Below are 461373 nucleotides of genomic sequence, written 5' to 3' on the forward strand. Positions count from 1 at the left end.
CGGCATGCTGGCGCCGTAGGTCAGCACCACGGCCATCTGCAGCAGGGCGCGGATGTTGCCCCGGATGTGGGGTTCGGTGTTGTCGGTGAACGTCTCCGCGCAGTCGCCGCCCTGCAGCAGGAACGCCTCACCCCTGGCGACCTGGGCCAGCTGCTCCTGCAGGCGGACGATCTCGGAGGGCACGGTCACGGGCGGCACGCTCTCGAGGACCGTGCGCATCGCCGCTGCCTGGTCGGCCGGCCAGCTGGGCTGCTGGGCGGCCGGCTTGGCCAGTGCGGCATCGAGGCGCGCCCGCAGGTCGTTCGGCAGCGGGGGCAGCGACGGCAGCTGGTCGATCGGGATGTCGACAGTCCAGTTCATCGGTCCATGGTAACCGGGGCGCGACGGTGACTGATCAGCGCGAACGTCGTGCGGGCGGCCTCATGGCGCTCCCCCGCCCGGATCGCGTCCGGGCCCGTTCGCGTCGCCTGCGGTGATCAGCCGGAACCGCCGCAGCTGGTCGCGGGCGTCGACCAGCGCGTCGTGGGCATCGCGCGAGCGCGGTGGCATCGGCGGGCACCCCCGGTCCTCCCACAATTGCCGGAGGTCCCGGGTGAAGCGGGGCAGCGCCCGCGGCAACTCGGGCATGGTGCCCCACAGCTGGCACAGGGCCACGTGGTCGTAGGCGCCGATCCACGCCCACAGTTCGATGGGGTCGGTGCCCTGGACGTCGAAGAAATCCTCGAGTTCCTCGCGGATCTGCCTGCGCGAGCGCCACAGCTGCGACGCCGGGGGCGGCAGCTTGGGCAGCACGTTGGCCCGCACCCAGCCGCCGGCGCGCTCGGGATCGAATTCCGTGGATACCGCGTAATACTCGCGGCCGTCCTCGGCGACCACGCCGATGGAGATCAACTCGATGGTGCGGCCGTCCTCGATGAATTCGGTGTCGTAGAAGTACCGCACCGGTGGAAGCCTATCTGCTGATCAGGATGGGCTCTGTGGGCGGCGGGGCGGCGTGGACGTCGTGGTCGAGCTGGGCGTCGACCGCGCGTTCGTCGGGCAGGCCCGGGGTGCCCGCGATCGCGCACTGGACCCACAGCTTGGCCCGCACGATCGGGCGACGCAGCCGGCGTTCGCGCTGCAGCGCGCGCCGCATCTTCTCCGGTTGGGCGGTGTATCGCCAGCGTGCCCAGGGCGCGTGGGGGCGCGAAAGCCGGACGGCGCCGATCACCAGCAAAATGACGATGAACATGCCGAGCAAACCGGTCCACACCTTGCCCTTGAGCACCACCACCACGGCCAGCGGCAGCGTCAGCACCAGGCCGCCGGCCACCGCGGCCCGCAGCGGCCACGAACCGGTCCCCTCCCAGATCGGGAGGAAGAACATCAGCGGGTGCAGGCCCATGATCAACAGGCCGGCGATTCCCACCGCCGCGAACACCGCGTCCACCGACGTGCGCCCGTCCTCTTCCCAGTAGACGTCGGACAGGTGCAGGATCAACGCGTACTCGTCGAGCACCAGGGCCGCGCCGATCCCGAAAAAGATTGCGGACAAGGTGAATTCGGGCTCGTGTCCGTCGATGGACAGGGTGACCAGGGTCAGGCCGGAGAGCAACACCAGGACCACGCCGAACGTCACGTGATGGATGTGCACGCCGCCGAGATGGACGTTGCGCGGGTGCCACCATCTGGTCGGGCGGCCGGCGTGCGCGCGGTGGCGGATGAAGCGCACGAAGGTCCGCGTGACGAAGAAGGTCATGATGAACGCCACCAGGCAACACAGCAGGGGCAGCCTGCCGCCGGCGAGGATGTCCTGCGCGAACCAGTGCGTCACCCGCTGCACGAACCAGTGGAGCACTCTTGAAACGTACGCCTGTGCGCGTCGGCCCCGCGGGAGCCGCGCGGGGCCACGTGCCACGCCCACACACCGATTACGCTGTTGGGCGACATGAGTAGATGGCGGGCGCCCGGCGTGGGCTTCCCAGGCAGACGCGGCCCCGGGCACGTCCTGTTGTGGTGCGTTCTTTGGCTGCTGGCGGCGGCGGGGCTGGGCTATGTGGGCTGGCAACTGTTCGGGCACATCCCCTATCGCATCGATATCGACGTGTATCAGATGGGTGCGCAGGCCTGGATGCGCGGCCATTCGCTGTACCACGGCGATGTGTTGTTCCACACACCGATCGGGCTCGACCTGCCGTTCACCTATCCCCCGCTGGCGGCGATCGTGTTCTGCCCGTTCGCCTGGCTGCAGATGCCGGCCGCCAGCGTCGCGATCACGGCGTTGACGCTGGTGCTGCTCGTCGTCTCGACGGTGATCGTGCTGACCCGGCTGGACGTCTGGGCCGCCTCGACCGCCCTGCCCGGCCCGGCGTGGCTGCGACGCTGGTGGCTGGCCGTCGTCGTCACCCTGGCGGCGGCGACCTGGCTGGAACCCATCATGTCGAACTTCGCCTTCGGCCAGATCAACGTCGTGCTCATGACCCTGGTGATCGCCGACTGCCTGCCCCGCCGGACCCCGTGGCCGCGGGGCCTGCTGCTGGGCGTGGGGATAGCGCTCAAACTCACGCCGGCGGTGTTCCTGCTCTATTTCCTGCTACGTCGCGACAACCGTGCGGCGCTGACGGCGCTGGCGTCCTTCGTGGGTGCGACGGCGGTGGGTTTCGTTCTCGCGTGGAGCGACTCGTGGGAGTACTGGACGCACACCCTGGCGCACACCGATCGGATCGGTGAGGCGGCACTGAACACCGATCAGAACATCGCCGGGGCGCTGGCCCGGCTGGGGCTGGGAGAGCAACCACGCTTCCTGCTGTGGGTGGCGGCCTCACTGCTCGTGCTCGCGCTCACGATATGGGCGATGCGCCGGGTGCTGCGGGCCGACGAGCCCGCGCTGGCGGTCGTGTGCGTCGCGCTGTTCGGGCTGGTGGTCTCGCCGGTCTCCTGGTCACACCACTGGGTGTGGGGGCTGCCGACGGTGGTGGTGCTGGCCGTGCTGGCCTGGCGGCGCCGCAACGTGGCGCTGGCCGTGGTCGCCGTCGCGGGGGTGGCGCTGATGCGGTGGTCGCCGATCGACCTGCTGCCGAAGCACCACGAGGCGACGGCGGTCTGGTGGCGCCAGCTCGTCGGGATGTCGTACGTGTGGTGGGCGCTGGCGGTCATCGTGGCGGCCGGGCTGACGGTCACCGCCCGCACGCGTTCCCGCGATTCGGCGCCGCAGCGATTGACGCCGGCGACAGCGGTCGGCTAGTCGACGTCGCGGATCAACCGACGGCGGTTTCGGGGATCCGCGCGGCGTCGCCGATCGATCCCTGACCGTTCGAGCCGTTGCGGTTCTCCTTGACGCTGGCGGCGTAGATGTCCACGTACTCCTGGCCGGAGAGGCCCATCAGCTCGTAGATCACCTCGTCGGTGACGGCCCGCTCGATGAAGCGGTTGCCGGCCAGCCCTTCGAAACGGGAGAAGTCCATCGGCTTGCCGAAGCGAACGGTGACCCGTCCGAAGCGGAGCATGTTGGTGCCGGGCGGGTTGACGACGTTGGTGCCGATCATCGCCACCGGGATCACCGGCACCCCGGTGTGCAGGGCCAGCCGCGCCAGGCCGGTCTTGCCCTTGTACAGCCGGCCGTCCGGCGAACGGGTGCCTTCGGGGTACATCCCCAGCAGCTTGCCCGCCGACAGCAGCCTCTCGGCGGTGGTCAGCGCGGCCTGCGCGCTGTCGGCATCGGTGCGGTCGATCGGAACCTGGCCCACCGCGGTGAAAAACCAGCGCTGGAACCAGCCCTTCAGGCCGGTTCCGGTGAAGTATTCCGATTTGGCCAGGAAGGTGATCCGGCGACGCACCACCAACGGCAGATAGAAGCTGTCCATCACCGCGAGGTGATTACTGGCCAAGATCGCCGGCCCGGAACTCGGAATGTGTTCCAGCCCTTCAACTTTTGGCCGACCGAGCAAGTACAGCAGCGGGCCGAGCAGTACGTACTTGAATAGCCAGTACCACATGGCCCTCCCTCTCGCCCGCCCGCCGGTGTTCTGCGCCAACTGTACCCATCGCATGCGCAAGGGACCACCTTCGACGCAGCCGGCTCACTCCTCGACGGTGACGGGGATGGGCTGGTAGCGGGTTCTGGTCGCGGCGTCGGGAGCTTCCGTCTCGGTGGCGCCACCACCGGGCGGACCGTCGGGCGGGGGTTTCGCCGCGCCGTTCATGTCGTCGAGCATGGCGCGGACGACCTCGAGCAGCGCGATGCTGTGGTCGGCGATCACGGTGATCAGGGGGTGCTGATCGCCGGTCGCCAATGCGGCCAGCGCGCACACCGGACACCACACCTGCTGACACTTGCCGGTCCCGACGCCCCGGCCGGCCGTCAGCGCGGCGGCCGTCCGCATCGCCGGGTCGATCCCATCCAGGATCGCCTGGGCGAGCCTGCGCAGCTCCGGCCCGATTTCGGGATGAGCCCCACTCACTTAGGCCACACCTCCGGGTCTGGTCGAAAACGTACGGTCAGCTCGGTACCCCGCAGGTGTGCATCCAGCACCGTGCACCGCCGGAGCACGGACGCCAACCTCACCCTGCGCCGCAATCCGCCCGCGCTGATGATCAGGTCGTCGTCGACGCGCCCCAGCGTCAGCCCCGACGGATCGAGTTGCGGCAACGCTAGCCGCATTCGGTAAATGGAGCCAAGTCCCGTTCCGGATTCGAGGTCCACCGTCGGCCGTAGCGGTCCCGGCGGCGCCGTCCCGCCCCGGCGCCGGGCGCTGTCGAGCAAAGCGCCCAGCGCCTTGGGGCCGATCGGCTCCCCGGACAGGTGCGGGGTCATCACCAGGGCGACCTCACCAATGGTGGCGTCGAGCTCGTCCAGAACACCACGTTGTTCGGAAATGCGTTCGGCGTACCAGTAAAACGCGGGGTGCTCGGGCAGGTTGCGGTATTCGTAGGACTCGTCCTCGGACAGCACCTGATTGACGATCAGTTCCTCGACGCGCACACCCATCAGCGCCAGCGAGCCCAGGGTCCGCGCCGCTTCGGCCGCGACCACCCGCTCGGGCGTCAACACCAAATGCGCGCTGACCAATTCGCCGTCGGTCAGCAGGGCGCCGAGCGCCTCCACGCTGGCGCTGACGCGCTCCAGCAGCTCCACCACCGCCGCCGACCGGGTGTCGTCGGCGCCGACCGACAGCCGGCGATGACGTGGCCAGGCGCGCTCGACGTAGAGCCCGAAGGTGGCGGGCAGGGTCAGCATGCGCAGCGCGTCGGCCGTCGAGGCGCAGTCGACGACGATGCGATCCCAGCGCCCGGAGACGGCCAGCTCGCCGACGGCGTGCAGCCCGAGCACCTCCTGAACACCCGGCAGTGCCGAAAGTTCTTCTGGCGCAATGGTGCTCAGCTCGGAATCGGGGAACCGCCGATCCAGTGTCTCGACCACGTCGTGCCAACGGGCCTCGAGCAGGGCCAGCGTGTCCAACGCCAGCGCGTCGAGAAAGCCGCCGCCGGCCTGCGCGTCATCGGCGAGGACGCGGACCAGTTCACCCTGGCTCGGCGGGACCGGGACACCGAGCACGTCGCCGAGTGAGTGCGCCTGATCGGTGGACACCACCAGCACCCGTTGCCCCGCACCTGCGGCGCTGACCGCGGTGGCACATGCCAGCGTGGACTTTCCTACCCCGCCCTTGCCAACGAAGAGACTGATCCGTGCCGGGGCGGGCGCCCGCAATCCGCTGGACTCACTCAGCCCTCGACTCGTTTCTTCAGATCCTTCAACGCGGTGTCGGTCAACCGGCGCTCGGCCTTGCGTTTGAGCAGGCCGATCATCGGAACGGCGAGATCGACCGAGAGCTCGTAGGTGACCTCCGTGCCAGATCCCTTGGGGGCCAATCGATATGTGCCCTCCAGCGAACGCAGCAGCGAGCTGGAGACCAGTGACCAACTGACAGATTGCCGGTCCTTGGGCCACTCGTAGGACATCACCAACGTGTCCTTGAGGACGGCGGCGTCCAGCACCACCCGCGCGACCTTGGGGTAGCCGTCGGCGTCCTTCTCCTTGACCTCGGCTTCGCGGTACTCCGAGATCCACTGCGGGTAGGAATCGATATCCGCGATGACGCCCATCACCGTGCCCGGGTCGGCGTCGATGTAGATGGTTTGCGACGTCTTCTCCGCCACCTGGTGCTGCCCTCTCTCCCGCTAGCGGTCGACACCGCCGGCCGGGAAACTACTGTGCGGGTCCAACCCCCGGGCCTCCGGTCCGAAACGGTACTCTTCCCGCAACCTGACCCGGCTAAACTACCGGAGAAACTCCGACCGGACGTGTGCGTTCCAGTGTCGTCTTGACCTCGAAGGCCATTTTCTTGCCCGCCACCCGACGGCGGTGTGTCATTTTCGCGAGATTGAGCTTGGCCAGCTGCCAGGCCGCCACCCCCGTCGGTTCGGCGTGCAGGAAGTAGTGCAACACCACCCCGTCCAGCGACGGCTCGAGCCAGATCTCCATGGTGCCGGTCAACGCGCCGGTGACCGCCCAGCGGATGCCCTTGTCGGCGCGATCCTCGATGACCTGCAACCGCAGGTCGGGCCACCAGCGACGCCAGCACGACCGATCCGCGACGGCGGCACCGACCCGCGCGCCGCCGGCGGCGATGAACGTCTCGTCCGCGATCTGGATGCTGTTCACCACCTCAGCTTCACACACCGATCCCCATGGCCACGCCGAGGGCGGGCGGCAGTGCGGGACCCGGGCGGCAGAGTGCCACCGTTCCTGCGCGAATGCGCGGATTAGGCTGGACGACAACAAGCCGTCCCCCGGACCGTCACCCAAGCCAAACGAGGTCAGTAAGAGTGCGTGAGTACAGTGTCCCCGCCCGCTTCTCCGTCGGCGAGCACGACAACATCGCGGCCATGGTCTTCGACCACGCGCGCGAGGACCCCAGCTTCGTCATCTTCCGACGTCAGGTCGACGGCGAGTGGACCGACGTCACCTGCGCGCAGGTCGCCGAAGAAGTTCGCTCCGCGGCGCTGGGCCTGATCGCGCTCGGGGTCCAGGCCGGTGACCGGGTGTCCATCTTCTCGGCCACCCGCTACGAGTGGGCGATCATCGACCTGGCGATCCTCTCGGTGGGCGCGGTCACCGTGCCGATCTACGAGACGTCGTCGGCCGAGCAGGTGCGTTGGGTGCTGCAGGACTCCGAGGCGGTGCTGGCCTTCGCCGAAACCGACGCGCACGCGGCGATGGTCACCGAGCTGACCGCCGAGCTGCCCGCGCTGCGCCGCGTGCTGCACATCGACGGCTCGGGCCCCAGGGCGCTCGATCAGCTCGCCGAGGCGGGCGCGTCGGTCGAGCCGGCCGAGCTCACCGCCCGCCAGGAGGCGCTGCGGTCCGACGACCCGGCGACGCTGATCTACACCTCGGGGACCACCGGACGACCCAAGGGCTGCCAGCTGACCCATTCGAACCTGCTGTATGAGACCCGCGGCGCCAAGGAGTGCCTGCCGACACTGCTCGACGAGGGGCAGCGGCTGCTGATCTTCCTGCCGCTGGCCCACGTGCTGGCGCGCTCGCTGACGCTCTCGGCGTTCGCCAACAAGGTCACCGTCGGGTTCACCAGCGACATCAAGAACCTGCTGCCCATGTTCGCGGTGTTCAAGCCGACGGTGGTGGTGTCGGTGCCGCGGGTGTTCGAGAAGGTTTACAACACCGCCGAGCAGAACGCGGTCAACGACGGCAAGGGACGGATCTTCGCGGCCGCCGTGCAAACCGCGGTCGACTGGAGCCAGGCGAAGGACCGCGGGCGGACGGGACTGGTGCTGCGCGCCAAGCATGCGTTGTTCGACCGGCTGGTGTACCACAAGCTGCGCGCCGCGCTCGGCGGTGAATGCCACGCGTCCGTCTCGGGAGGCGCCCCGCTGGGAGCACGGCTGGGCCATTTCTACCGGGGTGTGGGCCTGACGATCCACGAGGGCTACGGCCTGACGGAGACCAGCTCGGCCATCACCGTCAACCAGGTCGGCAACGTCAGGATCGGCACGGTCGGAACGTTGTTGCCGGGCAACAGCATGCGCATCGCCGAGGACGGCGAGCTGCTGGTGCGCGGCGGCGTCGTGTTCAGCGGCTACTGGCACAACGAGCAGGCCACCCGCGACGCGTTCACCGACGGCTGGTTCAAGACGGGTGACCTCGGCACGCTCGACGAGGACGGCTTCCTGAAGATCACCGGCCGCAAGAAGGAGATCATCGTCACCGCCGGGGGCAAGAACGTCGCCCCGGCCGTGCTCGAGGACCAGCTGCGCGCGCACGCGCTGATCAGCCAGGCCATGGTGGTGGGCGACGCCAAGCCGTTCATCGGCGCGCTGATCACCATCGATCCGGAGGCGTTCGGCGCCTGGAAGGAACGCAACCACAAGGCGGCCGGCGCCTCGGTCGCCGACCTGGCCAACGACCCGGACCTGATCGCCGAGGTGGACGCCGCGGTCAAGCACGCCAACCAGGCGGTGTCGCACGCCGAGTCGATCCGCAAATTCCGCATCCTGCCCGTCGACTTCACCGAGGACACCGGTGAGCTGACGCCGACCTTGAAGGTCAAGCGCAACGTCGTCGCCGAGAAGTTCGCCTCCGACATCGACTCGATCTACGAAAAGGAGTAGCGGGCCGGGCGTCTAGCCGCCGCAGAGCCCGATTGCGCGGCTTCTCAGCGGGCCTCAGCGGCCCGCATCGTCGCCGCGGAGCCCGATTGCGCGGCTTCTCAGCGGGCCTCAACGGCCCACATCGTCGCCGCGGAGCCCGATTGCGCGGCTTCTCAGCGGGCCTCAACGGCCCACATCGTCGCCGCGCAGAAGCGCGGCGAGCCGGGCAGCCAGCGTGTCCCACCGCCAGTGGGCCATCACCCACTCACGCCCGGCCGCGCCCATGGCCGCGGCGCGGTCGCGGTCGCCGAGCAGCCCGGCGACCGCGTCGGCGATTGCGGTCAGCGAGCGCCCGTCGACCACCAACCCAGTCTTGTTCTGCTGCACGGCTTCCGGGGCTCCACCGGAGTCGCCGGCGACCACCGGCTTGCCGGTCGCGGACGCCTCGAGGAAGACGATGCCCAGGCCCTCGACGTCCATCCCGGCCCCGCGGGTGCGGCAGGGCATCGCGAAGACGTCGGCCAGCGCATGGTGTGCGGGCAGTTCGGCGGCCGGCACACCCCCGGTGAACGTCACGTGCTCGGCCACCCCGCAATCGCGGGCCAGCTTGCGCAGCGAGTCCAGGTACGGACCGCCACCGACGACGACCAGGGCGGCCCCGTCGACGCGTCGCCGGATCGTCGGCATGGCCTTGATCAACATGTCCTGCCCCTTGCGCGGTACCAGGCGGGACACGCACACGACCGTGGGCCGCTCACCCAGCCCATACCGGTCGCGCAGCCCGGCCCCTGCCGCCGGGTCGGGGCGGAACCTGTCGGTGTTCACCCCGGGCGGCAGGTATTCCAGCGAGGCGTGCGGTCCGAAGGCCGGCGCGAACCGGCCGCGGGTGTAGCGGCTGACGAACGTGACGACGTCGGTGGTGTCGCCGATGCGCCGCAGCACCGAGCGGGCAACCGGCAGCATCGACCAGCCGACTTCGTGGCCGTGCGTGCTGGCCACCACCCGGTTCGCCCCGGCCTGCCGGGCCCGCGCCGCCAGCAGCGCCAGCGGCGCGGCCGCGCCGAACCAGACGGTGTCGATGTCGTCGTCGGCGATCAGCCGGCGCATGCGGGCGTCCACCGCCGGGCCGGGCAGCATCAAGGTGCCGGGATGGCGGACCACCCGGTAACCGGTCGCCTCGGCCGAGGCGTCGAAGGCGTCGGCGCCCTTCCATTGCGGCGCGTACACCGTCACCGAATGCAGCCGGGCGTCGACCAGCCGACCGACGAAGTCGCTCAGGTAGGACTGAATGCCGCCCGGCCGGGGCGGAAAGTCGTTGGTTACCAGCAGGACCCGACTCACCGCGTCAGGCTAGCCTGACGGTGCGCGGGGTTCGTGGGAGGGCTTCGCTCACCCGGGGCGGGCGAGCCACGCGTGCCAGCGCACGAGCAGCCCGGGTGAGTCGGTGGCCAGGACGTCGTGCACGGCGGTGGGCACGTCGGTGCGCCCGACGCCGCAGGCGGCCAGGTACAGGTCGTGCAGCTTGGCCGCCCCGTAGGTGTCCGCCACGAAACGCGCGAACCACCACGCGCGGTCGTACGCCAGCGAGCGCTGCGGCCCGGGCCCGTCCAGTTCGGCGTCCGAAGGCAGCGTCAGCGGTACCGGCAGCGCGTCGGCGGGCACCGGGCCCGGGGGCCGGGCGACGAAATCGGCCACCCCTTCGGTCAGCCACTGCGGCGCATCCGGGGCGGTGTCCACGCGCGCCGCGTAGTGAAAAAGCTCGTGGGTCAACACGATCCGTAGTGCCTCCGCGGTCATGTTGGCCGCTCCGGGCGCGAACACGATCCGCTGACCGACGGCCACCCGGTGCGCGGGGTCGACGCGGTCGACGACCGTCACGGCCGCGATGTCGGCCCATTGCGCCGCCGGTCCCCCGCCCGCGGCGGCGCGGAACTCCTCGTCCGTGCCCGCCGCGACCACCGAGACGTCGCGTGACCAATCGACGCCCCAGAACGCCTCGACCGCGTGGATCGCGGCGCCGATGCCGGACGCCACCCGGGACAGCAGCCGGTCACCGGCCGGACCGGCGGGGCCGGTCAGCTGAACGGTGCGGTCGCCCACGATCAACGACTTCGTCGCGGGGCTGAGCTGGCTGTGTGCGGGGGTGACCAGTTGCGCGGGCCGTGTCCCGCTTCCGCGTTCGGCTTCGAGCGGCACGGCCGCCGCCACGACGAGCTCGACCAGGAGCACCCAGCCAAGCAGCAGCGTGAGCCGGCGGCGACTCCGGCGCGGGCCGCTAGTAGCGGCGGGCGTCGTGGATCGGGCCTGCGGCATTCATCGGCACCACGCGCACCGGCTGGCCGTAGGTGGAGGAATGGATCACCATGCCGTCACCGACGTAGATGCCGCTATGTGACGCGTCGGAATAAAAGGTGATCACGTCGCCGGGCTGCAGGTCCGACACCGCCACCGGTTGGCCGCCTTGGGCCTGCGCCTGGCTGGAGTGCGGCAACGAAATACCGGCCTGCTGGAAGGCCCACATCACCAATCCGGAGCAGTCGAACCCACCGGGCGCGGCGCCGCCCCACACGTAGGGCGAACCGACCTGGGTCAGCGCCGCCTGCACGACGGTCCCGCGGTCACCGCCGCCGACCCCGCCACCGAACGGTCCGGGCAGTCCGCCGGGCGGGGGCGCCTCGCCGGGCGCCTGGCCGGCGGGCGGCGGCGCCCCGGGCGGTGCGGCCTCCGGCGCGGGGGCGCCGGGTGCCGGCAGACCGGCGGGGATGGGACCGGGATCGGCGAGCGCGGTGCGCTGCTCGGGCGACAACGAGACGTACTGCGACTTGACGACGGCGATCTGCACCTGCAGCTGACTTTGCTTGGACTGCAGGCTCGCCCGCACCGCGGCGGCCTGCTCGGCCGCGCTCTTCGCGTCGGCGGCGGACTTGGCGGACTCCCGCTCGGCCTTGGCGGCCTGCTCGTTCGCGACCCGGAAGTTCGTCATCTGGTCGGCCATCTGCGTAGCCATCTGCCGCTGCATGGCCAGCTTGTCGATCAGCCCTTGCGGCGATCCCGCGGTCAACATGGCCGTCATGCCGTCGACGCGGCCGCCCATGTAGGTGGCGGCGGCGAGCTTGTTGACGGCACCTTGGAAGGACGCCAAGCGGGCCTTGGCCGCATCGACGGCGGCCTGGGCGTCGTCGTGCTTCTTGTCCGCCGCACGCTGGGCCGCCAGCTTGTGGTTGAGGTCCAGCTGCGCGCTGTGCATCGCCTCGGTGGTCTGCTCGGCCTGGCGGGACAACTGGTTGAGCTTGGCCAGCGCGTCCTCGGCCGGGTCGGCCGACACGTGGGCGGCGAGGACACCGGATAACACAGTGAAGCCCGCTAGCGTCCCGATGGCAGATCGTGTGAGTACACGCGCAAACGGGTATCTAGAGCTAAGCCTCAAGATTTTGCTTCCTTAAACGGCCATCGACGACCACGCGCGTCGTCGAGCTGGGTTTAGGTCTCAAACAGGTTACGAAACGATATCGACGTTTGTCCAAAGCGAGCGGTTAAGAAATTGGCAAGATTTCTGTCATTATCATGTGAACGACGCGGACCCCTTCGTAAACCTTTGGCACGCAAAGCATCTTAGGCGACGCCCGAATCGCGCTCGCGGCGGATAGGCACCAACCGCAATCGCGGTGCCAGCCCCGCATCGGCGAGTACCGCCAATGCAGCGCATTCGTCCTCCAACAAAGTTTGCGGAACCCCGAGTAACACGCTGACGACGCAATCGCGGCACCCCGGCCCGCGGACCGCGCAGTCGTCGCAGTCGATCACCACCGGCGCCCGCGCTTCGGGCACCGTCGCGCCGTTGCTGTCGGGTCCACTGCTTCGTGCCATCGGGATCGGTCCTCTCGGTCAAGGCTCAGGCGAACGTCAGGTCGGACTGCCCGAACGGTAACCGCAGCCACCGACAACCAGCCGGCACCGCGTTTCGGGCGGTAAAGGGGCCTGGGTTCGTTCGGCGTGGGAGACACCCGGGTGTCGGTGGCCGCGCTTAACGTCGCGGCATGGGTGCCGGTGGTGCGACTCAGCTCAGTTTCGCCGACCTGGGGTCGTCCTTCGAAACCCCGGACGTCGCGCTGCGCGACACCACGTTCGTCGTGGTGGACCTGGAGACCACCGGGGGCCGCACGAAAAGTACGGGCGGACACGCCCCCGACGCCATCACCGAGATCGGCGCGGTCAAGGTCCGCGGCGGCGTGGTGCTCGGCGAGTTCGCCACGCTCGTCGACCCGCAGCGCAGCATCCCCCCGCAGATCGTGCAGCTGACCGGGATCACCACCGCGATGGTGTCCGACGCCCCGACCATCGACGCCGTGTTGCCGATGTTCCTCGAGTTCGCCGGCGGGGCGGTGCTGGTCGCCCACAACGCCGGGTTCGACATCGGATTCCTGCGCGCGGCAGCCGCGCGCTGCGATCTGCCCTGGCCGCGGCCACAGGTCCTGTGCACGGTGCGGCTGGCCCGCCGCGTGCTCAGCCGCGAGGAAGCCCCCAGCGTGCGGCTGGCCGCCCTGGCACGGCTGTTCGCCGTGGCCACCCAGCCCACGCACCGGGCCCTCGACGACGCCCGCGCCACCGTCGACGTGCTGCACGCGCTCATCGAGCGGGTGGGCAACCAGGGCGTGCACACGTATGCCGACCTGCGCTCCTATCTGCCGGACGTGACGCCGGCGCAGCGGCGCAAGCGGGTCCTCGCCGAGGGCCTGCCCCGCCGGCCGGGGGTCTACCTGTTCCGTGGGCCGTCGGGCGAGGTGCTCTACGTCGGGACCGCCGTCGACCTGCGCCGCCGGGTCGGCCAGTACTTCACCGGCGCCGACCCGCGCGGCCGGATGAAGGAAATGGTCAACCTAGCCACCGCGGTCGACCACGTCGAGTGCGCTTACGCGCTGGAGGCCGGCGTCCGCGAGCTGCGGCTGCTGGCCGCGCACGCCCCGCCCTACAACCGCCGGTCGAGGTTCCCGCACCGGTGGTGGTGGGTGGCGCTCACCGACGAGGCGTTCCCGCGGCTCGCGGTGGTGCGAGCGCCCCGCCACGACCGGGCCGTCGGGCCCTTCCGGTCGCGCTCCGACGCCGCCGACACGGCCGAACTGCTGGCCCGCTTCACCGGGCTGCGCACGTGCACCACGCGGCTGGGACGCTCGGTCCTGCACGGGCCGGCCTGCGCCGAGGCGGAGATCTCGCCCTGTCCCGCCGCGCGCGACATCACGGCCACGCAATACGCCGCGGCGGTGGCGCGCGGCGCGGCCCTGATCGACGGGATGGAGAACGCCGCCCTGTCGGCCGCGGTGGATCAGGTCACGGCGCTGGCCGAGCGACGACATTTCGAGAGCGCCGCGCGCCTGCGTGACCGCACCGCCACCGCCGTCGAGATCCTCTGGCGGGGCCAGCGGTTGCGCGCGCTGGCCACGCTGCCCGAGCTGATCGCCGCCGCCCCCGACGGCCAGGGCGGCTATCACCTGGCCGTCGTCCGGCACGGCCAGCTCGCGGCGGCCGGCACCGCCGCGCGCGGGGTGCCCCCGATGCCGGTGGTCGACGCGATTGTGGCCGGGGCACAGGCGATCTTGCCGACGGCGGCCCCCCTCGGCGGCGCGTTGGTGGAGGAATCCGCTCTCATCGCGCGCTGGCTGACCGCTCCGGGAGTGCGCATCGTCCGCGTCGACGACTCCCCCGACGCCGCGGGCTGGGCCTCGCCGCTGCATTCTGCCGGCGCCTGGGCCGCGTGGGCGGCATCGGCGCGCTCGGCGCGGCTCGCCTACGAGCAAGCGGCGCAATACGATTCAGGTTTGCTGGCCGAACCGCACCCATCGCGCGAGCAGCTGTTCGGCCGCGCCGGAATCGATCGCCGCGGCGGCGCGCTGCAGCCCGTCCTCCCACGCCGGCAACCATTCAGCGCGGCTGGATAGGCCGGCGTGCGCGACGATCGCCCCGGCGGCGTTGAGCACCACGGCGTCCCGCACCGGGCCCTTGGCGCCGCCCAGCACCGCACGCACCTCCGCCGCGTTGGCCTGCGCGTCGCCGCCCAGCAGATCGTCGAGATCGGCTCGGGCGAAACCGAATCCGGCCGGATCGAACGTCAGCTTGTCCACCGTCCCGGCCTGCACCCGCCAAATCGTGCTGGTGGTCGTCGTGGTCAACTCGTCGAGCCCGTCGTCACCGTGCACCACCAGCACGCTGGACCGGCGCGCGGCGAACACCCCCGCCATCACCTCGGCCAGGTCGGCGAACGCGCAGCCGATCAGGCCGGCCCGCGGCCTGGCCGGATTGGTCAGCGGCCCAAGGAGATTGAACACCGTCGGCACGCCGATCTCGCGGCGCACCGACGAGGCGTGCCGGTACGACGGATGAAACACCGGCGCGAAGCAGAACCCGATGCCCACTTCGGCCAGGCTCTGTGCGACCTGCTCGGGTTCGAGTTCGATGCGCACCCCGAGCGCCTCCAGCGTGTCGGCACCGCCGGCCAACGACGACGTCGCGCGGTTGCCGTGTTTGACCACCGGCACGCCCGCGGCCGCGACCACGATCGCGGCCATGGTGGACAGGTTGACCGTGTTGATGCCGTCCCCGCCGGTCCCGACGATGTCCACCGCGTCGTCACGGATGGCGGGCATCGGGCGCGCGCGGCTCAGCATGACGTCGGCCAGCTCACTGACCTCGGCCGAGGTGGGGACCTTCATCGTCATCGCCACCGCGAAGGCGGCGACCTGGGCCGGGCTCGCGTCGCCGGCCATGACCCGGTCCATGGCCCAGGCGGCCTGGCCGCGGACCAGGTCCCGGCCGTCTGTCAACCGGGCCAGGACCTGCGGCCACGACGGCGCCGCCCCCGGGCCCGCGGTGGAACCGCCGGGGGGCGAAGCCTCAGGTGACACAGCCACGCGCCGATGGTCCCACGCGGACCCGACCTCCCCCAACCGGCGCGAAAAGCCACCCGCCGCGGACCCGGTCGCGACGCGAAAAGATCAAATGCCGCCCCGGGTGGAGTTCAACAACTACAAAGCGTCATACTTGCGGATGTGACCAGCGCTGTAGGGACCTCAGGTACTGCAATCACGTCGCGGGTTCATTCCTTGAATCGACCCAACATGGTCAGTGTCGGCACCATCGTTTGGCTCTCCAGCGAGCTGATGTTCTTTGCCGGCCTGTTCGCGATGTACTTCACCGCGCGTGCGCAGTCCGGCGGGAAGTGGCCGCCGCCGCCGACCGAGCTCAACCTCTATCAGGCCGTTCCGGTGACGCTCGTGCTGATCGCGTCGTCGTTCACCTGCCAGATGGGGGTGTTCGCGGCCGAACGTGGCGACGTCTTCGGGCTACGCCGGTGGTACGTGATCACCTTCCTGATGGGCCTGTTCTTCGTTTGCGGACAGGGCTACGAGTACTTCCACCTGGCGACCCATGGCACCACGATTCCCGGCAGCGCCTACGGCAGCGTGTTCTACCTGGCGACCGGGTTCCACGGCCTGCACGTGACCGGCGGTCTGATCGCGTTCATCTTCTTGCTCGCCCGCACCGGGATGAGCAAGTTCACCCCGGCGCAGGCCACCGCGAGCATCGTCGTCTCCTACTACTGGCATTTCGTCGACATCGTGTGGATCGCGCTGTTCACCGTGATCTATTTCATCCGATGAGCCGACGGCTCCGAATACAAGACGGAACAGGAGTGCTGGGTTGAAGAAACTGGGGTCTATCCGATCCGGTGCGCGGCCCGGTCAGCCGCGAAAAGCCGCCAGCGACCGCTCCCGGCGGCGGCTGCGCCGCCGCCTGTCGGGCGGGCTGTTGCTGCTGATCGCGCTGACCATCGCCGGCGGGCTGGCCGCCGTGCTGACCCCGCGCCCGCAGGTTGCCGTCGCCGACGAGTCGTCCTCGGCGCTGCTGCGGACCGGCAAGCAGCTGTTCGACACGTCGTGCGTGTCGTGCCACGGCGCCAACCTGCAGGGGGTGCCCGACCGCGGGCCCAGCCTGATCGGCGTCGGCGAGGAGGCCGTCTACTTCCAGGTCTCGACCGGCCGGATGCCCGCGATGACCGGCGAGGCCCAGGCGCCCCGCAAGGAGCCGATCTTCGACGAAGCGCAGGTCGACGCGCTGGGCGCCTACGTGCAGGCCAACGGCGGCGGCCCCACGACCGTGCGCAACCCGGACGGCAGCCTGGCCATGAAATCGCTGCGCGGCGACGACCTGGGCCGCGGCGGCGACCTGTTCCGGCTGAACTGCTCCTCCTGCCACAACTTCACCGGCAAGGGCGGGGCGCTGTCGTCGGGTAAGTACGCGCCGCCCCTCGAGGCGCCCAACGAGCAGCAGATCCTGGCGGCCATGCGGACCGGCCCGCAGAACATGCCGAAGTTCTCCGACCGTCAGCTGTCCTTCGAAGCCAAGAAGGACATCATCGGCTACATCAAGGCGGTCACCGAAGAGCGCCAGCCCGGCGGCTACGGCCTCGGTGGATTCGGGCCCGCACCCGAGGGCATGGCCGCGTGGATCATCGGGATGGTCGCCGCCATCGCTTTGGCGCTGTGGATTGGGGCACGAGCCTCATGAGCCGCGTCGAGACGATGCAGAGCGTAGCGATGAGGAGGAGCGGCGCATATGAGTGACGTCAATGCCGTAGGCGGCTCTGACACCGACAAGGGCGCCGCGCCGAACGAACCCGACGAGGCGGCCCTGGCCGCCATGTCGCGGCAGGAGCTGGTGGCGCTGGGCGGGAAGCTCGACGGGGTCGAGACGATCGTCAAGGAACCCCGCTGGCCCGTGGAGGGCACCAAAGCCGAGAAGCGAGCCGAGCGCGGAGTCGCCCTGTGGTTGTTGCTGGGTGGTGTTTTCGGGCTGGCGCTGCTGCTGGTCTTCCTGTTCTGGCCGTGGGAGTACAAGCCGAAGAATGCCGCGGGCAGCCTGTTGTACGACCTGGCCACCCCGCTGTACGGGCTGACCTTCGGGATGTCGATCCTGTCGATCGCCGTCGGCACCATCCTGTACCAGAAAAGGTTTATCCCCGAAGAGATTTCGATCCAAGAGCGGCATGACGGCGCCTCCCGGGAGGTCGACCGCAAGACGGTCGTGGCCAACCTCACCGACGCCCTGGAGGGCTCCACCGTGCGGCGGCGCAAAGTGGTCGGGCTGTCGTTGGGACTGGGCCTGGGCGCGTTCGGCCTGTCGACGCTGGTCGCGTTTGCCGGCGGCCTGATCAAAAATCCGTGGAAGCCGGTGGTGCCCACCGCAAACGGCAAGAAGGCCGTGCTGTGGACCTCCGGCTGGACCCCGCGGTATGCGGGCGAGACCATCTTCCTCGCGCGGGCGACCGGGTCGGCCGGTGCGTCGCCGTTCATCAAGATGCGCCCCGAGGACCTCGACGCCGGCGGCATGGAGACCGTCTTCCCGTGGCGGGAATCCGACGGTGACGGCACCACCCCGGAATCGCAGGAAAAGCTCCGCGCGATCAACCAGGGCGTCCGCAATCCCGTGATGCTCATCCGCATCCGGCCGTCCGACATGCCCCGCGTGGTCAAGCGCCAGGGCCAGGAGAGCTTCAACTTCGGCGAGTTCTTCGCCTACACCAAGGTCTGCTCGCACCTCGGGTGCCCCGCGTCGCTGTACGAGGAGCAGTCCTACCGAATCCTGTGCCCATGTCACCAGTCGCAGTTCGACGCCCTGCACTTCGCCAAGCCGATCTTCGGCCCGGCGGCGCGCGCGCTGGCGCAACTGCCCATCACGATCGACACCGACGGATATCTGGTCGCCAACGGTGACTTCGTCGAGCCCGTCGGACCGGCATTCTGGGAGAGGACGACAACATGAGTCCAAAACTGAGTCCCCCGAAACCGCCCAAGATCGGCGATGTCCTGGCCCGCCAGGGCGAAGACATCGACACGCGCTATCACCCCTCGGCGGCGGTGCGCCGGCAGCTCAACAAGGTCTTCCCGACCCACTGGTCCTTCCTGCTGGGCGAGATCGCGATGTATAGCTTCATCGTGCTGCTGCTCACCGGCGTGTACCTGACGCTGTTCTTCGACCCGTCCATGGCCGAGGTCACCTACAACGGGGCCTACCAGCCGCTGCGCGGGGTCGACATGTCGAAGGCCTTCGCCTCCACCCTCGACATCTCCTTCGAGGTGCGCGGCGGCCTGTTCGTCCGGCAGGTGCACCACTGGGCCGCACTGATTTTCGCCGCGTCGATCATGGTGCACCTGGCCCGCATCTTCTTCACCGGCGCGTTCCGGCGGCCGCGTGAGGCCAACTGGGTCATCGGCTCGCTGCTGCTGATCCTGGCGATGTTCGAGGGGTACTTCGGCTACTCGCTGCCCGACGACCTGCTCTCGGGCATCGGGCTGCGCGCCGCGCTCTCCTCGATCACGCTCGGGATGCCGGTGATCGGCACCTGGTTGCACTGGGCGCTGTTCGGCGGCGACTTCCCTTGCGGCGGTGTCGGAAACGAATGCGCGACGGCGGGCTACATCATCCCCCGCATGTACGCCCTGCACATCCTGCTGCTGCCGGGGATCATCCTGGCCTTGATCGGGCTGCACCTGGCGATGGTGTGGTTCCAGAAGCACACCCAGTTCCCCGGCCCCGGCCGCACCGAGCACAACGTGGTCGGCGTCCGGGTGATGCCGATCTTCGCGGTGAAATCCGGCGCGTTCTTCGCGGCGATCGTCGGTGTCCTGGGCCTGATGGGCGGCCTGCTGCAGATCAACCCCATCTGGAACCTGGGCCCCTACAAGCCATCTCACGTTTCGGCCGGTTCGCAGCCGGACTTCTACATGATGTGGACGGAAGGCCTGGCCCGCATCTGGCCGCCGTGGGAGTTCTACTTCTGGCACCACACGATTCCGGCCGCCGTCTGGGTGGCGCTGATCATGGGCCTGATCTTTGTCCTGCTGATCGTCTACCCCTTCCTGGAAAAGCGGTTCAGCGGCGACTACGCGCACCACAACCTGCTGCAACGTCCACGGGACGTCCCGGTGCGCACGTCGATCGGCGCGATGGCGATCTCGTTCTACATGTTGCTGACGCTGGCGGCGATGAACGACATCATCGCGTTCAAGTTCCAGATCTCCTTGAACGCGACGACGTGGATCGGCCGCATCGGGATGGTCATCCTCCCGCCGGTCGTCTACTTCATCACCTACCGGTGGTGTGTCGCGCTGCAGCGCAGCGACCGCGAGGTGCTGGCGCACGGGATCGAGACGGGCATCATCAAGCGGTTGCCGCACGGGGCCTACATCGAGCTGCATCAGCCGCTCGGCCCCGTCGACGACCACGGCCACCCGATACCGCTCGAGTACCAGGGCGCGGCGCTGCCCAAGCGGATGAACAAGCTGGGCTCGGCGGGTTCACCGGGCAGCGGCAGCTTCCTGTTCGCCGACCCGGCGTCGGAGGACGCGGCCCTGCGCGAGGCGGCACACGGGTCCGAGCAACGTGCCCTGACCGCGCTGCGCGAGCACCAGGACAGCATCGCCGGTTCGACCAACGGGAAGAACGGCGAGCGCCACTAGCTCCGTGCCGGTTCGGTGAAGACCGCGCCGCACTGTTGCTGGGCCGCCCGCAGGATGGAGCCGGCGGTCAGGAAGGCCGGCTTCGTCTGGTCGCGCGAGTCGACGGGCAGGTTGGCCGCACAGCGCAGCATCATCAGGCCGAGCGCGCTGTAGGTGGTGTACGGGACGATCAGCAGGTTGACGCGTGCGTCGTCCCCGATGATGGTCATCACGTGCTGGCGCTTCCGTTCCCAGCCCGCCCAATTCAGGTCGGGCGGTCGCTGCAGCGGCGGCCAGTTGACGTTGATGGAGCTGACGTCTCCCAGCAGGGGTGTCAGGACGGCGATCAGCTCGGGCAATTCGTTGGTGATGCGGTCCGCGCGCGGCCACCACGCTCCGTCGATGGCACGGCCCAGTTCACGGGCCACCGACACCCGGACTGGATTGGCTCGGCGCCGGCGTTCGAACAATTCGGTCATCCGAGGGCCCGGCGGCCAGGCAGACTCGCGACAATCACGGGCGGATCCCTTCACGTCGGCGTCGTTCACCCCGGCTGGCCCGGGGCGGACGGAGGAATCGCATTGCCCGTGGCCGGCATCCGCATTGGGGGGCTGCACCGCTGACAATGAAACGGCTCGGAGTCAACGCTACGCCACCGCCACCCCGCGGGGCGGCCAGGGGCCGGACCGCGCGCGCTCGGCCGGCCCGGCGACCCGGGAGGCGGCCCAGCGGGGCACGTCGGGCCGCGCGGACCGCCCTGGCTCCGTCTGTAGGACTACAGTGGTAAGGGTCCGACCGTGGCGCTGTCCGGGTGAGCGGGGGGCGACAGGGTGAGGATGGGCAATGGCGATACAGGACTGGGGCGACGCCCCGGAGATCCACCCTTCGAAGATCCGCGTGGGTGACATCATCGGCACGTTGCGTCCCACGGCACTGCGTTACACCGTCAAGATGATCAGCGGGCCGCAGACCACTCCCCGGCGCTGGACATTCTTCGGCCGCGACGACCACGGCAAGCAATACACGGGCACGTTCGGCGAGAACGAATTGGTTCGCAGGTACACCAAGTCGTGACGCGCGCTTACTGAGCGGCGACGGCGCGGCGCAGCTGGCGGACGTGCAGCCACTCGATCACCGGCATCCCGGCGGTGACGACGCCGGCTACGCCGTACGCGACCCAGGACGGGGTGTCGTGGCCCACGGCCATCAGGTACGTCGCCGTAGCCACCGCCACCAGCGCAGCTCCCATCGCGCCGACCAAGAGCACGGTGCCGCGCAACCAGGCCCGATCCACCGCCTCGCCCGACCACTCGGAGTCGGTCTCCTGAGCGGGCGCCTGCGCGCGCGGTTGGCGCGCCCATTCGGCCGCGGTCCGCGGCGCCTGGGACATCAGCCGCACCGGGGGCCGGCTGGCCGCGGTCATCCCCCTGGCGGCCGGCTCGGTCTGGGCCATCCGGCGGGCCCGCAACAGCATGGGGATCGCCCCGGCGATGATCAGCGCGGACACGATGATCACGGCGTAGAGCACCCAGGAGGTGGTGTGCGCGCCGCCGGCCGCCTTGTGAAAACCCCGACCCAGGTCCGCCAGCGCGACGGTCGCGGCCACGCTCACGCCCAGTAAGACCAGCCAGACGGCGCCGCAGGCGCCGATCAGGATGCGGTCGACGACGTCGGGCGAAATGGTGTCGTCGCCGAACCCGCGGCGGTACGCCGAATACCTGCTCACCATCAGCAGCTCGTCTGCGGCGAGTCGTTGGTGTTCGACGAAAGGACCGTTCCGTCGCTCGTCGTGATCGAGCAGTTGAGCCGGCTGACCCGGAAAAGGCTGGACGCCTCGACCGAGCCCACGTCGGACTGGGAGATCGGCGTGACGGTCATCGACCACGGGATGTACACGTTGTGCTGCGTGCGCCGCCGGCCCGACGCGTCGACGTAGGTCACCGAGATGATGTCACCGGGCGCCTTGGTGCCGGTCACCGAATACGTCACCTGCCGCGGCCCTGCGGGGGTCGTCGAAGGAGGTGGCGGTGGCGCTGCCGCCGTCGAGGTGGCCGGGGGCGGCGCCGGGGCGGGCGGCGGCGGTGGCGGCGGCGGGGCGGGCGTCACCGTCACGGTCTGTGTCTCCGTTGCTGTCGGGGGCGGCGGTTCGGTCGTGGGTGGGGGCGGCGGAGGCGGGGCGGCGGCTTGGTGGTCGTGATCTCGTCCTGCATCGGCGGCGTCGACGGGACGGTGGTGGTGTTCGGGTTGGCCAGCTTGGTGGTGTCGGTGCGCGCGAACAGCAGCGACACCGACACCACGAGCGCGATGGCGGCCACGATGGCGGCGATCCCCACCACCCAGGGCCACCGCGGCGCACCGTGCTCCTCGTCGGTGTCGGCAGACTCGTCGAAGGCGTCGTAGTCGTAGAGCCTCAGATCGGCCGGCAGGTAGGGACCGCTGATGAAGTGCTCCGACTCGGGGGCCGAATAGGCCCGTGAATAGACGTCGGTCTGGCCCGTCTGGTCGACCGCCGGCTCGGCGCTGTCGTCGAAGGGTTCGATCTCGTCGACGGAACCGGGCTCCTCCCCCGGCTCGGGGCCGTCCGTGGGCTCGATGTCGGAATCCGGTTGGTGGGGAGCCTCGTTCACGGAATCGGGTTCCTCAGGTTCCCATTCCGGGGGTTTCGGCCCGCTCATCTTTGCCTGCCCTGTCCGACTGCCTCACCAGCGCGCGGGGCCCGGCGGCCATACCGTTGCGCGCGCGCTTGAGAAATTGTCATTTGCCTGGGCAAAACATTACCGAACCGAGAGGGGCAGAGAAGTCCTGGCGAACCAGCCACAGATCACGTGATCGGATTGTGACCTTTTGGGTCGGGAATCAGTGCTTCTCGGGCCCGACGTAGTACTCGAAGATCAGGCCCGCGACCGAGGCGAGCACGAACATCACCCCGGCGGCGATCAGCCACGTCAGCCACAACGCGATCCCGACCGCGGTCACCGAGGCCGACAGTGCGACCAGGATCGGCCACCAGCTGTGCGGGCTGAAAAAGCCCAATTCGCCTGCTCCGTCACTGATCTCGGCGCCCTCGTAGTCCTCGGGACGCGTATCGATGCGGCGTGCCACGAACCGGAAGAAGGTGGCCACGATCAATGCCAGGCCGCCGGTCAGCGCCAGCGCGGTCGTGCCCGCCCACTCCTCACCACCGGTGGCGAAAAGCGCGGTAAGCACGCCGTAAAGCACCGCAACCACAATGAAAAACCCGGCGACGAATTCGAAAAGCCTGGCTTCAATATGCATTTGGTGTCCTAACCTACTGACTTCCGGCCAACTGGCCGCGGCGGGTGTCGAACGGGTGCGTGGACACCGCGAGCGGCGCCTGACCGATCGACTGCAATGCCTGGGCGTTGGTCTTCCCGTCGATCCGCTGCTGCAGGTAAGCCTTGAAGTCGTTGGGCGGCACCACCCGAACCTCGAAGTTCATCATCGAGTGATAGGTGCCACAGAACTCGGCGCAGTGCCCGACGAATGCCCCGGGCCTGCTGATGTCGTCGACCTGGAAGACGTTCACCGAGTTGTTCGCCTCGGCGTTGGGGATCACGTCGCGCTTGAACAGGAACTCCGGCACCCAGAAGGTGTGGACGACGTCCGCGGACGCCAACCGGAACTGGATGCGCTTGCCGGTGGGCAGCACCAGCACCGGGATTTCATTGCTGGTGCCCAGGATTTCGACCTTGTCGAAGTTCAGGTAGGTCCGGTCCGAGGTGTTGAGCCCGCGGACCGGTCCGACGAGTTCCTCGCCGTGGGCGTCCTTGCCTTCGGGCTTGGAGACCATCGCGTTCTTGCGCGCCTGGTCGACGCCGTCGTAGGTCAGCGTGCCGTCCTTGAACTCGACGCGCTGATAGCCGAACTTCCAGTTCCACTGGAAGGCGGTGACGTCGACCACCACCTCGGGATCCTTGTCGACGTGCAGCATCTTCTCCTGCACCACCACGGTGAAGTAGAACAACACCGAGATGATCAGGAACGGCGTCACGGTCAGCACCAGTTCCAGCGGCATGTTGTAGCCGAACTGACGGGGCAGCTCGGTGTCGGTGGCCTTCTTGCGGTGGAAGGCCGACGCCCAGAAGATCAGGCCCCACACGATGACCCCGACGACCAGCGAGGCGATGGTCGCTCCGACCCACAGCTCGCGGTTGAGGTGGGCCTGCGGGGTGATGCCCTTGGGCCAGCCCAGACCCAGCGCGTCCGACCAGCTGCATCCGCTCAGGGTCACCGCCAGCACGCCGAACGTCGCGGCCAGCGCCACCGGCCGCAGACGACGGGACAGACCCCGCCGAACGCCCCCGGAACGGCCGCCGAAAAGGCCCCGGAACCTGCCCTGCGACAAACGTTGCGAACGGACCTGCTCGCGAGGTGTCACGTTGGCGCCTCCTGCTCGGATATCGAATACTACGCAGCGTAGACCACGCCGCTGACCCGAGCGACGAAACCCCGGCCCACCGGCCGTCACGACCTGCCGGGTGCGCTCGCCACGGCCGTCGCCGAAGTGCGGCATACTGGGGCGCCGTGTGTGGTCTGCTGGCGTTCGTCGCCGCCCCCGACAGTGCCACCGACGACGCTGCCGCGCGGGCCGACGGGGCGATCGCGCGCGCGGCGCACCTGATGCGCCACCGCGGTCCCGACGAGCCGGGCACGTGGACCGACCCGGGCGCCGACGGATCCGTCGTGTTCGGGTTCAACCGGTTGTCGATCATCGACATCGCGCATTCGCACCAGCCGCTGCGGTGGGGGCCGCCGGAGGCGCCCGACCGCTACGTCCTGGTGTTCAACGGCGAGATCTACAACTACCTCGAGCTGCGCGACGAGCTGGCCACCGCACACGGCGCGGCCTTCGCCACCGACGGCGACGCCGAGGCCATCGTCGCCGGCTACCACTACTGGGGCGCCGACGTGCTCACCAGACTGCGCGGCATGTTCGCCTTCGCCCTGTGGGATACCGCCACCCTCGAATTATTCTGCGCCCGAGACCCTTTCGGCATCAAGCCGCTGTTCATGGCGACGGGCGCCGGCGGCACGGCGCTCGCCAGTGAGAAGAAGTGCCTGCTGGACCTGGCGGACCTGGTCGGGTTCGACACCCGCATCGACGACCGGGCCGTGCAGCACTACACCGTGCTGCAATACGTGCCCGAGCCCGAGACGCTGCACCGCGGGGTGCGCCGACTGGAGTCGGGCTGCTCCGCGCGGATCCGGCCCGGGCGTCAGCCGGAGGTCACCCGCTACTTCGTCCCGCGCTTCGCCGCCACGCCGATCACCCGCGACACCGAACAGGCCCGCTACGACGAGATCACCGCCGTGCTCGAGGACTCGGTGGCCAAGCACATGCGCGCCGACGTCACCGTCGGGGCGTTTCTGTCCGGCGGCATCGACTCCACCGCCATCGCGGCGCTGGCCATCCGGCACAACCCCAACCTGATCACGTTCACCACCGGTTTCGAGCGGGAGGGCTTCTCCGAGATCGACGTCGCGGTGGCCTCGGCCGAGGCGATCGGCGCCCGCCACATCGCCAAGGTGGTCCACCCGGACGAGTTCGTCGCCGCCCTGCCCGAGATCGTGTGGTACCTCGACGAGCCGGTGGCCGACCCCGCGCTGGTGCCGCTGTTCTTCGTCGCCCGCGAGGCCCGCAAGCACGTCAAGGTGGTGCTGTCCGGGGAGGGGGCCGACGAGCTGTTCGGCGGCTACACCATCTACCGGGAGCCGTTGTCGCTCAAGCCGTTTGACTATCTTCCCCGGCCGCTGCGGCGGTCGATGGGCAAGGTGTCCAAGCCACTGCCGGAGGGCATGCGCGGCAAGAGCCTGCTGCACCGCGGCTCGCTGACGCTCGAGGAGCGCTACTACGGCAACGCCCGCAGCTTCTCCGACGCGCAGCTGCGCGACGTGCTGCCGGGGTTCCGCGACGAGTGGACGCACACCGACGTGACCGCCTCGGTGTACGCGCAGTCGGCCGGCTGGGACCCGGTGGCGCGCATGCAGCACATCGACCTGTTCACCTGGCTGCGCGGCGACATCCTGGTCAAGGCGGACAAGATGACGATGGCCAACTCGCTGGAGCTGCGGGTGCCGTTCTTGGACCCCGAGGTCTTCGCCGTCGCCTCGCGACTGCCCGTCGAGGCCAAGATCACCCGCACCACCACCAAGTACGCGCTGCGCCGGGCCCTGGAGCCCGTCGTCCCCCCGCACGTGCTGAACCGGCCCAAGCTCGGGTTCCCGGTGCCGATCCGGCACTGGCTGCGTGCCGGCGAGTTGCTGGACTGGGCCTACGGGCTGGTGGCGTCCTCACAGGCCGGTCACCTCGTCGACCTGGCCGCCGTCCGGCGCATGCTCGACGAGCACCGCAACGGCGCAAGCGATCACAGCCGGCGGCTGTGGACGCTGTTGATCTTCATGCTCTGGCACGCGATCTTCGTCGAGCACAGCGTGGTGCCGCAGATCAGCGAGCCGCACTACCCCGTGCAGCTCTGAGGGTCCTACCGCGAGCCGGGGCGGGAACCTAGCCCAGCACCGCGGCGATCTCGTTGGCCGCGTCGTCGCCGTAGGCGCCGGCCAACCGGTGAACCGCGGTCTCGCGGTTCCAGTCCCAATTCTGGGTGCCGGTCGACTCCAGGACCAGCACCGCGACCAGCGAGCCCAGCTGCGCCGAGCGCTCCAGGCTCAGGCCGGCGCTGCGGCCGGTGAGGAAACCGGCGCGGAACGCGTCGCCGACGCCGGTGGGGTCGGTCTGGCTGGTTTCGGGCACCACACCCACGTGGGTGGTGGTGCCGTCGGGCTCGACGATGTCGACGCCCTTGGGGCCCAGCGTGGTCACCCGCAGGCCGACCTTGGCCTGCACGTCGGCCTCCGACCAGCCGGTCTTGTTGAGCAGCAGCTCCCACTCGTAGTCGTTGGTGAACAGGTAGGCGGCGCCGTCGACGAGCCTGTCGATCTCCGCGCCGGACAGGCGGGGCAGCTGCTGGGACGGGTCGGCGGCGAAGGGCAGGCCCAGCGTGCGGCACTCCTCGGTGTGCACCACCATCGCGTCCGGGTCGTTGGCCCCGATGATGACCAGGTCCGGCTCACCGATGGACGACACCACGTCGGCGAGCTTGATGTTGCGGGCCTCCGACATGGCGCCCGGGTAGAACGACGCGATCTGCGCCATGTCGAGGTCGGTGGTGCAGGTGAAGCGGGCGGTGTGCGCCGTCTTCGAGATGAGCACGTTGTCGCAGTTGACGCCGTGGGACTGCAGCCAGTGCCGGTAGTCGTCGAAGTCGTCGCCGGCGGCGCCGACCAGCGCGACGTCACCGCCCAGCACGCCGATGGCGTAGGCGATGTTGCCCGCCACGCCGCCGCGGTGAATCACCAGGTCGTCGACCAGAAAACTCAGCGACACCTTCTGCAGGTGCTCAGCCAGCAGGTGCTCGGAAAATTTGCCCGGGAACCGCATCAGGTTGTCGGTCGCAATCGAACCTGTCACCGCGATCGTCACGAATGTCTCCGCCCTTCGTTAGTAAGGTTATCTAGCTTACGCACGCGTCTGGACCGTCGCTGTCTCCACGGTCGGCGCGAAGCGGTGCGCTAGCCTCCCTAGGGAACTCGCTCAAGTCGCCGGGCCACGGCGCTCGGTGGGGGTATCCCGCACCCAGCCCGTGTATACGTCCCGTCTACCACCGTAGGAGACCACGATGGCAGGTCCGCACTCGCCGAACCACACTGTCGGCGGGAGCGGACCCAGCGGCCCTGAGCCGCCGGCCCAACCTCGACCGCTCGAGTTCCCCGGAGATCCCCGCGCCGGCGACGCAGCCCCCGCCAATTATGCCGGGCAGCCGCCCCCGCCGATGCCCTACCCGCGGCGCCGGTCCAAGCGGCGGCTGATCATCGGCGTTCTGCTGGCGGTCGCGGCGGTGGCCGCCCTGACGGTGGCGATCGTGTACGGCGTTCGCACCAACGGGGCCAACACCGGCGCCACGTTCTCCGAGGGGGCCGCAAAGACGGCCATCCAGGGGTATCTGGACGCGCTCGACCACCGCGACATCGCGGAGATCGAACGCAACGCGCTGTGCGGCATGTACGACGGCGTCCGCGACAAGCGGTCCGACCAGGCGTTGGCCAAGCTGAGCAGCGACGCGTTCCGCAAGCAGTTTTCCCAGGTCGAGGTGACCTCGATCGACAAGATCGTGTACCTGTCGCAGTACCAGGCGCAGGCGCTGTTCACCATGCGGGTGTCGCCCGCGGTGGGGGGTCCGCTGCGCGGTGACCTGCAGGGCATCGCCCAGCTGCTCTTTCAGCGGGGGCAGATCATGGTCTGCTCGTACGTGCTGCGCACCGGGGGCTCGTACTGAGCGGGCTCCCCGTGCGGGCCTACCCGGTCAGTTGAACGAGTCGCCGCAGGCGCACGAACCGGTGGCGTTGGGGTTGTCGATCGTGAAGCCCTGCTTCTCGATGGTGTCGACGAAATCGATGGACGCGCCTTCGACGTAGGGCGCGCTCATCCGGTCCACCGTCAGCGTCACGCCGCCGAAGTCGGCGGTCAGGTCGCCGTCCAGCGTCCGGTCGTCGAAGAAGAGGTTGTAGCGCAGCCCCGCGCACCCGCCCGGCTGGACCGCGATGCGCAACGCCAGGTCGTCCCGCCCCTCCTGGTCCAGCAGGGACTTTGCCTTGGTGGCGGCGGCCTCGGTCAGGATCACGCCGTGCGTCTTGGCGTTCGTCTCGTTTTGCACCGTCATTGCTTCTCCTACGTGCCTCATCGTTGGGTGGGTTCGTTCAGGTCGAGCCGGGGTGGTCTCGCGTTAGGCGGCCCAATCCGCCCGGAAAAAGCCCACTGCATCAACGGTACCTTGACGGACCGCTATTCCCGAGTCGCGCCGCCACCACCGAGGCCAGCCCCATGAGCTGGTTGGCCGCGTCGGCCTGCGCCAGCCGCACCGATCCGGCGTGATCGGCGATGGACAGGGCGGCCATGATGCCCGCCGAGCGCACCGTGGCGTTGTCCAGGCCGACCTGACCTGCCAGCACGATCACCGGCAGTCCCCGCGGCCGGGCCGCATCGGCGAGAAAGCCCACCACCTTGCCGTGCAGCGACTGCTCGTCGAAGCGGCCCTCCCCGGTGACGATCAACTCCGCCGTGTCCAGATCGTCGGCCAACCGGGTGTGATGGGCGATGATCGCCGCCCCCGACTCGCAGCGGCCGCCCAGTGCCAGCAGACCGGCGCCGATGCCGCCGGCGGCGGCCGCGCCCGGTTCCGCGCTCACGTCGCGTCCGGCGACGGCTTCCAGGATGAGCGCCCACGCCTGCAGGCGGACTTCCAGAGCCGCGACGGTGACCGTGTCCGCGCCCTTCTGCGGCCCGAAGACCCTGGCCGCCCCCCACGGCCCGAGCAGGGGATATTCGGTGTCGGAGGCGGCGATGAGCTCCACGTTGCCCAGTTGGCGGCGGGCGGAATCCAGGCCGCCGAGCTCGGCGATCATGCCCTGCCCGCCGTCGGTGCAGGCGCTGCCGCCCAACCCGATCACGATCCGCGTCGCCCCGGCCCGCATCGCCTCGGCGATCAGCTGGCCCACTCCCCTGCTGTGGGCAGCCATCGCCGTCTCCGGGGTGGGCGGACCGCCCAGCAGGGCCAGGCCGCACGCCTGCGCGCATTCCAGGTAGGCGGTCGTCGTCGCGGGGTCGAACAGCCACTGCGCTTCGACCATGGTGGACAGCGGCCCGGACACCCGCAGGCGCCGCGTCTTGCCCCCCAATCGGCTGGCGAGCACCTCGAGGAAGCCGGGCCCGCCGTCGGACTGCGGGGCGACGATGAACCGGTCGCCCGGACGGGACCGGGTCCACCCCGTCGCGATGGCCGCCGCGGCCTCCACGGCCGTCATGCTGTCGCCATAGCAATCCGGGGCCACCAGGACGAGCATGGCGGGCAGCTGCAGGCGGCCGGGAGCGAGGCCAAAGGCGGCATCATCCGAGGCCGTCGACCCGTCGTCCATCACAGGCAGCCGTTCATCACTGGTAAGAGTAGGGCCAAGTGAGGCGCTGACGCAGGTCTAATAGCGAGGCATTCCAAGCCAATTCCGGGACCGGCCGTGGGCGAAGTAACCTGGCCCCTGTGAAGTTGATGGGCCGTAAGAAGGGCCAGGACGACCTTGACGAGGGCGCGGCGGCGCTCGACGCCGCCGGAGCCGCAGAAGCGACCTCTCGGGGCCCGCGTGGGACGAGCCCGAAGGGCCGCCCCACGCCCAAACGCAGCGAAGCGCGGCGCACCGCGCGCAAGGGCCCGGTCGCGCCCGCACCGATGACCGCGTCGGAGGCGCGGGCCCGCCGCAAATCGTTGGCCGGCCCCAAGCTCAGCCGCGAGGAGCGCAAGGCCGACCGCGCCGCCAGCCGCGCGAAGATGGCCAATCGCCGGGAGCGCATGATGGCCGGTGACGAGGCATACCTGTTGCCGCGGGACCAGGGGCCGATCCGGCGCTACGTGCGCGACGTGGTGGATTCCCGGCGCAACCTGCTGGGCCTGTTCATGCCCGCGACGCTGTTCTTGATGTTCGCGATGTTCACCACCCCGCAGCTGCAGCTCTACGTCTCCCCGGCGATGCTGCTGCTGATGGGCGTGATGATGGTCGACGGGCTACTCCTGGGCCGCAAGGTGAACAAGCTGGTGGACACGAAGTTCCCGGAGAACACCGAAAGCCGTTGGAAGCTGGGCCTGTACGCTGCCAGCCGGGCGTCGCAGATGCGGCGGTTGCGCACGCCGCGGCCCCAGGTCAAGCGCGGCAGCGATGTCGGTTAGACATCGCCGGAAAGCCGCCTGAGCGGGTGCGCACGCTGGTGCTCGGCGGGATCCGGTCGGGCAAATCCCGGTGGGCGGAGGACGCCATCGCCGAGGCGCTGCCGGCCGGCCAACCGGTGTGCTACCTGGCCCCGGGGCCGACGGGTGCGGGCGACGCGGCCTGGGCCGACCGGGTCGCCGAGCACCGCAGCCGCCGGCCGGGGCATTGGTCGACGGTCGAAACCGACGACGTCGCAAGCCAGCTGCGCGGGGCGCCGGACACCCCGACTCTCGTCGACGACCTGGGCGCCTGGCTGACCGGCGCGCTCGACCGCCACGGCGGGTGGGACGGCGGGTCGGTGGCGGCCCCGGTCCGCGACCTGCTCGCCGCGATCGACGCGTTCAGCTCCACGTTGGTTCTCGTCAGCCCGGAGGTCGGGCTGACCGTCGTCCCGGCCACCGCGTCCGGGCGCCGGTTCGCCGACGAACTGGGCGGCCTCAACCAGCGCGTCGCCGACGTGTGCGACCGGGTGGTCCTGGTGGTGGCCGGGCAGGCGGTGCCGATCAAGCCGTCGGGGACCTGATGGAATTCGCCCCGGTATCGCCGCCCGATGCGGGCGTCGCCGCTGCGGCCCGCGCCCGCCAGGACACCCTGACCAAGCCGAGGGGCGCGCTGGGCCGCCTCGAGGACCTGTCGGTGTGGCTCGCCTCATGCCAGGGGCATTGCCCGCCGAGACAATTCGAGCGCGCCCGGGTGGTGGTGTTCGCCGGTGACCACGGGGTCGCCCGGTCCGGGGTATCGGCCTACCCGCCGGAGGTGACGGCCCAGATGGTCGCCAACTTCGAAGCCGGCGGCGCGGCGATCAACGTGCTGGCCGATGTCGCGGGCGCGACGGTGCGGGTCGCGGATCTGGCGGTGGCGGGCGATGGGCCGACGGACCGGATCGGCGCCCACAAGGTGCGGCGCGGCAGCGGCGACATCACCGTCGAGGACGCGCTGACCCATGACGAGACCGTCGCCGCGATCACCGCGGGCCGGGCCATCGCCGACGAGGAAGTCGACTCCGGCGCCGACCTGCTGATCGCCGGGGACATGGGGATCGGCAACACCACCCCGGCCGCGGTCCTGGTGGCGGCGCTGACGAACGCCGAACCGGTCGCGGTGGTGGGCTTCGGCACCGGGATCGACGACGCCGGATGGGCGCGCAAGACGGCCGCGGTGCGCGATGCCCTGTTCCGGGCGCGGCAGGTGCTGCCCGACCCGGTGGCGCTGCTGCGCTGCGGCGGCGGCGCCGACCTGGCCGCGCTGGCGGGGTTCTGCGCGCAGGCCGCGGTGCGGCGCACCCCGCTGCTGCTCGACGGGATGGCGGTGACGGCCGCCGCGTTGGTCGCCGAGCGGCTGGCTCCCGGCGCGCGGCTGTGGTGGCAGGCCGGTCATCGGTCCACCGAGCCGGGCCATGCCCTGGCGCTGACCGAGCTCGGCCTGGAGCCGATCCTGGATCTGCGGATGCGGCTGGGTGAGGGCAGCGGCGCCGCGCTGGCGCTGCCGGTGCTGCGCGCCGCGGTGGCCACGCTGTCGTCGATGGCGACGTTCGCGCAGGCGGGCGTGTCCGACCGGGCCGCTCCCGCGCCGTGATGCGTTCGCTGGCAACGGCTTTCGCGTTCGGCACGGTGCTGCCGTTGCCGCGTGTGCGCAACGCTGCAATGGGTCGCGGCGCCATGACGGCGCTGCCCGTGGTGGGCGCCGTCCTGGGCGCCTTGGCCGCGGCCGTGACGTGGGGCGGGGCGTGGGCGTTCGGGGCGTCCAGCCCGCTGTCCGGGCTGCTCGCGGTCGCGGCGCTGCTGCTGGCCACCCGTGGCCTGCACATCGACGGGGTGGCCGATACGGCCGACGGCCTGGGCTGTTACGGGCCGCCGCAGCGCGCGCTGGCGGTGATGCGCGACGGCTCGACCGGGCCGTTCGGCGCGGCGGCCGTCGCCGTGGTGATCGCGCTGCAGGGGCTGGCCTTCGCCGCGCTCGGGGCGGCGGGCAGGCCCGGAATCGTCGGCATCGCGATGACGGTGTTCGCCGGCCGGGTGGCCGGGGTGCTGGCCAGTCGCCGGTCGGTGCCGGCGGCCGCGGGCAGTGCCCTGGGGGTGCGGGTCGCGGGCAGCCAGCCCGGGGCCGTGGTGGCGGCCTGGGTCGCGTTGCTGCTCGCCGCCTCGCTGGCCGCCGGTCCGCGGCCGTGGCAGGGGCCGGCGGCCATGCTGGCGGGCCTGTGCTGCGGCGCGGTGTTGGTGCGGCACTGCGTGCGCCGCTTCGGCGGCATCACCGGTGACGTGCTGGGCGCCGCCATCGAGCTGACCACGACGGTGAGCGCCGTGGCGCTCGCCGGATTGGTGCGGTTCTAGCCGCGAGCACCCGGGCGGCCGGGCGCTCGGGCCCGGCGGCCCGGCTGGACGGGCGTTCGGGCGAGAAGATCAGCCCAGCCGGGCCATCCAGCCGTGCGTGTCGGCGAAGGTGCCCCGCTGGATCCCGGTCAACGTGTCGCGCAGCGCCATCGTCACCTCACCGGGCTGGCCGTCGGCGACGGTGAACTCGGTGTCGCCGTACTTGACGCGCGAGACCGGGGTGATGACGGCGGCGGTGCCGCAGGCGAACACCTCGGTGATCTCGCCGGCGGCCGCCTTCTTCTGCCACTCGTCGATGTCGATCTTGCGTTCCTCGACGGAGAATCCAGCGTCAATCGCCAACTGCAGCAACGAATCCCGGGTGATGCCCGGCAACAGCGAACCGGACAGTTCCGGGGTGACCAACCGCGCCGACCCGCCGCTGCCGAACACGAAGAAGATGTTCATGCCGCCCATCTCTTCGACGAAGCGACGTTCGACGGCGTCCAGCCACACCACCTGGTCACACCCGTGCGCGGCGGCCTCGGCCTGCGCCAGCAGCGAGGCGGCGTAATTGCCACCGAACTTGGCCGCACCGGTGCCGCCGGGACTGGCCCGCACGTAGTCCGTCGACACCCAGACGGTGACGGGGTTGATGCCGCCCCTGAAATACGCCCCGGCCGGCGAGGCGATCAGCAGGTAGCGGTACCGCTTGGACGGCCGCACGCCCAGTCCGGGCTCGGTGGCGATGATGAACGGGCGCAGATACAACGCCTCTTCGCCCCCGGCGCCGGGAACCCAGGCCTTGTCGACGGCGATGAGCTGACACAGCGAGCCCATGAACAGGTCATCGGGCAGCTCGGGCATCGCGAGCCGCCGCGCCGAGGACCGCATCCGCGCGGCGTTGGCCTCGGCGCGAAACGACACGACCGAACCGTCGGCCCAGCGGTAGGCCTTGAGCCCTTCGAAGATCTCCTGCGCGTAGTGCAGCACGATCGCCGACGGGTCCAGCTCTATCGGGCCGTACGGGATGACCCGCGCGTTGTGCCAGCCCCGCTCCTCGTCGTAATCGATCGACACCATGTGGTCGGTGAAGTACTTGCCGAATCCGGGCTCGGCCAGGATGGATTCACGGTCGGCGTCGGTCACCGGATGGGCCGAGCGGGAAACCGTGAACTCGAGGGAGCCGCTGGTCATGGCGTGATTGTATATCCGCCTGCGACCGGGCTTTTCACCCGAACCTGCGGCACTACCGGGTCTTCGCTTCGACGAAGGGCGGCCGCACGACCTCACACTCGGCGGCGCGCCCGCGGATGTCGACGGTGACTCGGTGGCCGTCCTCGACCCCGGCGCCGGCGTCGATCAGCGCCAGCCCGATCCCGACTTGCAGCGTCGGGGAGAACGTCCCCGACGTGGTGACCCCCACCGGCGTCTCGCCGGCGAGCACCGTCAGCCCGGGGCGCAGCACACCGCGGCCGACCATCCGCAGCCCGCGCAGCAGCCGCCGCGGCCCCGCCGCCTTCTCCGCCAGCAGCGCGTCGCGGCCGAAGAACGCGTCCTTCTTCCAGCCGATCGCCCACCCGCATCGGGCCTGCAGCGGCGAAATGTCGCGCGCCAGTTCATGCCCGTGCAGCGGGTAACCCATCTCGGTGCGCAGCGTGTCGCGGGCGCCCAGGCCCGCCGGCTCGCCGCCGGCGGCGGCAACGGCGGCGGCCAGCGCGTCGAACACCACACCCGAGGATTCCCACGGCGGTAGCAGCTCGTAGCCGTGTTCTCCGGTGTAGCCGGTCCGGCACACCCGCACCGGCACCCCGGCGTAGGAGGCGTCGGCATAGCCCATGTAGTCCATGTCGGTGGGCAGGCCCAGCTCGCCGAGCACGCCGGCCGATCGCGGGCCCTGCACCGCCAGCACCGCATAGGAGCGATGCTCGTTGGTGATCGTCAGGCCGGCGGGGGCCACCGCCCGCAGCGCCTCGACCACCGCGGCGGTGTTCGCCGCGTTGGGCACCAGAAAGATCTCGTCGTCGCCGACGTAGTAGGCGATCAAGTCGTCGATGACGCCCCCGGATTCGGTGCAACACAAGGTGTATTGCGCCTTGCCCGGCCCGATGCGGCTCAGGTCGTTGGTGAGCGTCGAGTTGACGAATGCGGCGGCACCCGGCCCGCGGATCGACGCCTTGCCGAGGTGGCTGACGTCGAACAGTCCGACCGCGTTGCGGGTGGCGTTGTGCTCGCTGACGGTGCCGGCGTACGACACCGGCATCAGCCACCCGCCGAACTCGGCGAAACTGGCCCCCAGGTCGCGGTGGCGGTCTTCCAACGGGCCATGCTGCAGGTCATCGGTCACGACGGTTCACCCTAATCGCGGGTGCTGGCACACTTGGGTGGGTGGTCGATTCCCCGGACTTCGAAGCGCTCGAGGCCGCCGGAATCGCCGATGCGCGCGAGCGGGCCGACCTCATCAAGTACCTGGGCGAACTCGGCTTCACCGTCGACGAAATGGTGGAGGCCGAACAGCGGGGCCGGCTGTTCGGCCTCGCCGGTGACGTCCTGCAATGGTCGGGGCGCCCGATCCACACGATGGCAACCGCGGCCGAACAACTCGGGTTGTCGCCCGGGGAAGTCGCCCAGGCGTGGGGTTTGCTCGGCCTGACGGTCGCCGGCCCCGACGTTCCGGCGCTGAGCCAGGCCGATGTCGACGCGCTGGCGACCTGGGTCGCCTTGAAGTCGGTGGTGGGCGAGGACGGCGCGTTCGGATTGCTGCGGGTACTCGGTGCCGCGATGGCCCGCCTCGCCGAGGCCGAGTCGACGGCGATCCGGGCCGGGACGCCGGACATCCAGATGACCTACACCAACGACGAGCTCGCCACGGCGCAGGCGTACCGCGCGGTCGCGGAGTTCGTCCCCCGGATTTCCGCACTGATCGACGTCGTTCACCGCCATCATCTGACCGGCGCCCGCACCCACTTCGAGGGCGTCCTTCGCGACACCTCGGCAACCGTGATGTGCGGCATCGGTTTCGCGGATCTGTCCGGCTTTACCGTGCTCACCCGCGCGCTCACCCCCGCGCAGCTTTCGGCTCTGCTCAACGAGTTCGCCGGCACCGTCGCCGACGTGGTGCACCGCGACGGCGGCCGGGTGGTGAAGTTCATCGGTGACGAGGTGATGTGGGTGAGCGCGTCACCCGAACGCCTCGCCCGGGCGGCGGTCGATCTGGTCGAGCATCCGCGGGCCCGCGAGGAGGGGCTGCGGGTCCGCGCCGGCCTCGCGTACGGCGGCGTCCTGGCGATCAACGGCGACTACTTCGGCAGCCCGGTCAACTTGGCGGCGCGTCTGGTCGGGGCCGCGGCCCCGTGCCAGATCCTGGCCGATTCGGCCCTGCACGAGCAACTGCCGGAGTGGCCGGCGACGGTCCGTGGCCCCTTTGACCTCAAGGGCTTTGACGACCCCGTCGTCGCGTTCGAGCTGCACGGCGGGGGCGCCGCCGACCCCGGCGCGGGCTCCGGCGATTAGGGTAACTGCCCGTGACCACCGAATTGAGCTATCAAAGCCCCGCCGTCAACGTCGCCACATCGCTGCCGAAACGCCAGGCGGGCTCTTCGGTATTGGTCGTGCCGGTGGTCTCGACCGGCGACGAGGACAGGCCGGGCGCGGTAGTCGCCCAGGGCGAGTCGCCGCTGACCGCGGAGGCGGTCGCCGAAATCGAATCCGGGCTGCGGGCGCTGGACGCCACCGGCGCCAGTGAGCAGGTCCACCGCCTGGTCGTGCCGTCGCTGCCGGTGTCCAGCGTGCTGGCGATCGGCCTGGGCAAACCGCGGCCCGAATGGCCGGCCGACACGATCCGTCGCGCCGCCGGTGTGGCGGCGCGGTCCCTGGGCACCGCCGAGGCGGTGTTCACCACCCTCGCCGGGTTGCCCGGCGCCGACGTGTGCTCGGCGGCCGTCGAGGGATTCATTCTCGGCAGCTATCGGTTCACCGAGTTCCGCAGCGGCAAGACCGCGCCGAAAGACAACGGGCTGCGCAAGATCACCGTGCTGTCCGCCGCGAAGGACGCCAAAGCGGCCAGCGCGCACGGCGCGGCCGTGGCGACCGCGGTGGCCACCGCCCGCGACTTCGTCAACACACCGCCGAGTCACCTGTATCCCGCCGAATTCGCCCGGCGTGCAAGGGCTTTGGGCGAATCCGTGGGTCTCGAGGTGGAGGTCCTCGACGAGAAGGCGCTGCAGAAAGCGGGCTACGGCGGCGTGATCGGCGTCGGCCAGGGCTCGTCGCGGCCGCCGCGGCTGGTGCGGCTGACCCACCGGGGTTCGAAGCTGGCCAAGAAATCCAAGCAGGCGAAACGCGTCGCGTTGGTCGGCAAGGGCATCACGTTCGACACCGGCGGCATCTCGATCAAGCCCGCGGCATCGATGCACCACATGACCTCGGACATGGGCGGCGCGGCCGCGGTCATCGCCACGGTGGCGCTGGCCGCGCAGTCGCGCTTGCCGATCGACGTGATCGCCACCGTGCCGATGGCCGAGAACATGCCGTCCGGCACGGCCCAGCGGCCCGGCGACGTGCTGACGCAGTACGGCGGCATCACCGTCGAGGTGCAGAACACCGACGCCGAGGGCCGGCTGATCCTGGCCGACGCCATCGTGCGCGCGTGTGAGGACAACCCGGACTACCTGATCGAGACGTCCACCCTGACCGGCGCGCAGACCGTGGCGCTGGGCGCCCGGATCCCGGGGGTGATGGGCAGCGAGGCGTTCCGCGACCGCGTGGCGGCGATCTCGCAGCGGGTGGGCGAGAACGGCTGGCCGATGCCGCTGCCCGACGAGCTCAAGGACGACCTGAAGTCCACCGTGGCCGACCTGTCCAACATCAGCGGTCAGCGCTTCGCCGGCATGCTGGTCGCCGGGGTGTTCCTGCGCGAATTCGTCGCCGACGGGGTGGGCTGGGCGCACATCGACGTGGCCGGCCCGGCGTACAACACCAGCGGCCCGTGGGGTTACACGCCCAAGGGCGGCACCGGTGTGCCGACCCGCACCATGTTCGCGGTGCTCGAGGACATCGCCGAAAACGGCTAGCCCTCAGCGCTTCCCGGTCAGCAGCGAGAAAACGGCGCGCCGCACCTGGCGGCGCGGCCATCCGCTCGCGCCGTCGGCGGCCAACGCGGCGTTGGCCGCGTTGCGCCCGCAGGCGCCGTGCACCGAGCCACCCGGGGTGGCCGACGCGCTGCCCAGATACAGGCCCTGCACCGGGGTTTCGGCCCGGCCCATGCCGGGCGCCGGACGAAAGATCAGCATCTGCTGCAATTGCGCGGTCCCGCCGTTGAGCGCACCCAGGTGCAGGTTGGCGTCACTGGCCTCCAGGTCCGACGGCCGCTGCACGAACCGGTCGACGACCGCCGAACCGAAGCCCGGCGCATGCTCCTCGATGACCCGGTCCACCGCCGCGGCGAGCCGGTCGGCCGACGCGTCGTCGGCGACGTTACGCGGCAAATGCGTGTAGGCCCAGACGCTTTCGGTTCCCTCGGGAGATCTGCTGGGATCGGCCGTGGTGGTCTGCCCCAACAACATGAACGGGTGCTCGGGCACCACCCGGGTGTTCAGGTCGGCCATCCAGCGGACCAGCCCGTCGCCGTCGGCGCCCAGATGGACGGTGCCCACGCCGTGCAGGCTCTTCGCCCGCCAGGGAACCGGCCGGTCGAGCGCATAGTTGACCTTCACCACCGGCGGATCCCACTCGAAGTGTTCGAGGTCGCCTAACAGCTTGGGCGGCAGCGCATCCGCGGGCAGCATGTCGCGGAACAGGCGCGGCGCCGTCACGTCGGCGATGATCGCCCGCCGCGCCGCCACCGTGCGCCCCTCGGCCGTCGTCACGCCGACCGCGCGGCCACCCCGCACCTGGATGCGGGAAACGTTCTGGTTGCACTCGATTCGCGCGCCCGCGGAGCGGGCACGGCTGACCAGGGCGGCGGTCAGCTGGCCCGAGCCCCCGACGGGCACGGGCCAGCCGCGGTCCTGCGCCAGCATCGTCATCAGGAATCCCATGGCCCCGCTGATGGGCGCGTCCGGCGGGACGTCGGCGTGCATCGCGTTGCCCAGCAACAACACTCGCGGCGCCTCGCCGGCGAACAGCTCGCTCGCCATGGTGTTGGCGGGCAGCACCAGCAGCCGCGCCACCCGGAGCGCTTCGGACGTGCCGAGTTTGGCCAGCAGCCGCAGCACCGGCCGCACCGGCGGGAAGGGCGCCAGCATGGCGTCGAGCAGCGGCGCCTTGATCCGCTGCCACAAATCCACCAGCCGCCACCAGTTGTCGCCGTCGGCCGGTTCCCGGCGCGCGAATTCCGTTGCCGTGCGCGCCGGGTCGCGGTAGACGACGGGCGGGTCCTCATCGGCCGCGCTGCGCGGATGCCCGACCACCGCCGGGGCGTGTGACCACCGCAGGCCATGGTCCTCCAGCCCCAGCGCCGCGATCGCGGGTGAGGCCGCCGTCATCGGGTAGTAGGAGCTGAACAGGTCGGTGATGTAGCCCGGCGTCAGCTCGGCACTGCGAACCGCGCCGCCCGGTTCCGGCTGGGCTTCGAGCACCAGCACGTCCCATCCGGCGTCGGCCAGCATCGAGGCGGCGACCAGCCCGTGGTGCCCCGCCCCGATGACGACCGCGTCGGCGGTGTCGCGCGCGCTCACTTCACCTGGCTCGGCTCCAGGCGTTTCGCCAGAGCCGCCAGCCGCCACAGGCACTCCTTGTTGCGCGGGTAGGCCGCGGCCAGCGCCATCGAATTGGGAACGGCCGCCATCGGGCCCTCCACGGGCACCTCGATCATCTCCACCCGGCAGCCCTGCGGCGTCTCGTGCAGCAGCATCGTGATCCTCGCGGCGCCCAACGGCCCCAGGCGGGCACACAACACCAGCTTGTGCGGCGGCTCGCACTCCTCCACGATCGTCGCGTCGTTGATCACCAACGGCCAGATGCCGATCGAGTGCCTGATCGAGGAGCCCGGCTCCGGCCAGTTCGGGTCGACGGCCCGCATCCGGCTGTTGCCGACCACCCACTGGGTGTAGGTCCACCCCTGGGCCAGTACCTCCCACACCCGCTCGCAAGGCACGTCCACGTCCCGCGTCGCACTCAGCACCACGTTGCATTCCCCTCTCGGCTATCGCGGCGGGATACCCCGGAATTGGGCGCGATATCCGGACAACTTCGCGTTTACCGGCCTCCCCCAGCGGCTAATCTCCCTCCGATCGAAAACCCGTACGAAGAAAGGCGAGATCGTGACGGTGCGACGGTTGATCCTCGGAGTGGGGGCCGTACTTTTGCTGGCCGGCGTGATCGGCCTACTGGCGCCGGTGTCGATTTCCGACGGCAACGGCCATTCGATCGGGTGCGGGAACGCCGTCGCCACGGACCTGTCCGCGGCCAGAAGCGCGAACAACAACAGCGTGGCGAACATCCCGATCCTCAACCAAATCGTTCCGCACACCGACTATGTGGCGCAGTGCCAGTCGTCGGTGGGCAGCCGGCGCATGTGGTCGATCCCGCTGGCGGTCATCGGGCTCATCGCCATCGGCGGGATCTTGCTGACGGGCCGCCAGGGCGCGGCGCGGGCCGGCACCTGAGCCGGAGGCGGTGGGCGCCAAGCGCCCGAGTCAGATGACCCGCATCCGCGCGAAGTTGCGCAAGCCCTGCGGCGCCACGCGCGAAAGGCCGTACAGCGCATAGGCTTCCGGCGCAACCGGGCGAATCGGCTTCTTCTTCTGCACCGACGACAGGATGGCGTTGGCGACCTTGTCGGGGCCGTAGTGCCGCAGCGCGAACATCTTGCCCAGCTGGCCGCGCCGGCCGTCGACCTGTTCGCCCTTGCCGGCGGGCGCGTCGAACCGGGTGGTGTTGATGATGTTGGTGTCGATGACGCCCGGGCAGATCGTGGTGAGCCCCACCCCGGCGGTGTCGAGTTCGGCGCGCAGGCAGTCGGAGAACATGTAGGTCGCCGCCTTTGACGTGCAGTAGGCGTTCAGCGATTGCAGCGGGGCGTAGGCGGCCATCGACGACACGTTGACGATGTAGCCGCCGGTGCCCCGCTCGACCAGCCGGCGGGCGAACGACCGGCACCCGTTGACCACGCCGCCCAGGTTGACGTCGAGCACCCGGTCGAACTGCTCGGCCGGGGTGTCCAGGAATCCCCCGGCCTGGCCGATGCCGGCGTTGTTGACCACGATGTCGGGCACGCCGTGTTCGGCGCTGACCCGCTCGGCGAACGCCTCGACGGCCTGGGCGTCGGACACGTCCAGCACGTAGGGGTGCGCGACGCCGCCGCGGGTGGCGATCTCGGCGGCGGTGGCCTTGACGGCCGCTTCGTCGATGTCGCTGACGACCAGCTCGGCGCCCTCGCGCGCGAAAGCGAACGCCGTCTCGCGGCCGATCCCGCTGCCGGCGCCGGTGACCGAGACCAGGGTGTCGCCGAAGGACCCGCGCGGACGTCCGACCTGCGCGCGCAGCAGCGCGCGACTGGGCGGCTTGCCCTCGGCCAGGTCGGCGAAGTCGTGCACGGCCGCGGCCATCACCTGCGGGTGGGACATCGGCGAGAAGTGACCGGCCTTGATGTCGCGCCGCCAGAGCCGCGGCACGAAGCGCGGCGTGTGGTCGTAGCCGTACGGCCGGACGTACTTGTCCTTGGTGTTGACGATCAACTGCACCGGAACGTCGACGACGTGGATGCTCCGGCCGCGGCCGGAGAACGAGCGAAAGTAGTTGGCGGGATAGGTTTTCACCGACCGGGCGGCATCGCGGGCCAGATGCGGGGAGTGGTGGATCTGCTCGGCCGGGATGTTGTCCACCGCGTTGCGCCGAAGCGCCGGGATCGACAGCGTCAGCCGAAGGGACAGCGGCGCGAGCACCGGTATCGAGAAGAAGATCATGTAGGTCAGGCGCAGCGCCTGGCTGATCGCGCGCGCGAAGGTGCGCGGGCGCCAGGGCGCCCGCAGTCCGCTGAAGATGTAGTCGACCAGTTGGTCCTGGCTCGGGCCGGACACCGACGTGAACGTGGCGATCCGGTCACCGGCGCCGGGCCGCTTCAGGTAGTGCCACACACCCACCGAGCCCCAGTCGTGGGCGAGCACGTGCACGGGCCGGCCCGGGCTGAGCTCTCCGGTCACCGCGGCGAAGTCGTCGGCAAACCGGTCCATAGTGTACGCCGACACCGGCTTGGGCGCCGATGACTCACCTACGCCACGGTTGTCGTAGCGAAGGATGCGGAACCGATCGGCCAGCAGCGGCACGACGCCGTCCCACAGCACGTGCGAGTCGGGGAAGCCGTGCACCAGCACGACGGTGGGGCCGTCGGGGTTGCCCTCCTCGAAAACCGCGATTCGCGCGCCGTCGGCGCTCTCGACGAGATGCTGGGCTAGCTGTTGTGTTCCCGGCATCGGGACCTCCCCGCTTCGACTGCAGTGGCCACACCGTAGCAAGGGGATTCTGGCCGCCCCGGCAACCGCGCGGTCCGCCCTGGATGTGTGCGGGCGCGGACGCAGTGACAGGATAGTTTTGGATAGTTACTTCGAACGGCTAGCCAGATGTTCGACCCGCCCCGACCCACGAGCGATCGAGGAGTCAAGACGATGGCCATCTCCGTCCAGATGCCTGCACTCGGTGAGAGCGTCACCGAGGGGACGGTCACCCGCTGGCTCAAGCAGGAAGGCGACACGGTCGAACTCGACGAACCCCTCGTCGAGGTGTCCACCGACAAGGTCGACACCGAAATCCCGTCGCCCGCGGCGGGCGTGCTGACCAAGATCGTCGCCCAGGAGGACGACACCGTCGAGGTGGGCGGGGAACTGGCCGTCATCGGCGACTCGTCCGAGGGCGGCGGCTCCTCCGAGGGCGACGGCTCGGACGCGGCCGCGCAGGCGCCCAGCCAGCCGGAGCCGCAGGCCGAATCCGCCCCGCCGGCCCAGCAGGAGCCCGAGCCCGAAGCGGCGGCCCCGGCCCAGCCGGAGCCCGAAGCGGCGGCCCCGGCCCAGCCGGAGCCCGAACCCCAGCCCGCCCAACAGAGTTCCGGTGGCGGCGACGCGACGCCGGTGTTGATGCCCGAGCTCGGCGAGTCGGTCGCCGAGGGCACGGTGACCCGCTGGCTGAAGAAGGTCGGCGACCCGGTCCAGGTCGACGACGCGCTGGTGGAGGTGTCGACCGACAAGGTGGACACCGAGATCCCGTCACCAGTGGCCGGTGTCCTCATCAGCATCACCGCCGAGGAGGACGCCACCGTCCCCGTCGGCGGGGAACTGGCGCGGATCGGCACCGGTTCCGAGGCCCCGTCCGCTCCCACGCCCCCGCCCGCCCCCAAACCGGAACCCAAGCCCGAGCCGGCACCCGAACCACCCAAGGCCGAGGCGAAGCCCGAACCCCGGCCGCAACCCCAGCCCGAGCCGGCCCCGAAAGCTCAACCGGCGCAAGCGCAGCCGGCCGCGCCGGCACCCGGCGACTCCGGCCCGAACGGGGCGCCGTACGTGACGCCGCTGGTGCGCAAACTGGCCACCGAGAACGGCGTCGACCTGGCCACGATCACCGGCACCGGTGTCGGCGGCCGCATCCGCAAGCAGGACGTGCTCGCCGCGGCGGAGGAGAAGCAACGCCAGAAGCAGCAGGCCCAGAAAACGCCCGCGCCGCCGCAGGCAACCCCCGCAACCCCCGCAGCGGACGGCAAGGCGGCCCCGGCCGCAGCGCCGACCCCGGCGCCCGCCCTGGCGCACCTGCGCGGCACCACACAGAAGGCCAGCCGGATCCGCCAGCTGACCGCGAACAAGACGCGGGAGTCCCTGCAGGCCACCGCCCAGCTCACCCAGACGCACGAGGTCGACATGACCAGGATCGTCGGGTTGCGGGCCAGGGCGAAGTCCGCGTTCGCCGAGCGTGAGGGCGTGAACCTGACCTTCCTGCCGTTCATCGCCAGGGCGGTGATCGACGCGCTGAAGATCCACCCCAACATCAACGCCAGCTACAACGAGCAGACCAAGGAGATCACCTACTACGACGCCGAACACCTCGGCTTCGCCGTGGACACCGAGCAGGGCCTGCTCTCCCCCGTCATCCACAACGCCGGCGATCTGTCGCTGGCCGGGTTGGCCCGGGCGATCGCCGACATCGCCGCGCGCGCCCGCTCGGGCGACCTCAAGCCCGACGAGCTGTCCGGTGGCACCTTCACCATCACCAACATCGGCAGCCAGGGCGCTTTGTTCGACACCCCCATCCTGGTTCCGCCCCAGGCCGCCATGCTGGGCACCGGGGCGATCGTCAAGCGGCCCCGGGTGATCGTCGACGAATTCGGCAACGAATCCATCGGCGTCCGCTCGATCTGCTACCTGCCGCTGACCTATGACCATCGGCTCATCGACGGCGCTGATGCCGGACGGTTCCTCACCACGATCAAGCACCGGCTGGAAGAGGGAGCGTTCGAGGCCGACTTGGGTCTTTAGGAAGGCTGCCGAACCGTGGCCAAGCCCGTCATCGCCATAGCGGGTTCGTCAGGGCTGATCGGGTCCGCCCTGACGGCGGCGTTGCGTGCGGCCGATCACCGGGTGTTGCGCATCGTGCGCCGGGCGCCGTCGAATTCCGACGAGTTGCACTGGAACCCCGAGAGGGGCGAATTCGACGTCGACGCGATCAGCGACGCCGACGTCGTCGTCAACCTGTGCGGCGTCAACGTCGGCCAGCGGCGCTGGTCGGGCGCCTTCAAGCAGGGCCTGCGCGACAGCCGCATCGCTCCCACCGAAGTCCTGGCCCACGCCGTCGCCGAGGCCGGGGTGCCAACCCTGGTCAACGCCAGCGCCGTGGGCTACTACGGGAACACCAAAGACCGCGTGGTCGACGAAAACGACCGGGCGGGAAAGGGTTTCCTGGCCCAGCTGTGCGAAGACTGGGAGGCCGCCACGCTGCCGGCGCAATACGGGGGCGCCCGCGTGGTGCTGGCCCGCACCGGACTGGTGTTGGCCCCCGGGGGCGGCCTGTTGGGGCGGTTGCGGCCGTTGTTTCGGACCGGGCTCGGGGCCCGGCTGGGCAGCGGCCGTCAATACATGTCCTGGATCACGCTCGAAGACGAGGTGCGAGCGCTGCTGTTCGCCATCTCCGACCCCGCGTTGTCCGGCCCGGTGAACATGACCGGGCCGGCCCCGGTCACCAACGCCGAATTCACCACCGCGTTCGGCCGGGCGATGAACCGGCCGACCCCGTTGATGCTGCCGGGCTTTGCGGTGCGGGCCGTGCTCGGCGAGTTCGCCGACGAGGGCGTGCTCATCGGCCAGCGCGCCATCCCGTCGGCACTGGAGCGAGCCGGTTTTCAGTTCCACCACAACACCATTGGCGAAGCGCTCGGCTACGCCACCGCCCGGCGCGAACACGACTAGCGGCGACCGCGAACGCGGCCGAAGTGGGTCCGGCCCGCGGCGTGATCGCCCGGCGAGTACCGTCGCGAACGTGATCGATTCCATCCGGTCCAGCCGGGCCGCGATCGACGTCCGCCAGCTCGGAATCGTCGAATACCGCGCCGCCTGGCAGCTGCAGCGCGAGCTGGCCGACGCCAGGGTCGCCGGTGGCGGCGACACCCTCCTGCTGCTGGAGCACCCTCCGGTCTACACCGCGGGACGGCGCACCGAGCCGCACGAACGGCCGGTGAACGGCACCCCCGTCGTCGACACCGACCGCGGCGGCAAGATCACCTGGCACGGCCCGGGCCAACTGGTCGGCTACCCGATCATCGGCCTGGGCGAACCGCTCGACGTGGTCAATTACGTGCGGCGCCTGGAGGAGGCGCTGATCAAAGTGTGCGGCGACCTGGGCCTGGAAACGTGCCGGGTGCACGGCCGGTCCGGGGTGTGGGTGCCGGGCGGCGCCGGCCGGCCCGACCGCAAGGTAGCCGCCATCGGAGTCCGGGTCTCGCGCGCGACCACCCTGCACGGGTTCGCACTCAACTGTGACTGCGACCTCGCCGCCTTCACCACGATCGTGCCGTGCGGCATCACCGATGCCGGCGTGACCTCGTTGTCGGCCGAGCTGCGGCGCCCGGTGCAGGTCGACGATGTCCGCGCGGCGGTCGCCGGCGCCGTCTGCGACGCCCTCGACGGCGCCCTGCCGGTCCGGGAACACCCCGGCACGCGCGTAGCATCAGCCATGTGACTGTCGCACCCGAAGGCCGCAAACTCTTGCGCCTCGAGGCGCGCAACGCGCAAACGCCGATCGAGCGCAAGCCGCCGTGGATCAGGGTCCGGGCCCGGATGGGGCCCGAATACACCCAGTTGAAGGGCTTGGTCCGCCGTGAGGGCCTGCACACGGTCTGCGAAGAGGCCGGCTGCCCCAACATCTTCGAATGCTGGGAGGACCGGGAAGCCACCTTCCTGATCGGTGGCGACCAGTGCACCCGGCGCTGCGACTTCTGCCAGATCGACACCGGAAAGCCCGCCGCCCTGGACCGCGACGAGCCGAGACGCGTCGCCGACAGCGTGCGGACCATGGGACTGCGCTACGCCACCATCACCGGGGTGGCCCGCGATGACCTGCCCGACGGCGGGGCCTGGTTGTACGCCGAGACCGTGCGCGCGATCAAGGAGCTCAACCCGTCGACCGGCGTCGAGCTGTTGATCCCGGACTTCAACGGCGAGCCGGCGCGGCTTGCCGAGGTGTTCGAGTCGCGCCCGGAGGTGTTGGCGCACAACGTCGAAACCGTGCCCCGCATCTTCAAACGGATTCGGCCCGCCTTCACCTATCAGCGCAGCCTGGACGTCATCACGGCGGCCCGCGACGCCGGCCTGGTCACCAAGAGCAACCTCATCCTCGGGCTCGGCGAAACCCCCGACGAGGTGCGCACCGCCCTGGCCGACCTGCGGGGCGCCGGCTGCGACATCGTCACCATCACCCAATACCTGCGGCCGTCGGCGCGTCACCACCCGGTCGAACGCTGGGTGCGGCCCGAGGAGTTCGTCGAGTTCGCCCGGCACGCCGAGGGCCTCGGGTACGCCGGGGTGCTGGCCGGGCCGCTGGTGCGGTCGTCCTATCGGGCGGGCCGGCTCTACGAGCAAGCCGCGCGCACCCGCGCCTGAAGCCGCCGCGGCGCCGTGGGCGCGGTAGTCCGCAGCGCCGGTACGTATTCTTTGACTATGGCTAAACCCCGCACCGCCGCTGAGAACAAGGCCGCCCGGGCGCAGGCGCAGGCCGCGCGCAAGGCCGCCGCGAAGGAGCGGCGCGCCCAGTTGTGGCAGGCGTTCAACCTGCAGCGCCAGGAGGACAAGCGCCTGTTGCCGTACATGATCGGCGCCTTCGTGCTGATCGTGGGCATTTCGGTGGCGGTCGGCGTCTGGGCTGGCGGGCTCACGATGATCACGCTGATCCCGTTCGGCGTGCTGCTGGGCGGACTGGTCACCTTCATCATCTTCGGCCGCCGCGCCCAGAAGAGCGTCTACAGCAAGGCCGAGGGCCAAACCGGCGCGGCCGCATGGGCTTTGGACAACCTGCGCGGCAAGTGGCGGGTGACGCCCGGGGTGGCGGCGACCGGCCACCTCGACGCGGTGCACCGGGTCATCGGGCGCCCCGGCGTCATCCTGGTGGCGGAAGGGTCGTCGGCCCGGGTCCGGCCGCTGCTGGCCCAGGAGAAGAAGCGCACGGCCCGGCTGATCGGCGAGGTGCCGATCTACGACCTGGTCGTCGGCAACGGCGAAGACGAGGTTCCGCTGGCCAAGTTGGAGCGCCACCTCAACCGCCTACCGGCCAACATCACCGCCAAGCAGATGGACACGCTGGAGTCGCGGCTGGCCGCGCTGGGGACGCGGGCCGGATCCGCCGTCCTGCCCAAGGGGCCGCTGCCCAACGCCGGCAAGATGCGCGGGGTGCAGCGCACCGTGCGACGCAAGTAGCTCGCGGGTCGCCGCCACACCACTCACCGCCGCACGACCGCCGTCGCGGTCAGCCGATCCTGCAGGCCGCGGCCGTCCCAGTCGGTGAACAATGCGGGGACGACGGTGCCGACGAGCACTCCCCGCACCACGGCGCGGATGATGCCGACCGACGGCCGCCCGTCGACCGTTACCACCTGCAGACCCAGCACCAGCTGCCCCGGCGTGAAGCTGAACAGCCGCACCGAGATCGCCCCGAGCACGAACCAGATGGCCAGCACCGCTGTCGCCAGCGTGTGTTCGGAGAAGACGCCGAAGCGCAGGCCCAGCGCCGCCAGGCCGTAGGAGATCAGCCAGTCGATCATGAGCGCGCCCAGCCGGCGTCCCATCGGGGCCAGGGATCCCGGCCCGCTCTCCGGCAGGCCCAGCCTCTCGCCGGGGAACGCGGACCGGGGTTCCGGCGTCATCGGCCCAGACCGGCGTTCGGCTTCCCGGCCTGCACGGCTTGGAGCCGAAAGTCAACGCTGCGCTCGCGAGCCCGACCAGATACGATCTTGCGATCCATGGCCCCACAATAGAACCCGCCGCCGACCCCACCTGTTTGGTGGATGACACCGGTCGCGTAACCTGCGCGCAACACGGGGTTGACTGGCGGGCAACATCTGCTCCATAGCGTCAGGCCGCGGATCTCACCAGTAAAGGAGCATTTCTGTGACGGAAACGACGCCCGACGACGTCTTCAAAATCGTCAAGGACGAGAACGTCGAGTTTGTCGACGTCCGGTTCTGTGACCTGCCAGGCATCATGCAGCACTTCACGATTCCGGTTTCGTTTTTCGATGAGAGCGTCTTCGAGGACGGGCTGGCCTTCGACGGCTCGTCGATTCGCGGATTCCAGTCCATCCACGAATCCGACATGCTGCTCCTGCCCGACCCCGCGACGGCGCAGATCGACCTGTTCACCGCACACAAGACGCTGAACCTGAACTTCTTCGTGCACGACCCCTTCACCCTCGAGCCCTACTCGCGCGACCCGCGCAACATCGCCCGCAAGGCGGAGAACTACCTGATCAGCACCGGCGTCGCCGACACCGCCTACTTCGGCGCCGAGGCCGAGTTCTACATCTTCGACTCGGTCAGCTTCGACTCGCGCACCAACGGCTCCTTCTACGAGGTCGACGCGATCTCCGGCTGGTGGAACACCGGCGAGCCGACCGAGAACGACGGCACCCCCAACCGCGGCTACAAGGTCCGCCCCAAGGGTGGGTACTTCCCGGTCGCTCCCGTCGACCACTACGTCGACCTGCGCGCGGACATGCTGGCGAATCTCATCAAAGCCGGCTTCAGCCTGGAGAAGGGCCACCACGAGGTGGGCTCCGGCGGGCAGGCCGAGATCAACTACAAGTTCAACACGCTGCTGCACGCCGCCGACGACATGCAGTTGTACAAGTACATCGTCAAGAACACCGCCTGGCAGAACGGCAAGACCGTCACCTTCATGCCCAAGCCGCTGTTCGGCGACAACGGGTCCGGCATGCACACCCACCAGTCGCTGTGGAAGGACGGCAGCCCGTTGATGTACGACGAGACCGGCTACGCCGGCCTGTCGGACACCGCCCGGCACTACATCGGCGGCCTGCTGCACCATGCCCCGTCGCTGCTGGCGTTCACCAACCCGACCGTGAACTCCTACAAGCGACTGGTCCCCGGTTACGAGGCGCCGATCAACCTGGTCTACAGCCAGCGCAACCGCTCGGCCTGCGTCCGGATCCCGATCACCGGAAGCAACCCGAAGGCCAAGCGGCTCGAGTTCCGTTGCCCCGACTCGTCGGGCAACCCGTACCTGGCGTTCTCGGCGATGCTGATGGCCGGGCTGGACGGCATCAAGAACAAGATCGAGCCGCAGGCCCCGGTCGACAAGGACCTGTACGAGTTGCCGCCGGAGGAGGCCGCCAACATCCCGCAGGCGCCCACCCAGCTGTCCGCGGTGATCGACCGGCTGGAAGAGGACCACGAATACCTCACTGAGGGCGGCGTTTTCACGCCCGACCTGATCGAGACGTGGATCAGCTTCAAGCGCGAGAACGAGATCCTGCCGGTGCAGATCCGCCCGCACCCGTACGAGTTCGCCCTGTACTACGACGTCTAAGTCGAGAGGTATCCGCTAGACGACGCCACCCGCGCCGCGATCGCATTGCCGATTGCCGCGCGGGTGGTTTCGTCTGTGCGGAGCGACTACCTGCCGATGCACGCGCCGCGGCGACCGGGGCCAGGACCTGCCCCGGGGCCGAGACCCGTGCCGGCGCCGGGACCCGAGCCCGGAGTCAATCGCCCTGGGCCAGGGCCGGCGCTGGGACCGGAGCCGAGATCAACCCCGCGGCCAGCGCGGAGCCGGCAGCCAACCCAAGGCGCACAACAACGCCGCGACGACGCAACTCGTGACTCACGTAGCACCCTCCACTCTGCGATGTTTCGACGATCCGGTGGCGGCGGCGATTTTCCGAACTCGCCAGTGAGACATATAGCCCAGCCGTCCAGCCGCAGATGGGGGTTTCACGATTGCGCCACCCCGCGGTGGCCCGCCGGACACCAACACCGGTCCGCCGCAACAGAAGCGGTCGGCGCCGCCGCCCCGCGCGTTGGTCGGGGTCAGGGCCCGGTGCTCGTCGACGCCGAAAGTTAAGATTGAAACTCTTGCGGCGGCAGGGGATCCGGCGTTAACTTCTCGGCCATGACTATCAGCACCGCACATGTAATGGTCGGGGGCGGCGGGGGCCGCGTTAGCGGAGGCGGTGCCGGTGGCGGCCGCTTTGGTGGCGGTGCCGGCGGGGGCCGCTTTGGTGGCGGGGCGGCGGGGGCCGCGTCAGCGGAGGCGGTGCCGGTGGCGGCCGCCTCGGTGGCGGCGCCGGCGGCGGCCGCTAACCGATCACACGATCGGGCCGGGCGGCTCGTCGGGTTCGGCCGCGCCGAACAGGTCGAGCTGCATCCACGCGACGTCGTGCCAGCGGCCGTGTTTCCATTCGACGCGCCGATACAGCCCGACGTCTCGAAACCCGAATGACCGGTGAAACTCGATGCTGGCCTCGTTCGGTTGGGTGATGCCGGCGAAAGCCCTGCGGTAGCCGCGCTCGGTGAGCCGGCGCAGCAGTCGCGTGTAGAGCCGGCGACCGGCGCCCGTCCGCTGCTGGTCCAAGTCGACATAGATTCCGGTCTCGGCCGACCACTGGAAGCTGGGCAAGCGCACAAGCGCGTGGCCGTAGGCGAAGCCGACGACCCGGCCCGCGCGTTCGAGGACAAGCCATTCGTGGGCTTCGCGGGCGGCGGCGATGCGGGTGGCCATCTCCCCCACGCTCGGGACGTCGATTTCCCAGCTGATCGTCGTGTCCTCGACATACGGGCGATAGACCGCGAGGCATGCCGCGGCGTCCTGCGCGGACGCCGGACGCACCTGGCCGAGGTTCGCGGGCATGCCCGGCATTCTTCCAGGCTTGCAAGCGGTTTCGTCGGCGAAGTGCTCGCGCGACGAAAAAGTTGACGATCAGCCGTCGAGCGCCAGGTCCTTGCGGAAGCGCTGCATGCCGTCGATCTTGTCGTCCAGCGAGGCGTCCGGCCCGGCGTAGAACATCCACGGCATGGTGATGATCCCGGTGATGCCGGCGTCGGCGGCGCGCTGATAGTCGGCGGTGGTGAAGGCGTCGGTTAGCGGCGTCAGGATGGTGAAATCGTCCATCGACAGCCCGTTTTCGGCGCGCAACTCCCGCAGCCGCCCCACGGCCCCGATCGCGCGTTCGGTATTGATCAGATCGCCGATCCAGCCGTCGTTGCGGGCGGCGCGGCGCAGCGCGATATCGCTGAGCCCGCCGACGTACACCGGTATCGGCGGCGGCGTGGGCTCCATTTCCAGTCGCGGCGCGCGGTAGAACGCACCCTCGAACTCCGTCCAGCCGGGCCGCCACAGCGCCCGCATCAACTCGATGATCTCGTCGGTGCGTTTCCCGCGGGCCTCGAACCGCTCGCCCATCAACGCGAATTCCTCCCGGCACCAGCCGACGCCGATGCCGAGTTCCACCCGGCCCGACGCCAGAACCGCCGCGGTGCCAATGGCTTTGGCGGCCGAATACGGGTTGCGCATCGCGGGGATGTAGACGGTGTTGACGAACCGCAGGCGCGTGGTGACCTGAGCCAGCGCACCGATGAGAACCCACGGATCGGGCCAGTCGGTGAACGGCTGCCAGCGGCGTTCCCCGTCCTTGGTGTACGGGTACGGGGTCTCGAGGGTCTCCAGGTTGACGACGTGGTCGGGTATGCCGATGCCGTCGTAGCCGAGTTCGTCAGCGGCCTTCGCGAGTTCGATGATCTCCGGGGTGTTCAGGAACGCACTGCTGATGTAGAACTTCATTCCGCGTCCCGCGCCCACGCGGGCTCGATGAAGACGCCCTCAGCCTCGACGGTGACACCGGCGGCATCCGAAATGGTGCCGCGCGCAAACACTTTGCGGCCTTCCCTGCCGTCGACCCACGCCTCACAGCGGAGCGGGCCCAGTGGGGTGCCCCGCAGGTACTTCACGGTGATGGTTCCGGTGAACCGCGCCTTGGACAGCCCCTCACTGGCCGCCTCGCCGAGCATGTGGTCGAGCACCAGGGCGCTGACGCCGCCGTGCACCAGCTTCGGCGGACCCTCGTACGCCGACCCGAGGACGAACTCGCTCCAGCAGCGGCCGCCGCCGTCGTGGTGGACGACGATCGGCGGCGCGATCGGGTTGCACACCCCGATCGCGGCGTTGCCCAGCGGTAACGGGCGGCCGTCGACGCGGTAGCTCACCCCCACCGGGCGCGTCCGTTGCCGCAACGACGCGGTGACCGCCTCGATCGCCGACCGCGCCTGCGCGACGGCGTCGTCGTCGACCTCGGTCCGGATGGTGGCGTCGACCAGTTCGCGCACGGCGTCGGCCAACGGGGCGTAGAGCGCTGTGACTCGATCAGCCTCCGCCGCGTCGAGCACCTCGAATATGGCGTCCAACGCGCCGGCCTCCTGACTCAACTCCCAAACACCTTCCGCACGACGGCTTTAGCCCGCCGCGTCACCCGTAGATAGTTGTCCAAGAACTCCCCGCCGTCGTCGGTCGGCCAGCCCGCCGCCACCGCGACCGCATTGAGCTGGCGCCCCGGCCCCGGCAGCTGATCGGTCGGCTTGCCCCGGACCAGCACCAGCGCGTTGCGGGCCCGGGTGGCGGTCAGCCACGCCTGCCGCAGCAGATCGACCTCCTCGGAGGGCACCAGGCCGGCCGCGGCGATCGCGTCCAGGCACGCCAGCGTCGAGGTGTTGTGCAGGGCGGGAATCTCGTGCGCGTGCCGCAGCTGCATCAGCTGCACGGTCCATTCGATGTCCGCCAGGCCCCCGCGGCCCAGCTTGGTGTGCGTGTTGGGGTCGGCGCCGCGCGGCAACCGTTCGGACTCGACGCGGGCCTTGATGCGGCGGATCTCGCGCACCATCTCGGCGGACACCCCGCCGGGCGGATACCGCGTCTTGTCGGCCGCCAGCAAGAACCGCTCGCCCAGCTCCGCGTCGCCGGCCACCGCGTGCGCGCGGAGCAGCGCCTGAATCTCCCACGGCTGCGCCCACTGCTCGTAGTAGGCGGCGTAGGCACCCAGCGTGCGCACCAGCGGGCCCTGGCGGCCCTCGGGCCGCAGGTTGGCGTCGACCTCCAGCGGCGGGTCGACGCTGGGCGTGCCCAGCAGCGCGCGGACCTGCTCGGCGACCATCGTCGACCACCGGATCGCCGCCGGCTCCTCGACACCATGGGCCGGCTCGCAGACGAACATCACGTCGGCGTCGGACCCGTAGCCCAGCTCGGCGCCGCCCAGCCTGCCCATGCCGATCACCGCGATGGCCGCCGGCGCCCTGCCGTCCTTGGGCAGGTTGGCCCGGATGATCGCCTCAAGCGCGGCCTGCAGCACGGCCACCCACACCGAGGTGAGGCCGCGACACACCTCGGTCACCTCCATGAAGCCCAGCAGGTCGGCCGAGCCGATGCGGGCCAGCTCGCGGCGGCGCAGCGTGCGGGCGGCGGCGATGGCCCGCACCGCGTCGGGATGGCGGGCCGCCGAGGCGATCAGCGCCCGGGAAACCGCGGCGGGGTCCGTCTCGAGCAGTTTGGGCCCGGCCGGGCCGTCGCCGTAGTCCTGAATCACCCGGGGCGCGCGCATCAACAGGTCCGGCACGTACGCGGAGGTGCCCAGCACGTGCATGAGCCGCTTGGCCACCGCGGGTTTGTCGCGCAGCGTGGCCAGGTACCAGTTCTCGCCGGCCAGCGCCTCGCTGAGGCGGCGGTAGGCCAACAGCCCGCCGTCCGGATCGGGGGCGTAGGACATCCAGTTCAGCAGCCGGGGCAGCAACACCGACTGCACGCGACCACGCCGGCCGCTCTGGTTGACCAACGCCGACATGTGATTCAACGCGGTCTGCGGGCCCTCGTAGCCGAGCGCGGCGAGCTGCCGTTCGGCGGCCTCCGACGTCATGCCGTGCCGAATCTCCAGGCCGGCCGGGCCGATCGACTCCAGCAGCGGCTGGTAGAAGAGCTTGGCGTGCAGCTGGGAGACCCGCAGGTTCTGGTGTCGCAGCTCCTCGCGGAGCACGCCGGCGGCGTCGTGCCGCCCGTCGGGCCGGATGTGCGCGGCGCGCGCCAGCCAGCGCACGGCCTCCTCGTCCTCGACCTCGGGCAACAGGTGGGTGCGCTTGAGCCGCTGCAGCTGTAGCCGGTGTTCGAGCAGTCGGAGGAACTCGTAGGAGGCGGTCAGGTTCGCGGCGTCCTCGCGCCCGATGTAGCCGCCCTGCCCCAACGCGTCCAGCGCGTCCACCGTGGACGCCACATGCAGCGACTCGTCGCCGCGGCCGTGCACCAGCTGCAGCAGCTGGACCGCGAACTCCACGTCGCGCAGCCCGCCGCTGCCGAGCTTGATCTCGCGGCCGCGCACGTCGGCCGGCACCAGCTGCTCGACCCGGCGGCGCATGGCCTGCACCTCGACGACGAAATCCTCACGCTCGCAGGCGACCCACACCATCGGCATCAACGCGGTCAGGTAACGCTCGGCGAGTCCCGGGTCACCCACGGCCGCGCGGGCTTTCAGCAGCGCCTGGAACTCCCAGGTCTTGGCCCAGCGCTGGTAGTAGGCGATGTGCGATTCGACGGTGCGGACCAGCTCACCGCTGCGGCCCTCCGGCCGCAGCCCGGCGTCGACCTGGAAGAAGGCCGACGAGGCCACCCGCATCATCTCGCTGGCGAGCCGGGTGGTGAGCGGGTCGGCGCGCTCGCCGACGAAGATGACGTCGACGTCGCTGACGTAGTTCAGTTCGCGGGCACCGCATTTGCCCATCGCGATGACCGCCAGCCGCGGCGGCGTCGCGTCGCCGCACACGCTCAGCTCGGCCACCCGCAGCGCGGCCGCCAGCGCGGCGTCCGCCAAGTCCGACAGCTGCGCGCCCACCACGGTGAACGGCAGCACCGGCTCGTCCTCCACCGTCGCCGCCAGATCCAGCGCGGCCAATACCAGCAGCTGGTCGCGGTACAGGGTTTGCAGCCGCGCCACCACGGCACCGGGATCGGCCGACGCCTCCTCGACACACGCGATGAACGCCGCGCGCAGCTCTTCGTGCGTGGGAAGTTTGGCCTTGCCCCGCAACAGTTTCCACGACTGGGGGTGGACGGCCAGGTGATCGCCGAGGGCCAGGGACGAGCCGAGCACGGCGAACAGCCGCCCGCGCAACGGGCGTTCGGTGAGCAGCGCGGCGTTGAGCTCGTCCCAGTCGGTGTCGGGATTCTCCGCCAGCCGGATCAGCGTGCGCAGGGCGGCGTCGGGGTCGGGCGCGCGCGACAACGCCCACAGCAGGTCGACGTGCGCCTGGTCGTCGTGGTCATACCAACCCAGCTGCGCCAGGCGATCGCCCGCCGGCGGATCGACCAGGCCGAGCCGGCCCACGCTGGGCAGTCGGGGGCGCTGGGTCACGGGTTTGGTCACGACCACGACGGTATCGCAACCCGCCCGCGGTGCAGGGGTAAGCCGGGCGCCCCGTTGACGCCGACGGGGCTACAGCGACAGGTAGGTGCTCAGCTCATACGGCGTGACGTGGCTGCGGTAATTGGCCCACTCCGCGCGCTTGTTGCGCAGGAAGAAGTCAAAAACGTGCTCTCCCAAGGTTTCCGCGACCAGCTCCGAGGATTCCATGGCCCGCAGCGCGCTGTCCAGGCTGGTCGGCAGCTCGCGGTAACCCATCGCGATCCGCTCCTCGGCGGTCAGGTCCCACACGTTGTCCTCGGCCTGCGGCCCCAGCACGTAGCCCTTCTCCACCCCGCGCAGCCCGGCGGCCAGCAGCACGGCGTACGCCAGGTACGGGTTGCACGCCGAGTCGGGGCTGCGCACCTCGATGCGCCGCGACGACGTCTTGTGCGGGGTGTACATGGGCACCCGCACCAGCGCCGACCGGTTCGCCGCACCCCACGACGCGGCTGTGGGCGCCTCGCCGCCGTGCACGAGCCGCTTGTAGGAGTTGACCCATTGATTGGTGACCGCGCTGATTTCCGAGGCGTGCTCGAGGATCCCGGCGATGAACGACTTGCCCACGTCGGACAGCTGCAGCGGGTCGTCGGGGCTGTGGAACGCGTTGACGTCGCCCTCGAACAGGCTCATGTGGGTGTGCATCGCGGAGCCGGGATGCTCCGCGAACGGCTTGGGCATGAACGAAGCCCGCGCCCCGTTCTCGATCGCGACCTCCTTGATGACGTAGCGGAACGTCATCACGTTGTCGGCCATCGAGAGCGCGTCGGCGAACCGCAGGTCGATCTCCTGCTGGCCGGGGGCGCCCTCGTGGTGGCTGAACTCGACCGAGATGCCCATGAATTCCAGCGCTTCGATCGCGTGCCGACGGAAGTTGGACGCCGAGTCGTGCACCGCCTGGTCGAAGTAGCCGGCGGTGTCGACGGGAACCGGCCGCGACCCGTCGTCAGGGCCGGGCTTGAGCAAGAAGAATTCGATTTCCGGGTGGACGTAGCAGGAGAAGCCGAGGTCGTTGGCCTTCTGCAGCTGGCGGCGCAGCACGTGCCGTGGGTCGGCCCACGACGGGGAGCCGTCCGGCATCGTGATGTCGCAGAACATCCGCGCCGAGTGGTGGTGGCCGCCGGAGGCCCACGGCAGCACCTGGAAGGTCGACGGGTCGGGGTTGGCCACCGTGTCGGATTCCGAGACCCGCGCGAAGCCCTCGATCGAGGATCCGTCGAAGCCGATGCCCTCCTCGAAGGCGCCTTCGAGTTCGGCCGGGGCGATGGCGACCGACTTGAGCGTGCCGAGCACATCGGTGAACCACAGCCGAACGAAGCGGATATCCCGTTCCTCCAGGGTGCGGAGGACGAATTCCTTCTGGCGATCCATAACCCGACAGTAGGCAACGGCTGTTAAATCTGTGTTACCGATGCACAATCGGAACAATTGCGGACATTGCAAACAAGCTGCTCAGTGTGGTCATGACTGGCACCGGTAGGCCGGGGGCGGCAACGCGCCCGCAACGAGGTAACGCATCACCGCGGCGTCCACACACTGGTCCCCGTTGAACACCGCGGTGTGCTGCGTCCCGTCGTAGGTGATCAGCGGGCCGCCCAGCTGGCGCGCCAGGTTGACCCCGGCCTGGTACGGGGTGGCCGGATCGTGGGTGGTAGAGACCACGACGACCTTGCCCGGCGCCGCGGGCGACGCGGCGTGCGGCGTCGACGTGGCCGGCACCGGCCACAGCGCGCACAGGTCGCGGGGCGCGCTCCCGGTGAACTGCCCGTAGCTGAGGAACGGCGCCGCCCGGCGGATGCGCTGATCGGCGGAGACCCAGCTCGCCGAATCCTTCGGCGTGGGCGCGTCGACGCATCGGATCGCATTGAATGCATCCTGATCGTTGGTGTAGTGCCCGCCGCGGTCGCGGCCTTCGTAGTCGTCGGCGAGCAGCAGCAGGTCGCCCGCATCGGTGTCGCGCTGCAGCCCGAGCAGACCGCTGGTCAGGTACTTCCAGTGCGCCGGCGTGTACAGCGCGTTGATGGTGCCGGTGGTCGCGTCGGCGTAGCTCAGGCCGCGGGGGTCCGACGTCCGACCCGGCTTGGCGACCAACGGGTCGACCAGCGCGTGGTAGCGGTTGACGAATTGGGCCGGGTCGGTGCCCAACGGGCAGCCCGCCGATCGGGCGCAGTCGGCGGCGTAGTCGTTGAAAGCGGTTTGGAATCCCGCCATTTGCTGAACGTTCTCGTCGACCGGCCCGACGGTGGGGTCGATCGCGCCGTCGAGCACCATCGCCCGGACGTGGGCACCGAACTTCTCCAGGTATGCGGTGCCCAGCTCGGTTCCGTAGCTGTAGCCGAGGTAGTTGATCTGGTCGTCGCCCAGCGTCTGACGGACCATGTCCATGTCGCGCGCGACCGAGGCGGTGCCGACGTTGGCCAGGAACCCGGGCCCCATGCGGCTCGCGCATTGCTGGGCCAGCTGCTGGTAGAGCTGTTCGATGTGCGCCACACCGGCCGGGCTGTAGTCGACCATCGGCTCGCGCCGGTAGGCGTCGAACTCGGCGTCCGAGCGGCAGCGCAGGGCCGGGGTTGAGTGCCCCACCCCCCGCGGGTCGAAGCCGACGAGGTCGAAGTTGCGCCTGATGGGGGTGCCGTCGAGATTCGAAGCCATCCCGGCCACCATGTCGACTGCCGACCCGCCGGGACCGCCCGGATTGACCAGCAGGGAACCGATCCGCTGGCCGGTGGCCGGCACGCGGATCACCGCGAGCCTGGCTTGCCCCGCTCCGGGATTGTCGTAGTCGACCGGGACGGAGACGGTGGTGCACTGCGCGGTCGGGACATCGCTTGTGTCCGTGGTGAATTGACCGCAGCTCCCCCATGCCTGCGGCGTCGCCGCCGACGGCCTGGGGGCCGCGGTCTGCCCCGCACCGGGTTCCGGGGTGGCGCCGGCGACAGCCGGTCCCGTCGCGGATTGCCCGACCAACAGCCCGAATGACAGGAGCGCCGAACTCAGCGGTCTCAGGCGCGACATGGCTGTCATCGTTTCAGCCCCGGGTTCCCGAAGCGGCGCGAAACGGTTACGCCTTGGTCTCGTCTGCCGCCCTCACCGAGCGTCGGATTGCGCCCGGCGTCAGACCCCTTCCCGCCCTAACACTTTGCGCCGCTGGGCGGCGTCGCCCCGCCCACCAGATAGGCCGTGACGTAGTTGTCGATGCAGCTGTCGCCCTGGAACACCACCGTGTGCTGGGTCCCGTCGTAGGTGAGCAGCGAACTGCGCAACTGGTTGGCCAGATCCACCCCGGCCTTGTAGGGGGTGGCGGGATCGTGGGTGGTCGACACCACCACGGTCGGGGCCAGGCCGGGCGCGGAGATGGTGTGCGGCTTGCTCGTCGGCGGAACCGGCCAGAACGCGCAGGTGCCCAGTGGGGCGTCGCCGGTGAACTTGCCGTAGCTCATGAACGGCGCGATCTCCCGCGAGCGGCGGTCTTCGTCAATCACCTTGGCACGGTCGGTGATCGGCGGCTGATCGACGCAGTTGATGGCGACCCGCGCGTCAGTGGCATTGGTGTAGTGACCGTGCGCGTCGCGGCGCATGTACATGTCGGCCAAAGCCAGCAGGGTGTCGCCGCGGTGGTTGACCAGTTCGCTGAGCCCGTCGGTGAGGTGGTGCCACAACGTCGGCGAGTACAGCGCCATGATCGTGCCGACGATGGCGTCGCTATAGCTCAGTCCCCGTGGGTCATTCGTGGGGGCCGGCCTGCCGACCATCGGGTTGTTCGGGTCGACCAGCGGGTCGACCAGGCTGTGATAGACGTCGACGGCCTTGGCCGGGTCGGTGCCCAGCGGGCAGCTCGACTGCTTGGCGCACTCGGTGGCGTAGTCGTTGAAGGCATCCTGAAAGCCCTTGGCCTGGCGCAGGTCCGCCTCGATGGGATCGGCGTTGGGGTCGACGGCCCCGTCCAGGATCATCGCCCGCACCTTGTCCGGGTAGGCCTCGGCGTAGGCCGAGCCGATCCGGGTGCCATAGGAGTAGCCGAGGTAGGTCAGCTTGTCGTCGCCCAGCGCCGCGCGGATCGCGTCCAGGTCCCTGGCGACGTTGACCGTGCCGACGTTGGCCAAAAAGTTCTTGCCCATCTTGTCGACACAGCGGCCGACGAACTCCTTCGTCTCGTCCTCGATGTGGGCGACGCCCGCCGGGCTGTAGTCGACGTTCGGCTCGGTGCGCAGCCGGTCGTTGTCGGCGTCGGAGTTGCACCAGACCGACGGCCGCGACGAGCCCACCCCGCGCGGGTCGAAGCCCACCAGGTCGAACCGTTCGCGGACCCGCTTCGGCAACGACTGAACGACCCCCAGGGCGGCCTCGATGCCGGACTCACCGGGACCGCCGGGGTTGATCACCAACGAGCCGACCTTGTCCCCGGTGGCGGGGAAGCGAATCATCGCCAGCGTCGCGACGTCTCCGTCGAGGTGGTCGTAGTCGACCGGCACCGCCAGCTTGCCGCACAGCGCGCCGGCGGGAATCTTGGCCTTCGGGTTCGAGCTTCGGCACGGCGTCCACTCCACCGCCTGCCCGAGCCTCGGCCCGGCCAGGACGGCGCGCCCGCCGACAACGCGTACGCAACCCGCGACGAGGAGCGCCACGGCAGCGACCGTTGTCCAAACCAGCAGCGTGCGCGCGACCTTGTCGCGGCGAGACAGACCCATGCCAACATATGCTGCCAGAGGGAAGCTGAGATCCTCATGAGCGCCACCACCAGCGGGTTACCGGGTGCCCGCGAGCGGCGCTGCCATTGCCACCGGCATCGCGGTGATCGTGCCGGGCATGGTATGTCTCACATCACACCGACGGTGCAACCGCACAAAAGAGGTGGCAGAATGACACCGTCAGACGAACCCGGGGACCTTATCCGGCCACGAGGATCGAACCGACCACCCATAGGGACAATGATGTCTGAGCAGAACGTTTACGGTGCGGGCACGTCCGAGCAGGCGCAGCCGCTCACCAAAATCCGCACGCATCACCTGCAGAAGATGAAGGCCGAAGGGCACAAGTGGGCGATGCTCACGGCCTACGACTATTCGACCGCCCGCATCTTCGACGAGGCCGGCATTCCGGTCCTGCTGGTCGGCGACTCGGCCGCCAACGTGGTGTACGGCTACGACACCACGGTGCCCGTCTCGATCGACGAGATGATCCCGCTGGTCCGCGGCGTGGTGCGCGGCGCCCGCCACGCCCTGGTCGTCGCGGACCTGCCGTTCGGCAGTTACGAGGCGGGCCCGGCCCAGGCCCTGGCCTCTGCCACCCGGTTCATGAAGGAGGGCGGCGCCCACGCCGTCAAGCTCGAGGGCGGCGAGCGGGTCGCCGAGCAGATCGCCTGCCTGACCGCGGCGGGCATCCCGGTGATGGCGCACATCGGGTTCACGCCGCAGAGCGTGAACAGCCTGGGCGGCTTCCGGGTGCAGGGCCGTGGCGACGCCGCGGAACAGACCGTCGCCGACGCGATCGCGGTCGCCGAAGCCGGAGCGTTCTCCGTCGTGATGGAGATGGTGCCGGCCGAGCTGGCCACTCAGATCACCGGCAAGCTGACCATCCCGACCATCGGGATCGGCGCCGGCCCCAACTGCGACGGCCAGGTGCTGGTCTGGCAGGACATGGCCGGGGTCAGCAGCGGCAAGGCCGCCCGCTTCGTCAAGCGGTTCGGCGACATCGGCGGGGAATTGCGCCGGGCCGCAATGCAATATGCGCAAGAGGTGGCCGAAGGGGTCTTCCCGGCCGACGAGCACTGCTTCTGACGGACGCGACCAGAGGTTCCGCGAACCGGCGGCCACCGATCACCCACCGATCCTGTCAATTCCGAAATTCCTTGTGTGGCAGGCGGGTACGATTGCTCTTGGATGATGAAGTCTCGACTCCGAGAGCAAGGGTGAACACATCGACAGGGGCATTCGTGGTGACTTCGTGCGCCGTCGAACGGTGCTGAAGATACCGCTGTTACTGGCAGGAGGCGCTGCACTGACCCGAGCACCTCGCGCGGCCGCGCAACCCGCGCCTGGCACCTCGCCGCAGGCAAGCCGCTGGTCCCCTGAGCGCGCCGACCGCTGGTATCAGGCGCAGGGCTGGCCGGTCGGGGCGAACTACATCACGTCGAACGCGATCAACCAGCTGGAGATGTTTCAGGCCGAGACGTTCGACCCGCGACGCATCGACACCGAGCTGGGCTGGGCCCGGGCCAACGGGCTGAACGCGGTGCGGGTCTTCCTGCACGATCTGCTGTGGGCGCAGGACCCTCGGGGGTTCCAAGTCCGCCTGGGCCAGTTCGTCGACATCGCGGCCCGCCACGACATCAAGCCGTTGTTCGTCCTGTTCGACTCCTGCTGGGACCCGCATCCCCAGTCCGGTCCGCAGCGCGCGCCGACCCCCGGCGTGCACAACTCCGGGTGGGTGCAGGCCCCCGGCGCGCAACGCCTCGATGACCGCGCCTACCTGCAGACCCTGCGCGGCTACGTCACCGGGGTGCTCACCCAATTCCGCACCGACGACCGCGTTTTGGGCTGGGACCTGTGGAACGAGCCCGACAACCCATCGAAGTACTACCGCTCGGTCGAGCGGGCCGACAAGCTGGACCTGGTCGCCGACCTGCTGCCGCAGGTGTTCGGCTGGGCGCGTTCGGTCGACCCGTCTCAACCGCTGACCAGCGGTGTCTGGGACGGCGAGTGGGCGGACCCCGGGCGCCGCAGCGTGATCAGCGGCATCCAGCTGGACAACTCCGACGTGATCACCTTCCACTCCTACGCCGAGCCCGCGGAGTTCGAGAGCCGCATCGCCGAGCTCGCACCCCAGGGGCGACCGATGCTGTGCACCGAATACATGGCCCGGCCGTTGGGCAGCACCGTTCAGGGTGTGCTGCCCATCGCGAAGCGCTACAACGTCGGCGCGTTCAACTGGGGGCTGGTCGCCGGGAAGACCCAGACGTTCTTTCCATGGGATTCCTGGGAGCACCCGTACCCCGCCATGCCGGCCGAGTGGTTCCACGACCTGCTCGCGCCCGACGGACGGCCATTCCGTGACCCCGAGATGCAAACGATCCGCGAGCTGAGCGGCCTGGCGATGCATCTGCGGGAAGACCCGCCGCCGCCCCCATAGCGCCGGGGCCGGGAACGGCCCACCCCGGACGGCCGCCGTCACCGCCAGTCGCCTAACCGCGGTATGGCAGGCTATGGGAACCCTCACCACCGTCCCCGACGTTCAAGGCCGCCGCAACGCGCCCTCAACGGAGTCGAAAATGCCTGCAAACGCGCCGCAAACCTCGCGCCACCGCGAGGTGGAGCGCAAGTTCGATGTCGGCGAGTCCACCGTGTCACCTTCGTTCGAAGGCATCGCCGCGGTTGCGCACGTCGAGAAGTCACCCACCCAGCGACTGGACGCCACGTACTTCGACACCCCCGCACAGGACCTCGCCCGTAACAAGATCACCCTGCGTCGCCGTACCGGCGGCTCGGATGCCGGGTGGCACCTGAAGCTGCCGGCCGGGCCCGAAGCGCGTACCGAAGTCCGGGCACCGCTGGACGCCTCGGGCCCGGGCGGGCCCGACACGGTGCCCGAGGAGTTGGTGGACGTCGTGCTGGCGATCGTGCGCGACCGCCCGCTCGAACCGGTCGCCCGCATCACCACCCAGCGCGAAACCCAGGTGCTGAAGGCGGCCGACGGCACTCCCCTGGCCGAGTTCTGCAACGACCACGTCACCGCCTGGTCGGCCGCCACTTCCGAGGACGCCGACTTGGAGCCCACCCAGCAGGAGTGGCGCGAATGGGAACTCGAACTCGCCGAATCGGACGGGGCGCCGGACACCGAGCTGTTGAACAGGTTGGGTAATCGGCTGCTCGACGCCGGCGCAGCGCCGGCCGGGCATGCCTCCAAGCTGGCGCGGGTGCTCGGCACGACGCCGCCGCAGCCCAATGACACGCAGCCCGCTGAGCACCCGTTGCAGCGGGCGGTGGCCGAGCAGATTCGCGAACTCCTGGTGTGGGACCGCGCGGTGCGGGCCGACGCCTTCGATTCCATCCACCAGATGCGGGTCACCACCCGCAAGTTGCGCAGCCTGCTGCGCGACTATCAGGAGTCGTTCGGGCTGCCCGACGACGGCTGGGTGCTCGACGAACTGCGCGAGCTGGCCGGCATCCTCGGCATCGCGCGCGACGCCGAGGTCCTCGCGGAGCGCTACGAACGTGAATTGGACGGCCTCACACCGGATTTGGTGCGCGGGCCGGTGCACGAGCGCCTGGTCGGCGGTGCCCAGCGGCGCTACCAGACGGGGCTACGCCGGTCGCTGATCGCCATGCGTTCCCAGCGCTACTTCCGGCTGCTCGACGCCTTGGACGCGATAGCGGCGCAACCGCCCGGCACCGCTGCGGGTGAAGAACACGCGCCGGTCACCATCGACGCCGCCTACAAGAAAGTCCGCAAGGCCGCCAAAGCCGCCGCCGAGGTGGAGCGGGAGCGCCCGGACGACGAGCACGGGCGCGACGAAGCGGTCCACCGGATTCGCAAGCGGGCCAAGCGACTTCGCTACACCGCCGCGGCCACCGGAGCCGACAAGGTCTCCGAGCAGGCGAAGGCCGTTCAGTCGCTGCTCGGTGACCACCAGGACAGCGTCGTCAGCCGCGAACACCTGCGCCACGAATCCGAAGCCGCCCACGCCGCCGGGGAGGACACCTTCACCTACGGCATGCTTTACCAGCAGGAGGCCGACCTGGCCGAGCGGTGCGAGCAGCAGCTCGACGACGCGTTGCGCAAACTCGCCAAGGCGGTGCGCAAGGCCCGGTCCTGAGCGGGGCGGACGAGCTGGCCTGTAAGCCGGATTCTGTTCCGCACACCTCCGGCGCGGCCGGAGATGCACGGTGGCGACCATCCATCTGGACACACCGTCACCGGGTGCCTCGAGCGGCCTACCCGCAGGCTCGGGCGAGCAACCCTCGAACGCCTGCGCGGCCGCACCTTTCGGTGCGGCCTTCTTGGCCTTGCTTCGGGTGGGGTTTGCCTAGCCACCCCGGTCACCCGGGATGCTGGTGCGCTCTTACCGCACCGTTTCACCCTTACCACCGCGAGGGTGGCGGTTTGTTTTCTGTGGCACTGTCCCGCGAGTCACCTCGGATTGCCGTTAGCAATCACCCTGCTCTGTGAAGTCCGGACTTTCCTCGAACCGCCTCGCGGCGGTCCGCGGCCGCCCGGCCAACTCGTCCGCGACGATCCAGGCTACTACCTGCGCGATCCCGTCGCCAGCAACGACCGCGGGCCGGCTCTATCGTGGACCTCGCAGGCAGCGATGCGGAAGGGTGCGGATGTCCCGGTGGCAGAAGCGCGTCGACTCCGGCGACTGGGCGGCCATCGCTGGCGCCGTCGACGAGTACGGCGGGGCGCTGCTGCCGCGGCTGGTCACCACCGGCGAGGCGGCGCGGCTCCGCCAGCTCTACGACGACGACGGCCTGTTCCGCTCGACCATCGACATGGCACCCAGGCGATACGGCGCCGGGCAGTACCGCTACTTCGCCGCGCCCTATCCCGCGCCGATCGAGGAGCTCAAACAGGCGCTGTATCCACGGCTGCTGCCGATAGCCCGCGACTGGTGGGGCAGGCTGGGCCGCGATGCGCCCTGGCCGGACGGGTTGGACGATTGGCTGGCGACCTGCCACGCCGCCGGGCAGACCAGGTCCACCGCGCTGATGCTCAGGTACCGCGCGGGCGACTGGAACGCCCTGCATCGAGACCTCTACGGGGACTTGGTGTTTCCGCTTCAGGTGGTGATCAACCTGAGCTCGCCAGACGCGGACTACACCGGCGGGGAATTCCTCCTGGTCGAACAGCGGATGCGGGCCCAGTCCCGCGGCCTGGCAACGCAATTGCCGCAGGGGCACGGCTTCGTATTCACCACGCGGGAGCGGCCGGTCGCCTCGAGCCGCGGCTGGTCCGCGGCACCGGTGCGCCACGGTGTATCGGTCGTGCGCTCCGGCGAACGGTATGCCCTGGGTCTGATCTTTCACGACGCGGCCTGAGGGCGGACCGCGGGCAACGGCTTCACCTGCACAGATGACCTCCGCACAGCGATTGTGCGACCGCTTAGCATTGACCATTGCCCGGCGGGCATGTTGGTGCCAGTCTGACCAGATGACAGATACCGAAGGGTTCGTCGACCAAACGGTGACGGGTCTGGCGGACCCCCAGCCGATGTACAAGGCGTTGCGCGAGTCCAGCCCGGTGTTCCGGTCGCCGCAGGCGGTGGTGCTCAGCCGCCTGGCCGACATCGAGATGGCGCTCAAACACACCGAGTTGTTCTCGTCGAACATGGACGCGGTCGACCTGGGCAACGTGCGGCCGCTGATCCCCCTGCAGATCGACCCGCCCGAGCACGCCAAGTACCGCCGCATCCTCGATCCGCTGTTCACTCCGCGGGAGATGGCCCGGCGCGAACCGCGCGTCACCGAGCTGGTGAACGAGATGATCGACGGCTTCGCCGACCGGGGCGAGTGCGACTTCCACACCGAATTCGCGGTGCCCCTTCCGTGCACCGTCTTCCTGCAGCTGCTCGGGCTGCCGCTGGAAGACCTCGACAAGTTTCTGGCATGGAAGGACGGCGTGATCCGCCCGGAAGGTGACTCCGGCTTCGACCGGCGCCACGAGAGCTCGGCCGCGGTGGCCCAACAGATCTACGACTATTTCGACCGCGCCATCGACGACCACATCGCCAGCCCCCGCGACGACGTGCTGTCGGCGATGATCGCCGCCGACATCGCCGGGCGGCCGCTGTCGCGCGAGGAACTCCTCGACATCTGCTTCCTGTTCCTGATCGCCGGCCTGGACACGGTGACCGACTCCCTCGACTGTTTCTTCGTCTACCTGGCGCGCCACCCCGACCACCGCCATCAGCTGGTCGAGCAGCCCGACGTGCTGCCGAGCGCCATCGAGGAGTTGTTGCGCTGGGAGACACCGGTTCCCGGCGTCGCTCGGGTCGCCATGCAGGACGTCGAGGTGGGCGGCTGTCCCATCAGCAAGGGCGAACGCGTCAGCCCCCTGCTGGGCGCGGCCAACACCGACCCGGCGGAATTCGCCGATCCGGAGTTGGTGGACTTCACCCGTAACCCGAATCGGCACCGCGCGTTCGGGGGCGGGCCGCACCGGTGCCTCGGCTCCCACCTCGCCCGCATGGAGCTGCGGGTGGCGTTGCGCGAATTCCACCGGCGCATACCGGATTACGAGATCAAGCCCGGCACCCAGCTGGCCTACACCGCGGCCCTGCGGTCGGTGGAGTCGCTGCCGCTGGTCTTTCCGGTGCCTTAGCCGGGCGGCGTTGTGGCAGTCACGACGCGGCTCAGACCTTCACGGCGCGAGAGGCTCGGTGCTCCTCACCGGGCCTCGTGGGCATCCCGTTGCCGTCGACCCCGCGCTCGGGGGCGGAGAAGTGTCGTAGCGGAACTTCGTCGCTCTCGCGCATTGAGCCCGAAATGAGGTAGGTGGGTCGCGGTGACGGCGCCGGAAGGAAGTCGCGGCGGTAGGCGTCAAGTCGGTCGACAATCAACAGATAGTCGAAGATGTGTCGACAGAGAAAGGACAGGTCGGACTTGTTGAGCTGGTCGGCCTTGAATAGTGGGTAGACGAACTCGAAGGCCCTGAAATAACCCTGGCTTTCGATGTCGTTCACCAGACAAATGACTTCCGACGCGACGAACGCTGACAGGTCGAGAATCTCTCGATTCACCCGGCGGGCACGGTCCATGTGATAGTTGATCGCATCCAACATTGGCGCGTGAGCAGTCGGGCTGGCCGACGCGATCAGCATGTTGGTAGGCGTTTGGGGTCCAATCCTGCTACACGTCTCTTGAACGTTCGCCAACGTATTCTCTCGATGGCTATCGAAGCCGGCCGCCCGGTTCAATGTGGCCATGAGGCTGATCGCCTCGCCGACGACGCGAGCAATCAGCGGCTCCAGGTTCCGGTAGATGTTCCGGCGATCCCGCCGCAACGGCAGCCGGACCACCAGCAGGTAAAAGATGAACGCTTCAACGTAGCCGTTGGCGAGGTGGAAAAGGACGCTGCCGAGTCGCTCACCACCTCGGAAGACTTCGGGCACGTTGGCGAGCAAAACATGTTGAGCAATGCAGTAGGACATGGCAACGCACGCCAGCGCCCAGAGCGATCGATTGAGCCTGCGTTCGAACGGGCTGAGATAGCTGAGCTGAGTTGCTCGCTGCCAACGGCGTTTGAGTCCATCACTCATGTGGTGATTATTGCCCAGACACGCCCCGACGGGCTGAACTTTAGCCGCCTTGCTCTAGACGGCGACTTGGTGACGACTCAGTGAGTGGTGGCGCCTGTCGAATCCGCAGGCCTTGTCCCAGGCTCCGCGGGTTTGCCGATGGATCTTGTGTCGTCCTGGGCGTGTCTACGGATTGTCCGCAACGCTCCACTAATTCAGTGGAACACCCGGACCTGGCTCAAGCGGGCCTGGCACACTGTGCCCATGGCACAGATAACCCTGAGTGGAAAACCGGTCAACACTGTCGGCGAGCTGCCTGCCATCGGATCCAAAGCCCCGGCCTTCAATTTGATCGGCTCCGACCTGTGGGTGGTCGATGCCGAGCAGTTCCGCGGCAAGCCCCTCGTGCTGAACATTTTTCCGTCCGTCGATATCGCGATTTGCGCGACGACCGTGCGGACCTTCAACCAACGCGCCGCCGCGACCGGTGTGTCCGTGGTGTGCGTGTCAAAAGACCTGCCGTTCGCGTTTCAACGGTTCTGCAGCGCCGAAGGCATCGACAACGTCACGACAGCTTCGGCGTTCCGTGACAGCTTCGGCGAAGACTACGGCGTCACAATTACCGACGGTCCGATGGCGGGGCTCCTTGCCCGGGCCGTCGTGGTGATTGGCCCCGACGGCACGGTCACTTACACGGAGCTGGTGCCAGAAATCGAGCAGGAGCCGAATTACGACTCCGCGCTGGCCGTGCTGGGCTGAGCGGCCTGCACGGCAACGCCGCCCGGCGCGCGCCGGCGCAGACGGCCACCAGTAGACACCGGCCATCTCCAGGACAAGCTCGTGCGCCAGGCGCAAACCAGGTTTACGATTCGTCTGCCATGATCCGCCCGCGATGCGCGGGGATACCTCCCGTCTGCTGGGGAGAGGAGCGCCGCTGATGAGTCGCATCGTCGTCGACGCCGACCGCTGCACCGGGCACGGCCGCTGCTACACCCTGGCGCCCGACGTCTTCGACGCCGACGAGGTCGGCCACTCCGTCGTGCTGGTCGCCGAGGTGTCCGGCGAGCTCGAGGCGCAGGCCGTCACCGCGGAGCAAAACTGCCCCGAGGGCGCCATCTCCCTATCCCGTTGAAACAGAACGCAAGTGGCTGACACGGCGTCGAACGAGCGGATGATCGCCGGGGTCGCCGCCGCGGCCGTCGCGCTCGGGGTGGCTCAGCTGGTGGGCATCCCGTTCGGCGCGCGGGCCGACGCGCGTGCCGCGATCGGCGCAGCGGTCGTCGACCTCGCGCCGGGCCCCGTCAAAGAGTGGGCGATTCAGACCCTGGGTGCTCTGGACAAACTCTTCATCGCCGTCGCGGTGCTCGTGGTGATCGCCGCGATCGCCGCAATCGCCGGGACCCTGGAGACCCGGCGCCGCCCGCTCGGCAGCGCCGCGATCGCCGCCGCGGGCGCGCTCGGATGCGCCGCGGTGCTGTCGCGGCAGGGCGCGACAGGGCTCGACGTCATCCCCACCGTCGCGGGTGCGGCCTGCGGTGTGGCGACGCTACGGTTGCTCACCCGTCGGTTCCGGCCCGCCGCGCAAGACCCCGGAGAGGGCGCCGGTCACGACGAAACCGATGTCGGCAGGCGCAGGTTGGTCGTGCTCGGACTGCTCGGATTGGGGGTGGTGAGTGGCGTGGCGGGTGCGGTCATCACGCGGTTGGTGCATTCGGTGGCCGCCGACCGCAACAGTTTCACGCTTCCCCGGCCGCGCATATCGGCGCCACCCATACCAGCCGATGTGCAACCGAAAGGCGTTGCCCTGCCGAGCTTTGTCACCCCCAGCGCCGACTTCTACCGGGTGGACACCGCGCTCAGCGTTCCGCAACTCAGCCACGGCGACTGGCGGTTGCGCATCCACGGCATGGTGAACCGCGAAGCCACGTACAGCTTCGCCGATCTCGCCGGCTTTGACGTCGTCGAAAAGGTCACGACGCTCACCTGCGTGTCCAATCCCGTTGGTGGCGACCTCATTTCAACCGGAATCTGGACGGGCTACCGGGTTGCCGATCTGCTTGCGGCGGCCGGCGTGCACCCGGACGCCGACATGGTGCTCTCGACATCGATCGACGGCTTCACCGCCGGCACGCCGGTGGATGCACTCACCGATGGCCGTGACGCGCTCCTGGCGGTCGCCCTCAACGGTCAGCCCCTGCCGATCGAGCACGGTTATCCGGCCCGGCTGGTCGTGCCCGGGCTCTACGGGTACGTGTCGGCCACCAAATGGGTCGTCGAGATGGAGCTGACCCGCTTCGACAAAGCAGAGGCGTACTGGACGCGGCAGGGCTGGGCGGCGCGTGCACCCATCAAGACCGAATCGCGGATCGACGTGCCGAGAGATGGGCAGCGGGTGCCGATAGGGCCCGTGGTGTTCGGCGGTGTCGCGTGGGCGCAGAATCGCGGCGTGCGGGCCGTGGAAGTCCGGATCGACGGCGGCGAGTGGCAGCCCGCCGAACAGGGCGCAAGCTATTCCAACGAGACGTGGCGACTGTGGAGCTTTCCCTGGCAGGCGAAAAGCCCCGGGAAACACTCGATCACCGTGCGCGCCACCGACAACACCGGCGCCACCCAGACGGCGGACCGGGTCGCCACCGTCCCCGACGGCGCCACCGGCTGGCACACGGTGGACTTCACCGTGGCCGGGACTTGACGCGCTATTTCGACGCGAGTTTCCGCCAGCTGGCTGCCGCGATCACGAGGCCGATCACCACCGTGATGGGACCAATGACGGACCAGGTCGTGGTGTTGCTCATCGGGCTCCCGCCAAGCACCCCGAATCCCTGAAGCGCCCAAATCAAACCGAACAACGCCAGGATCAAACCGAAGGCGAACGTGGCGACGAATGTCCTTCTCATACCGGGATGCTACGCGGCCGCGATCGACGGCGACGCGACCACACTCAGCGCCGCGCGAGCGCATGCCATGCCAGGTCGACGATCGCCTCGCAATAGTCGTCGTCGACGGGAACGTCGGAGTACACGACACGAATGTTGAGCGGAGCCAGCACGATCTGCACCGCGGCCAGAGTGTTCACGCCCTCGCGCAGCTCGCCCCGCTCCCGGGCCCGGTCCACGACCGCGCGCATGGCGGTGAAGTGCGCCCGCCAGAACCGCGACCGGGTGGCTTCGTCGTGCCCGCCGCGCCGGTCCATCACCAGCGCGCGCAACAGTGTGCGACCGACTTCGCTGTTGATTCGATTGGTCACGTTGCGGGCCAAGGCCTGTAGGTCGCTGCGCAACGAGCCGGTGTCGGTCCCCGAACTCAGCTTCTCGACATCGGAAAGCACCGCATCGACGATGAGCTGCCGACGGTCTCCCCAATACCGGTAGACCATCGCCGCATCGAGGCGATGACGCTCGGCCAGGGCTTCGATGCTGAACCGCTCGACCCCCCACCGGCTCAACTCGTCGAGGACCGCCGGCATCACCCGCGCCCGGACATCCGCGGGCACCGATTCACGGACCGGCTCAGACGGCTGCATCGACGTCTCCTTAAACCTCCGGTCAAAGGTAGCCGGTCTGGTTCACCAGGCGCACGGAGGACGCCCCGTCGGGATAGAACTCGGCGATGCTCAGCGATGCCAGGTCCAGGTGCAGCCGGTACAAGATGCCGGGCCCGGCCTCCAGCGCCAGCCGCAGCAGCATCTTGATCGGCGTCACGTGCGACACCACCAGCACCGTCGTGCCCTGGTGCGCGTCGATGATTCGTTCGCGCGCGCCGACGACCCGGTCGAGCACGTCGTCGAAGCTTTCGCCGCCCGGCGGCGTGGTGCCGGTGTCGCGCAGCCAGCGGCCGTGCAGCTCCGGGTCGCGCTCGGCGGCCTCGCCGAAGGTCAGCCCCTCCCAGGCGCCGAAATCGGTCTCGATCAAATCGTCGTCCACGGTCACGTCCAGACCGAGCGCTTTGGCGGCCCTGGCCGCGGTGTCGTAGGCCCGCTGCAGCGGGGAGGCGAACACCGCCGAGATTCCGCCGCGCTGCGCCAGGTAACGCGCCGCGGCGTCGGCCTGCCGGCGACCCACCTCGGTGAGGGCCGGGTTGCCGCGGCCCGAATAGCGGCGCTGCGCCGAGAGCTCGGTCTGGCCGTGTCGCAGCAACAGCAGCCTGGTCGGGGTGCCGCGCGCACCGGTCCAGCCGGGCGCCTGCGGGGATTGCGGCGCAGCGGGCTCGGCGGCCCGCTGCCGGGGTTCGGGTTCCCCCAACGCGTCGCCGGACGCGGCGGCGTCCATCGCCTCGTTGGCCAACCGGTCGGCGTAGGAGTTGCGGTCCCGCGGAATCCACGTGTAGTCGATCCGCTCGAACCGCGCCGCCAGCGTTCGGGCCTGCGCGTGCAGTTCGATCAGGTCGGGATGCTTGACCTTCCATCGCCCCGACATCTGCTCCACCAGCAGCTTGGAGTCCAGGAAGACGGCGGCCTCGGTGGCGCCGAGTTCCAGGGCGTCGCCCAAACCGGCCAGCAGGCCCCGGTATTCGGCCACGTTGTTGGTGGCCCGGCCGATGGCCTGCTTGGTCTCCGCCAGCACCGTGGAGCGGTCCTGGGTCCACACCACGGCGCCGTAGCCGGCCGGCCCGGGATTGCCGCGCGACCCACCGTCGGCCTCGATCACCACCTTCACTGGTCGAGCCCCTTGACCCGCAGCAGGATCGCGCCACACTCCGGGCACCGCACCACGTCGTCCTCGGCGGCGGCGGAGATGCGGGACATTTCACCGCGGTCGATCTCGAGCCGGCACGCGCCGCACCGCCGCCCCAGCAACGGCCCGGCGCCCGGCCCTCCCCCGGCCCGCTGCCGTTCGTACAGCGCGGCCAGCGCGGGGTCCAGGGCCGCGGTCAGGACGTCACGGCGCGAGGAGTGCGCCAGGCGGGCCTCGCTGATTTCGGTGAGCGCGGCGTCGAGAGCCCGCTGGGCGCCGGCCAATTCGGCCTCCAGCGCCGCGACGTCGCCCTGCGCGGCATCGAGCTGGCCCTGCAGCTCCTCGCGGCGTTCCATCACATCCAACAGCGAATCCTCCAGGCTGGCCTGCCGCCGCGTCAGCGTCTCCAGCTCGTGCTGCAGATCCGACAGTTGCTTCGCGTCGGCGGCGCCGGACTGCAGCAACGACCGGTCGCGGTCTTCGCGCTGCCGGACCGCCTCGACTTCGGACTCCAATCGAGACACCTGAATATCGATGTCCTCCAACGCGATTCGAACGGCGCCCACGCGGTCAGCGGCGGTGTTGAGTTCGTCCCGCACCCGCTCGAGGTCCTGCTGTTCGGCCAGGTGGCTGGCCCGGTGCGTGATGCGGGACAATTCGGCGTCCAGTTTCGACAGCTCGAGCAGCGAGCGCTGCTGACCGACTTCGGCCTTCATCGCCGCTCACCCCCGGTCTCGTCGCCGCACTGGTCCATCCGCCCCATGTTCCACGGGTCGGTGCGGATGGCGCACACCCGCACCGTCAGCGCCGCACCGAAACGGGACCGCAGCACGTCGGCGGCCTGCCGGCACCAGGGGAATTCGCTCGCCCAGTGCGCGACGTCGACGAGCGCCACCCCGGAGGCCCGGCGGTGCTCGTCGGCCGGATGGTGCCGCAGGTCGGCCGTCACGTAGGCCTGCACGCCCGCGCCGGCCGCGGTCGCCAGCAGCGAGTCGCCGGCGCCGCCGCAGACCGCGACCCGGGACACCGGCATGTCGGGGTCGCCGGCCGCGCGGACACCCCACGCCGTCGCGGGCAGGGCGGCGCCGACGCGGGACACGAAGTCGCGCAGCGGTTCGGGCCGGGGCAGGGTGCCGATGCGGCCCAACCCGGTGTCACCGGGCGGCGGCAGCAACGCGAAGACGTCGAAGGCGGGCTCCTCGTAGGGATGGGCGGCGCGCATCGCCGCCAGCACGGCGGGCCGGATGCGCGCGGGCGCGACGACCTCGAACCGGTCTTCGGCGACCTTCTCGACGGTTCCGACGCTACCCACCGCGGGCGACGCCCCGTCGTGCGGCAGGAACTGCCCGATGCCGCTGACGCTCCAGCTGCACTGTGAATAGTCGCCGATGTGCCCGGCGCCGGCCTCGAAGACGGCCGCCCGCACCGCGTCGGCGTTCTCGCGCGGCACGTAGATCACCCACTTGTCGAGATCGGGCCCGCCCGTTCGCGGCTCCAGGACCGCTTCGACGGTCAGGCCGAGGGCCTGGGCCAGCGCGTCGGACACCCCCGGCGCGGCCGAGTCGGCGTTGGTGTGTGCGGTGAACAGCGAACGCCCGGTCCGGATCAAGCGGTGCACCAGCGCGCCCTTGGGGGTGCTGGCCGCCACCGTGTCGACCCCGCGCAACAGCAGCGGGTGGTGGGCCAGCAGCAGGCCGCCCTCGGGAACCTCGTCGACGACCGCCGGCGTCGGGTCGACCGCCACGGTCACCGCCTCGAGCGTGTCGTCGGGGTCGCCGCACACCAGGCCCACCGAGTCCCACGACTCGGCCAGCCGCGGCGGGTAGGCCTCGTCCAGCACGCCGATGACGTCGGCCAGCCGCACGCTCACCGGTGCACCTCCGAAATCGCCTCGACCAGCAGCGGCCACTCCCGGCGCACCGCGGCCCGCAGGTAGCGCTCGTCCAAGCCGACGAACGTGTCACAGCGACGGATGGCAATCCCCCTGTCCCGCAAACTCTTTCGTATTGAAACGGCGTCGGGCATGCGGAACAGTACGAATGGCGCCCGGCCGTCGACCACCTCGGCGCCCACCGACGTCAGCCCCGCCGCCATCTCGGCACGCAGCTCCGCCAACCGCACCGCACCGGCCGCCGCTTCGGCGACCGCCTGCCGGCCGCAGCATGCCGCGATGGCCGTCAGTTGCAGCGTCCCCACCGGCCAGTGGGCGCGCCGAGCCGTCAACCGCGCCAACACCTCCGGCGCGCCCAGGGCGTAGCCCACCCGCAGGCCGGCCAGCGCCCACGTCTTGGTCAGGCTGCGCAGCACGAGCACGTCGGGCAGCGGGTCACCGGCCAGCGACTCCGGTTCGCCGGGAATGGAATCCGCGAACGCCTCGTCGATCACCAGGATCCGCCCGGGCCGGCGCAGGGCGAGCAGCTGCTCGCGGGTGTGCAATACCGACGTCGGGTTGGTCGGGTTGCCCACCACCACGAGGTCGGCGTCGTCGGGAATGGCCACCCCCGCCAAGCCGAAGGGTGGCTCGAGCACGACGTGGTGCACGGGCACTCCGGCGGCGCTCAGCGCGTCCGCCGGCTCGGTGAACGAGGGCGCGACGACGGCCGCAAGCGCCGGACGCAGGTTGGGCAACAACGCGAACCCCTCCGCCGCGCCCGCCAACGGCAGCACCTCGTCGCGGGCACGGCCATGCCGCTCGGCGACCGCATCCTGCGCCGAGCGCACGTCTTGGCCGCTCGGGTAGCGCGCCAGATCGGTCAGCCGCGCGGCCAGCCGCCGCATCAGCCACTCGGTAGGCTGGCCGTGACGGACGTTGACGGCGAAATCCAGCATCCCGGGCGCGACGGCCTGATCACCGTGATAGCGCGCCGCAGGCGTGGTCAGGTTCAGACTCGCCATCCGAGAAACACTAGTGGGCGGCTCGGGCGCGTGGCAGCGACACCGTCACACCCGGTCCGGACCATCGAGGACAATGGTGAGGTGACAGGCACAACGTCGGCCGACCGCCCGGCCTCCCCCCGCGAAGCGTCGTCGCCGCCCGCTGCGGCGCAGCTGGTGATCTTCGACCTCGACGGCACGCTCACCGACTCCGCGGAGGGGATCGTGGCCAGCTTCCTGCACGCGCTCGACCAGGTCGGCGTCGCGGTGCCCGACGGCGACCTGGTGGCACAGATCGTGGGCCCGCCGATGGACGACACCTTCCGCACCATGCTGGGCGAGGACGCCGAGCGGGCGATCGCCGCCTTCCGCGCCGAATACGCCGACCGGGGCTGGGCGATGAACACGCTGTTCGAGGGCATCGCGCCCCTGCTGGCCGACCTGGAGGCCGCCGGTGTCCGGCTGGCCGTGGCCACCTCGAAGCTGGAACCGACGGCCCGGCGCATCCTCGCCCACTTCGGCCTCGATCAGCATTTCGAGGTGATCGCCGGGGCGAGTCCCGACGGCTCGCGCAAGACCAAGGTCGAGGTGCTCGCCCACGCGCTCGAACAGCTGCGGCCGCTGCCGGGGCGGGTGCTCATGGTCGGCGACCGCAGCCACGACGTGCACGGCGCGGCCGCCCACGGCATCGACACCGTGGTGGTGGGCTGGGGTTACGGGCGCGACGACTTCCCTGACGGGGCGACGGTGGCGGGGCCCACCATGGTGACGCACGCGGCGACCGTCGACGAACTGCGGGCGGTGCTCGGTGTCTGAGCCGCTACACGTCACGTTCGTCTGCACGGGGAACATCTGCCGGTCGGCGATGGCCGAGAAGATGTTCGCCGACCAGCTGCGCCGCCGCGGCCTGGCCGACGCGGTGCGGGTGACCAGCGCGGGCACCGGCAACTGGCACGTCGGCGAGTGCGCCGACGACCGGGCGGCCGGCGTCCTGCGCGCCCACGGCTACTCCACCGACCACCGGGCCGCCCAGGTCGACGCCGACCATCTGGCGGCCGATCTGGTGGTGGCCCTGGGCCGCAACCATCTTCGGATGCTGCGCGAGCTGGGCGTCGACGAGGAGCGGGTGCGGATGCTGCGGTCCTTCGATCCGCGTTCGGGCGCCCACGCCCTCGACGTCGAGGATCCCTACTACGGCGACCCGCAGGACTTCGAGGACGTCTTCACCGTCATCGAGGCATCGTTGCCCGGCCTGCACGCGTGGGTCGACGATCGACTCGCCCGAAACGGATCGCCATGACGCCCAGGGCGCTGCATCGGCTGGCGTTCCTGCTGCGGCCGGGCTGGATAGCGCTGGCGTTGGTGGTCATCGCCTTCACCTACCTGTGCTTCACGGTGCTCGCGCCCTGGCAGCTGGGCAAGCACAACCGGACGTCGCGGGAGAACCGCCAGATCGAGTATTCCCTCAACACCGATCCCGTCCCGCTCAAAACGCTGTTGCCGCAGCAGGATTCGTCGGCCCCGAACGCGCAGTGGCGCCGCGTGACGGCCACCGGGCACTATCTGCCCGATGTCCAAGTGCTGGCCCGGTTGCGGGTCATCGAGGGCAAACCGGCGTTCGAGGTGTTGGCGCCCTTCGTCGTCGACGATGGGCCGACCGTGCTGGTCGACCGAGGGTACGTGCGGCCCGAGGAGGGCTCCCATGTCCCGCCGATCCCCCGTCCGCCCCAGAACACCGTCACCGTCACCGCGCGGCTGCGCGATTCCGAGCCCGTGGCCCCGGGCAAGGAGCCGCTCGCCCAAGACGGTGTGCAGCAGGTGTATTCGATCAACACCGGACAGGTCGCGGCGCTGACCAAGGTGCCGCTGGCCGGGTCGTATCTGCAGTTGACCGAGGACCAGCCCGGCGGGCTAGGCGTGATCGGGGTGCCGCACCTGGACGCCGGGCCGTTCCTGTCCTACGGCATCCAGTGGATTTCCTTCGGCATCGTCGCCCCGCTCGGATTGGGTTACTTCGCGTACTCCGAGATCCGCGCCCGCCGCCGGGAAAAGGAGCAGCGGCAGGCCGCGGCCGGCGCGGCCACAGCGGCCCCGGACGCCCCGCCGGCGCCGACGACCGTGGAGGCCAAGCTCGCCGACCGCTACGGCCGCCGCCGGTAGCTCAACAATCCCGCCAGCACCGCCGCGCCCGCCTGCACCATGCGCGACAGCGCCACCGCGCGGCGCAGGTCGGCCACCGTCGGCTCGTGGCCGTCGCCCAATGTGGGCCGGATCTGCAGCTCGTGGCGGTACTGGGTGGGCCCGCCCAGCCGCACGCTCAACGCCCCGGCGAAGGCCGCCTCGACGACACCGGCGTTGGGGCTGGGGTGACGGGCGGCGTCACGACGCCAGGCCCGCACCGCGCCCGAGGGTGACCCGCTGACGAAGGGGGCGCACATCACCACCAGCGCCGCCGTCACCCGCGCGGCCACATAGTTGGCCGCGTCATCCAATTTCGCTGCGGCCCAACCGAATCGGGCATAGCGCGCCGACCGATAGCCGATCATCGAGTCCAACGTGTTGATGCCGCGGTACGCCAGCACCCCCGGCGCCCCGCCCACGGCCGCGCACAGCAGCGGCGCCACCTCGGCGTCGGACGTGTTTTCCGCGACCGATTCCAGCGACGCGCGCGTCAACCCGGCGCCGTCCAGCCAGGCCGGGTCGCGCCCGCACAGCGACGGCAGCAGCCGGCGCGCGGCCTCGATGTCTTCGCGCTCCAGCAGTTCCGACATGGCCAGGCCGGTCCGCGCCAACGTGGTTCCGCCCACCGAAGCCCAGGTGGCGGCGGCGGTGGCGGCGATCGAAGCGGGCGGGCCGCCGCGTCCGGCGGCCCGTTGCAGGGCCGCGCCGAGCAAGGCCGCCGCCCCGACCAGCACGCCGACGTGCACCGCCCCCGCGGCCCGGCTGTCGCGGTAGGTCACCCGCTCCAACCAGGCGGCGGCGCGGCCGAACGCCGCGACCGGATGCCCCCTCGCCGGGTCGCCCAGCGCGACGTCGGCCAGGTAGCCGGCCAGCACGCCGGGGAGCCTGGTCCGCGTCGCAACCACCCCGGCAGCGTCTCACACGTGGTTCACTCGAGGACATGGCGTCGTCCGCGATGAAGCGGCCCGCGACCCGGGTCGCCGACCTGCTCAACCCGGCGGCGCTGTTGTTGCCGGCCGCGAACGTGATCATGCAGTTGTCCATGCCCGGCGTCGGTTATGGCGTGCTGGAGAGCCCGGTGGACAGCGGCAACGTCTACAAGCATCCGTTCAAACGGGCCCGCACCACCGGAACCTACCTGGCGGTCGCCACCATCGGGACCGAGTCCGATCGCGCGTTGATCCGCGCCGCCGTGGACACCGCGCACCGGCAGGTCCGTTCCACGCCGTCAAGCCCGGTGTCCTACAACGCCTTCGACCCCAAGCTGCAGCTCTGGGTGGCGTCGTGCCTGTACCGCTATTTCGTCGACCAGCACGAGTTCCTGCACGGCCCGCTCGACGACACCACCGCCGACGCCGTCTATCTCGACGCCGCGCGGCTGGCCACCACGCTGCAGGTGCCCGAACGGATGTGGCCGCCGGACCGGGCGGCATTCGGCGAGTACTGGAAGCGCTCGCTCGACGAGCTGCGCATCGACCCGCCGGTGCGAGCGCATCTGCGCGGCGTGGCGTCGCTGGCGTTCTTGCCGTGGCCGTTGCGGATCCTCGCCGGCCGGTTCAACCTGTTCGCGACGACCGGGTTCTTGGCTCCGGAGTTTCGCGCGTTGATGCAGCTCGACTGGTCGCCGGGCCAACAGCGCCGGTTCGAGTGGCTGCTGTCCGCGCTGCGGCTGGCCGACCTCTTCCTGCCGCACGGGATCTGGCTCCTCGGTTACCAGGTTTACCTGTGGGACATGCGTTTTCGCACCCGACGCGGTTGGCGGATCGTCTAGGACCGCACCGTCGCGAAGAACGCGCGGACGTCCTCGACGAACAGCTCCGGTTGCTCGAACGCGGCGAAGTGCCCACCGCGCGGCATGGCTGTCCAGTGCGTGATGTTGTAGACCGGCTCGCACCAGCTCCTCGGCGCCTTCAGCAGCTCGCCCGGGAAAGCCGCCACGCCCGTGGGCAATTCGACGCGGTCCAGCTGGCCCCACACCCTGAAGCTCTCCCAGTACAGGCGGGCCGAGGACGCGCCGGTGTCGGTCACCCAATAGACCATCACGTTGTCCAGCAGCTCGTCGCGGGTGAACACGTTCTCGGGATGGCCGTCGCAATCGGCCCACGCCCAGAACTTCTCGACGATCCACGCCAGCTGCCCCACCGGCGAATCGGCCAGCCCGTAGCCCAGGGTCTGCGGCCGGGTGGACTGCTGCTTGGAATAGCCGGTGCCCCACTTCCGGTGGTCGGCCAGCGCGGCCATTGCCCGCAGCTCTTCCTCGGTCGGGTTCTTAAGGGACTCCGGCGTGGGCCGCCCGATCGGCATGTTGAGGTGGATCGCCGCGCAGTGGCCCTCGTTTCGCCCGATCTGCGTGGTCACCGCGGCGCCCCAGTCGCCGCCCTGGGCGCCGTAGCGGTCGTAGCCCAGGCGCAGCATCAACGTCTCCCAGGCCGCGGCGACCTTCTCCACACCCCAGCCCGTGCGCGTCGGCTTGCCGGAAAACCCGTATCCCGGCAGCGACGGGCAGACCACGTGGAAGGCGTCCTCGGCGCGCCCGGACGCCGGGTTCGTCAGCGGCTCGATCACCTTGTGGAACTCCACGATCGAGCCGGGCCAGCCGTGGGTGATCAGCAGCGGGAAGGCGCCCTCATGCGGCGAGCGCTGGTGGATGAAATGAACGTCCAGCCCGTCGATCTCGGTAACGAACTGGTCGAAGCGGTTCAGCGCGGCCTCGCGTGAGCGCCAGTCGTACTCACCGGCCCAATAGGCGGCCAGCTCGCGGGTGTAGGCCAGCGGCATGCCCTGGCTCCAGTCGTCCACGCATTCGGCATCCGGCCAGCGGGTACGGGCGAGCCGCGCCCGCAGGTCGTCGAGCACCTCGTCCGGGACGTCGATACGAAAAGGTTCCACGGGTTCACCATCCATGCCCCCGAGGCTGCCACACGATCGTGCTGGCGTCGCGAGCTTTAACGCCACCGCGAAAATCGACACAAAGATTCGCGGTGGCGTTTTCCCCCGCAAACGGGGGTGCCCCCAGCCCGCAGCCCCAAGCGGGTGTTCGACCGGCTAGCTGAATTGCTCGGCGGCCATCCAGCTCGACGTCGCGATCAGATCGCCGCGGTCAAGGGCTGCGGCGCGGTGCTCGTGCACCCTGGCGTACTCCGGGGAGGTGACCATCTCCAAAAAGGCTGCCGGCGTGGGGTATTCGACGATCAGGATCGCATCCCACCATGGTTCCCGGCCGTCGCCGATGACGACGCCCGGAGACGTGCCGCCGTAGCGGATCTTGGCGCCGACGCGATCCAGGTGTGGCGCGACTTCCGCCCCGTATTGCAGATAACGATCCAGGCCGCCGGGCTTCTTGAACTGCAACAGGTTGACCATCACGACCGGAGCGTCGGCCGGTCGCGCCGCCAGGGCGGCCACCTGCTCGGGGGTGGTCTCTACCGAAGTGCTCATGCGAATCTCCTTGTCTTTGCGTGCTGTATGAGGACCGCGCGCATCATGCCTGCTTCGCCATCAAGCCGGCGGCTCCGCCGCCGATGTAGTTGACCGGTCCCGCCTGTTGCGCCTCGGCGATCAACGGGGTCAGGTGACGGATCATCACCGCGTCCAGGACCGAGTGGAACTGACCGTCCTCGGTGAAGTTGATGTTGGCTCCCTCGACGCGGATGAAGACGACCGTGTCCTCGGTGTTGGACTCGGGGCAGACGAAGGTGTGTACCGATCCGGCGGGCTCGTACAGGTAGGAACCGGCGGTCTGTGGCTGGTCGGGGTACTCGAGGTAATACCAGCGACCCGCAAGGGTGTAGGCCTCGGCGACACCGGTGTGGTAGTGCACGGGTAGCTGCGCTCCCGGGCTGAGAACGGCCAGCACCACCCAGCATCCGGCCTCGAGATCGAGCCGAAGCGGCTTGAAATGCACTCCGGGCGCCAGCGCGTCGCGTAGCAGGGGGTTGTCGGACTCGTTGACCGTCAGCAGCTCACCCTGCGGCAGCGCGGTCAGCGGCAGCGGGGAGCCGGAACTTGTCTTGGCTGAGGTTGGTTCGGCGGCGAGCGTCATTGTCTTTCCTTGGGCTGCAGTGACTTCCCCAGTTCGGTGGAAGGGCGGTGTTTTCACCGCCAGCTCTAGAATGCCGGTCGTGCACGTTCCCGGTCTTGACCCTTGAAGACAAGCTTTTGGCTTTTCAGGACATATCACCCGTCGGCGGCTAGCGTCTCGGGATATGTCGGTGGTGCGCGGCACGGCGCTGTCAAACTATCCGGAACTGGTCACCGATTTGGGCGGTGACCCGGAACGGTTGCTGCGCCGCGCGGGAATTCGGCCAACGGACATCGGCAAATACGAGGTGTTCGTGCCCCTGCGGGGAGTTGTTTTGGCGCTGGAGTCGGCCGCCGAAGAAACCGAAACACCGGATTTCGGCCGCCGCCTGGCTCAGCGACAGGGCATCGAGATCCTCGGCCCGGTGGGGGTGGCGGCCCGCACGGCGGCCACCGTGGGTGATGCGATGGCGATCTTCGGTACGTTCTTGGCCGCCTACAGCCCGGCCCTGTCGGTTCACGCGGCGCCGCTGCCGGACCGGCCCGAGCGCTCCTTTATGGAGTTCCAGATTCTCATGGAGCGGTTGCCGTCCGCTATCCAAAGTGTTGAGCTGTCCCTCGGCGTGATCCTGAAGGTGTTGCGGCTACTGCTCGGCGGGCAGTACTGCCCGCTGTCGGTGCACGTGCCCCACGAGCCGGTCACCCCCGCCGCGCAGTACCGTGAATACTTCGGGTGCAGGCCGTATTTCGCCGAGCCTGCCACCGGGTTCACCCTTCGAACCGCCGACTTGAGCGGCTCGCTTCGTCACGACGAGCTGGCTCACCGCGCCATGGTCGAGTACCTCAGCACCCTGATCGGCCGGCGAGGCCCGGACATCAGCCAGTCGGTCCGCACCATTGCACGACAGCTGCTGCCCGCCGGCGCCGCCAAACTCGAGGTGATCGCTGCGCAGTTCAACGTCCATCCCAAGACGCTGCAGCGCAGGTTGGCCGACGAGGGCACAACGTTTTTCGAGGTGATCGACGATTTGCGGCGCGACACCGCCGAACACTACCTGCGCGACACCGACATCAACCTGTCGCACCTGACACGGGAACTCGGCTACACCGAGCAGAGCGTGCTGACCCGCTCGTGCAAACGCTGGTTCGGAATCGGGCCGGCGGCCTACCGGCGTGCGCTACGCTCCCGCAGACGTCCCGCGATCTCCTGATCGCACGACTGATCCCGCGGTTCGGCGACCTGGTGCGTGGTCATCACAGTCCGACCGCCCGCTCCATGTCTTTGAGCGACGATTCCAGATGGCCGAGCACGCGCTGCAGGTGCGGCACGGCGCGGGGGCATCCGACAAGGCCGAAGTCGAGACTGTCGGCACTGGTGGCCAGCGTGATGTTGAGGGCCTGCCCATCCACAGCGATCGACAACGGGTAGTTGCCGTCAAGGCGGGCGCCGTTGTAGTACAACGGATTCTGCACACCCGGGACGTTGGAAATACAGATGTTGAAGGGCGGCGGGGTCGCCGCGCCGAGGCCCGGAATCCCGCTGAAGGCCGCCGGCGCCAGCAAGGACACCCCCAGCGCCATCGCCTGAGCCCGCGGCAGCTGGGACAGCACCTGCTTGTTGTCGCGCATCGACTCACGAATGGCGCGCAGGCGTTCTGCCGGGTCATCGAGATCGGTGGCCAGGTTGCACAGCACGCCCGAGACGACGTTCCCGCCGTCGGTGTCGCGCTCGGTGCGCAGGTTCACCGGAACCAGCGCGGTCAGCGGCTTGTCCGGCAGCGCGCTGTGGTCGGTGAGGTAGGCGCGCAGCGCGCCGGCGCACATGGCCAGAACGACATCGTTGACCGTCACCCCCGCGGCGTTCTTGACGCCCTTGATCCGTTCCAGCGGCCAGGACTGCGCCGCGCAACGCCGCGCCCCGCCGATCGGGACGTTCAGCATCGTGCGCGGAGCCCGGAACGGCAGGGTCATGTGCTGCTCGAGCAGCGCGGCGCGGGTGAGCGAGAGCGTTCCCGGGGCAAAGCCCGCCACGGCTCCGATGGCGCCCGCCAGCGTTGCACGGCGGCTGCGGCGCGCCCGCTGTCGGCCCTGCCGCGGCGGCGTTGCCCACGGGACCCGGATCTCGGTGTCCTGCGGGTCGGAACTCAACGCGCCCTGCAGCATTCGCAGTGCGGACACACCGTCGACGATCGCGTGATGCATCTTGGTGTAGACGGCGAACCGTCCATCGCCCAACCCCTCGATGAGATGCGTTTCCCACAGCGGGCGATGCCGATCGAGCAGGGTGCCGTGCAGCCGCGACGTCAAGTCGAGTAGCTCACGAACCCGACCGGGTGCGGGCAGCGCCGAGCGCCGTACGTGGTAGCTGAGGTCGGCGTCGTCGTCGACGGTCCACAACGCGTTGTTGAAGCCGCCGAGCGTCTTCGCCGGACGCTTCCGGAAGGCGGGCGCGACGTCGCGGCTCGCCATCATCGCCTGGTAAATGTCGCGGACGAACTCCGGTCCGGCCCCCTGTGGAGGTGTGAACAGCTGCAGGCCGCCGACGTGCATGGGATGCTCGCGCGACTCGGCCACCAAGCACAAGGCGTCGATCGGTGCGGTGAATTTCATGACGACCCTTCGGTTTTGATAGATGATCGGCCAGCGGATGATAGGCAGCGCTCACTCATCGCCGCCACCGGTGGGCTGGCGGGTCGATGTTCCGCTGCACCCACTGTGCGTCACCGGCCATCCGGCCGTATTGACCGAAAACGACATTTTGTTGGCATTTCAAGACAGGCAGGAGCGTTACGCCTCTGGGGCCGCGCCCTGATACCCTTCCGGCTCCGGCTGGTTTCATCCCCGCCGGAGCCGTCGGTTGATCCACGCCGCACAGCCGGATCCCGGAGAGTGCCGTGATAGCGAATACCGCGACGCGCCAGCCCACGCCGCCCCAGGCGGGTATGACGGTCGGGGCCCGGCCGCTGGCAAGTTGTCAGATGCGGGCGAGGAAGTTGCGAAGCCGTTCGAGCAGGATGTCGGGGCGCTGTTCGGCGAACCAGTGGCCCACCCCGTCGACCAGTTCCACGTCGAAGTCGCGGACCTGCGCCTGGTATCCGCGCAGCAGCGTGGGAGTGAGCACCGGGTCGTCGGTACCGTGTAGCCAGCGGACGGGAACCTCCACGCGGGCATCGGCGTATCGACCGGCAACCCACGGCAAGAACTCCCGCGTCAAAAAGGTGCGGTACCAACGCGATCCGGCGACAGCGTGGCCGGGTTCCCGCATGCGCCGCGCGTACAGCCAGAAATCGTCCCCGGGCATCGAAAAGCCGCCTCCCACCCACGAACTCAGCAGTCGCAGGAACCGGCCCTTGGGGTCGGCAATGACGCGTGGACCCACCAGCGGCAGTGCGATGGGAAGCTGATACCAGAACCGCCACAGGTGGCGCAGCGTCGCCAGATCGGGTTTTAGCCAGGGCGCGACGGTGTTGACCCCGAAGTAACCCCTCACCATTTCGGGGTGGCGCAGCATCATGATGAAGGAGACCGGTCCGCCCCAGTCGTGGGCGACGAGGGCTACCGGCTCGGCGCCCAGCCGGTCGAGCACGGCGGCCAGGTCGTCGGCCATGCCGACCTTGCCGTACCGGGACGCCGGTGCTGAACTCCAGCCGGCGCCACGCAGATCCGGGCAGAGCACCCGGTACCCGTCGGCCGCCAGAGGCCCGATGAGCTCGCGCCACTCCCACCAATTCTGCGGGAAGCCGTGCACCAGCATCACCGGCGGCCCGTCGGCCGGTCCCGTTTCGGCCACGTGGATTCTGACGCCGCCGCCCACGTCCACAAACCGGTGGCTCACCCCGTCGAGTCGCGGCATTGACATCGTCGCGACGTCGAAACTCCCGGCGGGAATTGATTCGCTTGTCATGGTCTCACCTGTCGCTCACGAACCTCTCGTTAAGACACAGCGTGCGCCGGTGACCCCGAGGGAATCTTGACAGATCGGGACTGATATTTGACTTTTCGAGACGCAGCCCCCGTGCGGTGCTACTGCTTGACCATCGCGGCGTGGATAAGGTCCTCGGGCTTGATCAGGTGGTCGTGGCTGTCGTCGCCGATCGCGAGCTGCACCCAGGCGATGTCGCCGCTGAAACCGTTTCCGGCGGGGCCATAGTCCCGCGACGCCGGGGAGCCGGTGTCGGCGCCCACATCGCAGGCCCCGTCGGCCGAATAGGCCATCGGGATGGTGATCTCGACACGCCCGCTGCCGACGGGCTCGCCGTCGTAATTGAGGGTGACGGCGCCGGGACCGGACTGATGCCCCGGTGGCTGGCAGTCACGAGCTACGTGGCCGCTGTGGCCGTGTTGGCCCTCACCGAGGTGAGCATGTGGGTGACGTTGGTCTTCCCCGCATGGGTGCTGCTCGTCAGTGGCTTGATCTTCGCCCGCTCACAACGCATCGACGAGCTAGCAGTCCAGGCTTGACGAAGCGAACCCGTTTCAAGCCAATGAATTTCGCTAGCCGCGGGTCATGACCTTCGGAAGGACGCGGGCCAGGGGCTGCACCAGTCGAGGCGAAATCCTATGCAGCACATAGGGTGCCAGCACGTGCGTCCGCGGCGTGGCGACGATCAGCCGTGGGCGCGCGATCGCGTCGAGCACCGCGGCGGCGACGGTGTCCGGTGACGCGCCGTGCTTGTCGTAGAACGCCGCGATCTTCGCCTGTTCGGTGCTGAGGTCGCCGCGCATGGTCCCTTCCCGGACGATCGGAGTGTTGATGATGCCCGGGCACAGCGCGACGACGCGGATGCCGCGCGGCCGCAACTCGGCATTGAGGGCTTCACTCATCCCGACGACTCCGAACTTGGACGCGCAGTAGGGCGCCATCCGCGCGATGGGGTGCAGCCCCGCCTCGGACGCCGTGTTGATCACGGTGGCAGGGTGGCCTTGCTCGAGCATTCGAGGGACGAATGCCTGCACGCCGTAGGCGACGCCGAGCAGGTTGACCCCGATGACGCGCTGCCAGTCCTCGACGGTGGTGGCGTCGATGTCCGCTCCGTGGCCGATGCCGGCGTTGTTGTGCAGGATGTCGACACGCCCGTCCTGGTCGAAGACGGCCTTGGCCAATGCCTCGACCTCTTCCGGGTGGCTCACGTCGATCGCATGATCGACTGCGCCGCCACCTATTTCACCAGCCACGGCGGCGGCCGCGTCGGCATTGATGTCGGCGACGTGGACTTTGGCCCCATGCCGGGCCAGCAGGCGCGCGGTCGCCGCACCGATCCCCGATCCCGCGCCGGTGACGACGGCGATCTTGCCGGTGAGGTTGATGTTCTTTGCCATGGTGCTTCCTTCCAGACACGTCGATTCATGTGGCGTGACGCCAACACTGACGCGCAACCGGGCCTGGAGTCTTGATGAATCAGGACAGGTTTTTGACAATTCGGCACAGGCGAACAGCGCGGCCTCACTTGAGCGCCAGTCGTATTCGTCGGCCCAATAGCCGGCCAGGTCGCGGGTGTATGCCAGCGGCATGCCCTGGCTCCAGTCGTCCACGCATTCGGCTTCCGGCCAACGCGTGCGCCGCAGGCGCGAGCGCAGATCTTCCAGGACATCGTCGCAGACGTCGATGCGAAACGGCATCAGGGTTGCTCGTTCACGCCACTGAGACTGCCACACGGCATCATGCATTCGGGATGAAGTCTCGCCAGGCGTAGCCGATGCCCGGTCGGCGCCGGCTGCCCTCGACGCCGGCGAAGCCATTCTTGCGGCCCAGCGCGTGAACCATGAACGTCCACGTCACCGTTGACGGTCACGGTTGGCGGGTGGGCCCTGTGGGTCTGGGAGTGGCGGATGGGGCCGGTGGCGTGTCGGTGGGCGCGAGGATCGGGCCGTTGCTGGGGCCCGGTCGAGGCCCCGTCGGTTCGGGTGTCGCGCATCCCCATGGCACCGTGGCGCCCCAGTTCGTGATCGGTCCGGGATTTGCCTCGTCAACGGTCGTACCGCGGGCAAAGCCGTCGGCATTGATAAGGCCGGTGTAGTGACCGCGGGGTCCGCTGCCCCAGCGGATGGTGAAGTCGATGCGGGTGCGGTCGATGCCGCCGCTGACGGTGCCGGTCATTGCGGTTTTGCCCGATGAGTCCAACGCACTCGCGCTGCCGCTGGCGCTTGGGCCGGTCGATCTGAATTGCACCGTAAAGCCGTTGGCTTGGCGCAGAGAGTAGTCACCGATGAACTGAAACTGGTCACACGCCGGGGCGAGCGGCACCGGCGGCCACGCTCCCGCGAGAGCTGGGCCCGACAGGAGCGCTGCTGTACCGAGAGCCGTTGCGGCACCGAGCAAGCCAGGCTTGCTCGCGATGCTGACATGCGACATCGGAACTCCTTGCTTAGGCCGGCGAACCGGTACGGTCCGGTTCGGCGCTGCCTGGTTAGAACGTCACATTCGTTTCGGCGTGGCCAATCTCCTGAGACTGCTTGCCGCTGGCGTCGTGGCACGAGACCACGACGTGATAACTGGTTCCGGTGTTGAAACCACTGAAGGTCTGATTCGTACTCCCGTTCGGATCAACCGTGAAGTCACGGTGAGTATTGAAAGGGGTCGAGTCATAGGTGCACTTGGCGGTGAGGGCCGACGAGTTCGAAATCGTGGCCGTGATGCTGCCCAAATGCGGAGGACCGAACGACAACTGGATCGCGTTGGTCACCGGCGCCGCCGCCGGAGGCGGATTGGGATTGGGAGTCTTGGAGCAATCCGAGCCCGCCGGCAGGTAATACCCGCCCCCGTTACTGCAATGGACGCGCTCGTTTGAGTTTGGCGCCGGGGCCGGCGCCGGAGCCGGTGCGGCTGGTTGGCCGAGTGCGATGCCCACGTCGTCGAATGAATCGTTTACCCGGTAGAAGCCCACGCCGAAGTCTTTGTACTTGCAGTCCTTGATTGCGCCGCTGGCCTGGCCCATGACGCCGTTGATCGCCTGGGACGCAGGGTCGCCCGTCATATTGAATCGCGTGACGCTGCCGTTATAGTTCCCGGCGGGAGGGACCCCCGGCAAGTGATTACCTACGGCGGCTTGCGCCTCGCCTTCCAGCGCAATGCTGTAGTTCAGTGGCCCGCAAACTGATTGTGCACGTGCGCCGTTGACGGCGCCGCGGACGTTGTCGAGCGGATCGGCGTGCGCGGTCGGCATCGCCATTGTCGCCGAGGCGCATCCGACGGCACAGGCCGCCAGCACATATCCAACGGACCGTGCTTTCTGACCGACATTGCTCGACTGCTTGGTCATCTGCTCTCTCCATGGTTGACGGCTTCCACGCGGCGGCGCTCTGCTCGATCGCGTGCTTCACGTCCGCAGCCGCGCCGAACCGGATGTGGCCTTCTCGCCGCCCCCAAAGCCCAGCTCAGCTGCGAGTTCGATGCTATGACGTTGCGCGCGACGCAGAAATCAGGGATTTCCCTTATCTTTTCGCCATTGGCGGTGCCGTGACCAGCGTTGACGTGCGCGCCGACATGGTGGGTGGCGCGTTCAATCGTTTGTTGGCAGGGTCCTGTCGTCGCGGCGGTAGGTGCCGCGAACGCGGTCTTCGACGGCGGGGTTGAGCTGCTGCGGCGCCATTCCCGCGTGTCGGCAGACCTGCTCAACGGTGTCCGCGGAGTCCGCCTCGAAAATCCCGAAAATCCATTCGCCGGCAGGAACCGCCATCGTCATCACGCGTCGCACCGACGCGCCGTCGGCCGACACCGACTGCGACGATTCGTCGAGCCTGGCGGCGATGCGGTCAATCTCGTCTTGGTTGAGCTCGCCGCGGTACCACTCCGCTAGGAAGAACCGCGTGCCGTGCGCGCGACCGCTCATCGCCGAGACGCTACGTGTCGATAACCGCGGCGTCATCAGGGATTCCCCTTATTTCCCAAATCATTAGCCGACTACTCACGTCAGCAACCGACGACGCGTGTCGGAATCGGGCAACGAAGCTGGTTCAGCGCACGAACGTAGTCCGTTCGCACAGGCAGCGCCATCAACCCGGGCGCACCTCAACCAGGCAATCTGCAGCCATTGCGCAGGCAATTGCCAGCCCTTAGGCTGGGTAATCGCTGGCGGCCGCACGAGTGAATGCGCGAATCCCCGATGTCATCGACAAGTCGCACCGACGGTGACTGACACCGACAGGCTCGTAACGGGCCGGCCGGGGCGCTCGGCTGAGGCTCGCGCCGTCGAGGACTTCCTCGCCTCGGCAAGCACTGCACCGTCCGCTTTGGTGATCGAGGGCGACCCTGGCATCGGCAAGACGACGTTGTGGTTGTCGGCGCTCGACCAAGCCCGCGAACGCGGTTTTGCGGTGCTGGCCGCGCGGGCGTCGGCCACCGATTCCGTTCTGGCCTACGCCTCGTTGGCCGACCTTATTGTCGACGCCGGGCTCGATGCGACGCCGCTGCCGGATCCGCAACGTCTCGCGATCGACCGGATCCTGTTGCGCGCCAAAACCGACGGCCAGCCCACCGATCAGCGCACGGTGGCCGCGGCATTTTTCTCCGCGATGCAGATTCTTGCCGAGACGTCACCGGTGCTGGTGGCCGTCGACGATCTGCAGTGGCTGGATCCCTCCAGCGCCCAAGCGATCGGTTTCGCCGCACGACGAGCCACTGGACCCGTCGGCTTGCTGGCCACCTTCCGCACCAACAGCCACCACGACGGTGCACCGTCCTGGTTTGCCCCACCCCCACCCGCAGAATTGACGCGGATCCGACTGGGCCCGTTGAGCGTTGGTGCGCTTCACTCGGCGGTGTCGCGGCGCCTTGGCCGCTCGCTATCGCGGCCCCAGATGTCACGCATCTATGAAGTCTCGGCCGGAAACCCGTTCTATGCCATCGAACTGGCCCGCGCGCTGCTCGACCAGCCACCGGGCGCACACGTGTCGATGCCGGCCACACTGATGGAGCTGGTGCACAACCGCATCGGCACACTCGACCCGGCGGCACGCCAAGCGCTGCTGGCCATGGCCTGCGTGGGCGCACCGACCATCGGCGACATCGCATGCGCAATCGGCAGCGACACCGACCACGCTCTCGGACTGCTCGAAGTCGCCGAAACACAGGGCATCGTTGAGATTTCCGGCAATCGTGTCCAATTCATCCACCCCCTGCTGGCCCGCGGCTGCTACGACGACGCCACCGCGGCCCAGCGCCGCGCAATGCACCGATGCCTGGCCGAACTCGTGACCGAACCCGAACTGCGCGCCCGCCACCTCGCGCTGTCCGACCCCACCGGCGAACCGCAAACCCTAGAAGCCCTCGACACCGCCGCCCACATCGCCCGCATGCGCGGCGCCCCCGCCGCCGCAGCCGAACTGCTCGAACTCGCAATCGGTCTAGGCGGTGACACCGCAGCACGTCGGATCCTCTGTGCCACCCACCATTTCAACGCAGGAAACGCGGCGCATGCCCGGATTATGCTCAAGCAGACCCTAGTATCGGTCGCGACCGCGAAGCAGCGAGCCGAAGCGTTGAATGTGCTGGGTCTGATGAGTCATCTCGAGGGCAGTGTGATCGAGGGTGCCGATCAACTCGAGCGTGCCCTCGCCAACGCGGGAGATGATCTCGCGTTGCGTGTGCAGATACTTGTGTCGCTGTCCTGGATTCAGACCCACAACGCCGATCAACTCGCTGCGTCGGCGCGCAGCATCGCAGATGCTGTTGCGAGTGCCGTTCGCCTGAACGACACGCAACTCCTCAGCCAAGCGCTCGGCATGAATGTTGTGGTGCACTTGCTGCTCGGCAGCGGTTGCGATGATCAAAAACTCTGCCGTGCAGTGGAGTTGGAGAACCAACAGGCCGCGACAACGGTAATGTTTCGCCCAACGGTTCACGATGCACTCGCCTCGGCCTGGACCGGACGACTCGACCTGGCCCATGACAAGTTCGTTGCCATCAGAAGGAACTGTATAGATCACGGCGAGGAGAGCGAGCTTGTCTTCGTCACGTTTCACCAGGTCCTCAACGAAATCTGGCGAGCCGACCTCACCGAGGCTGCCCAGCTGGCCGAGGACACGGTTGAACGGGCACGTCAGCTTGGTGGGACGCTGTCGCTCGCTGCGGCTTTGACCGCCCGGGCGCTCGTTGCCGCCTACAGTGGCCGGGAGCACGAGGCTCGTCACGACGTGGACGAGGCGATCGGACCGATGCGAGAATCCGGCACGGAGCTCCTCACGGCGTGGACCGTAGCGGTCTTGGGATTTCTTGAAGTTTCGCTGGGCAATTATCAGGCGGCCATCGATGCGCTCGAACCACTGCTGGCCAGGGTCGGGGCCGCGCCGAATGCAACGGAGATATTCGTCGCCTGGTTTCTCCCGGACGCCGTCGAGTCGCTCATCCAATCGGGCCGGATGGACGAGGCGGCACCATGGATCGAAATTCTGGAAAGCAATGGCCGGCGGCTTGAGCGCGCCTGGATGCTGGCCGTCGGCGCCCGCTGCCGCGCGATGCTGTTGGCCGCACGGGGTGACCTGGCCGCGGCGACCGCGGCGGCCCAGACCGCGATGACCGAACATGACCGGCTGCCGATGCCGTTCGAGCGGGCCCGCACCCAGCTGCTGCTCGGTCAGCTGCAGCGCCGCCAACGCCACCGCGACACCGCCCGCGCCAACGTCGGTGCGGCGCTGGCGGTGTTCGACGAACTGGATACCCCACTGTGGTCGGCGAAGGCTCGGGCGTCGTTGGCCCGTTCCGACATCAGCACGGGCACGGCCAAACTATTGACGGCAGGCGAGCGGCGCGTGGCCGAGCTCGCCGCGTCGGGCATGACCAACCGGGAGGTAGCCACCGCGTTGTTCATCAGCCCCAAGACCGTCGAAGTGCACCTCAGCCACGTCTACCGCAAGCTCGACGTGCGCACCCGCGCGGAATTGGTCCGCCGCGTCGACCAACTCGACTTGTGACCCGGCGCCATGGTCTCACGGCACGCAGCGACGCTCACCGCGCGAGCGTAACGCCAGGGCGAAAATCGGGGCCGAAAGACGCCATGGCGTTACGGTCGCGAAGCCCAAAGCGAATGAGTGGGCGCGGACGGTATCGAACCGCCGACCGCTGGTGTGTAAAACCAGAGCTCTACCACTGAGCTACGCGCCCGTGCCCGAGGCAGGCTACACGCACCAAGCCCGAGTACCCAATAGTCTCAGTCCCGCAAAGCCGTCAGCGCATCGGTCCACAGCCGCTGGTTGCGGGATTCGCCGGGCTGTTTCATCTCGGCGAACCGGATGATGCCGGAACGGTCGATGACGAAGGTGCCGCGGTTGGGGTAGCCGGCCTCGTCGTTGAACACGCCGTAGGCCTGGCTGACCTCGCCGTGCGGCCAGAAGTCCGACAGCACCGGGAAGGTGAACCCGCTCTCCAGCGACCAGATCCGGTGGGTGGGCGGCGGCCCGACCGAGATGGCCAGCGCCGCGCTGTCGTCGTTCTCGAAGTCGGGCAGGTGATCGCGCAGCTGATCCAGCTCGCCCTGGCAGATGCCGGTGAAGGCCAGCGGGAAGAACACCAACAGGACGTTCTTGGCGCCGCGGTAGGCGCTCAGCGTGACACGCTGTTGATTCTGGTCGCGCAGTGTGAAGTCCGGGGCGGTGGCGCCGACGGACAGCATCAACGCTTCCCGGTTCGGGATTTCGGCTGCACCAGCCGGCTGGCGCTCCAGTCACCCAGGTTGACCGACGAGGTCGGCATCAGACCGGCGGTGGGCGCCGCCTCGGCGATCTCGGCGGGCAGCACGTGACCGGGCTTGCCGGTCTTGGGCGTCAACACCCAGATCACGCCGTCCTCGGCCAACGGGCCGATCGCGTCCATCAGGGTGTCCACCAGGTCGCCGTCGCCGTCGCGCCACCACAGCAGCACGACGTCGACCACCTCGTCGGTGTCCTCGTCGAGCAACTCACCGCCGCACGCTTCCTCGACGTCAGCGCGGATCTCGTCGTCGGTGTCCTCGTCCCAGCCCCATTCCTGGACAACTTGGTCTCGTTGGATGCCCAGTTTGCGGGCGTAGCCCGGGGCGTGATCCGCCGCGACCACCGTGGAGCCTCCTTGCATCTGTTCGCAAGCCGTCTGCGCGCTCTGCGATTGGGGATTATCGTCGCACAGCCGCAACCCGGTCGTCACTCGTGCCTCACGAGGCGCCTCAGAAGGACGCCAGGCAGAGTTTCAGCGCCTTGGTCTTGGCGTCGTTGAGCCGGTCCACCCGCCGGTTGAATTCCCCCGTCGGCGCATGGGTGCCGATGGCGTTGGCCACCCCGCGCGCCGCGTCGATATACGTGTTGAACGCGTCCTTCAGCTGCTGGGACAGCGCATCGTTGAAGCTGTTGCTCACGGTGTCGGCGCTGTTGTTGAGCGCGTCGATGGCCGGCCCCTCCGTGGGGCCGGTGCCGCGACCCGCGTTGAACGCGCCGACGAAAATGTTCACCTTGTCGATCGCGTCCTTGCTGGACGTGGCCAGCGTGTCGCACGAGGTGCGCACCGCCCTGGTGGTCAGCGACTGCTGCCGCTGGGACTCGCGCACCCGCGACGTCGCCGACGATGCCGACACCGACGCGGACACCGACTGGCGGTAGGCCGGGGCCACCTGGGTGTCCGGCGTGGCCGTGCCGTTGGTGACGGTGGTACACCCCACGATCCCCATCAGCGTCGCCGCGATACATCCAAGCGCCAGAGCGCCTCGCCTGGGGAAGCTCCCCGCAGGGACGGCACGCCATCCGATGAGCACGGCTCCTGACGTTACCGGTTGCCTTTCCCGAAAGTCCCGCCACGGACGACTTCGTGTCCGCCGGGTGAGCCCGCATCGGCGACCAGGCGTCGGCTGGCCCCGCGAAACGCCGGTGCGGCACGATAGGGGGAGACGGTGCGCAGCACCCGAGGGCACAACCCCCGCCAACTACAGGAGCAGTGCGTTGACAACCGAGTTCGCGCGCCACGATCTGGCGAAAACCCCCAGCAGCGCAAGCGAACCCGACCGCGTTCGGGTGATCCGCGAAGGCGTCGCCTCGTACCTGCCCGACATCGACCCAGAAGAGACCTCGGAGTGGTTGGAGTCGTTCGACGAGCTGCTGGAGCGCTCGGGACCGTCGCGGGCGCGGTATCTGATGCTGCGGCTGCTGGAGCGGGCCGGCGAGCAGCGTGTCGCCATTCCGGCGCTGACGTCAACCGATTACGTCAACACGATCCCGACCGAACTGGAACCGTGGTTCCCCGGCGACGAGGACGTCGAACGGCGCTTCCGGGCCTGGATCCGGTGGAACGCCGCGATCATGGTGCACCGCGCCCAGCGGCCGGGAGTCGGCGTGGGCGGCCACATTTCGACGTACGCGTCCTCGGCGGCGCTCTATGAAGTCGGCTTCAACCACTTCTTCCGGGGCAAGTCGCATCCCGGCGGCGGCGACCAGGTCTTCATCCAGGGCCACGCGTCGCCGGGGATTTACGCGCGCGCCTTCCTCGAAGGCCGGCTCAGCGAGGACCGGCTCGACGGCTTCCGCCAGGAGCACAGCCACGCCGGCGGCGGGTTGCCCTCCTATCCGCACCCCCGGCTGATGCCCGACTTCTGGGAGTTCCCCACGGTCTCGATGGGCCTGGGCCCGCTCAACGCCATCTACCAGGCGCGGTTCAACCACTACCTGCACGACCGGGGCATCAAGGACACCTCCGATCAGCACGTGTGGTGCTTCTTGGGTGACGGCGAGATGGACGAGCCGGAGAGCCGCGGGCTGGCGCACGTCGGCGCGCTCGAGGGCCTGGACAACCTGACCTTCGTGATCAACTGCAACCTGCAGCGCCTGGACGGCCCGGTGCGCGGCAACGGCAAGATCATCCAGGAGCTGGAGTCGTTCTTCCGCGGGGCCGGCTGGAACGTCATCAAGGTGGTCTGGGGCCGCGAGTGGGACACGCTGCTGCACGCCGACCGGGACGGCGCGCTGGTGAACCTGATGAACGTCACCCCCGACGGCGACTACCAGACGTACAAGTCCAGAGACGGCGGTTACGTGCGCGAGCATTTCTTCGGCCGCGACCCGCGCACCAAGGCGCTGGTCGAGCACATGACCGATTCCGAGATCTGGAACCTCAAGCGCGGCGGCCACGACTACCGCAAGGTGTACGCCGCCTACCGGGCCGCCGTCGACCACAAGGGCCAGCCCACGGTCATCCTGGCCAAGACCATCAAGGGTTACTCGTTGGGCGCGCACTTCCAGGGCCGTAACGCCACGCACCAGATGAAAAAGCTTGCGCTGGAAGACCTTAAGTGGTTCCGGGACTCGATGCGGATCCCCATCAGCGATGCGCAGCTGGACGAGAATCCCTACCTGCCGCCCTACTACCACCCCGGGCCGGACGCCCCGGAGATCCGCTACATGCTCGACCGTCGCCGCACCCTCGGCGGCTTCCTGCCCGAGCGCCGCACCAAGGCCAAGGCGCTCAAGCTGCCCTCGCGTGACATCTACGCCGCGCTGAGGAAGGGGTCGGGCACCCAGGAGGTCGCCACCACCATGGCGACCGTGCGGACCTTCAAGGAAGTGTTGCGGGACAAGGAGATCGGCCCGCGCATCGTGCCGATCATCCCCGACGAGGCGCGCACGTTCGGCATGGACTCGTGGTTCCCGTCGCTGAAGATCTACAACCGCCTCGGCCAGCTGTACACCGCCGTCGACGCCGAGCTGATGCTGGCCTACAAGGAAAGCGAAATCGGCCAGATCCTGCACGAGGGCATCAACGAGGCGGGCTCGGTGGGCTCGTTCATCGCGGCCGGCACGTCGTACGCGACACACAACGAGCCGATGATCCCGATCTACATCTTCTATTCGATGTTCGGCTTCCAGCGCACCGGTGACGGCCTGTGGGCCGCCGCCGACCAGATGACCCGCGGCTTCCTGCTCGGGGCCACCGCGGGGCGCACCACGCTGACCGGCGAGGGCCTGCAGCACGCCGACGGCCACTCGCTGCTGCTGGCCAGCACCAATCCGGCGGTGGTGGCCTACGACCCGGCGTTCGCCTACGAGATCGCCTACATCGTGGAAAGCGGGCTTGCGCGGATGTTCGGGGAGAACCCGGAGAACATCTTCTTCTACATCACCGTCTACAACGAGCCGTACGTGCAGCCGCCGGAGCCCGAGAACTTCGATCCCGAGGGCGTGTTGCGCGGCATCTACCGCTACCGCCCCGCCAGCGAACAGCGCGCGAACACGGCGCACATCCTGGCCTCCGGCGTGGCGATGCCGTCGGCGCTGCAGGCGGCCGAGATGCTGGCCGCCGAGTGGGACGTCGCCGCCGACGTCTGGTCGGTGACCAGCTGGGGCGAGCTGAACCGCGACGGCCTGGCCGTCGAGAAGGCGAAGCTGCGCCACCCCGACCGGCCGGCCGGCACCGCCTACGTCACCCAGGCCCTGTCGAACACCAGCGGCCCGGTGATCGCCGTGTCCGACTGGATGCGCGCCGTCCCCGAGCAGATCCGGCCCTGGGTGCCCAACACGTTCGTCACCCTGGGCACCGACGGGTTCGGCTTCTCGGACACCCGTCCGGCCGCGCGGCGCTACTTCAACACCGACGCCGAGTCGCAGGTGGTCGCGGTGCTCGAGGCGTTGGCGCGCGACGGCGAGATCGACCCCTCGGTGCCGGTCGCGGCCGCGCGCCAGTACAAGATCGACGACGTCCAGGCCGCGCCCGAGCAGACCTCCGACCCCGGGGTGGCCTGACGCTCGGCTTGGTTATCTCCGCGAGCGCCCGGCCAGCCGGGCACTGGGCGTCGAGCGCCCGGCCAGCCGGGCACTCGAGCGCCACAACGCCCAGCACGACGCAAAACCGCCCGCACCTTTGGCGGATACTTCCAGAAAAGTGGCGTAGGTTTTAGGGGTGAATGACAACCCGTTCGCCGGCCCCTTCGCCAAGCAGCCCCGGTCGCCGCTCGAACTGCTGGACACCGTGCCCGACTCCGTGTTGCGGCGGCTGAAGCAGTACTCCGGGCGACTGGCCACCGAAGCGGTGTCGGTCATGCAGGACCGGTTGCCCTTCTTCGCCGACCTGGAGGCGTCGCAGCGGGCCAGCGTGGCGTTGGTGGTCCAGACGGCCATCAACAACTTCGTCGAATGGATGCAGGACCCGCACAGCAACGTCAGCTACACCGCCCAGGCGTTCGAGCTGGTGCCCCAGGACCTGGCCCGCCGGATCGCGTTGCGGCACAGCGTGGACATGGTGCGCGTCACCATGGAGTTCTTCGAAGAGGTGCTGCCGCTGGTGGCCCGCTCCGAGGAGCAGTTGACCTCCCTGACCGTGGGCGTGCTCAAGTACAGCCGTGACCTGGCGTTCACCGCCGCCTCGGCCTACGCCAACGCGGCCGAGGCCCGCGGCACCTGGGACAGCCGGATGGAGGCCAGCGTGGTCGACGCGGTGGTCCGCGGCGACACCGGGCCGGAGCTGTTGTCCCGGGCCGCGGCGCTCAACTGGGACACCACCGCGCCGGCGACCGTCGTGGTCGGGGCCCCCGCGCCCGGCCGGGACGGGACCACCGGGCCGGGCGACAGCCAGCGGGCCAGCCAGCACGTCCGCGACATCGCCGCGCGCCACGGCCGCGCCGCCCTCACGGACGTGCACGGCACCTGGCTGGTCGCCATCGTGTCCGGCCAACTGTCGCCTACTGACAAATTCCTCGGCGAACTGCTGGACGCGTTCTCCGACGGCCCGGTGGTCATCGGGCCCACCGCACCCATGCTGACGGCGGCCTATCACAGCGCCAGCGAGGCGATTTCGGGGATGAACGCCGTCGGCGGCTGGCGGGGGGCGCCCCGGCCCGTGCTGGCTCGCGAACTCCTGCCCGAACGCGCCCTGATGGGGGACGCCTCGGCCATCGTGGCGCTGCACACCGACGTCATGGGGCCGTTGGCGGACGCGGGGCCCACCCTCATCGAAACCCTGGACGCTTACTTGGATTGTGGCGGCGCGATTGAAGCCTGTGCCAGAAAGTTGTTCGTTCATCCAAACACCGTGCGCTACCGACTCAAGCGGATCACCGACTTCACCGGACGCGATCCCACCCAGCCGCGCGACGCATATGTGCTGCGAGTGGCGGCCACCGTCGGCCAGCTCAACTACCCCACCGCTCCCGCCGGCGTCGCCACCAAACCGATTCCCCCTGTTCCGCTGCCGGTCAGGGCGGCTATCGTGGGTCAATCCGAGTGATAGTGATCCAGACAACAGATCGCGGCACGGTATCGAACATGTAGCTTACGGAGCTGTTTTGTAGGGACTACACAAAAACCTAAGACCAGGTTCATAATCTGTTACACCCGCCAAAACCGTTTCCACAGTGTTCTCTTAAACACGTGATTGCTTTGCTTGCGCCCGGACAGGGTTCGCAGACCGAGGGGATGCTGTCGCCGTGGCTCGAACTGTCCGGCGCCGCGGACCAGCTCGACCTGTGGTCGAAGGCCAGTGGCCTCGACCTGGTCCGGCTGGGCACCACCGCGTCGACCGAAGAGATCACCGACACCGCGGTCACTCAGCCCCTGGTCGTCGCCGCCACCCTGCTGGCCCACCAGGAACTCACCAAGCGCGGCCTGCTGTCCGACGCGGACCTCATCGTCGCCGGCCACTCCGTCGGCGAGATCGCGGCGTATGCGATCGCCGGTGTGATGGCCGCCGATGACGCCGTCGCGCTGGCCGCCACCCGTGGCGCCGAGATGGCCAAGGCGTGCGCCGTCGAGCCGACCGGCATGTCGGCCGTGCTCGGCGGTGACGAGGCCGAGGTGCTGGCCCGTCTCGAGCAACTCGACCTGTTCCCCGCCAACCGCAACGCCGCCGGCCAGATCGTCGCCGCCGGCCCGCTGACGGCGCTGGAGAAGCTGGCCGAGGACCCGCCGGCGAAGGCCCGCATCCGCGCCCTCGGTGTCGCCGGGGCGTTCCACACCAAGTACATGGCCCCGGCCCTCGACCGCTACGCCGCCGCGGCGGCGTCGGTCGCGACCTCCGAGCCCACCGCCACGCTGCTGTCGAACCGCGACGGGCAGCCCGTCGCCTCCGCGGCGGCGGCGATGGAGGCGCTGGTCGCCCAGCTGACCCAGCCGGTGCGCTGGGACCTGTGCACGGCGACCATGCGTGACCGCGAGGTCACGGCGGCCGTGGAGTTCCCCCCCGCGGGCACTCTGACGGGCATCGCCAAACGAGAACTTCGGGGGGTCACGACCCGCGCCGTCAAGGCACCCGCAGACCTGGACGCAGTGGCCGAGCTCTGACAGCCGCATCCAGTACAACCACATAACGCTCTATAAGAACGCTCTGTTCGACTAACACAACACATTAAGAAGGGAAGACGCTGTGGCCGTCAGCCAGGAAGAAATCATCGCCGGTATCGCGGAGATCATCGAAGAGGTCACCGGTATCGAGCCGTCCGAGGTCACCCCGGAGAAGTCGTTCGTCGACGACCTGGACATCGACTCGCTGTCGATGGTCGAGATCGCCGTGCAGACCGAGGACAAGTACGGCGTGAAGATCCCGGACGAGGACCTCGCCGGTCTGCGCACCGTCGGTGACGTCGTCTCCTACATCCAGAAGCTCGAGGAAGAGAACCCCGAGGCTGCCGAGGCGCTGCGCGCCAAGCTGGAGACGGAGAACCCCGACGCCGTCGCCAACGTCAAGGCAAGGATGGAAGCGGACCAGTGAGCAAGCCTTCCACTGCTAATGGCGGTTACCCCAGCGTTGTGGTAACCGCCGTCACGGCGACGACATCGATCGCGCCGGACATCGAGAGCACGTGGAAGGGTTTGTTGGCCGGCGAAAGCGGCATCCGCGTCCTCGAAGACGAGTTCGTCACCAAGTGGGACCTGCCCGTGAAGATCGGGGGTCACCTCAAGGAGCCCATCGACGAGCACATGAGCAGGCTCGACTTGCGGCGGATGTCCTACGTCCAGCGGCTGGCCAAGTTGCTCAGCACTCAGCTGTGGGAGACCGCCGGCAACCCGGAGCTCGACCCCGACCGGTTCTCGGTCGTGGTCGGCACCGGGCTCGGTGGCGCCGAAAGGATCGTCGAGAGCTACGACCTGATGAACGAGGGCGGTCCCCGCAAGGTGTCGCCGCTCGCCGTTCAGATGATCATGCCCAACGGCGCCGCGGCGGTGGTGGGCCTGCAGCTCGGGGCCCGGGCCGGGGTCATCACCCCGGTGTCGGCCTGCTCGTCGGGATCCGAAGCGATCGCCCACGCCTGGCGTCAGATCGTCATGGGTGACGCGGACGTCGCCGTCTGTGGTGGCGTCGAGGGTCCCATCGAGGCGCTGCCCATCGCGGCGTTCTCCATGATGCGGGCCATGTCCACTCGCAACGACGAGCCCGAACGCGCATCGAGGCCGTTCGACAAGGACCGCGACGGCTTCGTGTTCGGCGAGGCCGGGGCCCTCATGGTGATCGAGACCGAGGAGCACGCCAAGGCCCGCGGCGCCAAGCCGCTGGCTCGGCTGATGGGCGCCGGCATCACCTCGGACGCGTTCCACATGGTGGCGCCAGCCGCGGACGGCGTGCGCGCCGGCCGGGCGATGCAACGGGCTCTCGAGTTGGCCGGCTTGTCCCCCAAGGACATCGACCACGTCAACGCTCACGGGACGGCGACACCGATCGGCGACACGGCCGAAGCCAACGCCATCCGGGTCGCCGGCTGCGAGCAGGCAGCGGTGTACGCACCCAAATCCGCACTCGGCCACTCCATCGGGGCGGTCGGTGCGCTGGAATCTGTTCTCACGGTATTGAGCCTTCGGGACGGCGTGATACCGCCAACACTCAATTACGAAACCCCTGATCCCGAGATCGACCTTGATGTTGTCGCGGGCGAACCTCGCTACGGCGATTTCCGTTACGCCATCAACAACTCGTTCGGATTCGGTGGCCACAACGTGGCTCTCGCCTTCGGGCGGTACTGAGCACGGCATCCGGCGACGACGGGGGCCGCGAGCGGCCCGGCGAGTAGCCGGACAAGTACGGAAGGAACGTTCGCAAGACCCATGACAGAGCTGGTTACCGGGAAAACGCTCCCGAACGTGGTCGTCACTGGCGTTGCCATGACGACCGCACTGGCGACTGACGCCGAGAACACCTGGAAGCTGTTGCTGGACAGCCAAAGCGGTATCCGCAGGCTCGAGGACCCGTTCGTCGAGGAGTTCGACCTGCCGGTCAAGATCGGCGGGCACCTGCGGGAGGAATTCGACAGCCAGATGACCCGCGTCGAGCTGCGCCGGACGGGTTACCTGCAGCGGATGTCCACCATCTTGAGCCGACGGGTCTGGGAGAACGCCGGCTCGCCGGAGGTCGACTCCGACCGCTTGCTGGTGTCCATCGGCACCGGGTTGGGTTCGTCGGAGGAGATGGTCTTCAGCTACGACGACATGCGCGCTCGTGGCATGAAGGCGGTCTCTCCGCTCGGGGTGCAGAAGTACATGCCCAACGGCGCCGCGGCGGCGGTGGGCCTGGAGCGGCACGCCAGGGCCGGCGTGATCACGCCCGTGTCGGCGTGTGCGTCCGGTTCCGAGGGTGTCGCCCAGGCATGGCGCAACATCGTCTTCGGCGAGGCCGACATCGCCATCTGCGGTGGTGTCGAGACCAAGATCGAGGCGGTGCCGATCGCGGCGTTCGCCCAGATGCGCATCGTGATGTCGACCAAGAACGACGACCCGGTGGGCGCATGCCGCCCGTTCGACCGGGACCGCACCGGCTTCGTGTTCGGCGAGGCGGGGGCGCTCATGGTGATCGAGACCGAGGAGCACGCCAAGGCTCGTGGGGCCAACATCCTGGCCCGGATCATGGGCGCCAGCATCACCTCGGACGGCTACCACATGGTGGCGCCGGATCCCAACGGCCTGCGGGCCGGGCACGCGATGAGCCGGGCGATCCAGCTGGCCGGCCTGACACCCGGCGATATCGACCACGTGAACGCCCACGCCACCGGCACCTCGGTGGGTGACGTCGCCGAGGGCAAGGCGATCAACAACGCGCTCGGCCCCCACGGCGGCAACGCGGCGGTCTACGCGCCCAAGGCCGCGCTGGGCCACTCGGTCGGCGCGGTGGGTGCGGTCGAGTCGATCCTCACGGTGCTCGCCCTGCGCGACCAGGTCGTTCCGCCGACGCTCAACCTCGAGAACCTCGATCCGGAAATCGATCTGGACGTGGTGGCGGGCAAGCCGCGGCCGGGCAATTACGAGTACGCGATCAACAACTCGTTCGGATTCGGCGGGCACAACGTCGCGATCGTCTTCGGGCGGTACTGATCAGCGCTTCCTCACCAGAGAGCACACCCGGAACAGGAGACATTGCGATGACAATCATGGCCCCCGCGTCGGTTGGCGAGTCGCTCGACCCCAGGGACCCGTTGCTGCGTCTGAGCAACTTCTTCGACGAGGGCAGCGTCGAGCTGCTGCACGAGCGTGACCGCTCGGGTGTGCTTGCGGCGTCGGGCAACGTCAACGGCATGCGCACCATCGCCTTCTGCACCGATGGCACGGTGATGGGCGGCGCCATGGGCGTCGAGGGCTGCGCGCACATCGTCAACGCCTACGACACCGCCATCGAGGAGCAGAGCCCGATCGTGGGCATCTGGCACTCCGGCGGCGCCCGGCTGGCCGAGGGCGTCAAGGCCCTGCACGCGGTCGGGACCGTGTTCGAGGCGATGATTCGCGCGTCCGGATACGTTCCGCAGATCTCGGTGGTCGTCGGTTTCGCCGCGGGTGGGGCCGCCTACGGCCCCGCGCTGACCGACGTCATCGTGATGGCGCCGGAAAGCCGGGTGTTCGTCACCGGGCCCGACGTGGTGCGCAGCGTCACCGGCGAGGACGTGGACATGGCGTCCCTCGGCGGACCGGAGACCCACCACAAGAAGTCCGGGGTGTGCCACATCGTCGCCGACGACGAGCTCGACGCCTACGAGCGCGGCCGCCGGCTGGTCGGATTGTTCTGCCAGCAGGGGCATTTCGACCGCAGCAAAGCCGAAGCGGGTGACACGGACATCCACGCGCTGCTGCCCGAGTCCGCACGACGGGCCTACGACGTGCGCCCGATCGTGACCGCGATCCTGGACGACGAGACGCCGTTCGACGAGTTCCAGGCCAACTGGGCGCCGTCGATGGTGATCGGGCTGGGCCGCCTGTCGGGCCGCACGGTGGGCGTGCTGGCGAACAACCCGCTGCGCCTGGGCGGCTGCCTGAACTCCGAAAGCGCCGAGAAGGCAGCACGTTTCGTGCGGCTCTGCGACGCGTTCGGCATCCCGCTGGTGGTGGTGGTCGACGTGCCGGGCTACCTGCCCGGCGTCGACCAGGAGTGGGGCGGCGTGGTGCGCCGCGGCGCGAAGCTACTGCACGCCTTCGGCGAGTGCACGGTTCCGCGTGTCACGCTGGTCACCCGAAAGACCTACGGCGGGGCCTACATTGCGATGAACTCGCGGTCGCTCAACGCGACCAAGGTGTACGCCTGGCCGGACGCCGAGGTTGCCGTGATGGGCGCCAAGGCCGCCGTCGGCATTCTGCACAAGAAGAAGCTGGCCGCCGCGGCCGACCACGAGCGCGAGGCGCTGCACGACGAACTGGCCGCCGAGCACGAGAAGATCGCCGGCGGTGTGGACAGCGCGATCGAGATCGGTGTGGTGGACGAGAAGATCGACCCGTCGCACACCCGCAGCAAGCTCACCGAAGCGCTGGCCCAGGCGCCGGCGCGTCGCGGGCGCCACAAGAACATCCCGCTGTAGGCCAGCTGCTCTAGCGGCCGAGGATCGCCGTAAGCGCCTGGCGCAGTTCGCCGTCGGGATCCGCTGGCAAGGCTTCCATCCGCCAGCCGACGAAATCGTCCGGACGGACCAGTATCGCGCCCTCGGGCGCGAGTCCGGTGACCGCCGCCCACTCGTCGCTCTCGATGCGATGCGCCGCCACCGACGCCGAAGCCGCGGCGGCACACCAGCGCTCGTCGCCGGACAGCAGGGTGAATCCCGGGCCCAGCAGGTCGAGCGTCGAAACGCCGTCGCGCACCCAGACGTGCGGAACCCGGGTGCCGGGTTGCGCCCGCAACTCCGAGACCAGTTGCACCGCGTCCGGCTCGCCGGGCCCGTTCACAATGGCCGCCGAGTGGTAGCGGTATCCGATGAGCAACTCGAACATCGAGCACTCTTCGTCGGCCGGCAGCCGGGGCCCGTCGTCGCCCATCGGGAGCACGGCAAGCGTCGGCCCGGTCAGCGACTGGCGGGCCGCGAACCGCCCGACCGGGTGACGCTCGGCATGGTAGGTCTCCAGCAACGAAGGACCGGCCGTCCCGTCCAGCACGGCGGCGAGCTTCCACGCCAAGTTGTGCGCACTCTGGATGGCGGTGTTGGCTCCCCCGGCCTTGAACGGCGGCATGGTGTGCGCCGAGTCGCCGACGAGAAAGACTCGGCCACACTGGAAGTGGTCGGCCACCTGCTCGTAGGGCTGCCAGGCCGCGACCTCGATGACGTCGATCTCGATCTCCTCGCCGATCGCGTCGGTGAGTAGCTCGCGGCACCGTTGCGGTGTGAACTGGTCCGCCGACTCGCCCTTGCCCGGGAAATACATGGTGATGAACATCCCCAGCTCGCCGTCGACCAGCAGAAAGATCCCATCCACGTCGACATTCTTGACTTGCACGGCATCGCCGTCGGCCAGGTGCGAGACGAACTTCGTCCAGGGCGCCCGGAAGTAGATGAAAACGACGTAGATCGGCAGCGCGCCGTAACCGGAGGTCTTGACGCCCAACCAGTTTCGGATCGGACTGTGCACGCCGTCGGCGCCGACGAGGTAGTCGGCGCGGATGGTCTCTGACTCCCCGGTGTCCCGATCGCGCAGCACCGCGGTGACCCCCGCGTCGTCCTGCTCGAGCGACGAGAGTTCCGTTCCGTACCGCACCTCGCTGCCCCGTCGGCGCGTTTCGGCCAGCAGAATCGGCTCCAGCCTGCTCTGCGGGCAGTACTGCGCCGCGGGCTCCGGGCTCAGGGCGTCGAGCCCCGCGAAGATCGCGTTGATATCGATGGCCAGCTTCTCCTCGGCGCTGTTGAGCGCGGGCCTGACCTTCATCTCCGAAACATGGTCGGCGACCGCATGTACTTCATCGCTCAGACCAAGACCCCGCAGAATCTCGAGGCTGCGGAAGCTCAGATTGCGCGCTTTCGGATAGATGAACACCTCACGCCGCTTCTCGATCAGCAGCGAATGCACCCCGTGCTTGGCGAGCAACGCTGAGGTGGCGAGGCCGCCGGCCCCGGCGCCGACGATGAGTACGGGCACGCGAGTGGTCGTCATAACTGAAATGATAGTTACTACCATTAGATATTGACAGCCATAATTTCCGGCCGCCCGGGCGTGTGGCGCCCTAGCCGAACCGCGCGACGAACTCCTCCGCCACGGCGACCACCCGCTCGCGATCGGACTCCACCAACCCGATGCGCGTGCGCCGATCCACGATGTCGGAGACGTTCAGCGCACCCTCGTGGGTGATCGCGTACTCGAATTCCGCCCGGGTGACGTCGATGCCCTCCGCGACGGGCTCCGTCGGGCGCTTGCAGGTGGCGGACTCGACGACCTTGGCCGCCTCGGCGCCGTACCGCTGCACCAGCGACACCGGCAGACCGGCGACCGGACCGGTCGCCCCGGGGTTGCCCGGCGCGCCGATCAGCGGCAGGTCGTGCGTCCGGCACTTGGTGGCGCGCAGGCGCCGCAGGCTGACCGCGCGGTCCAGCACGTCCTGGGCCATGTAGCGGTATTCGGTCAGCTTGCCGCCGATCACGCTGAGGATCCCGGATGCCGACTCGACGACGGCATGTTCGCGCGAGACGTCCGCGGTGCGACCCTCGCCGGTATCGATCAGCGGCCGCAGCCCCGCATACGCGCCGATGACGTCGGCCGGGCCGAGCGCGGCGCCCAGCGCGGTGTTGACCGTGTCCAGCAGGAACGTGACCTCGTCGCCCGACGGTGTGGGCACGTCCGGGATCGGACCGGGAGCCGCTTCGTCGGTCAGCCCCAGGTAGACCCGGCCCAGCTGCTCGGGCATCGCGAAGACGAACCGGTTCAGCTCGCCGGGAATCGGAACCGTCAGCGCCGCAGTGGGATTGCCGAAGGCGGCGGCATCGAACACCAGGTGGGTACCGCGGCTGGGCCGCAGCTTCAACAGGCCGTCGATCTCGGCCGCCCACACCCCGGCCGCGTTGATGACCGCGCCGGCCGCGACGTCGAACGACTCCCCCGTGCGCTGGTCGGTCAATCGCACCGAGGTGCCGCTCGCCCGCGACGCCGCCACGTAGGTCAGGATCCGGGCGCCGTGCTGCGCGGCGGTACGCGCGACCGCGGTGACCAGTCGGGCGTCGTCGATCAACTGCCCGTCGTAGGCCAGCAGGCCGCCGTCCAGGCCCGCACGCCGCACGGTGGGCGCCAGCTGCACGACGCGCTCCGGGCCGACTCGGCGGGACCGGGGCAGGGTCGACGACGGCGTGCCCGCCAGCATCCGCAAGGCGTCGCCGGCCGCGAACCCGGCGCGCACCAGGGCGCGCTTGCCCCGGCTCATCGACGGCAGCAGCGGAACCAGTTGCGGCATCGCCCTCACGAGATGAGGGGCGTTGCGGCTCATCAGGATTCCGCGTTCGACGGCGCTGCGGCGGGCGATCCCCACGTTGCCGCTCGCCAGGTAGCGCAGGCCGCCGTGGACCAGCTTGGAGCTCCAGCGGCTGGTGCCGAAGGCCAGGTCGTGCTTCTCCACCAACGCCACACGCAGCCCTCGGGACGCGGCGTCCAGGGCGATGCCGGCGCCGGTGATGCCGCCGCCGATCACGAGGACGTCGAGCGGCTCGCCCTCCGCGAGCGCGGTCAGGTCGGCCACGCGGCGGGCCGCGTTCAGCGCGGTGGGCTCGGGTATCACGACAGGTATCCGTTCAGCGAGTAGGCCAGTTCGCCGGCCAGCGCGTCGGCGTCCAGGATGGGTTCGACGATCTGCACCGACTGAATGGTCGACTGGGCGATCAGCAACACCATGGTGGCCATCTGGACGGGGTCGCCGGCGCGGACGCTGCCGTTGCGCTGGGCCACGCGAAGCCGGGCGGCAAGCGCGTCAATCAGCATGTGCTGGCTGGTCCCCAGGCGTTCGGTGATGTAGATCGGTGCGAGTTCGGAGTGCAGCACCGACATGACCAGCCGGTCCCGGCGCAGCAGGTTGGCCACCGTAACAATCTGTCGCACAAGCGATTCGCGGTCGTCCCCGAGCAGCGGCGCGTCCCGCATCACGTCGGTGACGTGCCGGGTCAACAACGCCGCGACGATCGACTGGGTGTCCGGCCAGCGCCGGTACACCGTGGGCCTGCTGACGCCGGCGCGCCGGGCGATTTCGGCCAGGGTCACCCGGTCCACCCCGAAATCGACCACACAGCTGGCTGCTGCCGCGAGGATGCGCTCCCCGGTGTCCACCTGAGCGCGAGCGTTACTGATTGACAGCATGTGTAATACTGTAACGCATGACGCAACCCGAGGGTCTCCTCCCGCCGATGAAGTGGAACGCGTGGGGTGACCCCGCCGCGGCCAAGCCGCTCTCGGAGGGGATCCGGGCACTGCTGAAACAGGCTGTGGGCGTGGAGGATTCCGGTGCCGCCGAACTCGCACCCGACCAGGTGCGGCTGCGACCGTCGGCGTTGTCGGAGGCCGACCGCGACGCGCTGGCGGGCGTCGTCGGTGCGCCGTACTGCCGCACCGACGACCTGGACCGGTTGCTGCACGCGGGCGGCAAGTCCACCATCGACCTGCTGCGCCGCAAGGACCCGGGGGTCCAGGACGCGCCCGACGCCGTCCTGCTGCCCGGCGACGACGAGGCCGTGGCCGGGATTCTCCGCTACTGCACCGAGCACCGCATCGCGGTCGTCCCCTTCGGCGGCGGCACCAGTGTGGTCGGCGGCCTGGACCCCATCCGCGGCGAATTCCACGCGGTCGTGGCCCTCGACCTGCGCCGCCTCGACCAACTGATCTCGCTCGACGACGTGTCCGGCCAGGCAGTGTTCGGGGCCGGCGTCACCGGCCCCGACGCGGAACGTCTGCTTGGCGCCCAAGGCTTTTCGCTCGGACATTTTCCGCAGAGTTTCGAATACGCCACCATCGGCGGGTTCGCCGCGACCCGCTCGTCCGGACAGGACTCGGCGGGCTACGGCCGGTTCAACGACATGGTGCGCGGGCTGCGGGTGGTCACCCCGGCCGGCACCATGGACCTGGGCCGCGCCCCCGAATCCGCCGCGGGTCCGGATCTGCGCCAGCTGATGATCGGCTCGGAGGGCGTCTTCGGCGTCATCACCCGGGTGCGGCTGCGCGTGCACCGGACCCCGGAAGCCGTCCGCTACGAGGCGTGGTCCTTCCCCGACTTCCAAACCGGGGCCGCCGCCCTGCGCGCCGTCACCCAGACGGCCACCGGCCCCACCGTCATCCGCCTCTCCGACGAGGCCGAGACCGGGGTCAACCTCGCCACCACCGAAGCGATCGGCGAAAACCAGATCACCGGCGGCTGCCTGGGCATCACGGTGTTCGAGGGCACCGAGGAACACGTCGAAAGCCGGCACGCCGAAACCGCCGCCCTGCTGGCCGCACACGGCGCGACGTCGCTGGGCGAAGCGCCGGCGCGGGCCTGGGAGCACGGCCGGTTCGCGGCGCCGTATCTGCGCGACTCGCTGCTGTCGGCGGGCGCGCTGTGCGAGACGCTCGAGACCGCCACCGATTGGTCCAACATTCCGGCGCTCAAAGCCGCAGTGACGCAGGCACTTACGGATGCGCTGAGCGAGAGCGGCACGCCGGCGCTGGTGATGTGCCACATCTCGCACGTCTACCCCACCGGCGCGTCGCTGTACTTCACCGTCGTCGCCGGGCAGCGCGGCAACCCGATCGAGCAGTGGAAGGCCGCGAAAAAGGCCGCGTGCGACGCGATCATGGGCGCCGGCGGGACGATCAGCCACCACCATGCGGTCGGCGCCGACCACCGGCCGTGGATGCACGACGAGGTGGGCGAACTGGGCGTGCACGTCCTGCGCGCGGTCAAGGCGGCCCTGGACCCCGCCGGAATCCTCAACCCGGGCAAGCTGATTCCATGAGCCGGTGCGAGATCGCGAAGGTGATCGCGCTGACCAATCCGGTTTCGGGGCATGGCGCGGCCATCCGCGCGGCCGAGGTCGCGATCGCGCGGTTGCACCACCGCGGGGTGGAGGTCGTCGAGATCATCGGCGACGACGCGCAGGACGCGCGCTACCTGGTGGGCGCGGCACTCGAGAAGGGCGCCGACGCGGTGATGGTGACCGGCGGCGACGGCGTCGTCTCCAACGCGCTGCAGGTGCTGGCGGGCACCAACGTTCCGATCGGCATCGTGGCGGCGGGCACCGGCAATGACCATGCCCGTGAATTCGGGCTTCCCACAAAGGATCCCGAAGCCGCAGCGGACATCATCGTCGACGGCTTCACCGAAACCGTCGACCTGGGGAAGATTCGCGACGGCAACGGTTCCGAGAAATGGTTCGGCACCGTGGCGGCCACCGGATTCGACTCCCTGGTGACCGACCGGGCCAACCGGATGACCTGGCCGCACGGGCGGCTGCGGTACTACCTGGCGATGCTCGCCGAACTCTCGCAGCTGCGGCTGTTGCCGTTCCGCATGGTGCTCGACGGGACACGCGAGATCGATGCCGACATCACGCTGGCGGCCTTCGGCAACACCCGCAGCTACGGCGGGGGCATGCTGATCTGTCCGCATGCCGATCCCACCGACGGGCTGCTCGACATCACCATGGTGCACTCGGCGTCGCGGTCGAAGCTGGTGCGGCTCTTCCCCACCGTGATGAAGGGCACCCACGTCAACCTGGACGAGGTGACCACGACGCGGGCGCGGTCGGTCCACGTCGAATGCCCCGGCATCAACGTCTACGCCGACGGCGACTACGCCTGCGCGCTGCCCGCCGAGATCACCGCGGTCCCGGGCGCGCTGCGGATTCTGCGCCGGCCCGAGGACCGCTAGCCGACGCCGCGGCTGAGCCAGGTCACCTCGCCGACCTCGCCGCCGTCGCGGTACGCCTCCAGGGCGTCGTCCCACGCCGTTCCCAGCACGGTGTCCAGCTCGGCCGCCAGGGTGTCGGCGCCCTGCGACATCAGCGCCCGCAGCCGCATCTCCCCGACCATGACGTCGCCGTTGGCACTCATCGCCCCGCTCCACAGGCCGAGCTGCGGGGTGTGGCTGAACCGCTGGCCGTCCACGCCGGGGCTGGGGTCCTCGGTGACCTCGAACCGCAGTACCGACCACGAGCGCAAGGCGTTGGCCAGCCTGGCGCCGGTGCCCACCGGCCCGACCCAGTTGGTGACCGCGCGCAGCTGGCCGGGCATGGCCGGCTGCTGCGTCCACGTGAGGTTCGCCTTCGCCCCAAGGGTCGACGACAACGCCCACTCGACATGCGGGCACACCGCCGCGGGCGAGGCGTGCACGTACACCACGCCAGTCGTCACGTCGGCGAATTGATTCGACGCACGCATATGCTGCTCCTTCGGTTCCGCGAGGGACGTCTTCCCCAACGACCTGGCGGGACCTGGCGAGCAGGATGTCTAACTATTTTGTGTGTCGTGCGTGTCTATTGTGCCCTGTGATGCCCGTGTTGCGCTAGTGTGCATTTTCCCTCAGCCGTATTCGGCTAGCACGGCGTCGGAAATCGCCGGCCACGGCCGCTTGGCCCACTCCCCGAAATCGCGGTTGGTGAGGGCCACCAGCGCCAGGTCCCGTTCGGGATCTGCCCAGATGAAACCGCCCGCCTGGCCGAAATGGCCGTACGTCCGCGGCGAGTTGCGCGCACCCGTCCAGTGCGGCGATTTAGCGTCCCTGATCTCCAAACCCAGCCCCCAGTCGTTGGGCCGCTGGACGCCGTAGCCGGGCAGCACGCCGTCCAGGCCGGGAAATTGCACCGTCGTCGCCTCGGCGTGCAGCTGGGCCGAGACCGTCGCCGGACGCAGCAGGTCCCTGGCGAATGCCGCCAGGTCAGCGACCGTGGACCTCGCCCCGGACCCGGCGGCCGCGGCGCCGCCGTCCAGCCGGGTGGCCGCCATGCCCAAGGGTTCGCAGACCGCCTCGGCCAGGTAGCGGCCGAAGTCGATCCCCGACTCGCGCTCCACGGTCTGGGCCAGCACGGTGAAGCCGTGGTTGGAGTAGATGCGCCGCGCTCCGGGGGCGGCCAGCACGTGATCGTTGTGCATGGCCAGGCCGGACGCGTGCGCCAGCAGGTGCCGGATGGTGGCGCCCGGCGGCCCGGCGGCGGTGTCCAGGTCGACGACGCCCTCTTCGACGGCCACGTGCATGGCGCGGGCCACCAGCGGTTTGGTCACCGAAGCCAGCTCGAACGCCCGCTGGGTGTCGCCGTGGCTGGCCAGCACCCCGTCGGGTCCGATCACCGCCGCGGCGGCGGCCTCGACGGGCCAGTCGTCCAGAGCGTCGAGGGCAGCCATCACTTCCGGGCGATGTAGTAGTTGTTGATCGGGTCGGACTCGATCTCGGCCACCCGCACGTCATCGAATCCGGCGTCGGCCAGCATCGCGGTGGCCAGCTGCGTCCCCCAGGCTGCGCCCAGCCCGGCGCCGTCCAGCGCCAGCGACACCGTCATGCAGTGCATCAGCGAGGTGGTGTACAGGTAGGTGCTCATCGGGACGCCGACGTTCTCCTCGAGCCGGCTGGACGCCTTGATGTCGGCCATCAGCAGGACGCCGCCGGGCCGCAGCGCGCGGTAGATGTTCTCCAGCACCCGCGCCGGCTGGGCCTGGTCGTGGATCGCGTCGAAGACCGTGATGACGTCGTAGGCGTCGGGCTTGTCGAGCTGCGCCAGGTTGTGGCTCTCGAAGGTCGCGTTCGCCAGGCCGAGCTCGGCCGCCTCGCGGGCGCCGACGGCGATGGCCTCGTCGGAGAAGTCGATGCCGGTGAAGCGGCTGGCCGGGAACGCCCGGGCCATCACATTGATCGCGTGGCCGCTGCCGCAGCCGAAGTCCGCCACGTCGGCTCCGGAGCGTAGGCGCTCGACGAGCGCGTCGACCAGCGGCAGCACCGTGTCGACCAACGCGTTGTCGTACACCACGCCGCTCTGCTCGGCCATCAGGGCGTGGAACCGGGGGAACTCGACGTACTGCAGGCCGCCGCCGTCGCGGAAGCAGCCGATGATCTTCTGTTCGACCTCGGCGAGTTGCGGGACGAACAACGCCACCAGGGCCAGGTTGTCCGGCCCAGCCGCCCGGGTCAGCACGGCGGCGCGGTGCGCGGGCAGCGAGTAGGTGGCGGTGGCGGCGTCGTAGTCGACGACGCGTCCGGTCGTCATGCCGGCCAGCCACTCGCGCACGTAGCGCTCGTTGAGGCCGGCCGCTTCGGCGATCCGCGCGCTGGTCGCCGCCGGCAGTCCGGCCATCGTGTCCAGCAAACCGGTCTGGTGGCCGATGCTCAGCAGCAGCGTCAGGCTGGCGCCGTCGATGGCCGCGGCGATTCGTCCGGCGAATTCTTTGGTGCTTTCAGAGGCGCTCTCGGGTGCCGTCATGGTCAGCGACGGTACACCGTAGGTTGGTGGCCATGAGTCAGACAGTGCGCGGCGTGATTTCACGAAAGAAGGGTGAACCCGTCGAGTTGGTGGACATCGTCGTCCCGGATCCCGGGCCCGGCGAGGCGCTGGTCGACGTCATCGCCTGCGGGGTGTGCCACACCGACCTGACCTACCGCGAGGGTGGCATCAACGACGAGTATCCCTTCCTGCTCGGCCACGAGGCCGCCGGCCGGGTCGAGGCGGTCGGCCCCGGTGTCAGCGCCGTCGAGCCGGGTGACTTCGTCATCCTGAACTGGCGGGCCGTCTGCGGCCAGTGCCGGGCGTGCAAACGCGGCCGCCCGCACCTGTGTTTCGACACCTTCAACGCCGCGCAGAAGATGACGCTGACCGACGGCACCGAACTGACGCCCGCCCTGGGCATCGGGGCGTTCGCCGACAAGACGCTGGTGCACGCCGGGCAGTGCACCAAGGTCGATCCCGCCGCCGACCCGGCCGTCGCGGGCCTGCTCGGCTGCGGGGTGATGGCCGGCATCGGGGCGGCGATCAACACCGGCGGCATCACCCGCGACGACACCGTCGCGGTGATCGGCTGCGGCGGTGTCGGCGACGCCGCGATCGCCGGCGCCGCGCTGGTGGGGGCCAGGCGCATCATCGCCGTGGACACCGACGACACCAAGCTGGACTGGGCGCGCACGTTCGGCGCCACCCACACCGTCAACGCGCGTCAGGCCGACGTCGTCGAGGCCATCCAGGACCTCACCGACGGGTTCGGGGTCAACGTCGCGATCGACGCCGTCGGGCGGCCCGAGACCTGGAAGCAGGCCTTCTACGCCCGCGACCTCGCCGGAACCGTTGTGCTGGTGGGGGTCCCGACGCCCGACATGAAGCTGGACATGCCGCTGATCGACTTCTTCTCCCACGGCGGGTCGCTCAAGTCGTCCTGGTACGGCGACTGCCTGCCCGAACGCGACTTCCCCACGCTGATCGACCTCTACCTGCAGGGTCGGCTGCCCCTGGAGAAGTTTGTCTCCGAGCGAATCGGGCTAGACGACGTCGAGGAGGCGTTTCACAAGATGCACGGGGGCAAGGTGTTGCGTTCGGTGGTGATGCTCTGATGGTGAACATCGAGCGGGTGGTGACCCACGGCACCTTCGAACTCGACGGCGGCAGTTGGGAAGTCGACAACAACATCTGGCTGATCGGCGACAACTCCAACGTGGTGGTGTTCGACGCCGCCCACGACGCGGCCCCCATCGTCGAGGCCGTGGATGGCCGCCACGTGGTCGCGGTGGTGTGCACGCACGGCCACAACGACCACGTGACCGTCGCGCCGGAACTCGGCAAGACACTCGACGCGCCGGTGCTGCTGCATCCCGCCGACGAGGTGCTGTGGCGAATGACGCACCCCGACAGCGACTTTCGCGCAATCTGCGACGGCGAGACGCTGAGCATCGGAGGGACGGAGCTGCGGGCGCTGCACACCCCGGGCCACTCCCCGGGTTCGGTGTGCTGGTATTCGCACGACCTGGGCGTGGTGTTCAGCGGCGACACCCTGTTCGCCGGCGGCCCGGGCGCGACCGGCCGCTCGTATTCGGACTTCCCGACGATCCTGCAGTCCATCTCCGAGCGGCTGGGCAAGCTGCCCGGCGAGACGGTGGTGCACACCGGCCACGGCGACAGCACCACCATCGGCGACGAGATCGTCCACTACGAGGAGTGGGTGGCCCGCGGGCACTGAGCAGTCCGCCGTGGCGTAGGGCCCCAGCCACATCGGTCACATGAGTACCAGTTTGCAGACCACCATGCGAGCGCCGAACTCGATATCGCCGGCGATATCAGATTCGAACGTCGTCGATTGGTCGGCAGAGCCCGGTGACGCGACAACGACTCCTAATGCCCCTCGAAGATCCGGCGCTTCTCGGCCTCGAACTCCTCGGTGGTCAACGCCCCCGAGTCCCGCAGCGCGGCAAGGGTTTTGAGCCGCTCGAGGCGCACCCCCTCGTCACCGGGTTCGTGCGCGAGCGGCACCGGCGGTGCGACGGGCGGCGGGTAGTACGGGTTCGCCGCCACCACCGCCTGGCGCCGGATGCGGCCCAACCACAGCCCGGACATGATCGAACCGGCCAGCCCCACCACGAACAGCCCGACGAACAGCCACATCACGAAACCCGTAGAACTCTTGTGCCCGAAGGCCAGTCGCGGGTTGATATAGCCGTTGACCTGCCCGTCGGTCGTGACGTTGTAGGTGCCGCTGGAGGCGATCCGGGCGACCCACACCCGCACGTGCGCGTCGTTGTTGACCGTCGTCGTGGTGCCGATGCTTTCGGTCAGCGCGGGCTGCGCCACACCGTCGGGCGGCGCGATCGTGACCCCCAGCGGCGGCACCGGAAGTCCGCGGTCGGGTCCGCTGATGACGACGGTGTGCAGGCTGACGGTGACGTCTCCGGCGGGCAGGTAGAGGCTGCCCGAGCCGGGGACGGGCACCTCGCCGTAGGCGTTGTACTTGTCCAGGAAGAACGCGTTGAGCACCAGGGCGACGATGAATCCGCCCACCGACACGATCATCAGCACGACGGCGCCGGCCAGCCAAACCCTCGCGAGCCGCCTGCTGTTCATCCAGGCAGTGTGTCACTGCGGGCCGGACGACGGCAGCGCAACAGGGCAACGCCGAGGACGACGAAGGCCAGCGCCGGCACCCAGTCCCCCAACCGTTGATAGGGCGTGACGCGCGATCCCAGCGGCACCCCGACCACGGCCACGCCCCGGAAGCCCGACGGCAACCAGGCCACCCGGTGGCCCCGCGCGTCGAAGGCGGAGCTGTCGCCGGACAGTCCGACGTGCACGGCCGGGCGGCCCGCCTCGACGGCACGCACCGCGGGATGCGCGGCCAGCTGCGGCTGCGCCCAACTCCCCTGGAACGACGAGGTGGAACTCTGATACACCAACAGCTCGGCTCCGAGTTGGGCCTCCCGGCGGGCAAGGTCGGAGAACAGGGCCTCGTAGCTGACCAACGGTCCGATGGGCAGGGTGCCGGCGTGCAGCACGACGGGCCCGGTGCCGCGTCGGCGGTCCTCGGCGGCGGCCCTGCTGTGCCGCGTGATCCAGCCGAAAAGCGGTCGCAGCGGGACGTATTCGCCGAACGGCACCAGCCGGGTCTTCCGGTAGGTGCCCACCGCCCCGTGCTCCCCGATCAGCACCGCCGACTTGTAGATCCCGCCGCCGGGCTCGGGCGCGTCGACGTTGACCAGCAGGTCCGCCCCGACCCGCCGGGACAGGTCGGCGAGCCGCGCCAGAACGTCCGGGTGGCCGGCGAGATCGGATCCCACACTGCTTTCTCCCCAGATCACCAAATCCGGGTGCTGGCTGGCGACCGAATCGGTGAGCTCCTCGCCGGCGGCCTGGCGCGCGCCGGAGTCGGCGATGTCGCCGGGCTGCACCAGCGCCACGCGCAACGTGGTACCGCCCGCGGGCGACGGGCCGAACAGATACCAAGCCGGACCCACCGCCGCGCAGGCCAGCGCGCACCCCAGCGCGACGAGCCGGCCGGACGCCTCGCGGTGCACGACGACACCGACCAGGGCGGTATTGGCCGCCACCACAAGGAAACTCGTCAACCACACCCCGCCCAACGACGCCGACGCCAGCGTGACCGGCTGAGCGGATTGCGACGCGCCCAGCGACGCCCACGACCCGCCCAGCGGCGGCCACGACCGCACGGCCTCGGCCGCCACCCACGCGCTGGGCAACACCACCACGGCGGCGACCGTCCGCCCCGGTCCGACCGGCGCGGACAGCAACCTATGCGCCAGCCACCCCCACGGCAGCCAGAGCGCACCCAGGCCGGCGGCCATCACCGCCAGCAACGGGCCGATGAAAGTCACCAGCCAGTACTGGGTGGCCAGCACAAACCCGGTGACGCCGAGCCAGGCCCGCACCGCCGCGTCCCGTCCGCAAGGCGCGGACCGCACCACCAGCAGCAGCGGGACCAGGCCGAACCAGGCCAGCCACCACCACGACGGCGCGGGAAAGGCGAGCGCGGGCAGCCCGCCGGCGACCAGGGCCACTAGCCAACCGGGAATGCGTCGCGGCATGCTGACCAGGATGCCGCCCGAGCCGAAGGAGTGATACCCATGGCCAACGATCTCGTCGCCACGGTGCCCGATCTGTCGGGCAAGCTGGCGATCATCACCGGGGCCAACAGCGGCCTGGGGTTCGGTCTGGCCCGGCGGCTCGCCGCCGCCGGGGCCGACGTCGTGATGGCGATCCGCAATCGCGCCAAGGGTGAAAAGGCGATCGACGAAATCCGCAAGACGGTGCCCGACGCCAAGCTGACCATCAAGTCGCTGGACCTGTCGTCGCTGGCCGCCGTCGCCGCGCTGGCCGAACAGCTCAACGCCGAGGGCCGCCCCGTCGATATCCTGATCAACAACGCCGGCGTCATGACGCCGCCGGAACGCGACACCACCGCCGACGGCTTCGAATTGCAGTTCGGCAGTAACCATCTCGGGCACTTCGCGCTCACCGGCCACCTGCTGCCGCTGCTGCGCGCCGCCGCCAAGGCGCGCGTCGTCTCGCTGAGCAGCCTGGCGGCCCGCCAGAGCGCCAAGATCCACTTCGACGACCCGCAGTTCGAGAAGTCCTACGCGGCGATGTCGGCGTACGGGCAGTCGAAGCTGGCGGTGTTGATGTTCGCCCTCGAACTGGACCGGCGCAGCCGCGCGGCCGGCTGGGGCATCATGTCCAACGCCGCGCACCCCGGCCTGACCAAGACCAACCTGCAGATCGCCGGGCCGTCGCACGGCCGCGACAAGCCCGCGCTGATGGAGCGGTTGTACAGGGCGTCCTGGCGATTCACGCCGTTTTTGTGGCAGGAGATCGACGAGGGCATCCTCCCGGCGCTGTACGCCGCGGCCGCGCCGCACGCCCAGGGCGCGGCGTTCTACGGGCCCCGCGGATTCTACGAGGCCGCCGGCGGTGGGGTGCGGCCGGCCAAGGTGCCCGCGCCCGCCCGCAACGAGGCTGACTGCCAACGACTTTGGGAGCTTTCCGAGCAGCTCACCGGCGTCAGCTACCCGAAGCCGGACTGACGACTATCGTTGGGCCATGCGGCCTGAACCTCGGATGCCCGAATCGAGCATTGTGGTCCGGCCCGAACCCGTCTACACCCAGTCGTCGCGGCTGCAGGCCGCCGGGCTGGCGCCGGCCATCGCGTTGTTCGAGCGGGCCGCCGAGCGGGTCCCGCTGCCCAAGCCCCCGCAGCCCATCGTCGTCGCCGACTACGGCGCGGCCAACGGGCACAATTCGCTCAAGCCGATGTCGGCGGCGATCGCGGTGCTGCGTCGCCGCACCCGCCACGACCACGCAATCCTGATGGTGCACACCGACATACCGGACAACGACTTCTCGGCGCTGTTCCACACGCTCGAGGACGACCCGGAGAGCTACCTGCACCTGGACACCGCGACGTTCGCGTCGTCGATCGGCCGTTCGTTCTACGACCAGATCGTGCCGTCGAAGACGGTCAACCTCGGCTGGTCGTCGTGGGCGACGCAGTGGCTGAGCACGATGCCGTGCGAGGTGCACGATCACGTGCACATCGGCTACAGCGACGACGACACCGCGCGCGCGGCGTACGCCCACCAGGCGGCCCTGGACTGGCTGAACTTCGTGGCGTTCCGCGGCCGCGAGCTGGCCCCCGGCGGGCGGCTGGTGGTGATGACGATCGCCGTCGACGAGGACGGCACACCGGGGTTCCCGACGCTGCTCGACGCGATGCTCGCGGCGCTGCGTGAGCACGTGCGCGACGGGCTGCTGCGCCAGGACGAGGCCCGGCGCATGACCATTCCCACAGTTGCCCGCAGCGAGAAGGACTTTCGCGCCCCGTTTTCGCCCAGCGGGCGCTTCGAGGGCCTGTCGATCGACCATCTCGACACGTTCAACGCGCAGGACCGATTCTGGGCGCGATTCCGGGTGGACGGCGACGCCGAGGCCTTCGGGGCGCACTGGGCCGCCTTCGCCCGCGCGGCGTTGTTCCCCGCCCTGGTGCGCGGGCTGGACGGCGGCGCACGCGACGCACGGGCCGGGGAATTCGTCGACCAGCTCGAGCAGGCGGTCGCGGCCCGGCTGTCAAGCGCGCCCGAGCCGATGCGGATTCCGCTCGCGTTGGTCGAACTGGTCAAGCACGAACCATCCCGCTGATGAGAGTTTCGACACAACGCCGCAACGGGTAACCCCCTGAAGATCGCGACCCGCGATGGCGAGGGGGTTTGATGCATGAGCGTCCAGGACGATAAATCGGCTGCTCAGGACACCGAGCAAAACGAAGACACCGAGCAAAAGCTGACGGAGAAGCCGGAGCCGGACGAGGGCCACAAAGAGAAGGCCGCCGAGATGATGGAGGCCTACAAGGAGAAGCCCACCATCGTGCTGCCCGGCACCGGGGGAAGCGTGTCGGGAACCGCCGTCAACGAGTGGCTGGACGACGACGGCAATCCCAGGCATGAAGAGCCCGAGGGCGGCGGCTCCGAGGGCCAGGCACAAGGCGACGATTCCCGCGACGAGCAGGCTCTGCAGGACCAGATCGAGAAGGACAAGGCCCTCAACGAGCAACTCAAAGAGGCGGCGAAGGCGGAGAACAAGGGCGAAAAGCGTTGACCTATCGGACCTATTGGGTCGTTCCGAGCTGAGCGGGCACCTGGGGGATGCCGCCGATGCCCAAATCACCCCCGATCCCTTGAATGATCTGGTTGACCCGGTCCAGGCCCGGGATGGGTTCGTTGAGGCCGGGGACCGCCGGAATCGGCGGTACCTCGGGGATCCGCGGCGCCGCCGGACGTGCGGGCGCGGCCGCCAGGGGCGGCGCCTGCTGCGGTTGGGCTGACGGGACGGCTGACGGGACGCTGGTCGGCGGCGCGGGAGCCTCTTCGCTGGGCGGCGGGGGCTGAGCGGTCGCGGTGTTGGCGGGCGGCGCGGGAACCGGGGTGCTGGTCACGCCCGGCGCCGGCGTCGTCGCGGATTTGTTCGCAGAGGTCAGGCCGATCGTGACGGCGGTCCCGACGAGCGCAACGGCCGCCGCCGCGGCGACGACCGCGGCCAGCACGGGCAGCCGGAAGAGACGCCGGCCCGTGCGCTTCGCGGCCGCGGGCTCGTCGGCAGCCTGTTCGCCGGCGCGGGCGGGCGTGGCCTGCGATGAGGTGCCGGTCTGTGACCAGGCCCGTACGGGCATGACGCCCGCGGTCGGTCCGGCGGGCGCCGCTCGGGCCGTCGCGGTCGCCTCCGGCGGCCGGAATTCCGGAACCGACTTCACCGGCGCCTGCGCCGTCGCCGTGCCGGGCGCGGCGGGCGCCGAAGCCGTCGCCGCGTTCTCCCCGGGACCGTGCGCCGCCCGCAGCGCGGCGCCGGTGGCCGCCGTCAGGTGCGGACGCGGCGTGGTGATGACCGGGACGCGGAAGTACTGCGACAGCGTGGTGGTGATCGCGGGGATGTTCGCGCCGCCGCCGACGGAGACGACGGCGACCAGGTCGTGGATCCCGTTGCGCGCCAAGGCGTTTTCCAGCACCGCCACGAACCTGTCCAGCGGCGTGCGGATCGCCTCGTCGAACTCCTCGCGGCTGACCCGGACTTCGCCCGTGAGCCCGTCGGTCAGCGCGGTCACCGTGCTCGACGACAGCTCTTCCTTGGCGCGCCGGCATGCGGTCCGCAGCCGGCTCAGCGAGCCGATCGCCACGGTGCCCGCCGGGTCGAAGGCAGCGGTGCTCGGCATGTTGGAGATGACGGCGCTCAGCAGCGCCTGGTCGATCAGGTCGCCGGAGAAATCGGGCAGGCGCACGGTCGGGGCCAGCGCCTGGTAGTCGCCGTCGGCGCGCATGAACGTGATGCTGGTGCCGGTGCCGCCGAAGTCGCACACCGCCACGGTCCCGGCGCGCGGTATCCCGGGGTTGGTCCGCACGGCGAGCAGCGCGGCCGCGGCGTCGGGAATCAGCAGCAGGGGCCGCGCCCGGTGGGACCATTCGGCCACCGAGCTCAGCGCGGTGCCCACCGCGTCGACCGCGGGCGAGGCCCAGTGGGCGGGATAGGTCACGGCGAGGCTGTCGGGCAGGGCCCGCCCGCCGGTGACGGCGTAGGCCAGCGCGCGCATGGCGTCGGCGATCAGTTCCTCGCTGCGGTGCACCGAGCCGTCGGCGGCCACCACCCCGCGCGGGTCGGACACCCGCTGCACGAACCCGGTCAGCACCAGGCCGGGCCCATCGAGCCGCGGATTCTCCGCCGGGATGCCCACCTCCGGCGCGCGCCCGGGGTAGAGCGTCAGGACGGGCTTACGGGTGATGAAGCGGCCGGCGACCACCCCCGCCAGGTTCGTGGCCCCGATCGACAAGCCCAGCGCGGTCCCAGCTCCATCGGCCATATGTCCCAACCCCAACTCCACCCGACTCGCACCCGGCTAGCCGTTATTGTGCCGCGCCAACCTGTACCGAGTCTCAGCGGAACCTAGGTGCGGGCTGTGCGCCGGTCAGCGAATGTTGCCGGCCCCGGCGATCAGCGGCAGGTCGAGCGGCGTGACCCAGCCGGGCCGCAGCTCGTTGACGGCCGGCACCGCGTTGAGGGCGCGCATCCCGGTCGCCAGGCACCCGGCCGTGGCCGCGTCGCGGCCCGAACCGTCGGTGAACCGGAACGCGGTCTCCTGGAAGACGCTCGGCGTGCCCTCGATCTCCACCCGGTAGACGTCGTTGTCGTGCCCGGAGGGCCAGTCGGGGGCGGCGTCGAGGCCGATCCGGTTGACGTGCTCGAGCTGAATCCTGGTGTCGCCCTTGTAGATCCCATTGATGGTGAACCGGACGGCGGCGACGTGCCCGGGCTTGATCACGCCCTTGACGGTGTTGCGCTCGGTGGGCGTCACCCACTTGTCCCAGGTGGTGGTGATCTCGTCGAGCATGATGCCGGCCGCGTGGGCGATCATCGGGACGGTCGCGCCCCACGCGAAGATCAGCATGTTGGAGTCTTCCAGCATCGGGCTGTACTCGGGCTCGCGGCCGATGCCCATCTCGACCTCGTAGTCGCCCTCGTAGTTGGTGTAGTCCAGCAGCTCCGACGCGCGCACCCGGCGCACCTCCGAGCACAGGCCCATCAGCGTCATCGGGAACAGGTCGTTGGCGAACCCGGGGTCGATGCCGGTGGTGAAGCAGGACGACTCCCCCAGCTCGCACGCCTCGGTGATCGGCGCGATCCAGTTCGGCGGGTTCAGGTGCATCGTCGGCCACACCCACGGCGTCATCGCCGTCGAGCACACGTCGATCCCGGCCCGCAGGAAGCGGGTGATCAGCGCGATGTTGTCCTTGGCGTGCATCGCCGTCGGGCCGTAGTGCACCAGCGCGTCGGGCTTCAGCGCGATCAGGGCGTCGACGTCGTCGGTGGCGATGATGCCGACCGGCTCGGGCAGCCCGCAGATGTCGCCGACGTCGCGCCCGACCTTGTCGGGGTTGCTGACGCCGACACCCACCAACTCGAACAGCGGATGCTCGACGATCTCGGCGATCACCATCTTGCCGACGAAGCCGGTGCCCCAGACCACCACACGCTTTGAGCCGTGTTCCGACATACTCACCTTCCCGTACCAGCCCCCGTGGGACTCACACTAGAGCGGCCCGGCTTCGTCTGGGCGGAAAGCTTCCGTAGCACCGCGTGTGGTGACACGATGCAAATCATGACCAAGTATGTGCGCGGGCTTTCGATCCTGTTCGCCGTCGGTGTCGGGTGCGCGGGGACCGTCCCCGGCGTGGCCCACGCCATCCCCCAGATGCCGCAGGCCCGGTACGAGGTGACCGGCGGCGCCGTCGCCCAGTACATCTCGTATCAGACCGACGCCGGTCAGCTGCACCAGGTCAATGTGCCGCTGCCCTGGTCGACGGAATTCACCTCGTTCGGGGGCCAGGTGTTCGTGATCAGCGCGCAGGGGGCGGGCCCCCTGCGCTGCCGGATTCTGCTCGACGGCAACGTGGTCGCCGACGCGCAATCGGCGGGCGGCAGGACGGTCTGTGCGCACTAGCGGTTTTGCGGGAGGTTCTCGGTGAGTCTCAAGACGGGTATCGCGACACGAACGAACGGGGCGCCTCCGCCGGAGGTCCCGCTCTCCGACATCCACCTCGACTCGCTCGACTTCTGGGGTCTCGACGACGACTTCCGCGACGGCGCGTTCGCCACGCTGCGCCGCGAGGCGCCGCTCTCGTTCTGGCCCGCGATCGAGATGGAGGGATTCGAGGCGGGCGAGGGCTACTGGTCGCTCACCCGACACGACGACGTGCACTTCGCCAGCCGTCACCCGGAGATCTTCAGCTCCACCCCGAACATCACGGTCAACGACAACGCGCCGGAGATCGCCGAGTACTTCGGGTCGATGATCGTGCTCGACGACCCGCGCCACCAGCGGCTGCGCTCGATCGTCAGCCGGGCGTTCACCCCGAAGGTGGTGGCGCGCATCGAGGCGTCGGTGCGCGAGCGCGCCCGCAGGCTGGTCGCGTCGCTGATCGCCAACCATCCCGACGGGGAGGCCGACCTGGTCACCGAGCTCGCCGGACCGCTGCCGCTGCAGATCATCTGCGACATGATGGGCATCCCCGAGGACGACCATCAGCGAATCTTCCACTGGACCAACGTGATTCTCGGGTTCGGTGACCCGGACCTGACGACCGACTTCGACGAGTTCCTGAAGATCTCGATGGACATCGGCGCCTACGCCACCGCGCTCGCCGAGGACCGCCGCGTCAACCACCACGACGACCTCACCACCAGCCTGGTCGAGGCCGAGGTCGACGGCGAGCGGCTCTCGTCGGCGGAGATCGCGTCCTTCTTCATCCTGCTGGTGGTGGCGGGGAACGAGACGACGCGCAACGCGATCAGCCACGGCGTGCTGGCCCTGTCGCGCTACCCCGACGAACGGGACAAGTGGTGGGCCAACTTCGAGCGGCTGGCGCCCACGGCCGTCGAGGAGATCGTGCGGTGGGCCTCGCCGGTGGTCTACATGCGGCGGACCCTGACCCGCGACTTCAAGCTCGGTGGCACCAAGATGGCCGAGGGTGACAAGGCGGTGCTGTGGTACAACTCGGCCAACCGCGACGAATCGACGTTCGCCAACCCGTGGCTCTTCGACCTGGCGCGAACCCCGAACCCGCACTTCGGTTTCGGCGGCGGTGGGGCGCATTTCTGCCTCGGGGCCAACCTCGCCCGCCGCGAGATCCGGGTCGTCTTCGACGAGTTGCGCCGCGAGATACCCGATCTCGTCGCGACCGCCGAACCCGCGCGGTTGTTGTCGCAGTTCATCCACGGCATCAAGACGCTGCCGGTCGCCTGGACCCCGCCGCGCGGTTAGCAGCCCGTGACCATTCCCGCGTTTCCCGCCCCCGACGTGCTCGCCGCCCGGCAGAAGCTCGTGCTCGACCACTTCCACGACGAGGTGCGCCAGGACTGGGACGACGTGTTGTCGACCTTCCCCCACCCGCGCTACGAGCTGATCCCGCAGATGATCGTGCACGACGGCGACACCGCGGTGCGCGACTACTACGCCTACACCCGCACCGCCTTTCCCGACCAGGACCACGAGATCATCGCGCTGCGGCACAGCGCCGACGCGGTGATCGTCGAGTTCTGGTTGATGGGCACCCATCTGGGATACCTGGGCAAGGTCCCGCCCACCGGCAGCCGGTTCCGGGTCCGCATGACCGCATACTTCGTCTTCGACGACACCGAAACGCTTGTGTGCGAACGCATTTACTTCGACACGCTGACCATGATCAAACAGCTCCTCGGCGGGCTGGACATGAAGAAGCCCGCCAATTGGCTGCTGGCCGCGCGCTGCGCGCGCGGGTTCCTGTCGATGTCGTCGGACAAACCGGATCCGGCGCTGACGAATACCGTGCCACCGGCCTTCGCGGGTGCCTAAACTGCGTGCATGCGGGCGCTTTACCCGGTATGCGGCCTGACCGCCCTGGTGGCGTTGGGCTGGTGCGCGACGGCCACCGCCGCGCCGTTTCCGCAGGGCTCGCACACCGTGAAGTGGATCGACCTGCAGGCCGGCGAGTGCGTGGCCGACCTGCCCCCGCCAGACCTGAGCCGGGTGACCGTCACCGTAGTCGACTGTGCGACGGCGCATTTGGCCGAGGTGTACCTGCGCGCCCCGATGGCCGTCGACACCGCGGTCGCCGGCGTCGCAAACCGGGACTGCGCCGCCGGGTTCGCTCCGTACACCGGCCGACCCGTTGAGGGCAGCCCGTTTTCGATCACCTACCTGATCGACTCGAATCAGGACCGCACCGGGGCCAATCCCACGCCCAGCACGGTCATCTGCCTGCTACAGTCCGCCAACGGCCGGCCCCTGACCGGATCGGCGCATCGCTGATCAGCAGCCGAGTTGCGCTGCCAGGTCCAGGAAGTCGGACGCGTTGACGTCGAACTCGTCGGAATAGGTCACGTCGGCCTCGCCGTCGGCGCCGAACTCCAGCGGGCGGGCGACGAACGCGGTCCGGAACCCGAGCCGCCCGGCGGCGCTGATGTCGTACTTGTGACTGGCCACCATCATGATCTCGCCCGCGTCCATACCCAGATAGGTCGCGGCCATCCGATAGATCGCCGGGTCGGGCTTGAACACCCCGGCCATCTCCGCGGTGAAGATCGCGTCCCAGGGCAAGCCCGCGCGCTTGGAGATCTCGACGACCGCCGACACGTCGGCGTTGGACAGGGTGGCCAGCGTGTAGGCGCCTTTGAGGCGTGTCAGCCCGGGCACCACGTCCGGCCAGGGCGTCAGCCGCCGCCAGGCCAGGGTCAGGTCGTCCCTTTCGGAGTCGGAGAATCCGATGCCCAGCTCGTCCAGGACGCGGTCGAGCGCGCGGCGATAGACCGAGTGGACCGGCACCCATGAGCTGCCCCGACGCTCGGCGACGTCCAGCGTCGCGAAGTAGGCTGCGCGCCAACGCCGCACCACGTCGGGCCAGTCGGCGTCCGGGTGGCGGCCGGCGCCGATCCGCCGCGCTTCCCCGCACACCGTCGAATGGAAGTCCGTCGCCGTCCCTTGCACGTCGAACAGCAGCGCCTTGACCACACGCGCCATCATGCCCCTGCGCAGGAATCTACGATGTGCTGGTGGCCGACCGAGCCGAAGAACACGAGCCCGACTACCGGTTCACCATGGCCAACGAGCGGACATTCCTGGCCTGGCAGCGCACGGCGCTGGGCCTGCTCGCCGCGGCGGTGGCCCTCGTGCAGCTGGTCCCCGAGCTGACCGTCCCGGGCGCCCGCCGCGTGCTCGGGACGGGGCTCGCGGTGCTGGCCGTCCTCACCAGCGGGATGGGGCTGCTGCGCTGGCGGCAGGCGGATCGCGCCATGCGCCGCGGCGACCCCTTGCCCCGTCACCCCTCACCGACCTACCTGGCGGTGGGCCTGACCGTGGTCGGGCTCGTCGCGCTCGCGTTGGTGATCGCGAAGGCGGTCATCGGTTGAGCGACTCGTCGGCGGATCGCGGGAGCCAGGCCGAACGGACGACGCTGGCGTGGACGCGCACGTCGTTCGCGTTCCTGGCCAACGGCGCCCTGCTGATGATCAGGAACCTCCACGGCTCGGTCGGGCCGACGGGGCTGATCCCCGCCGCATTGGCCGGCGCCTTGGCATTGGGTACGTTCGTGATCGCCGTCCACCGCCAGTACACCCTGCAGCAGCGGCCCCTCCCGCAGCGGCTCACCCCCCGGCGCCAGGTGCACATCATCGGAATGGCCGTGCTTGCGCTCACCGTCGTCACGGCGCTTGCCCAGCTGATCTAGGACGAACGTCATCCGCCCGGTCGTCGGCAACGAATTACGGGAGTGGACAGCTGCGGGCAAACCGCCGACCCGCTGCGGCATCGAGTCGCCGCAGCAGGGCCCCGGGATCGGGTCTTCGGGGGCGCGCCGGGCGCTAGGCTACCGATCGATGACGGGACCGCCCACGCCCAGCGAGGACCTGGACGCGCTGCTGCACAAGGTCGCGCGCGGGGACCGCGACGCGTTCGCCGCGGTTTACGACCTCACCAAGAGTCGGGTGTACGGAATGGTGATGCGGGTGCTGCGCGATTCCGGCTACAGCGAGGAGACCACCCAAGAGGTCTACTACGAGGTGTGGCGTACAGCGCCCGGCTACGACGCCGCCAGGGGCTCGGCGCTGTCCTGGCTGCTGACCATCGCGCACCGGCGGGCCGTCGACCGGGTGCGCGCCGAGGAAGCGTCGGGCAGGCGGGATTCCCGCTACGCAGCCGCCAGCGCCGACCCCGCCAGTGACGTCGTCGCCGATTCGGCGATCGCCGGCGACGAGCGCCGCCGCGTCGCCGAATGCCTGGGCGCGTTGACCGACACGCAGCGGGAGTGTATCCAGTTGGCTTATTACGACGGACTCACCTACAGCCAAGTGTCGGACCGGCTGGCCGCGAATCTGTCGACGATCAAGTCACGCATGCGCGACGCGCTGCGCGCCCTGCGTAACTGCCTGGAAGTGCCATGACCGAACCGAACGAATTCGAATTGCTCGAGCTCGCAACGCCATACGCGTTGGATGCCGTGTCGGATGAGGAGCGCGCCGAAATCGAGCGGCAAGTGGCGGCCGCGCCGCGATCGGTGGCGGCGGCCTTCGATGATGAAGTCCGTGCCATCCGCGAGACGATGGCGGTCGTCTCGGCGACGACGGCCGTCGAACCGCCGGCGCGCCTGCGGGCCGCGACGCTGGCGGCGATACCTGCCCCCGATGAGCGCAAGTACGGTTGGCGCACCGCGGTTTTGGCGGCCGCGGCGGCAGCGGTGGTGGTCGGCGCCGCCGCATTCGGCGTCGGGATCCTGATGCGTCCGCACCCGCCGTCGACCATCGCCGAGCAGGTCTTTGCGGCCCCGGACGTGCGCACCGTCTCCGGCCCGCTCGGCAATGGCACTGCCACCGTTGTCTTTTCCCACGACCGCAACGCCGGTGTGCTGGTGATGAACAACGTCCCGCCGCCGAAGCCCGGGACCGTCTACCAAATGTGGCTGCTGGGCGACAAGGGTCCGACGTCGGCCGGGACGATGAGCACGGCGGCCGTGGCGCCGTCGACCACCGCCACGCTCACCAACCTCGGATCGTCCACCACACTCGCGTTCACCGTCGAACCCGGTACCGGGTCGAAACAGCCGACCGGAACGATACTGGCTGCATTGCCCCTTGGCTGAATCTCCACCCTGACCCGTCCGCGGCCTCGTCGTCTCCGAATCACTCCTGTCCGGTCGAAAGGCGGCGCTACCGGCGACTGCAGGGCGCCAAGCTGACCGTGGCCGGTCAGGGCAACGACCTCAAGGTCACGCCCAGCGCCAGGCCGAGACCGAACCCGCTTTGGCGGAGTATTCCGATCAGCGGATCGCCGACGTCGCACCAAATCGTCTCCGGCGGGCAGCTGCGACCGGGGACCCTCGAGGTGCGCGCCGACCAAGCGCTGCAGGTGTATTCGTTCACGTACGGCTGAAACTTTTACCCCTGCACCAATCCGAAGGTGGTCGGGCTCCGAATCACTCATCAAATGTCGGACCAATCAAGGGAGTCAAACGCGATGAAAGCACACATGACGTCGGTGGCAGCGAAAGGATTCGCGGTAGCGGCGATGCTGGGTCTGGGTGTGGTGACCGCTCCGACCGCGGCGGCGGCCGATCTGGTGGGCCCCGGCTGCTCTGATTACGCGGCTGCCAACCCCAGCGGCCCGGGGTCGGTGCAAGGAATGTCGCAGGTTCCGGTGGCGGTAGCGGCGTCCAACAATCCGGTGCTGACCACCCTGACGGCTGCACTGTCGGGCAAGCTGAACCCGAACGTCAACCTGGTCGATACCTTGAACAACGGCCAGTACACGGTCTTCGCACCGACCGACGCCGCATTCAGCAAGCTTCCGGCGGCCACCGTCGACAAGCTCAAGACCGACTCGCAGCTGCTCACCAGCATCCTGACCTATCACGTGGTGCCGGGCCAGTTGAGTCCGACGATGGTCGCCGGCTCGCATAAGACGGTCCAAGGCGCGAACGTGACCGTGACCGGCCAGGGCAACGGCCTCAGGGTCAACAACGCGGGTCTGGTCTGCGGTGGCGTGCCCACCGCCAACGCGACCGTGTACATGATCGACACGGTGCTGATGCCGCCGGCGTAATGCGTAATCGCACGCCTGTCAGCCACGTTCGCCACACCAGCCCCTCCGAGAAGTGACCCACTGTTTGCCCGCCTCACAGCGACATCCGGCCCCGCGCCGACGTTGTCGCTCAGAGGCGGGCTAACGGTCGGCCGCACACCTGCGGGGGGCGGGTGCGGCGGATGTGGCTAGTCGCCCAGCAGTGCGCGCACCGCGGGCCGAGGCCCCGTCGGCCGCAGCATCGCGCTGGCGGGGCGGGGACGCACCGCCAGCGGCCACCAGAACCAGCGGCCCAGCAGTGCGGCGATGGACGGGGTCATGAACGCGCGCACCACCAGAGTGTCGAACAGCAGGCCCAGGCCGATCGTCGTGCCGACCTGGCCGAGCACCCGTAGTTCGCTGACCGCCATGGATGCCATCGTGAAGGCGAACACCAGACCCGCGTTGGTCACGACCTTGCCGGTGCCCCCGAGCGACCGGATGATCCCGGTGTTCAGGCCCGCGCCGATCTCCTGCTTGAACCGGGCGACCAGGAGCAGGTTGTAGTCGGATCCCACGGCCAGCAGGATGATCACCGACATCGCGAGCACCAGCCAATGCAGTTCCATTCGGATGATGTGCTGCCACAACAACACCGAAAGCCCGAAGGAGGCGCCCAGCGAAAGCGCCACCGTCCCCACGATCACCACGGCCGCGACGAAACTGCGCGTGATCACCAGCATGATGACGAAGATGAGGCAGAGCGAGGAAATCGCCGCGATCATCAGATCGTATTTGGCGCCATCGGAGATGTCCTTGAATACCGCCGCGGTGCCGCCGAGGGAGATTTTCGCGTTCTCCAGCGGGGTGGTCTTCAGCGCTTCCTCGGCCGCGGTCTTGATGGCGTCGACCCGGGCGAAGCCCTCGGGTGTCGCGGGGTCACCTCGGTGCAAGATGAACAGGCGCGCGGCCTTGCCGTCCGGGGACAAGAACATTTCCATGCCGCGCTTGAAGTCTCGGTTGTCGAAGACCTCCGGTGGCAGGTAGAAGGAATCGTCGTTCTTGGCTGCGTCGAACGCCTGCCCCATGGCGCTGGGGTCCGTGCTGCTCGCCGCCAGCTGTCCGACGATCCCGGACATGGTGCTGTGCATCGTCAGCATCATGGTCCGCATGCTCGCCATGCTGTCGATCATCGGGGGGATCTGCGCGAGCATCTGGGGCATGAGCACGTCGATCTTGTCGAGGTCGGCGACCAGATCCCTTAACTCGTCGTTGATTTCGTCGACGCCGTCGAGCGCGTCGAAGACCGATCTCAGCGACCAGCAGACGGGGATGTCGAAACAGTGCCGTTCCCAGTAGAAGTAGCCGCGCAGTGGACGGAAGAAGTCCTCGAAATCCGATATGCGATCGCGCAATTCGGCAGTGATGGCTTGCATGTCGTGGGTTTCACCGGTCAGGTGATGAGTCGTGGCGACGAGCTGCGACATCGCGTCGTACATGCGCTGCATGATGTCGATCATCTTGGCCAGCTCGTCGGCCTGCTTGAGCAGGTCATCCATGCGTTGCTCCTCGAAGGAGCGGTTCTGAACCAGGGCGGCATTCTGCACGCTGATCATGAACGGCAACGTCGTGTGCGGGAGCGTCGTTCCGTCCGGCCGGGTGATCGCCTGAACCCGGGACACACCCGGCACGGCGAGAACGCCTTTGGCTAACTTGTTCAACACCAACATGTCTGCGGTGTCGCGCATGTCGTGATCGGCCTCGACCAACATGATCTCCGGCTTCATCCGCGCTTGGGAGAAGTGGCGGTCCGCCGCGCTGTAACCGGCATTGGCCGGGATGTAGCCCGGAACATACTGTCGGTCGTTGTAGCTGGTCCGGTAGCCGGGCAGCGCAAGCAGGCCGACCAGGGCTATCCCGCACGTCGCCGCCAGGACGGGTCCGGGCCATCGGGTGACCACGGCGCCCATCCGTCGCCAGCCGCGAACCTTGATCATCCGCTTGGGGTCGAAGAGGCGATGGCGACTGCCCACGGTGAGAACGGCGGGTCCCAGCGTGAGCGCGGCGGCCACCGCGACGAGCATGCCCGCGGCGCACGGTATGCCGAGGGATTGAAAATAGGGCAACCGCGTGAAGCTCAGGCAGAACGTCGCGCCCGCGATCGTCAAGCCGGAGCCCAAGATGACGTGGGCGACCCCACGGTAGGTGGTGTAGTAGGCCGCTTCCCGATCCTCGCCGGCCTGCCGTGCCTCCTGGTAGCGGCCAAGCAGGAATATCCCGTAGTCGGTTCCCGCCGCCAGGCCCAGCGACGTGAGCAGGTTGATGGCGAAGGTCGACAACCCGATGACGCCGAGGTCTCCGAGCAGCGCGACGGTCCCCCGCGCGGCCACGAACTCGACTCCCACCAACATCAGCAGCAGCACGACGGTGACGATCGACCGATACACGGCCAGCAGGACGACGAAGATCACCGCGACGGTCGTCGCCGTGATCACGACGAGCGACTTGTCGCCGCTGGAGTGCATGTCGGCGATCAGCACCGACGGCCCGGTCAGGTAGACCTTGAGCCCATTCGGTGGGGGCGTTCGCGCGACGATCTCTCGCGCCGCGTCGATCGATTCCGCGGCCAGGGCCTCGCCCTGGTTACCGGCGAGGTCGAGTTGGACGTACGTGGCCTTGCCGTCGGCGCTTTGCGCACCCGCGGCGGTGAGGGGGTCGCCCCAGAAATCCTGGATGTGCTGGACGTGTCGTGAATCGTCCTTCAGCTTGCGAATCAGAGCGGCATAGTATTTGTGGGCGTCGTCACCGAGCGGTTGTTCGCTCTCCAGGACAATCATCGCCGCATTGTCGGAATCGGATTCCCGGAATACTTTGCCCATCCGCTTCATCGCCTGTATCGACGGCGCTTCGTCGGGCGTCATCGACACCGAGTGCTCTTGTCCGACCTTTTCCAGCGACGGGACAAAGAGTGTAACGAGGACCGTGATTGCCAGCCACCCGAGGATGATGGGGATCGAAAGCCGGCGGATGGCGCGCGCGATCAATGGCCGTTCCTGGTGTGTGCCCACCGTGCGGTTAATGGTCACGCGGATTTCAGTTATTGCCCTTTGCCCCGGGGTTTGTGGTAACGCACTCGATACAGCCCGGCGCCGACGTCGACTTTGGTGATGTTTTCTTACGCCAGTGAACGTACGCTACGACGCGAGGTGACGGCCCGCAAATCGAATAATCGCCGGACTGTCGGCCTCCGGCGCGGCCCCCCAGCAGCGGTAGCCGCGCCATCCGGCCGGTAACCGGCGTCATGCCGGCGACCCGGACTGCCGAGGTTAGCCTGACCAAAGTCACCAGTCCCGCTGCGCTGCTGGTGCTTTCGCGCACCCCCACCGGCAGTGACCGCCGAGGCGACCGGTCGCCGAAACCGAGCGGATGGCCACCACCCGCACTACACTCCTGGCTCATGTGTTCAACATAGACATGTGTTGAACAAGGCGCCCTTCGGGGGTTAAGGTTTCGAGAAAACAGCGATATCCGGAGGCAGACTGGGCCACCTTTGCCATAGGGTCCGAATCAATGAGCGTGGCGAATTAACCACGACAGGCGATTCGGCGCGTAAGTTCCACCGGTGCAGAGTCGGGGCCAATGCCGGATTCCGTTTCTGCGCCTTCGCAGATTGGTCTCTGAGCAATGCCTCAACAGCCTTCCGTCACCATCGTCATTCCCGCCTATAACGAGGAACGTTATATAGGCAAATGCCTGGCATCGTGCATCGACCAAACTTCGGCACCGGACGAGATAATCGTCGTCAACAACAAGTCGACCGACAACACCGCGTCCATCGTGCGCCGGTACCAGGCCGAGAACCCGCACGTCGACATCCAGCTACTCGAGCAAAACAAGCATCAGGGCATTGCCCCGACGCGCAACCACGGTTTCGATCACGCGCGCAGCGACATCATTGCCCGGACCGACGCCGACTCCGTCATTGCCAAGGATTGGGTCGAGACCATTCGACGCCGGTTTGAGGATCCGGATATCGACGCGGCGAGCGGACCCATCGGCTTTCACGACATGCCGCTGCGGGGCTTCCTGTTCTGGGTCGACTCCAGGCTGCGCGGCCAGGTGCACAAGTACGCAAAGAACGAGCGGTTCCTCATCGGTGCGAACATGGCGATTCGCGCCCAGGCGTGGAAGTCGGTTCGCCACCGCACGCAGCTGGACCTGGAAGACCGCCTGCATGAAGACGTGGATCTCGCCCTGACCTTGTTCAAGAATGACTTCGAGATCGCGTACGAACCGGGCATGGTCGCGGCGATGTCCGCCCGCCGGGTGGAATCGTCGCCGCGGGATTTCTACCGGTATGTCACGCGCTACACCCGGACGACCGACCTGCACGGCATCAAGAGCCCCGCCGCGTACACGGCCATCACCACCCTTCTGCTGCTGTACTTCCCCTTCCGCGCGATGCGGTTCTTCTACGACGAGGACAACCGACGGTTCACCTCGTCGAAGGTCCGAGGCAAGCTGCGCAGCAGGAACAGCGACCGGGGCGGCGACGAGTCGCCGAACGGCGAGCTGTTGCGCGGCGCATGACGGCGATCACCGCGCCGCTCGGCAGCCACATTGCCGGCAGCGTCCGCAGGCAGGCGGCGCTGGTAGCCGGATTCGGTCTGGCCGTCCCGCTCGCCGCCGGCGCGCTGGGGGTCGGCCTGTTGAGCGGTAGCCGACGGCGCGGCCTCAACTTCTTCGCTTCCACCTGGCCGCAAGCGCTGCTCGCCACCAACGGCATCCGGTTCACGGTCGTCGGCGCGCAGAACCTGACGGCCCAGCGCCCCGCTGTGTTTCTCTACAACCACCGCAACCGGGTCGACCCCTTCATCGCCGCCGCGCTGGTCCGCGACAACTGGATCAAGATCGCCAAGAAGGAGCTGGCCCGCGACCCGATCATCGGGACGCTGCTCAAGCTGAACGACGGCGTGTTCCTCGACCGAGAGGACACCGCGGCGGCCGTGGAAACCCTGCACGAGGTCGAGGAGCGCGCCAAGGAGGGCCTGTCCATCCTGATCGCCCCGGAAGGCACCGCGCTGGAGACCACCGGGGTGGGGCCGTTCAAGAAGGGGGCCTTCCGCATCGCCATGGCCGCGGGCATTCCGATCGTGCCGATCGTGATCCGCAACGCGGAGATCATCGCCGCGCGGGATTCCATGGAGATCAACCCGGGCACGGTGGATGTCGCTGTGCTGCCGCCGATCCCCGTCGACGACTGGACGCTCGACACGTTGGCCGATCGCATCGCCGAGGTGCGCCAGCTGTATCTGGACACCCTGGCCGATTGGCCGACGGAAGCCTAGGCGGCTGCCGGAAGCGGGCAAAATGCCGGCTATCCCGGGCCGTGGCAGGTGGGGCTAGGCGATCACGTAATCGCTGAACGGGAACGTCTCCGCTTCCCGCACCGAGTTCAACGTCGACGTCGGCCGCAGCAGCGACGCCTCACCGCTGGGGCTGAAGTAGTACGAGCGCGACGTCGCGCAGTTGCCGGAGTAGAACACCGTGTTGTCCAGCCGCTGGGTCATCCGCTCCATGAACCGGTCGTTGGCCTCTTCGGTCACCTCGAAGGTCGTCGCACCGCGACGCTTGACCTCGCCGAGCAGCCGGTCCATGTGCCGCATCTGGTATTCGATGGTGTGGAAGAAGGACAGCCCGGAGAAGGCGAACGGGCTGGCCAGGCTGAAGTAATTGGGGAAGTAGGGCATGGTGACGCCCTGGTACGCCTGGAACCTGGTCTCCCGCCACCACTTTCCGAGGTTGCGGCCCTTGCGGCCGACCACCTCGATGGCCGGGAAGTTGGCCTCCCACAAGTCGAACCCGGTCGCCAGGACCAGGGTGTCGATGACGGTCTTACGCCCGTCGACCGTGACGATGCCGTCGGCCTCGATCCGCGCGATCGCGGTCGTCTCCAGGCGCACGTGCGGCTGGGTGAACGCGCGGTAGAACGTGTTCGAAAAGGTCGGCCGCTTGCAGCCCAGGTCGTAGTCCGGCGTGAACTTCTCGCGCAGTTCCTTGTCCCGGATCCACCGGAAGCGGTTGATCTTGGCCAGGTCGGAGGCGGAAATGTTGCCCCGCCCGCGGGACTCTTTGAAGTGCAGCGCCCCGACGACCATGATGATCTCGAGGAGGATGTCGGTCACCCACCGCAGCGCACGCTGGGCCGCCGGCACCCGGGCGAACAGCCGACGCACCCCCATGGGGAACTCGAAGTCGAACTTCGGCAGCACGTGGGTTGCGGTGCGCTGATAGACCGTCAGCTCCCGGGCCTCTTTGGCCAGCTCCGGAATGACCTGCACCGCCGACGCCCCGGTCCCGATGACCGCGATGCGCCGCCCCTGGTAGCGGAAGTCGTGGTCCCACGCGGTGGTGTGGACCACCTTGCCCTCGAAGCCCGCGACGCCCGGGATATCCGGCATGCGCGGCTGGGACAGGAATCCCGTGGCGGTGACGAGGAAGCGGGTCGTCAGGGTTTCCCCGCCGGCCAGCCCCACCCGCCACACCGCGGCGTCCTCGTCCCACTGGGCGCCTTCCACCGTGGTGTTGAACCGCATGTAGCGGCGCACGTCGTACTTGTCCGCGATGTCGACGGCGTACTTCTTGACCTCGGCGCCCGGCGCGAACAGTCGTGACCAGTCCGGATTGGGCTCGAACCAGTACGAGTAGGTGGTCGACGGGATGTCGACGGCGATCCCCGGGTAGTGGTTGACGTGCCAGGTGCCGCCCAGGTCGTCCTCGCGTTCGAGGATGACGATGTTGTCGTACCCGAGGCGCTTGAGCTGGATCGCGGCGCCGATGCCGCCAAATCCGGCGCCTACGATGACGGCGTCGAAACGGTCCGTGTTCACAGCCTCGCTCCGTGCTTACTCGGTCTTGCTCCGCGCTTACACACAAAGAACTTTCACTAATCTTACGGAATTCTAATAGCGCTGTGCATGCGACGCACCCGCGTTTGCCAGCATGTGACCTTGCCGACATCGGCCCGGAAGGCTGGCAAACTCGACCGCGCCGCGGTGGCCGTGCGTCACGGCAGTGCGGCCGACGGTCGCCGCGCAGCGAAAGCTCCTGCCCCAGAGGCGAAGAAGGACGCGACGTCGTCCATGCCGGCGTCTTTCGCGTCGCGCACGTACTGCCCGTAGTCGTGTCCGGCCGTCAGCGAGTGGCAGTGGACGGAGATGAGGTCGAAAGTCACGTCATCGAAACCTGTTTCACCCGTGGCCATGTCATCACCTTTCCGAGTCGTCAGCGTGTCCGCCGGACCGGCTACCCCCGCGAGACGGCGTCAAACGGCGATCCGAGGTAACTTCGGATGACGGCGTCTCGCGCGGGACCATAAAATGGGCGCATTTGGTGCGTCGACACGCGCTCCTCATCCGGCGCGCGCCGCCGCGCAGCGGTATACAGGAAACGACAACGATTGTTCGGAAAACGCACAGTTTGGGAGGCTCCCGGCATGGGCACATCCTGCGGCATGATCGCACGTCAAATAGCCCGTTTCGTTGCTCCAGCAGTCGCCGCGGCGTCCGGCCTCGGCGCCTCGGCCCTGACCGGTTCCCTCCTACCCACCGCCGCCGCCCAATGCCCCGACGTCCAAGTCGTGTTCGCCCGCGGCACCGGCGAAGCCCCCGGCGTCGGCCCCACCGGACAAGCCTTCGTCGACGCCCTGCACTCCCGCCTGGGAACCAAATCCTTCGACGTCTACCCGGTCAACTACCCCGCCAGCGACCAATGGGACACCGGCATCGACGGCATCAGAGACGCCGCGACCCACATCAATTCGATGGCCCACGACTGCCCCAACACCAAAATGGTGCTCGGCGGCTACTCCCAGGGCGCGGCCGTGATGGGCTTTGTCACCTCCCCCGCAGTCCCCGACGGCGTCGACCCCAACACCGTGCCCAAGCCCCTGGACCCCTCGGTGGCCAGCCACGTCTCCTCGGTCGTGCTGTTCGGCACCCCCAACGTGCGCGCCATGAACTTCCTCGGCGAACCCCCGGTCGTCATCGGCCCGGCGTATCAAGACAAGACCATCAAGGTCTGCGCCACCGAAGACCCGGTGTGCTCCGACGGAATGAACTTCGCCGCACACAACACCTACGCCGACGACGGCGCCACGATCGACAAGGGCGTCGCCTTCGCCTCCAGCCACCTCGACGCCGGCACCAGCGGCACCCCGCCGGTCAGGGGCTTCGTCGGCTGAGCGACCGCTCGGCTACCGGGCGCCTTTGGCGTTCAGGTAGGCGACGATCCCCTGGGTGACCGCGGCGGCGTACTTCGCTTGGCCGTCGGGGCTTTGGATTCGCGCGGCGTCGTCGGCGTTTTTCATGTTGCCGAGTTCGACGAGGATCGCCGGGTATTGGGCCAGGTTGAGTCCCGCGAGGTCGTCCCGGCCGTAGAGGCCGCCCGACCCGATGTAGTTGGCCGGCTGAAAACCCGCCTGCGATAACGCGTCCCGCATCGTGGTGGCGAGCTGGACGGCCGGCCCGGCCTGCACGTCGTTCAGGGGCGGGCTCGAGTAGTTCACGTGGAACCCGCTGCCGGCCGCCGGTCCGCCGTCGGCGTGGATGCTCACGATCGCATCGGGGCGCATGGCGTTGGCCGCCGCCGCGCGCTGGTCCACGCAGGGGCCCACCGAGTTGTCGTTGTCGCGGGAGAGTTGGGTGCGAACGCCCATCTGGTTGAGCGACTCGTTGATCAGCGTCACGACGGCCCAGGTGAAGGCGTGCTCGGGGTAGCCGTCGTTGGTGGCGGCACCCGACGCCTGGCACGCCTTGGTTCCGCCCCGGCCGTTCGGGACCTGTTGGTTGATCGAGGCGTCGTTGACGGCGTTGTGCCCCGGGTCGAGGAAGACGGCCGTCCCGGCCAGCCCGGCGGAGGCGCGCGGCGCGGTCATCAGGGCCCCGGCGCCGAGCAGCACCGGCGCGAATCTCAGCACGTCGCGGCGGGAAACGGATCCCAGCCCGGGGCGGTCACTCACCGCGCGATGGTAACAATCAGTGCTGCTGCTCAGACCTCGGTCAACGCCCGCGCCGCAGCGCGGAACATGGTCTGCTTGATCGCGCCGAGCGTGCCGGGGTCCTTGCCGCCCAGCGGGCGCAGCAGGTCGGTGGCCGCCGCGGTCACCTCGCCCTCGGCGGCGGTGGCGTCGACGATGCCGAAGTCGGCGGCCTCTTCCCCACCGAAGCGCCGCCCCGTCGTCATGGACGCCACCGCGGCGCGGGGCGTGAGCTTGGCCTGGATCAGCGCGGCCATGCCGTCGGTGAAGGGGATGCGGATGTCGACCTCGGGGAAGCAGAAGAACCCCCGGTCCTCGCGCATCACCCGCACGTCGTGGGCCATGGCGAGCATGGCGCCGGCGCCGAAGGCGTGCCCGGTCACCGCGGCGGCGGTCGGCATGGGGAAGGTGAGGACGCGGGCCAGCAGCGCCTGCACCCGCGCGACGTAGGACTGGGTCTGTTCGGCGTGCGCGCCCAGCCAGTCCAGGTCCAGCCCGTTGGTGTAGAACTTGCCGGCCGCCGTGGTGACCAGCCCCTGGGCGCCGGCCGTCTCGATCTCGTCGAGCCGCCCGTTGATCGCGTCGAGAAACTGCGGGGAGAACCGGTTCTCGTCCTCGCCGAGGTTCAGCACCGCGATCTTGTCGTCCCAGCTGAGTGTCGGTGTCATGTCGTGTCCCTTCTTCTGGTCGTGGGTGGCGGCGCCCCGGCGTCGAGCACGGCGTGGACGGCGGCGCGCAATCGCTTACGCGCGTCCGGGTCGTTGATGCGGTTGCGGCGCAACAGGATCGCCGTCGGCAGATCGACGATGCACATCGTGATGACGTCGACGGCCGCCGCGTCCTTGCGGTCCCACAGGCGGCGGGCCAGCCGGATCATCGTCTCCACCAGCAGCCGGTCCAGCTCGCGCAACCGGGTGGCGATGTCGGGCGGCGTCTCCGGCCCCAGCAGTTGCTCGCGGCGCACGGTGAGCAGCAGCTGCGACGACTCCGGATGGCCTGCGGCGAAGACCGCCGGCGCCTCGGCCGCCGCCACCACGGCGGAAACGCCGTCCTCCTCGGGCGCGGCGTCGATCAATTCGCCCTGCGCGCTGAGGAATCGGTGCCCGGCGCGCAGCCAGGCGCGCCCGACGAGTCCGGCGCGCGAGCCGAACGTGTGATACAGCGCGCCGTTGGACACCCCGGTCGCGTCGCTGACGGCCCTGATGGTCACCGCGGCGGGCCCGGACCGCACGGCCAACCGTTCGACGGCATCCAGAATCTGGTCCTGGTCGTGAACCCGTGGGCGCGGCATTCCGGCATAGTAACAGAGCGACTGCTCTGTTACTAACTAGGCAAGTGCCCCTTCGATTCACCCGCCCGCAGCAGACTCTTAACACGTCCGGCACGCGACAGCGCCCGAACCCGTTTGGCGGCGGGCGACGATCGGGAACCCCCTGCAAATGGGAAAGGTCACTCAGGTCAACGAAGAGATGCTGTTGGCGGACATCGAGCGGGAACTCGTCGACGAGTTCCCGCGGGTCCCACAAAAGGAAATCGACGCCCTCATCCGCGAGGAGCATTCCCGGTTCACACACAGCCGCGTCCGCGATTTCGTCCCGCTGTTCGTGGAGAAACACACGCGCGAGCAACTCCGGCTGAGGTCGAACTAGCTACTTCAGGTCGTACGAACTACGCGAGATGCGGAAGAAGTGGCCGGTGCTGGAGTCCGTGCACGTGATGGCCGCGGGCTCGCCCTTACAGGTGAGCGAAGCGACGGAACGCGTCTCGCCGATCGGGAGCGTCGGCAGTCCGCTGCCGCGCGTGGTGTCCGTGTGACAGGCCATGGCCGGTGAACTGCCCTGCACCAGGTCGATCTGGTCGCCGAACGCCCCCATGCAGGACTGCGGGCGCGGCGGCATCACGTAGGTGGGGTCCACCACCCCGCAGGACGCGCGGGGCGCGTCGCCCCGGAAGGCCGCCATCACGCAGGTGACGTCCCCCGACGGCGATTGGAACTGCTCAAACGGGTCCGCGTGCGCGACGGCCGCCGGGCCCGCCCCGATCGCGACGGCAACCGCGACCGCCGCCAGGCCCTTGGCTTCCATGCTGTAGTTGTAGCCCTTTTCGGCCGCGGCCGGTGGAGTTTGCTCCCGCCGGCACCGGCGCCGTTCGTGACCGTACAAAATAGTATGGTACGGTCGGCGCCATGTCCGTGGTCGAGGGGCGGCAGGTGCACGGGATCACCGACGACTTCGTCGCCCGGCTGGCCGAGCGCGCCGAGGAGGCCGAGCGGCTGCGCCGGCTGCCCGCGGCGACGGTCAGCGAGTTCCGGCAGACCGACCTGTTTCGGCTGTTGCTGCCGGCCCGCTTCGGCGGCATCCAGGCGTCGTTTCCCGAACTGCTGGAACCGATTCGGCGCATGGCCCACGGCTGCGCCTCGAGCGCATGGACGTTGGGCTTCTACGCCCTGCACAACTGGATGCTGTCGCTGTTCGACATGCGGGCCCAGGAGGAGGTGTTCGCCTCGGGACCGGTGCTGGCGCCGGCTCCCCTGGCCCCCACCGGGCGCGGAGCCCCGGCCGACGGCGGGGTGCGCCTGACCGGCCGGTGGTCGTGGGCCACGGGCGCGATGGACGCGGACTGGGTGATGGTCGGGGCGCTCGTCGAGCGGCCGGACCGGATCGACCCGGTGCTCGCGCTGGTGCCCGCCGACCAGGTCGAGGTCGCCGACACCTGGCACACCGCGGGCATGCGGGGCACCGGTTCCCACGACGTCATCGTCACCGGCGTGCTCGTCCCGGACCACCGCATGGTGTCGGTGGCCGACATCTATGCCGGGACGGCACCGGGTGCGCGGGCGCAGGACGCGCCGACGTATCGGTGGCCGATGGTGCCCGCCCTCGCGTTGGTCGCGTCGATGCCGGTGCTCGGCGCCGCCGAACGGGTCACCGAACTGTTCGCGGAGCGGCTGGGCGAGCGCGTCCTGGCGTATAGCGGTGTGGCGCAGAAGGATCAGCCCCCCGCGCAGATCCGGCTGGCGAGTGCGCGAGTCCGCCTGCGCGGCCTGCGGGCGCTGGTCGACGAGACCGCCGGCGGCATCGAGGGCCTCGTGGTGCGCGGTGAACGGGTGAGCCGATCGGTGCGGGCCGAGGCGCGGCTGGCGGCCGCCCACACGGTGCACGAGAGCAAGGCGGTGATCGCCGATCTGGTGGAGGCCTCCGGCGCGAGTGCACAGTTCCTGTCGAACCCGTTGCAGCGCTTCAAGCGCGACGTGGACATCGCGGCCGGGCATGTGGTGTTCGATTACGACGTGAGCCGAGAGTTGGTCGGGGCGTTGGCGATTGGCGCCAAGATCTCCCCGATCGCGATGGTCTAGTCCTTGAGCATCAGCTCGAGGAATTCTTCGCGCTGCGCGGCTTTTTGCGCCTGCTGGACCGAGCCGGCCAGGTGCAGCAGGCCGATGCCCGCGGCGAAGGTCAGCTGGGCGCGCAGCTTGGCGTCGTCGGTGCCGAAGCCGTAGTCGCTGTAGGCCTTCGTCACGGCGCGCAGCAGGCGTCGGTCGGCCGCGCGGACGTTGGCGGCGGCGGCCGGGTCGGTGCGGGCCCATTCGCGCATGGCGCGCTCCAGCGTCCAGTGCCCCGGGCTGGTCAGCGCCGTCATCATGGCCGACAGCCGTTCCCGCGGCGGCAGCGCGTCGAGCTCGGCCAGCGACTGCCGGTCCTGTTCCAGGAAGGTGTTCCACGACTCGACCAGCGCGGCCCGGTAGCTGTCCATGTCCTGAAAGTGCCAGTAGAAGCTGCCGCGGGTGACGCCCGCCTGCTGGCACAGGCGTTCGATCTTCAGCGCGCGCACGCCCTGCTCGGCGAGCAGCGTGTAGCCCGCCTGCAGCCAGTCCTGCACCGACAGGCGGCGGGTCTTGCGCGCGGGCATAGGTGAAGGTTACGGGTGCGCGGAATCGCAGGTTGACGGCTTGCAGGCTGGCGCCCGGCACTGCCGCTCGCCGTCCCCGGTGAATTCCTCCCGAACACACGGCAAAGCGAAGCGGTCGGCCCGACACATGGGTGTAACGTCCGGATTTGCTAGCCGAGAAATTCCTGTTAACTGTTGGCCGCTTGCTTGGCCGAAGGATCAGGGGGTGCCGTGAGCACGACCGAGGTGTTCGACGCGCCGATCGGGACCGATGCCGACGAGGTCGTGGTCGCGTGCCACGACGAGGCGCTGCTGTTGGGCGGCGACCCCGCCGCCGTCGAGTCCTACCTGACGCGGCTGCGGGCGATCGCCGGGCACGGCATGCGGGTCGCCGGGATCGACGCCGCGTCGCTCGCGGGCGGGCTGGTCGGGGTGGCCTCCCTGCTGGCCGACTCCGGCAAGTACGTGCAGCTGCATCGCGACACCGTCGACGCGCTGCGGGAAGGCAACCTCGTTCCCCTCGGCGAGGGCTTCTTCCGGATGACCACCGGCATCGACGCCGGCGAGCTCCTGGCGCAACTCCAGTGGCAACCGGCCGTCCTCGGCGCCGAAGCGATGATGTCGGCGCAGATGATCGCGGTGCAGGTGGCGCTGAAGTCGGCGGTCGCTCAGGTGGAGGACGCGGTCCGCCGGGTGGAGGACAAGGTCGACGCGGTGCTCGACGTGGCCCGGGCCCAGCGCGCCGGCGACGTCCTGGGCAACCACCTGACGATTTCGCGGATGGTCGACTCGTTGGAGAAGTACGGGTCGCTCCCCGACGCGTACTGGGATTCGGTGGCCGTCCTCGGGCCGGCGCTCAACGTCACCGTCGAGCAGCTGCGCAACCATGTCAGCCGCATCCTGGCCTCCTTCGATCCCAAGCTTCCCGTCCAGCAGCGCGCGGAGAGGCTGCGAAACGCGTTCGAGGACAACCGGCTTGGCGACGCGCTCAGTCTGCTGGTGATCACCGAGGAATCGCTGCACCAATGGCAGCGGCTGAACCTCGCGCGCATCGAGTCGACGCAACCCGAGCAGCTGCTGCGCGCGATCGACGAGGCGCGCGCGCTCGTCGACCATCATCTGCGCGAAGACATCGAGATCTACGGCAGCGCGAAGGAAATCCTCGACCGGTTCGCGAAGTCCCATGCGATCGACGGTTTTCGCTTCCGGGCGGTGCGCGAGCTGGCCAGGCAGCGCGCCGCGCTGCGCGACGAGCTCGACCGTTTCGCGGAGGCCCGCCAGCACCAGGTCGAGACCTGGGAGGACTTCCACATTCCGAGCCTGCTCGATGCCACGGTCGCCACTCTGGGGGCCGCCGGATCCGTGACGGGCCAAGCGCTTGTGGGCGTGGGCCGAGGCCTCGTTTGGTTGGGCGCACACCTGGTCGAGCCGTTCCGCGGCGGGCATAGCGACGATCTGAACGACGGCAAGGACTTCGAAAGCCAGGCCGCCGGCGCCGGAGTCGAGGAACACCAGTCGGCGTGATCGATTTGGGCCTCTCGGGCAAGCGTGCGGTGGTGTCGGGGGCGGGCTACATCCCCGAGCGCGCGGGCCACGGCTGGTTCACGTCGCTGGCCCTGGCCGAGGCGGGTGCCTCGGTGGCCTGCATCGATATCGACGAGGAGCGCGCGGAGCACATTGCCGGCGAAATCGTCGCCCGGGGCGGCACCGCCATCCCGATCGTCGCCGACATGACCGACGCCGAGCAGGTGGGTCGCGCGATCGACGATGTCGAGGCGGCGCTGGGCGGCATCGACGTGTGCGTCGACATCATCGGTGGGGCGACCTGGTCGAAGGTCGAAGACTTCACCACCGAGTTGTGGGACGCGGCAATCCATTACAACCTGACCCAGGTGTTCTATCTCTTTCAGGCCGCGTCACGCTACATGATCGCCCAGGGCAGCGGTGGATCGTTGGTGGCGATCGCGTCGGTCGACGGCATCGCCTCGGCGACCTACCACGCCGCCTACGGCGCCGCCAAGGCCGGCGTCATCTCGCTGGTCAAGACCTTCGCAGATGAACTGGGCCGGTACGGCATTCGCGCCAACGCGGTCGCGCCGGGCAATGTGGGCTCGGGCAACGAGGATCAGCCGCCGAACGAATACAACGTCAACGGGATCAATCCGCTGGCGGCGCCGCGTGCCCATGATGTCGCCAACGCCGCGTTGTTCCTGTCCTCCGAGCTGGCCGCCCGCATCACCGGTCAAACCCTTGTGGTCGACGGCGGTGCCATGATTCGGCAGCTATGGGGGCTGCGGGAATCATCGATCCCGGCCAACCCGGACGACGCGATGCCCGACTTCATGAGGCCCGGGCCGTCCGGCGGCTAGCGCTGATGGATTAGCGGCAGGCCCGGCACCGAGCTTCGCCCCTTGAGCACGTACGGGGTCGTGATCGAGCCGATGTAGATGTCGCGCATGTCCTGTCCGCCCCAGGCGACGCTGGTCGGGCTTTTCAATAACGCGCCCTCGGGATCGTCCAGGACTACCGTCGCTGTGCCGTCCGGGTGGATCGCCACGATCCTGTTGGCCAAAACGAGTGTGACCCAGAGGTTTCCCCCGGCGTCGAACGCGCATCCGTCGGCCATCCCCCACCGGCGGCCCACCTGCGGGTCGGCCAGGAACCGGCCGCAGTCGGAACCGAACTCGTCGGGGCGGCGGCCACCCAGCGCTGGGCCGAATCGCTCTGGCGGCCCGAGTGTTTCGCCCTCGATCGGAAACCTTACGATGTCGGCGTCCACCGTGCGGACCACGTACAGGTGGGTCTCGTCGCGGTCCAGGGCCATGCAGTTGGGGAAGTTGACCGCGTCGGCCACCACGTGCGCCGATTGGCGATCCGCTGCGACGCGAAAGATGAACCCGTCGGTGGTGCCGCGCACGATGGTGTCCATAAGGTCGTCTGCCATCGTGCTTACCGAACACCACAGGGCCCCAACGGAGTCCACCAGAACGAAGTTCAGCCATCGCAGCGGCCGTCCGTCGAGTTGTCCGCTTAACAACTCCGTGATCGCGCCGGTCACCGGGTCGAGATCCTGCAAAGCGCCCAGGCCCCAATTGGCGATCAGAAAATGGCCGTTGCCGTCGAGCGCGATTCCGTTCGGCTCGCCGCCCGCCTGGCCGATGTGCCGGACGGTGTGCTCATCGATGAGTTCTGCGACGGCTGAGGCCTTGTCCGAAGCGAACACCCGGCCATCGGCGGCCACCACAACGTGTTCGGGGCGCTCCACACCGCGCCCGACGGCGTGCAAGTCGGTCACCATCCTGGTGGTCTCGCCGGTTCGGCTCATCTATGCCCCTTGTGGAGTGCCCCGTGTCAGGCTAGCGAAGTTGGCCCTTCATGGACACGTGCGGATCGGAGCCGGGTTTCACCGCCGATTCACGGCAGCCGCAGTCAAAGCCACAGCCACGTGCGCTGCCAGCTCGCGGGTGACGCGCCGTGCCGTTTACACCCATGGTGATCTCACAGCGATAAGGCCGTCGATGGCCTCGACGCGGTGCAGCGGATAATCGAGGCGCCCGCGCTGATCGGTTGGTTCACCCAGGCGGTCATGGCCGCCCGCCGGGAGATAGAGGGGTCCCACGACAACCCCGCAGCGTCAAATGCGGAAACTCACCAGAAATCGCGCTATTCCTAAAACCGCGCCGACACAAGGACGGAGAATGGTCCACGTACGTGGAAATCGGACTAGATGCCGCTAGCTTGATGACCGTGGCTCCCGCCCCGACGCCTGTCCCGAAACCCGACGACGACTTCAAACTGTCCATTACACGTGCGCTGGCCGACCAGCTTCATTCCGCCTTAGCACGTTTAACTCCGGCGCCGCTATCCGTCGAAGAGCTTGGCCGCCTGCAGCAGCGGGGTGGGGTATACGTGCTCTTTGTTGACGGATCCCGTGTCTATGTCGGTAAAGCGGACACTTCACTGCCGGCACGCTTGACGCAACACATGCGGAAGTTGTCTGGCCGGGTAGGCCCGTTTGCGCGTGGGGCGGTCACATTTGTCTGCCTCTACGTGGATGAGGATCTCGAAGCGTCAGCACCCGAGAAGCTACTAATCAAGGCTTACATCGGCGAAGGCGGGGTGCCATGGAATAACAACGGATTCGGAAACAAAGACCCCGGCAGAAACCGGGACAACACCACTGTCAAGGCCAACCACTTCGATGCCCAATATCCCATCAACCTGAACTTTCCAGTCGCCCTTGACCCTGCCGTAGTTGGTGACAGCAATGCCTTGGACTGCATCACAGATCTGAAGAAGAGGCTTCCGTATCTGTTGCGATTCGAACGGGGCCATACGCACGAACTCCACGCCGCCGGATTGATCGCGCCAGCCATCGAGTTGCCGGTAAGACAGTGGATGGCGCTCGTTGTCGACGCTCTCCCTGGCTGGCTGGCGACAGCATTGCCGGGTTATGTGATTTTGTATAAGGAACAGAACCCTGACCGCTATCACAGCGCAATCGCGTACTGGCGGATGGAACCCGATGGCGTAGTGGTCGAGCGTGCCGGTCAGGCTCAACAAGCCCCTGCCGGAGTCATCGATGAAGGTTCGGGTGGCGACGAGACCGTTGATACTTCACAAGACGACCCCTGAGACACTTGCTTCAGGTTGAGGGATCGTGTCATCCCAAAGAGGTAACTTGATCGCGTGACTATGGGACTCGCGAGTAGTCGGCTGCGGAGTCGAGGCAACCGCTTCGTGGGAACGAGCATCGAACTCTTCACTGGCGGCGGCGGCCTTGCTCTTGCGCTTCACGAGGCTGGATTTCAGCACCTTTATGTGAACGAGGTCGAGCGAAGGGCCTGCGGCACTCTCCGGGTGAACGGAGCCGTCGACGTGGCACCTCCAGGCGTCCGCGACCGAAGCCTTCCATCGGCTGCAGCGGTGCTTAGGGCCGCGAAGTGGCCACTCTTGGAGCGGGATGTCCGCGAGCTGGACTTCACACGATGCGGAGCGCAAGTTGATGTGCTAGCAGGTGGCGTGCCTTGCCAGCCATTCTCCCTTGGCGGTGTGCATAAGGGACATCTCGATGAGCGCAATCTGTGGCCGGAGTTCGAGCGAGTTGTTAGACAGACACACCCACGGGTCTTCCTTGGGGAGAACGTCAAGGGTCTGACTCGGCCTAGCTTCGCGCCCTATTGGCGATACATACTCAGGTCGCTGTGTGCGCCCTTTGAGTCACGTCACGATAGCGAAAGCTGGGAGCAGCATAACCTGCGCTTAGCGCGAGTATTGAAGAAGGAAGGCGACCCCGCTGAGCGGTACGACGTCGAGGCGTACATCGTAAACGCAGCCGACTACGGTGTGCCTCAAGTCCGTTGGCGGGTATTCGTTGTAGGAGTCCGACGGGACCAGGCACTTGAGTGGAAGTTCCCCGACAAGACGCATAGCCGATACGGGTTGCATCGCGCCCAGAAGGAAGGAACGTACTGGCGTCAGCATTCGCTCAAAGCCGACCCCACACGGGTCATCCCTTGCTCAGATAAGGAAGACGACCTAGAGCGTTGGCTGACTCTGCGCGACGCAATCGGAGATCTGCCAGAGCCGGTAGAGGGTGTGGAAGCCCAAGGATGGCTTCATCACAAAGGCCACCCAGGTGCTCGGATCTACATGGGCCACACGCCGAATGACTTAGACCGTCCCGCCAAGACGGTGAAGGCGGGAGTCCACGGAGTGCCTGGGGGGGAAAGTGTTCTGAGGCAGGACGACGGCAGCGTTCGTTACCTGACAGTTCGCGAAACGGCAAGGATCATGACCTTCCCTGACACCTGGCAGCTTCACGGCCCGAGGGGTGAACAGATGCGGCAGTTGGGCAACGCAGTACCCGTCCGCTTGGGCCGGATTGTCGCCGACTCTATTGCCGAGGCACTGGTGAAAAGCGCGGAGCCACGCTCGGCTTGACTCCTCAGTTCTCGAGCTACTAACCCTGTTCTCCGTCGGTACTACTGTCAGAGTGTGCGGATGGAATCTTGGGCGTCGTCACCAGCCGTCCGTAACGTCATGCGTTCGAATCGGGGCCGCGATACTGGCCCTGAGATGAGGCTACGTCGAGCCCTGCACGCCGCCGGTCTGCGTTACCGGCTGAATGCGAGACCGATTCCCAACTCGCGAATGACGGTCGACGTGGTCTTCCCTCGCGCTCGAGTCGCTGTCGAGGTTCGCGGCTGCTTCTGGCATGGCTGCCCCAGACATCACCGACCATCGCACCTCAATGCCGACTTCTGGTCAGCGAAGATTAACGGCAATGTGAAACGAGATAAGGCCAAGGATGCTGCCCTCGAAGCCGCAGGCTGGACCCTCGTCGTTGTTTGGGAACACGACGAGGTCGCTGAGGCGGTTGAACGAGTTAAGGCGGCGATTCACCAGACCGGCGGCTCCGCCTAGGGGAGCACTCACGACACAGCGGACTAAGAACTGAATCACGAATCGCAGGCCATCGCGCTCCGCTATCGGAGCTCGCTCTAGCGTCGGTCGGTGGTTGTGGGACAGACCAACTTAAGACAAGTCAGCAGGGCGTCGGTCGTACCGATGGTCGCTACCGGCTACCGACGAGCCGCTCATGATCGCTCGGTCAGGCTGAACGAAATTAATGTCTTACCCCTGCTGGAAACTACGCACAGCAGCTAGCCAGAACCGTTACCTTCGATCGAAGGTTCCTGCTGGGCAGCCAGAAACAGAAGGCAATTAGGGGGTGGGTCCCACGCTATCCAACAACCAATGGGATGAGTACCTGAAGTGGAACACCGCCGTCGCCGACGTCATCTACCCTTTCGGCAACGAGGCGGCGGCCTATATGGACTTGGAGGCCAACGAGCTCGCCGACATCGCCGAGCGGGCGGGGCAACCTGGGCCGGACCCGGACAAGGCGCTGGCCGAGGCCGTGCGCGCGGTGGTGGTCGACTGCGACGACAAGCTTCATCTTCATCCATTGGAGTTCCGCACATCGGCGTGGAAGCGCTGCACGGATATCGAGTTGCCGCCACCGTGCCTGGCGTTCCTGGCGGTCAGCGCGTTGGCCGCCGAGGACATGGGCCAGTCCGGGGACAAGTTGGCCGCCCACGCGTACTACCCGCGTTTAGCCCGTCGGCTCGGGGTGCCTGAGGGCGATAAATCAGTCGAAACCCAGTACCGTAAACACGCCGAATTCTTCTGGCAGTGCTTGAACACCTGGCTCGTCAACCAGGACGGGAACCGCGGGCTGCCCACAGCATATGCGCTCACCCACCGCTACGTCGGGCTGCCGATGTCGCAGGCGCTCATCCGCGAGGGCGACCGCCGCAAGTTCCCTGAAATGTTCGCGCAGTACGGCCTGAGCCCTGGTATGCAGATCGCGCCCGACGCCCTCACCCGCTATCTCGACGACTGGCTAAAGCCGGGCTCGAGCGCGCCAGGCAACCTTGTCAAACTGTGGCAGCGCCCGACCAGCCACGAGCGGATCGCCTCGATCGCAGCGGTGGAGCTAAGCAACTGGGACGGCGTGCTTCCCCATGGCAGCACTGACCAGGTCCAGGCGGCGGCCCTTACCGCCCGCGCGGGCCTCGTGGTCAACCTCCGTTCTGGATTCCGCGGATCATCGCTGGAGATCGCACTCGGATTGCGACTGCCCGCTGACACCGACGGCAGGATGCAGGTCCTCTCTAGCGACCAGTCGTGGCTGCAGATCAACCTCGCTCCGGGAACGGCAGGCCTTTGGCGGACCTCGTACACCGAAGCCATCGACGCTGTTTCCATGCTCGAAGGTGTGGTGCGGATTCGACGCGCCGATGACGAAGCTGGGCCGGAGTATAAGCACTTCCCAAAGCAGATCATCCCATTGACCTACGACGAGCTGCAGTCTGCCTTCGTCGAGACCGAGCGCCTCCAACTGGGTGTCGACTCGCTGTTACTCGTGCGCACGCACGCGCAAAAGCAGGCGAAGATCAACATTCCGGAGCGGGTGCGTAGCGCGTTGGAGCAGGCTGCACGCCCCGGCTTCGAAATCGTGGAAACACTCCAAGGCCTGCCCGACGGCTGGGTGCTGTTCAAGAACGTCCAGCTGTTTAGCACACCGAGTACAGATATCAACGAACTGCTCCCGCTGGCCCAGAACCAGCTCACCATCGCCGGCGGACTGCGCATCCCGTCGCGTATCCGGAAATGGTCGACGCTGGCCCCGCCGGAAGTCCGGGCTATCGCGCAAACCGAATCCCATGTGCGCGTGACGATTACCCGCGCGGACTCCGACGACGTCATCCACGAATGGATTAGTGGCGAGGGTGCGATGGTCGCGCCGCTCGACGAGCTCAACCTGACGGACGCTGACTACCGGTTGTCGCTGTTCGTCGGCACCGGCAAAGATCCGGTTCAACAGTCCTCCATTCGATTGCGGTCGAGCCGCAATGTTGACGTCCTCTGGCACGACGCACCTCGCCTGGTGTATCCGTTGACCAATGGCATGGGCGTGGTCTCGGCGTCCGAACGTGGCGGTGAGGATTACGCCTGCGTCGTCGACGGGCTGGTGACGTCAGGCGACGAGTCGGGGGTCGTTCCGAGCGTGCATGCCGCTGGGTCGGTCAGCTGGCGCGAGCCTCGGCAGAGTGTGGCGCGGGTTCCGATTCAGATCGGCACGCCCGATCCTGGCTCATGTGTCGTCACCGGTGCGCACTACCTCGAGTACCCGCCGTTCCTAGGCGGCTGGCAACCCAAATACATTCAAGGCACTTGCCGCTACTGCGGTTTGGTCAAACGTTCCCCGGGTTGGATCAGCAACTCGGGCTCACGCTCGGCTGGGCAACGCTCATCCACGATCAGCACCGTGGAGGTGCGGGATCTACCGAAGGCTGACGAAAACGAAGCGGACTGGGACGCGGCCCTGGACGCCCTCAGACACCTGGGCGGCGGTCCTATCGCGTCTTTGAATCAGATCGCGTTGCAACTGGAAGGCACTGCGTTGTTCGCTGAGAATTTCCGGCGGACGCTGGAAATGCTCGGCCACATCGCCGTCGAACGCGACAACCGTTGGCGCCCGACCCGGTGGGAGGTCTCCCCGCCCTGCCTCGCCGAAACCACAGACGGCGAGTACCGGTTCACCGGCTTCTGGGCGCCAGACGACATTGAGAGCATCGTCGACGAGGCGGCCGGCTACGGCGGCCAGTTCGCCCAGCATCCCAGCGCTGACGCGCCGACCGAATATGGCGTCACCGGTGTCAGCCAAGACGACGCGGCGGACTTGGTCGACGAGGACAGCGATGTGACCGTCGTCGACGACGCAGGTATGCGGATGCTGCGCGCTCTGCCGAGGCTGTCCGAGGTCGCCGCGGCACTGGCCCGTGCCGGCATGCCCGGGTTCGACTCGGCCGAACGGTTCGACGTTTCTTCGGCCAGTTGGGTGCCGACCGGAGACCCATACGCCGCCGGTGCATACCGGTTGCGGAGGGGCTTCGAGACGGCCTATGTCTTCCGGAGCGCGGCCGACGTAGAGTACTCGACAGCGGCACTGGCCCCACCTTCGCTGGTTAAGCACCTGGCCGCCAACATGATTGGCACATCCCTGGTGAGCTACCAAAGCGACACACAGAGAGCTCTGGTACCTCTCGGTGCGGACCTCCCAGGACTGTACGGGCGAGCGATCGTTGCGATGTCGGGCGCGCTGCCGCAGCCGAAACAGCTGTCGTTCAATAAAAACCGACGGACCAGCCTTGTATATACAGATATCGGTCGGGACGCAGCCGATCTGCTGGTCACACTGTTCACCACTTAGGAGACGAATCGTGGATCACCAGACCACCCCCGTCACGCTCGCTATCGGACTGCGTGACGCCTTCCTCCGGTACTTCGACACCGCATTCTGGCTCAACGACGAGTCGGTGATGAGGGAGCGCCGCACCCTGCTAGAGCAACCGGGCGCATTGGTCGGGCAGATCATGCTCGAGCCGGTTATCCCCCACGCCAGCACCGAACGACTATTGGATGTCGCCGCACGCGTAAGTATTTCCGAGCGGGTCGCCCGGGATGTCGCAAGAGCCGTCTTCCCTAATGTCGCAGCCGACGACCTAAAGCTTCGCGAACATCAGGCCCGAGCTATCGCCCATCACTTCAAAAGCGGCAACTCCCCCGAGCGCAACGTCGTCGTCACCTCCGGCACCGGTTCAGGTAAGACCGAGGCATTCCTGCTGCCGCTGCTGCTGCGCCTGACGGCCGAGGCACACACCTGGCCCACCCAACACGACGCCCAGTGGTGGTGGGAGTCAGATAACCCACACTTTATCCCGATGCGCCACCCAGAAACCCGCGCGCCGGCGATCCGCGGACTGATTCTGTATCCGACCAACGCACTGGTCGAGGATCAGATGACCCGTTTACGTCGCGCCGTCCGTGAGTTGCGCGCGCTGATGCCCGGCAACCCGATCTGGTTCGGCCGGTACACCGGCAATACCCTGGGCTCGAATAGCAAGCCATCAAAAGCAGCCGCAGCTGAAATCGCAGCCGAATTGCGTTCCTACCAAAGGCAATTCAACGAGTTGCAGAAGTCGCGTGATGCGGGACGCGATATCGATCTTAGTCAGTTCCCCGATCCGAAATCAGGGGAGATGATGACCCGCTGGGATATGGTCGACCGCGCACCGGACATCATGGTCACCAACTACTCGATGCTCAACACCATGATGATGCGGCATTTCGAGCAATCAATCTTCGCGCAGACCGCAGCGTGGCTGAAAGCCGACTCAAATCACGTCTTCACATTAGTGATAGATGAGTTGCACATCTATCGCGGCACATCGGGCAGTGAGGTCGCGATGATCCTGCGAGCGCTGTTTCGCCGGCTTGGGATATCTCCGGACAGCCCGCAGTTGCGGGTGATCGCGACATCTGCGTCATTGGACGAATCCGAGGCTAGTTGGCGCTATCTTGAGCAGTTTTTCGGGGTTTCGCCCGCCACCTTCACCATTCAACCTGGCCAGCAGATTCCGCTGCGCACTGAGACGGGGCCGATTAGTGACGACCCGGTGACGATTTCGCACCGACTGGCCGCCGCGTGTATCGATCCCCAAGAGCAGCGGCTGCGGGCGACCTCTATCGACGACATCGCGAGTCGGCTCTTTCCCGCTTCCACAGACGGCCCAAACGAAGTCGCGAAACTACTACAGCGACTTGCGGATTCAGACCCGGGGGCCGCATCAAGTGAACAAATCCCGTTCCGTGGGCACCTGTTCGTGCGGACTCCGCACGGATTGTGGGCGTGTTCGAACCCCGAGTGCACCTGGGTGACCGAAGCATCGCCAGAACGAAAGATTGGTCGCCTCTACGACACCCCGCTTAGTGCTTGCGCGTCGTGCGGTTCCCGGGTGCTCGAATTGTTGTATTGCTATGAGTGCGGTGACGTCAGTCTCGGCGGCTTCATCGTTCCCACCGAAAATGATTACGACGAGATCCTCTTATCGCCTGGGCCAGTGACCGAAGAGCAAGGGGGCAAGTTGGTCTTCCATCGCCCAGCCACCGACTTCTTCTGGTATCGCCCAGGGGTGCCCGAAGACTTGCCCCGCGACTGGACCAAGGACGACCGCAGCCTCAAACTCGCGTTCGCCACCACCAAATGGGATCCCGCAATCGGAGCTGCCGACCCGTCCGCCAATCCTGCCAACGCAACGGGCGTAAGTCTCAAGGTGGCTGGCCAAAAGCCGGAAGATCGGATTCCCGCCTTGCCGGACCGGTGTCCGGCATGCGGCTTTATCTCCCGTCGGGTGACCAACTTCCGTGAGGGCGAGCTTTTTTCCCCGATCCGATCACATGGTGCTGGTACGGCCGCCTCGATACAACTCTATCTATCGCAACTCATCCGATCCCTGGCGGGTGGGAGAATGGGCAGGCAGGCGATCGCCGATGCCAAGACAATTGTCTTCAACGACAGCCGCGACGACGCCGCCCGCACCGCTGCCGGCGTTGCGCTTAATCATCATCGCCGCCTGGTTGGGCAGGTCGTACTTCAGGAGATCAAGGCGGGCCCGGACGGGCTGGCGGCACTGGATGCCATCATGAATAACGCGCCAGCCACCGCGCAGGAGAAAGGCCTTGGTCGAGCGGTGGTCGCGCGGATGAAGCAGAAGACCGGAATCCCACTAGATGCTTCCGAAGAACAGGCCCTCGCAGACGCGATCGAGAAACTCGGGCAGAGCTCCAGTATTTCGTTCAGCGAGCTGTGTAATAAGGTCACCGACGTCCTTGTGTCGCTGGGAGCCAATCCGGGCGGGCCCAATCCGTATAACCAGCAGCTGGAGGACCAGTTGTGGGGAACGACTCCGTGGTATCGCGCCTTCCCGCCGCCCGCACCCGGCCTGTGGGCTGAGCCGCCGCTCCTCCAGGGCCAAGAGAAATTGCGGTCAGCGCTTCGAGTGTCCGTTATCGAGACAACTTTCGACCGGGCCCGGCGAGACTTAGAGAACGTGGGTATCGCCTTCGCCGCCGTCGACGGTTGGGAACCCGTCGACGGTCCGCTTGATAAAATCCAACAATCCGAGCTCCTGGCCAGTGTGCTGCGAATTCTAGGGCTGTGGGGCCGCACGGAGAACAGCACTAAGGGCGGCGTTCATCCCGAAGCTTTAACTCCGAGACCGGTAAAGAAGTACCTCGAATCCGTCGCTGCCAAGTTAGGGATCAGCGAGGCAGCCGTAGACCGCCAGTTGGACGATCTGGTCGCCGATTCAGCTGTCAGCCGCGCAATATCCGGATGGCTTCTAAGAACAACCTCGATCGATTCCAGCCTTGTGTTACAGCGTGGCACGGGAAAGATGTGGCGTTGTACGCGCTGCAATTTCGGGCACTTGCATCCAAGTCTCGGAGTCTGCGCGAACCGGCAGTGTTTCCACGGCGACCTGACACTGGTCGAGATCGACGAGGAATCCGAAATCGACTATTACGCGTGGCTGGCGCATCAAGCGCCGCGTCGACTCGCCATCGCAGAGCTGACGGGTCAGACGAAACCTCTTTCTGAGCAACGGGATAGACAACGGTGGTTCAAGGGCGCGTTCATACAGAACGAGAACGACCTAACCGACGAGCTTGACGTGCTATCCGTGACGACGACCATGGAGGTCGGGGTCGACATCGGCTTACTGCGCTCTACGATGATGGCCAATATGCCGCCACAGCGGTTCAACTATCAGCAGCGCGTCGGACGCGCTGGCCGTGCCGGCCAACCGCTGAGCTACGCAGTTACCATGTGCCGGGAGCGCAGCCACGACGAGTACTACTACAACCGAGCCGACCGCATTACCGGCGACATCCCGCCGCAGCCATTCCTCGACCTCACCAGAACCCGGATCATCCAGCGTGTAGCCGCAAGCGAGTGCCTGTATGAGGCGTTCGCGTCGTCGACACCGGGACCCGAGTGGACTTCGGATAGCAGCCACGGCACCTTCGGGCAGTTTGCAGAGTGGCCGGCCTACCGTCCCGCAGTCGCGGCGTGGCTGGCCCTTTCGCCGCACGTCGACCAGATCGTCGACCGTCTCGTCGCACACACGCCGCTTGAAGAATCGAAAATCGACGAGATCCGCGCATGGTTGAAGCACAAACTGGTTGATGAGATCGACGAGGTCGTCGCCTTCGAAATTGGGTCAGCTGATACCGAGCTGAGCAAAGCTCTTGCGGCGGACGGCAAATTACCGATGTTTGGATTTCCCACTCGGGTCAGGAACCTGTGGTATTCGGCGATTAACAATCGAAACGCCTTCCTCAACAACATCGTTAGCGACCGTCCGCTGTCGATGGCGATCAGCTCGTTCGCGCCAGGTGCGCAAGTAGTGAAGGACGGGCTGACCCATCGGGCGGCCGGATTTGCCGCATATCGACCCAAGGGAAGGCTAATAGAGGCTGTAGAACCGTTGGGTACACCGCACCCAATCGGAAGATGTAAGCGATGCGGCCGCACCGAGCTGGGGCAGAGCACGAGCTGCAACACATGCCACGACACACTCCAGCAGATCACCCTCTATGAGCCACGCGGTTTCCGAACTGACTACAAGCCAAAGCCTTTCGACGAGGAGTTGGATATCCTACGCGGTGCCGGCAGCCCGGAACTGACCGTACCCGCATTACCCACCTCACGCGCGAAATTGGATCGCATCGACCTCGATCTCTACGAACAGAGCAGGTTGGTGTCCATCAACGACAACATGTCGAGGGGATTTAAACTGGTTCCACAACCCGACGGAACATACGTTGGGGAGGCGGGACTCCCCAACGTGTCGCCGCTGCTGACAATTGGTGAGATTCGAGTCACCGATGCTCTGCAGGTCGTTCCGAGTCGTCTGGACGTGAAGACCGGCGCGGTTGCGCTGTACGACCAACCGTCGGGGAAGGCGGCCTATACGTCGTTCGCCGAGGTCCTCTCCAACGGCGCGCAGGTCTACTTAGACCTCGATCCGATCGAATTACTCGCCGGCCTAACGCCTTTGCGCCTTCCCATGTTTGGGGCTGAATCGCCGGACAGCAAGGCCCAGGTGGCCGCTGCGGTGTTCCTCGCCGACGCGGCCGCGAACGGCGCCGGATACGCAGCCGAACTGGGGCAGCCCGACCTTTTCGAACAGTTGTTGAATAGCATTCTGAGCGACCGGAGTACCCTGTGGGACCACCCCGGTCACCGGGAGCGGTGCGATACATCTTGCCCGGATTGCCTTCGTACGTACCATAATTCGCGTCAGCACTCGTTGCTGGACTGGCGCCTAGCCCTCGACATGCTGGAGTTGGCTAACGGCAAGCGATTGACGCTAGGCAGGTCGCTGCCTGCGAATCAGCCGTGGATCAAGACCGCCGCGGAGGCAATGGATGCATCGGCGGACTGCATCAATGAGGTGCCCATTGTGACGCGCGGCGACAACTGCGTCGTTCTCTGCCATCCGTTATGGCGCCTCGAGCCGGCGCTATTTGTTGATGACCAAGCAGAAGCGTATGACGAAGCCATGGATCGCTTCCGCCACGTGGAAGTCCAGGACATCCGTGTATTTCGGACCAACCCGCTGTCGATTTGGGCGCAACTTAATGCTTAATCCGCCTCGCCCACACCCCCGTTTTGTCGACCGCATCACCCCAACCATTCTGAGCGGACTGAGCATGTGTGTCTGGCGAGTGGGGTTTGGGCGTGACCCAGCGATGTCCTCCTTGGACCGATGGAGCCCGGCAGCAGCACTCGGCACCGTGGTTCATTCGGTCAAGCGACAGTTCGGAGACCCCAAGGGATTCGAAGCGATATGGGATGCCGCAGTCGCCACCGCGCAGGCCAAGCTCGCTGCGGAGTGGGCTCCGGCTACCCCCCCGTCACCAGATAACTGGCCAGGATGGTCGTTAACCAAGACGCGCATCCGCAAGGCATGGCTCCGCTCTGAGTCTGGGCCTGCGCCCCGGACGGTAGCGGCGCAGCGCGGTTTCCTTCCGCCTCTACCGTGGCGCGAACTTCGGCTGGATCATCCGAGTCTCCCGCTGGCCGGCCAGCCTGACCTGGTAGAGCGAGTCGATGGGAAGATTTGGGTTCTCGATACGAAAACCGGTCTGCGTCAAGCAAATCCGTCATCGGACCAGCGCGACCAGTTGTTAATCTACTGTGCGTTAGTACAAGCCAATCTGGGTGAGATGCCCGCTGCCGCTGCCATCGAGACGTCTCGGGGTGAGCGGTACTCCTTTGCGGTCGATCCGAACGAAGTCAAGACCCTGGTGGAACGAGCCGTCGACACGCTCGACCGTTTCAACTCCGCCGCAGCTGACGGCTTCGACGAGAGCATGGCATCACCATCGGCCGAAGCCTGCGGATGGTGTCCATTCCGCATCGCCTGCCATCCGTTCTTTCGGGCGTATGACGAGACCTGGGAGATATCCCACGCGGTATTGTTCACGGTCGAATCGGCTGATGTTCGGGAGCACGGTGCGCATGTGGAAGGTGTCGTGCACCTTCCGCTTTGGCGAGCCGACCAGAAGTTCACCTCGACCGCGTTCCCGTTCCAGCCGGTACCTGCCGTCGGCGAGACATGGGGCGCGGCCGATTACGTCGGAACGGGCTCCTCGGCAGTGGCAGCCTGGAACACAACGACCTTCAGATGGTTCTAACGGCCGGCAAAGCGTGGCCGCGAGATCTGTTCAATGGCTCAGCGGTGTGATTTTCGCGTGCTATTGCTGGCACGGGTCGTCTCCCACTAAAACCGCCGGCGCATCTAGATCCGACAAGCGTCCGTACGAAAGCTGTCAGTTGCGCGCTGAAAGCCGTCCTCAGTGTGCCGGTGGCGACTGAACCTTCGTGCCATCCATCTCGGTTCTCGGTGGCAGACTCAAGCACGTCAGGTCTACCAACGACGCAAACGGGGGCGCGATGGAAGAGAGTGCCATCGATGGCGAGCGACGCCTAAATATCTATTGCATTGCATTGCCCGAACCAGTTGGAATTCAGCAAAACGTTACCTTGCATTTCGTCTATGACGAAAGAAATACCCCTTATTTAAAGACGCCAACAATTAACATAAGCCCTTCAGATCTTCTCTGTCGTGTTGGAGCTATGGATGATGTCGTCATAAAGTTCACACACGTGCCGACGGCGCCTTCCGACTTCCTGATCAGATCCGCAGCCGCTGTTGCAGTTTTCGGTCACGTGACAGGCGAAACAGACGCCGCAAAAGCAGTAGATCCGAGACAATTCATTGAGGATTCCGGCGACAAATTCAAACCAAGCAAGATAGTTTCGGTGGCCGAAGTTGCAGTGTTCGACACTGTCTCAGCCCAAACCGCGCCGCGAGAAACCGAAATCGAGGATCTCACCGACCCTTTGCTGAGAGCATTGCACTGCCTTCAACATCTTGTTCGCGCATACAACCTTACAGCTGAACGTCCTGCAGCCATACCGAGGTACCAGCGTGTCGGACCCAAGGTCCCCCATGCGCGACGTTTATTAAGGCCGGGCTCCGCGTGGGAGAAGTTTCTTCAACCGTTGGATCACGACAACATTGCAGACCGTCCTCCTAAATTACTGGGACCCGAAAAACTCGCGCAGATCCTGGACAATGTACAGCTCCTGTCAGCAGCGGATCCCCGATCAATTTATTATGAGACATTTATGCAAGCACAGTGTCTCGCGCTGCGCGATGGCGAATACTCAAGCGCCATTCTTAGGAGCGCACAGGCATGCGAAGTGCTGTTCGACGGGATACTCGGACTCCTTTTATGGGAAGAGCTCGGTGGCGCGCCACACGCCGACGGACCTGTCGACAAAGCAGCAGAGATATTCTCTAATGATTTACGACCCAGATTAAAGAATGCCTATCATCCCCTCCTGGGTGGGCGTTGGAATCTAACCGAAAAGGGCACATTATCGGACTGGTCCGAATTGGTCGCGACGCCACGAAACCGGATCGTCCATCGTGGATATCAACCGCGGGCCGACGAGGCGGCGGAGGCACTCAACGCAACCCAGGCACTCGATGACTTCATCACAGGCCTTGTAGCCGCTCGCGCTAAGCGGTTCCCACGGACCGCACTCATGTGGGTGACCGAACAAGGCTTAATGGACGCGGGTAAGTGGCCACTCGTGCGTGCCTTCGCGCGCGAGAGGCAACGATCTGAACCCCCGTGGCGCGATAACTACGCATCGTGGCGACAAAGAGTAGACGCCACAATTACTCCGCGCAGACGAAAAAAATCGCAGTAGTCACATTCCTGCTGCGTATTGGCATCGGCAGTGTTCCCGGCGGCTCTGCCCGAGGCCCTAGGACGCGCTGCCGCCTGAGCCGAGCGACCTAGGCCGCGGGGCACCCATGGGCGCCGTTCATCTCGGGCCGTGCTTCACCGCCGCGCGGAGAATCGTTCACAAAGCCCGCGGAGCGACGGCGCCCGGCGACCCGGTGCGACCGTTAGTTCAGCCCGCGCCGTGTCGCCTGACTGCATACAGGGAGTAGACACGTGGTCCAGCCCGCGAGTGCCGGCCATCGCGCAGTGGCGTCGGCCGGTCCCGGCAGCACCCCAGGCCTCCAGCGGGGCACGCGCCTATCCAGGCGACCCAATTGGCCCGTGAGCCGGTTACAGAGACTACCCCGGCCGAAGCGGGGGTCTTTGGTTGAGCCGCTGTGGATTTAAAGCACGATCTTGATGGCCTCCGACCGGCGGTGCTTGCTCCACTGCTGAACGAGCAGGTTGTAGCACGTCATGGCCCAACCGCCGGTGCCTGAGTGCTGGGTACCGCCAGCCGAGCTGATTGAGTGAACCTTGCCGCGCCAGGCTTCGGCGTGCCTCGCCTTAGCGGTCTTCTTCGCCAACTCGTCGTCGTTGTCGACAAGGGCGCCATGGCGGCCGAGGAACTTGCCGATGCCACCGAGCAGCATCCCGTCCCAGGTCGCTGCCGTGTAACCCCATGCTTTTTCGGCGACAGTAAGCGTCCGGTCGAGGGTCTCCGCACCGTACTTGTCGGTGATCCGAAGGACGCCGTTGATCGCGCGCACAGAATTCGCGCTCGTGGCCCCGATGTTGGGGTCGTGAGCCACCAGCGTCTCTTCGGTGTCGACGAAGAGCGGAATCCCTCCGGTGAGCCCGATCACGTACTCATCGATCGCAGAGAGGGGCGTGAACTCTCACGATTTTTTAGCCAGCGGCCTAACTGCCCACCGCCTTGAAGGAAACCCGCTCTAAGGTCGAGGTGGCAATGCCGATAGCCACCCGTCCGAAAGCAATTCCAGTAGTTGCCCGTCCGGATCGCGGATCATCGCCATCGCATCGGTCACCGTCGCGTCGACCACCGCTCCCCCAAACTCAGCAACCTTTTCCAACACACCGTCGAGATCGGACACCGAGAACGAGATGTGCGTCAGCCCAATCTGATCCATCACGCGTTGCGTCCCGGCGTGGACCTGACGCTTCGAGTAGTCCATGAGTTCGAGCACAAAGCCGTCGCGCACCAGGTAGGTCGCGTGCACGCCGAGCGGCTCGGGAAGCTGCACCAGCTTCGCGGTGGGACCGTCGGGCGGATCAAGCTCCCACCAGAACTGAAACCCGAGCACATTCTCATAGAACCGCCGCGACCGCTCGCGATCGGAGACACACAAGCCGACATGGTTGAAGGTCGTCCGGTGACTACTCATCGCGGCCTTTCTCGACACAACACCGAGCGTAATAATGCAAAGATAGTGCAGATAGCCGAGCGCTCGGCACGGTGGAGGACGGACCAGATGACAACCCGACCCGACGTCACCGACGACGCCATCGTCGACTTCGACCACCACTCCGACGCGTTCAACCTCAACGAGCTGGCCATCAACGCCGAGCTGAGACAAAAATGCCCCGTCGCCTGGAACGAGAACTACGGCGGCTTCTGGTTCCTCAGCAGCTACGACGCGGTCAGCCGCACGGCCAGGGACGGCGACACCTTCGCCCACAAATACGAACCCAACGCCGCCGACGGCGTCGACTACCAAGGCGAGATGGGCGTCCCGCGCCCCGAAGGCCAGCCGGCCCTGGGCATCGGCGAGGTGGACGGCCCCTACCACCAGGCCCTCCGGCACGCGCTGGCCCCGTTCTTCTCCCCCGGCGCCGTCCAGAAACTCAAGCCATTCATGGAATACAAAGCCCATGAGTTCCTCGACCAGAAGATCGAAGACGGCCGCATGGACCTCGTCCTCGACTACGCCAGCCCGGTCCCGGCCATCCTCACCATGAAGCTGATGGGCCTGCCCCACGACAACTGGCACCTCTACGCCAACCTCTTCCACTCCGTCATGGCCGTCCCGCAGGACAGCCCGCAGTACCTCGAGGCCATCGCCAAAGTCCCGAAGATGATGCAAGAGGTCCTCGAATACGCGGCCACCAGACGGGCCAAACCCGACGAAGACCTGACCAGCTTCCTCATCCAGTTCGAGTTCGAGGGCCAGCGCCTCACCGACGAACAGCTGCTCAACATCCTCTGGAACCTCATCGGCGGCGGCGTCGACACCACCACCTCCCAAACCGCACTCACGCTCGAATACCTGGGCACCCACCCCGCCATCAGACAACAACTCATCGACCACCCCGAGCTCTACCGCACCGCCACCGACGAATTCCTGCGCTACTTCTCGGTCAACCAAACCCTCAGCCGCACAGTCACTCACGACGTCGAACTCAACGGGCAACACCTGAGGAAGAACGACAGAGTGGTCATCAGCTGGCTTTCGGCCAACCACGACGAAAAAGAATTCCCAAACCCCGACGAGATCATCCTGGACCGCGCCCCCAACCGCCACGTCGCCTTCGGACTCGGGCCGCACCGCTGCATCGGCTCACACCTGGCGCGGCTGATGGCCGAAGTGATGGTCAGGGCGGTCCTCAACCGGATCCCCGACTACCAAGTCGACGTGCAAAACGTCCACCAATACCTCGGCAACCCCAGCATGACCGGGCTGGGCACGCTGCCGGTCACCTTCACCCCCGGTGCGAAACGAGGCTAGATGCCTGCCAACCCGATGACGCACATGCTGGGTCCGTTCACCCGCACCGGCGGCTTCTACGCCCGCTCGTGGGGCTCCTACCTGGATCGTCAGCCCGACGAGCTACCGGTGGCCCGGCCCACCATCGCGCTGGCGGCGCAGGCGTTCCGCGACGAAATCCTGCTGGCCGGCTTCAGCCTGTTGCGCCGGGCTCCCGACGCAGAAACGCTCGAACGGATCGACACCGAAGTGCTTGCGGCACAAGAGTTTTACGGAGCAAAGGGCTGGCTTGACAATCCCGAGGGGTTCTTCGCCCCTCCCCCGCTCCCCACCGACGTGACGGTCAAGCGCGTGCGCAGCATGGGACGCAACTACGAGCGGCTGTCCTTCGACAGCGACTACGAGCCCCATGACGGCGAGCCCGGCCGGGAACGGTGGCACAGCTACACCGGCAACAACCGCGAATACGCCCTGATGTTCCGGCACCAACGGCCGCGGCCCTGGCTGATCTGCATCCACGGCGCCGAGATGGGCCGCGCCGCGCTCGACCCCATGCTGTTTCATGCCTGGCACCTGTACCGCGATCTCGATCTCAACGTCGTGCTCCCGGTACTCCCCCTGCACGGCCCCCGAGCAAGCGGCCCGAAGTTCCCCAGTGAGGACGTGCTCGACGACGTCCACGGCGCCGCCCAGGCGGTCTGGGACATCAGGCGGCTGATCGCCTGGATCCGCGGGCAACAGCCCGACGCCGCGATAGGGGTCAACGGCATCTCGCTCGGCGGTCTGATCTCGTCGCTGGTCGCCAGCCTCGACGATGGCCTCGCCTGCGCCATCCTGGGTGTGCCGGCCGTCGACCTGGTGAACCTGGTCGGCCGCCACGCCGGTCTCAGCGGCCACGCCGCCCTGCGCCACACCATGCACTCGGCCGAACCCCTCGGCCGGATGATCTCGCCGCTGGCACTGACCCCGCGGGTGCCGGAAAAGGGCCGCTTCATCTACGCCGGCCTCGCGGACCGGCTGGTGCACCCGCGCGACCAGGTCACCCGACTCTGGGAGCACTGGGGCAAACCCGAAATCCAGTGGTACCCAGGCGGTCACACCGGATTCTTCGGCTCGCGGCCGGTGCAGCGCTTCATCGACGACGCGCTCGTGCAGTCCGGGCTGGCCGACCAGAGATGACCGCCTCCTACCTGCGATGGATCGCGGCGAACACGGCCAAGCCGCTGGTCCATGCCTATCGGCGCACCGGTGCCGACGTGCCCTTCGGCGACCCGGTTCCTTCACACGCGACCGAGATGGAGGGCTGGTTCTGGCGCCTCACCGATGCCGCCTCGGGTCGCGTCGTCGTCGCGCTGTGCAGCGTGAACCGGAATCCCGACGGCGACTGGGCCACCGTCGCGGTCGCGCTGCACCCCGGCGGCATGGTGCGCTCCGCGGCCATGGACGGTGCCCACGCCGCATCGTCCACGTTCTCCGTGCACGCCGGCACCGCTCCCGACTGCCATCTGGCGGCGAGCCTCGATCGGCTCCGGATCGACCTCGACGGCATCCACCTCGACCTGCATTTCGCCGATCCCTTCAACTGGCCCAAGGCCTTTGGCGGAGGCGGCTTCTTCTCTTCGGTCCCGTTTCTCAACCAATACTGGCATCCCTACCGCCTCGGTGGAACAGCCACCGGCACAGTCGAATTCGCCACAGGCACCTGGTCGTTCGGTAACGCCCGGCTGTACACGGAACGTAACTGGGGCGCGGGCTTCCCCGAGCGCTGGTGGTGGGGTCAGGCACACGATTTCGGTGACGCCGACGTCTCGGTCGCGTTCTCGGGGGGCCTTCTTCAGCTCGGCCCGATCCGCAGGGACGTCACCGGTGTCGTCGTGCGACTGGGCGACCGCATCATCCGGGTAACCCCGCCGGCGCCCGTGCGATCGGACGTCGGCGACGGACACTGGACCGTGTCGGCACGCACACTGCGCTACCACATCGAGCTGGACGGAGACGGCACCCGCGCGGATCCGCACGTCTTACCGGTTCCGCTGCCCGCGCAGCGGCGCAACATCGACACCGACTTCGAGCACCTCGCCGGCCGATTGCATTGCAGGGTGCGGGAATACGGCCGGGTGGTGTTCGACGGCACCTGCGGGCTGGCCGGCCTGGAGGTGGGCAGCCGGCCGGCCTAGATGATCACAACGCGGTCGCGTACTGCAGCACCGGCTCCGACGAATCGACGTGCCCAAAGCTGATGATCCGCAGCCGATCCGGGCGCACCTCGTAGCGCACGCCGTCGACCGGGTTGGTGACATCGAACCCGTCCCCGGAGCGCTGCGCGTTGGACAGCTCGATGTGCGCGCCGTCGCGGATCCGCTCGCCGCGGTAGTAATAACTGCCGCTGAGGTTTTCACACACCACGGCCAGCGACTTGGCGGTGCGCACCACGGCCGCCGGCGGATTGCCCGGGTCGCAGCGGGCCGTCTCGCCGACGAACCCCAGCCCGTCGGCGCCCTGTACGGGAGCCGACAGCGTCGGCGTCTTCGGCGGCGGCGCGCTCGACGGCGCGGGAGACGGCGCCTGAGCCGCCCGCGGCGGGTGTGAACCGCCGCTCATCAACGCCGACACCAGCGCCACGATCAGCCCGGCGGCCACCAGCACCACCGCCGCCGCGGTCACCACGAACGCCCCCCGGCCGCCGACGGGCCGCCACCCCTCCGGCCGCGAAGGCCGCGAAGGTCTCGGCGGCGGCTCGACGGGCGGATAGGGGCTGTAACCGGTGTCGTCGGGATTGGGATAGACCGCCTCAAATCGCCGGGTGCGCAGCGGCCCCGCTCCCGCGCCGGCCCCGACCGGCTGGTAGACCTCGGACACGGCCTCGCTGGCCGCGCGGGCGAGTTCACCGGCGGAGGCGAACCGCGCCGTCCGCTGTTTGGCCATGCCGCGGGCGATGACGTCGTCGAAGGCCCGGCCGATTCCGCGGCGCATGATGCTGGGCCGCGGCGCCGGCGACAACAGGTGCGCGCTCCTCAGCTCCGCCGGGTCCGCACCCTCGAACGGCGGCTGGCCGGTGAGGCACTCGTAGAGCAGGCACGCCAGTGAGTACACGTCGGTTTGCGGCCCGACCCGCCCGGTGGTGAACCGCTCGGGCGCCATGTAGGCGCGCGAGGCGTCGGCGTGCGCGATCCCGAAGTCGGCGAGGTACGCGAAGTGATCCGGGGTGAGCAGGACGTTCTCGGGCCGGACGCCCAGGTGCACCAGCCCGGCGGCGTGCGCGGCGTCCAGCGCCCGCGCCACCTGCGCGACGATCGACGCGGCTCGCGGCGGTTCCAGCGGCCCCCGCTCGCGCAGCAGGTCCTCGAGGCTGCCGCCCTCGACCAGGTGCATGTCGACGAACGGCACGCCGTCGATCTCGCCGAAGTCGTGCACCGGGATGACGTGGGGCTCCTGCAGCCGGGACGCGATCGCGCACTCCCGCCGAAAGCGTTGCTGGAAGCCGGTTTCCGCGGCCATCGCGGCAGGCAGCAGCTTGAGGGCGACCGTGCGGTCCTTAACCGTGTCGTACGCCCGATAGACCTCGCCCGTCGCGCCCGTCCCGATCAGCGATCGCATCTCGTAGGGCCCGAACCGGGTGCGCAGACGCGAGGTCAATGGGCAAATCCTTTCGATGCGTCGAACAGGTCCAGCCCGCCGGGTTCCCCAATCCGCCGCCGACCTAACGTGCGCCGGGTCACGCGTGCGGCGGCACCGGGCACCAGAACAGGCCGCAGTTGAAATTCGGCGGTCCGGCCGGCGCGCGGGGGGTGGCGCTGATCGGGCCGCTCGGCCAGCCGTAGACGGCGCCGGTGTCGGCGTCGACGACGCCGCGGTAGTCGTAGTAATAGAGGTGGCACACGCCCATGTCCCAGCTGATGAAGTTGTCCGGGACGCGCTCGCCCGGGCACCACTTGCCGCAGGTGTGCCCGGCCGGGCAGTTCCCGCCGACGTGGCCATAGGGGTCGGCCTGGGCGACGCCCGCGGCCAGCCCCGCGCCGATGCCGGCGGTCAGCAGCGCGCCGGCCATCCACTTCTTGTTCATGTCGTCAGCACACATCGGCCGGTCGGCTACCGATCCCACATGGACGTCAGCCGCCGTGCCCGCCCTTGTGCTTGTTGCCCGGGTGCGGCGGAGGCGCGGGCGGCGCCGCCTGTTCGGTGGTAGTCGTGGGTGTGGTGGTGGTCGTCGTGGGCGGGGGCACCGGCGTCGTCGTGGTGTTGACCGGCGTCGGCGGTGGCGCCGAGAACGGCGGGTCGATCGCGAACAGGAGCAGGGCCAGCACGACGGCGGCGACCATCGCCGCGATCCACCATTTGTGCCTGCGTGGGGCCGGCTCCGGCGGCGCGCCCACGTAGGTGTAGGTCATCGGCGCGACGACCGGGGCGTCCATCACCAACGTCGGCGGGCGGACGGGACTGGGCTGGGGGTTGCCCGCGAGCGCGGCGCGCATGGCGCCGGCCTGGTCGAACCGCCGGGCGGGGTCGCGCGCCATCGCCCGTTCGATCGCCGCGGCAAGCGGCGGTGGCACGTCCGGGCGCAGCGCGGCCAGCGGCGGCGGCGAGTCGTGCAGGATCGCGTGCGCCAGCGGACCCAAATCCTCCTGCGGGAACGGCCGCCGCCCGGTCAGCGCCTCGTACCCCACCACGCCGACGGCGTAGAGGTCGTCGGTCACCGCGGCCGGCTTGGACGTCAGCCGCTCGGGACTCAGATAGGCCATGCTGCCGACCACTTCGCCCGCCCTGGTGTAGGCGGCGCCGGACGTCTTGGCGATGCCGAAATCGGCGAGCTTGGGTTCACCGGTGGCGGTGAACAGGATGTTGCCCGGCTTGACGTCGCGGTGCAGGATGCCGGCATGATGCGCCTCGGCCAGCGCGTCCAGGACGCCGTCGAGGACGGCGTACACGAACGCCGGGGGCAGCGGCCCGCGGGCGATGTGGTCGGCCAGCGACACTCCCGGTAGCCGCTCCATGACGATGAACGGCAGGCCCTCGTGCTCGCCGACGTCGTGGACCACCACGACGTGACGGCCGGTCAGCCGCGCGGCCGCGCGCGCCTCCGCGTCAAACCGCAAGCGGCTGTCCGGCCGGTCGGCCACCCCGGGATAGAGCAGCTTGATGGCGACGGGCCGGTTCAGCTTCAGGTCCCAGCCGTCACGCACCTCGGCCATCGCGCCGCGGCCCAGGACCCCGCGCAGCTCGTATCGACCGTCGCCAAGGCGCCCGCCCGGCACCACGAGCACTCCGTTACTGCCCTGGCCGCGGTAAGGCTGAATTCCTGGGAGGTCCGTGTCGATCTCCTGTCGGAAAGCTGACTGCCCTGCTGGTTCCGGATAACCACACGCCCGCAGATCGAAACGTCGACGGGCGGTCAACGGCGGGAGACCCCGTCACCCGCGCGGTTTCTGCACCGCCCCCGCATACTCGCCGACGAAGCCGTTCCCCAACCACCACCTGGGCTCGGTGTACTCGAAGATTTCCTCGCCGAGCGCGCGATCGCGCACCGACCTCTTGACGGGAAACGGATTCATCCCCGTCTTGTATTCGACGCCGACCATGGCGGGCGCGTTCGGCCGGCCCCGCCTGGGCAGCGCCTCGAAACCGGCCTGCGCAATCATCGTGTTCAACTCGGTGGGGCGAGGGAACCGGCGAAAGTCGTGGTTGGGCTTGTGCAGACCGAACACAAACAGCGGCCCGACGGTCACGAAACAAAGCCAGGTGCACAGGTTGCGATCCGGCGCGACGTAGAACATCCGGCCGCCCGGCTTCAGCGCGCGAAACACGCTGTCCATCAGGCGGCGGTGCTCGGTGCAGTGGTCAAGCACGCCGTGCAGGTAAACCAGGTCGAACCGATTGTCCCCCAACACCTCCGGGTTACGCGCGTCCCCGACGACGAAGGTCACCCCGGCCTGGCCGGCAAAGCGCTTTCTGGCCGCGTCGATCGACTTGTAGTCGACATCGACGCCCACGATGTCCCATTGGCCCAACTCCGGAAATCTTTCGAGCAATCCTCCGATCGCCCCGCCACCGCCGCAACCGACCACCGCCATCCTCGGGCGCCGATCGCCTATCGACGGAAGGTAGTCGCGCAGGAAATCCCATGCGGCGTAGTCGATCTCACCGACGAGCTCGGCGGTGAACCGCCACTGCTCGCTGACCTCGGCGTTGGAGAAGTAACGCACCCCGCGCTCGATCGTGCCGTTGCTGATCCGCATCAGCACACGATCGATCATCGAATAGCGGTACTCGGGCTCGCCCGCCGCATCGTTGGCCCATTCCCGCTCGAGGAACTCGAAGTAGCGTCGCTCTTCGGGCTCGATCGGCGGCTCCCACGACTGGGCGTGCCCGAGCACGCGTTCCCGAATCCACGAGTCGACCACGCGGCTGTAGACGATCGTGTCGAACAGCATGAGCTGATGGCCGCCACCGGGCATCATGAAGAAATCCTTGGTCCCGCCGATCCGCTCGAAGCACTCTCGGCAGTGCTCGGCGCCGACGACCTCGTCGTGCTCCCCGCAGGTGATCAGGACGGGCTTTGTGTTGGCGGCGGCGGGTTTTGGCGGAACGTAGTTGAACACCGAGTGGTAGCTCTTGAGCCCGTACCGCCAGACGTAGAACGGGTCGTTCTTCTTGGTGTCCAGCAGTCCGGGGTCTTCCTGGTAGGCGGCCTTGAAGTCGATGACCCGCCGCAGCGGGACCCGCAGCCGATCGCCGATCGCCTTGGCCGCCCACGTCGCCGGGCGCGATTGGAACAGCCGGATCGCCGGGCTCATCGGCGCCTCATGGTTCAACAAGATGTTCATGCACACGCCGGCGGTCACGGCCGGGCACGCGTCGAGGGCGTGGAACGCGACTTCGCCACCCTGGCTGGCACCGTGCAGGACGACGGGCAGTGAAGTGCGTCGTGCCGCGTAATCGGTGACCGCCCTGGTGTCTTCGAGGAAGGCGTCGAAGGTGAACACACCGGGCGTGCCTTCGGTGCGGCCGTGCCCGGTCAGGTCGAACGAATAGACGGCCGCACGATAATTGCGGCGCATGTGCTCGGCGAACGCGTCGTAACTCTCGCCGTTGCCGGCGGTGCCGTGCACCAGGACCAAGGCGTAGTCGGCGTGGTGATTGTCGTAGCAGCGCACGAAGATCCGTTTACCGCCGGATCCGTTCACCGTGTCTTCGACCATCGGCGGCACTGCCTGATCGGTGACGTTTGTCATCGCCTGGGTTCCAATCCTTCGGTGATGCGGGCGGCGAGCAATTGGGCGAACGCGTCGAAGTCGCGACGAAAGCCCGACGTGTCGGAAACAAAGGGGCGCTGCATGGACATGCCCAGCAGCACGGTTTCGAAGAGGCGCACCGACTCGTCGATCAAGCGCTGCGGCACATCGTCACCGGCGATATGGCGAAGCGCCCCGGCGAGCTGCCGACGCTGAGTATCGCGATAGTCGACATACGCGGTGCGTAAAAACTCGTTGTGGTTGGCCGCTGCGGCGAACTCCACCATGAACGTGACCGCGTCGACGTTGTCGATGAACAGGGCGTACATCAGATTGGCCGCCTCGGTCAGATCATCACGCACCGACGCCCCGCGCGGCAGTTGGGCGGAGGCCGTGGCGAACAATCGCTTCGCCATGTCGTCGATCGCCGCCTGGAAAAGTTTTTCCTTCGTCTCGAAGTGATAGTGCAGCAGCGTCTGCGAGACGCCGGCCTTGGTCGAGATCAGCTTCATCGAGGACTTTTCGTAGCCGTACGCGCAGAAGCATTGGATCGTCGTCTGCAGGATTCGCTGTCGGGCGTCGCCGGCGGTGGCCGCGGGGCCGGCGGGCTCCTCAGGCTTGGACACTGTCGCGGTCAACGTCGCCTCGTCTCGTCATCTCACGTCCGCTTTCGGTCACGATACTGCCTGATCGATCAGTCAGGCAAGGGTGGCGCGATACGCTATCGCTTGATGAGACCCAAGATCACCTTGACCTTTGACAACGGCCCGACCCCCGGCGTCACGGACCAGGTTCTCGACACCCTCGCGCAGCGTCAGATGTCCGCCATCTTCTTCGTCGTCGGCGAGAACGTCCGCTCGCCGGCGGGGCATCGGTTACTCGAGCGAGCCGTGCGTGCGGGGCACCGGATCGGCAATCACTCCTTGACCCACGGCCGACCTCTCGGCGAGCTCTCCCCGGCGGAGACCATTCGCGAAATCGGCGGCTTGCAAGAGCTGTTGGACGATCTCGGCGATGTCGATCGCTACTTCAGACCGTGGGGAACGGAGGGCGCACTCGAACGGCGCTGCCTGAATCAGACGGCGATCGACTACCTCCTCGCGGAGAAGTTCACCTGCGTCCTGTGGAACAGCGTCCCGCGGGACTGGGCCGACCCCCGTGGATGGGTAAGCCCGGCGCTCGCCGATGCCCGCAACCAACAGCACACCGTGGTCGTACTGCACGACCTGCCCACAGGTGCGATGGAGCGTCTACCACGGTTCCTCGATGACCTCACCGATTCCGGCCTGGAGGTCACCACAGACCTGCCCGACGACTGTGTGCCGATCGTCCGCGGCGAGATGCGCACACCCGTCGATCACCTCACGGCGGTTTGAGGCTGCCCGAGCGGCGCTAAGGTGAATCGCACGGTGAGAAAGTGGGCGCAATGAGCGACATGACGGCGCGGTTCTCCGAGATCGTCGGCCAGCACAACCTGCTGACCGGCGACGCCATCCCCGAGGACTACTGGCACGACGAGGTGCTGACCAAGCCGGCGCAACGGCCGGCGTACGTCGCCAAACCGGCCAGCGCGGAAGCGGTTTCGCAGCTGCTCAGGGCCGCCTCGGACAACAAGATCCCGGTGACGGCCCGCGGGTCCGGGACCGGCCTCTCCGGCGCGGCGATCCCCCGGGCCGACGGGCTGCTCATCTCCTTCGAGCGCATGAACGCCGTCCTCGAGGTCGACACCACCAACCAGGTCGCCGTCGTCCAGCCCGGCGTCACCCTCACCGAGCTGGACGCGGCGACCGCTGACGCCGGCCTGCGCTACATGGTTCACCCGGGCGAGATGTCCTCCAGCGTCGGCGGCAACGTCGGCACCAATGCCGGCGGCATGAACGCGGTCAAGTACGGCATCGCCCGCCACAACGTGCTCGGGCTGCAGGCGGCGCTGCCGACCGGCGAGCTCATCCGCACCGGCGGCAAGATCGCCAAGATCTCCACTGGCTACGACCTCACCCAGCTCATCGTCGGCTCCGAGGGCACGCTGGCCCTGGCGACCGAGGTGACCGTCAAGCTGCACCCGCGGCTCGAGCACAACGCCGCCGTGCTCGCCCCGTTCGCCGACTTCGACCAGGTCATGACGGCGGTGCCCAAGGTCGTGGGCAGCGGCCTCGCGCCCTACATCCTGGAGTACATCGACAACGTGACGATGGCCGCCCTCGTCCACACCCAGAACCTCGAGCTCGGCGTCCCCGACAGCGTCCGCGACAGTTGCGACGCCTATCTGGTTGTGGCGCTTGAGAACCGGACCGCCGACCGGCTGGACGAGGACGTCGAGAAGGTGGGCGAACTGCTGGCCGAGCTGGGCGCCGTCGATGCCTATGTGCTGGAGGGGGGTTCGGCGCGCAAGCTGATCGAGGCGCGGGAGAAGGCGTTTTGGACGCTGAAGGCCGTCGGCGCCGACGACCTCATCGACACCGTGGTGCCGCGCGGCGCGATGCCGAAGTTCCTGTCCGCCGCGCGTGGTCTGGCGGCGGCGGCGGGCGGCGGAGCGGCGGGCTGCGGGCACGCCGGCGACGGCAACGTGCACCTGGCCATCTTCTGCAAGGACCCGGCCACCCGCAAGAAGCTGATGACCGACATCTTCGCGCTGGCAATGGAATTGGGCGGCGCGATCTCCGGCGAACACGGCCTGGGCCGCGCGAAGACCCCGTACTTCCTCGAGCTGGAAGACCCGGTCAAGGTCGACCTGATGCGCCGCATCAAGCAGAGTTTCGACCCCGCGGGCATCCTCAACCCCGACGTCGTGTTCGCGGCGGACGCCTAGCCGACGACCGGGAATCGGCGTTGGGCGGCAAGCTCTTTGAGCCCCTTGCGCATCACCCACCGCACGTGCGCGTCGAGCCGCTTGATGTCGGAAACCTCGGCGAGCCGGGCGATGTCGATGGGCGGCAACACCTCGGTGACGATCTTGGTGGGCAGCGGCATGTTGACCGGCGCCACGATGCTGAGCCCGAAGGGGAAACCGAACGATATCGGCAGGATGTCCGTGCGGAAGAGCTTGCGCTCCAACTTGGTCAGCCCCAGCGCACGTGCCAGCCATCTGCCGCGGCTCAGGAAGAACTGGCTTTCCTGCCCGCCGATCGAGACGGCGGGAACGATCGGGACGTTGGCGTCTAGGGCAGTGGTGATGTAGCCGGTCCGTCCGCCGAAGTCGATGGTGGTCTCTTGCAAGGTCGACCGGTAGACGTCGAAGTCGCCGCCCGGGAACACCAGCACGACGGCACCGGCGGCCAACGCCTTGGCGGCGTTCTCGCGCGTCGCCCGGATCACTCCGGTGCGCCGCAAGAAGTCACCTGCCGGCCCGGCGAAGATGGTGTCGAACCCTAGCGCGTAGAGCGGGCGGTCGTAGCCGAACCTGTCGTAATAGTCGACGGCGAACACCGAGAGGTCGAAGGTCGTGAGACCCCCGGAATGATTCCCGACCACCAGCGACGGTCCGTCCGGGACGTTGTCCAGGCCCCGCACCTCGGAGCGGAAGTAGTGCTTGACGATCGGGCGGGTCAGGGCGACGACGTGTTCGGTCAGACCGCGGTCCCATTTGTCGACGTCGGTCGAATCCGTGCGGCTGTGGCTCATGTCGTCCTCGCTCGTCGTTGAGCGTGAGCCGATGGTACGCCCGCCGGTCCGGCGACAACACGGGTTTTAGTTGTCGCTGTGAGGCGGGCACTTTCGATGCCTCTTGTTCCGGAGACGCCTGTGGTCAATGTGACTCAAGACGACGATGGGCTCACATCCCGAAGTGCGCGCGGCCCACCGCCGCGACGGCGTCGGGCGGCCCGCTCACCTCGACCTCCGCCACGCCGACCCGGCCGAAGAGATACAGCAGCAGCTCACCCGGTGGACCGCTCAGGGAGGCCACCGGCGAGCCCCGCAAAACCGTCACCCGCTCGCCGGTGCCGACCCACTCGACCACAAGACCACAATCAAGCCGCCGACTCAGAAAACCACCCCCGCGGCGCACGTTCCGCCATAACGCCGCGTCCAGCTCGGGCGTCAGACCGCGTGGCCCGAGCCCATTCGCCCGGCGAAGGTCCTCGTGGTGAACGAAGAACTCGTTGAGGTTCGCCAGCGCGCGCACCCATCCGATGCGGAAGAACCCGATCGGCGGACCGGAACGGATCCGCGCGACCAGCGACGCGAAATCCTGGCGCCGGGCCAATGCGGCCCTGCGCCGCTCGGCGAACCGTTGGAAGCGCCCGGGCAGAACCAGGCACGGTCCGGCGACGAGATCGTGTTCGCGCAGCACCAGATGCGCTGCGAGATCAGCAGCGGTCCAACCCTCGATCAGCGTGGGAGCGGAGGGCCCGAGCTCGTCGAACAGGGAGCAGAGCGCTAGGCGCTCCTGCGCGTCCAGCGCCGGCCGGGACATCGCTCAAGGGTAAGCCCAAAGCCTAAGCGGCGGAGTCGGTATCGCTTCCGGGAATCTCGGCGGCGTCGCCCTGTTCGGCGGCGCTGGAGGCTTCGTGTTCGGCCAGCCAGCGTTCGGCGTCGATGGCCGCCGAGCAGCCGCTGCCGGCGGCGGTGATGGCCTGGCGGTAGGTGTGATCCACCAGGTCGCCGGCGGCGAACACCCCCTCGATCGAGGTGGCGGTGGTGCGGCCCTGCACCAGGACGTAGCCGTCGGGGTCGGTGTCCACGACATCACGCACCAGCGCCGAGCGCGGGTCGTGCCCGATCGCCACGAACACCCCGGTGACCGGCAGGGTGGATTCCTCGCCGGTCACGGTGTCGCGCACCCGCAACCCACTGACGGTGTCGGCACCCTCCACGGCCGCCACGGCCGCATTCGTCAGGATGGTGATCTTGTCGTCGGCCCGCGCCCGCTCGAGCATGATCCGCGAGGCGCGGAATTCCTCGCGGCGGTGCACCAGCGTGACGCTGCGGGCAAAACGGGTCAGAAAGGTCGCTTCCTCCATCGCCGAATCCCCACCACCGATCACCGCGATGTCCTGGTCGCGGAAGAAAAACCCATCACAGGTGGCACACGAGCTGACCCCGCGGCCCAGCAGCTCCTGCTCACCCGGCACCCCCAGATAGCGGGCCGCCGCGCCCATGGCCAAGATCACCGCTCGCCCCCGCACCGTCTCGCCCTCGGCCGTCGTCACCGACTTCACCGGGCCCTGCAGGCAGACCGAGTCGACGTCTTCCATCCGCAAATCGGCCCCGAACCGCAGCGCCTGCTCGCGCATCCGATCCATCAACTCCGGGCCCGTGATGCCCTCGCGGAAGCCGGGGAAGTTCTCCACCTCGGTCGTGGTCATCAACGCGCCACCGAACGACGTCCCCTCGAACACCACGGGCGCCAACTGCGCCCGCGCGGCATACAACGCCGCTGTGTACCCCGCGGGACCCGAACCAATGACGATGACATCGCGGACATCGGAGGCAGTCATCAGGAACCTTTCAGCCAGTGTCGACAAGGGGCCCACCCTACTGGTGATCGCTGACCGTCTCATGTGAAGGTCGGTGCGATCGGCCTTACGACGCATGAACTCTAGAGACGCTGCTCGCGAAATATTCTGCGGCACACCATCTCCCAGATACATCTGCCGGACTATGTTTGCCAAACAACCCGGGATTGCCAAACTTGAAAAAGCGGGAATCTCAATGGCGGGTAACACATTTAAAGTGAGGCGGAGCACACAACCAACGGTTGTGTGCTCACAACCTCTACACCTCTACTACTGTCGCCGGAGGAAATGCACCATGAAGTCATGGACCGTGGGTCCTACGGCGTACCCACGGGAGCCATCGACTGGATCGACGTCACCGTCGACGTCCCGGCCCCGCAGCCCTGCCCGGCAGCGCACCGGCCGCCGACGTCGAGCCTCAGCCGCCACAGCCCCGGCCGGCGCAGCGGGCCAGCATTGTTCGCGAAGGAGAACATCACATGACCACAGCACCTCCCGCCAAGACTCGCAACGAGGGCCAGTGGGCGCTGGGCAATCGCGAACCGCTCAATGAGACCGAGCAGATCAAGCACGATGACGGCCCACTGAATGTGCGCGACCGAATCATCAACAAATACGCCAAGGAAGGCTTCGAGAGCATCGAAAAGTCCGATCTGCGTATGCGGTTCAAATGGATGGGCCTGTACACCCAGCGCGAGCAGGGCTACGACGGCAGCTGGACCGGTGACGAGAACATCGACAAGCTCGAAGCGAAATACTTCATGATGCGGGTGCGCTCCGACGGCAAGCCGATGACGGCGCAGACGCTGCGCGTCCTGGGCCAGGTGTCGTCGGAGTTCGCCCGTGACACCGCCGACATCGGCGACCGCGAGAACGTCCAGTTCCACTGGCTCAAGATCGAGGACGTTCCCGAGGTGTGGCGCCGGCTCGAATCCGTCGGTCTGTCGAGCATCGAGGCCTGCGGTGACTGCCCCCGCGGCATCCACGGCAGCCCGCTGGCCGGCGACTCGCTCGACGAGGTGCTCGACCCCTCCCCCGCGATCGACGAGATCATCCGGCGGTTCATGAACAACCCCGACTACGCCAACCTCCCGCGCAAATACAAGACCGCGATCTCGGGCCTGCAGGACGTCTCCCACGAGACCCACGACGTCGCGTTCGTCGGCGTCAACCACCCCGAGCACGGGCCCGGCATGGACCTGTGGGTAGGGGGCGGCCTGTCGACCAACCCGATGATGGCCCAGCGGGTCGGCGTGTGGGTCCCGCTGGACGAGGTGCCCGACGTGTGGGAAGCGGTCACCAAGGTGTTCCGCGACTACGGCTACCGGCGGCTGCGCGCCAAGGCGCGGATCAAGTTCCTGGTCAAGGACTGGGGGGTGGAGAAGTTCCGCGAGGTCATGGAGACCGAGTACCTCGGCCGCAAGATGATCGACGGCCCAGCACCCGAGCCGGCCAAGCACCCCATCGACCACGTGGGCGTGCAGAAGATCAAGAACGGCCGCAACGCCGTCGGCGTCGCCGCGATCGCCGGGCGCGTCTCGGGCACCACCCTTCAGGCGGTGGCCGACCTGATGGAGAAGGTCGGCTCCGACCGGGCCCGCTTCAGCCCCTTCCAGAAGCTGATCATCCTCGACGTGCCCGACGACCAGGTCGACTTCCTGGTCGCCGAGTTGGACAAGCTGGGCCTGCCGTCGAACCCGTCGAACTGGCGCAAGAGCACGATGGGCTGCACCGGCATCGAATTCTGCAAGCTGTCGTTCGCCGAAACCCGGGTTCGGGCACAGACTTTGGTGCCCGAGCTAGAACAGCGCCTGGCCGACGTCAACCCCAAGCTCGATGTGCCGATCAGCGTCCACCTCAATGGCTGCCCGAACTCCTGCGCCCGAATCCAGGTCGCCGACATCGGGTTCAAGGGCCAGTGGATCGACAACGGCGACGGCACGTCGGTGGAGGGCTTCCAGGTTCACCTCGGCGGCGGTCTGGGCGAGGAGAGCGGCTTTGGACGAAAGCTGCGTCAGCACAAGGTCACCAGCGCCGAACTCGGCGACTACATCGACCGCGTGACGCGCAAGTTCCTGGAACAACGGGAAAGCGGCGAGCGTTTCGCCAACTGGGCGCTGCGCGCCGACGAGGCCGACTTGCGCTAGCCCGTACCGACACCGCCACACCGATCGCTGACGTTACGAACCGAGGAAGAACCAGATGAGCGAAGTGGTGACCAACTTCACCGAGGAAGAGCTGCGTGAGTTGGCAGAGCGCGGGGCGGCCGAGCTGGAAGGCGGGGATGCCAAGGACATCCTGCGCTGGGCCGACAGACACTTCGGTGGCCCCGACGGCCCACGCGACTGGGCCACCTGCAAGTGGGTCGTGGCGTGCAACATGCAGGAAGCGGTGACGGTCTCCCTCGCGGCCGATGTGCGGCCGGGCGTGCCGGTCATCTTCCTGGACACCGGCTACCACTTCGCCGAAACTCTGGGCACCCGCGACGCCGTCGAATCGGTCTACGACATCCACCTGCTGAACGTCACCCCGGAGCACACGGTGCAAGAGCAGGACGAGCTGATGGGTAAGGACCTGTTCGCCCGACAACCCAACGAGTGCTGCCGGCTGCGCAAGGTCCTGCCGCTGCGCAGGGCGCTGAGCGGTTACGCGGCCTGGGTCACCGGGTTGCGCCGGGTGGAGTCGCCCACCCGCGCCAACGCGCCGGAGATCGGCTACGACGAGTCGTTCGGGCTGGTCAAGGTGAACCCGATCGTAGCGTGGACCGACGACGACGTGCAGGAATACATCGAGAGGAACGGCGTGCTGGTCAACCCGCTCGTCGACGAGGGCTATCCGTCCATCGGCTGCGCCCCCTGCACCCGGAAGCCGGCCCCGGGCGAGGACCCGCGCAGCGGCCGCTGGGCGGGCCGAAACAAGACCGAATGCGGACTGCACAGCTCATGAGCACACTCGTCCTCACCGCGCACGGCAGCCGCGATCCGCGCTCCGGCGCCAACGCCCGCGCGGTGGCAGAACGGCTGCGCGGCATGCGGCCCGGCCTCGACGTGCGCCTGGCGTTTCTGGAGCTCAGCGCGCCCAGCTTCGTCGACGTCCTCTCCGGACTGCCCGACAAACGCGACGCGGTGGTCACCCCGCTGCTGCTGGCCAGCGCGTACCACGCGCGCCGCGACCTTCCCGAGCAGATCGCGCGCGCCGGTGCCTACGGCGTCCGGCAGGCCGACGTCCTGGGCGAAGACGATCGGCTCCTGACGGTCCTGCGCGAACGGCTCGCCGAAGTCGGCGTCTCTCCGCTCGACGACGAAGTCGGGGTGATGGTGGTCGCGATCGGATCGTCGAACACCGCCGCCAACGCGCGCACCGCCACGGTCGCCGCCCGGTTGTCCGCCGGGACCCGTTGGGCCGCAACCGCGATGGCCTTCGCCACCCGGCCCGAGGCGTCGGTGGCCGAGGCCGCCGGCCGGTTGCGCCGCCGCGGCGCGACCCGGTTGGTCATCGCGCCGTGGTTCCTGGCCCCGGGACTCATCACCGACGGCGTGTCAACGTATGCGCGGGACAACAGGATTCCGATGGCGGCGCCGCTGGGCGCACACCGCCTGGTGGCCGAGACGGTGCTGGACCGCTTCGACCAGGCGCGCGCCGACCACGCCGCGGCTTAGGGCTTCGATGCGCGACTGCTGATGTGGCTCAGCATGTCCCGTATCGCCCCCGCGGGCGGTGTGCGCCCGCCGACCCAGATGGCTCGAAACTTCCGCCTTAGGTCCAAGTCTCGGGTGGTGACCGCGTGCAGCCGCCCGATGGCCAGGTCGTCGGCCACCGCCAGCCGGCTCATCGCCGCCGGCCCCGCCCCGGCGAGGACGGCGGCGCGCATCGCCGCCGCCGACGTCAACTCCATTACAGGCTGCGCCTGCTGCATGTCCTCGCCCAGCACCCGACGCAGCGCCACCGTCAGCGAATCGCGGATGCCCGAATGGGGTTCGCGGGCCACCAAGGGTGTTTCGGCGAGTTCGCGGGCGGTCACCACCCGCGAGCGTCGAGCCCATTTGTGGCCCGGCGGGACCACGATCACCAACTCGTCCTGCCCCACCACGCAGCTGCCCAATCCCTTGGGCTGGCCGGGATTTTCGACAAAGCCCAGATCGACACTGCCGTCGCGAACCGCGGCGATGGCCTGCTCGCTGTTGGTGGCGGTCAGGATCACCTGCGGTGCGGCTCCCCCGCACCGCGCCGCCTCGGTCTGCAGGGACAGCAGCCAATGCGGCATCAGCTGCTCGGAAATCGTCTGGCTGGCCGCCACCCTGATGCGTTCGCGGCCCTCCTTGCGCAGCCCGCCCAACCCCGCGTCGATCTCGTTGGCGACCTCGAGCAAGCGCGCGGCCCACTCCGCCACGATCAGCCCCGCGGGCGTCAATTCCGAACCGCGCGTTGTCCGCACGGCCAGCGTGACGCCGACCTGGGCCTCCATCGATGCCAGCCGCCGTGACACGGCCTGCTGGGTGATCCCGAGCTCGCGGGCGGCACGCCCGAGGCTGCCCGTCTCGGCGATCGCCAAAAAGACCTCGAACGAGGCCAGTTCGGGCATGCGGGGGCTGAGCGGCATGGGTGGTCAGTCACAATCGGTAGGCGTGACACAACCATAGCTTGTGACTCCACAACACCGGAACCTCTACTCGCGCGCCGGCCGGACGAGCACCATAGGAAACATGACCCGCGCAGCCTCATACCACGTCGCGATCGTGGGTTCCGGCCCTTCCGGGTTCTTCGCGGCCGCGTCACTGCTCAAGGCCGCCGACGCCTCCGGGTTCGGGATCGCCGTCGACATGCTCGAAATGCTGCCCACCCCTTGGGGGCTGGTGCGGTCGGGTGTGGCCCCCGATCATCCGAAGATCAAGTCGGTCAGCCAGCAGTTCGAGAAGACCGCAGAAGATCCGCGCTTTCGCTTCTTCGGCAACATCAAGGTGGGCGAGCACGTCTCGGCCGGCGAACTCGCCGAGCGCTACGACGCGGTGATCTACGCCGTCGGCGCCCAGTCCGACCGCGCCCTCGACATTCCCGGCGAACACCTGCCCGGCAGCGTGGCCGCGGTCGACTTCGTCGGCTGGTACAACGCGCACCCACACTTCCAGCAGATGGCGCCCGACCTGTCGGGTGCCCGCGCCGTCGTGGTGGGCAACGGCAACGTGGCCGTCGACGTGGCCCGCATGCTGGTCACCGACCCCGACGTGCTGGCGCGCACCGACATCGCCGACCACGCGCTGGAGTCGTTGCGGCCCTGCGGCGTAGAGGAGGTGGTGCTGATCGGTCGACGCGGTCCACTGCAAAGCGCCTTCACCACGTTGGAATTGCGAGAGCTTGGCGAGCTCGACGGTGTCGATGTGGTGGTGGAGCCCGCCGATCTGGCGGGCGTCACCGACGACGCCGCCGCCGCTGCCGGCAAGGTCACCAAGAACAACATCAAGGTGCTGCGCGAGTACGCCGGCCGCGCGCCCCGGCCCGGGCACCGCCGAATCGTGTTGCGGTTCTTCACCTCCCCGATAGAGATCAAAGGCGCCGAGAGGGTGGAGAGCATCGTGCTCGGGCGCAACGAGCTGGTGACCGACCCCGGCGGGCGGTTAGTCGCGAAAGACACCGGGGAGCGCGAGGAACTGCCCGCGCAGCTGGTGGTGCGGGCGGTCGGCTACCGGGGCGTGGCCATACCGGGGCTGGCGTTCGACGAGAAGACCGGCACGATCCCCCACACCAGCGGCAGGGTCGAAGGCAGTCGCAACGAATACGTGGCCGGCTGGATCAAACGCGGCCCGTCCGGCGTCATCGGCACCAACAAGAAGTGCTCCCAGGACACCGTCGACACGGTGCTCGCCGACCTGGCCGCCGGGTCGGCAGACCGCCCGGACGACTATGGCGACGGGCTTGCCGAGTGGCTCACCTCGCGCCAGCCGCAGCTTGTCACCGCCGCGCACTGGCGGGCCATCGACCGCTTCGAACGAGAGGCCGGCGAGCCGCACGGGCGCCCCCGCGCCAAACTTGCCAGCCTCGCCGAGCTGCTGCGAATCGGGCACGGCTAATCTCCGATAGCTGATAGGGAAGGACAACATCCATGGCATACGTGATCGGCGAACCCTGCGTCGACATCAAGGACAAGGCGTGCATCGAGGAATGTCCCGTCGATTGCATCTACGAGGGCGCGCGGATGCTCTACATCCACCCCGACGAGTGCGTCGACTGCGGCGCCTGCGAGCCCGTCTGTCCCGTCGAGTCCATCTACTACGAAGACGACCTGCCGAGCGAATACAGCCAGTACACGCAGATCAACGCCGACTTCTTCACCGAACTGGGCTCGCCCGGTGGCGCGGCGAAGATCGGGCTGACCGAGAACGATCCGGCCGCCGTCAAGAACCTGGAGAGCCGGGCCGAGGCCACGTAGGACCCGTCACGCCAACAGCGCTGCGAGTTCGGCGCGGGGCACCGAAAGCCGCTGGGGCCCATCGACTTGCGAGAGCACCTGCCCCTGGCTGAAGAAGAAGATCACGGCGTCGTCGGTGATCGCGAAGTTCTGGTACGCGTCGACTCCCGGGTCACCGAACGGAAGCGGACCCAGCCGGCGCCGCACGATCGGGTTGAGCACGTCGAGCGGGTCGGTGCCCGGTTTGAACAGCGTGTCGAAGGTGATGGGGGCACCCTTGCCGACGTCGTAGTTGAACGCCTTGAACGAGGTCACGGGGTGCGCGCCGAAGTCCTGGTTCATGTCCAGCACGACGGTCTGGGTCCTGGAACTCGGCGTCGCGGACCGGTACGCCTTCCCCGAGATCGTCAGCAGGTACGGCAGCCGGCCACTTGGCGGAGACGCCTTGGCGTCGTCGGCCCATCGGTTCCGCGTCTGGATGAGGTAGTCGGCGAGGGGCTGCTCATCGGGATAGCTGACGGGAAAGCTCAAGTCGAGTGTGTAGTCGGAAGTCACGATGTGACCCCGGCAGATCTGGTTTTGGTCGACGGTTCCGCCGAGGTCGGCGCAGGCCGATTGCGCGCAGGCCGTCCCACCGCACGAAAACCCGGTCAGGACAACGACGGACGCCATCGCGGCCAGCAGGCGCACGTTGGTCCCCTTACCCGAGTTCGTACGCATCGTCGGAAACCCGAAAATAGTGCCCCGTGGAGATGTCGGTGCACCTCATGCCGGAGGGCTCACTCGCGCAGCTGATCGGACCGAGCGTTCTGGTCTGACCGTAGTCGAGGACCGGCCAGGAACCGGTGCCGGAACCGAGCGCGGAGTACGTGCACCGGATGAATCCGGCTTCGCCCTGGTCGAGTCGAAAGTCACCGCCCGCGTTGGCCCCCGGCGGGCAGGCCCCGCCGGTGACGTCGTCTCTGGGGGTCCCGGGCGGCACCACGTAGGTGTGATGCTTGATCTGGCAGAGCGCTACGGGCGCTGACGTGCGAGAAGGCTCGAGCAGGCAGCGAATGTCTCCAGACGGGGACTGAAACTGCTGCGGGCTGTCGTCGGCGGCCGCGGTCGCGGGCAGGGCGACGATCGGCACAAGGATGCCCAGTGCGCACGCCGCGAGGAGCGTCGTTCTCAGCGGGTTCATGTAGTGGTCCCTTCTGCGTTCAGCCGAGATCGAGCGACTCGCGCGAGATCCGGAAGTAATGGCCGGTGCTGTCGTCGGTGCAGGTGACTCCGTTCGGTTCGCTGTCGCAGGTGACCGTGCCGACGGTGCGGGTCTGGCCGTACGGCAGCGTGGGCTGTCCGGCCGCAAGGCCGAATTCGGTGTCCCCGTGGCAGTTCAGGACCGGTGCGCTGCCCTGGAACAAGCTGACGCGGTCGCCGCGCGCCAGGTGACAGGTCGGCGCCGTCGGCTCCGGGGGCACGTAGGTGTGGTCGCGGATCTCACACGTGGCGCCGGTTTTCGCGTCGGGCCCCGCCGCCATACTGCAGATGATGTTGCCCGACGGCGACAGGAACACGCCGCCGTCGTCGGCGCGCGCGGGTGGCGCCAACGCGATGGTCGCGATCAGCGCCGCCGTGGAAGCCTTCATGGTGATGGTCATCGGTGCCCGCATGCATTCTGTCAGTGCGCTGCACGTTGCAGCGGTCGTTCGCGACAAGTAGGCACCGGACGCGCGGCTACCGATCCCAACACCGCGCCTCGTAAGGTGAGCCCATGCGGACAGCTCGAATCATCCACGTCATCCGGCAGATAGGGTCGCTGATCGTCACGACGGTGACCGCGGTGTCCACGCTCAACGCCTACCGGCCGCTGGCGCGCAGCGGCTACGCATCCCTTTTCTCGTGGATGTTCGGGCTGGTCGTCACCGAGTTGCCGCTGCAGACCCTGGTCAGCCAGCTCGGCGGGCTGGCGTTGACGGCTCGACGCCTGACGCGGCCGGTGGGGATCGCGGCGTGGGCGGTGGCGGGCGTTTCGGCGCTCGGTCTGCTGAACTTCAGCCGTGCCGGACACCGGGCCAACGTGCCGCTGACCGAGGCGCTGGACACCGGGTTGGGTCCCTCTCGTCTCACCGAATCGGGGGACCTGTGGCGCAAGCCGGCCGGCGGCGGCACCGCCAAGACACCGGGGCTGCTGCGGATGATGCGCATCTACCGCGACTATGCGCACGACTCCAACATCAGCTACGGCGAATTCGGCCGCGCCAACCACCTGGACATCTGGCGCCGTCCCGATCTGGACCCGACGGGCAAGGCACCGGTGCTTTTCCAGATTCCCGGCGGTGCCTGGACGACGGGAAACAAACGCGGACAAGCCCATCCACTGATGAGCCACCTGGCGGAGCTGGGTTGGGTCTGCGTGGCGATCAACTACCGGCACAGCCCGCGCAACACCTGGCCCGCCCACATCATCGACGTCAAGCGCGCCCTGACGTGGGTCAAGGCGCACATCGCCGAATACGGCGGCGATCCCGAATTCATCGCCATCACAGGCGGTTCCGCCGGCGGCCACCTGTCGTCGCTGGCCGCGCTCACCCCCAACGACCCGCAGTTCCAGCCCGGCTTCGAAGACGCCGACACCCGAGTGCAGGCGGCCGTCCCGTTCTACGGCGTCTACGACTTCACCCGGTTCAACGACGCGATGCACCCGATGATGCCGGCACTGCTCGTCAAATCCGTTGTCAAGCAGCGTCCGTCGACCAACATGCAGCCGTTCATCACCGCGTCGCCGGTCAACCACGTCTCGCCCGACGCTCCGCCGTTCTTCGTCCTGCACGGCCGCAACGACTCGTTGGTGCCCGTGGAGCAGGCGCGCGGGTTCGTCGAGCGGCTGCGGCAGGTCAGCAACCAACCCGTCGTGTACGCCGAATTGCCGTTCACCCAGCACGCTTTCGACATCTTCGGTTCGGCGCGCGCCGCACACACCGCGGTCGCCGTCGAGCAATTCCTGGCCGAGGTCTACGCGTCGCGCCGCCAGGCCAATGCGGCCTAGCCGCTGAGCATTTGGGCCACCACGCCGGCGATGACGGCCTCGGGGTCCTGCTCGATGCCGACTGCGCGCAGCTCTCCGCCGATCGCCAGTGACGCGACGCCGTGCACCAGCGACCACAGCGGCGCGGCGAGTTCGCGCGGGTCGTGGCCGCCGGCGATGCCCGCCTCCTGGCACGTGACGATCGCGTCGAGGAGATCACCGAACGCCTGCTCGCCGGCGACGGCGAGGTCCGGATGGTCGGCCTTGGACAGCTCGGCGCCGAACATGACCCGGTAGTGGTCCGGGTGGGCGACGGCCCAGTGCACATAGGCGCGGCCGAGCTCGACCACCCGGGACTTAGGGTCGGACGCGACGTCGACCGCCGCGGTCATTTCGGCGTGTAGGTCGCGGAAGCCCTGTTCGGCCACCGTGGCCAGCAGCGCGGCTTTGTCGGCGAAGTGCCGGTAAGGGGCCGCGGCGCTGACCCCGGCGCGGCGCGCCGCCTCGGTCAGCGTGAACCCCTTCGGCCCCTTCTCGGCCACCAGCGACAGCGCCGCGCTGGTCAGGGCGCGTTTCAGGTCGCCGTGGTGGTAGCTGTCCCGTCGCTTTAGGCCAGCCGATGATTTCCGCTCCCGTGCCATGTTGACGAGATTAACATTAGGGACTATGTTAAGGCCATTCACATCTTCGAAAGGGGACGAAAATGGACCAGCAACTCATGACCCGCCGGGCCGGCGACCGCGACCGGGAGAGGACGGCCGCACGCCTCGGCCAAGCGTTCGCGCAGGGCTACCTGGAACTGGACGAGTACGAGCAGCGGGTGCAGGCGGTGTTCGGTACGCACACCACCGGCGAGCTCGACAAATTCCTCGCCGACCTGCCGCTCGACCGGATCCGGCGCGCGGACCCGCGCCGCCGCGCCGCCCGCATCGAGGCCGCCCGCCGCGGCGTGCGCCTGCACCTCGCCGCCTACCTCGCGATGACCGTCGTCGTTCTCGCCGTGTGGGCGGCGGTCGCCGCCACCACAGGCGAGACGTACTTCTGGCCGGTCTGGCCCATCCTCGGCGCCGGAATCGGCCTCGTCAGCCACGCCCTGGGCATCCGCCCCGCCGTGAAAACCGTTGCGAAGTAAGGGGTCAGCCATGTCATGGGCAGTCATCACCGGCGCCAGCTCCGGGCTGGGCGCGATTTTCGCCGACCAGCTGGCGCAGCGCGGCATGTCGCTACTGCTCGCCGGGCGCGACGAAGCTCGGCTGAGCGCGGTGGCGCAGCGGGTCGACCAGCAAGTCGAACTGGCCGTCGGCGATCTCGGCACGCAGACCGGCGTCGATGCGCTCGTCGACCGCCTCGACGGGCGGGAGGTGGACGTGCTGGTGAACAATGCCGGCTTCGGCACCTACGGCCCGTTCGCGGAGCTCGACGCCGCGCACGAGCACGAAATGGTCGCGGTCAACGTCGACGCGCTGGTGCGGCTGACCCACGCGGCGCTTCCCGGCATGCTGGCCCGCGGTCGGGGCGGCATCCTGAATGTCGCGTCCACGATCGCCTTTCAGCCCGGCCCGTATCAGGCCACCTACGGCGCGTCCAAGGCGTTCGTGCTCTCGCTGAGCCAAGCGCTGTGGGCGGAGACGCGAGGCTCGGGGGTCACCGTCACGGCGCTGTGCCCCGGGCCCACCAGGACCGGATTCGTCGACGCGCTGGGGTCCGACGTCTCGCACACCGCGATCTATCGCAGGCTCGCGGCGCCCGAGCCCGTCGTGGCCGCCGGGCTGCGCGCCTTGGACCGGGGCCGCGCCGTCGTCGTGCCGGGGTGGCGCTATCGGGTGATGGTGACGAGCACACGATTGATGCCCGGGTGGGCCTCGTCGCTCGTCAGCGCACGGATGCTGCGGCCGGCCGCGGCCGCGTGACGGAAACCGTTGTCCCGCAGCCTAGGCCTTAGGGCGCACGCCGGCGGCTCGGTAGACGAAAACCGGCTGGACCGAAAAGCGCAGCGTCGTCGTGGGCAGCTTTTCCAGGACGTCGTCGGGGATCTTCTTCTTGTAGTTGAGCGTCATCGACCCACTGAAGGCGTGGTCGACGCCGTGCAGGTCGATTTCCAGCTTCAGCCCGTTGCCGGTGATGGTTGCCCTGGCCGGCCCCGTGCTGCTGTCCCACGAGCAATCGATCGAGCGCAGGTTGGCGTCCCCGCGGGTGGGAAACGTGGCGACGATCCGCGCGGCCGTGAAGGCGAACGCGCCCGCGTAGCGGGACACACCCGAAGCCGAATAGACCCCTGGCACATGGCCGCCGAAGTGTCGGACCACCCCGACCTTGCCGGTGCTGAAGATCATTCCCTCGGCCTCGAGTTCGTCGCGCAGCGCTGGGGGGAGCTGGCCGATTTCGGACAAGTTGCGGAGAAAGCCGAACACGCCCAAGAACGTAGCCCGAGACGAGGCCGGCGCGCACGCGTTTGCCGAAGAGGTCTACTGCACCGTGACGTTGGCCGTATAGGTGCATGCCGGTTTGGAGTCCTTGCCGACGAAGCTGGTGTAGGACGTGCCGATCGTCGTGGTCCCCGGCTTCAACGCCGTGAACGTCCACACCTCGGTGCCGGGCGCTCCCAACGCGTCGGAGCTCGGCGGCACGAACTCGTGACTGGTCTGCTTGATGACCGCCGGGTCGCCGATCTTCGTCTCCGGCGTCCACCGGTACGGGGTGGTGTAATTCGAGCCCAACTTCACGATCAGCGTGTTGCCGACTGCCACGGTGATGCTCTGCCTGATGGTGTCCTGGGTGAGCACCTGGTTCATGGGCACCTGCAGCGTCTGGGTCGAAGGCGCGTTCCTGGACGCGAAGTGGCAGCCCGCCAACATCGGCGAAACGAGCATCGCGACGGTCACCAAGAGCCTGATCTTCCCGACAGTCATCGAGCCCATTATGGCGTCTGGCGCTCGGTCGCAATCCCCGGCCGCATGGAGGAGCAGCTGTTGGACAGGCGTCAGCCGCCCGGTTCAATCCCGATCGTCGCGGCGTTGTCCGGCGAGAAACAGCAGGACAACGTTCGCGTTCACTGCGCCTCCTCGCGTCGGCGGCGCCTCAGATAGTCGTCGATGGCATCGCCATAGGGTAGGCGGCCCGCGGAGCGTTGCTGGTCGAGGTACTGCTCGAAGGTGATGGTGCCCGCGGGGTGCTCCGGGGCCAGATTGCCGCCCGCACGGAATGCACGAGATGCCTTGCCCGGCACTCGGATTGCGCGGCGGTTTCCAGCGGGCCCAGTGTCCGGTCGTCGGTGAGGACCGGCTCCGGCAGCCACGGTCCGGGATAGACCTCCCGACGCGCGCGGGCCGAGGTGAGCCGGTTCAGACACAGGTTCGTGACGGTCTTGGTAAGCCACGCCGGCAGCGACTCGATTGCCTCCACATCCGCGGCGTGCAGTCGCCGGTAAGCGTCCTGCACCGCGTCTTCCGCCTCGGTCGCCGACCCCAGCAGCCGATACGCCAACCAGAACAGGCACGGCCGCTGAGACTCGAAGGCCTGCGCGCCATCGCTCACCTCGCCAACACTGCCACGTTTCGAGCGCGCGTTTGCTGTGGGTCCGGTAGCTTCTGTGCATGTTTGGCATCATCCGGCCCTGCCGACACCGGCTCGGCGGCGAGCTGGCGGCGGCCTGGACAGCCCAGTTGTGCGGATTGTGTCTGGCGCTGCGCGACGATTACGGCCAGGCGTCCCGCATCGCCACCAACTACGACGGCTTGGTGGTCTCATTGCTGGTCGAAGCGCAGTCGGCCGGACAGCCGACCCGCCGCACGGCCGGACCGTGCCCGCTGCGCGGGATGCGGCGCGCCGACGTGGCCACCGGTGACTGCGTGCGCCTGGCCGCGGTGGTGTCGTTGGCGCTGGCCGCGGCCCGGGTCCGCGACCACGTCGACGACCGCGACGGCGTGGTCGGCGTCGCCGGGGTGCGGCCGGCCGCGCGCCGCATCGCCGAACGCTGGGTGCGCCAGGGCACCGACACCGGTCATACCCTGGGCTTCGACACCGGCGTGCTGGTCGCCGCGATGGACCGGCAGGCCGGCCTTGAATCTCAGGCCTGTCCAGGCAGTTCACCGTTGCTGGTGACCGAGCCCACCGAGACCGCCGTTGGCGAGGCGTTCGCGCACACGGCCGTGCTGGCCGGCCGTCCGGGCAACGCGGCGGCGCTGCGCGAGGTCGGGCGGCTGTTCGGCCGGGTGGCGCACCTGCTCGACGCGGTCGAGGACTATGCCGACGACCTGGCGCGGGGCAAGTGGAACCCGTTGGCCGCCACCGCAACTCCCGTCGCGGCGGCGCGCGCCCTCTGCGACGACGCGGTGCTGGGCATCGAGCTGGCGCTGGCCGACGTGTCGTTCACCGACGGGCGCCTCGTCGATCGGCTGTTGACCAGCGAGGTGCGCCGCGCGATCAAGCGCACCTTCGCCCGGGCCGGCGTCAGCGCCCAGGGTGGAACGCCGCACGGCCAGCAGGAACCCATCAACTTCGGCGGCCCGCCCGGCGAGCCCATGGCCGACGGGGAAACTCCCAACCCGGGGCGCAAGTCGCGGCGCGGAGATGGGACCGGCTGGTGGTGCTGCTGCGATGGCTGCGATTGCTGCTGCGATTGCGACGACTGCTGCTGCGACTGCACGTGAGGCCCGGGCGCTCAGGCATGACGCGCCCCTCGAATCTGATATCGCCGGTGATATCGCTTTCGCGATTCACCGCATGCCCTGCACCGGGTGCTCATGTGACTGGTGAGGCTGGGCGCGCGGCGGGCTGACCGCAGGGCCGCCCAAACCCCAAGCCGCGTAACCCGACCAAGTCCGGCAGGATGGGCTGGTGTTTGGCCTCGTCCTGATCGTCGCGCTCGTTTCCACCGTCATCCTCGGGACGGTCATCGGCCGGCGCTATCGCGTGGGTCCCCCGGTGCTGCTCATCGTCCTCGGCACGCTGCTGGGTCTGGTGCCCAGTTTCGCTCACGTGCACATCAACGGTGAGATCGTGTTGCTGTTGTTCCTGCCGGCGATCCTCTACTGGGAGGGCCTGAACACCAGCTTCCGCGAGATCCGGGCGAACGCGCGCATCATCGTTTTTCTCAGTGTCGCCCTGGTGATCGCGACGGCCGTGGCGGTGTCGTGGACGGCGCGGGCGATGGGCATGGACTCGCATGCGGCGGCCGTCCTGGGCGCCGTGCTCTCCCCCACCGACGCCGCCGCGGTGGCCGGCTTGGCGAAGAAGCTGCCACGCCGGTCGGTCACCGTGCTGAAGGCCGAGAGTCTCATCAACGACGGCACGGCCCTGGTGCTCTTCGCCGTCACCGTCCACGTCGCGATCGGCGGATCGGCGATCACGCCGGTCGACCTGGTCGGCCGCTTCGTCGGCTCCTACCTGGGCGGCATCGCCGCCGGGCTGCTGGTCGGCGGCGCGGCCACGCTGCTGCGCAAGAGAATCGACGCCCCCCAGGAGGAAATGGCGTTGAGCCTGTTGACGCCGTTTGCGGCGTTCTTGCTGGCCCAAAGCATGGACTGCAGCGGGGTGGTCGCGGTCATGGTCGCGGCCTTGGTGCTCGCCTACGCCGGGCCGGTGGTGATCCGCGCGCGGTCCCGCCTGCAGGCCTACGCGTTCTGGGACAGCGCGACCTTCCTGCTCAACGGCTCGTTGTGGGTGTTCGTCGGCGTCCAGATACCCGGGGCGCTGCACGGCATCGCCGGCGTCGACGGCGGGATTCGCAACGCCTTGTTGATCGCGCTCGCCGTCACCGCCGTGGTGATTCTGTCGCGCATTTTCTGGGGCGAGCTCACCGTGCTGCTGATCCGGCTGATCGACCGCCGAGAGGCGCAGCGCGAACGTCGCGTCAACTGGCGTCAACGCTTCGTCACCGCCTGGGCGGGATTCCGCGGGGCCGTTTCGCTGGCTGCGGCGCTGGCTGTCCCGGCCACCACGCTCAGCGGCGCGCCCTTCCCCGACCGCAGCCTGCTCATCTTCATCGTGGTGGTCGTCATCCTGGTGACCGTGCTGGTGCAGGGCAGCACGCTGCCTGCCGTCGTGCGCTGGGCGAAGATGCCCGAGGACCTCGCCCACTCCGAAGAATTGCAACTGGCCCGCACCCGGGGGGCGCGGGCCGCCCTCGACGCGCTACCGACGGTCGCCGACGAAGTCGGCATCGGCGACGACCTGCGGCGCCGGCTGCAGAAGGAATACGAGGAGAAGGCCGCGCTGGCCCTGGCCACCGAGGACGCTTCGACGAACACCCACCTGGTCAAGAAAAAGGAGCTGGTGCGCCGGGTGCGACTCGGCGTCCTCGACAGCAAGCGCCAGGAGATCACCGCGCTGCGCAACCAGAACCTCATCGACGACATCGTGCTGCGCGAGCTGCAGAACGACATGGACCTCGAGGAAGTGCAACTGCTCGACGCCGCCGACGACGAATAGGCGCGTCGGTCGCCGACCGTACAGTCGGCTCCATGTTGCAGACGGTGGCGATCCGCGGATACCGCTCGCTGCGCGAGGTGATCCTGCCGCTGGGTCGGCTGTCGGTGGTCACCGGCGCCAACGGCGCCGGAAAGTCGTCGCTGTACCGCGCATTGCGGCTGCTCGCCGATTGCGGGCGCGGCGAGGTGATCGCCTCGCTCGCCCGCGAGGGCGGCCTGCAGTCCGCGCTGTGGGCCGGACCGGAGGAACTCAAGGGCGCCCGCCGGACCGGGAAGGCCCAGGGCACCGTGCGGACCCGTCCGGTATCCCTTGAATTAGGCTTTGCCGCAGACGATTTCGGCTATCTGGTCGACCTGGGGATCCCGGTGTCAGCGGGACGAGCCGACTCGGCCTTCGTCCGCGATCCAGAGATCAAGCGCGAGGCGTTGTTCGCCGGACCGGTGTTGCGCACCGGCACGACGCTGGTGCGCCGCGCCGCGAGCTTCGTCGAGGTCAGCGCCGACACCGGCCGCGGATTCGACGAGCTGTCCCGGTCCCTGCCGTTGTATCGCAGCGTGCTGGCCGAGTACGCCCACCCGCACGCGCTTCCCGAACTCGCCGCCGTGCGCGAGCGGCTGCGCGGCTGGCGGTTTTACGACGGCTTCCGAGTGGATGCGGACGCGCCCGCGCGCCACCCGCAGGTGGGAACGCGCACCCCGGTGCTCGCCGACGACGGCAGCAACCTGGCCGCCGCGATCCAGACGATCATCGAGGCGGGCATCGAAGGCCTGGGAAACGCGGTCGCCGAGGCCTTCGACGGCGCCACGATCTCGGTCGCCGTTCACGACGGGCTGTTCGACCTGCAGCTGCGGCAGCGCGGCATGCTGCGTCCGCTGCGCTCGGCCGAATTGTCCGACGGCACATTGCGATTCCTGCTGTGGGCCGCCGCGTTGTCGAGCCCGCAGGCGCCGTCGCTCATGGTGCTCAACGAGCCGGAGACGTCGCTGCACCCGGAGTTGGTGCGTCCGCTCGCGGGGCTGATCCGCGCCGCCGCCGCGCGGACGCAGGTCCTGGTCGTCACGCATTCGGGCGCCCTGCTCGAATTCCTCGACACCGTGCCGGTGGCCGAGGCCGACTGTTTCGACGGAGCCGTCGAGATCGAGCTGTACAAGGAGTGGGGCGAGACGCGCGTCGCGGGTCAGGGCCTGCTGAGCACGCCCCCGTGGGACTGGGGCAAGCGCTAGCTGCGGCCGGCGTCGACCGTGCATCCTGGGCGGCGCCGCGCGGCGTGTCGCCGCCCTGCGCGCACACTCAAAGCCCTCAGCGCACACTCGACATCCCCGATCGGCGGAATTCATGGACTGTTCAGGCCGGCGTCAGGTCCACATTGTTGAGTGCACATGCGCGCCGCGTGTCCTCACGTTATGCGTGTTGTACAGGTCGCCAATTTCTATGGCCCTCGCTCCGGCGGCCTTCGCACCGCGGTGGACCGGCTGGGCGCCGAATACTGTGCCAGCGGCCACGAGGTGTTCCTGATCGTTCCCGGTCAGCGCGCCGAGCGCAGCCAGCTGCGCACCGGCGTCGTGCGAATCACTCTGCCGGCACGGCTGATTCCCCTCACCGGCGGCTATCGCGCGGTGCTGCCCGGGCCGGTCAAGGCGCTGCTGCAGGCACTGCGGCCCGACGCGCTGGAGGTCTCCGACCGGCTCACGCTGCGATCACTCGGCCGGTGGGGCCGCGACCATGGCGCCACGACGGTCATGATCTCGCACGAGCGGCTGGATCGCCTTGTGGGACAAATACTTCCGCGCCGCGTCGCGGTCAAGTTCGCCGACCTGGCCAACGCGCGCACCGCGGCCGACTACGACACGGTGGTGTGCACCACCGGATTCGCGCGTGAGGAATTCGACCGCATCGGCGCGACGAATACCGTGACCGTCCCGCTGGGCGTGGATTTACAGACCTTTCACCCGCGCCGGCACTCGTATCTGGTGCGGCGGCGTTGGGCCTCGCCGACACAACTGCTGGTGGTCCATTGCGGCCGGCTGTCGGTGGAAAAGCGCGTCGACCGCAGCATCGACGCGATCGGCGAGTTGCGCCACGCCGGGGTCGATGCCCGGCTCGTCGTCGTGGGCGAGGGGCCGTTGCGGTCCAGGCTGGAACGGCAGGCCGCCCGGCTGCCGGTCGACTTCACCGGTTTCGTCTCCGATCGACACACGGTGGCCGGTCTGCTGGCCTCGGCCGACGTGACGCTGGCTCCCGGGCCGCACGAGACATTCGGGCTGGCGGCGCTGGAATCGCTGGCCTGCGGGACCCCGGCGGTCGTCTCGCGGACTTCGGCGCTGACCGAGATCATCACCCCGGACAGCGGGGCGTCGGCCGACAACCACCCCGCCGCGATCGCGCGGGCGGTCAGCGCGGTCACCAGTCGTCCCGAACACCACCGCCGTGTCTCTGCGCGTCGTCGCGCCGAAGACTTCACCTGGCACCGGGCGGCGACGGGCATGCTGGCATCGTTGGGTGCGCCCACCCTGGACACGGGCGACGCCGAACACACCGCGTAGCGCTAATAGGCTCTGGGCAGCGCGGAAACCAGCGCTTCGGCCTGTGCTCGCGTGAGCGTCGTGACGCTTCCGTCCGGTAGCCCGAGGATGCGGTCGATGGCGAGGCCGTGCAGCGTGAATCGTTTTGTCATGCTGTCGATCGCGCGCTCCCTGGCCGACTCGTCGGGTGCCTCTAATACCGCGACGATGGTCGCGTTGGTGCGCGCGGCAAGGCCGTAGATCATGTCGGCGACGCCTTCGGGATCGAAGGTGTCGAAGACACCCTCGACGACCCCCTCATCGATCAGGCGCGTCAGCAGGGGCCGGACCAGCGCTTCGTCGACGGCGGTTATCCGTCCGTACAGATGGGCGTTGTCGGGTCGCAGCAACGACGCCATCGCGGCCAGCTGCTCCGGCACATTCATCTTCATCTTGACGTCGAACCCGGCCCGTAGCAACGCGTTCAGCCGGGCCAGCGCGTCACCACCACACGCGGCGACCGCGTCCTCGACACCGGCGAACGCGGCCCGCGCGCTGCGCTCGGCCAAGGCCGCAACCAACGCGTCCTTCGACGGAAACCAATGGTAGAAAGCACCTTTGGAGACTCCAGCGTCGGCGATCAGATCGTTGAGGCTGACGTTGTCATATCCATCACGCAGAAACAGCTCCGCCGCCCGATCAAGCAACTCCGCGCGACGAACGTCGGGATGCTTAACTACCCGAGGCACTCTCTGGCTTCCAGCCGACGTACGTCAGGTACAGCCCGACGCAGGCGAGGAAGATGAACAACACCCATATCGCCGCGGTCGCACCCGCACTGTAGATGGCGTTGCCGGCCGCGTCGTAGGCCCCGGGAACGGTCAACAACAGCAACCCACGTATGAAGAAGAACCAACCCACGGCCGACACAACGACCGCCGCCAGGCCGCGCCAATGCTGGTGGAAGGCAATGATGAAGATGCCGCCCATCAACAGGATGGCCCCATATAGCCACGGCCACATGGGATTTGCCTTGAACTCCGTAAATAGCTCATGCATGTATGAACCGCGGACCGCGATCGTGGTCGGCACGATCGTCATGTACGGGCCCAACACGCGGGCGAACATGCGGGTCCGGGTCTGCGACTGCTCGGATGCACTCATTGCGCCACCTCCCTGGCTTACATCGAGGATAACCGACCGCTGGTCGGTATGCCAGACCACCGGTCGGTTTACTCCTCAGAAGTCGGACGCCGCCCACGATCCGGACGGGTAAGGCGGGACCGCGCCGGTGAAGGCGCCATCGGTGAGGTTGCACAGGGTGTCGGAAATCGTTCCGCCGTTGGCCAATACCTTCGGCTCGCTGCCCGGCTTGACGCGAGCGACCACCGCCTGCCAGAAGTAGCCGACACCACCGTGCTCATACCAGACGAACCAGTCAGCGTCGCGATTGCCGGCGCGAATCAGCCGCCGGAACGGCAACGTCGGGTCGCTGACCGAGTCGGTCGCGTTGAACGGTGCACCGATGTCGGCGATGGGCGGAAAAAGCTTGAGGAGTTCCGCGGGCAGTTGGGACACATGCTGCACTTCCTGAACGGGTGTCGTCAGGGTGCAGCGGGTGTTGGGTATCGCTTCGGCGGGGACCGCGGTCACCAGAGCCAACGCGACCGACATACACCCCGTGAGTCCATAGCTGATGCGCGCCATGATTTGCTCCATCTGCCCTACTCCCCATCAGGACGCTACGCCAGCCTCTTGCTGATCGGAACGGTCTTCGAGGGGCCGCTAGGCTCGCGGCAGACGATCAGGGAGGCGAATCGGTGACAGCCCGGGACCAGGTGTTGATCAGCGTCGCGGAACTGGCCGGCCTCATCGAGGCCGGCGATCCGGTGACCATCCTCGATGTCCGGTGGCGCCTCGACGAGCCGGACGGGCGGCCGGCATACCTGGAGGGCCACATACCCGGCGCGGTGTACGCCTCCCTCGAGGACGAACTCACCGACCACGCGATCGCAGGACGCGGCCGTCATCCGCTGCCGTCGGGAAGCAGTCTGCAGGCAGCCGCGCGCCGGTGGGGAATCCGGCAGGGCTCGGCGGTGGTGGTTTACGACGACTGGAATCGCGCGGGTTCTGCGCGCGCCTGGTGGGTGTTGACGACGGCCGGGCTGCCCGACGTCCGCATCCTGGACGGCGGGCTGGCCGCCTGGCGAGCGACCGGTCGAAGCCTAGAATCCGGCCCAGTCACACCGCCACCCGGGAATGTGGCTGTGCCCCATGATGATCTGTACGCGGGGAGCCTGCCTACCCTGACCGCCGCGCAAGCGAGCGCCGCTGGTTTGACGCTGCTCGATGCGCGGGCGCCCGAACGCTTCCGCGGCGAGGTTGAACCGATCGATCCCGCCGCCGGTCACATCCCCGGTGCCACGAACCTGCCGAGCACCGCGGTCCTGGCCGCCGACGGCACGTTCGTCGGTGACGACGCGCTCACCCGACTGCTCGCCGACCGCGGGATCGAACGCGACGGCACGTTGGGCGCCTACTGCGGCTCGGGCGTGACGGCCAGTGTCACGGTCGCCGCGCTCGCGGCGCTGGGCTTAGACGCGGCGCTGTTTCCCGGGTCGTGGTCCGAGTGGTGTTCGGATCCGGGCCGCGCGGTCGCCCGCGGCCCCGAGTGAACGATCAGGCCCCGGCCCAGCTCTGCAGGAAGGCCGCGGTTACCCGGGCCGCGTTGGCCGCCGCGATCCGCTTGTAGCAGAAGAACTGAAACGGAAAGCCCGGCAAGCGAAGCGGATCGCCCGGCCCATCCGTGATGCCGCGGATGCCGAGGAAGGGAACGCCGTGGGCATCGGCGACCGCGTGCGCGGCCGCGGTCTCCATGTCCGTCGCATCAAACGCCGGGTCCGCCGTCGAGACGATGTTCAGGTTGCTGATCAGGGCGCTTCGCACCCAGCGGCCGGCCGCATGCCGGAAGTTGCCGGTGTATCGGAATGACCGATCGGGCGCAGTGCGGGGTTGGCAGCCGAAGACGTCGCCGCCGTTCGGGATGCAGGGGAACGCCACGCCGTTGTTGTTGTCCCAGCTGCAACCGTCGCCGCCCACCACGATTTGCGGCCGGCGCCGCAGATCGATCCTCCGGGCGGCACTTTCCATTGCGACAGAGAGCGTTTCGGCCGTCGCCAACATGGTGGGATCAACCGGACGAAACGTGCTGCCGCTGTCCTGTGTCCACCGCGCCGGCACGGCCACATCCGCGATCCTCGCCCGCGCCCCCCCGCCGGCGACGCCCGAAAACACCACCGCGCCAATGCCGAAACGGGCCAACGCGGCCTCGGTGGTGTCGACGGCGTTCACCAGACCGATGCCGGTCATCGCCACGATCACGTTCTTGCCGGCGATCGAGCCGAGGTAGAAGTGCCGGCGGTCGACGATCACCACCGGGTCGGGATCGAGCGCGGTGTGCGACAGCACCGCGTCGGCTTCGGCCGGAAAGGCCGACAGCACCAACGTGCGCCGTTCGCCGCCACCCGCACCACCCATCGCACCAGTAAACGCCACGACGACCGGCAGGACACCGCGGCTTCGTCGATTCCGGCCCTCCACGGGCAGGCCAGCGGCTAATCTCAGCGGCGTTGTAGTCAACGGCGCGGCCCGACGAGGAGTCACGCTCATGCTCGAAGTGCTCGAACGAACGCCCCGCGGCGAATCCCGTAAGCCGCCGGTGCTATTCGTGCACGGTGCCTGGCATGGCGCCTGGTGTTGGGACGAGCATTTCCTGGACTTCTTCGCGGACAAGGGCCACCGGGCGCTGGCGGTGAGCCTTCGGGGTCACGGACAGAGCCCGGCACCCAGATCGATGCGGTTCTGCTCGATCGCGGACTTCGTCGCCGATGTCGCCGCGGTTGCCGACGGCCTGCCCGAACGGCCGGTAGTAGTCGGCCACTCCCTGGGCGGCTTCGTGGTGCAGAAGTACCTGGAGTCGCACACCCCCGCCGCCGCCGTACTGCTCGCTTCCGCACCTCCCAACGGCATCCTGGGATTCTTGGCGCGCAGGCTCAAGCGACACCCGTGGTACACCGCCAGCGGCCTGGCCATGACCAGGTCGTTGCGCGGTGTCGGTGCCACACCGGAATTGGCCCGCGAGACGTTCTTCTCGCAGTCGCACTCCGACGCCGACGTGGCGCGCTATGCCGCGGCACTCTGCGAGGAGTACGCCCTGAAGATCGCAATCGACATGCTATGGCTGCACCTGCCCAGGCCGCACCTCGTCACCACCCCGCTGTTGGTGCTGGGGGCCGAAGACGACGTCTGCTTCACGGAGCAGGAAGTGCGGGCAACCGCCGCCGCCTACCACACCGACGCGGAAATCTTCCCTAAGATGAGCCACGACATGATGCTCGACCCCGGGTGGCGTGCCGTCGCCGAACGAATCCACGCGTGGCTCGAAACATGTGTGCCCGCAAGTTGACTGCGCAATGACGGGCCGGCTCGACGGCAAGGTCGCGGTCATCACCGGGGCCAGCACCGGTCTGGGACCCGTGCTGGGGTCGCGGTTCGTCGGTGAAGGCGCCAAGGTGTTGCTGGCGGCGCGGCGCGAAGAACTCGTCCGCGAGGCCGCCGCAGCGGCCGGCCCCGGTGCCATCGCGATGCGTGCGGACGTGACCGACGAGGATGACGTCGCGGCCATGGTGGCGCGCGCCGTCGACGAGTTCGGCCAGGTCGACATCTTGTGCAACAACGCCGCCGCCCCCGGACAGGACCGCTGGATCTGGGAACAGACCCTGGACAACTGGAATGCCACGTTCGCCATCGACGTCACCGCGGCAATGCTGTGCACCCGGGAGGTGCTCAACCGGTCGATGCTGGCGCGCCGTCGCGGCGTCATCCTCAACTTCTCCTCCACGGCAGGCTATTCCGGCATCGTCCGCAAGAGCCATTACGTCACCGCCAAGGCGTCCCTCCGGGCGTTCACCAAGGCGGTGGCGTTAGAGGTGGGCCCCTACGGTATCCGGTGCAACTGCATCGTGCCCGGGTCCATCGATACGGAGCTGTGGCGCCGATGGGTGCAACGCACCGCCGACGAGCGCGGTGTCGACTTCGCCACCCAACGGGCCAAGGCCGTCAAAGGTGTTGCCCTGCAGGATATCTCCACGCCCGACGATGTCGCCGGCCTGGCGTTGTTCCTGGCCAGCGACGAAAGCCGGACCATCACCGGCCAATCGATTCCCGTCGACGCCGGGGGGTACATGCAGGGATGAGCGCCCCACGACTCTCGGTGGCCACGCCCGTGGTGACGATGTTTCCGAAAGCCAGCGGCGAGTGGGAGAAACACGCCTCCATCGAGGACCTGGCCCGAATCGCCGAAGCCGCGGACAAACTCGGCTACCACCACCTGACCTGCAGCGAACACATCGCGCTGCCCGCGGCCGAGGCGCACCGGCGCGGCACCCGCTACTGGGATCCGCTGGCCACCTTCGGCTACCTGGCCGCGCGCACCCGACGAATCCGGTTGGCCACCAACGTGCTGGTGCTCGGATACCACCATCCACTCGAGATCGCCAAGCGCTATGGCACGCTGGATACGGTCAGCGGCGGCAGGCTGATCCTCGGTGTCGGCGTCGGCAGCCTCAAAGAGGAGTTCGACCTCATCGGCGCGTCTTTCGATGACCGCGGACCGCGCGGCGACGACGCGCTTAGGGCGCTGCGGGCGTCGCTGTCCGTTCCCGAACCCGCCTACCACGGCGAGTTCTACTCGTTCGACGGCATGGTGGTCGACCCGTGCGCGGTACAGCAGCGCGTCCCGATCTGGATCGGCGGCCGGACCCTGCGGTCGCTGCGCCGCGCCGCGACCCTGGCCGACGGCTGGGCGCCGTTCAACGTGAGCCTGCACGAAGCACGAGACTGGTTGAGCCGCTTCGACCTTCAGCCGGGATTCGAAGTCGTCCTGCCACCGCCGGCACCGCTGGACCCGATCAACGAACCGGAGCGGACGACCGACGCCGTCGGCGAAGCCGCCGCGCACGGCGCCACCATCGTGCCCGCCGTGTTCCGGCACACGTCGCCGCAGCACTATCTGGACAACCTGCAGGCGCTCGCCGAGCTGCACTCTCCCGGGGGCACCGCGTGATTCGCGTCAGGGCGGGCATATTCAGCCTCACGGCCGCCGCGCCAGCCGACGACGACGGCAGCTACCTGCGGTGGCACCTGCTGGATCACATGCCCGAGCAGTACCAGCTGCCGGGCATCGTGCACGGCCTGCGCTGGATCGCCGACGGCGACTATCCCGCGCACCGCCTGGCGGCCCACGGCCCCCTGGGCGAGATCGGCAACGCGGTGCACTACCTGGTCGGTGATCCCGTCGAAGAAACCTTCGACGACTTCGTCACGCTCGGTCGCGCGCTGCGCGAGAACGGTCGATTCCCCGTCGTCCGGCCGTCCCTGCAAGTGGCCGGCCTGCGCTTGCTGCAGTGGCAGTCTTCGCCGCGGGCATTCGTCTCCGCCGAGGTGGTGCCGTTTCGGCCGCACCGCGGCATCGTGCTCATCGTCGAAGAACCGGCCGACGGACGCCGACCGGACGCGTGGCTGCAATGGCTGCACGCCGAGCACCTCCCGGCCCTGCTCGCCGTGCCGGGCACCGCCGGCGCGTGGACTTTCGGTTCCAGCGCCGCCTGGAGCCACCTGCCCCCGGGATGGCGAACCGATCACCAGTACATCACCGTCGTCTACCTCGACGACGACCCGCTGACCACGACCGACGCCCTGGCACCGGTCATCGAACAGCGGTGGCGATCGGCCGCCGTGCGCCCGCTGTTCGCCGGACCGCTACGCAGCATGGTCAGTTGGGAAGCCTGGCGATAAACCCCGCGGTTGACTGGCCGCCAGAGAAATGAGACCTTCCCGAAACGAATGGGGCCTATAGTCCTCGCTGGCAAAGGAGGTGAGATGGCGAATCGATACCTGCTCGCGGCCGTCGGCATCGCGCTGGCCGCCGGCCTGTGCGGCTGCTCGGGCAAGAGCGGCCACCCGGCGTCGACCCCGAGTTCGAGTCCGGTTGCCGTGACCACGACCGTCATGGTCGACGGGAACAAACACACGCTGACCGCGGGAGTCGACTGCACCAGTTCGGCCGCGCAACCGAACGCGTCGCCGCCCGAATCGGGCGACCTCACCACCCACATCAGCGTGCACGACGACACGGCGTCCGTCTCGCTGGCCCTGTCGGACGAGAAACCGCCCATGGTCGACGGATTCGCGATCTCGCTCACGCTGGCCACCGGCCAGTATCAACTCCCCTATCAGGCGACCAAGTCCGCGACCCAGGTCCAGGCAACCAAGCAGGGCAAGAGTTACACGGTGACCGGGACGGGCGAAGCGACGACCCCCGGCCAAAGCGGCACGCGCCCGGTGACATTCGGGGTGCATATCACCTGCCCGTGAAAGCAGTGTCCACGTGGTTGTCTACCGCGGTCGCCTCTGCGATGCTGGCAGCTTGGACATCTTCGCGCAATGGCAAACGGGCGGTACGGAACTGCGTTGGCGGTCGACGACCGCCGCCAACGACGCACACGAAGTCGCGGTGTTCAGTCGTCGCTGCGGCACACCCGGCGCCCCCGCCTTGGTGCTCGTGCACGGCTTCCCGACGTCGAGCATCGACTACTTCGCGCTGGCCGGTGAACTGGGCTCGGAGTTCGACATCTACCTGCTGGACTTTCCCGGCTACGGCCTGTCGGACAAACCGGCTGAGCCCTATGCGTATTCGCTCTACGACGACGCGCGTCTGCTCGTCTACGCGATCACCCAGGTGTGGAATCTGACCGAATACCGCATGCTCACCCATGACCGCGGCAGCAGCGTCGGCATGGTCGCGCTGGAGATGCTGGCGGCCCTGGATCCGCCGGCCGTACCCGTCGACCTCATCGTGACCAACGCCAACATCTACCTGCCCCTGTCCAACCTCACGGCGTTCCAGACCGCGTTGCTCGACCCCGTCACCGGGCGGCCCACCGCGGCCGCGACGACGCCGGAGTTGCTGGCCTCCGGCCTGGGAGCCAGCACCTTCATGCCGCGGCGGACACTGGACGACCCGGAGATCGCCGCGCTGGCGAAATGCTTTGCCCACAACGACGGAATCCGGGTGCTGCCCGACACCATCCAATACCTGCACGAGCGCGCCGCCGACGAAACCGGTTGGCTGGAAGCACTTTCCAAGAGCTCGGTCAACACCACCGTGGTGTGGGGGTTACACGACAACGTCGCGCCGCTGCGCGTCCCCAACCATGTCTGGCAGGCGTATCTGAAGACCAAGCCCGGCCGCAACCGCTACTGGGTGGTGCCGGGCGCCGACCACTACCTGCAATGCGACGCCCCCGCCCAGCTGGCCGAGATCGTCCGGCTGACGGCTCAGGGTGGGGACATTCCGCTGCAGACGCTGGGCGACCAGCCCGACGGCGCGGTCTTGGTGGACCAGACCGCTTCCTAGCCCGGCCGAGCGCGCGGCTGGCCGCACGTTCGAGCTCGAGTGCCCGGCTGGCCGCACACTCGCCGAACGCGTCAGCCGGTGACGACGGGCAGGCGGGCCCACCCGCGCACGCTCGCGGTGTGCGCGCGCTGGGCGTTGGCGTAGTCGACCTCCCAGTCGGGCCAGCGTTTGAGCACCTCCTCGAGGGCCACCCTGCCTTCCATCCGGGCCAGCGACGAGCCGAGGCAGAAGTGCAGGCCCTGGCCGAAACTCAGGTGGCCGCCCTCGCGGTGGATGTCATAGCGATCCGGATCGGCGAACCGGCGCTCGTCCCGGTTGGCGGAACCGTTGAGCAGCAACATGAATGAGCCCTCGGGCACGACCCGGCCGTAGAGTTCGGCGTCCTGGGCCACGTATCGGGCCTGCACCGGCGAGGGCGGCTCGTAGCGCAGTGTCTCCTCGACCGCGCCGGGGATCAGGGAGGGGTCGGCGACGAGTTCGCGGCGCTGGTCCGGGTGATCGGACAGCAGCTGCCCCATGAAGCCGATCAGCCGGGCCGTGGTCTCGTTGCCGGCGCCGGCGATCATGGCGGTGTAGGCCAGCACCTCGGTCCGGGACAAGGGCCGCCGCGTGCCATCGGGTTCGTCGATCTCGGCGCGCAACAGGTCGGTCATCAGGTCATCGGACGGGTGATCGGCCCGCCAGTCGATGTATTCGGCGAACACGACAATGCTTTCCTCGAACAGCTTCGCGTTGACCGCGGCGGGGTCACGGTCGTCGGACAACTCGATGTAGGCCCCACCGCGATCGCGAATCTTGGCCTGGTCCTCTTCGGGAATGCCCAACAGGTAGCCGATCGTCCGCATGGGCATCATCGCACCGAGATCGGCGATGAAATCGAAACCGCCCGCACCGATCAACGGATCCAGCTCCCGCACACAGAAACCCCGCACCAGGTCCTCGACTGCCAGCATCCGGCGGGGCGTGAAGACCCGGGACAACAGTCGCCGATGCAGGTCATGCAGCGGCGGGTCCTCGAACAGCAGAATGCCCGGTGGCACTTCGATATTGGCGAACAAGATGTCGGCCGTGGTGCCGCGCCCGGATCGGTAGGTCTGCCAGTTGTGCAGTTCGCGCGCCACGTCCTCGTAGCGGCTCAGCGCGTAGAAGCTGTACTTCTCGTTGTAATACAGCGGCGCCTCCTCGCGCATGCGCTTCCACACCGGGTACGGATTGTCGTCGATGGCGGAGTCGAACGGGTCGTAGTACAAATCGATCGCGCTGGCGCCGGTCATGCTCAGTCCCTTCGGTGGAGGCGTCCGGTCAGTCATTTCGGTGCAGGAAGCCGTGCAAGATCGCCTGGACGAGTTCTCCGACGATCACCTGTCTCGACGGCGGTTTGGTGCCGAAGTAGGTGGTGCGCAACGCGGCCATCCCGGCAATCATCGCCACCGTCGAATGGGCCGGCAGGTCCGGATGTTCGGCCCGCAACCCACGCAGGTTCATGCCCTCGGCGCTGATCTGCCCCAGCACCTTGAGCGCGCGCCTGACCTCGGGAATGCCCGCGTCGGCCGCCTCCTCGTCGCTGAGCGCGCCGGACGCCATCAGCGTCAGCAGCAGGCCCTGATGTTCGACGAACACGTCGTAGAGTTGCCCGACGAAATGCCGGGCCAGGTCCTCCTCGTCGGTTTCCTCGGGGACGACGGACTGCCAGGTACGGCCGAATTCGTCGACGAAGCTGGTGAAGGGCAGGACCAGCGCCTCGCGGAACAGTGCCGCCTTCGAACCGAAGTTCCGGAACAGCAGGTGTTCGGTGACGCCCGCGGCCTGCGCGATTTCACGCGTCGTCGTGCTGCGGTAGTCCTGGCGCGCGAAAAGGGCCCGCGCGGCGTCGAGCAGCAGCCTGCGCGGCTCCCCCCGGGGCCGGCGCGCCACCGCAGCCGGCGTCGGCCGCTTAATTGCTCGCTGGGGCACCGAGGTCCACTCCTCCGTCACGGGCTCTCTTGGGGATAGTATCCACTATCCCCATAGGATAGTATCCACTACCTTAAAGAAGCGCATCATCGAAGGGGTGACATCATGGGCGCTGTCATCATGCTCGGCACGCTGTTCGGCCTGATCGTCCTGATATTCGGGCTGGTGCTCCGCTTCGATCCCGAGGCGCGCCGCGCGCCGAGTGACGAGGGCCGCCGGTGAACACCGAAATGACGCCCCAGATGGCGGGGGCGATGTACTTCGCTTATGTCAGTAGCATCGCGTTCATCGTCATTGGGATCTATCTGAGCTACCGCCGCAGACGGATTCACCCACTGCTTCTTCTGAGCATCTCCGCGATCTCGTTCTCGTGGATCGAGTCCCCGTACGACTGGGCGATGTATGCCCAGTTTCCGCCCGCGCTGCCCCGGATGCCCTCCTGGTGGCCGTTGAACGTCACGTGGGGCGGGTTGCCTTCTTCGGTGCCCATCGGCTACGTCTCCTACTTCGTGATTCCCGCCCTGGCCGGGGCCGCGCTCGGACGATGGGTGAGCGCAAAGTTCGGATGGCGCAGGCCGATCGCCCTCCTCGTGGTCGGCCTCGCCGTCGGGGTCTGCTGGGCCTTGTTCTTCAATGCCTTCACCGGGGCCCAGCTCGGAAACTTCTACTACGGGTACGTGATTCCCGGCCTCGCCATCTTCGAGGGGACCAAGCATCAGTACCCGCTCTACGATTCCCTCGCCATGGGCATCCAAATGATGGTCTTCACCTACCTCCTCGGACGGACCGACACACAGGGGCGAAATGTGATCGAGATGTGGGCGGACAAACGAGCGGGATCTCGCCTGCAATCGTCGGTGCTGTCCGTCGTCGCCGTCATCGTCATCGGAAACCTGCTTTACAGCGCGGTTTTCGCGCCCCACCTCGTCACGAAACTGGGCGGCTGGGTCACCGCGGGGCCGACCGAACAGCTGTACCCGGGCGTACCGAACCAACCCAAATAGCGGTAGCTCAGGCCGTTCCGGTGCCCGTGGATGATCGCTGCGCCTCGGGCAGCACGATCTCCCCCACGCGCTTGAGGTACGGCCAGGCGACGTCAGGCGGCAGGCCGCCGCACAACGGCGACAGATTGAGCACCTGGCCGGCACGGACCCGCGAAATCGCTTCTGGCACAGAGATGATGATGTGCGAACTCGGCGCGGCGCGCAGCTCGTCGACGGTGTTCACGTGCGAGAAGCCGGCCGTGGTCTCGTCCCCGGGATTCCACGCGGCGTAGGTCCGCACGTCGTGCAGCAGATGCTCGCCGATCTCCTTCCACGCCTGGTCCACGTCGTCGGCGACGAAGACGACCGACGGGGTGTCCCGGTCGGGAAACATCGTCGGCCCTGGCTCATGGCCGTGCTCACGGCATGCCTCTTCGTAAGCCTCCTGAATGCCGGGAGCGTTGGCGTTGCCCAGCATCCCCAGCCCGTACCTGCCCGCTCGGCGCGCCGCGGCGACGGTTCCGCCACCCCACATCAGTCCGGGACCGCCCGGCGTCAGCGGGCGAGGTGTCACGGTGATCCGCCGTCCGTCTTCTACGACCGTTTCGCCGGCAAGCAGTCGCCGCAACAGCGCGAGCTTCTCGTCGCAGAGGCGGCCCCGGGTCTTGATCGGCACGCCGAAGTGCTCGAACTCCTCGGGCCGATAGCCCAGCGCCAGGATGTAGGACGCCCGGCCGTTACTGAGAATGTCGAGCACCGCCATGTCCTCGGCGAGGCGCACGGTTTCGTAGAACGGCAGGATCAAGATCAGGCTCAGCGCCAGCCGCCGGGTCCGGGCGGCCACGGCAGAGGCCAGCAGAAACGGTGACGGCAGGTAGCCGTCTTCGGAGCCGTGGTGCTCGCAGAACACGGCGGCGAGGCCGCCGTGATCCTCGGCCCACGCCGACATTTCGGGTGCCGCGGCGTACAGATCGGCTGGGGCCGCGGCCCACTCGGGGTCGCGCATGTCGAAGCGCAGTGTGTACACCCAAACTCCTAGGTGGCCTGATATTGGTGATGCACGTTACACCTTCAGTCGAAGGCGTAAAGCGGCAGAGTGGTCGGGATGTCCAGCGAGCTCAGCAGCCCGGGAGGGGCTTCGACGACGTAGGGAATCGCGTTCACCACCCGCATGGCCGTGGATGTCATCGCGGCGTGCCCGGCGCCGTGACCCTCGGCCTGACCGAGTGTCATCACGCAGTGAATATCGGGGTCACCTGCGATGTCGACCCGATACGTGGCGTCGAACTCAGAGGCCGGCCAGTCTGGCGCGACATCGCGGGCCATCCGGATGACGTGTTCGATGACGATGGCCTCGCGACCATTCACCACACCCGCGGCCCGCGTCCGCACGGCGCCGCAGGTGCCCGCCTTGATGGTGCCGAAAGCCACCTCGATGTCGCGATCGGTCAGCTCGCGGTCGAGCGACCCGCGCACCTCCTCCACCTCGACCCCGAGGCCCTCAGCCATCAGGTATATCGGTGCTTTCCAAGCCATTTCGATGAAGCCGGGCGTCTTCAGCATCGGCTCGAAATCCAGCGGCCGGCCGAAACCCATCCCGTCCATCATGACGTCCGCCACCGGGTAGTGGTCGTTGAGCGCGACCTCGCTGGCCGTGATGGTGCGGATGTTCTTGGACTGCGTCGTCATCAACAGGGCGAGCTGATCGGAGGCGAACCCGGGGAAGATGCCCGACACATAGAACGACGCCCCGCCCGACTTCGCCGCCGCTTCGAGCTCGTCGCGCCAGTTGGGCGCGAAGTACGACGGCGGATACACCAGACTCGTCGACGACGTGGAGACGACGTTGATGCCCGCCGAGAGCAGCCGCACGTAGTCGGGCACCGCCGCGCCGTCGCGTTCGGGACCGCTCGCCGCGTACACCACACAGTCGGGCGCCAAGGACATCAGTGCGTCGGCGTCGTCGGTGGCCAGCACGCCCAGTGGTCGGCCGCCGGCCAACTCGCCGGCATCCTTACCGACCTTGTGCAGCGAATGCACCCAGACGCCAACGAGTTCCAGGTCGGGCCGACGGGCGATGGCGTCGATCGCGATCGATCCGACTCCCCCGGTGGACCACACGACGGTCCGGATAGGCATCAGCATCCTCCTTGATCGGCGTGCGCCCGCGCGGCGGCGGCGGCCGCGCGTTCTAAGTACGGCCAGGCGACATCGGGTGCGAGGCCGCCGATCTGCCCGCACAGCTGCAGACTAACCTAAATTTTGTTCGCTAAGATAGTGCGTGCTTTCTTAACCCTTGACCCCGCAGACTCGCGGCTGTTAGCTTGCAATTCGAACATCAGGTAGTTGCAGCCCCTGCCTGCCGCGTAAGGGCAACGGCCGCCTCGTCTTTCATCGCGTTCGCGACGCGCACGCACCCGAGGAGGAACAAGATGACGACTCATCGCGTGGTGGTGTGGGCGACGGGCGGCATCGGGTCGATCGCCATCCGCACCATCCAGCATCGCCCCGATCTGGAATTGGTCGGCGTGTGGGTGCACTCGCCCGAAAAGGACGGCAAGGACGCCGGCGAACTCGCCAATGGCGAGCCGATCGGCCTGAAAGCCACCACCGACGCGGACGCACTGATAGCGCTCAAGCCCGACTGCGTCATCTACGCCGCCAGCGGCCCGGAACGCGACGCGCTGGCCATCCCGGATTACGTCAGGCTGCTCGAGTCCGGCATCAACGTCGTCACGACCAGCACCACCCGACTGGTCAACCCGCACGCCTACGAGCCCGCCGAGTGGCGCGACCAGCTGGTCGCCGCAGCCAAACAGGGGCAGGTGTCGCTGTACGCGTCGGGGATCGAGCCGGGCTTCGCCGCCGACTACCTGCCGCTCGTGTTGTCCACCCAGTCGTCGTCCATCGACAAGATCCATGCGTTCGAGATCGGCCTCTACGACGACTATGGCGTCCCCGACATCATGAGCGACGCGCTGGGTTTCGGCCGGCCGCTCGACTATCAACCCTGGATCGGCTTCCCGGGCGCGATCTCCGGGGAATGGCAGGGGCAGATCCGGTTGGTTGCCGACGCTCTCGGCGTCGAAGTCCAGGAAGTCCGCGAATATTTCGACCGTGCGGTCACCAACAGGACGCTGGAGGTCGCCATGGGCACCGTCGAGGCCGGAACGTGTGGCGCGCTGCGGATGCGGGCGATCGGCGTGGTCGACGGCCGGGAGGCGATCGTGATCGAGCACGTCACCCGGTTGGCCCACGACGTCGCCCCGGACTGGCCGACCGGGATCGGCGATCTCTCCTACCGCGTCGTGATCAGCGGCGACCCCGACATCGATTGCACCTTGGCGGCGACGCTCAAGGATCCGCGCAAGGCCGGAGTTGGTGGGATGACCTCCGGCGCCGGCGCGATGGTCGCCACCGCGATGCGCGTCGTCAACGCCGTGCCGTATGTCGTTGCAGCGGAACCGGGATTGCTCAGCTCGGTGGACTTGCCGCTGACGATCCCGAGGCACGCGTTCGCCACAGGTTGAACCGGTACGGCCGGCGCGGCTTAGTCTGCGGGAGTGACCGTTAACCCCCTCGAGGAGCTCACGCTGCAGCAGCTGCAGCTTCGCACCAGCATGAAGTGGCGCGCGCATCCCGCCGATGTCCTGCCGCTGTGGGTCGCCGAGATGGACGTCATGTTGCCCCCCACCGTGGCGGCGGCCCTGCGGACGGCCATCGACAACGGGGATACCGGATATCCCTGTGGCACCGCGCTGGCCGAAGCGGTCAGTCAATTCGCGTCCGCGCGTTGGCAGTGGCACGACCTGGATGTCAGCCGCACCGCGATCGTCCCGGACGTCATGCTCGGTGCCGTCCAGCTGTTACGTCTGGTCACCGAGCTTGGTGACGCCGTCGTCGTCAACCCGCCGGTGTACGCCCCGTTCTACGCGTTCATCGCGCACGACGGGCGCCGAATCGTCGAGGCGCCGCTCAGCGGCGAAGGCCGAATTGACTTGGGCGCCTTGGAGGAAGCGTTCACCCGCGCCCGCGCATCGGCCGGAAGGGCGGCGAAGGTCGCCTACCTGTTGTGCAATCCGCACAACCCCACCGGGTCGGTGCACACGGTAGACGAACTCGGCGCGGTCGCCGGGCTCGCCCGTCGGTTCGGCGTCCGGGTGGTCTCGGACGAGATCCACGCGCCCGTCATCCTCTCGGGGTCGCGCTTCACCCCGTACCTGACGGTCCCCGGTGCGGAGAACGCCTTCGCCCTGACGTCGGCCTCCAAGGCGTGGAACCTGTCCGGCCTCAAGGCGGCGCTGGCCATCGCCGGCCCGGAGGCGGCCGCGGACCTGCACCGGATGCCGGAAGAGGTCAGCCACGGGCCGAGCCACCTGGGCGTCATCGCCCACGCCGAAGCCTTCCGCACCGGTGGTGAGTGGCTCGACGAACTGCTGCGCGGCCTGGACCGCAACCGGACCCTGCTCGGCGGCCTGGTCGCCGAGCACCTGCCGAGGGTGAAATACCTTTGGCCGCAAGGGACTTACCTGGCGTGGCTGGATTGCCGGGAGCTCGGTTTCGTCGAGGAAGCCGCCGCCGGCCTTGCGGTGGTTGCCGACCTGTCCGGGCCCGCCCGATGGTTCCTCGACCACGCCCGGGTGGCGCTCAGTTCGGGCCACGTCTTCGGCACTGGCGGGGCGGGGCACGTCCGGCTGAACTTCGCGACCTCGCCGAGCATTCTCACCGAGGCCGTGTCCCGGATGGGCCGGGCGCTGGGCGATATCGCCTAGCTCGCTAGGCGGGGATCTCCTCGGCGCCGCGGCCCAGGTTGCGGAAGCCCTCGGCGGGCTCCTTGAACCCGAGCACGAACGGCAGCGAGTTCAACTCCAGCTTCATCGTCGCCCCGAGACGGCGAAAGAACTTCGACTCGGCGGCGGGAAGGGAAACCTGCGACGTCGCGAGGTCGATGTAGTGCGTCGACGTTTCGCCGATGTCGTCGAACGTGTGGATCAGTGTCTTGCACTGCGAGCGCACCGGTTCGTCGAGGCATGCCGCCACGGGATCGGTCATCAGAATGTATTCGACCACTGGCACGAGGTTTTTCAGCATGCGATGCACCAGGATGACGTCGAAGCCCGCGAGCTCCAGGTGACGCTTCACCCGTTGTTCGGCCACCTCACCCTGATGGACGACGAACTTCAACGACAATTTGTCCAGTTGCGCGCAACTGGCACACTCGCAGGCGAGATCCTTCCGGAAGCGCTCTCGGCGCGCGATGAACGCCGCCCGCATCCGGGACAGCCGGTCACACACCAGCACTTTGGCATCGCCGTCGGGCGCCCAGAAGAACGCGGCGTCTCCCTCCAGCTTCGCCAGCTTCAGGCCCCTGCCGGCGTCGATCACCGACTCCAACAGCCCCGCCACCGTCAATTGCGCATGGGCCAGGTGGGTGCGGTTCCATTGCATGTAGTGGGTGTAGCCGCTGATGTCGGCAATGACCAGGACCGCGCGCCGAATCGCCATGAACAAGCCAGTTTAATGTCCACTCGACGTCTAGCCCAATGAAATCTCCCCCTAGACGAACTCGCGTCGCCGAGAGAGGCTAACAGAGGCGCCCGCCCACCGGAGGAGCTGAATATGCATGTGCTACGGACCCCGGATTCCCGATTCGAAAACCTGGAGGGCTATCCGTTCGTAGCGAACTACCTTGACGTGGCGGCAAGCGACACCCAGTCGCTACGCATGCATTTCCTCGATGAGGGGCCGGCCGACGGGCCGCCGATCGTGTTGCTGCATGGCGAGCCCACCTGGAGCTATCTCTACCGCACGATGATCCAGCCGCTGGCCGACGCCGGCAACCGCGTGCTCGCGCCCGACCTGATCGGGTTCGGCCGCTCGGACAAGCCCGGCCGGATCGAGGACTACACCTACCAGCGGCACGTCGAATGGGTGACCTCCTGGTTCGAGCGCCTGAACCTCAAGGACGTGACGCTGTTCGTGCAGGACTGGGGATCGCTCATCGGGCTGCGCATCGCCGCCGAGCAGGGCGACCGCGTCGCGCGACTCGTGGTCGCGAACGGTTTCCTGCCTACCGCGCAGCAACCCACACCTCCCGCTTTCTACGCATGGCGGGCGTTCGCGCGCTACTCCCCCGTGTTGCCCGCCGGCCGCATCGTCTCGGTCGGGACCGTCCGGCGCGTTCCGGCCCGCGTGCGGGCCGGCTACGACGCGCCGTTTCCCGACAAGACGTATCAGGCCGGGGCCCGCGCCTTCCCCCAGTTGGTGCCGACCTCCCCGGACGATCCGGCGATCCCGGCGAATAGGGCCGCGTGGAAAGCCCTGGGCCAATGGGAGAAACCCTTCCTCGCGATCTTCGGCGCGCGCGACCCCATCCTCGGGCGGGCAGACCGCCCCCTGATCCAGCACGTCCCCGGCGCCGCGGGCCAGCCGCACGCCCGCATCAACGCCAGCCACTTCATCCAGGAAGACTCCGGACCCGAACTCGCCGAACGCATTCTGTCCTGGCAGCAGGCCCTGCGCTGACCGCGCGTCAGCGGGTGTCGCCCGCCTCGCCAATCCCGGTTCTTAGCAACAACTCTCGGTAGAAGCCTGGGGGTGGTGGCGGCGCCGCTGAACGCCTAGCCCGTGACCGCCAGCACCGCTTCGGCCAGCTCGGGTCGGCATACCACCAAATCCGGCAGCTTCGGGTCGGGCCGGTTGTAGGCCAGGGCGGATCCGTCGATGCGCGACGTATGCAGACCGGCGGCCCGGGCCACGGCCACCGGGGCGGCCGAGTCCCATTCGAATTGGCCGCCGGCATGCACGTAGACATCGGACAGTCCCTGGACAAGCGACGCGACCTTGGCTCCGGCCGAACCCATCTCCACCAGCACCCCGTCCAGCGCGTCGCGGACGGTCAGGGCGATGGCCGGCGGCCGGGTACGTGACACAACGATGCGCGGCTTGCCCGGCGCCGCGGGCGGCGAATCGACGTCGGGGGTGGCCAGGGTGATGCCCTGCGCCGGCAGTGCCACCGCACCGGCAACCAACTCGCCCGCCTCCCACAGCGCGACGTGCACCGCCCAATCGTCGCGCCCGAGTTCGGAGAATTCCCGCGTGCCGTCCAGCGGATCCACGATCCACACTCGCTCCGAGCGCAACCGGACCGGGTTGTCGGCCCCCTCCTCGGAGAGCACCGCGTCCTCGGGCCGGGCTTCGGCGAGCGCCGCCATCAGGAAATCGTGGGATCGCTTGTCTCCCGCGGCTTTCCGTTCGCTTGCGTCCGCATCGGCGAACTCTTCGCGGACCGTGAGCAGGAGCCGCCCGGCCTCGGTCGCCAACCGCGCTGCCAGTTCGTGGTCATCCATCAGTTGCTGGGCCATCACAATCCTTAAGTTGGTAGCGTTGACCAACTTTACCCTGCCGAGTCACCGCCGACGGGCACCACCCCGGGAGGAACGGTCCGGTCGTAATCTGTTGAACGTGAGCGGGGGCAACGTTCCTTTGTTGAGCCGACTGGGACGCATTCCACGGGGGCGTCTGATCGTGATCGGCAGCGTCTCGGCGCTCGCGCTGGTCGGCGTGCTCGCTTTTGTGTGCGTCAAGCTGACCCAGGGCAGTCAAGCCGCCGCCCCGGCCACGTCCCAGCCGCCACCGCCGCAGAGCTTCGCCATCCCGGGCTGCTACAACCTGTCCGTTCCGCCCGTCGAGCGTCCGAAGCGACTCAACGTGCTGGGCTGCGCGAGCGTCGCCGTTGCGCTGCAAGACATGTCGTGGAGCTCGTGGGGGCCGCAGGGCGCCGACGGGACCGGCACCGCCGTCTTCAAGGTCTGCGACCCGAATTGTGCGGCCGGGTATCAGCTCACCGAGCCGGTTGTCGTACACGCGTGGAATCCGCAACCGCCGCGGCGCGAAGCCATCTGCCAGGCGGGCCTGGACATCTTTGCCGACATGATCCTGGCCTTCCCCAAGGGCGTCCCCCCACCAAATGTGCAGAAGATGAACGCCCAATACAACGGACTGCCGGCGGTGCACTTCGCCAATTACTCGAGCGGCGATACCCGCGGGACCCAATTCATCGGCTACACGTTCTGCAACTAGCTAGACCTCGATGACGACGGCGCCGCCCTGGCCGCCGCCCGCACACATGGCCGCGACACCGATGCCGCCGCCCCGGCGAGCCAGCTCATAGGCCAGCGTGGTCACCATGCGCGCGCCCGACGCCGCGATGGGGTGGCCGAGGCTGCAGCCGCTACCGGAGAAGTTCACCTTCTCCTCGTCGATTCCGTACTCCCGGCACGCGGCGATCGGCACGGAGGCGAACGCCTCGTTGATCTCCCACAGCGCCACGTCGTTGACCGACAGACCCGCCCGCTGCAGCACCTTGCCGATGACCTTGACGGCCCCCAGCCCGGTGTCCCTGGGGGCGACACCCGCGGCCGCCCACGCCCGGACCGTGGCCATCACGTTGAGGTTCTCGGCCGCGGCGTAGTCGCGATCGACAAGGGCGACCGCCGCGGCGGCGTCGTTGGTGCCGCTGCTATTGCCCGCGGTGATCGAGAATCCCTCGATCTCGGGGTGCAGCACTTTGAGCGCGGCGAGCTTTTCGACGGTGGTGTCCCGGCGGGGATGCTCGTCGACGGAGAAGTCGATCACCGAACCGTCGAACTGCGTGACCTTCAGCGGGACGATCTCGTCGAGGAACTTGCCCGCGTCCATCGCGGCGATGGCGCGCTGGTGCGACCGGGCGGCCCAGGCGTCCATCTCCTCGCGACTGATCCCGACCGCCTGCGCCGTATTCCAGCCCACGGTGATCGACATGTCTTTAGCCGGAGCGTCGGGGGTCTCGACGTGGGTCGGCGGCATCCACTGCTCCTCGAACTTCAGCTCCGGGCCGGGGATGCGCCAGTTCGTCAGCGGGGTCATCGACAACGACTGCACCCCACCCGCGATGAGCACGCGTTCCATCCCGGAGCCGATCTGGGCGGCGGCGTTGCCGATGGCGGTCAGGCTGCCGGCGCAGTGCCGGTTCACCGATTGACCGGGAATGTCCTCCATGCCGGTCGCCGTGGCGGCATACCGCGCCAAATCCCCACCGCCATAATGCGATTCGGCGAAGATGATGTCGTCGATGGCGGACGGGTCGACGCCGGACCTGCGCACCACCTCCGGAAGCACCGTGGTGATCAGCGTCTCGGGCGGCGTGTTGACGAGCGTGCCCTTGAAGGAGCGGCCGATCGCCGTCCTCACCGCTCCGACAATGACGGGTGTAGCCATGTTTTCAACCTCGGACGGTCTGGCTGCGGTCGGCAGCGCGGGTGTCGACAGATGATGCGAATCGTAACAAATACCGTATGGCCAATAGTAAACGGCCTGAGTCGACGTGGAGCGGGTGGTGAAGAGGGCCGACCCGGCGTGTCTTCGGGCACGGGACACAATGGATCGATGACAACCCGATCAGCCGCCGAGCGTGACGCCACCCAGCTGTCCGCTTACCGGCTTGCGGCGATGCTCCTCGGGGTGGGGACGCTGCACTTTGTGGCGCCCCAGCCGTTCGACACGATCGTTCCCGCCGAGCTGCCGGGAAACGCACGGTTCTATACCTACGCGTCGGGCGTGGCCGAGCTGGGTGTCGGGGCGGCGTTGCTGCCACGACGCACCCGGCGATCGGCCGCGCTCGCGGCGGCCGTGTTGTTCCTCGGGGTGTTCCCGGCGAACGTCAACATGTGCCGGTTGTGGTGGAACAAGCCCTGGCCGATGCGGATCGCCGCCCTGGCCCGGCTGCCGTTACAGGTCCCCATGATCACCACTGCGCTCAAAATCAGCCGCAACGGCTGACGCCCACGGCTGTCACATGTGCCACAGCCGTCCCTGCCGGACGGGACACTGGAAGTTGCCCGCCTCTCAGCGACAATGCGCATGTGGGACCGGCTCTGCATTCGTCGCCAGGGTTTGTCGCTCTGAGGCGGGCAACTTGTGGGTCTCCCAGCGCGCGGACCCGTGTGGCCGCTGTGACCGATGAGAGGTCAGCAGAATCGATTTCGCGGAAATAAGCAGTCCCTCGCAGAAAGACAAACCATGGATTCAGCGCAAGCGAATGTCGAACTCCTCAAGGCGTGGCTGGACGCCCACAACCGCGGTGACATCGCCGCGCTCGACTACATGTCGGACGATGTCGAGATCGTCGAGATGCCAACCGGTGTCGTCTGGCGCGGGCGGCAGGACATGGAGAACCTCGCCCGGTTGGCTTATTCCCGCAAGAGTCACAAGAGACTGGCTCACGTCTTTGCCACAGAAACGGCTGCGTGCGTGGAATACGTCACCGTCGTACCGATGACAGGCGAAGTGAGCCGGTTCGAGAAGGAATGGGGTCTGCACGGAATCGATATTTCGAATGCTGCACCCACCAGCGACGTGTTCGAGCTGCCTGTTTGCTTCGTATGCGAGATCAAGAACGGCAAGATCCATCGCGCACGGGAGTACTGGGACGCCGCCAGCCTGGCTCGTCAGCTGGGAGTGTCTGAGCAGCAAGGCAATTCAGGCCGCTGACAAAACACCACCGCATCGTCGGCGCGCAGGGCCGTCATACGCTGGCCTCGACCGAGCGCCCGAGGTAGGCCAGGAGTCGAGCCGTCGGTGTCGCGTCATCCGGCGCAGCTTGGGCCGGTCCGAATCCACCGGGTCGCCGCAACATGTGCTCCGGCAGCGGCTCCACCAGATCGCGGCACAGCCCCAGCAGGTCATCGGGCAGCTCGATCAGCCGCCCTTGTGAGCGGTGGATGTCCCACGCGTGCAGGGCGAGGTCCGAGACCGGAAACACCAGCGCTCGGCGTAAGGGGACCTGACCTTCGGGGGATTTCCGCATCCCGTCGAGGTCGGCGCCCGGCAGTGCTTCGTGCAGCCGCGTCGCCAGTTCACGAAGCCGCGCGGCCGGGTCGTCGCAAACCCAGTCCGACGGTTGAGAGGGACGATCCCAGATTTCGCCGTCCTCGACCAGCGTCACCACTTTCGCTGCGCTGCCGGTCACGTGACCCACCAGATCGCGCAAGCTCCAGCCCTCGAGGTTAGACGGCCGGTCCCAGCCCTCCGACGGAATCTGGTCGACGGCGTCGATGAGCAGGCCGAGCGCTTCGGCAGCCAGCACCCCGATGCGGGAGGTTGTGTCGTCCATGTCGTGGGATCTCCTTAGCAGGGCGCACGCACGGGTCACGTACCGTCCAGAAGTCTAGGGGCACAACACCGGCTACCCAGGAGGCCTTGGTGGGCAAGACAGACATCGCAGCGGTTCTCGCGATCGCCGCCGCCCTGATGGTCGGCATCGGGGACGTCATCCAGCAGCGATCCGCCCAACAGGTCACCGACAAGCCGGTCGGCACCCTGGACCTGTTTCGCCGGCTGCTGCGTGACCGTCGATGGTGGACCGGCAGCCTGGTGGCCGGCGCCGGGTTCGGGTTCCAGGCCGCGGCGCTCGACCTGGGGTCGGTGGTGCTCGTGCAGGCGCTGCTGGTGACGTCGTTGTTGTTCGCGTTGCTCATCAACGCCCGGGTGAACCACCGCAGAATCACTGCCTGGCAAGCGCTTTGGGCGGTATTGCTGGCAGCCGCTGTCGCGGTGGTGGTGACTGTCGGCGATCCTCAGGAGGGCACGCCGCGGGGGTCGGTGCACACATGGACCATCGTGGCGTTGGTCATGGGTCCGGCCCTGATCATGTGCGTGATCGGCGCGCGCATGTTCCCGGGCGCGGTCGGCGCGTTATTGCTTGGCCTGATGGCCGGCTCGCTGTGGGGATTGTTTTCGGTCTTGACCAAGGGCGTGGTCGACCAGCTCGACCACGGCATCCCGGCCCTGCTACGCATGCCCGAGGTCTACGTGTGGGTGGTGGTGGCGATTGCGGCCACCGCCTGGGAGCAGTCGGCGTTTCGGGCCGGCCCGCTCACCGCGTCGCTCCCGGCGGTGACCGTCGCCGAGCCGATCGTCGGATCGATTCTCGGTGTCACCGTGCTGGGCGAGACACTGCGGACCAACGACGTCGGGCTGGTGGCACTGGGCGTGTCGGTCGCGGTGATGGCGGCCGCGACCGTGGCGCTGGCGCACAGCCAAGCCACCGCGGCGCCACCCGCCGGCGAAAAGCCCGCGGTATCAACCTGATCGGATGCGCGAGCCGACACGGTGCGCGGTTCCGTCCGGATCGACATAGGCGAATTCGCGCAACCCATATGCCGTGTCGTGCGGCGGCATCAGGCGGCCGCCGAGGTCTTCCAGCGCACTCCACTGCGCGTAGAGCGCATCGGCGTCGCTGACGTAGAGGTACACGCTTGCGGCCGTGCGCAGCGGGTCGTGCTCGTCCCATTCGGTGAGGTGGATCGACACCGATCCGCGGTCGGCGAACCCATAACGCTCGGGACCGTCGTACTTGCGCGCGTCGAACCCGAGTCGCCGATAGCGGTCGATCGCGGCATCGAGGTCTCGGACCGGGACGATCGGCGCCACCGAGGTGAAGGTGACTGCGGACACGCATGCGAACATATCGCTTGGCTCGGATTGTCCTCGCGGCAGAAGGCTGCTGTCGTAGGCTTCGTTGTCGAATAACTCGTGAGTACGCAGCGCGGTGGGGGCGCGCGAAATGCTTGAGAGGGGGCTCAGGCAGAAAGGGCCTCGACATGCGCCAGCTGAAAACTGCAGTCGCCGTAGCCGCCTCCGCCGGACTTCTGGTCGCCGGTTGCGGCCACAACGGCGGGGGCGGCACGGCCTCGCCGTCCACCACGGCCACCACCGCGTCGTCGAAGGATCCCCTGACGAAGGACCAGCTGGCCGCCCTCATGCTCAGCCCGACCGAGCTGGACACCGCGCTTGGCGTCACGGGTACTTCGAGCGACCCGCCGAAAACCGCTCTGGAAGAAGACCCGGTCAAGCGCAGCGACTATACAGTTCCCGCCGAATGCAATTACGCCATCCGCGCGGCCCTGGCACCCGTTTATGCCGACAGCGGGAACAGCGCGGTTTACGGCTACCACGACGTCGCACCCGCTCCCCCGGGTTCGACCGAAATTGAAAGGCCGGACGTAGATCAGTTCGTGGTGTTGTTTCCCTCACCGGATCAGGCGAGTGCGTTCTTCACCGCCTCGTCCCAGCGCTGGCCGGCCTGCGCCAACCGCCAGGACACCGTTCCCGCCGAGGGCGACCAACCGGAACTGCAGTGGAAGGTGGGACCAGTCACCAACGCCAACGGAGTTCTACGCGCCCCGGTGACCGTCACCGTCACCGGAAGCGGCGGGAACGTCACCATGCCGTGTCAGCGGGCACTGACCGTCCGCAAAAACGTCATCATCGACGTCGACGCGTGCCGCAAGGAGGTCGGAGATCTGGGCGTCAACATCGCCAACCAGATCGCTGCGAAGGTCGACAAGCAATAGATGGAGCAACGTACCCGCGCGAGCCCGCAGAACCCGGTTGGCCGTCCCGCGTTTACCTACCTGCGGTAGCTGTCCGCCGCGGTCACAGCGTACGATCTTGCGGCCGAACCCGGTCAAGCGACGACACTTGCGCCACCACCGATTCTGGCGGTAAGCCGTAGCTGCACGATGTCGCGACATGGCTTCATGCGGTCTGCTCGAAGGTCGGGTCGCGCGGCGTCGAAAGGGAACGAATGAACGCATCGGAGACGGCGGCGAACGGTGGCGGGGAACGGCCGGTGATCCACCTCTCGCAGTTGCTGCGCGCCCCGGTACTTGCCCGGGCGGGCGAGACCGTGGGCCGGGTCGAGGACGTGATCGTGCGGCTGCGCGGCACCGACGAGTATCCACTGGTGACGGGGATCGTTGCCGGGGTCGGCGGGCGGCGGGTGTTCATCGGCGTCAAATCCATCGACGAGTTCGCCGCGGACCGAGTTCTGTTGACCAAGAACAAGGTTGACCTTCGCGGCTTCGAGCGCCGCACCGGTGAGGTGCTGTTGCGCGCCGATGTGTTGGGCCACCGGTTGATCGACGTGGCCAACGTGGAGCTGATACGCGCCTACGACGTGGAGCTGGAAGATACCGGCGCCGGATGGATGCTGACGCGCGTGGACACCCGGCGGCCGCCACGGTTGTTCGGGTTGATCAAGCCGTCCGGGGGGCACGCGGCTCGCGATTGGAAATCGTTCGAACCGCTGATCGGCGACGCGCGTTCCGACGCCGTGCGGCGCTTGTCGGACCGGTTCGGCGAGTTCAAAGCCGCCGAGATCGCCGACCTTCTCGAAGAGGCGGACAAGGCCGAGGGCGGCGAGATCCTCGACCGGGTGCGCAGCGACCCCGAACTCGAAGCCGACGTGTTCGAGGAACTGGAGCCGGAGAAGGCGAGCCGTCTCCTCGATGGCATGCCGGACAACGAGGTCGCCGCGTTGCTGGGCCGGATGCGGGCCGACGACGCCGCCGACGCGATCGCCGATCTGCGTCAGTCGCGGCGCCGGCGCGTGCTGGAATTGATGCCGGGCCCGCAGCGCACCAAGGTCATCACCCTGATGGGGTTCAATCCCGAGAGCGCCGGCGGGCTGATGAATGTCGACTTCGTCGCGTGCAGCGCCACCACGACGGCGGCGGAAGCGGTGGGGCTGATCGCGACGGCCAGCACCATCCAGCCGGAGGCACTCATCAAGGTGCACGTCGTCGGTGAGGACAGACGGCTCGACGGCGTGGTCTCGGTGATCACGCTGTTGCAGGCTGAGTCCGGTGAAACCCTTGAGCGGCTGATGGATTCGGACCCGGTGCGGGTCACCGCCGACGCCGACCTGACGGATGTCGCGTTGTTGATGGCCGACTTCAACCTCTACTCCATCCCGGTCGTCGACGAGCAGGACCGGGTACTCGGGGTGGTCACCGTCGACGACGTGCTCGAGGCGACCATCCCCGAAGACTGGCGTCGGCGTGAACCGGCACCGCGTCCCGTCCGCGAGCCCACCCCACCCGGCGACCACACGCGCGTGCCCGGGGGTAACGCGCTGTGACCGCAGGCCGCGACGAGACGACCGGCAGCGCGGTGCTCGACACCGCGCACCTGGGTGACATCGAGGGCGCCTTCGGACGGATCAGCGTCGGCGAAACCGAGCACCCCCGCACCTGGAAGACACGGTTGCTGACCCTGCTGGCGATCGTCGGTCCGGGAATCATCGTGATGGTCGGCGACAACGACGCCGGCGGCGTGGCGACCTACGCCCAAGCCGGGCAGAACTACGGCTACTCCCTGCTGTGGGTGCTGCTGCTGTTGATACCGGTGCTGATCGTCAACCAGGAAATGGTGGTCCGGCTCGGGGCCGTCACCGGTGTCGGGCACGCGCGGCTGATCAACGAACGCTTCGGCCGCGGCTGGGGCTGGTTCTCGGTCGGTGACTTGTTCTTGCTGAACTTCTTGACGATCGTCACCGAGTTCATCGGTATCAGCCTGGCCGCCGAATACATCGGCGTGTCCAAATACGTCGTGGTGCCGGTCTCGGCGGTGGCACTGGTCGCAATCATGGCGAGCGGGAGCTTCCGACGATGGGAGCGCGCCATGTTCATCTTCATCGCCGTCACCCTGCTGCAGATCCCGATGCTGCTGATGTCCCACCCGCAGTGGGGACAGGTGGCCAAATCCTTCGTGATACCGAGCATTTCGGGCGGCGTGAGCTCGGACGCGGTGCTGCTGATCATCGCCATCGTCGGCACCACCGTGGCGCCCTGGCAGCTGTTTTTCCAGCAGTCCAACGTGGTTGACAAACGCATCACCCCGCGCTTCATCGGCTACGAGCGCGCCGACACCGTGCTGGGCGCCTTCGTCGTCGTCATCGGCGCGGCGGCGCTGGTGATGACCGGCGAATGGGCGGCACGCTCCACCAACACCGTCGGCGGTTTCACCGACGCCGGCGCCACCGCACACCTACTCGGCGAACATCGGGGGACGCTCGGCTGGATCTTTGCGATCGTGCTGATGGACGCCTCGATCATCGGCGCCGCAGCGGTCACCCTGGCCACCAGTTACGCCTTCGGTGACGTGTTCGGCCTCAAGCACTCGCTGCACCGCGGGTTCGCCGACGCCAAGCAGTTCTACCTGTCGTACACCGCAATGGTCGTGGTGGCCGCGGCCATCGTGTTGATTCCGGGTGCTCCTCTCGGGCTGATCACCACCGCCGTGCAGGCCCTGGCCGGTCTGCTTCTGCCCAGCGCCAGCGTCTTCCTGCTGCTGTTGTGCAACGACCGGGAAGTGCTGGGGCCGTGGGTCAATCGTGCCTGGCTCAACTGGGTCGCCGGACTGATCGTCGGCACCCTGCTACTGCTGTCGGGAATCCTGATGGCGACCACGCTGTTCCGCGACCTCAACGTCGTGGCGGTGGCCGGCTACCTGGCGCTGGCGCTTGTCGTCCTCGCCGTTGCCGCGGTACCGGTGCTGCGCTGGATGAGCCGCCGACAACCCGCGGCGCCCGCGGCACGACTGCCGGTGCGCGGGGTCGACCGCAACACGTGGCGGATGCCGCCCCTGACACTGCTCGAGCCGGTCACCTGGTCACCGGGCACCCGCCTGGGGATGATCGCGCTGCGCGGCTACCTGATCCTCGGCGCGCTGCTATTGGTCGTCAAGGCAGTACAACTCAGTCACTGACGGCTTCTCGGACGCGACGGGCCACCTCGCCGTACCGCTCGAAACGCTGCGGATCGCCCACGGCGTTGTAAAGGACCAGGCGCGTGGCCTTTCCGGCATATTTCTTCCTCAGCGTGTCGGCCAGTCCGTCCCACGTCGACTCGGTGGCGAAGACGGCGATGTGCTCGTCACTCACCTGAGCCGCCATGCCCGCGATGTCGCCGGCCTTCTGCTTCTCGCGGATCCGGGCGGTGGTGCCCTCGAAACCGGCCTGGTCCCAGATGAACGCGTAGTTGGGTGTGCTGCCGTAGAACGCCATGCTGGCGCGCACCACTTCGCGTTGCTTGTCGCGCTCTTCGTCGCTGTCGCCGACGATGGTCATCACCGGCACGATCACCGCGAGATCCGACGGCGAGCGCCCCGCCTTCGCCGCGCCTTCGGCGATGCTGGGCAAGACGTGACGGGCGATGTAGCCCGGCTCGCCGATCGGATGCACGTGCACCCCGTCGGCCACCTCGCCCGCCATTCGCAGCATCCATGGATTGACCGCTGCGATATCGACTTTCGGATCGGGGGCCTCGATCGGCCCCGGGCTCCACTGCGGGGTTATGAAGTCGAGGTCGTAGAAGTCGCCGTGGTGTTCGAGCGTCCCGCTCCGAAACGCGGCGAAGCACGCCTTGACGGCGAACAGGTAATCGCGCAGCCGCGGACCGGGCCGCTCGAACGCCACGCCGTAGCGCCGGACGACGTGGGTGCGTACCTGGGTGCCCAGACCCAACCGGAAGTTTCCGCCGGTTGCTTCCTGAAGCTCCCAGGCCGTGGCCGCCGTGACGAAAGGACTGCGCGGGAAGGCGACGGCCACCCCCGTGGAGAGCTCGAGGCCGGGCGCGGCCTGCGAGGCGACGGCGGCGTTGAGGTAGGCCGTCCGGCCCGTCTCGGTGAACAACAGGCCGGAGAATCCAGCGGATTGCGTCCGCCGGGCCAGGTCGCCGATCTGGTGGAGCGGCTGCGGGACCGTCATCGCATCGACGTGCATTCCTCGGAGCCTACGTGGGGCCGAGCCGTGAGCCGGCCGGGGTACGCCGCGTCGGCGATGCCCGCCCTCTTGCTCGGCGGCTGCTTCACGGTGTTAGCTCTGTAGTCGACAGCAACCACCGCCGCTTCGCTAATAGGAGGTTCGCGAACATGCTTCGTGGATGGTTCATGGCTGGAGCAATCGCAGTGGGAATTGCCGTGGCTCCCCCGGCCCAGGCGGCGCCCTCGACAACGACGACGACCTCGCCGACGACGGGTGCCAGCGTCTACTACCCGAACTGCAAAGCGGCGTGCGCAGACGGCGTGGCTCCGATCTACCGCGGGCAGCCGGGGTACCGGCCGGGCCTTGACCGCGACGGCGACGGCATCGCCTGCGAAGTCTGCCACTGAGGCCGGTGCACGCGATGTCTGCGCCAACCGCCCGACTGACCGCCGTCGTCTCGATGGCCTGTGCCGGTCTCCTGGCGTGCGGGTCCCAGCACCCCGCCCCGGCCAATACCTCCAGTTCGACCGGCATAAAGCCGGTGACGTCGCCCGGCTCGAGCGCACCGCCGAGCGCGCCGAGTAGCCCGGTTCCGCCCGCCACCACCACCACCACGCCGGCGTGCGTCGGATTGTCGATATGCCCGCCACCGCCGCCGGACGCCGAGGGAAACCCGGCGTGTTACTACGCCGACGGGTGGCGCGCCGACTCCTCAGGGGCCGGAATCGAAGTGTGGTTCTTCCGCGACCCGCACAACCCGTCGACGCCGGACAAGGTCACCGCGCTGGTGCGCAAGAAGGATGGCACCACCGCATCCCAGGACGCCGACATCGACGCCGGCCAACAAGTGCATCGCTTCGGATTCCCCGAGGTCGCACCAGCCGTGGTCCAAGAGGTCTTGTTCAGCAGCGGCAGCGGGCGCTGCTTCGTGATCGGGGCCGGCGACTGATGCCCGGGTGCCGCTCAATGGTCAGCGCTTGTGGTGACGGTGGCTCACCGGTGCGGTGAAGCCTTGGGTGTCGTCGAAGTGGGCCCACTGGCCGTCGTCGTTGACTTCCATGCGCCAACCCAGCTCGGTGCTGCCGCCAATCGAATGGATGAACCAGGCGTGCGCGGACTCTGCGCTGGCAAAATCCTTCGTCGCGACGACCCGGCCACGTGGGTCGATTACGCGAAATTCAACCATGGGATGTGATTATCCCGGCCAGCGGCTTTTCAATCGGGTTAATCGCCCATTTGCGGCAAAGCCGGCGACGAACGCTCCTCTCGCAGCTGTGGCAAACCCGCGCTAGACGGTACGGGCCAACCGGTCGGCGAGCAGCTCGGCGAACCGAGCCGGATCGTCGAGCGCGCCCCCTTCGGCGAGAAGTGCTGTGCCGTAGAGTAACTCGGCGGTCTCGGCCACCTCGGCGAGCGCCTCGCCGCCGTCGGCCTTCTTTTGCGCCTCACGCAGTCCGGTGATCAACGGATGGTTCGGGTTGAGTTCGAGAATCCGCTTGCCGACAGGGATGTCCTGCCCGGACGCGCGGTAGAGCCGCGCGAGGGCCGGCGTGATGCCGAAGGCGTCGGTGATCAGGCAGGCCGGCGAGTCGGTCAGGCGGCTGGACAGCCGTACTTCCTTGACGTGTTCGCTCAACGTCTCCTTCAACCAGGTCAGCAGGTCGGCGAACTCCTTCTGCTGCTCCTCGCGCTCGGCCTCGCTCTCGTCGCCCTCGGAACTGAGGTCCACCTCGCCCTTGGCGACCGACTGCAGCGGCTTGCCCTCGAACTCGGTCACCGAGCCCACCCAGACTTCGTCGACCGGGTCGGTGAGCAACAAGACCTCGTAGCCCTTGGCTTTGAAGGCCTCGAGGTGCGGCGACTTCAGGATCTGTTGCCGGCTCTCGCCCGTGGCGAAGAAGATCTGCTCCTGCCCCTCCTTCATGCGCTGCACGTACTCGGCGAGGGTGGTGGCCTCCTCCTCGCTGTGCGTCGAGGCGAATGAGGAGATCTGCAGCAAGGTGTCCCGGTTGTCGAAGTCCGACAGCAGCCCCTCCTTGACGACTCTGCCGAATTGGGTCCAGAACGTGCGGTAGTCGTCGGGCCGCTCGGACTGCAGCTCCTTGATGGTGGAGAGCACCTTCTTGGTGAGCCGCCGGCGGATGGCCTTGATCTGCCGATCCTGCTGCAGGATTTCGCGGGAGACGTTGAGCGACATGTCCTGCGCGTCGACGACGCCCTTCACGAAGCGCAGGTATTCGGGCATGAGCTGGTCGCAGTCGCCCATGATGAACACCCGCTTGACGTACAGCTGGATGCCGACCTGGGAGTCACGGTTGAACAGGTCGAACGGGGCGTGGGACGGGATGAACAGCAGGGCCTGGTATTCGAAGGTGCCCTCGGCCTTCATCGCGATGACCTCGAGCGGGTCATCCCAGGCGTGCGCGATGTGCTTGTAGAACTCCTTGTACTCCTCCTCGGAGACCTCTTCCTTGGGCCTGGCCCACAGCGCCTTCATCGAGTTGAGGGTCTCCACCTCTTTGGTGACGGTCTCCTCGCCACCCTCCTCGGTTGCCGGCGTGCGTCGTTCGACCTCCATGCGGATGGGCCAGGCGATGAAGTCGGAGTACTTCTTGACCAGGCCGCGGATCTTCCACTCCGAGGTGTAGTCGTGCAGCTCATCCTCGGCGTCTTCGGGCTTGAGGTGCAGGGTCACCGAGGTTCCCTGCGGAGCGCCGTCGACCGCTTCGATGGTGTAGGTGCCCTCGCCGCTCGATTCCCACCTGGTGGCTTCGCTCTCGCCGGCCTTGCGGGTGAGCAGTTCGACCTTGTCGGCGACCATGAAGCTCGAGTAGAAACCGATCCCGAACTGGCCGATCAGTTCCTCCGAGGCGGCCTCGTTCTTGGCCTCTTTCAGCTGCTGGCGCAGCTCGGCGGTGCCCGATTTGGCCAGCGTGCCGATCAGGTTCACCACCTCGTCGCGGGTCATGCCGATGCCGTTGTCGCGGACGGTGAGCGTCCTTGCGCTCTTGTCGACGTCGATCTCGATGTGCAGGTCGGAGGTCTCGACGTTGAGTTCTTTGTTGCGGAAGGCTTCCAGCCGCAGCTTGTCCAGTGCGTCGGAAGCGTTCGAGATCAGCTCCCGCAGAAACGAATCCTTGTTGGAGTAGACGGAGTGCACCATCAGGTCCAGCAGTTGCCGTGCTTCCGCCTGAAACTCCAGCTGCTCGACGCGCGCGTTCATGACATTCCCTACGTCTCTTCCCAGGTCCTCTCAAGGACATTGCCGCTCCAAATTTACCGAGTTGCCAACCGCGCGCGCTCGGGGGTTCGCACTCGTCGCGTCGGCCTCTACGCTGAAGACATGTCCGTTGCTCAACGCGAACGAGCCGCCCTCGTGGAGACCATGCGCGCCGCCGGGCCGGAGGCGCCCACCCTGTGCGAGGGGTGGAAGGCGCGGGACCTGGCCGCCCACCTCGTCATCCGGGAGTACCGGCCCGACGCCGCTCCAGGCATCCTGATCCCGTTCTTCGCGTCGCACACCGAGAAGGTGCAGAACCAGGTCGCCGAACAGGCGGAGTGGGACGAGCTGGTCGACAAGGTCGCGTCCGGCCCGCCGATCTACTCGCCGCTCAAGCTTCTCGATCCGGTGGCCAACGTCGCCGAGATGTTCATCCACCACGAGGACGTGCGACGGGCGCAGCCTGGGTGGCAGCCGCGCACCCTGGACCCCGAGCTGAGCGCCAGGCTGCGCCGCACGCTGCCGTTGATGGCACGGCTCACGCTCGCCAAAGTGCCGGGCCGGGTGGCGCTGCGGACCCCGGAAGGCAAGACGCTGCTGACCGCGGGACGCGGCCCCGCCGTCACGGTGACCGGTGCGCCCGAGGAGCTGCTGCTGTTCTCGGTCGGGCGATCCGCGCGAGTCGAGTTCGACGGCGACCCGGCGGCGGTCCAGGCCGTCCGCGACGCGCCCAAGGGGTTATAGCCCCGGGGTTTCCACGTCAGAGGCCGGCGTCGTCCATCGTCTCCGTGTCAACCATGGGCCGGTGCTCATGGTTTTCGGTTTGGATGGGCGTCCTGGGTGTGTGATCGATTCGCAGACTGAGCAGTTCGGGACGGCTGTAGTGTCCGCTGGCGTCCATGAGCGCCTTGCGCCGGTCTATCAGTGAAAAATTGGCATCAGCGACGACTTCGCCCTCGCCGGACCGCAACGGTGTGCCAAGCAGCTCGCCCTGCGGGGAAATGATCGCGGTGAAGCAGCCGCCAGAGATCGGGCCGATGGGTCCGCCCGTGTCGGCGGCAATCCGCGCCTGCTGGTCGGCGTCGAGCCAGGCGGTCGCGCAGACAACGAAAGCGCCGGATTCAAGGGCGTGATTGCGGACGCTGATCTCCGTCTGTTCGGCAAACAACTCGCCACCAAAGCATCCCGGAAACATGGCGGAGTGGATCTGTTCGCCGTCGGCGATCAAGGCGAACCGGGCCAGCGGGTTGTAGTGCTCCCAGCAGGCCAGCTGACCGACGCGACCGACGGCGCTGTCGACAGCGCGCAGCCCACTACCGTCGCCTTGTCCCCAGATCATCCGTTCGTGGTACGTCGGACTGATCTTGCGACGGCGCTGAATCAGAGTGCCGTCGGCGTCGAAGAGCAACTGGGTGTTGAACAGCGAGCCGCCGGCACGTTCGTTCACCCCTATCGAAACCACCATCTCCGCCCGGCGGGCGGCCGCACCGATCGCGTCCGTCGCCGGCGACGGTATCGTCACCGCCTCAGCCATCAACCTCAATTGTTCAGAACTCATCTCGAACGGACGCTGCACGAACGAGAAGTACGGATAATACGGAACAAAGGTTTCCGGAAACGTCGCGAATTTCACTCCCTGGCCGGCTAATTCGTCGATCTTTGCGAGGACCCTGGCCACGGTGCCTTCGCGGCTGTATAGCACTGGGCTGATTTGCACAGCGGCAACGCGAACTGTGGTCATTGGCGCCTTCTTTCTCGACGGCAGCTCAAGGATCTTCTAGCGAGAAGCGCTGTGCCCCTACGGGGTACCTTCCCAATGTTTGACTAAAGCTGTGCCAGCGAACTTCTCGCGCATCAAGCGCGAGAAGGACAGCAGCGCGCTGCGTGGCCGGTGGTTCACCACGATGCGCTGGGTCTGCCCTGCGGCGTTGTAGGTAACCAGGACGATCACCCTCGTAGGTGTGCCGCGAACCTCGGCCGTGTAGTCCTCGACGAATCCGTAGTCGCCGCAGGGCCCCGCGTAGCGGAACACCTGATTCTCATATTGTTGGCGGGCGACGACCATAATGGCCCCAACGTCTTTCGTTCCCTGGGCGGTGCCGTCCATCGCCGCGGCTTCGAGCGTGACGTCGTCGGCCAGGTTGTCCAACCACACCGGGTAGTAGTCCTTACCCGCATACGTCATGGCGTGCCTCCGTTCGAAGTCCGGTTGGGCCGGATGCGCTGCGGTGCCCCTTCGAGTCGGGCATGGCCCGGCGCCACACTGACATCCTGGCGTGCGTTTTGTACGCTACGCCGTCGACGACAGAGGGCCTACACTTTGACCACTGGTTACCGTCAGGGCGCTAGGAGCGGCGGATGAAAAGCTGGAGTCGCCGAGTGGTGATTGGTCGTCGATCGTGACGGGGCCGTTGCATCTGGTCACCGGCGCCGGTGGCGGGACCGCTGGGGTGAGCCGGCTGGTGATCGAACAGCTGCGGCGGCGCGGGGAACGGGTGCGCGCCCTGGTACACCGCGATGACGCGCGGGCGGACCCGTTGCGCGACTTGGGCGCCGAGGTGGTGGTCGGCGACCTCACCGATCCGCAGAACGTCGTCGACGCCATGGCCGGCGTTGATCGCATGTTCTTTTCCATGAGCGTCTCACCCGACTACCTCCAGGCGACGGTGGTCATCTGCGACGCGGCGCTGGAATCGCGCCGCCTCGAGGTCCTCCTGAACATGTCACAGATGACGGTCTCGCAGATGACACTTACGAGCGTGGGCGAGTCTCGCCAGCATCGCTTGCACTTTCTGGCCGAGCACGTGCTGAATTGGTCCGGGGTGCCGGTTGTGCATATCAGACCGACGACATTCCTTGACAATCCGATCTTCACGCAGTTTGCGGTTCCCTCGATCCGGGAGCGAAACGTTTTGGCGCTGCCCTTCGGTACGGGCCGCACGTCGCCGATCGCCGCCAGCGATGTCGCGCGAGTCGTTTCAACCGTTTTGATGGACCCGGCCCAGTGCATCGGGCAGGTCTACGAACTGACCGGTCCAGAAAGCCTCGACATTGCTGGATTGGCTGCGCAGTACGCCCGCGCGTTGCGCCGGCCGATCACCGGCGCCGATATCCCGCACGACAGATGGGTTGACGAGGTTCTCAAACCCCTGAATCTGCCCGCGCACCTTCAGCAACACCTCGCCACGATGGCGCTGCTGCACCGGGCGGGTCGCTACGACAGATCCACGGATGACGTCGAAAGGTTAACGGGGCAACCAGCGTTGAGTGTCGAGCAATACATCGCCGGGAACCCCGAACTGTTCTCGTGACGTTCTTCCAAGATCACCCGAAGGCTTCGCGGAGGTCTTTCTTGATGACCTTGCCGAATTGATTGCGCGGCAGCGCATCAACGACCACCAGCCGCTCGGGATGTTTGTAGCGGCTCAATCCGTTCGAATGGCAGTGCCGCACCAGCGATTCCAACGACACGTCCTCGGCGGGAGCGGGCACCACCACCGCGCAGACCCGCTCGCCGGTGCGCGGGTCGGGGACGCCGATGACCGCGACGTCGGCGACCGAGGGATGGGTGGCCAGCACATTCTCGACTTCGAGGGCCGAGACGTTCTCCGCGTTGCGGATGATCGCATCCTTGATGCGACCCGTCACGCGGACGTTGCCGTCCTCGTCGAGCAGTCCGAGATCGCCGGTGCGAAGCCAACCGTCCTTATCGAAGGCGTCGGCGTCGAGCGCGGCGTCCGCGTAACCCAGAAAGCACTGGGGCCCCTTGAGCCGCAGCTCCCCTTCCTGCCCGGCGGGCAGTTCGGCTTCGTCCCCCCCGACCACCCGGACGCTGACGCCCCGTGTCGGCTTGCCGACGGTGTGGTCGAGCGACTCGGGTGAGGCGCTGAGCGACGGCGAGGCCGCCACGGGAAACTCGGTGAGGCCCCACGCGTTGGCGATGCCGGGCAGGCCGAAGGCTTCCCGGATCTGGCGGCCCAGTTCTGCGGTGATGGGCGCACCGCCGGCCAGGCAGCCGCGCAGGAAGGGGAACAACGGCTCGTCGCCGTGGGCTCGTTGGGCCTCGAGGAAGCCGACGAAGAACGGGGTCGCCGTGCCCAGAAAAGTCGGGTGGTGCGCCGCGATGGAAAACGGTGTGGTCGCCGGGTCGAACACCTCGAACAGGGCCAGCCGCATGCCGGTCTGCAGCGCGGCGGCCAGCATCACGGCCCCACCGATGTGGGCGACCGGAAAGGCGATGGGGTCGACGTCGCTGTCGGTGATGCCGATCGTGCCGACCAGCCCCGAGGCACCGGCGATCACCGACGCGTCGGTATGACGAATCCCCTTGGGCGCCGCTGTCGTTCCCGACGAGTAATAGACCCACCGCGGGTCGCCGGCGGATGTGGGCGGGGGCGGTAGCGCATCGGTGCCGGCGCGGGGCAGTCGAAGCTCGCCGTCGACCGGCGGCGTCGTCAAGTCGACGGCGATGACCTCGAAGCCGCGAGTCGCTGCCAGGGCCCGCGCCAGCGCGCCGTGCTCGAAACCGCGCCAAACCTCGGGAACCACCAGGTATTCCGAGGACAGCTGGTCAGTGATGAAGCCGACCTCGCGTTCTCGCAGTATCGGGATGATCGGGTTTTGCACCGCACCGAGCCGGGCCAGCGCCGCCATGACGACCATGGTTTCGAGCGTGGTCGGTAGCTGCCAGGACACGACGGTTCCCGCGCGTATCCCGCGGTCGGCGAACGCGGCGGCCGTCGCGCAGGCGGCATCGTGGAACTGACGTGCGGTCAGGCTGCGCCCCTGGTCGTCGGCGAGCAGCGGCCGGGCCGATGCCGCTTGCGCCGCGCCGGCGATCAATGCCCAGTAGGTGACGTCGCTTCCGCGGCTCATTCGTTCGTCGAATTGACCTGTGCCGGGCGGAATCCGGAGTGCGCTATCGCGACCGACACCGCACTGCCGATGGGACCGTTGCGGTCGACCAGGACGGCCGATCCGGTGGCCACCCCGTCGTGGCTGTAATGGGTTAGGGAGGCCATGCCGATGTGAGGACCTTCCGGCAGCCGGCTCAGCGTGAGCGTGTAGTCGGCATTGATGAACTGCAGACCGTTTGTTCCCCAATTGGCAAGGGAAGCCGTGATATCGGCCGCCATGGCCGCGCGGGTGAAGGCAGTGAGCGGTTCGCCGTCGATGAGCGATCGTGTCTCATGCAGCCAGGTGTATTTGGGTCCGAAGGTGTCGGCCCAGTCGGGGTCGGGATTTTGCAGTTCGGCGCCCCAGCCGTAGGTGCGCATGAACAGCGACGGCTGGACACCGTCATCGACGGGCAACGGCGGCATCTGCACTTCCGGGGACCAGACGCGCCCCTCGGGCTGCGCGCCGCGCCGCAGAAACAGCGCGCTCCCCCGCGCGACGGGAGAGCCTCCCTGGGTGAGGACCGCCTCGACGAGGCGTAGCCGCCGGCGATCATGGTGCACGGTGGTGCTCAGCTCGATCGGTTCCAGCGCTGCCGGTGCGGGAAGGTCGACTGTCAGCCGGGCGGGTAACAGCTGCGGGTCGTCGACTGCACGCTCGACCGCCCAGCCCAGCAGTCCGCCGACCACATGCCCGCTGAGCGACGGACCCCAGCCACCGCGGCCGATCTGATTTGGCACGAAACGGCTTTCATCGCGCGAGAAGTACGGCGTCTGCGCCGCTTCGGCAATGTCATCCGGCACGCAATTCGTTTCGGTCAATGCAGGACGCTCCGCCCGGAGATGGATCCCTCATGTGAGGATGGCAACAGTAGATATTACGGTTCGCGTTCCAGTGGCAACGGGCCGACCTGTCTGAGGTCAATTCTGTGGCCGAGCAAGGGCATTGCACCCTCAGGCGATGGCCGCACCTACCAGGTGGCCGATCGCGTAGGTGATCGACAATGCGAGCCCGCCCCCGATGACGTTGCGGAGCACCGCCCGGCTCTTGGGCGCCCCGCCCAAACCCGCCGACACCGCCCCGGTGATCACCAGCGCGATGAGGACCGCCGCGACAGTGACCGGGATCCTCCACGCGGCCGGCGGCACCAGGATCGCGACCAGCGGCAAGGAGGCGCCGACCGCGAACGACAGCGCCGAGGACGACGCCGCCTGCCAGGGGTTGGTCAGTTCCTCGGGATTGATCCCGAGTTCGACTTCGGCGTGCGCGAGCAGCGGATTGTGGTCGGTCAATTCCTCGGCGACGGTGCGGGCGGTCGCCGCGTTCAGGCCTTTCGCTTCGTAGAGGGCGGCAAGCTCGTCCAACTCGGCGGCCGGATCGTCGCGCAGTTCCTGGCGCTCCTTGTGCAACAGCGCCTTCTCGGTGTCACGCTGGGTGCTGACCGACACGTATTCGCCCAGCGCCATCGACACCGCTCCGGCGACCAGTCCGGCGCTACCGGCGGTCAACACCGGGGCGCGTTCTATCGTCGCCGCCGCGACCCCCACGACGATGCCCGCCGTGGAGACGATTCCATCGTTGGCGCCCAGCACCCCGGCGCGCAGCCAATTCAACCTCGACGACACCGACCCTTGATGCGGTTCGGCAGGATGCGGATGCGACGGACTCGACACGGCCGCAACGATATACATCAAAGACCGGCCCGACTAGTCAACGTAGCCTTGCCAAAGCCTCATGCGCGGGGGTCCTCGGCCTCATCGCGAGTCCCCGTGCCGGCCGTCCTTCCGCTACCCAACACGCAGGTCGGCGCGCCCCAGAAGTTCCGCATGGGCCGCTCACAGCCGATGCATAGAAAAGCTATTTAGGGTCGTTTGTGTAAGGGGGGATTCTGAGGAATTCACCAGCGGCTCGACAGGTGAAGGACTATGAAACTTAAGCAATTACTTGGGGGGATCACCGTCGCGGGCGCCCTTGGGGCCGCCGCGCTGGGGATGGGTACCGGTGCGGCCAACGCCGCTCCGGGCGGACCACCGCCCGGTCCGGCGGGAAATCATGGTGGGCCGGCTCCCGGAGGCATTCATCCGCCGAACGCGCCCGGTGGCCCGGGTGGACCCGGCGGTCCGGGCGGACCGGGCGGACCCGGCGGCCCGGGTGGACCCCAGGGTGGGCCCGGTGGCCCGGGCGGCCCCGGCCATCCGGGCGGACCTCCGGGTGGACCGGGCGGACCGGGCGGACCCGGCGGACCTGGTGACCTCGATCATCCGGGTGGTCCCGGTGGGCCGGGCGGACCCGGGGGCCCGTGGCACGGAGATCCACAACGTGGTTACTTCCGCGGGGCCCCGTGGGGTGACGGGCCGGCGCCTTGGGGACCCGGGCAGCCGCCCCGTCCCGACTGGGACAGGCCGCTCCCGCCGCCCGGTGGCCACTGGGGATATGGCCCGATCAACTACTGGGGATACCAGGAGACTCCCGTCTGGGATCCCGGATTCAATCAGTGGGGGTTCTGGTTCTTCGGAGTCTGGATTCCGCTGTAGACAGCGGTGAGCACAACGCCCGCTTCGCCATTCGGCGAGGCGGGCGTTGTGCTGTTACGCGATGGGCGCCCCGCAAGCTTGCAAAGCGGACGAATCACTTTGCGACCCAGCGCTTACCCGGCTACGGCGATCGGAGAAGGCGCGCGGGCGTTGGGCTGGTGGGACCTTCGGCCTCTTGGTGGGGGCCCTACGCCACCTCATCGATGCCGTACGGCCCTCGTTTGAAGTGTCTCGATCGCGAAACATCGAGGTCACGGTTTGGGGATTCCGCACCTGCCGCAGCTGAGCGATCGACGTAAGAGGAGGCGCGATGCCGACACCTGACTTCACGCCCGGAATTCGGGGGCACGCACGAGACCCTCGCGCGACCCCGCTCTATGCGACCACCGTCGTCGTCACCGTGATGTCGGGAATCTGCGCGTTGGTCGCGCTCGCCGCCGGCTCGCCACTTCAGTTCGGTGTCGCGTCGGCGATATTCGGCGCCGGGTGGATCGCCGCCGATTTCATCGAACGAGCAATTGAGCCCGGGCAGCAGCGCGTCGCTCAACGATGTGTAGCCACCGCCGCCCGGCCGGCCCCCGCCTATCGACCCTCCCGGGTGGTGTACGCCGGTCGCTGCGAGCGTTTCTCGCAGCCGGCTCCGCGGGTCGTGAGCAAGTCCGCCGCCTGACCATCCGGTCAGCCCTTGGTGCCGACCGTGATCAGGTCGGAAATGACCCGCGTCCAAACCGGCCGACGAATGCGGTGCTGATCGCCGATGACGAACCCGGCGCCTTCGAACAACGCCCGCATCTCCGCAGGCGACGCATTGTGCTGCGGCTTCCATCTACTCGTCGAGGCCGCTTGTAGCTGCGGTTGCCGCGTACTGAGGGCCGCGACCGCCACCAACCCGCCGGGTGCCAGCACACGGTGGAATTCGCGCAACGCCGCCGGCTGGTCGAAGAAGTGGAACGCCGACGTGGTCACCACCGCGTCGAGGGCACCGTCGTCGAAGGGCAGTTGTTCGGCCGGCCCCCGCAGCCACTGCACCCGGTCGGTTCGGGCACGCGCCTGGGCGAGCATGCCGTCGGACATGTCGACACCGTAGATCTCGTCGGGCTGCAGCTCGCGCGCGATACGGTCGCTGAGGATGCCTGTGCCGCAGGCGATATCGGCGATCTTGCGGGCTTGGTGAGCCCGTAGCTGCGCAATCACCTCATCGTGCGGCGGGCGGTATACCCACCGCTGCAGGAACGGCAGATCGTAGGCCGGGGCCAGGAAGCCCCACAGCCGCGTGACGGCGTCGTTGAACGCTCGGCGGCTCGGCGCCGTCATTTGCCCAGAACGGAGCTGTAATAGACGGTGTCGGCGACGGACACCGAGTCGTTCGTCTGCGGAATCGCCGCAAGACCGCTGCCGGCCAACAGCTCGCTCATCCTGGTGCCGACCGTCTGCCAGCCGAGGTTGTTCAGGTACTCGGCGACGTCGTTGCGTTCACCCTCGAAACCCAGCTCCTCCCAATCAAGCTCGAAGCCATGGTCGCGCCATTTCGCGGTGGCCCTGCGCATCATCTCCCGCGCCTTCTCGACGTCCTGCTGCGGCCGGTCCGGGATGGCCTCGACAGCCACCCTGCTGCCTTCGGCGCTCAACGCGGAGATGTTGTCCAGCAGGCGGTCCTGAGCGTCTGGCGGCAGGTAGCCGAAGAGGCCTTCGGCGATCCACGCGGTCGGGCGGCTCTGGTCAAAACCCGCTTCCACCAAGGCTTTCGGCCAGTCGCGCCGCAAATCGATGGCCACCGTGCGCAGGTCTGCCTGTGGGGCGGCGCCCAGCTTGGCCAGGGTGGTGGTCTTGAACTCGATCACCTCGGGCTGGTCGATCTCGAACACCACCATGTCGGCGGGCCACGCCAACCGGTAGGCGCGCGAGTCGAGGCCGGACGCCAGGATCACGGCCTGACGGATTCCGGCTTGCGCCGCGTCGCGAAAGAAGGTGTCGAAGAACCGGGTCCGGGCGGCCATGGCGGCGGGCATGTGCTCGAGTTTCCAGCCGGATTCGTGGTCGTCGACGTCTGCGCCGACAAGGTCGCCATCGACCCATCGCGTGAAGAAGTCCACACCGACGGCGCGGACCAGCGGTTCGGCGAACCGGTCGTGGATCAGCGGGTTGTCGGCCTTGGTCGCGATCGCCCGGGCCGCGGCCACCATCGTGGCCGTCGCGCCCACACTGGTGGCCAAATCCCAAGAGTCGTTGTCTGTGCGTGGCATGCGCCTGTTCCCCCTCGGAGTGAAAGCGATACTTAGCCACTATAACGACCGCGGGGGGCGGTTGGTTCCCGAGCGTTTCGCGAAGGTCGCCGCGGTGACCGCGGCTCGGGGCTAGGGGCCCGACCGCGGACCAAGATTGCCGGGCGCGCCCGGGTCACCGGGTCCGCCTGATCCGCTCGGAACGCCCGCTCCGCCCGGTTCGCCAGGCCCACCGGGTCCGCCCGGTCCGTTCACGGCGGGGACCCCGGGCACGCATTGATTCTGGTCCACGCTCCACACAAATCCCGCAGCGCAATTAGGGTCGGCCCGGCCGATCGCCGGCGCCGAAATCGCGATCGCAGCCAACATCGCCAATGCGAGCCCGACGGCGCCGAATGCCCAGCCCCGCACCGCACTCATCGCCGAGATTGTCATGTCGGTCTCCTCCCGGCCGGCGACACGATGCACATCATTTTGCGGCACGCGACCCGTTGGCGGTGTTGTTATTCGGTGACCAGTTGGAAGACCGGGATGACCCGGTCGGTGCGCTCCTGGTACTCGCCGAACCCCGGCGCTCGCTCGACGACGACTCCGTACACGAAATCGCGCTCGTCGCACGACAATTCGCGCACGGTCGCCGGCTTGGGGGCCTGCGAGCCGATCTCCACCGTCACCCGCGGGTTGGCGCGGATGTTGTGCACCCAGGCGGGGTTGTTGTCCCGGCCCGCGGCGGAGCCGACGATATAGAGCTTGCCGTCGATGTCGAAGTAAGCGACGGGGTTCACCCGCTGCGCACCGCTTCGCGCACCGGTCGAGGTCAACAGCAGCAACGGGAAACCCTCGAACTGCCCGCCGACCTTGCCCCCGTTGCGGCGGAATTCCTCGATGTTGTGCTGGTTGAATTCACGCTCCGAACGCATGTCGTCGTCCATTGCCCCATCTTGGCATGGGGAGGCGGACGTGCACGGCCCGCGATTGATCGTCGCCGGATCCGGGTATCACCTGGCAATCCCATCGGGGGGTATCCGCTTCCGTAGAAACGAAGTGAGCACGAGATGGTCGGCTGGCTGGACAGGCTGCAGCGACGAAACCGCGCCGCGGGCGTGGCGATCGCCGTGATTTACAAGTACCTCGATGACCAAGGCGGGTACCTGTCCGCCCTGATCACCTACTACGGGTTCGTGTCGCTGTTCCCCCTGCTGCTGCTGTTGACGACGGGCCTCGGGGTGGTCCTGGCCGGCCGCCCCGATCTGCAGGAACAGGTGCTGCACAGCACGTTGAGCCAGTTCCCGGTGATCGGCAGCCAGCTCCATCAGCCCGCGGGCCTCAGCGGAGGGACCGTCGCCGTGGTCGTCGGCGTCGCGGGGGCGCTGTACGGCGGCCTGGGGGTCGGTCAGGCGGTGCAGAACGCGATGGACTCGGTATGGGCCGTACCGAGGAACAACCGTCCGGACCCGCTCCGTTCCCGCCTGCGCAGCCTGGTGTTGTTGGTGGTCCTCGGCTCGGCGGCCATGGCCGCCACCGCGCTGTCCGCGGCCGGCCAGGCTACCGGAGCGCTGGGCGTGTTCGGAAAGATCGGCGTCGCTCTGGTCGCGGTGGGGATCAACGCTCTGATCTGCCTCGTGGCGTTTCGTGTGACCACCGCGCGGGGGCTCACCTATCGCCAGGTGTTGCCGGGAGCGCTTGCGGCAGCGACGATTTGGCAGGTATTGCAGTGGGGCGGTGCCGGATACATCCGGCACACGGTGAAGACGGCCAGCGCCACCAACAGCGTCTTCGCGTTGGTGCTGGGATTGCTGGCCTTCCTGTTCCTGGTCTCGTCGACGCTGGTTTTGTGCGCGGAAATCAATGTCGTTCTCGTGGAACGGCTTTACCCGCGCGCTCTGCTCACTCCATTCACCGATGACGCGGAACTCACACCGGCCGACCGCAAGACTTACACCAAAAAGGCAAAGGCCGAGCGGTTCAAGGGATTTCAGCGCGTCAGCGTCAAGTTCGGCGACCTCGCCCGCAAGGCGAGCCGGCCCCGGACACCGACGCCTCCGACCATCCGCAGCCGGCCCGCCGGTTAGTCAGTTGCCGCGGCCGGTTTGTTGCTGGAGCTCGTCGATGAGCTCCGAGGCTTGAGCCTTCGTCATGTCGTCGGGAACGTCGCGCCCGGCCTCTTGGGCCAGCGTGTGCACGTAGCTGCGCTGGGGACCGGTCATCGGCTCGTCGCCGGTGACCCACCGGGACGTGTCCTTCTCGGGATTCTCACTCGGCGCGTGCCGCGTGCCGTCAGTCGTCATCATCCACCTCCGCGAGGAGGGATAACCGTCGCACGTACGTTCGAAACATGACGCGGGTGGCGGGCGTCTCAGCCGGGACGCCGCGCACTTTGGAAGGATGGGTGCCATGTCGCGTTCCTTCGACATCCTGATCGAGTCGCCGGCCAGCGTGGAGCAAATCCACACGACGTTCGGCCGCGAGGACTACTGGCTGGCCCGCCTTCGAGCCAGCAACGCTCCCACGACGCTGGATTCGCTGGTCGTCGACGCCGACGGCACGGTGGCGATCCGCGCCACCCAACACGTGTCCCGCCAGGTTATGCCGACGCTCATCGCCAAAGCCATCCCCGGCGAGCTGAAGATCGTGCATAGCGAGACGTGGCGCCCGGCCGGCGACGGCGAGGTCCGTGGGCAGATCAGCGTGGTGTCGTCCGGCGGGGTGGGATCGGGCCGCGCGGAAGCCTGGATGGCCCCCGCGGGCAACGGCGCGCGACTGCGCTTCGCCGTGCAGGTGGCGGTGAAGATCCCGCTCGTCGGCCGCAAGCTCGAAAAGTCGATGGAAGCCGATCTGGCAGAGAGCATTCCGGCGCTGCAGCGCTTCACCGCCACCTGGATCGCCGACAACACCTGACAGCGCGTCGAAGTTCGTCAGCCTTCCGCGACCGGTGACGCGGGCTCCACGGCGACGAGTTCGGTCAGGCCGCTGATGGTGAGGATGGGCATCAGAATCGGGTGGGCGATCAGATGGATGTGGTTGGCGTGGGTGAACAACGCGTTGATCGCGGCGCTGTCGAGGTACTCGACGCCGCTGAGGTCGACGGTGAGCGGGCCGCCACCGGCGGCCTCGCCGCTGGCGCTGGTGAGGGCGTGGACGAAGGCGTCGATGTTGCTCAGGTCGATCTCCCCCGAGGCGACCAGCATCAATTCCCCGTCGGTGCGGCGCGCGGTGTCGAGGGTGAGCGTCGTGGCCATCATGTGATCCTCGCGGATAGGTGGACCGTGGTTCCCGCTGCGTCGGGGTTGATGGTGACGTCGTGCATGAGCCCTCGCATGAGGGCGATACCCCGGCCCCGGTGGGGATAGCTGGCCGGTTGCGGAGGCTTCCACGAGCCCGTATCGGTGATGGTCAACCGCACCTGGTCGACCAGCGCGGTCGCGCCCAGCCTGATCGTGCCCTCCGGTTTGTCGCGGTGACCGTGCTCGATGGCGTTGGAGACGGCCTCCCCCGCGGCGACGAGCACGTTCATCGCCTGTTCCGGGTCCAGCCGGGTCCGAGTCAACCAGGTGCGCAACGCCGTTCGGGCCGGGGCGAGGTGGCTGACGTCGGCGGGGAACGTCAGCTCCAGCGGCGCGGGATGGCGGTACAGCAGGAGGACGACGTCGTCCTGATACCCCCCGCCGGGGGCCAGCCCCGACATGATCTGGTTCGCCAAGTCGTCGAGCGTGGACGCCCGGCCCTCCTGCACGAGCGCGGCGGCGCGGGAGATGCCCTGCCCCAGCGCCGTGCGGCGCCGTTCGACCAGCCCGTCGGTGTAGAGCAACAGGGTCGCGCGCGCCGGCAGGGTCACCCGCGCCTCGGGACGCGACCAGTCGGCTCGTACCCCCAGCGCGATGGTGTGGCCGGCGTCGAGCATCTCGGTGGTGCCGTCCGCGTGGACCAGGATGGGCGGCGGGTGCCCGGCACTGGAGTACACCAGCTCACCGGTCTCGGGGTTGAGCACCGCGCAGACGGCGGTGGTGCACTGGGCGCCGGGCAACCGCGCGGCGAACCGATCCATCCCGGCGAGAGCGGCCCCCGGGCTGGGGTTTTCGAACAGCAATGCGCGGCAGGCGCTGCGCACCTGGCCCATCACGGTGGCGGCGGCCAGGCCATGCCCCACGCAGTCGCCGACGACCATCGCGATGCGCCCGTCGTCCAGGTCGACGACGTCGTACCAGTCGCCGCCCACCTGCAGGGGCGCGCTGGCGGCCTGATAGCGCACCGCGAAGCCGTGCGGCAGGTCAGCGGGGCCCAGGATGGCGTGCTGCAGCGCCAGGGCGGTTTCGCGCTGCTGGTCGACCTGGTGGACCCGCTGCAGGCCCTGGCCCAGGCGGCCCGCCAGCACCGTGAGCAGGGTCTGGTCCTCGAGGGTGAACGGCCGCCGCTCGGCCAGATCGATCCAGACGACGAGCACGCCCTCCGGATGCTGCAGCGCGATGCCCGCCGTCCCGGCTTCCCCGGAGCTCGGGGTGAGGAACTCGCCGTCGCGCAGCGAGCTCAGGATCTGCTGGGTATGCGGCGGCAGGTCGTTCCACTGCGCGGCCTCGCCGACCGACACGACTTGCGGTACGCCCTCGGCGGTTTCGGTGGTGGAACTGGGGGTCGGGAAGGTGACGGCCAGGACCCGGCGGGCCCGCCACAGCCGGCGCAATTCCTCGGCCGCGGCGGTGACCGCGTCGTCGACGGTGTCCGCTTGAGCGAGCTCCTGGTTGAGCGCATGTTCGCGGCCGGCCGCCAGCGCCAGGGCGATGGCCGCATGCCGGGCGAAGTCGCTGACGAGCTCGAGGTAATCGTCGCCGAACGGCGACTGCTGCGGGTCGCGGGCAACGGCGATGACGCCGAGTACGGCGCCGTCGGCGATCAGCGGCATGACGATCGCTGAGCGTTCACCGACGTCGGTGAATCCCTCGATCGGATATTGGAAGGAGTCGGTGATCAGCGGCAGGCCGCGCCGCGCCACACCGCCCGTGGTGGAGCCGTCCATCGGCACCTGGCGACCGATCACCTCCGAGGAGTACCGCCCGGCCGTGGCGGCCACGACCAGGGTGTCGACCTCGTCGGCGGGCAGGTCCGGCTCCTTGGGCACCAGCAGAATCGCCTGTTCGGCGTCGGCCAACTCCAGCGCCCGGTTCACGATCAGCTGCAACGGCCCGGTCTGCGGGTCGCCCGACAGCAGCGCGGTCGTGATCTCGCGGCTGGCCTTGGTCCATTTCGCCGATTCACGTTCCCGCTCGAACAGCCGCGCGTTGTCGATGGCCGCCGCGGCCGCGATCGCCAGCGCCCGCACGGCGGCCGCCTGGGAGTCGGTGAAGACCCGGCCCGGCCGGTCGTCCACCAGATACAGGCTCCCGAAGTCGGCCGACCGCACCGTGATCGGTAACCCGAGCAGCGCCCGCATCGGCGGATCGTGGGCCCGCAGCTCGCCCGCCTGCGGATGGGCACTGACATCGTCGAGGCGCAGGCCGTCGCCCACCGGCAGATCGCCGAGCCGCCGCGCCGTTGGTTCGTCGATGCCCGCGCGGACGAAAGCGGCCAGGGTGCCGTCGGGAGCGCGGACGCCCAGGGCTGCGTAGCGGGAGCCGGTCAGCTCCATCGCGCCCTTGACGATGCGATGCAGCGTCACGTCCAGGTCGAGATCGGAACCAACCTCGCTGATGACCCGCACCAGATGTTCCATCTGGTCGCGAGCCGCCACCAGCTCGTCGAGTTGCTCATGTATCTGGCTCACCAGCTCGCGCCGGCCCTGCCAGGTGAACGCCGATCCACCCCCTTCGTTGCCCATGGATACAAACCTAACCGTTCACCTGAGCAATCCCTACAGGCGGCGGCGGCCTTGAAGACCGGATGTCACGGCTTTACCCGATCTTGACCACGCATTGAATCGCGCCACCGACCATGGCTTATATGAGTACGCTTCCATCGGTGGAACTGGGGGTTTTGGGGCCTCTCCAGGTCCGGCGAGACGGGGCGCCCGTCGCTATCCCGGGCGCCAAACCTCGCGCGATCCTGTCGATGCTCGGGCTGCACGGCGGTTCCGTCGTGGCGGCCGACACGCTCGTCGAGCTGCTGTGGGGCGAGCACCCGCCCCGCACCGCGGCCAAGGCCCTGCAAACCCACATCTCCTCGTTACGCCGCACCCTGGGCGACGGCTTTGTCCTGACGGCGGGCGCGGGGTGGACGCTTACCGAGGCCCGGGTCGACGCCGCGCGGTACAAAGCCGCCGCCCGACTGGCGCGCGACGCCGCTGCCGCCGGCGACACCGGCCAGGCGGTGGCCCGCTTCGAGGAGGCGCTCGCCCTTTGGCGCGGAATCCCCGAGCTGCCCGACGGCCGGCGCGGAACGTCGGAGAAGACGCGGTGGATCGAGGGCCATGCCGCGCTGGTGGAGGATCGAGCCGATGCCCTGCTCGCGACGGGCCGGGCCGCCGAGATCATCGGCGAGCTCGAGGCCGCGGTGGCCGAGGCGCCGCTGCGTGAGCGGCGTTGGGGTCAGCTCATGCTCGCGCTGTACCGGGCCGGCAGGCAGGGCGAAGCGCTTGCCGCATACCAGCGGGCGCGTGCGCTGCTCGCCGAGGAACTGGGTGTCGACCCGGGACCGGACCTGCGCCGGCTGGAGGCCGCGATCGTCGCGCAGGACCCTGCGCTCGAAGCACCTGCCGCACAACAACTCTCGTCGGTGACTCGCGCCGTGACGTTCCTGCTGACCGATATCGAAGGGTCGACGGCCGCGTGGGAGGCGGATGCCCAAGCGATGGCGGTGGCGCTGGCGCGGCACGACGAACTCGTCGAGCAGGTCGTCACGTCCCGCGGAGGCCGCCTGATCAAGACGCGCGGCGAGGGCGACGCCACGTTCTCGGTTTTCGAGCGGCCCTCGGCGGCTGCCGCCGCGGCCATCGAGCTGCAAGAGGCGATCGTCTCCGAGCCGTGGGCGCTGCGGGAACCCATGCGCGTTCGCGTGGCTTTGCACACCGGCGAGGTCGAACTGCGCGACGGCGACTACTTCGGCCGCGCGGTCAACCGCGCCGCCCGCCTCCGGTCGCTGGCTTCAGGTGGCCAGATCCTGTGCTCGGGAGCGACCGCGGAACTCGTCATCGATTCACTGCCCGACGACGTGGCAATCGCCGACCTGGGGACGCGCCAGCTGCGCAACCTTGCGCGCCCGGAACACGTTTTCGAACTCCGACTGCAAGCGGCCGACGAACCTCGTCAGGCGGATGAGACCGACGCGCCCCTACCACGCCCGAGCCTGCCCGCGGTGCTTGCCGGCCGCGGGCCGTTCGTCGGGCGCGGCCGCGAGCTCGAGCAACTGTCTTCGGCATGGCAGGCCTCGCTTGCCGGCGGCGCCAACGCAATGCTGATCGCGGGCGAACCCGGTGTCGGCAAGACGCGTCTGGCCGGTGAATGGGCCCGGCAGGCTTACGACCTCGGGGCCCTGGTCATCTACGGCCGATGCGACGAGGACCTTGGCGCGCCGTACCAGCCGTTCGCGGAGGCGTTGCGTTCGCTGGTGCCGTGTCTCGGCGGGGGCGGGCTTCGCGGGCTGCGCGGCGTGGAGGCACTGCTCACACTGGTTCCCGGGCTGACCGATGTCCTCCCAGACCTGGCCGCGCCGACCCGCGCCGACCCGGACACCGAGCGCTACGCACTTTTCGACGCCGTCGTCGCGCTGTTGACGATGGCCTCGGCGAGCGCGCCCGTCGTCCTGATCCTCGACGACCTGCACTGGGCAGCCAAACCCACGCTGCTGCTGTTACGGCATCTCCTGCGTTTCGGCGAACACGCCCGCGTACAGATCATCGGCACGTACCGCAGCACGGACCTTGACCGCTCCCACCCTTTGGCGGCGATGCTCGCCGACCTCCATCGCGACGGCACGGCCAACCGCCTTGCGCTCAGCGGTCTCGACGAGGACGACGTGACCGCCTACGTCGCCGAGGTGGGCTACAACGACGAAGAGCTGGCCCGGGCGCTGGCGTCGCTCACCGGTGGCAATCCGTTCTTTCTGATCGAGGCCCTGCGCCACGTGGATGAAAGCGGCGGCCGCTGGGACCAGAGCACCCTGCCACAGGGCGTGCGTGAGGCGGTGAGTCGCCGACTTTCCCGGCTTCCAGCGGAGGCGAATAAGGCGCTCGCGGCAGCCGCCGTCGTCGGCAGTCGGTTCGCCTTGGAACTGGTGGAACGTGTGGTAGGAGACGACTTGGTCGACGCGTTCGACGAGGCGTGCAAGGCCGGCATCGTCATCGAAGAGCCCGGCGGTCGCTACCGGTTCAACCATGCTCTCGTTCGACAGTCGCTGCTCGCCGAACTGCCGTCCGTGCGGCGCATGCGGCTGCACCAGCGCATCGCCGCCACGCTCGAGAACGAGCCCGGTCCCGACGATGAGCGGCTCGCCGAGCTGGCCTATCACTACTTCGAATGCGCCTGGGCGGGGAACGCGGCGAAGGCAGTCTTCTACTGCCGTCGTGCCGCCGACCAAGCGATGGCCCGACTCGCCTATGAAGGGGCGGCCGACCTCTACGACCGGGCCCTGCACGCACTGGAAGAGATCGACGACGAGCTGCCCGACCGCGACAACCAGACCGCCGAGTTGTTGATTGCGCGTTGCGAGGCTCTGCTGGCGGCGGGTGACGTAACTTCGGCAGCCAGTGCGGTCTCCCAATTGCAAACGGCCACAGTTGATTCCGCCCAACTCGCGGCATGGGCGACGTGTTTCGACGGCCAACTATCGATGCTGACGCACCCGGAGCGGCTGGACGACGTGGAGGCGGCGGTGGGCGCCGCGGCTGGCAAGCTGGCGGAACTGGGCGACGCCGCCGGAGAAGCCAAGGCGCACACCGTTCGTGCCGGATGCCTTGCGCGACTTGGGCGAATCGGGGATTGTGAAATCGCCCTGGACGAGGCCCTCACGGCGGCGCGGCGCGCGCGTGAACACCGCCGCGTGAACGCGGTACTGGCACAAGCGCCACTCGCAGCGCTGTGGGGACCCAACCCGGTCCCCCGCGCCGGCGGGCGGTGCCTGGACGTGGTGCGGCTGCTCCGCATCACCACCGACTCTCCGGCGGTCGAAGCGACTTCCACGCGCTGCCAAGCGGTGTTGGAGGCCTTCCGCGGGCGGGCTGCGGCAGCGCGACGAATGATCGACTCCGCCCGGCGCACGGTCACCGAACTCGGTCTGCGCCATGCCCTTCTGGAGGTCGAGCAGTTCGCCGGCATCGTCGAGCTCGTGGTCGACGAACCCGCCGCGGCCGAGCAATATCTGCGCAAGGCCTACAACGGTTTTCGTCGGATGGGGCTCGACGCCGACACAGCTGAAACCGCGGCGTTGCTGGGTCGCACGTGCCTCGCGCTCGACCGCGATGCGGAAGCGGACGAATTGTGCGCCGAGAGTGAGCGTCTCGCCGGGCACGCGTTGAAGGCGTCGATCGCCTGGCGCACCCTTCGGGCGCGCCTGCTGTCGCGACGCGGTGATCACGACCAGGCGCGGCGGGTCGCCGAGCAGGCCGTCGCACTGGCCGAGCGCACCGACGCGTTGGTGGATCATGGCGACGCATGCCTTGGGCTGGCAACGGCTTTGGGTGCGGCCGGCGACGTCGCGGGAGCTCGGTCCGCCGCCGAGCGGGCGGTCGAGCTTTACGAACGAAAAGGCGCTGTGGCGCTTGCCGAAAGGGCTCGGGCCGTCCTCGGCGAGCGCGCCGTTCCGCCTCTACCGACACCACCTGAGGCGCGCGTTGTCGAACTCGACAATGCATGCGTCCGAGCGGGCGAACGCGTCACGGCCGCAATAAATCGTGAGGCTTGGGAAGAGTTCGAGCAGCTGTTCGCGCCAGATGGATTCATTGAGAGCCGCCGGAAGATTGTCGGCTTTGGACAGATCGACGTCCCACCGGGCGAGTTTCCAAATGTGAACAGGCGCGTTTTGGAGACAGTCCCTATGCGGGTCACCCAAATGGTTATCGCCGTGCGAGGCGAGCGTCTAGCGCTCGCTCGCTTGGTGATAGGCGCGGACGACGTCAGCCCTGGGGCACCGCAGGACGAATTCCTCCTGCTTTATGGCATCGACGAAGATGGCCGGATATGCCTCCAGATTTGGTTCGACCTCGAAGACATCAAAGCCGCGATCAACGAACTCGACGCCGCGCACGCCCGATTCGAGGAAGAGCCCTCGCCTGCAAGGCAATTGGAAAACACGGCAGCGCGCGTATTTGAGGAGGAGTGGTCACACTTCGCGGCGCGCGACTGGGACGCCCTGGCTGACACCGTGGCCGATGATTATGTTGGCATCGATCACCGGCGGGTCGTGAGTGCCGAGACTCAACTTAGCCGGGCTGATGTGGTCAGAGACTTGCAGGCCGCCGCCGAAGTCGGCTTCAGCATCTCGATGGTCAGCGCCGTGGCGATCCGCGGGGAGCGTCTCGTCCTCGCACGTGTGCGCGCCGTCGGCAGCGACCCGGCCGCGGTCGAAAACGATGCCCTTAATGTCGTCGAGATCGACGCCGACGGCCGGATCGCGAACGTCGTCACCTTCGACCTCGAGGACATCGACACCGCCCTCGCACAGCTCGATGCGAGATACCTCGCCGGCGAAGGAGCTCTCTACGGCGCCACATGGGCGGTGGTCACGCGGGCATACGCCGCGCTCAACAGGTTCGAACTGCCGCCGACCACGTCGGACTTCGTGAGCATCGACCATCGGCGAGGCGCGACGTTCGCGCCCGGTGACCTGATCGCATATGTGCGCGCCGCTTGGAATCTCGCGCAAGACGGCACCACCTACATCGAGACCGTGCATCGGTTGACCGACGTTGGAGCGCTCGTCACCCATGTAACGCGTGGAACATCGCGCGAGGGCTTTGAAGCAGAGTGGCGCGAAAACTTCCTTCTGACTGTCGAAGGCGACGTGATCAACTGTTGTGAGTTATTCGACGAGGACGACCTCGGCGCTGCGATCGCGCGTTTCGACCAGCTCAGCCGCCCGGCATCGCATTTGGAAAACGCGGCGACTAGAGCTTACGAGCGCGTCTACTCGCATTTCGCAGCTCGTGACTGGAACGCCCTGGCCGCAGCAGCGGCCGACGACTATTCCATCGACGATCGTCGGCGGGTGGTGAACGCCGGGATGCGGCATGGTCGGGATGCCGCGATGGAAGAAGTGCGTGCGATCGCTGATGTCGGCTTCGGAACGATGACAATCCTGGGCGTCATGGCAACGCGCGGCGCGCGTCTCGCCCTTATTCGCACTCGCATTTCCGGCAGTGATCCCGACGCGATTCAAAACGATGCCCTCAACGTCGTCGAGGTCGACGTGGACGAGCACGTCGCGGCGATCGTCGTCTTCGATCTTGAGGATTTCGACGCCGCCCTCGCCGAACTTGATCGTCGATACCTCGCCGGCGAAGCGGCCACGTACTCCCGCACCTGGTCGCTCGTTACGGAGGCGATTGCAGTGCTGAACCAGCGGAGAATCCCTAAGACGACCTCCGACTGGGCGAGCATCGACCACCGACGGCTCGCACCAATCGGTACGGGTGATCTGGGCGCATATCTCCGTGCGGCATGGGAACTCTCGTCGCAGTCTGGCATCTACGTCGAGGCTGTGCACCGGCTAGGCAGCCTCGGCGCGGTGATCACCCACGTGGCGACAGGGACCTCGCCGGACGGTTTCGACGCCGAGTGGCGGGTGACCGACGTCGTGATATTCGACGGTGACCGGATCAGCCGTAGTGAGCTGTTCGACGACTCGGACGTGGCCGCCGCACTCGCGAGGTTCGAGAAGCTGCAGCCGAAGGAACTGCGGCTGGAAAACGCGGCAAGCCGGTTATACGAGCGATTCAAAGTCTGCTACGCAGCGCGCGAGTGGTCCGCGGTAAGGCAACTGTTGGCCGACACCGTTTTGAGCGATGACCGTCGCCACCCAATTAATTCCGGTATCCGATACGGCCCAGACGCGCTGATCGCCGAAATTTCGGCGCTGGCGGAGGTCGGCATTGAACTCACGACAGAGGTCATCGCAACCCGTGGCGAGCACCTCGTGCTCAGTCGTATTCGCACTTTTGGCCGAGATCAGGGGCCTGATGGATTCCAGTCAGTCGATCTCGATGTCCTCGAAGTCGGCCCCGACGGCCGATTCGTGGCGCGCGTGGTCTTCAATGACGACGACTTCGACGCAGCCATCGCAGAACTCGACGCCCGCTACCTCGCCGGCGAAGCGCTGGCCCAACGGAACGTCCTGCGGTCCGTAATGGACACGATTGAGGAGCTCAATCGTCACGAACCGGGGCCGATGCTCGAGCGAATTACGTTTATCAATCATCGACGCGTCCCGTTCGGGTCGGCGGAACACTACGGGCGAGCGATAGAGGAGCTGTGGACACTGGTGCCCGACGCCCGCTATTGGACGAAGGCAGTACACGCGCTCGACGGCCGCGGTCTTGTCTCCACCCTCGTCATCCAAGGCACCGACGCTCACGGGAACGAATTGCAGTGGGGTCGAACCTTTGTGTTCCTGTCCGACGGACCCCGGGCGGAGGTTTACGAAGAGGACGACGTCGACGCCGCGCTTGCGAGCTTCGATCAGCTCCGTCAGCCGGCCCCGCACCTGGAAAATGCGGCAAGCCAAGCTTACGAGCGCTTCCGGGCCTACTTCGCCGCACGCGACTGGGCCGCTATGGCAGAGCTACTGGCCCCGGATACGACTGTCGACGACCATCGACGCGTCGTCAACGCCGAAACCCTGCGCGGCAGGGAAGTCGAAATCGCAAACATGCGGGTCTTCGCCGACATCGGGGTGACGACAAGTACGGCGGAGGTCATCGCCACTCGAGGCGAACGACTTGTCCTGTGCCGGACGCGCATCTCGGGCGAAGACCACCACCCATTTGGGGGATTCAGCATCGACATGCTCATTATCGTCGAGACCTCGGCCGACGAACGGATACTGGCACGCGTCGCGTACGACCCGGACGATATGGATGCCGCCTTCGCCGAGCTCGATGCCCGCTATCTCGCCGGTGAAGCGGCGGCTCATGCGCGCGTGTGGTCCGTCGTTGCGCAAAGCTTTGCGTCGATCAATCGGCGCGAAATGCCTGCGACAACGCCGGATTGGGTGAACACTGACCATCGGCGAGGTACGTCGATCGCGCCCGGTGAAATGGCTGCCTTGATGGCCGCCGCATGGAGTTCCACGTCCGATCTTAGGTGCTTCGTCGAATCGGTGCACCGCCTGACCGATCTCGGTGTGGTCATCACCCACGCGGCGCATGAGACCTCGCAAGATGGATTCCACGCCGAATGGCGAGTGATCAGCGTCATCACGGTCGAAGGCGACCTGATCAGCCGTACTGAGGTATTCGACGAGGCACAGATCGACGCCGCGATTGCGTTGTTCGACCGACTCAGCCGTCCAACACCCCGGTTGGAAAATGCGGCGAGCCGGGCGTACGACCGCTTGGCCGCGCACTTCGCGGCCAGAGACTGGAACGCGACGGCAAACGCCATGACGCAAAACATGATCGATGACGATCGTCGAAGAATGGTGAACGCCGGGATCCGACGTGGCCGGGATGTCGAGGTTGCTAACAGTCAAGCCACTGCAGGGATTGGCGGGGAAAAAATATTGTCGGCCGTCATCGCCACCCGCGGTGAGCGCCTCGCGCTCTGTCGTTCGTCGATTATCGGGCGAGGCGAGCAATCTGGGGCATTCCATATCGAATTTCTCAGCGTGCTTGAGACCGACGTCGACGAGCGGTTGGCGGCCCACGTCGCGTTCGACCTCGACGACTTCGATTCCGCCGTCGAAGAACTCGACGCGCGTTATATTGCCGGGGAGGCGGCCGCCCACGCACGCACGTGGTCTGCCATAACAGGGGCTTACGCCGCGATCAACCGGCACCAACTCCCCTCGATGACAATGGACTTCGCCGATATCGACCACCGTCGAGGTGCGGCGTGGGCGCCCGGCGAACTGGTCGAATTCCTTCGTAGCGCGCTGGATCAGACACCTGACCTGACTATCCGGATTGCAGCGGTGCATCGATTGAACTCGCAAGGAGCCGTCGTCACCCACTCGGCGACTGGGACCTCGCCAGATGGCTTCGACGCCGAGTGGCGAGAGATCCTCTTTTTGATCGTTGATGGCGACATGCTCAAACATTGCGAGGTGTTCGACGAAACAGAACTCGACGCCGCCCTTGCCCGCTTTGACGAATTGCACACGCGGCCACACCGCCTGGATAACGCGGCAAGCCAGGTGAGCGAACGGTTTTGGGACTGCCTCACGACGCGAGATTGGACCGCGATGACCGAGGTACTCGCCGAAAATGCTGTGTCGCGCGACAACCGTCGGGTGGTCAACTCCGGTGTACTACGCGGGCGAGATATCAATATCGCAAACTTGCGGGCAGTGGCTGAGGTCGGATTCGAGCGCCTTGTCTCGACGATCCTCGCGATTCGCGGGCAACGCCTTGCCCTCACTCGTATTTGGTCCTCCGCCAAGGGATGTGAGCCCGGGGAGATCAGCGCGGACATGGTCGGCGTCGTGGAGATCGACAGGGACAACCGGATGGTCGTTCACTCCATCTTTGACGCCGACGACTTCGACGCCGCCGTTGCCGAACTCGAAGCCCGGTACATCGCCGGCGAAGCGGCCGAGTACGCGCACACATGGTCGCTGGTCGCGCAAGGCCACGCCCAGTTCAATCGGCAAGAACTTCCAACGATGATGCCGGACGTGGTTTACATCGACCATCGTCGGGGCGTGACAATCGAGGGCGCCGATCTGGCCACAACCGTTCGCGCGGGTTGGGACCTTCTGCCGCGGGTGCACGTCTACGTCGAGGCTGTGCACCGGCTAACCGACCGTGGCGCCGTCGCCACCCAAGTGGTGAAAGGGACCTCACAAGAGGGCTTCGACGCCGAATGGCAGATGATCACTATTTTTTCCTTCGAAGGTGACCGGCTCAGCCGATACGAAGTCTTCGACGAGGCGGAGCTCGACGCCGCCCTTGCCCGATTCGACGAACTGAGCCGTCCGACGCGGCGGCTGGAAAACGCAGCGAGCCGCGCGGAAGACCAACTTTTTGCGCGCTCGGCGGCAGGCGATTGGGCGGCGATCGCCGAAATCCTGGCCGACGATAGTCTTGTCGAGGATCGCCGCCGGGTGGTGAATGTCGGCGTCTGGGACGGTCGCGACGCCGTGATGGCAAACATGCGAGCCCTGGCCGAGGGCCTCGTGCAGGTAACGCTGACGGTCATTGCGACCCGTGGGGAGCGCCTCGCCCTCATTCGTATCCGCTCCTTTGAACCCGACTCGCAACGCGGAGAATTCGTCATCGAGCTGCTGGGAATCGCCGAGACCGACACCGACGGGCAAATTGCGGCCCACGTCTTTTTCGACGTCGACGACGCCGATGCCGCTTTTGATGAACTCGATGCTCGCTATGTCGCCGGTGAGGCGGCCGCCCATGCGCGGACGTGGTCGATCATCGCCGGTTCCTATGCGGCGATGAACCGGCGCGAGCTATTTCCGACGACGCCGGATTGGGTGAACGTCGATCACCGGCGACCGGGCATCTTCGAGGAAGGCGGTCTCAACGCATCCCTCCTTTCCTTGTGGCAACTGACGACGGACCTCACCTTCCGAATCGAAGCCGTGCATCGGTTGACTGACCTCGGCATGGTTTGCTCCCATGTGGCGCACGGCATTTCACAGGACGGCTTCGATGCCGAGTGGCGCGGGATCGAAGTCCAGACCGTCGACGGTCACCTGATCAACCGCTGCGAAATCTTCGACGAGGCGGACCTCGATGCCGCGCTCGCGCGGTTCGAGGAACTCACCCGCGGTGACTGAGACGGCACCGCAACTTCAGCCGCTCTATCTGCTGGCGGACAGTCAGCTGCTGTTCTGGAGGCGGCAGGGCCGACTTCTCCTCGAGGAGGCCCTCGAGGGATTGGCGCGCGAGGCACCGCTGAGCGCGGCCTACATCGGTGCCTCCAACGGGGATCGTCCGGAGTTCTACGAAATCTTCGAGGCGGCGGTGGACGCCGTCGGAATCACCGACCGTCGCATGATCGAATCGTCGTTCGGGGCGGCCGACCGGGCCTTCCTCGAAGGCGCCCGGCTGATCGTCCTCGCGGGTGGCGACGTGCGCCTCGGCTGGGACACCTTTGAGGAAACCGGCATGAAGGACGTGATCCTGGGCCGGTACGCCCAAGGCGCGGTTCTCGTGGGTATATCGGCCGGCGCGGTCCAGCTCGGAAGCCATGCTGCCGTCGCGACGCCGGAAACCCCCGCACCGGAACTCGTCGATGTGTTCAATCTCGTCCCCATGGTCGTGGACGCGCACGATGAGCGAGGCGGGTGGGCGCGGCTGGCGCGAACCATCGAATCGCTGGGAGGAGCGGCCACCGGGCTCGGCATTCCCTCCGGCGGCGGAGCAATCGTGCACACCGATGGCACCATCGAGTCCCTGCGCCGCCCGGCGTATCAAGTCGTTTTCGACGGCATTCGCGTCCTACACTCACATTTGCCCGTCGAATAGGGCAATTTGCTTGTACCGCAACGAAGATCGCCCGGTCCAGGAGCGGCCCGGAGCAAGTATCGCGATCGCGCGGTGACGGTTGGCCGTTGTAGTAGTGACTTTTGGCCCGAGTCATCAGCCTCGCTGGGTGTCCAGAGTTAACATCATGCCAACTGCAGCTCGACGCAATTTGAATAGGGCAGCAACCGACATCGGTCCCGGCCAGGTCAATCGCCGGATAAAGGAGCCAGTCATGTTCCTCGCAGATCTGATCTCGCGCCGGCTACTTGTCGGGGCAATCGGTGCTGGCGCGGTAACCGGCACGCTGTTGTGTGCCACCGCGGCGACCGCCGCCGCCGATCCTCCGCCTCCTCGGCCCGCTAACTGCACGGCAGCGGACGTAGCCGGCGTCGCGGCCGGTGTGGCGGCGGCGCTCTCGACGTACCTCTACACCCATCCGGACCTCAACGGCTTCTACACCGACCTCCAGGATCGGCCCAAAGACCAGATCCGCGGCGAGGTGCAGAACTACTTCAACGCCAACCCGCAGGAGCAAGCCGATCTTGAGAACATCCGTCAACCGCTGGTGGACATCCGGCAACGGTGCAACTGGACACCGCTACTGGGGCAGAGCGGCGGGACTCCCTGAGCGATCGGGCCAGGCGAGCATGTCGCGCCGGCGACCTCTCACTCCGCCTTCGGTCCGAACAACCGCAGCCGTAATGGGAAGGAGATCGCGATGAATGTGCGGTCGTGGACCGTTGGGGGGATGGCGGTGTTGGCCCTTGCCGCGATTCCCGAGATGTATGCCCTCGTGCAGCCGTCCGGGGTCGCCAACGCGGACGTCTGCGCAAGCGTCGGCAGGCGGGTTTCGGTGAGCGGGTGCACCAACATTGCCGATACGATCAACGCCAACGTCCCGCCGCCGGACGCGTATGCTCCCCTGCCGCAGGACTTTCCGCCCCCGCCCCCACCCCCTCCACCGGTCAACGTCTGCGTCGGAGGCGGCAGGCGCGTTCACGTGAGCGGCTGCTTCTGACCGGCGTTCATTCGGGGATCACCGCGTAGATGGGGTGCCTCGGCGTCGTGGTGGGCGGTGCGCTGCCAGCACGTCGGTGTTCGCCAGCGTCTGCGCCTGAGCGGCCAGCGTCGAGGCCCGGTTGGCATGGGCAATTGCTTCAGCGGCGTTGCTTGTTTCCTTGCGGCGCGCCGCCGCCAAATGCCTTTTCGCCTCTTCGAATCGGGCCAGCGCCCCGGCACCGACGCTGTCGTGATGCCGGGTGACGTAGTCGGAGATTTGGCGCAATCGGGTGTCCGCGGTGGACAACGCGTGCCCCAACGACGCGTCGCGCCCTTCAATGCTCGCCTGCCCATCGCCAGCATCGACGCGCCGAGCGCCGCGGCGGCGGCGCACGACATACAGCACGAGAAGCACCACGACGATCAACACGACGACGACGATGACGGCGATCACGACTGGCACCCACATTGGCTTTGAGGTGGTGGCCGCGGTGTTCAACCCGTCTGCCGCGGCGACGGCAGCACCGCTCCAGTCTTTAACGGCCACTGCAGGCTCAATCTGGTTGCTGCGCAGGCTGTTCAATTCGGCCGTCGTGACGCCCTCCGCATTGGGCGGCACCGAAAATGTGTACAGCTTGGTGTTGGTAGCCACCGCCAGCAGCGCGTCGTGGTCACCCATCCCGCTGGCGCCGCGGGTTCGCTCGGCCCAGTTGTCGGGTTTGTACCTGGCGAAGTTGTCGACATAGACCACCCACAGTTGGATGTGCCGTTTGCGGTAGAGCCGGTCGATTGCCGCGTTGACCGCCGCCCGACCGGGATCCGTCAACGCCCCGACACTGTCGGTGACGTGATCCGTGAGTTTGGACGGCGGTTGCGCACTGGCGGGGGCGGCCAGCAGCAGCCCCGCAGTGAGAATGATCAGGACTACACCGAGCAGGCGGGCAATGCGCATACGGGTAATTTAGCCCGCCGATTCCCGGTGGAGCGGAGACCGCCGCCGAGCCAAACGATCGCGATGAGGAAAACGGTGGGCGCTGGCCGCTTGCGCTGAAAGGGTAACGGTTCGTGCGGGTGTGGCTGAGTGGCTAGGCAGCGGCCTGCAAAGCCGTATACGCGGGTTCGAGTCCCGTCACTCGCTCCACTAAACACGCGGAGCCCCGAAACACGTTTCTTCGGTCATTCCGCCACGGCGTCGAGGTAGAACCATCGGCCGGCGCGGCGCTCGAAGCGACTGCGCTCGTGCAGGCTTCCCGCCCGGCCCGCGGACTCGAACCGGGCCGTGAACTCGACCTCCCCGAAATCGTCATCCGGTCCACCCTCGCGCCTGTCGATCACGTCCAGGCCGGTCCATCTAATGCGCGGGTCGACGGTCACATCGGGTGGGCGGGTGCGCGGGTGCCATGTTCGGAACAGATAGTCGGCGTCACCATAGGCGAACGCGGAATAGCGCGATCGCATCAGTTGCTCGGCCGAACCGGCTTGCGACTCGCCATCATGAAACGGCCGGCAACACGCGCGATAGGCGGCGCCACTGCCGCAGGGACACGGTTCGTTCACGCCGAAAGGTCAATTACCGATAGGCGGTTAGGCGCTTCATCATCGTGACGTCGGGTCATTCACCCAATCTATGGCTTGGGCTCCCCCGTCACCGCGCCGGTCGCCACCTGAGCGGCACGTGAACCGGGAACCAACCGTCGAAAATCTCGGCCGGCGCAGGACTGTAGGGTTTGGGATACCACGCTTTGGGGACCTCGCCACCGTTCCAGTCGAACCAGAAAAATGGGACCTCGGCAAGCCACACCTCGAAGAACGCGCCCAGCAGGTCGCGCACCAAGTGCGAGGCCGGACACCGGTGAGGGCCACCGCCGAAACTCCAATGCCGTTGCGGGCCATCCAGTTTGATGCTGTGGCCGGACATTTCGTCAGCCTCGTCCCGGTGGACCAGTCCGACACACAACTCGACCGGGGACCCCGCGGGGATCGTCGTTTCGCCGATGGTCACGCTGCGACTGGTGATTCGTGACACCGTCTTCGCCCCGCCATCCAACCGCAGCAACTCCTCGATGAATTTGCGTTGCCGATCTGGACTTCCGCGTAACTCCCGCTGAAGCGTCGGTTGGCGTGCCAGCATCGCCAGTCCGGCCTTGATAGGGAACGACGCGAAAATCAAGCCGCGGAGCACCGACCCGATCATTCCCAGCACTTCCTCGTCGGTAAGCGGTTCGGTGGCGAGGCGGCTGATCACATCGGGGCCGCCCTGCGGCGCTCGGCGGATCGCCCCCACCAGCTTGGGGTCGAGCGCCTGAAGATCGACGTCCGCCGGCAACCCAGAGACCGTGACGAAGCCCGCGCGCCAGACAGCATCAGCGACAGCCGCCCCGTCGCAGGCGTCGAGTTTTGTCGCTAGGGCGCCGACGCGTTCTTCGATGAACCCACGCACGGGCTTCAACATTTCCCGCGAATTGCCCGGAGTGAACAACAGGTCGACCATGATTTTCCGGTACGGCGCGAACGGCGGTTGGCCGGGCATCAGTTCGCCCTGGCGGCTGGCGAAAACGTCCCCGTCACGTAGCGCGGCGAGGACATCGTCGCGCCGCCATAACACGTAGGTACCGTTCGGCTGCCGCAGCACTCTCTGGCCGGCCCGTTGGGCGGCAGCTAGCCATTCCCGGTAACCCGCGGCCGCATCGTCGTCGGACCGCATGACTTCCAGCGCGGCGAAAGCGGCCTCGCCACCAGACCCGATCACCACGCACACCGACTTTCACGATCGGGGGTCCTGCGAACTACGCATTGACGGCGCCACCTGGGACTCTGACCCCGACAGTCTATTCGCAACACCGGCCGCACGGCGTGGCAACGGCCGCCGATCAGATGCCCGCGTTCTTGGCGACCTGCGAGACCAACAACAGACAGGCTGGCAAACTTAACCGCCGTCGTACCGTTTCATGGCGTCGGGTAAGGCGGGCGGGTTCGAAGGCCCACGAACCGGATTCTTGCCGGACGGTTCTTGACCAAGTGCGGCGCGGGCGATGCATTTCGGGACTTCGTCAGACGGCACCGACTTCGAACGTGAATTCATAGCCGCAGATGCGAATGCGGTCACCATCGGCGAGCGTCGCGCTGGTGCGGATCCGCCGGCCCGCTACTTCGACTCCGTTGGCTGATTGCAGATCGGTAATGACCAAGCTGTTCCCGGTGTCGACGATCACCGCATGGAAACGGCTGACGGTGTCGTCGTCGAGGACGATGTCATTGTCGGGAAGGCGCCCGATCCTGGTGGCTGTTCCTCCCAGTGCATAACGTCGTCCGGCGGCGTCGCGCAGATGGGCAACGGCGGACTCGCGGCCGTGTCCGGTACGCCACTGGAAGGCACTGGCGGCACGCTTAGCGGTCGCGCGGGCCGCTTGTTTGATGTCCAGCGGCTCCTGGCGAAGGACCTTCTGGTGCAGACTCCGCAACGTAGGCCCGGGGTCGATGCCCAGATCGTCGGCGAGCACAGCCTTCAGTCGACCGTATGCGTCCAATGCATCGTACTGGCGTTCGGCCAAGTAGTAGCCCGTTATCAACTGTGCCCACAGCGGTTCTCGGTAGGGGTTTTCGGCCACCAGCCTTTCCAGCTCTCTGATAATGGAATGAGTCCGTCCGCAAGCGATTTCAGCTTCTGCCCGCACGGTCAGGGTCACGAGCTTGTCCTCCGCGAGTGCGGCGGCGAAGGCATCGGCGAATTCAAAGTCCCGCAAATCCTCGAGCACCGGGCCGCGCCACTCGGCCAGCGCGGCCGATAGGTGGCCGCTGGCCTGTTCGAAGTTGCCTGCGGCGGCGGCCTCAATTCCCGCCTTCTGTGCGATGGCGAAGCGGCCGACGTCGCAAGCCTCGTCGCGGACGTTCAGCCGATACCCCGGCTGGGCGCTGGCCAGAACGGCGGCGGCATCCGCACCGGCACCGCTGACCAATCGGCGGAGCCTGGACACATGCGCGTGCAGGCTCCCCCGAGCCTCCGGTGGTGGGCACTGCTGCCAGGCCGCGTCAATCAGCGTGTCAATCGAGACTGTGCGATTTCGGTTGATCAACAGCGTGGCCAGCACCGCCCGTTGCTTCGCCGGTCCCAGTGGCAGCTCGTTGCCGTCGGCAGTTATCTGCAACGGTCCCAACACCCCGAACCGGAGAGCGTTCTGGCCCATCGCGGTGGCAATCCCTTCCGCTCGGTGGTGGTTGAAATCCATTGTGGGTGCCGGCCCGGGCCGTCACCACAGGTACACGCGGGCGCTGCTGCCCCCGATGCAGGTGATCCAGCTTTCCGCGGGGTGCTGCTGGCAGTGCATGAGGAAGTTCGAGCCGGTGCACAGCGCGCCGGGCACGGTCTTGCAGTCAACCGCGCCCGGCGCCGAGACGGCGCGCGGTAGCGGGCTGGCGTCGCCGTATTCAGCCCAGTACGACGTCAGCACGCTGTTGGCGAAAAGGCATGAGGTTTCTGGAGTCCCACGTCCGGCATGGGTGCCGAAGCCCGTATACGTCGACAACGAGAACCCTTGATCGCAAGACTGATGCAGGCTACTCATGTCGGGACCAGTGATCAGTGGGGGCTGGACAGCGCGCGGGGGCGGGGTCAGCTGTTGCCCAGTCGGCCGGTGGGCGAGAAGGCCGATGTCCACTCCAATGCCCGCGACAATCAGGGCCGCCGCGGCCCCGATCACGGTCGGCAGCACCCAGTTCCGCCGGCGTTCGCCTGAACGGCCATCATGAAGCTCCCCGGCGGTGAGCTGGTCCGTCGGGCCGCCGGACGGCGTGGCGATGGCTGCGATCGGTCGTGTGCCTTCCGCCTCGGCCGACGAGACTCCCACTGCACGCTGCGCGGCGCCGCCAAGGTCGCCCGCCGTTGCATACCGCTCGTCGGGGTGTTTGGCCATGCCGCGAGCGACGACTTCGTCGAGCGCCGCGGGAACGCGCCGATTGGCGGCACTCGGTCGCGGCGGCGGCACGGCGAGGTGGGCCGCGACCAGATGCTCAAGACTGTCGCCGGCGAACGGGGCCTCTCCGGTCAACGACTCGTACAACACGCACGCCAGCGAATAGACATCGACGGCGGGCGTGGCCACCTTGTCGGTAAACCGTTCGGGCGCCATGTAATTCAACGTGCCGATCTGAGTGCCAACCGTCGTCAGCCGGGGATCGGCCATGGTCTGTGCGATACCGAAGTCGACGAGATATACGAAGTCGGCAGGAGTGACGAGGATGTTCTGCGGCTTGACGTCACGGTGAATCAACCCCTGCGCGTGTGCTGCATCCAGCGCGGCGGCGACTTGACTGATGATGGCGACCGCACGTGCGGGCGCCAGCGGTCCCTCCGCGATGAGGTCAAGAAGCGTCTGTCCCTGCACCAAGCGCATGTCGATGTAGAGGCTGCCGTCGATCTCGCCCCAGTCATGGATGGGAATGACGTGCGGCTCTTGCAGCATCGCCGCCGCCTCGGACTCCCGCTGGAACCTGGTCCGGAAGGTGGCGTTAGCTGAGAACTCTTCGGCGAGCACCTTGAGTGCGACGGTTCGCCTCTTGCCGGTGTCGTAGGCCTCGTAAACCACGCCGCCGCCGCCCTTGCCGATCCGGCGCGTGATCTCGTACTTACCAAACGTCGTACCGACGCGCGCGTCCACCGCGATCTGCCTCGATTCCTCGGGTACCGACGCAGTATCTCCCCTGGCCTTCGTCCGCTGCACATGTTTGCCGCAAAGCCACCACGACAGGGTCGGCAACCATGCACAAGATTCGCACAAGAAATGCGCAAGGCATCCGCCACAGGCTTTGTGCGACCGGGCAGCACAGCCCACCGGAACCACGGACCATTTACCGGAGGACACGAAGATGGCCACAACGTCACGACGCCCGCCTCAGCGGACCCGGCTTGTAGGACGGACGACACGGACGACGCTCGCGCTGATGGCCCTAGCGGCGGGCTCGGCAACGATCACCCTCCCGCCAACGGCGCGCGCCGGGCCCGAGGCGATGGCGGCCCACGGCGTCGAGGCACCGCTCGCAGCCGTTCCGTGGTCGCAGGTCGGACCGGGCTGGATGCTCGCCGTGTGGAGCCCGGCGCCCGGTTTGCGTCCCGGCGAGGCACCGCCGCCTGGCTCACCGACCCGCCAGACGGCCACCACGACTCTGTATTTGGTCGACCCGGCGGGTGGCCGCTACCCGATCACCACCTTCCCGCCGCCCGGCAACGGTGACAGCCCGAGGTTGGAAGACTGGTCTGGCGACGGGACCCGCGCCCTGTTCTCCGCAACGGAGCAGGGCCGAACGGTCGTCACCGAGGTCGACCTGCGCACCGGCGCGAAGACCACCTTCACCGCCGAGAACGGCGGCCTTCCTCGCTACACACGCCCCGACGGCAAGGCGGTACTGCTGCAAAGGAGGACGGCCTCGGCACCAGGGGCGTCGCTCGAACGAGTCGACCTGGCGGGTAACCACCAGCTGACGTACCCGGTGGCGGAGGACTTCACGTGGTATCTGTCCACTGCGGATGGCACGCGACTGGTGCTGGGCACGCACTCCGGCCTGGCGCTCATGGGCAACGACGGGGTGCCCGGCCAAACGCTGATGATCGCCGGGCAAAAGGACTGCACACCGCTGCGGTGGTGGGACACGGGCTCGACGATCGCCCTCGCCCGCTGCGGTACCTCCGACACGTCTCAGCTCTGGCTGGTGCCGATCGACGGAGGAACGCCGACCGCTCTCACCGCGCCGAACGACGGGCACGAGGGCCCCGATTACGGTGACTTGAACGCATGGCAGCTTCCGGCGGGGACATTCGTGCAGGCCACGGGCGCATGCGGCGTCGTCTACCTCGCCAAGCTCAACGGCGACGGCACGACATCGAAGGTCTCGGTACCCGACGTGAAAGGCGACAGCGTCGTCGTCATCGGGGTAAACGGTGGCGACCTCGACCTCAAAGCCAGGGCGGGCTGCGGGGGCGGGCAGGCACTTATCGACTACAACCCTGCGGCAGGCACCTCAACCGTCCTGCTCGGGCCGCCCGTCAACGGCGGCGGCGTCATCAATGCGGTGCCCTACCCGGGCCAGCGGTAGTCGGGAAGCGACCACAATGACCAAAACCGCGCGCCACCACCAACTCGCGAAGCGCATTCTCATTGCGACGGCGACCATCGCGGCAACGATCTCGCTCGGCGCATGCTCGACGGGCGGGCCCCACGCCGGGCCGATCACGACGACCGTCGGCCAGCCGGGCCGCTGCGAGGTCAACCCATCATCCGCGCCCGTGCCGAGTGCCGAACCCTTCAGACCGGTGCCGGCGGTCGGCAGGATCTCCGTCGCGGTGAGCGGCATCGCGTCGGGCATCATCAGGCCGGGCGACCCGCCGGCCGAAGTCGATGTGACGCTGTGCAATAACTCCCCCGTCGACTACCCGAAGGCCGGCGTCGTGCTGGTGCTGGAGCGCTGCAGCTGCGCGACGACACCGTTGGGACTCCCTGAAGGCACCGTCGAGCGCTTCGACCCGGCCACCGGCGCCTGGATGAAGGTGCAGCACCCGGTCATCACGACGGGCATGGATTACCTCGGCACCTTCTCGAACGTGCAAGAGCTACCCAGGGGCAAGTCCGTGACGCTGCGATACCGCGTTGCGCTGGCTGCCTCGATGGCCGACGGCAAGGGCGGTGTGCAGGCAACGGTGGTCACGCCGGATCCCCTTGTTCAGATCGGCAAGGCGGACCTGCCCTTCACCGTTTCGCGTGAGCCGACCACCCCGTCGAATGGACCGGCACCCCGACAGACGGTGTTGCCCTTCACCGGTCTCACCTACCCGAACGGTATGGCAGTGGACTCGGCCGGCGACGTCTTTGTCATCGACTCATGGAACGACCGGGTGCTGAAGCTGGCGGCCGGGTCGAGCGAACAGACGGTGCTGCCCTTCACGGGCCTGAACAAACCCGCCGGTGTCGCGGTGGACAGCCTCGGCGATGTGTTCGTCACCGATGCAGCCAACAACCGCGTGCTAAAGCTGCCGCCCGGCTCGAATCAGCAAGCGGTGCTGCCGTTTACGGGCCTGGACCATCCCGGCGATGTCGCGGTGGACAACCTCGGCAATGTCTATGCGACCGACAACGAGGTGCGGGTCGTCATGTTGGCGGGCGGATCGAACGAACAGACCGTGCTGCCGTTTGCCGGCCTCAAGTGGATCGGCGGTCTGGCGGTAAACAGCGCGGGTGACGTCTTCGTCTCGGACCCCAGCGACAAGCGGATGCTCAAGCTGCCGGCCGGATCTCGCGACCAGATCATGATGCCCATCGGAGGCCAATACGGCTCCATCGTGGTGGACTCAGTCGGTGACTTGTACGTCGCCGACGGGGACAACAAGCAGGTGTTGAAATTGCCGGCCGGGTCGAGCGATGCGACCGCCCTGCCGTTCACCGATCTCAACGGACCCGACGCGGTGGCCGTGGACGGCGCCGGCAACGTATATGTCCTCGACCGGAGCGGCTTCGGCCAGGTAGTGAAGTTGACGGTCCGGTGATGCGGCCGCGGATCACAGCGCCGGTCCTGCCAATACTTGCTGGCGGGACGAGTTGAGGCACCTTACTGATGTGCCGCGGCCCGCCGCCAAGACATCCCCCGCACCTCAAATGTGACCCGCCAGAATGAGATTTGCGATCACGACCGAGGCGGTGACCTGGCCGCGCCGCGGGCCTACGACAGGAAGGTTCGACCCTCTCTAAACCGCTATTGACCAGCGAAACGAGTGGGGCAGCGACGGCCAGGCGGCGTAGTGTTTGGCCATGAACGTGGCGGGCAGGGTGCCGGACATTCACTATGCCAAAAGCGGTGACCTGAACATTGCCTTCTTCGTGATCGGGGAAGGGCCCGACCTCGTGGTCGCGCCGGGGTTCATCTCGCACCTCGAGATCATGTGGGAGGAGCCATCGGTCGTCCACTTCTATTCGCGGCTCGCTTCGTTCCGGCGCGTTGTCACATTCGACAAGCGAGGGACAGGCCTCTCGGATCCGGCGACCCATGCGCCAACATTGGAAGAGTCCGTCGACGACCTGCGCGCCGTTATGGACGCGGCCGGCTGTGAAAGCGCTGACGTGCTGGGCATTTCCGAAGGCGGCACCATGGCGATGCTGATGACGGCCAGCCATCCGGAGCGCGTGAACGCGCTCGTCTTATACGGCACGTTCTCCAGGCTGCTCCGAGCGCCCGACTACCCGCTCGGCGTCACCGAGGAGCAGCTGGCGGCGTTGGTCGAGTTGAGCGCTAAGGGCTGGGGTGAGGGCATTGGACTGGGTGGATGGGCTCCGAGCCGGCGGGGTGACGCCGACCTACGGCGGTGGTGGGCCCGGGTGCAGCGCATGGCCGCCAGCCCGGGCATGGTCCGCAACATCTTTGCGCTTTATCCGCGATTGGACATCCGCGACGTGCTGCCGGCGATCCAGGTGCCGACGCTGGTGGTCCACCGGCGGGACGACCGGATGGTGGCTGTCGATATGGGTCGCTACCTCGCCGACCGCATCGCCGGGTCCAAGTTCGTCGAGGTCGACGGCGCCGACCACCTGTTCTTCACCGGCGACGCCGACGCCGTGCTCGACGAGATCGAGGAGTTCCTCACCGGCGTCCGTCCGCTGCCTACGGTCGAGCGCGTCCTGGCCACCGTACTGTTCACCGACATCGTCGACTCCACGAAGCGAGCGGTCGAACTCGGCGACGAGCGATGGAAGGAGTTGCTCGGCAGGCACGACGCCCAGGTCCGCCACCAGCTCGAGCGCTTCCGCGGCTACGAGGTCAACACGACGGGCGACGGTTTCCTCGCCCGGTTCGACGGACCCGCCCGAGCGATCCGGTGCGCCATGGCGATCCGCGACGTGTTGCGGAGCCTGGGTCTCGAAGTGAGGGCGGGCGTACACACGGGCGAGGTCGAGCTGCGCGGCGACGACATCAGCGGCATCGCCGTCCATATCGCGGCGCGTGTGGCGGCAGCGGCCGGGGCTGGCGAAGTCCTCGTTTCGCGCACCGTCGTCGACCTGGTCGCCGGGTCAGGCCTCAGGTTTGCGCCTCGCGGCGAGCACACCCTCAAGGGTGTGACGGGCGAGTGGCCGCTGTTCGCGGTCGAGGGTTGAGGCGGGCGGCACGAGAGACCCGGCGCAACAACTCGGCGTGTCAAGGATCAACCGAAACCGGTGTAAAGGACCAACCGAAACACTGTCAGGCATCACCCGGAACCGAAATGTCGAGCATCAGCCGAGCTCATGCACTTTAGGTAGGGCGGGCGGGGCTCGAACCCGCGACCAACGGATTATGAGTCCGCGGCTCTAACCAACTGAGCTACCGCCCCTTTTACTAACTAGCTGCGGATACGTTCTCCACCGTAACGGAACGCGCTCCGGCATACCGCAGCGCTTCCGATGGCCTTGCCGCGCGGGCGGCCACAACGGTCGAAGGTCTTGCCGCTGTCGCGTGTCCCAGATGCGTTTGCACGACTCCGAGGTTAGCGCCCGCTCTGATCGCGAGCGACGCGGCGGCGTGCGGGCTAAGTTGTCGACGGGTAACGAGGACGAGCAGCTTTGACCGTGCGTGCGGCCGGCTGACGACGGCGTGCGCACGCCGACCATGGTCTGTCGTTGGTCTGCCGAATAGGAGTCGTGGTGAGCTGGCAGCAAATCCAGCCGTTTCTGGTGGCGCTGGCCATCGGGTTACTGCTCGGGCTGGAGCGCGAACGCAGTCACAGCCGCAGGCTCCCCGCCGGGTCGCGTTCGTTCGCGCTTCTGTCACTGGTCGGGGCCATCGCCGCGAGCTTCAGCGAGTGGGCCGTGCTGGGCGGTCTCGTGGGTGTCGGGGCGCTGTTGGGGCTCGCCTACTTTCGTACCAGCGCCGATGACCCGGGAACCACCACACTGTTCGCTGCGCTCGTCGCCTACTTGCTCGGTGCGGTCGCTTACACCCGCCCGACGGTTGCCGTGGCCGTCGCCGTGGTCGTGGCAGGGCTGCTGGTGTCGAAGACCCGCATCCATCGTTTCGCCCGCGAGCTTGTCAGCGACGTCGAATTAGAGGATGCCATCAAGTTTTTCGTCGTGGCGTTCGTGATTCTGCCGCTGCTGCCGGATCGGCCGCTCGGACCCTTTGGCGTGCTCAATCCAGCGAAGGTGTGGCTGCTGGTGGTGCTGCTGACGGGTATCGGCTGGGTCGGCTATATCGGCGTTCGCGCGCTCGGGCCCGAACGGGGCGTCCTGGTCACCGGTTTGGCCGGCGGGTTCGTCTCGGCCACCGCGACAACCGCGTCGATGGGCCGGCTCGGCCGGACGGCCCCGAGCTTGCGGGCGCCGTTGGCCAGCGCCCTGCTGGCCAACCTCGCTACCTTCATGCAGCTGCTCGTCGTGGTCGGGCTCGTCGACGTCGACGTGCTGCGCCGCCTATGGCCTCCAGTGGTCGCCGCGGCCCTGGTCCTCGTCGGTGTCGCCGCGTTCGTGTACCGGGGCGGTACCCGGGCCGAGCAGCCGAAGGCTGCGCAGGGCGACGACGCCGAAACGACGAAGGAAACCCGGCCTTTCACCTTGCGGCCCGCCCTCATCCTGGCCGCGGTGCTGACCTTCGCCCTGCTCGTCGGGCGGTGGGGCGCCGACATGCTTGGCCCGCGGGGGCTGGTGCTTGCCACGTTCGCCGCCGGTCTGGCCGACGCCCATGCCGGCGCGGTTGCCGCCGCCAGCCTGGCGGCCAAGGGTGACGTCACCGTCGACACATCCCTGGTCGCCATCGCCGCCGCGCTCGGCTCCAACCTGCTCGTCAAGACGGTGCTGGCCTTCACCGCGGGCGGCCGCCGCTTCGGGCTTGCATTTCTCGCCGCCACGGCGGCAGCGGCCCTGGTATTCGGCGTCGCGTTGACCGCGGCCGTGACCGCGGTATGAGCCCAGACCGGCTACCCCGAGGAAGTCGGCGGCATCAGACCGGCGCGGGCTGCCCGGGAGCTTGCCGTGCGGCTTGATCCTTGAGCCGGGGGATGAGATCGGGCGCATACACGTAGATCGCCGATTCGACCTCCCACTCGGCCTGGGCCTGGCTCATCGGCGTGGTCCTGGTGATCATGTTGACCAGCTCCTGCGCCTCCCCGAACGGATTCGGGTTGGCCCGCACCTGACTGGCGAACCACCGCCCCTCGGCGGCTTCGCTGCAGTCGTTGAAATCGGCGTTGTGAACCATCTTGTTCTGCGCCAGCAACTTGATGTACTGATCGTCGGCCGGGCTCATATTGCACGACGCCGAGGCGTGCGGCGCCGACAGGACGGCACCCCCGAACATCGCGGCTCCCAGCGCGACGCCGGCGGCCCCCGCCGCCAGGACTTGCGCGCGCGATCGTGCCATCGTCATTTCTCCATACCCCCTATGGTGATTTGCCAGTTTCCTTTCGCGCTGGTTGCCGGGTACCACGGCCGGCAAGCGCCGCAAACGATGTGCTCTTCAAACAGTGAATGAACAGGGGTTAGCCAAAACACCGGCGCACGTTGATATTCGAACCACGCCCGACACTCGCGCGATCAATGTTTGCCACACGATGGCAATCAGGCGACGCGCGTTGATCGCCGATAAGTAGGAGCGCGGTGCTCCGCTCGTGAGTTAGCTGACAGAGACCGGGAACAGCCGCTGGCTACTCGGCCGGCCAGTTGAAATGCGCGGCCTGATCCTTGATCTTGGGAATCATGTCTGGCGCATACACGTAGATCGCCGACTCGACCTCCCACTCGGCCTGGGCCTGGGACATCGACGTGGTCTTGGTGATCATGTTGACCAGTTCCTGGGCTTCCCCAAACGGATTGGGGTGGTTCCGTACCTGGTCGGCGAACCAACGCCCCTCGGCGGCCTCGGTGCAATCGCTGAAATCGGCGTTGTGCACCATCTTGTTCTGCGCAAGGAGCTGGATGTACTGGTCGTCTTTCGGGCTCAGAGTGCAAGTCGCCGAAGCCTGCGGCGCTGACAGCACGGCGCCGCCAAGCATTGATGCCCCCAGCGTGATGCCGGCGGCCCACACCGATGACATGCGCATGCGCGCGCGCGAGCGGGTCGTTGTCATGTCCGGTCCTCCTCTGCGTGGGAGCGGTTCGCTCTCCGGCGCAAGCCAAGTTTGGTGTGGTGACTGCTAACCGAGACAACGGGCCACGGCCGACAGTCACGCGGTCGATAAACGTCAACTCAGGCGGCGCTGCCATCTGAGATCACCAGCACATATGAGTTCACATATGAGTTTTGGTGTCGGGACATAAATTTAGCCAGTACCAGCGGCCCGAGGGACCAATTTTCGTTTGCGTGACGGTGTACGGATGGTTAACATTCCCTACTTCGATCCGGCCGGAATGTGCCGGCTGATGCCTGGCGGGCGCGGCGCGATGGGGATCGTCGCCGAGCACCGGCATTCGCTTGACCTGGGGCTCAGCGCCCGGCGGCGGACGGTGGCGAGTCGGCCCGGCCACCGGCAATCGTCAGCTGAATACGGTCTGGCCGTCGGCGCCGAGCAGATATCGCTCGGTGCCCTGCTCAACGCGTGGCGCATCGGCGCCCAATGCGACGGCAACTTTGTTGCTTGCATTCCGCATGATGTCAAAAGTGAGCTCGACGGCCTCGGGATCCGCGAACCGGGAGCGCACCTCGGCGGCATCGTCGACGGCGAGGTGCGCAGGCGTCCAAATTAACGCATCGGTGTAGCGCAGCGCTGCTTTAACGCGGTCATCGAGCAAACGCGATGCTTCGAAGCGACCGATCTCGTCGTACAGCGTCTCCGAACCGCCGGCATCGAGCGCGGTGCCCTCGCGCAGCGACTTGCACAGGCGGCAGTTGTGCTGAGCCGCCCCGCGCAGCCGGACCAACTCGGAGGTGACGGGGTCGAGCGCACGCATCCGGGCCACCGCGGGCAGAAACTCGTTGAACACCAGATTCGCCGGGTTGGTGGTGTGATCCCACGCCACGCCGCCGTTCACCCAGCCCAAGTATTCCGAGCCGACGCCGAGCGCCTCCAGGCCCGCGCGCACCCGAGGAATGAAGTCGGCGATATACATCTGGACCACCACGCCAAAGGCGCTGTCGCCCAGGCGCTTAACCAGCCGGGAGCGCTGCTCGGCGGTGATCGCGGAGACGTCGGCGCTGAACTGCTCGGCGAAATCGGCGACGACGACTTCGGCGTCCGATTCGGGCGCGCCGACCTCGACGGGACTGGGCAGCGGCGGCAGCGACAGCGTCTCGGCGCACACCCGCCGAACCAGGGCCGCGATCCGAGAGTCCGCCGGCGCGCCCGGAGACAGGGCCACCAACCGCGTCAGCTGATCTTCTCGAACCGAAACCGGAGCCGCCATTCGTCACACGCTAGAACGCGGCCGGCCCAGCGGCAATCGCCTATTGCGCCTGGCTCACCGACGACATATAGAAGTCCGGTATCCGCAGCGACGGCATGGCCGCGCGGGTGGCCCAATCCGCCCACTCCCGGGGCAGGGTCTTCTCGCTCACCCCGGCCTCGGTGGCCCGCCGCAACAGGTCCAGCGGACTCTCGTTGAAACGGAAGTTGTTGACCGCGGCGGTCACCTCGCCGTCTTCGATGAGGTAAACACCGTCGCGGGTCAACCCGGTGAGCAACAGCGTGGTGGGGTCGACCTCGCGGATGTACCACAGCGTGGTCAGCAGCAGGCCGCGCTCGGTGGCCGCGATCATGTCGGCCAGCTCGGCCGACCCGCCGGTCATCACCAGGTTGTCGGCGGCGACCGCGACCTCCGCGTCGAATTTGGCGGCCGTCGCGCGCGGGTACGCCAGCGCGTTGACCACCCCGTTGCGGATCCAGTCCACCTGGCCGATCTCCATGCCGTTGTCGAACACCGACATCGTCTCCGAGGAGCTGCTCACCGCGACGAACGGCGTGCACGCCAGGCCCGGCGCCATCGGGTCGGAGAACAATGTCAGCGGCAAGTCGGTGAGCCGCTCCCCCACGCGCGTGCCGCCACCGGGGGCCGAGAAGGCGGTGCGGCCCTCCTGCGCGCCGCGACCGGCCATCGACCACGCCAGGTAGAGCATCATGTCGGCGACCGTGGACGGCGGCATGATCGTTTCGTAGCGACCCGCGGGCAGCTCGACGCTGCGCTCGGCCCAGCCGAGCCGCATCGACAGCTCCTCGAGCAGCGAATCCATTGGCACGTCGACGAAGTCGGGTGTGCCGATGCCCGCCCAGGCGCTCGCGTCGCCGCGTTTGCCGTTGATCTCCACCGCCCCGGCCGGCTGGGTGTGGCGTCGGCGCACTCCGGTCGACGACGCCAGGAACGTCGTCGAAACGCTGTGGTGCGCAAAGCCGTACAGCCGATCGGTGCCGCGGAAGCCGCGGCTCAGGGATTCGGCGACGTCGGCGAACACCAAGGGCCCGGTGCCGGGCACCGGCGCGTTCCAGTCGACGGGCACCCCGGTGTCGGCCAGCAGCGGCGCGGCGTCACCGGCCTCCGGCGCCGCGCGGGCCGCTTCCTGGGATGCCGCCACCAGCTCGGGGATCGCTCGCGGATCCACCTCGGCGGAGACCATGGTCCCGATGCGGGCGCTGGACCCTTGGCGGACGACGGAGATCACGGTGATGCTGCGGTTGACCGAAACCCCGTTGGTGGTCATCGAATTGCCCGCCCATCGCAACGTCGCCTCGACCTTGTCGGTGACGAGCACCATGGTCTCGCTGGCGCCGCCCAGCTTGGCGGCCTCCTCCAGGACGAGGTTGACGACGTGCTGCGGGGTGATCATCGGCCGCCCTCGCTGACCGTGTTGAGCACGTTGACTCCGCGGAACAACGCCGACGGACAGCCGTGGCTGACGGGGGCGACCTGGCCGGGCTGGGCCTTGCCGCAATTGAACGCGCCGCCCAACCGCCACGTCGACGGGCCGCCCACGGCTTCCATGGAGTTCCAGAAGTCAGTGGTGGTGGCCTGGTAGGCGACATCCCGCAACTGACCGTCCAACCGGCCGTCGCGGATGCGGAAGAACCGCTGACCGGTGAACTGGAAGTTGTAGCGCTGCATGTCGATTGACCACGACTTGTCGCCGACGATGTAGATGCCGTCCTGCACGCGGGCGATCAGGTCGGCGGTGCTGACCTCCTCGCGGGCCGGCTGCAGCGACACGTTGGCCATCCGCTGGATCGGCACGTGATGCGGCGAATCGGCATACGAGCACCCGTTGGACCGCGGCTGCCCGAGCCGGGGCGCGAACACCCGATCGAGCTGGTAGCCGACGAATATCCCGTCGCGCACCAGATCCCAGCGTTGCGCCGCGACTCCCTCGTCGTCGAAACCGATGGTCGCCAGGCCGTGCTCGACGGTGCGGTCGGCGGTCACGTTCATCACCGGTGAGCCGTACCGCATGGTGCCGAGTTTGTCGGGTGTGGCGAACGACGTTCCGGCGTAGGCGGCCTCGTAACCGATGGCGCGGTCGTATTCGGTTGCGTGCCCGATGGATTCGTGAATCGTCAGCCACAGGTTGGTGGGATCGATCACCAGGTCCTTGGGTCCCGCGGTCACGCTGGGCGCCTTGACCTTTTCGGCCAGCAGCGACGGCAGTTGCGCCAGCTCGTCGGTCCAGTTCCACACCTCGTCGCCGGCCAGCACCTCCCAGCCGCGTCCCATCGGCGGCGCCAGCGTGCGCATCGCGTCGAAGCTGCCCGCCGCGGCGTCGACGGTCACCGCCTCCAGCGACGGCTGCACCCGGACCCGCTGCTGGGTGATCGACGATCCGAAGGTGTCGGCGTAGAACGTCTGCTCTTTGACCGCGGTGAGCACCGCCGACACGTGGTCGACGCCGTCGGTGCTGAGCAGCCGACCGGAGTACTCCTCGAGCACGCCGATCTTGTCGGCCGCTGGGACGCTGAACGGGTCGATGCGGTAATCCGAAACCCACGTGGCGTCGGCGTACACCGGCTCGGGCGCCAGCTCCACCTGCTCGCTGTTCAGCATTGCCAGCGTGGTGGCCACCTGCACGGCCCGACGCGCGGTCTCGGCGGCGACCGACGGCGCCAGCTCCGCGTGCGAGGCGAACCCCCACGTGCCATCGACGATGACCCGGACCGCCAAGCCGAGCTCGCGATTGACGACCGCCGTCTCCAGCTCGCCGTCACGCAGCTGGATGATCTCGGTCATGATGCGGTGAACCCGCAGGTCGGCGTAGCTGGCGCCGGCCGCGGTGGCCGCCGACAGCGCGGCGTCGGCCAGCTCGTGTCGCGGCAGGTTCAGGAAGTCGGCATCGATCCCCCGGTTCGGTGTCACGGGTCCACCGTAACGGCCGTTCGCCCCAAACCCCGGCGCCGCCCGCTTTAATTACCTCCATGGCCAGCGGCGTCCTGAGGAGACAGCCTCGCTCCACCGCGCTGGGCTACGCCCTGCTGGCGCCCAGCCTGTTCGGCGTCGTCGCCTTCCTGCTGCTGCCCATCCTCGTGGTGATCTGGCTGAGCCTTTACCGCTGGGACCTGCTGGGACCGCTGCACTATGTGGGCCTCGCCAACTGGCGATCGATCCTCACCGATCGCAACTTCGCCAACTCGTTGATCGTGACGGCTCTCTTCGTGGCGATCGTGGTGCCGGCGCAGACGGTGCTGGGCCTGCTGGCCGCGTCCATGTTGGCCCGCCGGCTTCCCGGCACCGGCCTGTTCCGCACCGTGTACGTGCTGCCGTGGATCTGTGCACCGCTGGCGATCGCGGTGCTGTGGCGGTGGATCCTGGCCCCGACGGACGGAGCCGTGAGCACCCTGCTGGGGCACAGCATCGAATGGCTGTCGGACCCCACCTTTGCGTTGCCGCTCGTCTCGGCCGTCGTCGTGTGGACCAACGTCGGATACGTCTCGCTGTCCTTCCTGGCGGGCCTGCTGGCGATCCCCGACGACATTCACGCCGCCGCGCGCACCGACGGGGCCGACGCGTGGCAACGGTTCTGGCGCATCACCCTGCCCATGCTGCGGCCGACCACGTTCTTCGTCCTGGTGACCGGGATCGTCAGCGCGGCACAAGTTTTTGACATGGTCTACGCGCTGACCGGCGGCGGGCCGGGGGGCAGCACCGACCTGGTGGCCCACCGCATCTACGCCGAGGCTTTCGGCTCGGCGGCCATCGGGCGCGCATCGGTGATGGCGGTGGTGCTCTTCGTCATCCTCATCGGGGTCACCATGGTGCAGCATCTCTACTTCCGGCGACGGATCAGCTATGACCTCACCTAGCCGGATCGTCATCTACGCCGGACTCGTCCTCGGTGCGCTGATCACGTTGGTGCCGTTCGGCCTTGGCCTGCTGACCTCGTTCACCTCGGCGCACCAGTTCGCGACGGGCACACCCCTGCAGCTGCCCCGGCCCTTCACCCTCGCCAATTACGCCGACCTCGGTGGGGCCGGCTTCGGCCGGGCGGCGGCCGTGACCGCCTTGATGACCGCCGTGATCCTGGTCGGCCAGCTGACGTTCTCGGTGCTGGCCGCATACGCGTTCGCGCGGCTGGACTTTCCCGGGCGCGACGCACTGTTCTGGGTCTACATCGCGACCTTGATGGTGCCCGGGACGGTCACGGTGGTGCCGCTGTATCTCATGATGGCCCAGCTCGGCCTGCGCAACACGTTCTGGGCCTTGGTCCTGCCGTTCATGTTCGGGTCGCCCTACGCGATCTTCCTGCTGCGCGAGCACTTTCGCATCATCCCGAACGACTTGGTCAACGCCGCCCACCTGGACGGGGCCAACACCTTGGACGTCATTGTGCACGTGGTGATCCCGTCCAGCCGGCCGGTGCTGGCGGCCCTGACGCTGATCACCGTGGTCTCGCAGTGGAATAACTTCATGTGGCCGTTGGTGATCACCAGCGGCCACAAGTGGCGGGTGCTCACGGTCGCGACGGCCGACCTGCAGTCGCGGTTCAACTCCCAGTGGACGTTGGTCATGGCGGCGACGACCGTCGCGATCGTCCCGCTGATCGCGCTCTTCGTGGTGTTCCAGCGCCACATCGTCGCGTCGATCGTCGTCTCGGGGCTCAAGTGAGCCCGCCCCGCGCCGAGATTGCCGTCATGGCTGCGATTCCGGGCGATCTACGACCGCCGCGGCAATCTCGGTGCATGTCATGATCCGGCCCCGCGTTTCCACACTGATGGCGGGGGCGCTCGCGCTGGTCGCGGTGCTGTTGGGTGCGACCGCCATACTGCTCGACTACTCCGGCCAGCCCGCCGGCGGCAAAATCGTTGTGACGGTGCGGGTCTGGGGCGAACAGATCGCCGCGGCCTACCGGCAGTCGTTCGAGGCGTTCAACCGCGCGCATCCCGATATCACGGTGCACACCAGCGTGGTGGCGTATCCGACGTACTTCGACACGCTGCGCACCGATGTCGCCGGCGGTAGCGCCGACGACATCTTCTGGCTCTCCAACGCCTACCTCGCGGCCTACGCCGACAGTGGCCGGCTGATGAGGATTGACGGGGCCGCCTCGGCGTGGGATTCGGCCGTCGTCGATCAGTTCACCCGCGGCGGCGCGCTGTGGGGCGTGCCGCAGCTGACCGACGCCGGCATCGCGCTGTACTACAACGCCGACCTTCTGACCGCTGCCGGCGTCGACCCCGCCCAGCTGAACGGTTTGCGGTGGAGCGCAGACGGTGGCGACACGCTGCGCCCCATGCTCGCCCGGCTCACCGTCGACGCCGACGGACGTCGCGGAGACGCAACGGGTTTCGATGCCGGAAGGGTGCGCCAGTGGGGCTACAACGCCGCCAACGACCCGCAGGGAATCTACCTCAACTACATCGGCTCGGCCGGCGGCGTCTTCCAGCGCGGCGACACGTTCGCCTTCGACAATCCCGGGGCGGTGCAGGCCTTCCGCTACCTGGTCGGACTCATCAACGACGACCACGTCGCGCCGCCCGCGTCGGACACCAACGACAACGGCGACTTCTCCCGCAACCAGTTCCTGGCCGGGCGGATGGCGCTCTTTCAGTCCGGCACGTACAACCTGGCTCCCGTGGCCCGCGACGCCCGCTTCCACTGGGGTGTGGCGATGATGCCGGCGGGCCCGGCCGGCCGGGTGAGCGTCACCAATGGCATTGCGGCGGCGGGCAATGCCGCGACGAAGCATCCCGACGCGGTACGACAGGTCCTGGCGTGGATGGGCAGCAAGGAGGGCAACGAATTCCTGGGCCGCGAGGGTGCGGCCATCCCGGCGGTGCTGGCGGCTCAGCCGGTTTACTTCACCTACTGGTCCGCGCGGGGCGTCGATGTCACCCCCTTCTTCAGCGTGCTCGACGGCCCGCGCATCGCGGCTCCCGGCGGCGCCGGCTTTCCGGCCGGAAACGACGCTTTGCGGCCCTACTTCGATGAAATGTTCTTGGGCCGTGGCGATGTCGCAGCGACCCTGCGACGGGCACAATCCGCGGCCAACGCCGCGGCGCAGCGTTAGCCGGTCAGCACCAGCACCGGCACCGGGCTCTCCCGGATGATCTTGGTGCTGCGGGAACCGAGGAAGACCCGCCGGATGTCCCCGCGCGGCCGGGTGCCCAGTGCCAGGATCTCGCCCTCCTGCCAATCCGGCTTCGCCAGCGCCTCTTTCCAGCTGCGGCCGGTAACCACCTGCAGGGCAACGTCTTCGCCGACTATCCGGTCCGTCTTCAGTTCCTCGAGGATGTCTCGCACTTGGGACGCCCAGGCCTGCAAGACCTGATCCTCCACCTCGAGCCCGACCTCCGGCGGGTACATCGTCTTGCCGCGGACCGCGAAGGTGATCACCCGCACCGGCACACCGAATCGCTGACCGAACTCGAAGCAGCGTTTCACCACGTCGATCGCGTCCGGGGTGGCCGAGTAGGCACAGGTGAGCCGGGTCAGTTTGCCTTGGTGCGAACGGTAGTCACGCGGGCTGATGGCCACCGGGACGGTCGACGCGTGCAGCAGCCAGTCGGCGGTGGAGCCGATCAGCACTTGACCGCCCCCGCCGCTGGGCAACGACCCCAGTACCAACACGTCGGCGTCGACCGCGTGGATGACTTCGAGGAGCCCGCCCGACACCGATCCGTGCGCGCGGTGTTGGTAGGTGACCTCGATCCCGTCGGCCATGGTGTCCAGGAAGCGGGCCGCCTCCTTGGCCGACTCCGCGGCCATGGTGTCCGCCCACAGCTCGAACTCGGCGTCGACGCGGGCACGCGAGGGTGTCAGCCACGGCTTGGGCACGATGGTCGCCACGGTGAGCGAGGTGCCCCAGGTCCGCGCGATGCGCACACCCAGGTGCAAGCCCGAGAGCCCGACCTTGCCGGCGCGGTAACCGACGACGACGGTCACGGCGCCCCCCGCCGGAGCGTTTCGCCGTTGAGCGCGCTGTGATGGCGGCCCCACACGAAGTAGAAGACTAACGCGAGCGCGATCCAGCCGCTGAACGCGATCCAGGTGTACCAATGCAGGCTGGCGAGGATGTATCCGCACGCCAACACCGAAAGGACTGGCGTGACCGGATAACCGGGAACCTTGAAGCCCCGCGGCAGGTCCGGCTCGCGGACTCGCAGGATGATCACTCCGGCGGACACGACGACGAACGCGGTGAGCGTGCCGATGGACACCATGTCCGCCAGCTTGTCCAGCGGGATGAAGGCGGCCAGCAACGAGGCCGCGACGGCCACGATCACCGTGTTGCCCACCGGCGTCATGGTGCGGGTATTCACCCGTGCGAAGCGCGAGGGCAACAACCCGTCGCGGCCCATCGCGAACAGGATGCGGGTCTGCCCGTACATGGTGACGAGCGTGACCGAGAAGATCGAGATGACCGCGCCCGCAGCCAGAATCGTGCCGGCCCAGCTGCCGCGCGTGACGTTGTCGAGGATGGTCGCCAACCCGGCCTCCTGCTGCCCGGCGAAGTCCTGCCACTGCTGAGTGCCCAAGGCGGCGAGCGCGACGAACACGTACACGCTGGTCACTGTCACCAACGCGGCAATCAGCGCGCGCGGCATGGTCTTCTGCGGGTCCCTCACTTCGTCGCCCGCCGTCGACACGGCATCGAGGCCGATATAGGAGAAGAAGATGGTGCCGGCGGCCGAGCCGATGCCCGCGACGCCGAACGGTGCGAAGTCACGCAGATGGCTCGCGTCGAAGGCGCCGAACGCGACGACCACGAACATGACCAGCACGCCCAGCTTGATCAGCACCATGATCGTGTTGACCCTGGCCGATTCGCTGGCGCCCCGGATGAGCAGCAGCGCGCACATCCCGATCAGGATGATCGCCGGCACATTCACCCAGCCGGGCCGCGCGTCCCACGGCGCGGCCGACAAGGCGTGCGGCAACTGGAAACCGAAGACATTGTCGAGCAGCTTGTTGAGGTAGCCGCTCCAGTTGACCGCGACCGCTGCTGTCGACACCCCGTATTCCAGCAGCAGGCAGGCCGCCACCCCCATCGCGACGACCTCGCCCAGCGTGGTGTACGCATAGGAGTACGACGATCCGGAAACCGGTACCGCGGAAGCCAATTCGGCGTAGCAGATGGCCGCCAGCCCGGCGGCGAGCCCGGCGATGAGGAACGACAGGATCACCCCGGGGCCGGCCTCCGGCACGGCCTGCGACATGACGAAGAAGATGCCCGTCCCGACCGTCGAGCCGACCCCGAACATGGTCAGCTGGAACGTGCCGATGCTGCGCTTGAGGTGGTCCGCGGCCCCGTATGCGACGACGGCGCCGACAACCGGGCGGCGCCGCAGCATCTGCTCTTTCAGGCCGATCGACGTGGGTGGCAATTGCCCCTCCTTGCTCGATCAGCTGATTATGGGCCAGCCTCCCGCAACGCCATAGCGAACTGCTCAACCGCCCAGTCGATCTCCTGCTCGCTGATCACTAGCGGCGGCGCGAACCGCAGCGTCGACTCGTGGGTGTCCTTGACCAGGACACCGCGCTCGGCCAGCCGAAGGCTCATCTGCTTGCCCGTCCCGAGCGCCGGGTCGATGTCGACGCCGGCCCACAGCCCCAGGCCCCGCACCGCCAGGACGCCGTGCCCCACCAGTTCCCGCAGGCGCTCGTGCAGGCGCGCGCCCAACCGCGCCGAGCGGGCCTGGAACTCTCCGCGGCCCAGCATGGCGACCACGGTGGCGCCGATGGCGGCGGCCAACGGGTTGCCGCCGAAGGTCGAGCCGTGTTCACCGGGGCGCAGCACGCCCAACACCTCGCGGTCGGCGACAACCGCCGATAACGGAACCACGCCCCCGCCCAGCGCCTTGCCGAGCAGGTAGACGTCCGGCACCACGCCCCAGTGGTCGCAGGCGAAGGTGTGGCCCGTGCGCGCCAGGCCGGATTGGATCTCGTCGGCGATCATCAGCACGTTGCGCTCGCTGCACACGGCGCGAACTGCGGGCAGGTAGTCGTCGGGCGGGACGACGATGCCCGCCTCGCCCTGAATCGGTTCGAGCAACACCGCGACGGTGTCGTCGTCGATCGCGCGGGCCAGCGCGGCGGCATCGCCGAAGGGTACCGAGCGGAACCCCGGGGTGAACGGTCCGAATCCGGCCCGCGCCATGGGGTCCGAAGAGAAGCTGACGATGCTGATCGTGCGGCCGTGGAAGTTGTTGTCCGCCACGATGATGTTGGCCCGACCATCGGGGACGCCCTTGACGTCGGTGCCCCACTTGCGGGCGACTTTGAGACCACTCTCCACGGCTTCAGCACCCGAGTTCATCGGCAACACCAGGTCTTTGCCGCAGAGGCGCGCAAGGGCGGCGCAGAACGGACCGAGCGTGTCGGAATGGAACGCGCGGCTCACCAAGGTGACGGTGTCGAGTTGGGCGTGGGCCGCCGCGGTGATCTCGGGATTGCGGTGGCCGAAGTTGACCGCCGAGTAGGCGGCCAGGCAATCCAGGTAGCGCCGGCCGTCCACATCGGTGATCCAGGCGCCCTCGGCGCTGGCCGCGACCACCGGCAGGGGCGAATAGTTGTGCGCGGCATAGCGTTCGACCAGGCCGATCGCGGCGGCGGTCCGGGTCGACGTCCGGGCGTCGAGGATGGTCACGGAAACACCTCCAATGTGCAGCACTTGACCGAACCGCCGCCCTTGAGGAGTTCGGACAGGTCGACGCCGACGGGCTCGAAGCCGGCGCCGCGCAGCTGCTCGGCGAAACCCACTGCCGCAGAGGGAAGGACGACGTGCATGCCGTCCGAGACGACGTTGAGGCCCAGCACGTACGCGTCGGCGCTCCCGACCACGATGGCGTCGGGAAACAGCGCGTGCAGCCGGGCCTGTGCGGCCGCGCTGAACGCCGGCGGGTAGAACGCGATCGTGTGGTCGTCGAGAACGGCGAGCGCGGTGTCGAGGTGGTAGAAGCGCGGATCCACCAACTCCAGCGAGACGACCGGCGCGCCGAGGGCTGCCGAAATTTCCGCGTGCGCACGCCGGTCGGTGCGAAAGCCGTAGCCCGCCAACACCTTTTCCCCGATCATCAGCAGGTCGCCCTGCCCCTCGTTGACGTGGCGGGTGGACACGGGCCGGTAACCGAGGGCGGACATCCATTCGGCGTAGGCGCGCGATTCGCCGGCCCGCTCGGCGAAGCGAAACCTCGCGACGATCGCGACGCCGCCCGCGATGAATCCGCCGTTGGCGGCGTACACCATGTCGGGCAGCCCGGGCACGGGCTCGATCACCTCCACCCGGTGGCCCAGCCGAAGGTAGGTCGTGCGCAGGTTCTCCCATTGAGCGTGGGCGAGGCCGACGTCGACGGGCGTGGTGACGTCCATCCAGGGGTTGATCGCGTACTCGACCGCGAAGAAGGCGGGCGGCGTCATCGCGTACCGGCGGGCGCGCGGTCTGCGGGTGCGACCGACCGATAACGGCTCCGAGCGGGGCGCTACGACGTATTGTTCCGTCATAGATCAACGATATTTTGGCCATCTGGCACAATCAAACGCTATATATTGCGTGTCTATGCGTTATTCGTTGCGTTAGAATCGCGTCAGCAACGATTTATTGCGCACGAGTGGAGGGGCAGGGTGATGGAGCGGCTCGATGAGACCGACGCGCGCATCCTCGCCGAACTGACCGAGCATGCCCGGGCGACCTTCGCCGAAATCGGCGAGAAGGTGAACCTGTCGGCGCCCGCGGTCAAGCGCCGCGTCGACCGGATGCTCGACACCGGCGTCATCAAGGGCTTCACCACCGTCGTCGACCGCAATGCCCTGGGCTGGAACACGGAAGCCTATGTGCAGGTGTTCTGCCACGGCACGATCGCCCCCGACCGGTTGCGCGCCGCCTGGGTGGACATGCCGGAGGTGGTCAGCGCCGCGACGGTGACCGGCACGTCGGACGCGATCCTGCACGTGCTGGCGCGCGACATGAGTCACCTGGAGGCGGCCCTCGAGCGCATCCGGTCGAGCGCCGACATCGAGCGCAGCGAAAGCATCGTGGTGTTGTCGAACCTCATCGACCGGATGAGAACCTGAACAGGCCGCGGCGTGGCGCTCCCCGACCATGAGGCGCCAGTCAAATTTGCTATCGCAGGCGATATCACATTCACGGATCGTCTGATGCCCCGAAGCTGGTACTGATGTGGCGCACGTGATTCAGCGACCGAATGTGGCCGCAATGATGCGCCGCAACCTCGACGGCCGCGCAGTCGGCGGCCGACGAGAAGCGTAGGGCCAGGGCCTGTTTCGCTCGGGAACGGAGTCGGCCCGGATGTGTTTGAGCTGCGTTCGCAGGTGCTGGCGCAGGGCGTGCAGGTCCGGATCGGTCCACCGGTTGATCGCCTCGATCGGGTCGGCGGTCAGGTCGTACAGCTCCCACTGGTCGTCGAGCGGGGACGTCCGGTACGCCTCTCCCCCGAGCCCGCTTGCCGCCAGGTGCCGCACTCCGGGCTCCGTCCAGGTACTCGGGTCGTCGAAGGTTCGTACCAGCTTCCAAAGATGGCCGCCGCCGGCGGCCGTTGCCTCGTCGACGCGAACGACCAGCCCCTCGAAGTTGGAGGCGGTGTAGGCCGGCACCCGGATGCGCAGCGGCGCAGGCGGATTGACCGTACGCCTCAGCCGGCGGCCCAATCCCGAGGCGCCGCTGTCTCCCTCGAGCATGTTGTCGCGGGTCATCAGGTAGACGGCACGGGTCTCGTCGGCCGCGGCGCCGTCCACGACCGGCATCAGGTTGCGGCCCGGTAGCTGGTGCACTTCCGAAAACGTCTGAGCGAGCGTGGCACCCACCGCGGCCACGTCGACGCCCGCCGCCCCCAGCAGGGTGGGGACCAGATCGACGTGTGAAGTCGGCGCCGTGATCCGCCGCGGCCGCGTCGCGTACCCGCCGATGCGCGCGATGACGAAGGGAACGCGGGTGGCCTCGTCGTAGAGGTTGAACCATTTCTGGTGCAGGCCGCCGTGGGCGCCCAACAGATCGCCGTGGTCGGCCGTGCGCACCAATACCGCGTCGTCCGAACCACCTTCGGTGACCGCCCGCCTGACACGGTCGATCGGTCCGTCCACCTCGGCGTGCAGCCGGTAGTACAGGTCGCGATAGCGCTGCGCGTTGCGCTCGTAGGTTCGGTCGATCGCGGGCGCGGGCCCGTACCCGGAGTAGTAGGCCTCGCGAAAAGCGATCTGCGCCGCCGGTTTGGTGGACAGGTCTTCGTCCGCGGTGGGCGCGGCGGGCACCGCGGGCGGGTCGAGCGGCGACGGCTTGACCGGGCTCCGCCGCGACCAGGCCGGGAAGAGCACGATGTCGTGGGGATTGACGAAGCTGGCGACAAGAAGGAACGGGCGCAGCGCGGCGGGGTCGCCGTCGCGGCGACGGGCGTAACGGTCGGCGAGCCACGCGACCACCCGGTCGGCGATCAGCGGGTCCCGGCGGACGCCGGCGTCAGCCAACGCCGCACCGTGCGGCTCCGGCCCGACCCACCCGGAGAAACCGAACGGCCCCAACGGATCCGCCTCCAGGTAGCGCCGCACCGCGGCGGCGTCGACGGCACCGTTCTCGTCATTGGTGGGCAGCGGTCGGCCGGTCCGGGGGTTGGTGAGATCGGCGTGCGAGATGTGCCACTTGCCGTCGTAGTGGGTGTCGTATCCGGCAGCCCGGAACCAATTGCCCAGTGTGGGCACCTCGCCCGGCCGCAGCCAGCGCATGCGCGAGTCGTCGGCGGTCTTCCCGATGCCATCGGTCTGGGTGACGCCGTGCAGATCGGGGTAGTGCCCGGTGAAGATGGTCGGGCGGCTCGGCACGCACGCCAGCGAGCCGCTGTAGTGCCGGGCGAAGCTGACGCCGTGGTCGTCGAACCACTGGCGGCCGGTCAACGTCCGGTCGCGCCATGCGAGCACGTCGGGATCCTCGTACGGCGGGACCGCGCGTTCCTCGTCGGTCATGATGACGATGACGTCGGGGCGATCAGACACCGGCGTGCTCCAATCGATTCGCGAGCCCGGCAAGCATGGCCTCGGACTGTCGCGCGAGGAAGCGGCACAGGACTTGTTCGGCCAGTCTTTGCGTTGCGCGCGGCCCGATTTCGACAGTGCTGGTGAGCGTCACCAGAGTCCGGCCCGATTCGCCGGCGGCCGCTGCCAGCGTCCAGCGGTTGCACACCCTGCGCAGGCGGCTGGGCAGGCCGTCGATGTCGTAACCGAGGGCGCGGGGCGGGTCGAACTCCGTGATGCGCTCGACGAAGGCGTCACGATTGACCTGCACGCGCCGTGCGGTGCCGACGGCCTCCTCATCGGGTCCGGAGAACAAGACGCACGAGTGGTCGACGTTGCCGGCCCACGAACTGATCGACCCGAAGTCTGCGAGTGTTTCCCAGATGTCGCCGATGCGTGCCGCGATCGTGCGAGTCCGCTGAATGTCGGCCACCCGCTCACGCTACGCGAGGCCCTAGTGAGTCAGGTGGAATCCCTAGTGAGTCAGGTGAAATATTGTCTCGATCGCCACCGCCGCGCCGCTCACCGCCAGGGTCACCGCGAGCGTCGCCCAGTCCCCCAACCTCGGCCGCGCTGGATCGGCGGAGAGCTGACCGATGCCGCCGCGAGCAGTGATCGCGTCGCCCATCTCGTCGGCGCGCCGCAGAGTCACGACGACGGCGGCGGCAACCAGGTCGATGGAGTTGCCCGCCGTCTGCCGAACGCGGGCCTTGCGACTCGATGGCATATGGTTCGGCCGCAATCGACGGGCGGCGTAGAGCACCTGGAATTCCTCGATCAACAACGGGAAGGCGCGTAGCGCCAACGCCAAGGCCACGGCCCACTCATCAACCGGAATCCGCAGCCATTTGAAGGGGCGGCCCAGAATTGTCAAAGCCGGCGCGATTTCGGCGACATTGGTGGTCCAGGACACCATCGCCCCCAACCCAAGCAAAACGACCGACAGCGCGCTGATCCGCAGGAAATTCAACGCTCCGCCAAGCCAGACGCTGACCCCGCCGATCGATATCGCCGGGCTACCACCGGCGAGGGCGGCGGTCAGAAAACCCAATGCCAGCAGGACCCACAACCATCGCGGAATCGACGGAAGCGCACCCCGGGGGATGCGAGCGATCCAAACCGCCGCGAGCAGCAGCGCCGCCACCGACCCGATCGTCACCCAACCCGGGTAGAGGGTCAGCAACACCGAAACACCGAAAACCACCAGGAGTTTCGTGCCGGCCCATAAGTTGTGGATGGCGGACCCGCCGGGCACCGGAACCAAAAGCACCACCGGACGAGAGGTGCGCCGGCTGCGGCCGGATGCGGGGCTCGAGGCCGCGGTCACGGCACACCCCCTGCCGCGGCGGTGGCCGACACCGCTTCCAGCGCACCATTTCGCAGGTGCAGGGTCCGCGGGCACACGGCTTCCAAACCGCCGAAGTCGTGCGAGATGACGACCACGGTGAGACCTCTGTGCCGGCGCAGATCCGCCAGCACCCGCAGCAGGCCCCGCTGGCTGCCGATGTCCAACCCAGCCAGCGGCTCGTCGAGGATCAGTACGCGTGGCGAACACGCGAGCAGTCCGGCCAGCACGACCCGTCGCATCTGGCCACCGCTGAGCTGGTCGATGCGCCGCTTGCCCATCGCGGGTTCCAGTCCGACCGCGCCCAGAGCGGCGGCGACCCGGTCTTCGTCGTCGTGCGAAAAGCCCGCAACGGAAGCAACTTCCAAGCCGACATGGCTGCGCATCAATTGCAGCCTCGCCGTCTGAAACGACAGCGCCACCGCTCCGACGTGGTCACGGATCGGCTCACCGTCGATCAAACAGGCGCCGACGGTCGGAGCGGTCAGCCCGGCCATGACCCACGCCAGCGTCGACTTGCCCGAGCCGTTGCCGCCGTGAATCAGAATGCCGTCGCCCTGCTCCACCACGAAGCTGACATCGCGCAGCGCGGTCTTGGCCCACGGTGTCCCGCTGTTGTATTCGTGTCCGACCCCGACGATTTCGAGCACGGGCTGGTGGGATGCGCGCGGAACCGCGATGACCGGCGACTGGGCCGGCGGTGAGTCCCCCACGGTGTTATCTGGGGAATCGCTGAGGTTGATCGTCCGGTCGGCGGACGCGGCCTCGTTGTCGAAGTGCGTGATGTGCACCAGGGCGGTCCGATGCCGTTTGGGCAGGCCCGACAGCACATTCAGCAGGACCTCGCGGCCCTTTTGGTCGATCATGCTGGTGAACTCGTCGGCGATCAGCAACGCTGGTTCCCGAGCGAGCGCCGCGGCCAGCGCCAGGCGCTGCAGTTCCCCACCGGACAGGCTTCCGGTGTCACGTTCGGCGAAACCCCCGAGCCCCACTTCGCTGAGCAGATGGTCGACGTCGACCTCGGTGCCCGGCGGCAGCCCCCAGACCACATCATCGGCGACCCTCGTGCCCAGGACCTGGCTCTTCGGGTGCTGCAGAACGAGCGCCGTGCCGCCCAACATGCCCAACCCCACCGCGCCCGGGCGGTGGACGGTTCCCGACGTCGGTTGCCTGCCCGCCAGGATCAGCGTCAACGTGGTCTTCCCGGACCCGTTGGCGCCGATGACGGCGACGTGTTCGCCGACCTCGAGTTCCAGGCTGAGCTCGCGCAGCGCGTCCTGCTTGGCGTTGGGGTAGCGGAACCGGACCTTGTCCAATCGCACCGGCACGGGCCCGATCGGGGCGTCGGGGCTTTCGTTCGGCGCATCGAGTTTGTGCACATCCGGAACGTTGCCCATGCGGTCCAGCAAGCGGGAAAGCGCCCACCAACCGATCAAGGACGACAAGATGACCCCGTAGGTGACATACATGAGCATGAGCCAGGGCCAGTAACGCAGCCCGAATTCGAAGCACCGCAGCACGTCCGCACCGAGCCACTGCAGGTCAAGCCGGTTCAGGAAGGCAATGACACCGTCGACGTTGGCCTTCATCACCTCAAATATCAGATGCCGCAGCCGATTCAGCACCGCAAGAAAACCGACTGTCGCCGCGGCGACGGCCACCCCGGCGATCAGGGACGCGACGACGACGGTTGGTGTGCCTCTGCCCCGGCGCTTGACCGATCCGGTCAACCCGCCGATGTATGCACAGTTGACCACCGTCAAGAAACCGCCCAGTCCCGAGATGAGGAAGGCGATCATTGCGGCAGCAAATGTCGCGGCGAGCAGCACCCGAACCCGGTAACGGTAGGTCAGTAACCCCATCGGCACCGTGCCCAGCAGTGCCAATCCCTGCGCGAACGGGATCACCCCGGCGATGATCGCGATGACCGCGCAGAGCGCCCCCATGACCGCGGCCTGCGCCAATTCTGCCGGTTGTAAAGGTCCACCCCGATGGCGCGAACGGACGGGGCGACGGGCATTCACTTCACTGATTGTGCCAGCCCGCCGCACCAAGTCGCTTCAGCACACCTGGCGACTTTCCGGCCCGGTTCTGGCCGGTGATCTCGTCTCACTTAGCAAAGCTATGGAACGATGGGTATATGGACAGAGTTGTCGAGAGCCCACACGTCGAGGCCCAGCAGCTGGGGGCGGATCTGCTCGCGGTGGTGGCGCGGCTCAACCGGCTCGCCACCCAGCGGATCCAGATGCCTTTGCCCGCGGCGCAAGCCAGGCTGCTGGCCACGATCGAAGCCCATGGAGAAGCCCGAATCGGCGACCTCGCCACCGTCGATCACTGCTCGCAACCGACCATGACCACCCAGGTGCGCCGGCTCGAAGACGCCGGCCTGGTCACCCGGACGGTCGACCCGGGGGACGCCCGCGCCGTCCGGATCCGCATCACCCCGCAGGGCAAACGCATGCTCAACGCGGTGCGGGCGGACCGCGCCGCGGCGATCGAACCCCAGCTCGCGTTGCTCGAGCCGGGCGACCGCCAAGTGCTGACCGACGCGGTCAAGGTATTGCGCCGGCTCCTCGACAATGCGTCGCCGGCCGGCCGGCGTAACACGCTCTGACGGCACGACCCCGGTGAAGAGCCGACGGCCAGCGGGTAGACACTAAGTCGAGCTGACCGGTGTGACGAAAGGTGGCGGCCATGCGGCCCGAGGCTTCCGCGTTCAGGGCCTCTCCGTTGACCGTGTGGGTCGGGCCGACGCGGTTCGATTTCGCCCCGGGCCGCGATGTGATCGTCGGCTACGGCCCGGCCTGCGACATCGCCCTCGAGCGCCTCGGAAATCCGACCTCGCCGCCGCCACCGCCCCGCCCGGAGGTGGTGCTGCGGTTCGCCGGCACGCACTGGTTGGCCATCGACCTGAGCCACAACGGCATCTTCGTCGACGGTGCACGCGCGTCGACGGTGCAGCTCCGCGACGGTCAGGCGATCGGCATCGGCGACCCGCAGCGGGGGCCGCGGCTGGTCTTCCAGATCTCTCCCCCCGCCGCTCCGCCCGGGCGGCCTGCGCGCCCGGCTCCCCCACCCCCCGCCTACCGGCCGCCGCCACCCCCGCCGCCCGCTCCCGCCTGGCCGCAGCCCGCGCGTCCGACCGATCCCAACCTGCGCGCGCCGACCGAGCGCGAGACCCAACGCATGCGCGTCGTGCCGCCACAACCGGCCGCCGCCGAGCAGCCCGTGCGTGCCGACCCGGCGCCGCCCGCTCAGCCGAGTGCGGCCGACGCCCCGGAAAAGGGCGGTCCGGGCCTGATCGAGCGGATGATCACGTCCAAACTGCGCGTCGCCCGCCCGTCCGCGCGCGCCGCCGAGCCGAACGCCACCTACCGGTTGCCGCTCAAGGCCGACGCGCGCACCGTCGGGGTGACCGCATACCAGCTGGGGCTCGCCGTCGACGGGCGCGAGATGTTGTCGGGCATCTCGTTCGCGGCCCGTCCGGGCATGTTCACCGCGGTCGCCGGGCCGTCGGCCGCACGCAACTCCGCGCTACTCGGTCTGCTCGCCGGCACCACGCAACTCAGCTCGGGGCGCGTCACCGTCGACGGCCACGACGTGCACGCCGAGCCGGAGGCCATGCGCACCCGCATCGGCATCGTGGCGCACGACGACCGCCTGCACCGGCAGCTCACCGTCGAACGGGCCGTGGGGTATGCGGCCGAAATGCGCCTGCCGCAGGATATTCCGCGCGAACAACGCGACCGGGTGGTCAGCCAGGTGCTCGAGGAACTCGAGCTGACACCGCATCGGGCCACCCGGATCGGCAAGCTTTCACCCGAGCTGCGCCGGTGCGCCGCGCTGGCGGTCGAGCTCGTCACCCGGCCGACACTGCTGGTGGTCGACGAGCCGAGCGCCGGCCTGGATGCGGGGCAACAACGTCACGTGATGGCGATGCTGCGACGCCAGGCCGACATCGGCTGCGTGGTCGTGGCGGCCGTGTCGTCGCGAACGTCGTCGGCGAACCTCGATCTGTGCGACCAGGTTCTGGTCCTCACCTCCGCCGGCACGCCGGCGTTCCTCGGGCCGCCCTCGCAGATCGACTCCGACATGGGCACGGCCGACTGGCCCGAGGTGCTCGCCCGGGCGGGCGCCGACCCCGACGGAACCCACCGCGCGTTTCTCTCCCGGTCGCCGGCGTCGGCGTTGACGCCGCCGGTGATCGCCGCGCCGTCGCCGCCGCCCGCCGAACCCCCGTTGGCGCGGCAATTTCGGCTGCTGGCCCGCCGCGACGTCCGGCTCTTCTTCGCCGCCCGCCTCTACTTCGTGTTCGTGGTGCTGCTGCCGTTCCTGCTGGCGGGTCTAACCCTGCTGATTCCCGGAGACTCCGGCCTTGCCCGGCCCAGGGCGGGCAGTGCCCACCCGCACGAGGCCATCGAGATCCTGGCCGCCCTCAACGTCGCCGCGGTGATCATCGGCACCGCGCTGACCATCCGGGCCGTGGTGCGCGAGCGGCGGGTCTTCCGCCGCGAGCAGGCTCTCGGCCTGTCGACCGCGGCCTACCTGGCCGCCAAGACCCTCGTGTTCGGCCTGGCCGCGGCCGTCTTGACGGCGATCGTGTTCACCATCGTCATCGCCGACAAGGGTGGGCCCGCGCGTGGCGCCGCCCTGTTGCACGACCCGACGGTCGAGCTGTATGTGAGCGTGGCGACGACGGCGATCGTGTCCGCGCTGATCGGGCTCGCGTTGTCGGCGCTGGGCACGTCGCTGCGTGAGGTGCTGCCGCTGCTGTTGCCGGTGATCCTGGTGTCCGCGCTGTTCAACGGAAGCCTCGTGCAGCTGGTGAGCACGTGGGGCTTTCAGCAGATCGCCTGGTTCGTGCCCGCCCAATGGGGTTTCGCGGCATCGGCGTCCACAGTCGACCTGCGCAGGGTCGACGCGCTGGCCGCCGGGTCCCAAATGTGGACCCACTACAGCGGTTGGTGGGTGTTCGACATGAACATGCTGGTGCTCTTCGGCGTGGCGGCGGCGGGCTTCGCCCTCTACCGGCTGAGGCCCGGGCGGCGCGAGTCCCCCAAGCCGTCACATCGCGAACAACAGGAACTGAGTGACCTGACTCGGTGAGAAGTTGTTGTCGCTGACCAGCACCACCGATTGGCGACCGTCGGGCAGTTTCGGCCCCAGCGTGATGCCCTCGACATTGTCCAGCGGGGAGAGCCCCGGTGTGGCGGACAGGTCGGCGGCCAGGGTCTTGCTCATGGGGGTGACGGCCGCGTTCCGCATCGATGGGGTGGCCAAAACGTCTGTCGCCGCTCCGATCTCGGCGCGGTAGATCCGCACGGTCGGCGGCAGGGCCGCGGATCGTTCGATCACCAAGAAGGCGGTGTCCGACAGGGCGACCAGATCGGAGACACCGTTGACGTGGGCGGGCGGTGCCGGCGGCTCCATCGGGTAGGCGTATTGGGCCGTGGGCGTGCCGGTGGCGACGTCGAACTTGGTGATCCGGGTGAGCACGCGGTGGCCGCCGTCGTTGAGCGGCCCGTCGTTGTAGCCGGGGTCCTCCATCGCGGCGAACAGCGATCGGCCGTCGGGCGTCAGCGCCAGGCCCTCCAGCGCCTTGTCCCTGCGCGGACCCGTGCGCTGCGCGGACATCGCCAGATTGGGCGGCAAGGTGAACTGGCCCAGGTAGGCACCGTCGAGCCCGGCGGTTCGGATCCAGGGATCGAGCAGCACCGGTCCGGCGGTGAGGCGCTCACCTTCGGAGGACCAGTACAGGCGCTGGCGGACGGGGTCGAACGCGATGCCTTCTGGGTCGGGGGGAATGACCGGCGGCGCGGCGCCCAGCGTGAGCGGCGGGAACGGCCTGCCGGAGGGGTCGAGCAGCGGATGGGTGCCGGCGAACGTGACCTTGTCGATTCCCTTGTCCGACAAGGACAACTGCACGGTATAGAACCGGGCCGGATTCTTCTTGGAGCGGTCGTCGCTGACGACGTAATAGAGCTGGCGGCCGGCGTCATAGCTGAGCGCCGACAGGCCGCCGATGACGGTGCCGTCGAAGGTGGCGTCGAAGGGGACCTGCGACTGGCCCAGATACGCGAGCATCGGCCGCGGCGCGGGCGCCGCCGCGGGTGGATGCCCGGACGCGCAGCCGGCCAGCGACAGGGCGAGACACATGCTCGCCACCCACCGCCTCATAGTCGAGAAACGTAGCGCCGACGCGCGCCGGACGAAAACGCCGATCGGCCCGCCCCGGCCCCAGGGTCGTTATTCCCGCAGCGCGAATCGCAGGATACGGTCGATTTATGGCGCCAGATAGCACAAGCATTGCCGAGCAGCTGCGCAACGCCCTCGACGGGCGGTGGCGCGACGTGAGGAACCAGCTGCGGTCCACCATGAGCGAGGAGCTGTTCCGGCCGCACTACACCCCCAACACCGTGATCGCGCGCACCAAGGTGGCCGAGCAGATGCGGATCATGGCCGCGTTCGGCGCCGCCGCCGACAACTTCCGCAAGGAGCACGGCGGCACCGGTGACATCGGCGCGGCGATCACGATGATCGAGATGCTGGCGATGTCGGACCTGTCGCTGATGGTGAAGGCGGGCGTGCAGTGGGGGCTGTTCGGCGGCGCCGTGGAGAACTTGGGCACCGAGCGCCACCACGAGGCCTACGTCAAGAAGATCATCAGCCTCGAATTGCGGGGCTGCTTCGCGATGACCGAGACCGGACACGGCAGCGACGTGCAGTCGCTGGAGACCACCGCGACCTACGACCCGGCCACCGAGGAGTTCGTCATCGACTCCCCCACCCCGACGGCGCGCAAGGACTACATCGGGGGTGCCGCCGAAACGGCCACCATGGCGGCGGTATTCGCGCAATTGATCACCGAGGAGAGCGGTGAGCCGGTCAACCACGGCGTGCACTGCCTGCTGGTTCCGATCCGCGACGCCGACGGCAACGACCTGCCCGGGGTGACGACGTCGGACTGCGAATACAAGGGCGGCCTGCCCGGCGTGGACAACGGCCGCATCGTCTTCGACCACGTCCGCGTCCCGCGGGTGAACCTGCTGAACAAGTACGGCGACGTCGCACCCGACGGCGCCTACAGCTCGCCGATCGACAACCCCAACCGCCGGTTCTTCACCATGCTCGGCACCCTGGTCCGCGGGCGGATCACCGTGGGCGGCAGCGCGGGCGCGGCCGCCCGTGTCGCGCTGGACATCGCCACCCGATACGCGTTGCAGCGCAGGCAATTCAGCGCGCCGGATGACGAGTCCGAGGTGCTGATCATGGACTACCTGGTGCACCAGCGCCGGCTGTTCCCGTTGATCGCGAAGTCGTACGCGCTGCAGTTCGCCCAGAACGAGCTGGTCAGCAAGTGCCATGACATCCAGACCGCCGACGCGGTCGACGCCGACGAGCAGCGCGAGTTGGAGGCGCGCGCCGCCGGGTTGAAGGCGGCCAACACCTGGCACGCGTCCCGGGCGATTCAGGAGGCCCGGGAGGCCTGCGGCGGCGCGGGCTACATGGCCGAGAACCGGCTGGTCGCGCTGCGCGGCGACACCGACGTGTTCACCACCTTCGAGGGGGACAACCACGTCCTGACGCAGTTGGTGGCCAAGGAGCTGCTGACGGCCTACGCCGACGACATCCGCAGCATGAGCCCCGTCGAATGGGTTCGCTTCGCCGCCAACACCGTCGGCGAGCGGGTCGTCAAACGCACTGCGGCAGAGACGATCATCCAAACCATCGTGGACGCCCGGCAGGACAGCGAGGAAGAGGGCAGCCTCTTCAACCGCGGCACGCAGATCAAGATGTTCGAGGACCGGGAGGAATATCTGATCGCGTCCGTCGCTCGACGGCTGCAGGCCAAGTCCAAGGAGATGTCGGAGTTCGACGCGTTCAACGCGGTGCAGGACCACGTGCTGCACGCCGCGTCCGCGCACATCGACCGGGTGGTTCTCGAAGCGTTCGTCGCCGGCATCGACGCCTGCCCGCACGAGGAGGCCCGCGAACTGCTGGGCATTGTCTGCGATCTGTACGCGCTGTCGGTGATCGAGGACGACAAAGCCTGGTACATCGAGCATCGGTACCTGTCGACCGAGCGGGCCAAGGCGGTCACCCGGGGGATCAATGACCGGTGTCGCGCGCTGCGCCCGCACGCGCAAACGCTCGTCGACGGTTTCGGGATCCCCGAGCAGCTGCGTTACGCCGAGATGCTGCACCCGGAGAACTTGGCGGACGCGGTCACGAGCTGACGGGCTGCTCGCCGAGCATCTCCCAGCCGGGCCGTGCCGCGTCCCGTTGCGGCCGAACATATCTGACCCAGGTCACGATCGCGGCGCCGACGTAACACATCAGGAAGACCCAGAACGCCGGCGTCTCCGTCCCTGCGCTGGCATAGGACTGTCGCAGGGCCAAGTTGATCACCACTCCCCCCAGCGCGCCCAGCGACCCGGCGAGGCCGATCAGCGCTCCCGACCGCACGGCCTCCCAGTGCCGCCGTTCGGCGTCGCCGATACCCAGCGCACGGCTTCGCTCCGCGACCACCGAAGGGATGAGCTTGAACACCGAGCCCTTGCCGACGCCGCAAAAGATGAAGAGCGCAATGAATCCGATGATGTAGCCGATCGTCGTGAACGACCCCACCGGCTCGCCGGGCCCGCGGGTGAGGTCGTCGTGGGTGCTGACGGCGACCAGGAATCCACCGGCGGCGATCATGGCGGTCAGGACGGTCAGCGTGACGCGGCCGCCATCGAAACGATCGCCCAGCCTGCCGCCGGTCACCCGCGCGATCGATCCCAGCAGCGGTCCGGCGAAGGCGATTTCGGCAGCGTGCAGCGCGGCCTGCGCGTGGCTTTGCCCGGCCGCCATCAAATTGTGCTGGAGCACTTGGCCGAAGGCGAACGCGAAGCCGATGAACGAGCCCGCGGCGCACATATAGAGGAATGAGATCGCCCAGGTGTCGGGAATGGCAAGGACGGACCGCACATGGGAGACCTCGATGGAGTGGTCGAGGTTATCCATGAACAGCGCCGCGCCGACACCGACGACCGCCAGCAGCACCAGATAGACGGCGCACACCCAATACGGCTGCCGGTGGCCCGCGGTGGCCAGCACCACCAGACCGACGGCCTGGACGGCCGCGGCGCCCAGGTTGCCGATCCCGCCGGTGAGCCCCAGCGCCATGCCCTTGCGCCGCTGGGGGTAGAAGGATTCGACGTTGGCCAGCGACGCCGCGTAGTTCCCGCCGCCCAACCCCGTCAGCGCCGCGCACACCAGATACGGCCACAAGGGCAGGCCGGGATGGGCGAGCAGCACAATGGCTCCCACGGTCGGGATCAGCAGCACGAACGACGACAGCACCGCCCAGTTACGCCCGCCGAACCTGGCGGTGCCCATCGTGTAGGGGATGCGCACGAGCGCACCGACGAGGGCCGCGGTGGCGCCCAGCAGCAGCTTGTCGCCGGTGGAGAATCCGTAGACGTCCTCCGGCATGAACAGCACCATGACCGACCAGAGGTACCAGATGGAAAAGGCGGCGTGCATGGTCGCGATCGACCAGATCAGGTTCCGGCGGGCGATCGTGTTGTTTCCGGCTTCCCACGCCACGAGATCCTCTGGGTCCCACTGCGAGAGGCGTCGCGACCTGCCCATCAGACCTGCCTTCCACGCCGGATCCAGTGCCGGGCACCGGTTGTCAACGATGACAGGGCTTGGCCGGTGACGGCGGAGCCCGGCGTAAGAGTCTACTGAATAAAGCCTGTGAAACTCGCGATTCTCGACAACGGCGTCAGGGCAATCACCTGCCGCCCGGACCGCGAAGCCGGACCCGCCGCGTGCGTGCCCGGCCGATCGCGGGGAAGGGTCGCGCCGCACGCATCCGCTTGCGGCGCAACGTCATTGGTTGGGGATCTTGCCGATCGCTCTCAGCTTGCCGTCCGGGCCGATCTCGAACTTCACCGTGCCGATACCGGTGGGGCAGCACGGCTGATCGTTGCCCTTCGACCATTGGTACTGAACCGCGATGGCGTCGTCAGAAGGCGGCAACACGGTTATGTACGGCTTGGGATTAGGGGTTGGTGGGCCCAGCGGCCTGTCGTGATCGAAGAACAGCAACTGCTGGCCGGTGGATTCGCTGGCGATGGTCGGGATGATCTGCACCCAGTACAAGCGGCACTTCTTGGCATGCCCGCGAGCGATTTCCACCCACGTGGTACCCGGCACGGTGATGGGAACCGACGCGATCGCCCGCTGCACGGTGTCGGGTCTCGGCCCGTCGGACTCCTTGCATTTGTCGGGTGAAACCGGCGGCGCGCCGGCCTCCTTCCCGCCGCAACCGGAGGCCAGCAGGATCAGCAGGATCACCATCAGCTGACGCACCCGGTGAGCTTAGCGAAGGCTGTGAATGTCCCGTTTGTTTGGTCGGAGACCACGTTCTGACAGGGCAAGCCCCCGGCCGCCCGGGTAGCCTGATGCGGAGTCGGCCGGTCGACGATGACCCATGCTGACCTGGGGGTTTACGGCATTTCCGAGAGTTCACGGACGCGCTTCGTCGCGTGAGAGGAAGCCGTAAAGCGGGGGAAACTCCCGATACCCGGTGCCGAAACATCCTCATCGCACCATTCGACGTAAGCCCGTTGCGCTCACAGGAGGGAAGTGCGTGGCCAGGGAGTCCATGGCGTCACACGACGATGCCGTGAACACCATGTGCGCATACTGCGGCGTCGGATGCGGAATGGTGCTGCAGGTCACAACCGATCCCGACAGCGGTCGGCGTCACATCGCGAAGTCGATTGGGGACAAAGAACATCCGGCTAACTTCGGCCGGTTGTGCACCAAGGGCGCCACCACTTCGGACGTGCTCAACGCACCCGGCCGGATGGAGTCGGCGCACCTGCGCGCCGACCGCGGGGAACCCGTCGAGGCCGTCGATATGGACAGCGCGATCACTCAGTGCGCGAACCGGTTACGGGCGGTCATCGACGCGCATGGCCCGGATTCCTTTGCCATGTATGTGTCGGGCCAGATGTCCATCGAGGCGCAGTACCTGGCGAACAAGTTGACCAAAGGCTTCATCGGCACCAACCAGATCGAGTCGAACTCACGGCTGTGCATGGCGAGCGCCGGTTCCGGCTACAAGCTCTCCCTGGGCGCCGACGGGCCGCCCGGCTCGTACCAAGACTTCGAACACGCCGACGTCTTCTTCGTCATCGGCGCCAACATGGCCGACTGCCATCCCATCCTGTTCTTGCGGATGATGGAGCGCGTCAAGGCCGGGGCCAAACTGATCGTCGTCGATCCGCGCCGCACCGCGACCGCGGAGAAGGCCGACCTGTTCCTCCAGATCGCCCCCGGTTCCGATCTGGCACTCCTCAACGGGTTGCTGCACCTGATCGTCGAGAACGGACACACGGAACCCGAATTCATCGCCGATTTCACCGAGGGGTGGGAGGTGATGCCCAGCTTCCTGGAGCAGTACGCCCCCGACACGGTCAGCGAGATCACCGGGATCCCCGAAGACGACATCCGCACCGCGGCGCGGATGATCGGCGAGGCCGAGAATTTCGTGAGCTGCTGGACCATGGGCCTCAACCAGAGCACCCACGGCACCTGGAACACCAACGCGATCTGCAACCTGCACCTGGCCACCGGCGCGATCTGCAAGACGGGCAGCGGCCCCTTCTCGCTGACGGGCCAGCCCAACGCGATGGGCGGCCGCGAAATGGGTTACATGGGACCGGGATTGCCCGGCCAGCGCTCCGTCCTGTCCGCGGACGACCGCGCCTTCGCCGAAGACCAGTGGGGCGTTCCCCGGGGGACGCTCCGCACCGAGGTCGGTACCGGCACGATCGACATGTTCTCCCGGATGGCCGAGGGCGAAATCAAAGCATGCTGGATCGTGTGCACCAATCCCGTTGCCTCCGTGGCAAACCGGAGAACGGTGCTGGCCGGCCTGGAGCGCGCCGAATTGGTCATCGCCCAGGACGCCTTCCTCCAAACGGAGACCAACGAATACGCCGACGTGCTGCTGCCGGCGGCCCTGTGGTCGGAGGCGGAGGGGGTGATGGTCAATTCCGAGCGCAACATGACGCTGTTCCAGCCGGCCGTCGCCGCCCCCGGTGACGCGATGCCCGACTGGCAGATCATCGCCCGGATCGCCTGCGAAATGGGATATTCGGAGGCATTCAGCTATAACTCCGCCGAGGAAGTCTTCGACGAGATCAAGCGATTCTCGAACCCGAAGACCGGCTACGACCTGCGGGGGGTCAGCTACCAGAGACTGCGTCGAAGCCCGCTGCAGTGGCCGTGCGCGCCGGGCCGCCCGGGCGACCGCAACCCCATTCGCTACCTCAACGACGGGGTGAGTCAGGCCCGGCGGGTCCGCGAGGACGGCACCGCACCCCGGCTGGCCTTCCCCACCGAGAACGGCCGCGCGGCGTTCTACGCGCGCCCGCACCTGCCGCCCGAGGAAATGCCGGACGACGACTATCCATTCCTGTTGAACACCGGCCGCCTGCCACACCAGTGGCACACGATGACCAAGACGGGCAAGGTCGCCAAGCTCAACAAGCTCAATCCCGGGCCGTTCGTCGAAATCCATCCCGGGGATGCCGCACGGCTGGGAATCACCGACGGCGACGCGATAGAAATCGCTTCCCGGCGCGGTCGCGCCGTGCTGCCCGCCTCGATCAGCGACCGGGTGCGCCCCGGCAACTGCTTCGCCCCGTTCCACTGGAACGACGTGTTCGGCGAATACCTGGCGATCAACGCGGTCACCAACGATGCGGTGGACCCGATCTCGAACCAACCGGAATTCAAAGCGTGCGCCGTCACGTTGGCGAAAGTCGCCGCCTCCGCGGCAGATCCGGCCGCCTGCCCCAAGCCGGCGGTGGACACCGAAACCCCAGAATCCGCGCCCACGGAGGTATCCGAAATCAGCGTGTCACAGGTTGATACCCTGGCCGAATTGCTCGGTGTGGCAACGAAACCCGTGCCGGAATTCGACGAGCTCGGCCGCTCCTACCTAGCCGGCATGTTGACCGCGCTTCGCTCGGAAGCCGGTCGACGCACGACCGGTGTGCCGACGCTGCCCCAAAGCGCTCCCTTCGATTCGGGCACCCGGCTATGGGTGGACGGTCTGCTCGCGGGCCTGTTCTCGCGCAATGAGGTTGCCCGACCCACACCGGCGCCGGCACTCGACAAGACCGCGATCGAGCCACCCGGAGCCAAGCCGGCCCAACGGGCACCCGTCGTGGTGCTGTGGGCGTCGCAGACCGGGACCGCCGAAGAGCTCACCTCCGAGGTGGCCGCGCGGCTGGGCGACACCCGGTTGCCGGTCGCGGTGCACGCCATGGACGACTTCCCAGTGGCCGAGCTGGCGACGACGCGGGAATTGCTGCTGATCACCAGCACGACCGGTGACGGTGAGCCGCCGGACAACGGAGCCGGCTTCTGGCGGGCGCTGACGACAGACGGCGCAGCGAAACTCACCCACACCCGTTATGCCGTGCTCGCCCTCGGCGACTCGAACTACGACGATTTCTGCGGTCACGGGCGCAAGCTCGACCAGCGTCTCGCGGAGCTCGGAGCGACCCGCATCGTCGACCGGGTCGACTGTGAACCCGATTATGAAGACAGCGTTGCCAAGTGGCTGGGCGGTGTCATCCAGGCGCTGTCCCGCACGCCCGCGCCGGTGGGCCGCGACGGCGGTGCGCCGGCGGCGGCCACCTCCTCGGTTGCCGCGCCGGCCCGGCCGGCCAACGGGTCGGGGGCGGTCGGGTACACCAAGAAGCATCCGCTGATCACCGACATGGTCCGCAACACCGTGTTGAGCCAGCCGAAATCGGCAAAAGACGTGCGGCATCTGGTTTTCAGCCTGCCGGAAGAGACCGTGAGCTACGAGGCCGGCGACGCGCTCGGCGTGTGGCCCCGCAACAGCGACCAACTGGTCGACGAATGGCTGTCGGTCACCGGACTGGACGGACAGACCCCGGTCGAGGTCGGCGAGCACGGTCTCATGTCGTTGCGTTCAGCGCTCACCGAGCGCATCGAGATCGCCCACATCAGCCGGGACCTGGTGCGGTTCGTGCAGGAGCGCACCGGCGACCCGACACTCGCCGAGCTGCTGAGGCCGGAAAACAAACGCGCACTGTCGGATTGGACGTGGGGGCGGCAATCCATCGACCTGCTGGCGCAGCTGCCGGTCTGGGCATCCGCCCATGAGTGGCTGCGGGTCCTCAAACGCCTTCAGCCGCGGTTGTACTCGATCTCGTCCAGCCCCAAGCAGCACCCCGGGGAAGTTCATCTGACGGTGTCGCCGGTGCGCTACAACTTCCAGGGCGTCCCGCGCCGCGGTGTGTGTTCGACGTATCTTGCGGACCGCTCCCCCGGCGATCGGGTCGCCGTCTATCTGCAGCAGTCGAGCAACTTCCGCCCGCCCGGCGATCCTGACACCCCGATGATCATGGTCGGTCCGGGGACGGGGATCGCGCCGTTCCGCGGTTTCCTGCAGGAGCGCCGCGCGCTCGGCCACACCGGGCCCAACTGGCTGTTCTTCGGGGAGCAGCACGCCGCCACCGACTACTACTACCGCAACGAGCTCGAGCAGATGCGGGACGACGGGTTCCTCACCGAGTTGGACCTCGCGTTCTCCCGGGACCAGAGCGAGAAGGTGTACGTGCAGCACCTGATGCGTCAGCGCGGCGCCCAGCTGTGGCGCTGGCTGCAGGACGGGGCGCAACTCTACGTGTGCGGTACCGCCGACCCGATGGCCAAGGACGTCGACCGCGCGCTCTGCGAGATCGCGGCCGAGCACGGCAGCCTCGATCCGGATGCGGCCAAGGAGTACGTCCGGTCGTTGAGCGCCGACAAGCGCTACCACCGCGACGTCTACTAGGCCTTCGGGGTCCGCCCGACTCGTAATACGACGGAAACGTCGCGCGCGTATTGCTGAAACAACCTCGCTGCACCATTCAGTCATTGGTGGCGCCGAGGAGGGACGTACGCGTGGCTCTGGATTTCGAGGGGCCCCTCGAGGACACTGTGCAGGCCGTCTGCCCGTTGCGGTGCCGGCTGCGGCGTGGGGCCGACGGCGACGACGGTGACCAGGTCGACTGGGCCGGGTTGCCGATCAATTTGGACTTGGCGTTCTCGCCGCAGCAGCGCGACAAGGTGTACAGGCAGCACCTGATGCGCAAGCGCGGCACGCAGCTTCGGGGACATCTTCGGGCCGGCTCTCACCTGTGCGTTTGCGAAGAGACCGCCGACGACGGACAGCCCTAGCCGCAGCGCTCCGCACGCTCACGCAGCACGATTTCCCGTCGGCAATTAAGGTCAGCGCGAGCGTAAAACATTACCTGCGAAAGCAATTCCGGCCGGATACGCTTGCTGCGTGGCCGATAATCCGTCGTCATACCTGGTGCTGGCGTCGCAACGCAGTGGCAGCACGCTGCTGGTCGAGTCGCTGCGCGCCACCGGCGTGGCCGGCGAGCCGCAGGAGTTCTTCCAATACCTGCCGGCCACCAGTCAGGCGCCACAGCCCCGCGAGTGGTTCGCCGCCGTGGAGGACGAATCCGTCCTGCGCCTGCTCGACCCGCTCGATGCGGGAACTCCGGACCTCGCGCCCGCCGAGATCTGGCGCGACTACATCCGCACGGTCGGGAGAACGCCGAACGGGATATGGGGCGGCAAGCTGATGTGGAATCAGACGCCGCTGTTGTTGAAGCGCGCGAAAAACCTACCGAATCGCAGCGGCGATGGCCTGCTGGCCGCGATCACCGACGTAGTGGGCGAGGAGCCGCTCTTCATCTATGTGCATCGTCCCGACGTGGTTTCACAGGCGGTGTCGTTCTGGCGGGCGGTGCAGACGCGGGTGTGGCGAGGGCGGCCCGACCCCGTTCGCGACGCGCGCGCCACCTATCACGCCGGCGCGATCGCGCACGTCGTCACCATGCTGCGCGCCCAGAATGAGGGCTGGCGGAACTGGTTCGCCGACGAAGACGTCAAGCCCATGGAGATTCCGTATCCGGTGTTGTGGCGCAACCTGACTCAGGTGGTGGCCGCCATCCTGGAGGCGTTGGGGCTCGACCCGCGGCTGGCTCCCGAGCCGATGCTGGAACGCCAGGCCGACCAGCGCTCTGACGAGTGGGTCGACCGGTACCGTGCCGATGCCGAGAAGTACGGCCTGCCAACCTGACCGCAAGAGCAGCGAGGGACTCGGCAAACGAACAGGCAGGACGGCCGAAATCCGTGGATGTCCTATAGTGGGGCCTATGCAACAGGCCACCCAGCCGTGCCTCGCCCTTACGCGCCGCCTCACCGTGCGCTGTTGTTGTCGCTGTTGTTGATTTTCTGACGTCGCAGAAGTCCTCGCGTAATCCGCCGGTTTGCGGGCGCCAGCACAGGTAACACCCGTGGCCGCCCACGCGCGTTAGTCAATGTCCAGGAGATCAACCCACCGATGACCATGTTCCCCACCCGCCACCGCGGCGCTGCCGCATTCGACATCCCCAGGCAGGGCGACGAAGCTTGTACTGACATCGTTGAGGAATACAGATGAGCATCGCAGACAACGTCACGCAACTAATCGGAAACACGCCGCTGGTCCGGCTGAATCGGGTAACCGAAGGCGCGGTCGCCGATGTCGTGGCGAAGCTGGAATTCTTCAATCCGGCGAACAGCGTCAAGGACCGTATCGGGGTGGCCATGCTCGATGCGGCCGAACACGCGGGTCTGATCAAACCCGACACGATCATCTTGGAACCGACGAGCGGGAACACCGGCATCGCGCTGGCGATGGTGTGCGCGGCCCGGGGCTATCGATGCGTACTGACGATGCCGGACACGATGAGCACCGAACGTCGAATGCTGTTGCGCGCGTTCGGTGCTGACATCGTCCTGACGCCCGGCGCCGACGGTATGGCAGGTGCCATCGCCAAGGCCGAAGAGTTGGCCAAGAACGACCAGCGGTACTTCATACCTCAGCAGTTCGAGAACCCCGCGAATCCGGCGATCCACCGCAAGACCACGGCCGAAGAGGTATGGCGAGACACCGACGGCAAGGTCGACGTCTTTGTCGCCGGGGTCGGCACCGGCGGCACCCTCACCGGTGTCGCCCAGGTCATCAAGGAACGCAACCCATCGGTGCAGATCGTGGCCGTGGAACCCGCCGCGTCCGCCGTCTTGTCCGGAGGGCAGAAGGGACCTCATCCCATCCAGGGCATCGGTGCCGGATTCGTGCCGCCGGTGCTCGATATGGATCTGGTTGACGAGGTCGTCACGGTCGGAAACGAAGAGTCGCTGGAAATGGCCCGACGGTTGGCGCGGGAGGAGGGGTTGCTGGTCGGCATCTCCTCGGGCGCGGCCGTGGTGGCCGCGCTCCAGCTGGCCCGCCGTCCGGAGAACGCCGGGAAGCTCGTGGTGGTGGTGCTGCCCAGCTTCGGCGAGCGCTATCTGAGCACCCCGCTCTTCGCCGACCTGGCGGATTAGCCATGCTCGCCGAGATACGACGTGACATCCGGGCCGCCAGGGAACGTGACCCGGCCCGCCCGACCACGCTGCAGGTGATCTTCGCTTACCCCGGCGTGCATGCCATCTGGGGCCACCGGATCAGCCACTGGTTATGGAACCGCGGCGCACGACTGGCCGCGCGGATACTCAACGAAGTCACTCGCATCCTGACCGGGGTTGATATCCATCCCGGCGCCGTGCTCGGCCCCGGTCTGTTCATCGACCACGCCACCGGGGTCGTCATCGGAGAGACGGCCGAAGTCGGCGAGGACGTCACGCTCTACCACGGGGTCACCCTGGGCGGCAGCGGCAGGGACACGGGCAAACGCCACCCGACGATCGGTGACCGGGTGGTGATCGGTGCCGGTGCCAAGGTGCTCGGCGCGATCAAGATCGGCGAGGACAGCCGGATCGGCGCCAACGCCGTCGTCGTCAAAGAGGTTCCGTCGAGCGCCGTGGTCATCGGGGTCCCCGGACAGGTCATCAGTCGCCACGGCCGAAGCAGCCCAGACGACTCGATGATGCCCGACCTCGTCGGCGTCAGCCTCCAGTCCCTGCTCACCAGGGTTGCCAAGCTGGAAGCTTCGAACGACGGCCAACAATCCGCCCGCGTCATCCGGCCACCAGAAGCCGGGGTGTGGCACGGCGAAGACTTCTCGATCTGAGGGTCCACATGAGCACTGTGGTGGTCGTCGTGACAGCGCTGATCGCGGCACTCGGAGCCGCCAGCGCGGCAGGCGTGCTGGTCAATCGGCGCTCGGGGGCGTTGCGCGAAACGGCTCCGGGCCTGCCGCAGGACACAGCCGACCTCGGCTTGTCCGAGGTCGGCCCGACGGTCGTGCATTTCACCGCCGCCTGGTGCGGCCCCTGCGCTTCGGTACGCCGCGTGGTCGAGCAGGTGTGCACGGATCTTCCCGACGTGGCACATCTCGAGCTCGACATCGACGCCCACCCCGCCGCCGCCAAACGGCTTTCGGTGCTGTCGCTGCCGACCACGTTCATCTTCGACGCCGGGGGCCGTCAGCGATACCGCAGCGCGGGCGTGCCTAAGGCCGCGGAGTTGCGTCAGGCGCTGCAGCCCCTGTTGGCTTGATCGGCCCCGCCGGCGCCTCAAACACTCTTCGAGATGCGTTCACCGCGATCGACGCTACGGTTGCCCATGGGGCCAAGTAGGGGACGGAGATTGCGATGAGCGACGCGCACGCGCCGCGGATCCCGCCGGCACTGGCCGCGCCGAGCCTGAACCGCGGAGTCGGCTTCACGCACGAGCAGCGGCGGCGACTGGGGCTGATCGGACGACTTCCCCCGGCGGTGCTCACGCTCGACGAGCAGGCCGACCGGGTGTGGCATCAATTGCAAAGCCTGGCAACGGATCTGGGCCGCAACCTGCTGCTGGAGCAGCTGCATTACCGCCACGAACTGCTCTACTACAAGGTGCTCGAGGATCATCTGCCCGAGCTGATGCCGGTGGTCTACACCCCCACCGTCGGGGAGGCCATTCAACGGTTCTCCGACGAATACCGCGGGCAGCGGGGGCTGTTCCTGAGCATCGACGAGCCCGACGACATCGAGGCGGCCTTCGAAACCTTCGGGCTGGAACCGGACGACGTCGACCTGATCGTGTGTACCGACGCCGAAGCGATCCTGGGCATCGGCGACTGGGGCGTGGGCGGCATTCAGATCGCGGTGGGCAAGTTATCGCTGTACACCGCCGGCGCCGGCATCGACCCGCGCCGCTGCATCGCGGTCTCCCTGGACGTCGGCACCGACAACGAACAGCTGCTGCAGGATCCGTTCTACCTGGGCAACCGTCACGCGCGGCGGCGCGGCGCCGAATACGACGCCTTCGTCGACCGCTACATCGAAACCGCCCACCGGCTGTTCCCGAAGGCCATCCTGCATTTCGAGGACTTCGGGCCGCTGAACGCCCGGCGGATCCTGCATACGTACGCCGACAAGTACTGCGTGTTCAACGACGACGTCCAGGGAACCGGCGCGGTGGTCGTCGCGGCCGTCTACGGCGGATGCCACGTCACCGGGGTGCCGATGCGCGACCAGACGGTGGTCGTCTTCGGGGCCGGGACGGCCGGGATCGGGGTGGCCGATCAGATCCGCGACGCGATGGTGTCCGACGGCGCCACTCTCGAGCAGGCCACGGCACAGATTTGGCCGATCGACAAGCAGGGCCTGCTGTTCGACGACATGGACGACCTCCGCGATTTCCAGGTGCCCTACGCCAAGAACCGCGCCCGGCTGGGGGTGGGCACCGGGGATCGGGTGGGGTTGGTGGACGCCATCAAGCTCGCCTCCCCCACCGTCCTGCTGGGCACCTCGGCCGTGTTCGGCGCCTTCACCGAGAAGGTCGTGGGGGCCATGGTCGCGTCCTGCGAGCGTCCGATGATCTTCCCGCTGTCCAACCCGACCTCCCGCATGGAGGCCGTGCCGGGCGACCTGCTGCAGTGGTCGGACGGCAAGGCGCTGATCACCACCGGCACCCCCGTCGCCGGGATCGAATACGACGGCACCACCTACACCATCGGGCAATCCAACAATGTGCTGGTGTTCCCCGGGATCGGGCTTGGCATCATCGTCGCCGGGGCCCGGCTGCTGACCAAGGGGATGCTGCAGGCGGCAGCGAAAGCCGTTGTGCGACAGGCTAGCCCGTCAGATCCCGGGGATTCGCTGCTGCCCGACGTCCGGGACTTGCGCGCCATTTCGACGGCCGTCGCCGAAGCCGTGTATCACGCCGCCGTCGCCGACGGTGTGGCCACCCGGACGCACGCCGACCCGCGGCAGGCCGTCCTGGCCACCGTGTGGACCCCGGCCTACGACTAGCCCCCGGCCGATGGGCCGCCCCCGGGATCGTTCGGATGGGGCGCCAGCGGCGGCCAGAGCGCCGGACACTGAGAGTCTCAATGGCGAAAATCACCTGGCTCCCCCGCCTGGACTCGAACCAGGAACCTATCGGTTAACAGCCGAACGCTCTGCCAATTGAGCTACAGGGGATCATCACGATCGCGGGACGACTCTAGCGTACTGGCACAACCGCGCCCAACTGGACGCCGGGACGGATCGGGCGCGCACGGACCCACCCGGGTGAGGCAGGATGGGAACGGTCGCTAGTCGGGAGGAACGCTTTGATCCGGTATGTCGTGGTGCTTGGACTGGGTTACGTGCTGGGCTCGAAGGCCGGGCGGCGCCGGTACGAGCAGATCGTCGGCACCTATCGCGCGATGACCAGCAGTCCCGTGGCCAAGTCGGTGATCGAAGGGGGGCGCCGCAAGATCGCCAATCGGATCTCCCCGGACGCCGGATTCGTCACCGTCGCCGAGATCGACGGCCAGACCGCCGTCATGGAGCGCGGCGCCGACCGGCCGGCCGACGAGGCCCTCACATCGTCAGATCGTCGCCGCTAGCCTGCTCGAGCAGGCTGCGCCGGTAGGCCTCCATCGCCACCAGGTCACCGAACAACGCGTGGTACTCGTCGCCCTGTTCGATCGGCGACATGCGCTGCAGCTTGGATTTCACCTCGGCGATCTGCCGACCCATCCACACTTCCTGCAGCCGGGCCAGCACGCCGGCGATGTAGCGCGGCAGCTTCTCGTCGTCCACCCGGACGGCCTCCACGCCGAGCTCGTTGACCAGGCCCGCGGTCAAATCCGAGCCGGCCCGCTGGCGCACCGCGTCGATCCACTGCGCCCCGGTGACGCCGCTCGACGTGCCGCCCGCGGCCTCGATGGCGCCGCGCACGGCGGCGTAACCGGGGTGCGTGAAGCTTTCGACCGTGAGCGTGTCGAACACCGGCCCGGCCAGCGCCGGGTACTGCAGCGCCGACTTGAGCGCCTCGCGCTGCGGCCACAGCGTCGGGTCACGCGGGTCTGGGCGCGCGGCGGTGGGTCGGGCCGGGGCGGTGGCGCGGGCCTGCTGGGCGGCGCGGCGCGAAGCGTCCGGGCCGGGTCCGCCCCGCGGCTGGGCCGGCGACTTCTTGGCTTGACTGCGCACCCGCTCGATGACCTGCGCCACGTCGTCCCAGCCCACCCAGCCGGCGAGCTGGCGGGCGTACTCGTCGCGCAGGGTCGGGTCTTTGATCTGGCCCACCATCGGCACGCAACGGCGCAGCGCCGCGACCCTGCCCTCGGCGCTGTCCAGGTCCATCTCGGCGATGGCCGTGCGGATCGCGAACTCGAACAAGGGCGTGCGCCGCGCCACCAGGTCGCGCAGCGCGCCGTCGCCGGACTTCAGCCGCAGATCGCAGGGATCCATGCCGTCCGGGGCCACCGCGACGAAGGACTGCCCCGCCAGGTTCTGCTCGCCGCCGAAGGCCTTGAGCGCGGCCGCGCGGCCGGCCGCATCACCGTCGAAGACGTAGATCAGCTCGCCGCGGAAGAAACTGTCGTCCATCATCAGGCGGCGCAGCATCGACAGGTGTTCGTCGCCGAACGCGGTGCCGCACGACGCCACGGCGGTGGTGACGCCGGCCAGATGCATCGCCATCACGTCGGTGTAGCCCTCGACGACGACCGCCTGGTGGCCCTTGGCGATGTCACGTTTGGCCAGATCGATGCCGAACATCACCGACGACTTCTTGTACAGCAGCGTCTCGGGGGTGTTGATGTACTTGGCTTCCATCGGGTCGTCGTCGAACAGGCGGCGCGCGCCGAACCCGATCACCTCACCGGCCGCGGTGCGGATGGGCCACAGCAGCCGCCGGTGGAAGCGGTCGATGGGGCCGCGGCGGCCCTGCCGCGACAGGCCGGCCGCCTCCAGCTCCTTGAACTCGAATCCCTTGCGCACCAGATGTTTCGTCAGTGAGTCCCACCCGGAGGGCGCGAACCCGCAGCCGAAGCGACGGGCCGCCTCGGCGTCGAAATTGCGTTCCGTCAGGTATTGGCGTGCCGTTGCGGCCTCGTCGGATTCCAGCGCCGACGCGTAGAACTCCGCCGCGGCCGCGTTGGCCGCGACGAGCCGGCTGCGACTGCCGCGGTCGCGCTGCACGCTGGTCGCCGGGCCGGTGTAGCTGATCGTGTGGCCGATCCGGTCGGCGAGCAGCTCAACGGCCTCGACGAAGGTGACATGTTCGATCTTCTGGATGAACGCGTAGACGTCACCGCCTTCCCCACAGCCGAAGCAATGGAAGTGGCCGTGGTTGGGCCGCACGTGAAACGACGGCGACTTCTCGTCGTGAAACGGGCACAGGCCCTTGAGGGAATCGGCCCCGGCGCGCCGCAATTGGACGTAGTCGCCGACGACTTCCTCGATGCGGACCCGCTCGCGGATGGCCGAGATGTCGCGATCGGGGATCCGCCCCCGGCCCCGTGGCCGGGCGTCGTCCTCCGCCGCGCGCGGGTGGTGCCCCCACGAACCTGCCGGGCTGGACATCGGCTCAGTCTAGAGCGCCGAGCCGGCCGGCTATCCCGTTCCGATGACGCCGCATGCCACCCGCTCCATCGCGTTGTCGCTGTATTCGGCGCCGTGCAGCATCAACGCTTTGCCCTCGCCGCCCAGCAGGACGTCCCGCGTGAACGCATCGGTGGTGGTCACCAGGTAGGCCGAGCCGTCCTGACGTACCTCAAGCGATGTCAGGTCACCGCTTTCGGGCTTCCCGGTGTGGCCGGGCGCGTTGTAATGACCGCCGGCGGACAGGAAGTTGCCGGGCGCACCGCCGGTCGGGGCGACGGAGTTGGGCTCGCACTTGCCGATCTGGTGGACGTGCATGCCATGGAAGCCCGGCGAGAGGATGCCGCCGGCCACCGTCTTGACGGTGACGGTGACGTACCCGCCGGTGAAGTCGAACGTTGCCGTGGCGACGGACCGCCCGTCCGGCGTCTTCAGTTGCGCGCTGAGCGATTCGCCGTTGGGCGCCGGCGTCGTCGTCTCGCCCGACGACGAGGGTGCGGCGCTCTTCACCGGAGGGGTGGTGCCGGGCTGGGTGCTCGCATGTTGTGGTGAGCTGCAGGCGGTCATGGCGACGACGGGAAGCCCCACCGCGAGGGTGGCGATACCGCTGAGTTTGGTCATGTCGGGCAGCCTAGTCCGCGACGGCGACGGCGACGCCGTGGGATGACCTGCGGCCTCTCGGCTAACCGGTGGTCTGGCGGGTGTCGATGCGTTCCAGCCGGCCCTCGGTATACGAGGCGATCTGATCGACGACGACCCGTAACCGGGCGCGGTCGTCGGCGGCTGTGGTGAAGGCCGCGGCGAAGACGGGGTCGAGCGTTTGCGGCGCCCCGGAATACAGCCACTGCGCCACCCGGTGGATCCGTTCGCGCTGCAGGGCCTGGGTGTGGAGATGCCGGGGATCGGACATGATGAATTGCAGGGCAAGGATTTTCAGCAGAGCGACCTCCGCGCGCACGAGGTCGGGGACCAGCAGGTCGGCCCGGTAGCGCACCAGCGGCCCGGGACCGGCCGCGGCGCGGGTGGTCGCTACGGCGGCCGACGCGAACCTGCCGACCAGTTCGCTCGTCAGTCGCTTGAGCGAGACCGACGCCGCCAGGGTGGCGTCGTACTTGCCGACCGCGGCCACCACCGGCAACGCCGCGAGCCGCGCCGCGGCCGCCATGAAGTCGTCGGCGCGGACCCGCAGGAATTCGCTCTCACCCAGTTTGGCCAGCGCGGCCGCCTCGTCGTCGTCGGCGAGCACGCGCAGGTCGATGCGCTGGGACACCACCCCGTCCTCGACGTCGTGGACCGAATAGGCGATGTCGTCGGCCCAGTCCATCACCTGTGCTTCCAGGCACATCCGGCCTTCCGGCGCGCGGGCGCGAACCCAGGCCGCCGGCTCGCGGTCCTCGTCGTAGAACCCGAATTTGCGCTTTCCCTCGCCGCGCGGCCACGGATACTTGGTGACGGCGTCCAGGGACGCGCGGGTCAAGTTGAGCCCCGCGCTATTGCCTTGTTCGTCAAGCACTTTGGGCTCGAGGCTGGTCAGGATGCGGAAGTTCTGCGCATTCCCCTCGAAACCGCCGTGGCCGGCGGCGAGCTCGTCCAGGGCGCGCTCGCCGTTGTGCCCGTAGGGCGGATGGCCGATGTCGTGGGCCAGCCCGGCCAGCTCGACCAAGTCGAGGTCGCAGCCCAAGCCGACCGCCATCCCCCGGCCGATCTGGGCCACCTCCAGGGAGTGCGTCAGCCGGGTGCGCGGGGTGTCACCTTCGCGGGGCCCGACGACCTGCGTCTTGTCGGCCAGCCGGCGCAGCGCGGCGCTGTGCAACACCCGGGCCCGGTCACGGGCGAAGTCGGTGCGGTGCTGACCTTCCGTACCCGGCAGGCCCGCAGTCTTCGGCGCTTCGTGTACCCGCCGTTGACGGTCGAAGTCGTCGTAAGGGTCTTGCCGATTCGTGGTCACCGCAGCACAGTCTGCCAGGGAATGCCGGACGACGGACCGGCCGCCGCACGGCTGTTTGCCCGGATCACCACCGGGCTAAATTGGCTTAATGCGCATGCGCACCGCCCGCCTGCTGACTCTGGTCGGGACGATCCTCGCGGTTGGTTTCGGCGGCGGGCTGCTCGTGGCACCCGGCGCCGGCGCGCAACCCCCGCTCCGGCTGGCGGATTACGTCACCGACAACGCGGGCGTCCTGTCGGATTCTGGCCGCGCGGCGGTCACGTCGGCGGTGGCCAGGCTGTACACGGATCGCCACATCCGGCTCTGGGTGGTCTACGTCGACGACTTCGCCGGTCAGAACGCGGTGAACTGGGCCCAGCGCACGATGCGTTCCAGCGATCTCGGCGACTACGACGCCCTGCTGGCCGTCGCCACCACCAGCCGTGCGTACGCCTTCCTGGTGCCCTCGACCGTCAAGAACGTCAGTGCACGCCAGGTCGATGACTTGCGGCACAACAGGATCGAACCCGCGTTGCACGACGGCGACTGGAGCGGCGCCGCGGTCGCGGCGGCCAACGGGCTCGATACGTCACCGGGTTCGTCGGGCCGGGTCGCGCTGCTGGTCATCCTGGCGCTCATTCTCGTCGCGGTGGCGGTCTTGCTGGTGGTCATGCGTTATCGCGCCCGACGGCGAAGGGCGGCCGACCTGGCGGCGGCCCGGCGGGTCGACCCCACCGACGCCGGTGCGCTGGCCGCGGTACCGCTGCAGGCCCTCGATGACCTGTCCCGCGCGCTGGTGGTCGAGGTCGACAACGCCGTGCGAACCAGCTCCAACGAACTCGACCTGGCGATCGCCGAGTTCGGCGAGGAGCGGACCCAACCGTTCACCCAGGCCGTCAACAACGCCAAAGCAGCTCTGTCCCAATCATTTACGGTGCGACAACAGCTGGACGACACCACACCCGAGACACCCGACCAGCGCCGCGAGCTGCTCACCCGGGTCGTGGTGTCGGCGGCGCGCGCCGACCGCGAACTGGAGTCGCAGACCGAAGCCTTCGAGAACCTGCGCGATCTGGTGATCAACGCGCCCGCGCGGCTGGACACGCTGACTCAGCAGTACGTCGAGCTCACCACCCGGATAGCACCCTCCGAGCAGCGACTGGCTGAGCTGCACCACCAATTCGACGCTGCCGCACTGACTTCGGTGTCCGGCAACGTCTCGGGCGCCAAGGAGCGGCTGGCATTCGCCGACCGCAACATCGGCACTGCCCGGGATTTGGCCGCCGAAGCGGTCAGCGGCCGGCAGGCCGGTTTGGTCGATGCCGTCCATGCCGCGGAGTCCGCGTTGGGGCAGGCGCGGGCGCTGCTCGACTCGGTGGACAACGCGGCCACCGACATTGCGCACGCCATCGACCGGTTGCCGTCGGCGATGGCCGACATTCAGGCGGACATCGAGCGCGCGGGCGAGCTGCTACAGAAAGCGCGAACCACCGAGTTCGCCCACACCGGCGATCTGCTCGCGGCGCGTGACGCTGCGGCGCGGGCCGTCGACGCCGCGCGCGCCGCAGCCTCCACGGATCCGCTGGGCGTATTCGCACAGCTGGCCAAGGCGGATGCCGATCTCAACGCGGTGCTGGTCACGCTGGCGCAGGAGCAAGCCACCGCCGAACGGCTCACCCGGTCATTGGACCAGGCGTTGTTCACCGCCGACACCCGCGTGCGGGCGGTCTCCGACTACATCGACACGCGGCGGGGCAGCATCGGCCCGGAGGCCCGCACCCGGCTCGCCGAAGCCAAACGGCACCTGCAAGCCGCGCGGGACAAGGGGGCGACGAACCCGGCCGAAGCGATTTCCCACGCCAACGCGGCGTCGACGCTGGCCGCCCAGGCGCAGTCGTTGGCCAATGCCGATGTCCAGTCGGCTCAGCGGGCTTACGCCCGCGGCGGGGGCGGCGACTGGGGGGCAATGCTGGGGGGAATCATCATCGGCAACGTGCTCAGCGGCGGCATGCGGGGTGGGTTCGGCGGCTGGAGCCCGACGTCATTCGGGGGATCATCGGGGGGAGGGTCGTTCGGCGGCGGCCTCATGGGCGGCGGCCGCTTCTGAGCCGCCCGCCCTGAACCCGACCGTCAGCCGGCGGCCGGTGAATGCGGGATCACGCCTCCGCTGCGCGGCATTTCGAAGTGGGGTTCGGTCTCGCCGTCCCATCGCTTCCATTCGGTCCACTGAGTGGCGTCCGCAACCGCGACCGCGGCCGGGGCGTCGGCGGCCGCGTCGACGGTGTCGGCGCTCACTTCCGGCTTCGGGGCCCAGTGGTCGTAGTCGTCCGGCGGCACGGCCACGCCCCATACGAGCGGAACCGACAGGCCGCCGAGCATCCCCGACTCACCCCGAACCGCCGATACCGAGTCATCTGGTAGCGGCGGACCAAGAGGCAAAAGCATGTTGCCCCCTTCCACAGCCGATTTTCGGACGCTGTGGCCGAACCCAATAACACCAAGCAGGCACATCGTAAGCCAAACTCACGACAAATACCCGAAAAACTAGGATTTGCTTTTGGTGAACGTATGCCCGGCCCGGACCGGGCATACGCGAATGGCGGTGGTCGGGCCTTAACCGCCCTTGGTCCGCGGCACCACCTTGGGCCGCGACTGCACCACGTGGGGGTTCTCCCCGCCGCGGCGCCCCCTCTTGTCGGTCTTGTCCCCCTCGGTGCCCCGATCGTCCATCCCCATGGCCATGGCCGATGTCGAACCTGCGGGCGCGGACGATGGAGAGGACGATGCCCCGGTCGCGATCGGGGTCGGTAGCTGGGTGCCCAGCGCCGGCACCGCGAGACTCGTCAGGACCGCAGGGACCGGCATCGACCCCTGCCAGGTCGGCGGCACCGTAATCGCCCCCACGAACCGCGCATTGCCCAACCCGGCCGTGGCCACGCCCAGCCCGCCCATCGACTGCAACCCATGGGCTCCGCCCGCAGGGGCGAGACCCTCCGCGGCCACGGTGGTGACGCCTGCCGCCGGTGCCGCAGGCCCGACACTGTGGGCCAGCACCATCATCGGCGGCATCAGCGCGCTCGCCGGATACATTCCGATCGGCGCGAGCGCGGTCATCGTCGTCACCGGCATCGACGACAGCAACGACGTCACCGACGAGAGGCCGGGGAAGAACGCCCCCAGCACCGACTGCAGCTCGGAAACGAACGAGGCGCCTAGCGACGAGAACGCTCCGAACGCCTGGGACGCCAGGTCCAGCGGCGCCGTCACCAGGCCCGCCAGTCCACCCAGGGCCACCGGCGGGGCGCTGAACGCCGGCAACGTCGCCGCCACCGTCTGCGCCCCGACGTGATAGCCCACCATCGCGGCCACGTCCTGGGCCCACATCTCCATGTACTCGATTTCGGTCATCGCGATCGCCGGGGTGTTCTGACCGAAGAAGTTCGTCGCGATAAGCATGAGCAACCGGAGGCGGTTGGCGATCACCTCCGGGGTGGGCACCGTCGCCATGAACGCCGCCTCGTAGGCCGTCGCCGCCGCCGTCGCCTGGGCGGCCGCCATCTCGGCCTGTCCGGCCGCCGAGATCAGCCACTGCAGATACGGCGTCGAGGCCGCCACCATCGCCGCCGACGAGGGACCCATCCACGGACCGGCGGCCACTCCCGTCACAACTGACTCAAACGACGCGGCGGCGGCCGCCAAGTCCGCGGCGAGCGCCTCCCACGCCGAGGCCGCCGACAACAATGAGCCGGGCCCGGCGCCGCCATACATCAGGGCAGAGTTGATCTCGGGGGGGAAGAAAAGAAAAGCTGGAATCATCACATCCCCAACCCACCGACCGAGTCAACGGCACCTACACCCACACGAACCGACACCACCCCCCGGCGACTAGACACGTGAGGAACACTCGCCTTGAGCCTAAGCCAATGGGCTACCCGAGAACGGTTTTTTACGAAACGTTTAATTACGTGGCGCCGGGGTGTCCGGGCCGGTCAACCGGGCAAAGTCGGGACGCGGGCGGGGCCCGTTCCGGTCCCGGTCAGCAACCCTTGAGCCGCGCGGCGAGATAGTCGGCCACGGCATTCATCGCGACTCGCTCCTGCGTCATGTCGTCGCGGTTGCGCACCGTGACGGCGTTGTCTTCGAGTGAATCGAAATCAACCGTCACGCAGAACGGCGTCCCCACCTCGTCCTGGCGCCGGTAGCGCCGGCCGATCGCGCCGGCGTCGTCGAAATCGATGTTCCAGCAGGTGCGCAACTCGGCGGCCAGGTCGCGCGCCTTGGGACTCAAGTCGGCGTGCCGGGACAGCGGCAGCACCGCGGCCTTGACCGGAGCCAACCTCGGGTCCAGCCGCAGCAACGTGCGCTTCTCCATCACGCCCTTGGCGTTGGGGGCCTGGTCCTCGGTGTAGGCATCGATCAGAAACGCCATGAACGACCGGGTGAGGCCGGCAGCGGGTTCGATGACGTACGGGGTGTACCGGCTATCGGTGACCTGGTCGTAGTACGACAGGTCGGCACCGGAGTGCTTTGCGTGGGTGGACAAGTCGAAATCGGTCCGGTTGGCGACGCCTTCCAGCTCGCCCCACGGGTTGCCGGCGAAACCGAACTTGTACTCGATGTCGACGGTGCGGTCCGAGTAGTGCGAAAGCTTCTCGGCCGGATGCTCGAATAACCGCAGATTCTCCGGGTCGATACCCAGTTCGACATACCATTGCAGCCGGGTGTCAATCCAATACTGGTGCCATTCCTTCGCGGTCGACGGCTCGACGAAGAACTCCATTTCCATTTGCTCGAACTCGCGCGTTCGGAAAATGAAGTTGCCCGGCGTGATCTCGTTGCGAAAACTCTTGCCGATCTGGCCGATACCGAACGGCGGCTTCTTGCGCGCGGTGGTCACCACGTTGGCGAAGTTGACGAAGATGCCCTGCGCGGTCTCGGGACGCAGATAGTGCAGGCCCTCCTCGGTCTCGATCGGCCCGAGGTGGGTCTTGAGCATCATGTTGAACTCGCGCGGCTCGGTCCACTGTCCCTTGGTGCCGCAATCCGGGCAGACGATCTCGGTCATCGGCACCGAGTCGGGGTCGTCGATCCCCTTCTTGGCCGCGTAGGCCTCCTGCATGTGGTCCTGACGATGCCGGTGGTGGCAGTTCAGGCACTCGACCAGGGGGTCGTGGAACACCTCGACGTGGCCGGAGGCCACCCAGACCTGCCGCGGCAGGATGATCGACGAATCGATTCCGACGACGTCGTCGCGCCCGGTGACCACCGAGCGCCACCACTGCCTCTTGATGTTCTCCTTGAGCTCCACTCCCAGCGGGCCGTAGTCCCACGCCGACCGGGTGCCGCCGTAAATCTCCCCCGAGGGAAAGACGAAGCCGCGCCGTTTGGCCAGGTTGACTACGGTGTCGATGACGGACGCCACGGCGTGGTGCACTCCCTTTCCGGGTTCGAACGGGCGCGCGCGGCGGTCGACCGCTGTGCGCAGAGCATCAGTCATGGTAGCGATCGGCGCCGCGGTCTTTGACATGCGTCATCATGCATGTGACAGTGGAAGTCTGCCGCTCGCGATACCTCCCGGCGGGTTCTCCCACTACCTGGCACTTCTCGAGGTGATGACTCTCCCCCATGGCGATGCTCCCCTCTCCGCCGATAGCGACATGGGATCGGCCATGACCGTCGTTGCCCACGAGCACGACGAATCCCCGTCCGGCGGGCACCGGACGGCGGCGGATTACCCCGTCCCGCCGCCGCGCGAAATTCTCGACGCGGCGGGCGAACTGCTGCGCGCGCTGGCCGCTCCCGTGCGGATCGCCATCGTGCTGCAGCTGCGTGAGTCCCACCGCTGCGTGCATGAGCTGGTCGACGCGCTCGGCGTGCCCCAGCCGCTGGTCAGCCAGCACCTGAAGATCCTCAAGGCGGCCGGCGTGGTCGCCGGGGAGCGCTCCGGTCGCGAGGTGCTGTACCGGCTTGCCGACCATCACCTGGCGCACATCGTCGTGGACGCCGTCGCCCACGCGAGCGAGGACGCGCCCCAATGACAGGCGCGAGCGTCCGCTCGACCCGTCAGCGGGCGGCGATCTCCACCCTGATGGACACCCTCGACGACTTCCGCTCGGCGCAGGAGTTGCACGACGAGCTGCGCCGCCGCGGCGAGAACATCGGGCTGACCACCGTCTATCGCACGCTGCAGTCGATGGCGGCGGCGGGGATGGTCGACACGCTGCGCACCGACACGGGCGAGTCGGTCTACCGCAGGTGCTCCGAGCACCACCATCACCATCTGGTCTGCCGGGGCTGCGGTTCCACCATCGAAGTGGGCGACCACGAGGTCGAGGAGTGGGCGGCGCAAGTCGCGGCCAAGCACGGCTATTCCGACGTCAGCCACACCATCGAGATCTTCGGCACCTGTGCACAGTGCGGGTCCTAGGTTGACCCGAGCCGGCCGAACGCGGCACGGCGGAAAAAAGTTCTGAAAAAAGTGTCCGACACGCGCCCGCCGCGTGCTCCTACCCATGAGTGGCCCACGGGCCGAGACCAGCAGGAACTCTAGGGAAGTGAGAGCACCATGCGGAACCACCGATCGCGCCATCTGCGGCCCGTGCGCACAGACGAGGCTCCGTCACTGCAATTTCGCACCATCCATGGCTACCGGCGTGCGTTCCGGGTCGCCGGGTCGGGTCCGGCTCTGCTGCTGATCCACGGCGTCGGCGACAAGTCCACGGCATGGGAACCTGTGCACGCCAAACTTGCGCGCCGGTTCACCGTCATCGCGCCCGATCTGCTGGGCCACGGGGAGTCGGAGAAACCACGTGCCGACTACTCGTTGGCGGCCTTCGCGAACGGCATGCGCGACCTGCTTGCCGCGCTTGACATTGACCGAGTCACCGTGGTCGGGCATTCGTTCGGTGGCGGTGTCGCAATGCAATTCGCCTATCAGTACCCCCAGCTGGTAGAGCGCATCGTGCTGGTCAGCAGCGGCGGCGTGGCCCAGGAGGTCAGCATGGCCCTGCGGTTGGCGGCGATGCCGTTGGGCAGCGAGACCTTGGCCATGCTGCGCATGCCGGGCGTGATGCCGGCGATCCGACTGTTCGGGCGGGCCATGGCTAACGTGCTGGGCCCCAACAACCTCGGACACGACGTCGCCGATGTGGTGAATCTGCTCGAGGGCTTCCGGGACGCGCGCGCATTGTCGGCGTTCGCGCGCACCTTGCGTTCGGTGGTGGACACGCGCGGCCAGTTCGTCACGATGCTGGACCGAAGCTATCTCGCGCAACCCATTCCGGTGCAAGTGATCTGGGGCGAGGACGACTTCGTGATCCCGGTAGACCATGCCCGGATCGCCCATGAGGCGCTACCCGGGTCACGCTTGGAGATCTTCGAAAACTCCGGGCACATGCCGTTCAAAGACGACCCGGATCGCTTCGTCGGAGTCATCGAGCGGTTCGTCGACTCGACGCGACCGGCTCAGCACGACCAAGACCTCCTACGCTCGTTGCTGCAGACCCGCGTCGGGGATAGCGGCCGGGGATCGGTAGCTGTCGCGCCGACCGAAGCGGCGGTGTCTTAGAGCCCTAACCCGTCACCGTGCGACGGATCGCTGCGCCCGTATCGAGCACCAGCAGAATCAGGGTGCGCAGGGCGTCGTCGGTGAGGCCGCCACCGGGGAAGTTATAGCGCAACATCACGTCGGCGCTCTTGGCCGCACCTTTGCCCGAATTGCGTTGCACGGCCTTCTCGTTGATCTTTTCCACCAGCGTGACGCTGCCGAAGTTGCTGTCGCGGGCGTGCTTGGCGACCTGGTCGCCGATCTTCTTGGTCAGCGGCAGGTCCCAGGCCACGACCTGGGTGAGCGACACCAGGTCGAGGTCGTCGGCGATGTTCACCACCCGCAACGACGCGATGGTCCCGCCGTGGCGCACCGTCAGCGCGCCGTCGGGCTCCTGTTGAACCGGGAGGACTTCGCCGAGGACCGACGCCAGACGCTCCTGCAGTGAGGGCGTCGGATCATCCCCGTGCGGACCCGTTGCGCCCGGCTCCGCCCCTCTTCCGGTCCCCACTACGCGCTCCCGAATCTTCGGTTGCGGGAAGCGTATTCCTCGCACGCCGCCCACAGGTCGCGGCGGTCGTAGTCGGGCCACAGCTTGTCTTGGAAGATGTATTCGGCGTACGCGGCCTGCCACAGCATGAAATTGCTGGACCGCTGCTCCCCCGAGCTTCGCAGGAAAAGATCCACGTCGGGGATGTCGGGCCGCTGCAGGTGCTGGGCCACCGTCGCCTCGGTGATGCGCTCCGGGTTCAGCCGGCCGGCGGCGGCCAGGCGCGCGATTTCCTTTGTGGCCTCGGCGATTTCGGCGCGGCCCCCGTAGTTGACGCAGTAGTTCACGGTGATGACGTCGTTGTCCTTCGTCATCTCTTCCGCGATCGCCAATTCATTGATCACGCTGCGCCACAGGCGTGGACGCGACCCCACCCAGCGGATCTTGACCCCTATCGTCCTGAGGTTCACGCGGCGCATGCGCACCACATCGCGGTTGAAGCCCATCAGGAAGCGGACTTCCTCCGGGGATCGCTTCCAATTCTCGGTGGAGAAGGCATAGAGGCTGAGCCACTTGATCCCGATTTCGATAGCACCACAGACGATGTCGATGACCACCGCCTCACCCGCTTTGTGGCCGTCGGTACGGGTCAGCCCTCGTTGGGTGGCCCACCGGCCGTTGCCGTCCATCACGATCGCCACATGGTTGGGCAATCGATCGGCCGGGATCCGGGGTGCGGCGGCTTTCGAGACGTGCTGTGGCGGCCGGCACGGCCCACCGTCCGCCGACGGCGGCAGTTCGGGAAAGACGACCGGCCACGTCGTCCGCTCGGGGAAGACCGGATAGTCGTCGGGGGCGGGCGGTAGCTGCGGGAAGACGGCGGACGCCCCCCTCCTCTCAGCCTTGCTAGCCACAGTCCTGCTCGACAAGCGTTGCGCGTCGTTCGGCGATGGTGCGGTCGGCGTGATACGTCCGTTCCACCAGTGGCAACGTTTTGAGCTGCCGTTCCAGATGCCACTGCAGGTGGGCGGCCACCAGCCCGCTGACGTAGCTGCGGTGCGATTGCGGGGCCTTGTCGGCGAACTCCCAATCGCCGTCGTGCAGCGCCGACATCAGATCCAGCACGCCCGGCGGCGGTGTCGTCGAACCGGCCGGACGGCAGTGTGTGCAGACGCTGCCCCCGGCGCCGACGTGAAACGCGCGGTGCGGCCCGGGTGTGGCGCACCGGGCGCACTCGGTCAGCGCCGGCGCCCATCCGGCGATGCCCATGGCGCGCAGCAGGTAGGCGTCCAGCAGCAGGTCCCGGGACCGGCGGCCGTCGGCCACCGCCCGCAGTGCGCTCACCGTGAGCCGGTGCAGGTCCGGGGCGGGGGCCCGCTCCTCACCGGCGAGGCGTTCGGCGGTTTCCAGCATCGCGCATCCACAGGTATAGCGGCCGTAGTCGCTGACGATGTCGGTGGCGAACGCGTCGATCGAGACGACCTGGGTGACGATGTCGAGGTTGCGGCCGGGATGCAGTTGCGCGTCGATGTGCGCGAACGGCTCCAGCCGCGCCCCGAATTTGCTGCGGGTGCGGCGAACACCCTTTGCCACCGCCCGAACCAGCCCGTGATCGCGGGTGAGCAGGGTGACGATCCGGTCGGCCTCGCCGAGCTTGTGCTGGCGCAACACCACCGCCCGGTCTCGATACAGCCGCATCACAATAGTTTTGCACCCCGCCGCGACAATGCTGGTATCCGCGCCGGTTAGTCTCGTACCCCGTGATTGGCGCTTCCGAGTCGAGTACCGGGTCCGTTTCCGGATCCGGCGGCCAGCGTCTGCCCACCCTGACTGACCTGCTGTATCAGCTGGCGAGTCGCTCGGTGACCTCCGTCACACTGGTGCGGCGCTCCCTGCATGCCATCCACGCGAGCCAGCCGACGTTGAACGCCTTCCGCGTGGTGCTCACCGAGTCGGCGCTGGCCGCCGCGGCGGCCGCCGATCGCCGGCGGCAGGCCGGCGACACGGCGCCGTTGCTGGGCATCCCGATCGCGGTCAAGGACGACGTCGACATCGCCGGGGTGCCGACCGCATTCGGCACCGAGGGATATGTCGCGCCCGCCACCCACGACGCCGAGGTGGTTCGCCGCCTGAAGGCCGCGGGCGCGGTGATCGTGGGCAAGACCAATACCTGCGAACTGGGCCAGTGGCCGTTCACCAGCGGACCCGGATTCGGGCATACCCGCAACCCCTGGTCGCGCCGGCACACCCCGGGCGGCTCGTCCGGGGGCAGCGCGGCCGCGGTGGCCGCGGGACTGGTCACCGCCGCGATCGGCTCCGACGGCGCCGGCAGCGTCCGCATCCCCGCCGCGTGGACGCACCTGGTGGGTATCAAGCCGCAGCGTGGCCGCATCTCCACCTGGCCACTGCCCGAGGCGTTCAACGGCATCACGGTCAACGGCGTGCTGGCCCGGACGGTGGCCGACGCGGCACTGGTGCTCGACGCCGCGTCGGGCAACGTCGAGGGCGACCGGCACAAGCCGCCCCCGATCACCGCGTCCGACTATGTCGGTATCGCGCCCGGCCCGCTGAATATCGCGCTGTCAACCCGGTTCCCGTACACCGGTTTTCGGCCCAAGCTGCATCCTGAGATCCTGGCCGCGACGCGAGCCGTGGCCAGACAGCTCGAGCTGCTCGGGCACACCGTCGTGCCGGGCAACCCCGACTACGGCCTGCGGCTGTCGTGGGACTTCCTCGCCCGGTCCACCGCCGGGCTGCGGGATTGGGAGGAGCGTCTGGGCGACGGGGTGATCCTGGACCCCCGCACGTTGTCGAACCTGCGCGTGGGTCACGTCCTGGGTCAGGCGATCCTGCGCACGGCGCGGCGGCACGAAGCCGCCGCCCAGCGGCGGGTGGGTTCGATCTTCGACATCGTCGATGTCGTCCTGGCTCCGACCACCGCCCAACCGCCACCGCTGGCGCGCGCCTTCGACCGGTTGAGCGGCTTCGGCACCGATCGCGCGATGGTCGCCGCCTGCCCGGCCACCTTCGCATGGAACGTGCTGGGCTGGCCGTCGATCAACGTGCCGGCCGGGTTCACCTCCGAGGGGCTGCCGATCGGTGTGCAGTTGATGGGGCCCGCAAACAGCGAGGGCATGCTGATCTCGCTGGCCGCCGAACTGGAGGCCGTGTGCGGGTGGTCGACCAAGCAGCCGACGATGTGGTGGAACGCCGAGACGGGCACGCCGCCGGTGGCCGGCGCCACGCCGTCACGGTGAAGCCCCAAGCGGCACAGCGCGGAATGTTGACTTCGCTTGCGGCTTCGGGTTTGCCAATCGCCGTGCAGCACCGCGTGGCGCGTTAAAAGCCCAGCCGACCAAGCTGTTTGGGGTCGCTTTGCCAGTTCTTGGCCACCTTGACGCGCAGCTCGAGGTAGACCTTGGTGCCCAGCAGCTTCTCGATCTGCCCGCGAGCCGCGGTCCCGACTTCCCGCAGTCGGGCGCCGCCTTTGCCGATGACGATGCCTTTCTGGCTGTCCCGCTCGACGTAGAGGATGGCGTGCACATCGATCAGGTCGTCGCGGTCCTCCCTCGGGTTGACCTCGTCGATGACCACCGCCAGTGAATGCGGCAGCTCGTCGCGGACGCCCTCGAGGGCTGCCTCGCGGATGAGCTCGGCCATCAGCGTCTCTTCGGGTTCGTCGGTCAGTTCGCCGTCGGGGTAGTACGCCGGGCCCTCCGGCAGCGCCGCCACGAGCACGTCGATCAGAACGTCCACCTGCTCGCCGGTGGTTGCCGACACCGGGACGATTTCGGCCGAACTGCCAACGAGGTCGCTGACGGCGACCAGCTGGGCGGCCACCCGGTCCCTCGGGACCTTGTCGATCTTGGTGACGATGGCCACCAGCGTCGTTTTCGGTGCGGTCGAACGGATCTGGTCCACGATCCACCTGTCGCCGGGACCGATCGCCTCGTCGGCCGGGATGCACAAGCCGATCACGTCCACCTCGCCGTAGGTGTCGCGGACCAGGTCGTTGAGGCGCTTGCCCAGCAGGGTGCGCGGCCGATGCAGGCCGGGTGTGTCGACGAGGATGATCTGGAAGTTGTCCCGGTGCACGATCCCGCGAATGGTGTGCCGGGTGGTCTGGGGCCGCGTCGAGGTGATCGCCACCTTGGTGCCCACCAGGGCGTTGGTCAGCGTCGACTTGCCGGTGTTCGGCCGGCCGACCAGACAGACGAAGCCGGAACGGAATTCGGTCATGCCCCGGCGTCCCGGCGCTCAGCCATGCTCTTCGGCCTCACGGTCGCCGGAGCCGTTGGACTCGGGCTCGGCCGGGCTCAGCAGGACGGTGCCGACCCGTACCCGCCCCCGATGGTCGGTGCCGCCCTCGGCTTGCAGGCGCAGGCCGTGTGAGACCACCTCGGCACCGGGCAGCGGAACCCGGCCCAATTCCAGCGCGAGCAGACCGCCGACGGTATCGACGTCGAGATCGTCGTCGAATTCCACGTCGTACAGCTCACCGAGGTCTTCGATCGGCAGCCGCGCCGAAACGCGAAAACGCTTGTCGCCCAAGTCTTCGATCGGCGCCGTCTCCGCCTGGTCGTACTCGTCGGCGATCTCGCCGACGATTTCCTCCAGCACGTCCTCGATGCTGACCAGGCCGGCTATCGCGCCGTACTCGTCGACCAAGAGTGCCATGTGGTTGCGATCGCGCTGCATTTCGCGCAGCAGCGTGTCCAGGGGCTTGGAGTCCGGCACGAACACGGCCGGGCGCATCACCTGCGCGACCGTGATGCCCCGACCCCGGTCACCCGAAAGAAAGCTCTGCTGCACAAGGTCTTTGAGGTACACGACCCCGACGATGTCGTCGACGTTCTCGCCGATCACCGGGAGCCGGGAATGCCCGCTGCGGACCGCGAGGTTCAACGCCTGACTGGCAAGCTTGTCGCTTTCGATCCAGATCATCTCGGTGCGCGGCACCATCACCTCGCGGGCCGGGGTGTCGCCGAGTTCGAAGACCGACTCGATCATCCGGCGTTCGTCGGCGGCGACCACGCCGCGCTGCTGGGCCAGGTCGACGACCTCGCGGAGTTCGATCTCGGATGCGAACGGCCCGTTGCGCAAGCCGCGGCCGGGCGTGAGCGCGTTACCCAGGACCACCAGCAACCGGCTGAGCGGCATCAGCAACCACGAAATGAGCCGCAGCGGAACGGCCGTCGCCAACGAGATGGAATACGCATGCTGGCGGCCCAGGGTGCGCGGGCCGACCCCGATGACGACGAAGCTCATCACCACCATGGTCGCCGCAGCGCCGAACAACGCCCAATTCAGGCCGAAGTTGTCGTAGAGGAACAGCACCAGCAGCACGGTCGCGGTGATCTCGCAGGTGATCCGCAGCAGCACGACCAGGTTGATGTAGCGCGGCCGCTCGGCCATCACCTCGGCCAGCGACACGGCGCCGGGCCGCTCCTCGCGCACCAGTTCCTGGACCCGGGCCAGCGACACCGTGCTGATGGCGGCGTCGATAGCCGCGAACATCCCGCCGATGGCGATCAGCGCCAGCGCGCCGAGCAGCCAGGACAGGCCGGTCAATTGCCGGAAGACCTTGACGTGGTGACGGGCTCCCCTACGTCGTCGTCGCTGCGCTTCCGGTTGAGAGCCCAGGCGGTGAGGCCCACGACCACCCCCAACGCCCCGTAGCCCAGGGCCGAGGGCCACCAGGGCTGGGCGGGTTGAGTGGGCTCCTCGTGCGGGCGAACACCCAGCACCACCAGGAAGTTGCCGTCGTCGGTCGGGCCCACACCCGGCAGCGACTGAGTCTTGGTCACCCTGATTTGGGCGCTGGCGCTGCTGGAGTCGTTGATCTGACCCCAGGCCAGGGTGGAGTCGTCCAGCAGGAAGATCGTGTCCCGGCTGCCGGCCGGTTGGCTGTTGTCCAGGCCCACCACCGAGACCTGGCCGACTTCCACGGTCTGGTTGGCGGCGGGGACGGCGACCAAGACGTTCTGATACACCTTCGGCGGTTCCGGCTGCCGGTAGTCCGGGGGTGGGGGGCCGTTGAAGCCGACGGGCGGCACCGAGCCCCCGCCATAGAAGCTGCCCGACGCCACCCAGCCGTCGCCGACAGCGGTGAACGGGACCACGCCGACGGTGGCGGCATCGAGCAAGATGCGGGTGCCGGCCGGCAGGTATGCCTCCCGGTCGGCACCGTTGTAGGAGTAGTGGAACGTCATCGCCTGATTCAGCGGGTTATACAGGGCCGGACGGCGATAGGCGTCGTCGTAGTCGACGTAGTCCCAGTGCCGCGGCCGGATCAGCCGCTGGTTGTCGACCTTGAGGACGTCGACGTTCTCCCGGTGGGTGCTGACGACGTTCTGCACCCGCTGGTTGAAGTCGATCTGCTGCGGCGGCTTCGGCGGGTCGGCGGGATTGACGCGCATCGGCGGTGCGGCCTTGGCCGCCGCGACGGCCGGCGGCGGGACGTCCAGCCCCCGTGGCGGTGCCACCACCGAGACGTTTCTGGACGCGTCGGGGCCCGCCGCATTGATCGTCGGAACCGTGTTGGCGGGCGGCAGATTCGGCGGGATGACCGGCGGCGCGTGCACCGGCTCCGTGTTGGGCGGCTCGTACGGGGGGAGCGCCGGAAGCTGCACCGGCGCCTCGCTCGGCGACGGCTGAGCCCGGCGGGGCGGCGCGGACTGGGAGCACACGTTGGAGGTGTGATACTGCGCCACCAGATATTGACACCACTGGCAGCTGGTGGGGTTCGATCCCGCGCCGGCGCACGGAGCCGCCTCGGCCACCCCGATCGTGCCGGCCACCACCGAGAACGGTGCCAACGCTACGGCGGCTGCGGCCGCGATACCCGCGAGTTGAAGTCGGCTCAATTGTCGAAATACCTCGACTTGTCCAGCAACCGGCGATCCCGCTCCAGTTGACGGTCCTGCCGGTAGGCCTCGACCTGCTCGGCCACCCACTCCTCGAGCAACCGGCCCTGAAGGGCGAACATCTCTTTTTCCTCGTCCGGCTCGCCGTGGTCGTAGCCCAGCAGATGGAGCACGCCGTGGATGGTCAGCAGCGCCAACTCGTGCCCCAGGCTGTGGCCCGCCGCGTCGGCCTGCCCGGCCGCGAATTCCGGGCACAGCACGATGTCGCCCAGCATCGACGGTCCCGGCTCCGGGGCGTCGGGCCGTCCACCCGGCTCGAGCTCGTCCATCGGGAAACTCATCACGTCCGTCGGCCCGGGCAGGTCCATCCAGCGCATGTGCAGGTCGGCCATGGCCGCGGTGTCCAGCAGCACCATCGACAGCTCGGCCGCCGGGTTGACGTCCATCTTGGCGATGACGAACCGGGCGACGCTGATCAACTCCGCCTCGGAGACGTCGACGCCCGACTCGTTGGATACCTCAATGCTCATACGATGCTCGTCGCACTCAATCACCGGCGCCCGCGGGAGCCCGACGCCCGCCGGGCCGCCCGGTTCATCGCCAGCGCGGGGTCTTCGAATTTCGCGTAGGCGTCGACGATTTCGGAGACCAGCCGGTGGCGCACGACGTCCACACTGGTCAGCTCCGCGATATGGATGTCCTCGACGCTGTCCAGGATCTCGATCGCCGACCGCAGGCCCGACCTGGCGCCGCCGGGAAGATCGACCTGCGTGATGTCCCCGGTGATGACCATCTTCGACCCGAAGCCCAGCCGGGTGAGGAACATCTTCATCTGCTCGGCCGTGGTGTTCTGCGCCTCGTCGAGCACGATGAAAGCCGAATTCAACGTGCGGCCACGCATATACGCCAGCGGCGCCACCTCGATGACCCCGGCCGACATCAGCTTCGGGATCAGCTCGGGATCCATCATGTCGTACAGCGCGTCATACAGCGGCCGCAGGTACGGGTCGATCTTCTCGCTCAGTGTGCCCGGCAAAAAGCCAAGGCGCTCACCGGCTTCCACCGCCGGGCGGGTCAGGATGATGCGGTTGACCTGCTTGGTCTGCAGCGCGCTGACCGCTTTGGCCATCGCCAGATAGGTCTTGCCGGTGCCGGCCGGACCGACCCCGAAGACGATGGTGTTGGCGTCGATCGCGTCGACGTAACGCTTCTGGTTGAGCGTCTTGGGCCGGATCGTCTTCCCGCGCCGCGACAGGATGTCCAGGGTGAGCACCTCGGCCGGCGACTCGTTGTCGGTGCCGGCCAGCATGGCCACGCTGTGGCGGACCACCTCCGGCGTCAGCGGCTGACCGTTGGCGACGATCGCGACCAGCTCGGAGATCGCCCGCTCGGCGAGCGCGACGTCGGCCGACTCCCCCGAGACCGTCACGGCGTTGCCACGCACGTGCACGTCGGCGTTCAGGCTGCGTTCCAACGCGCGGAGGTTTTCATCTGCCGAGCCCAACAAGCCGACGACGACATCGGGCGGAACATCGATGCTGCTGCGTACGTGGGCGGCGTTGGCCTGGAGGCCTCCGGCTGCGTCAACAGCGCTGGTCTCGCGGGGCGTCACGTGGCTCTCGATGCCTGCTTTCTCGGCTTGTCGGTGGTTTGCTCGGCTGCCTAAGTCTACGCCCGGGCCCCACGTTGGTCAGCCGTCAGCCGCGGATTTACAGGCTCGAAGCCTCGTCCCATCGCGGGGTGAGCACGCCGAGCGCCCCCAGGGCCACCGCCGCGGCGGTCGACGTGCGCAGCACCTGGGGACCCAACCGCACCGGCGCCGCCCCGGCCTGGGTCAGCGCGGCGACCTCGTCGGGCGCGATGCCGCCTTCGGGGCCCACGACCAGCAGCAACGCATTCGCGCCGCCCACGTCGATGCCCGTCAGCGGATCGATCGCCGACTCGTGCAACGCCAGCACCACCGCTCCGGTGGCCACCTCGTCGCGGATCCGCTGGGCCAGCTCCGCGGTGGACAGCACGCCGTCGACGGGCGGGATGTGCGCCCGTCGGGATTGCCGGGCCGCCGAACGGGCGACGGCACGCCACCGGCGCAGGCCCTTGTCCGCGCGGGCACCCTGCCAACTCGCCACGCACCGGGCCGCCTGCCAGGCCAGGAACGCGTCCGCGCCGGCTTCGGTGGCCAGCTCGATGGCCAACTCCGAGCGGTCGGACTTCGGCAGCGCCTGGACCACGGTCACCGGCGGCCGGGCGGCCGCGACGCTCCAGCGCTTCAGCACCCGGGCCCGCAGGCCGTCGCGGCCGGCGTGCTCGACCTCGCAGTGCGCCAGGCCGCCGGCCCCGTCGCCGAGGGCCAGTTGTTCGCCGGGACGGATCCGGCGCACGGTGGCGGCGTGGAACCCCTCGTCGCCCTCGAGGACGGCCAGCGAGCCGACATCGGGCAGCGCGTCGACGTAGAACAGGGTCGCGACCATGTGCGCGCGTTGCTAAGCGACTAGCGACCGGTGAAGGTTTCGCGCAGCCGGCTGAACAGCCCACCGCCGGCGTGCGTCGAGCGGACCTCGGGCACGTCGCGGCTGCGGCGGGTCTTCAGCTCGCGCAGCAGTTCGGTGTCGCGGTGGTCCAGCCGGGTGGGCACCAGCACCTCGACGTGGACGTGCAGATCGCCACGGGTGCCCGAGCGCAGGTGCGGCATCCCATGGCCGCGCAGGGTGATGACCGAATTCGGTTGCGTGCCGGGCGGAATGGTGACCTCGCTGATGCCGTCCAGGATGGCGTCGATGGTGATGGTGGCGCCCAGGGCCGCGTCGACCATGGGCACCGACACCGTGCAGTGCAGGTCGTCACCTTCGCGCACGAAGACGTCGTGCGGCTGCTCGTGCACCTCGACGTACAGGTCGCCGGCCGGCCCACCCCCGGGCCCGACCTCGCCTTGGGCGGCGAGCCGCACCCGCATGCCGTCGCCGACCCCGGCGGGGATCTTGACGCTGATCTCACGGCGGGCCCGGACCCGGCCGTCGCCCATGCACTGGTGGCAGGGATCGGGGATGACCACACCAACGCCGCGGCAGGTGGGACACGGTCGCGACGTCATCACCTGACCCAGCAGCGACCGCTGCACCGTCTGTACCTCGCCGCGGCCGCCGCACGTGTCGCACGGGACCGGCACGGAATCACCATTGGTGCCCTTGCCCTGGCAGCGATCACACAGCACCGCGGTGTCGACGGTGACCTGCTTGGTCACGCCGGTCGCGCACTCTTCGAGGTCGAGACGCATCCGCAGCAGCGAGTCCGAGCCGGGCCGCACCCGCCCCATGGGACCGCGGGAGGCCGCGCCGCCGCTGAAGCCGCCGCCGAAGAACGCCTCGAACACGTCGCCCAGGCCGCCGAAACCGCCGCCGAACCCGCCGCCCGCCGCGGCGTTCTCCAGCGGATCGCCACCCAGGTCGACGATGCGCCGCTTCTCGGGGTCGCTCAGCACCTCGTAGGCGACGCTGATCTCCTTGAACTTCGCCTGCGCGGCCTCATCCGGGTTGACGTCGGGATGCAATTCGCGCGCCAACTTGCGGTACGCGCGCTTGATCTCCGCGTCGCCGGCGTTTCTGCTCACGCCGAGCAGCCCGTAATAGTCGCGTGCCACGCCTGACTCTCCTAAACCTGGTCCTTATCCCGCGCCTGCGCATGCTGCGGGTGCGCGTTCATCGAGCACCCAGGACTTCGCCGATATAAAGGGCAACCGCGGCGACGCTGGCAATAGTTCCCGGATAGTCCATCCGGGTGGGCCCCAGCACACCCATCCCGCCGAAGACGGTGTCGGACGTGCCGTAGGCGGTGGTCACCATCGAGGTCCCCGCCATTTCCTCGGCGGCGGTCTCATGGCCGATTCGCACCGTCACCTTACCGGCTTCCTGCTGGGCGGCCAGCAACCGCAGCACCACCACCTGCTCCTCCAACGCTTCCAGGATGGAGCGCAGCGAGCCACCGAAATCGGCGGCGTTGCGCGTGAGATTGGCGGTGCCGCCCATCAGCAGGCGTTCTTCGGTGTGTTCCACCAGCGACTCCAGCAGCACCGTCGCCGACCGGCCGACGGCGTCGCCCAGGCCGTCCGGGGCGCGGAGCTGTCCGGCCAGGTCGGCCACCGCGATCGAGGCCGCCGAGAGCTTCTTGCCGACCAACGCCTGGCCCAGCATCTCGCGGAGTTGGGACAGCTGGTGATCGTCGATGACGTCGCCCAGTTCGACGATGCGCTGATCCACGCGACCCGTGTCGGTGATGACGACCATCAGCAGCCGGGCCGGGGTCAGCGCGATCACCTCGAGGTGGCGCACGGTGGACGACGTCAGCGTCGGGTACTGCACCACGGCCACCTGGCGGGTCAGCTGCGCCAGCAGCCGCACCGCCCGGCGCAGCACGTCGTCCAGGTCGACACCGGACTCGAGGAAGCTCAGGATCGCGCTCCGCTCGGCCGACGACAACGGCTTGACGTCGTGCAGCCGGTCGACGAACTCGCGGTAGCCCTTCTCCGTGGGTACGCGCCCGGAGCTGGTGTGGGGCTGCGTGATGTAGCCCTCGGCCTCCAGCACCGCCATGTCGTTGCGGACCGTCGCGGACGAGACGCCCAAGTTGTGACGCTCCACCAGGCTCTTGGAACCGATAGGTTCCTTGGTGGCAACGAAATCGGCGACGATGGCGCGCAGCACCTCGAAGCGACGCTCGTCGGCACTTCCCACTCGTTGTCACCTCCCTGCACCGCGCTGACCGGTCCATTTTACGGGTCTCGAGTCGTGCTAAGCGTTACCAGCAGCCGTCCCCCGCCGGCCGGCGGGGCGGTCAGTCGGCGGCGCCCACCGCGATTCGGGCGGCATCGACGCTGGCGGCGCTTCTTCCGACTAGCCTGTCCAGCATGAACAGGTCCGGTCCTGGCATCGCGTCGCGAAAGATCGGCCCATGATCTTCAAGGGCGTGCGCGACGGCAAGCCGTATCCCGAGCACGGGCTGTCCTACCGGGACTGGTCCCAGATTCCGCCGCAACAGATCCGGCTCGACGAACTGGTCACCACGACGACGGTGCTCGCGCTGGACCGCCTGCTGTCGGAGGACTCCACCTTCTACGGCGACCTGTTCCCGCACGCGGTGCGGTGGAAGGGCGTCACCTATCTCGAGGACGGCCTGCACCGCGCGGTCCGGGCGGCGCTGCGGAACCGCACCGTGCTGCACGCCCGGGTGTTCGACATGGACATGGCGCCGGGGCCGCCCCGGTAGCCGGTCACGTTTACGCGCTGGCGGGTGTCGACTGAGTGAGGACGTTAGTTCACACCGCAACCTGCTAGGAGGATCGCCATGTCCCGGTTGCCAGGGGTCTCCGACCGCGACGCCGGCCTGGGGGCCAAGATTGCCTTCTTCTTCACCAAGCGCAAGCTGGCCCAGATGACCGGTCTGCAAACGGCCGGGATGCTGGAACCGCTGCGGATGTACGCGCACATCCCCCGGCTGCTCAGCGCCTACGGGCGGCTCGAGCAGGCCGAATCGAAGCTGGACATCCTCAGCCCCCGGCACCGCGCCCTCGCGGAGCTCAAGGCGGCGACGACGGTGCGCTGCGAGTACTGCATCGACCTCGGTTCACAGATCGCCCGCCAGTGGGGCATCACCGACGAGGAACTGCTCGCCCTGTCCGACTATCGAAACGCCGCGTGCTTCTCCGTCGTCGACAAGCTGATCCTCGAATACGCCACCGCGATCAGCCGCACCCCCGTCGAGGTCAGCGACGAGCTTTTCGACGCGCTGCGCGCGCATTTCGACACCGCCCAGCTCGTCGGGCTCACCCACGTCATCACGCTGGGCAATCTGCGTGCCCGCTTCAACCTGGCGCTCGGGATCGGCTCGTCCGGCTTCTCCGGCGACCGGGTCTGCGCCATCCCCGACGCCGCCGGTGGCACGTGAGGGTGGACGCGTCCGTCGCGGCGCGTTTCGAGGCGGCGCGACCGCAGCTGGGCGCGATCGCCTACCGGATGCTGGGCTCGATCGACGACGCCCAGGACGCCGTGCAGGAAGCGTGGCTGCGCCTGAGCGGGACCGGCTGCGACGGTATCGCCAACCTGGACGCCTGGCTGACCACCGTGGTGGCCCGCATCTCGTTGAACATGCTGCGCGACCGCCGCACGCGCGGCCGGACCGTGGCCCTGCCGGATCCGATCGTGGAGGCCGAGGGCGAGTTCGACCCCGAACAGCGGGCGTTGCTGGCCGACGCGGTCGGGCTGGCGTTGTTCGTGGTGCTGGACACGTTGCCGCCGGAGCAGCGCCTGGCGTTCGTCCTGCACGACGTCTTCGCCGTGCCCTTCGATCAGATCGCACCCATCGTCGGCCGGACGCCGGAGGCGACCCGCAAGCTGGCCAGCCGCGCACGCCGGCGCATCGAAGAGGCCGACCCGGCTCCCGACGGTGACATGGTCGCCCAGCGGGAGGCCGTGGACGCCTTCTTCGCGGCGGGCCGAAGCGGCGACTTCGACCGCCTGGTAGCGGTGCTCCACCCCGACGTGGTGTTGCGCGGCGACTTCGGGCTCGGCACCCCCGGTTTCCGCACCGAGGGCGCGTCCGCCGTGGCGAAGCTGGCCCGCGGCTACGCGGGCCCGGACCGCGAGGTGCGCGCCGCGACCGTCAACGGTGCCGCGGGTGCGGTGATCTTCGCCGCCGGCCGCGCGACGGCGATCATGGGCTTCGTCGTGCGCGACGGCCTGATCGCCTCGATCGACGTGCTGGCCGACCCCGTACGCGTCGCTCGCGTCGCCCGATCAGGCCCGCGCGAGCCGCGCGCCGATCACTGACCGGCGGCCTGCAGCAGCTCCATCGCCGACGCCCGCGACAGCACCCAGCCGCCCTGGTTGACGAACGTGACGCTCTGGGTGACCGGCGACGTCAGCTTCGGGCCGGAGACCGCGACGTCGGCGGTCGCCGAACCGGCCGCGGCCGGCTGGATGTTCGTGACGTCGAACGACAGGGGCAGGTCGCCGTTCTTGGCCGCCTTCTGCAGCTTCTTGTCGGCGACGTGCGCCTCGATCCCGCTGATGCCACCCTGCACCAGGTTGCTCTTGCTGGCGAAGGAGACGCTCGGGTCGGCCAGGCTGTTCAGCACGCCGGTCAGCTGGTCGGCGGTCGGGACGTCGGCGGCCAGGGCCGGATCCTGCGGCAACGGCGCGCCGAACGCGGCGAGCCGCACCTGATCCACGGGCGCCGCGCTGGAGGCCACGCCGGCGGCGGCGCCTCCGATGACGGCGAAGGCCGCTGCGCTGGTGGCAAGCAACTTAACGGTTTTCATGGTTCCCCCTTCGACGGGCACGACTCTGAACGGATCCACACATCTGGCGTGGTCCCAGCGCGCCTGCTCCTGCTGTTGTTTCGCATCGCGGCACGGCCACGTTACGGCCGGGCCCTATGAAGACAACATGCACAACCTGTGCGCAGACTGTGTGGCCGCCCAGAATACCGGCTGCCTAGTTCGTCGCGGTCGCGGCCTGGATCAGGGCGATCGCGGCGTCGTGCTGCAGGACCCAGTTGCCGCCTTGGTTGACGAACACCAGGTGCTTTTGCACCGGCCCGGCGAACTTCGGACCCGAGATGGCCACGTCGGCCTGGGCCATGTTCGGGCCGGCCGGCGCGATGTTCGTCACGGCGAAGGTCTCCGGAAAGTTCCCGTTGCGGTAGGCCTTTCGCAGGTCGTGGTCGGCGACGTGGCCCTCGTCGGGGCTGATGCCGTTCTCGACGAGATTGTTCTTGGTCGTGTACGAGACACCCGGATTGGTGGCCTGGTCGCACAGGGTCGACAGCTGTTCGGCGGTCGGCAGGGCTCCCGGGGCCGGCGGCGGCGGTGGCGGGTCCTGCGGTAACGGCGCGCCGAGCGCGGCCAGCTGCACCTGGTCCATCGGTGCTGCGACGAAAACGCCACCGGCGGCTCCCCCTACGACGGCGAACGCCGCCACGCCGGTGGCAAGTGTCTTCACGGTCTTCATGACTTCTTTCACGGTTCCCCCTTCGACACGCCTGCACCGCGGCGGGATCCCAGTGATCTTGTCCCCCACCCGGTTCCGCGTGAGCACGGTGTAGTTGGTGTAAGTGTGCCCGGTACGGCCGGCATTTGTGTCTCGGGTCGGTCACGTTACGGCGACGCTACGGGGTGCGGCGACCTCGCGTCAGCCTCGTCGCTTGATCGATTCCTGGAGACTCTTCGGCCGGATGTCGGTCCAATTCTGTTCCACATACTCCAGGCATTCGGCGCGGCTCGCTTCGCCGAATGCCACCCGCCAGCCCGCCGGCCTGTCGGCGAAGCTCGGCCACAGGCTGTGCTGCTCCTCGTCGTTGACGAGGACAACGAACGTGCCGTTGTCGTCATCGAAGGGGTTGATGCTCATCGCGTCTCCTTGTCGTGTGCTTGGCCGGGCCGGCTAAGCCCCCCGTAGAACCCAATACCCGGTCTGACAACAATCCCAAGCAACTGAGGTTGGGGAATCCGGGCCCCTGCGTCAACCCGGACAGGTTGGGCAGGAACAGCTTCGGTGCGACGCCACAGACGGCCAGGTCATAGCCGATCGCCTCCTGCAGGCTATCCGCGGTCAACGGTCCGCCCAGGCCGAGCTCCAACAGATCCAGCACGTCCTGGCCGAACAACGACGTGAACCACAGTGCGTCGGCACCGGAGCCGTCGATGACCAGATCGAAACCGTGCACCGTCTCGAGGTTCTCGCTGCCCCGGTTGGTGGACAGCGTCAACCGGATCTGCCCGTCCCGGCCGACGGCGTGGGCCACCCGGCCACGCAAGTGGCGGATGCGGTCGTCGGCCAGCAGGGCCTCCTGCACGTTCGCCGAGAACACCCCGCGGTCGGTGCGGGCCAGCGCGTCGCGACGCTCGGCCAGCGTCAGCGCGGTCCAGTCGGTGGGGTCGGAGAACAGCGAGTTCTCGAAGAAGCTCTCCCCGCGAGTGAACAGCGTCACCTGCGGCGAGATGACGGTGATGGTCGAAACCCGGTGCCGGAACAGCTCGTTGAGCATCGACGCGGCCGTCTCGCCGCCGCCGATCACCGCCACCCGCTCGGCGCTGATCCGGTCGTGACCCGCGGCGCGGTCCCAGAATTGGGCGATCGACAGCATGCGCGGGTTGCCGGGCAGCAACGACTTCTCGGCCTGGCCGGGCCCGGTGATCATCAGGGCGTCCGCGTGCACGGTGGCTTCGTGGGTGTGCAGCGCCCACTGGTCGCCGCTGACGGCCAGCCGTTCCACCTGGCCGTGCACCACGTCGAGGCCGATCTGGTCGGCGACCCAGCCCAGGTATTGACTCCACTTGCGATGGGTCGGCGCCGGCCGGCCGCGGTCGATCCATTCGGCGAACGACGCCGTGGCGATCAGATAGGACTGCCAGCTGTAGCGGGTCATCCGCTCGTCGAGTTCGGCGTTGCGGCGGGGCACCAGCGCGGAGCGGTACGGGAAGCCCACATCCTTTTCCGGGCTGGTGCCCAGCCGGTGCGCACCGTCGGTCCAACCGCCGCTGGCCTGCCAGTTGGCCGCGACACCGATCCGCTCGACCGCGATCACCTCGGGGGCGTCGACGCCCATGTCGCGCAGCACGGACGCCTTCGCCGCGACGGCTACCGCCTTGGCTCCCGCGCCCAGGATCGCAAGCGTACTCATGTCACCGTCTCCCGCAGCGATTCCATCCAAAGACGTTGCAGCTCGGCAACATCGGCGTCGCCGAGAATGTCGGGCAGCGCGCGCCACTGCGCGGCCAGCACCCGTTGCCCGTCAAACGTGAGCATGGCCGCCACGATGGTGAGCTCGTGACGGACCGCCAGATCGGGTTCCGGCTGCGGCGACACCCCGGCCAGCAGCTCGCGCTCCAGCCGCACCACGGTGCCGCCGCCGGTGTGGGCGGCGCCGAGGTAGTTCAACAGCAGTTGCGGGCCGGGCAACGGGGCGAGGCGTTCGGCGGTGTCGGCCCGCAGGTAGCGCAGCAGCCCGTAGTCCAGTCCGTCCCCGGGAATGGCCGCCAGCTGCTCCCCCACCTCTCGCGGATCGGCCGACGTCACCCGCATCGGGTAGATGGAACTGAGCAGCCCGACGGTGTCGCCGGTGTCGATGGTGTGCGCGCTCGGGGCGTCGACGAGACCGTCGGCGCGCCCGTGGGTCTCGAGCGCCAGCAGGGGCGGCGGCGTCGCCTGGTTGCGCGATCGCCGCCAACGCGTCACCGTCGCCGCGGTGGCGGCGATCAACAGGTGCGGCAATGGCAGGCCCGACTCCAGCAGCCGGCGGGTGGTGTCCGCGTCGGCGGCGACCAGACGGACGTCCAGATCGCGGGCCCGGTCGCGGCGCGGATCGAGGCGGCGGGCGCCGATGTCGGGATCGTCACCGACGTGCTGGCCGGCCCAGAATTGCACCGTGTCGAGCCGGTGTGCGCGTTCGACGAGCGCGGCGGCCCAGCGCCGGTAGCTGGTGTGCTCCCGCGCGGGTGCGGGCGGCCGGCCCGCCGCCAAAGCCCTTAGGGCGGCATCCAATTCGCCCAGAACCACCCGCCACGAGGCAGGATCCATCGCCAGCACATGGGCAGCCAGCAGCAGCACGCTCTGCCCGGCCGGGGGGCGAAGCCACACCGCGGCCAGGAGTGCACCCCGTTCCGGGTCGAGGCGGTCGACGGCCCGTGCGACGTGTCCGGGGATCACGGCTCGCACGTCGTCGGACACCTCGACTTCGATGAGGTGGGCGCCGGCGGCCCCGGCCGGGACAAGGGTCATGGTCGCGCGGTCCAGGCGGGCGCGCAGCACCTCGTGCCCGGCCACGATGCCCGCCAGCGCGGTGTCCAATTGCGCGCGGGTGACGCCGTCGGGCAGCCGGATGGCCTCGGTCTGCGCCAGCCGGCGTGGCTCGCCGTATTCGTAGAGCCAGCGGCCGTTGGGCAGCACCGGCATGGGCGCGGTGCCGCCCTCGGCATCGCTGGTGCCGAAAACGGTTTCGGAATCGATCGCCGCGGCCAGCTCGCGGATGTTGGCGCACTCGAGGATCAGCCTGGCGCGCAGGGCGATCCCCCGGGCGCGGGCCGCCTGCACCACCGTCAGGGCCATGATGCTGTCCAGACCCAGCTGCAGGAAATCCGCGGCCACGTCGACCCGTGGCTGGTGCAGCAGTTCCGAAAGCAGCTCGGCCAGTGCGGCTTCGGTGGGCGTCTCGGGCTGGGCCTCGGCGGAAACCGCCTCGTCGGCGTCGAGGGCGCTCAGGGCGGCTTCGTCCAGTTTGCCGTTGACCGTCAGCGGGATTTCGTCGACCGCGACGATGCGCTGCGGAATCATGTAGCGCGGCAACCGGGAGCCGAGCATGCCGCGTAACTCGGTCGGCGAAGGTGGGCGAGGCGCCGCGCCGGAAATGACGACATACGCGGTCAGCCGCGCGACGCCGTGCCGCCGGCGCACCAGCACGCCCGCATGCTGGACGGCGGGATGCGATTCGAGCGCGGCCGCGATCTCGCCCGGCTCGACGCGGTAGCCGCGGATCTTCACCTGCGCGTCGGCGCGGCCCACGTACTGCAACGCGCCGTCGGGCCCGCGACGCACCAAATCGCCGGTGCGGTACATGCGTTCGCCGGCCGCGAACGGATCGGCCACGAATCGCCGGGCGGTTTCGGCGGGCCGGCCGAGGTAGCCGCGCGCCAGCTGGGCACCGCCCAGGTAGAGCTCGCCGGTCGCCCCGCGGGGCACCGGGCGCAGCGCCGAGTCCAGCACGTAACCGCGGGTGTGCAGGGTCGGCCGCCCGATCGCGGGCTCGTCGTGCTCCGCGATGGCGGCGACGACCGCCTCGACGGTGGTTTCGGTGGGGCCGTAGCAGTTGTGGGCCGCCATGCCCGTGCGCGCGCACTCGGCGCGGATGGAATTCCAGGCGGTCTTGCCCAGCGCTTCCCCACCGAGGGCGAGGACGGCCAGCGGAACGGTGGTGAGCAAACCGCATGCCGCCAGTTGGGCAAACATCGACGGGGTGGTGTCGATCATGTCGATGTCGTGTTCGGCGATCGCCGCGACCAGCGCCTCGGCGTCGGTCTGGGTGTGCTCGTCCACGACGTGCACGCCGTGCCCGTCGAGTAGGGCGACCAGCGGCTGCCAGGCGGCGTCGAACGCGAACGACCACGCATGTGCGATGCGCAGCGGCCGGCCGAGCCGGGCGGCCGCCGGCCGCAACACGTTGTCCAGGTGATCGTCGGCGTAGGCGGCCACCGCCGCGTGAGTCCCGATGACGCCCTTGGGTTCTCCGGTGGTGCCCGAGGTGAAGATGACGTACGCGGCCTGCCCGGCCGACACCGCGACCGCGCGGAAATCGGCGCCGGGTGGTCCGCCGGACGAGAGCCACTCGTCGTCGATCACGATGGACGCGCCGGACTGGCGCAGGATCGATGCCACCCGTTCGGGGGGTGTCCCCGGCTCCATCGGCACGCACACACCGCCGGCTTTGAGCACGGCGAGCGTCGCGACGATGTATTGCGGGCCACGGAAAAGCCGGATGGCGACCGGGGTTTCGGTCCGCACCCCGCGATCGGCGAGGCGGGCGGCCAGGCCGTCGGCGAGGGCGTCCAGTTCGCGGTAGCTCAGCGCGCCGCCCGCCCAGCTGACGGCGACGTTGTCCGGGGTCTCGCCGGCCACTTCGGCGAACCGCGTGTGGATGCCGACGACCGACGGGGCGGTGGGCGCGCTGGCGGCGCCGGGGGCGGGTACCTCGTCCTCGAAGAGGACGCTGACCTGGGGCAGCGGCCGCTCCCAGTCCCGCAGCAGCCGCTCGGCGGTGACGAGCACCCGCCGGCCGAAGGCGGCGGCGGGGACGTCGCCCAGTGCGCCGTCGATCACTTCGACCAGCACCACCAGCTCGCCACCTTCCATATGGGCCGCGACGGTGATCGGGAAGTGTGACAGCGTCTGCAGGGCGGACGGCCGGAATGTCGCACCGGCGGCGGTCAATTCGGTTCCGGCGGTCAGTCCGTCCAAGGGAAAGTTTTCGTAGACCAGCAGGGTGTCGAACATCTCCCCGACCCCACCGAGCGCCCGCAGTTGGGCATGCCCGAGGTAGCCGTGGTCGCGCAGCAGCGCGGCATCGCGCTGCACCGTGCGGCATTGCTCGCCGACGCTGACCGCCGGGTCGAACCGCACCCGCATGGGAACGGTGTTGATGAACAGGCCGATCATGGTCTCCACGCCGGCCAGTTCCGGGGGCCTGCCGGACACCGTTACCCCGAACACCACGTCCTGGCTGTCGGTGAGCCGAGACAGCACCAGCGCCCACGCCACCTGCATCAGCGTGTTGACGGTGATGCCGCGGGAGCGCGCCTGCTCGACCAGGCGCGCGCTGGCCTCCGCCGGCATCCGCAGTTCGGTGGTGCGGGGCAGCCCGGTCCGCCGACCCTCCGCCGAGCCCAGCGCGGCGGATAGCAGGGTGGGCCCGGGCAGGCCCTCCAGGTGTCGACGCCAGACGCGCTGGCCCGCTTCGGAATCGCGACGGGCCAGCCAGCCGATGTAATCGCGGTAGGGCCGCGGCGCGCGGGGCAGCGCCGACGGAGCACCGCCGGCCTGGTACAGGATCATCATCTCGTTGACGAACACCGGCAACGACCAGCCGTCGATCACGATGTGGTGCGCGGTGAGCACCAGACGCCATCGCGGACCGGGCAATTCGATGAGCAGGAAACGGATGACCGGCCCGCGTTCGAGGTCGAACGGCCGGCGGCGTTCGGCAACCTCCAGCGCCCCCAAATCCTCGGGTGCGGCCATGACGGTGCGCCATGGGAGCTCGACGCGGGACGGCACGATCTGCACCGGACGGGCGATGCCCCGGCTGAAGAAGCTGGCCCGAAGGTTGGGGTGGCGCACCAACATCTTGGTCGCGCAATCGCGTAACAGCGTGACGTCGAGCGCACCGGAGATGTCGGCGGCCATCCCGATCACATAAGGATCGTCGGCGTCGCCGTCGCCGAACTCGGCGAGCGTGGTCAGCGAATACAAGCCCTCTTGCAGTGGGCTCAGCGCCATCACGTCCTCGATGTCGGGCGTGACATCCTTGGTGACCGTCATGGCGTACCGTCGCGCGACGACGACCAAAGCTGCGTCACCGCGGCAAGATCCTCGGTCGAGAGTCCGGACGTGCTCATCGGCTCGAACCGGGTGTCGGCGGGCTCCTCGACCTGCTCGCCGCCGTTGCGCCCCAGCGCATCCACCGCCGCCGCGAGCTGTTGCACGGTCGGGTTCTCGAAGATCATCCGCGGGCTGACCGCCAGGCCGGCGGCCCGTGCCCGCGAGGCCAGCTGCACCGACAGGATGCTGTCCCCGCCCAGCGCGAAGAAGTCGTCGAAGCGGCCCACCTCGGGTGTCGACAGTAGCTCGGCGAACACGTCGGCCAGCGCCCGTTCGGTGTCGGTGCGCGACGGTTCGACGCGCCCACTGGTGGTAACCGCCGGCCGCGGCAGCCCGGGCCGATTCAGCTTGCCCGATTCGGTTTTGGGAAGCTTCTCTAGGACGGTCAACGACGACGGCATCATGTAGCCGGGCAGTGTCGCGCCGATCGCGGCGCGCACCTCGGATGCGAACGAGGCCTTCTCGGTGTCATCGAGGATCCGACGTTGCGGCACAACATATCCGGCGAGCGAGGTCCCGCCGTGTGCCTCCCAGGTGCGGGCCGCCGCGGCGGCGACACCGTCGACTCCCGCCAGCGCCGCCTCGACCTCGGCCAACTCCACCCGGAAACCGCGTACCTGGACCTGGTGGTCGGAGCGTCCGACGAATTCCAGTCGGCCGTCCTCGGTCCAGCGGGCGAGGTCGCCACTGCGGTACAGACGTGAACCCGGCTCGAGCGCAAAGGGATTGGCCACGAACCGGGTGGCGGTCAGCGCGGGCCGCTTCCAATAGCCCCGCGCCAGTTGATCGCCGGCGTAATAGAGTTCGCCCACGACACCGACCGGTACCGGCCGCAGGCCGTCGTCGAGCAGGTAGGCGTCCGCCCCGGGAACCGGCTTGCCCACGAGCGGATTCGGCGGCTCCAGCCGCCCGCGGGATACCGCGCCGGACGTTTCGGTGGAGCCGATGTTGTTCAACAGCTCGATGTCCGCCCCGGCGCAGACCGACACCAGGCGCCGCAGGAGCGGGGTGCTCACCGGTTCGCCTCCGCACACCAGGCGGGACAGCGCCCGCACCGCATCGGGCCGGCTGTCGATGAGGGCGGAGACCAGGCTGGGCACCGCGGTCACCTGGGCCACCGAATGCCGGGTCATCAACTCCCCCAGGGCTTCCGGGTCGCGATGTTGGGCGTCGTCGGCGAGGATCATGGTGGCCCCCGCCGCGAGGCCGGCCAGCATCTCCATGCCGCCCTCGAGGAAGGTGATCGAGGCCTGCGCCAGCCGAACGTCCTGCGTTCGCGGTGGGTAGTGCCGTAGCTGCCAGTCCAGCCGGGCCGCCATCGACCGATGGGTGCCCAGCGCGCCTTTCGGCTTGCCCGTGGAGCCGGACGTGTACACCAGATACATCGGGTCGTCGGGGTGCGGTAGCGGTAGTGCCTGGCACTCGGCCTCCCCGCTCTCGACAGCGGCGCGGACCTGCGGGTCGTCCAGTGAAATCACCGTGACGCCGGCAACTTCGGGCATGCTGCCGGCGGCTTCGGCGGTGGCAACCACCACCGGCGGTTGCACGTCGTCGAGCATGAACCGCTTGCGCGCCGTCGGATAGCCGGGGTCGATCGGGAAGTAGCCGCCGCCGGCCTTCATGATGGCCACCAGCGCCACCACCAGGTCGATACCCCGACGCGTCGACAGCCCCACCAGCGTCCCGGGCCCGACCCCGTACCCGGTGAGCAGCGCCGCCAGGTTGTCCGAAAAGCGGTGCAGCGCAGGGTAATCGATCTGCTCTTCGCCGCAGCGCACCGCGATCCGGTCGGATCCCCAGCATCGGCTCGGCCGCAGCAGTTCTCCGATGGTGCGCGGCCGGTCGTGCGGCGCCCGCTCGCCCCGGCTCCAGCGCTGAAGCATCAGGTGCCGCTCTTCTGCGTCGGTCAGTTGGACATCCCGCAAAGTCTGATCGACGTTGTCGGCAAACTCGGTGACCACCCGGGTCAGCCAGCCGGCCAGCCGCTCGATCGTGGGCCGGGCATACAGCTCCGTGCGGAAGATGAGGTTGCCGGTGTAACCGACGCCGTTCGAGCCGTCGGTGCCGAAGAAATTGACGCTGAGATCGGCGTGCGCCATGTCGAAGACGGGGTCCAGCGAGGTGCACACCGTGTCCTGTCCGCCCTCGGGGGCCTGCTCGATCACCCGCATGGCGGGCAGCTGGTCACGGACGTGCACGACGACCTGGAACAGCGGGTTGCGCGACAGCGAGCGGACCGGGCTGACGCCGTCGACCACGCGGTCGAAGGGCAGGTCCTGGTGGGCGTAGGCGGCCAGCGCCGTCTCGCGGGCGCGGGTCAGCAGCTCGCGCAGCGTCGGGTTGCCGGTCAGGTCGTTGCGCAGCACCAGGATGTTGACGAAAAAGCCGATGAGTTGGTCCAATTCGGCCTCGGTGCGCCCGGCGACCGGGGTCCCCAGCGGGATGTCCAGGCCGCCGCCCGCCTTGTGCAAAACCACGGCGACGGCCGTCTGCAGCAGCATGAACTCGGTGATGCCCATCTCGCGGGACAACTCGGCGAGCCTGCCGCGGGTCGTGGCGTCGATGCGGAAGTCGACGGATTCGCCCGCCCCGCTGGGCACCGGCTGGCGGGGGAAGTCTGGCCGCAGCCCGGTGTCCTCCGGCAGCCCGGCCAACTGCCGGTTCCAGTAGTCCCGCTGCTCGGCGGCGACGGCGGACTCCTGACCGTTCGCGTCCCCCAGGAACTCCGCCTGCCAGGCCGCGTAGTCGGCGTACTGCACGCGCAGCGGCGCCCACGCCGGGGGTTCCCCCGTCCGGCGGGCCCGATAGGCGGTCATCACGTCGGCGAACAGCACGCCCGCCGACCAGTGGTCCGAGGCGATGTGGTGGACGACCAGCGACAGCACATGCTCGGCGGGGTTATCGGCGCTGTGCAACACCGCGACCCGAACCGGCAATTCGCGGTCCAGCTCGAAGCAGTGCCGACGCTCGGCGTCCAGCTGTCGCTGCAGCCAGGCGTCGTCGGGACCGGTGGCACGGCGCACGGAAATCTCCCCGGCCCCTCCGACCAGCTGGTAGGGCACGCCGTCCAACTCGACGTAGGAGGTGCGCAGGATCTCGTGCCGGGCGATGACGTCGCCGACCGCGGCGACCAGGGCATCGATGTCCCATGGCCCGGTCAGTTTCGCGGCGAAGGGGATGTTGTTGACCCAGCTGGGCCCGTCGACGCGGTAGGCGAACCAGCTGCGCAGCTGCGAGGCCGACAGCGGCATGGGTTCGTCGTGGGGGGTCGCGATCAGCTTGGGTCGCGACTGCCTGAGCTCTCCAGAACTCAGTTGATCGACCCGCTCCGCCAACAGGGCCACCGTCGCCAGCTCGAAGACGTCGCGGATGCTGAGCTCGACCCCGCACTCCGAGCGAATCGCGGTGACGAGTTTGGTCGCGACCAGCGAGTGGCCGCCCAAGTCGAAGAACGAGTCGTCGACCCCCACCCGGTCGTGGCCGAGCAGCGCGGAAAACAGTGCGGCGATGCGCCGTTCGGTGCGAGTGGTCGGGTCGCGGTATTCGGCGGCCGCCCCGATCTGCGGCTGGGGCAGCGCCGCCCGGTCGATCTTGCCGTGCGCCGTGATGGGGATTTCGTCGAGCGCCACATAGGCCGCCGGCGTCATGTAGTCGGGCAGCGCCGCGGCCACCCGAGTGCGGATGCGTTCGACCTCAATGGTTTCCGGGCCGCCGCCCGGGACCGGCGTCACGTATCCCACCAGGCTCTTGCCCAGCCGGGGCAGGTCCATGGCCAGCACGACCGCTTGCCCGACGCTCGGGTCGACCGAGATGGCGGCGGCGATCTCGCCCAGTTCGATGCGGAAGCCGCGGATCTTCACCTGCTCGTCGGCGCGGCCGACGAACTCGATGTCCCCGTCGGCGTTGCGGCGGGCGAGGTCGCCCGAACGGTACAACCGGCCGCCCGTTGTGAACGGGTCGGCGACGAAACGTTCGGCCGTCAGCCCCGGCCTGCGGTGATAACCGTGCGCGACATGCGTTCCGCCGATGTAGATCTCGCCGATCACGCCGACGGGGACCGGCCGCAGCGCCTGGTCGAGCAAGTGCACCTGCGTGTTGATCTTGGGACGCCCGATGGGCACCACCCGGGTGCCTTGGGCCCCTTCCACCGGATAGCTGGTGCAGTTGACGACGGTCTCGGTCGGTCCGTAGAAGTTGTACAGCAGCGCGTCGAACGTGGCGTGGAACTTGTCGGCGATCTCGCCCGGTAGGGCTTCCCCGCCGATCGGTACGCGCCGCAGGGTGCGCCACCGGCCGACGCCGGGCAGCGACAGGAACAGTCCCAGCAGCGACGGCACGAAGTGCATCGAGGTGATGCCTTCGCGGCCGAGCAGTTCGGTGAGGTAGCCGATGTCGCGCAGCCCGTCGGGCCGCGGAATCACCAGGCGGGCGCCCATGATCAACGTGCCGAAGATCTCGCCCATGGAGACGTCGAAGCTGGGCGACGCGACCTGCAGCAACCGGTCGGTTTCGTCGACGCGGTACTCGGCCCCGAACCAGACGAAATACTCGGCGATCGGCGCGTGCGGCACCGGCACGCCCTTGGGCAGCCCGGTCGAACCCGAGGTGTAGATCAGGTAGGCGGTGTTGTGTGGGCTCAGCGGCCGGACCAACTCGGCGGGTGCGGTGGCCGGGAACCGCGACAGCCCGGTAATCGGCTCGCGCAGAACGAGTTTGGCGTCCGCGTCGCCGAGGATGAAGTTCAGCCGATCCTCGGGGTAGGTGGGATCCACCGGCAGGTAGACCGCGCCGGCCTTGAGCACGCCCAGCGCGGTGATGACCAGTTCGGGCGACTTGTCCAGCAACACCGCGACGCGGTCCTCGGTGCCGATGCCCTGCTCGATCAGCCAGTGCGCCAGGCGGTTCGACTCTTCGTCGACCTCACGGTAGGTGTATTCGCGTCCCTCGTAGACGACGGCGATGGCCTCGGGCGACCGGGCCGCCCGGCGGGTGACCAGCGCGGGCAACGTGGCGGCCGGGGTTTCGAATTCCTCGCCGGTCGAGGCGCGCCGTAACCACTCGGCGTCCTCGGCGTCCATCAGCGCGCACGCCGACAGCGCGGTGTCGGGGTCGCTCAGCGCGTCGTCCAGCAACACGGCGTAATGCCGCAACAGCTGATCGACCAGTTGCTGGTCCAGCACCTCGACGAGGTACTCGGCTTCGACCAGCGCGCCGCCCGAGCCAGTGCGGTCGAGCTCGATCATGAAACTCAATGGCAGCTGGTTGAAATGGCCGCGCAGCTCCCCGCGCTCGCACCGCACCCCGGGCGGGCGGAAGCCGGCGCCGTCGGGCTCCCGCTGTCCGAAGCTCACCCGGGTCATCCGGTCGGCGCCGTGCCGGCGATCGGGATTGGACTCCCGCACCAGCCAGTCCAGGTCGGCGCGCGAATGGGCGAAGGCACCGACCGCGGCGTCCCGGGTTTGGGCCAGCAGCTCCCGGAACGTCTGGTGCGGCTCGGGCCGCAGCCGGAGCACCACGGTGTTGCCGTAGTAACCGATGGCGGACTCGGTTCCCACGCCGCGGTTGAGCACCGGGGCGGCGACGAGGAAGTCCGTCGACTGGGTGTAGCGGTGCACCAGCGCGGCGAAGGCGGCCATCAGCACCATGTAGGGCGTGGCGCCGGTCTCCCGCGACAGCGCGGCCGCCCTGTCGACGGTCGCCGCCGACAACCGCGCGGTGGCGCGTTGGGCGCGCCAGGTGCTTGGCACCACCGAGCCGTTGGGACCCGGAAGTTCAAGCGGCTCTGGCAGGTTCGCCATCAGCGGCCGCCAGTATTCGAAGTCCGCGGTGGGATCATGGGCTTCGTCCGGCCCCGGGGCCGCCAGCACGGGTTCACCGCCGTAGGCGTCCGGATCGGTGTAGGCGCGCGTCAGGTCGGCGAAGAACGGTGTCCACGAGGCATCGTCCCAGGCGATGTGATGCGCGGTGATCAGCAGCATCAACTCGTCACCGGACAAGCGAGCCACGGTGACACGCAGCGGGGAATCCTGGGCCAGGTCGAACGGGCGGCGAAAGTCCCGCTGCGCCAGCACGTCGAGCCGCAGCCGGCGGGCCTGATCGGTCAGCCCGGACAGGTCGTGTTCGGCCCACCCGGGCCGTAGCCCCTCGCGGATCACCGGCTGCGGGTCGCCCTCCGCTCCCCTGGCATAGGTGGTGTGCAGCACGGAGTGCCGCGCGGCCACGGCGTCGACCGCGCGCCGCAATCGCGCGACGTCCACCACGCCGGTCAGGCGGTAGGAGACACAGACGTTGAGCAGCGCGCTGTCGGGGTCCACCGCCTGCACGAACCACATCCGGTGCTGGCCGACGGACATGCGCGGCTGGCGGTTCGCCACGGGCGCCTCGACCGCCGGCCCGGCCAGGCCGGCTTCGGCGATCCTGCGGCGCAATAATTCCAGGCGCTCCTCGTCGAGACGGGACCTGGTCCCGGTGGTGTCCGTCACGCTGGGAGTCCAACCTTTCTGGCGTCGCGGGCGTCGAGTGTCGCGCCGTGTCCCGGCACGCCGGTTGCGGCGGCGCGCAACGCGTCGATCAATTCGTTGAGGGTGATCCCGCCGAGCATGCGGGCGACCGGGACAGAGCTTCCGACCGTCCGGCGCAGCCGCTTGCGCAGGTCGAGCGCGAGCAACGAGTCCACCCCGAGGTCGATCAGCGCCGCGCTCGGGTCGATCGAGACGGCGTCGCCCAGGTGCAACGTCGCGGCGACTTCGGCGCGCACGATCTCGGCGAGCGGTTTGGTGCCGGAGGCGCCGGTTGCCTCGTCTGTGCCTTGGACCGCATCGAACGGCATTGGCATGCCCTGGCTTTCGAAGAATACCCGGAGACGGTCGAAGTCCGCGTCGAAGATCAGCGGATCGCCGCCGTAGCGGCGCAGGGCCGCCTCGATCGCCAGGTCGGGGTCCATCGCGGTCAGCCCGGAGCGTTCGGTGCGGGTGATCTCGTCGGCCGCGACGACGCCGGCGGCCCGCCACAGTCCCCACCGAATCGCCACGGCGTCACGTCCCCGGGCGCGCAGTTGGGCGACCAGCACATCGAGCATCCGGTTCGAGGCGGCGTAAGCGGCGTGGCGGTAGCCGCCCCATACGCCGAACACCGACGAGCAGGCCAGGATTCGGCAGCCCGCCCGCAGCGGCCACACCTCGTCCAGCAGCGCCAGGCCGCGCACCTTGGCGGCGCACACCGCCGCCACGTCGGCGCCGGTCAGCTCGGAACGGGAGCGGGCCTCGGCGATGCCCGCGGTGTGGATCAGCAACGACGCGCCGGGGCCGGCGTGCCGGGCGGCGACGGCTGTCAGGACAACCCGGTCGGTGATATCGCATCGCGGGGCGTACACCACCGCGTCGTGGCCTTCGGTCAGCCTGCGCAGCGCGTCCCGGTCGACACCGTTGCGGCTCAACAGCGTGACCGTCCGCGCCCCGCGCTCGATGCAGTACCGCGCGTACTGCAGGCCGATGGCTCCGCTGCCGCCGGTGATCACCACGTTGTCCAGCGCGTCGGCGTCCAGCGGCCGCTCGGTCGCCGAATCGCGGCATTCCGAGAAGGTCCGGACGTAGCGCCGCGACGATTCGCCGCCCCGCAGCGCGACCTCGGCCGCCTCCCCGAGCAGCGCATCGACGACGGCGCGCGCCGCCTGGTCATCGACCTCTCGGCCCGGCAGGTCGAGATGCCCGAAGGTTTGGTCGGTGAATTCGAACCCGACGCTGCGATGCATCGCGGCCAGCGCCGCTTGCGCCGCGGAGGCGTCGGCGTCGTCCGGATCGATGGTTTCGGCGGCGGCGGTGACCAGCCAGACCGCCCGGCACCGCGGGCCGACGAGGGCCGCGTAGTCGGGCAACCCCGCATCGGGTCGCGCCGCGATCTGCTCGATCGCCGTGGCCGGGTCGAGGCCGTCGAGCTGCGGCGCGATGATCGCCAGTACTTCCGCGTCGCTCGGCGCCACCACCCTGCAATCGCCGTGCGCGCCAACGGCGGCGACCAGCCGCTGCATCAGAGCGCCCGCCACCGGCGCAGTGGCGAACAGGCCGAGGTCTGCACCGGGCCCGGCCGGCGGCGCCACCTGCTGCCAATTCTCGACCGCGACGGTGAGCGCCGGGCCGGGCGCCGCCTCGATGAGCGATTCGGGCGCCGCCCACAGGTGTACGGCCCGCATGGGCGCGTTCGGGAACCCTCGCAGTGGCGGCCGGGCACCACCGGGGAGGGTGTTGGCCCATTGGCAGCCCGGGTCGGCGACCGCCGCGGCGGCGATGTTCGCCGCCAGCGTGTCGATGATGGAGCCGTCGCGATGGCCCGAGCCGACGACCACGGTCGACTGGTCGTCGATCAGGTCGGCGAGCGGGTACAGCAGCGAAGGATGCGCGGACAGCTCGACGAACGCGGTGGCCCCAAGGCGCTGCGCCGCCGCCACCGCGTGATCGAAACGCACCGTTTTGCAGAGATTCTCATACCAGTACTGGGAGAAGTCGGCGTCGCTGCCGACCTCCGCACCAAAGGTCGAGCCGACGAACCGGACCGGGCTGTCCGTGAAACCCGAGCGGGGAACCCGCTCGGCCAACTGCTCGCGCAACCGCCGTAAAACGCTGGTGTGCCCCGGATAGTCCACGGCCAGCTCGTGGGTGAACACGCCCCGCCGCCGGGCCAGCCGCACGGCGGCGGTGACGGCGTCGCGGTCGCCGGAGACGACGGTGGACGAGGGGCCGTTGACCGCCGAGACTTCAAGCCAGCCCGCCGTTTCCGCGATCACGGACTCGGCCTCGTCGACGCCGGCACCGAGGACCGCCATGGCGTAGTCACCCGCCAATTGGTCGACGATCGTGGCACGGGCGCCGACCAGCGCGACCGCGTCGGGCAACGATATCGTTCCCGCCACGTACGCCGCCGCGACCTCGCCGAGGCTGTGTCCGACGGCGACGGCGGGCAGCACGCCGTGGAATCGCCATTCGTGGGCCAGGCTGACGGCGTGGGTGAACTGCGCTCCCTGAATTTCGGTGCGCGACCAGTTCCGGTCGCGGTCGTCGGTGAGGTAGGACAGCGGTGAGGGCAGCCCGGCGGCGAGGAAGGCCCGGCCGCACCGGTCGGCCTCGGCCCGGTACGCCGACAGTCGTTGGTAGGCATCGGCACCCATCGATTGCCATTGGTTGCCCTGACCGGGAAACACGAAGGCGATGCACGGTGCGCCGGCGCGGGAGGATCGGCTGACCAGTGGGTGCTCCTCGCCGCGGGCCAGCGCGGACAGGCCGGATGCCAGCTCGGCGCGGTCGCGGGCCCGCACCACCGCGCGGTGCCGCCGCACCCGCCGCAGGCGCAGCAGGGTGGACGCCACCGCAGCGGTGTCGGTGTCGGCGCCGGTTCGGCCCAGATAGTCCAGGATCGCGCGGGCGTCCTGCCCGATCAGCTCTTCGTCGTGCGCCGAGAGCAACACGGGTATGCGCCCGTCGGGCAACGGGGAGGTCAGCATCACGCGACCTCGGGCAGGGACACGATGACGTGCGCGTTGGTGCCGGCAATGCCGAATGCCGATGTCGCCGCGATCCGCTGGCCACCGACCGCGGGCCAATCCGTCAGCGTCTTCGCCAGGCGCAGACCCTGGCTCTCCCAGTCGATTTCCGGGCTCGCATCCGTCGCGTGCAGCGTCGGTGGGACGGCCCCGTGCTCGGCGGAGACCACCACCTTGGCCAGCCCGAGCGCTCCGCTGGCGGCCAGCGCGTGCCCGACGTTGGATTTCACCGAGCCCAGTAGCGCGCCGCCCCCGGGCGCCGTGGCGCCGTAAGTGTCTGCCAGCGAGCGTAATTCGGTGCGGTCGCCGAGCCGGGTGCCGGTGCCGTGGCCCTCGACCATGCCGACGTCTGCCGGGTCGATCCCGGCCTGCGTCATGGCCCGCCGGAACAGGCGAGCTTGCGCCTCCCCGCTGGGTGCGCTCAGCCCGGCGCTGCGGCCGTCCTGGTTGACGGCGGTGGCGCGGACCTCCGCGACGACATGCCGGCCGGCGCGCAGCGCAGCCGACTTGCGTTGCAGCACAAACATTGCCGCCCCTTCGGCCCACACCGTCCCGCTGGCGTGCGCACTGTAGGGACGGCAGTGGCCGTCGTCGGAGAGGGCATGCTGCTTGGAGAACTCGACGAAGAACCCGGGCGAACCCAGCACGTTGACCCCGCCCGCCAACGCCAGGTCGCAGTCGCCGTTCTGTACCGAGCGCACGGCGACGTGGAACGCCGCGAGCGCGGACGCGCACGACGAGTCCACCGTCAGCGCCGGGCCCGCCAGCCCCAGCGTGTAGGCGACCCGGCCGGAGATCACGCTCAACGCGGTCCCCGCGAGCAGGTGGCCACTGTGCCGGGAGAAGTTGGCCATCTGGGGCCCGTACCCGGTGGCCGAGGCGCCGACGAAACACCCCACGTCATGACCCGCCAGGTCGTCGGGGTTGATGGCGCTGTTTTCCAGCGCGCGCCAGGACACCCGGAGGACGACGCGTTGCTGGGGGTCCATGGCGACGGCCTCCCGCGGTGAGATGCCGAAGAACTCAGGATCGAACATCGTTGCGCCCGAGAGGAACCCACCGCGATCGTGGATTTCCTTGAAACCGCTGCGCCGCGACCCGGCGAGCAATTCGCGGACCTGCCAGCCCCGATCGGCGGGAAACGGCCCGAGCGCCTCTCGGCCCTGTGACAGCAGTTCCCAGTACTTGTCGGCGGTGTCGATGCCGCCTGGCGCCTCAACGGCCATGCCGACGATCACGACCGGATCGGGCGTGCCGTCGAACCTGTTGTCAGACATCGGCATTCACCCGACCGGCCACGGCATCGAGGTGTTCGTTCAGATAGAAATGCCCGCCGTCGTAGAGCGACAGCTCGAAGGTGCCCGCGGTGTGGTTCTCCCAGAGCCGCAAGGCGGCCGGGTCGACGCGGTGGTCATCGCGTGCCCCCAGCACACGGATGTCCGCGCTGATGCGGACATCGGGACCGCACTCGTAGCGGTTGACCGCCCGGTAGTCGGCCCGCACCGCGGTGGTCAGCAGCTCGGCGAACTCGTCGTCGGCCAGCAGCTCGGGATCGGTGCCGCCGAGATCGGCGATGTCGGCGAGCAATCCGTCGTCGGTGGTGGGGAGTTCCGGCATGGCGGCAACCGAGGACGGCGCCGGCCCGGCCGACACCCACAGGCGCCGCACGGCGGTGTCGTGCGATTCGGCGATCCTGGCGAACTCGAACGCGACGACGGCGCCCATGCTGTGACCGAACAACCGCAGCGGCGCCACCCGGCTCCACGGTCCGGCGTCGAACAGGTCCCGGGCAAGGTCGTGCACGGTGTCGGGGGCCGGGTGGCTCAGCCGGTCCGCGCGCTGCGGGTACTGCACGATGTACGTGTCGCCGCCCGCGGCAAGCGCGGTCGCCAGCGCGCGGTAGCTCGCCGCGGCCGCCCCGGCGTGGGGAAACACGACGGTCGCGCCGGCTCGCCGGCGCTCGGTCCTCGCGGGCGCCCGCTTGATCCAGGGCGCGAATTCGGTTGGCCTGCTCACCACGGGGTTGAATGTCATTGCGCCGTACCCGAGTTCCGGGCCTGGTGGGAGGCCGATAGCACCGCCTCGGCGTCCATCTGGATGACTTCGAGGTACAGCTCGGCCACCCGATCGAGCCGCGCGCCGTCCCGCTCCCGGCCGACAAGCAAATCAGCGAGCGCGGCAACGGTTCTGCCGGCGAACATGTCGGCGACCATGATGTGGGGGGTGTCCAGCCAGCTCCGGATGCGGCCCACGGCCTGGGTGGCCAGCACCGAATCGCCGCCGAGGGCGAAGAAGTCATCGTCACGACCGACCCGCTGCACGCCGAGCAGATCACCCAGGAGCGCGGCGAGGGCGGATTCCAGCGGCGTCGACGGGGCGTGGTAGCCGGGCTGATCGCACAGCGAGACCACGGCACCCAATTCGCGGGCGACCGCACGACGGTCGATCTTGCCGGCGTCGGTGAACGGGACGCGCTCCACCAGTGCGATGTGACGCGGAACCATGTGCGCCGGAACGACTTCGCTCATCAGGTCCCGAATCCGCTCCGCGCTGACCTCGGCGCTACGGGGGCTTTCCGGGCAGACCGCGGCGGCCAGCACCTCGGCGCCACCGGCGCCGGGGAGGACGGCCGCGACCGCGATCGCCACGCCCGGCAGCCGGCGCAGGGCGGCCTCGACCTCGCCGAGTTCGACGCGGTACCCGCTGATCTTGACCCGGTGATCGGCGCGGCCGACGAACTCCAGCGTGCCGTCGGGCCAGTACCTGGCCAGGTCACCGGTGCGGTACCACGTCTTGCCCGCGTGCTCGACGAAGCGCTCCGCGGTGAGGTCCGGACGCCCGCGATAGCCCCGCGCGATCCCGCGGCCGGACACCCAGAGCTCGCCGGCGACCCAGTCGGGGCAGTCCTCGCCCGCGTCGTTCACGACGCGGCAGGCGTTGTTGGTGAGCGGCACACCGTAGGGCAGCGCGGTCCAGTCCGCCGGCAAAGCGTCAGGGTCGGCAATCTCGAAAATGGTGTTATGGACCGGGGTTTCGGTCGCTCCCCCCAGGCCGGCGAACCGCAGGTTCGGCGCCTCGGCTTTCAGGCGGCGCGCCACCTCGGGGCGCACCCAGTCCCCGCCGGTGGGAATCACCCGCACGGAGGAGAGTCGTCCGCGGCCGACTTCGATCAGCATCTCCAGCCAACCGGGCATGAAGTGCAGGACGGTGACCTGGTGGGTCTCGATGAGCCTTGCCCAGGCATCGGGGTCGCGGCGCTGGGCTTCGTCGACCACCACGACCGACCCGCCCGTCCGCAAGGTGACGAAGATGTCCATCACCGAGATGTCGCCTTCCAGGGTCGAGAGGGCCAGGCAGCGGTCCGCGGGGCCGATCTCGAAGTGGCGGGCGATGAATTCGACGGTGTTCATCGCGGCGTCGTGCGTCACCTCGACGCCCTTCGGCTCGCCGGTCGAGCCGGAGGTGAACAACACGTAGGCGAGGTCGGTGGGATCGATTCTCGCCGAGGGTATGCCGGCCGCGGCGCCGGCGTCGCGCAGCACATCGGCGAGGATCAACTCGGGCACCGGCAGGGCCAGCCGCTGCCCGCCGCACACCAGGGCCAGGCGCACCGACCCGGATTGCAGGATGCGCTCCGCGCGATCGCGCGGCTGGTCGACGCCGATCGGCAGGTAAACCGCACCGACGTTCAGGATGCCCAGCAGCGCCGGCACCTGCTCGGCGGTCTTCGGGCCCACCACCGCGATCGTGTCACCGGCGCCCACGCCGGCCGTGCGCAACGCGGCGGCCACCGCCAGGGCCTGGTCGCGCAGCTGCCCGTAACTGAGGTCACCGGAGCTGGCGAATACCGCCGGCGCCTCGGGCCGCCGCTCGGCCTGCCGAAAGAAGCCGTCGTGCAACGCTTCCCCGCTTGGCGCGGCCGTACGGCCATTGACCGCATCGCGCACCGCGCGCTGCGCGTCGGGCAGCGGTGCGGGACCCACCGCTGCCCAGCTGTCATCGACCGAGGCCAGCCTGAGCAGTTCGTCGATGTGGTAGTCGAACATGGCCTCGACGACACCAGGGGCGAAGATGCCCTCGCGGACATCCCAATTCACCAGCACGCCGCCGTCGAACTCGGTGACCTGAGCGTCGAGCAGTACCTGTGGACCCTGGGAGATCAGCCAGGCGGGCGTGCCGAATTGCGCCGTGACCTCGCGGCTGAACAGTTCGCCGAGGCCGAGCGCGCTGGTGAAGACCACCGGCGCCAGCACCTGGTTACCGCGGTGCCGGCTGAGATCCCGCAGCACCGAGAGCCCGGGATAGGCCGAGTGTGCGGCGGCGGTCCGCATCGCGCCCTGCACGGCCTGGGCCCGTGCCGCCGGGGTGCGGGTGCCGGTGAGGTCGACGTCGAGCAGCAGCGAGGAGGTGAAGTCACCGACCAACGAGTCGACGTCGGGGTGCTGGGGTTGACGCCCGAACAGCGGAACGTTCAGCAGGAAGCGGGGGCCGGTCGACCAGCGGGCCAGGGCGTTGGCGAACGACCCGGCGAGCGCCATCGCCGGGGTGACCCCGCGGGCCTGCGCGCGGGCGAACAGGGCGTCGCGGGTCTGCGGGTCCAGCCAGCGCCAGAGCCGGGCGCTCGTGCGGGCGCCGCGGTCGCCGGTGGTGGGAAGCGCCGGCGGGTCCGGCAGCTCCGGGATGCGCTGCGCCCACCACTCGTGGTCGGACTCGCGAACCGGTTGCTGCCGCGCCTCGTCCGCCTCGATGGCGCGCCGGTATTGCCGGAACGTGTACCGCAGTGCGGGCAGCTCCTGACCGGAATACAGGGCCGCCAGGTCGGCCATCAGGGTGCGATAGCTCATCGCGTCGGCGGCTTGCATGTCCAGGTCGACGTGCAGGCGCGAACGCCCGCCGGGCAGCCGGGTCAACGCCAGTTCGAACACCGCGCCGTCCAGCTGCTGGTGCGATTTGGCGGCGCGGATGGCGGCGAGCCGCTGATCGACTTCGCCGCCGCTCAGGTGGCGCAGGTCTTCGACCGCGACCGGGAACTCGTCGGCCGCCCCGGCGGCGGTGATGCGCTGGGTGCCGTCGGGCAGGAACCGCACCCGCAGCATCGAATGACGCCGGGCCAGCGCCGTGGCCGCCGCTTGCAGGCGCTCGGGATCGACTGAGCGGCCGTCGAATTCGACGTAGAGGTGTCCGGCCACCCCGCCAAGCCGCTGGCCGTCCTGGCGCCCGACCCACATCGCGTGCTGCATCGGAGCCAGGGGGAAGGGGTCGCCGGCCGCGTCATCCGGCGATTCGGGCGGTGGCGGCTCGGCGGCCCCGTCCTGGGAGTCGGCAGTCATCAGCCCGGACCAGGCCTCGACCGTCGGGGCGGCGGCCAGCGTGGCGAAATCGACGGCAATACCCTGGCGTCGCCAGCGGCCCGCCAGCGTCATGATCCGGATGGAGTCCAGGCCCTGGCCGATGAGGTTGGCGGTCGGGTCAAGGTCGTCGGCACCGAGACCGAGCAGTTCGGCCACCTCCGCCCGGACGTCCTCCGGGCGCACCGAGGCACGCACCACAAACCCTCCCTGAATTAGCACAGGCTGCCCTAAGTTGTGGTTACCCTATCCTTACTCATCGATCGCCGCTACTACGCCCCCCGCCTGAGGACCTATGACCGCGAACACACGGCCCGCCCCGGCCGGCGCCCTCGAAGGGTTCGTGCCGTTCCCCGCCGATCGGGCCGCCGCCTACCGGGCCGCCGGCTACTGGGTGGGCCGCACGCTGGACACCATCCTGAGCGACGCGGCGGGGCGCTGGCCCGGCCGAGCGGCCGTGCTGGACGCCGCCGACGACGCCGGCCTGAGTTATGCCGAGCTCGATGCGCGCGCCGACCGCGCCGCGGCGGGCCTCCGCGGTCTGGGCATCGCACCGGGCGACCGGGTGCTGCTCCAGCTGCCGAACGGTTGCCAGTTCGCGGTCGCCCTGTTCGGGCTGCTGCGGGCCGGCGCCATCCCGGTGATGTGTCTGCCCGGCCATCGGGCGGCCGAATTGGGACATTTCGCCGCCGTCAGCCAGGCCACCGGGTTGGTGATTGCCGACGCGCTGAACGGTTTCGACTACCGCGCCATGGCCCGCGAAATCGTCAGGGACCACCCGGCGCTCCAGTATGTCGTCGTCGACGGCGAACCGGGCCCGTTCACCTCGTGGGCCCAGCTTTGCGAGCCGGCCACCTCCCCGCCCCCGGCACCGCCGCGCGATCCGGGATCGCCTGCGCTGCTTCTGGTTTCCGGTGGCACAACCGGCACTCCGAAACTCATCCCGCGCACCCACGACGACTACCTGTTCAACGCGGCCGCCAGCGCGCAGGTGTGCCGTCTCACGGCCGACGACGTGTATCTGGTGATGCTCGCGGCCGGGCACAACTTCCCGCTGGCCTGCCCCGGGCTGCTCGGCGCCATGACGGTGGGCGCCACCACCGTGTTCGGCACCGACCCCAGCCCGGAGGCCGCCTTCGCCGCCGTCGAGCGCCACGGTGTCACGGTCACCGCCCTGGTGCCGGCGCTGGCCAAACTGTGGGCGCAGGCCTGCGAGTGGGAACCGGTGACACCGAAAACCTTGCGGCTGCTGCAGGTTGGCGGGGCAAAGTTGGAACCCGACGACGCCCGCGTGATCCGCGCCGCGTTGACCCCGGGGTTGCAGCAGGTGTTCGGGATGGCGGAAGGGCTGCTGAACTACACCCGCCCGGACGATCCGCCGGAGCTCGTCGACCACACCCAGGGGCGCCCGTTGTGCCCGGCCGACGAAGTGCGCGTCGTCGGCGCCGACGGGCGACCGGTGGCGCCCGGCGAGGAAGGCGAGCTGCTGGTGCGCGGCCCGTACACCCTCAACGGCTACTACCGTGCCGAGCGCGATAACGAACGCTGCTTCGATCCCGACGGTTTCTTCCGCACCGGTGACCTGGTCCGGCTCCGCGACGACGGCTATCTGACGGTGACCGGGCGGGTCAAGGACGTGATCTGCCGCGGCGGGGAAACCATCTCCGCCGCCGACCTCGAGGAGCAGATGCTCAGCCACCCGTCGATCTTCTCGGCCGCGGCCCTGCCGCTGCCCGACCCATACCTCGGCGAAACGATCTGCGCGGCAGTCGTCTTCACCGGCACCGGGGTGTCACTGGCGGAGCTGAACGCCTACCTCGACCAGCGTGGCGTGGCCGCCCATGCGCGGCCCGATGTGCTGGTTGCGATGGCAGCGCTGCCGACCACACCGATCGGCAAGATCGACAAGAAGGCGATCGCGACCCAGGTTACAGCCCAGCGAGCGCCCAGCTGACCAGGCCGCCGTTAGCTGTCCTTGGCGCGCAACGCGTTTAGCAGCCGGTCCATCACCGCGCCGGCCTCGGCGCGCGCGTGACGATGATCGTCCGCGCGGGCGATGTAGAGCGTCGCCTCGCGCAGCGCCCCCATGACGGTCAGGGCGGTTGCCTCGACGGGTTGGGGCGGGATGCTGCCGGACTCGATGGCGTGGGTCAGCAGCGCCTTCACGAAGCCGATGTTGTATCGGTTCCCGATGTCGCTCCAGCGTTCCCACCCCAACACCGCCAGCGCCTCCAGCAGCACGATGCGCTGAATCTCGGGCTCGGCGCACGCGTCCAGCCAAAGGCCCGCGCACAGCCGCATGACCTCGACCGGATCGGATTCCCCCGCGGCGGCGACGGCCTCCCCCATCCGGGCGGCCATCTCGGCTTCCACTTTCTCGAACACCGCGGCGAAAAGCTCTGTCTTGTCGGCGAAATGGTGGTACAACGCGCCGCGCGTCACGCCCGCGTCCCGCACGATCGTCTCCAGGGAAACCTCCGAGAACCCCAGCGATGCGAACAGGGGCCGGGCGGCACTGATCAACGCGCCGCGCGTGTCGGCGGCACGCTCGGCCTGTGTGCGGCGACCATCCTGCGCCATACCACCCTTACCTTTCACGCCCGCGTATGCATTGTCATACATACCGCATGAAGGTCGCGGGATGTTCTCCCACGCGGGTGCGGTGTCGTTCAGAACACGCTGAACCGCCGGGCGATGTCCAGCGCCGACGAGTCCCCCTCGGCCCGAACGCCGAGTCCTTCCCAGGTGCCGCGCTGGGTGACCCACCGCACGAACGCTTGCGAATCGGATGTGATCCGCGCGGCCGGATCGCCCTGGGCGCCGAGGCGCAGCGTGCGGGTGCACAGCCCGTCGAGGCGGATTTCGACACCGCCGCGTAAGTCGTTGAGCAGCTGGGTGTTCTGTTGTGGCAGCGCAGCCTCGATCCAGTCCAGCGTGGGGGCAAGCCGGAGCTCGTCGACGACCGGAGGTTCGGACCGCAACGGCCCGTCCGGGGCGAAGAGGTCGTAGCGCAGGTGGACGAAGGACTCGAAGACGAACGTCGTGGGCACGACCGAGGCCGGATATGTCCCGACATCACCGATCGGTATGTCGACGTCTTGCCCCTCGACCGCGGCGAGCACCTCGAGCCCACGCGAACTGACCGACTCGTAGTCGGCAACCACCTGCGCGGGGGTCATGGAGCGACGCGATTCGACGTAAAGGTCCGCTGCGCGTTCGGCGGGCAGGCCGCCGGGGTCGGGCAGCGTCGACGGATCGACCGCCAACCAGTAGCTACATGCCATGTGCGACAAAAGATCCTGTACAGACCAACCGGAACATCCGCTGTCCCTCGCCCACATCGAGTCGGGCAGTCGCGAGAAAACGTCAAGAACGATTGCGCGTTCCTGGGCTATGGCATCGAGCGTGGCACTCATGAACTGACCTCCCTATATACATACATACTGTATGTACTAACATACACACCGTATGTATGAAGTCAAGGCGCGGGCCGCATTTGCAACTCGCCGGTCGGGCGGGCTTCAACTGCCGCGGAGCCTGCGGGTGCGGAGGCCGGCGATGATGGGATCTGCCGACAGAATCCCGCAAAGACGTTGCGGCACAGCCGCGGGCGGCGAACCCGACGAATAAGGTGCTGCATTTACCCCCCGGGGGGGTGCGCATCCTCATGGCCTGGGTCATCGCCGGGCTGCTGCTGAACAGCCCGGCCTTCCTGACCGGCTATGACTGGACCCGCTGGCTGACGATCGCGGCTTTCGATGTCGGAGTGGTGTTCATCCTCTTCGCGTCGCGTCGGCCGGAGATCGAGCAGGAGCCCTCGCCGAAAGCGTTGCGATCCTTCATTATTCTGGCCGTCCTGCTCGCGCTGATCCCGGTGGGCACGGTGCCCGGATTCGGCGGACCGCGGATGCGCTGACCGGTACGGCCCCGATAGCCGTCCAAAGATGCCATTGACTAATGTCACCATTTGCGATTGACTTCGTTGCATGGCGGACGACGTTCCGGCTCGTGGGCCGCTTCGGGTGCACGCCTTGCCGGCATCGCCACGCGCGACTTCGCACGGGGCCTTCGCCGAGGAGGTGCGCTGAGCAGTGTTGGACCGGTTGTTGAGCAAGTCGAAGACGAGCCGCGGCGCGTCGGCGGTGGTGACCGGCGCAGGAAGCGGCATCGGTGCCGCCTTCGCCGCCGAACTCGCGCGTCGCGGCGGCGCTGTCGTCTGCAGCGACATCGACGAAGCCGCGGCCCGAAGGACCGCCGACGCGATCGGCGAACGGGGCGGCAAAGCTCGCGCCATCCGTTGCGACGTCTCGAAATTCGAGGACGTCCAGGCCCTGGCCGAGCAATCTCAGGCCTGGTTTGCGGGTCCGCCCACACTGGTGATCAACAACGCCGGTGTCGGCGCGGGCGGTGCGGCCATCGGCGATGCGCCACTGGACGATTGGGTGTGGACGTTGGGCATCAATCTGTGGGGGCCGATTCACGGCTGCCACGTCTTCACGCCGATCCTGCGGGAGGCCGATCGCTCGCACACTCCCCGCAGCATCATCAACGTGGCCTCCGCGGCGGCGTTCGGCGCGGCGCCGGGCATGGCCGCCTACAACGTCAGCAAGGCCGGCGTGCTGTCGCTCTCGGAGACCCTGGCCGCCGAACTCGCCGGCACCGGGGTGCGAGTCACCGTGCTCTGCCCGACCTTCGTCAAGACCAAGATCGTCGAGTCCGGCCGCATCAGCGAGGAATCCAGCGAGCTGGCCAACAAATTGATGCGCTGGACCGGATTTTCGGCGGACAAGGTCGCGCGGATCTGCCTGGACGCACACGACCGCGGCGACCTGTACTGCATGCCGCAACTCGACGCCAAAATCGGCTGGAGCATCAAACGCATGGCCCCGCAGGCCTATACGCGCGCCGCCGGCCTGGTGTCGCGAATCAACCTGCCCTGATCAAGCAAAGGAGCTCCCGGTGGCCATCGACATGGAAGCAATGCTCGCCAAGATCAAGGATCGGCAATGGGCGCTCGCCGACATCGATTGGGACGCGCCCGGCGCCGATACCATCCGGGACGAATTCCGGCCCAAGCTCAAGGCATTCATGGCCGACCTGTGCTGGATCGAGAACGTCGGCGCCCGCGGGTTCGCCGCGCTGGCCAAAAAGGCACCCGATCCCACGTTGGCGGAGATCTACCGGTACTTCCACGCCGAGGAGCAGCGCCACGCCAACGCCGAGATGGCGCTGATGAAGCGCTGGGGAATGCTCGACGACGGTGAGGTTCCCAGGCCGAACGTCAACATCCGGTTGGCCATCCAGTGGCTGGACACCTACTCCGACGACATGCCCCTGTCGGTGTTGGGTACCGTCATCCCGATGCTCGAGGTCGCCCTCGACGGCGCGCTGCTGAAGTTCTTGCTCGACACCGTGCAAGACCCGGTGTGCCACCAGGTCTTCGAGAAGATCAACAACGACGAATCACGGCACATCGCAGTCGATTTCGAGGTCCTCGACATGATCGGGCACGCGAAGGCGCGCAGGCTGGCCATCGAATTCGTCGGCACCGTCGCCACACCCGGATTGATAATCGGCGCCCTCATGTACGTCCCGCTGCTCAACCGCGTCCGCAACGAGATGGCCGGCATGGGCATGGAGCCCGAACGCCTCTACAACGCCGTCAAACGCTTCAAACAGCTGGGCGAGCGGGGCGAACGCACCCGACGGGTGCCCGCCTACCAAGTGCTCAAGCGGCACGCCGCCATGGTGGTCAACCCGCGCCACCCGTATCACCTGCTGGCCAATTCCATGGTGTGGCTGTCCGACCGCTACCCCAAACCCTTGCTCAAACCGGTGCCCAGCTGGTTCAAGGAACTCACCTACAAGCCGGCGGCGTGACCATGACGGACGACCGCGCCCACGCGGCGCTCATCATCGGAGCAGGCTTCACCGGACTGGGCGCGGCGATCCGATTGGCCGACGCCGGGGTGGACGACATCGTGATCCTCGAACGCGGCGACCGGGTCGGCGGAACGTGGCGCGACACAACCTATCCCGGCGCCAGCTGTGACGTTCCCTCGCTGCTGTACTCGTACTCGTTCGTCAAGAACCCGACCTGGTCGCGCACCTACTCCCCCGCGCCGGAGATCTGCCGCCACCTCGAAGACATGGCGACCAGGTTCGGCATCCGCCGCCACATCCGATTCGGCCACAAGGTCAGCGGCTTGGCGTTCGACGAGGATCGCGGAGTCTGGACCGCAACCACCAAAGACCGCAAGCGATTCCGCGCGCGCACCGTCGTGCTCGCATCCGGGCCGTTGTCGGACGTCAGGTTCCCCGACATCCGCGGGCTGGACAGCTATCGCGGACACAAGATCCACAGTGCCCGCTGGGACCACGACTACGATTTCGCGGGCAAGCGGGTCGGCGTCATCGGCACCGGCGCCAGCGCGATCCAGATCATCCCCGAACTGGTAAAGCGGGCCGGGTTCGTCAAGGTCTTCCAACGCACCCCATGCTGGGTGTTGCCCCGCCTGGATGTCGCCACCCCGCCCGCCGTCCAAACCCTGTTCGCCAAAGTCCCTGCCGCCCAGCAACTTGCCCGTCAGGCCCTGTTCTGGGGTCACGAAGCCAGCGCCACGGCGCTGGTGTGGGACACGCCACTGACCTCATTGGCCGCCCGGCTGGGGCGGGCCCACCTGCGCGCTCAGGTGAAGGACCCGTGGCTGCGGCGCCAACTGACGCCGGACTTCCGCCCGGGCTGCAAGCGCATGCTGGTCTCCAGCGACTACTACCCCGCCCTGCAACGCGACAACTGCAAGCTCATCGACTGGCCGATCGCCACCCTGAGCCCGGTCGGCATCCGCACCAGCGACGGCATCGAGCACCACCTCGACTGCATCGTGTTCGCCACCGGCTACGACGTCCACCTGACCGGACCGCCCTTTGCGGTGACCGGGCTCGGCGGCCGGTCGCTGGCCGACGAATGGGCCAGCGGCGCACAGGCTTACAAGAGCATCAACGTGCACGGCTATCCGAATCTGTTTTTCATGACCGGACCCAACTCTGGGCCCGGCCACAACTCGCTGCTGGTCTACATCGAGGGCCAGCTGCAATACGCGATGCGCGGGATCACCGCCATCCTCGACAACGACCTGCGCTATCTCGACGTGCGTCAAGAGGTGCAGCGCCGTCACAACGACAGCCTCCAGCGCCGCCTCACCAAGACGACGTGGATGTCCGGCTGCCGCAGTTGGTACCTCACCAAGGACGGATACAACGGGTCGATGTACCCGGGTTTCGCGACGCAGTATCTTCGCCAGATGAGGGATTTCCGCTACGAGGATTACCGGGCGGTGGCGCGCCGCACCCAGACGGCTGCCGTCTCGTCGGGCTGACAGATGGCACCGGACCGCTCGCTCGACCGTTCGTCACGACCCGAACCCGGCACCATCGCCAGCGTGTTGCACAACGTGCGGCGCGCGCCCAAGCGCGTTCGGCGCCAATCGCGGGAGTACCGGCAATTGATCGAGACGGCGGTCTCGCAACTGTTCGACGCCGCGGTTCGCCACCCCCACGGCGACCCCGCATCCGGTGAATACCGGATCGACGACCTGGCCCGGCTGGCCGGCACCACCACCCGCAACATCCGGGTCTACCGCGACCGCGGATTGCTGCCCCCACCGTTGCGGGTCGGCCGCATCGCATTGTTCAACGACACCCACCTGACGCGACTGCGGCTGATCACCTCGATGCTCGACCGCGGATACAACATCGCGCACGTGCGCGAAATGCTGAGCGCCTGGGAGGAAGGCAAGAGCCTGGGCGACGTGCTGGGTCTGGAGACCGCGATCGTGGGCACCTGGACCACCGAGAAGCCACTGACCATGTCGCTCGTCGAGGCGCAGCGACTCGTTGACGACCCGGACGCCTTCGAGCGACTGGTGGCGCTGCACGTCATCCGGGTCGACGGGGCGCAAGCCACCGTCACCCGTCCCAAACTGATCGAAGCGTTCAACGAAATCCGCGGGTACGGCGTCGAATTGGAAAAACTCATCGACCTACACGAGCAGATCGTGCCCGAAGTCGACAAGATCAGCGACATGCTCGTGCGCGCCGGGGCCGAGCACGTGCTGGACCGCATCAAGCCCGGCCAGCCCCTGCCCGCCGATGCCGAGATCGCCGAGCTGATCACCATGCTGGTGCGGTTCCGGACACAAGCCGTGGCGACGGTCACCGCCACGCTCGCATCGTCGATCGAGTCCAACATCGAGTCGCTGGCGAGCCGCATCCTCGCCGACTACCTCGAGTCCAGCCCGTCGGCCTGAGCGGTTGGGCTTTCGCGTCAGTGCCCGCTCAGGGTCAGCCTTCCCTCTGTTTCGAGCACCTTCCTGGCCGTGATCTTTTCGGTCTTGCGGGCCTCGCGCTCGAGATAGCGCTGCTTGGATTCCTCGAATTTGTCGGAGGCCTGCTCTAGCTCCTTGACCAGCACGGCGAGATCGTCGCGCATCCGCGCGGCCTCGCCGGTCAAGTCTTCGCGTTCGAAGATGCGCCACTTCCTGAGCACGGGCATCACCACCTCGTCGAGATGGATGCGCGGGTCGTAGACGCCGCCGACGGCGATGACCACCGCCTTGCGCCGGAATTCGGGCACCGTGAATCCGGGCATCTTGAAGTTGCGCAGGATTCGGTGGACCGACTTCATCGCCTGGTTCGGGGCGATGTCGAGACCCGCCGCGCTGACGTCCCGGTAGAAGATCATGTGCAGGTTCTCGTCGTGGGACACCCTGGCCATCAGCTGCTCCGCGATGGGTTCCTGAGAGGCCTTACCGGTGTTGCGATGCGACACGCGGGTGGCCAGCTCCTGAAACGAGACGTACATGACCGAGTCGAACAAGCTCTCGGCGAACATGTCGCCCTGCTGATTCTGCCCCGGGCTGAAGCCCCTGGTCATTTGCTCCAGGCGCAGCCTCTCCAGCGCCACCGGGTCGACCGCGCGGGTGACCACCAGGTAGTCGCGCAGCGCCGTGCTGTGCCTGGCCTCCTCGGCCGTCCACCTGTTGACCCACTGCCCCCAGGGGCCGTCCATGCTGAAGTTCATCGCGATCTCGCGGTGATACGACGGCAAATTGTCCTCGGTCAGCAGGTTTTGCACCATCGCCACCTGCGCGACGTCGGGGAGCCGGGTGTCCCCGGGCTCCCAGTCCTGACCGTCCAGCGCATGGAAGTTCTTGCCGTCCGACCACGGGACGTAGTCGTGGGGATTCCACTCTTTGAACATCGACAGGTGGCGGTTGAGCAGACCCTCGACCACCGGCTCGAGCTCGTGGAGTAGCTGCAGGTTAGTCAGATCATTGGACACAAGGCCCTCCAGTTATGTGTGCCGTCAAGTAACGCACAATGTATCTGTGTCATACGGTTACATAAAGATGACACGCGCAAAACTCGGCGAACTAGGGCCAAAGGTCCCTACGCCGGAAGTGACGCCCACCACGCCGCGGCGGCCCGGCCAGGCCACCCATCAGCCGAGCGGGGGCTACCGGCGCGCAACCAGATACGGCGCCAGGGTGGACAGCTTTTCGCAGGTCTCTTCGAATTCACGCTCGGGCGTGGACGCTTCGATGATGCCGGCCCCGGCCCGCAACCACGTCTTACCGTCGCGTTCGTAGGCCGCCCGCAGCGTCAGGGCGGCGTCCAGCCCGCCATCGGCCGAAAACATCACGACCGCCCCGGAATACAGCCCCCGCGGGCCCTCGTCGAGACGCAGGATCGCTTCCACGCCGCCCGCTTTCGGGATGCCGGATGCGGTAACGGCCGGGAAAAGCGCTTCCAGCGCATCCATCCGGTCGTTCGACGGACCTAGCCGCCCGCTGACCGTGGACCCGAGATGCTGCACGCTCCCGCGCTCGCGCACCGTCATGAAGTCGTTGACCACCACGCTGCCGGGTTCGGCGATCTCGGTCATCTCCTGAAGCGAGCTCCGCACCGAGATGGCATGCTCGACAATCTCTTTGGAATTCGATTCGAGGTCGTGTCGCGCCTGCCGGTCGCGAGCCACTCCGCGCCCCAGCGCGCGAGTACCCGCCAGCGGCTCGGTCACCACTATCCCGTCGCCATGGACGGCCGCGACGAGTTCGGGACTGTAGCCGACAGCGCGAATCCCTCCCAGCCGCAACAAGAACGACCGCACCGGCGTGTTGTGTCGACGACCCAGCCGGTAGGTGGACGGGAAGTCCAGCGGGAAAGGCACTTCCAGACACCGGGACAGGATCACCTTGTGGTAGCGGCCCGCGGCGATCTCGTCGACCGCCGACGCCACCCGGTCGCGGTAGCCGGAAGGATCGGTGACGACGTCCACGGTGCGAGGCTGGGGCGCCTCGGGCATGCCGCCGCCCAGCAGGCCCACGACCAGGTCGCGATGCACCGCGGTCGCGCCCCACAGCCGGACCGCCTCCCGGGTCACCACGATGCGGGTGCGCGGCCAGAACACGCGGGCCAGCGGCGTTCGTGGCGTCAACCGCTGTTGCAGCCCATAGCGGTAGACACCGAACTCGAAGGCGATCCAGCCGAAGAGCTGGTCGGTCTCCAGCAACAGCCTGTCGATGGCCTCGCCCAGGACCGGACCGGGCCGTCCCGACCACTGTTGACGCTGGGTGATGCCGTCCCGGATGACGCGCACTTCGTCGCTGTCCAGCTCGATCATCGCGCGCACCCCGCTGGCCAGCACCCATTGACCGCTGCGCTCGTAGAGCAGATATTCCTCGCCGGCTTGTTCCGGCAGCAGCGCGGCCAGCTCGGCGGCAAGGTCGGCCGGATCGATGTGTGCGGGAAGGGGGATCGGCGACGACGCAGAACCGGCGGGACTCGTCTGAACGCTGACCTCGGTCACGGTTAGTAAATGTAGCCTAACCTATCTAAGGACGCGCAACCGATCCCCGCTTGCAACCGGCAAATCCGGCCGTCCCGCCAAGACTTTCGTGGAGCGAAAGCGCCGGCAATCCACACGTCGAAACCCATCTCCCCGTTCCCGCAGGTAGAGGACGCGGAACAACGGGCGCTGTCGGGCCCGTCGGAGGACATCGACACCCTCGCGCGTTTCCCGACCGTCCCGTGGCAGCGCAGCGCCGGCCACGCCCAAGGTGACCTTTCCTAAAATGCCAACCGACCGTGCGGACCCGCTGGCCGGAGGATTTAATTGGAAGCGGTGGTTCGGCAGGCGCCGGCGACGTGAGTAAAGGAGTGGCGGTGAACTCCTGCGAGGACGTTCGTGCTGATTCGAGAGCGGCACCATGTTCGTGATCCGGCTTGCGAACGGCGAAGAGGTCCAGGGCGGCGAGAGCGACGGGCTCGAAATCAACCAAGAGACCGGCGTGCTCACGGTTTCCCGCGTCGACGGTTTCGAGGAAATCACCACTTCTTACTCGCCTATGGCGTGGCTGTCGGTGACGCACCGCAAGAAGGGCGTGGGGGTCAGACCGTCCGTTATTTCGTCGGGCCGTTGATTCCTGTGCCGACCACACAGCAAATGCACAGGACATTCCCACCAATTCCACGCCTGCCGCGCCGTCGCCGCGCGGCCCGAACGTCAGCCGCCGTAACGTTCTGAACAGCGGTTTTGCCGAGCGTCGGCGCGGCGGCATCGATTCAACACGCCCGTACTTCATGCTTTGCATTCGAGTGGCGGTTTGAGATCGCCGGGGATAAGTTTTCCACGGTCGTCGGGATGTTCGTGGTGGCTCCGCTTGCGGACGGCGCTTTCCCTGATCACCGCACCCCATCGAGGAAGGCATCGGATGCTGCAAGAGTTTTGGCAAAACTTCACCCACAACCTGTTCAAGCCGCTCCTGCTGTTCTTCTACTTCGGATTCCTCATTCCGATCCTGAAGGTGCGCTTCGAATTTCCCTATGTCATCTATCAGGGTCTGACGATGTACCTGCTGCTGGCGATCGGCTGGCACGGGGGTGAGGAACTCGCCAAGATCAGCGCCGGCAGCGTCGGGGTGATCGTGGGCTTCATGGTGTTGGGGTTCGTGCTCAACTTCGTGATCGGCGGCATCGCCTACCTGCTGTTGAATTGGCTGACTTCGCTTCGACGAATCGACCGGGCGACGGTCGCCGGGTATTACGGGTCAGACTCGGCGGGGACGTTCGCCACCTGCGTGGCCGTCCTGACGGCCGTCGGCATGGCGTTCAACGCCTACATGCCGGTGATGTTGGCGGTCATGGAGATTCCGGGCTGCCTGGTCGCGTTGTACTTTGTGGCGCGCCTTCGTCACCGCGGGATGGACGCGGCCGGGAACATGGCCGACGAGCCGGGCTACACCGCGCCGGTCACGGTCGGAGTCGGGCCCGGCGCCGCCGCGATGCCCCCGCACGGCCAGAGCCTCGAGGAGTCCGAGCACGAGCGCGGAATTGAGCAGGAGCTGGAATTCTCCCTGGAAAAACTCGACCACCCGGACTGGGAGCCCGACCAGAGCCCGCCGCGCCCCGCCGGCAAGAGGGCGCCCATTTTCTCCCGGGAGCTGTTCCAAGAGGTGTTCCTCAACCCGGGGCTCGTCCTGCTCATGGGCGGCATCATCATCGGCCTGGTCAGTGGGCTGCAGGGCCAGAAGGTGGTCGCCGACGACGACAAGTTCTTTGTCCTGGCGTTCCAGGGCGTGCTCTGTTTGTTCCTGCTCGAGATGGGCATGACCGCCTCGCGGAAGCTGAAGGACCTGCGAACGGCCGGCCCCGGCTTCATCTTCTTCGGCCTGCTGGCCCCGAACATCTTCGCGCCCCTTGGCATCCTGGTCGCCCACATCTACTCCTCACTCACCCACGCCGATTTCAAGCCCGGAACCTACGTGCTCTTCGCGGTGCTCTGCGGCGCGGCCTCCTACATCGCCGTCCCGGCCGTCCAGCGGCTGGCGATCCCCGAAGCCAGCCCCACCCTTCCGTTGGCCGCATCGCTGGGTCTGACGTTCTCCTACAACGTCACCATCGGAATCCCGCTCTACATCGAGGTCAACCGGCTGATCGCGCACTGGTTCTAGGTTCGGCGCCCCGCCGACAATCGCCAGGATCACCGAATTATGCTGGGCAGCAGCATCTTTGACGAGTCGTGGCACGGCGTCGGGTGGGATCCCGATTCCGCTCGTCGTTAATTGTTGGTAAAGACGGGTTGGGTCGGGCCCCCGAAGCCGGCGGGCTTCCGCTAGGTTCGTTGACGCCGCGAGTCGGTTGCTGCCCCCCGCAGCGCCCGGCCGCGTCGCCGGGAGGCGCACATGGTTTACGAGTTGTGGGAAAACTTCGTCCACAACCTCTTCAAGCCGCTGTTGCTGTTCTTCTATTTCGGGTTCCTCATCCCGATCCTGAAGGTGCGGTTCGAGTTCCCGTACGTGATCTATCAGGGCCTGACCATGTACCTGCTGGTGGCGATCGGCTGGCAGGGCGGCGAAGAACTGGCCAAAGTCAAACCCGCCGACATCGACAACATCGCCGGGTTCGTCGCGCTGGGCTTCACGCTGAACGTCGTCATCGGCGCGCTCACCTACGTCCTGTTGAGGTACCTGACCCGGCTGCGACGAGTCGACCGGGCCGCGGTTGCGGGCTACTACGGGTCGGACTCGGCGGGCGCCTTCGCCACCTGCGTGGCCGTGCTCACCGGCGTCAAGATCGTCTCCGACGCCTACATGCCGGTCCTGCTGGCGTTCATGGAGATTCCCGGTTGCCTGGTGGCGCTGTACCTGGTGGCCCGGCTGCGGCACCGGGGCATGGACGACGCCGGGTACATGCCGGACGAGGACGGCTACGCGGCGCCCGCCGCGGCAGGACCGGGCGCGGCCGACCAGCGGGAGCAGGCCGAAGGCGTGGACGGCCGCGTCGACCGCGGGATCGAGGAGGAGCTGGAGCTCTCGCTGGAAAAGCGGGAGCATCCCGAGCGGTACGGCAACAGCCTGCCGCACACCAAGGCGCCGTTGATGTCGCGCGCGATATTGCAGGAAGTGTTCCTCAACCCCGGACTGATCCTGCTCATCGGCGGCATCGCGATCGGCTTCATCGGCGCGCTGCAGGGCCAGAAGGTGGTGCACGACCAGAACGAGCTTTTCGTCGCCGCGTTTCAGGGCGTGCTGTGCCTGTTCCTGCTCGAGATGGGGATGACGGCGTCCCGCAAGTTGCGGGATCTCAAGTCCGCGGGCAGCGGGTTCATCGTCTTCGGTTTGTTGGCGCCCAACCTGTTTGCGTTGCTGGGAATCGTGGGCGCCTACTGCTACGCGAACCTCACCGACACCCACTTTCAGCCGGGCACCTACGTGCTCTTCGCGGTGTTGTGCAGCTCGGCGTCCTACATCACGCTCCCGGCAGTGCAACGGCTGGGCATCCCCGAGGCGAGCCCGACCCTGCCGCTGGCCGCCGCGCTGGGTCTGACGTTCTCCTACACCGTCACCATCGGGATTCCGCTCTATATCGAGATCAACCGCGTCGTCGCGCACTGGTTCCCGGCTGCCTGAGCGCTACCCCAGGACGGTGCGCACCACCGCGTCGGCCAGTAGCCGTCCGCGCGCCGTCAGGACGAACCGGTCGGCGTCGGCGACCAGCAGCCCGTCGGCGACCGCGCCTTCGGCGCGCTGTTGCTCGGCGGGTCCCAGCACGTCACGCGGAAGACCTTGGCGCAGGCGGGTTTTCAACAGCACATCTTCGGTGTGCAGGGCGTCGGCATCCAGCCGCTCGAATCCCCCCACCGGCAACGTGGCACCGGCCAGCCTTTCGGCATAGGCGTTGGGGTGCTTGACATTCCACCACCGCGTGGCGCCGACGTGGCCATGGGCTCCCGGTCCGGCGCCCCACCACTGGCCGCCGTCCCAATAGCCGAGGTTGTGTCGGCACTCACCGCCGGGACGCGCCCAGTTGGACACCTCGTACCAGGACATCCCGGCCTCGGAGAGCCGCGCATCGACCAACTCATAGCGGTGCGCCAGCACGTCGTCGTCGGGAGGCGTCAGCTCGCCGCGGCGTACCCGCCGGGCCAGCGCGGTGCCGTCCTCGACGACCAGCGCGTAGGCCGACACGTGATCGACGCCGGTGTCGATCGCCGTGTCGACAGAGCGCAGCAGATCGTCGTCGGACTCCCCCGGGGTTCCATAGATCAGATCGAGGCTGACGTGCTCGAAGCCGGCGTCCAACGCTTCGCGGGCGGCGGCCGCCGACCGGTTCGGGGTGTGGATGCGGTCGAGGACCCCCAGCACTCGCGGCGACACCGACTGCATGCCGAGCGACACCCGCGTGTAGCCGGCCGCGCGGACGGCGTCGAAGAAGTCCGGCCAGGCCGACTCCGGGTTGGCCTCGGTGGTGATCTCGGCATCGGGCGCCAGCGTGAAATGCTCGCGGACCATGTCCAGCAGCGACGCCACCCGCGCACCGCCCAGCAGCGACGGCGTCCCGCCCCCGACGAACACCGTGTCGACGGTCGGCCCGGGGAGCCGCTCGGCGGCCAGCTTCAGCTCCGCCCCCAGCGCCGCCAGCCAGGCGTCGGGATTCACCCCACCCAGCTCGGCGGGTGTGTAGGTGTTGAAATCGCAATAGCCGCAACGGGTTATGCAGAACGGAACGTGGATGTACATCCCGAACGACCGTCCGGGGACGGGCTGCAGGTCGGGCAGCGCGACCGCTTCCTCGCGAAGTGCCATGCCAAATCATCCCACGGTGCGCCGCCCCCGGCCGGGCCGCCGACCGCGGCGCAGCGCACCCCGACTCCGGCAGGTTTCTTGGGTTCTTTTACCCGGACGGTCAGGTTAATGCGGATTTCCGCTCACCGTGAGCGGATATTTGACCTGTTCGCGTCGCCCCCATCGGGCATGGCACAATGGGCTCGTGACCGTCGCTCAGCCCAGCCTTCGCATTGCGCTCGTGGCGCGGCGGCACATTGATCTCAAGCGTGTTTGCAGCTGTTGCTGTCTTCCTTGATGTCGTAGACCCGCCCACCTGTACGTCCAGCTGGCATCGGATCTGCGCCGCCGATACCACCGGTGAGCTGCGCTTCTATGCCTGCGATGTCGAAGAAGGAGACCTCCTCGATGACCACAGCCCGACCCGCCGGGGCGCAGAACAAGGCTCGCAACGAGGGCCAGTGGGCGCTGGGCGATCGCGAGCCACTGAACCCCAACGAAGAGATGAAGCGCGCCGGCGCCCCGCTCGAGGTGCGCGAGCGCATCGAGAACGTCTACGCCCAGGCCGGGTTCGACAGCATCGACAAGAGTGACCTGCGCGGGCGCTTCCGTTGGTGGGGGCTTTACACCCAGCGCGAACAGGGCTACGACGGCACGTTCACCGGGGACGAGAACGCCGATCTGCTCGAAGCCAAGTACTTCATGATGCGGGTGCGCTGCGACGGCGGCGCGCTGTCGGCCGCCGCGCTGCGCACCGTCGGCGAGATCTCGACCGAGTTCGGGCGGGACACGGCCGACATCTCCGACCGCCAGAACGTGCAGATGCACTGGATCGAGGTCGAAAACGTCCCCGAAATCTGGCGGCGACTCGCCGACGTGGGCCTGCAGACCGCCGAGGCGTGCGGCGACTGCCCCCGCGTCATCCTGGGCTCACCGCTGGCCGGCGAGTCGCTCGACGAGGTGCTCGACCCGACCTGGGCGATCGACGAGATCGTGCACCGCTACATCGGCAAGCCGGACTTCGCCGACCTGCCACGCAAGTACAAGACCGCGATCTCGGGTCTGCAGGACGTCGCGCACGAGATCAACGACATCGCCTTCATCGGCGTGAACCACCCCGAGCACGGGCCCGGCCTGGACCTGTGGGTCGGCGGCGGTCTGTCCACCAACCCGATGCTGGCCCAGCGGGTCGGCGCCTGGGTGCCGCTGAACGAAGTCCCCGAGGTCTGGGAGGCGGTGACCTCGATATTCCGTGACTACGGCTACCGGCGGCTGCGGTCCAAGGCCCGGCTGAAGTTCTTGATCAAGGACTGGGGCATCGAAAAATTCCGCGAGGTGCTCGAAACGGAGTACCTCAAGCGGCGGCTGATCGACGGCCCGGCGCCCGAGCCGCTCAAGCATCCGATCGATCACATCGGGGTGCAACGGCTCAAGAACGGTCTCAACGCCGTCGGTGCGGCCCCGATCGCCGGACGCGTCTCGGGCAGCATCCTGTCGGCGGTCGCCGACCTGATGGACCTCGCCGGCTCGGACCGGATCCGGTTCACCCCCTACCAGAAGCTGGTCATCCTCGACGTCGCCGACGACAAACTCGACGAGGTGCTCGCGGGTCTGCAGGCGCTGGGGCTGCAGACCCAGCCGTCCCAGTGGCGCCGGAACTTGATGGCCTGCACGGGGATCGAATACTGCAAGTTGTCGTTCGCCGAAACCCGAGGCAAGGCGCAGGTTCTGGTGCCCGAGCTGGAACGCCGGCTCGAGGACATCAACGCCGCGCTCGACGTGCCGATCACGGTCAACATCAACGGTTGTCCGAACTCGTGCGCACGAATTCAGGTGGCTGACATCGGCTTCAAGGGCCAAATGGTCGACGACGGTCATGGGGGCTCCGTCGAGGGCTTTCAGGTGCACCTGGGCGGCAGCCTCGGGCTGGACAGCGGATTCGGGCGAAAGCTGCGCCAGCACAAGGTCACCAGCGACGAGCTGGGCGATTACATCGACCGGGTGGTGCGTAACTTCATCAACCACCGCAGTGCGGGAGAACGGTTCGCGCAGTGGGCGATTCGGGCAGATGAGGACGACTTACGATGAGTGAACAAGCAACGAAACGAACCGAGGCCGAACTGCGGGACCTGGCGGCGCGGGGCGCCGCGGAACTCGAGGGCGCCAGCGCCACCGAGGTGTTGCGTTGGACCGATCGGACCTTCGGCGGGGTCAACGGTCCGCGCAGCTGGGCCACCTGCAACTACGTATTGACCTCCAGCATGCAGGAGGCCGTGCTGATCGATCTTGCCGCCAAGGTCCGCCCGGGTGTGCCGGTGGTCTTCCTGGACACCGGCTACCACTTCGCCGAGACCATCGGAACCCGGGACGCCGTCGAATCGGTCTACGACATCCGCGTGCTCAACGTCACCCCCGAGCAGACGGTGGCCGAACAGGATCAGTTGCTGGGGAAGAACCTGTTCGACCGTGACCCGGGCGAGTGCTGCCGGTTGCGCAAGGTGGTGCCCCTGCGCCGCGTCCTGAGCGGCTACTCCGCCTGGGTGACCGGGCTGCGCCGCAGCGAAGCGAAAACCCGTGCCAACACCCCGGTGATCGGCTTCGACGAGGGGTTCAAGCTGGTGAAGATCAATCCCCTGGCGACGTGGACCGACGAGGACATGCAGGACTACATCGACGAGCACGGTGTGCTGGTCAATCCCCTTGTCTACGACGGATATCCGTCCATCGGCTGCGAGCCCTGCACGGCCAAACCCCTCGCCGGGGCCGACCCGCGCAGCGGGCGCTGGCAGGGGCTGTCGAAGACCGAGTGCGGGCTGCACGCCTCGTAGCAGAACCCGTGGCTTATGCCGACGTCAGCGTGGCTTCGTCCTCGCCGGCGCCGGCCGGACCACCGGCCGGCGCGTTGACGGCGAGGGACGGGATGCGGGTCGCGCGCACGTAAACGGTGTCGCCCTCACGCAGGGCCAGCGCCTCGGCGTCACCGCGGGTGATCTGCGCCGTGAAGGCCCCTCCGGTGGCGGCGCTGGTCAACTCCACCCGCACCTCGAAACCGAGCACCACGACGCGGTCGACGGTGGCGCGCACCACCCCGATCGACTCCGCGGTGCCATCCCCGCCGGCGATGGCCATCTCGGGGTTGCGGCCCACCCGGATGTCGTGCGGGCGAACCAGATTCCCGTTCAGGGTGGACACCGCCCCCAGGAACGACATCACGAAGGCGCTCGCCGGGGCGTCGTAGACCTCGGTCGGCGATCCCACCTGCTCGATACGACCGTGATTGAGCACCGCGATCCGGTCGGCCACGTCCAGCGCCTCCGCCTGGTCGTGGGTGACCAGGACGGTGGTGACGTGCACCTCGTCGTGCAGGCGGCGCAACCACGCGCGCAGGTCCTCACGCACCTTCGCGTCGAGTGCGCCGAACGGCTCGTCGAGCAGCAGCACCTGCGGGTCGACCGCCAACGCCCGCGCCAGCGCCATTCGCTGTCGTTGCCCGCCGGAGAGCTGATTGGGGTAGCGGTTCTGAAACCCGCTCAGCCCCACCACTTCCAGCAGGTTGTCGACCTTGGCCTTGACCTCCGCTTTGGGCCGTTTGCGAATCTTCAACCCGTAGGCCACGTTGTCACGGACCGTCAAGTGCTTGAACGCCGCATAGTGCTGAAACACGAACCCGATGCCCCGCCGCTGCGGCGGCACCCGCGTGACGTCTTGGCCGTTGATCGTGATCGTTCCGCTGTCGGGCTGGTCCAGCCCGGCGATGGCACGCAGCAGGGTCGACTTGCCGGAACCGCTGGGCCCCAACAGCGCGGTCAGCGAGCCGGAGGGCACGACGAAGTCGACATTGTCCAGGGCCACGAAGTCGCCGTAGCGCTTGTTGGCGTTGTGCACGACGATGGCGTGGTCGCCGGGGCGGCTGCTGTTGTCGGTCATCTGCGTGTCTCCATGTCACCTACCTGGCCGCTCGCGCGCGGCGGGCATCCAAAATCACCTGGAAAATCAGGACCAGGACCGCAACGCCCATCAACAACGTCGAGAGCGCGTAGGCGCCGTATTCGGCGCCGCGGTTATACCGATCCGAGACGAGCAACGTCAGGGTCTGGGACTTACCCGGCAGGTTCGACGACACGATGATGACGGCCCCGTATTCGCCGAGGGTGCGCGCGATGGTCAGCACGATGCCGTAGGTCAGACCCCACCGGATCGAGGGCAGGGTGATCCGCCAAAAGGTCTGCCACCAGCCCGATCCCAGGGTCGCCGCCGCCTCTTCCTGGTCGGTCCCCAGTTCGTGCAGGACCGGTTCCACCTCGCGCACGACGAACGGCAGGGTGACGAAGACGCTGGCAAGCACGATGCCGGGCAGCCCGAAGATGATCTTGAACCCGAGGTCCTTCTCGACGAAGCCGAACGCGCCCGCCGATCCCCACAACAGGATCAGGGCGACGCCCACGATGACCGGCGACACCGCAAAGGGCAGATCGATCACCGCCTGCAGCACGCCTTTACCCCGAAACCTGTTGCGGGCGAGCACCAGCGCGGTAGGGATGCCGAAAACCACGTTCAGCGGCACCACGATCGCAACGACCAGCAACGTCAGGTTGAGCGCCGACACCGCCGCGGGCGTGCTCACCCAGTCGAAGAACTGGCCGACGCCCGGCCGGAAGGTCCGCCACAAGATCAGGGTCACCGGGACGACGAGCAACACGAAAATGTATGCGAGCCCGACGAATCGGATCAGGTACCGGACCCTGGATCCTGAGGTCACCTGGCCAGCTCCTGACGCTTGGCCGCGCGCCCACCCACGATCCGCAGAATGAACAGCACGACAAACGAGATCGACAGCAGCACGATGGATATCGCGGCGGCACCGGTGCGGTCGTCGTTCTCGATGAGGGTTCGTATCCACTGCGAGGACACTTCCGTCTTGCCGGGTACCGCGCCACCGATCAGGACCACCGACCCGAACTCGCCGATCGCTCGCGAGAAGGCCAGGCCCGCGCCGGACAACAACGACGGGGTCAACGACGGCAACACGACCGACGTGAAAACCTTCCGGCCGCTGGCACCCAACGACGCCGCCGCCTCTTCGGTCTCCCGGTCGATCTCCAACAGCACGGGCTGCACCGCACGCACCACGAAGGGCAGCGTGACGAAGGCCAGCGCCACCGCCACGCCCCATGCCGTGTGCTGCAGATGAAGGTTCACCGGGCTGTTGGTGCCGTAGAGGGCCAGCATCACCAGGCTGGCGACGATGGTCGGCAGCGCGAACGGCAGGTCGATGATGGCATCGACGAGCCGCTTGCCGACGAAATCATCCCGCACCAGCACCCAGGCGATCACCAGGCCGAAGACCAGATTCACCACCGTGACCCCGGCGGAGATGGTCAGCGTCACCCGGAACGACTCCAGGGCGGCGTTTGAGGTGATCGCCAGCCAGAAGGCGTGCCAGCCGCCGCCGGCGGCCTGCCATGCGATTGCGGCCAGCGGCAGCAGCACGATCACCGAAAGCCACAGCGTCGCCACGCCCACCCGCAGCGACGTGGCACCGGATTCGCGCGAACCCCGCGCCGACGGCGCGCGGTGCTCGTCGCCGCCGAGCCCGGGCCTGATTGCCTGCGGGCCGGGGGTGACTGCGGCCGTCATCCGGTGGCCTGCGTGTAGATCTTGGTGATGCTGCCGGTGGTCTTGTCGAACAACTGCGGATCCGCGGCCTGCCAACCGCCGAGGTCGGCGATGGTCCACAGTTTTGCCGGCACCGGAAACTGGCCGCGGAATTCGGCCGCGACGGCCGGGTCGACCGGCCGAAAGCCGGCCTGCGCCCACACCTTCTGCGCCGCGGCCGTGTATTGGAAGTTCTTGAAGGCGACCGCGGCGTCCAGGTGCGGGCTGGTGCTCACCACCGCGACCGGATTCTCGATCTTGAACGTCTGCGACGGGTTGATGTGCTCCACCGGTTTGCCCGCGCTCTCGGTGGCGATCGCCTCGTTCTCGTAGCTGATCAACACGTCCCCGCTGCCCTGGACGAAGACGTCGGTGGCCTCCCGTCCCGAACCGGGACGCAATTTGACGTGTTCGTGCACCAACTTGCTGATGAAGTCGACGCCGGCCTGGGTGTTGCTGCCACCTTCGCTCTTGACCGCATACGGTGCCAGCAGATTCCACTTGGCCGACCCCGAGCTCAGCGGACTGGGGGTGATGACCTCCACCCCCGGGCGCAGCAGGTCGTCCCAATCCTTGATGTTCTTGGGGTTGCCCTTACGCACCACCAGAGTCACCACCGAACCGAAGGGAATTCCCTTGGTGGCGTCGGTATTCCAGTCTTTGGCAATCTTGCCGGCCTTTACCAGCCGGGAGATGTCCGGCTCGACGGAGAAGTTCACGACGTCGGCCGGCTTGCCGTCGAGGACCCCGCGTGATTGGTCGCCGGAGGCGCCGTAGGAGGCGATCACCTGCACGCCCTTGCCCTCGTCGGCGGCATTGAACGCCGGGATCACCTTGCTCCAGCCGGGTTCCGGGACCGAATAGGCGACCAGGGTGATGCTGGTGCGCGCGTTGGTCGGTCCGGAACCGCCGACGACGTCACTGGCACCGCCGCTGCACCCCGCCACGACCGCGACGATCAGGGCAACCGTGGCCGCCGGCCGCCACCGCAGGGCGATGTCGTTGAACATTCGGGCCTTCCAATACCGGGGACTTGGGAGATAGCGGTCCCGTTGCGGAAAGGCGCCTTAAACGACAGGAGACATCACGGACCCCATACCAGACCGCACACGGGTTTGGCAGTCAGCGACAACAGTGCACGAAGACATGGCGTTCGACGACACCCGATGTCACCTGCATGGCCGGAAGCCTAACAGGAATCGACGGGGCCGCCAGCGCACGACCGCCGAGCGGGCAACCCGCGCGCTCAGTGCGTTACCCACCACGCGACGATCACCAGCACCACGAGCGCGACCAGAATCAACGTCACGTGTGACCGAGGCATGCGCGTTACCCGGGCGCCTCGCCGGCGCGGCGGGCACGGCGCATCAAGGCGATGCTCTTGCCGAGCAGGCCATCGAGCAGGCCCGCCGTGACGGCCGCCACCACCAGCACGACGGGCATCACCACCATGGCCTGGAGCACGAAAGCGAGTCCGGAAAGCCACAGCTCGTTGCCGTCCCACCAATTCAGGAACGCGGTCACGGGCTCACCCTATTCGGCCTTGGCGCCGAGGGCCAATGTGCCAAGATCGGCGCATGGCTGCCCCGTCGTCCGCGCCCGAGGCGACGGCCTGCCTGATCGCCGGCGGCGGCCCGGCGGGCATGGTGCTGGGCCTGCTGCTCGCCCGCGCCGGCGTCGAAGTCACGGTGATGGAAAAGCACGCCGACTTCCTCCGCGATTTTCGGGGGGACACCGTGCACGCGAGCACCTTGCGGCTCCTCGACGAGCTGGGCCTGGGCTCGCGGTTCGCGCAGATTCCGCATCGCCTCATCGACACCGTCCACATGGAGATACAGAACGAACCGGTGGCCCTCGACCTGACCCGTCTTCCGGGCGCGCACAAGCACATCGCCCTGGTGCCGCAGTGGGACTTCTTGGAGCTGGTGGCCACGGCCGCCGAGGCCGAGCCGACCTTCCGGCTGTTGCGCAGCACCGAGGTGACCGGCGTCATCCGGGACGCCGACCGCGTCGTCGGCGTCACCTACCGCGACCAGACCGGTCAGGTGAAAAACATGCGCGCCGAGCTGACCGTGGCCTGCGACGGTCGCTCTTCCACGGTCCGTTCGGCGCTCGGCCTCGAACCGCAGAATTTCGGCGCTCCCATGGACGTGTGGTGGTTCCGGTTGCCCCGCCACCCCGGCGATCCGCGGGGACTGGCCGGCGTGCTGCGGGCCGGACACGCGGTCATCGTGATCGACCGCGGCGACTACTACCAGATCGCCTACATCATCCCGAAGGGAACCGACGCCCGGCTGCGGTCGCAGGGCATCGAGGCCCTGCACCGTGCGCTGGTCAGCATGGTGCCCTGGCTCGGTGACCGCGTGGCGACGCTGACCTCGTTCGACGACGTGAAACTGCTTGACGTACAGCTGAATCGGCTTCGGCGCTGGTATGCCGGCGGCGTCCTGCTCATCGGCGACTCCGCGCACGCGATGTCACCGGTCGGCGGGATCGGCATCAACCTCGCGGTGGCGGACGCGGTGGCCGCGGCGCGCATCCTGGCCGGCGCGTTGCGCGCGGGCCGGGTGCCCACCTGGCGGTTGGCCCGGGTGCAGGCGCGTCGTTGGCTGCCCACCGTGCTGCTCCAGGCGGCGCAACGGGCGATCCATGCCAACGTGATAGCCGCGGCGGTCAGCGGAAACGAGGACAGCGCACCGCTGGGTGTGCGGCTGGTGGGCCGGTTCGCCGCGCTGCGGCGACTGGCCGGCTACCTCGTGGCGATCGGTCCGCTGCCCGAGCACGCACCGAGGTTTGCCCGCCGCCGCGGCTGATCGGGTGCGGCGCCACGTCGCCGAAAGAATGGACGCCGGGCCGCTCAACAGATGATGATGTCGGGATGGTCCTGCACGCCCAGCCCGATGACCAGCCCGCCGACGCCATGCCCGAGGAGGCATTCGAAGCGGCTCCGGCGGTCTTGCCTTCGAACATCGACTTCAGCGCACCGGCGCCGCTCGCTTCCAGCGCAGCACTGCGGAACCCGTTCCCGCCGATCGCCGATTACGCCTTCCTGTCGGACTGGGAGACGACGTGCCTCATCTCCCCCGCGGGATCCGTCGAATGGCTGTGCGTGCCGCGGCCCGACTCGCCCAGCGTGTTCGGTGCGATCCTGGACCGCAGCGCCGGCCACTTTCGGCTCGGCCCCTACGGCGTCTCGGTGCCCTCGGCCCGCCGCTACCTGCCCGGCAGCCTGATCATGGAGACCACCTGGCAAACCCACACCGGCTGGCTGATCGTGCGCGACGCGCTGGTGATGGGGCCGTGGCACGACATCGAGCGCCGGTCGCGGACCCACCGCCGCACGCCGATGGACTGGGACGCCGAGCACATCCTGCTGCGCACGGTGCGCTGCGTCAGCGGCACCGTCGAGCTGATGATGAGCTGCGAGCCCGCCTTCGATTACCACCGCGTCGGGGCCACCTGGGAGTACTCGGCCAACGCGTACGGCGAGGCCATCGCGCGGGCCGCCAAGCAGCCCGACGCGCACCCGACCCTGCGGCTCACCACGAATCTGCGGATCGGGCTGGAGGGCCGCGAGGCGCGCGCACGCACGCGGATGAAAGAGGGCGACGATGTGTTCGTCGCCCTGAGCTGGACCAAGCACCCGGCGCCGCAGACCTACGAAGAGGCCGCGGACAAGATGTGGCAGACCACCGAGTGCTGGCGGCAGTGGATCAACATCGGCAACTTCCCGGACCACCCGTGGCGGGCCTACCTGCAACGCAGCGCGCTCACGTTGAAGGGGCTCACGTACTCTCCCACCGGGGCGCTGCTGGCGGCCGCCACCACCTCGCTGCCGGAAACGCCGCAGGGCGAACGCAATTGGGACTACCGCTACGCGTGGGTGCGTGACTCGACGTTCGCGTTGTGGGGCCTCTACACGCTGGGACTGGACCGGGAGGCCGACGACTTCTTCGCGTTCATCGCCGACGTCTCCGGCGCCAACAGCAACGAGCGGCACCCGCTGCAGGTGATGTACGGCGTGGGCGGCGAACGCAGCCTGGTCGAAGAGGAGCTGCACCACCTGTCCGGGTATGACCATGCCCGCCCGGTGCGCATCGGCAACGGCGCCTACGACCAGGTCCAGCACGACATCTGGGGCTCCATCCTCGATTCGTTCTACCTGCACTGCAAATCCCGCGAGCAGATCCCGGAGAGTTTGTGGCCGGTGCTGAAGAAGCAGGTGGAGGAGGCCATCAAGCACTGGCGCGAGCCCGACCGGGGCATCTGGGAGGTCCGCGGCGAACCGCAGCACTTCACCTCGTCGAAGGTGATGTGCTGGGTCGCGCTCGACCGCGGCGCGAAGCTGGCCGAGCGCCAGGGCGAGAAGAGCTACGCCCAGCAGTGGCGGGCCATCGCCGAGGAGATCAAGAACGACATCCTGCAAAACGGGGTGGATTCCCGCGGGGTGTTCACCCAGCGTTACGGCAGCGACGCGCTGGACGCCTCGCTGCTGCTGGTGGTGCTGACCCGCTTCCTGCCGCCGGACGACCCCCGGGTGCGCAACACCGTGCTGGCCATCGCCGACGAACTCACCTCCGAAGGCCTGGTTCTGCGGTACCGCGTCGAACAGACCGACGACGGGCTGTCCGGGGAGGAAGGCACGTTCACCATCTGCTCGTTCTGGCTGGTGTCGGCGCTGGTGGAGATCGGCGAGGTGGCGCGCGCCAAGCGCTTGTGCGAGCGGCTGCTGTCCTACGCCAGCCCCTTGCACCTCTACGCCGAGGAGATCGAGCCGCGCACCGGCCGGCACCTGGGCAACTTCCCGCAGGCGTTCACCCACCTGGCGCTGATCAACGCGGTCGTGCACGTGATCCGCGCCGAGGAGGAGGCCGACGGCTCCGGGATGTTCCAGCCCGCCAACGCGCCGATGTAGCGGCGATCGCAAGCGCGCGGGGTCAGCTCAGCGCGCTCACTTTGTCCCGCATGACTTGCGCAATGTCCAGCGCGCTGGAGTTGATGTCCCTCTGCGCTCCCGGCGACGGGCCGGATGTGCCGATGAAATCGACCTCGACCTCGATCAGGCAATTGTCCCGCACGCCGACGGCCCGCGCGGCGGGAAGCGATGGGGGCGAGAACAAGGGCGCTGTGCTCCATCGCATCGAAATGGTCGCCGCGACAACGGAAACGGCGCTCTGGACGTGACTGACTTGCACTTCCAGCGGCAGACTTCCGCCCGAAATGGGCACCGTCTTGCCATCGCATTCTTGCCACTGCCTGGAGAACGTCGCGAAAAGGGCATCGGCGTCAGCGGCGGTGGGCAGGCTGATGGCGGCCTCCTGCACCCTGGTCACCGCCGCGGCGGACCCGGCGTCGGGCCGCCAGGTGGTGAGCGCAACATCTTTCACATTGGCGGATCGGTAGGCGCCTCGCTGCATCATCACCGCCACTCCGAGGCAGCTTTCGGACCACCCCACGCCCGCGCCCCCCAACATCTCGGGACCTCCGAAGAGCGGCGGGAAACGCGGGTCAGGCTCCAACGACTCCTTGACGATGCGGGATAGCGCGCTCCTGCCGAGCAGCACCCGCTTGAGGGCTTGCCCGGCGAGGGATCGCGGCGTGGGGTTCGCTGGTGGCCGCGCCGCGCCGGCAACCGTGACGGAGCAGCCCGTCGCCGACATCAGGACGACCAGAAGTGCCGCTGCGCACCAACGCCGGCCGCGACCGCCGCGACGGCCGGACAACGCGGCAACAAACGCGGGCCGGGGCATTCCAATGCCGCAAATACTTCCCATGCGCTTTTCGGCCACCTCTCACTCCCACCGAGTTTAGGCTCGACGGCACGGCGAAGACGGCAGAGACACGTGAGCACAGCTCAACCCCAGAAAAGTCCCAGGACGGTGCCAGGTGGCGCGTCAGCTCAACCCGCTGACCTTGTCCATCAGCGCGTGCGCGACGTCGACGGCGCTGCGGTGCACATCGCCGGATCCCGCGTCCGACGGGCTCGTCGAATTGAAGAACGCCACCTCGACTTCGACGAGGCAGTTCCCCCGCACGCCGATCGCACGCGCCTCGGGCCGCGGCCCGCTCGACGGTATGCCGGGCAACTGGGTGTCGATCGAAATAGTCGCCGCCAGAACGGAATCAGCGACTCGCACCTCGGAAATGGTGTCCGAGAACACGATCGCGGGACGGTCGGTGATGGTGCTGGGGCGCCCGATGGTCACCGTCGTGCCGTCGCAGTCGCGCCATTGCTGGGCGAACTGCTGGAACAAGGCGGCGGCCCCGGCAGTGCTGGACAAGGCGACCACGCCCTCGGCCACACTGATCACCTTCGCCGGCCCGCGCAGGTTCCACCACGTCGCTCGCGCCCCGTTCTTGACGTCGCCGGATTGGTAGGCGTTCTTCACCATCATCGAGGTGACGCCGACGCAGTTGAGCGGTGAGACCGCCCCGAACGCCGGCGGCAACACCTCGGGCCCGCCGAACCGCGCCGGAAGTTCGGCCTTGGTGCCAAAGGACTGGCCGAGCAGCTTGGCGAGCTCACCGTCGTCGAGCAGCACCTTCTTGACGGCTTGCCCCGTGACCGGGTGGGGCTTCAAACCCGGCGCGGGTCGCGCGGTGCCCGAGACGGTGCAGCCGGTGGTCAGAGCGACGGTCAGCAGGCCGATACCGACCAGGGCTCCGGCTCGCGTCGGCGTCACGGCTATTTCTTGCCCTTGTCACCCGCGGCGTCCGTGGACAGCGCCGCGACGAAGGCCTCCTGCGGGACGTCCACCCGCCCGATGGTCTTCATCCGCTTCTTGCCCTCCTTCTGCTTCTCCAGCAGCTTGCGCTTGCGGGTGATGTCCCCGCCGTAGCACTTGGATAGCACGTCCTTGCGGATCGCCCGAATATTCTCGCGCGCAATGATTTTCGACCCGATGGCCGCCTGCACCGGCACCTCGAACTGCTGGCGCGGAATCAGCTCCTTGAGCTTGGTGGTCATCTTGTTGCCGTAGGCCGAAGCCCCATCCTTATGGACGATCGCGCTGAACGCGTCGACGGCCTCGCCCTGCAACAGGATGTCGACCTTGACCAGTTGGGCCTCCTGCTCGCCGGCCTCCTCGTAGTCGAGGCTGGCGTAGCCGCGGGTGCGTGACTTCAGCGAGTCGAAGAAGTCGAAGATGATCTCGCCGAGCGGCATGGTGTAGCGCAGTTCGACCCGCTCGGGCGACAGGTAGTCCATGCCGCCGAGTTCGCCGCGGCGCGACTGGCAGAGCTCCATGATGGTGCCGATGAACTCGCTGGGCGCGATGATGGTGGTCTTGACCACGGGCTCGTAGACCGTGCCGATCTTGCCCTCGGGCCAGTCCGACGGGTTGGTCACCACGATCTCGGTGCCGTCCTCCTTGATCACCCGGTAGACGACGTTGGGCGACGTGGAGATCAGGTCCAGGTCGAACTCGCGTTCCAGGCGCTCTCGGGTGATCTCCATGTGCAGCAGCCCCAGGAAACCGCACCGGAAGCCGAAGCCCAGCGCCACCGAGGTTTCCGGCTCGTAGGTCAGCGCCGCGTCGTTGAGCTGCAGTTTGTCCAGGGCGTCGCGCAGGTCGGGGTAGTCCGAGCCGTCCACGGGATACAGGCCCGAGTAGACCATCGGCCTGGGTTCGCGGTAACCGGTCAGCGCCTCGGTGGCGCCGTGCCGGGCCGTCGTCACGGTGTCGCCGACCTTGGACTGGCGGACGTCCTTGACCCCGGTGATGAGGTAGCCCACCTCCCCGACCCCCAGGCCCTCGGTGGCCTTGGGTTCGGGCGAGACGATGCCCACCTCGAGCAGCTCGTGGGTGGCGCCGGTGGACATCATCAGGATGCGCTCACGCGGGACGATCTTGCCGTCCATCACCCGGACGTAGGTCACCACACCGCGGTAGATGTCGTAGACGGAGTCGAAGATCATCGCCCGGGTGGGCGCGTCGGCGTCGCCCTGCGGAGGCGGCACCAGCCGAACCACCTCGTCGAGAAGCTGGGGCACGCCCTCGCCGGTCTTGCCGGATACCCGCAGCACGTCGTCCGGCTCGCAGCCGATGATGTGCGCGAGTTCGGCCGCGTAGCGGTCCGGGTCGGCGGCGGGCAGGTCGATCTTGTTGAGCACCGGAATGATGGTCAGGTCGCGGTCCAGCGCCAGGTACAGGTTGGCCAGCGTCTGCGCCTCGATGCCCTGGGCCGCGTCGACCAGCAGCACCGCGCCCTCGCAGGCCTCGAGCGCCCGGGACACCTCATAGGTGAAGTCGACGTGGCCCGGGGTGTCGATCAGGTGCAGGACGAATTCTTTTCCCGCATCGTCGCCGCCGGATACTTTCCAGGGCAGCCGGACGTTCTGCGCCTTGATGGTGATCCCGCGTTCCCGCTCGATGTCCATCCGGTCCAGGTACTGGGCGCGCATCATCCGCTCGTCGACGACGCCGGTGAGCTGAAGCATCCGGTCCGCCAGCGTGGACTTGCCGTGATCGATGTGGGCGATGATGCAGAAGTTCCGAATCTGCGCCGGCGCGGTGAAGGTCTTGTCGGCGAAACTGCTGATGGGGATCTCCTGGTCTGGGCATGCGTGCGGCCGCTGGAACGCCGGCTCGTGGGTATGTCCAGGGTATCCAGGCTGGGGCGCCCAGACCTACTTGGACACAATCGCACCCAGCCGCCCGCGTCTATGCTGCGAATATGGCGTCTGCCCGCAAATCCCAGTGGAAGACGTTCCAGCGGTTCGCGGAAAACCTGGTGTTCGACCGGGCCCCGCGACTGGCCCGGCACGTGCAGAACTCGCAGACGGTGCTGCGCGAACTGCAGCAGGCGGTCAAGATCACCGCGAACGTCATCGCCGCCGCCGCGCCGCAACAGCCCGCGATCGCCGCGGGCCGCCCGGTGACGAGCACGAGCTTCCCCACCGCGCAGCGCGCGCGCAAGCTGGTCTACGCCCCCGACCTCGACGGCCGGGCCGATCCCGGCGAGATCGTGTGGACGTGGGTGGTTTACGAGGACGATCCCACCCGCGGCAAGGACCGCCCCGTGCTGGTGGTCGGTCGTGACCGCCGCGTCTTGCTGGGGTTGATGGTGTCCAGCCAGGACCGCCACGCCGACGACCGGGACTGGATCGCGATCGGTTCCGGCGCTTGGGATTACGAGGGCAGGCAGAGCTGGGTGCGGCTGGACCGGGTGCTCGACGTGCCCGAAGAGAGCATCCGCCGCGAGGGCGCGATCCTGGATCGGGAAATCTTCGACCTGGTGGCCGAGCGGTTGCGCGCTGACTATTCCTGGAGCTGATCGCCCGGGTTATCAGCCCTGCGTGATGTAGGACTGCAGCTGCTGCTGTTCGGCCTCGAGTTCTTCCATTCGGGTCTTCACCACGTCGCCGATGCTGACGATGCCGATCAGCTTCTTGCCGTCGAGCACCGGCACGTGGCGCACCCGGTTCTTCGTCATCAGCACGCTCAGGGAGTCGACCGTGTCGGCTTTCGTGCAGGTGGCGACGTTGGCGGTCATGATCTTGGAGATCGGCCGCGACAGCACGCTGGCGCCGTGGGTGTGCAGCTGGCGCACGACGTCGCGCTCGGAGACGATGCCGACGACGCCCTCGTCGCCGACGACCACCATGGCCCCGATGTTCTGCTCGGCGAGGCCGGCGAGCAGCTCTTTGACCGTCGCCTCGGGGTTGATGGTCACCACCGCCGCGCCCTTGTTCCGCAAGACGTCTGCAATCCGCATCAAGGCCTCCAGCCGGTTGTGATCCGCTTCACACAGGCTACGGCTAACTCGCGCGGCGCAAAAGCCACGACGGGAACCGGTGGCCGATCCGTGTCCATACCCTGACGTCGTCGTCCGAAACCGGGGCGCGCCGCGCCGGGCCGGATCGCCCGATTGCCCCACTCCGGCGGGCCGCGCCTTGCAAGATGGGGGCCATGATCGAGATCACGCTCCTCGGGACGGGGAGTCCGATCCCCGACCCCAACCGGGCCGGGCCGTCGACACTGATCCGCGCCGGCGGGCAGGCGTTTCTGGTGGATTGCGGGCGTGGCGTGCTGCAGCGCGCGGCGGCGGTGGGCGTCGGCGCCGCCGGATTGTCGGCGCTGCTGATCACCCATTTGCACAGCGACCACATCGGCGACCTCGGCGACCTCCTCATCACCCGCTGGATCAGCACGTTCGCACCCGATCCGGCGCCGCTGCCGATCATCGGACCACCCGGGACCGCGGAGACGGTGGAGGCGACGCTGCACGCGTTCCGTCACGACATCGAGTACCGGCTCGCTCATCACGCCGACCTGAACGCCCCACCGGCGGTCGAGGTCCACGAATGCACCGAGGGGGCGGTGTGGGACCGCGACGGCGTGTCGATCCGCGTGGCGCCCACCGATCACCGGCCGGTGGCGCCGACCGTCGGATTCCGGATCGACTACGGGACGGCGTCGGTGGTGCTCGCCGGGGACACGGTGCCCTGCGCCGGGCTGGACCAGCTGGCGGCGGGCGCGAGCGCGCTGGTGCACACCGTGATCCGCAAGGACATCGTCGCCAACATTCCGCAACAGCGGCTCCAGGACATCTGCGACTACCACTCGTCGGTCGAAGAGGCGGCGGAAACCGCGGCCCGTGCCGGGGTCGGCACCCTGGTCATGACGCACTACGTGCCGGCGCTGGTGCCGGGCCAAGAAGAACAGTGGCGGGCGCTGGCGGCCTCGAAGTTCAGCGGTCGGATCGAACTGGGCGACGACCTGCTTCGCGTCGAAATCAACGCGCCGTAACGGTCATTCGCGGCGCGGCTACGCCAGCCGGGTGACCTCCACGACGACGTCGAGATCGGTCGCCCCCTGCCCGGAGTAGATGCCTTTCAGCGGGGGGACGTCGGTGTAGTCGCGTCCGGCGCCCACGCTGACGTATTGCTCGGAGATCTCGGTTTCGTTGGTGGGGTCGTAGCTCCACCACCCGCCCGTCCACGCCTGGATCCAGGCGTGACTGCGCCCGTCGACGGTGTCCCCGACCACGGCGTTGCGCTTGGGGTGCAGGTACCCCGAAACGTAGTGCGCGGGAATTCCCATGGCGCGCAACAACATCAGCGACAGGTGGACGAAGTCCTGGCACACTCCCCGGCCCTCGTTCAGCGCATCCAGCCCCGACGAGTGCACGCTGGTGGTGCCGGGGAGGTATTCCAGCTCGCCGCGCACCCAGTGCGCCGCGGCGACGACGGCCTCGGCGGGCTGGTGCGACTTGGCGATCTTCTTGGCCACGGACGTCACCTTTTTGCTCGCCGGGGCGTGGGCCGTGGGGCGCAGCAATTCGTCGAACCGATCGATGACGACCTCGGAGTCGAGCTCGCGCCAGCCGACGTCGGTGACCGGCGGTTCGGGCCCCTCGGTTTCGACCACCGAGGACGACGTCACGGTGAGGTCGGTGTGCGGCGCGTGCAGGTCGAAAGCCGTTACGGCCGTGCCCCAATAATCGATGTAGCGATAGGACCGGGTCGCCGGGATGGTTTCGACGCGGTTGAGGATGACGTTCTGCCGGGAGTTCGACCGCGGGGTCAGGCGCGCTTCGTTGTAGGAGGCGGTAACCGCCGACTGGTAGGCGTAGCCGGTGGTGTGCACCACACGCAGCCGCCACATCAGTTATCTCCCGGCCGGCCGACCAGCCTGGCGCGGTCGCCGGCGTCCGACCACGCCACCCAGGGAGTGACGTGAAAGTACTGAACGGACAACGCTTCTCCGACATCGCGACAGGTTCGCTGCAGTCCGGCCAGGCGGAGCTCCAAGGATTCCAACAGCACACCGGGCTGCACGAATTCCAGTTCGCTGCGGGCCTGCCCGAGCAGCCGTTGCGCCTCCCCGGTGGCCCCGATCCGGCTATGCCGGTTGTGCAGCAGTTCGTCGAGGTTGTGTTCGGCCAGCCGCAGCGAATAGAACACCGAACGCGGGAAAAGCCGGTCGAGCATCATGAACTCGACGACCCGCCCGGCGTCGAGCACGCCGCGGTAGGTGCGCAGATAGGTGTCGTGGGCGCCCGCGGAGCGCAACAGCGTCACCCATGCCGGGGACGACGCGCTGTCCCCCACCCGCGACAGCAGCAGCCTGACCGTCATGTCGACCCGCTCGATCGCGCGACCCAGCACCATGAATCGGTACCCGTCGTCGCGCGACAGCGTCGAGTCGGCCAGCCCGGCGAACATCGCCGCCCGGCCCTCGACGTAGGACAGGAATTCGTGGGGCCCGAGGCGTCTGGCGGCGCGCTCGCGTTCGGCCAGCGCGTGATAGGTGGTGTTGAGGCACTCCCAGATCTCGCTGGACGTCACCTCCCGCGCCGACTTCGCGTTCTCCCGCGCCGCCGTGATGGCGTCGACGATGGACGAACCCCCGGAAGCGTTGGTGCTGAAGGCCACCAGGTCGGTCAACGACCACACGTCGAGGTCGTGGGTGGGGGGATCGATGCCGAGCACCCGGAGCAACAGCCGTGACGTCTGGTCGGGGTCGACGCTGGAATCCTCGAGCAGCTGGTGCAGGACCACGTCGAGAATGCGCGCCGTGTCGTCGGCCCGCTCGACATAGCGGCCGATCCAGAACAGCGCCTCGGCGTTACGCGCCAGCATCAGCGCCTCGCCCGGCGCTGGTGCTGTTGCTGGAGCTGCTGTTCCTGTGGCGATTCGGTGGGCTGCGTCTGCGTCTGCGTCAGCCGCGGCGCGCCGTCCAGCGCCGGATCGGAAATGGACTCGGGTAGCGACCGCACGACTTCGGCCGCGCCGAGCTCCCGCTCGCCGCCGGACGCGCGCGACGCCAGCACCCAGGTGTCCTTCGACCCACCGCCCTGACTGGAGTTCACCACCCGCGAGCCCTCGACCAGGGCCACCCGGGTCAGCCCGCCCGGCAGCACCCACACGTCATCGCCGTCGTTGACGGCGAACGGGCGCAGGTCGACGTAGCGGGGGGCCAGGGTGTCGCCGATCTGCGTCGGCACGGTCGACAGTTCCATCATCGGCTGCGCGATCCAGCTACGCGGATCGTCGCGGACCTTCTTGGCGACGGTGGCCAGCTCTTTGTCGGATGCGCCCGGGCCGAACACGATGCCGTAGCCGCCCGATCCCTCCACCGGTTTGAGGACCAACTCGTCGATGCGGTCCAGCACCTCTTCCCGTTCGTCATCGAGCCAGCACCGGTACGTCTCGACGTTGGCCAGCAGCGGCTTCTCCCCCAGGTAGTACTCGATCATGGTCGGCACATAGGTGTAGACGAGCTTGTCGTCGCCCACACCGTTGCCGATGGCGCTGGAGACGACGACGTTCCCGGCGCGCGCGGCGTTGACCAGGCCGGCGACCCCCAGCACCGAGTCGGCGCGGAACTGCAGCGGGTCCAGGAAGGCGTCGTCGATGCGCCGGTAGATGACGTCCACCTGCACCTCGCCCTCGGTGGTGCGCATGTAGACCTGGTTGTCCCGGCAGAACAGGTCGCGACCTTCGACGAGCTCGACGCCCATCTGGCGGGCCAGCAGCGAATGCTCGAAGTACGCCGAGTTGTACACGCCGGGGGTCAGCACCACCACCGTCGGGTCGGCCTCGTTGGTGGCCGCGGAATTGCGCAGGGCACGCAGCAGGTGCGACGCGTAGTCGTCGACCGCACGCACCCGGTGCGTGGCGAACAGGTTCGGGAAGACCCGCGCCATGGTCCGCCGGTTCTCCATGACATAGGAGACGCCCGACGGCGAGCGCAGGTTGTCCTCGAGGACGCGGAAGTTGCCCTTCTCGTCGCGGATCAGGTCGATGCCGGCGACATGGATGCGGACGCCGTTCGGCGGGACGATGCCCATCGCCTCGCGGTGGAAATGCTCGCAGGAAGTGATGAGGCGGCGCGGGATGATGTCGTCGTTCAGGATTTCCTGATCGCCGTAGATGTCGTCGAGATACATCTCGAGCGCCTTGACGCGCTGGATGATGCCGCGCTCCAACCGGCTCCACTCGGCGGCGGAGATCACCCGCGGAACAAGGTCGAGCGGAAACGGGCGCTCCTGACCCGACAGCGAGAACGTGATGCCCTGGTCGATGAACGCGCGGCCCAGCGCTTCGGCGCGGGCCTTGAGCTCCGAGGCGTCGGACGGCGCGAGCTCGGCGTAGATGCCCTTGTAGGGACCCCGAACGGTGCCCTGCGCGTCGAACATCTCGTCGAAGGCCATCGAATAGGTGTCCGACGACGCGTTGTACCCGCCAAAGATGTGCTCGGCACGCGCAGCGCGCAACGCCCGCCTGTGTTCCTCAAGCTGGCTCGGAAGACTCACTTTTTAGATGCTGCCTCAAATTGGCGTTATGGCAGGCCACGGGTTCCCGTTTTGGGAGAAAACGTAACCGACTGATAACCTGGGCAGTCGCTGTGGTGATATCCGGCGCCTGAACCAAACGTCGAAATCGGAGAAGGAACTAGAAGCGTGGCCAACATCAAGTCGCAGCAGAAGCGCAATCGCACCAACGAGCGCGCTCGACTGCGCAACAAGTCGGTGAAGTCCTCGCTTCGCACCGCCGTGCGCGCGTTCCGCGAGGCCGCCCATGCCGGCGACAAGGACAAGGCCACGGAGCTGCTCGCGGCGACCACCCGCAAGCTGGACAAGGCGGCCAGCAAGGGCGTGATCCACAAGAATCAGGCGGCCAACAAGAAGTCGGCGCTGGCGCGGGCGCTCAACAAGCTCTGAGCCCCGCGCGCGCTCACCGGCCCCGGTGGGCGGCCAGCTCGGCCACCTGCCTGACCGCGGATTCCAGCGCGTAATCGGCGTCCGCCACGGCGCCTTTGACGTTGGCGTTGAGCGTGGCCACCACCTTCATCGCCGCCGCCACACTGTCGCGCGACCAATACCGCGCCTGTTTCTGGGCCTTCTGCACCCGCCAGGGCGGCATCCCCAACTGCGACGCCAGCCGATAGGGATCACCTGACAGCGGGCCGACCCGGCCGATCGTGTGGACGGCTTCGGCCAGCGCGTCGGCAAGAACCACCAGCGGCTCACCGCGCATCATTGCCCACCGCAGCGCCTCGGCGGCTCCCGCGACGTCGCCGGCCACCGCCTTGTCCGCGATGTCGAACCCCTTCACCTCGGCTTTGCCGCTGTGGTAGCGGCGCACCGCGGCCGCGTCGACGATCCCCCCGGTGTCGGCGACGAGCTGCGAACAAGCAGCCGCCAGCTCCCGCACGTCGGACCCGACCGCGTCCAGCATGGCGGTCACGGTCTCCTCGTCGACCTTGACCCGCAGCGCGCGAAACTCCTTGCGCACGAAGTCGATTCGTTCACTTGCCTTGCTGATCCGCGCGCAGGGATGCACGACGGCGCCGAGTGCCTGCAACTCGGCGGCCAGCGCCTTGGCCCGCCCGCCGCCCGAATGCACGACGACCAGCGTCGTGCCCAGCGGGACGTCGGCCGCTGCCGAGGCGATCACCGGGGCCGCCTCCTTGCCCGCGTCGCCGGCGGCCTCGAGCACGACGATGCGCTCGTCACCGAACAGCGACGGGCTCAGCAGTTCGGCGAGCTCGTAGGTGCTGACGTCACCCGCCCGCATCCGGCTGACCGGAACGTCGGCGTCGTTCGTGGAGCCGGCCCGCTGGCGCGCCGACCGCAACACCTCGGCCACCGCCCGCTCGACCAGCAGCTCCTCGTCTCCCAGGACCAGGTGCAACGGCGAATCCTCGTTCACCCCACGATGGTGTCACGACGGACCGACTACGCGGGATCCAGCAGCCTCGACAACCACCAGGCCAGCGCGCAGAGCGCCGCCGCCACCGCGCCCAAGGCGACCGCGCCACCAAACCAGCGGCGGCCGCGCAGCCGCGTGACCGCCACGACGACCAGCGCCGTCACCCCGCCGACCAGCAGGACTCCGGGCGGCCCGGACGGGACGGGCAGCGTCGCCGCGGGCACGCCGGACGACCAGCGCGCCACCCTGATCACCCACCACAGTTCGGGGCCGGTGAAGCGGATCAACACCTGCGCGGCGGACGGCCACGGCACGCTCAAGACGGCCGCGGCGCTGCCCAGCACGGTGATCGGCGCGATCACCGGTGCGGCCGCGAGGTTGGCGCCCACCGCCACCAGGCTGAACCGCCCCGAGATGCCGGCCACCAGCGGCGCGGTCACCACATGCGCGGCCGCGGCGACGGCCAGCGCGTCGGCGAGCGGCCGGGGCCAACCCCTCCCCACCAGCCGCCGCGACCAGGCCGGCGCGATGACGACCAACGCCGCCGTCGCGACCACGGACAGCGCGAAGCCCACGTCGACGGCCAGCTGGGGGGCTATCGCCAGCAAACCCAGCACCGCGGCGCACAACGCCGGGATGGCTTGCCGCCGCCGGGAGAACAGCACGCCCGCCAGCGCGATGGCGCCCATCACTGCCGCCCGCAACACGCTTGCCGTCGGCTGCACCACGACGACGAACGCGACCAGTGTCAGCGCGGCGAGGACGACGGCCGCCCGCGGGCCGATCAACCGCGCCGAGAACAGCACGGCGGCACACACGATGGTCACGTTGGCGCCCGACACCGCCATCAGGTGGGTCATCCCCGCCGCGCGAAATTCGCGGTCGGTCTCGGCGGTGACCGCCGAGGTGTCACCCAGAACCAGGGCGGGCAGCATCGCCGCCCGCTCGGCGGGCAACGCGCCGCGGACGGCGGCGGCGAACCGACCGCGCACCGTGTGGGCCGCCCGGTGCACGGCGCCGGCGGTGCCCGCGGTCGGCCGGCCCGACGCGTTGAGCACGGCGACCGTGAGGTCTCGGCGGGTCGGACGGCCGATCCGCGCGGTGAACCGCACCGGCCGGCCCACCATCAGTCCGCCGGCGTCCGATTCGAAGTGCGAGGCCCGGGCGAAGACGACCACCCGTCCGGCAATCCGCGCGTCGCGCAGGCGCTGCAGCTTGGCGCGGAACATCAGCCGCCCGCGACCGAGCGACACCGGGCTCTCGGTGGGGGTGACCGTCACCGGGGCGGCGGTCCCGAAGGCCGCCGTGATCGGGTGGCGATCTACCGCTTCGGCGCGCAGCGCGACCGCCAACCCGAACCCCGCGCCGATGACCCCGACCGAGATCAGGCCGGCGCTGACGGCCCGCAGCCGCCCGGTTCCGCCCCGCCCGCGCGCCGCGTGCCACGCCAGCGCGCCCGAGGCGGCGGCCAACACCACGCACCACGCGGCCAGCACCCGGCCGATCGGCCACCAGATCCCGGCGGCGGTGACCACCCAGCAGGTGAGCGCGGCCGGCACCAGGCGAGCGTCGACACGCGCCGCGCCCGGCTCGACGACGCCGGAACCGCGGGTGTCAGACACGGACCAGGGCGCGCAACTTCTCCAGCCGCGCCGGCCCGATGCCGTCGACTTCGGCGAGCTGGTCGACGCTGGTGAATTTGCCGTGGGCCTGTCGCCAGGCGACGATCGCGGCCGCCGTGACCGGGCCGACACCGGGCAAGGCGTCCAAGTCCTGCACGGTCGCCGTGTTGAGGTCGACCACGTCACCCGCCTTCGGCCGCACCGGTCCGGTCCCCGTCCGCGGCGGCTTCGGCGTGGGCGTGGAGCCCGAAGCCACCGAGCTCGCCAATGCCGCCGGCTGCCCGGGGACGGGGGCGAGGCCGACGACGATCTGTTCGCCGTCGCCGAGCGGACGCGCCATGTTCAGCCCGACGGTGTCCGCCCCGGTCGCGGCTCCGCCCGCCGCCTGCAGCGCGTCGGCAACGCGCGCCCCTGGCGCCAGGGTGACCAGCCCGGGGCTGTGCACCAGGCCCACCACGCTCACCACCACCGGCCGGTCGGGGCTGGGGCCCGGGCTGGCGGACGACTTCGGGCCGGCCGTCGACGCCGCCTGCACCGGCGGCAGTTTGGCCGACATCACCGGCGCCGGCCGGTCGCGCAACAGCGTGAACACCGTGACGAGCACGGCCAGGGCGGCCACGATCGCCAGCCCGATCGCGCCGGACCGTCCCGGGTCGGCGCGCAGCCTGGCCAGCCAGCCCCGATCCGGGGACGCGGCGGGCAGCCAGCGCGGGAGCAGCGAATTCTGGTCCTCGTCGACCGCCTGATCGGCCGGCGCCGGCTCCGCGCCGTCGGACCCGGCGTCCGGTTCGGCGCCGAGTCGCCGCTGCAGACGCTCGGCGGGAAGTTCAGTTCGCATGCGCCGACCGTAGGTGCGCCGACCACCGGCTCGGCCCGGCGCGGCGGCGCCGCGGCCGGAGACTGTGGACTAAGCCGAGGCTGTGCACAACCCGCTGCACGGGATGGGTCAATATGGAACCAAGAACGCATCGCCAGAACCGGGCTCCATCCGACGCTGGTAGCCATGTTCCCCCCAGACGACAGGAGGCCGCCGTGCAACTGGCGCTCACACCGGAGGAAGCCGCGTTCCGCGACGAACTCCGCTCCATTTACACAACGAAGATCCCGGAAGAGCTGCGCGAGCGGGTGCGCCGGGGCTCGGCGGAAGTGAATCGCGACGACATCGTCACCAGCCACAAGATCCTGCACGAGCACGGGCTGGCGGTGCCGAACTGGCCGGTCGAATGGGGCGGCAAGGACTGGACGCCCACCCAGCACCAGATCTGGGCCGACGAGATGCAACTGGCGTGCGTCCCGGAGCCGCTGAACTTCAACACCAAAATGGTGGGGCCGGTGATCGCCGAATTCGGTTCGGAGGAGGTCAAACAACGCTTCCTGCCGCCGACGGCCAGCCTCGACATCTGGTGGTGCCAGGGGTTCTCCGAGCCCGAGGCCGGTTCGGACCTGGCGTCGTTGCGGACCACCGCGGTGCGGGATGGCGACAGCTACGTCGTCAACGGCCAGAAGACCTGGACCACGCTCGGCCAGTACGCGGACTGGATCTTCTGCCTCGTGCGCACCGACCCGCAGGCGCCCAAGCGCCAGGCCGGCATTTCGTTTCTGCTGTTCGACATGAAGACCCCCGGCATCACCCTGCGGCCCATCAAGACGATCGACGGCGGTCACGAGGTCAACGAGATTTTCTTCGAGGACGTCCGCGTGCCCGCCAATCAGCTTGTGGGAGAAGAGAACAAGGGCTGGACGTACGCGAAATTCCTGCTGGGCAACGAGCGGACCGGTATCGCCGGTGTCGGACGGACCAAAGTGCGCCTCGCCGAGGTGAAGAAGCACGCCGCGGCGACCGGGGTGCTCGAAGATCCCCTGTTCGCGGCCCGGCTGGCCGAGGCCGAAAACGAGCTGCTGGCACTGGAACTCACGCAGTCGCGGGTCGTCACCGATTCCGCGAACGGGCAGCCCAACCCCGCGTCTTCGGTGCTCAAACTGCGCGGCAGCCAGCTACAGCAGATCGCCACCGAATTGCTCGTCGAGGTGGCCGGCGCCGACGCGCTGCCCGCCGACGGCGACGGCATCGCGTCTCCGGACTGGGCGCAACACAGCGCGCCGCACTACCTCAACTACCGCAAGACGTCGATCTACGGCGGCAGCAACGAGGTGCAGCGCAACATCATCGCGTCCACCATTTTGGGATTGTGAGGCAGCCATGGACTTTCAGTTGACCGACGAGCAGACCCTGCTCCGCGACACGACCCGCGACCTGCTGTCGCGCAGCTATGACCCGGAGAGCCGCAACAAGGTCATCGGCTCCGACCTGGGCTGGAGCCGTGAGGTATGGAGTCAGCTCGCCGACACCGGCATCCTCGGCCTCGGCTTCGACCCGGAGGAGGCGGGCCAGATCGAGATCATGGTCGTGCTGACCGAGGCCGGCCGACGGTTGGCGCCCGAACCGATCCTGCACGCCGCGTTGGCGCCCGGTGCGCTGATCGCCGAGCTGGGCAGCGACGCCCAGAAAGAACAGCTCGACGCCGTGGCGGCCGGCCAGCGGCTGCTGGCCTTCGCGCACCTGGAACCGGGCCACCGCACGCCAACCGCTACGGTGACCACTCAGGCTGTGCGGCAAGGGGATTCATGGGCACTGAGCGGACGTAAGAACCCGGTGCTCGCCGGTGACTGCGCCGACGCGTTGGTGGTCAGCGCCGCGCTGCCGGACGGCGGCACCGGCCTGTTCCTGGTCGACGCGGGCCCGGAAAGCACCTCCGTTAGCCGACACCCGTACCGGACCTTCGACGGACAACGGGGCGCGCAGGTCGATCTCGACGGCGCCGCCGCCGAACCGCTCGGCGAGGGGGGCGACGCGACGCGGGCCATCCGCGACGCCGTCATCCGCATCCAGGCGGGGCTGTGCGCCGAAGCGGTCGGGGCGATGGAGGAGGCGCTGCGGCTGACCACCGATTACCTCAAGTCCCGCAAGCAGTTCGGCGTCACGCTCAACAAGTTTCAGGCGCTCACGCAGCGGGCGGCCGACATGTATGTGTCGCTGGAGCTGGCGCGCAGCATGAGCCTGTACGCGTCGATGTCGATCGCCGACGGCGACCTCGACCCGGTGATCGCCTCGCGGGCCAAGCTGCAGATCGGCCGCGCGGGTCGGCACATCGCGCAGGAGTCGATCCAGTTGCACGGCGGAATCGGCGTGACCGCGGAATATCCGGTCGCCCACTACGCGGCCCGGCTCACCGCGATCGAGCACACGCTGGGCACCTCCGGCGACCACCTGCACAATCTGATCGACCACCTCGGCGACTACGACCTGGCCCGGCTCTAACGCATGGCCGAGCTCTCGGCCCGAGTCGTCGAGTTCCTGTCGGCCGGCACCCGCACCGGGATGCTGGGGTACGTCGCCGCCGACGGCCGGCCGCTGGTCGCTCCGGTGTGGTTCGTCGTCGACGACGGACAGCTGGTGTTCAACACCGGCCGTGACACGCCCAAAGGCCGCGCCCTGCATCGCGATCCGCGGGTGGTGATCTGCGTCGACGATCCCCATCCGCCGTATTCGTTCGTTCAGGTGCAGGGGGTGGCGACGGTGAGCGAGGACCCCGCCGAGGTGCTCGACGTCGCCACCCGCGCCGGCGCGCGGTACATGGGCGCCGAGCGCGCCGGGGAGTTCGGCCGCCGCAACTCCGCGCCCGGCGAGCTGGCGGTGCGCGTGCGCCCGACCAAGGTCGTCGCCGGTTTCGATATCAGCGACTGACCCCGGCGCGCCCGAGCTCGAGATCGGCTGGGCGCGGACTCATGCGGGCCCGGGCGCACCGGCGGATTCGCCACCAGTTGACGCCGCGCCCGACGCCGCGACCACCTCCGGCACCTGGCCGGCCAGGTACTCGGCGAGCGAGCCGATCGTCGGATAGTCGAAAACCGCTGTGGCGCTGATCGTGAACGCGCCACCGAACTGGCCGTACAACCGGTTGCGCAGTTCGACGGCCATCAGTGAATCGGTGCCCAGGTCCAGGAACCGGCTGGTTGCGGCGGGCGGTTGCGCGAGCCGCAGGAACTGTTGCACCTCCTGCTGCAGGAACTCCGTCAGGAAGCTCACCCGCTCCGCATCCGGTACCTCGTGCAGCTTCTTGAGCAACCCGCTGTCGCCGGGTGTGGTCGCCGCGGCGCTCGGCAGCAAGTGGTCGAGAATCGGTGGGCGAGCACCGCCCAGCATCTTCGCGGCGCGCTGCCAATTCGCCTTGATGACGGTGGCCTGCCCCGTCCCGTGGGCGACGATCTCACCCAGCGCGTTCAGGGCCGCCGCGGGTTCCATCGAAACCAGGCCCTGCGCACCGAGATTGGCGCGTGCCGCCTCCGAAGCGGCCATGCCGCCCTGCGCCCAGGGACCGAAGTTGACGCCGGTCGCGGGCAGGCCTTGCGCTCGGCGTTCGGCAACGAGGCCGTCGAGCAGCGCGTTGGCCGTCGCGTAGTTGGCCTGGCCGGGTGAACCGAGCACGCTGGAGATCGACGAGTAGACGATGAAGAACTCGAGGTCGTCCTTCCTGGTCAATCGATGCAGGTTCCAGGCGCCCAACGCCTTCGGGAGCAGGGGCGTCCGGAAGCGCGCCACGCTCTGCTGGGGCAGCAGCCCGTCGTCGAGGACGCCCGCCAGGTGCACCACTCCAGCCAGCGGCGGCAGCTCCGCCCGGATGCGCTCCAGCAGTTCCTCGACCTGGGACTCGTCGCCGATGTCGGCCGCAAAGGTGTGGACGCGACACCGGTAGCGCTCGGTGATGTTCGCGATCGCCTGCTGTGCGTCCGTGTCGGGCGTGCGGCGGCTGGTCAGCACGATGTCACCGGCACCGAGTTGGGCCAGGTAGGACGCCGTGTGCAGGCCGAGCGCGCCGAGGCCGCCGGTGATCAGGTAGCTCCGGTCGCCCTGCGGCTGAAGCGGATTGGGCATCTGCAGCACGATCTTGCCGATATGCCGGGCCTGCTGCATGCGACGAAACGCGGTTTTCGCCTCGGTCAGCGGGTAGATCTCGGCGGGCAGCGGCGCCCACTCGCCGCTGCCCAACCCGTCCGACACTTCGGCCAGCAGGCGCCGGATGCGCTCCGGGTCTTGCAGAATCGTCCCGTCCAGCGCGACCACCTCGTAGTCGATGTCGGGACGAGCCGCCGCCATCTGCGCATGCGTCCAGATGTCTCGCTTGGCGATCTCGGCGAATCGGCCATTACGGGCGGTCGCCCGCACGGTCGCTTCGACGAAGCCTTCGTTGGTCAGGCTGTTGAGCACCACGTCGACCCCGGCCCCGTCCGTATCGGCGAGAATCTGATCGGCGAAATCCGTTGTGCGCGAGTCATAGACGTGCTCCACACCCAACTTGCGCAGGGTCGCGCGTTTGTAGGTGCTCGCGGTGGCGAAGACGGTCGCACCGTGCTGCTGCGCCATCTGGATGGCGGCCAGCCCCACGCCGCCGCTCGCGGCGTGGATGAGGACGCGGTCGCCGGGCCTGAGCTGCGCCCAGTCGAACGCGAGCCGGGCGGTCAGCGCGGCGGCCGGAATGGTCGCCGCCGCCACCGCGCCCACATCGTGCGGCACCGGCGCCAGCAATTGCGCGGGCACGTTGATCCGGCTGGCGAACGCTCCCTGCATGAAGCCGAAGACCCGCTGGCCGACCTCGAATCCGGCCACACCGGGGCCCACTTCGGTGACGACGCCGGAGAAGTCGCCGCCGATCAGCCCCGGATCGCCCGGGTAAAGCCCCAGCACATTGAGCACGTCCCGGAAGTTGAGGCCGGCCGCCTCGACCTGAATCTGCACCTGGCCCGTGTCCGGCGACGGCACTTCCGTCTCGGCGAGACGCAGGTTGTCGATCGCGCCGCGTTCGGTCGGAGCCAGCACGTAGTCGCCCGTGCGCGGCACCGCGAGATGACCGCTGCGCGCCCACGGCAGCAGCCTGGACGCCAGGAACTTTCCTTGCCGCAGTGCGAGTTCCGGTTCCGCAAGGGTCATGTCGGCCGCCGTGAGGAGGCCGGCCAGCGAGTGCACGGCCTCGTCGGATCCGTCGTGATCGGTCAGCCTGCAGCGCAGCGTCGGCTGCTCGGCGATGATGGTGCGTCCCAGCCCCCACAGCGCGGCCTGCACCGGGTCGACCCGTTCGCCGGGTTCGGTCGCGACCGCTCGCTCGGTGATGATCCACAGCCCACCAGGCAGTTTCACCGCGTCATCGGCCAGCAGGGTGTGCACGGCGCCCAGCAGGTTGCCGATCTCGGTCTCCAGGCGGGCGGCGAATTCATCGCTCGACTCCTCCGCGCCCGGTCGGCCCGTTGCGCGCCAGACGACGCCGGTGATCGGCGTGCCGCTCTCCCGCGCTTGGGTGAACTGCTGCTGCCAGCCGTGCGGTTCCATGGCACCGGCGGACCGGATGCTTCCCGGCACCTCGGCCGCCAGCTCATCGAATCCGGCGACCAACCAAGTGCCGTGGGCCTTTTCGCCGGCCGCGGTGTCGCCGCTGGACGCGGGTGCGGCAACCTCGTGCCAGCCCAGGGTGTACAGCAGCCGGGCGACGTCGCCGCCAAGCCCGCGCAACAACGCCTCCCGAGGCGCGCGTTTGACGGTGAACTCGCGAATTCCGCCCAGGTGGTGGCCATCGCGATCCACGAAATCGAGATCGAAGACCTGGGTTTCGCTCTCCATACCGCCGGCGCGCCACTTGGCGCGGCAGTAGAACCGCCGTGGCATCCGCTCCTGCAGCATCACCCGGCCGTAGCGCAGCGGCAGGAACAGGTCGGGGACCGCTCCCTGTTCGGTCGCCGCGAGAAGCGCCGGAAATGCCGGGAAGGCGACGCCGGTGCACAGGTCGAGAAGCACCGGGTGGACCGGCTCACTGCCCAAATGTTCGGCGAGTTCGTCACCGACGACCACGTCGCCGATCGCCTCGCCTTCACCCACCCATAGCGATTTCAGTGATGTCGACCAGGTCGGGCCCCACGCCAGCTCCATGTCGGCGAAGGTGTCGAACAACTGCTGGGGTCGGGTGCGGTTCAACCGCTCGGTCGCGGAGTCGACGGGTTCCGCCGGCTCGTCCTCGGCAGGGGCGCCACCGGTGATGACGGTGCCGTCGGCGTTCAGCGACCACTCCGCGTCGCGGACACCGTAGGGGCGGCTGTGCACTTGGAAGGTCCAGCCGTCGCGGTCCTCGGAGGGATGCAAAGTCAGCTGAACCTCGCGAGCGCTCTTGTCGGGCAGGATGATCGGCTCGTAAAAGAAGACGTTTTGCACCTGAGCCGGCGTCCCGACCGCGGCAAGGGCCATCGCCGCGTACGTCGCTCCCGGAACGACAACGGTGCCGTAGATGACGTGATGGGACAGCCATGGCTGCGACTTGACGGAAAGCCGACTGGTGTAGACGACATCACCCGAGGCGAGATCCTTTGCGCTGCCCAGGATTGCGGACACGGCGGCGCCCTGAGCGTCGACCCCGGTGACACCGGACGACTTGGGCCAGAAGTGCCGGCGCTGGAACGGATAGGTGGGCAGATCGAGTCTGCGCCCGGGCAACTGGTGCAGCGCGGCGAAGTCCGGCCGATGCCCGGCGACATATGCCGCCGCCAGCGCTTCGGCGATCTGGCGGCGGGCACCGGCGCCCTTGCGCAGGGACGCGATCGCCCGCGGCGCCACGGCGTGCTCCGGCCAGACCTGCATCGCGGCCGCGGTCAGGATCGGTTGCGGACCGATCTCCATCAACACCGAACAGCCCAGCGCCGCCACCGTGCGCACGCTTTCGGTGTACTGCACCGGCTGGCGCGAATGCCGCCGCCAATACTGGGCGTCCAGCGGGGTTTCCGCCGTGAGCACCGCGCCGGTGCGGTTGCAGACCAGCGGCCGGGTCGGGGCGGCGAACCGCAGCCGCGCCGCGTACGACTCGAATTCGTCGAGCACCGGCTCCAACAGCTCCGAGTGGAAAGCGTGACTGGTGTCCAGCCAGGTGCAGCGGATGCCGTCGTCGCTGAAGGTCGCGACGATCTGGTCCAGATCGCCGCCCGGCCCGGACAACACCGTGTTGCGGCCGTTGTAGGCGGCGACCGAAACCCGGGCGAACTGCTTGGCGGCGTCCTCCACGTTCTGGGGGTCGGCGAACACCGCCACCATCCGGCCACCCTCGGGCAGACTGCCGAAGAGCCGGCCGCGTTCTGCCATCAACCGTGCCCCATCTTCGAGGCTGAACACTTCGGCCACGCACGCCGCCGCGTACTGGCCGACGCTGTGACCCAGCACCACGTCGGGCTCGATGCCCCACGACTGCCACAACCGGGCCAGGCCCATCTCGATGGCGAAGAGTGCCGGCTGAGCAAACGAGGTGTGCCGCAACGTTTCTGCGGCGTCACGGTCGGCGTCGAAGAGAACCTCCAACAAGGGACGCGGCAGCATGCCGTCGACGGCTTGCGCGCACCGCGTCACGGTGTCGGCGAAGACCGGCTCGGACTCGAACAGCTCGCGAGCCATCCCCGGGTACTGGCTGCCCTGCCCCGTGAACAGCCACGCCGTCTTCGGCGGATCGGCGCACTCGCCGCGTACCACACCCGGTCGCAGCCGGTTCTCGGCCAACTCGGCCAGCATCTCGCGGGCGCCCTGCGCCGAATCCACGACCAGCGCGGCGCGGTGTTCGAAGTGCGAACGCCCGACCCCCGCGGTGAAGCACACATCGGCGACGTCGACCTGGGGGTGCGTGTCGAGCCAGGACCCGTATCGCTGCGCCAAGGCCACCAGCGCCTGCGGTGAGCGCGCCGACAGCGCAAACACGCCCACGCGTTCCGCCGCGGAGTCCGACGCCGGTGACACCGCACGGTCGTCCGCCGAGCCGCCGGTCACCGGCGGCGGTGCCTCCTCGATCAGCACATGGGCGTTGGTGCCGGTGAACCCGAACGAGCTCACCCCGGCCCGGCGCGGCCGGCCGTTGGCCTGCCAGGGCGTCGCCCTGTCGACGACCCGCACCGGCAAGGAGTCCCACGGAATGTGCGGGGACGGATTCTTGAAGTGCAGATTCTGCGGCAGCACTTCGTGCTGCAGCGACAGCACGACCTTGATCAGACCCGCGACCCCCGCGGCCGACTCGAGGTGGCCGAGGTTGGTCTTCGCCGATCCGATCAGCAGCGGCCGGTTCGGATCCCGGTCGGCACCGTAGACGGCGGCGGCGGCCTGCACCTCGATCGGGTCACCGAGCGAGGTGCCCGTGCCGTGCGCCTCGAGGTAATCGACATCTCCACCGCTGACCCCGGCGCGGGCCAGCGCCGCGGAGATAAGCCGTTGCTGCGCACCACCGTTGGGGACCGTCAAACCGCTGGAGGCACCGTCCTGATTGACCGCGCTGCCCCGGATGACCGCGCAGATGCGGTCGCCGCCGCGCTGCGCGTCGCTGAGCCGCTTGAGCACCAGAATTCCGCAGCCCTCGCTGCGCACGTAGCCGTCGGCGGCGGCGTCGAAGGTCTTGCATCGTCCGTCGGGCGACAGCATCCTGGCGCGGGAGGCGGCGACGAGGGACGCCGGGCTCAGCAGGACGTTCACCCCGCCGGCCAGCGCCAGATCGCAGTCGCCGGAGTGCAACGCCTGGCACGCCTGATGGACGGCGACCAGCGACGAGCTGCACGCGGTGTCTACCGCCACCGCGGGCCCTTCCAGCCCGAGCGCGAAGGCGACACGGCCGGCGATGGCATTGAGCGCGTTGCCGGTGATGAAGTGGGCTTCGATGCTCTCGACCGAGTCCCGCGACAGCAGGTGCGAATACTCGTTGGCGGCCACGCCCACAAAGATGCCGCTTCGGCTACCGCGCAACGCGGCGGGCGAATACCCGGCGCGTTCCAGTCCCTCCCAAGCGATTTCGAGCATCAGCCGTTGCTGCGGATCTATCCACACGGCCTCCCGCGGGGAGATACCGAAAAATTCCGGGTCGAATCCGTCGATCCCGTCGAGGAACCCGCCGCTGCGGCTGTAAATCTTGCCCGGTGTCTCCGGGTCCGGGTCGTAGTACTCGTCGATTTCGAAGCGGTCGTCGGGGATCTCCCGGATCGCGTCGACACCGCCGGACAGCACCTCCCAATACCCTTCGGGATCCGGCGAGCCCGGAAAACGGCACGCCACCGCCACGATTGCGATCGGCTCGTCGGCCGGGCTCGTCGTCATCGACGCCGGCGGGGCGCCGGCCTTGGCGACCGACTGTGCGCCGAGCCCGAGCACGTCGTTGAGCAGGTAAAGGGCCACGTCGGCCACGCGCGGATAGTCCATGGCCAGGGTCGCCGGCAGTTCCCTGCCCACGGCGTGCTCGACGCGGCGCCGCAATTCGACGGCCATCAGCGAATCCATGCCGAGGTCGAAGAATCCGGCCTCCTCGCGGATCTCCGCCGCGTCGATGCGTGTCACCTCGGCGACGACGTCCCGCAGGTATTCCACGAGGAGCTTCCTGCGCTGCTGCACCGGAGCGTGGGTGAGCTGTTCGACCAGTCGGGTGTTCCCCGAGGGTGCCTGTACCGGCACCGATTCGGGCAGCTCCCGGCCCAGCTCGTCCAGGAATGACCGCCGGCCCGCCTGCTGATAGAGCGGCAGAAAGCGGGCCCAGTCGATCCGGGCCACCACGCCTTGGGCCGCGGAAGCCGCGATCAGGTCGGCCATTCCCGCCAGCGCGTCCGCGGGCGGCAGCGTGCGGACGCCGCGCTGCTCCAAACGCGCGCGGGCCTCTTCGTCGGCCATGCCCGCCGCCCATGGGCCGAAGTTGACGCTGATCGCCGGCACACCCTGCTCACGCAGCCGGAAGGACAATCCGTCGAGGAAGGCGTTGGCCGCGCCGTAGGCCGTCTGGCCGAAGCTGCCCCACACCGAGGCGATCGAGGAGGTGCTGAGGAAGAAGTCCAGCGGCAGCTCCGCGGCGGCTTCGCTCAAATGCCAAGCTCCCCAAACCTTTCCGGCGAACACTCGATCCACTTCGGCATCGTCCAAGCCGCGCAGCGGCGTGGTGCCCATCTCACCCGCGGCGTGGACGATGCCGGCCAGCGGTGGCAGTTCGGACTGAACGGTGGCCAGCAGGCGGGCGACGTCGTGCGGATCGGCGACATCGGCTGCGAGGACCCGGATGTCGCAGCCCGACCTTTCGCCGATGTCGTCGATGCGCCGCTGCGCCGCATCGGTGGGCGATCGCCGGCCGGTGAGCACCAGCTGGCACGCGCCGTGGTCGGCCAGATACCCGGCGATCTCCAATCCGACACCGCCCAGCCCACCGGTCACCAGATAGGTTGCATCAGAACGTAATTCGAGCGGGATCGCGGTCGGCCGCCCCGGGCATCGGGTCAGCCGGGGAACATAGACACCGTCGTCCCGTAGCGCGATTTGGTCTTCGCCCCGCGGTCCCGTCACCACGTGGCCGATCAACCGGGTCCACTCGTCGGCACCGCCTTCGGCCAGGTCTGCCAGCCCGCCCCACAACTGTGGGTGTTCCAGGGAGGCGGCGCGCCCGAACCCCCACAGACAGGTTTGCGCGGGCGATACCCGGTCGGCGTCGGTGACGCGTTGCGCAGCACGGGTTATCAGCCAGATCGGGGCGCGGAGCTCGGCGGCGGCCGCGGCGCGGAAGAGCCGGCGTGTTCCGCTCAGAACGCGGTGCTGCATCCGCAGCAGCGAGCGCATCGATGGCACGGTGTCCCGTTCGACGGCCGCGCAATGCAGGATGCGTAGCGTCGATTCGTCCGCCGCGGCGGCGCGCAGCGCCTCTTCGAGCCGTTGCTCGTCCGCGTCGGATGCAGGCAGTCCGACGATCCGAAACGGCTGGCCCTGGGCGGTCAGCGCGTCGACCAACGGCGCGACGGCCGCGGCGTCATCGGTGATCAGCAGCCAGTCGGAGCCCGCGCCGGCGTCCGCGCGTGCGGCCGGCGACTTCTCCCAGCGGATCTCGTAGCGGGCGTCCGCGATGGACTGGGTGCCCCGTTGTTGATTGTGTTGTGCGGCAAGCCTGCTCAGTACCTCGGTGGTCTGCCGGTTGGCGTTGGGTCCGTCGAGCAGCGCGGCGAGTTCCTCGATCCGCCCGTCTTCGAGAAGCCGGACCGCTTCGGTGCGCGCGGCATCGGTTTCGCGGCCGGCCTGGCTGGGCCGGGCGTCCCTGTCGCGGAACCAGTACTGGCGGTGCTGAAAGGGATAGGTGGGCAGGTCGAGCTTGCGCGTCGGTCTTCCCCGCAGAGCGCCGAACGCAGGCAGGTGGCCGCCGACGTAAGCCTCGGCGAGGGCTTCGGTGATCTGGCGGTGGTCGGCGCCGTTGCGACGCAGCGACGCGATCGCCCGTGGCGCGGTGGCCGGATCGGGCCACGCCCGCAGAGCGGCGGCGGTGAGCACGGGCTGCGGGCCCACCTCGAGCAGCACCGCGCAGTTGAGCTGGGCCAGGGTCGCCACGCTCTTGGCGAACTCGATCGGCTGACGCGCGTGGCGGCGCCAGTAGGGGCCATCCAGCGTTGCGGTCCTGCCGAGTGCGGCGCCGGTGCGGTTGCACACCAGCGTCCGTTGCGGCGAGCTGAAATTGAACCCGCTCGCGTACGCCTCGAATTCATCGAGGGCGGGATCCAACAGCGCCGAGTGGAATGCGTGGCTGGTGTCCAGCCAGTCGCAGCGAACGCCGTCGGCCGTCAGAGCGGCCACCACCCGGTCCAGATCCTCTGCCGGCCCCGACAGCACGGTGTTGGCACCGTTGTAGGCGGCCACCGACAGCCGCGGGAACTCGTCGGTGAAGCCCTCGACGCGCTCCGCGGGGGCGAAGATCGCCACCATCCGGCCGCCCGCAGGCAGATTGCCGAAAAGGCGGCCGCGTTCGGCGAGCAGCAGAGCGCCGTCCTCGAGGCTGAACACGCCGGCTACGCAGGCGGCCGCGTACTGGCCGACGCTGTGACCCAGCACCACGTCGGGTTCGAGACCCCAGGACTGCCAGAGCCTGGCCAAGCCCATCTCGACGGCGAACAAGGCGGGCTGCGCGTAGCTGGTCTGCCGCAGGATGTCCGGGCCCTCGGCATCGAAAATGACATCCAGCATCGGCTTTTCCAGCACGCCGTCGACCACGGCCGCGCACCGGGTCATGGTCTCGGCGAACACCGGCTCGGTGTCGAACAACTCCCGGGCCATGCCGGCGAATTGGCTGCCCTGACCGGGGAACACCCACGCCGTCTTGGGCCGGTCGTCGCACTCGCCGCGCAGCAAGCCCGGCGCGGGACGGTCGTCGGCGAGCGCGCCGAGCAACTCGATCGCGGATTCCGTCGAGTTCACCACCAACGCGGCCCGGTGCTCGAAGTGGGCGCGCCCGACCCCGGCCGTGTAGCACACCTCCGAGAGGCCGGCCTCCGGATGCGCGCTCAACCAGTTGCGGTAGCGATCGGCGAGCTGAACCAGGGCCGCCGGGGTGCGCGCCGACAGCGGCAGCACGTTGAAGCGTCGGTCCTCGGGCTGGTGGACGGGATCCGGCGCCGCGGCATGCCGGCCGATTTCCTCGGGCGCTTCCTCGAGGATGACGTGCGCGTTGGTTCCGGAGAACCCGAACGAACTGACACCCGCGACGCGGGGGCGACCGTTGCGTTCCCATTCGGTGGCCTCGTCCACGACCCGCACCGCGAGCCGGTCCCACGGGATGTAGGGCGACGGGTTGTCAAAGTTGAGGTGTTTGGGCAGCAGCTGGTGCTCGAGGGACAGGACGACCTTGATGATCCCGGCGATTCCCGCGGCTGCTTCCAGGTGCCCGATATTCGTCTTCACCGACCCGATCAACAGCGGCCGGTCCGCCTCGCGCCCCTCGCCGAGGACCGCGGCCGCGGCCTGGACTTCGATCGGATCACCGAGCGACGTCCCGGTCCCGTGCGCCTCCAGGTAGCCGACGTCGCGGGCCGCGACACCGGCGCGCTGCAGCGCTTCGGTGACCACGCGCTGCTGGGCGACGCCGTTCGGCACCGTCAAACCGCCCGACGCGCCGTCCTGGTTGACCGCACTGCCCCGGATCACGGCCCGGATCCGGTCACCGTCGCGGATCGCATCCTCGAGCCGCTTGACGACGATGACACCGCAACCCTCGCCGCGCACGTAGCCGTCCGCGGACGCGTCGAACGTCTTGCAGCGGCCGTCCGGCGCGAGCATGTGCGCCCGCGAGAAGGTGATCATGCTCGCCGGGCTGAGCAGGACGTTCGCGCCGCCGGCCAGCGCGAGGTCGCATTCTCCCAACCGCAGCGCTTGGCAGGCCTGGTGCACGGCCACCAACGACGAGCTGCATGCGGTGTCGACGGTGACCGCCGGCCCCTGCAGCCCCAGCCGGTAACTGATGCGGCCCGCCCCCGCGGCGGCCGCCGTCCCGATGGCCATGTATGCGTCGATCTCGTCGTACAGGAGTTCGTCCGAGACCATCCCGAGGTAGTCGTGAGTGGACAGACCGATGAACACCCCGGTGTTGGTGTTCGCCAAAGCCGTTGGGGCCGTACCCGAGTGCTCCACCGCCTGCCATGCCGTCTCCAGCAGCAGCCGATGCTGTGGGTCCATCAACATGACCTCACGCGCCGACACCCCGAAGAACGGCGCGTCGAAGCCCACTACGTCGTCGACGAATCCGGCCCTGCGGCTGACGATCTTCCCGGGCGCATCAGGATCCGGGTCGAAGAATTCCTCGACATTCCACCGGTCCGCCGGCACCTCCGATACCGCATCCCGCCCTTGCCGCAACACGTCCCAGAATTCGGAGGCGTCGGCGGCGCCAGGAACGCGCACTGCGTAGCCGACTATCGCGAAACCCGACGCTCGCTCCATCCGAGCTTCGACGGTTGCCATGCATCAGTCCTCTCAGACAGCGAAGGTGGACCCCCCGGGGCCAGCCTTCCTCGACAGGTCCGTGCTCTTTACGGACCACGCGTTTGACCCGCTCACTGCACCACATGCCGACCCGATGCGCAGCAGAATGATCCCCCAGCGGCGAGTAGTGTCGCCGGATGCCGGACTGCGTCTCGCGCCGGACCGTCCATACCCTAACCGGCCCCCATACGCGTGGCTACACACTCAGGCCCCGGCATGTCGGGTCCTGCGGCCGCCGAAGAAGTTATGTTGATCTCGCCACCGGCGGGGCCAGGAACTGCAGCCCGTGGAACCAAGGAGAAGATTTTTGCGCATCGGGAAAATAACAATCGGCTCGATCGGTGAGTGGACGGTGAGCCCGGGCGCGGTGGTCTCCTGGCACCCGACGCCCGCGGCTCGGCAAAAGGCCCGGCAAGCGCCGGTCAGTCCGGTGCCGGTCAGCTACATGCAGGGGCAACATCTTCGGGGTTACCACCGCCAAACGGCCTCGGGGCTCGACTATTCGCGGCAAATCATCGCCACCTGCGAAGTTCCCGGCCGGTGCGACATCTCCGCCATGAACGACGCGCTCAACGCGTATTTGCGTCGCCATGACACGTACCGCAGTTGGTTCGAGTGCACCGACACCGGAGACATCGTCCGGCATACCATCGACGATCCGGAGGATATCGAATTCGCGCCGACCCACCATGGCGAATTGACGATCGAAGACCTGCACGCCCATGTGGTCGCGACACCCGATCCGTTCAACTGGGAGTGCTTCAGTTTCGGGATCGTTCAAAACGAGGATCACTTCACCTTCTACTCGAGCATTGATCACGTCCACGGGGACGCCGCGCTGATCGGCATCACGATGGCGGAGTCCCATGCGATGTATTCAGCTTTGACGAACGGCGCCGGACCCCTTGCGCTGCCCGCCGCCGGCAGCTTTGACGATTTCTGTGTCGAAGAACTCCGCTACACATCGGATTTGACGCTGGATTCGCCGCAGGTACGCGCGTGGATCGACTTCGCGGAGAACAACAATGGAAGCCTGCCGGAGTTCCCGCTGCCATTGGGTAATCCGCTGGAGCCGACCAAGAGTGACATGATCACGGACACCGTGATGGACGCGGCGCAAACCGCGAGATTCGAATCGGCCTGCTCGGCGGCCGGTGCCCGCTTCGTCGGCGGCCTGTTCGCCTGCCTCGCCCAGGTGGAACATGAATTCACGGGTGCCGCCACGTATTACGGACTCACCCCCAGGGATACCCGCAGAAGTTCGGACAATTTCATGACTCAGGGCTGGTTCACCGGCCTGGTTCCGATCACCGTCCCGATAGCCGCCGTGTCCTTCAGTGACGCCGCCTGGGCGGCGCAGACTTCTTTCGATTCGAGCCTGGACATGGCGAAGGTGCCGTATTACCGCGTGCTGGAATTGGCGCCCTGGCTCAGCAGGCCCCGCCCGAACTTCCCGGTATCGAATTTCTTTCATGCGGACGCCGCTCCGATGAACGCCGTGCTCGCGGCGGCCGAGATGGGTTATGCGAACCAGATCGGAATCTATTCCGACGGAAGATATTCGTATCAACTGACGATCTATATCTTCCGATACGAAGAGGGCACCGCGATGGCGATAATGTTTCCCGACAACGCGGTTGCCCGGAAATCGGTTTCCCGGTATGTCGCAGCGATGAAGTCCGTGTGCACGCGGGTCGCCGACAGCGGGCACTGGGGGCGCGTTGCGTAGCGAGGAGTAGGACGATGGCTGGTGCTTTTTTCCGGATGAGCCATCTCCGGCCGGCCGGGTGGTCGATGTGCGACGGCTAGCCGATTTCGTCGCGCGGTGGCCCGGGGCGGTGATCGGGCTGTGGGTGGTCATTGCGGTCGCACTTCCGCTGACCTTCCCGACCCTGAACGAGATGGCACAGCGGCATCCGCTCGCGATGCTGCCCGCGGCGGCGCCGTCGAGTGTCGCCGCCCGCAAGATGACCGAAGCGTTTCACGAATCGGGCGCCGATGATCTCCTCTTGGTGGTCCTCACCGACGAGAGGGGGCTCGGGCCCGCCGACGAGGCCGCCTACCGCAAGCTGGTGACCGCGCTGCGCGAGGACACGCGAGACGTGCTGATGCTGCAGGATTTCGTGAGCACGCCGTCCCTGCGCCCGGCCCTGACCAGCAAAGACCACAAATCGTGGGTCCTGCCCGTCGGCATTGCCGGCGAACTGGGCACGCCCAAGTCTTACGCCGCGTACACCCGCGTCGCCGACGTCGTCAAACACAGCGTCGCGGGGAGCCCGCTGACGGCGAACCTCACCGGCCCCGCGGCCACCGTCGGCGACCTCACCGTCGCGGGCGAGCGGGACCGCCTTCCGATCGAACTTGCGATCGCGGGCCTGGTACTCATCGTCCTGCTGGTCATTTACCGCAACCCGCTCACCATGCTGCTCCCCCTGATCGCGATCGGGGCGTCGTTGGTGATCGCCCAGGCCGTCGTCGCTGGAATCTCCCAGGTCAGCGGCTTGGGGGTGTCGAACCAGTCCATCATCTTCCTGAGCGCGATGATCGCCGGCGCGGGAACCGATTACGCGGTCTTCCTGATCAGCCGCTATCACGACTATCTGCGGCTCGGCGCGGACCACCAAGAAGCGGTACAGCGGGCGTTGATCTCGATCGGAAAGGTGATCGCCGCATCCGCGGCGACGGTGGGAATCACCTTCCTCGGCATGAGCTTCGCCCGGATGGGCGTGTTTTCCACGGTGGGAGTGTCCTCGGCCATCGGGATTGGCGTCGCGTTCCTCGCGGCGATGACCTTGCTTCCCGCCATCCTCGTGGTGGCCGGCCCGCGCGGATGGGTCAAACCGTCGCGCGAACTGACCGCCAGGTTCTGGCGACGGTCGGGGATCCGCATCGTGCGCCGGCCGAGGACCCATCTGGTCGCCAGCGTGCTGGTGTTGATCATCCTCGCCGGCTGCGCGGGCCTGGTGCGCTACAACTACGACGACCGCAAAGCCCTGCGGGCGTCGGCCCCGAGTTCGGTCGGGTACGCCGCGCTGGATCGCCATTTCCCGGTCAACCAGTCCATTCCCGAGTACATCCTGGTCCAGTCCCCGCACGACCTACGCACACCGCGTGCCCTCGCGGATCTGGAGCAGATGGCCGCCCGGGTCGGCCAACTGCCGAACATCGCCGCGGTCAGTGGCGTCACCCGGCCCGCGGGAGCCGTGCCGGAACAGTTCAGGGCGACGTATCAGGCCGGCGCGATCGGCGCTCGCCTGGGCGCCGGTTCCACCCTGATCAACGACCACACCGACGAGCTGAACCGGCTGGTCGCCGGGGCGAACACGCTGGCCGACAACCTCGGCGACGTGCGCGGCCAGGTCAACCAGCTGGTCGCCGGGATGCAGGGCCTGACCGAGGCGTTCACTGCGATGAGAAGCCAGTACGGCGGCGACAAACTGGTCAGGGAAGTCGTCACGGCGGCCAAGCTGGTCAACAGCATCAATTCGCTCGGCCATACCATCGGCGTGAACTTCGCGACCGTCAAGGACATATTCGCCTGGGTGGCCCCGGTGCTGGTGGCACTCGAGGGCAACCAGGTTTGCGATGCCGACCCCTCCTGCAGCGCCACCCGGGTCCAGTTCGAGCGCGTGGTCAACGCGCGCGGCGACGGAAGCCTCGACCAGATCAACGAGCTGGCCGGACAACTGCAGGCATTCCAGGACAGGCAGACCCTCAACGCGTCGGTCGATCATCTGCGTGCCGCGCTCGCCAGCTTCGTCAAGGCGCTGCACGCCATGGGGCTGGACCAGCCGGGTGGCCTGCAAGCCGATCTGAACCATCTCCAGCAAGGCGCCGACCGGTTCGCGGGTGGCAGCCGGCAAGTCGCCGACGGCGTGGACCAGCTCGTCGACCAGATCAAACAGATGGGCGCCGGCCTCGGTGAGGCATCGGCGTTTCTCCTGACGCTCAAACGCGACGCGGCCGACCCGTCGATGGCGGGGTTCAACGTTCCGGCGCAGCTATTGCACATGGAGGAGTTCAAGAAGGCGGCGAAGGCGTTCGTCTCGCCGGACGGGCACTCGGTGCGGTACCTGGTTCAAACCAAACTCAACCCGTTCAGTGCCGAGGCGATGGATCAGGTCAATGCGATCACCCACACCGCCCGCGACGCCCAACCGAACACCGCGCTGGCGGACGCCACCGTATCGATGGTGGGCTATCCCGTCACCCTGCGTGACACCCGCGACTTTTACGAGCACGACATCAGATTCATCATCGCCGTGACCATCACCGTGGTGCTGCTGACGTTGATCGCGCTCCTGCGCGCCGTGGTCGCACCGCTGTATCTGGTGGCTTCCGTCGTCATCTCGTACCTGTCGGCGGTCGGCATCGGCGTCCTGATCTTTCAATTGGTCCTCGGCCAGCAATTACATTGGAGCGTGCCCCCGTTGGCCTTCGTGGTGTTGGTCGCCGTCGGGGCCGACTACAACATGCTGCTCATCTCGCGAATGCGTGACGAATCCCCGCACAGCATGCGTTACGGCATCATCCGCACCCTGGGTTCGACCGGCGGGGTGATCACCGCGGCCGGTCTGATCTTCGCCGCCTCGATGTGGGGGCTCGTGTTTTCCAGCATCAGCACCGTCGTCCAGGGCGGTGTGGTGATCGGCATCGGAATCTTGCTCGACACCTTCCTGGTTCGCACCGTAACCGTGCCCGCCCTGGCTACGCTGGTCGGGCGGGCGAGCTGGTGGCCGTCGCGACCGGGATCGCGGCGGTCGCACCCACCCTCAGCGGTCGGGCATGCGGAGTAGGGAGCCCGGCCGGCCCGGGGTTGGCGAGGTCCGCGCGCGGTATGCGACACTAACGGAGTCGAGCAGGCGGGAAGTGGCGATGCAGAAACTACTCGCAGGGGTTACGGCTCTGGTAACCCTCAGCGCCACAGGATGTTTCGGCTTTGGGATCGCGACGGCCGACGACGCACCGGGCGACGGGACGTCCGCCGACGGAACGGCATACGCCCTTGGGGGCGCTCACGTCCCGGGCATTCCCTACGACGAGTACGGCCGGCGCCTGGGTGCCGGATGGTTCCCGGGGCTGAAACGGGAAATCGTCAACTACCCCGCCGGGCAGGTTCAAGGTCACGTGCTCGAACGGCTCTTTCCGGGCATTGGCCGACTGGATGAAGCCTTCCCGGGCCTGGGCGTGGATGGGCCCAGCGTCGGCGAGTCGGTCGCCGTCGGCGCGGACAACCTGGACGCGGCGATCCGCCGAGGTGGCCCCGGAGCCGCGATCGGCCTATCCGAGGGCTCGCTGGTGCTCGACGCCGAGCAGGCTCGGCTGGCCAACGATCCGACCGCTCCCCCGCCAAATCAATTGGTGTTCAGCACGTTTGGAAATCCGGTGGGGCGTCACGCTTTCGGCGAGAGCTTCCTGACCTCCGTGTTTCCGGTCGGCGCGGTCGTTCCCGCACTCGACTACCGCATACCGCCTCCGGTGGAAAGCCAATACGACACCAAGGCGTTCGTCGCCGCGTACGACATGATCGCCGACTTTCCCGACCGGCCGGACAACCTGTTGGCGCTCGCCAACACGCTGGTGGGCGAGGCGACGGGCCATACGGCGGTCGCGTTCACCGACCCGAGCATGGTGCCGCCGCAGAACGTCAGAACGACCGTCAACTCCAGGGGCGCGACGACCACGACCTATCTGATTCCCGAGAAACACCTGCCGCTGGTACTGCCGCTGGGCTACCTCGGGGTACCGGAAGACGTGTTGAATCGCCTCGACGCCGAGCTGACACCCATGGTGAATGCGGGATATTCGCGCAACGACGACCCGTTGACGGCTCCAGTTCAAGTGGATCCGGTGCGTGGCTTCGACCCCGCGGCCGTGATCGCACCGGCCAGTCAGGCCACCTTCGGCGGTGGCGCCGATCCTTTTTCGCAGCTGTTGTCCAGCTCCATGGCCGCGTTCAATCAGGGCAACCGCTGACCGGTTAGCCGGTTCCACCAAGCCCAGGGCGGCCGTCGGCGATAATGGCTCACATTCGGCCACGTCAAAGGAGACGCGATGAGCAAGCCCCCGACAGACCTTCCGCTGCGGGTGATTCAGTGGACGACCGGGAACATCGGGCGACGTTCGCTGCACGCGATCATCGGCAGGGCGGACATGGAGCTGGTGGGGGTGTACGCACACGGCGCGGACAAGGTCGGGGTCGACGCCGCCGAACTGGCCGGCTGGCCCGAACCGACCGGGGTGCAGGCGACGAACGACGTCGACGCGCTGATCGCCCTCGGCGCGGACGCGTGTTGCTATAACCCGTTGTGGCCCAACGTCGATGAGCTGGTGCGGCTGCTGGAGGCCGGCGTCAACGTGTGCTCCAGCGCGGCCTGGATCACGGGCGGCAAGCAGACACCCGAGGACCGCGAACGCATCGTCGATGCCTGCAAACGAGGCGGTTCGACGATCTTCGGCAGCGGGGCGCATCCGGGCATGACCAACATGGTCGGCATGGTGCTCAGCGGCGCCTGCGAACGCGTCGACGAGATCCGCATCACCGAGTCGGTTGACTGCTCGACCTACGAATCGGCGGAAACCCAAACGGCGATGGGCTTCTCGCAGGATCCCGAGACGCCGGGGCTCGCCGAAACCGTGCGGCGCGAAAGCGAGGTCTTCGCCGAATCCGCCGCCATGATGGCCGACGCGATCGGGGCGAAGCTGGACCGGATGACCTTCGACGTGACCTTCACCGCGGCCACCGGCGACTCCGATCTGGGCTTCATGCGGATCCCCGCGGGGACGGTGGGCGGCGTCTACGGCTACCACCGCGGCTGGGCGGGTGAGCGCAACGTGGTCAGCGTGGGCTTCAACTGGACCATGGGCGACCACGTGGTGCCGCCCAAACCGCTGGAGCACGGCCACGTCATCCAGGTGTTCGGGTTGCCCAACATGCGCACCGTCCTGCATTGCCTGCCGCCGAAGGATTGGACGGAGCCCGGGTTCATGGGACTCGGGATGATCTACACGGCGATGCCGGTTACGAACGCTGTCCCGGCCGTCGTCGCCGCCGAGCCCGGGATCGTGACGCTCGCCGATTTGCCACCGGTCACCGGCCGGGTGGCCCGATAGGCACCCAGCAGCATATGCGGTTCGCCACATCGGAGGCCCCCGGAGGAACGCTTGCGTGCACTAAGGTTTAGAGTGCTTAGCTGAGCAAAGCGTCGAGCGACAGGGGTGTCGTCGGCGAGGTAGCGAGCTTTGCGGCAGCGCCGGGGTGGCGGTTAGCGGAAGGCGGTCAGGTGGTGGCAGGTCCAGACTCGGGTCCACGTACCGGCGCCGTAGCCGGCATCCTCAAACGGGCGTGGATACCGCTGGTTTTGGTGGTGGTCCTGGCCGTTTCGGCGTTGATCGTGTCCCGGCTCCACAAGATATTCGGCTCGGAGGATCTCAACGCGAACGCGGGCAAGGGGATCGAAATCGTGCAGTTCAACCCGAAGGTCGTGGTCTACGACGTCACCGGGCCGCCCGGCGCGACGGCCAACATCAACTACTGGGACGAGAACGCCAACACCCATCAGGTCAACGCGGCGCCGCTGCCGTGGTCGGCCACGATCTCGACGACCCTGCCGTCGGTGAGCGCCAACATCATGGCGCAGAGCGACAGCAGTGAGATCAGCTGCAAGATCACCGTGGACGGCGTCGTCCGCGAACAGCAGAATTCCAGCGGCCACAATGCCCAGACCTTCTGCCTGGTGAAGTCCGCATGAGCGACGCGAACAACCGCGGCCAGGTGGACACCGCGGACACCGCGGACACCGGCCCGATCAGGACACCGGCCCAAGCCAAGGCCGAGCGCGGTCACCGCCCCTACCTTCCCCACACGATCCGCATCTTCGCGGTGCCGATCATCGTGGGCTGGGTGTTCGTCACCATTCTGGTGAACGTCATCGTCCCCACGCTGGAAAAGGTCGGCGAGGCGCACTCGGCGCCGATGACGCCGCTCGACGCGCCGTCGATGAAGGCGATGATGCGCCTGGGCCACAACTTCCGCGAATTCGACTCCAACAGCACGGTCATGATCGTCCTGGAGGGTCAGCAGCCGCTTGGCCAGGACGCACACCAGTACTACGACAAGCTGATCCGGGACCTCCGCAAGGATCCCCAGCACATCCAGCACATCCAGGACTTCTGGGGTGACCGGCTCACCGCCGCGGGCGCGCAGAGCGCCGACTCCAAGGGCGCCTACGTGATGATCAACCTGGCCGGCAATCAGGGCACCACGCTGGCCAACGAATCCGTGGACGCGGTGCGCAAGGTGATCGAGGAGAACAAGGCGCCGCCGGGCGTGAAGGCCTACGTCACCGGTCCGGCGGCGCTGTCCGACGACATGCACATCATCGGTAACGCCAGCCTGGCCAAGATCACGCTGTTCACCCTGGGCGCCATCGCGATCATGCTGCTGCTGGTCTACCGGTCCATCGTCACGACCCTGGTCCAGTTGTTCATGACCTTTGTCGCACTGGCCTGTTCGCGGGGCGTCGTCGCGGTTCTGGCGTACCACAACGCGTTCGGGCTCACCACCTTCGCCGCCAACATCCTCACGATGCTGGCGATTGCGGCCGGAACCGACTACGGCATCTTTCTCGTCGGCCGCTACCAAGAGGCACTGCGCGCGGGCGAGGACCGGGAAACCGCGTACTACACCACCTTCAAAGGGGTGGCCCCGGTTGTGCTGGGGTCGGGCCTGACCATCGCCGGTGCCACCTACTGCCTGAGCTTCACGCGGCTGCCCTGGTTCAACACCATGGGCGCACCCGTCGCGATCGGCATGCTGGTGGTGGTGCTCGCCGGACTCACGCTTGGCCCGGCAGTTGTCTTCGTGGGCAGTCGCTTTCACTTCTTCGAGTCCAAACGCGCGGCCAAGGGCGGGCGGCTGTGGCGGCGGGTCGGCACCGCGGTCGTGCGCTGGCCGGCACCGGTGTTGGCCGTCAGCGCCGCGGTCGTCCTGGTCGGCATGATCGCCCTGCCGAGCTACAAGACGAGTTATAACGACCGCTACTACCTACCGACGTCCGCGCCGTCCAACCTCGGGCAAGCGGCCGCGGACCGCCATTTTTCGCAGGCCCGGATGAACCCCGACATGCTGATGGTCGAGTCCGACCACGACATGCGAAACCCGGCCGACATGCTGGTGTTGGACCGGGTGGCCAAGAACGAGATGCGCACGCTGGGCATCGCGATGGTTCAGGACATCACCCGGCCGCTGGGCATTCCGATTCAGCACAGCTCGATACCGTTCCAGAACAGCATCCAGAGTCAGACGACGATGCAGAACATGGGCTTCCTCAAGGAGCGCATCGCCGACATCCTCAGGATGGCCGACGACCTGCAGACCCAGATCGACACCACGCAGCGCCAGTACGAGGTGTCGCTGGACCTGGCCCAGGCCGCGGACGACAGCGCAAAGACCACGGCGGTCACGTCGCAGATCACCGACACCCTGCGTGACCACATCGCGGATTTCGACGACACCTTCCGGCCGGTGCGCTCGTACTTCTATTGGGAGAGGCACTGTTACGACATCCCGGTGTGCATCGGGTTGCGGTCCCTGTTCGACACGTTCGACGGGTTCGACCAGCTCGCCGAGCAGTTCCACTACCTCACAACCGACATCCAGCACACCGCCAAAGCCTCGCGCGACCTGACGGAGCTGTTTCCCACGCTGATCGCCACGCTGAAGACGACGCGGGGCATCACGCTCACCCTGTATCAGACGTTCAAGGCGATGATCAATCAGATGGAGGCGATGAGCAACACCGCGATCGTGATGGGCCAAAGCTTCGACGCGTCGAAGAACGATGACTTCTTCTACCTGCCACCGGAGGCCTTCGACAACCCCGATTTCCAGACGGGCCTGCGCATGTTCTTGTCGCCGGACGGGAAGTCGGCGCGATTCTTCATCACCCACCAAAGCGATCCGATGACGCCCGAAGGCATTTCGCGAGTCGACGCCGAGCGCACCGCCGCGCAGGAGGGACTCAAGCAGTCCTCCCTGTCCGACGCCAGGGTCTATCTCGGCGGAACGGCCCCCACCTTCCGGGACATGGCCGACGGCGAGAAGTACGACCTGATGATCGCCGTGGTGTCGGCCCTCACGCTGATCTTCATGATCATGCTGCTGCTCACCAGGAGTGTGGTGGCCGCGCTGGTGATCGTCGGCACCGCGGCCAGCTCGATCGCGGCGTCGTTCGGGCTCTCCGTGCTCATTTGGCAGGATCTGTTCGGCATCAGGATCCACTGGATCGTCATGGCGCTGTCGGTCATCATCCTGTTGGCCGTCGGGTCCGACTACAACCTGCTGCTGGTGTCCCGATTCAAAGAAGAGATCCATGCCGGGCTCAAGACGGGGATCATCCGGTCGATGGCCGGCACCGGCGGGGTGGTGACGGCGGCGGGCCTGGTGTTCGCCTTCACCATGGCTTCGATGCTCGGCAGCGACTTGCGCGTGCTCGGCCAGTTCGGGTCGACGGTCTGCATCGGTCTGCTGCTCGACACCCTGATCGTGCGGACCCTGCTGATGCCGTCGATCGCAACGCTGCTGGGGCGGTGGTTCTGGTGGCCGCAGGTGGTGCATCCGCGCGGCGACAACGCCCGGCGCGCGGTGCCGGCTTAGGTCGGCAGCTGCACGCAGACCGCGACGGCCCCGGCGCCGACGTGCAACGCCAGCACGGGCCCCAACGGGGTGATGATCGCCGGCTCACACGCCGGTAACCGCCGGGCCAGCGTCGCCGCCACCTCCTTGGCACCGTCCGGGTTGGCGACGTGATGGACGGCCAGGGCGGCGGGGCTGTCGCCCGCCACCTGACAGACCCGGTCGATCATCGCCTCCGTCGCGTGGGTGACGGTGCGGACGCGTTGCGCCAGAACGAGTTTGCCGTCGTCGATGCGAAGCAGCGGCTTGAGCGCCAGCGCGGTGCCCAGCCAGGCCTTGGCCCCGCCGATCCGCCCACTGCGGCGCAGGTTGTCCAGCCGGTGCACCACCATGAACGCATGGCTGTGCCGCACAGCCAGCTTCGCGGCGTCGGCCACGGTGTCGAGGTCCGCTCCGGCGGCCGCGGCCCGCGCGGCGGCCAACGCGACGAAGCCCGTGCCCATCGCCGTCGACCTCGAGTCGACGACGCGCACGTGCTGGTCGAGGTCCGCGGCGGTCCGTTCGGCGGCGCCGCAGGTTCCCGACAGCGCGGACGAAAGGTGCACGGCCACCACGCCGTCCCCTTCGCTGTCGGCCAGCGCCTGCTGGTAGGCGTCGGCCAATTCGGCGGGCGTGGCCGCCGCGGTGGTGGCGTGGCGCTTGTAGACGTCGTCGGGGATCTCGTCCACGCCATCGCGCAGATCCACGCCGTCGAGCAGAATGTGCAGCGGCACAACGCGTATCGCCCACCTGTCCAACAGCTCGGCCGGCAAGCGCGCCGACGCGTCGGTCACCACCACGACAGGCATGACGCTATCCGCGCGGCTCGTCGGTCGCCACGCCGGTCTGAATGCGCGGCTTCTCCTCATCGCGCTGCGCGCTCTGCATCGTCGCCACGCCGGTCTGAATGCGCGGCTTCTCCTCATCGCGCTGCGCGCTCTGCATCGTCGCCACGCCGGCCTCGGCCAGCGCCTTGAGCATCAACTCGGCCACCGCCTGGTGGGCTTCGAAATTCCAGTGAATGCCGTCGGGATTTCCCCGCCCACTCATGATGTGTTCGGCCACAGCCGCTTTGAGATCCACCAGGGGAACATCGTGGCTTTGGGCCCACTCGGTGATCGCCGCTACGGTTCCCGGGCGGCCGTGGTGGGCGCGGGCGTAGGTGTCGGCGATGTGCACCGACGGCAGGGACGCCACGATGGGGATGCCGGGGCGGTTGAAGTCGATTGCGCCGCGCGTCTGTTCGAGGTACTCGGCGCTGAGGTGCGGGGGCAGCGCGGAGCGGGCCACCGGTGAGAGCCTGGGCTGCAGCCAGCCGTAGCCGTCGCGGACCCAGCGCCGCAGCCGCGGCGGGCGCACATAGCGGATCAACTCGCGCAGGGCGGTCGGCAGCACCGACGGCAGCGAATCCATGCCGCCGGTCGCGAAGATCACCGCGCCGGCCCTGGGCAGCGCGGCCCAGGCACGCGGGTCCTGGGTAGCCGCCCACCAGATGTCCCGGCAGGTCCAGCCGATACGGCCGATCAGCTCCACATCCCAACCGAGTTGTGCGGCAACGATATTGGGCCAGATACGGGGATCGTCGGCGGGCAGCCCGCCGGTGGGCCCGTAGTAGGCCAGCGAGTCGGCGAATATCAGCAGGGTGGGCCGGGCGTCAGAGGACATCGTTGGACACCTGCGCCGAAGCGTTCCACACGTCGAGGCGCCAGCGGATAGCGTCGAAATCCGCGTCTGAGGCGCCGGGGTCGTCCGAATGGCCGGAAAGCTGCACCCAGCTGGCATTGCCCATGCCGCCCAATGTCGGCCAGTTGGCCACGGGAAGCTTCAACAGCGCGGCGGACAGCGCGGCGATCAGGCCACCGTGGGCCACCAGCACCACGGGCCGGTCCGCATGCTGCGGGTCGCCCCATTCCGGCTCGCCGGACGCCAATTCGGCGACCAACGGCACGCTGCGGGCGGCGACGTCGACCCGGCTCTCGCCGCCATGCGGTGCCCAGGTGGCGTCTTCTCGCCAGGCCAGCCGGGCCCCGGGGGCCTGCGCGTCGACCTCGGTGTGCGTCAATCCCTGCCAGTCGCCCAGATGGGTCTCGCGCAGCCGCGGGTCCACCCGGATGGGCAGGCCGGTCCGCTCCCCCAGCCTGATGGCCGTGTCGTAGGCGCGATGCAGATCCGACGACACGATCAGCAACGGCTGCAGCTTGCCCAGCACCTCGGCGGCGGCGATCGCTTGCGCCCGGCCGAGTTCGCTGAGTTGGGAATCGAGCTGGCCCTGCATCCGGCTGCCTGCGTTGAACTCGGTTTGCCCGTGCCGCAACATGATCAGGCGACGAATGGTCATTGCGTGCCCGCCGAATCTTCTTCGGGAACCTCGGCCAGGTCCACCGGCACCACCGGGCAGTCACCCCACAACCGGTCCAGGGCGTAGAAGTCGCGGTCGTCCTGGTGCTGGATGTGCACCACGATGTCGCGGTAGTCCAGCAGCGTCCAGCGCCCCTCTCGGGTGCCCTCGCGGCGCGCCGGCTTGTAACCGGCCCGGCGCATCTTCTCCTCGACCTCGTCGACGATGGCGTTGACCTGCCGCTCGTTGGAGGCCGACGCGATGACGAAGCAGTCCGTGATGACCAGCTGACCCGACACGTCGATCACGACGACGTCGTCGGCCAGCTTCGCGGCGGCCGCGCCGGCCGCCACGGTCGCCATGTCGATGGCCTCCCGGGTGGCGGTCACGTGTTGTTCCCGGCGGGCAGGGTCGAGCGGCTCACGGCGTCCTTCGATTCTTCGCCGGCGCGATACAACCGGCGCTTGGAGACGTACTGCACGACGCCATCGGGCATCAGGTACCACAGGGGGCGGCGCTGCTCGGCGCGCAGACGGCAATCGGTCGACGAGATCGCCAGCGCCGGGATCTCCACGAGCGTCAGGACGTCGTCGGCCAGCTCGCCCAGCACGCCGGTGACGTGTTCACGGCGCAGCTCGTATCCGGGCCGGCTGACGCCAACGAACCGTGCCAAGTCGAACATCTCCTGCCAGCCCTGCCACGACAGGATGGAGGCGAGCGCGTCGGCGCCGGTGATGAAGTACAGCTGCGAATCGGGGTTGAGGGCGTGCAGATCCCGCAGCGTGTCCTTGGTGTAGGTGGGCCCGGCGCGGTCGATGTCGACCCGGCTCACCGAGAAGCGGGGGTTGGACGCGGTGGCGATCACGGTCATCAGGTACCGGTCCTCCGCGGCGGACACGTGCCGATCCTTCTGCCAGGGCTGGCCGCTGGGCACGAACACCACTTCGTCGAGGTCGAACAGGTCGGCGACCTCGCTGGCGGCGACCAGGTGCCCGTAATGGATGGGATCGAACGTCCCACCCATCACACCCAGCCTGCGCAGCTCCTTTTGCACGATTTGCCAGCTTACTTGAGGCGGCGGTCCGGCCCGATTTCTCAGCCCGGCCGCGGCCGTCCGGTTGTCGCGAGAAGGCGGGCACAACAGGGGACACTTCCCGGCCTGGGGACTACCGGGGCCGGTGTGACAGCCCGCCGGGCGACGGACCCTACACCGGCAGCAGCTGGTCGATCACCGCGGCGAGCTGCTTGGCCGACCGGCACTCGTGCATCGTGATGACCTCCTGGTAGCGCGGCACCGCCGAGTCGCCGCTGCCCCACAGGTGCCTGGGCTCGGGATTGAGCCAGTGCGCGTGGCGGCTGGCCGTCACCATGTGGGACAACAGCTCGGTCTCGGGGTTGCGGTAGTTGGTGCGGCCGTCCCCGAGCACCAGCAGCGAGCTGCGCGGCGACAGCACATTGGGGAACGCCTGCACGAACGACGCGAACGCGTTGCCGTAGTCGGAATGCCCGTCGCGGCTGTACACCCCGGCCTCCCGGGTGATCCGCTGGATCGCCACGGCCAGATCGGCTTCGGGCCCGAACATGTGGGTCACCTCGTCGGTGGTGTCGATGAACGCGAACACCCGGACGCGCGAAAACTGTTGGCGCAGAGCGTGTACCAGCAGCAGGGTGAAATGGCTGAAGCCGGCCACGGAGCCGGACACGTCGCACAGCACCACCAATTCGGGTCGCGCCGGGCGGGGTTTGGCCAGCACCACGTCGATCGGCACTCCGCCGGTGGACATCGACTTGCGCAGCGTCTTACGCAGGTCGATCACCCCGGCGCGGCTGCGTCGCCGCCGGGCGGCCAGCCGGGTGGCCAGCGTGCGGGCCAGCGGGGCCACCACCCGTTGCATCTGGCGCAGCTGCTCACCGGAGGCGCGCAGGAACTCGACGTTCTCGGAAAGCTGTGGGATGCCGTACATCTGCACGTGGTCGCGGCCGAGTTGTTCGGCGGTGCGCCGCTTGGTCTCGGCGTCGACCAGCTTGCGAAGTTGCGTGATCCGCTGCGCGGCGAGCGCTTTGGCGATCTGCTCCTGGGTGGGCGTCGGCTCGTCGCCATAGGGCGCCAGCAGCCCCGCCAGCAACTTGCCCTCCAATTCGTCCAGCGCCATCGCCTTGAGCGCCTGGTACGAGGAGAACGACGGGCCGCGGCTGGAACTGTATTTGCCGTACGCCTCCACGATGCGCGCGATCATCTCGACCAGCCGATCGTCCATGCCGGCGAGGTCGGGGTTCTCGGTGAGCAGGTCGAGGAGCATCTGGCGCATCGCCTCGACATCGTCGGGCGGCAACGCGTCATCGCCTGGCGCCCCGTCGCCGTCCGCGTCGGTGACGACCGCGCGTGCGCCCAGCGCAGCGGGGAACCACAGGTCGAACATGGCGTCGTAGGTCTCGCGGTGATCGGGGCGACGCAACACGGCGCAGGCGATGCCTTCGCGCAGCACTTCACGGTCGCTCAAACCCAGGGTGGCCATCACCCGGCCGGCATCCACAGTCTCGGATGGACCAACCGAAATGCCAACTCCGCGAAGCGCTTCCACGAAACCGACCAGATGTCCGGGCAGTCCGTGCGGGGCGAGTGGCCGGGTGGGCCGGATGCGGCGAGGGGCCATCGGTGCGTTCCTAGTTCAACCGCAGCTCGCCGGTCGCGCGCTGCTGGTCGGATTGATGTTTGAGGACCACGCCGAGGGTGGCGGCGACGACGGAGTCGTCGATGGTGTCCAGGCCCAACGCGAGCAGCGTGCGGCCCCAGTCGATGGTCTCGGCGATGGACGGCACCTTCTTGAGTTGCATGCCGCGCAGCACGCCGATGATGCGCACCAGTTCCTCGGCGAGGTGCTGCGGCAACTCGGGCACCCGCGACAACAAAATGCGGCGTTCCAATTCGGGGCTGGGAAAGTCGATGTGCAAGAACAGGCAACGACGCTTGAGGGCCTCGGACAGTTCCCGGGTGGCGTTGGAGGTCAGCACCACGAACGGTGTCCGTTCCGCGGCGATCGTGCCCAGTTCCGGGACGGTCACCGCGAAGTCGGAAAGCACCTCGAGCAGCAAACCCTCGATTTCGATGTCGGCCTTGTCGGTTTCGTCGATCAGCAGCACCGTGGGCTCGGTGCGCCGGATGGCCGTCAACAACGGGCGCTGCAGCAGAAATTCCTCGCTGAACACGTCGTCCTTGGTCTGATCCCAGTCGCCCGAGCCCGCCTGAATACGAAGTATCTGCTTGGCGTGGTTCCACTCATACAGCGCGCGCGCCTCGTCCACCCCCTCGTAGCACTGCAAGCGGACCAGCCCCGAGCCGGTCGCCTGAGCCACGGCACGGGCCAGCTCGGTCTTGCCCACACCGGCGGGGCCCTCCACCAGCAGCGGCTTGCCCAACCGGTCGGCCAGGAACACCGCGGTCGCGGTGGCGGTGTCGGGCAGGTATCCGGTCTCGGCCAACCGCCTCGAGACGTCTTCGATGTCGGCGAACAACGGCTTGGGCCGGGCGGGCACGCTCACTATCTCAGTTCTCCTAAAGCACTTTGCGTCGCGAGTATCAGGCGGGACGGACTTGCCCGTCGCCCCACGCGATCCATTTGGTCGAGGTCAGCTCCGGCAGCCCCATCGGACCCCGCGCATGCAATTTCTGGGTGGAGATGCCGATTTCGGCGCCGAAACCGAACTGCTCACCGTCGGTGAAGGCCGTCGACGCGTTGATCATCACCGCGGCGGCGTCCACACCGTCGCTAAACCGTTGCGCCGCGGCCATATTGCTGGTGACGATCGCTTCGGTGTGTCCGGTTCCGTACTCGTTGATGTGAGCGATCGCGGCGTCGATGCCGTCGACCACCGCGACCGCGATGTCCATCGACAGGTACTCACGGCGCAGGTCGTCCTCCGCCGCATCCGCTGAGAACCCTCCGTGCACGGTCACACCCGCATCCTCGAGGGCGGCCACCAGCCGCGGCAGCGCCTTCTTGGCGATCGCGGCGTCCACCAACAGCGTCTCGGCGGCGTTGCAGACGCTGGGCCGGCGGGTTTTGGAGTTCAGCAGGATGCGTTCCGCGACATCCAGGTCGGCCCCTTCGTGCACATACACGTGGCAGTTGCCGACGCCGGTCTCGATCGTGGGCACCTGCGCGTCGCGGACCACCGCGTTGATCAAACTCGCTCCCCCACGCGGTATCACCACGTCGACCAGGCCGCGGGCCTGGATCAGGTGCGTCACCGTGGCGCGGTCGGCGGCCGAAAGCAGTTGCACCGCATCGGCCGGCAGGTCCTCGCTGACCAGCGAAGCCCGCAGCACTTGCACCAGCGCCTGGTTGGATCGCGCCGCCGAGGAACTTCCGCGCAACAACACCGCGTTGCCCGACTTGAGCGCCAGGCCGAAGGCGTCGACGGTGACGTTGGGCCGGCCCTCATAGATCATGCCGACGACCCCGAGCGGCACGCGCTGCTGCCGCAGATGCAAACCGTTGGGCAGGGTGTAGCCGCGCAGCACCTCCCCTACCGGGTCGGGTAACCCGGCGACCTGGCGCAGGCCGGCGGCGATGCCCTCGACCCGTTTGGCGTCGAGCGCCAGGCGGTCGAGCATCGCTGTCGGTGTGCCGACGGCTTCGGCGGCGCTGAGATCTTCGGCGTTGGCCGAGAGGATCAATTCGGTGTGGGCCGCTATCGCGCCGGCCGCGGAGCGCAGCGCCTGGTCCTTGGCGACGGTGGGCAACAGTGCCAGGACGCGGGAGGCGACCCGGGCGCGGCGAGCGGCGTTGTGCACCTCCCGGCGCAAGTCGGCCTCTCCCTGCTGAGCCTCTCCGCTGCGAAAGGGTGCTTGCAGACTCATTGAACCAGGGTAGCGGGCCTTAGCCGGCCGGGTGAGGCGGCCCGGGTATTACGGCATCCGCTCCATGCGTAACGTGCCGACGAGCAAGTCCCGCTCGCCGGGTCAGCGGAGCGGTTTCGCCGGCGTCGGTGCCCCGGGGCGGGTCGGGCCGATCCGCTCATGCTGAGTCACCTGTCGCACCTTGGTTTGCCGCTCCTCGATGAGCCGCCCTAAGTCTTGCAGCAGCAACGGCTTACGCATCACCAGATGCTCGAGGTGCTCACGATCGATCTGTAGCGCCGTCACCTCGTCCAGCGCGTACGCGCCGGCGAGGTTGGGCTGGCGGGTGAGCGCGGTCAGGCCGAGGAACGATCCCTCGTCCAGCGTGGTGACGGGCACCACCGACCCGTCGTCGGTCGTCGCGGTCAAGCGCACCCGGCCGGCCACCAAGAAGGTCATGCCGGGCGAGACCTGCCCGGCGGACTCGAGAATCTCGTCCGCACCGTAGCGGACGATCTTCGCGTACGGGACCAGCGATTGCTGATCGGTATGACTGAGCCGCAACGCGGGCGCGACCACCGTGCGCAACGCCTTTTCCACGCGTTGTTTGGTGGAGTAGTCGTCGTCGGCACCGTCGAGCCGCAGGCGCGCCCGCCGCGCGGCATACCAAGCCCAGCGCAGGAAGGTCGCTTCGGTGGCTTCGGCGTCGGCCGGAGAGATCAACCGGATGGTCGTGCGGTACTGGGCGCCGCCCAAGGCCACCGTGGTGGGCAGGATTTCGGCTTTGCGGGCCGGCAGCGCCGCGGCGATCCGCGTCAGCATCGCGCACACCTTGTCCGGGGAATCGCCGGCCGCGAACTTGGTGGTGATCGCGCAGTCATACGCGCGGGACGGGCGACTGAGGTTGGTGAACGAGGTGCTGGCCAGCATCGAGTTGGGCATGATGCGGATTCCGCTGCCGGTGTCGATGTGCACCGATCGCCAGTTCACCTCGACGACGCGCCCCCGCGCCGTGCCAGTGTCCAGCCATTCGTCGATCCGGAACGGCTGCTCGAACAGCAGGAACAAGCCGGACACGACCTGGCCGACGGAGTTCTGCAGCATCAGGCCGATGACCACCGATGTGACGCCCAACGCGGTGAACAAGCCGCCGATCCGGACGCCCCAGATCAAGGACAGCATCACCGTCAGGCCGACGCCGATGACCCCGAAGCGGGCGACGTCGACGAAGATGGTGGGCAGTCGTTTGCGCCAGCTCTCTTCGGGCGCCCCCTCGAATACCGTGGCGTTCAGGGCGGACAGCACCAGCACCAACACCAGCAGGCCGAACATCGTCGTGAGGATCCGCACCGCGCCATCCCCGGCCGGCACCTGCGAAGCCTTGACGAGCAGCAGCAACAGCGCACCCAGCGGCAGCAGGTAGTTGCGCAGCAGGCTTATCTGCCTGGCCAGGTGGCTGTTTCGGCGCAGCAGCATGCGATGCAGCTCGGTGAGCAGGATCAAAACGACCGGGAATCCGAACGCGACGCCGATGGCCCAGTAGAACCACGATGATTGGAACAAGTTCATGATCGCTCCGACAACCGGTAGATCGCCTGGTCGGTTCCGCCGACCGAGATGGTGCCCGCCGGCGTGAACTGCCGCACGTCCCGCATCGCCTCGTACACCTGCGACGTGACATAGATGCCCGATTGGTTTGCGCCACTTTGCATTCGGTAAGCCAGACTCACCGCGGCACCCCACATGTCGTAGACGAGACCCGAGCGGCCGACAAGTCCGCTGATGACGTCGCCGGTGCTGATGCCCACCCGCAGGCGCAGCTGGTGCCCGGACTGGCCGTTGAATCGACTGATGATGTGGCGCATTTCGACGGCGAAGTCGACGCTGCGGTGGATGCTGTCCAGCCGCGGCGTGACCACCCCGCAGCTGGCGAGATAGCCGTTGTGGAAGGTGCGGATCCGCTCGACGCCCAAGGAGTCGGCCGCCGAATCGAACTGCCGGAACAGCTCGTCGACGATCCCGACCAACTCGTCACCGGAGACATCCACGGAAACCTCGTCGAGGCCGACGATCTCGGCGAAGATGACGGCCACGCCTTGGTGTTCCAGCGCGATGGTCTCCTGACCTTCGCGGTATCGCTGGACGACGGACTCGGGCATCAGCGCCAGCAGCAAGCGGTCGTTCTCCCGGCGCTGTTCGTTGAGCAACTCCTCTTTGATCGCCAGGCTGCGGCTCATCTCGTTGAAAGCCGCTGTGAGATCGCCGATCTCGTCACGCGTAGTCACCGGGATGTTGACCTCGTAGTCGCCGGAGCTGATCTTCTGCGTGCCCGTCTGCAGCCGGCGGATCGGCCGCAACATCAGCTGGGCCATCACCATCGACGCCACGCAGATGGCGAAGATCATGATCGACACGGCCAACACCACCGTCCTGCTGAACCTACCCAGGCGCGCGAACGCGTCGGAGTTGTCCCGCGTCGCCAGGATCGACCAGTGCAGGTCGGAGTTCGGTACGGTCAGCGGGCCGTAGGCCTCCAACTCCCTGTTGCCCAGATAGTCCGTGGCGCTGAGGACCCCGGACTGTCCGCGTTGGGCGGCACGAAGACCCGCGGTCGGGACGGGCTGCACCAGCGTCGTGCCGCCCAGCCGGATCGCTTCCTCCACCACGTCGGGCGGGGTGCCCGATGCCACGGCCTCACGCCGGTATTCGGCCGGATCCTCCAGGAAAAGCCTTGAGTCGGAACGCATCAGGTTGTCCGGTCCGGCCAGGTAGGTCTCGGTTGCCGGCCCCATCCCGGCGGCCTCCCAGTGTTTCTCGGCCGTCATGATCCGGTTGATCTTCGAGATCGGCAGCGGGAGCGCCATGACGCCGTTGAACTTGCCATTCATCCCCACCGGCGACACCGCCCATGCCGTGGGGGCGTCGAGCTGTGGCTGGTAGGGCTGGAAGTCGGTGATCCAGACGAAGTTGAGGTCGTTGGAGCGCAACGCTTTCTGGAATGCGTCGCGCAGATTGGATTCCCGGTACGGGCCGGTGAGAATGTTGGTGCCCAGGTCGGGGCCCTTGTTCACCGAAAAGACGACATTGCCCTGCATGTCGAGCAACAGCGCATCCGGATATTCGAAGCGGGTGACGATGTCGTGCATGTAGAAGCCGTAGCGGGCGCTGGCCGCCGACCACGCGCTGCCGTCGCCGGCGTCCTCCACCTTCCTCGCGTCGGAGATCGACGGGTACGGCGCGGTGTAGTAGGCCTGAAGGTACTTCTGCGCGTTGGAACTCGGGAAGATCGCGTTGCGATCGAGTTCTTCACCGGTCATTCGCTTGATCGGTTTGATCATGTTGTCGTCGTAGTAGGTGACGAGCGCCTGCTGCTGGGCCGGCGTGATGGTCGCGTTGGACAACTGAGCGAACCCGTCGGTGAACGCCGTCGTCGCCTCGACGATGCTGAAGCCGCCGCTGTAGACGATGAGCGAATTCGTCACCTCTTTGAACAGCGACCGCACCTGCCGCGCCTGGGACTCGCGCAGTTCGATGAGTCGTTCGGATTCGACTTGGCGCAGGGCATTGCGCCCCGACGAGGCCCCGATGAAACCGATCACCCCGATCGACAGGATGCTGCAGAGCAGCAGCGTCAGCAACAGCTTGGATTGCAGGCCGATCCGGAAAAGCCGACGACGGCGGAACTTATGCCTCTTGCGGGGCTCACCCGAGTGCGCCACAGCCGTTTCGCGCGGGGCGGATGCCGGTGCCGGGTCGGAAGCCGGCTCCGCGTCTTGTAGCTCGCTCGATGTCACTCGACTTCGCCCTTCCTCGGACCCGCAGCATCGCTCACGCAGCACCCTAGCGCGCGTGTCTCGAGATATGGGTGATTGCGGCAAAGCGCTCAGCGTGAAGAACGCGTGGGTCTTCATTCGCCTAGCACCGCACACTTATCCTTGGCGCTATGGGCGACGGGTGCGCTGAGGGGTGTGGCTGCGAGTCGACCGACATCGCGACCGCCCGACATCCGGCGCGCGACGCCGAATGGGTGTGGGCGGCCCGCTGGGCGCGTCGGCTCGCGTGGGCCAGCCTGGTCTGGATGTGCGCGGAGGGCGCGCTCGGCCTGTGGCAAGGGTTCGCGGTCGGTTCCATCTCCCTGATCGGCTGGGCGCTCGGCAGCGCGGTCGAGGGCCTGGCGAGTGTGATCGTCGTGTGGCGGTTCACGGGTTCACGCACGCTGTCGGAGACTTCGGAGCGGCGGGCGCAGCGCGGGGTGGCCGTTTCGTTCTGGCTCATCGCGCCTTACATCGCTTTCGAATCGATCCGGAATCTGCTCACCGGGGCCCGCCCCGAGACCACGCTGATCGGGATGATCCTGACCGCCGTGGCGCTGGTTCTGATGCCCCTTCTGGGATGGGCCAAGCGGAGACTCGGCGCGCGCCTGGATTCGCGGGCCACCGCGGGCGAGGGCACGCAAAACTATTTGTGCGCCGCGCAGTCCGCGGCGGTGTTGCTCGCGCTGGCCGTCATCGCCGTCTGGTCGGGCGGCTGGTGGCTGGACCCCGCGGTCGGCTTGGTCATCGCCGGCCTTGCGGTGCGGGAGGGTCTCGAGGCGTGGCGCGGTGAGGAATGCGGATGCTGACGCAAGCGCCAAAACCGCCGCGCTGCAGACGCTTTGGCCCTCGCGGAGGTTTCCGTACGCGGAGAGTCGCCACCCGCTAACGTCAACGTCATGGCACGAGTCTGCGTGGTCGGCAGCGTGAACATGGACCTGTCGCTGCGCGTGGAGGCCCTTCCCCGGCCCGGTGAGACGGTGCTGGCGGCGTCGCTGACCCAAGCACCGGGCGGCAAAGGTGCCAATCAGGCCGTGGCGGCGGCGCGCGCGGGCGCACAGGTGCAGTTCGTCGGCGCGGTCGGCGACGACGCGGCCGGCGAACGGTTGCGCGGTCACCTGCTGGCCAACGGCGTCGGACTGGACGCGCTCGCCGAAACGCCCGGACCGAGTGGCACGGCCATCGTCGTCGTCGACGCCAACGCCGAGAACACCATCGTGGTCGCGCCGGGCGCCAATGGGCGGCTGACGCTGGATGCGGCAGCGCGACGCGTCATCGCCGGCTCCGAGGTGTTATTGACGCAACTGGAGATTCCGGTGCGCGCGGCGGTGGCGGCGGCACGGCAGGCCCGTTCGGCCGGGGCGGTCGTCATCATCAACGCCTCGCCGGCCGGCGGCGACCCGAGCCTACTGCCCGAACTGGCAACCGCGGCCGACGTCATCGTGGTGAACGAAGCCGAGGCCGACCAGTGGCCCTGGCGCCCAATGCACTTGGTGACAACGCTGGGTGCGCGCGGAGCCCGGTACGTGGGCGCCGACGGCGATTTCGTGGTTCCCGCTCCCGCGGTAGCCGCGGTGGACACCACCGGGGCCGGGGACGTGTTCGCCGGAGTGCTGGCCGGAAGCTGGCCGCGCAATCCGGGTTCGCCCGCCCTGCGGCGGCGCGCGTTACGGCGCGCCTGCGCCGCCGGCGCGCTGGCCACGCTGGTGTCGGGTGCCGGTAACTGCGCCCCGGACGCCGAAGCGATCGACGCGGCGCTGCACGACGACCGCTAGCCGGTATGCCCGCCGACGTCGTGGGCGATTCTCAGGCTGTCGCCGGTTTCCATCTCGTCGGCCGTCTGGCTGAGCAGCAAGCGGCTGCGGCTCGGCGACAGCACCGTCGACACGCAATGATGCGGCGCCCCGGCCACGAACGCGACGCGGTTGACGCGCAGCAGCGCGGCGCCGATGGCCGTGTCGAGCAGGTGCGCGTTGCGCGGCCCGGCGATCTCGGCCGTGATCTCGTGCCGCACCCGGTCCACGGCGACGCCCGCCTCCGACAGCAACTCGTAAAGCGGCGCACGCCGCAACTCCGGCTCGGTCAGCGCGTCGGCCAGCTCCGGCGGCACCCAGGCTTCGGTCACCATCAACGGCTCATCGGTCCTGCGTTGGCGCCGCACCCGCACGATCTGGAGCAACTCGTCGGAAGTGCCCAGGGCCTCGCCGATGGCGCGCGGCGGGCGGCGCTTCCCGATTTCGACGACCTCGACCTTGGTTTCGAATTGCGCCTGTCGCAGACCCTGCATGAACGACCGCCCAGCCCCCGATGCGTCCGAGACGTCCGTCGGGTCGTGTCGCCGTACGAACGACCCGACGCCATGCCTGCGCTCGATGTAGCCGCGGTCGGCCAGGTCCGCCAGCGCCCTGCGCACGGTGATGCGCGATACGCCGAACTGGTCGCAGAGGGTCTGCTCGGTGGGCAACGCGTCGCCGGGGCCGATGACGCCGCGGTCGATCTCGTCGTGCAGCACCAAGAACAGCTGCCGGTGCAGCGGCACCCCGGCCGCCGCCGAGACCGGCCCTGCTCTGTCCTGCTGCACGGTGGTCAATGCTTCCACACGGCCTCCCTTGCACAGCTCGATAGGTTGTTATATGTATATAACAACTTATCCCTTCGGCTTCCAGGGAGATCCGATGAACGTGCCGGCCGCCACCGACCCGGCCGGGCCGACCGGACGCCTTGCCACCTGGGTCGCCGACCTCACGCTCGACGACATCCCACAAGCCGTCCTCGACCGCGCGAAGCACCTCTTGCTGGACGGCATCGGCTGCGCGCTCGTCGGGGCGCAACTACCGTGGTCACGCGTCGCAACCGACGCCGTCCTCGCCTTGGAAGGCCCCGGCGACGCCGTCGTCATCGGCACCGGACGCACGGCCGCGGCGCCCGCGGCGGCGATACTCAACGGCACGTTCATCCAGGGCTTCGAGCTCGACGACTTCCATCCCCTCGCCCCACTGCACAGCTGCTCGCTGCTGATTCCGGCGCTGCTGTCGACGGTGTGCACGCGGCCGCAACCCTCGACGGGCCCCGACCTCCTGCTGGCCGCGGTCGCCGGCTTCGAGGTGGGCCCGCGCGTCGGCCACACGCTGCACGGCACCCAGATGCTCGACCGAGGCTGGCACTCGGGATCCGTTTTCGGCACCCACGCCGCGGCAATGGCCTCCGGGAAGCTGCGCGGACTGTCCCCGGCGCAGTTGGAGGACGCCCTCGGGCTGGCCGGTACACAGTCGGCGGGGCTGATGGCCGCCCAGTACGAAGCCATGAGCAAGCGCATGCACCACGGTTTCGCGGCGCGCAACGGCTTCTACGCGGCCGGACTGGCGGCGGCCGGATACACCGGCATCAAGCGGGTGTTCGAGCGTGAATACGGCGGGTTTCTGAGCGTTTTCGGCGAGGGCCACCATCCCGACGCGGCCCTGCTGACCGGCGAACTCGGCCGACGGTGGGAGACCACCATCATCATGGTCAAGTCCTACGCCGCGATGGGTGGATTACACGCGGCGATCGACGCCGCCCGCAGGCTGCGTGATTCGACTGCGCCCCAGGACATCTCGTCGATCGACATCACGGTCGGCGAGACCGTCTACCGGCACGGCTGGTGGCGGCCGCAGCGACCGCTCACCCCGATCGGTGCTCAGATGAACATCGGGTACGCGACCGCCGCGGCGCTGCTCGACGGAAACGTGCTGCCCGAGCAGTTCACGCCGGCACGCCTGGACTCCGACGACATCTGGTCGCTCATCGCCGCGACGACGGTGCACCTCGACGAATCACTCGCCCACGCCGACATCGCCGAAAGGTTCCGCACCGACGTCGTGGTCACCACCCGTGACGGCGCCGTCCACCACGCCCGCGTGGCGCTGCCGCACGGCGCACCCAACGATCCGGTCACCAACGACGAACTCGTCGACAAGTTCCACTCACTCGCCGACCGGGTCACCAGCCGCGCGCGAGCTGAAGCGATCGAGCGGCTGGTGGTCGATCTCGACGACCTCGATGACATCGGGCAACTGATGGACCTGCTCGCGGCCCCGGTCGCGGGCGCCCTGGACTGAAAGGAGAGCCATGCCTACCACCCCGGCCCGTCAACGGCTGAAGGACTTGCTCAAGACCCGTGAACTCGTCGTCGCGCCAGGCGTTTTCGACGGCATATCAGCGCACCTGACGAAACGCACGGGCCACGCCGCGGCGTACCTGACCGGTGCCGGCGTGGCGGCCTCCGGTTTCGGCCTACCCGACATCGGGCTGGTCACCGCGACCGAGATGGCCGGCCGGGTCGCGATGATCACCGACGCGTTGGGCGACATCCCATTGATCGCCGATGCCGACACCGGCTATGGCGCACCCATCAATGTGGTGCGCACCGTTCGCTCCTACGACGCGGCGGGGGCGGCCGCGATTCAGTTGGAGGATCAGGTCTTTCCGAAACGGTGCGGCCACCTGCCCGACAAACAGGTGGTCGACGCCGCGGTCTTCGAACAGACCCTGGCCGCGGCGCTCGACGCCCGCTCCGACGACGCCCTGCTGGTGGTGGCCCGCACCGACGCACGGGCGCCCCTCGGCCTTGAAGCTGCCATCGAACGGGCCAACCGGTACGCACGGGCGGGCGCCGACATCATCTTCGTCGAGGCGCCGCAGGACGCCGGCGAGATCGAGCGCATCGCCCGCGAAGTGGAAGCCCCCCTGTTGATCAACCTGGTGCTCGGCGGCTTGACGCCGCTGCAATCGGCGGGGCGGCTGCAGGAGTTGGGCTACGCCATCGCGATTCATCCGGGCAACCTGCTGGCGCAGGCGACCTTCGGCATGCTGCAGAGCCTTTGCGAATTGAACGGCACCGACATCGCCGGCCACCTGCCCACCACGCCCGGCGATTTCTTCAACTTGGTGGGGATGGCCGAATGGCTGGATCGCGACGTCCGATACGCCCGGAAGGACCCGTCATGGGCATGACCATCATCGAGAAGATCTTCGCCCGCAAGGCCGGTCGGGATGCGGTGTCGGCGGGTGACACGGTCGTGGTCGACGTCGACATGACCGTGCTCATCGATCTGCAGTTCGCCACGATGTGGATTTCGCCGAACCGGATCCACGACCCCGACAAACTGGCCGTCGTCATGGACCACGCCGTTCCCGCACCGACCATCAAAGACGCCGCCGCGGGTCCGCAGGCCCGCAAATTCGTCGCCGACTTCGGCATCGAGCGGTTCTACGACGTCGGCAGGCACGGCATCTGTCACCAGGTGATCGCCGAGAATGGACTGGCACGGCCTGGAGAAGTCCTGGCCTGCACCGACTCTCACACCTGTGCCGCGGGCGCTTACAACACCGCCGCCCGGGGCCTGGGACCCGCGGAGATCTACTCGATCATGTGCACCGGCACGACGTGGTTCCAGGTCGCGCCCACGATCCGGTACGAGCTCGATGGCGTCAAACCACAGACCGTCAGCGGGAAGGACATCTTTCTGCACATCGCCAACGAGTACGGCGATGCGCCGAATTTGAACCTGGAATTCGGCGGCACCGGCCTGGCCGGTCTTCCGATGCACGACCGGCGCACCATCGCGACCCAGTGCGCCGAGGTTTCCGCCGACTTCGCCACGTTCGAGCCCGACGACATGCTGGCGTCGTTTCTGCGCGAGCGCGGCGTCACCGGATACGGCGCCGTCACACCCGATTCCGATGCCGCATACCAGGAGATCCGCCATGTCGACTTGGCAACGCTGGAGCCTTACGTGGCGCGGCCGGGAACGGTCAGCCGCAACGGGCTGCCCGTCTCCCAGCTGGACCGCCGCAAGGTCGACCAGGCATTCATCGGCTCGTGTGCGAATGGACAGCTCGAGGACCTCGAGATCGCCGCACGGGTGGTGCGCGGCAAGTCCGTCGCTAGAGGCGTGCGGTTGCTCGTCACGCCCGCCTCGCAAGCGGTTTACCGGGATGCCATGCGGCTGGGGTACCTGCAGGACCTGGCGGACGCGGGTGCGGTCATCACCAACTCCACCTGCGGCGCCTGTTTCGGCTACCACATGGGGGTGGTCGGTCCCGGGGAGGTGTGCATCACCTCGAGCACCCGCAACTTCACCGGCCGCATGGGCAGCACCGAGGCGGAGATTTTCATGGCGTCACCGGCAACCGTTGCCGCGTCGGCAATCACCGGCTACATCACCGACCCGAGGAGTGTGACGGCATGACCGTGGTGTTCGGCGGAAGGGTCTGGGTGTTCGGAGACAACCTGAACACCGACGCCATGTACCCGGCCTTCGCCATGAAGATGGATCCGTCGGAGGCGGCCAAGCACATCTTCTACGAGGTCCGCCCGGGTTGGACCGACCAGGTGTCCCCAGGTGACATCGTCGTGGCCGGCAGAAACTTCGGGCTCGGATCGTCACGGCCCGTCGCGGCCCTCTTCGTCGAGCTCGGCGTCGCGGGACTGGTCGCCGAGGAATTCAACTCGTTGTTCTTCCGCAACGCCGTCAACGCCGGCCTGCCGGCGATGACCCTGCCCCATGCCACCACCGTCTTCCACGAAGGGGACACGGGGACGTTCGACCTGACCGCCGGCACCTGGCGTAACGACACCACGGGTGCGTCCGGAACCGTCCCCGAACTCCCCGGGCTCATCCTCGACATCATCGAAAGCGGCGGCGTGCTGCCACGGTTGGCCCAGCAGGGTTATCTACCCGGCGAATTGGGCGACCTGTTACGGTCGCCCACCGTCGCGATTCGCGGCGCGGGCAGCGGCGCATGATGACACCGCTGGGCAGGCTTCTGCGTGGTGTCCGCGCCGGCGCGCACCGAAGTCCCCTTGCCCATAGGGCGTTCGATGCGCCCGCGTCCATCAGCGTCAGCAGCACCGCCTTCACCGACGGGGGCGGCATGCCGACTTCCAGCGCCGGCCAGGGCGTGGGGGACAACGTCTCGCCGCCCTTGCGGTGGACCGCGCTGCCGCCAAGGACCCGACAGGCGGTGCTCATCATCGACGACGTCGACGTCCCGCTCCCCCGCCCACTGCTGCACACCGTCGCGGTGATCGAACCAACGCTGGACGGCCTCGACGCCGGCGGGTTGCGGCCGGGCGCGCCAGGCATACGCTGCCTGCGAGCCGATCTCGGCCATCGCGGCTACGCCGGGCCGCGCCCGATCCCCGGCCACGGGCCGCACCACTACCGATTCCATGTGTTCGCGATCGAGCACGCCGTCCCCGACCACATCACCACGGCCAAGGCGTTGCTGGCCGCGATGAGGGGCCACGTCCTGGCCCGCGGTGTGCTGACCGGAACCTACGAACGCTGACCCGGCGTGTCACCGCGACCCACCTGACCTGCGGTTGGCAGCGGTTGGCAGCGTCTGGCGTCGATCTGGCAGCGGTGTGCGGGCAGCGTCGGTGGCGATCGCAGTCAGCCATCGAGAAAGGAACATCATGTCCGCGACCACGATTGACCGCACGGGCACCCGGGACGGCCTGCTCCGCCTGGCCATGCGCGCCGACGCCGCCATCAGCGGCGTGGTCGGCCTGGCCGGTATCCCGCTGGCCGGAGAACTCGCCGAGCTTTCGGGGACCACGAAGACCTTCGAGTACGCCATGGCCGCGTTCTTGATCGGCTACGGCGTGGTCGTGTTCGGGCTCGCGGCCCTGCCCTCGGTACGCCGCGCCGGCATGGGCGTCATCGTCGCCAACTTGGCGTACACGGTGGCCGCCGTCGTGCTGGTGCTCGAAGGCGTCTTCCCGTTGACTACCGCCGGCGTCGCGTTGAACCTGGCGGCCGGCGCCTACACGCTGGTGTTCGCCGAACTGCAATACCAGGGCTGGCGCCGCGCGAGGGCGTGAGCGGACGCTGTGGGCCCGCCCCGCGCCACCGCGGGCGGGTCCTTCGGCGCGCTATTCCTCGGGGATCTGGCGCTCGATCTCGTCGAGCCAGATGCGCGCGGACATGTCCGACGGCGCCCGCCAATCGCCGCGGGGCGACAGCGCGCCGCCGTGCGAGACCTTGGGGCCGTTCGGCAACGCAGAGCGTTTGAATTGGCTGAACGAGTAGAACCGCTGCACGAAGATGCCGAGCCAGTGCCGAATCTCCTTCAGCGAATATGTCGGTCGCTTTTCATCGGGGAACCCCGGCGGCCAGTTACCCTGCTCCGGGTCGCTCCACGCATGCCAGGCCAAGAACGCGATCTTCGACGGCCGGAACCCGTAGCGCAGCACATGGAAAAGCGAAAAGTCTTGCAGGGCATACGGACCCACCTTGGCCTCGCTGCTCTGCAACTCCTCTTCTTCGCCGCTCGGGACGAGTTCCGGGGTGATCTCGGTGTCCAGCACCGACTGCAGCACGTCGGTGACGTCGGACTCGAACTGTCCCGACGAGATGACCCAGCGGATCAGATGCTGAATCAGCGTCTTGGGGACACCGCCGTTGACGTTGTAGTGCGACATCTGGTCGCCCACCCCATACGTGGACCAGCCCAGCCCCAGCTCAGAAAGGTCACCGGTGCCGAGCACGATGCCGCCGCGCTGGTTGGCCAACCGGAACAGGTAATCGGTGCGCAGGCCCGCCTGCACGTTCTCGAAGGTGACGTCGTAGACCTTTTCCCCGCGCCCGAACGGGTGGTCGATCTCCTTGAACATCACCATTGCGGTCTCGGTGATGTCGATTTCGGAGAAGGTGACCCCGAGTGCGCGGCACAGCTCGATGGCGTTGCGTTTGGTGCGATCCCCCGTCGCGAAGCCGGGTAGCGTGAACGCCAAAATGTCGCTGCGCGGCCGTTCTTCGCGGTCCATCGCGCGCGCCGCAACGATCAGCGCGTGCGTCGAATCCAGCCCGCCGGAGACGCCGATGACGATCTTCGGGTAGTTCAATGCCCGCAGCCGCTGCTCGAGCCCGGACACCTGGATGTTGTAGGCCTCGTAGCAATCCTGTTCCAGGCGTTCGCGGTTCGCGGGGACGAACGGGAACCGCTCCACGTCGCGGCGCAATCCGATGTCACCACTGGGCGGGTCCAACCGGAAGTCGATGCGCCGGAACGATTCGGCCGACCCGCGGTGATGGCGCCGGTTGTCGTCGAATGTCCCCATCCGCAACCGTTCCGAGCGCAACAGGTCGATGTCCACGTCGGCGACGCTGCGTCGTTCCCCTTTCGGGAAGCGTTCGGAGGAGGCCAGCAGCTCGCCGTTCTCCCACACCATGGTTTGCCCGTCCCAGGCCAGGTCGGTGGTCGACTCCCCCTCGCCCGCGGCGGCGTAGACGTAGGCGGCCAGGCACCGCGCCGATGCCGAGCGGGCCAACAGGCAGCGGTCCTCGGCGCGACCGATCGTGATGGGGCTGCCGGAAAGGTTCGCCAGCACCGTCGCCCCCGCCAGCGCGGCCTCCGCACTGGGCGGGATCGGCACGAACATGTCCTCGCAGATTTCCACGTGCAGCACGAAGTCGGGCACGTCCGACGCGCCGAACAGCAGGTCCGGACCGAACGGGACGTCGGCGTCGCAGATCCGGATGGTGCCGCGCTCGTCGTCCCCCGCCGCGATCTGACGGCCCTCGTAGAACTCCCGGTAGGTGGGCAGATACGACTTCGGCACCACCCCCAGCACCGCGCCACGGTGGATGACCACCGCGGTGTTGTAGATGCGATGCCGATAGCGCAGCGGGGCACCCACAACGAGGACCGGCAGCAGATCGGTGGAGGCGGCGACGATGCTCTCTACGGCGGTTTTGACGTCGTCGAGCAACAGGTCCTGCATGACGATGTCCTCGATGGAGTACCCGGACAGCGTCAGCTCGGGGAAGACGGCCACCGCGACGCCGTCGTCGTGGCAGGCGCGCGCCAGCCGGAGGACCGACTCCGCGTTGGCCGCCGGATCGGCGAGCGCGGTGTGATGCGTGCAGGCAGCGACCCGGACGAAGCCCTGGCTGTAAGCGTTGTAAAAGTCCATCGCCCTTCCATTGTCGCCTGGCCTGTGTCAACCCGGTGCCGCCGGGTATCCCCTCCATCATGAGCGATACCGCCGTGGTCGTGGTCGACATGATGAACACCTATGAGCATCCCGATGCTGAAGAACTAATACCCAATGTCGGCAAGATCATCGACCCGCTGGCCGATTTGGTGCGGCGCGCGCGCGAATCCGACGACATCGACCTCGTGTACGTCAACGACAACTACGGCGACTTCGCCGCCCAGTTCTCCGACATCGTCGGGTCAGCCCTCGATGGGGCGCGGCCCGATCTGGTCAAGCCGATCGTGCCGGCCGGGGACTGCCGCGTGATGACCAAGGTGCGGCACAGCGCCTTTTACGCGACCGCGCTGGCGTATCTGCTCAACCGTCTGGAGACCAAGCGACTGATCATCACCGGGCAGGTCACCGAGCAGTGCATCCTCTACACCGCACTCGACGCCTACGTGCGCCACTTCCCCGTGGTGATTCCGACCGACGCCGTCGCCCACATCGACCCCGAACTCGGCGCCGCGGCGCTGAAGATGATGGAGACCAACATGTCGGCCGAGGTCACCACGGCCGCGGAGTGCCTCGGCTAGCGACTGGCGCCGCGTGCGCGAAATGCCCGCCCCGCCTGCGTGTCGGTGCCCGAACACGCACGCTCCTGCGGGGCCGCGGGACCCGTACCCTCGATCACGTGACCACCCCCTGCGCAGAATCGCCCGAACTGGTCGCGCTGCTCGCCGGTCGCCGGATCGCGGTGCTGACGGGCGCCGGCCTGTCCACCGACTCCGGCATTCCCGACTACCGCGGGCCCGATGCACCGCCCAGCAATCCCATGACGATCCGCCAGTTCACCTCGGACCCGGTGTTCCGGCAGCGCTACTGGGCGCGCAACCACGTCGGCTGGCGACACATGGACGACACCCTGCCCAACGCCGGGCACCGCGCGCTGGCCGCGCTCGAGCGCGCTTCGGTGGTGACCGGGGTGATCACCCAGAACGTCGACCTGCTGCACAGCAAGGCCGGCAGCCTAAACGTCGTCAACCTGCACGGCACCTACGCGCAGGTCGTCTGCCTGCGCTGCGGATACACCATGAGCCGCGCCGCGCTGGCCGAACAGCTGGAGGCGCTCAACCCGGGATTCGTCGAGCGCGCCGAAGCGGTGGGCGGTCTCGCGGTGGCACCCGACGCCGACGCGGTCGTCGCCGATACCACCTCGTTCAGGTATCTCGACTGTCCGCACTGCGGCGGCATGCTCAAGCCGGACATCGTCTACTTCGGCGAAAACGTCGCCAAACACATTGTCGACCAAGCATATTCACTCGTGAGCGAAGCCGAAGCGCTGCTGGTCGCCGGCTCGTCGCTGACGGTGTTCTCCGGCTACCGGTTCGTGCGTCACGCCGCCGCGCTGGGCAGGCCGGTCGCCATCATCAACCGGGGCCGGACCCGCGGGGACGACCTGGCCACCGTCAAGGTCGACGGCGGCTGCTCCGAGCTGCTGACCCTGCTGGCCGACGAGTTATCGCCGATAGCAACGCGTTAGAACGTGCACGGCATGCTGCGGATGGCGTGCACGAAATTGCCCGCCACATAGGCGGGATCGCCCGCCTGGATGTCCGGCAGCTGGCGCAGCAGCTCGCCGAAGATGGCCCGCAGCTGCGCCCGGGCGACATGCGCGCCGAGGCAGAAGTGCACTCCGCCACCGCCGAAACCGACGTGCGGGTTGGGGCTGCGGCTCAGATCCAACCGCTCCGGGTGGTCGAAAACGTCGGTGTCCCAGTTTCCGGACGGATAGAACATCACGACCTTCTCGCCCGCCCGGATGCTCTGGCCGGCTAGTTCACAGTCGGTTGCGGCGGTCCGGCGAAAGGTCATGACGGGCGACGCCCATCGGATGAACTCCTCGACGGCGGTACCGATCCGGTTGTCGAAATCCGCTGCGAGCCAGGCCCGCTGGTCGGGAAAGTCGGTGAGCGCCTTCATGGCGTGACTGGTGGTCTGACGGGTGGTGTCGTTGGCGGCCACCGAAAGCAGGACGAAGAAGGCGGACACCTCCGCGTCGGTCAGCCGGTCGCCGTCCACCTCGGCGTTCACCAGGCCGCTGAACAGGTCGTCGCCCGGATGCTCGCGGCGTTCGGCCGCCAGCCTCCCGGCGATCTGGTGCAGATACACCTGGTTTTCGACCAGGACCTCCATCGGGTGACGACCGTCGAGGTAGACCGGGTCGGCCCAGGACACCAGCGCGTCGGCGGCATGTGCCACCCGCTCCCGCTCCGATTCCGGGATTCCCACCATGTCCGACAACGTGCGGATCGGCAGTTGCTTGGCGCAGTGGTCGACGAAATCGGCGCCGCTGCCGGCGCACTGGAGTTCTTCGACGATGGCCCTGGCGTTCGCCTGGATCGAGTCCTCGATGCGGCGGATCTGCCGCGGCGTGAACGCGGCGCTGACCAGCTTGCGCAACTTGGTGTGTCGCGGCGGGTCCATCGCCAGGAACGACTGCGACGCTTCGAGCAACTCCACCGGGATGTTCTCGAACATCACGCCCAGGCCGGACAGGAACGCCTCGTTGTTGCGGCTGACCGCGACGATGTCCGCGCGCCGGGTGACCGCCCAATACCCGGGGTCGTCGGGATCGGGCATCAGGGCGTCCTCCACCGGTGGGTGCCAGCTCACCGGCCGCTCGGCCCGCAGCACAGCGAATGAGCGCTCCCGGTCCGCCGCGGTCGTCGACCAAAACGCGCGCGAGGACAGGTCGATCGGGTCGTAGGCGCGGCCGGGCTTCCCGGTGCCCGACATCCCGGTCATCACGGTCATGGTGATCCTCCGTTGGGTATGACCTCGGTCACAGACTGCCAGCGACATTATGCCTAGACAGTATGTCTAGTCAAGTTGTCAAACGGGTTCTATGCTGGGTGAATGCCATCGGTCACCCGGAAGCCGCAGGCCAACCGGGAACAGGAACGTCAGCAGCGACGAGAGCAGATCGAGCGCCGGCTGCTGGACGCCACCGAGCGCCTGATGCGCGGCGGCGCCAGCTTCACCGAACTCAGCGTGGACCGGCTGTCGACCGAGGCCGGCATCTCCCGCGCGAGTTTCTACGTCTATTTCGAGGACAAGGGCCACCTGCTGCGCCGCCTGGCCAATCAGGTGTTCGCCGACCTCGCCGACAGCGCGGACCGCTGGTGGAGCGTGTCGTCGCGGCACGATCCCGAAGACGTCCGCGCGGCGATGGACGGCATCATCGCGAGCTACCGGCGACACCAACCGGTGCTGGTCGCACTCAACGAGATGGCCGGCTATGACCCGCTGGTCGCGGCGACCTACCGCAACCTGCTGACGGCGGTCACCGGACGGATGACCCGGGTCATCGAGGAAGGCCAGGCCGACGGCTCGATTCGGCCGGGGTTGCCCGCGGCCACCACCGCCAGCGCGCTGACCTGGATGGTCGAGCGCGCGTGCCAGCAGAACCTCCCGGTGAAGCCGATCGACTACGACGCGGAGCTGGGGGCCACACTGGCCGAAATAGTCTGGGGCGCACTGTATCTCAAGTCGGCCTCGGCGCGATGACGCCCGGTGAGCTCGACCGCTGTGACGAGAACAACATAGTTAATACCCTAACTATTAGCGTACCATGCGAGTATGGCATCGCCGGCCACGCAGCAGCACGACCCGCTCTCCCTCGAACAGCAGGTCTGTTTCGCGCTGAGCGTGACCAACCGCGCCGTCCTGGCGGTCTACCGGCCGCTACTGGAGCCGCTGGGCCTGACCCACCCTCAGTATCTGGTGATGCTGACACTCTGGGATCACCAGAAGTCAGCGGCGGGACAGCGAAAACCTCTGTCGGTAAAGGAGATTGCGGCCACGTTGCAGATGGATTCGGCCACCCTGTCACCGATGCTCAAGCGCCTCGAGGGGCTCGGCCTGATCACCCGTACGCGAAGCGCGATCGATGAGCGCTCCACCGACGTCAGACTCACCGACAGCGGCACCGCCTTGCGTCGGCGTGCGCAGAAGATTCCGCCCGCCGTCGTCGCGCGTCTGGGCGTCGGCATGGACGAACTTCAGCACCTGCACCAGGTGCTCACCCGCATCAACGCGGCCGCCTTGGCAGCGGGCGCATTGCAGTCCTGAAACCGCCCGCCCATAGGAGCCACCATGACCCGCACCAAACCCAACATCTGGCAACACATCGCCTACTCCTACGGTCGATGCCTGCCCAGCTCGATGCGCGACTGGGTCGCCCACGATCTGGCGGGCAAGGGAGCCGTGCGCCGGCACATGATCCGGTGGGCCATACCGCCGCTGTTCGTTCTCGCGCCCTTCTGGTTGCTGCCCGCCTCGCTGTACGTGCATACCGAGATGACGGTGCCGCTCTACATCTGGGCGCTGCTGATCTCGCTTGCGTTGAACAAGGTCTGGCGCCGACACCGGCTGGCGCAGCACGGCCTCGACCCGAACCTGGTCGACGTGATCAAGAACAAGAAACAAGCGAAGATGCACGAGGACTACGCGCGCCGTTTCGGCCCGCGCCCGGAAACGGCGGCGTGGCAGGACAACAGCAACCCGTTCACCTAGCCGGCTTACACCGCCACCAGGTCGTCGGCGTGCACCGCGGGCCGGCGTAGCTCACCGGGCAGCTGGGAGGTCGACCGGCCGATCATGGTGGCCAGTTCGGTGGCGTCGTAGGCCACCACGCCGCGAGCCACCATGACCGCGTCCGGGCCGCGCAATTCGACGACGTCGCCCGCATAGAACCGGCCCGACACGCCGGTGATACCGGCGGCCAGCAGCGAGCGGCGCTGGCCCAGTACCGCGCGCACCGCGCCCTCGTCCAGGGTCAGCGCACCGGCCGCCTCGGCGGCATAGCGCACCCAGAATCGCCGGGCCGACATCCGTTGTGGCCGTGCGGCGAATACCGTGCCGACCGAGGCGTCGCTCAGCGCTGTCGCGGCGTCGGCCGCGGCGGCGAGCAGCACCGGCACCCCGGCGTCGGCGGCCAGCAACGCCGAGGACATCTTCGATACCATCCCGCCGGTCCCCAGGTCGCTGCCGGGGCCGGCGACCACACCGGCCAGATCCGTCGCGCCCGATACCTCAGCAATAAAATTGGCGCCCTTGATCTTTCGTGGATCGGCGTCGTACAGGCCGTCGATATCGGAGAGCAGCACCAGGGCTTCGGCGCCGACGAGGTGCGCCACCAGCGCCGACAGCCGATCGTTGTCGCCGAACCGAATCTCGTTGGTGGCCACCGTGTCGTTCTCGTTGACGATCGCCACCGCGTGCAGGGCCCGCAGCCGGTCCAGCGTGCGCTGGGCGTTCGTGTGCTGGGCCCGCATGGAGATGTCGTGCGCGGTCAGCAGCACCTGCCCGACCGTGCGCCCGTACCGGGCGAACGCCGCGCTCCACGCGTTGACCAGCGCGACCTGCCCGACGCTGGCCGCGGCCTGCTTGGTCGCCAAATCCTTGGGGCGGCGGGTCAATCCGAGCGGTTCGATGCCGGCGGCGATGGCACCCGACGAGACGATGACGACGTCGGTGCCCGCCTTCATACGTGACTCGATGGCGTCGGCCAGCCCGGCCAGCCGACCGGCGTCGAAGACGCCGGACGCTGTGGTCAGCGCGTTGGTCCCGACCTTGACCACCAGGCTGCGCGCGGTCCGGACGGCCTCTCGGTGCGCGGTCATGATGCGCCGCTTCTCCTCATCGCTTCGTCCCCCGCGAGCGGGCGGTGCCCCGCTGCATCGTCGCCGGCGGTCACGACTCGTCACCGCGTTCGCGCCGCTGACGGCGGGCCGCCTTGCGCTCCGCGGCCCCGGTGCGTTCACTGCGCTCCAGCCGCACGTCGGTGCCTCTCCCGGACATCGCGACGTGTTGGCCCGCGGGCGTTTGCGGCTCCCAGTCGAATGTCATGTCGCCGATGGTCACGGCGCACCCGGGTTTCGCGCCGAGTCGCAACAGTTCCTCCTCGACGCCCAGCCGGGCCAGCCGATCGGCGAGATAGCCCACGGCTTCATCGTTGTCGAAGTTGGTCTGCCGGACCCACCGCTGGGGCCGGGCACCGGTGACCACGAAGCCGCCCTCGCCATCCGGTTCCACGGTGAAACCGCTGTCGTCGACGGGGACGGGACGGATCACCGGCCGCCGCGGCACGATCTGCGGGCGCGCGGCGTTGTATTCCGCGATCATCCGCCAGAGCCCGAAAACCAACGGCTGCAAACCTTCTCGCGACACCGTCGACACCAGGAAGACGGGCCAGCCGCGCTCGGCGACCTCGTCGCGGACGAATTCGGCGAGCTCCCGCGCCTCGGGCACGTCGATCTTGTTGAGCACCACCGCCCGTGGCCGCTCGGCGAGGTCGCCCAGCGTCGAATCGCCCTGCAGGGTGGGCGTATACGCGGCGAGTTCGGCTTCCAGCGCGTCGATGTCGGAGATCGGGTCGCGGCCCGGCTCCGAGGTGGCGCAGTCGACGACGTGCACCAGCACCGCGCAGCGCTCGATGTGCCGCAGGAAGTCAAGGCCGAGACCGCGGCCCTGTGACGCACCGGGAATCAGGCCCGGCACGTCGGCGGCGGTGAACGTGTGCTCGCCCGCCGACACCACGCCGAGATTGGGCACCAGCGTGGTGAACGGGTAGTCCGCGATCTTCGGTTTGGCCGCCGAGATCGCCGACACCAGTGACGATTTCCCGGCCGAGGGAAACCCGATGAGACCGACGTCGGCGACGGTCTTGAGCTCCAGCGTCAGGTCCCGCGCCTCACCGGGCTCGCCGAGCAGCGCGAAGCCGGGGGCCTTGCGGGCGCGCGACGCGAGCGCCGCGTTGCCCAGGCCGCCGCGGCCACCGGCCGCCGCCTCGAAGCGGGTGCCCGCGCCCACCAGATCGGCCAGCAACCGGCCGTTTTCGTCCAGTACGACGGTGCCGTCGGGGACTTTGACCTCCAGATCGGTGCCGGCGGCACCGTCGCGGTTGCTGCCCATGCCCTGTTTGCCCGACGGCGCGGTGACGTGCGGGTGGAAGTGGAAGTCCAGCAGGGTCTGCACCTGCGGGTCGACGACGAACACGACGCTGCCGCCGCGGCCACCGTTGCCGCCGTCCGGACCGCCCAGCGGCTTGAACTTCTCGCGGTGGACCGACGCGCAGCCGTTACCGCCGGAGCCCGCGCGCGCGTGGATGACGACCCGATCGACGAATCGAGGCATCGAGATACCAGCCCTTCGAAAGTCACGCCAGGGCGAAAATACCTCGCGAAGCCGCCGCGGCGTTTCCCCGCACGGGGGCGGTGCCCCCGGCTCGCGAGGCCTAGACCTGGGGCGTGATGCTGACGGTTTTGCGCCCGCGCTTGATGCCGAACTCGACGGCTCCGGCGGCCTTGGCGAACAGCGTGTCGTCACCGCCACGCCCGACGTTCAGACCGGGGTGGAACTTGGTGCCGCGCTGGCGGACGATGATCTCGCCGGCCTTGACGATCTGGCCGCCGAATCGCTTTACCCCCAGCCGCTGAGCAGCGGAATCGCGACCGTTGCGCGAGCTGGAAGCGCCCTTCTTGTGTGCCATTCTTGTCGCCTCCTGCTACTTGATCCCGGTGACCTTCAGGACCGTCAGCTGCTGACGGTGCCCCTGACGCTTGTGGTAGCCGGTCTTGTTCCTGAACTTGTGGATGCGAATCTTGGGGCCCTTGGTGTGCTCGAGCACCTCGCCCGTCACCGCCACCTTGGCCAGCGCGGCCGCGTCGGTGGTCACCTTCGCGCCATCCACGACCAGGGTGACGGGCAGCGACACGTTCGCACCCGGGTCGGAGTCGAGCTTCTCGACCTTGACCACGTCCCCGACGGCGACCTTGTACTGCTTGCCGCCCGTCTTGACGATTGCGTAGGTCGCCATCGTTGCTCCTGCCTTCTTTCCTCTGCTCAGCCGTTCTTCGGCTCTTCGCGCGCGAGCCACCGGCGGTGCGCGTGTGGTCTGGGTTGCGGGCCCGCGCCGATCGCCCGGGTGCCCCGCTGTCGCCGGCCAAAGTTCAAACGGCCTGGCGACAACTGTCCTAGGGTACTTGACCAGCGGCTACAGGGTCAAACCGGGCCAGGTCAGTCGACGTGGATCGGCGGGCCTGCCGGCCGGCCCGCCGCGCGGCGGCGCCGCGGACGTCCGAATCCCGATCCCGCGTCGAGGGACCCCTCCGGCCCCTCGTCGGACTCGGAGTCATCCTCGACGTCCAGGTCGTCGTCGTCGTCCATCTCGAGGTCTTCGTCGTCGTCGCCGAGGTCTTCCTCGTCGTCGAGGTCCTCGTCGTCGTCGAGATCGTCATCGGTGTCGTCATCGGTGTCGTCGTCGGACTCGTCATCGGTGTCGTCGTCGGACTCGTCATCGGTGTCGTCGTCGGACTCGTCGTAGTCCTCCTGGTCGGCATCCTCCGAGTCGGCCGCGCCAAGTGAATTCTGCTCGTCGAATTCGTTGGCCGCTTCCTCGGCGGACTCGTCGGATTCCTCGTCATCGCGGGCGGCCGATCCCCCGGCGGCCATCGCCTTGAACATCGGGTGCTCACCGGGAGCGTGCGCCGGCACCTTGGCCACCACCGGCTCTTCGGCTCGGTTCTTTTTGGAGCGCCTGCCGCGGCGACCACCGGACTCGGACTTGCGCCCGTTCGACGGGGCCGAGTCCACCGGGTCGGTGTGCAGCACGATCCCGCGGCCGCCGCAATGCGTGCACGACGACGAGAAGGCCTCGACCAGCCCGGTACCCAGCCGCTTGCGGGTCAGCTGGACCAGGCCCAGCGACGTCACCTCGGACACTTGGTGGCGGGTGCGGTCGCGGGCCAGCGCCTCGGTCAGCCGCCGCAACACCAAGTCGCGGTTGGACTCGAGGACCATGTCGATGAAGTCGATGACCACGATTCCGCCGATGTCGCGCAGCCGCAGCTGGCGCACGATCTCCTCGGCGGCCTCGAGGTTGTTCTTGGTGACGGTCTGTTCGAGGTTGCCGCCCGACCCGGTGAACTTGCCGGTGTTGACGTCGACCACGGTCATGGCCTCGGTCCGGTCGATCACCAGCGTGCCGCCGGAGGGCAGCCACACCTTGCGTTCCATCGCCTTGGCGAGTTGCTCGTCGATGCGATGCACCGCGAAGACGTCGGGGCCGGCCTGACCGTCCGGGCCGGCGGGCGGCTCGTACTTGCTCAGCTTCGAAACCAGATCGGGCGCAACGGAATTCACGTACTCGGTGATCGTCGTCCACGCTTCGTCGCCGGAGACGATGAGGCCGGCGAAGTCCTCGTTGAACAGGTCGCGGATGACCTTGACCAGCACGTCGGGCTCTTCGTAGAGCGCGACCGCGGCACCGGCGGCCTTTTCCGTGATCTCGGTCGCCTTGGCCTCGATCTGCTTCCAGCGCTCCTGCAGCCGGGTGACGTCGTTGCGGATGTCGTCCTCTTTGACGCCCTCGGACGCGGTGCGGATGATCACCCCGGCATCCGACGGCACCACCTCGCGCAGGATCTCCTTGAGCCGCTGCCGTTCGGTGTCGGGCAGCTTGCGGCTGATCCCGGTCGACGACGCGCCCGGCACGTACACCAGGTACCGGCCGGCGAGCGACACCTGGGTGGTCAGCCGGGCACCCTTGTGCCCGACCGGGTCCTTGCTGACCTGGACCACGACGTAGTCGCCCGGTTTGAGCGCCTGTTCGATCTTGCGGTCGGACCCGCCCAGGCCCGCGGCTTCCCAGTTGACCTCGCCGGCGTAGAGCACGCCGTTGCGGCCGCGCCCGATGTCGACGAACGCCGCCTCCATCGAGGGCAGGACGTTCTGGACGATCCCGAGGTAGATGTTGCCCACCAACGAGGCGGAAGCGGCGGACGTCACGAAGTGCTCGACGACGATGCCGTCCTCGAGCACCGCGATCTGGGTGTAGCGCGCCCCCTGATGCGGCGGCTCGGTGCGGACCCTGTCGCGCACGACCATGATCCGTTCGACGGCCTCGCGGCGGGCCAGGAACTCCGCCTCACTCAGAACCGGCGGGCGGCGCCGTCCCGCGTCGCGCCCGTCGCGGCGGCGCTGGCGCTTGGCCTCCAGCCGGGTGGAACCGTCGATGCCCTTGATCTCGGCGTTCGACGAGCCGTTCCCGCCATCGCCGCCGTTCTTGCCGCTGCGTGGCGGCCGCTCGTGCACGACGGTGTTGGGCGGATCGTCGGGCGAAGGGCTTTCGTCACTGTCGTCACCCGAGCCCGACTTGCGCCGCCGGCGCCTGCGGCGGCGGCGGCTGCCGCCCTCCGCCGAGCCGTCGTCGCCGTTGTCGGAGTCGTCGGAATCCGAATAGTCGGAGCCCTCGTCGTCGTCGCCGTCCTCGGCGTCGGAGGAGTCGCCGCGGCTCGCCTTCTGGCGCCGCTGTTGCGGCTCGTCCTCGTCACCGGCGTCGTTCTGGTTGTCGGGCCCGCCCTGCTCACCGCGGCCGCGGCCACGGCCGCGCCGGCCCCGGCGCCGCCGCCGGTTCGCCGGGCGATCGGCCTGGTCGTCGTCTTCGTCTTCGTCGGAATCGTCGGACTCCTCGGAGTCGGCGCCGTCGTCGGCGGTCCCGTCGTCCTCGTCCGCTAATGGCTGCGGCGCGACGAACAGCGGCATGTAGTGCGGCCGCTCGGCGGCGCTCTCCGGGGCCGCCAGCATCAACCGGGATTCGGGTTCCGCGGCGGCTTCGTCGTCTCCGCTGCTGACACCGCCGTCCTCGGCGCCCGCGTCGGGCTGGGCGGCCAGCAGGTCGCGTACCCGGACCGCGTCGTCGCGATCGACGGTGGAGTGCGCGCTGCGTATCCGCCCGTCGAGCGCGCTCAGCGCGTCCAGCACCCGCTTACTGGTGGTTCCCAGCGTCCGTGCCAGCGAATGAACTCTCAGGCGGTCCGGCAGTTCGTCGTGCCGGGTCGGCTCTTCGGATGACTCTGCGGATGGTGCACCGTCTACCACGTATTCTCCTCAAGCCCCCGGGCGCGTCCTTGCGACGCGGCCACGCGAGGGCTTCGCTATGGGCCCGGACAACTTTCCCCGGGCTTGTGATGGTCTCGCCCCGAGCGGTTCGCGGGGAACACACTCGGCGCCGTGCTGAATGACGGCCTGACATGCCGCGCACCAACGCGGGGTGGCGATGATCGCGCTTGTCTAAGTCTTCATTCGGGTGTCCGACACCGGTCCGGCGACGTTCACCCTCCGTCAGTATCCCACATCACTCGGCGTGCCCACCCGCCCCTGAGCCAACCCGCCGTCAGCGGCGTGGCGCAGCCGGTTTGCTGGGCCGCTACGCGTCGGGAAACCAGAGCGCGATTTCACGCTTGGCGGAGTCGGTCGAATCCGACCCGTGCACCAGGTTGAACTGGGTCTCCAGCCCGAAATCGCCCCGAATCGTGCCGGGTGTGGCCTTGTCCACCGGGTCGGTGCCGCCCGCGAGCTGGCGAAACGCGGCGATCGCCCGCGGCCCCTCGACGATCGCCGCCACCACCGGCCCCGACGTGATGAATTCCAGCAGCGATCCGAAGAACGGCTTGCCTTCGTGCTCGGCGTAATGCTCGGCGGCCAGGTTCTCGCTGACCCGCCGCAGCTCCAGCGCCGCGATGGTCAGGCCCTTCCGCTCGATGCGGCTGATGATTTCCCCTACCAGCCGCCGCTCGACGCCGTCCGGCTTGATCAGTACCAGGGTCCGTTCGGTCACGGCGCACAGCGTACATAACCGGGCGGCGATCGGCCGTGGCCGCGAGCCCGCCCTACCGCTGACGGCGCAGCACCTCGGCCCGGAAGTACGCGATCAAGGCCCACAAGCCGGTGAACAGCACCCCGATGAATCCCACGCCCGGGTACACCGCGAAGCCGGCGAGCAGGAGCAGCTGAGCGGCCAGGTTCACCCAGATCGCCCAGGGTTTGCGCTGCACCCCGCCCAGCAGGATGAGCAGCGCGGCCACTCCGACCAGGTAGCCCAGGGACACCGGCGTCAGGCCGCCGCCGACCGCGCTCACCACGGGGATCGCCAGCAACACCACGATGGCTTCCAGGAACAGCGTGGCGGCCATCACGGCGCCGAAGCTCCGCCAGGGGTCGGGCCGGTCCGGGTCGGTCATTCCGGATCCCGGCCGAACAGGGTGCGCGCCGCCCCGGCGGTGACGACCGACCCGGTGATGACGATCCCGGTGCCGGAGAAGGCCTCGGCTTCCCCGTCCATGGTCGCGTCGTCGACCAAGGCGGTCGCGGCGTCGATGGCGTCGTGCAGGTTCTCGGCGGATATCACCCGTTCGGGCCCGAATCGCTCCCCCGCCGCCAGCGCCAGCGACTCGACGTCCAGCGCCCGCGGCGACCCGTTGTGGGTCACCACGACGGAGTCGAACACCGGCTCGAGGGCGGTGAGGATGCCGTCCACGTCCTTGTCGGCGAGCACGCTGATCACACCCACCAGGTAGCGGAAGTCGAACTCGTCGCTCAGGGTCTGCGCCAATGCCGCCGCACCGGCCGGGTTGTGCGCGGCGTCGATGAACACGGTGGGAGCGCTGCGCATGCGTTCCAGCCGGCCGGGACTGGTGACGGCGGCGAATCCCGCCCGCACCGCCTCGACGTCGAGTTGCCGCTGCGCGCCGGCGCCGAAGAACGCCTCCACCGCCGCGAGCGCCACCACCGCGTTGTGCGCCTGGTGCTCGCCGTGCAGCGGCAGGTAGATGTCGGAGTACACGCCGCCAAGGCCCTGCAGCTGCAGCACCTGCCCGCCGATCGCCACCTGACGGCCCAGGACGGCGAACTCCGAATCCTCGCGGGCCACCGCGGCGTCGGCGCGCACCGTCTGGGCCAGCAGCACTTCCATCGCCTCCGGCGCCTGGCGGGCAAGGACGGCGACGGTGTCGGGCGCGCCGTCGGGTGCTTTGCTGATGATCCCGGCCTTCTCGCCGGCGATGCCGGCGATGTCGTCACCGAGGTATTCGATGTGGTCGATGCCGATCGGGGTGATGACCGCGACCGGCGCGTCGATGACGTTCGTGGCGTCCCACCGCCCGCCCATCCCCACCTCGACGACCGCGACGTCGACGGGTGCGTCGGCGAACGCGGCGAACGCCATGGCGGTCAGCACCTCGAACTTGCTCATCGCCGGACCACCGGCCGCCTGGGACTGCGCGTCGATCATCTGCACGAACGGCTCGATCTCCCGGTATGTCGCCACGTACTGCGCCGGGGTGATCGGCCGGCCGTCGATCGCGATGCGCTCGACCGCCGATTGCAGGTGCGGGCTGGTGGTTCGCCCGGTGCGCCCGTGCAGCGCCGTCACCAGCGCGTCGACCATGCGCGCCACCGACGTCTTGCCGTTGGTGCCGGCGATGTGGATGGACGGATAGGCCCGTTGCGGCGAACCCAGCAAGTCCATCAGCGCGCTGATCCGGGTCAGGCTCGGCTCGATCTTGGTTTCCGGCCAGCGTTGGTCGAGCAGGTGTTCGACCTGCAGCATGGCGGCGATCTCGTCCGGGGAGGGAGCCAGGCTGGTCGCCTCGCCACGCTCGGGCCAGTCGGGGGGCTCGGTCATCGAACGCTCATCGCAGCCCGGCCAGGCGCGCGGTGATCCGGTCGGTCTCGTCCTGGGCCACCCGCTGACGATCCCGGATCTTGTCGACGACGTTCTGCGGAGCTTTGGCCAGGAAGTCCTCGTTGGCGAGTTTGGCGGTGGTCGACGCGAGTTCCTTCTGCGCCGCGGCGAGGTCTTTCTCCAGGCGGCGGCGTTCGGCGGCGACGTCGATGGTGCCCGAGGTGTCGAGTTCGACCACGACCGTGCTGTTCATGGCGGGGCCGAGCCGCACCTCCAACGACACCGACGGCTGGAATTCGTCCCCGGGCTCGGTGAGCCACGCCAGGGACGTCACGGCGGCCACCTGGGCGCTCAGGTCGGCGCCGTCCATCCCGCCCAGCCGGGCCGGCACTTTCTGCCGATCGGCCAGGCCTTGATCGCTGCGGAATCGGCGGACCTCGGTGACCAGCCTCTGCATATCGCTGACCCGTTGCGCGGCAACGGGATCCAGTCCGATACCCGACGATACCGGCCATTCGGCGATCACCAGCGACTCCAGGCCGGTCAGGGCCTGCCACAACGCCTCGGTGAGGAACGGGATGACGGGGTGCAGCAACCGGAGCAATGTGTCCAGCACGGCGGCGAGCACGGCGGTGGTGTGTGGATTCCCCTCGGCCAGCTGCGTTTTGGCCAGTTCGACATACCAGTCGCAGAATTCGTCCCACGCGAAGTGGTAGAGCGACTCGCAGGCACGGCTGAACTCGTATCCGTCGAGGGCCGAGTCGACTTCGGCGCGAACCTCTTCCAGCCGTCCCAGGATCCATCGGTCGGCATCGGTGAGCTGGTCATGCGCCGGCAGCGGCGCGAGCCGGGCTCCGTTGAGCAGCGCGTAGCGGGTGGCGTTGAACAGCTTGGTGCAGAAGTTGCGCGACGCCCGGACCGCGTCCTCGCCGACGGCCAGGTCACCGCCGGGGCTGGCGCCGCGGGCCAGCGTGAACCTCAGCGCGTCGGCCCCGAACGTGTCCACCCAGTCCAGCGGGTCGATGACATTGCCCTTGGACTTGCTCATCTTGCGGCCGGATTCGTCGCGGATCAGCCCATGCAGGAACACGTCGGTGAACGGCACCTGCGGGCCGCGGCGGCCGTCGAGGGTGATGGCCTCGTCGCCGCCGACGAAGGTGCCGAACATCATCATCCGCGCCACCCAGAAAAACAGGATGTCGTAGCCGGTGACCAGAACGCTTGTCGGATAGAACTTTTCCAGCTCCGGGGTCTTCTCAGGCCAGCCCAGCGTGGAGAACGGCCACAGGGCCGAGGAGAACCAGGTGTCCAGCACGTCGGGGTCCTGTTCCCAGCCCTCCGGCGGCGTCTCGTCGGGACCGACGCATACCTGCTCGCCGTCGGGCCCGTACCAGATCGGGATCCGATGGCCCCACCACAGCTGCCGCGAGATGCACCAGTCGTGCATGTCGTCGACCCAGCCGAACCAGCGCGGCTCCAGGCTGGCGGGGTGAATCACGGTGTCCCCGTTGCGAACCGCGTCACCGGCGGCCTTGGCCAGCGATTCCACCCTGACCCACCATTGCAGCGACAGCCGGGGCTCGATCGGCTCACCGCTGCGTTCGGAATGCCCGACGCTGTGCAGGTAGGGGCGCTTCTCCGCGACGACACGGCCCTGTTCGGCCAATGCCTCGCGAACAGCGACCCGGGCGTCGAAGCGGTCCATGCCGTCGAATTGTGTTCCGGTGTCGGCGATCCGGCCCTTGGTGTCCATGATCGAGATCATCGGCAGTTGGTGCCGCAGGCCGATCTCGAAGTCATTGGGATCGTGGGCGGGCGTGACTTTGACCGCGCCCGTGCCGAATTCGGGGTCGACGTGTTCGTCGGCGACGATGACGAGCTCGCGGTCGAGGAACGGGTGGGGCAGCGTGGTCCCCACCAGGTGGCGGTAGCGCTCATCGTCGGGATGCACCGCGATCGCGGTGTCCCCCAGCATCGTCTCGACGCGGGTGGTGGCGACCACAATGTGGGGTTGCGAGTCGTCCAGCGAGCCGTACCGGAATGACACCAGCTCGCCCTCGACCTCTTCGTAGTTGACTTCGATGTCGGAGAGCGCGGTTTCGAGCAAGGGCGACCAGTTGACCAGCCGCTCGGCGCGGTAGATCAGGCCGGCGTCGTAGAGCCGCTTGAAGATGGTGCGCACGGCCCGCGACAGGCCCTCGTCCATGGTGAACCGGTCGCGGCTCCAGGCAACCCCGTCGCCGAGCCGGCGCATCTGGCCGCTGATGGCACCGCCGGACTCGCGTTTCCAATCCCAGACCTTGTCGACGAACAGCTCCCTGCCGAAGTCTTCTTTGGTCTTGCCGTCGACGGCGAGCTGCTTTTCCACCACGCTCTGGGTCGCGATGCCGGCGTGGTCCATGCCCGGCTGCCACAGCACCTCATATCCCTGCATCCGTTTGCGACGGGTCAGGGCGTCCATCATGGTGTGCTCCAGGGCGTGGCCCATGTGCAGGCTGCCGGTCACGTTCGGCGGCGGGAGCACGATCGAATACCCGGGCTTGGCGCTCGTCGGGTCCGCTTCGAAGTAGCCCGCGTCGAGCCATTTCTGGTAGATCGCGCTTTCGGCCGCAGCCGGATCCCACGACTTGGGCAGGTCGGTGGCGGGGCTGCGGCTGGCGGTCACCCGTCAATTCTAGGGAGCGCCGTTCACCCCGATGTAGGTGCCCAAATCGCAGGTGAGCCGGGTCACTTCCCGAGCCGATCGACGTGCAGCGTCACACCCGCGGCGGGGAACCTGGCCAGCAGGGCATCGCCCATCGCCGCCGCGGGGGTCAGGACGCCGTGCAGGTTGGGCAGCTGCTCGCGGTCGAGTGCGAGCGCAAGGCCGCACTCCCCCAACAGCACCGAGGTCGCCTTGTAACCGGGGTCGCCGCGCTGCTCCATGCGCGCGACGTATCGGGCGCCGGTTGTCGTGGTGGTGTACGTCTCGATCTTGTAGTAGCCGCGCTCGCGCGCCGCCGCGCTGGGGCCGGTCCCCGGTTTGGGGACGATGCGCTCCACCAGCCGGCGCGGCAGCAGCCGGAAATAGCGGCTGCCCAATCCGAAGGTGGCGTTGGCGACCCCGCCCACCGCGGCCGACGCCAGCGGCGCCAGCGGCGACGACCCCAGACTCATGCTTTCGGTGTAGCGGAACTGGCGGCCATACGCCCAGTCCAGTAAAGCGTTGCTGCGCCGCACGATACGGGTGTTGTAGGGCGCCATCACGAAGCCCGACGTCCACAGGCCGGTCAGCTCCGGCGCGATCTGGCGACCACGCCGCCACGGCAGGTCGGGCTGGGACCCGATCTCCGGTTCGGCGCTGCGGTCGGTGCTCAGCGTGTACGGGTCGGCGAGTTGGCGGCGCGCGTCGGGATCGCGGGACGCCGTGTCCAGCACTTCCAGCATCGACGCGACGGTGCCGCCGGATACCCCGCCCGCGAAGGACCGGACCACCAGGTCGGTGTCGACCAGCTCTCCGGCGCCGTCGTCCCGCGCCGCCCGGTACAGCGCATAGACACTGAGGTCCGAAGGGACGGAATCGAACCCGCAGGCGTGCACGATGCGGGCGCCGGTGTCGGCGGCCTGCTTGTGGTACAGGTCGATGCTCTCGCGGACGAACATCGCCTCCCCGGTCAGGTCGGCGTAGTCGGTGCCCGCGGCCGCGCACGCGGCCACCAGCGGCAGTCCGTAGCGGGTATAGGGGCCGACCGTCGTGATCACGACCCGGGTGCGGGCCGCCATCTCGTTCAGCGTCGATGGCGATGAGGCATCGGCGGCGATGAGCGGCCAGGACTGCGCGGACTCGCCCAGTGTGTCGCGAACGGCCCGCAGGCGCTCGGTCGACCGGCCGGCCAGCGCGACCCGGGTGCCTGGCGCGGACCGGGCCAGGTATTCGGCGGTCAACTTCCCGACGAAGCCGGTCGCCCCATACAACACGATGTCGAATTCGCGCGGCGTTGCGGTCACGCGCCCGACGTTACCGGACCCGCAGATGAGTAATGCCGGGCCAAAGGCCCGGCATTACTCATCACTGCATTGGTCAGCCGCGACGACCGCACACGGGCCACGCACCGATGCCCTGCGAGTGCAGCACATTCTCGGCCACCCGGATCTGCTCCTCACGGCTCGCGCCGGCGGGAGAACCACTGCCGCCATTGGCGCGCCAGGTGCTCGGGGTGAACTGCAGGCCACCGGAGAATCCGTTACCGGTGCTGATCGACCAGTTGCCACCCGACTCGCACTGCGCGATGGCGTCCCAGTTCACGCTGTACGCCTTGACCGGCGGGGGCGGCGGGACATCCGGGCCCGGAGGCGGCGGCACGTTGGGGTCAAAGCCCGCGGGTGCCGGCGGCGGGGCGTCCGGCGCCGGGGGCGGCGGGGGCGCGTCCGGAGCCGGCGGGGCGTCCGGGGCCGGGGGCGGGGGTGCGTCGGGAGCCGGGGGCGGCGGAGCCGCATCCGGCGCCCCGGCGGGCGCCATGTTCGGGTCGAAGCTCGTCGGTTCCGCGTTGGCGGTGGCCGACGGGATGCTCACGAGGGTGCCCGTGATCGCGGCGAGAACGAGCGTCTTACGGACGTTCTTCAATATCTTTCCTTTCGCGGTGCGCGCGCGCCAAAGCAAGCCCACGGGGGTGGGCTGACGGTGTTTGGTTGATGCGGAAACCTGCTTTGGAACGTGCCGACTTGTTCGGGCACGACAGCGGTGGGCTCGAGTCGCCCGGCGGGCCACTGCCCGCCGGCCGCGAACGGTCTTGCGCCGTCCGCAGCCCCGCTCACACGCGGGTCCGTGATTCTGTTTTCAGTTACTCTTCCGTAACCCGTTGCGGGCTAACACGGACCGTACGAGACCCGGCGGCGTTCGTCATCTTCGGAAAACGGGCATCTCGTTTCGGTAACGGGGTGATCACAGCGCAATCGCACCGCTATTTGGCGAGGTCAGCGCCGGAATTCCGGAAGGTACCCAACAATCGCGAACGCTTTCAAATCGTGAGCCGAATCACGCCCATTTTGTGAACTGGCGCACGTATTTTGCGGCGTGCGTTTGCGCTGTTGCACCCCAACGGACCCGGGTCCGTGTCACGAAGCGGGGTAGCTTACAACAAGTTCCGCATCTTCGCACAAGTGGCGCGCCCGACCGGACAACCGAATTATGTTGTGCTGCTGGCTAACTTGCGTTGGTTGAATAGCGAGCGCGTGAGCGGTCGCATCATCAGCTGTCACTGACCGCTATTGCCTCGAAACACTGTTGATGACAACATGTTTCGCAGCTGTGCGTCCGGCTTGCCGACGGCCAGTGACTCGCTTCGGAAGGTCGTCGCCGTGGCGTGTCCTGAGCGACCGGGGTACGGCGAGGATTTGCTCGGTGGCACTGCCATTCCGCCCGGTGCCGAACGCGCCGGTGCCCGCATCTCCGATAGGACGGCGATCAATTTATCCGAAACCCGCGGCGCCTCAACAGATCACGATCCACCGCCGGATTTATCCACTCCACTGACCACGGCTCCGCGCAGCAATTCTTGGAGCGAAAAGAGAAATGGCTCGTGTCGAATAACCTTGCTAATTCTCGCGCGCGGGCCTGCCGATGATAACGATCATCGACGCGGGCTCAACCGCGACCGCCTCGCGCCGGGTGGCGTCAGCCGCGCGGCTGGGCGAGGGCGCGTAGCTCGGCGTCGGTATTGACGTTGGTCAGCGACCGCGAATCCGACGTCACGATCCGCTGGGCATCCGACGCGTCCACCAGAGCACGCATCTTGCGCTCGCCGGCGGCCACCAATGCGTCGACACGGTCGGCCAGGTCGGTCCGGTACACCGCGGCAAGGTAGTGGTCCTGACCATCCCACGGCAGCACTACTTCTGCGCCGGTCTCCAGCGCCCGGCGGGCGAGATCGTCGATGAGATCTATTGCCAGGAAAGGCATGTCGACGGCGCAGACGAAGGCGAGCCGGGCACCGGCCTCGGCGGCCGCGCGCAACGCCCGGCCCGTCGCCGGCAGCGGTCCCAGCCCGCGCAGTTCGTCGCGCATGACCCGGGCCTGCAATTCGGGCAACGGCTGGCCCTGGGCGGCCATGACGAGGACGGGGTCGCAACGCTGCCGGAGGACGCCGACCACGTGCTCGACCATGGTCGCCGCATTCGAGCCGGCCGACGCGGGGACGGGCAGGCTGGCCTTATCGCGGCCCATCCGTTGCGATGCGCCCCCGGCGAGCACCACCCCGGCCAGTGAACCCGGTTCTGACACGGCCTCGCCCACGTCAGTCGACGGTCCAGGTGTCACGCCCACGCAGCAGCGACTGCAGGGCGGCCTCGTCGAACGGCTTCGAGGCCCGCGCCGTCTGCACCTGCGAGCGTGCGGCGTCGTCGTAGGTGGGCCGGCTGACGTCCCGGAAGATGCCCAGCACCGTGTGATCGAGGTTCTGGTCGGAGAGCCGGGACAGCGCGAAGGCGTAGGCCGAGTCGTCGGTATGCGCGTCGTGCACCATGATCTCGTCCACGGCCACGTCGGCGGTCTTGGCGAATTCGAGGCCGAAGCCGGACTTCACCACGCAGTACTCGCCGTCGGCGCCGAAGGTGATCGGCTCACCGTGGCGGATGTTGATCACCCGCTCCTCGGCGCCCTCCTTGCGCAGCACGTCGAACGAACCGTCGTTGAAAATCGGGCAGTCCTGCAGGATTTCGACCAACGCGGCACCGCGGTGCTCCGCGGCCGCCCGCAGCACCTCGGTCAGCCCGTTGCGGTCGGAGTCGAGGGCGCGGCCGACGAACGTCGCCTCGGCGCCCAGCGCCAGCGATACCGGGTTGAACGGGTGGTCCAGCGACCCCATGGGCGTCGACTTGGTGACCTTGCCGACCTCCGAGGTGGGCGAGTACTGGCCCTTCGTCAGCCCGTAGATCCTGTTGTTGAACAATAGGATCGTGATGTTGACGTTGCGGCGCAGCGCGTGAATCAGGTGGTTACCGCCGATCGACAACGCGTCGCCGTCGCCAGTGACCACCCACACCGACAGGTCCTCACGGGCCAGCGCCAGGCCGGTCGCGATCGCGGGGGCGCGGCCGTGGATCGAGTGGAACCCGTAGGTCTCCAGGTAATACGGGAACCGGCTCGAGCAACCGATGCCGCTGATGAACACGATGTTCTCGCGCCGCAGCCCCAGCTCCGGCAGGAAGTTGCGGATGGTGTTGAGGATGACGTAGTCACCACACCCGGGACACCAACGGACCTCCTGGTCACTGGTGAAGTCCTTGCCCTTCTGCGGCTGATCCGTGGTGGGCACGCCGTCGTTCTTCTTCAGCCTCGGGGTCAGCCCGAGGTCCGCGCCCGCCAAATTTCCCACCAGGTCGGTCATTCGATAGCTCCCGCTCCAACCGTTGCTGCCGCCATTCTGGCGACCATCGTCTTGTCCTGCTCGATTTCGGCCAGCGTGCCGCCGACCGCGGCGCGGATAAGGCGCCCGATCTCGTCCGCGAGGAACGCGACACCCTGGACCTTGGTGACCGACTGCACATCCACCAGGTACTTGCCGCGAAGCAACAGGGACAACTGGCCGAGGTTCATCTCCGGACAGACGACCATCGGGTAACGCCGCAACACATCGCCCAGGTTCGCCGGGAACGGGTTGAGGTAGCGCAGGTGGGCGTGTGCGACCTTGACGCCCTTGCGCCGCGCGCGCCGGCAGGCTTCACCGATCGGACCGTAGGAGCTGCCCCAGCCGATCAGCAGCAGCTCGGCGTCTCCGCTCGGATCGTCGACCTCGAGATCGGGCACCGAGATCCCGTCGATCTTGGCCTGGCGCAACCGAACCATCAGGTCGTGGTTGACCGGCTCGTAGGAGATGGCGCCCGAACCGTTCGCGGCTTCCAGGCCGCCGATGCGGTGCTCCAGGCCGGGGGTGCCGGGGACGGCGAACTGCCGGGCCAGCGTCTCCGGGTCGCGGTTATACGGCTGGAACGGCTCATCGGGCTTGGCGAAGGTGTGCTTGATCGGCTGCAGTGTGCTGACGTCCGGAATGCGCCACGGCTCAGAGCCATTGGCGATCGCGCCATCGGACAAGACGATCACCGGGGTGTGATACGACACCGCGATGCGCACCGCCTCGAGTGCCGTCGCAAAGCAGTCGGACGGCGAGCGTGGCGCCAGCACCGCGACCGGCGACTCCCCGTTGCGGCCGTACAGCGCCTGCAGCAGGTCGGCCTGCTCGGTCTTGGTCGGCAGGCCCGTCGAGGGCCCGCCGCGCTGCACATCGATGACCAGCAGCGGCAATTCGGTCATCACCGCCAGGCCCAACGCCTCGGACTTCAGCGAAATCCCCGGGCCCGACGTGCTCGTGACGCCGAGCGCCCCTCCGTACGAGGCGCCGATGGCGGCGCAGATGCCGCCGATCTCGTCCTCGGCCTGGAAGGTGATCACGTTGAAGTTCTTGTGCTTGGACAGCTCGTGCAAGATGTCGGACGCCGGCGTGATCGGGTAACTGCCGAGCACCACCGGAATGTCGGCCAGCTGACCGGCCGCGACGATGCCGTAGGCCATCGCGGTGTTGCCGGAGATCTGCCGGTATTCGCCGACTGGCAACGTCGCCCGCGAGACCTCGTAGGTGGTGCCGAACGCCTCGGTGGTCTCGCCGTAGTTCCAGCCCGCCTTGAGGGCCAAGACGTTGGCCTCGGCGATATCGGGCTTGCGGGCGAACTTCTCCCGGATGAACTTCTCGCTGGTCTCGATTGGGCGGCCGTACATCCATGACAGCAGGCCGAGCGCGAACATGTTCTTGGCGCGCTGGCCGTCCTTCTTCGACGCGCCGATCGCCTCGACCGCGCCCAGCGTCAGGGTGGTCATGGCGACGGAATGCACGACGTAGTCGGACAACTCGTCGGACTCGAGTGGGTTGGTGACGTAACCCACCTTGGTCAGGTTGCGCTTGGTGAACTCGTCGGAGTTGGCGATCACCATGCCGCCGCGCGGCAGGTCACCGAGGTTGGCCTTGAGCGCCGCCGGGTTCATCGCCACCAGCACGTCGGGGCGGTCACCGGCGGTCAGGATGTCGTAGTCGGCGATCTGGATCTGGAAGGAGGAGACGCCGGGCAGGGTGCCTGCGGGAGCCCGGATCTCGGCGGGATAGTTCGGCTGGGTCGCCAGGTCGTTACCGAAAAGCGCTGCCTCCGATGTGAACCGGTCGCCGGTCAGCTGCATCCCGTCGCCGGAGTCCCCGGCGAACCGAATGACGACTTGCTCCAAACGCTGACGCTCGGACCCGCCACGGGAAGGGGACCCATTCGAGCCGTTGTGAGAATCAGACCCGGCTCCGCTGCCGTTCGGATCCACGTATCCGCCTTCCATCGGTTATCGGATAGGCACTTCGCTGGAGCTTTAGGGTACGCGCCGTTGAAGCGACTCCCGCGCCGTCGAGCTTGTGTGTCACTGGTAGTACCAATTATGGCACTCAATTTGGGCGAGAATGTGCGTCTCTAAAGCGGTGCATACAGCGGTTTTACACCTAAAGCCGATGTCAGCGCGCAGACGGTGGTGCAAGCCGTTTAAAACTGTGGTATTGGTCACTTTTCGCCGGGGCGTCCGATTCCTTCGGCGCCGTTTCCGGCATCGCGATCAGGTAGAGGAAAAAGCCCGCGCCGGCGAGCGCCCCCAGGAAGGCGAACGCGGCGTTGTAGCCGGCGGCCACCACGATCCAGCCCGCCACGAGATTCGACACCGCGGCGCCTGTCCCCGTCGCGGCCGTCACGGCGCCCAGGCTCACGTTGAACCGGCCGCTGCCGTGCGTCACGTCCTGCACCACGAGCGGGAACAGCGCGCCGAACACGCCGGCCCCGACGCCGTCCAGCAACTGCACGCCAACCAGCCAATACGGGTTGCCGGACAGGGTGTAGAGAAATCCACGGGCGGCCAAGACCGCGAAGCCCACCAGAAAGATCGGCTTTCTTCCCCACGAATCGGCCTTGGCTCCGGCCAGATAGGCGACCGGCACCATGACCACCTGCGCGGCCACGATGCAGCCGGCCATCAGCGCGGTCCCGACGTCCTTGTTGTGCAGGGCCAGCAGCTGGCCGACGAGCGGCAGCATGGCCGCGTTGGCGAAGTGGAAGGCGATGACCGTCGCGGCGAAGATCATCAGCCTGCGGTTGTGCAGCAGCACGGCCATCCGCGACGGCGTCTCGTGCGGCCCTCCCGGCGTGTGGTCCATGCCCCGCGCCACGTCATGGTCGATCGCGTCACCCGGAATCCCAAGGGTCGCAAGCACACTGGCGGCCGCCATGACGGCGAGCACCCAGAACACCACCACCGGCCCGAAGAAGTAGGCCAGCCCTCCGGTGATGGCGGCGGCCGACGCGTTGCCCGCGTGGTTGAACGACTCGTTGCGTCCGATCCGCCGGGAGAAGAGCCGGGGCCCCACGACGCCCAGCGTGATCGCGGCCAGAGCCGGGGCGAAAACCGAACCGGCGATGCCGGTGAGGGCTTGCAATACCGAGATCGAGTACAGGCCGGTGAACGCCGGCATCGCCAACGAACCGGCGGTGATGGTCAGCGCGCCGCCGATGATCAGCGCCCGTTTGGCGGTGCTTCGGTCCACCAGCGCACCGGCCGGCGCCTGCGCGACGATCGCCCCTATCCCCCCGACCGCCATGACGAACCCGATCGACGCCTGATCCCAATGGTGCGCCAGCAACAGGTAGATCGACAGGTAGGGGCCCAGTCCGTCGCGGACATCGGCCAGCAGAAAATTCAGGAGATCCAGCGCGTGCGTCAGCCGGCGCGGGATGGGGCCGGGGAGCTCGGCGGGGGCCGACATGGGCATCTAGTACCCAAATGCGCGGCCGCTCGACCGGCGTTAGGCGGTCTTGTCGCGGCGCTCGGTGCGCGACGGCTTGCGCGGCACGATCGTCGGCAGCACGTTGTCCTGCACGGTCTCCTTGGTCACCACGACCTTGGCGACGTCGTCGCGGCTCGGGATGTCATACATCACCGGCAGCAGGACCTCTTCCATGATGGCGCGCAGACCGCGGGCGCCCGTGCCGCGGTGGATGGCCTGATCGGCGATCGCCTCCAGCGCGTCGTCGGTGAACTCGAGCTCGACGCCGTCCATCTCGAACAGCCTGGTGTACTGCTTCACCAGAGCGTTCTTGGGCTCCGACAGGATCTTGACCAACGACTCCCGGTCCAGGTTCGTCACCGAGGCGACCACCGGCAATCGCCCGATGAACTCGGGGATCAGGCCGAACTTGATCAGGTCCTCGGGCATGACCTCGGCGAAGTGGTCGGTGGTGTCGATCTCGGCCTTGGAGCGCACCTCGGCGCCGAAGCCCAGGCCCCGCTTGCCGACGCGCTCGTAGATGATCTTCTCCAGGCCGGCGAACGCCCCCGCGACGATGAACAGCACGTTGGTGGTGTCGATCTGGATGAACTCCTGGTGCGGGTGCTTACGGCCGCCCTGCGGGGGCACCGACGCCTGGGTGCCCTCCAAGATCTTCAGCAGGGCCTGCTGTACGCCCTCGCCGGAGACGTCGCGGGTGATCGACGGGTTCTCGCTCTTGCGGGCGATCTTGTCGACCTCGTCGATGTAGATGATGCCGGTTTCGGCGCGCTTGACGTCGTAGTCGGCGGCCTGGATGAGTTTGAGCAGAATGTTTTCGACGTCCTCACCGACGTACCCCGCTTCGGTCAGCGCGGTGGCGTCGGCGATGGCGAACGGCACGTTGAGCATCTTGGCGAGCGTCTGGGCCAGGTAGGTCTTGCCACAGCCGGTGGGCCCGAGCATGAGGATG

General features: G+C 68.2%; 403 protein-coding genes, 4 tRNA genes, 1 other RNA gene and 6 pseudogenes (2 of these 414 only partly in view). 192 read left to right on the plus strand and 222 right to left on the minus strand.

From position 1 onward, the window contains the following. The 3 genes in view from G6N37_RS09180 to G6N37_RS09190 are tightly spaced (at most 60 nt apart) and all read right to left on the minus strand, a layout consistent with a single transcriptional unit that may run on beyond the window. Window positions 1-360: the 5' end (the start) of a class II 3-deoxy-7-phosphoheptulonate synthase gene (locus G6N37_RS09180; RefSeq protein ID WP_163678947.1), read on the minus strand. 1029 nt of this gene lie to the left of the window's left edge; the window shows 360 of its 1389 coding nt (coding positions 1-360); it begins with the start codon at window positions 358-360; its stop codon lies beyond the left edge, outside the window. A 60-nt stretch (window positions 361-420) separates the two neighbouring features. Beyond that, complete coding sequence (locus G6N37_RS09185) at window positions 421-942, minus strand: polyadenylate-specific 3'-exoribonuclease AS (protein WP_163678965.1); 522 nt, start codon at window positions 940-942, stop codon at window positions 421-423. A gap of 10 nt (window positions 943-952) precedes the next feature. Then, window positions 953-1837, minus strand: a complete 885-nt coding sequence (locus G6N37_RS09190; RefSeq protein WP_163678968.1) for a hypothetical protein — start codon at window positions 1835-1837, stop codon at window positions 953-955. Window positions 1838-1927: 90 nt separating this feature from the next. Between G6N37_RS09190 and G6N37_RS09195 the strand changes: the two genes are divergently transcribed. Continuing rightward, on the plus strand, window positions 1928-3223 hold the full coding sequence (locus G6N37_RS09195) for a glycosyltransferase 87 family protein (protein WP_163678971.1): 1296 nt from the start codon (window positions 1928-1930) through the stop codon (window positions 3221-3223). A 13-nt stretch (window positions 3224-3236) separates the two neighbouring features. Here the strand turns inward: G6N37_RS09195 and G6N37_RS09200 are convergent, their stop codons facing one another. The 5 genes from G6N37_RS09200 to G6N37_RS09220 form a co-directional block, all read right to left on the minus strand. Beyond that, window positions 3237-3974 (minus strand): lysophospholipid acyltransferase family protein, encoded by a 738-nt coding sequence (locus G6N37_RS09200; RefSeq protein ID WP_163684799.1) that lies wholly within the window; start codon window positions 3972-3974, stop codon window positions 3237-3239. 84 nt (window positions 3975-4058) lie between these two features. After that, window positions 4059-4439, minus strand: coding sequence for a hypothetical protein (locus tag G6N37_RS09205; RefSeq protein WP_163678974.1), 381 nt, complete (start codon window positions 4437-4439; stop codon window positions 4059-4061). After that, on the minus strand, window positions 4436-5686 hold the full coding sequence (locus G6N37_RS09210) for an ArsA family ATPase (protein WP_163678977.1): 1251 nt from the start codon (window positions 5684-5686) through the stop codon (window positions 4436-4438). The genes G6N37_RS09205 and G6N37_RS09210 overlap by 4 nt, the downstream gene beginning before the upstream one ends. 14 nt (window positions 5687-5700) lie before the next feature. Then, window positions 5701-6135, minus strand: coding sequence for an SRPBCC family protein (locus G6N37_RS09215; RefSeq protein WP_163678979.1), 435 nt, complete (start codon window positions 6133-6135; stop codon window positions 5701-5703). Window positions 6136-6250: 115 nt separating this feature from the next. Further along, the gene (locus tag G6N37_RS09220) at window positions 6251-6640 is read right to left on the minus strand and encodes a polyketide cyclase / dehydrase and lipid transport (protein ID WP_163684801.1); all 390 of its coding nucleotides are present in this window, start codon (window positions 6638-6640) and stop codon (window positions 6251-6253) included. Window positions 6641-6804: 164 nt separating this feature from the next. Here G6N37_RS09220 and G6N37_RS09225 point away from each other — a divergent pair, with 164 nt between their 5' ends. After that, window positions 6805-8607 (plus strand): AMP-dependent synthetase/ligase, encoded by a 1803-nt coding sequence (locus G6N37_RS09225; protein ID WP_163678981.1) that lies wholly within the window; start codon window positions 6805-6807, stop codon window positions 8605-8607. Between the two features lie 162 nt (window positions 8608-8769). Here G6N37_RS09225 and pimB read toward each other — a convergent pair whose 3' ends face one another. From pimB to G6N37_RS09245, 4 genes are all read right to left on the minus strand, one after another. Then, window positions 8770-9927 carry a GDP-mannose-dependent alpha-(1-6)-phosphatidylinositol monomannoside mannosyltransferase gene (pimB, locus tag G6N37_RS09230; protein WP_163678983.1) on the minus strand — a complete coding sequence of 386 codons (1158 nt, stop codon included), beginning with the start codon at window positions 9925-9927 and terminating at the stop codon, window positions 8770-8772. Window positions 9928-9975: 48 nt separating this feature from the next. Then, on the minus strand, window positions 9976-10815 hold the full coding sequence (locus G6N37_RS09235; protein ID WP_174813808.1) for a hypothetical protein: 840 nt from the start codon (window positions 10813-10815) through the stop codon (window positions 9976-9978). 46 nt (window positions 10816-10861) lie between these two features. Beyond that, the gene (gene ripC / locus G6N37_RS09240; protein WP_163678985.1) at window positions 10862-12013 is read right to left on the minus strand and encodes a peptidoglycan hydrolase RipC; all 1152 of its coding nucleotides are present in this window, start codon (window positions 12011-12013) and stop codon (window positions 10862-10864) included. Window positions 12014-12198: 185 nt separating this feature from the next. Next, window positions 12199-12453: a hypothetical protein gene (locus G6N37_RS09245; RefSeq protein ID WP_163678987.1), complete on the minus strand. Its 255-nt coding sequence runs from the start codon at window positions 12451-12453 to the stop codon at window positions 12199-12201. 170 nt (window positions 12454-12623) lie between these two features. Here G6N37_RS09245 and G6N37_RS09250 point away from each other — a divergent pair. Next, window positions 12624-14456 (plus strand): annotated as a pseudogene (locus tag G6N37_RS09250) (DEDD exonuclease domain-containing protein); the annotation flags it as partial. On the opposite strand, the gene trpD reads toward G6N37_RS09250, so the two are convergent. After that, on the minus strand, window positions 14394-15488 hold the full coding sequence (trpD, locus tag G6N37_RS09255) for an anthranilate phosphoribosyltransferase (RefSeq protein WP_372514661.1): 1095 nt from the start codon (window positions 15486-15488) through the stop codon (window positions 14394-14396). The pseudogene G6N37_RS09250 and the gene trpD overlap by 63 nt on opposite strands. Window positions 15489-15626: 138 nt before the next feature. On the opposite strand from trpD, the gene ctaE reads away from it, so the two are divergent. The 4 genes from ctaE to qcrB are packed head-to-tail and all read left to right on the plus strand — an operon-like array spanning window position 15627 to window position 20096. Beyond that, window positions 15627-16238, plus strand: a complete 612-nt coding sequence (ctaE, locus tag G6N37_RS09260) for an aa3-type cytochrome oxidase subunit III (RefSeq protein WP_163678992.1) — start codon at window positions 15627-15629, stop codon at window positions 16236-16238. A 40-nt stretch (window positions 16239-16278) separates the two neighbouring features. Continuing rightward, window positions 16279-17145 carry a cytochrome bc1 complex diheme cytochrome c subunit gene (gene qcrC, locus G6N37_RS09265; protein WP_372514662.1) on the plus strand — a complete coding sequence of 289 codons (867 nt, stop codon included), beginning with the start codon at window positions 16279-16281 and terminating at the stop codon, window positions 17143-17145. Between the two features lie 48 nt (window positions 17146-17193). Next, complete coding sequence (qcrA, locus tag G6N37_RS09270; protein ID WP_163678994.1) at window positions 17194-18399, plus strand: cytochrome bc1 complex Rieske iron-sulfur subunit; 1206 nt, start codon at window positions 17194-17196, stop codon at window positions 18397-18399. Beyond that, window positions 18396-20096 (plus strand): cytochrome bc1 complex cytochrome b subunit, encoded by a 1701-nt coding sequence (gene qcrB / locus G6N37_RS09275; protein ID WP_163678998.1) that lies wholly within the window; start codon window positions 18396-18398, stop codon window positions 20094-20096. Before qcrA ends, qcrB begins: the two co-directional genes overlap by 4 nt. Here the strand turns inward: qcrB and G6N37_RS09280 are convergent. Beyond that, window positions 20093-20554, minus strand: a complete 462-nt coding sequence (locus tag G6N37_RS09280; protein ID WP_163679001.1) for a DUF5994 family protein — start codon at window positions 20552-20554, stop codon at window positions 20093-20095. The genes qcrB and G6N37_RS09280 overlap by 4 nt on opposite strands. Before the next feature lie 364 nt (window positions 20555-20918). On the opposite strand from G6N37_RS09280, the gene G6N37_RS09285 reads away from it, so the two are divergent. Beyond that, window positions 20919-21149: a hypothetical protein gene (locus G6N37_RS09285; RefSeq protein ID WP_163679005.1), complete on the plus strand. Its 231-nt coding sequence runs from the start codon at window positions 20919-20921 to the stop codon at window positions 21147-21149. 7 nt (window positions 21150-21156) lie between these two features. Here G6N37_RS09285 and G6N37_RS09290 read toward each other — a convergent pair whose 3' ends face one another. The 4 genes and pseudogenes from G6N37_RS09290 to ctaC form a co-directional block, all read right to left on the minus strand. Further along, window positions 21157-21804: a DUF2561 family protein gene (locus G6N37_RS09290; RefSeq protein ID WP_163679008.1), complete on the minus strand. Its 648-nt coding sequence runs from the start codon at window positions 21802-21804 to the stop codon at window positions 21157-21159. After that, window positions 21804-22750 (minus strand): annotated as a pseudogene (locus G6N37_RS09295) (MmpS family transport accessory protein). The gene G6N37_RS09290 and the pseudogene G6N37_RS09295 overlap by 1 nt, the downstream one beginning before the upstream one ends. Window positions 22751-22931: 181 nt before the next feature. Next, a complete protein-coding gene (locus tag G6N37_RS09300) occupies window positions 22932-23351 on the minus strand; it encodes a cytochrome c oxidase subunit 4 (RefSeq protein WP_163679013.1) in 420 nt (139 codons plus the stop codon). A 13-nt stretch (window positions 23352-23364) separates the two neighbouring features. Continuing rightward, window positions 23365-24474, minus strand: a complete 1110-nt coding sequence (gene ctaC / locus G6N37_RS09305; RefSeq protein WP_163679016.1) for an aa3-type cytochrome oxidase subunit II — start codon at window positions 24472-24474, stop codon at window positions 23365-23367. A gap of 146 nt (window positions 24475-24620) precedes the next feature. On the opposite strand from ctaC, the gene asnB reads away from it, so the two are divergent. After that, complete coding sequence (gene asnB / locus G6N37_RS09310; protein ID WP_163679019.1) at window positions 24621-26573, plus strand: asparagine synthase (glutamine-hydrolyzing); 1953 nt, start codon at window positions 24621-24623, stop codon at window positions 26571-26573. A gap of 28 nt (window positions 26574-26601) precedes the next feature. On the opposite strand, the gene G6N37_RS09315 is transcribed toward asnB, so the two are convergent. Then, window positions 26602-27576, minus strand: a complete 975-nt coding sequence (locus G6N37_RS09315; protein ID WP_163679022.1) for a carbohydrate kinase family protein — start codon at window positions 27574-27576, stop codon at window positions 26602-26604. Window positions 27577-27772: 196 nt separating this feature from the next. Between G6N37_RS09315 and G6N37_RS09320 the strand changes: the two genes are divergently transcribed. After that, window positions 27773-28429, plus strand: a complete 657-nt coding sequence (locus G6N37_RS09320) for an Rv0361 family membrane protein (RefSeq protein ID WP_163679025.1) — start codon at window positions 27773-27775, stop codon at window positions 28427-28429. Between the two features lie 27 nt (window positions 28430-28456). Here the strand turns inward: G6N37_RS09320 and G6N37_RS09325 are convergent, their stop codons facing one another. Both G6N37_RS09325 and G6N37_RS09330 read right to left on the minus strand, forming a co-directional pair. Then, complete coding sequence (locus tag G6N37_RS09325; protein ID WP_163679028.1) at window positions 28457-28813, minus strand: HesB/IscA family protein; 357 nt, start codon at window positions 28811-28813, stop codon at window positions 28457-28459. 100 nt (window positions 28814-28913) lie between these two features. Further along, window positions 28914-29993 (minus strand): glycerate kinase family protein, encoded by a 1080-nt coding sequence (locus G6N37_RS09330; RefSeq protein ID WP_163684807.1) that lies wholly within the window; start codon window positions 29991-29993, stop codon window positions 28914-28916. Between the two features lie 191 nt (window positions 29994-30184). Between G6N37_RS09330 and G6N37_RS09335 the strand changes: the two genes are divergently transcribed. Genes G6N37_RS09335 through G6N37_RS09350 form a run of 4 tightly spaced genes read left to right on the plus strand, consistent with a single transcriptional unit; the run spans window position 30185 to window position 33235 of the window. Beyond that, entirely contained in the window at window positions 30185-30865 is a 681-nt protein-coding gene (locus tag G6N37_RS09335) for a DUF3043 domain-containing protein (protein WP_163679031.1), read from the plus strand. 26 nt (window positions 30866-30891) lie between these two features. Beyond that, window positions 30892-31428, plus strand: a complete 537-nt coding sequence (locus G6N37_RS09340) for a bifunctional adenosylcobinamide kinase/adenosylcobinamide-phosphate guanylyltransferase (RefSeq protein WP_163679032.1) — start codon at window positions 30892-30894, stop codon at window positions 31426-31428. Then, window positions 31425-32480 carry a nicotinate-nucleotide--dimethylbenzimidazole phosphoribosyltransferase gene (cobT, locus tag G6N37_RS09345; protein WP_163684809.1) on the plus strand — a complete coding sequence of 352 codons (1056 nt, stop codon included), beginning with the start codon at window positions 31425-31427 and terminating at the stop codon, window positions 32478-32480. Before G6N37_RS09340 ends, cobT begins: the two co-directional genes overlap by 4 nt. Next, window positions 32477-33235: an adenosylcobinamide-GDP ribazoletransferase gene (locus tag G6N37_RS09350; RefSeq protein WP_163679035.1), complete on the plus strand. Its 759-nt coding sequence runs from the start codon at window positions 32477-32479 to the stop codon at window positions 33233-33235. The genes cobT and G6N37_RS09350 overlap by 4 nt, the downstream gene beginning before the upstream one ends. Before the next feature lie 69 nt (window positions 33236-33304). On the opposite strand, the gene G6N37_RS09355 is transcribed toward G6N37_RS09350, so the two are convergent. Both G6N37_RS09355 and gcvT read right to left on the minus strand, forming a co-directional pair. Further along, window positions 33305-34411: a branched-chain amino acid aminotransferase gene (locus tag G6N37_RS09355; protein WP_163679037.1), complete on the minus strand. Its 1107-nt coding sequence runs from the start codon at window positions 34409-34411 to the stop codon at window positions 33305-33307. A 52-nt stretch (window positions 34412-34463) separates the two neighbouring features. Beyond that, the gene (gcvT, locus tag G6N37_RS09360) at window positions 34464-35561 is read right to left on the minus strand and encodes a glycine cleavage system aminomethyltransferase GcvT (RefSeq protein WP_163679038.1); all 1098 of its coding nucleotides are present in this window, start codon (window positions 35559-35561) and stop codon (window positions 34464-34466) included. Window positions 35562-35602: 41 nt separating this feature from the next. Here gcvT and G6N37_RS09365 point away from each other — a divergent pair, with 41 nt between their 5' ends. Then, window positions 35603-36727 (plus strand): adenylate/guanylate cyclase domain-containing protein, encoded by a 1125-nt coding sequence (locus tag G6N37_RS09365; protein WP_163679040.1) that lies wholly within the window; start codon window positions 35603-35605, stop codon window positions 36725-36727. Window positions 36728-36738: 11 nt separating this feature from the next. After that, window positions 36739-38286, plus strand: coding sequence for a leucyl aminopeptidase (locus tag G6N37_RS09370; RefSeq protein ID WP_163679042.1), 1548 nt, complete (start codon window positions 36739-36741; stop codon window positions 38284-38286). A 3-nt stretch (window positions 38287-38289) separates the two neighbouring features. Here the strand turns inward: G6N37_RS09370 and G6N37_RS09375 are convergent, their stop codons facing one another. Both G6N37_RS09375 and G6N37_RS09380 read right to left on the minus strand, forming a co-directional pair. Then, window positions 38290-39891, minus strand: coding sequence for a phytoene desaturase family protein (locus tag G6N37_RS09375; protein WP_163679044.1), 1602 nt, complete (start codon window positions 39889-39891; stop codon window positions 38290-38292). Further along, complete coding sequence (locus G6N37_RS09380) at window positions 39888-40337, minus strand: SRPBCC family protein (RefSeq protein WP_163684811.1); 450 nt, start codon at window positions 40335-40337, stop codon at window positions 39888-39890. Before G6N37_RS09380 ends, G6N37_RS09375 begins: the two co-directional genes overlap by 4 nt. Before the next feature lie 139 nt (window positions 40338-40476). Between G6N37_RS09380 and G6N37_RS09385 the strand changes: the two genes are divergently transcribed. Beyond that, a complete protein-coding gene (locus tag G6N37_RS09385; protein WP_163679048.1) occupies window positions 40477-40821 on the plus strand; it encodes an aminopeptidase in 345 nt (114 codons plus the stop codon). A 30-nt stretch (window positions 40822-40851) separates the two neighbouring features. Here the strand turns inward: G6N37_RS09385 and G6N37_RS09390 are convergent, their stop codons facing one another. After that, a complete protein-coding gene (locus G6N37_RS09390; protein ID WP_163679051.1) occupies window positions 40852-42627 on the minus strand; it encodes an SDR family oxidoreductase in 1776 nt (591 codons plus the stop codon). Window positions 42628-42819: 192 nt separating this feature from the next. Here G6N37_RS09390 and sucB point away from each other — a divergent pair, with 192 nt between their 5' ends. The 5 genes from sucB to G6N37_RS09415 all read left to right on the plus strand — a co-directional run bounded on the left by sucB (window position 42820) and on the right by G6N37_RS09415 (window position 48099). Continuing rightward, a complete protein-coding gene (sucB, locus tag G6N37_RS09395) occupies window positions 42820-44673 on the plus strand; it encodes a 2-oxoglutarate dehydrogenase, E2 component, dihydrolipoamide succinyltransferase (protein ID WP_163679053.1) in 1854 nt (617 codons plus the stop codon). Window positions 44674-44688: 15 nt separating this feature from the next. Then, the gene (locus G6N37_RS09400) at window positions 44689-45600 is read left to right on the plus strand and encodes a TIGR01777 family oxidoreductase (protein ID WP_163679056.1); all 912 of its coding nucleotides are present in this window, start codon (window positions 44689-44691) and stop codon (window positions 45598-45600) included. A 70-nt stretch (window positions 45601-45670) separates the two neighbouring features. Next, window positions 45671-46369 carry a lipoyl(octanoyl) transferase LipB gene (gene lipB / locus G6N37_RS09405; RefSeq protein ID WP_163679059.1) on the plus strand — a complete coding sequence of 233 codons (699 nt, stop codon included), beginning with the start codon at window positions 45671-45673 and terminating at the stop codon, window positions 46367-46369. Continuing rightward, window positions 46366-47289: a lipoyl synthase gene (gene lipA / locus G6N37_RS09410; RefSeq protein WP_163679061.1), complete on the plus strand. Its 924-nt coding sequence runs from the start codon at window positions 46366-46368 to the stop codon at window positions 47287-47289. Before lipB ends, lipA begins: the two co-directional genes overlap by 4 nt. 57 nt (window positions 47290-47346) lie before the next feature. After that, window positions 47347-48099 carry a DUF4191 domain-containing protein gene (locus G6N37_RS09415; protein ID WP_163679064.1) on the plus strand — a complete coding sequence of 251 codons (753 nt, stop codon included), beginning with the start codon at window positions 47347-47349 and terminating at the stop codon, window positions 48097-48099. Window positions 48100-48122: 23 nt separating this feature from the next. Here G6N37_RS09415 and G6N37_RS09420 read toward each other — a convergent pair whose 3' ends face one another. Then, the gene (locus G6N37_RS09420; protein WP_163679068.1) at window positions 48123-48545 is read right to left on the minus strand and encodes an RDD family protein; all 423 of its coding nucleotides are present in this window, start codon (window positions 48543-48545) and stop codon (window positions 48123-48125) included. 244 nt (window positions 48546-48789) lie between these two features. Between G6N37_RS09420 and glnA the strand changes: the two genes are divergently transcribed. After that, window positions 48790-50226 carry a type I glutamate--ammonia ligase gene (glnA, locus tag G6N37_RS09425; RefSeq protein ID WP_163679071.1) on the plus strand — a complete coding sequence of 479 codons (1437 nt, stop codon included), beginning with the start codon at window positions 48790-48792 and terminating at the stop codon, window positions 50224-50226. Between the two features lie 777 nt (window positions 50227-51003). On the opposite strand, the gene G6N37_RS09430 is transcribed toward glnA, so the two are convergent. The 7 genes from G6N37_RS09430 to G6N37_RS09460 form a co-directional block, all read right to left on the minus strand. Continuing rightward, window positions 51004-51546 (minus strand): GNAT family N-acetyltransferase, encoded by a 543-nt coding sequence (locus G6N37_RS09430; RefSeq protein WP_163679075.1) that lies wholly within the window; start codon window positions 51544-51546, stop codon window positions 51004-51006. 69 nt (window positions 51547-51615) lie between these two features. Then, window positions 51616-52476, minus strand: coding sequence for a TIGR03619 family F420-dependent LLM class oxidoreductase (locus tag G6N37_RS09435; RefSeq protein WP_163679078.1), 861 nt, complete (start codon window positions 52474-52476; stop codon window positions 51616-51618). After that, a complete protein-coding gene (locus tag G6N37_RS09440) occupies window positions 52473-53117 on the minus strand; it encodes a PaaI family thioesterase (protein ID WP_163679080.1) in 645 nt (214 codons plus the stop codon). The genes G6N37_RS09435 and G6N37_RS09440 overlap by 4 nt, the downstream gene beginning before the upstream one ends. After that, window positions 53114-56098 (minus strand): bifunctional [glutamine synthetase] adenylyltransferase/[glutamine synthetase]-adenylyl-L-tyrosine phosphorylase, encoded by a 2985-nt coding sequence (locus G6N37_RS09445; protein WP_163679083.1) that lies wholly within the window; start codon window positions 56096-56098, stop codon window positions 53114-53116. The genes G6N37_RS09440 and G6N37_RS09445 overlap by 4 nt, the downstream gene beginning before the upstream one ends. Window positions 56099-56161: 63 nt before the next feature. Further along, window positions 56162-57499 carry a glutamine synthetase family protein gene (locus G6N37_RS09450; protein ID WP_163679085.1) on the minus strand — a complete coding sequence of 446 codons (1338 nt, stop codon included), beginning with the start codon at window positions 57497-57499 and terminating at the stop codon, window positions 56162-56164. A gap of 90 nt (window positions 57500-57589) precedes the next feature. Continuing rightward, the gene (locus G6N37_RS09455; RefSeq protein ID WP_163679088.1) at window positions 57590-59152 is read right to left on the minus strand and encodes an alpha/beta hydrolase; all 1563 of its coding nucleotides are present in this window, start codon (window positions 59150-59152) and stop codon (window positions 57590-57592) included. Between the two features lie 107 nt (window positions 59153-59259). After that, a complete protein-coding gene (locus tag G6N37_RS09460; protein WP_163679091.1) occupies window positions 59260-60816 on the minus strand; it encodes an alpha/beta hydrolase in 1557 nt (518 codons plus the stop codon). A gap of 243 nt (window positions 60817-61059) precedes the next feature. Between G6N37_RS09460 and panB the strand changes: the two genes are divergently transcribed. The 3 genes from panB to G6N37_RS09475 all read left to right on the plus strand — a co-directional run bounded on the left by panB (window position 61060) and on the right by G6N37_RS09475 (window position 64940). Beyond that, the gene (panB, locus tag G6N37_RS09465; RefSeq protein ID WP_083172859.1) at window positions 61060-61905 is read left to right on the plus strand and encodes a 3-methyl-2-oxobutanoate hydroxymethyltransferase; all 846 of its coding nucleotides are present in this window, start codon (window positions 61060-61062) and stop codon (window positions 61903-61905) included. Window positions 61906-62071: 166 nt separating this feature from the next. Further along, a complete protein-coding gene (locus G6N37_RS09470) occupies window positions 62072-63256 on the plus strand; it encodes a glycoside hydrolase 5 family protein (protein WP_163679095.1) in 1185 nt (394 codons plus the stop codon). A 139-nt stretch (window positions 63257-63395) separates the two neighbouring features. Then, on the plus strand, window positions 63396-64940 hold the full coding sequence (locus tag G6N37_RS09475) for a CYTH and CHAD domain-containing protein (RefSeq protein ID WP_163679098.1): 1545 nt from the start codon (window positions 63396-63398) through the stop codon (window positions 64938-64940). Window positions 64941-64946: 6 nt separating this feature from the next. Here G6N37_RS09475 and rnpB read toward each other — a convergent pair. Next, window positions 64947-65349, minus strand: an RNA gene (gene rnpB, locus G6N37_RS09480) — RNase P RNA component class A. Window positions 65350-65451: 102 nt separating this feature from the next. Between rnpB and G6N37_RS09485 the strand changes: the two genes are divergently transcribed. Beyond that, window positions 65452-66162, plus strand: coding sequence for a 2OG-Fe(II) oxygenase (locus G6N37_RS09485; RefSeq protein WP_163679101.1), 711 nt, complete (start codon window positions 65452-65454; stop codon window positions 66160-66162). A gap of 112 nt (window positions 66163-66274) precedes the next feature. Then, on the plus strand, window positions 66275-67444 hold the full coding sequence (locus tag G6N37_RS09490; RefSeq protein ID WP_163679104.1) for a cytochrome P450: 1170 nt from the start codon (window positions 66275-66277) through the stop codon (window positions 67442-67444). A 31-nt stretch (window positions 67445-67475) separates the two neighbouring features. Here the strand turns inward: G6N37_RS09490 and G6N37_RS09495 are convergent, their stop codons facing one another. Continuing rightward, window positions 67476-68381 carry a hypothetical protein gene (locus tag G6N37_RS09495; RefSeq protein ID WP_163679107.1) on the minus strand — a complete coding sequence of 302 codons (906 nt, stop codon included), beginning with the start codon at window positions 68379-68381 and terminating at the stop codon, window positions 67476-67478. 243 nt (window positions 68382-68624) lie between these two features. Here G6N37_RS09495 and tpx point away from each other — a divergent pair, with 243 nt between their 5' ends. The 3 genes from tpx (at window position 68625) to G6N37_RS09510 (ending at window position 71052) form a co-directional block, all read left to right on the plus strand. Further along, entirely contained in the window at window positions 68625-69119 is a 495-nt protein-coding gene (tpx, locus tag G6N37_RS09500) for a thiol peroxidase (RefSeq protein WP_083172814.1), read from the plus strand. Window positions 69120-69297: 178 nt separating this feature from the next. Then, entirely contained in the window at window positions 69298-69492 is a 195-nt protein-coding gene (locus G6N37_RS09505) for a ferredoxin (protein WP_163679110.1), read from the plus strand. A gap of 39 nt (window positions 69493-69531) precedes the next feature. Beyond that, window positions 69532-71052 carry a molybdopterin-dependent oxidoreductase gene (locus G6N37_RS09510; protein WP_163684812.1) on the plus strand — a complete coding sequence of 507 codons (1521 nt, stop codon included), beginning with the start codon at window positions 69532-69534 and terminating at the stop codon, window positions 71050-71052. A gap of 4 nt (window positions 71053-71056) precedes the next feature. Here the strand turns inward: G6N37_RS09510 and G6N37_RS09515 are convergent, their stop codons facing one another. The 6 genes from G6N37_RS09515 to cobC are packed head-to-tail and all read right to left on the minus strand — an operon-like array spanning window position 71057 to window position 75928. Next, window positions 71057-71257: a hypothetical protein gene (locus tag G6N37_RS09515; RefSeq protein WP_163679112.1), complete on the minus strand. Its 201-nt coding sequence runs from the start codon at window positions 71255-71257 to the stop codon at window positions 71057-71059. Window positions 71258-71301: 44 nt separating this feature from the next. Then, window positions 71302-71883, minus strand: coding sequence for a TetR-like C-terminal domain-containing protein (locus G6N37_RS09520; protein ID WP_163679115.1), 582 nt, complete (start codon window positions 71881-71883; stop codon window positions 71302-71304). Between the two features lie 22 nt (window positions 71884-71905). Further along, window positions 71906-73015, minus strand: coding sequence for a bifunctional RNase H/acid phosphatase (locus G6N37_RS09525; RefSeq protein ID WP_163679118.1), 1110 nt, complete (start codon window positions 73013-73015; stop codon window positions 71906-71908). Beyond that, the gene (locus G6N37_RS09530; protein ID WP_163679124.1) at window positions 73012-73749 is read right to left on the minus strand and encodes a zinc ribbon domain-containing protein; all 738 of its coding nucleotides are present in this window, start codon (window positions 73747-73749) and stop codon (window positions 73012-73014) included. Before G6N37_RS09530 ends, G6N37_RS09525 begins: the two co-directional genes overlap by 4 nt. Beyond that, a complete protein-coding gene (locus G6N37_RS09535) occupies window positions 73746-74903 on the minus strand; it encodes a Nif3-like dinuclear metal center hexameric protein (protein WP_163679142.1) in 1158 nt (385 codons plus the stop codon). Before G6N37_RS09535 ends, G6N37_RS09530 begins: the two co-directional genes overlap by 4 nt. Continuing rightward, window positions 74900-75928 (minus strand): Rv2231c family pyridoxal phosphate-dependent protein CobC, encoded by a 1029-nt coding sequence (gene cobC / locus G6N37_RS09540; protein WP_163679145.1) that lies wholly within the window; start codon window positions 75926-75928, stop codon window positions 74900-74902. The genes G6N37_RS09535 and cobC overlap by 4 nt, the downstream gene beginning before the upstream one ends. A gap of 81 nt (window positions 75929-76009) precedes the next feature. Here cobC and G6N37_RS09545 point away from each other — a divergent pair, with 81 nt between their 5' ends. Genes G6N37_RS09545 through G6N37_RS09555 form a run of 3 tightly spaced genes read left to right on the plus strand, consistent with a single transcriptional unit; the run spans window position 76010 to window position 78067 of the window. Beyond that, window positions 76010-76723 (plus strand): HAD-IA family hydrolase, encoded by a 714-nt coding sequence (locus G6N37_RS09545; RefSeq protein WP_174813809.1) that lies wholly within the window; start codon window positions 76010-76012, stop codon window positions 76721-76723. Beyond that, window positions 76716-77207, plus strand: a complete 492-nt coding sequence (locus G6N37_RS09550) for a low molecular weight protein-tyrosine-phosphatase (RefSeq protein ID WP_163679148.1) — start codon at window positions 76716-76718, stop codon at window positions 77205-77207. The genes G6N37_RS09545 and G6N37_RS09550 overlap by 8 nt, the downstream gene beginning before the upstream one ends. A gap of 11 nt (window positions 77208-77218) precedes the next feature. After that, window positions 77219-78067, plus strand: a complete 849-nt coding sequence (locus tag G6N37_RS09555) for an SURF1 family cytochrome oxidase biogenesis protein (RefSeq protein WP_163684817.1) — start codon at window positions 77219-77221, stop codon at window positions 78065-78067. Here the strand turns inward: G6N37_RS09555 and G6N37_RS09560 are convergent. Next, entirely contained in the window at window positions 78049-78993 is a 945-nt protein-coding gene (locus tag G6N37_RS09560) for a cobalamin biosynthesis protein (protein WP_163679151.1), read from the minus strand. The genes G6N37_RS09555 and G6N37_RS09560 overlap by 19 nt on opposite strands. Before the next feature lie 50 nt (window positions 78994-79043). On the opposite strand from G6N37_RS09560, the gene G6N37_RS09565 reads away from it, so the two are divergent. Then, window positions 79044-79859, plus strand: coding sequence for an oxygenase MpaB family protein (locus tag G6N37_RS09565; protein ID WP_197745736.1), 816 nt, complete (start codon window positions 79044-79046; stop codon window positions 79857-79859). On the opposite strand, the gene G6N37_RS09570 is transcribed toward G6N37_RS09565, so the two are convergent. The 3 genes from G6N37_RS09570 to G6N37_RS09580 form a co-directional block, all read right to left on the minus strand. Further along, window positions 79856-80977 (minus strand): epoxide hydrolase family protein, encoded by a 1122-nt coding sequence (locus G6N37_RS09570; RefSeq protein ID WP_163684821.1) that lies wholly within the window; start codon window positions 80975-80977, stop codon window positions 79856-79858. The two genes, G6N37_RS09565 and G6N37_RS09570, sit on opposite strands and share 4 nt — an antisense overlap. 156 nt (window positions 80978-81133) lie before the next feature. Beyond that, complete coding sequence (locus G6N37_RS09575) at window positions 81134-81526, minus strand: DUF1330 domain-containing protein (RefSeq protein WP_163679154.1); 393 nt, start codon at window positions 81524-81526, stop codon at window positions 81134-81136. A 43-nt stretch (window positions 81527-81569) separates the two neighbouring features. Continuing rightward, complete coding sequence (locus G6N37_RS09580; RefSeq protein WP_163679157.1) at window positions 81570-82130, minus strand: 2,4'-dihydroxyacetophenone dioxygenase family protein; 561 nt, start codon at window positions 82128-82130, stop codon at window positions 81570-81572. Between the two features lie 163 nt (window positions 82131-82293). Between G6N37_RS09580 and G6N37_RS09585 the strand changes: the two genes are divergently transcribed. Next, window positions 82294-83319 (plus strand): AraC family transcriptional regulator, encoded by a 1026-nt coding sequence (locus G6N37_RS09585; protein WP_163679160.1) that lies wholly within the window; start codon window positions 82294-82296, stop codon window positions 83317-83319. Window positions 83320-83362: 43 nt separating this feature from the next. On the opposite strand, the gene G6N37_RS09590 is transcribed toward G6N37_RS09585, so the two are convergent. The 3 genes from G6N37_RS09590 to G6N37_RS09600 form a co-directional block, all read right to left on the minus strand. Continuing rightward, complete coding sequence (locus tag G6N37_RS09590) at window positions 83363-84718, minus strand: WS/DGAT/MGAT family O-acyltransferase (protein WP_163679163.1); 1356 nt, start codon at window positions 84716-84718, stop codon at window positions 83363-83365. Between the two features lie 364 nt (window positions 84719-85082). Next, window positions 85083-85967, minus strand: coding sequence for an alpha/beta fold hydrolase (locus G6N37_RS09595; protein WP_174813929.1), 885 nt, complete (start codon window positions 85965-85967; stop codon window positions 85083-85085). A gap of 164 nt (window positions 85968-86131) precedes the next feature. Beyond that, window positions 86132-86323: a hypothetical protein gene (locus G6N37_RS09600; protein WP_174813770.1), complete on the minus strand. Its 192-nt coding sequence runs from the start codon at window positions 86321-86323 to the stop codon at window positions 86132-86134. Window positions 86324-86440: 117 nt separating this feature from the next. Between G6N37_RS09600 and G6N37_RS26445 the strand changes: the two genes are divergently transcribed. Further along, window positions 86441-86569, plus strand: a complete 129-nt coding sequence (locus G6N37_RS26445; RefSeq protein ID WP_269475750.1) for a hypothetical protein — start codon at window positions 86441-86443, stop codon at window positions 86567-86569. 33 nt (window positions 86570-86602) lie between these two features. On the opposite strand, the gene G6N37_RS09605 is transcribed toward G6N37_RS26445, so the two are convergent. Then, window positions 86603-87847 carry an SDR family NAD(P)-dependent oxidoreductase gene (locus G6N37_RS09605; protein ID WP_163679166.1) on the minus strand — a complete coding sequence of 415 codons (1245 nt, stop codon included), beginning with the start codon at window positions 87845-87847 and terminating at the stop codon, window positions 86603-86605. 305 nt (window positions 87848-88152) lie between these two features. Here G6N37_RS09605 and G6N37_RS09610 point away from each other — a divergent pair, with 305 nt between their 5' ends. Further along, on the plus strand, window positions 88153-88308 hold the full coding sequence (locus G6N37_RS09610; RefSeq protein ID WP_163679169.1) for a hypothetical protein: 156 nt from the start codon (window positions 88153-88155) through the stop codon (window positions 88306-88308). Window positions 88309-88515: 207 nt separating this feature from the next. Here the strand turns inward: G6N37_RS09610 and G6N37_RS09615 are convergent, their stop codons facing one another. Further along, entirely contained in the window at window positions 88516-89367 is an 852-nt protein-coding gene (locus tag G6N37_RS09615) for a hypothetical protein (protein WP_163679172.1), read from the minus strand. A gap of 240 nt (window positions 89368-89607) precedes the next feature. After that, window positions 89608-89937, minus strand: coding sequence for a hypothetical protein (locus tag G6N37_RS09620; protein WP_163679175.1), 330 nt, complete (start codon window positions 89935-89937; stop codon window positions 89608-89610). Between the two features lie 298 nt (window positions 89938-90235). On the opposite strand from G6N37_RS09620, the gene G6N37_RS09625 reads away from it, so the two are divergent. Then, window positions 90236-93016: a LuxR C-terminal-related transcriptional regulator gene (locus G6N37_RS09625; protein WP_163684825.1), complete on the plus strand. Its 2781-nt coding sequence runs from the start codon at window positions 90236-90238 to the stop codon at window positions 93014-93016. Between the two features lie 118 nt (window positions 93017-93134). Here G6N37_RS09625 and G6N37_RS09630 read toward each other — a convergent pair. The 4 genes from G6N37_RS09630 to G6N37_RS09645 all read right to left on the minus strand — a co-directional run bounded on the left by G6N37_RS09630 (window position 93135) and on the right by G6N37_RS09645 (window position 94824). Then, window positions 93135-93206 (minus strand) — tRNA-Val (locus G6N37_RS09630). A 46-nt stretch (window positions 93207-93252) separates the two neighbouring features. Next, the gene (locus G6N37_RS09635; RefSeq protein ID WP_163679177.1) at window positions 93253-93714 is read right to left on the minus strand and encodes a peroxiredoxin; all 462 of its coding nucleotides are present in this window, start codon (window positions 93712-93714) and stop codon (window positions 93253-93255) included. Continuing rightward, window positions 93714-94136: a DUF3052 domain-containing protein gene (locus G6N37_RS09640; protein WP_197745731.1), complete on the minus strand. Its 423-nt coding sequence runs from the start codon at window positions 94134-94136 to the stop codon at window positions 93714-93716. The genes G6N37_RS09635 and G6N37_RS09640 overlap by 1 nt, the downstream gene beginning before the upstream one ends. Window positions 94137-94242: 106 nt before the next feature. Further along, the gene (locus tag G6N37_RS09645; protein ID WP_163679182.1) at window positions 94243-94824 is read right to left on the minus strand and encodes a hypothetical protein; all 582 of its coding nucleotides are present in this window, start codon (window positions 94822-94824) and stop codon (window positions 94243-94245) included. Window positions 94825-95008: 184 nt separating this feature from the next. Between G6N37_RS09645 and aceE the strand changes: the two genes are divergently transcribed. The 7 genes from aceE to G6N37_RS09680 all read left to right on the plus strand — a co-directional run bounded on the left by aceE (window position 95009) and on the right by G6N37_RS09680 (window position 104814). Beyond that, the gene (aceE, locus tag G6N37_RS09650) at window positions 95009-97798 is read left to right on the plus strand and encodes a pyruvate dehydrogenase (acetyl-transferring), homodimeric type (RefSeq protein WP_163679185.1); all 2790 of its coding nucleotides are present in this window, start codon (window positions 95009-95011) and stop codon (window positions 97796-97798) included. A 157-nt stretch (window positions 97799-97955) separates the two neighbouring features. Next, a complete protein-coding gene (locus tag G6N37_RS09655) occupies window positions 97956-99278 on the plus strand; it encodes a PucR family transcriptional regulator (RefSeq protein ID WP_163679189.1) in 1323 nt (440 codons plus the stop codon). A gap of 143 nt (window positions 99279-99421) precedes the next feature. Next, window positions 99422-100330 carry an ACP S-malonyltransferase gene (locus G6N37_RS09660; protein ID WP_163679193.1) on the plus strand — a complete coding sequence of 303 codons (909 nt, stop codon included), beginning with the start codon at window positions 99422-99424 and terminating at the stop codon, window positions 100328-100330. An 82-nt stretch (window positions 100331-100412) separates the two neighbouring features. After that, window positions 100413-100757, plus strand: a complete 345-nt coding sequence (acpM, locus tag G6N37_RS09665; RefSeq protein ID WP_073875492.1) for a meromycolate extension acyl carrier protein AcpM — start codon at window positions 100413-100415, stop codon at window positions 100755-100757. Further along, window positions 100754-102004, plus strand: a complete 1251-nt coding sequence (gene kasA / locus G6N37_RS09670; protein ID WP_163679196.1) for a 3-oxoacyl-ACP synthase KasA — start codon at window positions 100754-100756, stop codon at window positions 102002-102004. The genes acpM and kasA overlap by 4 nt, the downstream gene beginning before the upstream one ends. 81 nt (window positions 102005-102085) lie before the next feature. Then, a complete protein-coding gene (gene kasB / locus G6N37_RS09675) occupies window positions 102086-103345 on the plus strand; it encodes a 3-oxoacyl-ACP synthase KasB (RefSeq protein WP_083172796.1) in 1260 nt (419 codons plus the stop codon). A gap of 47 nt (window positions 103346-103392) precedes the next feature. After that, window positions 103393-104814 carry an acyl-CoA carboxylase subunit beta gene (locus G6N37_RS09680; protein WP_163679199.1) on the plus strand — a complete coding sequence of 474 codons (1422 nt, stop codon included), beginning with the start codon at window positions 103393-103395 and terminating at the stop codon, window positions 104812-104814. A gap of 10 nt (window positions 104815-104824) precedes the next feature. Here G6N37_RS09680 and G6N37_RS09685 read toward each other — a convergent pair whose 3' ends face one another. From G6N37_RS09685 to G6N37_RS09695, 3 genes are all read right to left on the minus strand, one after another. Then, a complete protein-coding gene (locus G6N37_RS09685; protein ID WP_167527374.1) occupies window positions 104825-106372 on the minus strand; it encodes an FAD-dependent monooxygenase in 1548 nt (515 codons plus the stop codon). 70 nt (window positions 106373-106442) lie between these two features. Further along, window positions 106443-107981: a glycerol-3-phosphate dehydrogenase/oxidase gene (locus tag G6N37_RS09690; protein ID WP_163679205.1), complete on the minus strand. Its 1539-nt coding sequence runs from the start codon at window positions 107979-107981 to the stop codon at window positions 106443-106445. Continuing rightward, on the minus strand, window positions 107978-108553 hold the full coding sequence (locus G6N37_RS09695; protein WP_163679207.1) for a TetR/AcrR family transcriptional regulator: 576 nt from the start codon (window positions 108551-108553) through the stop codon (window positions 107978-107980). The genes G6N37_RS09690 and G6N37_RS09695 overlap by 4 nt, the downstream gene beginning before the upstream one ends. A gap of 47 nt (window positions 108554-108600) precedes the next feature. Here G6N37_RS09695 and G6N37_RS09700 point away from each other — a divergent pair, with 47 nt between their 5' ends. Beyond that, window positions 108601-110181 (plus strand): FAD-binding oxidoreductase, encoded by a 1581-nt coding sequence (locus G6N37_RS09700; protein WP_332107593.1) that lies wholly within the window; start codon window positions 108601-108603, stop codon window positions 110179-110181. Continuing rightward, the gene (locus G6N37_RS09705; protein WP_163679213.1) at window positions 110178-111095 is read left to right on the plus strand and encodes a diacylglycerol kinase; all 918 of its coding nucleotides are present in this window, start codon (window positions 110178-110180) and stop codon (window positions 111093-111095) included. Before G6N37_RS09700 ends, G6N37_RS09705 begins: the two co-directional genes overlap by 4 nt. Here the strand turns inward: G6N37_RS09705 and G6N37_RS09710 are convergent. From G6N37_RS09710 to G6N37_RS09720, 3 genes are all read right to left on the minus strand, one after another. Beyond that, window positions 111092-111604, minus strand: a complete 513-nt coding sequence (locus G6N37_RS09710) for a DUF3145 domain-containing protein (RefSeq protein WP_073875472.1) — start codon at window positions 111602-111604, stop codon at window positions 111092-111094. The two genes, G6N37_RS09705 and G6N37_RS09710, sit on opposite strands and share 4 nt — an antisense overlap. 141 nt (window positions 111605-111745) lie before the next feature. Continuing rightward, complete coding sequence (locus G6N37_RS09715; protein ID WP_163679216.1) at window positions 111746-112564, minus strand: serine hydrolase domain-containing protein; 819 nt, start codon at window positions 112562-112564, stop codon at window positions 111746-111748. Then, window positions 112564-113634 carry a class I SAM-dependent methyltransferase gene (locus tag G6N37_RS09720; protein WP_163679219.1) on the minus strand — a complete coding sequence of 357 codons (1071 nt, stop codon included), beginning with the start codon at window positions 113632-113634 and terminating at the stop codon, window positions 112564-112566. Before G6N37_RS09720 ends, G6N37_RS09715 begins: the two co-directional genes overlap by 1 nt. A gap of 32 nt (window positions 113635-113666) precedes the next feature. On the opposite strand from G6N37_RS09720, the gene G6N37_RS09725 reads away from it, so the two are divergent. Further along, window positions 113667-114752 (plus strand): S-(hydroxymethyl)mycothiol dehydrogenase, encoded by a 1086-nt coding sequence (locus tag G6N37_RS09725; protein ID WP_163679222.1) that lies wholly within the window; start codon window positions 113667-113669, stop codon window positions 114750-114752. After that, window positions 114752-115375, plus strand: a complete 624-nt coding sequence (locus G6N37_RS09730) for an MBL fold metallo-hydrolase (protein ID WP_163679225.1) — start codon at window positions 114752-114754, stop codon at window positions 115373-115375. Before G6N37_RS09725 ends, G6N37_RS09730 begins: the two co-directional genes overlap by 1 nt. Window positions 115376-115527: 152 nt before the next feature. Here G6N37_RS09730 and G6N37_RS09735 read toward each other — a convergent pair whose 3' ends face one another. Continuing rightward, window positions 115528-116253 carry an SHOCT domain-containing protein gene (locus G6N37_RS09735; protein ID WP_163679228.1) on the minus strand — a complete coding sequence of 242 codons (726 nt, stop codon included), beginning with the start codon at window positions 116251-116253 and terminating at the stop codon, window positions 115528-115530. Then, on the minus strand, window positions 116250-117728 hold the full coding sequence (gene lnt, locus G6N37_RS09740) for an apolipoprotein N-acyltransferase (protein ID WP_163679231.1): 1479 nt from the start codon (window positions 117726-117728) through the stop codon (window positions 116250-116252). Before lnt ends, G6N37_RS09735 begins: the two co-directional genes overlap by 4 nt. 39 nt (window positions 117729-117767) lie before the next feature. Here lnt and G6N37_RS09745 point away from each other — a divergent pair, with 39 nt between their 5' ends. From G6N37_RS09745 to G6N37_RS09755, 3 genes are all read left to right on the plus strand, one after another. After that, complete coding sequence (locus G6N37_RS09745) at window positions 117768-118724, plus strand: SDR family oxidoreductase (protein ID WP_163679235.1); 957 nt, start codon at window positions 117768-117770, stop codon at window positions 118722-118724. Between the two features lie 16 nt (window positions 118725-118740). Further along, complete coding sequence (locus tag G6N37_RS09750) at window positions 118741-119835, plus strand: class I SAM-dependent methyltransferase (protein ID WP_163679237.1); 1095 nt, start codon at window positions 118741-118743, stop codon at window positions 119833-119835. 75 nt (window positions 119836-119910) lie between these two features. After that, window positions 119911-120291, plus strand: a complete 381-nt coding sequence (locus G6N37_RS09755; protein ID WP_163679240.1) for a hypothetical protein — start codon at window positions 119911-119913, stop codon at window positions 120289-120291. A gap of 10 nt (window positions 120292-120301) precedes the next feature. Here G6N37_RS09755 and G6N37_RS09760 read toward each other — a convergent pair whose 3' ends face one another. Then, window positions 120302-122041 (minus strand): Hsp70 family protein, encoded by a 1740-nt coding sequence (locus G6N37_RS09760; RefSeq protein WP_163679243.1) that lies wholly within the window; start codon window positions 122039-122041, stop codon window positions 120302-120304. Between the two features lie 105 nt (window positions 122042-122146). Further along, window positions 122147-123232: an NAD(P)H-dependent amine dehydrogenase family protein gene (locus G6N37_RS09765; RefSeq protein WP_163679247.1), complete on the minus strand. Its 1086-nt coding sequence runs from the start codon at window positions 123230-123232 to the stop codon at window positions 122147-122149. A 105-nt stretch (window positions 123233-123337) separates the two neighbouring features. Between G6N37_RS09765 and G6N37_RS09770 the strand changes: the two genes are divergently transcribed. Genes G6N37_RS09770 through G6N37_RS09785 form a run of 4 tightly spaced genes read left to right on the plus strand, consistent with a single transcriptional unit; the run spans window position 123338 to window position 126025 of the window. Next, on the plus strand, window positions 123338-123679 hold the full coding sequence (locus tag G6N37_RS09770; protein ID WP_174813810.1) for an MmpS family transport accessory protein: 342 nt from the start codon (window positions 123338-123340) through the stop codon (window positions 123677-123679). 21 nt (window positions 123680-123700) lie between these two features. Then, window positions 123701-124999 carry a cytochrome P450 gene (locus G6N37_RS09775; RefSeq protein WP_163679254.1) on the plus strand — a complete coding sequence of 433 codons (1299 nt, stop codon included), beginning with the start codon at window positions 123701-123703 and terminating at the stop codon, window positions 124997-124999. A gap of 6 nt (window positions 125000-125005) precedes the next feature. Then, window positions 125006-125569, plus strand: coding sequence for an ester cyclase (locus tag G6N37_RS09780; RefSeq protein ID WP_163679257.1), 564 nt, complete (start codon window positions 125006-125008; stop codon window positions 125567-125569). Between the two features lie 9 nt (window positions 125570-125578). Continuing rightward, complete coding sequence (locus G6N37_RS09785) at window positions 125579-126025, plus strand: hypothetical protein (protein ID WP_163679261.1); 447 nt, start codon at window positions 125579-125581, stop codon at window positions 126023-126025. On the opposite strand, the gene G6N37_RS09790 is transcribed toward G6N37_RS09785, so the two are convergent. Continuing rightward, the gene (locus tag G6N37_RS09790; RefSeq protein ID WP_163679264.1) at window positions 126026-126736 is read right to left on the minus strand and encodes a haloacid dehalogenase type II; all 711 of its coding nucleotides are present in this window, start codon (window positions 126734-126736) and stop codon (window positions 126026-126028) included. 74 nt (window positions 126737-126810) lie between these two features. Between G6N37_RS09790 and G6N37_RS09795 the strand changes: the two genes are divergently transcribed. From G6N37_RS09795 to G6N37_RS09815, 6 genes are all read left to right on the plus strand, one after another. Next, complete coding sequence (locus G6N37_RS09795; RefSeq protein WP_163684827.1) at window positions 126811-127122, plus strand: YidH family protein; 312 nt, start codon at window positions 126811-126813, stop codon at window positions 127120-127122. Beyond that, on the plus strand, window positions 127119-127439 hold the full coding sequence (locus G6N37_RS09800; protein WP_163679267.1) for a DUF202 domain-containing protein: 321 nt from the start codon (window positions 127119-127121) through the stop codon (window positions 127437-127439). The genes G6N37_RS09795 and G6N37_RS09800 overlap by 4 nt, the downstream gene beginning before the upstream one ends. Before the next feature lie 148 nt (window positions 127440-127587). Further along, window positions 127588-128151, plus strand: coding sequence for a sigma-70 family RNA polymerase sigma factor (locus G6N37_RS09805; protein ID WP_163679270.1), 564 nt, complete (start codon window positions 127588-127590; stop codon window positions 128149-128151). Continuing rightward, on the plus strand, window positions 128148-128846 hold the full coding sequence (locus tag G6N37_RS09810) for an anti-sigma factor (protein WP_163679272.1): 699 nt from the start codon (window positions 128148-128150) through the stop codon (window positions 128844-128846). The genes G6N37_RS09805 and G6N37_RS09810 overlap by 4 nt, the downstream gene beginning before the upstream one ends. 98 nt (window positions 128847-128944) lie before the next feature. After that, on the plus strand, window positions 128945-129136 hold the full coding sequence (locus G6N37_RS26185) for a hypothetical protein (protein ID WP_232075367.1): 192 nt from the start codon (window positions 128945-128947) through the stop codon (window positions 129134-129136). Window positions 129137-129220: 84 nt separating this feature from the next. Further along, window positions 129221-129805, plus strand: coding sequence for a fasciclin domain-containing protein (locus G6N37_RS09815; RefSeq protein ID WP_163679275.1), 585 nt, complete (start codon window positions 129221-129223; stop codon window positions 129803-129805). A gap of 167 nt (window positions 129806-129972) precedes the next feature. Here the strand turns inward: G6N37_RS09815 and G6N37_RS09820 are convergent, their stop codons facing one another. Further along, window positions 129973-132855, minus strand: coding sequence for an MMPL/RND family transporter (locus G6N37_RS09820; protein ID WP_163684829.1), 2883 nt, complete (start codon window positions 132853-132855; stop codon window positions 129973-129975). 592 nt (window positions 132856-133447) lie between these two features. On the opposite strand from G6N37_RS09820, the gene G6N37_RS09825 reads away from it, so the two are divergent. Beyond that, window positions 133448-134353, plus strand: coding sequence for a glycosyltransferase (locus G6N37_RS09825; RefSeq protein ID WP_163679280.1), 906 nt, complete (start codon window positions 133448-133450; stop codon window positions 134351-134353). Next, window positions 134335-135105, plus strand: a pseudogene (locus G6N37_RS09830) (lysophospholipid acyltransferase family protein); the annotation flags it as partial. The gene G6N37_RS09825 and the pseudogene G6N37_RS09830, both read left to right, overlap by 19 nt. Window positions 135106-135165: 60 nt before the next feature. Here G6N37_RS09830 and G6N37_RS09835 read toward each other — a convergent pair. Then, window positions 135166-136653, minus strand: coding sequence for a flavin-containing monooxygenase (locus tag G6N37_RS09835; RefSeq protein WP_163679286.1), 1488 nt, complete (start codon window positions 136651-136653; stop codon window positions 135166-135168). 176 nt (window positions 136654-136829) lie between these two features. After that, window positions 136830-137027 carry an acyl carrier protein gene (locus G6N37_RS09840; protein ID WP_163679289.1) on the minus strand — a complete coding sequence of 66 codons (198 nt, stop codon included), beginning with the start codon at window positions 137025-137027 and terminating at the stop codon, window positions 136830-136832. 231 nt (window positions 137028-137258) lie between these two features. Here G6N37_RS09840 and G6N37_RS09845 point away from each other — a divergent pair, with 231 nt between their 5' ends. Further along, the gene (locus G6N37_RS09845) at window positions 137259-138005 is read left to right on the plus strand and encodes a cutinase family protein (protein WP_163679292.1); all 747 of its coding nucleotides are present in this window, start codon (window positions 137259-137261) and stop codon (window positions 138003-138005) included. Window positions 138006-138017: 12 nt separating this feature from the next. Here the strand turns inward: G6N37_RS09845 and G6N37_RS09850 are convergent, their stop codons facing one another. From G6N37_RS09850 to G6N37_RS09860, 3 genes are read right to left on the minus strand one after another with little or no spacing between them, the layout of a single operon-like run. Beyond that, window positions 138018-138782 (minus strand): Rv3717 family N-acetylmuramoyl-L-alanine amidase, encoded by a 765-nt coding sequence (locus G6N37_RS09850; protein WP_163679296.1) that lies wholly within the window; start codon window positions 138780-138782, stop codon window positions 138018-138020. Between the two features lie 29 nt (window positions 138783-138811). Beyond that, window positions 138812-139468, minus strand: coding sequence for an enoyl-CoA hydratase-related protein (locus G6N37_RS09855; protein WP_163679299.1), 657 nt, complete (start codon window positions 139466-139468; stop codon window positions 138812-138814). Continuing rightward, a complete protein-coding gene (locus G6N37_RS09860; RefSeq protein WP_163679302.1) occupies window positions 139465-140091 on the minus strand; it encodes a TetR/AcrR family transcriptional regulator in 627 nt (208 codons plus the stop codon). Before G6N37_RS09860 ends, G6N37_RS09855 begins: the two co-directional genes overlap by 4 nt. A 148-nt stretch (window positions 140092-140239) precedes the next feature. Here G6N37_RS09860 and G6N37_RS09865 point away from each other — a divergent pair, with 148 nt between their 5' ends. After that, window positions 140240-140449, plus strand: a complete 210-nt coding sequence (locus tag G6N37_RS09865) for a three-helix bundle dimerization domain-containing protein (protein ID WP_163679304.1) — start codon at window positions 140240-140242, stop codon at window positions 140447-140449. Here the strand turns inward: G6N37_RS09865 and G6N37_RS09870 are convergent, their stop codons facing one another. Continuing rightward, entirely contained in the window at window positions 140450-140962 is a 513-nt protein-coding gene (locus G6N37_RS09870; protein WP_163679307.1) for a hypothetical protein, read from the minus strand. Between the two features lie 23 nt (window positions 140963-140985). Between G6N37_RS09870 and G6N37_RS09875 the strand changes: the two genes are divergently transcribed. Next, window positions 140986-142155, plus strand: a complete 1170-nt coding sequence (locus G6N37_RS09875) for an acyl-CoA dehydrogenase family protein (RefSeq protein ID WP_163679311.1) — start codon at window positions 140986-140988, stop codon at window positions 142153-142155. Here G6N37_RS09875 and G6N37_RS09880 read toward each other — a convergent pair. Then, window positions 142152-142709, minus strand: coding sequence for a TetR/AcrR family transcriptional regulator (locus tag G6N37_RS09880; protein WP_163679313.1), 558 nt, complete (start codon window positions 142707-142709; stop codon window positions 142152-142154). The genes G6N37_RS09875 and G6N37_RS09880 overlap by 4 nt on opposite strands. Before the next feature lie 210 nt (window positions 142710-142919). On the opposite strand from G6N37_RS09880, the gene G6N37_RS09885 reads away from it, so the two are divergent. Further along, complete coding sequence (locus G6N37_RS09885; protein WP_232075377.1) at window positions 142920-144212, plus strand: hypothetical protein; 1293 nt, start codon at window positions 142920-142922, stop codon at window positions 144210-144212. Continuing rightward, a complete protein-coding gene (locus tag G6N37_RS09890; RefSeq protein WP_163679316.1) occupies window positions 144209-145057 on the plus strand; it encodes an SDR family NAD(P)-dependent oxidoreductase in 849 nt (282 codons plus the stop codon). The genes G6N37_RS09885 and G6N37_RS09890 overlap by 4 nt, the downstream gene beginning before the upstream one ends. Here G6N37_RS09890 and G6N37_RS09895 read toward each other — a convergent pair. Then, on the minus strand, window positions 145054-146013 hold the full coding sequence (locus tag G6N37_RS09895; RefSeq protein WP_163679319.1) for an SMP-30/gluconolactonase/LRE family protein: 960 nt from the start codon (window positions 146011-146013) through the stop codon (window positions 145054-145056). The two genes, G6N37_RS09890 and G6N37_RS09895, sit on opposite strands and share 4 nt — an antisense overlap. 416 nt (window positions 146014-146429) lie before the next feature. Here G6N37_RS09895 and G6N37_RS09900 point away from each other — a divergent pair, with 416 nt between their 5' ends. The 7 genes from G6N37_RS09900 to G6N37_RS09930 all read left to right on the plus strand — a co-directional run bounded on the left by G6N37_RS09900 (window position 146430) and on the right by G6N37_RS09930 (window position 160389). Then, on the plus strand, window positions 146430-147323 hold the full coding sequence (locus G6N37_RS09900; RefSeq protein ID WP_163679323.1) for a GIY-YIG nuclease family protein: 894 nt from the start codon (window positions 146430-146432) through the stop codon (window positions 147321-147323). A gap of 60 nt (window positions 147324-147383) precedes the next feature. Continuing rightward, window positions 147384-148631: a DNA cytosine methyltransferase gene (locus G6N37_RS26605; protein ID WP_163684833.1), complete on the plus strand. Its 1248-nt coding sequence runs from the start codon at window positions 147384-147386 to the stop codon at window positions 148629-148631. Between the two features lie 60 nt (window positions 148632-148691). Further along, window positions 148692-149114, plus strand: coding sequence for a very short patch repair endonuclease (locus tag G6N37_RS09910; RefSeq protein WP_163679327.1), 423 nt, complete (start codon window positions 148692-148694; stop codon window positions 149112-149114). A gap of 307 nt (window positions 149115-149421) precedes the next feature. Then, window positions 149422-152469: a hypothetical protein gene (locus tag G6N37_RS09915; protein WP_163679330.1), complete on the plus strand. Its 3048-nt coding sequence runs from the start codon at window positions 149422-149424 to the stop codon at window positions 152467-152469. A gap of 10 nt (window positions 152470-152479) precedes the next feature. Further along, window positions 152480-157750, plus strand: a complete 5271-nt coding sequence (locus G6N37_RS09920; RefSeq protein ID WP_232075388.1) for a DEAD/DEAH box helicase — start codon at window positions 152480-152482, stop codon at window positions 157748-157750. A 103-nt stretch (window positions 157751-157853) separates the two neighbouring features. Then, window positions 157854-158801 (plus strand): RecB family exonuclease, encoded by a 948-nt coding sequence (locus G6N37_RS09925; RefSeq protein ID WP_163679333.1) that lies wholly within the window; start codon window positions 157854-157856, stop codon window positions 158799-158801. Between the two features lie 259 nt (window positions 158802-159060). After that, window positions 159061-160389 carry a hypothetical protein gene (locus G6N37_RS09930; protein WP_163679336.1) on the plus strand — a complete coding sequence of 443 codons (1329 nt, stop codon included), beginning with the start codon at window positions 159061-159063 and terminating at the stop codon, window positions 160387-160389. 421 nt (window positions 160390-160810) lie between these two features. On the opposite strand, the gene G6N37_RS09935 is transcribed toward G6N37_RS09930, so the two are convergent. Both G6N37_RS09935 and G6N37_RS09940 read right to left on the minus strand, forming a co-directional pair. Further along, window positions 160811-161272 carry a hypothetical protein gene (locus G6N37_RS09935; protein WP_163679340.1) on the minus strand — a complete coding sequence of 154 codons (462 nt, stop codon included), beginning with the start codon at window positions 161270-161272 and terminating at the stop codon, window positions 160811-160813. A gap of 87 nt (window positions 161273-161359) precedes the next feature. Then, on the minus strand, window positions 161360-161812 hold the full coding sequence (locus G6N37_RS09940; RefSeq protein WP_163684845.1) for a VOC family protein: 453 nt from the start codon (window positions 161810-161812) through the stop codon (window positions 161360-161362). Between the two features lie 87 nt (window positions 161813-161899). On the opposite strand from G6N37_RS09940, the gene G6N37_RS09945 reads away from it, so the two are divergent. The 3 genes from G6N37_RS09945 to G6N37_RS09955 are packed head-to-tail and all read left to right on the plus strand — an operon-like array spanning window position 161900 to window position 165309. After that, window positions 161900-163153 (plus strand): cytochrome P450, encoded by a 1254-nt coding sequence (locus G6N37_RS09945; RefSeq protein WP_163679343.1) that lies wholly within the window; start codon window positions 161900-161902, stop codon window positions 163151-163153. Then, a complete protein-coding gene (locus G6N37_RS09950; protein WP_163679346.1) occupies window positions 163154-164311 on the plus strand; it encodes an alpha/beta hydrolase family protein in 1158 nt (385 codons plus the stop codon). Continuing rightward, a complete protein-coding gene (locus tag G6N37_RS09955) occupies window positions 164308-165309 on the plus strand; it encodes a tocopherol cyclase family protein (protein ID WP_163679347.1) in 1002 nt (333 codons plus the stop codon). Before G6N37_RS09950 ends, G6N37_RS09955 begins: the two co-directional genes overlap by 4 nt. A gap of 4 nt (window positions 165310-165313) precedes the next feature. On the opposite strand, the gene G6N37_RS09960 is transcribed toward G6N37_RS09955, so the two are convergent. From G6N37_RS09960 to G6N37_RS09980, 5 genes are all read right to left on the minus strand, one after another. Then, window positions 165314-166729, minus strand: coding sequence for a serine/threonine-protein kinase (locus G6N37_RS09960; RefSeq protein ID WP_163684847.1), 1416 nt, complete (start codon window positions 166727-166729; stop codon window positions 165314-165316). Window positions 166730-166847: 118 nt separating this feature from the next. Then, window positions 166848-167210 (minus strand): hypothetical protein, encoded by a 363-nt coding sequence (locus tag G6N37_RS09965; RefSeq protein WP_163679349.1) that lies wholly within the window; start codon window positions 167208-167210, stop codon window positions 166848-166850. 31 nt (window positions 167211-167241) lie between these two features. Then, window positions 167242-168384, minus strand: coding sequence for a serine/threonine-protein kinase (locus G6N37_RS09970; protein ID WP_264065788.1), 1143 nt, complete (start codon window positions 168382-168384; stop codon window positions 167242-167244). Between the two features lie 156 nt (window positions 168385-168540). Further along, window positions 168541-170361 carry an alpha/beta fold hydrolase gene (locus G6N37_RS09975; RefSeq protein WP_163679351.1) on the minus strand — a complete coding sequence of 607 codons (1821 nt, stop codon included), beginning with the start codon at window positions 170359-170361 and terminating at the stop codon, window positions 168541-168543. Further along, complete coding sequence (locus G6N37_RS09980; RefSeq protein ID WP_163679353.1) at window positions 170358-170999, minus strand: TetR/AcrR family transcriptional regulator; 642 nt, start codon at window positions 170997-170999, stop codon at window positions 170358-170360. Before G6N37_RS09980 ends, G6N37_RS09975 begins: the two co-directional genes overlap by 4 nt. 93 nt (window positions 171000-171092) lie before the next feature. Here G6N37_RS09980 and G6N37_RS09985 point away from each other — a divergent pair, with 93 nt between their 5' ends. Together G6N37_RS09985 and G6N37_RS09990 are read left to right on the plus strand one after the other, a co-directional pair. Further along, window positions 171093-171737, plus strand: coding sequence for a polysaccharide deacetylase family protein (locus tag G6N37_RS09985; protein ID WP_163679355.1), 645 nt, complete (start codon window positions 171093-171095; stop codon window positions 171735-171737). A gap of 50 nt (window positions 171738-171787) precedes the next feature. After that, the gene (locus G6N37_RS09990) at window positions 171788-173170 is read left to right on the plus strand and encodes an FAD-binding oxidoreductase (protein WP_163679356.1); all 1383 of its coding nucleotides are present in this window, start codon (window positions 171788-171790) and stop codon (window positions 173168-173170) included. On the opposite strand, the gene G6N37_RS09995 is transcribed toward G6N37_RS09990, so the two are convergent. The 3 genes from G6N37_RS09995 to trxB all read right to left on the minus strand — a co-directional run bounded on the left by G6N37_RS09995 (window position 173167) and on the right by trxB (window position 175799). After that, window positions 173167-173982 (minus strand): lysophospholipid acyltransferase family protein, encoded by an 816-nt coding sequence (locus G6N37_RS09995; RefSeq protein ID WP_163679358.1) that lies wholly within the window; start codon window positions 173980-173982, stop codon window positions 173167-173169. The two genes, G6N37_RS09990 and G6N37_RS09995, sit on opposite strands and share 4 nt — an antisense overlap. A 151-nt stretch (window positions 173983-174133) precedes the next feature. Then, window positions 174134-174775, minus strand: a complete 642-nt coding sequence (locus G6N37_RS10000) for a TIGR03085 family metal-binding protein (RefSeq protein ID WP_163679360.1) — start codon at window positions 174773-174775, stop codon at window positions 174134-174136. Between the two features lie 22 nt (window positions 174776-174797). Next, on the minus strand, window positions 174798-175799 hold the full coding sequence (gene trxB, locus G6N37_RS10005) for a thioredoxin-disulfide reductase (protein WP_163679363.1): 1002 nt from the start codon (window positions 175797-175799) through the stop codon (window positions 174798-174800). 321 nt (window positions 175800-176120) lie between these two features. On the opposite strand from trxB, the gene G6N37_RS10010 reads away from it, so the two are divergent. Genes G6N37_RS10010 through G6N37_RS10025 form a run of 4 tightly spaced genes read left to right on the plus strand, consistent with a single transcriptional unit; the run spans window position 176121 to window position 179476 of the window. Continuing rightward, window positions 176121-176300 carry a hypothetical protein gene (locus tag G6N37_RS10010; protein ID WP_163679365.1) on the plus strand — a complete coding sequence of 60 codons (180 nt, stop codon included), beginning with the start codon at window positions 176121-176123 and terminating at the stop codon, window positions 176298-176300. Next, the gene (locus tag G6N37_RS10015) at window positions 176297-177964 is read left to right on the plus strand and encodes a nitrite/sulfite reductase (RefSeq protein ID WP_163679368.1); all 1668 of its coding nucleotides are present in this window, start codon (window positions 176297-176299) and stop codon (window positions 177962-177964) included. The genes G6N37_RS10010 and G6N37_RS10015 overlap by 4 nt, the downstream gene beginning before the upstream one ends. Window positions 177965-178019: 55 nt before the next feature. Further along, window positions 178020-178763, plus strand: a complete 744-nt coding sequence (locus G6N37_RS10020; protein WP_163679370.1) for a phosphoadenylyl-sulfate reductase — start codon at window positions 178020-178022, stop codon at window positions 178761-178763. Then, window positions 178760-179476: a sirohydrochlorin chelatase gene (locus tag G6N37_RS10025; RefSeq protein WP_163679371.1), complete on the plus strand. Its 717-nt coding sequence runs from the start codon at window positions 178760-178762 to the stop codon at window positions 179474-179476. The genes G6N37_RS10020 and G6N37_RS10025 overlap by 4 nt, the downstream gene beginning before the upstream one ends. Here G6N37_RS10025 and G6N37_RS10030 read toward each other — a convergent pair. Further along, on the minus strand, window positions 179473-180417 hold the full coding sequence (locus tag G6N37_RS10030) for a LysR family transcriptional regulator (RefSeq protein WP_163679373.1): 945 nt from the start codon (window positions 180415-180417) through the stop codon (window positions 179473-179475). The genes G6N37_RS10025 and G6N37_RS10030 overlap by 4 nt on opposite strands. Window positions 180418-180520: 103 nt before the next feature. On the opposite strand from G6N37_RS10030, the gene G6N37_RS10035 reads away from it, so the two are divergent. Further along, window positions 180521-181882 carry an FAD-dependent oxidoreductase gene (locus tag G6N37_RS10035; RefSeq protein ID WP_163679375.1) on the plus strand — a complete coding sequence of 454 codons (1362 nt, stop codon included), beginning with the start codon at window positions 180521-180523 and terminating at the stop codon, window positions 181880-181882. A 32-nt stretch (window positions 181883-181914) separates the two neighbouring features. Beyond that, on the plus strand, window positions 181915-182241 hold the full coding sequence (gene fdxA, locus G6N37_RS10040; RefSeq protein ID WP_163679377.1) for a ferredoxin: 327 nt from the start codon (window positions 181915-181917) through the stop codon (window positions 182239-182241). Window positions 182242-182247: 6 nt separating this feature from the next. On the opposite strand, the gene G6N37_RS10045 is transcribed toward fdxA, so the two are convergent. Genes G6N37_RS10045 through G6N37_RS10055 form a run of 3 tightly spaced genes read right to left on the minus strand, consistent with a single transcriptional unit; the run spans window position 182248 to window position 183863 of the window. Next, on the minus strand, window positions 182248-182910 hold the full coding sequence (locus G6N37_RS10045; RefSeq protein ID WP_232075392.1) for an esterase: 663 nt from the start codon (window positions 182908-182910) through the stop codon (window positions 182248-182250). 10 nt (window positions 182911-182920) lie between these two features. Continuing rightward, a complete protein-coding gene (locus tag G6N37_RS10050) occupies window positions 182921-183403 on the minus strand; it encodes a DUF6636 domain-containing protein (protein WP_163679378.1) in 483 nt (160 codons plus the stop codon). Window positions 183404-183422: 19 nt separating this feature from the next. Further along, the gene (locus G6N37_RS10055; RefSeq protein ID WP_163679380.1) at window positions 183423-183863 is read right to left on the minus strand and encodes a DUF6636 domain-containing protein; all 441 of its coding nucleotides are present in this window, start codon (window positions 183861-183863) and stop codon (window positions 183423-183425) included. Between the two features lie 113 nt (window positions 183864-183976). Here G6N37_RS10055 and G6N37_RS10060 point away from each other — a divergent pair, with 113 nt between their 5' ends. After that, window positions 183977-185251, plus strand: coding sequence for an alpha/beta hydrolase (locus G6N37_RS10060; protein WP_163679383.1), 1275 nt, complete (start codon window positions 183977-183979; stop codon window positions 185249-185251). On the opposite strand, the gene G6N37_RS10065 is transcribed toward G6N37_RS10060, so the two are convergent. Beyond that, window positions 185248-185871: a TetR/AcrR family transcriptional regulator gene (locus G6N37_RS10065; protein WP_163679386.1), complete on the minus strand. Its 624-nt coding sequence runs from the start codon at window positions 185869-185871 to the stop codon at window positions 185248-185250. The genes G6N37_RS10060 and G6N37_RS10065 overlap by 4 nt on opposite strands. Before the next feature lie 62 nt (window positions 185872-185933). Here G6N37_RS10065 and G6N37_RS10070 point away from each other — a divergent pair, with 62 nt between their 5' ends. Further along, window positions 185934-186362 (plus strand): DUF1707 domain-containing protein, encoded by a 429-nt coding sequence (locus G6N37_RS10070; protein WP_163679389.1) that lies wholly within the window; start codon window positions 185934-185936, stop codon window positions 186360-186362. Window positions 186363-186372: 10 nt separating this feature from the next. Next, the gene (locus G6N37_RS10075) at window positions 186373-187140 is read left to right on the plus strand and encodes an SDR family NAD(P)-dependent oxidoreductase (protein WP_163679392.1); all 768 of its coding nucleotides are present in this window, start codon (window positions 186373-186375) and stop codon (window positions 187138-187140) included. A 21-nt stretch (window positions 187141-187161) separates the two neighbouring features. On the opposite strand, the gene G6N37_RS10080 is transcribed toward G6N37_RS10075, so the two are convergent. From G6N37_RS10080 to G6N37_RS10090, 3 genes and pseudogenes are all read right to left on the minus strand, one after another. Next, window positions 187162-187641, minus strand: coding sequence for a hypothetical protein (locus G6N37_RS10080; protein ID WP_163679396.1), 480 nt, complete (start codon window positions 187639-187641; stop codon window positions 187162-187164). Window positions 187642-187695: 54 nt separating this feature from the next. Continuing rightward, window positions 187696-188148: a protease inhibitor I42 family protein gene (locus G6N37_RS10085; RefSeq protein ID WP_163679400.1), complete on the minus strand. Its 453-nt coding sequence runs from the start codon at window positions 188146-188148 to the stop codon at window positions 187696-187698. 307 nt (window positions 188149-188455) lie between these two features. Continuing rightward, window positions 188456-188764 (minus strand): annotated as a pseudogene (locus G6N37_RS10090) (sigma factor); the annotation flags it as partial. A 59-nt stretch (window positions 188765-188823) separates the two neighbouring features. On the opposite strand from G6N37_RS10090, the gene G6N37_RS10095 reads away from it, so the two are divergent. The 4 genes from G6N37_RS10095 to G6N37_RS10110 all read left to right on the plus strand — a co-directional run bounded on the left by G6N37_RS10095 (window position 188824) and on the right by G6N37_RS10110 (window position 194202). Then, window positions 188824-189879 carry a DUF5685 family protein gene (locus G6N37_RS10095; protein WP_163679403.1) on the plus strand — a complete coding sequence of 352 codons (1056 nt, stop codon included), beginning with the start codon at window positions 188824-188826 and terminating at the stop codon, window positions 189877-189879. A gap of 187 nt (window positions 189880-190066) precedes the next feature. Next, window positions 190067-191659: a Na+/H+ antiporter gene (locus G6N37_RS10100; protein WP_163679406.1), complete on the plus strand. Its 1593-nt coding sequence runs from the start codon at window positions 190067-190069 to the stop codon at window positions 191657-191659. A gap of 32 nt (window positions 191660-191691) precedes the next feature. Next, complete coding sequence (locus G6N37_RS10105) at window positions 191692-192882, plus strand: AAA family ATPase (RefSeq protein WP_163679409.1); 1191 nt, start codon at window positions 191692-191694, stop codon at window positions 192880-192882. A 180-nt stretch (window positions 192883-193062) separates the two neighbouring features. Beyond that, window positions 193063-194202 (plus strand): glycosyltransferase, encoded by a 1140-nt coding sequence (locus G6N37_RS10110; RefSeq protein WP_163679412.1) that lies wholly within the window; start codon window positions 193063-193065, stop codon window positions 194200-194202. Window positions 194203-194204: 2 nt separating this feature from the next. Here the strand turns inward: G6N37_RS10110 and G6N37_RS10115 are convergent, their stop codons facing one another. The 3 genes from G6N37_RS10115 to G6N37_RS10125 all read right to left on the minus strand — a co-directional run bounded on the left by G6N37_RS10115 (window position 194205) and on the right by G6N37_RS10125 (window position 195867). Then, a complete protein-coding gene (locus tag G6N37_RS10115) occupies window positions 194205-194909 on the minus strand; it encodes a TetR/AcrR family transcriptional regulator (protein WP_163679415.1) in 705 nt (234 codons plus the stop codon). Continuing rightward, on the minus strand, window positions 194893-195324 hold the full coding sequence (locus G6N37_RS10120) for a hypothetical protein (RefSeq protein WP_163679418.1): 432 nt from the start codon (window positions 195322-195324) through the stop codon (window positions 194893-194895). Before G6N37_RS10120 ends, G6N37_RS10115 begins: the two co-directional genes overlap by 17 nt. Window positions 195325-195399: 75 nt before the next feature. Beyond that, a complete protein-coding gene (locus G6N37_RS10125) occupies window positions 195400-195867 on the minus strand; it encodes a hypothetical protein (protein ID WP_232075394.1) in 468 nt (155 codons plus the stop codon). Between the two features lie 113 nt (window positions 195868-195980). On the opposite strand from G6N37_RS10125, the gene G6N37_RS10130 reads away from it, so the two are divergent. Next, a complete protein-coding gene (locus G6N37_RS10130) occupies window positions 195981-196835 on the plus strand; it encodes a sulfurtransferase (protein ID WP_163679421.1) in 855 nt (284 codons plus the stop codon). A gap of 4 nt (window positions 196836-196839) precedes the next feature. Here G6N37_RS10130 and G6N37_RS10135 read toward each other — a convergent pair whose 3' ends face one another. Further along, complete coding sequence (locus G6N37_RS10135; RefSeq protein ID WP_163679425.1) at window positions 196840-197697, minus strand: 5'-methylthioadenosine/S-adenosylhomocysteine nucleosidase family protein; 858 nt, start codon at window positions 197695-197697, stop codon at window positions 196840-196842. Window positions 197698-197827: 130 nt separating this feature from the next. Here G6N37_RS10135 and G6N37_RS10140 point away from each other — a divergent pair, with 130 nt between their 5' ends. From G6N37_RS10140 to G6N37_RS10165, 6 genes are all read left to right on the plus strand, one after another. Next, complete coding sequence (locus tag G6N37_RS10140; protein ID WP_163679428.1) at window positions 197828-198625, plus strand: alpha/beta hydrolase; 798 nt, start codon at window positions 197828-197830, stop codon at window positions 198623-198625. Between the two features lie 7 nt (window positions 198626-198632). Beyond that, window positions 198633-199415 (plus strand): SDR family NAD(P)-dependent oxidoreductase, encoded by a 783-nt coding sequence (locus G6N37_RS10145; RefSeq protein ID WP_163679431.1) that lies wholly within the window; start codon window positions 198633-198635, stop codon window positions 199413-199415. Further along, window positions 199412-200284: a TIGR03619 family F420-dependent LLM class oxidoreductase gene (locus G6N37_RS10150; protein WP_163679435.1), complete on the plus strand. Its 873-nt coding sequence runs from the start codon at window positions 199412-199414 to the stop codon at window positions 200282-200284. Before G6N37_RS10145 ends, G6N37_RS10150 begins: the two co-directional genes overlap by 4 nt. Next, window positions 200284-201015 (plus strand): hypothetical protein, encoded by a 732-nt coding sequence (locus tag G6N37_RS10155; RefSeq protein WP_163684855.1) that lies wholly within the window; start codon window positions 200284-200286, stop codon window positions 201013-201015. The genes G6N37_RS10150 and G6N37_RS10155 overlap by 1 nt, the downstream gene beginning before the upstream one ends. Window positions 201016-201099: 84 nt before the next feature. Then, entirely contained in the window at window positions 201100-201594 is a 495-nt protein-coding gene (locus tag G6N37_RS10160) for a lipoprotein LpqH (RefSeq protein ID WP_163679438.1), read from the plus strand. Window positions 201595-201646: 52 nt separating this feature from the next. Beyond that, window positions 201647-202636: an alpha/beta fold hydrolase gene (locus G6N37_RS10165; protein ID WP_163684857.1), complete on the plus strand. Its 990-nt coding sequence runs from the start codon at window positions 201647-201649 to the stop codon at window positions 202634-202636. 71 nt (window positions 202637-202707) lie between these two features. Here the strand turns inward: G6N37_RS10165 and G6N37_RS10170 are convergent, their stop codons facing one another. Both G6N37_RS10170 and G6N37_RS10175 read right to left on the minus strand, forming a co-directional pair. Beyond that, a complete protein-coding gene (locus G6N37_RS10170) occupies window positions 202708-203910 on the minus strand; it encodes a cytochrome P450 (RefSeq protein ID WP_163679441.1) in 1203 nt (400 codons plus the stop codon). A 28-nt stretch (window positions 203911-203938) separates the two neighbouring features. Beyond that, on the minus strand, window positions 203939-204589 hold the full coding sequence (locus tag G6N37_RS10175; RefSeq protein ID WP_163684859.1) for a TetR/AcrR family transcriptional regulator: 651 nt from the start codon (window positions 204587-204589) through the stop codon (window positions 203939-203941). Window positions 204590-204807: 218 nt separating this feature from the next. On the opposite strand from G6N37_RS10175, the gene G6N37_RS10180 reads away from it, so the two are divergent. Then, a complete protein-coding gene (locus G6N37_RS10180; RefSeq protein ID WP_163679444.1) occupies window positions 204808-205593 on the plus strand; it encodes a spirocyclase AveC family protein in 786 nt (261 codons plus the stop codon). 7 nt (window positions 205594-205600) lie between these two features. Here the strand turns inward: G6N37_RS10180 and G6N37_RS10185 are convergent, their stop codons facing one another. Further along, window positions 205601-206599, minus strand: coding sequence for an LLM class flavin-dependent oxidoreductase (locus G6N37_RS10185; protein ID WP_163679447.1), 999 nt, complete (start codon window positions 206597-206599; stop codon window positions 205601-205603). Between the two features lie 44 nt (window positions 206600-206643). Then, complete coding sequence (locus tag G6N37_RS10190; RefSeq protein WP_163679450.1) at window positions 206644-207717, minus strand: NAD(P)H-dependent amine dehydrogenase family protein; 1074 nt, start codon at window positions 207715-207717, stop codon at window positions 206644-206646. 287 nt (window positions 207718-208004) lie between these two features. Here G6N37_RS10190 and G6N37_RS10195 point away from each other — a divergent pair, with 287 nt between their 5' ends. Both G6N37_RS10195 and G6N37_RS10200 read left to right on the plus strand, forming a co-directional pair. Then, window positions 208005-209102 (plus strand): NAD(P)H-dependent amine dehydrogenase family protein, encoded by a 1098-nt coding sequence (locus tag G6N37_RS10195; RefSeq protein WP_163679453.1) that lies wholly within the window; start codon window positions 208005-208007, stop codon window positions 209100-209102. A 33-nt stretch (window positions 209103-209135) separates the two neighbouring features. After that, complete coding sequence (locus G6N37_RS10200; RefSeq protein ID WP_163679456.1) at window positions 209136-210344, plus strand: MalY/PatB family protein; 1209 nt, start codon at window positions 209136-209138, stop codon at window positions 210342-210344. A 4-nt stretch (window positions 210345-210348) separates the two neighbouring features. Here G6N37_RS10200 and G6N37_RS10205 read toward each other — a convergent pair whose 3' ends face one another. Continuing rightward, window positions 210349-211077, minus strand: coding sequence for a DUF2652 domain-containing protein (locus G6N37_RS10205; protein WP_163679457.1), 729 nt, complete (start codon window positions 211075-211077; stop codon window positions 210349-210351). 114 nt (window positions 211078-211191) lie between these two features. Between G6N37_RS10205 and G6N37_RS10210 the strand changes: the two genes are divergently transcribed. Then, on the plus strand, window positions 211192-212097 hold the full coding sequence (locus tag G6N37_RS10210; RefSeq protein WP_163679460.1) for a haloalkane dehalogenase: 906 nt from the start codon (window positions 211192-211194) through the stop codon (window positions 212095-212097). Between the two features lie 95 nt (window positions 212098-212192). Here the strand turns inward: G6N37_RS10210 and G6N37_RS10215 are convergent, their stop codons facing one another. Next, entirely contained in the window at window positions 212193-212921 is a 729-nt protein-coding gene (locus tag G6N37_RS10215) for a 3'(2'),5'-bisphosphate nucleotidase CysQ (protein ID WP_163684861.1), read from the minus strand. Between the two features lie 139 nt (window positions 212922-213060). Between G6N37_RS10215 and G6N37_RS10220 the strand changes: the two genes are divergently transcribed. Next, entirely contained in the window at window positions 213061-213654 is a 594-nt protein-coding gene (locus G6N37_RS10220; RefSeq protein WP_174813811.1) for a hypothetical protein, read from the plus strand. Here G6N37_RS10220 and G6N37_RS10225 read toward each other — a convergent pair whose 3' ends face one another. Then, the gene (locus G6N37_RS10225; protein WP_163679461.1) at window positions 213655-214830 is read right to left on the minus strand and encodes a thiolase family protein; all 1176 of its coding nucleotides are present in this window, start codon (window positions 214828-214830) and stop codon (window positions 213655-213657) included. Between the two features lie 168 nt (window positions 214831-214998). On the opposite strand from G6N37_RS10225, the gene G6N37_RS10230 reads away from it, so the two are divergent. Beyond that, window positions 214999-215391, plus strand: a complete 393-nt coding sequence (locus tag G6N37_RS10230; RefSeq protein WP_163679466.1) for a DoxX family protein — start codon at window positions 214999-215001, stop codon at window positions 215389-215391. A gap of 240 nt (window positions 215392-215631) precedes the next feature. Continuing rightward, window positions 215632-216102, plus strand: a complete 471-nt coding sequence (locus tag G6N37_RS10235) for a nuclear transport factor 2 family protein (protein ID WP_163679469.1) — start codon at window positions 215632-215634, stop codon at window positions 216100-216102. A gap of 34 nt (window positions 216103-216136) precedes the next feature. Here the strand turns inward: G6N37_RS10235 and G6N37_RS10240 are convergent, their stop codons facing one another. After that, window positions 216137-216724 (minus strand): TIGR03086 family metal-binding protein, encoded by a 588-nt coding sequence (locus G6N37_RS10240; protein WP_163679471.1) that lies wholly within the window; start codon window positions 216722-216724, stop codon window positions 216137-216139. A gap of 89 nt (window positions 216725-216813) precedes the next feature. Here G6N37_RS10240 and G6N37_RS10245 point away from each other — a divergent pair, with 89 nt between their 5' ends. Next, complete coding sequence (locus tag G6N37_RS10245; protein WP_163679474.1) at window positions 216814-217701, plus strand: DMT family transporter; 888 nt, start codon at window positions 216814-216816, stop codon at window positions 217699-217701. Here G6N37_RS10245 and G6N37_RS10250 read toward each other — a convergent pair. Continuing rightward, window positions 217693-218067 (minus strand): bleomycin resistance protein, encoded by a 375-nt coding sequence (locus G6N37_RS10250; RefSeq protein ID WP_232075398.1) that lies wholly within the window; start codon window positions 218065-218067, stop codon window positions 217693-217695. The genes G6N37_RS10245 and G6N37_RS10250 overlap by 9 nt on opposite strands. 146 nt (window positions 218068-218213) lie before the next feature. Here G6N37_RS10250 and G6N37_RS10255 point away from each other — a divergent pair, with 146 nt between their 5' ends. The 3 genes from G6N37_RS10255 to G6N37_RS10265 all read left to right on the plus strand — a co-directional run bounded on the left by G6N37_RS10255 (window position 218214) and on the right by G6N37_RS10265 (window position 222162). Beyond that, window positions 218214-218966 carry a sensor domain-containing protein gene (locus G6N37_RS10255; protein ID WP_163679480.1) on the plus strand — a complete coding sequence of 251 codons (753 nt, stop codon included), beginning with the start codon at window positions 218214-218216 and terminating at the stop codon, window positions 218964-218966. A gap of 233 nt (window positions 218967-219199) precedes the next feature. Beyond that, window positions 219200-220534, plus strand: a complete 1335-nt coding sequence (locus tag G6N37_RS10260) for a magnesium transporter MgtE N-terminal domain-containing protein (RefSeq protein ID WP_163679483.1) — start codon at window positions 219200-219202, stop codon at window positions 220532-220534. Beyond that, window positions 220531-222162 (plus strand): Nramp family divalent metal transporter, encoded by a 1632-nt coding sequence (locus G6N37_RS10265; RefSeq protein ID WP_163679486.1) that lies wholly within the window; start codon window positions 220531-220533, stop codon window positions 222160-222162. Before G6N37_RS10260 ends, G6N37_RS10265 begins: the two co-directional genes overlap by 4 nt. Here the strand turns inward: G6N37_RS10265 and G6N37_RS10270 are convergent. After that, a complete protein-coding gene (locus G6N37_RS10270; protein ID WP_163679488.1) occupies window positions 222152-223177 on the minus strand; it encodes a TIGR03617 family F420-dependent LLM class oxidoreductase in 1026 nt (341 codons plus the stop codon). The two genes, G6N37_RS10265 and G6N37_RS10270, sit on opposite strands and share 11 nt — an antisense overlap. Before the next feature lie 167 nt (window positions 223178-223344). Here G6N37_RS10270 and G6N37_RS26610 point away from each other — a divergent pair, with 167 nt between their 5' ends. Continuing rightward, window positions 223345-223566: an excalibur calcium-binding domain-containing protein gene (locus G6N37_RS26610; RefSeq protein WP_372514665.1), complete on the plus strand. Its 222-nt coding sequence runs from the start codon at window positions 223345-223347 to the stop codon at window positions 223564-223566. Window positions 223567-223580: 14 nt separating this feature from the next. Next, window positions 223581-224108, plus strand: a complete 528-nt coding sequence (locus G6N37_RS10280) for a hypothetical protein (RefSeq protein WP_174813812.1) — start codon at window positions 223581-223583, stop codon at window positions 224106-224108. Window positions 224109-224129: 21 nt separating this feature from the next. Here the strand turns inward: G6N37_RS10280 and G6N37_RS10285 are convergent, their stop codons facing one another. Continuing rightward, entirely contained in the window at window positions 224130-224345 is a 216-nt protein-coding gene (locus G6N37_RS10285) for a hypothetical protein (RefSeq protein WP_163679491.1), read from the minus strand. Window positions 224346-224447: 102 nt separating this feature from the next. Further along, complete coding sequence (gene htpG, locus G6N37_RS10290) at window positions 224448-226382, minus strand: molecular chaperone HtpG (protein WP_163679494.1); 1935 nt, start codon at window positions 226380-226382, stop codon at window positions 224448-224450. A gap of 120 nt (window positions 226383-226502) precedes the next feature. Here htpG and G6N37_RS10295 point away from each other — a divergent pair, with 120 nt between their 5' ends. Then, complete coding sequence (locus G6N37_RS10295) at window positions 226503-227123, plus strand: TIGR03085 family metal-binding protein (protein WP_163679497.1); 621 nt, start codon at window positions 226503-226505, stop codon at window positions 227121-227123. A 16-nt stretch (window positions 227124-227139) separates the two neighbouring features. On the opposite strand, the gene G6N37_RS10300 is transcribed toward G6N37_RS10295, so the two are convergent. Next, window positions 227140-228120 (minus strand): nitrilase-related carbon-nitrogen hydrolase, encoded by a 981-nt coding sequence (locus G6N37_RS10300; protein WP_163679499.1) that lies wholly within the window; start codon window positions 228118-228120, stop codon window positions 227140-227142. A gap of 57 nt (window positions 228121-228177) precedes the next feature. Beyond that, the gene (locus tag G6N37_RS10305) at window positions 228178-228564 is read right to left on the minus strand and encodes a hypothetical protein (protein WP_163679501.1); all 387 of its coding nucleotides are present in this window, start codon (window positions 228562-228564) and stop codon (window positions 228178-228180) included. A 226-nt stretch (window positions 228565-228790) separates the two neighbouring features. Here G6N37_RS10305 and G6N37_RS10310 point away from each other — a divergent pair, with 226 nt between their 5' ends. Continuing rightward, window positions 228791-229690: an NAD(P)H-binding protein gene (locus G6N37_RS10310; RefSeq protein ID WP_163684865.1), complete on the plus strand. Its 900-nt coding sequence runs from the start codon at window positions 228791-228793 to the stop codon at window positions 229688-229690. A gap of 13 nt (window positions 229691-229703) precedes the next feature. On the opposite strand, the gene G6N37_RS10315 is transcribed toward G6N37_RS10310, so the two are convergent. From G6N37_RS10315 to G6N37_RS10325, 3 genes are all read right to left on the minus strand, one after another. Next, the gene (locus G6N37_RS10315) at window positions 229704-231254 is read right to left on the minus strand and encodes a class I adenylate-forming enzyme family protein (RefSeq protein WP_163679503.1); all 1551 of its coding nucleotides are present in this window, start codon (window positions 231252-231254) and stop codon (window positions 229704-229706) included. After that, complete coding sequence (locus G6N37_RS10320; protein WP_276066129.1) at window positions 231251-232096, minus strand: acyl-CoA thioesterase domain-containing protein; 846 nt, start codon at window positions 232094-232096, stop codon at window positions 231251-231253. The genes G6N37_RS10315 and G6N37_RS10320 overlap by 4 nt, the downstream gene beginning before the upstream one ends. Before the next feature lie 132 nt (window positions 232097-232228). Then, window positions 232229-232966: a VIT1/CCC1 transporter family protein gene (locus G6N37_RS10325; RefSeq protein ID WP_174813813.1), complete on the minus strand. Its 738-nt coding sequence runs from the start codon at window positions 232964-232966 to the stop codon at window positions 232229-232231. A 234-nt stretch (window positions 232967-233200) separates the two neighbouring features. Between G6N37_RS10325 and G6N37_RS26190 the strand changes: the two genes are divergently transcribed. Next, a complete protein-coding gene (locus G6N37_RS26190; RefSeq protein WP_163679507.1) occupies window positions 233201-233809 on the plus strand; it encodes a chitin-binding protein in 609 nt (202 codons plus the stop codon). Between the two features lie 310 nt (window positions 233810-234119). Then, window positions 234120-234479, plus strand: a complete 360-nt coding sequence (locus G6N37_RS10335) for a hypothetical protein (protein ID WP_163679509.1) — start codon at window positions 234120-234122, stop codon at window positions 234477-234479. A gap of 8 nt (window positions 234480-234487) precedes the next feature. On the opposite strand, the gene G6N37_RS10340 is transcribed toward G6N37_RS10335, so the two are convergent. From G6N37_RS10340 to G6N37_RS10350, 3 genes are all read right to left on the minus strand, one after another. Next, window positions 234488-235123, minus strand: coding sequence for a class I SAM-dependent methyltransferase (locus tag G6N37_RS10340; RefSeq protein WP_163679512.1), 636 nt, complete (start codon window positions 235121-235123; stop codon window positions 234488-234490). Beyond that, a complete protein-coding gene (locus tag G6N37_RS10345; protein WP_163679515.1) occupies window positions 235120-236052 on the minus strand; it encodes an SAM-dependent methyltransferase in 933 nt (310 codons plus the stop codon). Before G6N37_RS10345 ends, G6N37_RS10340 begins: the two co-directional genes overlap by 4 nt. Before the next feature lie 482 nt (window positions 236053-236534). Then, entirely contained in the window at window positions 236535-236963 is a 429-nt protein-coding gene (locus G6N37_RS10350; protein WP_163679518.1) for a nitroreductase family deazaflavin-dependent oxidoreductase, read from the minus strand. Between the two features lie 123 nt (window positions 236964-237086). Here G6N37_RS10350 and G6N37_RS10355 point away from each other — a divergent pair, with 123 nt between their 5' ends. After that, on the plus strand, window positions 237087-238103 hold the full coding sequence (locus tag G6N37_RS10355; protein ID WP_163679522.1) for a YihY/virulence factor BrkB family protein: 1017 nt from the start codon (window positions 237087-237089) through the stop codon (window positions 238101-238103). Here the strand turns inward: G6N37_RS10355 and G6N37_RS10360 are convergent, their stop codons facing one another. Next, window positions 238104-238319: a DUF3072 domain-containing protein gene (locus tag G6N37_RS10360; protein WP_163679525.1), complete on the minus strand. Its 216-nt coding sequence runs from the start codon at window positions 238317-238319 to the stop codon at window positions 238104-238106. It lies immediately after the preceding gene. Between the two features lie 106 nt (window positions 238320-238425). Here G6N37_RS10360 and G6N37_RS10365 point away from each other — a divergent pair, with 106 nt between their 5' ends. Next, a complete protein-coding gene (locus G6N37_RS10365; RefSeq protein WP_163679528.1) occupies window positions 238426-238929 on the plus strand; it encodes a DUF2505 domain-containing protein in 504 nt (167 codons plus the stop codon). A 17-nt stretch (window positions 238930-238946) separates the two neighbouring features. Here the strand turns inward: G6N37_RS10365 and G6N37_RS10370 are convergent, their stop codons facing one another. Together G6N37_RS10370 and G6N37_RS10375 are read right to left on the minus strand one after the other, a co-directional pair. Then, window positions 238947-239270, minus strand: coding sequence for an STAS domain-containing protein (locus G6N37_RS10370; RefSeq protein WP_163679531.1), 324 nt, complete (start codon window positions 239268-239270; stop codon window positions 238947-238949). Beyond that, complete coding sequence (locus G6N37_RS10375; RefSeq protein WP_163679534.1) at window positions 239270-241840, minus strand: SpoIIE family protein phosphatase; 2571 nt, start codon at window positions 241838-241840, stop codon at window positions 239270-239272. Before G6N37_RS10375 ends, G6N37_RS10370 begins: the two co-directional genes overlap by 1 nt. Window positions 241841-241980: 140 nt before the next feature. Between G6N37_RS10375 and G6N37_RS10380 the strand changes: the two genes are divergently transcribed. The 4 genes from G6N37_RS10380 (at window position 241981) to G6N37_RS10395 (ending at window position 253610) form a co-directional block, all read left to right on the plus strand. Further along, a complete protein-coding gene (locus G6N37_RS10380) occupies window positions 241981-251901 on the plus strand; it encodes a BTAD domain-containing putative transcriptional regulator (protein WP_232075400.1) in 9921 nt (3306 codons plus the stop codon). Continuing rightward, complete coding sequence (locus tag G6N37_RS10385; RefSeq protein WP_232075402.1) at window positions 251894-252592, plus strand: Type 1 glutamine amidotransferase-like domain-containing protein; 699 nt, start codon at window positions 251894-251896, stop codon at window positions 252590-252592. Before G6N37_RS10380 ends, G6N37_RS10385 begins: the two co-directional genes overlap by 8 nt. Window positions 252593-252824: 232 nt before the next feature. Beyond that, a complete protein-coding gene (locus G6N37_RS10390) occupies window positions 252825-253220 on the plus strand; it encodes a heme-binding protein (protein ID WP_163679554.1) in 396 nt (131 codons plus the stop codon). 90 nt (window positions 253221-253310) lie between these two features. Beyond that, window positions 253311-253610 (plus strand): hypothetical protein, encoded by a 300-nt coding sequence (locus tag G6N37_RS10395; protein ID WP_163679557.1) that lies wholly within the window; start codon window positions 253311-253313, stop codon window positions 253608-253610. 18 nt (window positions 253611-253628) lie between these two features. On the opposite strand, the gene G6N37_RS10400 is transcribed toward G6N37_RS10395, so the two are convergent. Next, entirely contained in the window at window positions 253629-254543 is a 915-nt protein-coding gene (locus G6N37_RS10400) for a TPM domain-containing protein (protein ID WP_163679560.1), read from the minus strand. 115 nt (window positions 254544-254658) lie between these two features. Here G6N37_RS10400 and G6N37_RS10405 point away from each other — a divergent pair. Next, window positions 254659-254732, plus strand: a tRNA-Cys gene (locus G6N37_RS10405). 35 nt (window positions 254733-254767) lie between these two features. Here the strand turns inward: G6N37_RS10405 and G6N37_RS10410 are convergent. The 4 genes from G6N37_RS10410 to G6N37_RS10425 form a co-directional block, all read right to left on the minus strand. Then, window positions 254768-255148, minus strand: coding sequence for a YchJ family protein (locus tag G6N37_RS10410; RefSeq protein WP_163679564.1), 381 nt, complete (start codon window positions 255146-255148; stop codon window positions 254768-254770). Window positions 255149-255236: 88 nt separating this feature from the next. Further along, window positions 255237-256349, minus strand: a complete 1113-nt coding sequence (locus tag G6N37_RS10415; RefSeq protein ID WP_163679567.1) for a cytochrome P450 — start codon at window positions 256347-256349, stop codon at window positions 255237-255239. A 292-nt stretch (window positions 256350-256641) separates the two neighbouring features. After that, complete coding sequence (locus tag G6N37_RS10420; RefSeq protein ID WP_269475751.1) at window positions 256642-257817, minus strand: BTAD domain-containing putative transcriptional regulator; 1176 nt, start codon at window positions 257815-257817, stop codon at window positions 256642-256644. 21 nt (window positions 257818-257838) lie between these two features. Beyond that, entirely contained in the window at window positions 257839-259245 is a 1407-nt protein-coding gene (locus G6N37_RS10425; RefSeq protein WP_163684873.1) for a serine/threonine-protein kinase, read from the minus strand. A gap of 283 nt (window positions 259246-259528) precedes the next feature. On the opposite strand from G6N37_RS10425, the gene G6N37_RS10430 reads away from it, so the two are divergent. The 3 genes from G6N37_RS10430 (at window position 259529) to G6N37_RS10440 (ending at window position 263721) form a co-directional block, all read left to right on the plus strand. Next, a complete protein-coding gene (locus G6N37_RS10430) occupies window positions 259529-260677 on the plus strand; it encodes a TolB-like translocation protein (protein WP_232075404.1) in 1149 nt (382 codons plus the stop codon). Between the two features lie 16 nt (window positions 260678-260693). Then, complete coding sequence (locus G6N37_RS10435) at window positions 260694-262121, plus strand: NHL repeat-containing protein (RefSeq protein WP_163679574.1); 1428 nt, start codon at window positions 260694-260696, stop codon at window positions 262119-262121. Between the two features lie 262 nt (window positions 262122-262383). Next, window positions 262384-263721: an adenylate/guanylate cyclase domain-containing protein gene (locus G6N37_RS10440; protein WP_163679577.1), complete on the plus strand. Its 1338-nt coding sequence runs from the start codon at window positions 262384-262386 to the stop codon at window positions 263719-263721. 141 nt (window positions 263722-263862) lie between these two features. Here G6N37_RS10440 and G6N37_RS10445 read toward each other — a convergent pair. Continuing rightward, a tRNA-Ile gene (locus G6N37_RS10445) sits at window positions 263863-263936 on the minus strand. Window positions 263937-264246: 310 nt separating this feature from the next. On the opposite strand from G6N37_RS10445, the gene G6N37_RS10450 reads away from it, so the two are divergent. Further along, the gene (locus G6N37_RS10450; RefSeq protein WP_163679580.1) at window positions 264247-265503 is read left to right on the plus strand and encodes an MgtC/SapB family protein; all 1257 of its coding nucleotides are present in this window, start codon (window positions 264247-264249) and stop codon (window positions 265501-265503) included. Window positions 265504-265537: 34 nt separating this feature from the next. On the opposite strand, the gene G6N37_RS10455 is transcribed toward G6N37_RS10450, so the two are convergent. The 5 genes from G6N37_RS10455 to G6N37_RS10475 form a co-directional block, all read right to left on the minus strand. Beyond that, entirely contained in the window at window positions 265538-265957 is a 420-nt protein-coding gene (locus G6N37_RS10455; RefSeq protein ID WP_163679583.1) for a hypothetical protein, read from the minus strand. A 283-nt stretch (window positions 265958-266240) separates the two neighbouring features. Continuing rightward, window positions 266241-266663 carry a hypothetical protein gene (locus tag G6N37_RS10460; protein WP_232075406.1) on the minus strand — a complete coding sequence of 141 codons (423 nt, stop codon included), beginning with the start codon at window positions 266661-266663 and terminating at the stop codon, window positions 266241-266243. Between the two features lie 406 nt (window positions 266664-267069). Next, on the minus strand, window positions 267070-267936 hold the full coding sequence (locus G6N37_RS10465) for a carboxymuconolactone decarboxylase family protein (RefSeq protein WP_163679586.1): 867 nt from the start codon (window positions 267934-267936) through the stop codon (window positions 267070-267072). 40 nt (window positions 267937-267976) lie between these two features. After that, window positions 267977-269350 carry a TldD/PmbA family protein gene (locus tag G6N37_RS10470; protein ID WP_163679600.1) on the minus strand — a complete coding sequence of 458 codons (1374 nt, stop codon included), beginning with the start codon at window positions 269348-269350 and terminating at the stop codon, window positions 267977-267979. Beyond that, window positions 269347-270864, minus strand: a complete 1518-nt coding sequence (locus G6N37_RS10475) for a TldD/PmbA family protein (protein ID WP_163679603.1) — start codon at window positions 270862-270864, stop codon at window positions 269347-269349. The genes G6N37_RS10470 and G6N37_RS10475 overlap by 4 nt, the downstream gene beginning before the upstream one ends. 74 nt (window positions 270865-270938) lie before the next feature. On the opposite strand from G6N37_RS10475, the gene G6N37_RS10480 reads away from it, so the two are divergent. The 3 genes from G6N37_RS10480 (at window position 270939) to G6N37_RS10490 (ending at window position 274012) form a co-directional block, all read left to right on the plus strand. Beyond that, window positions 270939-271808 (plus strand): carbohydrate ABC transporter permease, encoded by an 870-nt coding sequence (locus G6N37_RS10480; protein ID WP_163684877.1) that lies wholly within the window; start codon window positions 270939-270941, stop codon window positions 271806-271808. Continuing rightward, entirely contained in the window at window positions 271795-272610 is an 816-nt protein-coding gene (locus tag G6N37_RS10485; protein WP_163679606.1) for a carbohydrate ABC transporter permease, read from the plus strand. Before G6N37_RS10480 ends, G6N37_RS10485 begins: the two co-directional genes overlap by 14 nt. A gap of 79 nt (window positions 272611-272689) precedes the next feature. After that, window positions 272690-274012 (plus strand): ABC transporter substrate-binding protein, encoded by a 1323-nt coding sequence (locus G6N37_RS10490; protein ID WP_163679609.1) that lies wholly within the window; start codon window positions 272690-272692, stop codon window positions 274010-274012. Here the strand turns inward: G6N37_RS10490 and G6N37_RS10495 are convergent. From G6N37_RS10495 to ddaH, 4 genes are read right to left on the minus strand one after another with little or no spacing between them, the layout of a single operon-like run. Beyond that, window positions 274009-274887, minus strand: coding sequence for a universal stress protein (locus G6N37_RS10495; RefSeq protein WP_163679613.1), 879 nt, complete (start codon window positions 274885-274887; stop codon window positions 274009-274011). The two genes, G6N37_RS10490 and G6N37_RS10495, sit on opposite strands and share 4 nt — an antisense overlap. Further along, entirely contained in the window at window positions 274884-276329 is a 1446-nt protein-coding gene (locus G6N37_RS10500) for an amino acid permease (protein WP_163679618.1), read from the minus strand. Before G6N37_RS10500 ends, G6N37_RS10495 begins: the two co-directional genes overlap by 4 nt. A gap of 26 nt (window positions 276330-276355) precedes the next feature. Then, window positions 276356-277591, minus strand: coding sequence for an ornithine--oxo-acid transaminase (rocD, locus tag G6N37_RS10505; RefSeq protein ID WP_163679620.1), 1236 nt, complete (start codon window positions 277589-277591; stop codon window positions 276356-276358). Then, entirely contained in the window at window positions 277588-278445 is an 858-nt protein-coding gene (ddaH, locus tag G6N37_RS10510; RefSeq protein WP_163679623.1) for a dimethylargininase, read from the minus strand. The genes rocD and ddaH overlap by 4 nt, the downstream gene beginning before the upstream one ends. A gap of 123 nt (window positions 278446-278568) precedes the next feature. Here ddaH and G6N37_RS10515 point away from each other — a divergent pair, with 123 nt between their 5' ends. Beyond that, window positions 278569-279015, plus strand: a complete 447-nt coding sequence (locus G6N37_RS10515; protein WP_163679626.1) for an Lrp/AsnC family transcriptional regulator — start codon at window positions 278569-278571, stop codon at window positions 279013-279015. A gap of 120 nt (window positions 279016-279135) precedes the next feature. On the opposite strand, the gene G6N37_RS10520 is transcribed toward G6N37_RS10515, so the two are convergent. From G6N37_RS10520 to G6N37_RS10535, 4 genes are read right to left on the minus strand one after another with little or no spacing between them, the layout of a single operon-like run. Next, on the minus strand, window positions 279136-280944 hold the full coding sequence (locus tag G6N37_RS10520; RefSeq protein ID WP_163679630.1) for a sulfatase-like hydrolase/transferase: 1809 nt from the start codon (window positions 280942-280944) through the stop codon (window positions 279136-279138). After that, complete coding sequence (locus G6N37_RS10525) at window positions 280937-281395, minus strand: SRPBCC family protein (RefSeq protein ID WP_163679633.1); 459 nt, start codon at window positions 281393-281395, stop codon at window positions 280937-280939. The genes G6N37_RS10520 and G6N37_RS10525 overlap by 8 nt, the downstream gene beginning before the upstream one ends. 42 nt (window positions 281396-281437) lie before the next feature. Then, a complete protein-coding gene (locus G6N37_RS10530) occupies window positions 281438-282289 on the minus strand; it encodes a CbiQ family ECF transporter T component (RefSeq protein ID WP_174813814.1) in 852 nt (283 codons plus the stop codon). Beyond that, on the minus strand, window positions 282286-284331 hold the full coding sequence (locus tag G6N37_RS10535) for an ATP-binding cassette domain-containing protein (RefSeq protein WP_372514669.1): 2046 nt from the start codon (window positions 284329-284331) through the stop codon (window positions 282286-282288). Before G6N37_RS10535 ends, G6N37_RS10530 begins: the two co-directional genes overlap by 4 nt. A gap of 116 nt (window positions 284332-284447) precedes the next feature. On the opposite strand from G6N37_RS10535, the gene G6N37_RS10540 reads away from it, so the two are divergent. Both G6N37_RS10540 and G6N37_RS10545 read left to right on the plus strand, forming a co-directional pair. Further along, entirely contained in the window at window positions 284448-284921 is a 474-nt protein-coding gene (locus G6N37_RS10540; RefSeq protein WP_163679636.1) for a MarR family winged helix-turn-helix transcriptional regulator, read from the plus strand. Between the two features lie 80 nt (window positions 284922-285001). Then, on the plus strand, window positions 285002-287413 hold the full coding sequence (locus G6N37_RS10545) for an ATP-binding cassette domain-containing protein (protein ID WP_163679639.1): 2412 nt from the start codon (window positions 285002-285004) through the stop codon (window positions 287411-287413). Here G6N37_RS10545 and G6N37_RS10550 read toward each other — a convergent pair. Beyond that, window positions 287372-288463 (minus strand): esterase-like activity of phytase family protein, encoded by a 1092-nt coding sequence (locus G6N37_RS10550; protein ID WP_372514670.1) that lies wholly within the window; start codon window positions 288461-288463, stop codon window positions 287372-287374. The genes G6N37_RS10545 and G6N37_RS10550 overlap by 42 nt on opposite strands. Before the next feature lie 128 nt (window positions 288464-288591). Between G6N37_RS10550 and G6N37_RS10555 the strand changes: the two genes are divergently transcribed. Beyond that, the gene (locus G6N37_RS10555) at window positions 288592-290544 is read left to right on the plus strand and encodes an acyl-CoA dehydrogenase family protein (RefSeq protein ID WP_163679645.1); all 1953 of its coding nucleotides are present in this window, start codon (window positions 288592-288594) and stop codon (window positions 290542-290544) included. On the opposite strand, the gene G6N37_RS10560 is transcribed toward G6N37_RS10555, so the two are convergent. Together G6N37_RS10560 and G6N37_RS10565 are read right to left on the minus strand one after the other, a co-directional pair. Further along, window positions 290534-291943, minus strand: coding sequence for an MFS transporter (locus tag G6N37_RS10560; RefSeq protein WP_163679648.1), 1410 nt, complete (start codon window positions 291941-291943; stop codon window positions 290534-290536). The two genes, G6N37_RS10555 and G6N37_RS10560, sit on opposite strands and share 11 nt — an antisense overlap. Window positions 291944-292186: 243 nt before the next feature. Continuing rightward, window positions 292187-292654, minus strand: coding sequence for an LppP/LprE family lipoprotein (locus tag G6N37_RS10565; protein ID WP_163684883.1), 468 nt, complete (start codon window positions 292652-292654; stop codon window positions 292187-292189). Window positions 292655-292964: 310 nt separating this feature from the next. Here G6N37_RS10565 and G6N37_RS10570 point away from each other — a divergent pair, with 310 nt between their 5' ends. From G6N37_RS10570 to G6N37_RS10600, 7 genes are all read left to right on the plus strand, one after another. Beyond that, complete coding sequence (locus G6N37_RS10570) at window positions 292965-297185, plus strand: bifunctional nitrate reductase/sulfite reductase flavoprotein subunit alpha (protein ID WP_163679651.1); 4221 nt, start codon at window positions 292965-292967, stop codon at window positions 297183-297185. A 110-nt stretch (window positions 297186-297295) separates the two neighbouring features. Further along, entirely contained in the window at window positions 297296-297571 is a 276-nt protein-coding gene (locus G6N37_RS10575; RefSeq protein WP_232075408.1) for a hypothetical protein, read from the plus strand. Window positions 297572-297680: 109 nt separating this feature from the next. Next, window positions 297681-298484: a trehalose 2-sulfotransferase gene (gene stf0 / locus G6N37_RS10580; protein WP_163679654.1), complete on the plus strand. Its 804-nt coding sequence runs from the start codon at window positions 297681-297683 to the stop codon at window positions 298482-298484. A 359-nt stretch (window positions 298485-298843) separates the two neighbouring features. Next, window positions 298844-299776 carry a cysteine synthase A gene (gene cysK, locus G6N37_RS10585; protein WP_163679657.1) on the plus strand — a complete coding sequence of 311 codons (933 nt, stop codon included), beginning with the start codon at window positions 298844-298846 and terminating at the stop codon, window positions 299774-299776. A gap of 2 nt (window positions 299777-299778) precedes the next feature. Then, window positions 299779-300462, plus strand: coding sequence for a serine O-acetyltransferase (cysE, locus tag G6N37_RS10590; protein ID WP_163679660.1), 684 nt, complete (start codon window positions 299779-299781; stop codon window positions 300460-300462). Between the two features lie 8 nt (window positions 300463-300470). Then, window positions 300471-300890 carry a thioredoxin family protein gene (locus G6N37_RS10595; protein ID WP_163679663.1) on the plus strand — a complete coding sequence of 140 codons (420 nt, stop codon included), beginning with the start codon at window positions 300471-300473 and terminating at the stop codon, window positions 300888-300890. Between the two features lie 95 nt (window positions 300891-300985). Then, a complete protein-coding gene (locus tag G6N37_RS10600) occupies window positions 300986-302632 on the plus strand; it encodes an NAD-dependent malic enzyme (RefSeq protein WP_163679666.1) in 1647 nt (548 codons plus the stop codon). A 95-nt stretch (window positions 302633-302727) separates the two neighbouring features. On the opposite strand, the gene G6N37_RS10605 is transcribed toward G6N37_RS10600, so the two are convergent. After that, window positions 302728-302803, minus strand: a tRNA-Asn gene (locus G6N37_RS10605). 131 nt (window positions 302804-302934) lie between these two features. On the opposite strand from G6N37_RS10605, the gene G6N37_RS10610 reads away from it, so the two are divergent. After that, window positions 302935-303213 carry a hypothetical protein gene (locus G6N37_RS10610; RefSeq protein WP_163679669.1) on the plus strand — a complete coding sequence of 93 codons (279 nt, stop codon included), beginning with the start codon at window positions 302935-302937 and terminating at the stop codon, window positions 303211-303213. Here G6N37_RS10610 and dnaG read toward each other — a convergent pair. From dnaG to G6N37_RS10625, 3 genes are all read right to left on the minus strand, one after another. Then, entirely contained in the window at window positions 303188-305176 is a 1989-nt protein-coding gene (dnaG, locus tag G6N37_RS10615) for a DNA primase (RefSeq protein ID WP_232075410.1), read from the minus strand. The genes G6N37_RS10610 and dnaG overlap by 26 nt on opposite strands. 30 nt (window positions 305177-305206) lie before the next feature. Continuing rightward, window positions 305207-305815, minus strand: coding sequence for a superoxide dismutase[Cu-Zn] (sodC, locus tag G6N37_RS10620; RefSeq protein ID WP_163679672.1), 609 nt, complete (start codon window positions 305813-305815; stop codon window positions 305207-305209). A 61-nt stretch (window positions 305816-305876) separates the two neighbouring features. Beyond that, window positions 305877-307142: a deoxyguanosinetriphosphate triphosphohydrolase gene (locus tag G6N37_RS10625; RefSeq protein WP_163679675.1), complete on the minus strand. Its 1266-nt coding sequence runs from the start codon at window positions 307140-307142 to the stop codon at window positions 305877-305879. Between the two features lie 94 nt (window positions 307143-307236). On the opposite strand from G6N37_RS10625, the gene G6N37_RS10630 reads away from it, so the two are divergent. After that, on the plus strand, window positions 307237-309228 hold the full coding sequence (locus G6N37_RS10630; RefSeq protein WP_163684887.1) for a TPM domain-containing protein: 1992 nt from the start codon (window positions 307237-307239) through the stop codon (window positions 309226-309228). Between the two features lie 23 nt (window positions 309229-309251). Here the strand turns inward: G6N37_RS10630 and G6N37_RS10635 are convergent, their stop codons facing one another. The 3 genes from G6N37_RS10635 to G6N37_RS10645 form a co-directional block, all read right to left on the minus strand. Beyond that, entirely contained in the window at window positions 309252-309500 is a 249-nt protein-coding gene (locus G6N37_RS10635) for a hypothetical protein (protein WP_163684889.1), read from the minus strand. A gap of 234 nt (window positions 309501-309734) precedes the next feature. Further along, window positions 309735-310937, minus strand: a complete 1203-nt coding sequence (locus tag G6N37_RS10640; protein ID WP_163684891.1) for a PPE family protein — start codon at window positions 310935-310937, stop codon at window positions 309735-309737. 220 nt (window positions 310938-311157) lie between these two features. Further along, a complete protein-coding gene (locus tag G6N37_RS10645; protein ID WP_163684894.1) occupies window positions 311158-312555 on the minus strand; it encodes a glycine--tRNA ligase in 1398 nt (465 codons plus the stop codon). Window positions 312556-312730: 175 nt separating this feature from the next. Here G6N37_RS10645 and G6N37_RS10650 point away from each other — a divergent pair, with 175 nt between their 5' ends. The 3 genes from G6N37_RS10650 to G6N37_RS10660 all read left to right on the plus strand — a co-directional run bounded on the left by G6N37_RS10650 (window position 312731) and on the right by G6N37_RS10660 (window position 314688). Continuing rightward, a complete protein-coding gene (locus G6N37_RS10650) occupies window positions 312731-313159 on the plus strand; it encodes an ArsR/SmtB family transcription factor (protein ID WP_372514685.1) in 429 nt (142 codons plus the stop codon). Continuing rightward, complete coding sequence (locus G6N37_RS10655; RefSeq protein WP_083169192.1) at window positions 313156-313548, plus strand: Fur family transcriptional regulator; 393 nt, start codon at window positions 313156-313158, stop codon at window positions 313546-313548. Before G6N37_RS10650 ends, G6N37_RS10655 begins: the two co-directional genes overlap by 4 nt. A 138-nt stretch (window positions 313549-313686) precedes the next feature. Further along, a complete protein-coding gene (locus tag G6N37_RS10660; RefSeq protein WP_163679681.1) occupies window positions 313687-314688 on the plus strand; it encodes an alpha/beta fold hydrolase in 1002 nt (333 codons plus the stop codon). Window positions 314689-314692: 4 nt separating this feature from the next. Here G6N37_RS10660 and G6N37_RS10665 read toward each other — a convergent pair whose 3' ends face one another. From G6N37_RS10665 to recO, 3 genes are all read right to left on the minus strand, one after another. Beyond that, window positions 314693-315112 (minus strand): hypothetical protein, encoded by a 420-nt coding sequence (locus tag G6N37_RS10665; protein ID WP_163684895.1) that lies wholly within the window; start codon window positions 315110-315112, stop codon window positions 314693-314695. A 65-nt stretch (window positions 315113-315177) separates the two neighbouring features. After that, a complete protein-coding gene (locus tag G6N37_RS10670) occupies window positions 315178-316071 on the minus strand; it encodes a decaprenyl diphosphate synthase (protein ID WP_083169186.1) in 894 nt (297 codons plus the stop codon). Next, window positions 316064-316855, minus strand: coding sequence for a DNA repair protein RecO (gene recO / locus G6N37_RS10675; RefSeq protein ID WP_083169184.1), 792 nt, complete (start codon window positions 316853-316855; stop codon window positions 316064-316066). Before recO ends, G6N37_RS10670 begins: the two co-directional genes overlap by 8 nt. 62 nt (window positions 316856-316917) lie before the next feature. Between recO and G6N37_RS10680 the strand changes: the two genes are divergently transcribed. Beyond that, entirely contained in the window at window positions 316918-318414 is a 1497-nt protein-coding gene (locus tag G6N37_RS10680; RefSeq protein ID WP_083169182.1) for an amidase, read from the plus strand. Between the two features lie 82 nt (window positions 318415-318496). Here G6N37_RS10680 and era read toward each other — a convergent pair whose 3' ends face one another. The 8 genes from era to hrcA form a co-directional block, all read right to left on the minus strand. Next, on the minus strand, window positions 318497-319396 hold the full coding sequence (gene era / locus G6N37_RS10685; protein WP_083169180.1) for a GTPase Era: 900 nt from the start codon (window positions 319394-319396) through the stop codon (window positions 318497-318499). A gap of 18 nt (window positions 319397-319414) precedes the next feature. Then, a complete protein-coding gene (locus G6N37_RS10690; RefSeq protein ID WP_083169178.1) occupies window positions 319415-320728 on the minus strand; it encodes a hemolysin family protein in 1314 nt (437 codons plus the stop codon). Then, entirely contained in the window at window positions 320725-322023 is a 1299-nt protein-coding gene (locus G6N37_RS10695; protein WP_163679683.1) for a hypothetical protein, read from the minus strand. The genes G6N37_RS10690 and G6N37_RS10695 overlap by 4 nt, the downstream gene beginning before the upstream one ends. Beyond that, entirely contained in the window at window positions 322020-322553 is a 534-nt protein-coding gene (gene ybeY, locus G6N37_RS10700) for an rRNA maturation RNase YbeY (RefSeq protein WP_083169174.1), read from the minus strand. The genes G6N37_RS10695 and ybeY overlap by 4 nt, the downstream gene beginning before the upstream one ends. A gap of 20 nt (window positions 322554-322573) precedes the next feature. Next, complete coding sequence (locus G6N37_RS10705; protein ID WP_163679686.1) at window positions 322574-323635, minus strand: PhoH family protein; 1062 nt, start codon at window positions 323633-323635, stop codon at window positions 322574-322576. A 97-nt stretch (window positions 323636-323732) separates the two neighbouring features. After that, entirely contained in the window at window positions 323733-324494 is a 762-nt protein-coding gene (locus G6N37_RS10710) for a 16S rRNA (uracil(1498)-N(3))-methyltransferase (protein WP_163679689.1), read from the minus strand. Window positions 324495-324514: 20 nt separating this feature from the next. Further along, window positions 324515-325660, minus strand: coding sequence for a molecular chaperone DnaJ (gene dnaJ / locus G6N37_RS10715; protein ID WP_163679692.1), 1146 nt, complete (start codon window positions 325658-325660; stop codon window positions 324515-324517). Window positions 325661-325718: 58 nt separating this feature from the next. Beyond that, on the minus strand, window positions 325719-326750 hold the full coding sequence (gene hrcA, locus G6N37_RS10720; protein ID WP_163679695.1) for a heat-inducible transcriptional repressor HrcA: 1032 nt from the start codon (window positions 326748-326750) through the stop codon (window positions 325719-325721). A gap of 217 nt (window positions 326751-326967) precedes the next feature. Between hrcA and G6N37_RS10725 the strand changes: the two genes are divergently transcribed. The 3 genes from G6N37_RS10725 (at window position 326968) to G6N37_RS10735 (ending at window position 328841) form a co-directional block, all read left to right on the plus strand. Further along, on the plus strand, window positions 326968-327282 hold the full coding sequence (locus G6N37_RS10725) for a type II toxin-antitoxin system VapB family antitoxin (protein WP_046185708.1): 315 nt from the start codon (window positions 326968-326970) through the stop codon (window positions 327280-327282). 78 nt (window positions 327283-327360) lie between these two features. After that, window positions 327361-327960 carry a carboxymuconolactone decarboxylase family protein gene (locus G6N37_RS10730; RefSeq protein WP_163679698.1) on the plus strand — a complete coding sequence of 200 codons (600 nt, stop codon included), beginning with the start codon at window positions 327361-327363 and terminating at the stop codon, window positions 327958-327960. Next, a complete protein-coding gene (locus tag G6N37_RS10735; RefSeq protein WP_163679701.1) occupies window positions 327957-328841 on the plus strand; it encodes a sigma-70 family RNA polymerase sigma factor in 885 nt (294 codons plus the stop codon). Before G6N37_RS10730 ends, G6N37_RS10735 begins: the two co-directional genes overlap by 4 nt. Here the strand turns inward: G6N37_RS10735 and G6N37_RS10740 are convergent. From G6N37_RS10740 to G6N37_RS10785, 10 genes are all read right to left on the minus strand, one after another. Beyond that, window positions 328835-329332, minus strand: coding sequence for a hypothetical protein (locus G6N37_RS10740; protein WP_163679704.1), 498 nt, complete (start codon window positions 329330-329332; stop codon window positions 328835-328837). The genes G6N37_RS10735 and G6N37_RS10740 overlap by 7 nt on opposite strands. Before the next feature lie 175 nt (window positions 329333-329507). Further along, window positions 329508-330023, minus strand: coding sequence for a hypothetical protein (locus G6N37_RS10745; protein WP_163684897.1), 516 nt, complete (start codon window positions 330021-330023; stop codon window positions 329508-329510). Between the two features lie 180 nt (window positions 330024-330203). Next, window positions 330204-330422: an MbtH family protein gene (locus G6N37_RS10750; protein ID WP_163679707.1), complete on the minus strand. Its 219-nt coding sequence runs from the start codon at window positions 330420-330422 to the stop codon at window positions 330204-330206. Further along, complete coding sequence (gene mbtG, locus G6N37_RS10755) at window positions 330400-331695, minus strand: NADPH-dependent L-lysine N(6)-monooxygenase MbtG (protein WP_163679710.1); 1296 nt, start codon at window positions 331693-331695, stop codon at window positions 330400-330402. Before mbtG ends, G6N37_RS10750 begins: the two co-directional genes overlap by 23 nt. Further along, window positions 331692-336101 (minus strand): non-ribosomal peptide synthetase, encoded by a 4410-nt coding sequence (locus G6N37_RS10760; RefSeq protein WP_163679714.1) that lies wholly within the window; start codon window positions 336099-336101, stop codon window positions 331692-331694. The genes mbtG and G6N37_RS10760 overlap by 4 nt, the downstream gene beginning before the upstream one ends. Continuing rightward, window positions 336098-342643 carry a non-ribosomal peptide synthetase gene (locus tag G6N37_RS10765; RefSeq protein ID WP_163679716.1) on the minus strand — a complete coding sequence of 2182 codons (6546 nt, stop codon included), beginning with the start codon at window positions 342641-342643 and terminating at the stop codon, window positions 336098-336100. The genes G6N37_RS10760 and G6N37_RS10765 overlap by 4 nt, the downstream gene beginning before the upstream one ends. Next, on the minus strand, window positions 342640-345657 hold the full coding sequence (mbtD, locus tag G6N37_RS10770) for a mycobactin polyketide synthase MbtD (RefSeq protein ID WP_163679719.1): 3018 nt from the start codon (window positions 345655-345657) through the stop codon (window positions 342640-342642). Before mbtD ends, G6N37_RS10765 begins: the two co-directional genes overlap by 4 nt. Continuing rightward, window positions 345654-346976: a beta-ketoacyl [acyl carrier protein] synthase domain-containing protein gene (locus tag G6N37_RS10775; protein WP_372514672.1), complete on the minus strand. Its 1323-nt coding sequence runs from the start codon at window positions 346974-346976 to the stop codon at window positions 345654-345656. Before G6N37_RS10775 ends, mbtD begins: the two co-directional genes overlap by 4 nt. Continuing rightward, window positions 346963-347727: a thioesterase II family protein gene (locus G6N37_RS10780; RefSeq protein ID WP_163679726.1), complete on the minus strand. Its 765-nt coding sequence runs from the start codon at window positions 347725-347727 to the stop codon at window positions 346963-346965. Before G6N37_RS10780 ends, G6N37_RS10775 begins: the two co-directional genes overlap by 14 nt. Continuing rightward, the gene (locus G6N37_RS10785; RefSeq protein WP_163679728.1) at window positions 347724-351242 is read right to left on the minus strand and encodes a non-ribosomal peptide synthetase; all 3519 of its coding nucleotides are present in this window, start codon (window positions 351240-351242) and stop codon (window positions 347724-347726) included. Before G6N37_RS10785 ends, G6N37_RS10780 begins: the two co-directional genes overlap by 4 nt. Window positions 351243-351336: 94 nt before the next feature. On the opposite strand from G6N37_RS10785, the gene G6N37_RS10790 reads away from it, so the two are divergent. Then, a complete protein-coding gene (locus G6N37_RS10790) occupies window positions 351337-352995 on the plus strand; it encodes a (2,3-dihydroxybenzoyl)adenylate synthase (protein WP_163679731.1) in 1659 nt (552 codons plus the stop codon). Window positions 352996-353006: 11 nt separating this feature from the next. Here G6N37_RS10790 and G6N37_RS10795 read toward each other — a convergent pair whose 3' ends face one another. After that, complete coding sequence (locus G6N37_RS10795; RefSeq protein ID WP_163679733.1) at window positions 353007-353621, minus strand: TetR/AcrR family transcriptional regulator; 615 nt, start codon at window positions 353619-353621, stop codon at window positions 353007-353009. Window positions 353622-353710: 89 nt separating this feature from the next. Then, on the minus strand, window positions 353711-354457 hold the full coding sequence (locus G6N37_RS10800; RefSeq protein ID WP_163679738.1) for a maleylpyruvate isomerase family mycothiol-dependent enzyme: 747 nt from the start codon (window positions 354455-354457) through the stop codon (window positions 353711-353713). Window positions 354458-354711: 254 nt separating this feature from the next. Here G6N37_RS10800 and G6N37_RS10805 point away from each other — a divergent pair. The 5 genes and pseudogenes from G6N37_RS10805 to G6N37_RS10825 all read left to right on the plus strand — a co-directional run. Further along, window positions 354712-354957 (plus strand): annotated as a pseudogene (locus G6N37_RS10805) (hypothetical protein); the annotation flags it as partial. A 175-nt stretch (window positions 354958-355132) separates the two neighbouring features. Then, window positions 355133-355981 (plus strand): SDR family NAD(P)-dependent oxidoreductase, encoded by an 849-nt coding sequence (locus tag G6N37_RS10810; RefSeq protein ID WP_163679740.1) that lies wholly within the window; start codon window positions 355133-355135, stop codon window positions 355979-355981. Between the two features lie 19 nt (window positions 355982-356000). Next, window positions 356001-356921: a ferritin-like domain-containing protein gene (locus G6N37_RS10815; RefSeq protein WP_163679744.1), complete on the plus strand. Its 921-nt coding sequence runs from the start codon at window positions 356001-356003 to the stop codon at window positions 356919-356921. A gap of 2 nt (window positions 356922-356923) precedes the next feature. Then, window positions 356924-358420: a flavin-containing monooxygenase gene (locus tag G6N37_RS10820; protein WP_276066287.1), complete on the plus strand. Its 1497-nt coding sequence runs from the start codon at window positions 356924-356926 to the stop codon at window positions 358418-358420. A 3-nt stretch (window positions 358421-358423) separates the two neighbouring features. Beyond that, a complete protein-coding gene (locus tag G6N37_RS10825) occupies window positions 358424-359350 on the plus strand; it encodes a MerR family transcriptional regulator (protein WP_163679750.1) in 927 nt (308 codons plus the stop codon). A gap of 17 nt (window positions 359351-359367) precedes the next feature. Here G6N37_RS10825 and G6N37_RS10830 read toward each other — a convergent pair whose 3' ends face one another. After that, window positions 359368-360384, minus strand: coding sequence for an acyl-ACP desaturase (locus tag G6N37_RS10830; protein WP_163679753.1), 1017 nt, complete (start codon window positions 360382-360384; stop codon window positions 359368-359370). Between the two features lie 174 nt (window positions 360385-360558). Further along, a complete protein-coding gene (locus tag G6N37_RS10835) occupies window positions 360559-361911 on the minus strand; it encodes a salicylate synthase (protein ID WP_163679756.1) in 1353 nt (450 codons plus the stop codon). A 400-nt stretch (window positions 361912-362311) separates the two neighbouring features. On the opposite strand from G6N37_RS10835, the gene G6N37_RS10840 reads away from it, so the two are divergent. From G6N37_RS10840 to G6N37_RS10850, 3 genes are all read left to right on the plus strand, one after another. Beyond that, complete coding sequence (locus G6N37_RS10840) at window positions 362312-362524, plus strand: hypothetical protein (protein WP_163679759.1); 213 nt, start codon at window positions 362312-362314, stop codon at window positions 362522-362524. A gap of 291 nt (window positions 362525-362815) precedes the next feature. Then, the gene (locus tag G6N37_RS10845) at window positions 362816-364054 is read left to right on the plus strand and encodes a sodium-dependent bicarbonate transport family permease (protein WP_163679762.1); all 1239 of its coding nucleotides are present in this window, start codon (window positions 362816-362818) and stop codon (window positions 364052-364054) included. Between the two features lie 231 nt (window positions 364055-364285). Beyond that, the gene (locus G6N37_RS10850) at window positions 364286-365512 is read left to right on the plus strand and encodes a sodium-dependent bicarbonate transport family permease (RefSeq protein ID WP_163679765.1); all 1227 of its coding nucleotides are present in this window, start codon (window positions 364286-364288) and stop codon (window positions 365510-365512) included. 3 nt (window positions 365513-365515) lie between these two features. On the opposite strand, the gene hemW is transcribed toward G6N37_RS10850, so the two are convergent. Further along, the gene (hemW, locus tag G6N37_RS10855; protein ID WP_163679768.1) at window positions 365516-366688 is read right to left on the minus strand and encodes a radical SAM family heme chaperone HemW; all 1173 of its coding nucleotides are present in this window, start codon (window positions 366686-366688) and stop codon (window positions 365516-365518) included. Window positions 366689-366872: 184 nt separating this feature from the next. Here hemW and G6N37_RS26615 point away from each other — a divergent pair, with 184 nt between their 5' ends. Then, on the plus strand, window positions 366873-366965 hold the full coding sequence (locus G6N37_RS26615; protein ID WP_368664890.1) for an Ms4527A family Cys-rich leader peptide: 93 nt from the start codon (window positions 366873-366875) through the stop codon (window positions 366963-366965). Here the strand turns inward: G6N37_RS26615 and G6N37_RS10860 are convergent. Then, a complete protein-coding gene (locus G6N37_RS10860; protein WP_163674196.1) occupies window positions 366931-367083 on the minus strand; it encodes a hypothetical protein in 153 nt (50 codons plus the stop codon). The genes G6N37_RS26615 and G6N37_RS10860 overlap by 35 nt on opposite strands. On the opposite strand from G6N37_RS10860, the gene G6N37_RS10865 reads away from it, so the two are divergent. Continuing rightward, on the plus strand, window positions 367076-368755 hold the full coding sequence (locus G6N37_RS10865; RefSeq protein WP_179961889.1) for a nitrite/sulfite reductase: 1680 nt from the start codon (window positions 367076-367078) through the stop codon (window positions 368753-368755). The two genes, G6N37_RS10860 and G6N37_RS10865, sit on opposite strands and share 8 nt — an antisense overlap. Next, window positions 368752-369495 (plus strand): phosphoadenylyl-sulfate reductase, encoded by a 744-nt coding sequence (locus G6N37_RS10870; RefSeq protein WP_163679775.1) that lies wholly within the window; start codon window positions 368752-368754, stop codon window positions 369493-369495. Before G6N37_RS10865 ends, G6N37_RS10870 begins: the two co-directional genes overlap by 4 nt. 13 nt (window positions 369496-369508) lie before the next feature. Here the strand turns inward: G6N37_RS10870 and G6N37_RS10875 are convergent, their stop codons facing one another. From G6N37_RS10875 to G6N37_RS10895, 5 genes are all read right to left on the minus strand, one after another. Continuing rightward, entirely contained in the window at window positions 369509-370594 is a 1086-nt protein-coding gene (locus G6N37_RS10875) for a sulfate/molybdate ABC transporter ATP-binding protein (RefSeq protein WP_163679777.1), read from the minus strand. Between the two features lie 19 nt (window positions 370595-370613). After that, the gene (gene cysW / locus G6N37_RS10880; protein WP_163679780.1) at window positions 370614-371426 is read right to left on the minus strand and encodes a sulfate ABC transporter permease subunit CysW; all 813 of its coding nucleotides are present in this window, start codon (window positions 371424-371426) and stop codon (window positions 370614-370616) included. Further along, window positions 371423-372304, minus strand: coding sequence for a sulfate ABC transporter permease subunit CysT (gene cysT / locus G6N37_RS10885; protein ID WP_276066134.1), 882 nt, complete (start codon window positions 372302-372304; stop codon window positions 371423-371425). The genes cysW and cysT overlap by 4 nt, the downstream gene beginning before the upstream one ends. Beyond that, window positions 372301-373332: a sulfate ABC transporter substrate-binding protein gene (locus G6N37_RS10890; protein WP_163679782.1), complete on the minus strand. Its 1032-nt coding sequence runs from the start codon at window positions 373330-373332 to the stop codon at window positions 372301-372303. Before G6N37_RS10890 ends, cysT begins: the two co-directional genes overlap by 4 nt. 319 nt (window positions 373333-373651) lie before the next feature. Continuing rightward, window positions 373652-373846 carry a hypothetical protein gene (locus G6N37_RS10895; protein WP_163679783.1) on the minus strand — a complete coding sequence of 65 codons (195 nt, stop codon included), beginning with the start codon at window positions 373844-373846 and terminating at the stop codon, window positions 373652-373654. Window positions 373847-373899: 53 nt separating this feature from the next. Between G6N37_RS10895 and G6N37_RS10900 the strand changes: the two genes are divergently transcribed. Both G6N37_RS10900 and G6N37_RS10905 read left to right on the plus strand, forming a co-directional pair. After that, entirely contained in the window at window positions 373900-375135 is a 1236-nt protein-coding gene (locus G6N37_RS10900; protein WP_163679785.1) for an FAD-dependent oxidoreductase, read from the plus strand. A gap of 65 nt (window positions 375136-375200) precedes the next feature. Then, entirely contained in the window at window positions 375201-377237 is a 2037-nt protein-coding gene (locus tag G6N37_RS10905; protein ID WP_163679787.1) for a glycoside hydrolase family 15 protein, read from the plus strand. Window positions 377238-377259: 22 nt separating this feature from the next. On the opposite strand, the gene G6N37_RS10910 is transcribed toward G6N37_RS10905, so the two are convergent. The 3 genes and pseudogenes from G6N37_RS10910 to lepA all read right to left on the minus strand — a co-directional run bounded on the left by G6N37_RS10910 (window position 377260) and on the right by lepA (window position 381017). Continuing rightward, window positions 377260-378111, minus strand: coding sequence for a sensor domain-containing protein (locus G6N37_RS10910; RefSeq protein ID WP_197745732.1), 852 nt, complete (start codon window positions 378109-378111; stop codon window positions 377260-377262). A 105-nt stretch (window positions 378112-378216) separates the two neighbouring features. Further along, entirely contained in the window at window positions 378217-379005 is a 789-nt protein-coding gene (locus G6N37_RS10915; RefSeq protein WP_232075416.1) for a sensor domain-containing protein, read from the minus strand. A gap of 2 nt (window positions 379006-379007) precedes the next feature. Beyond that, a pseudogene (gene lepA / locus G6N37_RS10920) lies at window positions 379008-381017 on the minus strand (translation elongation factor 4). On the opposite strand from lepA, the gene G6N37_RS10925 reads away from it, so the two are divergent. Continuing rightward, window positions 380999-381598: a type II toxin-antitoxin system PemK/MazF family toxin gene (locus tag G6N37_RS10925; RefSeq protein WP_163679789.1), complete on the plus strand. Its 600-nt coding sequence runs from the start codon at window positions 380999-381001 to the stop codon at window positions 381596-381598. The pseudogene lepA and the gene G6N37_RS10925 overlap by 19 nt on opposite strands. Before the next feature lie 12 nt (window positions 381599-381610). On the opposite strand, the gene G6N37_RS10930 is transcribed toward G6N37_RS10925, so the two are convergent. After that, complete coding sequence (locus G6N37_RS10930; protein WP_163679791.1) at window positions 381611-382039, minus strand: CBS domain-containing protein; 429 nt, start codon at window positions 382037-382039, stop codon at window positions 381611-381613. 194 nt (window positions 382040-382233) lie between these two features. Between G6N37_RS10930 and G6N37_RS10935 the strand changes: the two genes are divergently transcribed. Next, window positions 382234-383073: a ribonuclease Z gene (locus tag G6N37_RS10935; protein WP_163679793.1), complete on the plus strand. Its 840-nt coding sequence runs from the start codon at window positions 382234-382236 to the stop codon at window positions 383071-383073. A gap of 18 nt (window positions 383074-383091) precedes the next feature. On the opposite strand, the gene G6N37_RS10940 is transcribed toward G6N37_RS10935, so the two are convergent. The 3 genes from G6N37_RS10940 to G6N37_RS10950 are packed head-to-tail and all read right to left on the minus strand — an operon-like array spanning window position 383092 to window position 386584. Further along, complete coding sequence (locus tag G6N37_RS10940; RefSeq protein ID WP_163679795.1) at window positions 383092-383931, minus strand: transglutaminase family protein; 840 nt, start codon at window positions 383929-383931, stop codon at window positions 383092-383094. Then, on the minus strand, window positions 383931-384908 hold the full coding sequence (locus G6N37_RS10945; RefSeq protein ID WP_163679798.1) for an alpha-E domain-containing protein: 978 nt from the start codon (window positions 384906-384908) through the stop codon (window positions 383931-383933). Before G6N37_RS10945 ends, G6N37_RS10940 begins: the two co-directional genes overlap by 1 nt. Next, on the minus strand, window positions 384908-386584 hold the full coding sequence (locus G6N37_RS10950) for a circularly permuted type 2 ATP-grasp protein (RefSeq protein WP_163679801.1): 1677 nt from the start codon (window positions 386582-386584) through the stop codon (window positions 384908-384910). Before G6N37_RS10950 ends, G6N37_RS10945 begins: the two co-directional genes overlap by 1 nt. Window positions 386585-386731: 147 nt before the next feature. On the opposite strand from G6N37_RS10950, the gene rpsT reads away from it, so the two are divergent. Beyond that, window positions 386732-386992, plus strand: coding sequence for a 30S ribosomal protein S20 (rpsT, locus tag G6N37_RS10955; protein ID WP_163679804.1), 261 nt, complete (start codon window positions 386732-386734; stop codon window positions 386990-386992). A gap of 13 nt (window positions 386993-387005) precedes the next feature. On the opposite strand, the gene holA is transcribed toward rpsT, so the two are convergent. Genes holA through G6N37_RS10970 form a run of 3 tightly spaced genes read right to left on the minus strand, consistent with a single transcriptional unit; the run spans window position 387006 to window position 390443 of the window. Further along, complete coding sequence (holA, locus tag G6N37_RS10960; RefSeq protein ID WP_163684909.1) at window positions 387006-387965, minus strand: DNA polymerase III subunit delta; 960 nt, start codon at window positions 387963-387965, stop codon at window positions 387006-387008. A 44-nt stretch (window positions 387966-388009) separates the two neighbouring features. Then, window positions 388010-389605 carry a ComEC/Rec2 family competence protein gene (locus G6N37_RS10965; protein ID WP_179961890.1) on the minus strand — a complete coding sequence of 532 codons (1596 nt, stop codon included), beginning with the start codon at window positions 389603-389605 and terminating at the stop codon, window positions 388010-388012. After that, window positions 389598-390443, minus strand: a complete 846-nt coding sequence (locus G6N37_RS10970) for a ComEA family DNA-binding protein (protein WP_163679807.1) — start codon at window positions 390441-390443, stop codon at window positions 389598-389600. The genes G6N37_RS10965 and G6N37_RS10970 overlap by 8 nt, the downstream gene beginning before the upstream one ends. A 194-nt stretch (window positions 390444-390637) precedes the next feature. Between G6N37_RS10970 and G6N37_RS10975 the strand changes: the two genes are divergently transcribed. Genes G6N37_RS10975 through G6N37_RS10985 form a run of 3 tightly spaced genes read left to right on the plus strand, consistent with a single transcriptional unit; the run spans window position 390638 to window position 393350 of the window. Continuing rightward, on the plus strand, window positions 390638-391798 hold the full coding sequence (locus G6N37_RS10975) for an acyl-CoA dehydrogenase family protein (protein ID WP_163679810.1): 1161 nt from the start codon (window positions 390638-390640) through the stop codon (window positions 391796-391798). 7 nt (window positions 391799-391805) lie between these two features. Further along, window positions 391806-392924 carry an acyl-CoA dehydrogenase family protein gene (locus G6N37_RS10980; protein ID WP_163679813.1) on the plus strand — a complete coding sequence of 373 codons (1119 nt, stop codon included), beginning with the start codon at window positions 391806-391808 and terminating at the stop codon, window positions 392922-392924. A 3-nt stretch (window positions 392925-392927) separates the two neighbouring features. Next, complete coding sequence (locus tag G6N37_RS10985) at window positions 392928-393350, plus strand: PPOX class F420-dependent oxidoreductase (RefSeq protein ID WP_163679816.1); 423 nt, start codon at window positions 392928-392930, stop codon at window positions 393348-393350. A gap of 39 nt (window positions 393351-393389) precedes the next feature. On the opposite strand, the gene G6N37_RS10990 is transcribed toward G6N37_RS10985, so the two are convergent. Further along, complete coding sequence (locus G6N37_RS10990) at window positions 393390-404408, minus strand: type I polyketide synthase (RefSeq protein ID WP_163679830.1); 11019 nt, start codon at window positions 404406-404408, stop codon at window positions 393390-393392. A gap of 328 nt (window positions 404409-404736) precedes the next feature. Between G6N37_RS10990 and G6N37_RS10995 the strand changes: the two genes are divergently transcribed. The 6 genes from G6N37_RS10995 (at window position 404737) to G6N37_RS11020 (ending at window position 415086) form a co-directional block, all read left to right on the plus strand. Next, the gene (locus G6N37_RS10995; RefSeq protein ID WP_163679833.1) at window positions 404737-406158 is read left to right on the plus strand and encodes a condensation domain-containing protein; all 1422 of its coding nucleotides are present in this window, start codon (window positions 404737-404739) and stop codon (window positions 406156-406158) included. 67 nt (window positions 406159-406225) lie between these two features. Beyond that, window positions 406226-409225: an MMPL/RND family transporter gene (locus G6N37_RS11000; protein ID WP_264065877.1), complete on the plus strand. Its 3000-nt coding sequence runs from the start codon at window positions 406226-406228 to the stop codon at window positions 409223-409225. Between the two features lie 79 nt (window positions 409226-409304). Then, entirely contained in the window at window positions 409305-410405 is a 1101-nt protein-coding gene (gene pe / locus G6N37_RS11005) for an acyltransferase PE (RefSeq protein ID WP_163679837.1), read from the plus strand. 78 nt (window positions 410406-410483) lie between these two features. Continuing rightward, the gene (locus G6N37_RS11010; RefSeq protein WP_163679840.1) at window positions 410484-411542 is read left to right on the plus strand and encodes an NAD(P)H-dependent amine dehydrogenase family protein; all 1059 of its coding nucleotides are present in this window, start codon (window positions 410484-410486) and stop codon (window positions 411540-411542) included. A 170-nt stretch (window positions 411543-411712) separates the two neighbouring features. Further along, window positions 411713-412180: an MmpS family transport accessory protein gene (locus tag G6N37_RS11015; RefSeq protein ID WP_232075418.1), complete on the plus strand. Its 468-nt coding sequence runs from the start codon at window positions 411713-411715 to the stop codon at window positions 412178-412180. Then, window positions 412177-415086 (plus strand): MMPL/RND family transporter, encoded by a 2910-nt coding sequence (locus G6N37_RS11020; RefSeq protein WP_163679843.1) that lies wholly within the window; start codon window positions 412177-412179, stop codon window positions 415084-415086. The genes G6N37_RS11015 and G6N37_RS11020 overlap by 4 nt, the downstream gene beginning before the upstream one ends. On the opposite strand, the gene G6N37_RS11025 is transcribed toward G6N37_RS11020, so the two are convergent. The 10 genes from G6N37_RS11025 to G6N37_RS11070 all read right to left on the minus strand — a co-directional run bounded on the left by G6N37_RS11025 (window position 415083) and on the right by G6N37_RS11070 (window position 426076). Continuing rightward, the gene (locus G6N37_RS11025) at window positions 415083-415913 is read right to left on the minus strand and encodes a DegV family protein (RefSeq protein ID WP_163679846.1); all 831 of its coding nucleotides are present in this window, start codon (window positions 415911-415913) and stop codon (window positions 415083-415085) included. The two genes, G6N37_RS11020 and G6N37_RS11025, sit on opposite strands and share 4 nt — an antisense overlap. 4 nt (window positions 415914-415917) lie before the next feature. Beyond that, on the minus strand, window positions 415918-416769 hold the full coding sequence (gene octT, locus G6N37_RS11030; protein WP_163679849.1) for a diglucosylglycerate octanoyltransferase: 852 nt from the start codon (window positions 416767-416769) through the stop codon (window positions 415918-415920). After that, window positions 416759-417442, minus strand: coding sequence for a glucosyl-3-phosphoglycerate phosphatase (gene gpgP / locus G6N37_RS11035; protein ID WP_163679852.1), 684 nt, complete (start codon window positions 417440-417442; stop codon window positions 416759-416761). Before gpgP ends, octT begins: the two co-directional genes overlap by 11 nt. Beyond that, a complete protein-coding gene (rsfS, locus tag G6N37_RS11040) occupies window positions 417439-417831 on the minus strand; it encodes a ribosome silencing factor (RefSeq protein ID WP_163679871.1) in 393 nt (130 codons plus the stop codon). The genes gpgP and rsfS overlap by 4 nt, the downstream gene beginning before the upstream one ends. After that, entirely contained in the window at window positions 417828-418484 is a 657-nt protein-coding gene (gene nadD / locus G6N37_RS11045) for a nicotinate-nucleotide adenylyltransferase (RefSeq protein ID WP_264066221.1), read from the minus strand. Before nadD ends, rsfS begins: the two co-directional genes overlap by 4 nt. 163 nt (window positions 418485-418647) lie before the next feature. Beyond that, entirely contained in the window at window positions 418648-420096 is a 1449-nt protein-coding gene (locus G6N37_RS11050) for a vWA domain-containing protein (RefSeq protein WP_163679878.1), read from the minus strand. Window positions 420097-420106: 10 nt separating this feature from the next. Beyond that, a complete protein-coding gene (locus tag G6N37_RS11055; RefSeq protein WP_163679880.1) occupies window positions 420107-420982 on the minus strand; it encodes an AAA family ATPase in 876 nt (291 codons plus the stop codon). 37 nt (window positions 420983-421019) lie between these two features. Further along, complete coding sequence (locus G6N37_RS11060; protein WP_163679883.1) at window positions 421020-422303, minus strand: glutamate-5-semialdehyde dehydrogenase; 1284 nt, start codon at window positions 422301-422303, stop codon at window positions 421020-421022. Between the two features lie 102 nt (window positions 422304-422405). Further along, complete coding sequence (locus tag G6N37_RS11065) at window positions 422406-423851, minus strand: mechanosensitive ion channel domain-containing protein (protein ID WP_163679886.1); 1446 nt, start codon at window positions 423849-423851, stop codon at window positions 422406-422408. Further along, the gene (locus tag G6N37_RS11070; protein WP_163679887.1) at window positions 423848-426076 is read right to left on the minus strand and encodes an adenylate/guanylate cyclase domain-containing protein; all 2229 of its coding nucleotides are present in this window, start codon (window positions 426074-426076) and stop codon (window positions 423848-423850) included. The genes G6N37_RS11065 and G6N37_RS11070 overlap by 4 nt, the downstream gene beginning before the upstream one ends. A 149-nt stretch (window positions 426077-426225) precedes the next feature. Between G6N37_RS11070 and G6N37_RS11075 the strand changes: the two genes are divergently transcribed. Both G6N37_RS11075 and G6N37_RS11080 read left to right on the plus strand, forming a co-directional pair. Further along, window positions 426226-426903 (plus strand): cation transporter, encoded by a 678-nt coding sequence (locus tag G6N37_RS11075; protein WP_163679891.1) that lies wholly within the window; start codon window positions 426226-426228, stop codon window positions 426901-426903. 90 nt (window positions 426904-426993) lie between these two features. Then, on the plus strand, window positions 426994-427869 hold the full coding sequence (locus tag G6N37_RS11080) for a PfkB family carbohydrate kinase (protein WP_163679896.1): 876 nt from the start codon (window positions 426994-426996) through the stop codon (window positions 427867-427869). On the opposite strand, the gene G6N37_RS11085 is transcribed toward G6N37_RS11080, so the two are convergent. After that, the gene (locus G6N37_RS11085; RefSeq protein WP_163684915.1) at window positions 427866-428684 is read right to left on the minus strand and encodes a GntR family transcriptional regulator; all 819 of its coding nucleotides are present in this window, start codon (window positions 428682-428684) and stop codon (window positions 427866-427868) included. The genes G6N37_RS11080 and G6N37_RS11085 overlap by 4 nt on opposite strands. A gap of 85 nt (window positions 428685-428769) precedes the next feature. Here G6N37_RS11085 and G6N37_RS11090 point away from each other — a divergent pair, with 85 nt between their 5' ends. The 6 genes from G6N37_RS11090 (at window position 428770) to G6N37_RS11115 (ending at window position 433961) form a co-directional block, all read left to right on the plus strand. Then, entirely contained in the window at window positions 428770-430191 is a 1422-nt protein-coding gene (locus G6N37_RS11090; RefSeq protein ID WP_163679898.1) for an MmgE/PrpD family protein, read from the plus strand. A 10-nt stretch (window positions 430192-430201) separates the two neighbouring features. Beyond that, window positions 430202-431086: an isocitrate lyase/PEP mutase family protein gene (locus tag G6N37_RS11095; protein ID WP_163679900.1), complete on the plus strand. Its 885-nt coding sequence runs from the start codon at window positions 430202-430204 to the stop codon at window positions 431084-431086. Further along, window positions 431077-432324: a 3-isopropylmalate dehydratase large subunit gene (locus G6N37_RS11100; protein WP_163679904.1), complete on the plus strand. Its 1248-nt coding sequence runs from the start codon at window positions 431077-431079 to the stop codon at window positions 432322-432324. Before G6N37_RS11095 ends, G6N37_RS11100 begins: the two co-directional genes overlap by 10 nt. After that, a complete protein-coding gene (locus G6N37_RS11105; protein ID WP_163679908.1) occupies window positions 432321-432881 on the plus strand; it encodes a LeuD/DmdB family oxidoreductase small subunit in 561 nt (186 codons plus the stop codon). The genes G6N37_RS11100 and G6N37_RS11105 overlap by 4 nt, the downstream gene beginning before the upstream one ends. Next, window positions 432878-433426, plus strand: a complete 549-nt coding sequence (locus G6N37_RS11110; protein WP_232075421.1) for a YbhB/YbcL family Raf kinase inhibitor-like protein — start codon at window positions 432878-432880, stop codon at window positions 433424-433426. The genes G6N37_RS11105 and G6N37_RS11110 overlap by 4 nt, the downstream gene beginning before the upstream one ends. Window positions 433427-433553: 127 nt before the next feature. After that, on the plus strand, window positions 433554-433961 hold the full coding sequence (locus tag G6N37_RS11115) for a hypothetical protein (RefSeq protein ID WP_163679911.1): 408 nt from the start codon (window positions 433554-433556) through the stop codon (window positions 433959-433961). Window positions 433962-434012: 51 nt separating this feature from the next. Here the strand turns inward: G6N37_RS11115 and G6N37_RS11120 are convergent, their stop codons facing one another. After that, window positions 434013-436055, minus strand: a complete 2043-nt coding sequence (locus tag G6N37_RS11120) for an NAD(+) synthase (RefSeq protein ID WP_163679925.1) — start codon at window positions 436053-436055, stop codon at window positions 434013-434015. A 59-nt stretch (window positions 436056-436114) separates the two neighbouring features. On the opposite strand from G6N37_RS11120, the gene G6N37_RS11125 reads away from it, so the two are divergent. After that, window positions 436115-436654: a cysteine hydrolase family protein gene (locus G6N37_RS11125; protein ID WP_163679928.1), complete on the plus strand. Its 540-nt coding sequence runs from the start codon at window positions 436115-436117 to the stop codon at window positions 436652-436654. Window positions 436655-436752: 98 nt separating this feature from the next. Further along, window positions 436753-437601, plus strand: coding sequence for an SIR2 family NAD-dependent protein deacylase (locus G6N37_RS11130; RefSeq protein ID WP_163679932.1), 849 nt, complete (start codon window positions 436753-436755; stop codon window positions 437599-437601). Here G6N37_RS11130 and G6N37_RS11135 read toward each other — a convergent pair. After that, entirely contained in the window at window positions 437598-438875 is a 1278-nt protein-coding gene (locus G6N37_RS11135; RefSeq protein WP_163679934.1) for a cytochrome P450, read from the minus strand. The two genes, G6N37_RS11130 and G6N37_RS11135, sit on opposite strands and share 4 nt — an antisense overlap. 102 nt (window positions 438876-438977) lie before the next feature. Between G6N37_RS11135 and G6N37_RS11140 the strand changes: the two genes are divergently transcribed. The 3 genes from G6N37_RS11140 (at window position 438978) to G6N37_RS11150 (ending at window position 440636) form a co-directional block, all read left to right on the plus strand. Beyond that, window positions 438978-439628: a TetR/AcrR family transcriptional regulator gene (locus G6N37_RS11140; RefSeq protein WP_163679937.1), complete on the plus strand. Its 651-nt coding sequence runs from the start codon at window positions 438978-438980 to the stop codon at window positions 439626-439628. Between the two features lie 72 nt (window positions 439629-439700). Further along, the gene (locus G6N37_RS11145) at window positions 439701-440192 is read left to right on the plus strand and encodes a MarR family winged helix-turn-helix transcriptional regulator (protein ID WP_163679940.1); all 492 of its coding nucleotides are present in this window, start codon (window positions 439701-439703) and stop codon (window positions 440190-440192) included. Window positions 440193-440216: 24 nt separating this feature from the next. Then, entirely contained in the window at window positions 440217-440636 is a 420-nt protein-coding gene (locus tag G6N37_RS11150; RefSeq protein ID WP_163679942.1) for a DUF5313 domain-containing protein, read from the plus strand. Between the two features lie 5 nt (window positions 440637-440641). Here the strand turns inward: G6N37_RS11150 and proB are convergent, their stop codons facing one another. The 16 genes from proB to clpX all read right to left on the minus strand — a co-directional run. Then, window positions 440642-441745, minus strand: a complete 1104-nt coding sequence (proB, locus tag G6N37_RS11155) for a glutamate 5-kinase (RefSeq protein ID WP_276066135.1) — start codon at window positions 441743-441745, stop codon at window positions 440642-440644. A gap of 70 nt (window positions 441746-441815) precedes the next feature. After that, window positions 441816-443258, minus strand: a complete 1443-nt coding sequence (obgE, locus tag G6N37_RS11160; protein WP_163679945.1) for a GTPase ObgE — start codon at window positions 443256-443258, stop codon at window positions 441816-441818. A 100-nt stretch (window positions 443259-443358) separates the two neighbouring features. Further along, entirely contained in the window at window positions 443359-443613 is a 255-nt protein-coding gene (gene rpmA / locus G6N37_RS11165) for a 50S ribosomal protein L27 (protein WP_046186480.1), read from the minus strand. Between the two features lie 15 nt (window positions 443614-443628). Continuing rightward, a complete protein-coding gene (gene rplU, locus G6N37_RS11170; protein ID WP_007169506.1) occupies window positions 443629-443940 on the minus strand; it encodes a 50S ribosomal protein L21 in 312 nt (103 codons plus the stop codon). Window positions 443941-444140: 200 nt separating this feature from the next. Beyond that, a complete protein-coding gene (locus G6N37_RS11175) occupies window positions 444141-447002 on the minus strand; it encodes an Rne/Rng family ribonuclease (RefSeq protein WP_163679948.1) in 2862 nt (953 codons plus the stop codon). Window positions 447003-447330: 328 nt separating this feature from the next. After that, a complete protein-coding gene (gene ndk / locus G6N37_RS11180; protein WP_163679951.1) occupies window positions 447331-447741 on the minus strand; it encodes a nucleoside-diphosphate kinase in 411 nt (136 codons plus the stop codon). Window positions 447742-447793: 52 nt separating this feature from the next. Next, window positions 447794-448144 (minus strand): DUF4233 domain-containing protein, encoded by a 351-nt coding sequence (locus G6N37_RS11185; protein ID WP_163679954.1) that lies wholly within the window; start codon window positions 448142-448144, stop codon window positions 447794-447796. Continuing rightward, entirely contained in the window at window positions 448141-449586 is a 1446-nt protein-coding gene (folC, locus tag G6N37_RS11190; RefSeq protein ID WP_163679957.1) for a bifunctional tetrahydrofolate synthase/dihydrofolate synthase, read from the minus strand. The genes G6N37_RS11185 and folC overlap by 4 nt, the downstream gene beginning before the upstream one ends. A gap of 7 nt (window positions 449587-449593) precedes the next feature. Beyond that, the gene (locus G6N37_RS11195; protein ID WP_163679970.1) at window positions 449594-452251 is read right to left on the minus strand and encodes a valine--tRNA ligase; all 2658 of its coding nucleotides are present in this window, start codon (window positions 452249-452251) and stop codon (window positions 449594-449596) included. Window positions 452252-452313: 62 nt separating this feature from the next. Continuing rightward, entirely contained in the window at window positions 452314-453573 is a 1260-nt protein-coding gene (locus G6N37_RS11200; RefSeq protein WP_163679973.1) for a saccharopine dehydrogenase family protein, read from the minus strand. Between the two features lie 73 nt (window positions 453574-453646). Beyond that, on the minus strand, window positions 453647-454189 hold the full coding sequence (locus G6N37_RS11205) for a transglycosylase family protein (protein WP_163679976.1): 543 nt from the start codon (window positions 454187-454189) through the stop codon (window positions 453647-453649). A 1050-nt stretch (window positions 454190-455239) separates the two neighbouring features. Continuing rightward, entirely contained in the window at window positions 455240-455857 is a 618-nt protein-coding gene (gene mobA, locus G6N37_RS11210) for a molybdenum cofactor guanylyltransferase (RefSeq protein WP_163679979.1), read from the minus strand. A gap of 1 nt (window position 455858) precedes the next feature. Further along, complete coding sequence (locus tag G6N37_RS11215; protein WP_163679982.1) at window positions 455859-456950, minus strand: 2-oxoacid:ferredoxin oxidoreductase subunit beta; 1092 nt, start codon at window positions 456948-456950, stop codon at window positions 455859-455861. Continuing rightward, window positions 456947-458920: a 2-oxoacid:acceptor oxidoreductase subunit alpha gene (locus tag G6N37_RS11220; RefSeq protein ID WP_163684920.1), complete on the minus strand. Its 1974-nt coding sequence runs from the start codon at window positions 458918-458920 to the stop codon at window positions 456947-456949. The genes G6N37_RS11215 and G6N37_RS11220 overlap by 4 nt, the downstream gene beginning before the upstream one ends. 184 nt (window positions 458921-459104) lie before the next feature. After that, window positions 459105-460400 (minus strand): MFS transporter, encoded by a 1296-nt coding sequence (locus tag G6N37_RS11225; protein ID WP_163679985.1) that lies wholly within the window; start codon window positions 460398-460400, stop codon window positions 459105-459107. Window positions 460401-460439: 39 nt separating this feature from the next. Next, on the minus strand, window positions 460440-461373 hold the 3' portion of the coding sequence (gene clpX, locus G6N37_RS11230; protein ID WP_163679986.1) for an ATP-dependent Clp protease ATP-binding subunit ClpX. Its footprint extends 347 nt past the window's final position; the window shows 934 of its 1281 coding nt (coding positions 348-1281); the start codon falls outside the window, past its right edge — the gene reads right to left on this strand; it ends in the stop codon at window positions 460440-460442.

This window comes from Mycobacterium seoulense (assembly GCF_010731595.1).
In the GTDB taxonomy this organism is placed as follows: Bacteria; Actinomycetota; Actinomycetes; order Mycobacteriales; family Mycobacteriaceae; genus Mycobacterium; species Mycobacterium seoulense.

What these genes read in the sequence shown, in the direction of transcription:
- G6N37_RS09910 (WP_163679327.1), top strand. Translation starts at nt 148,692, where the DNA reads ATGGAATCTTGGGCGTCGTCACCAGCCGTCCGTAACGTCATGCGTTCG.
- G6N37_RS10640 (WP_163684891.1), bottom strand. Translation starts at nt 310,937, where the DNA reads ATGATTCCAGCTTTTCTTTTCTTCCCCCCCGAGATCAACTCTGCCCTG.
- G6N37_RS11090 (WP_163679898.1), top strand. Translation starts at nt 428,770, where the DNA reads ATGAACGTGCCGGCCGCCACCGACCCGGCCGGGCCGACCGGACGCCTT.
- G6N37_RS09520 (WP_163679115.1), bottom strand. Translation starts at nt 71,883, where the DNA reads ATGCAGCCGTCTGAGCCGGTCCGTGAATCGGTGCCCGCGGATGTCCGG.
- G6N37_RS10845 (WP_163679762.1), top strand. Translation starts at nt 362,816, where the DNA reads ATGCTGCAAGAGTTTTGGCAAAACTTCACCCACAACCTGTTCAAGCCG.
- G6N37_RS10145 (WP_163679431.1), top strand. Translation starts at nt 198,633, where the DNA reads ATGACGGGCCGGCTCGACGGCAAGGTCGCGGTCATCACCGGGGCCAGC.
- G6N37_RS10875 (WP_163679777.1), bottom strand. Translation starts at nt 370,594, where the DNA reads ATGACCGACAACAGCAGCCGCCCCGGCGACCACGCCATCGTCGTGCAC.
- G6N37_RS09770 (WP_174813810.1), top strand. Translation starts at nt 123,338, where the DNA reads ATGACCAAGTATGTGCGCGGGCTTTCGATCCTGTTCGCCGTCGGTGTC.
- G6N37_RS09950 (WP_163679346.1), top strand. Translation starts at nt 163,154, where the DNA reads ATGCCTGCCAACCCGATGACGCACATGCTGGGTCCGTTCACCCGCACC.
- G6N37_RS11020 (WP_163679843.1), top strand. Translation starts at nt 412,177, where the DNA reads ATGAGCGACGCGAACAACCGCGGCCAGGTGGACACCGCGGACACCGCG.
- G6N37_RS09760 (WP_163679243.1), bottom strand. Translation starts at nt 122,041, where the DNA reads ATGGCCGATGGAGCTGGGACCGCGCTGGGCTTGTCGATCGGGGCCACG.
- G6N37_RS09975 (WP_163679351.1), bottom strand. Translation starts at nt 170,361, where the DNA reads ATGACAAACGTCACCGATCAGGCAGTGCCGCCGATGGTCGAAGACACG.
- G6N37_RS10070 (WP_163679389.1), top strand. Translation starts at nt 185,934, where the DNA reads ATGGACCAGCAACTCATGACCCGCCGGGCCGGCGACCGCGACCGGGAG.
- G6N37_RS09460 (WP_163679091.1), bottom strand. Translation starts at nt 60,816, where the DNA reads ATGGGTCTGTCTCGCCGCGACAAGGTCGCGCGCACGCTGCTGGTTTGG.
- G6N37_RS10305 (WP_163679501.1), bottom strand. Translation starts at nt 228,564, where the DNA reads ATGACGTATGCGGGTAAGGACTACTACCCGGTGTGGTTGGACAACCTG.
- G6N37_RS11145 (WP_163679940.1), top strand. Translation starts at nt 439,701, where the DNA reads ATGGCATCGCCGGCCACGCAGCAGCACGACCCGCTCTCCCTCGAACAG.
- G6N37_RS10540 (WP_163679636.1), top strand. Translation starts at nt 284,448, where the DNA reads ATGGACAGAGTTGTCGAGAGCCCACACGTCGAGGCCCAGCAGCTGGGG.
- G6N37_RS10390 (WP_163679554.1), top strand. Translation starts at nt 252,825, where the DNA reads ATGTTCCTCGCAGATCTGATCTCGCGCCGGCTACTTGTCGGGGCAATC.
- G6N37_RS10455 (WP_163679583.1), bottom strand. Translation starts at nt 265,957, where the DNA reads ATGGCACGATCGCGCGCGCAAGTCCTGGCGGCGGGGGCCGCCGGCGTC.
- G6N37_RS10075 (WP_163679392.1), top strand. Translation starts at nt 186,373, where the DNA reads ATGTCATGGGCAGTCATCACCGGCGCCAGCTCCGGGCTGGGCGCGATT.
- G6N37_RS10660 (WP_163679681.1), top strand. Translation starts at nt 313,687, where the DNA reads ATGCGGAACCACCGATCGCGCCATCTGCGGCCCGTGCGCACAGACGAG.
- G6N37_RS09845 (WP_163679292.1), top strand. Translation starts at nt 137,259, where the DNA reads ATGGGCACATCCTGCGGCATGATCGCACGTCAAATAGCCCGTTTCGTT.
- G6N37_RS10905 (WP_163679787.1), top strand. Translation starts at nt 375,201, where the DNA reads ATGGTCCTGCACGCCCAGCCCGATGACCAGCCCGCCGACGCCATGCCC.
- G6N37_RS09755 (WP_163679240.1), top strand. Translation starts at nt 119,911, where the DNA reads ATGAGCGTCCAGGACGATAAATCGGCTGCTCAGGACACCGAGCAAAAC.
- G6N37_RS09490 (WP_163679104.1), top strand. Translation starts at nt 66,275, where the DNA reads ATGACAGATACCGAAGGGTTCGTCGACCAAACGGTGACGGGTCTGGCG.
- G6N37_RS09450 (WP_163679085.1), bottom strand. Translation starts at nt 57,499, where the DNA reads ATGGATCGCCAGAAGGAATTCGTCCTCCGCACCCTGGAGGAACGGGAT.
- G6N37_RS09280 (WP_163679001.1), bottom strand. Translation starts at nt 20,554, where the DNA reads ATGACCGAATTGTTCGAACGCCGGCGCCGAGCCAATCCAGTCCGGGTG.
- G6N37_RS10035 (WP_163679375.1), top strand. Translation starts at nt 180,521, where the DNA reads ATGACCCGCGCAGCCTCATACCACGTCGCGATCGTGGGTTCCGGCCCT.
- G6N37_RS10935 (WP_163679793.1), top strand. Translation starts at nt 382,234, where the DNA reads ATGATCGAGATCACGCTCCTCGGGACGGGGAGTCCGATCCCCGACCCC.
- ddaH (WP_163679623.1), bottom strand. Translation starts at nt 278,445, where the DNA reads ATGACGGAACAATACGTCGTAGCGCCCCGCTCGGAGCCGTTATCGGTC.
- G6N37_RS10435 (WP_163679574.1), top strand. Translation starts at nt 260,694, where the DNA reads ATGACCAAAACCGCGCGCCACCACCAACTCGCGAAGCGCATTCTCATT.
- G6N37_RS09995 (WP_163679358.1), bottom strand. Translation starts at nt 173,982, where the DNA reads ATGAGCCACAGCCGCACGGATTCGACCGACGTCGACAAATGGGACCGC.
- G6N37_RS10325 (WP_174813813.1), bottom strand. Translation starts at nt 232,966, where the DNA reads ATGTATATCGTTGCGGCCGTGTCGAGTCCGTCGCATCCGCATCCTGCC.
- trxB (WP_163679363.1), bottom strand. Translation starts at nt 175,799, where the DNA reads ATGACTGCCTCCGATGTCCGCGATGTCATCGTCATTGGTTCGGGTCCC.
- G6N37_RS09895 (WP_163679319.1), bottom strand. Translation starts at nt 146,013, where the DNA reads ATGAGCCGAACCGGCGAGACCACCAGGATGGTGACCGACTTGCACGCC.
- G6N37_RS09355 (WP_163679037.1), bottom strand. Translation starts at nt 34,411, where the DNA reads ATGACCAGCGGCTCCCTCGAGTTCACGGTTTCCCGCTCGGCCCATCCG.
- G6N37_RS09940 (WP_163684845.1), bottom strand. Translation starts at nt 161,812, where the DNA reads ATGAGTAGTCACCGGACGACCTTCAACCATGTCGGCTTGTGTGTCTCC.
- G6N37_RS11150 (WP_163679942.1), top strand. Translation starts at nt 440,217, where the DNA reads ATGACCCGCACCAAACCCAACATCTGGCAACACATCGCCTACTCCTAC.
- G6N37_RS09435 (WP_163679078.1), bottom strand. Translation starts at nt 52,476, where the DNA reads ATGAAGTTCTACATCAGCAGTGCGTTCCTGAACACCCCGGAGATCATC.
- G6N37_RS10340 (WP_163679512.1), bottom strand. Translation starts at nt 235,123, where the DNA reads ATGACGGCGCCGAGCCGCCGAGCGTTCAACGACGCCGTCACGCGGCTG.
- G6N37_RS10730 (WP_163679698.1), top strand. Translation starts at nt 327,361, where the DNA reads ATGTCCCGGTTGCCAGGGGTCTCCGACCGCGACGCCGGCCTGGGGGCC.
- G6N37_RS10820 (WP_276066287.1), top strand. Translation starts at nt 356,924, where the DNA reads ATGACGGACGACCGCGCCCACGCGGCGCTCATCATCGGAGCAGGCTTC.
- hemW (WP_163679768.1), bottom strand. Translation starts at nt 366,688, where the DNA reads ATGGCACTTCGCGAGGAAGCGGTCGCGCTGCCCGACCTGCAGCCCGTC.
- G6N37_RS09730 (WP_163679225.1), top strand. Translation starts at nt 114,752, where the DNA reads ATGGTGAACATCGAGCGGGTGGTGACCCACGGCACCTTCGAACTCGAC.
- G6N37_RS10420 (WP_269475751.1), bottom strand. Translation starts at nt 257,817, where the DNA reads ATGGATTTCAACCACCACCGAGCGGAAGGGATTGCCACCGCGATGGGC.
- G6N37_RS10135 (WP_163679425.1), bottom strand. Translation starts at nt 197,697, where the DNA reads ATGGGTGGTGCGGGTGGCGGCGAACGGCGCACGTTGGTGCTGTCGGCC.
- G6N37_RS09580 (WP_163679157.1), bottom strand. Translation starts at nt 82,130, where the DNA reads ATGACGCTCGCCGCCGAACCAACCTCAGCCAAGACAAGTTCCGGCTCC.
- G6N37_RS10260 (WP_163679483.1), top strand. Translation starts at nt 219,200, where the DNA reads ATGAACGCATCGGAGACGGCGGCGAACGGTGGCGGGGAACGGCCGGTG.
- G6N37_RS10285 (WP_163679491.1), bottom strand. Translation starts at nt 224,345, where the DNA reads ATGGTTGAATTTCGCGTAATCGACCCACGTGGCCGGGTCGTCGCGACG.
- G6N37_RS10345 (WP_163679515.1), bottom strand. Translation starts at nt 236,052, where the DNA reads ATGCCACGCACAGACAACGACTCTTGGGATTTGGCCACCAGTGTGGGC.
- G6N37_RS10240 (WP_163679471.1), bottom strand. Translation starts at nt 216,724, where the DNA reads ATGGACGACACAACCTCCCGCATCGGGGTGCTGGCTGCCGAAGCGCTC.
- G6N37_RS10190 (WP_163679450.1), bottom strand. Translation starts at nt 207,717, where the DNA reads ATGCTGATGCCTATCCGGACCGTCGTGTGGTCCACCGGGGGAGTCGGA.
- G6N37_RS10010 (WP_163679365.1), top strand. Translation starts at nt 176,121, where the DNA reads ATGGACCGTGGGTCCTACGGCGTACCCACGGGAGCCATCGACTGGATC.
- G6N37_RS11115 (WP_163679911.1), top strand. Translation starts at nt 433,554, where the DNA reads ATGTCCGCGACCACGATTGACCGCACGGGCACCCGGGACGGCCTGCTC.
- sodC (WP_163679672.1), bottom strand. Translation starts at nt 305,815, where the DNA reads ATGACCAAACTCAGCGGTATCGCCACCCTCGCGGTGGGGCTTCCCGTC.
- G6N37_RS10120 (WP_163679418.1), bottom strand. Translation starts at nt 195,324, where the DNA reads ATGAGTGCATCCGAGCAGTCGCAGACCCGGACCCGCATGTTCGCCCGC.
- G6N37_RS09615 (WP_163679172.1), bottom strand. Translation starts at nt 89,367, where the DNA reads ATGACCAAGCAGTCGAGCAATGTCGGTCAGAAAGCACGGTCCGTTGGA.
- kasB (WP_083172796.1), top strand. Translation starts at nt 102,086, where the DNA reads ATGACAGAGCTGGTTACCGGGAAAACGCTCCCGAACGTGGTCGTCACT.
- lnt (WP_163679231.1), bottom strand. Translation starts at nt 117,728, where the DNA reads ATGCCGCGACGCATTCCCGGTTGGCTAGTGGCCCTGGTCGCCGGCGGG.
- G6N37_RS09700 (WP_332107593.1), top strand. Translation starts at nt 108,601, where the DNA reads ATGAAGTGGAACGCGTGGGGTGACCCCGCCGCGGCCAAGCCGCTCTCG.
- G6N37_RS09320 (WP_163679025.1), top strand. Translation starts at nt 27,773, where the DNA reads ATGGCAGGTCCGCACTCGCCGAACCACACTGTCGGCGGGAGCGGACCC.
- G6N37_RS10025 (WP_163679371.1), top strand. Translation starts at nt 178,760, where the DNA reads ATGAGCACACTCGTCCTCACCGCGCACGGCAGCCGCGATCCGCGCTCC.
- G6N37_RS10635 (WP_163684889.1), bottom strand. Translation starts at nt 309,500, where the DNA reads ATGCTCGGCGGCCTGTCGGTTCCGCTCGTATGGGGCGTGGCCGTGCCG.
- G6N37_RS10775 (WP_372514672.1), bottom strand. Translation starts at nt 346,976, where the DNA reads ATGCCGATGTCTGACAACAGGTTCGACGGCACGCCCGATCCGGTCGTG.
- G6N37_RS10570 (WP_163679651.1), top strand. Translation starts at nt 292,965, where the DNA reads ATGGCGTCACACGACGATGCCGTGAACACCATGTGCGCATACTGCGGC.
- G6N37_RS11135 (WP_163679934.1), bottom strand. Translation starts at nt 438,875, where the DNA reads ATGACCGTGATGACCGGGATGTCGGGCACCGGGAAGCCCGGCCGCGCC.
- G6N37_RS10485 (WP_163679606.1), top strand. Translation starts at nt 271,795, where the DNA reads ATGACCTCACCTAGCCGGATCGTCATCTACGCCGGACTCGTCCTCGGT.
- G6N37_RS09505 (WP_163679110.1), top strand. Translation starts at nt 69,298, where the DNA reads ATGAGTCGCATCGTCGTCGACGCCGACCGCTGCACCGGGCACGGCCGC.
- octT (WP_163679849.1), bottom strand. Translation starts at nt 416,769, where the DNA reads ATGTCCTCTGACGCCCGGCCCACCCTGCTGATATTCGCCGACTCGCTG.
- G6N37_RS26190 (WP_163679507.1), top strand. Translation starts at nt 233,201, where the DNA reads ATGAAACTTAAGCAATTACTTGGGGGGATCACCGTCGCGGGCGCCCTT.
- G6N37_RS10270 (WP_163679488.1), bottom strand. Translation starts at nt 223,177, where the DNA reads ATGCACGTCGATGCGATGACGGTCCCGCAGCCGCTCCACCAGATCGGC.
- G6N37_RS10195 (WP_163679453.1), top strand. Translation starts at nt 208,005, where the DNA reads ATGACGACTCATCGCGTGGTGGTGTGGGCGACGGGCGGCATCGGGTCG.
- G6N37_RS11025 (WP_163679846.1), bottom strand. Translation starts at nt 415,913, where the DNA reads ATGCCTGTCGTGGTGGTGACCGACGCGTCGGCGCGCTTGCCGGCCGAG.
- G6N37_RS09605 (WP_163679166.1), bottom strand. Translation starts at nt 87,847, where the DNA reads ATGGCTTCGCCGGCGTCGAGGGCAGCCGGCGCCGACCGGGCATCGGCT.
- G6N37_RS10795 (WP_163679733.1), bottom strand. Translation starts at nt 353,621, where the DNA reads ATGGCGCAGGATGGTCGCCGCACACAGGCCGAGCGTGCCGCCGACACG.
- G6N37_RS10225 (WP_163679461.1), bottom strand. Translation starts at nt 214,830, where the DNA reads ATGGCTACACCCGTCATTGTCGGAGCGGTGAGGACGGCGATCGGCCGC.
- G6N37_RS09635 (WP_163679177.1), bottom strand. Translation starts at nt 93,714, where the DNA reads ATGCTGTCCGTCGGCGCCACCGCCCCGGACTTCACACTGCGCGACCAG.
- G6N37_RS09925 (WP_163679333.1), top strand. Translation starts at nt 157,854, where the DNA reads ATGTCCTCCTTGGACCGATGGAGCCCGGCAGCAGCACTCGGCACCGTG.
- G6N37_RS10780 (WP_163679726.1), bottom strand. Translation starts at nt 347,727, where the DNA reads ATGACATTCAACCCCGTGGTGAGCAGGCCAACCGAATTCGCGCCCTGG.
- G6N37_RS10150 (WP_163679435.1), top strand. Translation starts at nt 199,412, where the DNA reads ATGAGCGCCCCACGACTCTCGGTGGCCACGCCCGTGGTGACGATGTTT.
- G6N37_RS10550 (WP_372514670.1), bottom strand. Translation starts at nt 288,463, where the DNA reads ATGTGTCTCGCCCTGTCGCTGGCCGGCTGCGCGTCCGGGCATCCACCC.
- G6N37_RS10050 (WP_163679378.1), bottom strand. Translation starts at nt 183,403, where the DNA reads ATGAACCCGCTGAGAACGACGCTCCTCGCGGCGTGCGCACTGGGCATC.
- G6N37_RS10315 (WP_163679503.1), bottom strand. Translation starts at nt 231,254, where the DNA reads ATGAGCCGCGGAAGCGACGTCACCTACTGGGCATTGATCGCCGGCGCG.
- qcrA (WP_163678994.1), top strand. Translation starts at nt 17,194, where the DNA reads ATGAGTGACGTCAATGCCGTAGGCGGCTCTGACACCGACAAGGGCGCC.
- G6N37_RS09245 (WP_163678987.1), bottom strand. Translation starts at nt 12,453, where the DNA reads ATGGCACGAAGCAGTGGACCCGACAGCAACGGCGCGACGGTGCCCGAA.
- htpG (WP_163679494.1), bottom strand. Translation starts at nt 226,382, where the DNA reads ATGAACGCGCGCGTCGAGCAGCTGGAGTTTCAGGCGGAAGCACGGCAA.
- G6N37_RS10375 (WP_163679534.1), bottom strand. Translation starts at nt 241,840, where the DNA reads ATGGGCAACGAAGGGGGTGGATCGGCGTTCACCTGGCAGGGCCGGCGC.
- G6N37_RS09300 (WP_163679013.1), bottom strand. Translation starts at nt 23,351, where the DNA reads ATGCATATTGAAGCCAGGCTTTTCGAATTCGTCGCCGGGTTTTTCATT.
- G6N37_RS11185 (WP_163679954.1), bottom strand. Translation starts at nt 448,144, where the DNA reads ATGACCGACCCGGACCGGCCCGACCCCTGGCGGAGCTTCGGCGCCGTG.
- cysK (WP_163679657.1), top strand. Translation starts at nt 298,844, where the DNA reads ATGAGCATCGCAGACAACGTCACGCAACTAATCGGAAACACGCCGCTG.
- G6N37_RS10085 (WP_163679400.1), bottom strand. Translation starts at nt 188,148, where the DNA reads ATGGGCTCGATGACTGTCGGGAAGATCAGGCTCTTGGTGACCGTCGCG.
- G6N37_RS10800 (WP_163679738.1), bottom strand. Translation starts at nt 354,457, where the DNA reads ATGAGTGCCACGCTCGATGCCATAGCCCAGGAACGCGCAATCGTTCTT.
- G6N37_RS10095 (WP_163679403.1), top strand. Translation starts at nt 188,824, where the DNA reads ATGTTTGGCATCATCCGGCCCTGCCGACACCGGCTCGGCGGCGAGCTG.
- G6N37_RS09960 (WP_163684847.1), bottom strand. Translation starts at nt 166,729, where the DNA reads ATGCGATCGCTGATCGGGACGGGCGCGACGGGCGAGGTCTATCGGGCG.
- G6N37_RS10210 (WP_163679460.1), top strand. Translation starts at nt 211,192, where the DNA reads ATGCATGTGCTACGGACCCCGGATTCCCGATTCGAAAACCTGGAGGGC.
- G6N37_RS11060 (WP_163679883.1), bottom strand. Translation starts at nt 422,303, where the DNA reads ATGAGTCTGCAAGCACCCTTTCGCAGCGGAGAGGCTCAGCAGGGAGAG.
- folC (WP_163679957.1), bottom strand. Translation starts at nt 449,586, where the DNA reads ATGACCGAGCCCCCCGACTGGCCCGAGCGTGGCGAGGCGACCAGCCTG.
- G6N37_RS10140 (WP_163679428.1), top strand. Translation starts at nt 197,828, where the DNA reads ATGCTCGAAGTGCTCGAACGAACGCCCCGCGGCGAATCCCGTAAGCCG.
- G6N37_RS10490 (WP_163679609.1), top strand. Translation starts at nt 272,690, where the DNA reads ATGATCCGGCCCCGCGTTTCCACACTGATGGCGGGGGCGCTCGCGCTG.
- G6N37_RS09430 (WP_163679075.1), bottom strand. Translation starts at nt 51,546, where the DNA reads ATGCCCGCGAACCTCGGCCAGGTGCGTCCGGCGTCCGCGCAGGACGCC.
- G6N37_RS10430 (WP_232075404.1), top strand. Translation starts at nt 259,529, where the DNA reads ATGGCCCTAGCGGCGGGCTCGGCAACGATCACCCTCCCGCCAACGGCG.
- G6N37_RS10030 (WP_163679373.1), bottom strand. Translation starts at nt 180,417, where the DNA reads ATGCCGCTCAGCCCCCGCATGCCCGAACTGGCCTCGTTCGAGGTCTTT.
- G6N37_RS09815 (WP_163679275.1), top strand. Translation starts at nt 129,221, where the DNA reads ATGAAAGCACACATGACGTCGGTGGCAGCGAAAGGATTCGCGGTAGCG.
- G6N37_RS10370 (WP_163679531.1), bottom strand. Translation starts at nt 239,270, where the DNA reads ATGGCCACGACGCTCACCCTCGACACCGCGCGCCGCACCGACGGGGAA.
- G6N37_RS10560 (WP_163679648.1), bottom strand. Translation starts at nt 291,943, where the DNA reads ATGGGCAGGTCGCGACGCCTCTCGCAGTGGGACCCAGAGGATCTCGTG.
- G6N37_RS10945 (WP_163679798.1), bottom strand. Translation starts at nt 384,908, where the DNA reads ATGCTGGCGCGTAACGCCGAGGCGCTGTTCTGGATCGGCCGCTATGTC.
- G6N37_RS11010 (WP_163679840.1), top strand. Translation starts at nt 410,484, where the DNA reads ATGAGCAAGCCCCCGACAGACCTTCCGCTGCGGGTGATTCAGTGGACG.
- G6N37_RS09325 (WP_163679028.1), bottom strand. Translation starts at nt 28,813, where the DNA reads ATGACGGTGCAAAACGAGACGAACGCCAAGACGCACGGCGTGATCCTG.
- G6N37_RS09485 (WP_163679101.1), top strand. Translation starts at nt 65,452, where the DNA reads ATGTCCCGGTGGCAGAAGCGCGTCGACTCCGGCGACTGGGCGGCCATC.
- G6N37_RS10255 (WP_163679480.1), top strand. Translation starts at nt 218,214, where the DNA reads ATGCGCCAGCTGAAAACTGCAGTCGCCGTAGCCGCCTCCGCCGGACTT.
- G6N37_RS10110 (WP_163679412.1), top strand. Translation starts at nt 193,063, where the DNA reads ATGCGTGTTGTACAGGTCGCCAATTTCTATGGCCCTCGCTCCGGCGGC.
- tpx (WP_083172814.1), top strand. Translation starts at nt 68,625, where the DNA reads ATGGCACAGATAACCCTGAGTGGAAAACCGGTCAACACTGTCGGCGAG.
- G6N37_RS10850 (WP_163679765.1), top strand. Translation starts at nt 364,286, where the DNA reads ATGGTTTACGAGTTGTGGGAAAACTTCGTCCACAACCTCTTCAAGCCG.
- G6N37_RS10655 (WP_083169192.1), top strand. Translation starts at nt 313,156, where the DNA reads ATGACAGGCGCGAGCGTCCGCTCGACCCGTCAGCGGGCGGCGATCTCC.
- G6N37_RS10825 (WP_163679750.1), top strand. Translation starts at nt 358,424, where the DNA reads ATGGCACCGGACCGCTCGCTCGACCGTTCGTCACGACCCGAACCCGGC.
- G6N37_RS10890 (WP_163679782.1), bottom strand. Translation starts at nt 373,332, where the DNA reads ATGTTCAACGACATCGCCCTGCGGTGGCGGCCGGCGGCCACGGTTGCC.
- G6N37_RS09330 (WP_163684807.1), bottom strand. Translation starts at nt 29,993, where the DNA reads ATGCTCGTCCTGGTGGCCCCGGATTGCTATGGCGACAGCATGACGGCC.
- G6N37_RS09685 (WP_167527374.1), bottom strand. Translation starts at nt 106,372, where the DNA reads ATGACGACCACTCGCGTGCCCGTACTCATCGTCGGCGCCGGGGCCGGC.
- G6N37_RS09510 (WP_163684812.1), top strand. Translation starts at nt 69,532, where the DNA reads ATGATCGCCGGGGTCGCCGCCGCGGCCGTCGCGCTCGGGGTGGCTCAG.
- G6N37_RS10745 (WP_163684897.1), bottom strand. Translation starts at nt 330,023, where the DNA reads ATGAAGACCGTGAAGACACTTGCCACCGGCGTGGCGGCGTTCGCCGTC.
- G6N37_RS09955 (WP_163679347.1), top strand. Translation starts at nt 164,308, where the DNA reads ATGACCGCCTCCTACCTGCGATGGATCGCGGCGAACACGGCCAAGCCG.
- proB (WP_276066135.1), bottom strand. Translation starts at nt 441,745, where the DNA reads ATGACCGCGCACCGAGAGGCCGTCCGGACCGCGCGCAGCCTGGTGGTC.
- G6N37_RS11110 (WP_232075421.1), top strand. Translation starts at nt 432,878, where the DNA reads ATGATGACACCGCTGGGCAGGCTTCTGCGTGGTGTCCGCGCCGGCGCG.
- G6N37_RS09620 (WP_163679175.1), bottom strand. Translation starts at nt 89,937, where the DNA reads ATGAGCGGTCGCGCGCACGGCACGCGGTTCTTCCTAGCGGAGTGGTAC.
- G6N37_RS10355 (WP_163679522.1), top strand. Translation starts at nt 237,087, where the DNA reads ATGGTCGGCTGGCTGGACAGGCTGCAGCGACGAAACCGCGCCGCGGGC.
- G6N37_RS09680 (WP_163679199.1), top strand. Translation starts at nt 103,393, where the DNA reads ATGACAATCATGGCCCCCGCGTCGGTTGGCGAGTCGCTCGACCCCAGG.
- G6N37_RS11100 (WP_163679904.1), top strand. Translation starts at nt 431,077, where the DNA reads ATGGGCATGACCATCATCGAGAAGATCTTCGCCCGCAAGGCCGGTCGG.
- G6N37_RS09705 (WP_163679213.1), top strand. Translation starts at nt 110,178, where the DNA reads ATGAGCCGGTGCGAGATCGCGAAGGTGATCGCGCTGACCAATCCGGTT.
- qcrB (WP_163678998.1), top strand. Translation starts at nt 18,396, where the DNA reads ATGAGTCCAAAACTGAGTCCCCCGAAACCGCCCAAGATCGGCGATGTC.
- G6N37_RS09710 (WP_073875472.1), bottom strand. Translation starts at nt 111,604, where the DNA reads ATGCGTGCGTCGAATCAATTCGCCGACGTGACGACTGGCGTGGTGTAC.
- G6N37_RS10930 (WP_163679791.1), bottom strand. Translation starts at nt 382,039, where the DNA reads ATGCGGATTGCAGACGTCTTGCGGAACAAGGGCGCGGCGGTGGTGACC.
- G6N37_RS10170 (WP_163679441.1), bottom strand. Translation starts at nt 203,910, where the DNA reads ATGACCGGCGCCAGCGCGATCGATTTGTACTACGACCCGTTCGACTCC.
- G6N37_RS09945 (WP_163679343.1), top strand. Translation starts at nt 161,900, where the DNA reads ATGACAACCCGACCCGACGTCACCGACGACGCCATCGTCGACTTCGAC.
- G6N37_RS10300 (WP_163679499.1), bottom strand. Translation starts at nt 228,120, where the DNA reads ATGACCACAGTTCGCGTTGCCGCTGTGCAAATCAGCCCAGTGCTATAC.
- G6N37_RS09750 (WP_163679237.1), top strand. Translation starts at nt 118,741, where the DNA reads ATGCGGCCTGAACCTCGGATGCCCGAATCGAGCATTGTGGTCCGGCCC.
- G6N37_RS09420 (WP_163679068.1), bottom strand. Translation starts at nt 48,545, where the DNA reads ATGACGCCGGAACCCCGGTCCGCGTTCCCCGGCGAGAGGCTGGGCCTG.
- G6N37_RS09865 (WP_163679304.1), top strand. Translation starts at nt 140,240, where the DNA reads ATGGGAAAGGTCACTCAGGTCAACGAAGAGATGCTGTTGGCGGACATC.
- G6N37_RS10400 (WP_163679560.1), bottom strand. Translation starts at nt 254,543, where the DNA reads ATGCGCATTGCCCGCCTGCTCGGTGTAGTCCTGATCATTCTCACTGCG.
- G6N37_RS11050 (WP_163679878.1), bottom strand. Translation starts at nt 420,096, where the DNA reads ATGGCCCCTCGCCGCATCCGGCCCACCCGGCCACTCGCCCCGCACGGA.
- G6N37_RS10760 (WP_163679714.1), bottom strand. Translation starts at nt 336,101, where the DNA reads ATGACGGTCACCAAGGATGTCACGCCCGACATCGAGGACGTGATGGCG.
- ybeY (WP_083169174.1), bottom strand. Translation starts at nt 322,553, where the DNA reads ATGAGCATTGAGGTATCCAACGAGTCGGGCGTCGACGTCTCCGAGGCG.
- G6N37_RS09475 (WP_163679098.1), top strand. Translation starts at nt 63,396, where the DNA reads ATGCCTGCAAACGCGCCGCAAACCTCGCGCCACCGCGAGGTGGAGCGC.
- G6N37_RS09695 (WP_163679207.1), bottom strand. Translation starts at nt 108,553, where the DNA reads ATGCTGTCAATCAGTAACGCTCGCGCTCAGGTGGACACCGGGGAGCGC.
- G6N37_RS09195 (WP_163678971.1), top strand. Translation starts at nt 1,928, where the DNA reads ATGAGTAGATGGCGGGCGCCCGGCGTGGGCTTCCCAGGCAGACGCGGC.
- G6N37_RS10295 (WP_163679497.1), top strand. Translation starts at nt 226,503, where the DNA reads ATGTCCGTTGCTCAACGCGAACGAGCCGCCCTCGTGGAGACCATGCGC.
- G6N37_RS10725 (WP_046185708.1), top strand. Translation starts at nt 326,968, where the DNA reads ATGATCTTCAAGGGCGTGCGCGACGGCAAGCCGTATCCCGAGCACGGG.
- G6N37_RS10365 (WP_163679528.1), top strand. Translation starts at nt 238,426, where the DNA reads ATGTCGCGTTCCTTCGACATCCTGATCGAGTCGCCGGCCAGCGTGGAG.
- G6N37_RS10790 (WP_163679731.1), top strand. Translation starts at nt 351,337, where the DNA reads ATGACCGCGAACACACGGCCCGCCCCGGCCGGCGCCCTCGAAGGGTTC.
- cysT (WP_276066134.1), bottom strand. Translation starts at nt 372,304, where the DNA reads ATGACGGCCGCAGTCACCCCCGGCCCGCAGGCAATCAGGCCCGGGCTC.
- G6N37_RS09860 (WP_163679302.1), bottom strand. Translation starts at nt 140,091, where the DNA reads ATGCCGCGCCCACGGGTTCACGACCAGGACCAGATTCTGGATGCCGTC.
- G6N37_RS10105 (WP_163679409.1), top strand. Translation starts at nt 191,692, where the DNA reads ATGTTGCAGACGGTGGCGATCCGCGGATACCGCTCGCTGCGCGAGGTG.
- G6N37_RS09875 (WP_163679311.1), top strand. Translation starts at nt 140,986, where the DNA reads ATGTCCGTGGTCGAGGGGCGGCAGGTGCACGGGATCACCGACGACTTC.
- G6N37_RS11225 (WP_163679985.1), bottom strand. Translation starts at nt 460,400, where the DNA reads ATGTCGGCCCCCGCCGAGCTCCCCGGCCCCATCCCGCGCCGGCTGACG.
- G6N37_RS10000 (WP_163679360.1), bottom strand. Translation starts at nt 174,775, where the DNA reads ATGTCCCGGCCGGCGCTGGACGCGCAGGAGCGCCTAGCGCTCTGCTCC.
- G6N37_RS09735 (WP_163679228.1), bottom strand. Translation starts at nt 116,253, where the DNA reads ATGAACAGCAGGCGGCTCGCGAGGGTTTGGCTGGCCGGCGCCGTCGTG.
- mbtG (WP_163679710.1), bottom strand. Translation starts at nt 331,695, where the DNA reads ATGAGTACGCTTGCGATCCTGGGCGCGGGAGCCAAGGCGGTAGCCGTC.
- G6N37_RS09415 (WP_163679064.1), top strand. Translation starts at nt 47,347, where the DNA reads ATGGCTAAACCCCGCACCGCCGCTGAGAACAAGGCCGCCCGGGCGCAG.
- G6N37_RS10015 (WP_163679368.1), top strand. Translation starts at nt 176,297, where the DNA reads ATGACCACAGCACCTCCCGCCAAGACTCGCAACGAGGGCCAGTGGGCG.
- rplU (WP_007169506.1), bottom strand. Translation starts at nt 443,940, where the DNA reads ATGGCGACCTACGCAATCGTCAAGACGGGCGGCAAGCAGTACAAGGTC.
- G6N37_RS10545 (WP_163679639.1), top strand. Translation starts at nt 285,002, where the DNA reads ATGCGGCCCGAGGCTTCCGCGTTCAGGGCCTCTCCGTTGACCGTGTGG.
- fdxA (WP_163679377.1), top strand. Translation starts at nt 181,915, where the DNA reads ATGGCATACGTGATCGGCGAACCCTGCGTCGACATCAAGGACAAGGCG.
- G6N37_RS10205 (WP_163679457.1), bottom strand. Translation starts at nt 211,077, where the DNA reads ATGGCGATTCGGCGCGCGGTCCTGGTCATTGCCGACATCAGCGGCTAC.
- G6N37_RS09600 (WP_174813770.1), bottom strand. Translation starts at nt 86,323, where the DNA reads ATGGCCTATTCGGCCGACGGGGCCTGCGATGTGGGCGCCGACACCGGC.
- G6N37_RS11095 (WP_163679900.1), top strand. Translation starts at nt 430,202, where the DNA reads ATGCCTACCACCCCGGCCCGTCAACGGCTGAAGGACTTGCTCAAGACC.
- G6N37_RS09805 (WP_163679270.1), top strand. Translation starts at nt 127,588, where the DNA reads ATGACGGGACCGCCCACGCCCAGCGAGGACCTGGACGCGCTGCTGCAC.
- G6N37_RS10060 (WP_163679383.1), top strand. Translation starts at nt 183,977, where the DNA reads ATGCGGACAGCTCGAATCATCCACGTCATCCGGCAGATAGGGTCGCTG.
- G6N37_RS10600 (WP_163679666.1), top strand. Translation starts at nt 300,986, where the DNA reads ATGAGCGACGCGCACGCGCCGCGGATCCCGCCGGCACTGGCCGCGCCG.
- recO (WP_083169184.1), bottom strand. Translation starts at nt 316,855, where the DNA reads ATGCGGCTGTATCGAGACCGGGCGGTGGTGTTGCGCCAGCACAAGCTC.
- G6N37_RS10900 (WP_163679785.1), top strand. Translation starts at nt 373,900, where the DNA reads ATGGCTGCCCCGTCGTCCGCGCCCGAGGCGACGGCCTGCCTGATCGCC.
- cysE (WP_163679660.1), top strand. Translation starts at nt 299,779, where the DNA reads ATGCTCGCCGAGATACGACGTGACATCCGGGCCGCCAGGGAACGTGAC.
- G6N37_RS10940 (WP_163679795.1), bottom strand. Translation starts at nt 383,931, where the DNA reads ATGTGGCGGCTGCGTGTGGTGCACACCACCGGCTACGCCTACCAGTCG.
- G6N37_RS10230 (WP_163679466.1), top strand. Translation starts at nt 214,999, where the DNA reads ATGACAACCCGATCAGCCGCCGAGCGTGACGCCACCCAGCTGTCCGCT.
- era (WP_083169180.1), bottom strand. Translation starts at nt 319,396, where the DNA reads ATGACCGAATTCCGTTCCGGCTTCGTCTGTCTGGTCGGCCGGCCGAAC.
- G6N37_RS09585 (WP_163679160.1), top strand. Translation starts at nt 82,294, where the DNA reads ATGTCGGTGGTGCGCGGCACGGCGCTGTCAAACTATCCGGAACTGGTC.
- G6N37_RS10710 (WP_163679689.1), bottom strand. Translation starts at nt 324,494, where the DNA reads ATGGTCGCGACCCTGTTCTACGTCGACGCGCTGCCCGATGTCGGCTCG.
- G6N37_RS09590 (WP_163679163.1), bottom strand. Translation starts at nt 84,718, where the DNA reads ATGAAATTCACCGCACCGATCGACGCCTTGTGCTTGGTGGCCGAGTCG.
- G6N37_RS09825 (WP_163679280.1), top strand. Translation starts at nt 133,448, where the DNA reads ATGCCTCAACAGCCTTCCGTCACCATCGTCATTCCCGCCTATAACGAG.
- G6N37_RS09965 (WP_163679349.1), bottom strand. Translation starts at nt 167,210, where the DNA reads ATGTGTGCTGACGACATGAACAAGAAGTGGATGGCCGGCGCGCTGCTG.
- G6N37_RS09790 (WP_163679264.1), bottom strand. Translation starts at nt 126,736, where the DNA reads ATGATGGCGCGTGTGGTCAAGGCGCTGCTGTTCGACGTGCAAGGGACG.
- G6N37_RS09930 (WP_163679336.1), top strand. Translation starts at nt 159,061, where the DNA reads ATGGAAGAGAGTGCCATCGATGGCGAGCGACGCCTAAATATCTATTGC.
- G6N37_RS10440 (WP_163679577.1), top strand. Translation starts at nt 262,384, where the DNA reads ATGAACGTGGCGGGCAGGGTGCCGGACATTCACTATGCCAAAAGCGGT.
- G6N37_RS10925 (WP_163679789.1), top strand. Translation starts at nt 380,999, where the DNA reads ATGGCGTCTGCCCGCAAATCCCAGTGGAAGACGTTCCAGCGGTTCGCG.
- G6N37_RS09720 (WP_163679219.1), bottom strand. Translation starts at nt 113,634, where the DNA reads ATGACGGCACCCGAGAGCGCCTCTGAAAGCACCAAAGAATTCGCCGGA.
- G6N37_RS10335 (WP_163679509.1), top strand. Translation starts at nt 234,120, where the DNA reads ATGCCGACACCTGACTTCACGCCCGGAATTCGGGGGCACGCACGAGAC.
- G6N37_RS09745 (WP_163679235.1), top strand. Translation starts at nt 117,768, where the DNA reads ATGGCCAACGATCTCGTCGCCACGGTGCCCGATCTGTCGGGCAAGCTG.
- G6N37_RS09200 (WP_163684799.1), bottom strand. Translation starts at nt 3,974, where the DNA reads ATGTGGTACTGGCTATTCAAGTACGTACTGCTCGGCCCGCTGCTGTAC.
- G6N37_RS10020 (WP_163679370.1), top strand. Translation starts at nt 178,020, where the DNA reads ATGAGCGAAGTGGTGACCAACTTCACCGAGGAAGAGCTGCGTGAGTTG.
- G6N37_RS11105 (WP_163679908.1), top strand. Translation starts at nt 432,321, where the DNA reads ATGACCGTGGTGTTCGGCGGAAGGGTCTGGGTGTTCGGAGACAACCTG.
- G6N37_RS10595 (WP_163679663.1), top strand. Translation starts at nt 300,471, where the DNA reads ATGAGCACTGTGGTGGTCGTCGTGACAGCGCTGATCGCGGCACTCGGA.
- G6N37_RS09530 (WP_163679124.1), bottom strand. Translation starts at nt 73,749, where the DNA reads ATGAAGGCCGAAGTCGGTCAGCAGCGCTCGCTGCTCGAGCTGTCGAAA.
- G6N37_RS10470 (WP_163679600.1), bottom strand. Translation starts at nt 269,350, where the DNA reads ATGATCACCCCGCAGCACGTCGTCAACCTCGTCCTGGAGGAGGCCGCC.
- G6N37_RS09390 (WP_163679051.1), bottom strand. Translation starts at nt 42,627, where the DNA reads ATGCCGGGAACACAACAGCTAGCCCAGCATCTCGTCGAGAGCGCCGAC.
- G6N37_RS09990 (WP_163679356.1), top strand. Translation starts at nt 171,788, where the DNA reads ATGAGCGACATGACGGCGCGGTTCTCCGAGATCGTCGGCCAGCACAAC.
- G6N37_RS10460 (WP_232075406.1), bottom strand. Translation starts at nt 266,663, where the DNA reads ATGACAACGACCCGCTCGCGCGCGCGCATGCGCATGTCATCGGTGTGG.
- G6N37_RS09610 (WP_163679169.1), top strand. Translation starts at nt 88,153, where the DNA reads ATGGTGAAGTCGATGCGGGTGCGGTCGATGCCGCCGCTGACGGTGCCG.
- G6N37_RS09810 (WP_163679272.1), top strand. Translation starts at nt 128,148, where the DNA reads ATGACCGAACCGAACGAATTCGAATTGCTCGAGCTCGCAACGCCATAC.
- G6N37_RS11120 (WP_163679925.1), bottom strand. Translation starts at nt 436,055, where the DNA reads ATGGACTTTTACAACGCTTACAGCCAGGGCTTCGTCCGGGTCGCTGCC.
- G6N37_RS10055 (WP_163679380.1), bottom strand. Translation starts at nt 183,863, where the DNA reads ATGACCATCACCATGAAGGCTTCCACGGCGGCGCTGATCGCGACCATC.
- obgE (WP_163679945.1), bottom strand. Translation starts at nt 443,258, where the DNA reads ATGCCTCGATTCGTCGATCGGGTCGTCATCCACGCGCGCGCGGGCTCC.
- G6N37_RS09725 (WP_163679222.1), top strand. Translation starts at nt 113,667, where the DNA reads ATGAGTCAGACAGTGCGCGGCGTGATTTCACGAAAGAAGGGTGAACCC.
- G6N37_RS09515 (WP_163679112.1), bottom strand. Translation starts at nt 71,257, where the DNA reads ATGAGAAGGACATTCGTCGCCACGTTCGCCTTCGGTTTGATCCTGGCG.
- G6N37_RS10350 (WP_163679518.1), bottom strand. Translation starts at nt 236,963, where the DNA reads ATGGACGACGACATGCGTTCGGAGCGTGAATTCAACCAGCACAACATC.
- pe (WP_163679837.1), top strand. Translation starts at nt 409,305, where the DNA reads ATGCAGAAACTACTCGCAGGGGTTACGGCTCTGGTAACCCTCAGCGCC.
- G6N37_RS10990 (WP_163679830.1), bottom strand. Translation starts at nt 404,408, where the DNA reads ATGGCAACCGTCGAAGCTCGGATGGAGCGAGCGTCGGGTTTCGCGATA.
- G6N37_RS09840 (WP_163679289.1), bottom strand. Translation starts at nt 137,027, where the DNA reads ATGGCCACGGGTGAAACAGGTTTCGATGACGTGACTTTCGACCTCATC.
- G6N37_RS10125 (WP_232075394.1), bottom strand. Translation starts at nt 195,867, where the DNA reads ATGGCGCGCATCAGCTATGGACTCACGGGGTGTATGTCGGTCGCGTTG.
- G6N37_RS11125 (WP_163679928.1), top strand. Translation starts at nt 436,115, where the DNA reads ATGAGCGATACCGCCGTGGTCGTGGTCGACATGATGAACACCTATGAG.
- G6N37_RS26610 (WP_372514665.1), top strand. Translation starts at nt 223,345, where the DNA reads ATGGCTGGAGCAATCGCAGTGGGAATTGCCGTGGCTCCCCCGGCCCAG.
- dnaG (WP_232075410.1), bottom strand. Translation starts at nt 305,176, where the DNA reads ATGTCCAGCCCGGCAGGTTCGTGGGGGCACCACCCGCGCGCGGCGGAG.
- sucB (WP_163679053.1), top strand. Translation starts at nt 42,820, where the DNA reads ATGGCCATCTCCGTCCAGATGCCTGCACTCGGTGAGAGCGTCACCGAG.
- G6N37_RS09795 (WP_163684827.1), top strand. Translation starts at nt 126,811, where the DNA reads ATGGCCAACGAGCGGACATTCCTGGCCTGGCAGCGCACGGCGCTGGGC.
- G6N37_RS10215 (WP_163684861.1), bottom strand. Translation starts at nt 212,921, where the DNA reads ATGGATGACCACGAACTGGCAGCGCGGTTGGCGACCGAGGCCGGGCGG.
- G6N37_RS09985 (WP_163679355.1), top strand. Translation starts at nt 171,093, where the DNA reads ATGAGACCCAAGATCACCTTGACCTTTGACAACGGCCCGACCCCCGGC.
- G6N37_RS10870 (WP_163679775.1), top strand. Translation starts at nt 368,752, where the DNA reads ATGAGTGAACAAGCAACGAAACGAACCGAGGCCGAACTGCGGGACCTG.
- G6N37_RS09495 (WP_163679107.1), bottom strand. Translation starts at nt 68,381, where the DNA reads ATGAGTGATGGACTCAAACGCCGTTGGCAGCGAGCAACTCAGCTCAGC.
- G6N37_RS09595 (WP_174813929.1), bottom strand. Translation starts at nt 85,967, where the DNA reads ATGTCAATGCCGCGACTCGACGGGGTGAGCCACCGGTTTGTGGACGTG.
- G6N37_RS10865 (WP_179961889.1), top strand. Translation starts at nt 367,076, where the DNA reads ATGACCACAGCCCGACCCGCCGGGGCGCAGAACAAGGCTCGCAACGAG.
- G6N37_RS10970 (WP_163679807.1), bottom strand. Translation starts at nt 390,443, where the DNA reads ATGCGAACTGAACTTCCCGCCGAGCGTCTGCAGCGGCGACTCGGCGCC.
- G6N37_RS11080 (WP_163679896.1), top strand. Translation starts at nt 426,994, where the DNA reads ATGGCACGAGTCTGCGTGGTCGGCAGCGTGAACATGGACCTGTCGCTG.
- G6N37_RS09900 (WP_163679323.1), top strand. Translation starts at nt 146,430, where the DNA reads ATGACCGTGGCTCCCGCCCCGACGCCTGTCCCGAAACCCGACGACGAC.
- G6N37_RS11215 (WP_163679982.1), bottom strand. Translation starts at nt 456,950, where the DNA reads ATGACCGACCTGGTGGGAAATTTGGCGGGCGCGGACCTCGGGCTGACC.
- G6N37_RS10065 (WP_163679386.1), bottom strand. Translation starts at nt 185,871, where the DNA reads ATGGCACGGGAGCGGAAATCATCGGCTGGCCTAAAGCGACGGGACAGC.
- G6N37_RS09455 (WP_163679088.1), bottom strand. Translation starts at nt 59,152, where the DNA reads ATGACAGCCATGTCGCGCCTGAGACCGCTGAGTTCGGCGCTCCTGTCA.
- G6N37_RS09715 (WP_163679216.1), bottom strand. Translation starts at nt 112,564, where the DNA reads ATGGCTGCCCTCGACGCTCTGGACGACTGGCCCGTCGAGGCCGCCGCC.
- G6N37_RS10395 (WP_163679557.1), top strand. Translation starts at nt 253,311, where the DNA reads ATGAATGTGCGGTCGTGGACCGTTGGGGGGATGGCGGTGTTGGCCCTT.
- G6N37_RS11140 (WP_163679937.1), top strand. Translation starts at nt 438,978, where the DNA reads ATGCCATCGGTCACCCGGAAGCCGCAGGCCAACCGGGAACAGGAACGT.
- G6N37_RS10980 (WP_163679813.1), top strand. Translation starts at nt 391,806, where the DNA reads ATGGACTTTCAGTTGACCGACGAGCAGACCCTGCTCCGCGACACGACC.
- G6N37_RS09285 (WP_163679005.1), top strand. Translation starts at nt 20,919, where the DNA reads ATGGCGATACAGGACTGGGGCGACGCCCCGGAGATCCACCCTTCGAAG.
- G6N37_RS10555 (WP_163679645.1), top strand. Translation starts at nt 288,592, where the DNA reads ATGGCGCCAGATAGCACAAGCATTGCCGAGCAGCTGCGCAACGCCCTC.
- G6N37_RS09290 (WP_163679008.1), bottom strand. Translation starts at nt 21,804, where the DNA reads ATGGTGAGCAGGTATTCGGCGTACCGCCGCGGGTTCGGCGACGACACC.
- cobC (WP_163679145.1), bottom strand. Translation starts at nt 75,928, where the DNA reads ATGGCGAGTCTGAACCTGACCACGCCTGCGGCGCGCTATCACGGTGAT.
- panB (WP_083172859.1), top strand. Translation starts at nt 61,060, where the DNA reads ATGTCTGAGCAGAACGTTTACGGTGCGGGCACGTCCGAGCAGGCGCAG.
- rpmA (WP_046186480.1), bottom strand. Translation starts at nt 443,613, where the DNA reads ATGGCACACAAGAAGGGCGCTTCCAGCTCGCGCAACGGTCGCGATTCC.
- G6N37_RS10750 (WP_163679707.1), bottom strand. Translation starts at nt 330,422, where the DNA reads ATGAGCATCAACCCCTTCGATGACGACAACGGCACGTTCGTTGTCCTC.
- G6N37_RS11065 (WP_163679886.1), bottom strand. Translation starts at nt 423,851, where the DNA reads ATGAACTTGTTCCAATCATCGTGGTTCTACTGGGCCATCGGCGTCGCG.
- G6N37_RS09880 (WP_163679313.1), bottom strand. Translation starts at nt 142,709, where the DNA reads ATGCCCGCGCGCAAGACCCGCCGCCTGTCGGTGCAGGACTGGCTGCAG.
- G6N37_RS10280 (WP_174813812.1), top strand. Translation starts at nt 223,581, where the DNA reads ATGTCTGCGCCAACCGCCCGACTGACCGCCGTCGTCTCGATGGCCTGT.
- G6N37_RS10515 (WP_163679626.1), top strand. Translation starts at nt 278,569, where the DNA reads ATGGAGCGGCTCGATGAGACCGACGCGCGCATCCTCGCCGAACTGACC.
- G6N37_RS10160 (WP_163679438.1), top strand. Translation starts at nt 201,100, where the DNA reads ATGGCGAATCGATACCTGCTCGCGGCCGTCGGCATCGCGCTGGCCGCC.
- G6N37_RS09765 (WP_163679247.1), bottom strand. Translation starts at nt 123,232, where the DNA reads ATGTCGGAACACGGCTCAAAGCGTGTGGTGGTCTGGGGCACCGGCTTC.
- G6N37_RS09575 (WP_163679154.1), bottom strand. Translation starts at nt 81,526, where the DNA reads ATGAGCACTTCGGTAGAGACCACCCCCGAGCAGGTGGCCGCCCTGGCG.
- G6N37_RS26605 (WP_163684833.1), top strand. Translation starts at nt 147,384, where the DNA reads ATGGGACTCGCGAGTAGTCGGCTGCGGAGTCGAGGCAACCGCTTCGTG.
- G6N37_RS10465 (WP_163679586.1), bottom strand. Translation starts at nt 267,936, where the DNA reads ATGGCGGCTCCGGTTTCGGTTCGAGAAGATCAGCTGACGCGGTTGGTG.
- G6N37_RS09785 (WP_163679261.1), top strand. Translation starts at nt 125,579, where the DNA reads ATGCGGGCGCTTTACCCGGTATGCGGCCTGACCGCCCTGGTGGCGTTG.
- G6N37_RS09855 (WP_163679299.1), bottom strand. Translation starts at nt 139,468, where the DNA reads ATGACACCGACACTCAGCTGGGACGACAAGATCGCGGTGCTGAACCTC.
- G6N37_RS10630 (WP_163684887.1), top strand. Translation starts at nt 307,237, where the DNA reads ATGCGCACCGCCCGCCTGCTGACTCTGGTCGGGACGATCCTCGCGGTT.
- G6N37_RS10360 (WP_163679525.1), bottom strand. Translation starts at nt 238,319, where the DNA reads ATGACGACTGACGGCACGCGGCACGCGCCGAGTGAGAATCCCGAGAAG.
- G6N37_RS09565 (WP_197745736.1), top strand. Translation starts at nt 79,044, where the DNA reads ATGAAGCGGCCCGCGACCCGGGTCGCCGACCTGCTCAACCCGGCGGCG.
- G6N37_RS10740 (WP_163679704.1), bottom strand. Translation starts at nt 329,332, where the DNA reads ATGAAAACCGTTAAGTTGCTTGCCACCAGCGCAGCGGCCTTCGCCGTC.
- G6N37_RS10840 (WP_163679759.1), top strand. Translation starts at nt 362,312, where the DNA reads ATGTTCGTGATCCGGCTTGCGAACGGCGAAGAGGTCCAGGGCGGCGAG.
- G6N37_RS10985 (WP_163679816.1), top strand. Translation starts at nt 392,928, where the DNA reads ATGGCCGAGCTCTCGGCCCGAGTCGTCGAGTTCCTGTCGGCCGGCACC.
- G6N37_RS11075 (WP_163679891.1), top strand. Translation starts at nt 426,226, where the DNA reads ATGGGCGACGGGTGCGCTGAGGGGTGTGGCTGCGAGTCGACCGACATC.
- G6N37_RS10235 (WP_163679469.1), top strand. Translation starts at nt 215,632, where the DNA reads ATGGATTCAGCGCAAGCGAATGTCGAACTCCTCAAGGCGTGGCTGGAC.
- gpgP (WP_163679852.1), bottom strand. Translation starts at nt 417,442, where the DNA reads ATGACCATTCGTCGCCTGATCATGTTGCGGCACGGGCAAACCGAGTTC.